Source organism: Kribbella sp. WER1, from assembly GCF_054189145.1.
Window position 1 is genome coordinate 3,312,287 of sequence record NZ_CM135186.1, and the last position, 456,661, is coordinate 3,768,947.

Consider the following 456,661-nt stretch of genomic DNA (forward strand, 5'->3'; position numbering starts at 1 on the left):
GCCTGGCAAGAGGTCGAGCGCCGATTGGGCGCGCAGCTCGACCTGACCATCGTGCCGAACAGCGACTACCTCACGAAGTTCCAGACCGCCGTGGCCGGCAAGAAGCTCCCGGACGTCTCGTTGTACGCCGGCGTCGACCACCCGGCGGAGTTCTTCAACGCGCTGGCGGTCGACCTGACGCCGTACCTGTCCGGCGACGCGGTCAAGGACTACCCGAACCTGGCGGCGATCCCGACGCTGGCGTGGAAGGACTGCGTCATCGACAACAAGCTGTTCATGCTGCCGATCCCCCGCGGCGGCTGCGCCGGCGCAGGCTTCTACAACCAGGCCCTGCTCGACAAGGCCGGGATCTCCACGATGCCGACGAACACCGAGGAGTACTACGACGCGCTGGTCGAGCTGACCCGGCCGCAGGACGGGCAGTGGGGCTTCATCAACACCACCGGCAACACGTACTTCCAGATCATCGCGATGATGTTCGGCGTGCCGTACGGCTGGCGCAACGACAACGGCAAGCTGACCGCGGACCTGGAGACCGACGAGTACGCGGCCGCGATCGAGTTCATGGCGAAGATGGTGAAGAACGGGCTGCAGGTCCCGGGCTCGGACGGCATCGACGGCACCGCGCGGAGCAACGGCTTCAAGGCCGGCAAGGCGGCGTTCGTCCAGGACGGGCTGCCCGGGTACCTCGGGTACTGGACCGGGATGCCCGAGGGCAAGCCGCTGCCGTACATCCCGGTCGGGCAGCCCGGCAAGAAGGCCGCCACCTACTACGACAACGTCACCTTCGGGTCGACACTGATCAGCAAGAAGGGCAACGACGAGGCCCGGATCCGGGAACTCCTCGGAGCGCTGAACTTCTTCGCCGCGCCGTTCGGCAGCGAGGAGTACACGCTGCTGCACTACGGCGTCGAGGGCAGCGAGCACACCCTCGACAAGAGCGGCTTCCCGGTGCTCACCGACCAGGGCACCCGGGACCTGACCGTGCCGTGGAACTACCTGGCCGGTCCGGGGCTGACGATCTCGAACTCCGACGCGGAGTACGTCAAGCGCTACACCGAGGCCAACGCGACCGTGAACCGGACCGCGCTCGAGAACCCCTGCAAGAACCTGATCTCGCCGACCGCCGACAAGGTCGGCAAGCAGCTCGGGACCGACATCGGCGACGTCCGCAACGACATCGTCGCCGGCCGGAAGAAGCTGACGGACTGGAAGCCGGCCGTCGAGAAATGGCGCAAGAACGGCGGCGACAAGATCCGCCAGGAATATCAGACCGTGCTCTGAGAGGACCCGCCCATGCAGAACGAACCCGCCATCGGACACTCGAACCTGACCCGCCGGACCGCCCTCGGTCTCGGCGCCGCCGCAGCCGCCGGCCTCGCGCTGCCCGCGCTCACCGCGACCGCCGCACCCGACCACCGGATCCCCGGCAACTACCTCGCCACCGTCGCCGCCGACACCAGCACCATCCTCAAGAACCCGTTGTCCGGTTGGGTTCTGTACGGCACGACCGGCGTCGCCGACGACTACTGGACATCCCTGGACACGCTCTCCGCGCCGGTGCAGATCCAGGAGTACGCGCACACGCTGTACATGCGGATCGCCTGGTCGGTGCTCAACCCCGCCGAGGACGTGTACGGCTGGGACACCGACCCGAAGCTGAAGGCCCTGATCGCCACAGCCCGCCAACGGGGAATGAAGCTGGCGTTCCGGGTCGTCACCGACAGCCGGGACAAGAGCACCGACTTCACGCCGGCGTACGTCCGGGCCGCGGGCGCGCAGGGGTACGAGACGAAGACCGGCAGCGTGACGGTGTGGACGGCGTACCCGGACGACCCGGTGTTCCAGGCGAAGTACGAGAAGTTCCTGGTCGCGTTCGGGGCCAAGTTCAACGATCCGGACGTGGTCGACTTCATGGACGGGTACGGGCTGGGCAAGTGGGGCGAGGGGCACTCGCTGATCTATCTCGACGACGCGAACCGCGAACCGGTGTTCCACTGGAGCATCGACCTGTGGCTGCGGGCGTTCTCGCGGGTGCCGGTCGCGATCAACTACCACCGGTTCATCGGCTGGCACAAGCCCGGCGACCCGCCGTCGGTCTCGACCGCCTGGGGCGCGCCCGCGCCGGGCAGCGCCGACCTGCTGAACTCCGCGTTCGAGAAGGGCTGCGTACTGCGGCACGACGCGTTCGGCATGACCGGTTACTACCAGCAGTGGGAGAAGGACCTCGCGGCGCAGTGGCGGTACCGGCGGCCGGTGATCATGGAGGGTGGCTGGATCGTCGGATCGATGAACTACAAGGTCGATCCGCGCGGGTACCAGACCGTCCACGACGTCCGGCAGGGCGAGTTCGACGACTCCGCCGAGGCACACGTGAACATGATGGACTTCCGGGTCGGCAACGAGACCAAGACCTGGTTCACCGACGCGCACGACCTGATCGACGCCTTCGTTGCCGAGGGCTCCTACCGGCTGTACCCGGACACGCTGTCGCTGCCCCGGGTCCTGCACACCAGCAGCCGGGAGACGATCACGCACCAGTGGACCAACGACGGCTGGGGCTACCTCCCAAACAACATCCCGGCCTGGAACCACAAGTACAAGCCGGCCTTCGCCCTGCTGAACCCGGCGGACCAGTCGGTCGCGCAGGTCTTCGTCGACGGCGCCGCCGAGCCGTCCGACTGGCTGAAGGGCACCCCGAAGGGCTACACGTTCAGCCCGGCGCTGCCGACGGTCCGCTCGGGACGGTACCGCTGGGGCGTCGGCATCGTCGACACCACCGCGGGCAACCGGCCGGGCGTGCAGCTGGCCGCTCAGGGCGAGAAGACCGCCGAAGGCTGGCTTCTGCTCGGCGACTGCACCGTGGGCTGATCCTGAGGGTTGCGGGGGCGGATTTGCGCCCCCGCGGCCCGTCAGGGGGTGATGACCAGCGTCTGAGTCGCCTTGTTGAGGACCAGACCCAGGGTCTTGCTGTCGGCGGGACGGCCCGCGACGGTGATCTCGGCGTCGGTCAGGGTGCGGCCCTTCTGGGCGACGTACCGCGTGGCCACCCAGCGGGTCGTGCTGCCGCTCTTGTACGTGTAGACGATCGTGCTGACCGTCAGCCGGCCCTGTCCGGCGGTGGACGGCATGCCGACGGTCGACGTACCGACGATGTGCAGGCCGCGGGTGCCCTTGAGCGCGGCGATCTTCTGCTTGAGCGCGTTCTGCGGCGTCTGCGGGCCCCACCAGGTATTGAACCGGATCATCTGGCCGCTGCCGTCGAAGCGGGTCTGGTGCGCCGCGATGTGCACCTCGCGCCAGGTCTTCGGCAGTACGGCGTTCGACAGGTACCCGTGCGGGTACTTGCGCTCGAAGTACCGCTTCACGAACGTCAGCGACGTACTGCTCTGAGCGGCCGTCAACTTCACCGGCTGCCGTGTCTGCGCCGCGCTGCTCGGCTGTGCGGCCCCCAGCACCATGGCAACCGCCGCGACCCCCGTGGCGACCCCTGCGATCACACCGTTCCGCTTCATCCTGCGATCCCCCTCCGTCAGGCGCTCCCCCGTCGGCAGCGCACCCGTTGAGACACCGCGAACGCACGGAAAGTTGCCGACGTGACTGCGACCACTGACAACAGCTTGGGTACGACGGATCATTGCCGCTCATGTGGCGCGAGATGATGAAGTCGAAGGTGCACCGGGCGACGGTCACGCAGGCGGACCTGAACTACGTCGGTTCGTGCACGCTGGACGCGGACCTGATGGACGCCGCGGACCTGCTGCCGGGCGAGAAGGTCGACATCGTCGACGTCACCAACGGGCAGCGGCTGTCGACGTACCTGATCGAGGGTCCGCGCGGGTCCGGGATCGTCGGCATCAACGGCGCCGCCGCGCACCTCATCCACCCGGGCGATCTGGTGATCCTGATCGCCTACGGGATGTTCGACACCGCCGAGGCCAAGGGCTTCGTACCGAGCGTAGTCTTCGTGGACGAGCACAATGCGATCACGCGCATCGGCTCCGACCCCGCGGAGGCCCTTCCTGACAGCGGAATGCGGCGCGGGGACCAACTGCACCCGTAGCGAGATGAGGACTGGTCGACGATGACCGAGAACGCCGAAGCGGCCGCGCCGAAGACCGCGTCGCACGACAACGAGCCGAGCCCGAAGCTGCGGGCGTTCATGAACTCGGGCTGGGCCGACTCCGAGCGGCACGATCTGTCACTGGGCGACGCCGGGGTGTGGGCGGCGAAGCGCCGGGACGCGCTCTCGCAGGCGTTCCCCGGCGAGCGGCTGGTGATCCCGGCCGGCACCTACAAGGTCCGCTCGAACGACACCGACTACGTCTTCCGCCCGCACACCGACTACGTGTGGCTGACCGGTAACCAGACCTCCGACGCGGTGCTGGTGCTGGAGCCGAACGGCACCACCGGCCACGACTCGGTGCTGTACTTCCGCCCGCGGGCCGACCGCGCCCAGGGCGAGGAGTTCTGGCGCGACCGGATGTACGGCGAGCTCTGGGCCGGCCGGCGTCCGTCGCTGACCGAGACCGCGAAGGAGTTCGGGATCGAGACCCGGCACGTCGACCAGCTGGCCGACGCGTTGAAGGGCGACGTACCGACCCGGGTCCGGCGCGACGAGGACCAGTCGATCGCCTCCCTGCTGAGCGGCGCGCACACCGACGACCTGAAGGACAACGAGCTGGCCGCGACGCTGTCCGAGCTGCGGCTGGTGAAGGACGCGTACGAGCTCGAGCAGCTCCGGGACGCGGTCGCGATCACGCACCGCGGCTTCTCCGACGTGCTCGCCGAGATGGACAAGGTCCGGCGGTACGGCGAACGCTGGATCGAGGGCACGTTCTGGCGCCGCGCCCGGGCCGAGGGCAACGACGTCGGCTACACGTCGATCGCCGCCGCCGGGCCGCACGCGACCACGCTGCACTGGATCGAGAACGACGGCCCGGTGAACGACGGCACGCTGATGCTGCTCGACATGGGCGTCGAGAACCGGCAGCTGTACACCGCCGACATCACCCGCACGCTGCCGGTGAACGGCGAGTTCACCCCGCGCCAGCGCGACCTGTACCAGCTGGTCCTGGACGCGCAGAACGCCGGCATCGCCGCGCTCACCCCGGGCGCGGCGTTCCGCGCCGGGCACGAGGCCGCGATGGAGGTCGTCGTCCGCGGCCTCGACGCGATGGAACTGCTGCCGGTGTCGCTGGAGGAGGCCCTCGACCCCGAGAGCCGCCTGTACCAGCGGTACACCCTGCACGGCGTCAGCCACATGCTCGGCCTCGACGTCCACGACTGCGCGTCGGCCCGCAACGAGACGTACCGGCAGGGGCCGGTGAAGCCCGGGTACGTGCTCACCGTCGAGCCCGGCCTGTACTTCCAGGCCGACGACCTGACCGTGCCGGAGGACCTGCGCGGCATCGGCATCCGGATCGAGGACGACATCCTGATCACCGACGGCGCCCCGGAGAACCTCTCCGAGGCGATGCCGCGCACCATCGAGGGCATCCAGAACTGGATGGCGTCCTAAGCCGTCTGGTAGCGCGGATGCGGCGCGAACTCGCCGAGCTTGCCGGTTCGCAGCCGCATCCGCACCAGCATCTCGACCGTCGTGGTGGCCGCCGCGACGCCGTCGATCACGCTGACGCCGAGCTCGGCCGACAGGTCGTGGCACAGGTCGGCCATCCCGGCGCAGCCGAGCACGATCGCGTCGGAGCCGTCCAGCGCCAGCGCCTCCTCGCACGCGCGCAGGATCGTGGCCCGCGCGTGCGGGTCCGTCTCCAGCGCGAGCACCGGGATCTCGCACGCGTGGATCCCGAGACACTGCCGCGCGACGCCGTACTCCGCGGCCAGGTCGTGCGCGTGCCCGACCGTCCGCGCCAGCGTGGTGACGACGCTGAACCCGCGGCCCAGGTACGCCGCCGTCCGCATGCCGGCCTCCGCGATCCCGACGACCGGCCCGCGGGCGAGCTCCCGCGCCGCCTTCAGCCCCGGGTCGCCGAAGCACGCGATCACGTACCCGTCGTACCCGGCGGCCTCACCCTCGACGATCTCCTGCAGCAGCCCCGGTACGGCGAGCGCGTCGTCGGCGTGGCTCTCGATCGAGGCCGGCCCGTGCGGCGGGTTGACCGCGTCGACGATGACCCTCGGACCGGCGACGGCCCGGGCGCACTCGCCGATCAGCGCGGTCATCGACGCGGTGCTGTTCGGGTTGACGACCTTGATCCGCATCACGCCTCCACCGCCGCGGCCGCCGGAGTCGCCGCGATACCGGCACGCCGCGCGAGGACGGAGTACAGCGCGAACCCGGCACCGCAGCCGATGAACCAGCTGTAGTCGCTGATCCACAACGCCTCGCCGATCCAGCGCGGGACCAGGACCGACGCGACCGAGACGACACCGGCGGCGATCACGGACTGGATCGCGACCGGGTTGTAGCCCTTGCGGTAGTGGTACGCGCCGGCCTTGTCGAGCGTGAACATGTCGTCGACGACGAGCTTCTGCTTGCGAATCAGGTAGAAGTCCGCGATCAGGATGCCGAAGAGCGGGCCGATCAGCGCGCCCAGGATGCCGAGCGTGTAGTGGATCGCGGTGTCGTTGTTGTACCAGTTCCACGGCGTCAGCAGCACCGAGCCGACGGCCGCGATCATGCCGCCCATCCGCCAGCTGATCTTCTGCGGGCTGACGTGCGAGAAGTCGAAGGCCGGCGAGATGAAGTTCGCGACGATGTTGATGCCGACGGTCGCGGTGACGAACGTGAGCGCGCCGAGCAGGATCGCGAACGTGTTGTCGATCCGCTCCACGGTCTTGATCGGGTCGGTCAGCAACTCGCCGTACACCGGAACCGTCGCGCCGGCGGTCAGGACGGTGAGCAGCGAGAAGAACACGAAGTTGACCGGCAGACCCCAGAAGTTGCCGCGGCGGACGCTCTTGAAGCTGTTGCCGTAGCGGGCGAAGTCGCCGAAGTTCAGCATCGGGCCGGAGAAGTACGAGACCACCAGCGCGATCGCGCTCAGCATCGTGCCGATCGTCGCCCAGCCGGACAGGCTGTGCCCGGACAGGTTCAGGTCGATGTGGAAGTGGGACTTGTACAGCAGGTATCCGCACAGCAGCAGCATCACCACGTAGACGGCGGGGCCGGCGAAGTCGATGAACTTCCGGATCGTCTCCATGCCGCGCCAGAACAGCGCCGCCTGCGCGAGCCAGAGGATCGCGAAGCTGACGTACCCGAGCGTCGACAGGCCGAGGAACCCGTGCAGGTGTGCGTCCGCCCACGGGCCGAGGCCGGGCCAGAGCTTCAGGAACACGATGTTCAGCGACTCCGCGGCGAGAAACGTCTGGACGCCGTACCAGGCGACGGCGATCAGGCCGCGGATGATCGCCGGGATGTTCGCGCCGAGTACGCCGAACGAGACGCGGCTGATCACCGGGTACGGGACGCCCGCCTGCTGGCTCGGCTTGGCGACCAGGTTGCAGAAGAACTGCACGATGCAGATGCCGGCGATCAGGCAGACGAACACCTGCCAGCTCGTCAGCCCCAGCGCGAACAGACTGCCCGCGGTCAGGTAGCCGCCGACGCTGTGCACGTCCGACATCCAGAACGCGAAGATGTTGTAGCTACGCCAGGTCTGCTTCTTCAGCGGCGCCAGGTCCGCGTTCGTCAGCCGCGGATGGTAGTTGTCCTGCGTGGGCTCGGACGGGTAGCCGGCCGCGTCGACGACATCTGCGGGCACACGGGGTTCGGTCACCATGCTGGCCTCCTCGGGGCCTGGCCGCGGCGCGGGATCGCGCGGCCGAGTGCACCGAAAGCTAGCCACGCCACGCGTGGATCGCCATGTAAAACGGTCAAATATAGGAAATGGCCGTCAAATATAGGAGTCGGGGTCAGACCGGATCCGCGAAGCATTCCGGATCGTCGGCGAACTCCGCGATCGCCGCCTTCAGGTGCGCGTAGTGCCGCTCGGACTCGGCGATCAGCGTCTCCAGGTCACGGGCGACGTACGCCGCGATCAGCCGCTCGTGGTCGGTGTGGAACCCGGCCCGCTCGTGCGCCGGCACCCGCGCCATCGGCCGGGCCGGCTCGGTGATGTTCCAGGCGGTCTCGTACATCCGGATCAGCCGGTGCATGCCGGACGGCTCGATCAGCGCGAAGTGGAACCGCCGGGTCGCGGCGGCGTACTCGCGGTCACCGGCGGCGCTCGCGGCGGCCAGCGAGCCGTGGGTGGCGCGGATCCGCTCGTGGTCCGCGGCGGTCGCGTTGACGGCGGCAGCCCGCAGCGCGGCGGCCTCCAGCGCCTGGCGTACGTCGTACAGCTCGCGGAACTCCAGGAACGTCAGCTTCGCCACCCGGTACCCGATGTGCGGCCGATGCTCGACCAGGCCCTCGCCGAACAGGGTCTTCAGCGCCTCCCGCACCGGGATCGCGCTGACCCCGAAGAACGCCGCCACCTCGTCGATCGGCACCGCCGTACCGGGCGGCTGGTCACCGGTCAGGATCGCGTGCCGCAGATCGCTCTCGACCGGCGGCATCTCGCCGGCCGCGGCCGTGGTCCGCACGAGTCGCGACGTGAAGTCCGACGATCTCCGCATCTCCGGACGATATGCCGCACCGGCTGTCGAGCGCCAGGGCAGGCTAGGCCTTGAGGCGGATCGCGACCGGGGTGCCGGCGTACGGGCGGCTGCCGCCACTCGGGGCGAAGCCGTCGTTGTCCTGCCAGCTCCAGTGGATCGTCACCGGCTTCAGCGACGGGCAGCACGCCGGGTCGTCCTTGGCGAAATGCGTGTACTTGATCGCGAACGCGCCCGTCCCCGCGCCGGCCAGGCTGGTCACGCCGGACGTCTCGGTGTCGCCGTCCCAACCGACGAACTTCGTACCGTGGAAGAAGAACACCACCTGGCCGCCGCTGTCCGCGGCGTTCGACCGGGTGCCGACGACCGCGGTCAGCTTGCCGCCGTCGCCGTCCGGAACGGTCGCCTTCACGGTGCTCGGGACGAAGTGCACGCTCGGCTGCTTGACCTCGACGGTCTGCGCCATCGCGGTCTTGATCCCGGCCGCATCCGGCACACCGCCCGAGGCCGCCTTCGCCGGAGTGGTCGGGTTTGCCGGGGTCGTGGGCGGCGCGGGTTGCGTGGTGGTCGGGGTGTCGGTGGGAAGGGCTGCGGGATCCGTCGGCGTCCAACCTGGCGTAGTTGGCGACGACTGAGTGGCTGGGGAACTCGCGGCGTCCGTCCCACCGCCCGAGCAGCCCGCCAACGCCCCCGCCGCGACGACCGCAACCGCCACCGTCAGCTTCCGCGTACGCACGATCATCAGCCCTCCGCCAAGAATCAGGTCGAGACCAAAACTAGCGACCGACCGGCTCACACTCGTTGCCGAGCGCCACCATCCAGTTCGGAGTGCAGCGCGAGGGTGCTGACGTGCTCGAAGCGTGCCCCGATCCGGTCGAACGCGTCGGCTGCTTCCAGCAGGGCATCGAGGTCGCCGGTCGTGCGGGCGGTGGCCCGGATACGGCAGGCCGCGGCCCAGCTGTTCTCGACGGCGTCCGGGCCGATGGCGTCGAGCAGTTCCGGGGCTTCGGGCAGGCCGGCGACCACGGCGAGTTCGGCCGCGGCGGAGCGTGCATACGGCGCCCACCACCGTTCAGCGAAGCCCGCGAACGCCCGCCGTACGATGTCCGGCGCTTTCTCGACAGCACCGAGCTGTACGGCGACCCGCGCCCGGACGAACGTGTACGGCGCCGCCAGCCACGGGGCGTCCTCCAGATCCGTGCACCGAGCGACCTCGAGCGCACGCTCCTGCCAGACGTCGAACAGCCCGTCGTCCCGCAGCCCGTGCACCATCGCGGCCGCCGACAATGCGGACGCCATCCACTCGACCGGCGGCGCTCCCGCCCGCTGCCAGCGTTCCCACAGCGCGTCCGCGTGCGCCACGCAGGCGTCGAACTCACCGGTCAGCGCGGTCGCCCGGATCAGCCGCGGCAGCGAGATGTACGGATGGTCGCCGACCGGATCGTCCGGCGCGGGCGCCCCCGCGGCCTTCAGGTCGCCGACCGCGTTCGCCGTCGTCGAGGCGACGTGGAAGGCGTCGATGATCTCGGCCGCGGCGTACGGCTCGTGCCGTGGCAGCGGACCGACCAGCGCCAGGCGTTCCACGGCGTACGAGCGGGCGTCGCGCAGGCGGCCCGCGTTCCCGGCGGCCACGGTCAGCGTGTCCAGCGCGCCCGCGATCAGCACCGGATCGCCCGTACGGCGGGCCGCGTCCACAGCCACCTGGGCAAGCTCCGCGTCGGCGCCGACCCGACGATCGCCGTACTCCCACGCCTTGGCGGTCGCGAGCAGCGCGGCCACCTGCGCGTCGCCCGGCTGCGCGCACTCGATCGCCTGCTGCAGCAGGCGTTCGGTGCGCTCGGCGGGTACGGCGTACAGCGAGCCGGTCGGGTACCGATTCACCGCGATCACCGCGAGCGCGAGCATCGTCGCCCGAACGTTGCCATCAGCAACCGCCCGGTCGGCGGCGTCCAGCAGCAGCCGGACCCCGGTCTCCGCGTCCGAGATCGCCAGCGTGGCATCGGCCGCCGACCGCAGGTCCAGCGCCGCCGCCTCGCCGGTCGCGGCCCGGTCCGCCGCCGCCCGGTAGTCCCCGATCGACTCCCGGAACTGCCGCCGCCCAAACCCAAGATGCGCCAACGCCCGCGCCAGCCGATGCGCCGTCGGGTCCGGCCCACACCGAAAACCGACCTGCACCACAGCCGCCTCGTCCCGTCCGGACACGACGTCGCCGTCCCCGACCAGCCCGACCACGGCGGCTACCTCGTTCCGCCCGGGCGCGACGTCGACGTCCGCGGCCAGCGCGTCCGCGGCGGTTGCGGCGGTTGCGGCGGTTGCCGCCAGCGCGGCGCGGAGGTCGGCGGAGACCTCGTCGTACGGCTGTTCCCAGCCGGGCGAGTCGAGCCGCCCTTCCAGCGCGGTGGCGGTATCGGCGGCCCAGTGGAGGCGGCGGTCTCGCGCGGTTGCCAGCTCGTCCGCGGTCAGCTGCTCCCGCGCGAACTCCCGGATCGTCTCCAGCAGCCGCCAGCGGGATCCCCGGCGTACCAGGAGGCTCTTGTCCGTCAGCCGGCCGAGCAGATCGGCGACCTCACCGCGCCCCAGCTCCGGGCTGGTCGCGCCTGCCGCATCCAGGTCGAAGCCGCCGACGTAGATCGACAACCGCCGGAACAGCAGCCGTTCCTGCTCGTCCAGCAGCTCATGGCTCCAACCGATGACAGCCGCGAGCGACCGATGCCGGGCGTCCATCCCGCGCCCGCCGGCCAACACCCGCAGCCGGTCGTCGAGTGCCGCCCGCAGCCCGTCGGCCCCGAGCGACCCGATCCGCGCCGCGGCCAGCTCGATCGCGAGCGGCAGGCCGTCCAGCCGCGCACAGATCTCCGCCAGCTCCTCGTCCGACGCCGCAAAGCTCGGGTCGACCGCCCGCGCCCGGTCCACGAACAGCTCGGTCGCCGCGTCCAACGGCGGCAGCAGTACGGTCGTCTCCGCCGGTACGCCGAGCCGCTCCCGGCTGGTGGCGAGAATCGTCAGCTCAGGACAGGTCCGCAGCAACTGCTCCGCCAGCTCGGCAACCTCGTCAACCAGGTGCTCGCAGTTGTCCAGCACCAGCAACGACGGGCCCTGCTGCAGGTACTCGACCAGAACCTGCTCAAGACTCTGCGGCGGCCGCTCCGACAACCCCAACGCTGTCGCAACCGCCCGCGTCACCTGCCCCTCCCGCACCGGAACCAGATCCACGAACGCCCCACCTCCCCCGACCCCAGCCCCGCCGGCCCCGGCCCGGCCGACCTCGGCTGCGACGACGGCGGCCAGCCGGGTCTTCCCCATGCCGCCAGGGCCGAGCAGCGTGACCAGCCGTGACTGGCTCAGCGCGGTACGCAGCGTGGCCGTCTCATCGGCCCGTCCGACGAACGTGGTCCGCCCAGCCGGCAGCCCACTCATCCCAGACGCAGTTGATCGGCCCTGCTGCGCCCCAGCCAGGTCCGCCAGCTCGCGGCGGTCGCCGGCGCCGTACTTACGCAGCAACGACGACACATGGCTCTCGACGGTGCGCACGGAGATGTGCAGGGCGTGGGCGATCTGCGCGTTCGACCGGTGGTCGGCCAGCGCGGCCAGCACCTCGGCTTCGCGTGCGGACACCTCGTTCACGCGCTCCATCATGACCGATCCGTGGGGTTCTCCGTGGTGGATCCGTGGTCGGCACGGATGTGGCACCCCGGTCGCCGCCGCGAGAGTCGTCGTACCAGATCAACTCTTGGAGGCAGTGATGAGTTCGACGATGACAACGGCGCGCCGGGTCCGACCGGGGACGGTGGCGCTGTGGGTGGCGCAGGTGGTGCTGGCGGCGCTGTTCGTGATGGCCGGTCTTCCGAAGCTGTCGGGCGACCCGGTGATGGTGGAGATCTTCGACGCGGTCGGCGTCGGGCAGTGGTTGCGCTACGTGGTCGGCGTACTGGAGATCGCCGGCGCGATCGGCCTGCTCGTCCCGCGGTTGTGCGGGTTGGCCGCGCTCGGGCTGTCGCTCGTGCTGGTCGGAGCCACCCTGACGAACATCTTCGCGCTGGGTGCCGCACCTGTGATCCCGCTCGCGTACCTGCTGGTGACGGCCGTGATCGTCTGGTTCCGGCGCGCGTCGATCCGGACCGTCCTGCAGTCGGTGGTCGGGCGATGACGATCACAGCCTTCGAAGGCCTGCTGACCCGGCCGGGGGATGCGGACTACGACTCCGGCCGGGCGGTCTGGAACGCGATGGTCGACCGCCGCCCAGCCCTGATCGCCCGCTGCGCGAGTACGGCGGACGTGGTCGCAGCCCTTCGCTATGCCCGCGACGCCGGCTTGGAGCTCGGCGTCCGGGGCGGCGGGCACAGCTTCCTCGGACTCCCGGTCGTGGAGAACGGCCTGTTGCTCGACCTGTCCGCGATGAACTCGGTGCAGGTCGATCCGGTCAGCCGTCGAGCGCGGGTCGGCGGCGGCGCGCTGCTCGGCGCCCTCGACGTGGCCAGTCAGCGCTACGGCCTGGCGACGACGGCCGGCAACGTCTCGCACACGGGCGTCGGCGGCCTCACCCTCGGCGGAGGCGTCGGCTGGCTGGCCCGCGCGTACGGCCTGACCTGCGACAACGTCGTGTCGTACCAACTGGTCACCGCCGACGGCGCCGTGTTGCGCGTCAGCGAGACCTCCCACCCGGACCTGTTCTGGGCCTTGCGCGGCGGAGGCGGCAGCTTCGGCGTGGTCACCGAGTTCGAGTTCCGCCTGCACCCGGCCGGAACGCAGGCGTTGATCGTCGACCTGAACTACGACCTGGCCGACGGCGGTACGGCGCTCCGCGGCTGGCGCGACCTCTTCGCGCAGACACCCCGGGCCGCCACCCCGTTCGCCCGCGTGGGCCGACGGGACGGACGGCCGGTCGCGAGCATCGGCTACGTGTGGGTCGGCGACACCGTCGAAGGACGCCGGCTGCTCCCGTCGTACCAGGCAATCGGCCGTCCCCTCGAACAGCGGGTCCGCGAGGTCAGCTACCTCGACCTGCAGACCCAGTCCGACGACGACGAACGGCACGCGCTACGCCGCTACTGCAAAGGCCACTACCTGCGCGCCCTGCCCGACGCCGCGATCGACGCGTTCCTCTCCAGCGACCTCCCGGGCGCCCGATTGACGCTGAACGGCGGCGCGATCGCCGACGTACCCGACGACGCGACCGCCTACAGCCACCGCGACGCGCTCGTCGAGTTCACCACCGGCGACGACTGGGCCGACCCGGCGGAGGACGCAGACCGCATCTCCGCGGCCCGCGCCTACGCCGCAACCCTCGAGCCGTACACCAGCGGCAGCTACGTCAACACGCTCTCCGACGACAACGACCCCGCCGCCGTCCACCGCGCCTACAGCCCGGACAAACTCACCCGCCTCCGCCGGCTCAAGTCCACTTACGACCCGGCCAACACCTTCAACCACACGGCGCTCAGGTGACTCCCCACTCGGAACCAACCGGCCACCGACACCGAACTACCAGATGCGGACGCGGTCCTCCGGTGACAGCCACATGCCGTCGGATTCGGTGGTCTTGTAGGTGGTGTGGAACTCGTCGATGTTCTTCACCACCGCGTTGCAGCGGAACTCCGGCGGTGAGTGCGGGTCGATCGTCAGCCGGCGGGCGGCTTCCTCGGGGCGGGTCTTGGTCGCCCAGGCGTGTGCCCAGGCGGCGAAGAACCGCTCGGCGCCGGCCTGCAGCTCCTCGTCCGGCTCGGTGCCGTCCAGCGACAACTTGTACGCCACGTAAGCGATCGACAGGCCGCCGAGGTCGCCGATGTTCTCGCCCAGGGTGAGTTTGCCGTTCACCTTCTGGCCGGGGGTCTCGGCCGGCTCGAGGACGTCGTACTGCGCGACGAGCTTGTCGGTGCGCTGCTCGAAGGCGGCGCGGTCCGCGTCGGTCCACCAGTCGTTCAGGTTGCCGTCGGCGTCGTAGCGCGAGCCCTGGTCGTCGAAGCCGTGGCCGATCTCGTGGCCGATCACCGCGCCGATCGCGCCGTAGTTGGTGGCGTCGTCGGCGTCCAGCCCGAAGAACGGCGGCTGCAGGATGCCGGCCGGGAAGACGATCTCGTTCATCCGCGGGTTGTAGTACGCGTTCACGGTCTGCGGCGTCATCCGCCACTCGTTCCGGTCGACCGGCTTGCCGAGCTTGTCGAGGTCGCGCGCGGTCTCCACCGCGACCGAACGGCGGACGTTCCCGAACAGGTCGGCCGGGTCGATCTCGAGCGCCGAGTAGTCCTTCCACTCGTCCGGGTAGCCGATCTTCGGCACGAACGTGCCGAGCTTCTCCAGCGCCCGCTGCCGGGTGTCCGGGCCCATCCAGTCCAGCGCCTCGATCCGCTGCCGGTAGGCGGCGACCAGGTTCTGCACGAGCTCGACCATCCGGGCCTTGGCGTCCGGCGGGAAGTGCTCCGCGACGTACAGCTTGCCGAGCGCCTCACCCAGCGCCGACTCCACCGCGCCGACGCCGCGCTTCCAGCGCTCCCGCAGCTCGGGCGCACCGGTCAGCGTCTTGCCGTAGAAGGCGAAGTTCTCGTCGACGAAGGCCTGGCTCAGCAACGGCGCCGCGCTGTGCACGATCTGCCAGCTCAGCCACTCCTTCCAGCGGTCGACGCCGACCTCCTGGAGCGCGCCGGCCGCGGCGGTCAGGAAGTCGGGCTCGCGGACCACGACCTCCGCGAACGCGTCTTCCGGTACGCCGGCACCGGCCAGCCAGGTCGCCCAGTCGAAGCCCGGCGTCAGCGCGTCCAGCCCGGCCCGGTCGAGCTTGTTGTACGTGAGCTGGACGTCCCGCTCCTTCACCCGGTCCCAGTGCGCGCCGGCGATCCGGGTCTCCAGCTCGAGGATCCGCTCCGCGGCACCGCTCGGGTCCGGCAGCCCGGCCAGCTCGAGCAGCTTCGCCACGTGCGCGACGTACGCCGTGCGGATCTCGGCGAACGCGTCCTCGCGGTAGTACGACTCGTCGGGGAGGCTCAGGCCGCCCTGGGTCAGGTGCACGATGTTCCGGTCGGACTGCTTGGCGTCGGCGTCGACCCAGTAGTGGAAGACGCCGGGCACACCCTGCAGCTCGAGCTGCCCGAGCACGGACACCAGCCCGGCCGCGTCGGTGACGCCCGCCACCAGCGCGAGCTGGTCGGCGATCGGGTCGGCGCCCAGCCGCTCGATCGTCTCGGTGTCCATGAAGCTGGTGTAGAGGTCGGCGATCTTGCGCGGCTCGCTGCCGTCCGGATGCCCGGCCGCGGCGGTCTTCTCGACGATCGCGCGGACGTCCTGCTCCGCGGTGTCCCAGAGCGCGTGGAACGCGCCGTGGATCGCCTTGTCCGCCGGGATCTCGTGCTCCGCCAGCCACGCCCCGTTGACGAACCGGTACAGATCGTCCTGCGGTCGCGCCGCGGCCGACCCGTCGATTCCTGCTGTCATCCCTGGCCCCTTGTCACGAGTGGAGTTGCTGCCAGCGAACATACCTGTTTCGCGAGCTGCCAGGGATCGGGCATCGCCTCGCTGTGGACAAGCCGGCGACTGTCAGCGTCCGCCGCGCGCGGCCGCCTTCAGACGGCTCCCGCAGGACAGCCGCACGGAGTACCCCGCCGGGATGTTCAGCGGCTCGCCGGTCTGCGGGTTCCGGCCGGTGCGCGGCGCGCGCATGACCCGCTCGATGCTGAGCAGGCCGGTCAGTGACACCTTGTCACCGCGCTGCACGGCCTCGGTGACCACGTCGCCGAGCGCGTCGAGGACCTTCTCGGCCTGGTTCCGCGGGATGCCCGCCTTCTGCGCCACGCCGGTGATCAGTTCGTTCCGGTTCACGACTCTCCTCAGACTTGGTTCGCACTTCCGCGCCCACCTTAACCGAAATGATTGTCGTTAGCGAGAAGGCGTCCGCCGGTCAGAGGCCGTCGCGGTCGTGCCAGTGCTGCTGCCAGCGGGCGTCGACGGCGTCGTCGGCCCGCTGGTACCGGATGTCGGTGGACAGCCGCATACCGTCGGACACGTTGTCGAGCGCCGCATGGACGGTGTGTGCGGTGTGTACGACGACGTCCCCGGCCCGATAGTTCGCGACCAGCCAGTTCGCGTCGTACTCGGTGGCCAGTGCGGGCAGGTCCGCGGTGATCGACGCCGCCGGTCGCTTGAGCCGGCCGGCCGCCTCGTCGGCGAGCACCCGGTGGTGACTGCCCTCCAGGTACGTCAGCCCGCCGCGGCTGACCGGGCAGTCGCCGAGCGGGATCCACGCCGACAGCACCTGGTCGGTACCGTCCCGCAGGTACACCAGGTCGTAGTGCGCCTGGGTCGCCGTACCGATGCCGTTCTCGCCCGGCGCGGTCTGCCGGATGATCTTCCGCCGGTGCAGGAACGGCTCCCCGTCCAGGAACCACGCGAACCAGTCCTTCAACGCCGGCTGCGTACAGAAGGCCGCGTACTCCGGCCCCGGCACGATCTTCTCGAACAACACCTTCCGGTACGTCGCCCTGTCCGCGGCAGCAGCCGTCAACCCGAAGTAGTACTCCCGGAACGCCAGCACCGCGGCAGGATCCAGCATCCCCGTCAGGTACAGGTACCCGTCCCGCTGCAGCCGCGCCCGCAGCACCTCCCGATCCCCACGTTCTTCTGCGGGAACCGCGGCCAGCTCACCCAGCCGCCGCTCATCCAGTACGTATCCGTTCGACGTCAGCACGCTCCCCATTCCAGCCGCAGCCGGGCACCGAACGGAATGGACACCCGAACCCGCCTCTTGGACTCTTGTTCGCTCACGAGGCGGATTTCCTCCCTTCGAAGGAGGCGCCATCGACTTTCCGACGTGTAAAACCATTCAGTGGGGTGACGTGTTTGGGGCCTGGGCACCGATACCGTCGTGGCTATGAGTGAAACGCAGCGCCTCGACCCGCGAACCGCGAACCCGCCGCCGCGCCGCCCGAAGAAGCGGCGCAACTGGTTCCTCCGGACCGTCGGACTGATCGTCCTGCTGTTCGTTCTGATGCTGATCGCGGTCCCGCTCTACGCATGGAGCCGGATCGACAAGATCGACGCGATGCCGACCGGCGATCGGCCGGCCGCGACCTCGGGCACGACGTACCTGATGGTCGGGTCGGATGCTCGGGAGAACCTCAGCCGCGCCGAGCGCGCGAAGCTGCACACCGGCGGCAACGCCGGGCCGGCGCGTACCGACTCGATCATGCTGATGCACGTCCCGAAGTCCGGACCGACCGTGCTGATCAGCATCCCGCGGGACAGCGCCGTGAACATTCCGGGCGTGTCCGGCAAACAGAAGATCAACGCGGCCTTCAACAAGGGCCCGGCGCTGCTGATCCAGACCATCGAGAACGTCACCGGGCTGCGCGTCGACCACTACGTCGAGGTCGGCTTCGGCGGCTTCGCCTCGGTGATCGACAGCATCGGCGGCGTCCAGATGTGCTTGCCCAAGGCAATGGATGACAAGCTCGCGCACATCAACCTGCCGGCCGGCTGCCAGCAGCTGGACGGCGTGACCGCGCTCGGTTACGTCCGCTCCCGGCACGCGGACGGGCAGAACGACTTCGGCCGGGTCCAGCGGCAGCGGCAGATGGTCGGCGCCGTCGCGAAGAAGGCCAGCTCGCCGTCGACGTTCCTGAACCCGATCCGCTACTACAACGTCGCGACCAAGGGTGTCGACGCACTGACCGTGGACAAGGGCATGAGCCTGCTGGACTTCGTCCGGTTCGCGAACGGCATGCGGGCGATCTCCGGCAGCGGCGGTGTCACGCTGACGGTGCCGGTGAGCAACGACAACTACCAGCTCGGCCACGGCCGCGGTGTCGCGGTCAAGTGGGACACCGAGAAGGCAAAGGCCTTGTTCGACGCGATCAAGCAGGACAAGACCAGCGGCCTGAAGAGCAGTTGATCCGCATCACCCCGATGAAGCTGGACGAGTTGGCCGGGCTGCAGCTCACCTACGACGAGGTGGGCTGCACGCGGTACGACGAGACACCCGACGGCTATCACCGGCTCGAGCACCGCGAACGGCTCGGTGACGGGGACGAGGTGTTCGAGCGGGCCGCGGATGCGTTGCTGGCCTGGCGGATGCAGCGGGCGGCGGGGCTGCCGATGACGGCGACCGCCTCGCCACCGCAGGTCGGCACCAACGCCCTGGGGCTATTGGGACCAAGAGCGATCAGCAAGCGGCTGAGAAGCCGGTTGGGCATTTCCGTCCCCTGCCGGGTCGTCTGGACGGTCGACGAGCCGGACCGCGTCGGCTTCGCCTACGGAACGCTCGAAGGCCACCCGGAGTCCGGCGAGGAGTCCTTCCTCGTCACACGCGACGCCGAGGGCGTGTACGTCGCCATCCGCGCGTACAGCCGCCCCGCCAGCTGGTACACGCGTCTGGCCGGACCCGTCGCCCGCAAGGCCCAGCACTTCGCAGCCACGCGCTACGCAGCCGCCCTGCGCCGGCTGTCCGCATAGCTCGGCAAATTAAGGGCCCCGCAAGCTCATACCTTGCGGGGCCGCGACCTTTGTACCTTTCGCGGTCACACCAGCGTTTGAGCGACACGCGAACAGCAGGCGACAACCCGGCGTGCAGTACGAACCGCAGTACTGCGAGACTGTGGCGGGTGAGTCCTAAGACGTTGGCGGATCTGGTGGCGCCGGACTGGGCTGAGGCGTTGGCTCCGGTCGAAGGCACTGTGACGCGGATGGGCGAGTTCCTGCGCGGTGAGATCGCCGCGGGCCGTGCGTACCTCCCGGCCGGCGAGAACGTGCTGCGGGCGTTCCACCGTCCACTGGCCGAGGTCAAGGTGCTCGTGGTCGGGCAGGACCCATACCCAACGCCGGGCCACCCGGTCGGGCTGAGCTTCTCGGTGGCTCCCGACGTACGGCCGATCCCCCGCAGCCTGCAGAACATCTACCGCGAGCTGATGCAGGACGTGGGCGTGGCGACACCGTCCAACGGTGACCTGACACCGTGGGCCGACCAGGGCGTGCTGATGCTCAACAGAGTGCTGACCGTGCAGCCCGGCAAGTCCGGCGCGCACCGCGGCAAGGGTTGGGAGTCCGTGACCGAGCAGGCGATCCACGCGCTGGTGAACCGCGGCGGCCCGCTGGTCGCGATCCTCTGGGGCCGTGACGCGCAGACGCTCAAGCCGATGCTGGGCAGCACGCCGTACGTCGAGAGCGCCCACCCGAGCCCGATGTCCGCGGACCGCGGCTTCTTCGGCTCCCGCCCGTTCAGCCGGGTCAACGCAATGCTGGCCGAGCAGGGCGCTTCTCCCGTGGACTGGCGCCTGCCCTGAGGCACTCTGAGGTGCATGACGCGCTACGTGATCGATGCCCCCACCCTGCTGCACCTCGTCGACGGTGATCTGGCCGTCGCGGCACACCACCAGCTGGTCGCGCCTGCCGCGATCCGCTCGGAGGCCCTCGAGCAGCTGCTCCGCGACGTCCGCCTGGGTACGCGCACCGAGAAGGACGCGCGCCGGCTGCACACCCGGATGACCGAGCTGAAGATCCGCGCGCTCGGCGACCGGGTGTCCCGCTGGACTGCGTGGAAGATCGCCCGCGACCAGGACTGGGACACGCTCCGGGACGCCGAGTACCTCGCAGTCACCCAGCTGCAGGCCGACGCGCTCATCACCGTCGATCCGGACCTCGCGGCCAAGGCCGAAGGCGTCGTGACAGTCGAACCGGTAGAGAATTTGTTCGAATGATCCATTGCAGGATCGTTCAACAATCCCTATGGTGAGCGGAACATCTCCCTCTGCAACACCGTTCCGTCCCCGGGAGGAACCATGTGGGTTCTGCTCGCTATCGCGGTGGTGGTCGTCGGGTTCGCGCTCCGGATCAACTCGATGCTGGTCGTCACGGCGGCCGGGATCGTCGCCGGGCTGATCGGCGGCCTGTCTCCGGTCAAGATCCTGGACGCGTTCGGCGACGGGTTCGCCGGCAGCCGCTCCGTCACCGTCTTCATCGTCACGCTGCCCGTCATCGGGCTGATCGAGCGCTACGGGCTGCAGCACCAGGCCCGCAAGCTGATCAGCAAGCTCAAGGTCCTCACAACGGGCCGGCTGCTGGCCATCTACCTACTGATCCGGCAGGGCACCGCGGCCCTCGGACTGACCAGCATCGGCGGTCCCGCGCAGGCGGTCCGCCCGCTGATCCATCCGATGGCCGCCGGCGCCGCCGAACGCCGCTACGGCAGGCTTCCGGAGAAGATCCAGGAGAAGATCAAGGCCTTCGCGGCCAGCGCCGACACCGTCGGGCTGTTCTTCGGGGAGGACATCTTCGTCGCGATCGGCTCGATCCTGCTGATCACCGGCTTCGTCGACACGACGTACGGCCTGCACCTGGAGGCGATCGACATCGCGCTCTGGGCGATCCCGACCGGCATCTGCGCGCTGCTGATCCACGGCACCCGGCTGCTGCTGCTCGATCGCAAGCTGGACAAGCTCGCGGTGGAGCTGAAGAGCGCGGAGAAGGAGGCCGCGCGATGATCAAGGTCGAGTGGTTCTACTGGCTGTGTGGGCTGTTCTTCGTACTGATCGCGCTGCAGACCGGCAACGACCGCAGCAATCCGAAGCGGATCGGTAGTGCCGCGTTCTGGGGCATCCTCGGGATCTCGTTCGGCTACGGCACGTTCGTGGTGAACAAGCAGGCGCCGTCCTGGCTGCTCGGCATCGCGGTCATCGGGCTCGCCGTGCTGGCCGGCTCGGGCTTCCCGGGCAAAGGCGAGGAGCGGACCACGACGCCGGCCGAGCGGGTACGCTTCGCCGACCGGTTCGGCAACAAGCTGTTCCTGCCGGCGTTGGTGATCCCGGTGGTCGCGGCGATCTTCGGCGCGTGGCTCGCGAAGGTGAAGCTCGGCGGCGGGAAACCGTTGCTGCAAACGGGTTCCGCCACGATCATCGGGCTCGGCGTCGCGTCGATCCTGGCCCTGGTCCTCGGCATGGTGCTGCTCAAACCGAAGTCGCCGGCGGTCCCGCTGCACGAGGGCCGGCGGCTGCTCGAGCACATCGGCTGGACGGCGATCCTGCCGCAGATGCTGGCCACGCTCGGCCTGCTGTTCAACGCGTCCGGCGTCGGCAAGGCGGTCGGCCACGTCACCGACCACCTGATCCCGAAGGGCTCGCTGGTCGCGGCGGTCATCCTGTACTGCGTCGGGATGGCGATCTTCACGATCATCATGGGCAACGCGTTCGCGGCGTTCCCGGTGATGACGGCCGCGGTCGGCTGGCCGCTGCTGGTGCAGCAGTTCCATGGCACGCCCGCCGTGGTGTTCGCGGTCGGCATGCTGGCCGGGTTCTGCGGGACCCTGTGTACGCCGATGGCCGCGAACTTCAACCTGGTGCCCGCGGCGCTGCTGCAGATGAAGGACCAGTACGGGCCGATCAAGGCCCAGATCCCGACCGCGATCCCGTTGCTGGCGTGCAACATCGTGATCATGTACGTCGTCGCGTTCTAAGGAGTTCCATGAAGTACGCCGCTGCCTGGGCCGACATCGCCTGCGAGGTGCTGGACACGCCGTACCCGTACGGCGCCGCGCACGCGTCGAAGGGTCCGGACGACGTGGACGTGACGCCGGACCGTCTACACCCTGCCTTCCACGGGTCGTACGACTGGCACTCCAGCGCGCACATGCAGTGGTCCCTGGTCCGGCTGCTGACGCTGGCACCGGATCAGGTCGGCCGACGCCTGGTCGACCTGCTGGATCGACGGCTGACGCCGGACGCGATCGCCGTCGAGGTGGCGTACCTGCGGGAGCGGCCGGCGTACGAGCGTCCGTACGGCTGGGCGTGGGCGGCGATGCTGGTCGCCGCGGCGCGGGATACCCGGTGGGCGGCAGCCCTTGCTCCATTGGGTGATGTGATCGCGGACCTAGTACTCGCGTGGCTGCCGAAGCAGGCCTACCCGGTGCGGCACGGCGTACATCTGAACTCGGCGTTTGCTCTTGCGTTGCTGCATGAGGCGTACGGCGAGCTCGGGCGGCCTGATGTGGTGGAGGCAGTGCGCGGGCGGGCGTTGGAGTGGTACGGCGGGGACACGGCGTACGACACGCGATTCGAGCCTTCTGGGACTGACTTCTTGTCGCCTGCGTTGTCTGAGGCGGAGTTGATGCGGCGGGTGCTGCCGGCTGCGGAGTTCGGGAGCTGGCTGTCCGCGTTCCTTCCTGGACTGGGGAAGGGGCAGCACCGGCACCTACTGGAGGTTCCGGTGACGGACGACTCCGGCGACGGTCAGCTGGCGCACCTTGGTGGGCTGGCGTTGTCCCGGGCTTGGCAGCTACAGACGCTGGCGCCTGCTCTGCCTGACGTTGCCGATGCACTGCGGGCCGGTGCTGACCGTCAGGTGGAGGCCGTGCTGCCAACAGTGACGGACGGAGACTTCATGTCGACGCACTGGCTGGTGTCGTTCGCCCTCCTGGCTGATCAGGCGTAGCCGTACCGGTCCAGCTGCGCCACAGCTGCGCGTAGCGGCCGCCTGTCGCCAGCAGGCCGTCGTGGGTGCCTGACTCAACCACCTGGCCCTGATCGAGCACGACGATGCGGTCTGCCTGCTCTGCTTGGGTCAGCCGATGCGCGACGACCAGGGTGGTCCGGCCCGCCGTTGCTGCTGTGCTCGCTCGCTCCAGCTCGCGTGCGCCCGCACTACCCGCCTCTGCGGTCGCCTCGTCCAAAACAGCCACCGGCGGATCGGCCAGCACCAAACGCGCAAAGGCGAGCTGCTGGGCCTGTGCGCCCGTCAGTTGGTGTCCGCTCTCGCCTACTACTGTCTGCAGGCCCTCCGGCAGTGCACGGACCCAGCTCAGCGCACCTACGCGTTCCAGGGCCGCTTCGACGTCCTCTGGTGATGCTTGTGGACGTGCCAGCTGCACGTCCTCCAGCAGAGTGCCCGAGAAGACGTGGACCTCTTGACTGAGCAGGGCTACCTGCGTACGGGTACGGTCTTCGCCCAGGTCGCGTATGTCGACGCCGCCGAGCTTCACCGCTCCTGCGGACGGCGCTAGGACGCCCGCTGCGATAGCGGCGAGCGTGGTCTTGCCGGCACCGCTTGCGCCGACCAGGGCGACCCGTTCGCCTGGTTCCAGCCGCAGGGTGATCCCCGTGACGACCTCGGGACCGTCGTACCGGTGGGTGATGTCCTGCAGTTCGAGGGACGCATCGGCCGGGCCAGGGCCGTCCGGCGGCTGCGGGGCGGGCTCCAGCTCGAGAACGCCGGCCAGGCGGGAGAGCCCGGCCGCGGCGGCCTGGATCTGGTCGAACTCCATCAGTACGACGTTCACCGGGTTGAACAGCCGGTGGAAGTACAGCGCCGCCGCGGTCACGGCACCAACGCTCACCGCGCCGGCACGGACCAGGAAGAACCCGGTGACCAGGATCGCCGTCAGTCCGGTGAACTCGGCGTGGTTGATCCGCGACGAGAAAAAGCTGAACAGCCGGAAGACCGTGATCGCGATGTCCCGCGCGGTACCGGACGTCTCGTCGATCTTCGCCAGCTGCCGGTCCTCCAGGCGGTACGCGCGCACGGTCGCGCTGCCGCGCAGCGAAGCGATGATCGCCTCGGACCGCTCACCCATCGCCACCCGTTCCTGCTTGTAGTACGGCGCTGAGCGGCGCAGGTACCAGCGCAGCGCGAGGTAATACATCGGCACCGCGAGCAGTCCGGCAAGCCCGAGCCGCCAGTCGAGCGCGAACATGCCGCCAGCGGTCAGCAGGATCGTCAGCGTCGCGCCGAGAACGGACGGTCCCACCTCGGTCAACGCCGACGCAACAGCCGCCACATCGTCGCCCACCCGGGACAACAGGTCGCCCGTCCGCACTTTCTCCAGCACAGGGGCAGGCAACTGGAGCACACGGTCCAGTACTTGTTCACGGATCCGCGCCAGCACGGTCTCACCGACCCGCGCGACCAGGGTGACTCCCAGCGCAGTCAGTACGCCGGAAAGCACCGCGGCCACGCCGATCAGCACTATTACCCGCACGATGGCCGACTTGTCACCGATGTTGTCGATCAACTGCCCGAGAGCCCACGGCGCGACCAGCCCCGCCGCACTGGCGCCGGTGATCACCAGGGCCGCGACAACCGCCGGCACAGGCAGCCGCCGAAGCTCCCGCCACAGCACGCCCCAGGTAGCCCGCGCCCCAGCAACCGGAAGAAGGTTCACCGCAGTACCGCTTCCTGGTAGGTCGTGTCAGACGCAGCCAGCTCGGAATGGACGCCCTCAGCAACCATCACCCCGTCAGCGATCACCAGAACGCGATCCATCTTCCCCAACAGAGCCGGGCTACTCGTCAACACCAGCGTCGTCCGGCCGGCTCGCTCCTCCGCCAGTCCCTCGGCCAGCACCTCCTCCGTCACGGCGTCGACCGCCGTACTCGGGTCATGCAGCACCAGCAGCGGCGGATCAGCCAGCAACGCTCGCGCCAGCCCGAGCCGTTGCCGCTGACCACCCGACAAAGCCTGCCCACGGTCGGCCAACGGCCGATCCAGCTCACCTACCAAGTCGGCGGCACCTGCAGCGCTCATCACGCGTTCGAGACCGTCGCCGGCCAACAGATTGCTGCGCACGGTGCCTTCGAAGAGGTCTGTCTCGTGGCGTTCGAGCAGCACGGTGCGCCGCAGCAGGTCTATGTCCAGCTGTTCCAAGGTCGCGCCGCCGAGCAGAACCGTGCCGGCGTGCTCGGGAGCTTGGCCGCCGACCACTGCCAGTAGAGCGTCAGCGTCGCGCGGGTCGTAGCACAGGACACCTACGGACTCGCCTGGGCGCACTGCGAAACTCAGCGACGAGAGGGTCCCATGCGAGACACCTTCCAACGCCAGAACAGGTTGAGTCGGGTCAAGCGCAGTCACGACGCCAGTAACAGAGAGCGGAGGTGCGGCCAAGACTGTGGACAGTCGGGCTGCAGAGGCTCGGGACATGGCGATCACCTGGCTGGCGTAGCCGAGCGTCCCCACCGGCTCGGCGACGAACTGGGCCAGCCCGACTACCGTGATCAGTTCACCGATGGTGATCCGCCCGTTCAGCGCGAACCACCCGGACACACCAGCCACCGCAGCCAGCAAAAGCCCACTCAGTGCGGTCGTAACACCGTCCTGCAGCCCATTCGTCGACGCCGCACGCAGCGTGGCCTTCAGTGTCGCCTGGCTGGACCGCTGGTACCGCGCAGCCGCGTAATGCTGCGCCCCGATCCCCCGCAACGTCCGCAGCCCACTCACCAGGTCGGTAGCCAACGCAGTCGTCTGCGCCACCGCCTCCTGCTGGCTGGACGTACGACGCGTCAACAACGGTGACAACGCCTGAATCCCCAGCACCAGCAGCGGTACGCCGATCAAAACGCCCAGTCCGAGCGGTACGTCGACCAACAGCAGCGACACCGACGACACGATCAACGCCGTACAGGCGGCCGCGCCCATCGACAGCCCGCGCATCACGAGCGCGGCCTTCTCCGCATCGGACGTGGCGATCGACAGCAACTCCCCCGACCGCAGCCCCGTCCGATGACCACGAGGATCCAGCACGCGCCGCGAGATCTCCAGCCGCAGCAGGTGCTTCTCGTACTCGATTGCGTGCACCACCTGCCGCGCACCGGTCTTCCAGGCGTTCGACAGGACGGCGAACAGCACGACCATCATCACCACACACCACAGCAACGGCTGTACGTGTCCCGTCGACACCGCACGATCCACGAACACACCGATCGCCACCGGCACCGCGGCCTCGGTCGCCTGATGCAACGACAGCACCAGCACACCCGCGACCATCCGCCCCCGATGCCGGCGCACCGCCCGCCGCAAGAGTTCCCCAGCCGTCATAGTTAGGCAACCCTAACTCATGCCCGCCGATTGACACCCGGCGTAGTCCGCCGTACGGTCTCGCGTTAATAGGAAACTTTCCTAACAGTTCGGATCTTCAGCGCGGCGAGTACCCGCGGGCGGCGAAGGGAGGCAGGGTTGGCTCATGGCAACGACACCCGGAACGCCGCGCCTGCTGCGCGCGATGAACGACCGCGCCGCCCTGGACCTGCTGCTCAGCCAGGGCCCGCTCTCCCGTACCACGCTGGGCAACCTGACCGGGCTGTCCAAACCGACCGCGTCGCAGCTGCTGGCCCGTCTGGAGGCGGCCGGTCTGGTCCGTCCGAGCGGCACCACCGCCGGCCGGCCGGGACCGAACGCGCAGCTGTACGAGATCAACGGCGAGATCGCGTACGTCGCGGGGCTGGACGTCACGCCGACGCGGATCCGGGCCGCGGTCGCCGACCTGACCGGGAACGTGGTCGGGCACTACGAGCTGGCCACCCCGGGCCGCAGCGCCAAGGGCACGGTCGACCGGGTCGTGAAGGCGCTCGACGGTGCCGCCGGCGAGGCCGGGCTGAGCCGGGAGCGGCTGCGCCGGGTCTCGATCGGTACGCCGGGCGGCTTCGACCCGACGACCGGCCGGCTGCGGTACGCGACGCACCTCCCGGGCTGGCACGCCCCGCACCTGCTCGAGGAGCTGGCCGCGGCGATCGCCGTACCGCTCGAGGTGGAGAACGACGTCAACCTGGCAGCGGTCGCCGAGCAGCGGATCGGCCATGCCCAGGAGCACGAGAACTTCGTGCTGCTCTGGGGCGAGGAAGGCATCGGCGCCGCGATCGTGATCAACGGCCGGCTGCACCGCGGCGCGACCGGCGGCGCCGGCGAGGTCGCGTTCCTGCCGCTGCCCGGTACGCCGCTGATCCGCAACGTCGGCCGCAACAACGCCGGCGGCTTCCAGGAGCTGGCCGGCGGCGAACCGGTCCTCGAGCTCGCCCGTGAACACGGCCTGAAGGCCCGGACGGCGGAGGCCGCGATCGCGGTCGCGCTGCAGACCGAGGGCGCCGGCGACGCCGTACTGCACGAGTTCGCGCACCGGCTCGCGGTCGGTCTGGCGGCGATCGTCGCGGTCGTCGACCCGGAGCTGATCGTGCTGGCCGGCGGCGTCATCACCGCCGGCGGAGAGCGCCTGCGCGGGCTGGTCCAGGACGAGCTCGCCGACCTCGCCGTACCGCGGCCGCAGCTGTTGATGACCGCGATCAGCACCGACCCCGTGCTCTCCGGAGCACTGCAGTCCGCACTGAGCACGACCCGCGACGAGGTCTTCGACACCGCGGGGCCACCCATCACCTAGTAGGAGACCGGATGCGAAGCTTCCACCGTGCCGTCATCGGCACCGCCGCAGTCGCGCTACTCGCGACAGCCTGCACTGGTACGACGAACGCACCGCAGGCCACCGATGATGCCGGCAAGAACGTGGAGATCACGTTCTGGCACGGATGGAGCGCACCTTCCGAGGTGGCCGCGATCGACGCCAATGTGAAGGCGTTCGAGGCGAAGCATCCGAATATCCACGTCAAGGTCGTCGGCAACATCAACGACGACAAGATCAAGCAGGCGCTCCGGGCCGGCGGTTCCAACGCGCCGGACGTGGTGTCGTCGTTCACCACGGACAACGTCGGCACGTTCTGTGCATCGAACGTGTTCAGCGACCTGACGCCGTTCCTGGGCAAGAGCGGCATCGACCTGGACAAGACGTTCCCGAAGCCGCTGCAGGACTACACGCAGTTCCAGGGCAAGCGGTGCACGCTCCCGCTGCTGAACGACGCGTACGGCCTGTACTACAACAAGGACGCGTTCAAGGCCGCTGGGATCGCAGGGCCGCCGAAAACGCTGTCCGAGTTCGACGCCGACGCCAAGAAGCTCACGAAGGTCAAGGGCGACAGCTACACGCAGCTCGGCTTCATGCCGAACTTCCACGGGTACGAGTCGACCACGTCGCACTTCGCCGCGCTCTGGAACCCGACGTACTTCACGGCCGACGGCAAGTCGAACCTGGCCAAGGATCCGGCGTTCGCGAGCATGCTCAAGTGGCAGCAAGGGCTGGTGCAGCAGCTGGGCGGGTTCGCCAAGCTGGAGAAGTACCGTGCGACGTTCGGCGACGAGTTCGGCGCCAAGAACCCGTTCCACACCGGCCAGGTCGCGATGACGATGGACGGCGAGTGGCGGCTCGGGATGGCGCGCGAGGCCGGGGCGAAGTTCGACATCGGTGTGGCGCCGTTCCCGGTGCCTGACGACCAGGCCGACAGCTACGGCAAGGGCTACCTGTCCGGAACCGTGATCGGGATCGCCAGCACCAGCCAGAAGCAGAACGCGGCCTGGGAGCTGGTCAAGTTCATGACGACCGACACCGACGCCGTCGTCAGCTTCGCGAACGCCATCCACAACGTGCCGTCCACGCTGGACGCTCTCAAGTCCCCCAAGCTCAGTGCGGACCTCAAACCGTTCATCGGCATCGCCCAGCACCCTAAGAGCAGCACTACGCCGGCCAGCCCGAACGGTGGGGCATACCAGCTCACGCTGCAGGACTTCGGCTACGCCTACGAGTCCGGCAAGGTCCCTGACCTCGCGGCCGGTCTGGCGAAGACGGACGAGCAGATCGACAAAGACCTGGCCCAGGCGAAATGACACTGCAGCAGAAGCGCCGCAGGGAGACCCTGCGCAATCTGGCCTTCATGTCGCCCTGGCTGATCGGCGTCAGCCTCTTCTTCCTCTACCCGCTGGTCTCGACCGTCTACTTCAGCTTCATGAAGTACGACGGGTTCACCGCACCCACCTGGGCCGGCCTCAAGAACTGGCAGTACGTCTTCACCGACTACCCGTTCTTCTGGCCCGCACTGCGCAACACCCTCTGGCTGGTTGTGGTCATGGTGACGCTACGGGTGCTGTTCGGACTGGGAATCGGCCTGCTGATCACCAAGGTGAAGACAGGCGCCGGCTTCTTCCGTACGGCGTTCTACCTGCCGTATCTGGCGCCGCCGGTCGCCGCCACGATGGCGTTCGCGTTCCTGCTGAACCCGGGCACCGGGCCGGTCAACAACATCCTCGGCAGCCTCGGGTTGCCGCAGCCGGGGTGGTTCAATGACCCGCACTGGTCGAAGCCCGCGCTGACGATGCTGGCACTATGGGGCATCGGTGACCTGATGGTCATCTTCATGGCCTCACTGCTCGACGTACCGCAGGAACAGTACGAGGCAGCGTCGTTGGACGGCGCGGGCGCGTGGCAGCGGTTCCGGTTCGTGACGCTGCCGAACATCTCGCCGATCGTGCTGTTCGCGGTCGTCACGGGCGTGATCCAGACGATGCAGTACTACACACAACCGTTGGTGGCCGGGAAGGTCGCCAGTGGGGTCATCGGCGGTGCGGGGCAGCAGTTCGAGCCCGGGTACCCGGAGAAGTCCACGTTGACGCTGCCGCAGCTCGTGTATCACCTGGGCTTCCAGCGCTTCGACACCGGCGGGGCGTCCGTGATCGCGCTAGTGCTGTTCGTACTGGCGATGGCGTTCACCGGGTTCCTCATGCGCTCCATGAGCGAGAGGAGTGCCGCATGACCGCGACTACGTTGGCCCCACCGGTCGCCGTGACACCTGCTGCTCGGGAAGCCCGTCGTACGCGCTTCCTGCACTGGGTCGGCGTACACGCGCTCGCCATTGCCGCAGCCCTGTTCTTCGTGCTGCCGTTCGTGTTTATCTTCCTCACGGCGCTCATGAGCGACCAGCAGGCGCTCACGCGGGACCTGTGGCCGCACAGCTGGCACTGGGAGAACCTACGGACCGTCTGGGAGACACCAGGTTTCCTTACCTGGTGGAAGAACACCCTGCTCTACGCCGTGCTCGGCACGGCGCTCACGTTGCTGTCGAGTATCCCGGTGGCGTACGCGCTCGCCCGGTTCAAGTTCCGCGGCCGGAACGTCGCCCTGATGCTGGTGATCGCCACGATGATGCTGCCGCCGCAGGTGGTGATCGTGCCGATGTACCTGTTCTGGGCGAAGCAGCTACACCTGTCCGGGACATTGTGGCCGCTGATCATCCCGATGGCGTTCACGGACGCGTTCTCGGTGTTTCTGCTCCGGCAGTTCCTGCTAACGATTCCCAAGGACTACGTGGACGCGGCCAAGGTGGACGGCTGCGGTGAGTTCAAGGCGCTCGTCCGGATCGTCCTGCCGATGGCCAGGCCGGCTATCGCCGCAGTGGCGCTGTTCCAGTTCTTCTACTGCTGGAACGACTACTTCGGTCCGCAGATCTACGCCAGCGAGAACCCGGCCGCCTGGACGCTCAGCTACGGCCTTGAGTCCTTCAAGGGCGCCCATCACACCAGCTGGAACCTCACCATGGCCGCAACGCTGCTGGTGATGGCCCCGGTGATCATCTTGTTCTTCTTCGCGCAAAAGGCCTTCATCGAAGGCGTCACACTGACAGGGGTCAAGGGATGAAGCTGACAGTTGTTGGTGGCGGGTCCACCTACACGCCTGAGCTCGTCGACGGGTTCGCCCGGTTGCGGGACACGCTGCCGGTGTCGAAGCTGGTGCTCGTGGACCCGGTGGCGGACCGGCTGGAGCTGGTCGGCGGCCTGGCGCGACGCATCTTCGCCAAACAGGGCCATGCCGGCCGTGTGATCACCACGTCGGACCTGGACGCGGGCATCGACGGCGCTGACGCAGTACTGCTGCAGCTGCGCGTCGGTGGGCAGGCTGCGCGCAACGAGGACGAGACGTGGCCGTTGGACTGCGGCTGCGTCGGCCAGGAGACTACGGGCGCGGGCGGGCTCGCCAAGGCGCTACGGACCGTCCCGGTGGTGCTGGACATTGCGGAGCGCGTACGACGTACCAACCCGGACGCATGGATCATCGACTTCACCAACCCGGTCGGGATCGTCACGCGGGCGCTGTTGTCGCACGGGCACAAAGCTGTCGGGCTGTGCAACGTGGCGATCGGGTTCCAGCGCCGGTTCGCCGCGCTCTTGGGTGTTACGCCGGAGGAGGTGTCGCTGGACCACGTCGGGTTGAACCATCTGACCTGGGAGCGCGCCGTACGCGTCAACGGCGAGGACGTGCTTCCCCAACTGCTCTCACGGCACCTGGGCGACATTGCGGACGACCTGCACCTCCCGGCTGACGTCGTACAGCAGCTAGGCGTCGTTCCGTCGTACTACCTGCGCTACTACTACCAGCACGACGCGGTGGTGCAGGAGCTGCTCCACAAGCCCTCACGTGCAGCCGAGGTCGCTGCGCTCGAGAAGCAGCTGCTGGACATGTACGCCGACCCGCAGCTCGACGAGAAGCCTGCGCTGCTCGAACAGCGCGGCGGGGCGTACTACTCGGAGGCAGCCGTCGCGCTGGCGTCGTCCCTGCTCAACGACACCGGCGACGTACAGGTGGTGAACGCGCTCAACAACGGGACATTCCCGTTCCTCGCGGACGACGCCGTCATCGAGGTACCCGCAACGGTCAACGCCCAGGGCGCAAAGCCGTTGGCGGTGTCGCCTTTGGAGCCTTTGTACGCAGGGCTTGTCGCACACGTGACGGCGTATGAGGACCTTGCGCTGCAGGCAGCAGTACACGGTGGAGCCGACCGGGTGTTCCAGGCGTTGCTGGCGCATCCACTCGTCGGGCAGATCTCGATCGCGCAGGAACTCACGGACAAGCTGCTGGCGCACAACAAGGCGTACCTGCCGTGGGCGCGCTAGTCCCGGGCGGCGTACTCGCGTTCGACGCCGGCAACAGCAAGACGGACGTCGCACTGGTCGCAGCAGACGGCACAGTGCTCGGCACGGCGCGCGGCGGCGGGTTCGAGCCGCAGAAGATCGGCCCTGTCGCGGCCATCGACCAACTCGAGCCCCTGGTGCGGGCTGCGGTCGCGGCGGCCGGGTTGCGCGTTGGCGACGTACCTGTCGTGCAACAGCTGTCGGCCTGCCTCGCGAACGCGGACCTGCCTGTTGAGGTCGACCAGCTCACCACGGTGTTCGAGGAGCGCGGCTGGGCGGAGTCCGTGTACGTCGCCAACGACACGTTCGCGCTGTTGCGGTCAGGGGTCGACGAACCGCGCGGTGTGGCCGTGGTGTGCGGTGCCGGGATCAACTGCTCCGGGATGCTGCCGGACGGCCGTACGGCGCGATTCACCGCGTTGGGGAAGGTGACCGGCGACTGGGGCGGCGGCGCACAGCTGGCCGAGGAGGCGTTCTGGTCGGCGTCCCGCGCCGAGGACGGGCGTGGGCCGGCGACCGCGTTGGTCACCGCGTTGTGCCTGCACTTCGGCAAGCCGACCTTGGACGCGGTGATCGAGGCGTTCCACTTCGGCGAGCTGTCGCCGGACCGGCAGCTCGAGGCGGCGCCGGTGCTGTTCCAGGTCGCGGCCGCCGGCGATGCCGTTGCCTTAGGCATCGTTCAGCAGCAGGCCGAGGAGATCGTCGCGATGGCGCTCAGCGCGTTGCGGCGGCTCGACCTGCTCGCGGATCCGGTCACGGTCGTGCTCGGCGGCGGCGTCCTCACCGCGCGGCACCCGGTCCTGCTCGACCGGGTCACCCGGCTGCTCGCCGACGTTGCCCCGAAGGCTGTGCCGCGCGTGGTCGACGTACCTCCGGTGGTGGGGGCGGCGTTGCTCGGGCTCGACCGGACCGCGGCCGGAGCGGAGGCGCAGGAGCGGTTACGGTCCGCGTTCGCGCCACCACCTGCTGCTTGATATTGCAAGCGTGTTGCAGCCCAAACTCCCGAGTGCGATGCGGCGTCCCAATCAGTAGGACCACATCCACTCGGGAGGTCGATGATGATTCGAAGGATCTTGGGTCTTGGCGCCACGACGGCACTTGCGGTGACCGCACCGCTCGTCCTCACCGGCGCAACGCCGGCCAATGCCGGCACCACCACAACCACGACAACGTGTTCCGGTTCCGTTTCCGGAGTTTCCGCGGTCACGTACGCCGACCGGCTCGTCCGCGCCTGGGGCAGCGGCAACACGGCGGCTGCCGACTGCTATGCCTCGACGACCACCGCTCGCACCCTGTTCGCTCAGGCGACACCGGGCGGCATCCACTGGCGGCGCGTCTCCACCGAGGGCGCGGCCGGGACGATCTACGTGACGTACCACGACGACGCCCGCGGCGGGAACCTCACGATCGGCGTACAGAACGTCGGACTGCGCGGCGCCGGCGGCTGGCACGCGGCGTACACCGCCAAGTTCAGCGGCGAACCGAAGGCCTGGAACGCGGTGCAGTGGTCGGACAACCTCGTCCGGGCCTGGGGCCGCGGCGACAGCAAGTGGACGGCGTACTACGCGACACCGACCGCCGTCCGGGAACTGCACCGGGTGCCCGCGGCCGGCGGCACGCACTGGACGCGGATCGCATCCGAGGGCGCGGCCGGGACGACGTACGTGACGTACCGGAACGACGTCACCCGGCACACGCTCGTGATCGGGGTCTCGAACGTCGGCCTGTCGCAGGGCGACGCGCACGCGGTCTACACGGTGCAGTACCACTGACCGCTTGAGCTCGACCTGTTGTGGTGTAATCATGATTACATGAGTACGCAGACCGAGCAGGAGAAGGTGCGGGGCTGGCTGACCGGGCGGTTGCCGGGCGACTGGTTCGAGGGCGACACCGAACTGTCGATCGACCGGGACGAGATCCTGATCGTCGGCCGGATCCCCGCACCCGAGCAGAACAAGGACGTCAGCGCCGCCGAGCGCTCCGCCGCCGAGGACGGCCGCATCAAGCAGTTCCGCGAAGACACCCGCGACCGCCGCATCGAGATCGCCCGCGAACTGGAACACGCCGCCCGCCGCAAGGTCGCCTGGGGCGTCCGCTGCGGCGACACCCGCACCGTCTTCACCTCCCTCTCCGCCCCCGTCATGACCCGCCTCCGCCAGCCCGAACGCCAGGTCCTCGACACCCTCGTAGACGCCGGCGTAGCCCGGTCCCGCAGCGACGCCCTCGGCTGGTGCGTCAAACTCGTAGCCCAACACAGCGAGTCCTGGCTGACAGACCTCCGCACCGCCATGACAAAGGTCGAAGAAGTCCGCAAAGCCGGCCCGGACAACAGCTGAAACAGGCACACTCCTCGGGCAGCACACTCATCCACTCGCCGAATGAGCCGTCGGCGGACACGCCACGGGCGGCAACCCGGATGGGTTGCCGCCCGTTGGTGGGGGGGTGGGTTACTGGCCCTGTTGCCAGTTGCCGTTCTGGGGGTTGCCGTTTGACCAACCGGCGCTGTGGGTGGCGGGGTGTTGTTCGGGCTGCTGTTGCTGGTAGCCACCTTCGTAGTTGCCCTGGGAGTTGCCCTGGTAGTTGCCCTGGGCCGGGTACTCCGCGGTGCCGTTGGAGCCGGTGGTGTTGGGGTCTGCGGCCGGCTTGTTCAGGTTGTCCTTGGAGAACACGTTGGTGAGCGCACGGCCGGCCATCTCGCGGCCCCCGAGGCCGAAAGCGAGGCCGAGGGCGAGGGCTGCGCCGGCGAGGACGATCAGCAGGGTGTTGCCGGTCAGCTGGACGGCTACGCCGAGCTGGGTGAGCGCGGCGAACGCGGCGTACACGAGGACGGCGTACCGGGCCACCTTGGCGAGGGTTTCGTTGCCGGTGGCACCGCGGATGATCGCGGCCAGGAAGTTCGCGAACAGAGCCGCCAGGCAGACGATCACGATCGCGGCGAAGATCCGCGGGATGTAGCCGAGCATGTCGCTCATGAAGTTCGAGATCTCCGGGACCCCGAGCGCGGAGGCGAACATCGTGAAGCTGATCAGGAACACGAACCAGAACACGACCTTGCCGAGCATCGCCGAAGCGGTCAGCCCCGTGCCCGACCGTTGCAGCACACCGGAGACGCCGGCCCGCTCCATCCAGCTGTCGAAGCCGACCCGGCCGAGAAGTTTGCCGACGAGTTTGCCGAGCACCTTGGCGACGAAGTAGCCGACAACCAGGATGACCAGGCCGCCCAGCAGGTTCGGGATGAACGACAGCAGCTTGCTGAAGGCATCCTCGAACGGCTGGGTGAAGTCAATCGCTAACGCTGACATCGGATGAACCTTTCAGGACTGGCCCGCATCCGCTGTCGGCGCATGACTGCCCCAACCCCGGCACGGGCGGATGCAGTGGTGTCCAGTATGACTGTTACCCGCTGATGCCTGAGGCAAACAACGATCCCGGGCGAGGCGGGCAACGAAAAGTGTTTGCGTAAGGCAATCACCATGGCGGTACTTCGGTGCTTACCCCGGCGGCTGAACCGCTTCAGCTGTTTGCGATCCTGGACCCATGACCGAGCTCGTGATCCGCCGCGCCACCGCCGCCGACGTCGCCCCCATCGTCACCATGATCGCCGACGACCAACTCGGCGCCACCCGCGAGTCGACGGACGACCTGACGCCGTACCTGGCCGCGTTCGAGCAGATCGATGCCGACCCCAACCAACTCCTCGTGGTTGCCGAACGCAACCACGAGGTGATCGGCACCCTCCAGCTCACGATCGTCCCCGGCCTCTCCCGCCGCGGCTCCACCCGCGGCCTGATCGAAGCGGTCCGGGTGGCCGGCAACGCCCGCGGCTCCGGCCTCGGCACCACCCTGATCCAGTGGGCCATCGAGGAGTCCCGCACCCGCGGCTGCACCCTCGTCCAACTGACCTCGGACAAGACCCGCACCGACGCCCACCGCTTCTACACCAACCTCGGCTTCGAAAACACCCACGAAGGCTTCAAACTCAAGCTCCTGTGACGGTGTTCGCCGGCGCCGCCCAGGTGTTGCAGCCGGCCGGTCCTCGCGCCGTGAACGCCTTCCGCATCCACCGGTCGAAGTTCACCATGTCGGCGGCGTGCCGGTCGTAGCCCGGGTGTCCGTAGTGGCCGAGACGGGTGCCGCGAATCCGGAAGGTGTCCCGATTCGCTCCGAAGAACGCGGCCGCGAAACAATGCGCCTGCATCTCGCTGCGGCTCTCCTCGACGGCCCTGGCGGTCGCCTTGGCAGCCCAGTACCGGTCGCCGTACTGGTCGAGAATGCCGGTCAACGCCTGCACGTGGTGCCCGTACTCGTGGCCTATCAGCCACTGCACCCACTGCTCGGCGTCGTGCTGGCCGAATGTGCCCTCGACGACGTACTCGGGCCAGTTGAAGTAGATGCCGCGATTGTCCTCGCAGTACCTCCCGTAGACGTCCTTCTCCATTGTTCCGCAGGCGGTCCTGGTCCCCGGCGGTGCGGAGAAGACGGCCGACGGCCGGATGAACTCGAACCCGGCACGGGTGATGACAGGCGCCCATGCACGGTCCAGGCAGGTCACCAAGGCAGTCGCGTACCGCAGCATGGCTTGTTTGGTCACAAGCGTGGTGGTGGGCAGCGAGCAACGCACGGCGGTGATCGCCCCGGACTTGTACAACTGGTTGTACAGCAGGAATTCGTCCTTGATCGGCTCCGGCGTCCGTACGGTCAGCGACCTCGGCATCCGGGTCGGCGTGACACTCGCAGGCGGGACCGCAGTCGGCGTCGAGTCGGGTACGGCGGAGGTTCGGGAGCAGCCGGCGACGAGCAGCACCGCCGCCAGAAATGCTGTCGTACGGCGCATGTCAGGTGACTCGTTTCGCGGGGGCGGTCCAGGTGTTGCAGGCGGACGGGGACTTGGTGGAGAAGGCTGCTTCGGTCCAGGCCGTGTTGTTCTTGCGGGAGCCGTGGTCGCGGTCGAGGCCGACGTCTTCGTCGCCGGTGGAGGCCTCTTCCTCGTAGCCTTCGTAGCGTTCGTCGTACAGGTTGAGGGTTTGCTGGTTCGCGCCGAGGAACGCCGCCGCCAGGCAGGAGGCCTGGAGTTCGAGGCGGCGGGTTTGTTCGAGGGAGGCGGCGCCGGTGGTGCGGTCGAGGCGGTCGTCGTAGTACGCCGAGATGCCGGTGAGCTGCTGGAGGTGGTGGGCGAACTCGTGCGCCATCACGAACAGCAGCGAGGCCACGGCGTACGGGCGGTCGTCCACGTCCGCCTCGGCAAAGACGGTCCAGTCGAGGTAGACGTCGGAGTTGTCGGGGCAGTAGAACGCGTCGGCGTCGTCGTCGAAGCTACCGCAGGCGGTCCGCGCGCCGACGGTCACGATGTACAGGGCTGTCGGGTAGAAGGCGACGTCCGCGCGTTCGACGACCGGCTTCCACGCGCGCTGCAGGCACACCAACTCCGCGTTCGCAAACCGCTGTACGTCGCTCCGCGTCTTCAACGGCCCACCCGGCAGGTAACAGCCCACCGCCGGCACCTGCCCGGCCGAATAGAGCTTGTTGTGCAGCAGGTACGTTTCTTCCAACGACACGGACGTCACGGTCGGCGTAGCGCTCGCCACCACCGGCTGCACCGGCGACGGCACCGAACTTCGAGCCGCAGACAGCGCCGAGCAACCAGCAAGCACAGCCAGGACCAGCGCCGGCAGGAGGAGCGTCATACGGCGCATGGTTCAGCTGACTCGTTTCACGGGGGCAGCCCACGTGTTGCAGGCTGAGGGAGACTTGGCGGCGAAGCCGGCCTTGGACCAGAACTTGTTGTTCTTCCCGGACCCGTGGCCGTAGTCGCCGCTGTAGGCCCCGTCCTCGTAGGCGTCGAAGCGGTCGTCGTACAGGTTGAGCGTGTCCCGGTTCGCGCCGAGGAACGCGGCCGCCAGGCAGGATGCCTGCAATTCAATGCGGCGGCTCTCTTCCAGGCTGTCGTCGGAGTACGCCATGATCCCCACCAGCTGCTGGAGATGGTGCCCGAACTCGTGCGCCAACACGAACAGCAGGTACGCCGACACGTCCTGCCGGTCGTCCGGGCTCTCCTCGACATGCTGGGTCCAGTCGAGGTAGATGTCCGAGTTCTCGGAGCAGTAGAACGCATCGGTGTCGTCGTCGAAGTCGCCACAGGCGGTCTGTGACCCCACCGTCATGACGTGCAGAGTGGTGGGCGAAAAGCTCTCGTCTGCTCGCTCGACGACCGGCTTCCAGGCCCGCTCAAGGCATACGACCATCGCGTCCCCGGTTCGCTGTACGTCGGTTTGCGTCTTCAACGGGCCGTCCGGCAGGCTGCAAGCGACCGCAGGTACCTGCCCCGCCGAGTACAGCTGGTTGTCGAGCAGAGTCGGCGACGTGAAACTCGCAGCCGCCTGCTCCACCTGGCGCGGCAGTTCCGGCGTGCCAAGCGCGGCGACGCAGGCGCCGGCCACTGTGAGGAGCCCGATCACCACGACTGTCCTGCGCATGGCTCAGCTGACTCGTTTGGCGGGGGCGGTGAAGGTGTTGCAGGTGGCGGGGGTGGTGGAGGTGAAGGCTCGGGTTGTCCAGTAGGAGTGGCTCTTGCGGGAGCCGTGGTCGCGGACCTTGCTGTATTCGTCGCCGACGTGGCTGACGACGTACCGCCAGTATCTGAGGCGGGTGCCGGAAAGGGCGAAGGTGCGTTTGTTGGCGCCGAGGAAGGCGGCGCCGAAGCAGCTGGCCTGGAGTTCCTTGCGGCGCATCACCTCGAGTTGGCCGGACGCGGACTTGCCGCGCATCAGTTCGTCGTACAGCGTCAGGATCCCGACGCCGTACTGGACGTGGTGGCCGTACTCGTGCGCGATCAGCTGCTCGAAGTTGACCAGGTTGAACTCCTGGTCGTTCGACTGCAGGTAGAGGTCGGTGTCGAAGCAGATCTTCCCGGTGAAGCCGCTGAAGTAGTAGAACGCGTCGGCGTTGCCGGGCGGGTCCGTGCAGGCGGGCACGGCCTTCGGGCGGCGCGCGCTGTACGGGATCAGCTCGACCTCGGACAGGACCGCGCTCGCCTTCTCGACGAGCGGCGACCACGCTTTCGTCATACAGGCGACGAGGACGTTGCCGTAGGCCACCAGTCCGGCCCTCGTCTTCAGGTTCGGCCGCGGCAACGCGCACCGCACCACCGGCACCCGGCCGGCGGAGTACAGCTTGTTGTGCAGTACGTCGGTCGTCATGTCGAACGTCGGCGGATCTGACGGCGTCGTGACCTTTACCGGAGTGGGGGTAGGCGTAGGGGTAGGCGTGACGGACGGAGGAGCAGCCGCCGGTTCGGTCCGCGCACAACCGGCCAGGGCCAGCAGCAGCACCAGTACGCAGACGCGCCGCATCAACTCACCTTTGCCGACGGTGCGGTGAACGTGTTGCAGTCCTTGGGGTTGGCGGAGCCGAAGGCCGGGCCGGACCAGGCCCAGTTGCTCTTCCGGGAGCCGTGGTCGCGGATCTTCTCCGGGTTGTACTCGTCGCCGGAGTGCGACGCCTCCCACTGCCAGGTCTTCAGCTTCTCGCCGGACAGGCCGAGGGACTTCTGGTTGGCGCCGAGGAACGCCGCGCCGAAGCAGGTCGCCTGCAGTTCGAGGCGGCGGGACCACTCGAGCTTCATCGCCTTCGACTTCGTCCAGCCCTCGCGCGACCACGATGCGGTCATCATCTCGGTCATCTGCTGGACGTGGTGACCGTACTCGTGCGCCATCGTGTCGAGCATCCACACCCGCGCGGCCAGCGGCTCGGCCTTGTAGTACTTGAGGTCTTCTTTCCAGCTGATGTTGATGCTCTCGTCGGCGCTGCAGTAGTACGCCGTGTCCGACTCGCCGGTGCAGTCCTCGTCGTCGGTGACCTGGCTGGTCTGCAGCTTCACCTTCGGCGACCGGAAGTCGTACCCGGCCTTCTTCACGATCGGCGCCCAGGCGTTGTTCAGGCAGGGCAGCAACGCCTGGTAGTAGCGCAGGATCGTCGACTGCGAGTTCGGCTTGATGGCCGGCTCCTTGCAGCTGACCGACACGACGGTCCCGGCGGCGTAGATCTTGTTCTGCTGCAGCCGGACCATGTCCGGGACGCCCTGGACGGTGACCGTCACGGTCGGGTCCGGCGGGGGCGGCAGCGGAGCCTCGGACTTCTTGATCGAGGGCTGCGACAGCGGCCGCTGGAGGCCGTACGAGTCGACGAGCTTGAAGCCGCCGATGGCGGCGCCGGTGAGCATCACGACGACCAGGACCGAGAGGCCGGCGATGATCGGCCGCGAGTACTGGCGCGGCGGCTTGAGCGGCGGCGGCTCGGCGCTGAACTGCGCGCCGGTGCGGGACGGGTTCGAGTGCCAGCCGGTGGGGCGCGGGCCGCCCACGCGACGGGTGCCGGTGAGCGGGGCGTACGGCGCACCCGTCAGCGGTGCGGCCGGCGGGCCGTTGTAGTCGCTCTCGGTGCCCGGCTCGGTCGGCAGCGGACGGGCCTTCCGGCGGACGGACGAGTCGTCGTACGCAACCGGGCGCGCCTTGCCGAGGCCGACGGGCTGTGCTGTCTTCAAGGACAGCGGCTGGGACCCGGGCGGCGGCTCCCCCGTGCTGAAGTGGCCCGGCTGCGGGACGGAGTCAGGCATCGATGGTTCCCATCTGGCTCAGCTGACCTTGGCGGATGCTGCGCCGAAAGTGTTGCAGGACCCGGGGTTGGTTGTCGCGAAGCCCTGGTTCATCCACAGCGTGGTGCTCTTGCTGGAGCCGTGGTCGCGGGTCTTGTCCTTGCTGAACTCGTCGCCGCTGCGCCGGACCTGCTCGTTCCACTGCTGCAGCAGCTCGCCGCGCAGCGGGAAGCTGGCCCGCGCGGCACCGAAGAACGCCGCGCCGAAACAGGACGCCTGCAGCGCGGTACGCCGGTCCTGTTCGAGCTCGGCGGTCTTGTTCGCGGCAGTGTCCGCGAGGTTGCCGGCGGCCGCGGCCATCCCGGTCAGGTTCTGCACGTGGGCGCCGTACACGAAGCCGAACGACTGCGCCATCTGCACCCGGGTCGCGGCCCGGTGCTTCGGGTAGTCCTCGACGATCTTCTGCCACGGCATCGTCACGCTGCCGCCCTGGTCGTCCTGGCAGTACGACGCGAGGTCGTCGCTCTGGACGCCGCACGCGGTCTCCTCGCCGTCGTCGAAGACGATCAGCCGCGGCGACCGGAACTCGAAGCCCGCCTTGGTGACCAGCGGCTGCCACGCCTTGTCCATACATGCGGTGAGCGCCTGGTAGTACGACCGTACGTTCTCTTTGGACGTCGGGCGGAACGCGGGCTCCGGGCAGTTCACCGCCGCCAGCTTCCCGGCCGCGTAGATCGGGTTCTTGCCGACGATGTCCGCGTCCGGCGTCCCCTTCCCGGCCGGTGCGGCGGTCGTCGGGCCGCCGCCGGTGCCGTCGGCCGGCTGCGCGGACGGCGTACCCATCGGGTTCGCGACGAAGCCGTCGTAGTTCGACAGCACCTTGACCGCGAACGTCGCGCCGCCGCCGAGCACGAGCAGTACGGCGGCGACGATTAGCGCGATCAGCCCCTTCGACCGCTTCTTCGGGACGAACGGGATCGGCTCCGGGTGGAAGACCTCGCGGTACGCCGCGGCCGCGCGGTCCTCCGCGGGCGACGGGCCGAGCCGCGTGCCGGACAGCGACGGCCGGTTCGGGTCGATCCGGCTGCCGCGGAGCTGTGGATGGGCCGGCTGGTCGTCCCTGCCGAGCCGTGGTGTGGGTGCCGCCAACGGTGCCGACCCGTCCGGCTTCCGCTGGTCCGCCGATGTCCGGTCCCCGTCGCCGCCGGGCAGGAAGTGCCCGGGCTTGGGCGCCGACTCGTCCGCCATAGGTTTCGCTTCTCCCCAGTACCGGCTTGCGCCGAGCCCCGTCAGATAGGCCGGCAACGACCCCCGCACCGACCGCCGGCTGATATTACGGCCTGGACCGCCATCCGGAGAACCTGGTTGCAGCTATTGACACCGTTTCGCGACCCCGCTACGGACCGCACTCAGCCGACTACCCGTCCGTACCCGAGGAAGTGCTGGCTGGCCGCCTGCAACCGCGGGTCCGACTCGACCTGCCGAGCGAAGAGAGCAGCCGCCGGGAGCAGGTCGTCGAACCGCTCCGGCGCCGCGTTCTGCAGGATGGCGGCGGCCGGACCTTCCACCCCGAGTACGTCGACGTCCGCGAGGCCGGCGGTGGTCAGCTCGGCGGCGAGTTCGTCGGCGTGGTGGAAGTACGCGACCGTGAAGCCGCTCGACCCGTCGATCCGCCCGGACGCGAACGCCTCGGCGTACATCGGCAGGTTCTCCTCGGACAGCGTCCCGTTGCTCCCCGCCTCGAGCAGCCCGCCGTACCGGTTGATCACCGCCGCGACCACGATCCCGCCCGGCCGCGTCACCCGAACCGCCTCGGCCAACGCCTGCGCCCGGTCCGCCGCCTCCACCAGGTGGTACAGCGGACCCAGCAGCAGCGTCACGTCCACGCTCGCGTCCCCCTGCCGCAACGCCCGCGCATCCCCGACCTCAGCCGCAAACGTCCCCACCGCGGCAGCCGTCCGCACATGCTCCGGCAACGCATCCACCAACGTCACCCGATGCCCATCCGCGGCAAGCCACCGCGCATGCACCCCGGTCGCCCCACCGACATCCAGCACGTCGGCCGCCGCCGGCAACCACCGCCGCAACAACTCCTGCGTCCGCACGAACTCCAACCGCCCGTGCCCGTTCCGCACCAGCCGATCGTCCTCGACATACCGATCCCGATAGAACGCCCGAATCACCGGATCAAGCTCAACCATGCCCCCACCCTGCAACACCGAAAACCGCAGGCACACCCGGATTCCCCCCGGCTACCCTGTGCCGATGGATCTGCGGCACGACAGCTACCCCCGATCCAACCGGTACGCCGCCGACTGGCTGCTGAGCCGCGACATGGGCCCGAATCCGCTGTGGTTGCTGGAGGATCTCGCCCGCGACCTCGACCTGCGCCCCGGCATGCGAGTACTCGACCTCGGCTCCGGCAAGGGCGCCACGTCGGTGTTCCTCGCCCAGGAGTACGGCGTCCGGGTGTGGGCGGCCGACCTGTGGGTTGATCCAACGGAGGCGGCGGCGTCGACCGACCTGCCGGAGGTTGTCACGGTGAAGGCCGAGGCCCACACGCTGCCGTTCGCGGACGGGTTCTTCGACGCGATCGTGTGCATCGACGCCTGGGAGTACTTCGGCACCGCGGACAACTACCTCGCGTACATCACGCGCTTCCTCGCTCCGGGCGGCCAGCTCGGCGTGGCGACGCCGGCGATGACACGAGAGATCCACGAGCTCGGGAGCATCCCGGAGCACATCCGCGCGGTGGTCGGGTGGGAGGCGCTTGCGTGGCACACGCCGGAGTGGTGGCGGTTCCAGTGGGAGGTCACCGAACTGGTCGACATCACGGCCGCGCGGTGGCAGGAAGGTGGCTGGGCGGACTGGCTCCGGTGGTCCCGCGCGGTCGCCGAGTTCCGGGACGAGCCGCAGGCCGGAGCGATCGACATGCTGACGGCCGACAACGGTCAGTACCTCGGATTCGCGATCCTCGCCGCCCGGAAGCGCTGATCACCTGGCATGCTGGGGGTATGAGCTGGGCTGTCTATGCGATGCGCGGGCCAGGAGGCGTACGGCGCCTCGACGACGTACCGGTGGACTACGAGCCGCCTTCGGTCGGGACGTCGGCCGATGTGGTGGCCGCGGTTCGGGAGTTGGTGCCGGAGGTGGATACCAGCAAGCCGTCGTGGCTGGCGTTGCGGAGTGCGGAGTTCGACGTCGAGATGACGATCGGGAAGGGGGTCGAGGTTCGCGACATCACCTTCTACCTGAACGACGGGCCGCGGTCGATCCCGATCGTGATGGAGATCAGCCGGAGGCTCGGCGTCACGCCGTACGACACCGAGTCGGGGAACTTCCTCACCGAGGAGTCGCGGCCGCCGGTGCCGCCGCCGATGGAGCCGGACGAGATCAAGATGAACAAGCCGAAGTGGTGGAAGTTCGGCCGTAAGTAGTCGTCAGGCCCGGGCCTTGTGCCCGGGCTCTTCTCGTGGTTACGATCAGGACGATCGTACAGGACGATCGCCCTGGAGGATGTCGGATGGCGCCGACCGCGCAGCAAGGTCAGGAAGTACGGCTCCGGCTGATGGCCGCGGCGGTCGAGTTGATCCCGGAGCGCGGGTGGTCGGCGGTCAGTACGCGGATCCTCGCGGAGCGGGCCGGGGTGACGCCGAGCGTCGTGCACTACCACTTCTCGTCGGTGCAGGACGTCCTGACCGAGGCCGCGGTGAGCGCGATGCGACAGGTGCTGACGGCAACGGACGAGCTGTTCACCGCCGCGACCACCCCACCCGCCGCGATCGACGCGCTGCTGGCCTCGGTCGAGCAGTACGACGGGAGCGACCCGATGTCGCTTCTCTTCACCGAGACGTACCTGGCCGCGACCCGCGACGAACGCCTGCGTACGCAGATCGCCGCCCTGGTGGCGGACTTCCGGACCCGGGTCGCCGACTGGCTCGCGATCCACCAGGTCGCCGAGCCGTCCGCGACCGCCGCGGTCCTCGCCGCCGCCCTCGACGGCCTGCTCCTGCACCGCACCTTCGGGCCGGAACCCCCGGCCCTCCGCACCGTTCTGCAAAGGCTGGTGAGTTGAATGCACGCAATCATCTGCGGAGCCGGGATCGCCGGACTCGCGCTGGCACACCGCTTGTCGACGCTCGGCCAGGACGTCACCGTCCTCGAACGCAGCCCGGGCCCGCGACCGCAGGGCTACATGATCGACTTCTTCGGCCCCGGGTACGACGCGATGGAGGCGATGGGCCTGCTGCCGGCGCTGCAGGAGGTCGCGTACCACGTCGAGGAGGCGGCCCTCGTCGACAACCACGGCCGGAAGCGGGCAGGCATCACGATCCGCCAGTTCGCGGACGGCGAGCTGCTCAGCGTGATGCGGCCCGACCTCGAGCAGGTACTACGGGATCACCTGCCGAGCGCGGTCGACCTGCGGTACGGCGCGACGCTGACCGGTGTCACGTCGTCCGCGGACGGCGTCCGGGTGCGGCTCGCGGACGGGTCGACGGTCGACGGCGACGTACTGGTCGGTGCCGACGGCATCCATTCCGCGATCCGCCGGGAGGTGTTCGGGTCGTCGTACGTGCGGTTCCTCGGGTTCCACACGGCGGCGTACAGCTTCGACGCGCCGGCGATCCACACCGAGGTGGGCGGGCGGTTCTGCCTCACGGACACGATCGGCAGCCAGTTCGGGTTCTACGCGTTGCGGGACGGGCGGGTGGCGTCGTTCGCGGTGCACCGGACGGCCGATCCCGCCGTACCGGTGGACACCCGGGCCGCGATCAGGTCGGCGTACGACGGGCTGGGCTGGGTGGTGCCGCAGGCGCTGGCGTTGTGCCCGGAACCGGAGCAGATCTACTACGACCAGGTGTCGCAGGTGGTGATGCCGCGCTGGAGTTCGGGGCGGGTCGTGCTGGTCGGGGACGCATGCGGGGCCGTGTCGCTGCTGGCCGGGCAGGGGGCGTCGCTCGGGATCGCGGGGGCGTATCTGCTGGCGGAGAAGCTGGTGGAGGCACCAACGATCGAGGACGGGATGGCGGAGTACGAACGGGTCTGGCGGCCGGTGGTGGAGGAGAAGCAGAAGGTGGCGCGGTCGACTGCTCGTTGGTTCCTCCCACAGTCACGGACCGAGCTGATCGTGCGACGGCTGCTGCTGCGCGTACTCCGGCTACCCGGGCTGCGGACGCTGCTGCCGGCCGCGCTGGCGGGCAAACCGACCACGCTGATCCGGGAGTCGGCTACTACGGCGTAACTCGGCTACCCGTCGAGTTCCGTCGGGCCGAGGCGGAGGACGCCGGAGGTCAGCGGCGTGGCACGGATCCCGCCGTGGCCGCGGAGGGCCCGCATCGCGCCGGGAGCGAGGACGGCGTCCATCCAGGCGCACGGGTTGGCCGGGCGGTTCGCCTGGAAGGTGATGCCGCCGAGGGTGAAACGGCGGCCTTCGACGCGGGAGCCGTCGGCGGCCCGGTGCGCGGCGAACTCGTCGATCGGGAAGCCGCGCAGGGTGATGTTGCGGCGGGTCAGGTGCGGGTCGAGCGGGGCGCCGAGGCCGAGCGTCCGGACGACCTCGTCGAGGGAGGCGGCGTCGATGAGCGTGACGGCGGCGTTCTTGTGGACGGCCTGGCCGTAGTACCGGTCGCCGACGATGCCGAGACCGGCGCGGATCTCGATCTCGGTCCGGGCGACCGGCTCGGGATCCGGGCGCGGGCCGTCCTGCGGGCGGCCCTCGAAGGCGTGCTGCCGGGAGACGACGAGTGCGACGATCTCGACCGCGGTCATGTCAGCCCCAGGTCAGAGGGTCGAGGAGGCGGAAGAAGTGCAGGCGGCGGACGTCGGGCGTCGGGACGCCGTAGGCCTCGAGGAACGGGGCCGGGTCGGCGGACCACTCGTCGTGGAGCTGGATCGTGGTGAGGGCGAGGTCGGCGTACCGGTCGGCGACAGCGAGGCGGCCGAGGTCGATCAGGCCGGTGACCTCGAGGGTGTCCGGGTCGAAGAAGATGTTCGGCAGGCAGGCGTCGCCGTGGCAGACGACCGGTTCCAGCACGCTTTCCACGTAGGGGCTCTCGGCAACCACCTCCGCGAGCAGCTGCTCCGGCGTCCGCTTCCGCCATTCGTCGGTCAGGAAGTCCGGGTTCACCGCACCCCGCCGTACGACGTCCGCCGCCGACGCGATCACGTCCGCCAGCGGCCGCTCGTACGGGCAGCCCTTCAGCGAATGCAGCTCCCGCATGAGCCGCCCCAGACTGCCCATCGCGCGTGGGTAAGCATCCGGTGAGAGCGTGTCGCCGGGTACGCCGGGAACAGCGGACGTCAGCAGGCACCCGCCGTCCGCCGACTCGAGCCAGTCGAGGACCGTTGCTCCCGGCAACCCGGTGCCGCCGAGCCAGCGGATGCGGTCACGTTCGGCGGACAGCTCCGCGACGCCGGACGGGTCGCAGCACTTGGCATACACGTCGTCGCGGCGGTACACCGTCGTGTCGGACTCGCCGACGTCGACGATCGTCCAGCCGTCACCCGGTGGCTTGAGCAAGTCTCTCCCTTGTGTGGTTGAGGATCGGGGTCACCGGCCGTCCGGTGACCAGCTCGCCGTCGGCGACGAAGCGTTCCTCCCGGCCGGTCAGATCCTGGATCAGCCGCGCGCGCCAGAGGTCCCGCAGCTCGGGGCGGGACGACACCAGGTTGTGCAGCTCCCCCGGGTCCTCGACGAGGTCGAACAGTTGCTCGACGCCCCGATCCGACCCCCACACATACTTGGTCCTCCCATCGGTCACCCACTGCAGCGACTGCCCGAAGTGCAAGTGCTCCCCGTGCAACCACTCCCGTACGTCGACGGTCTCCCCGCGCAGGAACGGCGCCAGCGACACCCCGTCGACCGACTCCGGCACCGGTACGCCGGCCAGGTCCAGCAGCGTCGGCATCACGTCCCGCAGCTCCACCACCTGGTCGACCACCCCGCCGCGGACGGCCCCGCCCGCGGACGCCCGGTCCGCGACGACGAACGGCACCCGCGCCGATCCCTCGTACGGCACCGACTTCCGGAACATCCGGTGGTCGCCCATCATCTCGCCGTGGTCGGACGTGAACGCGATGATCGTGTCGTCGTACACGCCGAAGTCGACGAGCGCCTCGCGGATCCGGTTCACCTGCAGGTCGATCTGCGCCATCAGCCCGTAGTACCCGGCCCGCGCCCGGTGCACGACCCGGTCCGGCAGGTCCCCGATCGACGCCTGGTAGTCCCCGTCCTGCCGGTACTCGTCCCAGTCGCCCTCCCAGTCGCCCAGCTCGCGCTCGTACGGCGGCAGCGCGTCGTACCGGTCGAACGCCCAGGCCGGCGGGTCGTACGGCGGATGCGGCCGGTGGAACGACAGGTACAGGAAGAACGGCTTCGTCGGGTCCCGCCGGTACAGCCACTCGATCGTCTGGGTGCCGACCCAGGACGTCGGGTGCAGCTCCTCCGCCTTGTCCCACGGGCGGGCGACGACCGAGTTGCAGTTCACCCCGTGGTCGAAGTACTCCGCGTCCGGCGACACCCCGGGCTGCCGCCGCAGCCACGGCACGTAGTCGTCGAAGAACCCGAACTGCTGCCGGTGCTCCCGCCGCGAGTGATGCAGGAACCCGTCGTGCAGTACGACGTCGTCGAACCCGAGCCGCGCCCGCTCCGGCCAGACGTGCATCTTCCCGATCGCCTGCGTGTGGTACCCGGCGCGCCTGAACTCACCCTGCACCGTCACCGGATGCGCGACGTCGAACGGTACGCCGTCGGTGTACCCGACCCGCCCGTGCCGCTCCTGCGACTGCCCGGTGAACAACGCGACCCGCGCCGGCACACACGTCGGCGTCGCGGAGTACCCGCGGCTGAACCGGACGCCGTTCCGCGCCAGCTCGTCCAGATGCGGAGTCTCGACGTAGGGGTGGCCGGCGCACGACATCGCGTCGCCCCGCCACTCGTCGACACAGATCAGTACGACGTTCGGCTGACTCAAGAGGACTCCCGCACGATCAGTTGCCAGGGGAAATCGAACACTTCGCCGGGCGCGCCTTCCCGGTCGGTCAGGCGGCCGACGATGATCCGGGCGAGCGCCTCGTTGAAGCCGACCGGCCCGACGGTGGACAGCGCCGGGTCGAGGTTCTCGCCGTCGAGGGTGTTGCCGACACCGATGATCGCCAGGTCCCGCGGTACGTCGATCCGCAGCCGGTGCGCCGCCCGGACCGCGGCGATCGCGGCGAAGTCGGTGGTGCAGTACAGCGCGGTCGGCCGGTCCGGGCGGGACAGCAGCGCCATCGCGGCCCGGTAGGCGCCTTCGGGGTGCTGCTCGAAGACCTCGATGTCCTCGCTGTGGATCGGCTTGCCGGCGGCGCGGAGCGTGTTGACGTACGCGTCGAAGCGGGCGAATCCGGTGGTCCGCGAGGTGAGCGCGCCGATGTGGTCGTGCCGCTCGAGCAGGTGTTCCACGGCGAGGTGGCAGCGCGGCTCGGCGCCGGAGCGGATCACGTCGAAGCCGAGCGGTTCGAGGGTCTCGCTGAACACGACGATCTGGACGCCCTGGGCGGCGAAGGCGGCGATCTCGTCGGCCTGCGATGGCTCGGGTTTGACGCTGTCGATGAAGATCACGTCAGGCGTGCGGTTGGTCAGGACGGTCCGCCAGTCACCGTCCGCGACGATCAGCGCGGTCTTGCCGAGCGGCGAGACCGCGCTGCTGACCGTGGCCGCGACCGCCTGCGACCACGGGTCCGCGAGGTAGCTGAGCGACAGCAGGACCAGGTCCGACTTCCCGGTCCGGATCGCGCGGGCCGCGTCGTTGCGCCGGTAGCCCAGGCGCGACGCGGCCTCGCGGACCCGGTCCGCGGTGGAGTCCTTGATCGTGTGGCTGCGGTGCCGCCCGGACAGCACGTAGGACACGGTCGCGACCGAGACCCCTGCCTCCTTCGCCACCATCCGCAGCGTCGGCCGCTCGGCCAAAGGTGAGGACATATCCCGATTCTGTCAGATCAGGCCGTGCCCGAACGGCTCTCGCCGTAGCGAGCAGGTGCTCGGTGCGGCGAGGTGCCGTGCCGAGTGCCGCGCAGTAGGTGGGAGCCGTTCGGGCACGGCCTACCCCTTGACCGCACCGGTGATGACGCCCTTGGTGAAGTGCCGTTGCAGGAACGGGTACACCATCGCGATCGGGACCAGCGCGACGACCACGACGGCCATCTGCAGGGACTGTGGTTGCGGGAGCGGCGTCACGCCGAGCTGGTCGGCCGACAGCGACTTGCCCTGCAGGACGTACGTCCGCAGGATCACCTGGACCGGCCACTTCGAGGTGTCGTTCAGGTACAGCAGCGCGTTGAAGAACGCGTTCCAGAACCCGACCGCGTAGAACAGCCCGACGACCGCGACGACCGCCTTCGACAGCGGCAGGATGATCCGCCGCAGGATCGTGAAGTCACTGGCGCCGTCGATCCGCGCGCTCTCCAGCAGCTCGCCCGGAACATTCATGAAGAAGGTGCGCAGGACAACGAAGTTGAAGGCTCCGAGCGCGCCCGGGAGGATCAGCGACCACAGGCTGTCCAGCAGCCCGAGCTGCTTCACCACCAGGAACATCGGGATGATGCCAGGCGCGAACAGCAACGTGAACAGCACCATCAGCAGTACCGGCCGCCCGAACAGCACCGGCCGCGAGGTCGCGTACGCGAGCGCGATCGTCACCGCCAGCGCGATCGCCGTACCGACCACTGTCACGAACACGCTGACCAGGATCGCTCTGCCCATCAGCCCGCCGGAGAACAGCGTCTGGTACGCCTTGAACGTCGGATGCGACGGCCACAACACGTACCCGCCGGCGTTGATGATGTCGCGGTCGCTGGCCAGTGACGTCGAGATCACGACCACGATCGGGATGATGATGACCAGCGCGAAGCCGCCGAGGATGACGGCCTTGATCGCCTGGTACCCAGGAGAAGGGTTCTCTTTCCAGACCGGTCTCATGAGGCCCCTCGTTTCTGGAAGATGCCCGGTTCGCCGAGCCGGTGCGCCAGCGAGTTCGCGCCCCACAGCAGCAGCGCACCGACGACCCCCTTGGCCAATCCGGCCGCCGCCCCGCTGCTCCAGTCACCGCCGACGACACCGGCGTAGTACGTGAACGTGTCGAGTACTTCGGCCGCACCCGGCCCGACCGAGTCGCGTTGCAGGATGAACTGCTCGAACCCGACGCTGAGGATGTCGCCGATCCGCAGGATCAGCAGCAGCACGATGACGGTCCGCAGCGAGGGCAGCGTGATGTGCCACATCCGCCGCCAGCGCCCGGCACCGTCCGCCGCGGCCGCCTCGTACAGCGAGACGTCCACCGTGGTCAGCGCCGCGAGGAAGATGATCATCGCCCAGCCGGCGTCCTTCCAGATCAGCTGCGCGACCACGAGCAGCGGGAAGGTGTCCGGGTTGGTCATGAACGGGATCGGGTCCAGCCCCGCGTGCCGGAGCAGGTTGTTGACGAACCCGGCGCCGCCCAGCGACTGCTGGAACAGCGTCACCACCAGCACCCAGGACAGGAAGTGCGGCAGGTAGGCAATCGTCTGGAACCATTTCCGAAAACGGTTGCTGACCAGCGAGTCGACGATCAGCGCGAGCCCGATCGGCACCGGGAAGAACAGCAGCAGCTGGACGCCGGCCAGCAGCAACGTGTTCCGCAGCGCGTCCCAGAAGTCCGGGTTGTCGTAGAGGCTGACGAAGTTCTGCAGTCCGTTCCACTCGCTGTGCATGATGCCGAGGTACGGCTGGAAGTCCTGGAACGCGACCACGTTGCCGAGCACCGGCAGGTAGAAGAACACCAGCAGGAAGACGACGCCGGGGATCATCAGCAGCACCATCTGCCAGTCCCGGGCCCATTTCGCCTTCAGCGGCAGGCCGTTCTTGGCCTGCCGCTTCGACGAGTTCTGCTTCAGCATCAGGACACCGGCACGCTGGCGGGCAGCACGGCGGCGAACTCGTCGCGCATCTTGTCACCGCCGCCGGACTTCCAGCGCTTCAGCGCCGCGTCGTACGCGTCCATCTTCTGCCGGCCGGTGACGATGTCGACGATGGTGTCCCGGAACGCCGCGGTCAGCTTCGGCCCGACCTTGCTGGAGGTGTCGGAGTACGTGCCCGCGGTCGGGTTCCGGACCGCGAACTTCAGCAGCTCCTGCTCGGTCGCGTAGATCTTCTTGGTGTCCTCGGGGAACGCCGGGTTGAAGATCACGCTTTCCGGCGAGTTCATGATCTGCAGCGCGCTGACCAGACCGGGCGCCTGCTGGTTGCCGGCCTTGGTCAGCACCGGGTTCTGCTGCGCGTCGAGCTGGTACTGCTGGCCCTGGACGCCGTAGTTCTTCTGCAGGAACTCCTTGGTGCCGAACGGCGCCGACAGGTAGTCCATCAGCGCGAGCAGCTCGCGGATCCGGCCTTCGTCGGTCTTCTTGAACGGCGTGAACCCGACCGTGCCGTAGCCCATGTCGTACGTCGGCTTCGCCTTGCCGTCGTGACCGAACGGGATCATCGTGTCGACGAACAGCGTCGGGTCCAGGTTGCGGAAGTCCGAGGTCGCGCGCGGGCCGACCACGACCTGTGCGGCGATCTGCCCGTTCACGGTCTTCGGCGTCGCGTCGGCCAGGTTGAGGTCCGGGTAGAACACCTTCGCGGCCCACAGCTTCGCGGCGTACTCGACGGCGGCCTTGTAGTTGTCGGTGTCGTACAGGTGGGTGAGCGAGCGGTCCTGGTTGACCCGCCAGGTGTTCGGGGCGCCGAACCACTCGCCGAACATGTGCAGCATGTTGATGATGGCCGGCTCGAGCGCGTAGTTCGTGCCGTTGGTCAGCTCCTTGCACTTGGCGAAGAACTCGTCGGCGGTCTTGCACTGCAGGCCGCCGACCTTCGCCCAGGTCTTCGGGTTGCCCATCATCACCTGGCCGAACGGCGTCGACGGAATCGGCGCGCCCCAGATCTTGCCGTTGACAACGGCCGTCCGCCAGGAGGCCGGCTTCAGCGCGGCCAGGTTCGGGTACTCCAGCACGGCGTCGCCGGACAGATACTTGGTGAGGTCCTGGAACTTCGCCTCGAGCATCGGGCCGATGTTCGGGATGCCCTGGTTCGGCGGCAGCCACATCAGGTCCGGTAGCGAGTCGCTGGCGAGCAGCGTGGCGAACTTCTCCGGGTAGCCCGGGTCGGTGCCGATGGTCAGCTTCAGCTCGGCGCCGAGCGCCTGGTTCAGCGCCTGCCACATCGGGTTACTGCCCATCGGGGGCGGCGGCGTCGCGAACGTCTCGGTGAGCGCGGTCACCGCGTTCTTCAGCGGCGGCGACTTCACGCTCGCGACGGCGTCCGCCGGGAACTTCAGGAAGCCGGGCTCCAGGCCGGACTCGGCCCCGGCGAGGTCGGGGTGCAGGCCCTCGAACGGCTTGTACGTCGGCAGCTTGAGCTCGCTCGAGGCCTTCGCACCCCCGCTCGACGCGCCACCGTCTCCACAGGCCGCCAGCGTCGAGGCGCCGATCGCCGCCCCGGTCACCTGCAAAAACCGTCGCCGACTGATCATAGTTGCTCCAAGTTTCGAAGAAGTGCTCACTAACACTCACTTAAACGTTAACCGGGACCGTAAACCTCGGGGCCCCCTCAACGCAAGAGCCGACGACCGCGGGGACTCGAGAACCCGCGGCCGCCGGCCGTCTTCTGTGTTTCAGTAAGTTGTCAGCAGTGCACTACCAGCCCCGTAAGGGCGGTGCAGGTGCGGCTTGCCTTGTCATTGGCAACGACCGGATCCGACGGTGAGCTCGCGGCCCGCTGCGCGGTCGCAGTCAGCGATCCGACCGTGAGCAGCGTGGTATCGGCGGTCAGTGTCCGCGTCGTACTCGCCCCCGCGGCCAGCGACGCGACGTCGCAGTTCACGGACCGCGTCGTACCGACCCGTACGCATGTCGATCCCGCGTAGACCAGCCCGAGTGGATACGTACCCACCACCCGGATCCCGGAGGCCGCACCCGGGCCGTTGTTCTTGATCGTGAGCGTGTACGTGATCCGCGTGGTGAGCAGGCTCCGCGCCGACGCGGTCAGCGCCACCGCGACGTCGGCCGCCTGCGGCGTGACCGTGATCGTCGGCCCGGTGTACGCGTCGAACGCGTAGTTGTCGCCGATGAACTGGTGCCGCAGTACGAACGGCGTCGCGTTGTCCCTCACCCGCAGCGTCCACACCACGGTCCGCGACTCGCCCGGAGGTACGTCGCCGACGTCCGCGCGGTAGTGCTGTCCGTTGTACGGGTAGCAGATCGTTGCCCCGGTGCAACTGATCAGGTCGAGCCGCCCGGTGAGGTCGGCGCCCTCGGCGTACAGCGCCGCCTTGCCGCCCTCGATCGGGATCCCGATCGTGTTGTGGACCGTCTGCGTGACGGTCAGCGTCTCCCCCGGGTTCAGCGTCGTCGAGCTGACGTCGACGGTGCTGGTCGGCGGCGGGTCCGCGGCGGTCGCGGTCACCGGAACCGCCAGCGACGTACCGAGAACTCCCGTGATCAGCGCAGCACGAATCAACTTCCAGGCATGCACAGCGTGCCCCCCTTGGTCCCCATGAATCCCCAGCTGCCCCCACAGCCCGCCGACGGCGGTGAAAGCAGTATGGAGTCGGCACTGTCCGTGGTCAACAACCTGGAATTCGTACTCAACCTTTCGCCGCCCCCGGTGGTCTTAGTGGGTGCGCTGCTCACAAGGGGCCGCGCAACGACCAGGGGGAACACCAAGATGATGAAGCGGATCGTGACCGGAGCTGTGGCGCTGGCTGGCGCGGGTGCGGTTGTCCTGGGCGGCGCGCTGCCGAGCCAGGCCGCCCCGCAGACCGTTGCGGCGAGCAACAGCTCGTCGGTCACCTACAAGGTGCGGTACTTCAACCACGGCAGCGAGGGTTACCACGCGAGCGCCGTACTGCCGGCGACCTGGAAGTCCGTCGTGCTCGGCCCGTGGCAGGCGCGCTTCGACGACGCGGCGCACAACCGGATGATCCGGTTCAACACGTCGTACGACGGCAACCACGGCACCATCACCGCGCTGAACCAGAAGATCAAGTCGCTCAAGGGCACCCGCAGCCTGCACATCGTCGGCACCTCGACGGTGACGATGAAGTCCACCACCGGCCTCGGCCCGCTGCGGGTCAGCACGGTCGTCTACACCTACCGCAGCGGCAACACCACCCGCTGGGTCGCGACCCGGTACGTCGGGACCTCCGGCCGGAACGCCGACGACGTCGAGATCTCGACCGCCGGCTCGCCCCAGGACAGCAAGCTGCTCGGCACCACCCTGAACAAGGCAACCGTCTCGCTGACCCTCGCGGGCTAGCCGATCCCGGTCGTGCTCTCCCGGACCACCAGGCTGAACGGGGCCTGCAGCCGGACGGGGTCCCCGCCGGGTCGCTGATCGCGCAACGCCTGCAGGGCAAGGCGTGCGATCGCGACCCGGTCCGGGGCGACGGTGGTCAGCGTCGGGAGGGTCGCGAGGTCGTACGGGATGTCGTCGAAGCCGACGACGGCGACATCCTGCGGGATCCGGAGCCCGCGCAGTACCAGGGCCCGGATCGCACCCATCGCGAGCCAGTCGGTTGCGGTGAACACCGCGTCCGGCGCCGGATGTCCGGAGTCCAGCCAGTCGCCGAGCGTCTGTTCGGCGTCCTGCCCGCGCAGGCCGCCCGTCGGCAGCACGATGTCCTCGTCGACCGGCAGCCCGGCCGCGGCCAGCGCGTCGCGGTACCCGTTGATCCGCTCGTCGTCCATCCGCGGGCCCGGTGCCAGCGCCATCACCTGTCGCCGGCCGAGCGACAGCAGGTGATCGGTCGCGACCCGCCCGGCTTCCCGGTTGTCGATCCCGACGTGGTCGGCGTGATGCTCGACGCCGGCCTTCTCACCGAGCAGTACCAGCGGCAGCCCGGCGGCACGGTCCCGGACGTCCTCGGGCGTGAGGCCGAGCGGGCTCATCACGATCCCGTCCAGCCGGGCCGGATGCCGGTCGTTCAGCAGTGCCAGCTCGGCCTCCCGGCGCCCGCCGGTCTGGTGGAACTGCACGATCCACCCGAACGCCTCGGCCTCGTCGAGCATCCGCGCCGCCAGCGACGCGAAGTACGGCCGGTCCAGCTGCGGTACGGCGAACGCGATCACGCCGCTGCGGCCCTGGGCGAGGTTCCGGGCCGCGATGTTCGGCCGGTAGCCGAGCTTGTCGATCGCGGCCAGCACCTTCTGCCGGGTCTCCTCGCGGACGTGCTCGGCGCCGTTGACGACGTTCGACACCGTCTTCATCGACACCCCGGCCGCCTCGGCGACATCGGTCAAGCGCGGCCTCATAGCTGGCAGGATCTCACTTGAGCCCGGTATGAGCCATTCCGGCCAGGATCCGGCGCTGGAAGACCACGAACACCACGACCACCGGCACCAGCGTCACCACGCTCATCGCGAACAGACCGCCCCACTCCGAGCTGCCGGTCGCGTCGAGGAACCCGCGCAGCGCGACGGGTACCGTCAGCTTGGTCCTGGTGGACAGGTAGATCAGCTGGCTGAAGAAGTTGTTCCAGGTCCAGATGAACGAGAAGATCGCGGTCGTCACCAGCGCCGGCGACAGCAGCGGCAGGATGATCCGCCGGTAGATCCCCCAGTACCCGCAGCCGTCGATCCGGGCCGCGTCGTCCAGCTCGACCGGGATCGACCGGATGAACTGCACCATCAGGAACACGAAGAACGCGTCGGTGGCCAGGAAGCTCGGCACGATCATCGGCCAGAACGTGTCGATCCAGTCCAGCTTCCGGAAGATCGAGTACTGCGCGATCAGCGTCACGTGCGCGGGCAGCATCAGCGTCGCGAGCATCAGCCCGAACAGCGCTTTCCGGCCGACGAACGTCATCCGCGCGAACGCATACGCGGTCAGCGAGCACGTGATCAGGTTGCCGATCACGACCGCCGCGCAGATGATCAGCGAGTTCACGATGTACACGCCGAAGCTCGTCCCGGTCGAGGACCAGCCGAGCGCGTAGTTGCCGAGCGTCGGGTGCTCCGGGATCAGCCCGGGGTGGCTGAAGATCTCGGTGTTCTTGCGCAACGACGCGCTGACCATCCAGAGCAGCGGGTAGAGCATGATCAGCGCGCCGGCGGTCAGGCCGACGTGGGCCAGCACGCGCTTCATCGGCGTACCCCTTCGTCTCCGTAGAACACCCAGGTGCGGCCGAGGACGAAGTTCAGTCCGGTGAAGACCGCGATGATCAGCAGCAGTACCCACGCCATCGCGGCGGCGTACCCCATCTTGAAGTTGCCGAACGCCTGCTGGTACAGGTACAGCGTGTAGAACAGCGTCGAGTCCGACGGGCCGCCCTTGCCGCCGCTGATCACGAACGCGGGCGTGAACGCCTGGAACGCGCCGATGATCTGCAACACCAGGTTGAAGAACACCACCGGCGACAGCAGCGGCAGCGTCACCCGCCAGAACCGTTGCCAACGGCCCGCACCGTCGACCTCGGCGGCCTCCAGTACCTCGTCCGGGATCTGCCGCAACCCGGCCAGGAAGATCACCATCGGCGCGCCGAACTGCCAGACGCGGAGCACGATCAGCGTCCACAACGCCGTGCCGGGTTCGGAGATCCAGCCGCGGCCGTGGATCCCGAACACCCCGAGGACGTCGTTGAGCAGGCCGTCGCTGCCGAAGATCTGCTGCCAGAGCAGGGCGATCGCGACACTCCCGCCGAGCAGGCTCGGTACGTAGTACAGCGCCCGGTAGACGGCGAGACCCTTGAGCCCGCGGTTGAGCAGTACGGCGACCGCGAGCGCGAACGTCATCTCCAACGGCACCGAGACGCCGACGTAGATGAACGTGACCTTCAGCGACTGCAGGTACCGCGTGTCGTGGAAGAGCGCCGTGTAGTTGTGCAGGCCCTGCCACTCGGGGGTGTTGAGCAGCGCGTAGTCGGTGAACGAGTAGTACAGCGACAACAGCATCGGACCGATGGTCAGCCCAACGATGCCGATCAACCAGGGCAGCAGGAACAGGTACGCCGGAACGCTCCGCCGGAGACGGGCAATCACTGTCCCAAGGTCTTTCCGGCCAGGTCGACGAACTCCTGCGCGCCCTTCGCCGGATCACTCTTTCCGAAACCGATGTTCTCCGCGATCCGGCCGAACCCGGTGAGCAACTCGCCGTACCCCTTCGGCCACGGCTTCGGCGACGGGCCGACCTTGCCGGCGATGTCCTCGACGTACTTGATCGCGCGGGCTCCGGCCGATCCGGCGTCGGCGGCGACCAGGTCGCGGGCCTTCTGCGACGGCGGGACGCCGAGCAGGATGCCGATCGCCTTGATCGCCTTCTCGTCGTTCAGCAGGAACCCGATCAGCTTCGCCGCGTCCTCGGGGTGCTTGCTCGCCGAGGAGATCGACCACAGGTCGAGACCCTTGACGAACTGCCCCTTCAGGTCACCGGCCGTTCCTTGCGGCACCGGGAGTACGGACAGCGGGTTCTTCACCACGGGTTGGTAGAACGTGACCTGCTGGACCCAGCCGAACTGCAGCGGAGCCTTGCCCTTGGCAACCAGCGACTTCTCGATCGCGGTCGTCTCGGCGCTGATGTTCTGCGCCGGGGCGGCCTTCGCCTTCCGCAGGTCCGCCCAATATTGGAACCACTCCTGGATCGTTTCCTTGGTCACGGAGAGTTTTCCGCCGTCGTCGGAAAACATTTCCGTGCCGTGCTGGCGGGCGTACACCTCGAAGAGCTGGAAGTTCCCGGCCTGGTCGGTCGAGCCGTACGAGCCCTGGACCGCCCCGCTGTAGTCGCGGGCGAACTCGGCGAACTTGTCCCACGTCCAGCCCTGGGCCGGCACTGTCCCGCCGGCCTTCTGCACGGCCGCCTCGTCGACGTACATCGCGTAGCTGATCGAGCTCTGCCCGATGCCGTAGTTCTTGCCGTCGCTCAGCCCGCTGTCCGCGACACTCTTGTCCAGGCCGGACGTGTCGATCCCGGACGAGCTCAGGTCCTTCAGTGCGCTCCGCCCCGCGTAGTCGCTGAAGTAGCTCATCGACATCCGCAGTACGTCGGGGGCGTTGCCGCCGGAGGTCTGCGTGGCGAGCTTGTCCCAGTAGTCGTCGAACGGCGCGCTCTCCGCGGTGTAGTCGGTGCCGCCGCTGGACTTCCAGGCGTCGAGCGCCTTGTTCAGCGCCTTGGTGACCGGGTCGGGGCCGTACCAGGACACGCGCATCGGGCCGGACTTCCCCGAGCAGCCGGGGATCGTGATCGCTGCGGCGGTGGCGGCGCCGAGCCCGAGAAGGGACCGGCGGCTGAGTGTGGTCATGGTGCTTCTCCTTGGGGAGCCCACCGCCAGTTGTGCGGCAGGCGGAGCGGGGTGTAGTTACCGTTCGGGAGGTCGTCGGTCAGCCGCGCCTGCCAGCGGGTGAGCTGGTGCAGCAGTCGGGCCTGGACGACCAGGTGCCGGTCGTCGTCGAAGAGGTTCACAAGCTCGGCCGGGTCGGAGTCCAGGTCGTAGAGCTCGCCGTCCAGGTCCGCGTGTACGACGAGCTTCCAGTTGCCGCTGCGCAGCATCCGGGCGGCGCCGGACTGGGTGACCGTGTTGAGCTCGTCGAACGTCGGGCCGTCGTAGCTGAAGTGCAGCGGCGGACGGGCGGTCACGTCGTACGTGCGCCCGCCGTAGCCGTGCTCGGCGACGATGTTTCCGAATTCGTTTTCCGGGGCGGTTTCCCCCTGCGCGAGTGGCAGCAGGCTGCGGCCCTGGACACCGTCGGGAATGGGTTGGCCGACGGCCTCACAGATGGTGGGCAGTACGTCGACGATCGAGACCGGCTCGTCGCGGTGCTGCGGCACGATGCCGTCGCCGCTGACGATCAGCGGGATCCGCATCAGGAACTCGGACAGCCCGGCACCCTTGCGCTGCAGGCCGTACTCACCCACGTAGTCGCCATGGTCGGCGAGCACGATCGTCAGGCGCGGACGCGTCCGTTGCTTCAGGCCCTCGTGCAGGCGGCTGATCTGGTCGTCGAGCAGGCGCAGCATGCCGAGGTAGTTCGCGGTGTACCGGCGCCAGTTGTCGTCGTACCCGGGGCGCTTCTCCTCCTGGAGTTTGCGCAACCAGGCGTACGTTCCGCCCTTGGTTGTTGTTGCCTCCGGCCCCGTTGTCCGGTCCGGGACGTCCTCGGGGGCGACCAGGTCGAAGTACGGCCGCGGGACCTGGTACGGGTTGTGCGGCTCGGGATAGGAGACCCAGAACAGGCCGGGGCGGTCCGGGTCCGCGTTGTCGATCGCCCGGAGCGCGTCCGACGTGATCCGGTACGGGAGCTGGGTCGTGACGTCGTACGGCGTGGGCTCGTCGGCGACGCCGTGGTCGAGCTGCTCGAGCCAGCCGTCGAACGCTTTCTCGTCGGCGTTCCGCTCGGGACCCTGGGTATGGAAGTACGGGCCGGCGTACGTGTCGAAGTCGGCCGGTCCGCGGTGCATGTGCGGCTTGCCCGCGAAGTGCAGCTGGTAGTCGGCGGCCCGCAGTACGTCGAGCAGGTCGTGGTCGTACGCGGCGTACTGCGCGTTGCTGTTCTGGCGGACCCGGTGCGCGCTCGGGAACCGCCCGGTGAGCAGGCTGGTCCGCGCCGGCACACACGCCGGCGCGGCCGTGTACGCCGTCCGGAAGTCCGTGCCGCCGGCTGCGAGCGCGTCGACGAACGGCATGGTGTCCACCGGATACCCACTCCGCCGCGTCAGCCCCACCCGCTGCTGATCGGTCATCACAATGACGATGTCGGGACCCAATTCCTGCTCCGCCCCACCCCCGCCCGAAGCGAGGGTGATGTTTGTCGTAGTCGGCCCCCACCTCCCGCCTCGGGAAGAAGCAAGAGGTGGCCCCACCTCCCGTCTCGGAGGAGCGAGGAGTGGCCCACCTCCCGCCCGAGCGAAGCGAGGGTGGTACTTGTTTTGGTTGCCCCCACCCCCACCCTGAGAGAAGCAAGGGGTGGTGCTTGTTTTGGTTCCGCCACCCCGCCCCGAGCGGAGCGAGGGGTGGTGCTCGTCGCCGGTGGTTTACAGCGCTGTAATACAGCGCTGTAAACCTTGCCCGAGAACCCACCGTCCGTCAAGAGGTGAACCGGACCGGCCGATACCATCCCGCCGTGATCAACGAGCCGATGAGCCGCCGCCTGGTCGTGACGTTCGCACTCGTCGGCGCGGTCCTCGCCGTCGGCGGGCTGATCGCCCGCCCACTCAACATCGCGGTCGCGGTGATCCTGTTCCTGGTCGCCCTGGGAGCCTTAGTACTCGCCGGCTACGGCATCCTCGACCGCCTGACGGCCAACCGCAAAACCAACTAGCCGAGCTGGACCGCCAGCCGGCGAATCCCGGGCGTCGGACTCGTGAGCACCGGCCGGGACGCACCTTCGGCCGCCGTCGCCATCGACGCCTGCGCGAGCACAACAACCTCACCGGCCGCCGCGTCGATCGCCGCCGCAACCAGCGCGTCATGCCGCGCCCGATCCCCGGCAACCGCCGCCTCGAACGCACCCGGTACGACGACCTCGTCGATCCGCACCGCACGCCCCTGCAACTCCGCCCGCTCCCGGAGCAACGCCGCCGTCGGCTGCACGGTCGTCGCCAACGTAGCGATCACGCTGACATGCTCGCCGGCCGCGACCGCCTCGTCCGCCATCGCCTCGTCCACGCGATACACCGGTACGCCGAGCCGCTCGGCCAACGGAGCGGCGTACTGCGAGATCGACGAGCAGGTGAACAGCACCGCCTCCGCACCGGCCGCGACCGCCGCATCACCAAGATCCGCCAACCGCCGCGCGACATCCTCGGCCGCCGCGCCCCGCCCGAGGTCGGCGACGATCTTGTCGTCCAGCAGGTTCTGCACCTCGACGCCCGGCAGATGCTCGGCCGCGAGCTGAGCGAACGTCGGGATCACCACGGCCCCGGTGTGCACGAACGCAACACGCCCCACAACAACCTCCAGGCGACTAGATATTCAAGTACGCCTGTTCATTCAACCACCGCGGACGGCAGCCGGTCGAGATCCAAGCCATCCCGTTCTAGATCGTGGACCAGCGCAGATGCCCCTCATCGATCTCCGGCAACTCCGGCCCGATCCGCTCACCCGGCCGCACGGCCCCGGCCGCATAGGCCTGAAGCGCCGGCCGCCCATCGACGAGCGCCGCCGCAACATCGTCGATCATCTCGCCGACGCCACCCCACCAGGGCGCCGACTCCCCACCACCCTCGGGGTACCACTCCCACACACACCCGAACCGATCCCCGTCCCGCAAGTCGACGTACAGCAACCCGGCATCAGCCGCATCCGCCACCGGCAGAAAGCTCCCAAGCCAATCGCTGCTCGGCGCCCCGGCCGGCTCACCCTCCCCCTCGCAAGGACCAGGCCCAAAGATCTGACGCTGAATCTTTTGCTCCACCTGCCGCATCGACAGCATGTCAATCACCGGCACGAGGTTGTAGAGCGTCGGAATGAGTGACCCCCGCACAGCCCGATGCTCCGTACCGTTGGCAAGCTCCAGCAACTCCACCAGGTCCCACGGAAGCGGCCGCCCGACAGCCGCCTCCAGATACCGGATGTCAACCGCGGTAGCAGGCGGATTGACCAGCTCCGCCGTCCCGGGATGATTCTCCTCAAGCCATCCCACGACCCGCGCCCACGACACCGCAACACTCATGCCCCCACCCCTCACGAACACCTTTCACGGACGGACAGAGTTGCACGTCCGCCGGGGCGTCAGCTCGACGCGATGCCGGCGACCAGGTTGATGGTGGCGGCGAGGATGACTGTCGAGAACACGTATGCCAGGAGGCAGTGCCGCAGGATCACCGCGCGGATCGCGCTGTTCGACACGCTCGTGTCCGACACCTGGAACGTCATGCCGAGGTTGTAGCTGAAGTAGAAGAAGTCCCGGTACGACGGGACCTCCGCCGGGTTGTTGAAGTCGATCCCGCCCTCGGGCTCCCGGAAGTACAGGTGCGCGTACCGGGCGGCGTACATCAGATGCACCGTCGCCCAGGTCAGGAACACCCCGATCAGCCCGATCGCCGCAGCCGTGTGCCGCGCCCCGGAATTGCCGAGCACCACGAGTACGCCGATCCCGGTCAGGCTGGCCAGCGCGGCGATCAGAACGATCACCTCCTCGGCGAACGGCCGGAAGTCCTCGCGCCGGGCGAACGCGCGGGTCGCGTCCGCCGACATCGGCCACAGCACGGCGATCCCGGTGCCGACGAACGTCGCGGTCGCCACGGAAATCCCGGAAAGTACACCGAGCGGAAAGTTTCCGAGCAGGCCGACCACGAGCATGCCTGCGACCCCGGCGACGACCGCAATCGTCAACCGGAGGAATGGACTGAGCAGCACGTCACGGGTCACGTCGGAAGACATGTTGCCACCGCCAAGGAGTTCTGTCGCCCATCGCGCGCCGACCTGCGCAACACTGGACAACGGTTTCGGAAACGATCGACGAAGGGTTTCCACGATGGACAGCACGGCGAAGTTGCGGGTCAGGGATGCACTGCTGGCACACCTCGAGGAACATCTGCGCGCGACCGGTGCCGCGGTCGGCCGCGAGGACTCGGCGGCCCGGCTCGACCCGGACTCGGCGTTCTCCGTGGACGACCAGTCCCAGTCGGACGAGGCCGGCGACCTGGGCGGCCTGTTCGAGGACGTCGAGGAGCGCGAGCACAGTACGGTCGACGTCGCCGAGCAGCTCGACTTCGGCCCGGCGACCGAGGTCCGCCCCGGCGCCGTCGTCGTACTGGACGGCAGCCGGTACGTCGTGGGCGTGGTCAGCTCACCGTTCGAGTGCGACGGGGCGACGTACGAGGGTATGACGACCGACGCACCGCTGTACGGCGCGGTCAAGGGCCTGCACGCCGGCGACGCGTTCACCTACGACGCCACGGAGCACCGGATCGACGCCGTGTACTGAGCGTCAGCGGAGCTGCAGGGAGTGCACGTGCAGCCCCTCGGCCTTGGCGTGCCGAGCAAGGTGCTGGAGGTCGGTCAGGAAGTCGACCAGGTCCGCGGCCCTGAGGTCCGGGACCAGCTTCGCCCACGGCGTGGCCAGGTCCTGAAGCCCGGCCTCGTCCCGATCGGCGATCTCGCCGACCAGCCGGTCGCCCACCCGGGCCAGGCCTTCCACCGGGGTCTCCACCCAGCGCTGTTCGGCGTCCGGCAGGTCGTCGATCGATTGGCCCCAGGCCAGCTCGATCAATACCCGGAACTCGCCGCCGGAGGTCGTGATCGGACTGGACAACTGCTCGTCCGCGGACTGCCGCGGTGCACCGGCCTCGTCACGCACCGTGAAGTAGGTAGCCACGGGGATTCCCGGACGATAGGCCGTCCTTGTCCCTGCGGACGAGAAACTCTGTCGGCGGCGTCAGTGCAGTGCGACCGACAGGAGCAGGACGGACGCAGCCCGGGCGTGGACGTCGTGACGCTGCGGCGGGACCGCCACCAGTTCGCCGGCGTGGAGCTCGACCTCGGTGTCACCGGACCGCAGGACGACCTCGCCCTCCAGGCACATCAGCGAGGCGTCGCCGGGGCTCTGGTGCTCCCCCAGCGTCTGGCCGGTGTCCAGCGCGATCAACGTCTGCCGCAAACGTGCCCCGCCGCGCCCGTACAGGGTCGTGGCACTCCGCCCGTTGTCGCTCTTCCGCGCCAGCCCGAGATGAACAGCCGCCAAGTCCTCAACCCGCAGTACGTCCATCAACCGATCGTACGACCGTGGTCGGACTTCGGCTCAGGGGTCGGCCCCGGCCGTTTCCCGATGCGGAAAGTTTCCGAACGCCGGTAGTTTCCGTCAGGTGATGACCTACGAGATCGCGATCACCGGCTTCGCCGACAGCGCGGACGCGATCGCCCACCAGGACCCGATCGCCCGCCTGCTCTGCCCCGAGCCCGAACACAACAGCCCGTGCGAGGTCCCGTGGGGCTTCACCCTGACCGGCGACCACACCCTGGTCCTCGGCATCTACGCGACCCCGGCCAAGGCCGCCGAGCTGACCGAAGCAGTCCACCACCTGACCACCCACGAAACCACCCTCACCGAAAGCACCACCGGCAACTTCGACGAACTCGCCGAGCAGTACCGCATCGAACACCCCACCCAGCCCTGAACCCGGACTACCATCACCCGATGTCAATCCGGCCCGGGATCGTCGTCGACGTCGCACAGGCGAGCGACCTCGACGAGCTGGTTCGCCTCGAGTCCGGCCTGTTCCGCGACGATGCTGGTGCCCAGGATGCGCTCGTGGACACCGGTTGGCCGGGGCGGGCGGCGCGGGAGGACTTCGTTCGGCTGATCGATCGTGAGTCGGCAGTCGTCCTCGTCGCGCGGTACGACGGGCACGTCCGAGGTCATCTCGTCGGCTACCTCAGCGCGCCGTCGCCGACCCGCTTCGAGCGCCGTACCGCCGAGATCCGCAGCCTCTACGTGGACGACGCCGCCCGCGCCAGCGGCATCGGGCAGGCGCTCGTTTCCAGCTTCACGGGGTGGGCGCGCACGCACGATGCTGTGGCTGTGTCCGTCACGGCCTACGCCGCCAACGAGGGCGCCCGGGCGTTCTACGACCGGCTCGGGTTCGCCGAGCAGAGTGTTGTGCTGCGGCTCGTGATCCCCTAGCCGACGTCGACGACTGCGGCGAGGGTGCCGCCGCCCAGGGGGCCCTGGTGGGTGGCGGAGCCGGAGATCCAGATGAGGTTGTCTTGAAGCCAGGCGGCGAACATGCCGGCGACGGCTGCCTTGACCTCGGTACCGTACGCCGGGTTTTCGACTACCTGGCGGCGGCCGCGGAGGAGGCCGTTCGGGGGTGGGCCGATCTTGACGTAGACGGCGACGACCCTGGCGCGCTGATCGGGTGTCAGGGGTCCGGGACCAACGTCCAAACCGGCTCGGCGCAGGGCGCGGGGCAGGGCGTCGACGTCGAGCATGTCGGCGACGACCGCATGACCTACCCGGAGCGTGCCGCCGGCGCCAGCTCGGTTGCCGAGGAGGATGAGTTGGGTGTCGGGGCCACCGGCGGCGCCTTCCCATTCGTTTGCGGAGATGGACGCGCGACCACTCCACACGTCCATCCGGACGCCGACGTCGTTCCCGTCGAGCACGGGCAGCCTCTCGACCGCGGTACCTACGCCGAGCGCCGCACTCCCGCTGGTCCGGCGGAACAGCGTGTGGTCGTCGTACTCCGGGATCGGCTGGCCGGCTGCCCGCGCGGCCGCGAGCGTCCGTTGCGGAACGTGATACGCCTTTCCGATAACGTATTCCGCATTTTCCGGCGGGATCCCGGCCTCGGCGGCAGCCGCGCGGACGGCCGCCGCGGTCTCCTCGATCACGCGCGACGTACCGGTCCACGCGGGCTGCATCTGCGCCGTCCGTGCGGTGCCGAGGGCGAGTCGCGGACCACCGTCCGCGGCGGGTTCGGCGGGACGGCGGCTGTACACGACGAGCTGCGGCGTCAGGATGCCCATGCCTCCCGACGTGAATACCATCGGGATCTGCGCGATCTGGTCGTCGGTCCGGATGCCGTGTTCGGACAGGAAGCCGCGGACAGCCTGGTCGGCGTCGACCCGGCTCGTCTCACCAGGGGTGCAGCCCTCCGTCTTGCCGGTCACCGCGACCACGTCGTCGGGCCGCAGCCGGCCGTCGGCGACCAGCCGTTGCAGGCCGGACACGTCCCGGGAGTGCCCGAGCGGGACCTGTACGGCGTCGACTGCCATCGATTCAGTGGGCATCTGCGGTCTCCTCGGCGATCACACGGCCGGCCTTGACGACGATCCGTTCGCTGGGCAGTCCAACGACCGTCTCGCCGACCGTCGCGCCCGGCAACAGCACGAAGTCCGCCGCGGCGCCTTCGCGGACGCCGTGGTCCGGAAGCCCCAGCACCCGGCCCGAGGTCGCCAGGTCCACCGCGAGCTGCAGATCCGCGTCGGTGCCGAAGCCGCACCGCCAAGCGAGCAGATACACCTTCAGCAGCATGTCGGACCGGTTGAACGGCCCCCACGAATCCAGTTGCCCGTCGCAACCGACACCGACCGCGACACCTGCCTCGACGAGCGCCTTCAACGGCGGCATCGGCCCACCGGACGGGACGCATGTGGTGACCGCGACACGCGCCTCGGCCAGGTCGTCGATGATCCGCGCGGCCCGGTCGGCCGGCAGCGTGCCGAGGAAGTCGGGATGGCTGATCACCACCGGGCGCGGCAGCTGGACCGCCTTGGCCCGTTCGATGATCAGCCCGGCCGAGAACGCGCCCAGCTCGCCGTGCTCGTGCAGGTGAATATCCACTCCGGCGCCATGGCGCTCGGCCAACTTGAAGATCAGGTCGACGTGCCCCACCGGGTCCCGTTCGTACGAGCACGGATCCATCCCGCCGACGATGTCCGCGCCGGCGGCCAGGGCGGCGTCGAGCAGCTCCTCGGTCCCCGGCCGTCCGCCGACCCCGCTCTGCGCGAAGGCGATGACCTGCATCGTCAGCTGGTCCCGCAGGTCGTCGCGGACCTGCAGCATCCCCTCGACACCGCTCAGTCCGATCTCCGTGTCCACATCCGCGAACGCGCGGGTGTGGGTGGCGCCGTTCGCGATCATCACGTCGGCGTTCCGCCGGATCTGCGTTGCGGCGTCCCAGTTCGGCGCGCTGCGCATTGCGCGCTCGTCGGCGAGCAGCTGGTTCAGGTCGCGCGGCTGCCGCGAGTACCACGGCCGACCGAGCATCGACTTGTCGAGATGCGAGTGCGCGTCGACGAACCCCGGCAACAGCACCTTGCCGGCGCCATCCAGCACCTGCACCCCGCCGCCGTCCAGCGCCGGTACACCGGTGGCGTGGGACGCAGGTACGCCCGTGGCGTTGGTGGCGGGGGTGATTTGGGTGATGATTCCGGCGGCGACGTGGACGTCGTATCGGCCGGTGCGGTGTGGTAGCAGGACGTTCTTGATGATCACTGGTTACTGGTCCTTTCCGACGTGCACCTGCACGCCGCGGTGGAAGACGTACCGCCGAGGTGTGCGCCGGGCGATTGCCTCGGCGCTGCACGTTGCGGGGGTGAGGAAGAAGCTCGCCTGATCGCCGGCGGCCGGCCAGGCGCGGGTGCGGTCGTCCTGCCAGCGGCCGGCCGGGCCCGCCGCGTAGTGGAGGGTCTGCGCGATGCCCCATTCGTCGGACACGCCGAGGCGCTGGGCGAGGATCCACAGCTGCTCGACCAGGTCGCCCGGCCCGAACGGCGTCAGGATGTCCATGATGCTGTCGCTGCCCAGGCTGACGTCGACCCCCGCCTCGTCGAGCGCGCGGAACGGGAGCAGCGCGCCGTTCACGCCGACCGTCGTACCGACGCCGACCCGCGCCGCCGCGAGCCGCGACGCCAGCTCCCGGACACTGTCCGGCGACGCACCGGACAGCGCATTCGCGTTGCTTAAGGCAACCTTTCCTTGCCATCCGGTCGCCTCGACGAAGTCCAGGATCCGCGAGATCTCGTACAGCCCGAGGCTGCCGCCGTCGTGCAGGTGGAAGTCGATCCCGGCGCCGTGGTCGACGGCGAGCCCGAACGTCACGTCCAGCGCCTTCGCCACATCGCCCTCGATCCGCGCCGGATCGATGCCGCCGACAACCGTCGCGCCCAGCCCGAGCGCCTGCTCGAGGAGCGGCGCGATCGTCCCGTCACGCAGGCCGTGCTGCGGGTAGGCGATCACCGTCCAGTCGACGTCCGTCCGGGAACGCAGGACGTCGAGCAGCCGTTCGACGTTCCGGGTGCCGACGATGTGGTCGACGTTGCAGTGCGCGGCGACCGTGGTGGTACCGCGGGAGATCAGCAGGTCGAGGATCGCGTTGCTGCGGACCGGGATCTGCTCCGACATCTCCGGCAGCAGCCGCTCCTCCTCCGCGAGCCACGACCGCCCCGGAATCGGCGCGCGCCACGGGCCGCCGTAGAACGTCTTGTCGAGATGGATGTGGGTGTCGCGCAGCGCCGGCATCAGCAGCATCCCGTCCGCGTCGAACACCCGGCGCCCGTCGTCGGGCGCGCGTCGGCCGCGCAGTACCTCGACGATTACGCCGTCCTCGATCCGCAGGGCGCAGCTGTCGACTTGCGTCTCGTACGCGCCGTCAGCCTGCTGCACGATCGACGTCTCCACGCCGACCCGGTCGAGCCACCAGTCCGCTGTCATCATCACCCTTTCGCCGATTTCGTGACGGTACGCCGGGCCCGGCCGAGGAGGATGCTGGTGACGTCACGGCGCACCCGGGTCAGCTCGGCGGACGGCGTACTGCGTAGAGCTGTCTCGAGCACCGTCGTCACCTCACGCGCCGAGCGGCCGCCGGCGTGGACGACGGGCGGGAAGCCGAAGTGCGCCTCGTACGCCTGGGCGGCATCGATCAGCGCGGCGCGATCGGCGGCGTCCGAGGTGGCGATGCCTGCTTCCTCGCGGCGGGACTGGTCGGACAGCGGCTCGGTCCCGTCGAGCCGGCCGAAGCTGCTGAGCAGGTCGATCAGTTCCCCGACCGACAGCCCGTCGACAACCTCACGCACCTCCACCCCGGAGGCGGTTGCGTGGAGCAACTCAGAGGCGGTTACCGGGGGTTGCTCGGCCGGCGCGTCGCCGCGTAGCTCGGAAACAGTTGCGTGGAGCAACTCCGCCGCTTCGGACGGCTCCAGCCAGCGCGGATACTGCGTGCGCTGAGCGACGGCTCCATCCAGCCGCACGCGCACCTCCGCGACCTCCTCATCCGTCAACTCCACCCCACACGACTCCGCCAACGCCCGCGTGAGGTCGTCCGAGCTGAACCCGCCCCACACCCACCGAACCTCAGCCCCCATCCGAGCCGGCACCAACCCATGACTCACCGGCGGAAACGCATCCTGCCCGGTCCGGATCGCCGCCGCCGCATCCCCCGGCATGTGCTTCAAGTACGCATACCCACCGGTCAACGGCTTCAACGCCGGCACCGGCAGCTGCGACTCCTCCGCCACCACCCGAGACACGTGCGCCAGCCGCTCCAGATTCAACCCCGTATCAACCCCGTACAGCACCTCCAACGCCAACGCGACCTCCTCCAGCGCCGCGAACCCGCACCGATAGGACATCCCGTTCACCGAAACATCCGGATGCGCCCCCTCACTGGCCGCCGCAAGCGCCCCTGCTGTCGCCAGTCCGAACTCGTCGTGCATGTGCATCGTCACCCGCACCTCCTCCCCGACCCCGCCCCGGAACTTCCGGACGAACGCCCGCATCGCCTCCGGCCCCATCGAGCTCGTCGAGTCCATCAGGTCCAGCCGTGTCACCCCGAGTTCCACCGCGTGCCGGCTTGCCGCGACCAGCTGGTCGAAGTCCCGGAGCCCGACCTGCGCGAGCGTGATCGTCGTCGTCACCCCGAGCCGATCGGCCTCCGCGACGTACGCCGCCAACTGGTCGGCCTGCCGCGCCTCCGCGTCCCGGTCCGGCGCGGGCACGATCCCGGGTGCGATCATCCGGGCGCCGGCGTCGACGAACCGGTGCAGCGCCGCGATCGGGTCGAGCTTCCCCTGGTCACGGCCGTTGCCGAGCAGTACGTCCGACCAGACGTTCACCTGCAACGGCAGGTCCGCGTCCAGCACGGTCTGCATCAGCGCCCAGTCCTGTGGCGTCGGCTGGTCGGAGCCGCCGAACGTCACGTTCAGGCAGGTCGTCTCGATTCCGAGCTCTACCAGCGCCTCGGCGATCCGCAGGTAGCCGGCCTGCGTCGCCGCATTGCCCGCGGTGAAGTAGGTCTTGCGGAGCGTCGAGTCGATCAGGTGCACCCGGTCCGGGAAGTCGCCGGTGGCAACCACCTCGGGCCAAAAGTTCGCGGCCGACACATGGTGGCTGCCGGCAACGGATGCCTGACGTTCTGGGTTCAGCATGACTGCCCTTCTGCTGTCGTGGACCGGGCCCGCGGTACGGCCGCCAGCAGGTCCCGGGTGTACTCGTGCTGCGGCCGCTCGAAGATCTGCTCGCGGCTGCCGGTCTCGACGATCGTCCCGTGCTGCAGGACGAAGACCCGTGAGCACAGGTACCGGATGACCGCGAGGTTGTGGGAGACGAGCAGGATCGACAGGCCGAGCTGCTCGCGCATGTCGGCGAGCAGGTTCAGAACCTGCGCCTGCACCGACACGTCGAGCGCCGACACGGGCTCGTCGCAGATCAGCACCTGCGGTTCGACGGCGAGCGCCCGCGCGATCGCGATCCGTTGCAGCTGGCCGCCGGAGAACGACGGCGGCCGCCGATCCATCACCGCCGCGGACAGCCCGACCTTGGCCAGCAACGCCGCGACCCGATCCGGTACTTCGGCCCGCGTGCACCGCTGGTGGATCAGCATCCCCTCGCCGACCAGTTGCGCGACGGTCATCCGCGGGTTGAGGCTGCCGGCCGGATCCTGGAACACCACTTGCACCCGCCGCCGGTACGCCGCCAGCTGCTTGCCGTGCAGGTCCGCGACCGCCCGGCCGTCGAACACCACGCTCCCTTGGTCCGGCCGCTCCAGCGCCAGCAGGCACCGCAGTACGGTCGACTTGCCCGCGCCGGACTCGCCCACCAGTCCGACGGTCTCGGCTGCCCCGACGTCGAGGCTGACGTCCGAGATCGCCCGGACCGGCGGCTTGCCGAAGCGCTTGAACGTCTTCGAGATGCCCCGTACCTCAAGCAAGAACCTCTCCTTCCAGTTCACCAGCCCGATGACACGCCACCAACCCGCCGTGACGCCGCGGTTCCAGCTCCGGTACGTCGGTCGCGCACCGCTCGACGGCGTACCGGCACCGCGTCCGGAACGCGCACCCGGTACCCCGTTCGGCCGGCGCCGGCGGCATCCCCGGCAACGCCACCAGCCGTTCCTGCAGCGGACCGTCGACCCGCGGTACGGCGCCCAGCAGGCCGTCGGTGTACGGGTGTACCGGACGGCCGAGCAGGTCGTCGACCGGCGCCGACTCGATGAACCGGCCGGCGTACATCACCAGCGCCCGCTCGGTCATCGTGCCGACCACCCCGAAGTCGTGGGTGATCAGGATCAGCGCCAACCCGCGCGCCGCAACCACGTCCGCCAGCAGGTCGAGGACCTGCGCCTGCACCCGGACGTCGAGCGCGGTGGTCGGCTCGTCCGCGATCAGCAGGCTCGGTTCGCTGATCAGCGCGAGCGCCATCACGACCCGTTGCCGCATTCCGCCGGAGAACTCGTGCGGGTACGCCCGCATCCGGCGGGCCGCGTCCGCGACGCCGAGATCGGTCAGCAATGCCTGCGCCCGGGACCGCGCCGTACCGCGACGGGTGCCGCGGGCAACCAACGGCTCGGCGACCTGCTCGCCGATCGGCATCGTCGGGTCGAGGGCGCTGAGCGGGTCCTGGAAGATCATCCCGATCTCGGCGCCCCGGACCTTGCTGAGCTGCCGGGGTTTCAGGCCGATCAGTTCGCGGTTCCGCCAGCGGATGCTGCCGCCGAGCTCGGCGGCCTGGTCGAGCTGCAGGATCGCGCGCGCAGTCACCGACTTCCCGCAGCCGGACTCGCCGACGATCGCGACCCGCTCACCGGCGCCGACGCTGAAGCTCAGCCGGTCGACCAGCGTGACCGGCGTACCGTCGTCGGCGGGGACCTTGATCGTCAGCCCGTCGACGGCCAGCAGTTCGTCCGTACTCATGGTCGCCTCGCTCGGGTCCGCACCGTCACAGTGGAGTCGCTCCGGGCGTGCAGCAGGTCGCCGAACAGCCCGAACGCCGTGGTGGTCAGCGCGATCGCGAGACCGGGGAAGAACGCTGCCCACCAGGCGCTCGAGACGAGTCCTTGCGCGCTGCTCACCATCGCGCCCCATTCCGGCGACGGCGGCTGCGCTCCGGCGCCGATGAACGACAGCCCGCCGATCGCGAGGATCGTCGTACCGACGTCGGCGGCCCACTTGATCAGGAGCGGCGGCAACGAGTTCGGCAGCACGTGGACCCGCATCAGCCGCAGCCGGCTGACGCCCAATGCGGTCGCGCCTTCGACGAAGGGCAGCGCCGTGGTCTCGCGGATCGTGCCGCGCAACAGGCGCGCGGTCAGCGGCCAGCCGGTGACGGCCAGCGCGATGATCGTCGACCGCAGGCTCGGACCGAGCCCGGCCGCGACCGCCAGCGCGAACACCAGGGAAGGAAACGCGAGTACGACGTCGGTCAGCCGCATCAGCGCCTCGTCGAGCCAGCGCGGCCCGAACGCGGCGACGGCCGCGACCAGGCTGCCGATCGTCCCGTAGACGCAGACCACGAGGATCGCTGCCGGCATCGTGACCCGTGCTCCGGCGACCAGCCGCCAGAAGACGTCACGCCCCTGCTGGTCGGTGCCGAACCAATGGGCGCCGCTCGGCGGTTGCAGGGCCTCGAGGATGTGCGACTCGTTGACGTCGGGCGCGAACAGCGGACCGAGCAGTGCGACCAGGAGCAGCCCCACGACGACGCAGAGCACGACGAGGTCGAAGTACGGCGGTCGCCGTCGCGGCGCGCGGATCCGCGGGATACCCCACTGGTTGTGGCGGTTCATCGGCTCCCTGCACTTTCCCGGGCCCGGATCCGGGGATCGCGGATCAGCTGGATGACGTCGGCCAGCAGGTTGCTGGCGACAACGATCGCGCCGATGATCAGGACGCCGCCCTCGACCATCGTGGTGTCCTTCTGGCCGACCGCGTTCATCATCAGCGAGCCGATCCCGCTCTGCCCGAAGATCGACTCGACCAGGATCGCCCCGCCGAACAGGCCGCCGAACTCGGCGCAGAGGATGATGATCGCCGGGGTCAGCGCGTGCGGTACGACATGCCGCCGGATCACCCACGACTCCGGCAGCCCCGCGGCCCGGCTGACCATCACGTGGTTGCGGGCGAGCACCCGGACGAGCTCGGCCCGGACCAGGCGATACACGTACCCGATGTTCGGGATCGCCAGCACCAGCGCCGGGAGGAAGAGGTGCTGGATCGCGTCCCAGGCGGCCAGCGGATCACCCGCGAGCAGGGCGTCGACGACCACCGCGCCGGTGACCCGCGGTACCGCGAGCCCCTCGGACAGGGTGCCCGCGACCGGCAGGATCCCGAGCTTGGCGGCCAGCAGGTTCTGCAACATCAACGCCAGCCAGAACGTCGGTACGCCGGCGATCGCGACGACCGCGATCCGCCGTACCGTGTCCGTGACGCCGGCTGTCCGGAAGGCCGACAGCGAGGCCAGCGGGATCGCGATCAGCACCGTGAAGAACACGGTCAGCAGGACCAGCTGGGCAGTGGCCGGAAGCAACGTGACGATCTGGTGCGCGACCGGGCTGCGGCTGGAGTTGGAGACCCCGAAGTCGCCGTGCAGCAGGCGTCCCAGGTACCGCCCGTACTGGACGAACAGCGGCGAATCGAGGCCCAGCCGGACTCGTTCCGCGGCGACCTGTGCGGCGCTCGCACCCGGGCCGGCGGCAACGATCGCCTCGTCGCCCGGGACCAGCTTGAGCAGGAAGAAGATCGCCGTTGCCAGGATCAACAGACTTCCCGCCGCGCCGATCAGCCGCTGCGCGATCAGCCGTGCCAGCACTTTCATCGCGGCTCCTGGCGCTTCAGCTCGACGTACCCGAGGTCCACGCCGCTGGCGGCCGCGATCCGGTCCACCCCGGTGACGTCGGGCGAGTGGTACACGCCGCTCTTGGCGTAGTTCAGCGGCATGATCACGTCGTCGGCGTCGATCAGTTCCTGCGTCTTCCGGTACAGCTCGCACCGCTTGTCGGCGTTCGGCTCGGTCGCCGCCTGGTCGAGCAGCGCGTCGACCTTGGGGTTCTTGTAGGCGCCCTTGTTGGTACCGACGGCCTTCGAGTTGTAGACCTGGGACAGCTCGATCCCCGGCTCGGGGTACGGGAGGTTCTCCGACAGCAGCATCAGCTGCGGGATCTGCTTCCACTCCCGCAGCTTCGTCAGGTAGCTCGGGTAGGTGATCGGCTGCAGGTCGAGCGTCACGCCGAGCTGCTGCAGGTTGGACTTCAGCAGGGTCGCCTTCTGCGCCTGCTCCGCGAACGCCGGCTGGAACGCCATCGTCAGCCTGAGATTGCTCACACCAGCCTCGGCCAGCAGTTGCTTCGCCTGCGCGAGGTCTTGCTTGGACTTCGGCAGGTCCGGGCGGCACGGGAGGTACGACGGCAGCGGTCCGTTCGCCACCTCGCTGTCACCGGCGTCGATCTTCGCCACCGACCCGTCGTAGTCGAACGCGAGCCGGACCGCCTTCCGGACCTTCGGGTTCGCGGTCGGGCCGTAGCTGGTGTTGAAGAAGATCGCGTCCATCCCGCCGCCGGCGGTCGGCTGGTACTGGATCCCGGCCTTCTCCACGACGGCCCGGTCCTGGCTGTTCACGCCGGTGATGTCGATCGTGCCGCTGACCAGTCCGTCCCGGCGGGCCGCGGTCTCGTCTACCTGCAGCTCGACGAACTTCTTCGGGCGCGCGGGGTCGAACGACCAGTAACCGTCGTACCGCTGGGTCTCGATGCGGCCGGGGACCGACGACGTCAGTGCGTACGGTCCGGAGCCGGCGTCGTGGTTGGCGAGCCAGGACTGGCCGAGGTCGGTGCCCGCGTTCTTCTGGACCAGCGCGGAGTTGACGATGTAGATCCGGCTCAGCGCCCCGGCGAACAACGTGTCAGGCTGCGTCAGCTGGATGGTCAGGTCGAGGTCGCCGTCGACGGTCGTGGACTTGTACGACTTCGTCAGCATGTTGATGCCGGCGATCTTGGCGTTCCGGTCGAGCGTGTACGCGACGTCCTTCGCGGTCACCGGCGTACCGTCGTGGAACTTGGCGCCGGCGCGGAGCTTGACCTTGATCGAGCGGACGTCCGCGGAGTACTCGAAGGACTCGGCGAGTTCGCCGACCAGCCTGCCCTGCTTGTCGTACGTCACCAGCGTGTCGTAGAGGATCCGGTCCGCGGCGTCGGTCTGGACGTAGTCCGACCGGGCCGGGTCCAGCGTCGGCACCTGGCCGCGGTCGGCGAACACGACCGTGTCCTTGGCCGCCTTGCCGGCGGCGTTGCCGCCACGGCCGGCGGTGCAGCCGGTGACGATCAGCGTGATCGCGATGCAGCCTGCCACTGCTCTTCTCATCGGGGCCTCACTTCTTCTGGATCTCGAGCCGGTACAGGTCGAACCCGCCGGTCACCGCGTGCTGGTCGATGCCGCCGACATCGTTGGTGTAGCCAATTGCCCCGAGCAACAACATCATCGGCATCACGGCATGGTCGGCCGCGATCAGCGTCTGCGCCTGGCGGTACAGCGTGCAGCGTTGGTCGGCCTCCGGCGCGGCCGCGGCCTGCGTCAGCAGCGCGTCCACCTTCGGGTTCTTGTACGCGGTCTTGTTGGTGCCGACCGCCTTCGAGCTGTAGCTCTGCAACAGCATCACGCCCGGATCGGGGTACGCCGGGGACTCCGTCGCCAGCATCATCTCCGGGACGGTCCGGAAGTCGCTCAGCATCGTCAGGTACGCCGGGAACGTGATCGGCTGGAGCGCCAGCTTGACGCCGATCGCGGCCAGGTTGGACTGCAGCAAGGTCGCGACCTGCGCCTGGTCCGAGAACGACGGCTGGAAACGCAACGTCAGCTTCACGTCGCGGAGCCCGGCATCGGCCAGGATCTTGCGGGCCTTCGCCTGGTCCTGCTGGACCGTCGGCAGTGCGGGACGGCAGTCGAGGTTCGGCGGCAACGGCCCGTTCGCGAGGGTTCCGTTGCCCAACTCGATCTTGTCCAGCGCGCCGCGGTAGTCGAATGCGTAACTGATCGCCTCGCGCACCGCGGGGTTCGCGGCGGCGCCGTACTGCGTGTTGAAATAGACCGACATCAGCCCGTTGCCGGTGGACCGGTAGATCTTGCCGCCGCCGGCCGTGACCGCCTTCATGTCGTGGACGTCGATGTCGGCGGCGTTGATCCGGCCCGCGACGATGCCGTCGCGGCGCGCGCCCGGTTCGTCGACCTGCAGCTGGACGAACGTCTTCGGGCGGCCGGGCTTCGGCGCGAAGTATCCGTCGTACCGATGCAGCTCGACGCGGCCGCCTTCGGACGAGCCGAGCGTGTACGGGCCGGAGCCGGCGTCGTTGCTCGCCAGCCACGACTGGCCGAGGTCGGTGCCCGCGTTCTTCTGCACCAGCGTGGAGTTCACGACGTACACGCGGCTGAGGGCGCCGAGGAACAACGTGTCCGGCTTGTTCAGGCGGATGACCAGGTCGTGGTCGCCGGTGACCTCGGTCGACGCGTACGACTTGGTCATCGTGTCGATGCCCTGCCCGATCCGGCGGTTCCGGTCGAGGGTGTACGCGACGTCCTTCGCGGTCAACGGCGTACCGTCGTGGAACTTCACGTCGGCGCGGAGCTTCAGGCTGATCGAGCGGACGTCGGCGGAGTACGTGAAGCTCGTCGCCAGCCGGCCGGCGAGCTTCCCGTCGGTACCGTAGTCGAGCAGCGTGTCGTAGAGCAGTCGGTCCACGTCGTTCGTCTGCGAGTAGTCGGACCTGGCCGGGTCGAGCGTCGGCACCTGGCCCTTGTGCCCCCAGACCAGGACGTCCTGGGCCGCAGCGCCGCCGGAGGCCGCGCGGCCCGCCGTACAGCCGCTCAGGGCAACTGCCAGCAGGACCAGCGCGGCTCGCCACTTTGTATTCATTCGTTCCCCTCATCAAGGCGCAGTAGAACCAGATCTCCTGAAATAGCAGGAGATCAAAGAGAGGTGTTGCTATGGAATGTATACATTTTGGGTTGAACGCAGACGTGCGTCAAGGCCTGAGCCGCACTGAATCGCGGAAGCTCAGGCCTCGGTGAAGCTCTGCCGCAGCATCCGCAGGGCCGGCTCGCGGCCGGACTCGATGTGGGCGAGCATGATCGACTCGGCCAGCAACTCGTTGCCGTCAGCAATCGCCTGCGTGACGGTGCGGTGCTCCGGGCTCGGGCTCTTCGGGTCGCTGCGGATGGACAGGTAGAACATCCACACCAGCCGCCCCGCCACCGCCGCCATCAGCGACGACATCAACGCGTTGCCGGTCGCGGCCACGACCTCCTGATGGAAGTCGGCGTTCGCCTGCGCGACCGCAAGCGCATCCCCGGCGCGGATCTGGGCCTCCGACTCCTCCAGCCGCTCCCACAACCGGTCGAGCTCGGCCTTCCCGTTCGCCGCCCGCCGTGCGGCCAGGCGCGCGGCCTGACCCTCGAGCGCGATCCGTACGTCGAACACGTGATGCACGGCCTCGTCCGTCCAGCGGCTGACGACCACGCCGCGCCGCGGGAAGCTCTGGATGAAGCCCTCGACCTCGAGCTGCGGCAAGGCCTCGCGCAACGGGATCCGGGACACGCCGAGCTCGGCCGCCAGGCTCTGCTCGGTCAATCGCTGGCCCTGGGGGTACACGCCCGTGATGATGCCGCGTCGCAGCTCCTCGTACAGCCGCGACGACAGCCGCGGCCCGGACGTTTGCTTCACCCCGTCATCCTTACTCCGAACTGCTCCGGTCGCCCAACCCTACCCCTGCCGCACGCAGGAGTTCCCGGCCCCACGACGCGCGCTCCGCCGCCGGGGTCTGCTCGCCCGCGTCCCGCGCGGACCGCAGGACGGCGACCAGCTCCCGGACGTCGAGGTCCGGCTGCAGCGCGAGCCAGTCCTCGTCGTACACCGGCATGTCGAACTCGGCCCGGTGGATGTCGAGGACGTGGTCGACGGGCCGATCGGCGAGCCGCGCGACGATCGCCGGCCACGGCAGGTCGCCGTCGCCGATCCGTCGCAGCCGGCGCGCGAGTCCTTCGGGAGTCCGGACCACCCAGGTGTCGTCGACGAAGACGGTCCGGACGAGGTCGGCGACCCGATCGAGCGCGCGGAGCGGATCCTCGAGGCGCGTCACGACGTTCACCGGACTGAATCCCACCTGCAGGCCCGGTACCTCCGCGGCCAGCCGGCACAGCTCGAACGTCGTCATCTCCTCGTGCGTGCGCATCACGACGGGACGCTCGGCGCGCGCGACCAGCTCGCGAAGGCCAGGCACTCCCTGCTCGAGTTGCCGCGACCAGCTCGCCATCCCGGCCAGCCGGTCCGCGAGCACGCCGAACGACGTGTGGAACGCGGTCACGCCCAGCACTTCGCCGGCCGCCAGCAGGGCGAGCTTCTCCTCCCACTGCAGCCGGTCGGGATGAACCTCGCCGATACTGACCTCGAGACTGATCCCGTGCCGCTCGGCCTCGGCCCGCAGCTCGCGCAGTTCCCCGCGATCGAGCCCAGGACTCACCGCCCGCGGCGACGGCAGCACCAGCACCCGCCCGCCGAGCCCCGCCAGCTCACCGATGGACACATCCCGCAGCATGGCCCCGCAAAGCTCTTTCACAGCTCTAATGTATACAACTATCGATCATTTGACGCCACGTGCTGTGTTTGAGTATTGATCTGTATACTTTCTAGCATGTCCTCCGAGCTGATCGCCGCCGCCTGGCAGAACGACGTCCCCGAGGCCGCCCGGCTGATCGCCGCCGGCGCGGACGTGAACGCGCTTGACGAGACCGTGCAGAGCGCCTTCCTGATCGCGGCCAGCGAAGGGTACGCCGACCTGCTCGACCTCACCCTCGCCCACGGCGCCGACGTCCACAGCCTCGACAGCTACCGCGGTACGGCGCTGATCCGCGCCGCCGAACGCGGCCACGCCACCGTCGTAGGCAAACTCATCCGCGCCGGAGTCCCCGTCGACCACGTCAACAACCTCGGCTGGACCGCCCTCCACGAAGCAGTGCTGCTCGGCCGGGGCACCCCGCCGTACGTCGACACCGTCCGCCTGCTGATCGCCGCCGGCGCCGACCGGGACAAGCCCGCGGAACGCGATGGCACGACGCCGCTGCGGGCCGCGACGGCCGACGTACTCGCCGTCCTGCAGACCGCCCGCCCGGAGTACCCTCCGACCGCGTTGCTCCAGGCGGCCACGACCGGCGACGCGAACCTCGCGGCGGCAGCGTTGGCGGCCGGTGCACCGCTGGAGTCCCGCGACGGCAATCGCCGTACCGCACTCCTGCTGGCGTCCTTGAACGACAACGTCGACGTCGCCCGCCTACTGGTTGCCCTGGGCGCAGACCCGAACGCCCAGGACGACCGCCTCGACTCCCCCTGGCTGGCCACCGGCGTCACCGGGAGCGTCGCGATGCTCGAAACCCTGCTCCCCGCGAACCCCGACCTCAACCTCCGCAACCGCTTCGGCGGCATCTCGATCATCCCCGCCAGCGAACGCGGCCACGTCGCCTACGTCCGCCGCGTCCTCCAGACCGGCATCAACGTCGACCACGTCAACAACCTCGGCTGGACCGCCCTCCTCGAAGCCATCATCCTCGGCCGCGGCACCACCCCGTGGCAGGAGATCGTCACCCTCCTCCTCCAGTCCGGCGCCAATCCCAACCTCCCCGACGCCGACGGCACCACACCCCTCCAACACGCGCAGTCCCACGGCTACGAAGAAATCGCCCAACTTTTGAATGCTGCGGGGGCGCACTGAGCGAACACAACGTCCCAACTCGATGTCAGGAAGGGTGAGGACGGGTGCTCACGCTGTCAGCGTGGAGACTGCCTGCCCCTCGGAGTTCGTCGTGACCGCGACCCGACGCTGCATGATCAGCCGCTCGAGATGGCCGACCACCGGAAACGCGAGCGACATCTCGGTGTCCTTCACTGGCCAGCGCGCGACCTGCTCGTTGATGGCCGGGAGGATCTCCTGCAACGTGGCCGGTCCGCGGTCAGAGAGCGAGCCCACGACGGCTCGGTCGAGCTCGTCAACGAACGCACGGCTCTCCCGCAGGAACCTCAGTGCGTCGTCCCCGGCGAAAACCCCGTAGTGGGCGGTGCAGAGCATCCGCGGCGCCGCCCGCTCGAGGAAGGCGATGGTGTTCAGATAGTCGTCGACGTGGCGGTACGTCGGAGCGAAGGCCGGGGTGCCGTCGGCGAGCGGGACCGACGTACCGAGCACCGCATCCGAGATGCACCAGGTATCGCCATCGCTGTCGTACAAGGCCAGATGTCCGTCCGTGTGTCCCGGCACCGAGTGCACCTGCACCTGACGGTTGCCCAGGTCGAGCAGCTCTCCGCCGTTCAGGCGATCGTCGACCCAGTCCACCCGCGCCACCGAGCGACACCAGGCAATGCCGTCCGGCGACTCGTCGTACCGCCAGGGCTCGCGGAAGCCGCGGACCCGTTCGTCCTCGAACCTCTCGTAGTTCTCGATCAGCTCGGCGTCCAGCCGGTGCGCACCGACCCGGGCTCCGGGCAGCTGGTCGTGGACGTCGGCAACGCCGCCGAAATGGTCGACGTCGGCGTGCGAAACCAGCGCCCAGGCAACCGACGCCGGATCAACGCCGTGCGTGCCCAGGTATGGCAGCACCGCGGATGGAATCGCTCCATCGACGCCGGTGTCGAACAGGACCGCGCGGTCGTCGCCCCGGATCAGCCAGAGCGAGTTGACGCGATCGCCCAGTGGCGTGTCGATGCGGTGCACACCCGGTGCCAGTTCGACCATCAGCGGCCCTCGAATCGCGGGGTTCGGTGTTCGGCGAACGCGGCGCGTCCCTCGGCCGCGTCGGCCGTCGTCATGCAGGCGGCGAACGAGTCGTTCTCGACCAGCAGGCCGACGTCCAGTGGGATGTTGCCGACCATCCGGATCATGTTCTTGGTGCGCTGAACGGCGATCGGCGACAGTGCGACGATCGCCGCCGCCAGCGCCTGTGCCGCCGGCAGCACCTCGTCGTCGGGCCGCAGCTCCTCGACGAGGCCGATTCGCAGAGCCTCGTCCGACTCGATCCGCTCGCCGGTCAGCAGCATCCGGCTCGCATGTCCCGGCCCGACCGCGCGGGTGAGCAACTGGGTCGCGCCGGAGCCGCCGTGCCAACCCCAGCGGATCTCGCTGGCCCCGAAGGACGACCTGTGACTGGCGATCCGGGTGTCCGACGCACAGGCCATCTCGAGCCCGCCGCCGATGCAGTAGCCGCGGATCGCCGCGACGACCGGTGCACGGATGAGCCAGATGGCACGCGCATAGTCCTTCCGGGCGTCGAACCGGTTGCGGTACTCCCAGTCGCTGCCGTACTCGCCGAGGTCGTTGATGTCGCTGCCGGCGCAGAACGCCCGCGAACCGGCGCCCGTCAGCACGACTGCCCGGACGTCGTAGTCCTGGTTCAGGTCGTACACGATCTCGTTCATCCGCCGGTCCATCGCGACGGTCATCGCGTTGAGTTTGGCCTCCCGGTCGATGGTGACGGTCGCGACGTTCCCGTCCTTGCTGACGACGATGCCGCCGTCCTCACCTACGCCCATGTCTGTTCGATCTCCTGCTCGCTCGGGTCCACGTCCACGGCCCGTACCGCGCCCGCGGCGATCAACTGCTCGACAACCTCCGGCCGTACTCCGGCCTCGCCGAGGATCTCCCGGCTGTGCGCGCCCAGTGCGGGTGCACCCATCCGGACACTCGGCGCCGTCCGCGACATCCGAATCGGCGGCCGGACTGTCCGGATCGACGTCCCGAAGTACTGCGGCTGCTCCACGAACGCCCCGCTCTCCTGGACGTCGCGGTCGGCGGCGAGCTGCTCGTAGTCGTACACCGGGCCGGCCCAGACGCCCTCGGCATCGCACCGCTCGATCCACTCGGCGGTGGTCCGGCCGGCGAAGCGATCGCGGATCCGTGCGTAGACGGCGTCCTTGTGGACGTGGCCGTCGTTGTAGTGCTCCAGACCGATCAGCATGTCGTCGTCGAGCACCTTGCCGAGTGCGGGCAGCGGGCACATCGCCAACGTGAGCCAGCCGTCGGCGGTGCGATACACCCCGTACGGCGCCGGGATCGACGCGTGCGCGGTCGCCTCCTGGGTGCGCTCCGGCTGAACCCCCGTGTTCAGGAAAGTGACCAGTTCCTGGAGCTGCGCATCGAGGACGACGCTGAACAGGTCGACCTCGACATGTTGCCCCTGGCCACTGATCGCCCGCTCCTGGAGCGCGGCCAGGATGCCAATGGTCGCCTGGTAGCCACCCATCACGTCCGCGGCCCACAGCGCACCCGGGGCCGGGGCGTCGCCGGCCTTGCCGACCGACCACATCGACCCGCTGTATCCCTGGATAACGAGGTCCTGGCCCGGCCGGTCCCGCAAGGCGCCCCTCGAGCCGTAGCCGGAGATCGAGCAGTACACCAGCCGTGGGTTGATCTCGCGCGCCTGCTCGTAGCCGATACCGAGCCGCTCCGCGGTGCCGTGCCGGAAGTTCTGCAGGAAGACGTCGGTTCCGGCGATGACCTCGACCAGCGCGTCGTGGGCCCGCGCGTCCTTCAGATCCAGCGCGAGGCTGCGCTTGTTCCGGTTCACCGCGAGGAAGGTGGTCATCTCGCCACCGATCTGGAGGCCGGCGAACCCGTGATCGCGGTTGAACTCCCCGGTCCGCGGGTTCTCGAGCTTGACGACGTCGGCGCCGAGATCACCCAGGCGCATCCCAGCGAGAGGGCCGGCGAGCATCTGCGTCGCATCCACGACCCGCAGACCGGCGAGGGGGGTCCGATTCACCACTCAACCTCCAAAAGTATGATTATCTTACAATAGGACTCTTATCGCGACTGTCAATACTCCAGATCCCCCAGACCTTGACGCCAAGTAATTAAATCATATTATATCTTCGTCACTGAGGGGGTGATCCGGATCGTCCTGACCGTCGTGGCGCTTGCCTTCGCCCTGGTCACCGGTGCGAACGAGGGCGGCGCCATCCTGACCATGGGGCTGCATCTGCGGCCGCTCCGTCCGATCGGTGCGCTGATGGCGCTGACCATCGGCGTCGTGGCCGTCCCGGCGGTGCTCGGCACCGCGGTGGCTCACACGCTCGCGAGCCGGCTCGTCGACGCGGGTGCACCGGACGGCCGGATCGCGTTCGGCATCGGGCTGTGCGGTGCGCTGCTGGTCGTCGCCGTACTCACGACGCTGCGGCTGCCGACCAGTCTCAGCCTGGCGCTGGTCGGCGGTATCACCGGCGCCGGCCTCGGGTTCGGTCTTCCGGTTTCCTGGACGGGTGTCGGCGACATCCTGCTGTTCGGTGTGATCGCCCCGGTGGCCGGAACGTTCGCGGGCGCGGCGTTCGCCGGCGCTCTCCGACGGCTCGGCCGCGGACCGTATCTGCCCGCCGCGGTGCGCTGGGCGACCTGCGCCGCGTACCTCGGCCAGGTGATCGCCTACGGAGCGAACGGAGGCCAGAAGATGATCGCGGTGTTCGCGGTCTGCGGTGCGGCCGGACCAACGTTGGGGATTCGAACGATGCTGGTCATCGGAGGCTGCTTCGGCGCCGGCTCGATCGTCAGCGCCCGCCGACTGGCCGGTGCGTTCGGCAACGACCTGCTGCCGGTCCGCCCGGTCCACGAGTTGTCCGCCGGGCTTGCCTCGACCGCAGCCGTGCTGACCAGTGTGGCCGCGGGCATGCCGGTCAGCATGACCCAGGTCGTGGCCGCCGCGTACGTCGGAGCCGGCGTCAGCGAGAGCCGGCGGCGGGTGCGCTGGACCGGGGTGGCCAGGCTGGGAAGGGCGTGGTGTCTGACCCTTCCGGCGAGCGTCGCGTTGGCGCTCGCCGGCGCCGCGTCCGTGCGAGGCCTGCGATGAGGGCGTCCCGGCTGGGCCGCTTCGTCGGCGACCTGCTCGGCCGCTCGGACAGGCAACTGATCGGCATCATCGGAAGCCAGCTCGACGCCGCGATCGACGGGGCCACGCTCGCTCGGGAGATGGCCGCCGGCGGGCTGCCGGCGGACCAGGCTCGTAGTCGGATGAGCTCGATCGAGCATCGCGGCGACCGGGAGCGCGGGCGCATGGTCCAGGCCCTGGCCGCGACGCTGACCGCCCCGGTGGATCGGGAGGACCTGTTCCGGCTGTCACGCTGCATCGACGACGTGCTCGACAACGTGCGGGATTTCGTCCGCGAGTCGGACCTGTACGCCCTCGATCGCCCGCCGGCCGTCGTACCGGTCCTGGACGCGCTGATCGACGGCCTGCAGGGACTGCAGCAGGCATCCCGGTCGCTGAGCGACGGTACGACGGCCGCGCACGTCACGCTCGGCACGAAGAAGGCCGTCGGCCGGGTACGCCAGTGCTACCAGCACGAGCTGGCCGAACTCTTCGAGCAGCCGCTCGACATGAGAATCCTGAAGACCCGGGAGCTGCTGCGCCGACTCGACGTCGCCGGACTCCGGCTCGGCGAGGCCGCGGACGCGCTGGCCGACGGGATCATGAAGCGCGGCCGCTGATCTCAGCTCATCACTCGGGAATCGACGCCTCACCGGCCTGGCTGAGCAGCGCCTGCATGGCGGTCAGTGCCTTCCGCGGCTGGCGGCGCCGGATGGCGACAAAGACGGCCTCGTGCAACGGAACGGGATCGCTCCAGACGGAGCCGGAGTGCACGAGTACGTCCCGCGCCCGGAGCCCCACTTCGATCACGACCGACATTCGCGTCAGCAACTCGTTGTGGGTCGCCGTCAGCAGCACCCGGTGGAAGTGCAGATCCGCCGTCGTGAGCGCGATCGGGTCGTCGCCGGCGTCCCGCAACTCAGCCAACGCGGCAGCCAACTCTTCGACGTCCTCGTCCGTACGCCGGCGCGCGGCCGCGGCCGCGGCCGCGGGCTCGATCATGTCCCGCACCTCGACCAGGTCGCGCAGCAGGTCGTTGTTGTCGGCCCGGCCGAACTGCCATTGGAGTACCTCGGCGTCGAGCAGGCTCCAGTCCCCACGCGGCCGCACGAAGGTGCCCTTCCGGGGCCGCGCACCGACCAGGCCCTTGGCGGCCAGCACCCTGAGCGCCTCGCGGATGACCGTCCGGCTGACATTCAGCTCACGCTCGATGTCCGCCGGGTCGAGTACGTCGCCGGGCTGGTACTGGCCTTGCACGATCCGGGTGCCGATCAGCTGCACCGCCTGACCGTGCAAACCGCCCTTGTTGACCACATCCACAGTGCTCTCCTCTGACCGGGCCGTACTCGCGGCCGAGGAGGCGCAACGACGACCAGTGCTTGGGTCCAGGTTAGGGGGCGCGGCTGCCCCGGTCGCTGACCTGACCACATTGGGCGCGGCCCCACCGAGTCGGCGGGGCCGCGCTGCCGTCAACTGATGAAGAATCCACTCCGCTCTATCAACTGGGTGGAGTCGTTACGGTCCCAGTCGTCCTCGTAGACCAACGAGAAGTTGCCACTCGGGTCGGCGGCAACCACCGGGTTTACCTGATTGTTGGGAATCACCGGGTTCATCTGGTATTCGCTCAGGGTGCCGGCGTTCGCACCGCCGCCCTTCGTGAAGCCGCGGGCGAAGATGTCCCAACCGGGGTGGTACGGCGTCAGCTCCTCCCACGCCACGACGTAGTCGCCGACATTGTCGAGTGCCACGCTCGGCGCCCGCTGGTCACCGATGTTCGGGTTCGGGACCGGGCAGAGCGAGCACGAATTGCTGCCGACGTACGCGTTCGTCGAGAACAGGCCCTTCGACACCTCGAACTCCGGCGCCGTCGGCGTACCCGAGGCGTTGAACTCGCGTGCCTGGATGCATCGGCCGGTGTCGGAGGCCGTCGGGGCTTGCGCGCCTTGCAGCAGCGAGTACGTGTGGCACGCTGTCCCGCCGGTCCAGAGTTCCCACGCGACGACGAATCCGGTGGCGTTGGCACTGACGACCGGCACGGTCTGGTCGCCGGTGTAGTCGCCGTTCAGCCGCTGCTCGGCCCAGACCGCGGCTCCGGTCGACGTCACCGCACGCCCGTTGATGTCACCGATGCCGTTGGCGTCGGAGTCGTCGTTCCAGACCACGATCGTGGCCCAGTCACCGCCGGACGTCGGGTACACCGCCACCTTGGCCTGCTTGTGGGAGCCGGTACTCGTGCCGTTGACCTGCATCTCGTTCACCTTCGCGGCGACCGAGGTGTACGTCGCCAGCCGGACCTGCGTGTTGCCGGTGACGGCCTGGTCGTCCAGGAAGGACACGCTGAAGTGCCCGTCCGGGGTCATCGCCAGCGAGGGCGAGCTCTGCTCACCGGTCGCCACTGCATTGACCGTGACGCGCGATCCGATCACCGGTGTGGCGGTGCCGTTGTTGGTGACCGAACGCATGACGATGTTGTCACTGCCGTTGTGGTCGTCGTCGTCCTGCCAGGCGACGACCGCGTTGCCGTTGCTGTCGATTCCGACACTCGGAGACTCGTAGTCGCTTCCGGACGATGCGGCCGCCTGCGCCTGGACCGGTACCTCGTAGACCACCGAGCCGTCGCTGCGCATGAGCTTCAGGTAGATCGCCCCGAACTTGCCGGCGGCCGCCGGCGTGGGATTGCCGTTGTCGGCCCAGGCCACCGCCGTGTAGTTGGCGACCCGGGCGATACTTGCCTGCTTCTGGGAGCCCGATGCCGCGGAGTTCACCGTCGTGTACGACGCGTTCGGGTACTTCTCCGGGCTGATCGTGATCGTCTCGGACTTCTGCCGGTTGAAGTCGTCGATGAAGCCCTGGGTGATCGTCGGGTCGGTGATCATCTGGTCCACCTCGGTGTACGACGTGAGCGCACGCCTCGCGAAGTTCTCGGAACCGGTGAGGACCTTCTTGACCGGGGCTCCCGCCGGTGAGGTGCCGTTGACGACCAGGTACTTCTCGTGCGACCCGCCGCCGACGAAGTCGCAGTAGTGGTTGAGCGAGGCTTCCGTGGAGTAGCGGCAGCCGCCCGGCGCCGAGCCGTACACCGTGATCCCGTGGGTGGCGAACACGTTGGAGTTCATGTTGATGTTCGCGGAGGTCGGCATGACGAGCTCGTTGGTATCCGAGCCGTCATTCAGGTTCACCCCGTCGTTGCTCTCCGGCCCGTCCACCGCGTCCATGATCAGTTGCACGGTGCACCCGGCGTCGGCCTGCGCCATCAGGGCGTTGTTCACCGCCGTACGGTCCGAATCCCAGGTGGAGCTTTCGGCGTAGATCTGGCCGCCCTTGCTGCAGTCCACCGAGTTGACGGCGTCCGCGACCGGGTCGTTGGCCTTCGGACGCGGGTAGAAGTAAGTCGTGATGAGCCCGGTCGAGCTGGTGACCGCGGTGGACACCGCCGGGTTGGTGGGCAGTGCGTTCTGCGCGTCCAGGGCGTTCCAGAAGTTCAGGAAGCCGTTGTACAGCGCAGGATCGTCGTAACTCACCACCCAGTTGTTGTGGATGATGAACTGCTGCCGGGTAAAGTTCTGCGATCCGTTGGCGACCACGTTCGTCCGGGTGACGCCGTTCTGGTCGACCGTCTTGGAGAACAGGAAGAACTTGCTGTGCGCGATGCCCGGCTTCCCGCCGTCGGTGCCGATCGAGGACCCGTCGGTGTTGATGCATCCGTGCTCGCACAAGGTCTTGTGGATCGCGGCGTCCATGAGATCTGCGGCATTCTTGCCGTGCTCCGAGTTGTACTCGTCGAGTACCACGGACACGGCGACGCCGCGGCGGGACGCGTTGTTCAGGGCGTCGATGAGGCCGCCGTTCACGTCGGTCTGGATGTCGAAGTTCGTCATCCGGATCGACGCGCCGGCCGGTGTGTTGTCGATCAGCGCGACCATCGCGCTGCTCGGTCCGTAGTCGGGGGTGGCGAGCGGCGGCTGACCACCGACAGGGCCACCGATCAACGTGTGCGGGTCACTGTTGAACAGTGTGATCGTCCCACTCGTGACTGCGGCCGCCGGACCGGCAGCCGGTCCGGCGGCCGCGGGGTCGGGCAGGGCAGTGAGCACGGCGGCCACCAGTAGTGCACCGACGGCCAACGGCCCTCGTCGCCTGGTGATCACGCCTGCATGACGTCGTACGGAATCGGTCATCTTGCTACCTCCGGAGACGGGCGGCAGACTCTGGCCTATAAAAGTTATAGTATGATGATATTCTTTACAACAGTCCGACAGCGTGCGGATATCCTGGGGTGACCATGCGCATCGCTCAGCTGACCGACCTGCACGTCCGGGCACATCTGCCCGGCACCTCCGTCCTCGGCCGCCGCCGCAGTCGCGAGGCGCTCGGGCTCACCTCGAAGGCACTCGACGACGCACGCCGCCGCGGCGCCGAGGTCGTGGTGGTCACCGGCGACCTCGTCGACGTGCCGTCGTTCCTGCTGACCGGCGAGCGGTACGACGCGTTCGACCGCGACCGCTGGCTGTCCGCGGCGGCGGCCGACTACCGGCTCCTCCGCGACCTGCTCGACGGTTCCGGTCTGCCGTACATCGTTGTCCCCGGCAACCATGATTCGTATCCGATGACCGGGTCCGTGTTCGGCACCGGTCCGCTCGTCCGGGAGATCGGCGAGCTGCGTTTCGTGAGCTTCTGGGACCGCGAGGACCACGCCAACATCCCACATCGCCGCCGGGCCGAGCGTGCCCTGTTCGACGACCTGCTCACCAGCACCGGTCCGGATCAGGTGCATCTGCAGCACTTCGTCGTCACGCCGGAGCTGAACGACGACTGGCCGCACACGTACCAGGACGGCCGGGAACTCCGCGGGCGGATCGTGGAGTCGGGTCGCGTCCGGCTCTCCCTGTCGGGGCACTATCACCCGGGCACGGACCTGATCCACGACGGCGGCTCGACGTTCGCGACCGGGTCCGCTCTGGCCGAGGCCCCGCATTGCTACCGGCTCTACGATGTCGGGGCATCCGATGCTCCTGTGCGGATGCAGATCGTTCCACTCCTCGAAGACGGGCCACTTCGGCCGGCCGCGTTCGTGAACCTCGCCCAGTGCTTCGGCGCCTTGCCCGTCCGGTGGGAGGACCTCTTCCCACTCCAGCCGGCCGCAGACGCCGTACTGCGGGATCCGAGTACTGATCGTCTGCTTGTCGGGCTCGTCGATCAGGGCTGGTTCGACACGGCCGGTTCCGTGCCGCACCTGCTCGACGCCGTTCTGGACAAGTGCGCGGAGCTGTTGGCCGTCCACGGCCTGAGCCTTGACGCCGTCTACGCCGGATCGGCAGAACAGGAGGCGGCGGCCGAGCTGCGGCTCGACCTGTCACGCAGCTACTCACTGGACGGCGCCTGACCCCGAACCAGCGCATCGAGGATGGCCGCGACCCCCGCCCCTGAGGGTTTGCTCGCCACGGTGCCGGTGGCCCGGACCACAGCCTCTTTCACCTCAGTGGACGCGTTCGCGACCGTGGCCGAGCGGAAGCCGTGCGTACCGTCGAGCATGCTGCGATCGTTGCCCGAATCACCGATCGCCAGCACCTGACGCGCATCGACACCGAGCAGACGGGCCAGCTCGGCAAGGCTCCGTGCCTTGTCGACCAGTACGTCGTGGAGCTGGACGAGCCGCTTGTTCCGGTTGCAGGCGATCGCCGGCGCCTCGGCCTTCAACCGTGCCCGGAGCAGACCCTCGAGCTGGACCGCGGCCTCCTCCTGCTCCAGCGCCACGACACCGAGTCCGTGGGCGACGGTCTGCTCGGCCGAGAAGTGGTGAGCCGCCGGCCAGCCGTTCCGGCGCGCCTCGGTCAGACTCCACTCGACCCATCGGCTCACCTCGGGAACCAGGGAATGCCAACGCGCGTACGTCGGTTCGTTCCACGCGCTCACCGAGTCGAATCCGTCGGCGCCGCGGATCCAGAGTTCGCGCTCGTCGCAGATCAGCGCCGCGAAGTCCCCGCGATCGAGCCCGTGCCGGGCGAGCACTTCCAGCTGGAAGGCGTGCGGCCGTCCGCTGGCGGTGACCACTTGGACGCCTCGGTCGCGGCACCGGCGGATCGAGTCGATCGTGTCGGGGCGGATTATCTCGCCACCCTCGAGAATCGTTCCGTCGAGGTCCACGGCGACCAGCCGCACCACTGGTGTCACCGCATGCCCCGGGCGTAGCCGGTGATCAGCTGGCGCTGGAACACCCCGAACAGCACGAGCACCGGCAGGCACACCAGGATCGCACCGGCCGCTACCAACTGCCAGGCCGCACCGGACTCGGAGGACTGGGTGAACAATGCGAGGCCGACCGAGACCGGACGCCGCTCGTCGCTGCTCGTCACGATCAGCGGCCAGAAGAAGTCGTCCCAGTGGTAGCTGAACGAGATCAGCAGGAACGACAGCACGGCAGCCTTCGCACTGGGTACATAGATCCGCCAGATGATCGTCCAGAGACTCGCCCCGTCGATCCGGGCCGCCTCCTCGTACTCGATCGGGATACTCCGGAAGTTCTGCCGCAGGAAGAACGTGCCGAGCGCCGAACCGAAGTACGGGAGCATGATGCCGATCAGCTGGTCCAGCGTGCCCAACTGCTTCATCGTGATGTAGTTCGGTACGACGAGCGCGGACAGCGGGATCATCATCTGCAGCAGGTAGATGTAGAACAGCAGGTTCCGGAACCTGAAGCGCATCCGGGCGAACGCGTACGCCGCCAGCACCGACGTCACCAGCTGCACGAAGATCGTGCCGAAGGCAATGATGCAGGTGTTCAGGTAGTACCGGCCGAACGGTGCGGCCTGCCACGCGGCGGTGAACGTGCTCAGCGTCAGTCCCCGCGGAAACAGGCTACCCGCGACCGAGTCTGTCTGCGATCGCAGCGAGGTCACCGCGATCCAGAGCAACGGCACCAGCCACAGCGCGGCGAGCACGAGCGCTGCGGCCGTCCGCGACGCCTTCAGTGTCCTAGTCAAGTGGCTCGCCCCGCATCCGGTCGACGACGAAGATCTGTATCGCTGCGATGACCGCCAGGATCACCAGGAACACCACCGACTGCGCCGACGCCCATCCGGTGTTCTGGTACGAGAACGCCGTGTCGTAGATGTTCATCAGCAGGACGCGCGTGGAGTCGGTCGGGCCGCCCTGCGTCATCACATACACGAGGTCCAGGGTCTGGAACGCACTGAACAACGACATCGTGAAGACGAACACCAGCGTGGGCCAGAGCAGCGGGATCGTGATGTGCCGGGTCACCCGGACCTGCGACGCTCCGTCCAGGCGGGCCGCGTTCTGGACGTCGGGGTCGATCGCCTGCAGCCCGGCCAGCAGGAAGATCGCGAAGAAGCCCGCCTGTCGCCAGGTGGCGACGGCACCGATCGCCCACAAGGCCGTCGACCGGTTCGTCAGCAGCGACACCGACCCCAGGTGCAGGAACGACGTGAGCTGTGACAGCAGGCCGTAGTCGGGAGTCATGATGAACAGCCAGATGGACGCCGCACTCACCATCGGCAGCACTATCGGATAGAAGAACGCCCCGCGGCACAGTCCCGCGACGAAGCCCTTGCGGTTGATCAGCAAGGCAATCAACAGCCCGATCGCGACCGAGACCGGTGCGACGACCAGCGCGTAGATCACGCTCGTCGTCAGCGACTTCAGGAACACCGGATCGCTGAAAACGGCCCGGAAGTTCGCCAGGCCGGTGAAGGTCGGGTCGGGGTGTGCCGTGTTCTCGCGGAACAAGCTGCGCACCAGCAACGACCCGATCGGGTAGACGGTGAACACGACGATGAACAAGAGGCCCGGAAGGACGAGCAGGTAGGGCGTGGCGGGCGCGTACCGGAGCCGCGCGCTGGAGCGGACCCGCACCCGCGCCGCCACGAGATTGATCGCTGTCACAGGTCGGCACGCCTCACTGGTACTGCGCGAGGATCGAGTCGGCCTTCTTCTGCGCGTCGCCCAGCGCGTCCGACGCACTCGACTGCCCGCTGACCGCGGCCTGCAGAGCACCGAGAAGGATGTTGCTGACCTGGCTCGTCGCATGCGAGTTCAGCGACGGGGCGGCGTACTGGAGCTGCTGGATCGCGGTGTTCGCCTGCGGGTACTTGACGCTGTACTGCTTCCAGGCCGCCGTGTCGACCACCGCTTTGCGGCTCGGCACATAACCGGTGGCGACCGACCAGCGCGCGGCTTGGGCCGGCTGCGTCATCCACTCGATGAAGGTGAGCGCCGCAGCCTGCCGGGCGGCTGGGATGTTCTTGAAGACATACAGGTTCCCGCCACCCGTCGGTGCGCCGTACTTCTGGTCCTTCGGCATGAACGCGGTGCCGACCTTGAACTTCGACTGCTGCAGGATGCTCGTCAGGCCGCCGCTGGAGTTGTACAGGTAGCCGACCTTGCCGCCACTGAAGGCTGCGGGAGCCGACACCGCGTCGATCACGCCCTGCGGCGAGACCTTGTACTTCGTGGCAAGATCCACCAACCAGGACAGGCCTTTGATCGCGGCCGACGTGTTGAAGGCGACGTGGCTGAGGTCGGAGCCGTTGAGGTCCTGCCCCGCCTCCATGGCCAGCCCCTGGAACTGCCAGATGACCGTGGGGAAGTGAACGCCCCACTGGACTTTCTTGGCAGCCATCATCTTCTCGCTGGTGCTCACCACGTCGTCCCAGGTCGCCGGCGCCGAGGTCGCGCCGGCGGCATGCAACGCATCGGCGTTGTAGAACAGCACCGGCGTACTGCGCTGGAACGGGAGGCCGTAGGTGCCGCCGTCCGACTTCGTCTCGTTCAGGAACGCCGGGTAGAAGTCGTCGAACGCGATCGAGACGTTGTTCTTGTGCGCGAGCTCGTCAATCGGCTGCAGTGCCTTGACGTCCAGTAGCGACTGCTGATCGCCGAGCGAGAGGATCGAGACGTCGGGCGGGTTGCCGCCCTTGACCGCGGTCTGGATCTTGGTCAGGTTGGTTGTGTAGTCGCCGGTGAACGACGGCTTCACGCGGATCTTGGGATGCGCCTTGTTGAAGTCGTCGACCAGCGACTGCATCGTCTTGGCCAGCGGGCCCGAGACACCCACCGGGTAGAGGTAGTTCAGGTCGACCGTGCCGCCCGACGGACTGCTTCCGGTGCCGCTGCCGCAGGCGCTGAGCAGTGGACCGGCCGCGACCGCGCCGCCAACCCCCGCGACCCCGCCGATAAAGGTGCGTCTCGACAGCGCCCGCCCGGTCCTCGCCCGGCTCGCTCGCACGGAGACTGTGTTGGTGATCATGCCGTTTCCTCTCGGGAAATCGCCGTACCCCGGCTGTTCCCGATGGTGCCAGCCACACGATGGGCCGTCAAGAAGTAATCATACAAAGTGACTACAGGCTGAACGCTCGCAACCGATCAGTACTTGCCCTAGGCATCCAATACGGCAGCGCCGCGGTCAGTACCGAGTGGTCGTCAGGCCGCCGTCGACGACGATGCAGGCTCCGCAGACGTATGACGCGTCGTCCGAGGCCAGGAAGGCGATCACGGACGCGACCTCCTCGGGTCGTCCCAGGCGTCCCATCGCGGCCAGGTCCGCGTGATGCACGCGCTCGACGTCGGCGGCCCCGTCCCAGACCCGGGTGTCGATCGCTCCGGGCATGACCGCGTTCACCCGGACGGTACGGCCGTAGTCGGCGGCCAGCTGCCTGGTGAGCGCCGCCATCCCGCCCTTCGCGGCGGCGTACGCCGGATGGCCGCGGTACCCCGCGACGGCGTGCACCGACGACACGTTGACCATCGCGCCACCACGTGCGGAGAGCATCGGCAGCGCCACCCGCGCGGAGTGGTACACCGAGCCGAGATCGACGGCCAGCTGCCGCTCCCAGTCTTCGGGAGCGAGCGCGGTCACGGGCGCGACGGTCAGCGTGAAGGCGTTGTTGACGACGATGTCCAACGGACCTGGCAGATCCGCCGCGAGTTCGTCCCAGGACCGGGCATCACCGACGTCGAGCTGTCGGAACGTCGCGGCGGCGCCGATCTCGTCGGCGACGGCGCGCCCGGTGTCGACGTCCACGTCCGCGAGTACGACAGACGCGCCGTCGCGGGCCAGCCGTCGGGAGGTCGCCGCGCCGATCCCATGCGCGCCGCCCGTCACGAGCGCAGTTCGCCCGGCGAGGTTCATGGTCTTGTACCCAACGCGAGTACTGCGGGTCCCTGGCCCCATGGCACCCGGAAACCACGGGGCACGTGCCGATAGTGGCTCGGTTCGGTACAGGCCCACACTGCCGCCGAGACGTCGGCGAGCGTGCCGTCGGGCTGCAGCGATGCACGGACCGCCTCTGCCGCGGAGGACGCCGCCGCTCTCGTCGCGGACACCCGGCCAGGTGGGATGAGACCGACGTCCTCGGCACGGCGGAACGCCACGGCCATGAAGGCGGCCGTCGAGGACTCCCGGCCCGAGGACGGATCGGTCACCACCGCGTACCAATGACCGTCGGCCCGCTGCAGCTCGGTCATCGACCCGATCAACCGCCGGGCGGCCACCACGAGCGGCTCGAGGGCCGGCGCGCTCGCCACGTCGCGCGCGGACTCGAGAACGTCGAGGAGCCCGAGGAGCGCCCAGCCCTGTCCACGCCCCCACCCCGGACCGAACGTCCGGGAGTCCCCGGCCAGGAAGAAGTGATCGAACAAACCGTTGTCCTGCTGGAGCAGCCGTACGTAACCCAGCGCCTGGTCGAGGCCTGTCCGCCAGTACCGTTCCTGCGCGGTCGTCGCACCGAGCGCGACCAGGTAGGCCGGGTCGAAGTGCAGGCAGTCGACGAACACACCCGGTGGTGGATCCTTCTGCAGGGCAGCATCGTGGCCGTGCAGCGTCGCCGGCCCGTAGGGCTCGAGCAGCGGTGCGCGATCCCAGGTCGCGAAGACGCCGCTCACCGTCGGCCGTGCGATCAGGTAGTCGGCCAGCTTGACCGCGGCGCCGAGCAACTGGTCGTCGTCGTACCGGACAGCGGCCCGCACCATCGCGAGACCTGGCGCGGTGCAGTCGAGCCGCCGGAACGGCTCGGCGCGAGTCGCCCAGCCGCGCATCCAGCCGCGGGCGAAAGCGGCGTACGTCGGGTCGTCCAGTCGATCGCTGGCGACGGCCATCGCCTCGAAGGCCACCGAGTCTCCGAAGCTCCAGGTTTCATAGGGCAGCGCCAACAGACTGTCCGCGACCGACCGCAACTGCGTCTGCTGATCGGTCGGGGTGCGGCGTCCGGAATCTGTCATCGGATGTCGACCTCCATTGTCCACCTGACCGGCTTGCCCGCGCGCAGCCGGAGGACCGCATCGTTCTCGACGGCCCTGGCGAGCGAGTCGTAGTACCCAGTGCTCGGCTCGATCGCGATCACCGGCTCCCTGGCGTACGCGCGGTTGTCGAACCAGAGGCCGACGTAGGGTGCGATGTCTCCATCCCACCGCAGCCTCAGCCGCCCGGCCCCCGGCACCACCAACGCCGCGCTGTCGGCCGGAACCGCCGGGTCCAGGTAGAACTTGCGGCAACCACCGGCGGCGACCGAGTCGATGCTCAGGTCAGCGTCGGTGAGCACGAACCGGTGACCCGGTCTGTCGAAGGCGTCGACGGCCCGGTCGGTGCCAACCTCAACCCGGCTGCCCGCCGGCGCGCGGAACTGTGGATGCGCGGCCCACAGAAACGGCATGTCCTGCTCGGCGACGACCTCGTACTCGAGGCTGATCCCCTGACGTCGCCGGGAGACCGTACGCCGGAGCCGGTACGGCAGACTCGTCCCGCGGGCCGTGGTACTCGCGCCGTCGGACGTCCAGACCGCATCCCAGAGGTCGCCGTGATCGGGCAGCGCCTCCCCCGCCGGTCCGCAGCATGCGACGATCGTCGGCGCGCACTCGTCCCAGCCACCCATCTCGGCCTCGACGAAGGGCGTCCCCGGCGGCGCCGGTCTGCAGGGCGGCAGCAACCACTCGTACCCATCCGCATCGAGCAACGAACGGATCTTCGCGCCGCGCCGGGCGTCGACGACGGCCATCAACTTGTCGGGTCCGAAAGATGCGGTCATCGACTGGCGCTCATTCCGCGTCGTCGGAGAAGCGCACCTGAACCCACTCGACCTGCGCGGAGCCCGCCTGCTCTGCCAGGTCGACCACGAGGATGCGGCCGTCGATCGGCTGCCGACGTTCCACGGCAGAGCCGTCGTCGAGGTGCGTGACTATGTGCGCCTGCCCCGAGACGGCGCGCGTGATGCGAAGTCGGCCGGCGTCGTACGGGACGATCCGGAGCTCGGATGCGCCGACGATGCCGCCGTCGCCGCCGGCAGCGACGACGACCTGCGCGGTGGTGTCGACACCGCCGTACTCCGTGACACCGCCCGAGCCGTTGAAGTGCCGAGGCCGCAATGCGACGAGCGTCGGCAGGCTGTCCTCGAGCCGTGCCCAGGACGACGAGCGGGCCGCGGTGGACGCGCCGATCCGCGGCGCCCGGAGCGGCTCGACGCGAAACACCGCCGACCGACGGACCAGCTGCGCCAGCCCGTTGTACTTGGCGATGTCCCGCCGGCTCGGCCGGGATCCGATCGGGTCGCCGGTGAAGCTGCCGAGCGAGCCGATCGACCCGGTCGCCACGGTGTCGAACCAGATCTCGGCCATGCTCGGCCAGTCGTATCCGCCGGACCCGTAGCTGGGCATGCCGAGCTCGCCGAGCAGGCTGCTGAAGTACAGCCGGCGGTTCGACTCCTCGTGGTACTCCTCGCCGGCCAGCCAGACGTCGTCGATACTGTGCAGGTCGATGTGGTCGCCGAAGAGCGGGGACAGGTGGTAATACATCACCACGACGTCCGGAACCTCCTCGCGGACCGCTCCCATCACGATCTCCAAGGCGAGCTTCAGCAGGCGTTCGCCTCCCCAGCGCGGGTCCTTGGGCGCCGCGATCGACAACGACGGAAGCTCGTACCCGAAGTCGAACTTGACCAGGTCGGGCCGGTAGCGCCGGGCGAACCGCCGCGCCAACTCTCGAAGGGTGTCGGCGACGACAGGCTGGGTGACGTCGTACAGGTAGTACCTGCCGTCGCGACCGCCCTTCACCACCGGGCTGCCGTCCGGTCCGTGCAGCATGTGCTCCGGTCCCAGTCCTACCTCGGCAGGGTTCTCGCACCTCAGGAAGGCGGTCCACAGCCCGACGAAACAGCCGGCCGCACGGATGTCCCGCAGTCGCTTCTCGAAATCGGGAAACCGGTCCTCGCAGTGCTCGAGCGGACCGTAACTGTGTTCCCACTTGTCGTCGATCACGAAGCACTGGGGCCGCAGGCCGGAGGCGTTGAGTTCACTCCAGATGTTGTCCAGCGATTCCTGGTCGAACAAGTTCCACTGCCGCCCGGAACCGGCCTGCGCTCCCCAGGTGTTGTACTGCGCGGCCGCCATCACCTGGAGCTTCCGCGCGTTCGGTTGGGCAATCGCGACGACACCTGACCGGACCAGCGCCTGGTAGTAGCCAGCGATCGCGTCCCTGTAATGGCCGGCGAACGACCAGCACCAGGTCGAGCCTCGAACGTCTGACCCGGCGTCGGCGGGCCCCCACAGGTCCTCCCGGTAGTCGAACACGACGCTGTAGCGCCCCGCGCGACTGACCAGCCGCAGATCGGCCGCCGGGAGATCGGCGAGACCGGCGCAGAACGCGTGCGACAGCTTCTCGCGCAAAGCGTCGCGCTGGTTGGGCCAGCCGTGCAGGCTGTGCCCGGCTAGGTAGTGCACCGGCAAGGCCCATTGCTGATGCTGGACCGTGTCGTCCATCCCGCTGCCGCGCCCGACCCAGGAGGCGAACGACAACACCGCATGGCTGTCGACGACAGGCCCCACCCCTGGCGACGCGCTGATCCCCGGCTGCACCAGATATGTACACGCGAGCGCCGGAACCGCGCCGCTCCCCGCGAACAGGTGCATCGACCGCAGCGGCCGCGCGAGCGGGTCCACCACCCGCACCGGATCCAGCCAGCACGCCGCGTCCTCGAAACGCCAGGACACGACCATCCGCAGTCCGTCGCCGTTCCCGTATTCGACTGTGAGGCGGCCGGCGTCGTCGTCGACCGCCTGCACGACGCACTCCGACAGGTCGCCCGAGGCGAACTCGAGCACCGGCTGCATCGCCGCACCGACGATCGCCCGGTCCGCGGGATCGGTGATTGTGAACCTGTCACCGTCCGGGTCCCACGACCACGTGTACGCCGCAGCACGGCGGACTACCGGAGCGATCGTCATACCTGGCCCGCCCTTTGATTCCTCATCTGCCGAAGAGTGCCACCAAGGCCGGACCAGGGTCAAGGATTAAAAACTATTGTACGATTATTTTGATATCAGCTTGAGGACGCCGATCATGATCTTGTTGCCGTCGGGGCGGACGTTGGCCATGGTGGTGACGAGGTGGTGGGGGCCGGCCAGTTCGATGGCGCCCCAGAAGCCCTTGCCCGGTAGGTATGCCGTGGCGTCGCCGAAGGTGCGGGCTTCGCGGTCGCCGAGGCGGATTTGCTGGCGGGAGGCCTGGTTGTAGGAGAGGACGGATTCGCCGGAGGGGAAGCGGGCGAGGTACGGGGCGGCGCCGGGGAAGAGGTTGTTCTGGCGGTCGGCTGGGCCTGGTTCGTCCATGCCGAGGCGGTCCGGCCAGTTCTGGGCGGTGTAGGCGAGGGAGATCATGTAGTTGCCGTCGGCAAGGTGAGACTCCATGGCGAGGGCGATCCCGCCACTGGGGTCGATCTGGAGGGCGCTGGGCATCTGGTCGGTGAACATCTTGACGCCGGTGTCGGTGGTGCGGGTGTACTGCTGGGCGACGCGGTCGGCGGCGAACGGGTAGTCGGTGACGTCGGGCGTCCAGGTGCGGCCGCGGTCCTGGGAGCGGATGATCGCGACGCCGGTCGAGCCGGTCACGTTCTCGACCACGCGTTTCGGGGCGGAGTGGGTGAAGTAGACCTGGACCTCGCCGGTGTCGGTCTGGTGGATGAACGGTTCCCAGTTCGCGCCGACGTAGATCACCTGCTCGGGTCCCCAGGTGCGGCCGTTGTCGGTACTGCGGCGCAGCATCAGGCCGTCGAGCTTCATGTTGGTACTGAAGGCCTTGTTCGCGCGGAACGAGGACACGACGAGGAGGTCACCGTTGTCGAGGACCCGCGCGTCCGCGGAGGAGTAGCAGCGGTCGTCGGCGCCGTCGAGGATCTTGCGGGTCGCGAACAGCAGCTGCGGTTTGGCCCAGGTCTTCAGGTCGCTGCTGGTCGTCCAGTAGATGCTCCACGCCTGCTGCGACGTCTGGTAGATGAGGATGAAGCGGCCGTCCCGCATCCGCTTGATGCGCGCGTAGTGGGCTGTCTGGGTGTTGAGGAAGTCGGCGTCGAGTTCGACGTATCGCGCGGTGTCCAGCTCCAGCGACGGTGCTTTACGCGGTGAGGCGGCGGCCCGCGCCGGTGCGGCAATCCCGGCTGACCCGGCGGCGCCGGTTGCGAGCAGGGCGGCGGTACCTGCGAGGACGTGGCGGCGGGCGATTCTGCGTTCGAGTGACGGCATGCTCTGGCTCCTGTCTCAGTGGCGGAAACGAGCGATGTACGAGCGACCGGCCGATCCGGTCAGGTCGACGGTCAGCGATACGGAGTTCCCGTGGCTCGCGGCCTGGACCTGCGCGTCGCCGCCGAGGTGTTGTCCGGCCGGGACAGCCACCTCCACGGTGACGTTGCCGGTCAGCAGCTGGGTCGGGTCGCAGACGGCCACGCTGAGTACGCCGCGCCGGTCGCTGACGACCACCGACGCCGTACGGTCGACCGAGATGCCTCCGACCGGCGGCGTACCGGGCGTCCAGAAGTTCGCCATGGTCAGCCCGAGGTCACGGCGCCGTACGGCGTGGACCGCCGGGGTGTTCGCCAGTACGTCGACCACGCCGCGGCGGGCGAACTGTTCCGTGGCGGTCCGCGACGCCCCGGGCAGCTGCACGTACGCGTAGCGCGCGTCGGCCGGGTCGGTGCCGTGGTCGATCCACATCGTCGCGAAGCGCCGCGTGTAGAGCGCCGGGTCCTCGTAGACCCCGCGCAGGTCGAGGTCGGTCCAGCGCCCGGAGCGGTGCTCCCGCAGTACGTCGACCTCGGTCGGTTCCGGGAAGACGTAGCCGCCGACCTTGTCGAGGTGGGCCCAGCGCATCCGCCGGCGAGTCGCGTCCGTACCGGGGTCCAGCACGCGCCCGTCGACGGTCAGCCGAGCGGTACCGGACGCGCCGAGGTTCCGGTTCTCGACGACCGTCTCGACGCCGAAGCCGTCGGTACCGGAGATGCCGGAGCCGAGGCAGATCACCGCGTCGTCCATGCAGAACCAGGACTTGTTCCCGCGCAGCGTCTGGCCCTTCGGGTTCAGCTGCATGCCGACCGCGGCCCGGTCGTCGAGAACCGCCCCGCCCGCCCACTCGTTGAACGTGTACCGGCTGACGCCCTGCGGCAGCGTACGAAGGTCCCTCGTGACGCCGGGGATGCGGTAGTTGTCGGCGGTCGGCCAGTACATGTCGGCCCAGTGCCCGACCTGCTCCGGCAGGTAGACGTAGACCGCGCCTTCGCCGGTGTACCAGCCCCGCCCGTTCTCCTGGTTCGCGGTCTCGAAGGAGTAGACGGCGTGCCGGTCCATCGCGATGCCGTACGCGAACCCGGGGCGCCGGTGGACCGCGCGGGCCATCGACGGGGCGACCCTGGTCGCGACCTTTTCGCCGGCGGCCGGAAGCGTACGGTCGGCCAGTACGGCGCGGGCCTCGGCGATCGACGGGATCCGGACCTGCTCGATCGGGATCGGGTCGTACACGAAGAACGGCTGGAACGTGTCCGCGGTCAGGTACGTCTTGAGCTGCGACCTCAGCGCCCGGGCCTGGACGTCCGGGAACGCCTGCGCCAGCTGCAGCAACGTGGCGGTGGTGAGCCGGCCGATGCGGTGATCGGTCTCGTAGAACCGGGACAGCGCCCGCCCGCGGGTCATGTCCATGAACGCGCCGCCGTACATCCACGGCAGGTAGTTGTCCTGGACCCAGCTGACCACGCGGTCGACCGCCTCGGACGAGAACGCCCAGGCCGTCCCGCGGGTCGCGACCATCCCGTAGGTCAGGTACTGCAGCAGCGAGACACCGTAGCTGCCGTTGTACGAGTAGTGGACGTGCTGGACGAAGCCGCCGTCGGTGTAGAAGCCGTCGCCGGCGGTGGAGTACGGGAACATGCCCGACCAGGCGGACTTCGCGAGGTCGAGCGTCGCCTTGTCCCGGCTCAGCGCGCCGCGGAGCAGGGTGACGGCCGAGGTCCAGTTCAGGTTCGCGCTCGTCGCCTTGCCGGATCCGATGACGTGCGGATCGGGCTCGTACCGCGCGATCGCCGTCATCGCGGTGGTGATCCGGTCCGTCGACAGGTCGTCGTACATCAGCACGCAGAAGTCGTTGAGCGCCAACGGGATGCCGATCTGCCAGTCCCACCAGCCGCCGTAGATCGCGGTCACGCCGTACTTGTGGGCGAGGAACCAGTCGAACGCCTCGATCAGGTCGGCGGTCAGTTCCTTGTCGCCGTACAGGGCGGAGCCGGGTGATCGGAGGGCCAGCGCGAGTTGCCTGAGCCTGCCGATGTTGTTGCGCTGGACCGCGGGGATCGTGCTGCTGTCCAGGTCGGACCAGAGCCAGGTGCGTGCGGCGGACTTGTCCATCGTGCGCCAGAGGTCTGCCGCGACGGCCGCGGAGTCCCGGACGTACTTCGCGACCACCGGATCGCTCGCGTCCTGGGCGACCAGGGTCTCGAGCCACTGGCGGCGGACGACGTCGAAGTCGGTCTCCGAGGTGGCTTTCGGGTGGGTGAGCTGGACGGCGGCCGGCACCAGGACGGCACCCCACAGGAGGTTCCGCCGGGAGAGGTTCGGCGCGGACAAGGGGTCGGGCATGGCGCACCTCGGAGAAGTCGACGATCAGCGGTCGAGCGCTCATGCAACTCCGGGGCCGGGCGTCACGTCAAGAAGATAATACCTATTAGCAGAGACATTTCTATTTCTCGAAGTCGAATTAACAATAGGCCCTTGACAAATTATTCGAGCCGATGCGAATCTCGTGACCCGGCAACCGGCCCTGCTGTCACCGTGGAAGGTCTGAACACCATGCCGAAGTTCGATTCGCAGATGTTGTCCCGGCGGACGGTGCTCGGCGCCGGCGCGGCGCTCGGTGTGGCCGCGGCCGTGCCCGGGTGCTCCAACTCCGGCCGTGGCGGCGGTTCCGGCGCCAACGACTCCGCCGCCAAGGCGAAGGTCCGGCCCGCCTACGTGCGGTACGACGGCGTCAAGGCCGACCTGCCCGGCGCGCAGTACGGCATCCCCGACGGGTTCGTCCACTACCCGGCCAAGCCGGTGCAGGCGATCACCGAGCCGCCAGGCGACGGCAAGCCGATCCAGGTGCTGACCAGCACGAACACCCCGATCCCGCCGAACGTCACCCAGAACGCGTTCTGGCAGAAGTTCAACCAGCAGGTCGGATCACCCGTCCAGCTGAGCCTGACGCCGTCGGTCGAGTACGACCAGAAGTTCGCGACCTCCGTGGCCGGCGGCGCCCTCGGCGACATCTTCTCGATCGGCAACGTCCCGCAGAAACCGCAGATGCTCGCGGCCAAGGCCGTCGACCTGACGCCACACCTGGCCGGCGACAAGATCAAGAAGTACCCGTACCTGGCCAACCTGCCGGAGACCAGCTGGAACGCCACGATCTTCGACGGCAAGGTGTACGGCGTCCCGATCCCGCGCGGCGCGATCAGCTCCGAGGTGCTGTACGCCCGCAAGGACATCCTGGACGCGCAGGGCCTCCCGGCCGAGCTGAAGAGCGCCGACGACTTCGTCCGGCTCTGCAAGGCGCTCACCGACCGGCGGAAGAACCGGTTCGCGATGGCCGACCTGCCGACCGGGTACGTCCGCAACATGTTCGGCATCGCGAACAGCTGGAAAGAGGCCGACGGCAAGCTTGTCAGCAGCTTCGAGGATCCCGCGCAGGAGGAGGCGCTCGCGCTGGTCCAGAAGCTGTGGAAGGCCGGCTACATCCACCCCGACGCGTTCACCAGCCAGAACCAGGACCGCAAGACGCGGTTCGGCAACGGCACCGGTCCGTTGGTTCAGGCAACGTTCAGCGGCTGGCCGACGTACCTGCAGACGATGGACCAGGACGCCGAGATCGCGATCATCCCGCCGCCCGCCCACGACGGGTCCGGTGTCGGCCACACCTGGTTGGGTGCGCCAACGTTGTCGGTCACCGCGATCAGCAAGTCGGCCGAGGACCGGGTCGAGACGATGCTTGCCTACCTCAACTACCTGGCCGCGCCGTTCGGCACCGTCGAGTACCTGTTCCGCAAGTACGGCATCAAGGGCATCGACTACCAGGTGCGCGACGGCGACCCGGTGCTGACCAAGAAGGGCTTCAGCGAGACGCAGCTCGCCCTGCAGTACCAGGCCGACGGGCCGTGGGCGATCTTCCTGCCCGAGCGGAAGGGCAGCAGCGAGGCCTGCTTCAACGCGATGAAGCAGATCTGCCCGGACGCGATCCCCAACCCCGTCGACGGTATGTACTCCGAGACCGCCAGCCGCAAGGGCGGCCAGCTCACCCGCGACCTGAACGCGGTGTCCGACGACATCATCCAGGGCCGGAAACCGTTGTCGGCCTGGGCAGAGGCCGTGAAGAAATGGAAGAGCTCCGGCGGCGACAAGATCGCCGAAGAGCTGTACACACAGTACAAATCGTCTCGCTGACCGGTTTCCGAACACGTTTTCCCGCCAGGAGGATCCTTCGCCATGCGGCGACCGAACATCGTCTACTTCCACACCCACGACACCGGCCGGTACGTCGAGCCCTACGGTGCGCCGATCCGGACGCCGCGGCTGCAGGCGTTCGCCGAGGAGTCGGTGGTGTTCCGGAACGCGCATTCGGTCGCGCCGACCTGCTCACCGAGCCGGGCCGGACTCCTCACCGGGCAATGGGCGCACAGCTCGGGAATGCTCGGCCTCGCCCATCGCGGACACCGCCTCCGGAACTACGACGAGCACCTGATCCACACGTTGCACCGGAACGGGTACACGTCCGCGCTGGTCGGCGTACAGCATGAGGCGAGTGGTCCGAGGTCGGCGACGAAGACCATCGGGTACCACGAGGAGGTGCCGACCGCGAACGAGCTGGCGCCGGCGCGACGGGACGCGGCGGTCAGCTACCTGCGGCGCCGCCACGACCAGCCGTTCTTCCTCTCGGTCGGGCTCCTGGAGACGCACACGATGAAGTCGGCCGACTGGCTGTTCGGCCACCCGGGCGGTGACGAGCGGTGGACCGCGCCGGCGCCGACCATGCCGGACGCGGTCGTCACGCGCCGGGACATGGCGTCCTTCCACGCTGCCGCCGGACAGGTCGACCAGACCTTGGGCGCCGTACTCGACACGCTGCGCGAGCAGGGGCTGGACGACAACACCGTCGTACTGGTGACGACCGACCACGGACTGGCGATGCCCGGGATGAAGTGCACGCTCGGGGCGACCGGGACCGGCGTGATGCTGATGCTGCGGGCTCCCGGGCTGCCGGCCGGTCTGGCTGTCGACTCGCTGGTCAGCCAGGTCGACGTGTTCCCGACCTTGTGCGCGTTGCTCGGGATCGACGAGCCGGAGTGGTTGCAGGGACAGTCCTTGCTGCCGACGATCGACGGGCAGTCGGTGCGGGACGAGACGTTCGCGGAGATCACCTATCACGCCGCGTACCAGCCGCAGCGGGCGATCCGCACCGACCGGTGGCTGTACGTCCGATCGTTCGACGACCAGGACCGGCCGAACCTCAACAACGTCGACGCATCGGGTAGCAAGACGCTGTGGGTCGAGGCGGGCTGGGCAGATCATCCAGTACCTCGGGTCCGGCTGCACGATGTGCTGTTCGACCCGCACGAGCGGTCCAACCTGGCCGGCGACCCGGCGACGGCGGCGATCCAGGCCGACCTCGCCGTACGCCTCGACCGCTGGATGATCGATACCGACGACCCGCTGTTGCGGGGACCCGTACCGCCTCCGGCCGCGGCCGGGCAGCCCGCGTGAGGCTCTGACCTAGTATTCAACGATGGCTTCCGGCACGGTGCGGACCGAGCTCATGGTGCGTCAGCGCAATGCGACGGCCTCCGCGATCATGCGCGCGATCGTCCGCCAGGGCCCCCTCGGCCGCAAAGGGCTCGCGGCGGCCACCGGCGTCACGTTCACCACGATCACGAAGGCCGTGACCGAGCTGATCGAGCTCGGAGCCCTGACCGAGTCGGCACGCCTGACGCCCAAGGGCGCCGGGCGTCCCGTCGTACCGCTCGACGTACCCGACAAGCAGCGGCTCGTCGTCGGCGCGCACCTGCATCCGGAAAGTACGTCGTGTGGCGCGTTCACGCTCCGCGGCGAGCGGATCGCCTGGCGGACGGCGCCGGCCCGCGGACGCAACCAGCACGAGCGGATCGAGGAGGCGGCCCGGCTCGTCGACGAGGTCGTCACCGAGGCCGGCCCCTCCGCCGTACTGGGGGTCGGCGTCACGACGCCCTGGGCCGAGGTCCATCACGGGCAACCGCCGCCACTCGTGGCCGACGTCGACCACGACGAGCTCCTCGAAGGTCTGCGCGAGCGGTGTCCTCTCCCCGTTCGAGTGGAGCCGAACGTCCGCGCGCTGGCCGTCGAGCACTACTGGTGGGACGGCGCGGGCGACGACGTACTGACGGTGCTCGTCGGGCGCTCGATCCGGGTGGCGCAGATGCGCGACGGCGAACTGGTCGGAAGCGGTCCGTATACCGGCGGCCTGGTGTCGCACCTCGTCGTACCGGGATCCAGGTACCGCTGCGACTGCGGCCAGATCGGCTGCGTCAAGGCCACCTGCACCGACGACGCCCTCCTCCGCCGCGCCGTCGACGCCGGCCTACTCCCACCCGGCGCCCTGCAACGCGACCTCTACCCCACCGAGGACACGAAACAACTACGCCAACTCCGCCGCTCCCGGGCCCGAGACCTGGGCCGCGTCATCCCACTGATCATGAGTCTCGTAGCCCCCGCCGAAACCGTCGTCCGCGGCCGCCTCGGCACCCCCGACGAAATCACCGCCTGCCTCGAAGCCATCCGTACCCGCCACCACGAACTCGTCGGCCGCGAAGCCAGCGTCCAATACTACGAAGACAGCCGAGCCGGCAACTGGGCCCACGCCTCCGCCGCCCTGGCCCTCGACCGCTACCTAGCCTCCCCCCTCGACCACGAACTGGAACTCGCAGCCCGCGACCACAAGTAGTGGACTAGTACTTTCGGGTGGGGTGGGGACCAGTCGCGGGCGGGATGTGGGGGGACGGTCGGGGTCGGCAGAGTGAGGGGCGTCAGGAAGGCTTGCCGGCTGGAGGGAAAGCAGGATGCGGAAGGTTGTGACCATCGCCGTCGCGGTTGCTGCAGTGGCAACAGCGGCGGCCTCGGGGGTTTCGCAGGTGACGACGGCGAATGCCGCGGCGCCCAAGCAGGACATCACCTGGGGTGCGTGTGACAAGGACGTCGGTGACGGGCTGCCGGTGCCGGCGGGGATGCAGTGTGGGACGTTGAAGGTTCCGTTGGACTATCAGAAGCCTGACGGGCGCATGATCGAGATCGCGGTCTCGCGGCTGCCCAGCAAGAATCCGGAGAAACGTCGGGGCATCTTACTGACCAACCCGGGCGGGCCCAGCCCGGGGCTCGGCTACCCGGCGGTGCTGGTGGCGGCGAAGATGCCGCAGGCCGTGCTGGACAGTTACGACCTCATCGGCTTCGACCCGCGAGGCATGGGCCGGAGTACGCCGGTGAAGTGCGACCTCACCGACGAGCAGCTGCTGTTCGGCAACATCCCGCCGTACGCGCGGAACGCGGCCGACGTCACGGCGCGCGCGAAGCAGTCGGAGCAGATCGCGAAGCAGTGCGCGGCCTCGGACACCGCGTCGATGCTGCCGTACGTCAGCGTCAGGAACACCGCGCGCGACCTGGACAGCATCCGGACGGCGCTCGGCGAGGAGAAGGCGTCGTACCTCGGGGCGTCGTGGGGCACGTACCTCGGATCCGTCTACGCCACGATGTTCCCGGAGCGCACCGATCGCGTCGTACTGGACAGCAACCTGGGTCCGGCCGGCTGGGATTACGCGAGCCAGCGGCTGTGGTCGCAGGGCGTCGACGACCGGTTCCCGGACTTCGCGAAGTACGTCGCCGCCAACTACCGTGAGTACGGCCTCGGCCGCACGCCCGCGCAGGTGAAGGCGCGGTACCTCGCACTGGCCGCGCGCCTGGACAAGACGCCGGTCAAAGGCCCGGACGTGGTGTGGGACGGGGCGATGTTCCGGTTGATCACCTTCGGGTTCTCGTACGGCGCCACGCAGATGCCGACCCTGGCCGGGGTCTTCAAGGCCCTGGACGCGAACCAGCCGCCCCCACCGCTGACCGCGGGGACGACGGCCACGACCAAGGCGGCCGACGTCGACAACCTGGTCTCCGCCCGCTACTACATGATCTGCAACGACTCGCACTGGCCGACGTCGGTGCAGTCGTACCAGCAGAACGTCGCCATCGACCGGATCCGGCATCCGCTGTTCGGCGCGGCCGGGGCGAACATCAACCCGTGCGCGTACTGGCCGAAGCCGGTCGAGGAGCCGGTGAAGGTCGGCGACAACGGCCCGTCGAACGTGCTGATGGTGCAGAACCTCCGCGACCCCGCGACACCGCTCGCCGGTGCCAAGCAGCTGCGGAAGGCGTTGGGCGACCGGGCGCGGATGGTGACGGCCGACCAGGGAGGCCACGGCGTGTACCTGTTCAACAAGAACCAGTGCGCGAACACGGCCGCGACGTCGTACCTGCTGACCGGCCGGCTGCCGGAGCGCGACTACCACTGTTCCGCGGACGCAACACCCCGCTGATCGGTTCGTGACGTGCGGGCCGCGATGATGGACGTACCGCAGGACGAGGAAGGGCGACGTACCCGGTGATCCGTAGTACCAACAGGACCTTGGGCCGGATCCTGGTCGTCCTCGAGGTCGTCGCCCTGGTCGGCTTCAACGTCGACGAGGCTGTCCGTCGGTTGATCCTGCGCGACCAGGTCACTCCGGGCGGCATCCTGTTCCTCGCGTCCGGGACCGTGATCAGCGTGCTGGCGCTACTGCGGCGCCGGTACCCGGGCGCCATCGCGCAGCTCGTCGCGGCCGCGTTCGCGCTCTCGCTGATCTTCAGCGCGGTCGGCTTCTTCGCGAAGCCGGCCGCGCCGTTCGGGGGTGACGCCGAGACGCTCGCGCTGGTGCTGCTGATCGGAGCTGGTTGCCATCGGCTCCGATCGCTGCCGGCCGCGGCGGTCGCGATCGTCGGCGGGCTGGCGCTCGTCACGGCGCCGATGCTCCGCTACGGCAGGGATTCGACGACGCTCACCCTCGCCGTTTTCTGGACGATCCTGTGGGGTTGCAGCGTCGCGATCGGCCTGATGCTGCGGGACGCCGACGCCCGGCGCGAGGCCGCGCTCGCGGCGGCGCGGAACCGCGAACGGCTCGCGCTCGCCCGGGAGCTGCACGATCTGGTCGCCCACCACATCACGGGGGTGGTGGTCCGGACCCAGGCCGCCCAGGTAGTACTTGCCGAAGGCCCCGAACAGGAGCTGCTGCGCGAGATCGAGGGCGCCGGCGCCGAGGCACTGGCCGCCGTACGACGCCTCGTGACGATGCTCCGGAGTCCCGAGCCGACCGTGCCGCTCACCTCCGACGGATTGGTGGAAGCCGTCGAGTCGGCCGTCGAAGGTCACCCGAACGTGCAGCTGCGACTCGCGCCGAATCTGGAGGACCTGACCGTCACGCCGGAGACGGTGTCGACCGTGCATCGCGTCGTCCTGGAGTCGTTGACGAACGTACGCCGGCACGCACCCGACGCGCGGACCGTCACCGTCACGGTGCAGCCCGCGGCCGGGAACCTGCTCCGCGTCGAGGTCAGGAACGACGGGCTCCGCGCAGGACGCGCCCGACGTACGGCCGGAGGGTACGGCCTGATCGGCATGCGAGAGCGGATCGATGCGCTGGACGGCCGCCTGACGGCCGGTCCGGACGACAACGGCGAGCGCGGCTGGCGCGTCCTCGCCGAACTCCCGCTGCCCGGAGGGGCCGCGGCACCGGAGAAGGGAAGGACCTCGTGACATCGCGGACCCTGCGGATCCTGCTCGCGGACGACCAGGCACTGGTACGGACCGGCTTCCGCCTCATCCTGGAACGCGAGCCCGACATGGAGGTCGTCGGCGAGGCCGAAGACGGCAAACAGGCCGTCGAACTCGCCCGCGAACTGCGCCCGGACGTCACGCTGATGGACATCCGGATGCCGCACCTCGACGGCCTCGGCGCAACCCGCCTCCTCGCCGGACCGGACGTCGCCGATCCCCTCCGCGTCCTCGTCGTCACCACCTTCGACCTCGACGAACTCGTCCATGAAGCCCTGCACGCCGGCGCCTGCGGCTTCCTTCTGAAAGACGCCGGCCCACGCCTCCTCGTCGAAGCAGTCCACGCCGCCGCCAACGGCGACTCCCTCGTCTCCCCGTCGATCACCACCCGCCTGCTGCAACACTTCAGCACCCCCAGCGGTACGCCGCGCCGCGCCGTACCACCACTGACCGAACGCGAACTGCAGGTGACGCGCGCGGTAGCCCGCGGCCGAACCAACGCCGAGATCACCGACGAACTCGTCATCTCCCTCTCGACGGTGAAGTCCCACCTCTCCGCCATCCAACGCAAGATCCACGCCCGCAACCGCACCGAAGTAGCCGTCTGGGCCTGGGAATCAGGCCTCGTCCGCTGAACCTTGGGAGGGGCGACCTCACATTTTCGGGTGCTATCTGGACGTACTCAGTGCCACTACACCTAGCCCCGTCACGAGGAGTTCATCTTGAACAGCATCGTCAAGCGTCTCGGCAGCACGGCACTGGCTGCCTCCGTCGCGTTCGCCGCAGTGACCACACTGGGGGTCACCCCGGCGAGTGCTGCGACCGCGTGCCGTACCAACGTCAAGAGCGTCAGTCTGCCCGGGAAGCCGGACGTCAAGTTCACGGTCCAGCTCTGCGTCAGCGGGTCAGGCACCTACCGCCACGCCCAGGCGAAGCTCAGCTGGACCGGTAACTACGGGTTCATCGGCGGGACGCGGTTCAACCTGGTCTATCTCGGCCTCCGGCTCGAGCAGCACGACGCGGAGCGCGCCTCTACCAGCAGCTACTACACGGCATCGATCGACGCGCAGTACTCCGGCAGCGTGACCATCGGCGCCACCAAGACGGGGAGCCTCTCCGCGGGCGGGTGGTCCGCCGACGGCTTCCTTCAGTACGACGTCACCGACGACGGCCGCTCCGGGTACACCTGGGAACTGTACGGCTCCCCCTTGATCAGCTGACCCCTAACGAAGCGCCGTACACGATTCATCGGTGGCATGATGATTGGTACCGAGGTTGGGGGACCTGTGTCACGCGTGGAGCCTGTTGGCGGCTTGGGCTGGGGGCCTGATCCCAGCATTCTCAGTGTCGAGGAGCGGCGGCACTACGACCTCGTGGCCGGTCTACGAGTGGTTTGCGCTGCCGCCCTCCTCGGTGTCGCGGCTGTTGTCACGATCCACCAGCACAACCCCGCGACGCGATCGACGGCCCCGGCCGCCGCGCCGTCGTATGCCGTTCCCCCTGTCGCGGCGGCGAACGCGTTCTACGCCACCGGGCCTCTCGACTCGGTCGACTGTCGACAGCCTCAGGCCGCACTGTCCACGCCGACCGAGTTGCGGACGTACGACACGAACCTGCTGACCTGCCTGAACAACTCCTGGGGCCCGAAGGTGCGTTCCTCGGGCGCCAAGTTCACAGCGCCCCGGATCATCTACTGGACCGGCGATGTGCAGTCCCCCTGCGCGAGCGCCCCGTCCGCTTCGTTCTACTGCGCGTCCAACCAGACGCTGTACCTCAGCTACTCGGTGCTGGACAGCACCTGGCGTGCGTTCACGAAACTGCTGGCCACCGACACCATCAGCCGCCTGTACGCCTACCACGTGCAACAGCTCACCGGCATCCTGGCGCAGGCCCATCAGCGCGAGAACCTGGCCGCGAACGCCCAGCTGGAGCAGGGCCGCAGAGTCGACCTGGAGGCGTCGTGCCTGAGCGGCGCGTTCATCGGAGCCAATCTGCAGTCGTACGGCGTCACCAGGGCCGACGTGACGATCTACCTGCAGTACGTCGTACCGCGGAGCGGCCCACCGACACCACCCGGCAGAGCCTCGGCCACGAACCGCCGCTACTGGGCCGAACGCGGCCTCAACACCCACGACGTCGCCGCCTGCAACACCTTCACCGCACCACCCGGCAACACCTCGTAGCCGGGACAGGCGTAACCAAGACCAGAGAGCCGGTGAGGGGATTCGAACCCCTAACCCCCGCTTTACAAGAGCGGTGCGCTGCCAGTTGCGCCACACCGGCGGGTGTGCGGATACATAGTAGAGGATCGGGGGCTAGGGGCGGAGTTCGGTGATCGGGCGGTGGAGGGCTCTGGCGCCGGGGACTGCGATGAGGGCTATGGCGGCCATGACGAGGAAGGCTGCTGTGGGGTGGTGGACCAGGAGGCCTACTGCTACGGCTACTACCAGGCCGCCCAGGTTGCCGGCCATCCAGATGAGGCCGGCTGCGGTGCCTTCGGCTTCGCCGGTTCGGCGTTCTACGAGTTCCAGGACGATCGGGAGGGCGGGGAGGAGGAGTAGGCCGATCACGGTGATGGAGAGGAAGCCGGTGGCTGTGCTGGGGGCGAAGGCCAGGAGGGCGCAGGCGGCGGCTGTGGTGGTGAGGCTTACTACCAGGAGGAGGGATTCGGCGCGGCGGCGTACGACGAGGATGGGGATGGTGGCGCTGCCGATGACGCCGGCTACTACCTGGAGCAGGAGGATCGTGCTCGCGGTTCCGCCGGTCACGCCGGCGGGTTCGAGGAGGGCTTGGGCGAAGGTGCTCATGGCAACGAAGACGCCGAAGGGGAAGATCGCGAGGATGCAGAGGCGGCGGATGAGCGGGTCTCCCCAGGCGGCTGCCAGCGCGCCTCGGTCGTGACGGGGGGCCGCGTCGGCCGAGACGCCCGCGAGAGGGGTACCGGGTGCGGGGCGCGAGGCCGGGTCGGGCGGGACGCCGGGCGCCGGCTCGAGTGGTGTGGGGCGGATGGTCAGGGCGAGCACGAGGGCTGCGGCGGCGATCGTGCAGAAGGCTGTGGTGACGGTGAGCATCGTGGGGAGGGAGGACGCGGTGGTGAAGATCGCCGACAGCAGGAAGGCGATCACCATGCCGGCGAAGATGCTGGCGGTGCCGATGGCGATGCCGGTGGGGCGGTCCTTGGGGCGGAGGTAGCGGCCGGTGATGCCGGTGACGGCGTTCAGGACCAGGGGTTGGGCGATCGAGGCGAGGATCTGGCCGGCCAGGAGCCATCCGAAGGTGTCGCCGAGCAGGCGTACGGCGGCGCCCAGCGCGGTGAGGACGGCGCCGGCCAGCAGGCCCGCGCGGAACCAGCGGTCGAGGATCAGCCCGCACGGGATCGCCAGGACGACGTACAGGAGCGGGAAGACCTGGGCGAGCCAGCCGATCGCGCTTTCGGACACGCCGTAGCGGGCGGCCGCGACGGTGGTGACGCCGGCGAAGTTCAGCCAGACGAGCTGGGTGGCGGCGCCGACCAGGGAGTAGCCGACGATCGGCGACCACCGACTCCGGATTTGCATGGGCGAACTGTAGTCCAGTCCTTTCAAATGTTTCACCGGGTGATTTATTGTCAGCCGTATGAGCGAACGCCGCCGCCCCGGGCGGCCCAGGTCCCGGGCCGTGACGCGTGAGCTGATCGTGCGGACCGCGGTGCGGATGCTCGACGCCGACGGGTACCAGGCGTTCAGCCTCCGGCAGCTCGCCGACGCACTGGGGGTGACCGTGTCGACGGTGATCCACCACGTCGGCCAGCGCACCGAAGTACTGGTGGCGGTCGTCGATCACCTGCTCCGCGAGGCCCTGCTCGACCCGCGGACGGGGGCCGACGCGGCCGACGACTGGCGCGACGGGGTCCGCCTGGTCGCGACGTCGTACCGCGAGGTGCTGCTGCGGCACCCGCGGGCGGCGACGTTGATCCTCGACGTGGCGCGCCGGTCGCCGGCCGGGATCGAGGCGTCGATGCGGTTGCTGATGCTGCTGCGGCGCGGCGGCGTACCCGTCCAGCAGCTGCTCGCGACGCACACCGCGATCGTCGGGTACGTCACGGGGTTCTCGCTGCAGCAGGGCGGCGAGGGCCTGATCGGCAACGAGCACCGGAGCATGGCGGCGTACCTCGAGGAGATCGGCGACCCGGAACTCGCCGACGAGTACGCCGAACTCCTCGCCGAACTCACCGCGTCCGAGACACCCGCGACCACGCAGGACGAGGGGTTCGCGCTCGGGCTGGAGGCACTGATCACCGGACTGACCCAGACCATCGGAGCAGCGCATGAGTGACCTGCACGACCTGAGCGCGGTCGAACTCGGCCGCGCGATCGCCGCCGGCGAACTGACCGCCGTCGAGGTGACCGAGCACTACCTGGACCGGATCGAACGCCTCGACCCGACGGTCGGCGCGTTCGTCACCGTCGACCCCGGGCGCGCGCTGGAGCACGCGCGGCAGGTACGCCGGGGCTCGCCGCTCGCGGGCGTGCCGACCGGGATCAAGGACCTGGACCTGACCGCCGGCGTCCGTACGACGATGGGCTCGGCCGCGTTCGCGCAGTACGTACCCGCGGAGGATCAGCCGAGCGTACGGCGGTTGAAGGACGCCGGCGTGGTGGCGCTCGGCAAGACCGCGACGCCCGAGTTCGGGCTGGTCTGCTACACCGAACCGGAGGGCCGGCCGCCGACGCGTACGCCGTGGGACCTCGACCGCTCCCCCAGCGGGTCGTCCGGCGGCGCGGCGGCCGCCGTCGCCGCGGGCCTCGTCCCGTGGGCGCCGGGCAGTGACGGCGGCGGATCGGTGCGTACGCCGGCCAGCACGTGCGGGCTGGTCGGATTGAAGCCGAGCCGCGGGCGGTGCGGTCAGTACGAGGCCGCCGGGTTCAGCGTTCCCGGTCCGCTTACTCGTACCGTCGCCGATGCGGCCGCGGCGCTCGACGTGATGGCCGGTCCGTACGCCGGCGACATGGATCGGGTACCGGTGCCGACGGCAACCTTTCTCGAGCAGGCGCGGCCGATCGGGCGCCGGCTCCGGGTCGCTCGTTGTACGACGCCGATCAACCGGGTGCCGGTGGATCAGGCCTGTCTCGACGCGGTCGAGGTGACGACCCGGCAGCTGCTCGAGCTCGGGCACGAGGTGGAGGAGATCGACTGCCCGTTCCCCGAGGGGATGGACGACCACTTCCTCACGGTCTGGACGGGCGCGGCCGTGAGTCTGCCGCTGCCGCCCGAGGTCGAGCAGGTGTTGCGGCCGATCACGCGGTGGTTCCGGGATCGCGGGCGCGCGCTGTCCGTTGCCGAGTACAACCAGTCGCTGACGTACCTGCGCCAGCTCGCGGTGGCGTCGATCGCGGCGACGGCGGAGTACGACGTGGTGCTGACGCCGACGCTCGCGCAGGTGCCGCGGCGGATCGGTGCGCTGCGCAACGACGACGATCCGGCGGCCGAGTGGGCCGCGATCGCCGCGTTCTCCTCGTTCACGCCGGCGTACAACGTCAGCGGGCAGCCGGCGATCAGCCTGCCGTTGTGCGAGGACGGCGGGATACCGATCGGTGTCCAGTTCGTCGGGCGGCCGTACGACGAGGTCACGCTGCTGCAGCTCGCCGCGCAGCTCGAGGCGGCGATGCCGTGGCGCGGACGGAAGCCGGTGATCTGGTGACCGGCCTGCCGCCCGGCGTACCCGGAGGTCTGGTCCGCGTCGGGCGTCGCGACGTACGGGTCGTCCGGTCGGAAGGTGGCACCGGGCCGCTGGTCGTGTTCGACGCGGGCGCGGGTGCGAGCGCGGACAGCTGGTGGGCCGTCCTGCGGAGGTTGCCGGACGACGTGCGGTGGCTCGCGTACGACCGGCCCGGGCTGCTGTTCACCAGCTACGACCCGGCCGCGGACGACCGGCTGCCGTCGACGATCGCGCGGGACCTGGCGGCGCTGCTCGACGTCCTCGGGGAGACCGGAAAGGTCGTGCTGGTCGGGCATTCCCGCGGCGGGCTGCACGTCCGGGTCTTCGCGGCGCTGTACCCGGAACGGGTCGCCGCGCTGATCCTGGTCGACCCGAGCCACGAGCGGATGCTGGACGGCCGGCAGCGGGTGCTGCTAGGCCTCGTCAACCGCTTTCTGACAGTTTCGGAAAATGTTCCGGCCCTCCGTCCGCTGTGGCTGAAGCAGTTGCTCAAGCCCGAGGTTGTCGGCCCCCTGGGCCTCGCTCCGGATCACGAGCAGGCATTACGTACGGCGTACCTGTCCGACGGCGCGAACCGGGCGAACCGGCTGGAGCTCGGGAACCTCGGCCCGACACTCGAGGAGACCGGGCGGGTCGCGGCGCGGCTGCGGTTGCCGATCACGGTGCTGTCCGGGGCGCCGGTGCCGCCGAGCGACAAGGCGTACCGGCTCCGCGCCCTGATCAACCGGCTGCACGACGAGCTCTGGCAGGAACCAGGGGAACACGTTTTCGTGGACGGCGCCGGGCACCTCGTCCCGATGGACCGCCCGGACGCCGCGGTCGACGCCGTGATCGCGATGGTGCGGAAAGTTTCCTGATCGGCGGTGTCGATTTCCGCCGGGGTCGCTCGACGCAGGGATGTACGACGACCAACCAGGAGGAAACGATGTCGTTCCAGGCGTACTTGGACAAGATCGAGGAGAAGACCGGCAAGACCCCGCGAGAGCTGGTCGACGAGGCCATCGGCCGGGGGTACGGCGCAGCGGACGTCAAGACCGGGACGATCCTGGACTGGCTGAAGGCGGACTACGACCTCGGCCGCGGGCACGGCATGGCGCTGATGCACGTGATCAAGAACGGTGCACAGATCAGCGACAAGCACGTCGGTAGCAACGGCACCCACTCGGACCCGAGCAACATGCTCTGGCTGGACGGCAAGGCGACCAACCCGCTGACCGCCTAGCGCTACGGCAGGCGCGTGGAAAAGCTACGGTAGGCCCGTGGAAAAGAAGTCACCGCGGGACAAGTGGATCACCGTCTACGGCCGCAAGCCGGTGCTGGAGGCGTTGCACGATCCGAAGTTGTCGGTGGCGAAGGTCGTACTCGCCGACAACGCGACCGGCGGTTCGATGCAGGAGATCCTCCGGGCCGCGGAGAGGTACGGGACGCCGGTCGAGCGGGCGACGCCCAGCCGGGTGAAGTGGCTGGCCGGGAACGGCAAGCACGACCAGGGCGTGGTCGCGGACGTGAACGCGCCGCGGATGACGCCGCTGGAGGAGTTCGTCCGGGACCGCGGAAAACGTCCGACCAACGTTTTCCTGCTCGACGGCGTGACCAACCCGGGCAACGTCGGGATGATCCTGCGGACCGCGACCGGCGCCGGGTTCGACGGTGTGATCCTGCCCCGGGCCGGTACGCCGCACGTCGGGCCGCTGGTCATCAAGGCGTCGGCCGGTATCGCGTTCCAGGCGCCGATCGTGAACACCTCGACCGCGAAGGCCGCGGTCGACCTGCTGCGCACCGCCGGGTACCACGTGTACGGGCTGTCGGCGCGGTCGCGGGACTCGCTGTTCCGGACCGAGCTGGCGCCGCGGGCCGTCTACGTGCTCGGCGGGGAAACGAACGGAATCACGGTTTCCACCGATTCCGACCTGCAGATCCCGCTGCACGCCGGTGTCGAGTCGCTGAACGTCGCGGTCGCCGCGGCGATCGTCGCATTCGAGGTCACTAACCGGTGATCTTCTTCGCGAGCGCCTCGGCAGCCTCGCGGGTGTAGGCGCCGGAGATCTGGATCTTGCCGCCGGGAATCGCGGACTGGACGGTCGGGGCGGTGACCACCTGGCCGTGCACGAGGATCGCGAGCTGGTTCGCGGGCGGGTCCTGCTTGGCCAGGCCGGCGGTCAGCTGGCCGAAGAGCTTGGTGCCTTCGGGATCGAGGTCGAGGCTGATGAACCAGGACGTGTTGCCGGGTTCGTAGTCGGCCTTCACCTCGGACACGTGGCTGCCGTCGAGCTCGACCTTGCCGACGGTGTAGACCATGCCCTTGTCGTCGCACGCCGTACCGTCCGTGGCCGGCGTCGGGCAGGTGCCGGACTTGGTGGCGAGGACGCGGCGGAACTCGATGGCCTTCGGGTCGGACGGTTTGGTGTTGACGGCCGGGGATTCCTTGGCGGCCGGTTTGTCGTTGCTGCTGCGGGTCACGAGCAGGACCGCGCCGACGCCGATGATCGCGACGACCAGCACCAAGAGACCGATGACGATCAGCAACGGCCCCCGCGACCGCTGCGGCGGCGGAACCTGATATCCCGGGCCAGGCTGGAAGGGCTGGTACGGCGGTCCGTTCGGCGGTCCCGGGGGCTGCGTCATACCCACATGCTAGGTAAACAGGAAGTCACCGCAGGCGAGCCGCCAGTTGCGCGTTGCGTTCGGCGAAGGGCCGCCACAGCTCCGGCGTCGCCGCGACCCGCTCCCGCGCCGCCGTCTCACCGCACGCGCGCTGCGTCCACGTACACATCCGCCCGGCCCGCAACTCGAACCGCACCAGCACCCCGTCCGCCCACCCGTACACGTCCGCGTCCCGCGGCTCCAGCCACGCCACCTTCTGCTCGGCAACGATCCACTCCAGCGCCTCGATCTCCCCCTGGACCTTCGCCGCGAACTCGTACCGCAACTCCCCCGCCGCCCGGTCCCGCCGGCGTACCAGCTCGGACCGCAACGCGTCGACAGCGGTCGGATCCCGTTCCAGCACAGCGATCGCCGTACGGGCCAACGCCTCCCGATCCTCAGGCCCGATCCCGAACAGCCGCCCGAACTCCTCGGCCGACCCGTCGCCCGAGACGGTGTACTGCAACGGCAGCACCCGGTGCAGTCCGGAGATCGCCTGCCGGATCCGCAGCCCGCCGAGGTACGGCCCGAAGTGCGGCGCCGTACCGGTGACCGTGTGCTCGAACCGCAGCCCGGGCCGCGCGCCGTCGCCGAGCCGGATGTACCCGACCACCTCGGCGCCGCCCTCGGTCCGGTTCCACCGCGGCTTCGAATGCTCCAGCAGATTCCGTTCGAGCCAGGCCGCCTCGTGCTCGGAGTCGCACCAGACCCCTTCGACCCGGGCGACCCGCCGTACCATCCGCGCGAGGTGCGGACGATCGCCGAGATGCGTCCAGTACGACTGCACCCGGCGGCGCAGGTTCCACGCCCGTCCGATGTACAGCACCTTGCCCGCATCGTCCCGGAATCGGTACACCCCCGGACCGGTCGGAAGCTCGCGGACACTGCTGATCATCAGCCCAGTGTGCCTGCTCGGATCGGCCGCGTGATCGTGCGACGGCGGGTTGGCCACGAATGCTCGCCGGGTCTTGCGCGGCGTCGTACCGAAGCGTCATTCTGACGGGCGATCCGGGTGTCTGCAGGGGGCTGTGGGGACAGACGACGGAGTTCGGGCCTGGGGGGCTTCGTGAGGAAAACTGCCCAGTGGCTGCGCTGCGCGCTGCCCTTTGTGTGTGCCGTTCTGCTGTTGCCGCTCGTCGTGATCACGCCGGCACGCGCCGCGGTCACGCCGTCCGGTTTCAGTGAGCAGGTCGTGTTCAGCGGCCTGACGAATCCGACGAACGTCGTGTTCTCGCCGGACGGTCGCGTGTTCGTGGCCGAGAAGAGCGGCTTGATCAAGGTCTTCAGTTCGCTCGACGACCCGAACCCGAAGGTGTACGCCGACCTGCGCACCGAGGTCTACAACTACTGGGACCGCGGGCTGCTCGGAATCGCGCTGCATCCCAACTTCCCAACGGATCCGCGCATTTACGTGCTGTACACGCACGACGGGCTGATCGGCGGCCCGACGCCGAAGTGGGGTACGCCGAACACCGATGCGGACCCGTGCCCGTCGCCGCCCGGCCCGACCGCGCGCGGCTGCCTGGCCAGTGCGCGACTCTCGGTGCTGAACGCGAACGGTGCGGAGCAGGTGCTGGTCGAGGACTGGTGCCAGGTGTTCCCGAGTCACTCGATCGGCTCGATCGAGTTCGGCCCGGACGGGATGCTGTACGCCGGTGGCGGAGACGGCGGGAGCTTCAACTACATCGACTACGGGCAGAACAGCAACGCGCCGTCGAGCCTCTCGCCCGACAATCCGTGCGGTGACGGGCCGGCGCCGGTCGGTGCAACGTTGACCCCACCAACGGCCGAAGGCGGCGCGCTGCGGGCGCAGGACCTCCGGACGCCGAACGACCCGACCACGCTGGACGGTTCGATCATCCGCATCGACCCGGACACCGGACAGGCCGCGCCGGGCAATCCGCTGATCAACAGCGCGGACCTGAACGCCCGCCGGATCGTCGCGGAGGGGCTGCGCAACCCGATGCGGTTCACGTTCCGTCCGGGGACGAACGAGCTGTGGATCGGCGACGTCGGGTACTCGACCTGGGAGGAAATCGACCGGATCACCGACCCGAAGGCGGGCGTCACGAACTTCGGCTGGCCGTGCTACGAAGGCCCCGCGCAGCAACCCGGGTTCGCGGGCGCGAAGCTCAATATCTGCCAGAACCTGTACGCCGCCGGCCCGTCCGCGGTCGCGGCGCCGTACTACGCGTACAAACACAGCGACCAGGTCGGGAAAACGTGTTCGACCGGAAGTTCCTCGATCTCCGGAATGTCCTTCTACAAGGGCGGAAACTACCCCGCGCAGTACGACGACGCACTGTTCTTCACCGACTACAGCCGTAAGTGCACGTGGGCGATGATGCCCGGCAGCAACGGTCTGCCGGATCCCGCGAACATCCAGCTGTTCGCTTCGGGGTACGGCGCGACGCGGCTGCAGAGCGGGCCGGGCGGCGACCTGTTCGCGGTGGACTACGACAACGGCCGGATCCTGCGGTACGTGTACAACGGGACGAACAACCCGCCGACCGCGATCATCCACGCCTCCCCGGCGAGCGGGCCGACGCCGCTGACCGTGACCTTCGACGCGACCGCCTCGAACGACGCCGACCGCGATCCGCTCACGTACGCGTGGGACCTGGACGGCGACGGCCTGTACGACGACTCGACGGCGGCGACCGTACAGCACACGTACACAACCGCCGGAACGGTGACCGCGCGGTTGCGGGTGTCGGACGGGAAGACGTCGAGCACCACGTCGATACAGATCAACGTCGCGAACACGGCGCCGACCGCGCTGATCACCTCGCCCGGTCCGGCGACGACCTGGAAGGTTGGTGACACCATCAACTTCTCCGGGTCCGCGACGGATCCCGAGCAGGGCACGTTGCCGGCGTCGGCGCTGACCTGGACGCTGATCATGCACCACTGCCCGAGCGACTGCCATACGCACACGATCACGTCGCTGACGGGGGCGAGCGGGTCGTTCACGGCGCCGGACCACGAGTATCCGTCGTACCTGGAGCTCAGGCTGACGGCGACGGACGCGGAGGGGCTGACCGATACGAAGAGCGTGCGGCTGGATCCTCAGACGGTCGTAACGACGTTGAAGACCTCACCGGCCGGGTTGCCGGTGACGTTCCTGGACAAGAGCGGGCCGAGTCCGCTCGGCGGGACGACGATCGTGGGGTCGAGCGTTTCGGTGGCGGCCGATCCGCTGCAGACGGTCGCGAACAAGATCTACCGGTTCGGGCTGTGGTCGGACGGCGGGGCGCGGGACCACAACCTGGTGGCGCCGGCGACCCCGACGACGTACACGGCGCAGTACGCCGCGAAGCGGAACCTCGCCCGGTCTGCCGTTGCCTCCAGCACCTACCTTGCCGGGCGGGAGGCGTCGAAGGCGCTGGACGGGTCGATGGGTACGGCGTGGTCGAGCGCGCGGGCCGATCCGCAGTGGTACCGGGCCGACCTCGGGTCGGTGCAACTGGTGAACCGGGTGCTGCTGAACTGGTTGTCGACGGCGTACGCGAAGTCGTACCAGATCCAGGTGTCCGGCAGCGGACGCTCCTGGAAAACGGTTTCGGCAACTGTTTCCGGGGACGGCGGGACGGACAACGTGACGTTCTCGCCGATCTACGCGCGGTACGTGCGGATCGTGATGACGAAGCGGGCCGTTGCCGGGAGCTACTACTCACTGTGGGAGTTCGGCGCGTTCGGCGACACCGGTCCGAGCGTGGGGATCGGCGGCCAGTGCATCGACGTGTACCGCGCGCTGACCGCGGACGGTACGCCGACGACGCTGTACACCTGCAAGGGCACCACGAACCAGCAGTGGACGCCGGCCCTCGACGACGGCACCCTACGGTCAATGGGCAAGTGCCTGTCGGCCCGCGGTACGACGTTGCGCACGCCCGCCGTGCTGTGGACCTGCGACGGTTCGGCCGGTCAACGGTGGATGCCGCAGGCAAACGGTGCGCTGGTGAACGCGGCGTCCGGGATGTGTCTGGACGCGGCCGGTGCTTCCGCCGCGAACGGTACGCAGCTGATCGTCTACACGTGTAACAACGGGGTGAACCAACGCTGGGCGCTGCCGTAATTCGATCGTGCCGATACGGTCCAGCCGCCTATCGTTCGAGGCATGGGTGAGGGATGGGCGGAGGACGGGTTCGGCGCTGTCGCGGACACGTTCGCGGAGAACTTCACGTTGTTCCCGGAGCTCGGGGCGGCGGTCACCGTGTACTCCGGCGGCCGCAAGGTGGTCGAGCTCTGGGACGGCGAGGCAGCACCGGGGAGGACCTGGTCGGCGGAGACCGTGGTGCCGGTGTTCTCGTGCGCGAAGGGGCTCGTGGGTGTCGTCGTACACCTGCTGGCGCAGGAGGGGCGGCTGGACCTGGACGCTCCGATCGGGACGTACTGGCCGTCGTTCAATGCCCACGGCAAGGAGAACATCAGCTGCCGGATGGTGCTCGGGCACCGCGCCGGGATACCGGTGCTGGACAAGACGCTGACGTTCGCCGAGATCGCGGCCTGGGACCCGGTGATCACGGCGATCGAAGACCAGCAGCCGTTGTGGGAACCAGGGTCGACGTACGAGTACCACGGGCATGTGTTCGGGTTCGTGCTCGGCGAGGTGGTACGACGGATCACCGGGCAGCTGCCGGGCGCATACTTCCGGACGGTGATCGGCGATCCGCTCGGGTTGCAGGCGTGGATCGGGCTGCCGGCGACGGAGCTGCCGCAGCTCGCGCGGCTGGCGGAGGCGGACAGCCGGCCGGCGGCGCTGGACCCGGAGCACCTGCTGATGCGGATCGTGACGATGAACGGGGCGCTGGAGTTTCCCGGTCTCGACGACCCGCACGGGTGGAACGATCCGGCGCTGCTCGGAATGGAGCTGCCCGGTGCCGGCGCGGTCGCGTCGGCGAGCGGGCTGGCCGGGACGTACGCGGCGGCGATCACCGGGCTCGACGGTGCGCCGCCGATGCTCTCGACCGCGACCGTCGACGATGCGTTGCGTGAGGTGTCGTCCGGTACCGGGTTCCTGGGGTTCGACGGTGGCGCGCGGTGGGGCTCGGGCTTCCTGCTCGACTCGCCGTTCCGCCCCACGCTCGGCCCGCGCAGCCTCGCGAACGACGGCGCGGGCGGGCAGTTCGCGTTCGCGGACGACGAGTTCGGCATCGCCTTCGCCTACACCGCGAACCGCATGATCGGTCACGGCGATCCACGCGCCACCCGCCTCGTCACCGCTCTCAAGACCGCTTGTCCAGGCACAACGCGGTGATCCAGGCCGAGCCGAGGACGACGGCGAGGTCGAACGCGATGATCGTCGGCCGGCTGCCGGCGCCGGCGCTCAGTCCGGCGAACGCGCCGAAGAACAGCACGCCGGTGATCGTGGAGAAGCGCGCGAAGGTACGGCGGCCCAGCGCGCGGTAGTGCGCCGCGAACACGAGGCAGGCCGCGATCAATCCGGAGAAGCCGATCGTGCCGGCCACGAAATGCCCCATGCCGCGGGCGCTGATCTCGGCGTAGTCGGTCGGCGTACCGACCGGGAAGCCCGCGCCGGGATCGGCTGGGAACGCGGCCGCGAGCAGCAGCCCGAACCCATAGATGCCCGGCAGCCAAGGGCCCCACACGCGTCCCCGCGCGGACCTGGCGCAGGCGGAGCGGAGTCCGAACGCCGCGCCGATGCACAGCAGCCCGCACACGACGAAGTTCAGCGTCTGGATCCAGCCCGGCCCGCCGTTCGCGAGCATGCTCGCGGGATGCCGGGTGATGTCGAATCCCTTGCGTGTGAACGCCTGGATCAACCACACCGCGACGTACAGCGGCCCGGCGACCGCACCGCCGGTCAGCAGGACCCGGGTGGGGACGCGAGTGGTCGGAACCGTCACTGTAGTCATGTCACTTGCCTTTCCGAAGACGTTGTCGTCATCTCTGCGTCGAGCGGTTCGCACCGGAATCGACCGACCGGGACGAAATAGCCCGGTGGTTTGTGATGTGGGCTTGTTCACGTCACATGTGGTGAGCGGCGGACGTCAGGTGTTTGTTCGATGAGGGCAAACGCGAAGGAACGTCATGACTGCAGTGGTCGAAGGATTTGGTGGGCAGATCGTCGGGCCGCAGGACGCGGAGTACGAGGCGGCGAGCCGGACCGTGCTGGTTTCCGGCAGCCCGGAATACGTGTTCCGGCCGACGGGCGTGGACGACGTACGGAAGGCCGTGCGGTACGCCGTGGACAGCGGGCTGCCACTCGCGGTGCGGGGTGGCGGGCACGCGTTCGCGGGGTTCGGGACGAACGACGGCGGGGTGGTGATCGACCTGTCCGGCCTGGCCGGGATCGAGGTCGTCGACAAGGACCGTCACGTGGTGCGGATCGGCGGCGGCGCCACCTGGGGACAGGTCGCGGCCACGCTGGCGCCGCACAACCTGGCGATCTCGTCGGGTGACACGAAGAGCGTCGGCGTCGGCGGGCTGACGCTGAGCGGCGGGATGGGGTGGAAGGTCCGCAAGTACGGGCTCGCGCTGGACAGCCTGCTCGCGGTGGAGCTGGTCACGGCCGCGGGCGACGTACTGCGGGCGTCCGCGGACGAGAACCCCGATCTGTTCTGGGCGGTCCGCGGTGGCGGCGGGAACTTCGGGGTCGTGACCGCGTTCGAGTTCGCGGCGCACCAGACCACCGATGTCCACTTCGGGAAACTGATGTTTCCTGCGGAGGAAATCGCTGTCGTGCTGCCCCGGTGGGCGGAGTACCAGCGAACGGCACCGGCCGAGCTGACCTCGATCGCGACGTTCGCGAACCCGTTCCTCGGTGGTCCGGAAGCGCCGCTGCAGATCGAGGTCGTGTACGACGGTGACGACCCGGACCTGGCCGCGCAGGCGATCGACCCGATCCGCGACCTGGGCACATTGCTCGAGGACGACGTCACGCTGACGCCGTACGCCGAGGTGCTGGTGGACGGTGCGGTGCCGCCGCCAGGGATCCAGCTCGTGACCCGGAGTGCCTTTGTCGACAAGGATTCCGCGCCCGAAGTACTGCGGATCCTCGCCGCGGCCGGTACGTCGCAGGGTGCGCCGATCATCGCCGTGCGCAGCCTCGGTGGTGCGGTCGCGCAGGTCGCCGAGGACGCGACGGCGTACGCGCACCGGCAGGCGGACCTGATGTTCGCGACGACCACGATCGGCCCGCCGCCGGTGATCGAGGCGACCCGGCCGGCCCGCGAGCAGCTGTGGGAAACGCTGCGTCCGCACGTAAACGGCGCGTACGCGAACTTCCAGTCCGACGACGACGCCACAGCGATCTACCCGGCCGCGACGTACCAGCGGCTGGCTGAGATCAAGCGGAAATACGATGCGGAAAACGTGTTCGCGGGCAACCACAACGTGCGGCCGGTATGAGCAAGGTCTGGTTCGTCACCGGTTCGTCGCGCGGTCTCGGTCGCGCGTTCGTCGAGGCCGCCCTGTCCCGCGGGGACAAGGTGGCTGCGACGGCGCGGAAGGACCTGACCGAGCTGACCGAGCAGTACGGCGACGCCGTACTGCCGCTGGTCCTCGACGTCACCGACAAGGCGGCCGTTTTCGCAGCCGTCGAACAGGCGCACGCGTACTTCGGCCGGCTCGACGTGATCGTGAACAACGCCGGCTACGGCCTGTCCGGCGCCGTCGAGGAACTGGACGAGCGGCAACTGCGCGACCAGCTGGAGACGAACTTCTTCGGTCCGCTCTGGGTCGTCCAGGCCGCGCTGCCCTTGCTGCGGGACCAGGCCGACGGCCGCGTCATCCAGGTGTCGTCGGTGGCCGGTCTGCTCGGGCTTCCGCTCGGCGCGGCGTACTGCGCGTCGAAGTGGGCACTCGAAGGACTGAGCGAAGTACTCGCCCAGGAGGTCGCGGGCTTCGGCGTCAAGGTCACGATCCTCGAACCCGGCGGCTACGCGACCGACGGCGTCACCGGCGGCGTGCAATCGGCGCCGAACCCGCTGTACGACGACCTGCGCGACGCGTTGACGGCGTACGTCGCCGCCGCCGACTTCGGCGACCCGGCCGCCGCCGGCCGCGCGATCCTCGAACTCGCCGACACCCCGAACCCACCACTGCGGATCTTCTTCGGCACGCAGGGCTACCCGATGGCCCAGCAGACCTACGCCGACCGCCTGAAGACCTGGGCCGACTGGCAGGACCTGTCGGTCAAGGCGATGTAGCTTCCCGATGCAGCCCGACCGCGACGACGATGATCGCGACCGCCAGCAGCTCCGCCGGACGCGGGAACTGGCGCAGTACGACGGCACCGATCACCGTCGCCGTGGCGGGCAGCAACGCCAGCATCAACGCGAACGTGGACCGCTTCAGCCGCGCCATCGCGAGCTGATCGGCGACGTACGGAATCACCGACGAGCACACCCCGACGCCGACGGCCGCGCCGAGCAGCCGAAGGTCGGTGAACGCCGGGACCGCGGCCCACGCGCCGACCGGTAGCGCGAGCACCGTCGCGGTCGCCATCGCCAGCGCCAGACCGTCGATCCGGCGCAGCCCGGCGGCGCGCGACACGCGGTGGCCGAGGACGACGTACCCCGCGAAGAGGATCGCGTTGAGCGCGGTGAACACCAACCCGATCCAGTCGTGCGACAGACGGATGTCGGTCAGCAGGTAGACCCCGATCACGGCCAGCAGGACGGCCAGCAGGTTCCGCGAGCTCCGGACCGCGATCGCCGCGAGCACGATCACCGGTGCGAACTCGGCGGCCGCGACCGTACCGAGCGGGATCCGGTCGATCGCCAGGTAGAAACAGCAGTTCATCACCGCGAGTACGGCGCCCCACGCGACCACGAGCCGTCGGTTGCCCCGGTCGAGGATCCGCCAGGCCCGCCACGGCCGCCGCCAGGCCGCGAAGATCAGCCCGGCCGCGGCGATCCGCAACCACGCCACACCGAGCGGCGCGATCCGCGCGAACAACAGCACGGCCAGCGCCGGTCCCAGGTAGTGGAAGACGGCGCTGACGACGAAGTACGCCTACGGTGGCACGGTCCTGCGCACGCGATCCACAGTAGGAATCACGATGCCGAACGACCATGCCGTTTCGGAAAACGTTTTCGCGTCTGGATTTCCGGAACGGAAAATGACCCCGCGGTCCCGGGATACTGCGCGCATGCGTCGATCAGGAATACTCGCTGCGCTCGCCCTGCTGCTGGCGGTCTCACCGCTGACGGCGTACGCGAAGACGGAGGCGGTGACGGTGAAGACCCTGACGTTCAACATCCACCACGGCGCGGGTATCGACGGCAAGCTGAACCTCGAGCGGGTCGCGAAGGCGATCGAGGCGTCCGGCGCCGACCTGGTCGGGCTGCAGGAGGTCGACAGGTTCTTCGACGCGCGCAGCAACTGGGTGGACCAGCCGTCCTGGCTGGCGACGCGCTTGAAGATGAACTACGTCTTCGCCGCCAACCTGGACTGGGATCCCGCCGAGCCGGGCAAGCCGCGCCGGCAGTACGGGACGCTCGTGCTGTCGAAGTACCCGATCGTCGACTCGCGCAACATGCTGCTGCCGCTGCATCCCGGCAGCGAGCAGCGCGGGCTGCTGGAGACGCTGATCGACGTGAACGGCACGCCGCTGCGCTTCGCCGACACGCACCTGACCACGCTGAACGACGGCGAACGCGTCGAGCAGGTGAACGCGATCGTCGGGCTGCTGAAGGACGCGCCCGAGGCGACGCTGCTCGTCGGCGACCTGAACGCCGTACCGACGTCGGCCGAGGTGAAGACGCTGACGGCGTACTGGACCGACACCTGGCGGGAGAAGGGGCTCGGGCTCGGGTTCACCAACCCGGTTCCGTTGCCGACCAAGCGGATCGACTACCAACTGCACAGTGCGCAACTGGTAGCCACCGCCGTGTCGGTCCCGCTCAGGTTCGCTTCGGACCACTACCCGGTCGCGGCCACCTACACGCTGAGCTGACGCTCGTACGCCTCTGCCGGCCAGGAGGCCGCGGTCTTCGTGACGAGCCGGGCGCCGAGACGTTCGTAGAAGCGGTGGCCGGCGGTGTTCTCCACGCGCAGGCCCCAGCCGATCGGGAGCCGTTCCGGCAGCGCGATCCGGGCCAGTGCCAGCATCAGCTGCCGACCGACGCCGGCGTCCCGGAACGGCTTGCGGACATAGAGATCGTCGAGCGCGAACTGGTCCCCGCCGACCCACAGGTACGGGCGGCGGAGCGCGGAAACGTACCCCGCGACCGCGCCGTCGACGGACGCGATCAGCACGATCACGTCGCCCCGCTCCAGGAACTCCTCCCAGTCCGCGACCTCGGCCGTCACGTACGCGCGCTGATCCTGGTAGGCCGCCAACTCCCCCAGCATCGTCAGCACGATCTCGGCGTCCGTGCTCTCCGCACGGCGAATCTCAATGGACATGAACCGGCTCCCCTGACGACTTGAACGACGGTACGACGACCAACGTCAACGCCGCGGCCACCGCCGCCGTGACGGCCGCGAACGTGAACCCGCGCGTGAACCCGGTCGTCACGGTCCCCGCGAGGCTCGCCGCCGCGACACTCGACACCACCGCGACCCCGAGCGACGCACCGAACTCGTGGAACGTACTCAGGATGCCCGACGCCAGCCCCGCCTCATGGTGCTCGACCTGCGCGAACGTCGTGGTCGACGAGGCAACGAACGCGGCGCCGAGCCCGATCGTCCCGACCGCCATCCCGCTCACGACCACGGCCGCGCCGTCCCACAGCGCCGGAGCCGCGACACCGAGCGCGGTCAGCAGGAACCCGGTGATCGCGATCGGCCGCGCGCCGGCCTTGCCGACGAGCTGCCCGGCCAGATGGGCGCCGACGATCGCGGCGACCGCCACCGGGAGGAACAGCAGGCCGGTCCGCAGAGCGCCGTACTGCTTGAAGTGCTGGAGGTAGAACGAGCCGAGGAAGAACATCGAGATCATCAGCGCGGTCGCGACCAGGATCATCAAGGTGCCTGAGGCAACAGATCGGCGAGCGAGGATCCGCAGGTCCATCAACGGCGACCGGACGGTGCGCTGCACCCAGGCGAACCCGCCGTACAGGACGAGTGCGCCGGCCAGGGTCCCCAGCGTCGCGACGGACAACCAGCCGCGGTCGCCGGCGTTGATCAGCGCGTAGATCGCCGTACCGGTGCCGGCGGTCACGAGCAGTGCGCCCGGCACGTCGAGGCGGCCCTGGCGCTCGCCCGGTACGTCGGACGGGAGCATCCGGAGCAGCAGCGCGAACACGACCAGGCCGATCGGCAGGTTGATGTAGAACACCCACTGCCAGCCGGGTCCGGCGGTCAGCAGGCCGCCGAGCAGGACGCCGATCGCGGACCCGCCACCGCCCATCGCCGACCAGATGCCGAGCGCCTTGTTTCTTTCCTGTCCGGAAAACGTTTTCGTCACCACGGAAAGCGCTGCCGGGGACAGCATCGCAGCGCCGATCCCCTGCGCGACACGCCCGCCCAGCAGTACTTCGGGGCCGTGCGCGAGACCGGTGACCAGCGAGGCCAGCGTGAACACGGCGAGCCCGGCGAGAACGACGCGCCGGGAACCGAACAGGTCGGCTGCGCGACCGCCGAGCAGCATCAGGCCGCCGAACATCAGCGTGTACGCACTGACCACCCAGGTCAGCGTCGCGCGCTGCAGGTGCAGGTCGGTCTCGATGTTGGGCAGCGCGATCGCGACCACGGTCACGTCGAGGATCAGCATGAACTGCGCGACGGCGAGCAACCCCAGCAGCCGCCACCGCCGGGGGTCGGGTGAATTCATGGTCTCGTCCTTAAGTTGAACAGGTATGTACGAGTTGAAGGTAACCCGTACACTGCTGTTCGACAAGAGGAAGTCGTACACTGATGTTCGAGATCAAGGAGGACGGATGCCGGCGACCACCAAACGAGCGGACGCGCAGCGCAACATCGACGCGATCCTGACCGCCGCCGCGGACTGCCTGAGCCGCAACCCGGCCGCGAGTACGTCGGAGATCGCGAAGGCGGCCGGCGTCGGACGCGTGACGCTGTACGGGCACTTCCCGTCCCGCGCCGAGCTGCTCGACGCGGTGTTCGTGCGGGCGATCGCGACCGGCGAGGAGGCGCTCGGGCAGGTCGACCTGACCGGCGACCCGCGCGCTGCGCTGATCCGGCTGATCGAGACGAGCTGGCAGCTGGTGGACAGGTTCCGGACGTTGCTGATCGCGGCTCAGGAGGTGCTGCCGCCGGCGCGCGTCCGGGAACTGCACGCCGACCCGATGACCCGGGTCGAGCGGCTGCTGGAACGCGGGCGGTCCGAGGGCGCGTTCCGTACCGACCTGCCGACGGCGTGGCTGGTCAGCATCATGCACAACGTGATGCACGGCGCCGCCCACGAGATCCAGGCCGGGCGGATCACCTCCGCCGAGGCAGCGCCGTACATCACCGCGACGCTGCTGGCGGCGTACACACCGCCGGGCGAGCGCGTCGCGGTCTGACTACTCGAGCCAGATCGTCTCGAACGTCGGGTTCGCGTGGATGTGGACGGCCTCGTAACCACCCGGCCCGGTGCGGAACTTGTGCGGCGTGTCCGCCGGCACCACCAGGATCTGCCCCGCCGACCCGACGATCTCCTCGCCGTCCACGGTGAACGTCGCCGAACCGCGCCGGACGATGAAGGTCTCGGCGTACGGATGCTTGTGCAGCCGCGGCCCGACACCCTCCTTCGTCGTCGACTCCAGAATCAGCGAAACCCCGGCACCACCCGGCAGCTCGGTGTAGTTCTCGGTCCAGTCCTCACCGTCGGCGCGCCCGTCGGCCCGGCTGATCACCGCGGCCCCCGACTTCGCAATCTCCGTCATGCCACCCTCCTCGGTCGATCCAGCCCACCGTAACCGCGTCCCGGCCCGCGCACATCAGGTTTCTCCCTGATGCAGGATTGGGCCATGGACCTCACCCGGACCTTCACCGACACGCAGTACGCGCACGCCCTCGAGTCGTGGGTCTTCCTCGACCTGGAGGGAAAGGTCCCGCTGTTCACGTCGCCGTTCGGGGACGTGTTCTTCCAGGCGGCGGACGGGTTCTGGTGGCTGGACACGCTCGAGGGCACGCTGACCCGGCCGTGGACGAGCGCGCAGGAGTTGGAGCGGGAGCTCAACACCGCGGACGGGCAGGACCAGTACCTGCTGGCCGGGCTCGTGTTCGGCGCCGTCGACGAGGGCGTCGTACCGTCCGGGGACCAGGTGTACTCGTTCACCCACCCGCCGCAGCTCGGCGGCGAGATCGCGCTCGACAACCTCGAAGTACTGGACTTCGTCGTGTCGCTGAACATCCTCGGCCAGATCCACACGCAACTCCGCGCCCCTTAGGGTGTTGCGCATGCCGCTGTACTCCTTCGAAGGCAAGCGCCCGACCGTGCACCCCGACGCGTGGATCGCCCCCACCGCAACCCTCGTCGGCGACGTCGTCGTCGAAGCCGGGGCCTCCATCTGGTACGGCGCAGTGATCCGCGCCGACCTCGGCACCATCACGATCCGCGCCGGCGCCAACATCCAGGACAACACCGTCATCCACGTCGGCCACAACGGCTGCGAAATCGGCCCGAACGCCACCGTCGGCCACCAGTGCCTCGTCCACGACTGCACCATCGGCGAACAAGCCCTCGTCGGCAACGGCGCCATCGTCCTCGACGGCGCCGTCATCGGCAAACGCTCGCTGGTCGCCGCGGGATCCACCGTCACGCCCGGCGCCGTCGTACCCCCGGAATCCGTCGCGATGGGCAGCCCCGCCAAGAAAATCATCCCGCTCGACGGCACCGCCAAACTCTTCGTCGACCACAACGCCGCCGTCTACCACGCCTTGGCCGAACGGCACGCCGCTACGGTCGAACAGGTCGAGCCGTGATCGACGCCTTCGCGAAGGCTTACCTGCATGACGCGCTGCGGTCGGTGCGTGAATCGCTGGTCGGCACGGTGGTGGGGTTGTCCGAGTACGACGTACGGCGGCCGCTGACGCATACCGGCACGAACGTGCTCGGGCTGATCAAGCACCTCACCCTTACTGAGGCTCGCTATCTCGGCGAGGTCTTCGGCCGCCCGTATGCGGATCCGCTTCCTGGCTACACCGATCCCGGGTACGCGAACCGCCATTACCTGTGGGTGCGCGAGCACGAGACTCGCGCGGAGATCCTCGGGAACTACCACCGCGCCTGCGCCCACGCCGACGCGACGATCGAGGCCCTGCCGATCGACGCCAGCGCCACAGTCCCGTGGTGGCCGCGTCCTGACGTGATGCTGTTCAACGTCCTCGTCCACGTCCTCACCGAAACCAACCGCCACACAGGACATGCCGACATCCTCCGCGAACAACTCAACACCGGAGCCGACGCCGATCCGAGTATTGATTGGGTGGGGCATTGGGCACAGATAGAAGAGGCCGCCCGCGCCGCTGAGCAGTAGAACCACCTCACGTTGCGGGGCGAGGCGGGGCGCGCTGAGGGACTGGATCTCTTCAGCCCCCGCGCGTGCTGCGCACCTCCTCTGGTCGCTGCGCTCCCGCTCCTGCTACGCGCGCTCCCATCCACGTGCTGCGCGCGCTCCCACCACCTGCTGAGCGCCGGCCTATTGCCCGCTGGCGCGGGCGACTTGCGAGCTGGCGCTCGCGAGCGACTGCATAAGCAGGAGTGGCGCGTGAGGCAGCTGGTGGTGTGCGGTTGCTGCAGGGCAGGTGCGCTGAAGGAATCAAACGAGGCTCCGCCCGCGGGCGACTGCACACGCAGAGCTGCCGCGTGAGGATGCACCTCCTGAGCTGGCGGATGTGTACCAGCGGCACCTGAACGGGCGCCGGGCGTGACTGGGCCTACCCCGTGGTGGCGGACGACAAGCTATGACCTGTTCACACCCCCCAGGAGGTGTCGTCCGACCACCGTTGTCGCCAGATCGCCGGTGCTGCAGCACCCGAAGGCCGACCACATCCGCTCCTTCAGCACCCCGCCTGTCCCCACCACTGCAGGAACCACCCACCACCAGCGACCTCACGCACCACCTCTGCTTATCCAGCCACCCGCGAGCGCCAGCTCGCAGATCACCCGCGGCAGCGGGCTATTCCCCGGCGGCAGCCGGGCGCATCCCGGCACCGAGCCGGTGCGCGGGTGGGAGCGCGCACAGCAGGCGTGGGAGGGAGCGGAGCGCCCGAAGTACCTGCGGAGCACGCGGGGCTAACCACATCCACTCCTTGTAACACCCGCCTGCCCCCCACAGCTCCAGCAACCACCCACCAGCAGCTTCAGGCACCACCTCCGCCTATGCAGTCACCCGCGAGCGGCAGCTCGCAGATCGCCCGCGGTAGCGGGCAGAAGGCCGGCGCTAAGCCGGCGGGGTGGGTGGGAGCGCGGAGCAGGAGCGGGAGGGAGCGAAGCGTCCGGAGCACCTGCGGAGCACGCGGGGGGCTAACCACATCCACTCCTTGCAACACACCCGCCTGCCCCCACAGCTCCAGCAACCACCCACCACCAGCAGCCCCACGCACCACCTCCGCCTACGCAGTCACCCGCGAGCGCCAGCTCGCAAATCGCCCGCGGCAGCGGGCAAGTCCCCGGCGGCAGCCGGGCGCATCCCGGCGCCAAGCCGGCGGGGTGGGTGGGAGCGCGCGGAGCAGGAGCGGGAGGGGAGCGCAGCGACCGGAGCACCTGCGGAGCACGCGGGCGACCCGTCCAACAGCGGGATCGACTTCCCGGACGCCGCAGCGGGCCGGCGCGGATGCCGCCGTACTGCGGATGATCACATGCAGTCCCTCAGCACCCCCGCACCTTCACCACACCCGCACCTCACCACACCCGCCTGTCCCTTGGCCTCGTACGCCCAGCGTCCTCACGTTCGCCAGGTGTAGCGGCGTTCGGGGCGGCCGGTGGTGCCGTATCGGAGTGTTACCTCGGCTTGGCCTTGGGTGGTGAGGTATTCGAGGTAGCGGCGGGCGCTGACGCGGGAGATGCCGATGAGTTCGGCGCATTCGGCGGCGGAGAGGTTGTCGGGGGTGTTGCGGAGGGCGGTGGTGACGAGGTCGGTGGTTTCTTGGGACAGGCCTTTGGGGAGGCGGTTGGTGAGGGGGCGGGCGGGGGCGAGGACGCGGTCTACGTCGGCTTGTGAGGTGACCTGGGACGGGATGCTGGCGCGCCGCCGGGCGTACTCCTGCAGCCGCAATCGGAGGTCGTCGAAGCCGAAGGGTTTCAGCAGGTAGTTGACGACGCCTTGGCGGACGGCGCCGCGGACGGCGTCGGCTTCGCGGGCGGCGGTGATGACGAGGATGTCGACGGACGGCTGGACGGCGCGGAGGCGGGCGATCAGGTCCAGCCCGAAGACGTCCGGGAGGTACAGGTCGAGCAGTACGAGGTCCGGGGTCAGCGTTTCCAGCGCGGTGACGGCGGCGTCGCCGGAGTTCGCGGTGCCGACGACTTCGAAGCCGTCGACGCGGTCGACGAAGCCGCGGTGGATGCGCGCGACCATGAAGTCGTCGTCGACGACGAGGACGGTGATCATCGGGCTCCTTCCGGCGTTCGTTGGGTGGACATCCGGGCGATGAACGCGGCGCCCCCGGTGGCCGGGCTGGTGACCGCGACCTCGCCGCCGCGGCGCCGGCAGATCATCCGGGTCATCGCGAGCCCGATCCCGCGTTCGCCTTCGGCGGCGGCCTTGGTGGTGAACCCGTGCGCGAACACCTCCTGCGCGAGTTCGGGCGCGACCCCGGGCCCGGAGTCCCGTACGACGATCTCCACGCTGGCGGCGTCCTGCCGCAGTTCGACTTCGACCCACGCGGGCGACAGCGGCGTACCGGACTGGGCCGCGGCGTCGACGGCGTTGTCGACGAGGTTGCCGAGGACGGTCGCGATGTCGGCGGACAGTGCCGGGTCGAGGCGGAGCAGGGTGGTCCGCTCGGACACCCGGAGTTCGACGCGGCGTTCGGCAGCGAGCGAGGACTTCGCCATCAGCAGGGCGGCGACGGTGGTGTCGTGGACCCGCCGGGTCACGGTCAGGTCGAGCGATTCACGATAGCGGTTGAGCGCGCCGACGTACGTGACGACCTCGTCGTACTCGCCGATCTGGATCAGTCCGGAGATCGTGTGCAGCTGGTTCGCGAACTCGTGGGTCTGGGCCCGCAGCAGCTCCGCGGACGAGCGGAACGACCCGAGCTCCCGTTCCAGCTGGGCGAGTTCGGTCCGGTCGCGCAGCGTGGTCACGGAGCCGAGCGACCGCCCGTCCTTGACGACGCTCATCCGGTTCATCACCAGCACGCGGCCGCGCCGTACGACGACCGCGTCGCGGGCCTCGTCGTCGCCGGACAGTACCTCGCGCAGGCGCCCCTCGATCCCGAGTTCACGCAGGGACTTCCCGACCGCGTCCGCCGGCAGGTCGAGCAGCCGCCGGCCGACGTCGTTCACCAGCGTCACCCGCAGATGGGGGTCCAGGGCAACGACTCCCTCGGCGAGCCCGTACAGCATGGCTTCCCGGTGTTCGGCCAGTCCGGCGATCTCGCGCGGCTCGAGCCCGAGCGTCTGCCGCTTGATCCGCCGGGCGAGCAGCCATGACCCGAGCAGCCCGAGGACGCAGGCGATGCCGAGATAGATCGCCAGGTACGACGACGCGCCGCGCAGCCGCTGCAGTACGGATGGTGACCGCTCGCCCACCATCACTGTCCCGATCTGGTCGCCCAGCGTCCCGTCCGGGCCGTTCGCTCCCCTGCCTTCGCTGAGCACCGGGACCTGCGCGACCAGTTCGCCGCCCAACCGGCCGGACCAGCCGCGACCTTGGGCAACCTCGGGGATACCGAGCGTGAGCCGCGTTCCGATCAGCGTCGGGTTGGTTGCCGCGATCACCTTTCCGTTGGCGTTCGCGACCGTGATCGAGCTGACGCCGGACTGCGCGAGGCTGGTCTGCAAGGTCGGCGCGAGCATCTCCGCGGGTGCCGGGTTCCGGATGTTGAACCGCAACGCCGGGCTGGACGACAGCTGTTCGGCGAGCAGTGTCACCCGGCGGCCCTCGACGCGGTTGAAGGTGGCGGCGGACTGCGCGAGCGAGACCGCGGCGACCGCGACCAGCACGATCACCACGATCGCCAGCTGCAGCACGAGCAGCTGCCCGGCCAGCGTCGGCCGTCTGCCGAGTCGTACCGCCATCTTCACCTCCCTACGTGTCCTGCCGCATGATCACCGTTGTGGCGTCCCAGTGCCACAGTTCACCCGGATTCGGCCTGTGACCACAATGAACTCAACCACCGCTGCGGCCACAACGCAGACTCGGACAACCCGGGAGGTCCACGATCGTCGCCACCTGAACCCCCTTGAAAGGAACCGCCACATGAGGTCCAGGCCTTTGCTGATCGCAGCCGTCGCGCTGCTCAGCGTCACCGCCTGCGGGGCGACCGCGAACAAGACCGATGCAGGGAACGAGGACAGCGGCAAGCCGGCCACCGGGCTGCGGCTGATGGTGCCGAACACCGCCGGCGGCGGCTACGACACCACCGCCCGGGTCGCCGCGAAGGCGATGGAGGACGCGAAGATCGCCACCGGTGTCCAGGTGTTCAACCTGCCCGGCGCCGGCGGCACCGTCGGCCTGCAGCGGGTCGTGAACGAGAAGGGCAACGGCAAGCTCGCGATGCAGATGGGTCTCGGCGTCGTCGGCGCGACGTACACGTCGAAGTCCAAGGCGACGCTCACCCAGACCACCCCGATCGCGAAGCTGATCGAGGAGGCCGGCGCGATCGTGGTGCCGAAGAACTCGCCGTACAAGACGATCCAGGACCTGGTCACCGCCTGGAAGGCGAACCCGAAGGGGATGGCGGTCGGCGGCGGTTCGTCGCCGGGCGGCCCGGACCACCTGCTGCCGATGCAGCTCGCGCAGGCCGTCGGCATCGAGCCGAAGGACGTCAACTTCGTCTCGTACGACGGTGGCGGCGAACTGCTGCCCGCGCTGCTGGGGAGCAAGATCGCCTTCGGGACCAGCGGTTTCGGCGAGTTCCTCGACCAGGTGGACAGCGGCCAGGTCCGGGTCCTCGCGGTCAGCAGCGAGCAGCCGATCGAGGCGCTGAAGGACGTGCCGACGCTGAAGGGCTCCGGCATCGACCTGGTGTTCACGAACTGGCGCGGGATCGTCGCGCCGCCCGGGATCAGCGAAGAGGACAAGAAGGTCTGGATCGACGCGCTGACCAAGATGCACGACTCCGCGGAGTGGAAGGCGGAGGAGAAGAAGCACGGCTGGACCGACGCGTTCGTGACCGGTGACGAGTTCGGCAAGTTCCTCACCGACCAGGACAAGGCGGTCGCGGACATCCTGACCACACTTGGCCTGGCGTCGTGACGGAAGCCGTTACCCGGCGGGACACGGCGCAGTACGGAGTGTGCGGGTTCCTGGCGGTGGTCGGCGTCCTGGTGATCGTCGACGCCGCCCGGCTCCCCCACATTGCCACCAGCAACGATCCGATCGGCCCGAAACCGGTGCCGATCGTGCTCGGTGTCCTGCTGCTGGTGGTTGCTGCGCTGTACGCCGTGAACGTGGCCCGCGGCGGCACCGGTGCGGCCGAGGAGGGCGAGGACGTCGACGTGACGTCCCCGGTCGACTGGCGCACCGTCCTGCTGCTGATCGCGGCGTTCGTGATCAACCTGGCGACCATCGAGCCGCTCGGCTGGGTGATCAGCGGGACCCTGCTGTTCTGGGGTTCGGCGTTCGCGCTCGGCAGCCGGCACCACATCCGGAACCTGTTCATCGCGGTCGCGTTGTCGCTGGCAACGTTCTACGGGTTCGCGATCGGGCTCGGGGTCGGCCTGCCGGCCGGCGTACTGCAAGGGATTCTCTGATGGACAACCTGACGAACCTGCTGACCGGGTTCGGCGACGTGCTGACCCCGGTCAACCTGCTGCTCGCGCTGCTCGGCGTCACCGTCGGTACGGCGGTCGGCGTACTGCCCGGGATCGGCCCGGCGATGACGGTCGCGCTGCTGCTGCCGATCACGTACGGGCTGGAGCCGGTGCAGGCGTTCATCCTGTTCGCCGGAATCTTCTACGGCGGCATGTACGGCGGCTCCACCACGTCGATCCTGCTGAACACGCCCGGCGAGTCGTCCTCGGTGGTGACGGCGATCGAGGGCAACAAAATGGCCCGCGCCGGGCGGGCCGCGCAGGCGCTCGCGACGGCCGCGATCGGGTCGTTCGTCGCCGGCACGATCGGCACGCTGCTGCTGGTGCTGGTCGCGCCGCAGGTGGTGAAGTTCGCGATCAGCCTGGGCGCGCCGGACTACCTGGCGATCATGCTGCTCGCGTTCGCGGGTGCCACGTCGGTGCTCGGGTCGTCGCGGATCCGCGGGTTCGCGGCGCTGCTGCTCGGGCTGGTGATCGGCCTGGTCGGGATCGACAAGGTGACCGGGCAACAACGGCTCACGCTCGGCATCCCGCAGCTTGCCGACGGCATCGATGTCGTTGTGGTTGCCGTCGGCATCTTCGCGGTCGGCGAGGCGCTCTGGGTGGCCGCGCACCTGCGCCGGAACCCGGGCACGGTGATCCCGGTCGGCCGTCCCTGGATGGGCAAGTCGGACTGGCGGCGGTCGTGGAAACCGTGGCTGCGCGGTACCGCGTTCGGCTTCCCGATCGGGGCACTGCCGGCCGGTGGCGCCGAGATCCCGACGTTCCTGTCGTACGCGACCGAGAAGAAGCTGTCCAAGCACCCGGAGGAGTTCGGGAACGGCGCGATCGAGGGCGTCGCCGGGCCGGAGGCCGCGAACAACGCGTCGGCGGCCGGCACGCTGGTCCCGATGCTGGCGTTGGGGCTGCCCACGAACGCGACGGCGGCGGTGATGCTGGCCGCGTTCACGTCGTACGGTATCCAGCCCGGGCCGTTGCTGTTCCAGCGCGAGCCGAAGCTGGTGTGGGCGCTGATCGCGAGCCTGTTCATCGGCAACCTGTTCCTGCTGCTGCTCAACCTGCCGCTGGCGCCCGCGTGGGCGAAGCTGCTGCAGATCCCGCGCCCGTACCTGTACGCCGGGATCATCTTCTTCGCCTCGATGGGCGCGTACGCCGTGAACGCGCAGCCGCTCGACCTGTTGCTGCTCCTGCTGCTCGGGCTGCTCGGCTTCGGGATGCGCCGGTTCGGGCTGCCGGTGCTGCCGCTGATCATCGGCGTGATCCTCGGCCCGATCGCCGAACGGCAGGCCCGGATGTCGCTGCAACTGTCGAACGGCGACGTCTCCGGCCTGGTCGGCGGCCCGGTCGCGTACGTGATCTACGCGGCGATCCTGCTGATGATCGCCTGGCCGCTGATCGCCCGCCTGCGCCGGAAAATCATGACGAAAGATGTCGTAATTTCGGCCTGACACTGGGTGCATGAACGACATGCACAGGGCCTGGCTGGGCGTGGTCTCCGGGGACCACGCCCAGCGGGCTGTCCAGGGCAACTTCATCCAGCTCAACCACGGCAAGCGGTACGGCGTCGCCCGGCTGCGGCGCGGCGACGGGTTCGCGATCTACTCCCCGGCCGAGCGGTACCGCGAGAAGTCGCCGCTCCGTGCGTTCACGGCGCTCGGGATCGTCGCCGACGACGCGCCGTACCAGGCGGAGCCGATGTCGATGGGCGCCCGCGGCACGGTCGAGCCGTGGCGCCGGCGGATCGAGTTCCTCCCCGTCCACCGGGCGATGCTCCGCGATGTCGACCTCGAACTGACCCGCCAACCGAACTGGGGTTACCAGCTCCGTCGCGGCCTGGTCCCGTTGGACCCGGCGGACTTCGAGGCGCTGCGTTCCGCCATGGCTTGACGCATGCCGATATAGGCATATGATGCTGCCATGGCACGGGCGGCGACGACCTCGGATGCGTTCAACGCGATTGCGGAGCCGCAACGGCGGGAGATTCTGGTGCTGCTGCGCGACGGCGAGCGTCCGGTGACGGAGCTCGCCCGGGATCTCGGGATGAGCCAGCCGCAGGCGTCCAAGCACCTGCGGGTACTGCGCGAGGTCGGGCTGGTGCGGGTTCGCGGGGCGGGCAAGCAGCGGCTGTACGACCTGGACGCCCGCGGGCTGCGGCCGGTGCACGAGTGGGTGGGTGGGTTCGAGCGGTTCTGGAACGAGACCTTCGGCCGGCTGGACGAGTACGTGCAGGAGCTCAAACAGGAACGGCAGAAGGGATCAGAGGATGAGTAGCGGCGACTCCGCGGACCGGGAGATCGTGATCTCCCGGGTCATCGGCGCCCCACGGGAGCTGGTGTTCGAGGCGTTCACCGAGGTCCGGCACCTGTCGCAGTGGTGGGGCCCGGCGGGCTTCAGCACCAAGACGCGGTCCTTCGAGTTCCGCGTCGGCGGCGACTGGGACTTCGTGATGCACGGGCCGGACGGCACCGAGTACCAGGAATGGATCACCTGGTCGGAGATCGACCCGCCGGCCCGGATCGCCCTGATGCACGGCGAGTCCCGCGACGACCCGAACGCCTTCGCCTCCGTGCTGACGTTCGAGCCCGAGGGCGACGACACCCGGATCGTCATGTCCACGCTGTTCCCGACCAAGGAGCTGCGCGACGAGGCGGTCGAGAAGTACCACGCGATCGAGGGCGGCGAGCAGACGCTGCACAACCTGGCGACGTACGTCGCCGAATTGACCGGAAGGAAGTGAAGCAATGGCCGGAAAGGTGTTCTTCGGCGTGACGATGTCGCTCGACGGCTTCGTCGCACCGGTCCCGGACGTGACGGTCGCGGAGGTGTTCTCGCCCGACAGTCAGGACGATCCGCGGGTCCAGCGCTGGCTGCGCAAGTGGTCGGAGCTGCAGGCGTGGCTGTTCCCGCAGCGGTCGTTCCGGGAGAACCTGAAGCTCGGCGAGGGCGGCGAGGAAGGGCTCGACGACGACATCTCCCGGGCCACCCAGGAGCGGATCGGCGCGAACGTGATGGGCAAGCGGATGTTCGACGGCGGCGAGCTCGCCTGGCCGGAGGAGGCGCCGTTCCACACCCCGGTGTACGTCGTCACGCACACGGTGCGGGAGCCGTGGGAGCGGCCGGGTGGTACGACGTTCCACTTCGTCAACGACGGCATCGAGAGCGCGCTGTTCCAGGCCCGGGAGGCCGCCGGCGACGACGACGTCCGCATCTCCGGCGGTGCCGATCTGATCCAGCAGTACCTGAACGCCGGGCTCGTCGACGAGTTCTCGATCTCGCTCGCGCCCGTCCTGCTCGGCTCCGGGATCCGCCTGTTCGACCAGTTCGACGCGGACCGGATCGCGCTGCGGCAGACCCGGGTGGATCCGTCGTCACAGGTCACCCATCTGACGTACGCGGTCTCCAAGCGCTAGCCCCGGTGACCCGATCGCGCGCTATACGTTCGAGTCATGGTGGCCGTAGGCGACGAAGTCTCGACGGAAGTGGCGCGGCGGATCGCGCTGACCGCGCAAGGGTTCGGCGAGGCGCATCAGCCCGGTGACGTGGGCTGGGCGATCCGGCGGGCCGGCGTACTGCAGCTCGATTCGGTGAACGTGCTGTGCCGGTCGCACTATCTTCCGGTGTTCTCGCGGGTGGGCAACTATCCGCGGGACACGCTGGACGAGCTGAGCTGGGGCGCGGACCGGCAGCTGTTCGAGTACTTCTGGGGGCACAAGGCCGCACTGATCCCGCTCGGCAACTACCCGCTGATGCGCTGGCGGATGCGGGCGGCCGAGCGGCAGGTGTGGGACGAGGAGCTGAGTCCGGACGTGACCGCTCCGTGGTCGGTCGTCGCGGGGATGCGCCGGCTGACCGCGGAGCGGCCCGGGTACGTCGACCAGGTCCTGCGGCTCGTCACGGACCAGGGACCGTTGACCGCGGGCGAGGCGAGCCCGGACGGCGTACGGCGTCAGCGCACCGACCCGGACCCGGATCCGACGACCGGCACGATGTGGAACTGGCAGGACGCGAAGATCGCGATCGAGTACTTGTTCTGCACCGGGCAGGTGACGATCGCGGGGCGGCGGCACTTCGAGCGGATCTACGACCTGACCGAACGGGTGCTGCCCGCCGCGGTGCTCGACGCCCCGGAGCCGACCGCGGCCGAGGCCCGCCGCGAGCTGATCCGGATCGCGGCACGAGGGCTGGGGATCGCGACGTTGCGGGAGCTCTGCGGCGGCACCGGGCAGGCGCACTTTCCATTGCCTGCAGCAACCGGTCGTGAGGTGGTCGGGGAGCTGGTCGAGTCCGCCGAGCTGGTGCCGGTGCGCGCCGAGGGGGTGAAGCAGCAGGCGTACCGCTGGCACGAGGCGGAGGATCGTCCGGTCGACACGTGTGCGCTGCTGTCGCCGTTCGACCCGCTGATCTGGAATCGGGACCGGGCACACCGGCTGTTCGACTTCTTCTACCGGATCAGCATCTACACGCCGGCCCCGCAGCGCGTCCACGGGTACTACGTGCTGCCGTTCCTGCTCGGGGATCGCCTGGTGGCCCGCGTCGACCTCAAGTCCGACCGCCCGGAGTCGACGCTGGTCGTTCCCACCCTCACTCCCGAACCCGGAGCTGCCGACTTCGTCGAGCCCCTGGCAGCCGAGCTCCGCCAACTGGCAACCTGGCTCGGGCTCGGGCACATCCGGGTCACCGCCACCTCCCCTGCCGCCAAGGCGCTGGCCCGCAGCCTCTGATCAACTCCTGGGGTCGCGCGACAAGCTATTGCTTGTCGCGTGACCCCAGGCGCTGTCCAGTCAAGCGACGGAGCGGACCCGGGTGACGAGGACGCCGGCCAGGACCGTGACCGCGGCGGCCAGCAGGTACAGGACCGGGTAGCCGCCGAGGTGCTTGACGATCGGGGCGGCGATGACCGGGGCCAGGACTTGCGGCAGGGAGTTCGCGATGTTGATGACGCCGAGGTCCTTGGCGCGGTCGCGGGCGTTCGGGAGGACCTCGGTGAGCAGGGCGAAGTCGACGGACAGGTACACGCCGAAGCCGGCGCCGAGGACGATCGCGCCGGTGATCGCGCCTGCCCAGGTCGGCCAGACGGCGAGGATCACGCCGGCCACCGCCATCACCCAGCCGGACGCGGTGACGAACACCTTCCGGCGCGCGGACCGGTCCGACCAGCGGCCGAAGCTGATCGCGGTCGTCAGGACGCAGGCGCTGTAGATCGCGGTCAGGATCAGTACGCCGGTGTCGGGGTCGGTGATGCCGACCTCGTCCTGCAGGTAGTAGAACAGGTACAGCGTGCCGAGGGCGTTGCCGACGTTGAACAGGAACCGGGTCAGCCAGGCCCAGCCGAAGTCCGGGTAGCGGCGCGGGCTGATCCAGAAGCTCTTCAGGAAGTCGGGCAGGACGAACGGCGAACGCTCCGTCAACGGCTGATCGTGGCTGCGGAGCAGGTACGGTACGACGGAGAGCAGCAGGAACGCGGCGCAGGCGACGTACCCGAGGGTGAAGTTGTCGAAGGCTGCGGCGAGGGCCGTGCCGACCAGCGCGCCGAGGACCTGCGAGATCGCGACCCAGCCGCCGACCACCCCGCGTTGCGCGACCGGGACCCGGTCCGGGACGACCGCGGTGGCGGCCGCGAGCAGCGCGTTGCCGAACAGCTGCATCAGGCACCACCCGATGAGCATCAGCACGATCACCCGCGCCCCGGACAGGATCCCGAGCCCGATCGCACCGCCGACCGCGCCCGCAATCACCCACGGAACCCGGCGCCCGAACCGTGACACGGTCCGGTCCGAGATCGCCCCGAACGCCGGATTGGCCACCACCGACACGACCGCCCCGACCCCGGTCACGAGGCCGAACACGAACTCCTTGTTGCCCGGCGCAACCACCTCGGACTGCTTGGCCAGCAACACCTGGATCGGCCCCAGCCAGGCGGCGAACACCCCCACATTCGCGAGCACAACAGCCGCGGTCCATCCGCCCCCGACCCGCACGGTGGGCTCCCCCAAGGCCCCAGCGGCCACGACCCCCTCCGTGCTCATCTGCGGTTCTGGGCTATCAGAGCCTGGAGCCAGAAGTACGACTCCTTCGGGGTCCGCTCCTGCGTCTCGAAATCGACATGCACCAGGCCGAAGCGTTGCGAGTACCCGGCCGCCCACTCGAAGTTGTCCAACAGCGACCATTGGAAGTACCCACGAACGTCGATTCCGTCGTCGATCGCAGACTTCAGCGAGCGCAGATACCCGTCCAGGTAGTCGATGCGACGCTGGTCGGCCACCACCCCGTCAACCGGCCCGTCGTTGATCGCGCAGCCGTTCTCCGTGATGTAGATCGGCGGCAGTTTGTCGCCATACCGGTCGCGGAAGATCCGCAGCGTCTCGGCGAACGCCTCCGGCACCACCGGCCACCCGAAGTCCGTCGTCGGGTACCCGGGCAGCGTCCGCGGCTCGAACGGCAACCCAGGCGGCAGTTGTACGCCGTCCGTCGCGGCCGTGTCGGCCTGACCGGTCGCGACGCCGACGGACACCGGCGCGTAGTGGTTGATGCCGAAGAAGTCGAGCGGTGTCGAGATGATCGCGAGGTCGTCGGCCACGGGCCCTGGCATGCCGTCGCCGATCCCGGACGGGTACTCCCCCAGGATGATCGGGTCGGCGAACATCCAGTTGATCAGGTTGTCGTACAGCCCCGCCGCCTCCCGATCCTCGGCGCTGTCACTGGCCGGCCAGGTCGGCGCGTGGTTCGAGGCGATCCCGATCTGGGTTGCACCGGCGGCCCGCAGCGCCTGCACCGCGCGGCCGTGGGCGAGCAGTTGGTGGTGCGCCACCGGGAGCGCGTCGAACAGCAACTCCTTGCCGGGGGCATGGGCACCGAGCGAGTACCCCATCAACGTCAGCACCATCGGCTCATTGATCGTGATCCACAGCGGCACCCGGTCGGCGAACCGCGCGCCCAGCAGCGCGGCGTACTCCGCGAACCGCTCGGTGATGTCCCGGTTCAGCCAGCCGCCGGCATCCTCGAGCGGCTGCGGCGTGTCCCAGTGGTAGAGCGTTGGCGCGGGCTGGATCCCGGCGCCGAGCAGTGTGTCGATCAGCCGGTCGTAGAAGTCCATACCGGCCGCGTTCGCCGGTCCGCTCCCGGTCGGCTGGATCCGCGGCCAGGCGAACGAGAACCGGTAGGTGTCCACGCCCAGCTCCCGCATCAGCGCGACGTCCTCGGCGTACCGGTTGTAGTGGTCGCAGGCCACCGCTCCCGTGTCGCCGTTCAGGATCTTGCCGGGCGTGGCGCAGAACGTGTCCCAGGTCGAGGTGCCGCGGCCGTCCGCGGCCACGGCACCCTCGATCTGGTACGCCGACGTCGAGACGCCCCACCTGAATCCGGGCGGCAGGATCAGGTCAGCTGTCATTCGCATCATCCTCATCAGGCTTGGTGTCCTGGACCCGCGGTGCCTCGACCTTCCGCACCACGACCGCCGTCCCGTAGGCGGCGACCTCGCTCATCGTGTTCGCGATCTCGTTGCAGTCGAACCGCATCGCGAGAATCGCGTTCGCGCCCATCTGCTGCGCCATCTGGCACATCCGCAGTACGGCGACGTGCCGGGACTCAGCCAGCATCTGGGTGTACTCCGGGACCTCGCCGCCGCCGAGCGACCGGAAGCTCGCGGTGAAGTTCGACCCGAAGTCGCGACTCCGGACGGTCAGCCCGAACACCTCGCCGAACACCTTCTCCGCGGTGTACCCGGGCAAGTCGTTCATCGTCGAGACCAGCACTGGGTACGGCGAACCCTGCGGCGCGACGTGCGGCACGTTCGACGGCTGCTGGTACCCGCCCTGCTGGCCGTATCCCTGCTGCTGCGGCGGCGGCCCCTGCTGGTATCCGGGCGGCGGACCCTGCTGGTACCCCGGAGGCGGACCCTGCTGGTAGCCCGGCTGCTGCGGCGGATACGGCTGGTTCGGAGGAAAGTTCTGTGTCATGCACTCATCCTGGCATCACCATCTGAACACCTGGAACTCGTACAGCGAATAGCCGTACGACGTCGCCCGCTGCGTCCCCGTGACACGGACATATCTGGCCGGCGTCGCCGCGAACCTGACCACGTCCTCACCACCGTTCCCGGACGTCGTCGCGTACACCTGTTGCCACGTCGACCCGTCCCGCGAGACCTCGACCCGGTAAGCCTTCGCGTACGCCGACTCCCACCGCAACACCACCCGGCTGATCGGCTGCTCGTTGCCGAGGTCAACCTTCAGCCACTGCGGGTCCGACCAGTCGCTGGCCCACCGGGTGTCGAGCTTCCCGTCGACCGCCTGGGTCGGCGGCGAGTCGTACCAGCCCTTCTCGTAACTGCTCGCGGTTGCGGTCTTCCCGGCCGCCAGGTTGCTGACGTCGTCGCCGCGCTGCGCCGGGAACTCGACCACCTGCTGGTACGTCGGCCGGTTGACCCACGCGATCCGGTCCTGGGTGATGCCGCCCATGGGGTTGTGCGCGATCTGATCGGCGCAGAACTGGTCACCGGCAGCGCAGTCGGCCGTCGCCGGGTACGTGGTCGCCGCCGGCGTCTTGCTTGCTGCCAGCAAGGTCTCGGTCAGGACCGCCCGGCAGCCCGCCAGCGATCCGCCGCCGCAGTACGTCACCGGCTGGGACGCCTTCACCGGGTCGCCGAGCACCTTCCGCATGTCACGCTGGACGAAGCCCCACCAGCCGCTCTGGAACGACGAGCCCTGCGCGCTCGGGCGCTCGTCGATCTTCAGGTTCGCGGTCAGTGCGCCGTAGAGATCCGGTCCGAGGTCCTTGAACTCGGCCGGGACCAGCAGCGGCCACCAGGCGTCGAGCAGTCGGATCGCGTCGGCGTCGGTGTACGTGCGGGACGACGCGTTCGGGGTCTTGCGATGGGCGCCGGACTGTTGCCAGGCCGTCAGTTTGCCGACGGCGTCCGCCACGGCCGGGTCGGTGATCGGGGCGGACTTCAGGACGCGCAGCAGGTACGGCAGCACCTGGTCGCCACGGAGGTCGACGGTGGCGGCGTCCTCCATCGCCTCGACCAGCTTGCCGCGGGTGAACTTCTGGCCGCTGCCGATCACCGCCTTGATCCGGTCGTCGAGCGGCTGGCTGCGGTAGACCGCGTTGTACCCCCACTGGCCGTCCGAGGCGGAGTACCCGGGGGCCTGCTTGTTGTTCCAGCTGGTCAGGTAGTCCTGGTTCACGACCTGCGGGTGCTGCGCCGGCGGCGTGTACGTCGCGCGGTTGGTGTCCGGGTTCCAGCCCTTCCACTCGTACGTGCTCCAGGTCGGCAGATTCGGGTCGGCGCCGTCGGCGCGGACCGGGTTGTCGCCGGAGTTGAAGTACGCGATCGAGTTCTTGTCCGTGTAGAACCAGTTGAACGTGTACCCGATGTTCGCCGCGGCCTTCTGGAAGTCGGCGGCCGAGTGGATCCGGTCCGGGTCGTTGAACTGCATGAACCCGAGCGCCGACCCCGCCTCGTTCCCGTACGTCGATCGGTTCTTCGTGAAGAGAACAGGCTTTCCGGAAACTGTTCCGCGGTGTGTCACGATGCCGTACTTGGTGCGCAGGGCAACCAGCGTGTACGACCCGGCAGGCTCCGACGAGCCGAGGCTGGCGTACCACGAGTTGTGCCGCTCGAGCCGCTCGATCGGCACGCACTGGCCGCGGAAAACGTAGTACTGCGAGGACTTCGTCGGCGTTCCGCCACCGGGTTCGCACAGCGGTACGGCGAACGTGTCGGTGATGTCCTGCCCGGCGGACGTCGCGCTCCACGAGTAGTCCGGGCCACGGCCGATCAACGTGTAGAAGTTCAGGCCGGCGAACGCGATCCCGCGCGAGCTGACGCCCGGGCCTTGCAGTTCCTGGCGGAGCAGCAGCTGCGGGGCGAAGTACCCGGTCTGGGGTCCGTAGACGGCGATCGGGTTGCCGGACTGGGTGTGCGCGCCGGAAACCAGCAGCGCGTTCGACATTCCCTTCGTTCCGAAACCGTCGGGAAAGAGTCCCTTGTCGAAGATTCCCTTGAGCGCCTCGGATCCCTTCGGCGCGGGCTTCGCGGCGGCGGCCTTGTTCGCGGTCTGGTCGATCACCTCGGGTTCGGCGGTCACCGAGCCGCGGTCCGGCAGCGCGCGGCCGGGCGGGTTCGGCCCGGTGGTCCCGTACGGGAAGGTCGTCCCGTTGTGCACCGTCGTACTCGCCTCGGGGTCGTTCTGCGAGCGGAACGACTCCCACACCTTGGTGCCCTCGGCAACGCCGTACTTCGCCTGCGCCTCGAGGAGCGCGAGCGCCGACGTCACCTCGGAACCGCCGCCGGTGCCGAAGATGCCCGCGACCACGGCCGCGGTGGCGACCACGTCGGTCACCTTCCAGTGCGGCGTCGGCCACTGCAGGCCGAGCGCGACGTACTCGCCGGGATACCCGATGCCGACCGTGTCGATGTAGTGGTTGACGCCGTCGGCCCACGCCTGGATGTCCTGCTGCATCTTCACGCCGTCGGCACCGTAGAGCTTGGGCGCGTCGTCGTACTGCCGCTGCAGATCGGCCTCGGTGTACGGCGCGGTCCGCCAGAACTCCTGCTCGAACTCGCGGTTCGCCGCGGCGCCGCCCGCGAACGGCGTCAGCTGACCGCGTCCGAGGTGCCGGAACACGTCCATCACGAACAGCCGGTCCTGCGCGCCGGCGTACCCGGCCCCGAACATCGTGCCGAGCCGGGTGGTGCCGGTGATGTGCGGGATGCCGCGGGACTTGTCGCGGACGATCGTCACGTCGCTGCGCGGGTGGACGGTGCTTGCCACGTCATCCGGTTTCACCCCGAACGACGAGTCGTCGTAGTACGGCGCGAGGCCGTCGTCGGTGATGCCCTGCGAGTTCCAGACCAGGTCCTGGTACGGCTTCAGGCTGTCGCTGAAATGCGGCGGCCGGACCCCCAACGCCTTGAAAGCAAGGAGATCCGTGAACGTCGCGCTGCCGTTCTGGCCCGGCGGCAGGATGTCACGACATTGCCCAAGGCAATAATCCGTGGGGTCCGCGGCAACGGCCTGCGGCGCCGCCTGGGTCGGGGCCGGCAGCGCGGCGAGGACGGCGACGACGGCAGCCGCGGCGGCCATCAGCCGAAGGTGAGTGCGAAGGCGGGTGCGAAGTGCGGGGCGGGGCACGGTCCCTCCTCAGGTTGGTAAAAGTGAGGATGACTCAGCAGTAGCTTCGGGTCAAGAACTCGCCACCAACAGACTCTCGCCAATTGCGGTCCGTGACCACTACGCTCAGCAACACCATGAGCATCCACGATCGTTATCGATTGAGTGTGGTGATCAACGCCAGGGGGACGTACACGCCGCTCGGCGTGTCCAGGAGCTCCGACGCGGTCGCGGCCGCCGTCGCCGAGGCGCTCCCGGAGTTCTTCGTGCTGGACGAGCTGCGCGACCGGGCGAGCGAGGCGATCGCGCAGCTCACCGGCGCCCAAGCCGGTGCCGTCGTGCACTGCACCGCGGCCGCCATCACGCTGGCCGTCGCGGCCACGATGACCGGCGGCGACCCACGGCGTACGGCGTCGCTGCCGGACACGACCGACATGCACCACCGGGTCGTCCTCCCAGCCTGCCACGTCGTCGACTACGGCCACTCGAACCTGCAGGCCATCCGGCTGTCCGGCGCGCAGGTCGACCTGGCCGGCGACGAGGACGGCTGTACGATCGCCGACCTGGAGGCAGAGCTCGACGGGCCGGACGTCGCCTGCCTGATGCTGGTCGCGTCGCGGCTCACCCGCGGCGAGCCGATCGACCTGGCGTCCGCGATCAAGGCCGCGCACCGGCGCGGCGTACCGGCGGTCATCGACGGCGCGGGACAGTTCCCGAAGATCGCGGACCTGCTCGCCACCGGCGCGGACCTGGTCCTGGTCAGCGGGCAGAAGTACCTCGGCTCGCCGACGGCCGGGCTGGTCGCCGGCACCTGGCCGCTGGTGCAGGCGGTCCGCGCCCAGGACCACGGCATCGGGCGGGCGATGAAGCCGACCAAGGAGGCCATCATCGGCGTCCTCGCGGCGCTCGAGGAGTGGCAGGCGATCGACCGGGTGAAGTGGCAGGCCGACGAACGCGCCAAGGTCGACTCGTTCGTCGCCGCCGCGTCGCGGATCCCCGGCGTCGTGGTTCAGGCCGTCGCGGACCCGACCGGCCTACCGGTGACCCGGGTGCTGCTGAAGGTCGCCGACGCCAAACGCGTCGCCAACGAACTCGAGGCCGGTACGCCGCCGATCTACGTGATGACCGACCGCGTGGACGACGACGAACTGATGCTCGAACTGGTCCCGCTGGACGCCGAGGAGATCGCCGCCGTCCTGGCCCGCCTCTGGGCCGTCCTCACCTGACCACGCCCCCACAACGTTTGAGGGGTTAACCCCCGGCCTTGCCCCTTAGCCCTGCTGCATGCAACGGGCCAAGGGACAATTTCGATGGTTAACCCCTCAAACGGTGGAGCTCAGTGCTGGTAGGACCTTCCGTCCGTACGACGCTGGCCGCCGTTGTTGCTGCGGCGCGGGCCGTTGCCGCGACCACCCGGGCGGGTGCTGCCGAAACGGCGACCGCCGCCCTTGTTGCCGCGCGGCTTCGGGGCCGGCAGCTTCACCGGGTACCCGGACGGCTTGCTGCCGCCGGTCAGCCCGGTCATCACGTCGTCGCCCGGACGCACCCGGACCGGCTCGACGTCGACACCGGCCGACTCCGCCAGCCGGACCATCCCGCGCCGCTGGTGCGGCAGGACGAGCGTGACGACGGCGCCCTCGCCACCGGCACGCGCCGTACGGCCGGCACGGTGCAGGTAGTCCTTGTGGTCCGCCGCCGGGTCCGCCTGGACGACCAGGCCGACGTCGTCGACGTGGATCCCGCGGGCCGCGACATCCGTTGCCACCAGCACCGGAACCGAACCGTCCTTGAACTGCTCGAGCGTGCGGTTCCGCGCGCCCTGGGTCAGGCCACCGTGCAGCGCCGCGGCCATCACGCCACGGTCCCGCAGCTGGGTCGCGACCCGGTCCGCGCCGAGCTTGGTGCGGACGAACACGATCGTCCGCCCGTCCCGGCTGGCCAGCTCCGCGGTCAGCGACTGCTTGTGCGCCGGCTCGATCACCAGCAGGTGGTGCTCCATCGTCGTCACCGCAGCCTGCGCGGCATCGGTCGAGTGGATCACCGGGTCCTTCAGGTACGTCTTCACGATCGTGTCGACGTCGTTGTCCAGGGTCGCGGAGAACAGCAGCCGCTGACCCTCGGGCGGGGTCATGTCGAGCAGCGTGGTCACCGCCGGCATGAAGCCCATGTCGCACATGTGGTCGGCCTCGTCGAGCACCGCGACCTCGACCGCGCCGAGGTCCGCCGCGCCCTGCTCGCACAGGTCGATCAGCCGGCCCGGGGTGGCGATCAGCAGGTCGACCCCACGCCGGAGCGCGTCGATCTGCTTCGGGTACGGCAGGCCGCCGGCGATCAGCTTCAGCGACACGTTCATCACGTGCGCGAGCGGCTCGAGCGCGTCGTGCACCTGCATCGCGAGCTCACGCGTCGGGACCAGGATCATGCCGCGCGGACGGCGCGACTCGGTCCGGCCGCCGGCCAGCCGCATCAGCGTCGGCAGACCGAAGCCGAGCGTCTTGCCGGAACCGGTCTGGCCGCGGCCGAGCACGTCCTTGCCGGCCAGCGCGTCCGGGATGGTCGCCGCCTGGATCGGGAACGGCGCCGTGATGCCGTCCCGGGCCAGCCGCTGGACCAGCCGCGGGGCGAGCCCGAGCGCGGCGAACTGGTTGTCCTCGGCAACGGTGCCGAGGTCGACCGGCTGCTGCACCGGCTCCTCCTTGCGGAAACTCTTCTCGAACCGCGGCTTGTCGTCCCGCTCGAACCGCCGGTTGTCGCGGTTGTCCCGGTTGCTGTACGACGGCCGGTCGTCGCGCGAGTACCGCGGACGCTCGTCCCGGTTGAACCGGGGCCGCTCGTCGCGGTTGTACGACGGCCGGTCGTCACGCTTGTTGTACGCGGGACGCTCGTCGCGGTTGTTGTAGGCCGGGCGCTCGTCACGACGGAACGGCCGCTTGTCACCACGGTTGTAGGACGAACGGTCGTCACGGTTGTACGACGGACGGTCGTCACGGTTGTACGACGGACGGTCGTCACGGTTGTACGACGGACGGTCGTCACGGTTGTACGACGGACGGTCGTCACGGTTGTACGACGGACGGTCGTCACGGTTGTACGACGGACGCTCATCGCGGTTGTACGACGGGCGGTCGTCACGCTTGTTGTACGCGGGACGCTCGTCACGGTTGTACGAGCGCTCCCCACGGTTCCGGTCGTCGCGGCGCTGACCGCGGTCCGCCCGGGGCTGCTCGGAGCGGTAGCCCTTCACGGGCGCGCGGTCCTCACGGGGTGCGTCGTACGTCGGCTCCGCGGCGGCCATCCGCTCGCCGTACGACTGGTTCTGGTGCTTCTTGTGCCGCGGCTTCTTGCTCCGCCCGTCGGCGGAATCGGCGTCGAACTGGTGGTGCTGGGTCACGCAAACTCTCTCTCGTATTCACGGACGAGGGGCGCCGGATCGCAGCCGCACGTGAGCGCCGGTCACGAAACATGACCGGACTACGTACTCAGCAGGAGACGGGCATCGACCTGCGGGTGCTATCGCGTTGCACCCATGTCGCCGGAGTCTTCAGCGGATGCTGAAACCGACGGGTCGGAGCGCCTGGGAACATCTCTGGTGACGCGACGCGCGCACCGACACCACAAAAGTATAACCGATCGTGACGACCGCCTTGACCAGCAGACCAGCCGATCGACTGGTCCCCTCCAACACTTCAAGCATCCTTGAATGTTTGGAGCCCCGTTCTAGGGTGGCTGTATGTCGGAGGAGAACGTCCCCAGCAAAGAGCACTGGCTCTCGATCGGGGAGATCGCGCAGCGGTCCGGGGTGGCGGCGTCGGCGTTGCGGTTCTACGAGGACCAGGGCCTGATCGCGTCCCGCCGAACCGCCGGCAACCAGCGGCAGTACCAGCGCAGTACCTTGCGCCGGATCGCGTTCGTGCAGGCCGCGCAGCGGGTCGGGCTGGCGCTCGCCGAGATCAAGAACGCGCTGGACTCGCTACCCGAGGACCGGACGCCGACCCGCGCCGACTGGAGCAAGCTGTCGAAGTCGTGGCGCAGCCGTCTCGACGAGCGGATCGCCGAGCTCGAGCGCCTCCGCGACGACCTCGACACCTGTATCGGCTGCGGCTGCCTGAGCCTGCAACGCTGCAACCTGTACAACAAGGAGGACCGCCTCTCCACCCGCGGCCCGGGCGCCCGGCTGCTCAACGTGGGCATCCCGGGCGAGAGCTAGGACAAGAGCCCGCGCTCGATCACGCCGACCAGCAGCTCGGCGGCAGCGAGGGCGTCATACTCCGGATCCCGCAGCGACTCCGCCACGATCGCGTCGATCCCGCCCCCGATCACCAGCGCCGCCGACCGCAGATCCATCGCCGACGTGACGCCACGCGCGGCCCGCGCCGCAGCCACCAGGTCCGCGACCGCCGACCAGCGCGCCTCGGAATCGGTCAACGGCGCCACCGACGTCATCGCCTCCACGAGCATCCGCACGTGCCGCGGCCGCGCCCGGAAGTACCCGACCATCGACCGGATGTACGCCGCCGGCCCGTCCGCCGGATCCGCCGCGTCGACCGCGGCCCCTACCTCCGCCACCAGCGCGTCCAGGACCTGCGCGTGCGCCGCCTCGACCAGCGCCTGCTTGGACGGGAAGTGGTACAGGATCCCCGCCTTCGTGATCCCGGCGCTCTCCGCGATCCGTCCGAGCGAGGCCGCCGCGTAGCCCTGCTCGGCCACCAGCGCGATCGTCACGTCGACCAGCTGCGCGCGCCGCGCCTCCTCGGTGAAGGTCAGGTTCCGGCCGCGCGCTGAGGGCATGCTCTCAATTTACCGTATGGTTGGATCTCTTACCGATCGGTTAGGAGATCATGAATCCGTTAGGCCACTGGAACAGCGCGGCCGGCCTCGACGACTACCGCTCGAAGTACGACGCCGCGATGCGCGACCTGCCCGCGCCGGCCGGCGTCCGCGACGTCCGGACCGAGTACGGCATCGTCCGCGTCTACCGGTTCGCCGGCGCGCGGAGCGGCCTCGCACCGCTCGTCCTGCTGCCCGGGACGTCCTCGGGCACACCGGTCTGGGCCGACAATCTCAAGTCGCTGCTCGCGATCACCGATGTGTACGCGATCGACCTGCTCGGCGAACCCGGGCTGAGCGTGCAGAGCAGGCCGATCACCTCCGACGAGGACAAGGCCGCCTGGCTGGACCAGACGCTCGCGGCACTGCCCGAGAAGCGGTTCAACCTACTCGGGATGTCGATCGGCGGCTGGACCGCGATGAACCTCGCCGTCCGGCACCCGGAGCGGATCGCGACCGTCACGACGCTCGACGCGGTCAACGTGTACGACGGGATCCCGGTGGAGACCGCGCTGCGGGCGCTCCCGGCCGCGGTGAAGTGGTTGCCGCGCTCGTGGCGGGACAGCTTCAACTCGTACACCGCCGGCGGCGCCCCGGTGGAGCATGTCCCGGTCGCGGACATGATCGAGTCCGGGATGAAGAACTACACGATCCGCCAGCCGCAGCCGCGACGGATCAGCGAGCAGCAGCTGTCCGCGCTCCCGATGCCGGTGCTCGCGATCATCGCCGGACGCTCGGTGATGCACGACCCGGCGAAGGCCCGCAGTACGGCCGAACGCGCGCTGCGGACGAAGACCGTCGCGTTCTACCCGGACGCGTCGCATGCGATCAACGGTGAGTACCCGGAGCGGATCGCGGGCGACGTACGGGCGTTCCTCGCGGCGCACCGAGATTCATAACCTGCTCGTTATGCGGGTCATAGAACCTGAACCCCGGCGCGCGGGTTAACCCCTCGATATCCCGCGATCTGCTGCGGAAAACCGGAGTGCTTGGCAGCATCCGAATGTGGCGATCGGTAATCCGCCCGTCGCTATCCGCCACCGATCACGGAGTGAGGCCTCCATGTCGCATCGCCGTATCCTGACCAGTCTCGCGGGGCTCGCCGCCGCCGCACTGGCCGTCCCCGCGCTCGCAGCGTCCCCCTCGACTGCCGCGCCCAGCACCATCTCCACCGCCGAGTCCCGGGCCGCGTACGTCGGCTCGCCGCAGGACGAGGCCGCCACCAAGGCGTTCTACGACGCCGTGATGAAGTCCGCCCGCGCCAAGATGGCCAAGCAGGCCGCGAAGGGCCAGAAGGTCACCGCGGTGACCGTGACGTACTCGGTCGACGCACCGACGTTCGCGTCCCAGATCGCCGCCAGCACGCAGATCTGGAACTCGTCGGTGAGCAACGTGAAGCTTGCCGAGGGCAGCAACTCCGACTTCTACTACACCGAGGGCAACGACTCCCGCGGCTCGTACGCGTCGACCGACGGCCACGGCAGTGGATACGTATTCATCGACTATACGCAGGCCGAGCAGTACGACAAGACCCGCATCGTCGCCCACGAAACCGGCCACGTCCTTGGCCTCCCCGACCACTACTCCGGCCCCTGCTCCGAACTGATGTCCGGCGGCGGCCCCGGCCCGTCCTGCACCAACACCCACCCCAACGCCACCGAAAGCGCCAAGGTCAACCAACTCTGGGCCAACGGCTTCAACAACACCGTCACCCCGCTCCACATCTCCAAGTAACCCCCACAAACCTCCGGCCCGGAGCCGCCCGGCAGGGGACGGCCCCGGGCCGGAGTCCGTTTTCAGCGGGCCGGGCCGGTGGAGGCGCGGACCACCAGTTCGGGGCGGAAGAGGAATTCGGTGTGGGGGGTGGCGTGGCCGCGGACCTCTTCGAGGAGGGACTGGACGGCGGCGAGGCCCATCGCCTGGACGGGTTGGCGGATGGTGGTCATGGGTGGGTCGGTGAACTCCATCATCGGGGCGTCGTCGTAGCCGACCACCGAGAGGTCGCCGGGGACGGTGAGGCCGCGTTGGCGGGCGGCGCGGATGGTGCCCAGGGCCATCATGTCGGAGCCGCAGACGACCGCGGTGACGCCGGCGTCGAGGAGTTGCCGGCCGGCCGCCTCGCCGCCCTCGACGCCGAACATGCTCAGGGCAACCATCGGGTCGAGGTCCTCGTCGGACAACCCCAGCTGGGCCTTCATCGACGTCCGGTAACCGGCCAGCTTCCGTTGTACGACGAGGAATCGCTCCGGCCCGGACGCGAACCCGATCCGGCGGTGGCCGAGGGCAACGAGATGGGAGACGGCAAGCTCCATCGCGGCGTACTCGTCGGACGACACGAACGGCGCCTCGACCGACGGCAGCCAGCCGTTCACGAAGACCACCGGCAGCCGGCGTTCGACCAGCGCCTGGTACCGCTCGTGGTCCGCCCCGGTGTCGGCGTGCAGCCCGGAGACGAAGATGATCCCGGAGACGCCGCGCTCGAGCAGCATCTCGACGTACTCCTCCTCCGTCGCGCCGGACGGGGACTGCGTGCACAGCACCGGCGTGTACCCGCGCTGCGACAGCGCCGACTCGATCACCTGCGCGAACGCCGGGAAGATCGGGTTCATCAGCTCCGGCATCACCAGCCCGATCAGCCCGGCGGACCGCCGCCGCAACCTGGCCGGCCGTTCGAACCCGAGGACGTCGAGAGCGGTCAGCACGGACTGTTTCGTGTCCTCGGCGACCCCGGGCTTCCCGTTCAGCACCCGGGACACCGTCGCCTCGCTGACCCCCGCCTTGGCCGCGATGTCCGCCAGCCGCGCTCTGCTGCTCACGCGGGCACTGTACAGAGCCCCGCCTGACATTTCAGCAAGATCCTGCAAGAACTTGCAGACTGCGCGCCGGTGTCCACTCCGTGAACAGAACGGACACATCACACGCCACACACCTTGTCAGGACGAGTGGCGCCGGGCGAGGATAGGCGGACTCCCCCGCCCGGGGGAACCTTTACTCGGATCGTCCGGCACGTTCCTGCCGGTGAAGGGAAGTACAGTCATGGCCACTGTGTCGTTCAAGGCGGCAACCCGGGTCTACCCCGGTTCGGACACCCCCGCCGTCGACAAGCTCAACCTCGAGATCGAGGACGGCGAGTTCATGGTGCTCGTCGGCCCGTCGGGTTGCGGTAAGTCCACCTCGCTCCGGATGCTCGCCGGCCTCGAAGAGGTCAACGAGGGCTCCATCTACATCGGCGACCGCGACGTCACGCACCGTCCGCCGAAGGAGCGGGACATCGCGATGGTGTTCCAGAACTACGCGCTCTACCCGCACATGTCGGTCGCCGACAACATGGGCTTCGCGCTGAAGATGCAGGGTGTCTCCAAGGAGGACCGGGCGAAGCGCGTCGGCGAGGCCGCCAAGCTGCTCGGCCTGGAGGAGTACCTCGACCGCAAGCCGAAGGCCCTGTCCGGTGGTCAGCGTCAGCGTGTCGCCATGGGCCGCGCGATCGTCCGTAACCCGCAGGTCTTCCTGATGGACGAACCGCTGTCGAACCTCGACGCCAAGCTCCGGGTCCAGACCCGTACCCAGATCGCCGAGCTGCAGCAGCGCCTCGGGGTCACGACCGTGTACGTCACGCACGACCAGGTCGAGGCCATGACGATGGGCGACCGGGTCGCGGTCCTCAAGGACGGTCTGCTCCAGCAGGTCGACACCCCGCTGAACCTGTACGACAACCCGAAGAACAAGTTCGTCGCGGGCTTCATCGGCTCCCCGGCGATGAACCTGCTGACCGCGGACATCGCGGAGGGTGGCGCCAAGGTCGGCGACTACACCATCCCGGTGGCGCGCGACGTACTGGCCAAGGCCGGTAGCGACAAGACCCTGACCGTCGGCGTTCGTCCGGAGGCCTTCAAGGTCGCCGACGAGGGCCTGCCGGTGAAGGTCGCCGTCGTCGAGGAGCTCGGCGCGGACGCGTACCTGTACGGCACCGCGGACACCGCCGAGGGCGACAGCCAGCAGATCGTCGCCCGGATCGACGCCCGTATGCAGGTCGAGAAGGGCTCCACCGTCCGCCTGCAGGCGGTGCCGGAGAAGCTGCACCTGTTCTCCACCTCCACCGAGGAGCGGCTCACCGCCTGATCCTCGGCAGCTGTACTCCTACCGGCCTCGGGTGGCTCGTCCACCCGGGGCCGGTGCCATTTCTCAGCGACTCCGCTCCAGCCGGTCGGCCGGGTCCATGTTCGTCTGCTTCAGCAGGTAGTGCGGGCGCTTCTTGGTCTCGTAGTAGATCCGCCCGATGTACTCGCCGATCAGCCCGAGCATCACCATCTGCAGTCCGCCGAGGCCGGTGATCGCCGCGATCAGCGTGACGTACCCGGGCATGTCGACCCCGTGCAGGATCGCCGCGACCAGGACCCAGACGGCGTACCCGGCGGCGACCGCGGTGAGCAGCAGGCCGATGTAGATCGCGGCCCGCAGCGGCTTGTTGTTGAACGACAGCAGCCCGTCGAGCCCATACTCGAGCAGCCGGCGGAACGTCCAGCGGCTCTTCCGGTCCGCCGAGGCCTTCACGTTGTCGTACTCGAACAGGATCGACTCGAACCCGATCCACGCGAACAGGCCCTTGGAGAACCGGTTGTACTCGTTCAGCTCGAGCAGCCCGTCGACCGCGCGCCGGGACAGCAGCCGGAAGTCGCCGACCCCGTCCATCAGCTCGACGTCGGCCCATTTGTTGATCAGCCAGTAGTACGCCCGCGCGAACAGCGTCCGGGTCGCCGGGTCGCCGGTCCGGTTACGGCGCGCGATCACCTGGTCGAATCCCCGCTCGTACTCCGCCAGCATCCGGCCGATCAGCTCCGGCGGATGCTGCAGGTCGGCGTCCATGATCACCACGGCGTCACCGGTCGCGTACCGGAGGCCCGCGAGCATCGCCGCCTCCTTGCCGAAGTTGCGGCTGAACGAGAGGTATCTCACCGACTCGTCGGTCGCTGCCAACCCGACCAGGGCGTCGAGCGTCCCATCAGCACTACCGTCGTCGACATAGACGATCTCGTAGGGACGGCCGGTCCCGGCGAGCTCCCGGCTCAGTGCCTGATGGAACCGGGAGATCACCTCGACCTCGTTGTAACACGGCACCACCAGACTCAACCGCATCGTTGTCCCCGTCCGGCCCGCACGCCGACTATGGTGCGATTCTTGTCCAGACCAGTACTACCCGCTAGCTTTGGCGGCCGAACGATCGGAACGAAGGGGCGGCCAGTGGTTTCCGAGGACGCTGTCGAACAACAGGCCCCGCGGGGGCGTTCGGCATTACTCCCTGCCGGCGTCGCCGCTGTCGGGGTGGCGGCGGTGTTCGTCGCCTCCGGAATCATCCGCGGTACCTATCCCTTCGGTTCGCTGTCCCGCAGTACCAACGATCTTGGCACGCAGTACGTCCCCTTCTTCGCCCACCTCTGGGACGTCCTGCACGGCCAGGCCCAGGGCGACCTGCTGTTCAACTGGCAGAGCGCGTTCGGCGTCGGCTTCTGGGCCGACCTCGGCGTCGATCTCGGCAGCCCATTGTCCCTGCTCGTGGGCCTGTTCCCGCGCGACCGGGTCGATCTCGCCGTCTTCGTCATCACCACTCTCAAGCTCAGCCTGGCCGCCGCCGCGATGGCCGCCGCGCTGCTGAAGATGCGGCCGGGCCCCCGGTGGGTCGCGGCGATGCTGGGCATCTCGTACGGCGTCTGCGGCTGGGCGCTCGACGACGGATCCTACGTCCCGATGTGGCTGGACGGCCTGATCGCCCTGCCGATGTTCTTCCTGGTCGCCGAATGGTCACTGCGGCGGACCAACCGGGTGCTGAGCGTGCTGGTGGTGGCCGTCTTCTGGCTGTCCAACTTCTACACCGCCTACATGGCAACGTTCGCGGGTGGGATCTACCTGATCGCCCGGCTGCTGAGCAGCGACCTCAGCTGGTCGCTGCGGCTCCGGTCGCTCGTCCGGCACGGCGTGTCGTTCGCGCTCGGCATGGGCCTGATCGCGCCTATCCTGCTACCGATCATCCTCGCCAACCGCGCCGCAACGCCGTCCCCGTCCGGGATCTTCCACCCGTCGGCGATCGGCGTGTTCCTGTCCCGGCTGCTGCCGCTGACCGAAGGTGTCGGCAAGACGGCCAGCGTGTACGTCGGCACGCTCGCGCTGCTGCTCGCGCTGACGATGCCGTTCAACAAGTTCGTCCCGTGGCGGTCGAAGATCGTCTGGGTGATCACGATCGTCGGCGTGGCGCTGACGTTCCGGTGGGGCCCGACACAGGCGTTCTGGCACGCGTTCGACACCCCGAACGGCAGCCAGTACCGCGAGGCGTTCGTTCTCTGCGGGCTGCTCGTCGCGGTCGCCTGGATCTCGGTCGCCCACAGGTTGCCCGGGCCGCTCGCCCTGCTCGGCGGCGGCGCGCTGCTCGCCGTGATCGTGGCCGTGTCGGACGGCAGCCCGCTGCTGAAGGAACACTGGCTCACGGTGCTTGTCGTGTCCGGAGCGGTCGCCTTCGTTGTGTTCGGCACCATTTGGCTGCTGCGGCGCAAGCCCGGTCCCCGGCGGCTCCCGGTGGCGGCAGCCTTCGCCGTACTGCTCGCGGTCGTGACACTCGAGGCTACCTGGAGCGCGGTCGTCACCGACGAGTACCGGAGCAAGCTGCTCAGCGCATCGGCCGACCCGTGGGACGCCAAACAGACCGCCCGGTACGACGAGCTCCGCAAGGCCGACGACTGGCCGAAGTACCGCACCGAGCCCGGGACGGCGGTCACGCCGAACGACCCGATGCTGCTCGGCGGGCAGGGCGCGGGGCAATACAGCAGCCTGCTGCCGTATTCGGTGAACCAGATGATGACGCAGCTCGGCTTCGGCTGGTCCGGCTACGGACGGGCGAGCCGGACGCTCGACAACCCGGTCACCGACGCGATCTTCTCCGTCGGCGCGCGGATGCGGATGATCAACGGCGACCCACACATCCGCACGGAGGTCGTACCGCCGCTGGTCACCGTGCGACGCCGGCTGGATCCCGCGGTGCAGGTCGACACGGATGCGCCGAATGCTTATCTCGCTCAGGAGCGGTTGCTCGGGTCGACTGTGTACGAGGTGCCCGAGTACAAGGGCACCCGCTTCGCGACCGGGGACGTGAAGCTGGTGGCAGCTTGCGCGCCGACGAGTACGGCGTACCTGTTCATGCCGCGCGTCGGCGGGCGGGCACGGCTCGCGGGCGGGGACTGGCATGAGCTGAGTGCCACGCGGCGGCCCGGGATCAACACGAGCAGCGCGATGATCGAGCTCGGGACGGTACCCAAGTCCGGAGTGGTGCTCGTCGAGGTCAACTTCGGCGAGGACCCCCAGGGGATCCCGCCGCACAACGCGATCGGATGCTTCAGCCCCGTCGCTCTGGAGAAGGCCGTGAAGACGCTGCAGGCGACCGGGGCCACGGATGTGCAGGCCGGCGGCCATTCGCTGCGGGCGACGTTGCCGGCCGGGAGCAAGGGCTGGGCGGTCATCGGCGTACCCAAGATCGACGGCTGGTCCTGCAACGCCGGCGGCAAGGACCAGATCCCCAGCAACTTCGGCGGCTTGATGGCCGTCCCCATCGTCGGCCCAACCACCCAAGTCACCTGCAACTTCACCCCACCCGGCCTGACCCGAGGCCTCGCAATCGCCGCCGCCGCGCTCGTACTGACCCTCGGAATCGCAGGCCTGGGCGCAGTACGCCGCCGCCGGCGGCCGACAGGTTGATCCCCGGCGTCCTGCGGAGGTGGTGCGTGAGGCCGCACGTGGCGGGTGCTGGCGGGGCGCGGTGGGCGACCGGCGGGAATTTGCGGCGGATGGGGGCGCCGAGCGTGGCTGTGCACATCCCGTGGTGACAGGCGACAAGCTATTGCCTGTTCAAGGTCCCCAGGGGGTGTCGCCAGATGGTCAAGTCGCCTGGGCGGCAAGGCGTGCCTCCGACCTGCGTCAGTGACCCGCAGGCACGATCCGCATATACCCCCATCCCGTATGCGCACAGGGCTTGCTTTCAATACCCATAGGGGGTAACTTCGGGAGCGTGGAGATACCCCGGAGGGGTAGTTGAGGTGAGGAAGGGTTGAGATGAGCGGCGAGCACGTGCACGGATACAGCGCGGAGAAGGATCGGCACCTCAAGCGGTTGCGGCGGATCGAGGGGCAGGTTCGGGGGCTGCAGCGGATGGTCGAGGAGGATCAGTACTGCATCGACATCCTCACTCAGGTGTCGGCGGCCACTAAGGCACTGCAGTCCTTCTCGTTGGAGTTGCTCGACGAGCATCTGTCGCACTGTGTGGTCGAGGCTGCGCAGAAGGGTGGTCCGGAGGCCGACGAGAAGGTTCGTGAAGCCTCCGACGCGATCGCCCGCCTCGTCCGCAGCTGAGCCCGACCAGCCGCAGCTCTCAGCGCCACATCCTGTAGCTGCACCAACCTCCACCGAATGACATAACCCGTTTCGAGCAAGGAGAACTGATATGAGCACCACTGCTACCTACTCCGTGTCCGGTATGACCTGCGGGCACTGCACTTCCGCGGTCACCGAGGAGATCAGCAAGCTCGTCGGGGTCCAGGACGTGAAGATCGATCTCGTCGCCGGTGGCACCTCCGCGGTGCATGTGACGAGTGAGGCCGCGCTCGACGAGTCCGCCGTCCGGGCTGCCGTCGACGAGGCGGGTTACGAACTGGCGGCGTCGTGAACCGGGCCGCTGCGCTCCGGCTCGGCGCGTTCGCCGGTGCGGTCGTGCTGGCCTTCGGGGCGGCGTTCGGCATCGGGGCCGCGGTTGATCCGATCGCGGCGGCCGACGACACCTCCGGGGCGCCTGCGCACGGAGAGGAGATGGGTGGAATGGAGCAAGGCTCACACGGTGGGCACGACGCCGGCGGGCAGGTCCCGGGGCTGGCCGTGTCCGACCAGGGGTATACGTTCGCGCCGGCGAAGACGTTCTTCACCGGCGGTACGAAGTCGGAGTTGCGCTTCACGATCCAAGGGCCGGACGGCAAGCCGGTCACGAAGTACACGAAGACGCACGAGAAGGACCTGCATCTGATCGTCGTACGGCGGGACCTGTCCGGGTTCCACCACGTGCATCCGGTGCTGGCGGCGGACGGGACGTGGAGTATCCCGTTCACGTTCACCGCGGGCGGGACGTGGCGGCTGTACGCCGACTTCCAGCCGGCCGGGCACGACAGCACGATCACGCTCGGTACGGACGTCAACGTCACCGGGATGTACGTCCCGGTCCCGGTCGCCGAACCGGCCAGCGTGTACAGCTTCCACGGGTACGACGTGACGCTGGCAGGCACGCCCGTCGCGGGCAAGGAGTCCGAGCTGACGTTCGAGGTCAGCAAGGACGGCAAGCCGGTCACGGACCTGCAGCCGTACCTCGGCGCCTTCGGGCACCTGGTGTCGCTGCGCGGCGGGGACCTGGCCTACCTGCACAACCACCCGGCGGAGCACGCCGAGCCGGGGGCGAAGGGTGGCCCGGACATCAAGTTCGCGACCACCTTCCCGACCGCGGGGACCTACAGCCTGTTCCTGGACTTCCAGCACGGCGGCGCCGTCCACACGGCGGAGTTCACCGTCGAGGTCGGCGCGAACGGGACGACGATCGTCCCATCGAAGGCAACAACCACCACACCGGGGCACGCGGAAACGCCCCATGGACACTGAGCGGAGGCAACACATCATGGGTCAGTCCGTCGAGCTCATCATCGGTGGCATGACGTGCGCCTCCTGCGCGGCCCGGGTGGAGAAGAAGCTGAACCGGATGGACGGCGTCACCGCGACCGTCAACTACGCCACCGAGAAGGCGAAGGTCACGTACGACGACGGCATCTCGACCGACGACCTGGTCGCCACTGTCGAGCAGACCGGGTACACGGCGGCGCTGCCGTCGCCGGCCGTCGAGCCGTCCGCGGAGGCACCGGACGAGCTGAAACCCCTGCGGGAGCGGCTGATCGCGAGCATCGCGCTCGCGGTCCCGGTGATCGCGTTCGGGATGATCCCGGCGCTGCAGTTCGACTCGTGGCAGTGGGCGTCGCTGACGCTGGCGTTCCCGGTGGTGACGTGGGCGGCCTGGCCGTTCCACAAGGCCGCCTGGACGAACCTGCGGCACGGCGCCGCCACGATGGACACGCTGATCTCGCTGGGCGTGGTGAGCGCGTTCCTCTGGTCGCTGTACGCGCTGTTCCTCGGCTCGGCCGGCGCGCCCGGGATGAAGATGCCGTTCACGCTGATCCCGTCCCGGGGCGGCGGCGCCGAGGAGATCTACCTCGAGGTCGCGGCCGGCGTCACCACGTTCATCCTCGCCGGGCGGTACTTCGAGGCCCGCGCGAAACGCCGTTCGGGCGCCGCGCTCAAGGCGCTGCTGGAGCTCGGCGCGAAGGACGTCGCCGTACTGCGGAACGGGACCGAGACCCGGATCCCGGCCGACCAGCTCGTCGTGGGTGACGAGTTCGTCGTCCGGCCGGGCGAGAAGATCGCCACCGACGGTGTGGTGGTGACCGGCAGCAGCGCGGTCGACGCGTCGATGCTGACCGGCGAATCGGTACCGGTCGAGGTGGCCCCGGACGACGCGGTCGTTGGTGCGACCGTCAATGCGGGCGGCCGGCTGGTGGTACGGGCGACCCGGGTCGGCGCGGACACGCAGCTCGCGCAGATGGCTCGGTTGGTCGAGGACGCGCAGAACGGGAAGGCCGCCGTCCAGCGGCTGGCCGACAAGGTGTCCGGGATCTTCGTACCGATCGTGATCGGGCTCGCGCTGGCGACCCTCGGGTTCTGGCTCGGCAACGGTTCGCCGGTGGAGGTCGCGTTCACGGCCGCGGTCGCCGTACTGATCATCGCCTGCCCGTGTGCGCTGGGCCTGGCCACGCCGACCGCGCTGATGGTCGGTACCGGCCGGGGCGCGCAGCTGGGGATCCTGATCAAGGGGCCGGAGGTGCTGGAGTCCACGCGCCGGGTCGACACCGTCGTACTCGACAAGACGGGCACCGTCACCACGGGCCGGATGGAGCTGGTCGACGTACTGCTGGCTCCCGGTCAGGAGCGATCCGAGGTACTGCGGCTGGCCGGGGCGCTCGAGCACTCGAGCGAGCACCCGATCGCCCAGGCCGTCGCCCGGGCGGCCGCCCTCGAAGGGAAGCTGCCCGAGGTCGAGGACTTCGGGAACGTCGAGGGGCTCGGTGTGCAGGGGATCGTCGACGGGCACGCGGTACTCGTCGGGCGGACGCGGTTGCTGGAGGAGTGGAGCCAGCACCTGCCCGCGGATCTGGCGCACGCGAAGGAACACGCCGAGGCGGAGGGCAGTACGGCGGTCGCGGTCGGCTGGGACGGCGAGGCACGCGCCGTACTCGTCGTCGCGGACACCGTGAAACCGACGTCCGTGGAGGCGATCCGGCAGCTTCGCCAACTGGGGTTGCGGCCGGTCCTGCTGACCGGGGACAACGAGGCCGTGGCGACGAAGGTCGCCGCCGAGGTCGGGATCGACGACGTGATCGCCGAGGTGCTCCCGGCCGGGAAGGTCGACGCGGTGAAGAAGCTGCAGGACGAGGGCCGTGTGGTCGCGATGGTCGGTGACGGCGTCAACGACGCGGCCGCCCTCGCCCAGGCCGACCTCGGCCTGAGCATGGGCACCGGTACGGACGTCGCGATCGAGGCGAGCGACCTGACGCTGGTCCGCGGCGACCTGCGCGCGGCCGCGGACGCCATCCGGCTCTCCCGCAGCACCCTCCGCACGATCAAGGGCAACCTGTTCTGGGCCTTCGCCTACAACGTGGCCGCCCTGCCTCTCGCGGCCGCCGGCCTGCTCAACCCGATGCTGGCCGGCGCCGCGATGGCGTTCAGCTCAGTGTTCGTGGTGTCGAACAGCCTGCGACTGCGACGGTTCAAGACACTCACCTGAGCCAGGCGGTCGCGTCGCTCGGAAGCCTGCCGCCGTCGAGGGGAACGCTGGAGATCAGCAGCTCCTCGTACGGCGGCAGGTCTACCGCTTTGTCGCTCAAGTTGGTGACGCAGGTGAGCCGCTCTCGTTGGAATGCCAACACCTCCGGCCCGGACTCCCACCACACCAACGCCCCGTCGCCGAGCAGCTCCCGGCGCAGCTTCAGGCCGTTGCGGTACAAGGACAACATCGAGTTCTGGTCCTCGGTCTGCGCTTCGACGGTCAGGTTCTTCCAGTCGCGGGGTTGCGGGAGCCACGGCGTACCGTCGCCGAAGCCGAACGGTGGTTCGTTGCCCGACCACGGTAGGGGCACCCGGCAACCATCTCTCCCCCGGTCGGCGCCGTTCGACCGTGCGAAGATCGGGTCCTGGAGAACGTCGTCCGGCAGATCCTCGACCTCGGGGAGGCCGAGCTCCTCGCCTTGGTAGACGTAGAGCCCGCCCGGCAGCGCCATCGCGAGGAGTGCGGCGGCGCGGGCGCGGCGTTCGCCGAGGACCGGGTCGGTGGGCACTCCGTGCTTGCGGTCCTGGTGCGAGAACGAGGTGTCGGACCGCCCGTACTTCGTGACCGGGCGGGTGACGTCGTGGTTCGAGAGGACCCAGGTGGGCGGGGCGCCGATCGGGATGTGGGTGGAGAGCGTGAGGTCGATCGAGGCGCGCAGTTCGGCGGCGTCCCACGGGCGGGACAGGAAGTCGAAGTTGAACGCGGTCTGCATCTCGTCCGGGCGCAGGTACAGCGCGAACCGTTCCTGGTCGGGCATCCACATCTCGCCGACGAAGAACCTCTCGTCATACCTGTCAGCGATCCGGCGCCAGCCGCGGTACACCTCGTGTACTTCGTCGTGGTCCGTGTACGACTCGGTGGCGCTGTCGAGGTCCTTGAACAGGACGGCGGCGCTGTCGATCCGGATGCCGTCGACGCCGCGGTCCAGCCAGAACCGGAGGACGTCGTGGAACTCCTCGACGACCTCCGGGTTGCGCCAGTTGAAGTCGGGCTGCTCCGGGGCGAACAGGTGCAGGTACCACTCGCCGTCCTCGACCTGTGTCCAGGCCGGTCCGTTGAAGATCGACTGCCAGTCGTTGGGCGGTCCACCGTTCTTGCCGGGGCGGAAGAGGAAGCGGTCACGCTCGGGGGATCCTGGTCCGGCCTGGAGCGCCTGGAGGAACCAGTCCTGTTGGTCGGACCCATGGTTCGGAACGATGTCGACGATGGTCCGGATGCCCAGCGCGTGTGCCTCCGCGATGTACGCCTCCGCCTCCGCGAGGGTGCCGAACGCCGGGTCGATCGCGCGGTAGTCGGCGACGTCGTACCCGCCGTCGGCCATCGGGGACGGGTACCACGGATTCAGCCAGATCGCGTCCACGCCCAGGTCGGCCAGATACCCCAGCCGCTCCCGCAGCCCCGCGAGATCCCCGACGCCGTCACCGTTCCCATCCGCGAAACTCCGCAAGTACACCTGGTAGATCGCAGCTCCCCGCCACCACTCGCCGCCCATCGAATCTCCTAACCTTTCAGGCTTCCGGCGGTGAGACCCGCCATGATGCTGCGCTGGAACACGAAGAACACAAGGATTGTTGGCAGGCTGGCGATCACCAGAGAGGCGATCAGCACGTTCTGTGGCATCTGCGCGGACAGCGACGCGATGCCGACGCTGATCGACATCTTGTCGGTTTCCGGCAGCACCAGCAGCGGCCAGACGAAGTCCTTCCAGACCGTGACCACCGACAGGATCGACACCACGCCGATGATCGGGCGCGACACCGGCAGCACGATCGACCACAGGATGCGGAACGGGGACGCGCCGTCGATCTCCGCCGCCTCCAGCAACTCCTTCGGGATCGAGTCGAAGAAACGCTTCAGCAGGAACACGAAGAAACCGTTCGCTGCCGCCGGCAACCAGATCGCCCACGGGGTGTTCAGCAGATCCGCATGCAGGATCGGCACGTCCTTGGCCACCAGGTACATGGGCAGCAGGAGCACCATCGGCGGGATCATCAGCGTCGCCAGCATCGCGCCGAGCACCAGCTTGCCGAGCACCGGACGCAGTTTCGACAACGCGTACGCCGCCGTCACGTCGACGGCCAGCGTGAACAGCCAGGCGCCGCCCGCGTACATCGCCGTGTTCTTCAGGAACACCCCGAGCTGTAGCTGCTGCCACGCGTCGACGTACACGTGGAAATCAACCGTTTTCGGAAAGAAGCTCGGTGGGATTTCCGCGAGCTCGTCGGGCGACTTGAGGGCGCCGGTCACCATCCAGTACAGCGGAAACACGAACGCGCCGGTGAAGCCGACGACCGTCATTACGAGGACCGTCCAGTAGACGGCTCGGCCGCGCGTCGTGCGCAACGTCAGCGGTGACACGAGAGTTCTCATCGCGCGCTCTCCTCACGCGAGACCCGCAGATAGACGGCGGAGAACACCAGCAGCACGATCATCAACATCAGCCCGAGCGCCGACCCACCACCGAAGTCGCCGAAGTTGAACGCGTACTGGTACATCAGGTAGGCGACGGTGACGGTCGCGTTCTCCGGGCCGCCGCCGGTGAGCAGGTACGGCTCGATGAACACCTGCATGGTGGCGACGATCTGCAGCAGCAGCATCACCAGCAGGATCAGCTTGGTCTGCGGGATCGTCACGTGCCGGACGCGCTGCAGCAGCCCCGCGCCGTCGAGCTCGGCGGACTCGTACAGGTCGCCCGGGATGCTCTGCAGCGCGGCGAGGTAGATCAGCGTGCCGGTGCCGAGGTTCATCCACGTCGACACGATCACCAGGCTGATCAGGGCCGTGTTCGTGGAGTCGAGCCAGCTCAGTGGTGGGATATGTACGACTTTGAGCACCTGGTTGAACAGCCCCGAGCCCGGGTCGTAGAACCATTTGAACAGCAGCACGGCGACCGCCGGCGGGAGCATCACCGGCAGGTAGACCACGAAGCGCAGGTAGGCCTTCGCGTGCTTCAGTTCGTTGAGTACGACGGCCAGCACGAACGGCACGGCGTACCCGATCACCAACGCCAGCCCGCTGAACACCGCCGTGTTCAACCAGGCCACCGCGAAGGCTGGATCGGCGAACACCGTCCTGAAGTTGTCGAACCCGACCCACTTCCCCGGGTCGACGAAGTTGTTCTCCTGAAAGCTCAGCACGATCTCCCGCACCATCGGATACCAGGAAAACAAGGCGAAACAGACCAACGCCCCACACAAGAATCCATACGCGGTCAAATTCCGCCCAACCGCCCTCCGCAGGGCACCCGCACTACCGGTGGATGAGAGGTCACCACCGCCCACCACTTTCCGCAGCTGAGCGTCCTCATCACCTCCCTTCCCCACTCCCGCCTCCGACAGCTCACCCTTCCCACGACCTGCCGCCCTCACCCCCTCCCGCGGCTGAGCTTCCCCACCACCCGCCATCCCCACCTCCGGCAGCCCGTCCTCCCCACGACCGACCGTCCCCGCCTCCGGCGGCTTGTCCTTCCCACCGCCCGCCGTGCCCGGCGGCTTGTCCTTCCCACCGCCCGCCGTGCCCGGCGGCTTGTCCTTCCCACCGCCCGCCGTCCCCGCGGAGCGGGGGCGGCGGGGGTTTGTTGTGGTGTCGTCTGTCATCAGGTGTTCTTCGCCAGGATCTTGTTGGCTTTGGACTCTGCGTCCGACAGCAGCTTGGTGATGTCGGCGTCCTTGCGGGTCAGCACCGCGGACATCGCGACGTCGAGAACGGCGTACAGCTCCTGCGCCTTCGGGGGTTCGAGCTTGTTGGTGATCTTGCCCTGCGCCTCGACGTACGGCGTGAAGTTGTCGACCGGGACCGTCGCGTACTGCTTCCGGAGCGCGCTGATCTGCTGCCCCGGCGCGCTGTCGCCGTACAGATCCGGAATCGGCAACCCGACCGGCCGGCCCTGTTCCTTCGCTCGTGCGTAGTTGAACTGCCCCTGCCCGGGCGTCAGCTCGTGGAACTCCAACCACTGCAACCCGGCCTTGATCTTCTCCGGCGACGCCTTCGGGTTGAACATGTACCCGTCGCCCCCGCTCAGCGACGACTGCCCGCCCGACTCCGGTACGGCGGTCACCCCGTAGTCGTCGAACTTGCCCTTGAAGTCGTTGTTCACCGACTGCACCACATCGGGCGCCCCGATCATCATCCCGAGCTTGCCGCCGCCCATCATGCGCATCAGGTCCGCCCACTGCAGCAACTGCTTGCTGCCCATCGAGTTGTCGTCCCAGCGCATCCGTTGCAGGTTCTCCAGCACCGCCTTGCCCTGGTCGCTGTTGAACGCGGCGGTCTTCCCGTCGTCGCTCACCATCGACCCGCCGCGCGCGTACAGCTCCGCCGCGAAGTGCCATCCGCCGGTGTTCCCGGCCGAGTACTCGCCGAACCCGACGTACCCGGGCCCGAGCGCCGCGATCTTCTTCGCCGCCGCCCGTACGTCGTCCCACGTCTTCGGCGGGTTCGCCGGGTCCAGCCCGGCCTGCGTGAACAGCTTCCGGTTGTAGACCAGGCCCATGTTGTAGTTGTTGCGCGGCAGCCCGTACGTCTTCTCGCCGTCCTTGAACACGCCCATCACGTCCGGCCGCAGGTCCTTCACCGCGCCGACGCTGCCGACATACTGGCTGATGTCCGCGGCCTGCTTCTTCTCGATGATCTTCCGTACGTCGGTGTAGTAGACGTAGAACAGGTCCTCCTGGGTCCCGCCTGCCAGCTTGGCCTGGAACGTGTCGGGGTTGATGCAGGGGAACGCGTCCTTCCCCTGGACCGTGATGTTCGGGTGCGCCTTCTGGAACGTGGTGACGTCCGCCTCCCAGGCGGCGCGTTCCTTCGGATTGCTCTTCGGCGGCTCGCAGCCGACCGTGATCGTCACCTGCCCACCGGCCGAGTCCCCCGCCGGCTTCTTGTCGGTCCCGCAGGACGCGGTCACCAGCCCGAGTCCCATCACCAGCAGCAGGCTGAGCCCGCGACGCGTTGTGGTCATGTCCACCCTCTCCCTTTCTGGTGCCGTCACCGTAGGGAACTGGATCCATGAGCGCAATACTTCGATTTGAAATTGCAAAAACATGACTTCTCATGGGAGATTGCCTGCCACTGGGCAGACGACAACAGCCGCCGACCGGATCGGTCAGCGGCTGCTGGGGTGTGCGCGGAGGCTAGGGCGTGTCTGGTGATTCCGCGCCGTAGCGAAGCCGTGCCGGGTGCCCCGCAGTAGGCGGGGAATTGCCAGACACGCCCTACGTGCGGGCCCGCGCGGTGGAGGCGCGGACGACGAGTTCAGGCTCGAAGAGCAGTTCGTCGGCCGGGACGGTGGCGCGCTCGATCAGCGCGACCAGCATGTCGACGGCGGCCCGGCCCATCGCGTCGATCGGCTGCCGGACGGTGGTCAGCGGCGGGTCGGTGCAGTTCATCATCGCGGAGTCGTCGTACCCGATGACCGAGACCTCGTCCGGCACGCTCAGCCCGGCCCGGCGGACCGCGCGGATCGCGCCGAGCGCGAGGATGTCGCTGGCGCAGACGATGCCGGTGACGCCCGCGTTCACCAGCTTGGTGGCGGCCGCGTGCCCGCCCTCGAGCGAGAACATGCTGTGCTCGACGAGCTCCGCGTCCGTGTCCTCGGCGGCCAGGTACGCGTCCAGTTTCCGCCGCGACGGGATGTGGTCGCGCGGCCCGAGCACCATGCCGATCCGCCGGTGCCCGAGCGCGCGCAGGTGGCCGATCGCCATCTCCGCGGCGACATGGTCGTCCGACGAGACCTGCGGGAAGCCGAGGTGGTCGACCGCCGCGTTCACGAGGACGGCGGGCAGTTTCCGCTCCTGGATCAGCTCGTAGTGCTGGTGCGGCGCGTCGGCCTGCGCGTAAAACCCGCCGGCGAACACCACGCCGGACACCTGCTGCTGCAGGAGCAGGTCGACGTAGTCCGCCTCGGACACGCCGCCGAGCGTGCGAGTACAGAGCAAGGACGTGAAACCTTGCTGCGCGAGTGCTCCGCCGACAACCTCGGCGAACGCCGGGAAGATCGGGTTCTGCAACTCCGGCAGCACCAGCCCGACCAGCCGCGCCCGGTCGCCACGCAGCTGGGTGGGCCGCTCGTACCCGAGCACATCCAGCGCGGTGAGCACCGCTTCCCGGGTGGCGTCGGAGACGCCCGGCTTCCCGTTGAGCACCCGGCTGACCGTGGCCTCACTGACGCCGACCTTCTTGGCCACCTCTGCAAGTCGTCGAGTCATGGCGCAAACTCTACGCCAGATCGCGCAAGTTCTTGCAAGAGCTTGCGCGCCTCCCTGAACACTCAAGATTCCTGACAGACTGGTGGTCGTGCCTCGATTCGTCGCCACCCGCCCGGACACCGGTCTGCTCTCGCTCCCGTGGGACATCCCGCTGGAGGACTGGCCCGAAGACCAACTGGTCGCGCTGCCGCGCGGTATCTCGCGGCATGTCGTCCGGTTCGTCCGCGTCAACGGCAGCGTGTACGCGATCAAGGAGGTCCTCGAGCACCTGGCGATGCACGAGTACCGGCTGCTCCGCGACCTCGAGCGTCTGGAGGCGCCGTCGGTCGAACCCGTCGGCGTGATCACCGACCGGGTCGACCGCAGCGGCGAACCGATCGACTCGATCCTGATCACCCGGCACCTGCAGTTCTCGCTGCCGTACCGCGCGCTGTTCTCCAGCACGCTCCGCCCGGACACCGTGAACCGGCTGATCGACGCACTGGTCGCGCTGATCGTCCGGCTGCACCTGCTCGGGTTCTTCTGGGGCGACTGCTCGCTGTCGAACACGCTGTTCCGCCGCGACGCCGGTGCGTTCGCGGCGTACCTCGTGGACGCCGAGACGGGCGAGTTGCACCAGGACATCTCCGACGGGCAGCGCGCGCACGACCTGTACACGGCCGAGATCAACCTGTTCGGTGAGCTCCTCGACCTGCAGGAGGGCGGGCTGCTCGACGAGTCGATCGACCCGCAGGAGACGGTCGAGTCGATCCAGAAGCGGTACGAGGCGCTGTGGGCGGAGCTGACCGCGCCGGAGGAGTTCGCGAACGACGAGATGCACCGGCTGGACTCGCGGATCCGGCGGCTGAACGAGCTCGGCTTCGACGTCGCCGAGATCGACATCATCACCGACTGGGACGGCAGCCAGGTCCGCATCCAGCCGAAGGTCGTCGACGCCGGCCACCACTCGCGGCGGCTGCTGCGGCTGACCGGGCTGGACGTGGAGGAGAACCAGGCGCGGCGGCTGCTGAACGACCTGGACTCGTTCGCCGCCGCGACCGACCAGCAGAACGAGGACGAGGAGATCGTCGCGCACCAGTGGCTGACCGAGGTGTTCGAGCCCGTCGTCCGCTCGGTGCCGCGCAACCTGAGCCGCAAGCTCGAGCCCGCGGAGATCTTCCACGAGGTACTCGAACACCGCTGGTTCCTGTCCGAGCAGGCCGGCCACGAGGTCGACACGATGGAGGCGGCCCGCTCGTACGTGAACGACGTACTCGCTGCGAAGCCCGACGAGAAGCTCGCGCTGCCGACGCCGACCTTGCCGGAACCTGACTGACACCTGCAACGTTCGGGCCCGCACCAGCGTGATCTGAGTGTGGAGCTTGACGCAGTGATGGAACGACTCGTCGCCGACAGCCTGGCGAAACACGCGGCGAACGCGGCGAACGCTCCGACCAACGACAACCTCCTCCCCGCCGTCCACGCCCGCTTACACCGCCGTCGAGCAACCCTTGCCATCAGCGCCCTCGTGGTCGCTTTTGTCGCCATCGCGATCACCGCGCTGCACAGCACCACACATCCCCAGCCCACCCACGAAGTACCTGCTCCCGGCCCCGCGCAGTCACCGCGGCCGCGACCTGTGAGTACTGACACGGCCCGCTGACTACTTGAGCCCGGACGTGTTGAACCCGCTGACGAACCGGCGCTGCATGAAGAGGAACAGCAGCAGGACGGGCAGCACGTAGAGGACCGCCCCGGCCGCGACCAGGTTGTTGAGCGGCAGACCCTGGCTGTTGACGTACCCGGACGCCATCGCGACCGCGAGCGTCGTACTGTCCTGGCTGAGGAACATCGCCGGTCCGACGAAGTCGCCCCACGCGTGCGTGAACGACAGGATCACGCTCGCCGCGATCACCGGCCAGGACTGCGGCAGGAAGATCCGCCAGAAGATCCTGATGTACCCGCAGCCGTCGATGATCGCCGCCTCCTCCATCTCCCGCGGGATCCCGGCGAAGAACTGCCGGAACAGGAAGATCAGGAACGCGCTCCCGCCCAGGCCCCACGCGACCCACGGCCAGTACGTGTTCACCATGTGCAGCTTGGAGAAGATCAGGTACGTCGGGACCAGCGTGACGATCCCGGGCAGCATCATCGTGGCGAGCAGAATCACGAAGAGCTGCTTCTTCCCGGGCGCCGTCAGCCGCGCGAACCCGAACCCGACCCACGCCGAGCTCAACGTGGTCAGCGTCGTACTGATCAGCGCGATCGTGAGGGAGTTCCGGGCAGCGCCGACGAAGTTCACCTTGCTGACGGCGTCGCTGTAGTTCGCGAGCCGCGGGTGCGCCGGCCACCAGGTCGGCGGGAACGACGCCATCTCGGCCGGGGACTTCAGCGACGTCGACACCAGCCACACGATCGGGCTCAGCATCACCAGGACGACGGCCAGCAGGACGACGTACAGCGCCCAGCGGTAGGAGCGGGTCATCGGCGGCCCTCCGGTTCGACGGTGTAGAAGACCGTGCGCGCGCTGACCTTGAGGATCACCAGCGTGACCAGCAGGATCACACCGAACAGCAGCCACAGCATCGCCGACGCATACCCGAACCGGGCGGCGCTGAAGTACTGCGCGAACACGTGGATCATGTACAGGTAGTTGCCCTGCGGCACCGTCCCCGCGCCGCTCAACGTCCCGGACGACAGCAGCAGCGGCGCGAACGACTGCAGCGATCCGATGATCCCGGTGATCACCTGGAACAGGATCACCGGCGACAGCAACGGCACGGTGATCCGGGTGAACGACTGCCAGTACGACGCGCCGTCGACGAGCGCGGCCTCCTGCAACTCCTTCGGGATGTCCTGCAGGCCCGCGAGCGAGATGATCATCGACCCGCCGCAGCCCCACAACACCAGCGCGTACAGGACGTACCGGACGTTCGGGTCGACGAGCCAGGTGATCGGATTCGCCCCGAGACCGCTGAGGATGCCGTTCGCGGCACCGGCGTCCCGGTCGAAGATCAGCCGGAAGGTCAGCGCGGCACCCACCGGCGGCACCACGGCCGGCAGGTAGATCAGCCCGCGGAGCAGACCACGGCCCCGGATCGGCTGGTTGAGCATCACCGCGAGCAACAGCCCGGCCAGGATCGACAGCGGCACCGTGATCAGCGCGAACAGCCCGGTCTTGCCGAGAGAGCTGAGCGTCAACGGATCGCGGAACACCTCGAGGTAGTTGTCGAAGCCGACGAAGTGCGTCCGCGGCGACAGCCCGTCGGAGTCGGTCAGGCTCAGCCAGAACGCATACGCGAGCGGAAACACGGTCAGCCCGACGAACCCGAGCACCCACGGCGCGACGAACAGGTAGAAGGTGCGCGCCCGCTTCAGGCTGGGCGGCTTCTTCCGGCGCTCCCGCGACGTCACCAGAGCCGGCGCCGCGGATCGTCGCGCTTCCGTCGTCGTCGAGCTCACCGGAGTCGCTTCTTTCCGTCCGCCAACTGCTCGTTGACCTGCTTGGTCACCGCGTCCGCGAACTGCGCCGCCGAGCTCGCGCCTTTGATCGCCTTCGGCAACTCGCGGCCGATGATCCCCTCGATGGCATCGATCCGCGCGTACGGCGTGAACGTCGAGACCGAGAAGTACTTCTGCTCGGCGAGCTGAACGTCGTACGCCTCCTTCTGGTACGGCTTGGTGCGTGGCATCAGGTCGCGCAACGACTTCAGCGCCGGGATGCCCCAGCCGCTCTTCGCCCGCTCCTTGGCGGGATCGCCGGCCAGGTACCACTCCATCACCGCCCAGGCGGCGTCCTTGTTCTTGCCGGCCTTCGGCATCCACAGGCCGGTGGCCGCGTAGCACGGGCTGATCCGCTGGTCGCCGAACTGCGGCGCGGGCAGCAGATGCGCCGCGGTCGCCAGCTTCGGGTCGCTGCTGAACACGCCGCCGAACCAGTACCCGTCGGTGGCGATCGCCATCCGGCCGGCCTGGAAGGTCGGGCCGTCCCAGCCGTTCGGGTCCGGGTTCAGCACGGTCGGGCCGATGCCGGCCTTCGCGTAGTCGAGGTACCAGCCGATCGCCTTCAGCGCTTCCGGGCTGCTCAGGTCGATCGACGCCAGGTCGTCCGCGAGCACCTTGCCGCCGGCCGAGGCGACCATCGTGGAGAGCGCGACGAAGACGCTGCTGCCGGCCGGGTTCATCCCGTAGACGCTGATCTTCGCGCCCTGCCGCTTGGTCAGCTTCTTGCCGAGGTCGAGCAGTTCGTCGTACGACAGCGGCTTGTCCGCGCTCGGGTGCGGAACCTTGGCGCCGTCGAAGAGCGTCCCGTTGTACCAGAGCATGGCGTCCTGGGAGTAGTCCTTCGCGAACCCGTACCGCGGGCCGGCGCCCTGCTTCTGCCCGTCGAACCGCCACAGGTCGTTCACCGGGTCGATGTCGTCGGCCTTGATCAGCGAGCTCTTCGCGAAGTACGGATCGAGGTCCTCGGCCACCTCGCGGGCGGCCAGGTACGCCGTCTCGGTGGCGCCGGTACCGCGGACCACGTCCGGCGGATTCCCGCTGGCCAGCATCGCGGTCAGCTTGGTCAGGTCGAACTCGACCGTCTTCACGGTCACGCCGAGCGCCTGGCCGGCGGCCTTGGCCTCCTTCGGGCCGAACTCGCCGGACTGCGACATCACGGTCACGGTGCCCTTGGCGGCGGACGTCCCGGCGCCGGCGGCCGGCGTGTTCGACGAGGACGCGGGCGAGCAACCGACTGCGAGGGCACCACCAGTTGCCGCGCCGCCGATGGCCAGGAACCGGCGGCGGGACAGCCCCGGGGTCGTTGTGGTCATGGTCAACCTCTCATTCGGAAGTCTGTGGGTCGAACAGCCGGCAGACGGGACCCGACGCCGGGCCTGCCTGCGCGGCGAGGGCTTCGCTGTCGTCCTCGGGCCGGTAGCCCAGCTCGTGCCGGGCGGACGTGATGTCCCAGTGGTCGCGGGTGTTCGCGGAGACGCCGAAGTGGACGCCGAACCGCTCGCGGGCCTGCAGCGCCGCGAGCATCAGGCGGCCGGCGTCGTCGTCGGAGAGCCACTGCCCGAGGTAGCGGCGTTCGGTCAGCGGCCAGCCGGTCAGGCCGAGCCGCAGGCAGGTGACCGAGGCGCCGGTGCGGCCGGCATGCATCCGGCCGAGCGCCTCCAGCACCGCCTTGCCCAGCCCGTACGGACAGCAGGGGCGCGGATCGAGCCGTGGATCGACCGGCCAGTACTGCCGCCGGTTGTGCTCCCCCGACGCGTGCAACGAACTGGCGAGCACGATCTTCGGGACGGCGTGGGCAGCCTCGAGCACCACCTGGGTCGGCCACACATTCGCGGCGTACACGCTGTCCCAGCTCTGCCAGGGGCTGCTGTTGCCCGCGAGGTGCAGAAGGGCGTCGGCACCGGACAGGACCTCGCGGGCCGCATCGGGATCGCCGATGTCGGCCTGCACCGCCTGCAGCTCGCTCGGCCCGGACGGCACGGCCCGGTCGACCAGGCGGACCCGGTACTGCTTGCGCAACCACGGCAGCACCGCGGTCGCGACGCGCCCCAGCCCGCCCGTGATCACCACCAGCGGCAGCTTGCCGTTCTGCGCACCGTCCATGTCGGTCATCCGGTCGCCGGGCCCGGGGCGATCCCCGGGGCTGTGGCGAAATTGTTCGAGCAGTTCGGCGTTTGTGTCAAGTCTTCGTACACAGACTGTCAGTTGAATTGACTCCGGTGGCCTCGATCCCGGATACTCGACGTCGTGGCTGCGAAGGACACCGGATCTCTCCGAGCGCTACGGCGCACCAACTCCGAGCGGATGCTGTCCGCGCTGATGGAGCACGGCGCGCTGCACCGGGCCGAGCTGGCGCGGATCTGCGGCGTCTCGCGGACGACGGTGTCGACGATCACCGCCGACCTGATCGTCGGCGGCGTGGTGATCGAGGTGCACGGCGAGCAGGCGGCGCGGGCCGGGATCGACGCGTCCGAGGTCGACGGCCGGGCCCGCGGCTTCCTGCGCGCCAACCCGGCCGCGGGCGCTGCCGCCGGCCTCGACTTCACCCTCGAGCGGGTCTGGTGCCACGTCACCGATCTGTCCGGGGCGACGCTCGCCAGCGACGGCGTGCGGGCAGCGCCGGACACCCCGTGGCAGGAGCGGCTGACGGCCGGGCTCACGCTGCTCGACGAGCTGCTCACCCAGGCCGGGCTGGAGCGCGCCAACCTGGTCGGCGTCGCGATCGGCGTGCCCGGTCCGCTCGACCTGCAGACCGGTGTGGTCGGCCCGTCGTTACCGGGGCAGGCCTGGGCCGGGGTCAACGTCGCGGCCGAGTTCGGCCGCCATCTCACCGTGCCGGTGCTGGTGGAGAACAACACCCGCCTGGAGGCGGTCGCGGAGTTCACCTGGGGCGCCGGCCGCGATCTCGACGATGTGCTGTATGTCGGGCTCTCGACCGGGATCGGCTCCGGGATGCTTGTCGACGGCAACCTGCACCACGGCGGCGCCCGCGGTGGTGGCGGCGAGCTCGGCCACCTGTCCGCCGATACCTCCGGCGCGCCGTGCCCGTGCGGGAATCGCGGTTGCCTGGTGCAGTACGCGTCGCTGCAGGCCGTGCTCGCGAAGCTCGAGCCGGTGCTCGGCGCGGACGCGGGCCTCGACGAACTGCTCGCCGCCGCAGCGGACGGACAGCCGGAAACCTTACAAGCGCTCCGTGAAGCCGGTGAACTGACCGGCCGGGTGCTCGCGAACATCTGCAACCTGCTCAACCCGGCCCGGATCATCGTCGGCGGCGAGCTCGCCCGGGCCGGCGACCTGATCCTGGAGCCGATCCGCGGCACGCTCCGCCGGACCGCGATGTCGTTGACCCGGGACGTCGACGTGGTCGGCGCCGAGCTCGACCTCGGCGCCCGCGCCGGGGCCTCCGGAGCCGCCGCCCTGGTGCTCCGGCAGACTGACCAGCTCGTCGCGGCACTGCTCGCCGCACCCGCCCACGAACCGAATGAGGCCGTGTGAAGATCGTCGGATACGAAACGTTCCTGGTGGCTCCGCGGTGGCAGTTCCTGCGGATCGACACCGACGAAGGCATCAGCGGCTGGGGCGAGCCGATCGTCGAGGGCCGCGCCGAGGCGGTGCAGGGCGCGGTCGCGGCATTGATGGAGTATCTGGTCGGTGCGGATCCGCTGCGGATCGAGGAGCACTGGCAGGTGATGGCCAAGGGCGGCTTCTACCGCGGCGGCGCGGTGCTGTCGAGTGCGCTGGCCGGGATCGACCAGGCGCTCTGGGACATCAAGGGCCGGTTCCACGACGTCCCGGTGCACGAGCTGCTCGGCGGGCCGGTTCGCGACCGGGCGCGGGTCTACACCTGGGTCCACGGCCGTGACAACGCCGAGCTGGTCGACCAGGCGCAGGCCAAGGTTGCGGCGGGGTTCACCGCTCTTAAGCTGAACCTGTCCGAGGCGCTGCCGCCGATCCCGTCGGCCGCGCAGCTGCGGGCGTCGGTCAGCCGGGTCGAGGCGCTCCGGGACGCGCTCGGCGACGGCATCGACATCGCCCTGGACTTCCACGGCCGATTCAGTACGGCGGCCACCCGGCAGATCCTGCCGCTGCTCGAGCCGCTGCTGCCGATGTTCGTCGAGGAGCCGGTCACCCCGGAGTACTCGCGCGATCTGCGCCGGATCACCGAGTCGACCAGCATCCCGATCGCGATCGGCGAACGACTGTTCTCCCGCTGGGACTTCCGGGACGTGATCCCGACCGGGATCGCGGTCGCGCAGCCGGACATCTCGCACGCCGGCGGTGTCTCCGAGGTCCGCCGGATCGCCGCCCTCGCCGAGACGTACGACGTGAACGTCGCGCCGCACTGTCCCCTCGGGCCAATCACGCTGGCCGCGAGCCTGCAGATCGACTTCGCGATCCCGAACTTCCTGATCCAGGAGCAGAGCCTCGGCATCGAGTACGGCGGCGGCAACGCGCTGCTCGACTACCTGGTGGATCCGGAGGTGTTCGCGTTCACCGACGGGCGCGTGCAACGCCCGACCGGACCCGGGCTGGGGATCGAGGTCAACGAGGAGGTCGTCCGCGCGGCGGCCGCGGAGCCGCACCGCTGGCGCTCCCCCGTGCTGCGGCACGACGACGGATCGTTCGCCGAATGGTGACGCCGCCGATGGGCTGGAACAGCTGGGACTGTTTCGGCACCACCGTGACCGAGGACGAGGTGCTGGCCAACGCGCAGGTGATGCACGACCAACTGCTGCCGTTCGGCTGGGACACGGTCGTCGTGGACATCGCCTGGTACGACCCGACCGCGCGGTCGCACGGCTACAACGAGAACGCGCCGGTCGTCCTGGACGGGTACGGCCGTCAGTTGCCGGCGCCGGCGCGGTTCCCCTCAGCCGTGGACGGCGCCGGCTTCGGACCGCTGGCGGAGAAGGTGCACGCGCTCGGGCTGAAGTTCGGGCTGCACATCATGCGCGGGATCCCGCGCCGGGCGGTCGAGCTGGACCTCCCGGTGTACGGGACCGAGTGGACGGCCCGCGATGTCGCGGACCACGACCACGTCTGCACGTGGAACCCGGACAACCTCGGGCTCGACCAGGACCACCCCGGTGCGCAGGCGTACTACGACGCGCAGGTCGCGCAGTTCGCCGCGTGGGGTGTGGATTTCGTCAAGGCCGACGACATGCTGGCGCCGTACCACGACCGGGAGATCGCGGCGTATGCGCGGGCGATCGAGCGGAGCGGGCGGGACATCGCGCTGTCGCTGTCGCCGGGGACGCACCTGTCCACGCACCACCTGGACCACCTGCGCGCGAACGCGCGGATGTGGCGGATCTCGGACGACCTGTGGGACCGGTGGGAGGACGTGCACGCCCAGTTCGCCCGGCTGGCGCGATGGGCGCCGTTCCAGCAGGACGGCGGCTGGGCGGACGCGGACATGCTCCCGCTCGGCCACATCGGCATCCGCGCCGAGCGCGGCGACGACCGAATGAGCCGACTCACCGCCGACGAGCAGCAGACCCTGCTGACGCTGTGGGTGATGGGCCGCTCGCCGCTGATGATGGGCGGCGACCTGCCGACCACCCCGCCGGAAACCCTTGCCCTGTTGACGAATCCGGCACTCGCCGAGGTACTGCGGTCCTCGTCCGACGCCCGGGAGACCGTCCGCGAACCGCTGGACGACGGCGAGCTGATCGTCTGGACCGCCCAGGGCGACACCAACTCGTACGCAGCACTCTTCTGGACAGGCGCTGGCCCCCGAGAAGTAGCGCTCCCGGACGAGCTCCCCGCCCCGGTCCGCGATCTGTGGACCGGCACGCCTACCACCGAACGCGTGTACACCGTCCCCGCGCACGGAGTTCGCTGGCTCGAGCTCAGCGCGCCACTCTGACGAAAGAGTCCGTGTCCGGGGACCACCCCGGACACGGTCTCCGCGGTGGCCTACTTGTAGACGACCCACAGCTCGTAGTCGTCGCCCGGGAACGCCGAGCCGTTGATGCACTTGTACTTCGTCCACTTGGTGCCGGCGGCACCGGCCGCGTGACAGTCCGACTGCCAGAAGAAGTCCCCCACGTACTCCCAGTTGTCACCGGCAACAACCGTCGGCGCCGCCGCCGTGACCGCCGCCGCCGTGACCGCCGGCGCTGTGGTCGCCGGCGCCGCCTGCGCTGCCGGGGCGGCGAGGCCGCCGGCCGTGATCGCCGCACCGGCGAGGACACCGTAGAAAACCCTGCGAATACTCATGATCCGTCCCTTTCGTGGTTGGTCCGAACACTTCGAGCATGTCGACCGGCCACGAGGCCCGCACCTGCTTTCGGGTCACCCCGAAAGGCCGCGGAACTATTCGATGAGGGCCGAAAGCAACCATCTCGAAAGCGGTGCATCACCCAATTCCTGAAGGTCTTTCACCCAACGGGCCTCGGCGATCTCCGAAGAGAGTGTGGTCTCGGAGGACACCGAGAGTGCGGTCAGGATCGTGAGGGTGTCGCGTTTGCCTTCGAGGGTGGTGACGGTCGTGTCCAGGACCCTGAACTCGGCCGGGCGGATGGTCAGGCCCAGTTCTTCGTGGACCTCGCGGGCGGCCGCCTCGGCGGGCGTTTCCCGGGCGGGTTTGTAGCCGCCGCCGGGCAGCGCCCAGCGGCGGGTGTCGGCGTACGAGTGCCGGACGACCAGGAAGCGGCCGTCCGGCAGGCGCAGCAGGGCTTTCACGCCGAAGGTGGTGGGCTTGCGGATCCGCCACCACAGCTGGAGGAACGGCGAACCCGCGCGCAGCAGGATCGCGGGGACGCGCATCAGCGCGGCGGCATCCGGAGGGCGCCGTCGAGGCGGATGACCTCGCCGTTCAGCAGCTGGTTGTCGAGGATGTGCCGGACCAGCGCGGCGTACTCGGTTGGCCTGCCGAGCCGGGACGGGTGCGGGACCTGCTGCTCGAGGACCGTGCGGGTCTCCTCCGGGAGGCCGGCGAGCATCGGCGTCTCCATGGTGCCGGGCGCGATCGTCACCACCCGGATCCCCTTGTCGGCGAGGTCGCGCGCGGCGGTCAGCGTCAGCGCGACGATGCCGCCCTTGCTGGACGCGTACGCCGCCTGCCCGATCTGACCGTCGTACGCCGCGATCGACGCGGTCATCACCACGACGCCGCGGTCGCCGTCGTCGCTCGGCTCGGACGCGATCATCCGCTCGGCGGCCAGCCGGAGGACGTTGAAGGTGCCGATCAGGTTGATCTCGATCACCTGCCGGAAGGTTGCCAGCGGCAACGGACCCTTCCGGCCGACAACCCGGCCCGGGGTCGCGACGCCGGCGCAGTTCACCACGACCCGTAGCGTCCCGAGCTCCGCGGCGGCATCCAGCGCGGCGGTCACGGCCGCCTCGTCGGTGACGTCGGCAGGCGCGAACACCACCCGGTCGCCGAGCTCCTCCGCGATCGCCTTGCCCGCCGACGACGGCAGGTCGACGATCACCACGCCGAGCCCGTCCGCCGCCAGCCGCCGAACGGTCGCCTCCCCGAGGCCCGAACCACCACCGGTGACGAGAGCGACGTCGGACGGGCTGAACTCCATCAAATGCTCCTCAAGAGATCGCGGCTGATCACCAGTCGCTGAATCTGGTTCGTACCTTCGAAGATCTGGGTCACCTTGGCCTCGCGCATGTAGCGCTCGGCCGGGAACTCCCGGGTGTAACCGTACCCACCGAGCACCTGGACCGCGTCGGTGGTGACCTTCATCGCCGCGTCCGTGCAGACCAGCTTCGCGATCGCCGCCTCCCGCGTGAACGTCCGGCCCAGGTCGCGCCGCCGGGCCGCGTGCAGGTACGTCGCCCGCCCGGACTCGACCGCCGCGGACATGTCGGCGATCAGGAACTGGATGCCCTGGAAGTCCGCGATCGACTGCCCGAACTGCTGCCGTTCCTTCGCGTACGACGTCGCGAGGTCGAGGGCCGCCTGCGCCAGGCCGACCGCGCAGGCGGCGATCCCGAGCCGCCCGGAGTCGAGCGCGGACAGCGCGATCCGCATCCCGTCGCCCTCCGCGCCGATCATGTTCTCCGCCGGGATCCGGACGTCGTCGTAGTTCACGAGCGTCGTCGTCGACCCGGTCAGGCCCATCTTCCGCTCCGGCGCGCCGAAGCTCAGGCCGTCGACGCCGGCCGGGACGTGGAACGCGGAGATCCCGTGCTTGCGGTCGTCCGACGTACGGGCGAACGTGGTGAAGAAGTCGGCGTACGGACCGTGACTGATCCACGCCTTCGTACCGTTCAGCACGTACGAATCCCCGTCGCGGACGGCGCGGGTGGTCATCGAGCTGATGTCGGACCCGGCCTGCGGCTCGGACAGCGCGTACGCCCCGAGCAGCTCGCCACCGATCATGTCCGGCAGCAGCCGGTCCTTCTGCTCGTCGCTACCGAACGTGGCCAGCCCGTACGACGTCATCGTGTGCACGGAGACGCCGACGCCGACCGACATCCACGCGGACGCGATCTCCTCCAGCATCTGCAGGTACACCTCGTACGGCTGCCCGGCGCCGCCGTACTGCTCCGGGTAGGGCAGGCCGAGCAGGCCGGCTTTTCCGAGGGTCCGGAACGCGTCCCGCGGGAACGCCTCGGTCTCCTCGGCGTGCGCGGCGTGCGGAGCCAGCTCGTGGTCGCACAGGTCGCGGACCAGGGCCAGCAGGTCAATGGATTCGTCAGTCGGCAGGAGTCGGTCGACAGCCATCAGGAACCCCCTCTCAACAGCTGACGAAATGATACTCCGAACGATACTGACGCACCTAATGCAGTATCGTTCTATGCTGTCTCGATATGACAACAGTCGTTCCGGGCCGACGTACCCGCCGGCAGTCCGAGCTGCTGGACCGGCTCCTGTCCCTGTTCCTCGAGCAGGGGTTCAGCCGCTTCACCCTGGACGACCTGGCCGCCGAGCTGCGCTGCAGCAAGACGACCCTGTACGCGTTGGCGCCGAGCAAGGAACAGCTCGCCGTCGAGGTGGTCAAGCACTACTTCAAGAATGCCACCGCGCAGGTGGAGTCCGCGGTCGCCCGGCAGACCCGGCACGACCGGCGGATCGCGGCGTACCTCGGCGCGGTCGCGGACGCGCTCCGGCCCGCCAGCCGGACCTTCCTCGACGACGTCGCGACTTTCGCGCCGGCCCGGTCGGTGTACGAGCGGAACACCCGGATCGCCGCCGAGCGGGTCCGGCAGTTGATCGAGGACGGAATCAACCACAAGACGTTCCGGCAGGTCGACATCGCGTTCGCGGCCGAGATGATCGCGCACACCATGCAGGCGATCCAGCGCGGCGACATCGCCCGCCGCACCGGCCTCAACGACGCCGAGGCGTACCGCGAACTGGCCTCCTTCGTCCTGCACTCCCTCAGGCTCGACTGAACCAGCCGTCCCCTTAGGGTGGGTCATCGTCCTCTTGCTGCCATCTCGTGCATCAGAGCCGTACGCCCCGGAAGGCTGATCACCATGAAATCTCTCCGACGAACCGCGGCCGTGGTGGCGGCCGCCGCCCTCGCCCTCACCGCCGCCGCGCCGGCCGGGGCAGATCCGGTGAAGCCGCCTCGCCTGTCCGCCAAGGCGATCACCGCCACTCTGAACGACCAGATCCACACCGCGGGTACGGCGTGGATGACGAAGCCGGACGGCACCGTCGTGGTGTCGTACGACTCCACGGTCACCGGTACGAAGCTGACCAAGCTCACCGGCCTGACCAAGCAGCTCGGCACCAACATCACGATGGAGAAGCTGCCCGGCAAGCTGCAGAAGTACATCAGCGGCGGCATGGCGACGTTCGGCGGCCAGTACAAGTGCTCGGTCGGGTTCAACGTGCAGCGCCGCGGGAAGTACTACTTCCTCACCGCCGGCCACTGCGGCGTCGACGCGGCCCGCTGGTACCAGGACCAGGCGCACAAGGTCTACACCGGCGCCGTCTGGAACGCGACGTACCCCTACCACGACTACTCGCTGGTCGTGTACCGCACCGACATCAAGACGAAGCCCCCGGGCGGCAGCGTCTACCTGTACAACGGCCACTCGCAGGACATCACCAAGGCGATGAACCCGGGCCTCAACCAGCTGGTGTACCGCTCCGGCGCTACCAGCGGCCTACACAGTGGCCGGGTCACCGGCCTGAACGCCACGGTGAACTACGGCGACGGCCGCGTGGTCGGCCTGATCCGGACCAGCGTCTGCGCCGAGCCGGGCGACTCGGGCGGCCCGCTGTTCTACCGGCAGTACGCGTTCGGGCTGACGTCCGGCGGCTCCGGTGACTGCACGCAGGGCGGCGTGACGTACTTCCAGCCGATCGTGCAGGCGCTGAACGCGTACGGGGTCTACATCTACTGAGCGCAGGTTTCCCCTACGCTCCGAGACTGCCTGAATACTCAGCGAGATAGTGGGTAGGACTCGTCACGGTTGAAGTCAAGGACGCCCCGCCCCGAAGGCGTCCTCATCGTGAGGAGGCTGAAACCATGAATCTGTCCCCACTCCGCCGTACCACCGCACTCCTGGCCGCGGCCGGGCTTGCTGCCGCCGGACTTCTGGCAACGCAGGCCTCGGCCGCACCGGTCAACCCGGCCACGCTGTCGGCCGCCGCGATCTCGTCCACGCTGGCCGAGAACGCGACGATCCCCGGCACCGCCTGGGAGACCGACCCGAACGGCCGGATCATCGTGTCGTACGACGACACGGTCACCGGCGCGAAGCTGGCGCAGCTGACCGGCGTGACCAAGCAGTTCGGCAGCCGGATCAAGCTCGAGAAGATGTCCGGCAAGCTCACCAAGTACGCCGCCGGCGGCGACGCCATCTACGGCGGGCAGTACCGCTGCTCGCTCGGCTTCAACGTGCGCAGCGGCAGCACGTACTACTTCCTGACCGCCGGGCACTGCGGCAACATCGCGTCCAGCTGGTACTCGAACTCCGCCAAGACCACGCTGCTCGGGACGACGTACGGCTCGAGCTTCCCGGGCAACGACTACGCGATCGTAAAGTACAGCTCGTCGGCGAGCACCCCGCCCGGGACGGTCGACCTGTACAACGGCTCCTCGCAGGACATCACATCCGCCGGCAACGCGTCCGTAGGCCAGGCGGTCAAGCGCAGCGGCAGCACGACCGGCGTCCACAGCGGCACGGTCACCGGCCTGAACGCCACCGTCAACTACGCCGAAGGCACCGTCAGCGGCCTGATCAAGACCACCGTCTGCGCCGAAGGCGGCGACTCCGGCGGCGCCCTCTTCGCCGGCACCGTAGCCCTCGGCCTCACCTCCGGCGGCTCCGGCAACTGCTCCTCCGGCGGCACCACCTACTTCCAGCCCGTCACCGAAGCCCTCTCCCGCTACGGCGTGAGCGTCTACTGATCCGGACATGAGTGGGGGCCGGGAGCGATCTCCCGGCCCCACACTCACGTTCTAACCGCGGCGGCGGGAGATTTCGTAGAGGGTTACGCCGGCGGCGATGCCGGCGTTCAGGGACTCGGTGGCGCTGGTCATCGGGATCGAGACGATCAGGTCGCAGTTCTCGCGGACCAGGCGGGCGAGGCCCTTGCCCTCGGAGCCGATCACCAGGACGATCGGCTCGGTGGCGGCCTCGAACTCCGGCAGGTCGACCTCGCCGTTCATGTCCAGGCCGATCACCAGCAGGCCGGCGTCCTTGTAGGACTTGAGGGCGCGGTTGAGGTTGCCGGCGCGAGCGACCGGGATCCGGGCCGCGGCGCCGGCCGACGTCTTCCACGCGGACGCCGACATCGACGCCGTACGACGTTCCGGGACGACGACGCCGTGGGCGCCGAACGCGGCCGCGGAACGGGTGATCGCGCCGAGGTTGCGCGGGTCCGTGACGCCGTCGAGCGCCACGATCAGCGGCACCTCGTGCGCGTCGTACGCCCGCTGCAGCAGGTCGTCGGGGTGCGCGTACTCGTACGGCGGGATCTGCAGCGCGACGCCCTGGTGCGAGCCGCCCGCGGTGACCCGGTCCAGCTCGGAGCGGGGCACCTCGAGGACCGAGACGCCGGTCTCGACCGCGACCAGCAGCGCCTCGCGCAGCCGGGCGTCCCGCTCGGTGCCTTCGGCAACGTGCAGCGCGGAGGCCGGGACGCCGGCCCGGAGGGCCTCGACGACCGGATTCCGCCCGTACACCCACTCGACCGTCGAGTCGGCGTCCTTGCGGGCCGGACGGCGGCTGCGGGTCTCGCGTTCCTTGGCGCGCTCGGCCGCCTTCGCCCGCTTGTGCGCCGGGTGCTTGACCCGGTCCACCGCCTTCGGCGTCGGGCCCTTGCCCTCGAGACCGCGGCGGACCCGGCCACCGGAACCGGCCGTCGGATTGCCCCGCGGCTTCTTCCGAATGGCTCCCTTGCGCTGGCTGCTGCCTGGCACGTCAGTTTCCTTCGTCTGTAGATACCAGGGACCAACGCGGCCCCTGGGGAGTGTCCTCGATGACGACGCCGAGCGCCTTCAGCCGGTCGCGGACCGCGTCGGCGGCGGCGTAGTCCTTCCGCTCGCGGGCAGACTGGCGCTGCTCGAGCAGGGCCTTCACCAGGCCGTCGACGACCTCGGTCAGCTCGTCGCTGCTGCCGGTCCGCGACGCCCACGGCTCGGACAGCGGGTCCAGCCCGAGCACGCCGAGCATCCCGCGCACCGACGCGAGCGCCTCCCGCAGCGCCGCGGAGTCGCCGTCGGCGACCAGCTTGTTCCCGTCGCGGACGGTGTTGTGCAGCACCGCGATCGCGGCCGGCGTCCCCAGGTCGTCGTCCATCGCGGCGACGAAGTCCGACGGCAGCCCGGCCGCCGGCTCGACCCCGCCGGTCACCTCGGTGGCCCGGTCGACGAACCCCTCGAGCCGCTGGAAGCTCTTCGCGGCCTCCTCGAGCGCCTCGAACGAGAACTCGACGACCGACCGGTAGTGCGACTGCACGAGGTAGAAGCGCAGCTCGATCGGGCGCACCCGCTCGACCACGTTCCGCACGACGGCGCTGTTGCCCATCGACTTCGACATCTTCTCGCCGGCCGTGGTGACCAGCGCGTTGTGCATCCAGAACCGGGCGAACTTCTGCCCGACCGCGGTCGACTGGGCCAGCTCGTTCTCGTGGTGCGGGAAGCGCAGGTCCAGCCCGCCGCCGTGGATGTCGAACTCCTCGCCGAGGTACTTCCCGGCCATCGCGGAGCACTCCAGGTGCCAGCCCGGGCGGCCGCGGCCCCACGGCGTCGGCCACGAGGCCGTCCGCGGGGTGCCCTCGACGTACCCCTTCCAGAGCGCGAAGTCGCGCGGGTCGCGCTTGCCGCGCGGGTCCGCGTCCGCGGCGGCCTCCATGTCGTCGATCTTCTGGTGCGAGAGCGCGCCGTACTCCGGCCAGGAGCGGACGTCGAAGTAGACGTCGCCGGACCCGTCGGGCGCGACGTACGCGTGGCCGCGGTCGATCAGCTGCTCGATCATCTCGAGCATCTCCGGGATGTGCCCGGTGGCGCGCGGCTCGTACGTCGGCGGGCGGCAGCCGAGCACGTCGTACGCCCAGTGCAGCTCGCGCTCGAACTCGTAGGCGTGCGCCCACCACGGGACGCCGCGCTCGGCCGACTTCGCGAGGATCTTGTCCTCGATGTCGGTCACGTTCGCGATCACGGTGACCTCGTAGCCGGAGCGCTCCAGCCAGCGGCGCAGGACGTCGAAGACCACTTCCTTGTAGATGTGCCCGACATGCGGGGCACCCTGCACCGTCAGCCCACAGTGGTAGATCCCGACCTTGCCCGGATGGACCGGCTCGAAATCCCTCACTGCTGCCGTTGCGGTGTCGTACAAGCGAAGTGTCACCGGTCAAGGGTAACGGGAAGTGGCACCCCCTCTTGACAAGATATCCACAGCACCTACTCGGGAGGACCGGTCAGTTGTCTCATCAAGGGCCGTACGGGCCGCCACCAGGGCAGTACCCACCCCAGCCGCCGCAGCAGCAGTACCCCGGTCCGCAGCAGCAGTATCCGCGGCCACAGCAGTACGGCCCGCCGCCCGGACCGCCGAACTGGGGTCCGCCACCAGGCCCGCCCCAAGGTCCCCCGATGGGTCCGGCTTTCGGGTTCGGCTCGAACGGCTTCCCGCCGGCGCCCCGGAAGAAGAGCAAGGCGCCGCTGATCCTCATCCCGGTCGCCCTCCTGGGTGTCGTGGTGGCCGGCTTCGTCGTACTGTCGCTCGTCAAGCACAACTCCGACGTCAGCTCCACCCCGCCGGAACCGACGACCAGCACGGCCGCGATCCCGACGTACGCCCCGACCAGCTCCGCCACCGAGCAGCCGACGACCACGGCCCCCACCGCGCCGGCCAGCCGCACGACCCGGACCACCCAGCCGACGCAGACCCATACGACCGCCGCCCCGCCGTCGGACAACGTCATGGTCACCAAGAACCGGATCTACAAGGCGGGCGTGATGAGGTCAGTGAGCTGCCGTGAGCCCGGCTCCCGTCCGACCAGCCTGACGAACGCGCGCAAGTACTACTCCACGGTCCTGCTCTGCCTGAACCGCTTCTGGCCCGGCCAGGTAGCAGCCGCCGGCGGCCGCTTCCGGCCGCCGAACCTGATGATCTTCTCCGGCGCCACGACCAGCCCGTGCGGCGGAGGCACCGGCGCCGGCATTTCGTTCTATTGCCCGACGAACCAGACCATCTACATGGAGGCCGGCACCGACGTCACGTTCTGGCGGAAGAACGGCAACATCTCGTACCAGAGCGACTGGGTGCGGATGAAGATGGCCGACACGGTCGCCCACGAATTCGGGCACCACGTGCAGAACATGGTCGGCATCCTCAGCGCGTACTGGAACCTCCGGTACGCCTCCTCCTCGCAGACCAAGGCGCTGGAGCTCAGCCGCCGGACGGAGCTGCAGGCCAGCTGCTTCGGCAACGTGTTCCTGGGCGCCAACCGCTCCAGCTTCGGGATCAGCGGCGACAAGCGGTACCAGCTGACCTGGCTGCACTCGCACCAGGGCGACGAGTACGGCGTCCAGCCCGACCACGGAAGCCGGGCGGTATACCCGATCTGGACCAACGCCGGGTGGAACAGCCGGAGCCCGTCGGCCTGCAACACGTTCACCGTGCCCGCGTCGTACGTGCGGTAAATGATCACCAAACGCAAGGTGTAAAGGGTTGATTTCCTCCAAGGCGGGGTAATACCTCCGGCGAGCGCTTTGTCCGCCCCTCATATCGCTCTCTGGAGGAGAACCGTGAAGTCCGCCCTTTTCACGGGTGCCGCCGTGACTCTTGGCCTGCTCTTGGCCTCGGTCGGCTCCGCCCAAGCAAGCAACGCCCATCAGCCCACCGCGCAGGCCCGCCAGCACGGCGTCACCGTCGCCGGTGGCGGCTACATGGGCTGGACGAACCCCAAGACGTCCAGCACAACCGCCACGCCGGCCGTCATGGCTCCGGCCGCCACAGTCGAAGGTATCGACGTAGCCAGCTACCAGGGCAACGTCGACTGGACCGCGCAGTGGAACGCCGGTAAGCGGTTCGCCTACACAAAGGCGACCGAAGGCAACTACTACACGAACCCGTACTTCGCCCAGCAGTACAACGGGTCCTACAACGTCGGGATGATCCGCGGCGCCTACCACTTCGCGACGCCGAACGACTCCAGCGGCGCGAATCAGGCGACGTACTTCCTGGCCCACGGCGGCGGCTGGTCCAAGGACGGCAAGACGTTGCCCGGGGCCCTCGACATCGAGTACAACCCGTACGGCGCGACCTGTTACGGGCTGAGCGCGTCCGCGATGGTCAACTGGATCCGGGACTTCGCCAACACCTACAAGGCGAAGACCGGACGGGACGTACCGATCTACACGAACCTGGACTGGTGGAGCCGCTGCACCGGGAACAGCACCGCCTTCAACTCGACGAACCCGCTGTGGGTGGCGAAGTACGCCTCCTCGCCGGGCACGCTGCCGGGCGGCTGGCCGTTCCACACCATCTGGCAGTACAGCTCGACGCCGATCGACCAGGACCGCTTCAACGGCGACTACAGCCGCCTGCAGGCGCTGGCCAACGGCTAAACGGGTTGCAGCGGTCGAATAGTCTCGATCGGTGAGCTACTCGCTGCCGATCGAGACCGACCGCCTGACCCTTCGACGCTACGTCGACAACGACTACGACGACCTGCTGAAGCTGCAGTCCAACCCGGACGTCACCCGGTTCCTGCTGTACGACGTACGGACGCCCGAGCAGGTCAAGGAGGCCCTCACCGGCCGGTTGGCCGATGTCCCGATGGATGCTGACGGTCAAGCGCTCACCGTCGCGGTCATCCTGCGGGACACCGGTCAGCACCTGGGCGAGGTGACGCTGTTCATGAACAACACCGAACAGCGCACCGGCGAGATCGGGTACGTCTTCCACCCGGAGTCGCACGGCCACGGGTACGCCGCCGAGGCCTCCGTGGAACTGCTGCGCCTCGGCTTCGAGGAGCTCGGCCTGCACCGGATCATCGCCCGGCTGGACGCTCGTAACACCGGCTCGGTGAAGCTGCTGCAACGGCTCGGGCTGCGCCAGGAGGCGCACTTCGTGCAGAACGAGTACCTGAAGGGCGAGTGGACCGATGAACTGGTCTTCGCGATGCTCTACAGCGAGTGGGACGACCGCTCGTAAAATTCTTTCCATTATGCTGGGGCTCGTGGTCCTCAGTGCCAGTGCCGCGCCGAGCCAGGCCGTCAAGGTCGCCCCGGCGCGCGAGGTCGCGTACCGGGGCTGGACCTCGACCGCGGACTTCCTGGCCGGCGAGCAGTTTGGGACCACCGTCGCCGACGGCGCGCTCACGTTCGGTACGCCGACCGGCACCACGTCGTACGCCGACCCGTTCGGCGACGGCACCGCGAAGACGTACGACCGAACCAGCTGGGTGTCGCCGCACGTCAGCACCGGCTTCGGGCTGACCGAACTGGTCGCGTCCTGGAACGCGACCACCCCGCCCGGCACCTGGGTCGAGGTGTCGATGGCCGGTACGACGAACCTCGGCACGCCGACCAAGTGGTACGTGCTCGGCCGCTGGTCCGGCGGCGACGACACCGCGGCCGGCGACATCCACCGGACCTCGGTGCCGAGCCAGGGCGACGCCGACGGATCCGTTGCCGTCGACACCTTTCAGGCCGCGACCGGGAAGTGGCTGGACCGCTGGCAGCTGAAGATCACGCTGTACCGGCTGACCGGGACCACGGCTTCCCCGGTGGTCCGCTCCGTCGGCGCGATGGCGTCCCGGCTGCCGTCCGACAAGAAGGTTGCCGTCAGCCCCCTCGGCGGCGCGGAGGGCCTCACGCTCGACGTACCGACGTACTCGCAGGAGACCCACATCGGGCACTACCCGCAGTGGGACGGCGGCGGTGAGGCCTGGTGCTCGGCGACGTCGTCCGCGATGGTGCTCGACTACTGGGGCGCCGGGCCGACGCGGGCCGAGACGTCCTGGGTGGACCCGTCGGATCCGGACCCGCAGGTGGACCACTCGGCGCGTTCGGTGTTCGACTATTCCTACGACGGCGCGGGCAACTGGCCGTTCAACACGGCGTACGCCGGCTCCCGTGGCGTGGACGCGTTCGTGACGCGGCTGCGGTCGCTGACCGAGGCGGAACAGTTCATCAAGGCCGGGATCCCGTTGATCGCGTCGCTGTCGTTCAAGAAGGGCGACCTGCCCGGCGCCGGGTACGGGACGAACGGGCACCTGATGGTGATCGTCGGCTTCGACAAGGACGGCAACGTGGTCGTCAACGACCCGGCCTCGCATCTGATCGCCAGCGACGACCAGGTCCGGACGACGTACGACCGGACCGCGTTCGAGAACGCGTGGGTCCCGCACTCGGGCGGACTGGTCTACGTCGTGCACCCGGCCGGTACGGCGCTGCCGCCGCCGTCCGACCCGCAACACAACTGGTGAGACGACAGAGCCCGCCACGCCGGGGCGGCGTGGCGGGCTCTGTTCTTTACGAGCCTCAGCGGGCGAACAACGCGCCCGTCAGGTGCGTGGTGAGGTTGCGGAGCGAGTCCGGCAGGTACTGCAGGTGCCAATGCTGCGGTCCGCGGTACCAGGGGAAGCCCTCGTCCTCCACGCCCGGCGTGGTGTCGGTCGCGACCAGTGCGTCGATCCAGCGCTCCGAGCCGCCGAGCACGACGGCGTACGGCAGCGCCCGCGAGCACAGGTCGACGGCCTGGTCGGCCGGGAGCTCGCTGACGTCCATCTCCAGCAGCTCACCGCGGATCGCGGCGACCTGGCCGAGCACGCGGCCCGCGGCCGGAGCCTTGGCCGGCATGTAGCGGCCGACCACCAGCAGACCGACGCCGATCAGCGTGATCGCGATGCCGAGCAGGCCCCACGTCGACAGCAGCGCGAGCAGTACGGTCGCGATCACGCCGACGACGGTGGTCCCGATCCCGATCGTCGCCCACAGCGAGCGGGTCCGGTCCGGGCGCTCGGTGAACCAGCCGCGCTTCACGACACCGTCGTACAGCGCGTCCTGCACCTGCTCGAGACCGGCGCGGACCTGCTTGCCGAGCTCCGAGACCAGCACCGAGTCGGCGTCGCCGAAGATCGCGCGGATCAGGACGTTCTCGTAGCGGTGCAGCTCCTCGGCCGGCGCGTTCGCGACCCGGCGCAGCTCCCAGTCGCCGCGCGCGAACTCGCTGCGCTTGTCCAGCTCGATGATCGTGATGTGGCCGCGGACCGCGAGGTCGATGATCGTCGCGGTCACGTCGACCGGGTCGATCCGCTCGTCGATCAGCGTGCCGACCTCACCCGGACGCAGGTCCGACGGCGGCGTGAAGTCGATCCGGGCGTCCGTACCGAGGCTGAACAGCGACGCCGGTACGACGCGCCGCGGGTCCACCTGGTCGCGGCCACGCAGCCGGTACAGCACACCGAGCGCGACGGCGCCGAGCAGCAGCACCAGCAGCGCCGTGATCAGCTGCGCGGTGTCGGTCGAGAAGGCCCGCTTGAAGGTGTGCCGGTACTCGACGATCGTGTTCGCCGCGATCTGGTCCTTCGGGAAGCCGACGATCATCCGGACCGTGTTGCCCGGCGGCAGCGCGGTCTGCTTGAACGTCGGGCCCGACGTCTCACCGATCTGCGCCAGCGAACACGGGACGTTGCTGTTCACCGGGCCGGCGAAACAGGCCACGTGCGTGACGTCCGGCACGCTGAAGACCGTGTTCACCTCCTGGATCGGGATGCTGATCCCGGTCAACGGAGCGAACTGCACCTCGGTGCCGTCCAGCGTCTTCGACACCGCACCCTTCACCGTGTACGTGAAGTCGAGCTGCGTCGTGCTGCTCGTCACATCCGGTACGGCGATCGACGTGACGTCACCGTCCGTCTTCACCTCGGGCTTCTTGTCCTGACCGCCGGCCTTGACCTGCAGGTCGCCGATCTCCTGGACGTGGTCGATGTCGTTGTCCAGGTGGTCCCGGGTGACGACGAACCGGGTGAAGGTCCCGTTCACGTTGCTCAGCTTCCAGGTCTCCGAAACCCGGAGCAGGCCGTCGCGCTCGACCCGGACCTGACTGTCGTAGTTCGTGACCACCGGGTCGGCGGTCGCGTTGCTTCCGGCCGCGGCACCGGTCCCGGCCGCGCCCGCGGGGACAGCGGACAGGCCGAGCAGGCCGAGGGCACACAGGGATAGCCCGAGGAGACGTAGACGCATCGCCCAATCACACCGTAGAGAGAGGGTCAGGTTGACACCGGGCACCCTAGCGTCTGACAGGTGTCAGGCGAGCAACGGGGGACCCTGACCGCTGCCGAAGTTGAGCCCGCACTCCGGTAGCGTCACGGGGGTGTCAGGCAACCAATGGGGACCACCGCCCGGTCAGCAGTACCCACCTCAGCAGCCGCAACAACCGTGGCAGCAGGGGCCTGGGTACGGCGGAACACCGCCTCCGGGGCGGCCGCCGCAAGGTCCTCCCCAGGGTCCTCCGCAGGGTCCGCCGTACCAGGGGCCGTACCAAGGACCGCCGCAGGGACCGCCGCGGCAGGGTGGACCTGGTTTCCCTGGGCAACCTTTCCCCGGGCAGCCGTACCACGGACCTGGACAGCCGCAGCAGCAGTTCGGCTGGGGCGCCGCGCCCGGCGGACCACGCCCGCCGAAGAAGAAGGGCCGCGGCGCGCTGATCGCCGTACTGGTCGTCCTCGGCGTACTGCTGATCGGCGGCACCGCGCTGAAGGCGATCTCGGCGGCGTTGAAGGGCGACGGCGACCCGACGTCCGAGCCGAGCGTCACGACGACGTACAGCCCGACCCGCCCGACCGAGCCCACCGAGGCGCCGTCGACCCGCGGCGAGCCGACCACGACGCAGTCCACCACCCAGCCGACCCGCCCGACGGCCAGCCGGCAGACGACGACCACGTCCAAGCCGACCACCAACCCCGGCCCGAGCGACAGCGACCTCGTCGTCAAGAACAGCCTGTACAAGGCCGGCGTGATGGCGTCGGTGCGCTGCCGCGAGTCCAGCGCGCGCCCTGCCACCGCAGCCGGCGCCAGGGCCAACTACAAGAACCTCCTGGGTTGCCTCAACAAGGCCTGGGCCCCGATGGTCGCCAAGGCCGGCGGCCGGTTCCGCGCACCGAAGGTGATCACGTTCAGCGGCTCCGTGTCGTCGCCGTGCGGAACCCACCAGGACTCCAACCCGCCGTTCTTCTGCGGCACCAACGACACCATCTACATGAACCTCACCGAGGACATGGGCAACTACAACCGGTACCCGCAGAGCTACCAGAAGGTCTGGGCGCGGATGTGGATGCTGCACCAGATGGCCCACGAGTACGGTCACCACGTCCAGAACAACATGGGCATCCTGCAGGCGTACGCCCGGATCCGCTACGAGCGCCCCAACTACGCCATGGAACTCCAGGACAGCCGCCGCCTCGAACTCCAGGCCTCCTGCTTCTCGGACATCTTCATCGGCGCCAACAAGAGCAGCTACCCGGTCACCGGCCAGTCCCAGGTCCAGTGGCGCTGGCTGATCGGCCACGTCACCGACCTCAACAACGACCACGGCGACGCCAACAACCACCAGTACTGGGCCCTGCGCGGCTACAACGCCCGCGACCCCCGCGTCTGCAACACCTGGGCCGCCTCGGCCAACAAGGTCCAGTGACAACACAGTCCGATCACTCCAGCCGGCCGACCTGCCGAACTAGCTAGCCTGGTGGGTCCGGATCGCGCAGAGTATGTGCCGGGGGAGGCGGCTTCGGCGCCCCACCAACGAGCTACGCCAAGCAAGGTCGTGAGGAGCATCGATGTCGGACAACAGGAACCAGCCCCCGGGAAACCCCCCACAGGAGCCCGTTCCGAACACCCCCAACCAGGCCCAGGACGGCCCGAACACGCCCGACCAGGGCAACCCCACCCCAGGCACGTCCACCCCGGGCAGCTCCGGCCCGGGTACACCCGGCGCGGGTAGCTACGGCCCGGGCGCGTCCGACGCAGGAAACTCCAACTCGGGTACGTCGGGCCCGGACGCCCCCGGCAGCTACGGCCCAGGTACCTCGGGCGCTCCCAACCAGTACGCCCCCTCCGGCAACCCCGGAACTGGCGGCCCTGGTACGAGCGGGCCTGGGGGGTCAGGTGTTGGGGAGAGCTGGTTCTCCCGACGTGAGCCCGAGACGAGCGGCCCCGGCACGAGCTCAGCCGATCAGCACGCCCCCGGCGGCTCCGGCGCGGGCAGCTCTGGTGGTACTGCGGGTTCTACCGGTGCTGGTAGCTCCGGCGGGCAGGGCTCGTCCGGTGGATGGTTCGGTGCGCGGGACAACGATCGCGGACCGCAGGCGCCCAACGACGGCCAGCCCGGTACGAGCGAGGGACAGTCCTCCAGCTGGTGGAGCGGCGACAACGAAACCAAGCGCGAATTCCAAAGCCCAGGTCAACCCGCCGCCCCCGCCAACAACTGGTTCGACGGCGGCTGGGACCCCACCCGCCGCGAACACCCCGACGAGCCGATCCCCAACCAACCCCCCACCAACCGAGGCCCAGGCCAACCAGCCCCCGGCCAATACCCCCAAGCCCAACCCACCCAGCACTCCCCCGCCCCCAGCTACCCCACGCAGCGCCCAGGCCAACCCGGCCAAGCCAACTCCGGCCCCGCCAACTCCAGCCAAGGTCAATCCGCCTCCGGGCAGTACGGCTCCGGCCAGTACAGCTCCGACCAGGGCAGCTCGGCGCAGGGTGGACCGGATCAGCTCGGTCCCGGTCAGCCCGCGGCTGGTCAGCCCGGCTCCGGGCAGTACAGGTCCGGGCAGTACCGGCCCGGGCAGTCCAACTCGGGTCAGAGCGGACCGGGTCAGCCTGACCCTAGGCAGTACGGCGCGGGTCAGTCTGGCGCAGGGCAGTACGGCGCAAGGCAGTACGGCGCAGGGCAGGCGGATTCGAGTCGGCCGGGCTCCGGGCAGGGCGGCTCCGGGCAGTCGGGGCTGAGCTACCCAGGGCCGGGGCAGTCCGGCCCTGGCACATCCGGCCCTGGCACATCCGGCCCTGGCACATCCGGCCCTGGCACATCCGGCCCTGGCACATCCGGGGCTGGCACATCCGGGGCCGGTGCATCCGGTCCGGGTACGGCCGGGGCTGGGGCGGCTGAGGATGGGCAGGAGGCTTGGCGGGCTAATCCGGATTGGTCTCCGTCGACGCCGGCCTGGTCGGAGCAGCCGGTGGAGCCTGCGCCGGGTGATTCGGCGACCTCCGAGCTGTGGCAGCCGAATCGGGGGCAGGGCGGGTCGAGTACTCCGGATCCGTGGCAGCCTCGGCCGTCGTGGTCGGAGCCGCCTGAGTCCGGCGCAGGTCAGTCCCAGGACGCTTCGTCCGGTACACCGTCACGCGGCACCTCGGGTACGCCGTCCGCCGACAGCTCCAGTACGCCGTCCGCCGGCAGCTCCAGTACGTCGTCCGCTGGCGCGTCCGGTACGTCGCCCGGCGGCAACTCGGGTACGTCTACCGGCACGGCTGGTGCGTCTGCCCGCACGGGTGGTGCGGCTGGTACGTCTGCCGGTACGGGCGGTGCGGCTGCTGGTACAGCTGGTACGCCTGCCGGGGCCGGTGGTACGGCTGCCGGGGCCGGTGGTACGGCTGCCGGGGCCGGTGGTGCGGCTGCCGGGGCGGGTGGTGCGGCTGCTGGTGCCGGTGGTGGGTCGGACCGGGGTGGTGTGGGTGGTGCTCGGGATGGTGGTGGGTCGCCGGCTGGGGACGGTGGGGGCTGGGGTAATCAGTCTTGGACGTTGCAGGGTGGTGGGCGGGAGTCGGAGTCGAGTGCTTGGCAGGCCTCGCCTTCGCAGCCTTCGCAGCCTCGGCAGCAGCAGGCGGGGCCGCATTCTGAGGGGTCTTATTTGTGGGGGGCTCAGGGGAGTCAGGAGCAGCAGCCGGCTTCGCCTTGGAGTAATGCGTTGCCGCCTCAGAACCAGCAGGGCGGTGGACGGCACTCTGCGCCGCAGGGCGGGCAGGGTGGATGGGCGGGTCAGGGTGGGCCTGGATCGCAGGGCGGGCCTGGATCGCAGGGCGGTCAGGGCGGGCCTGGTGGACCAGGGGCACACGGTGGTCAGGGCGGGCACGGTGGGGCAAGCGGCCCAGGTGGCCCAGGTGGAACTGGGCCAAATGGGCCCGGTGGACCCAATGGCCCCGGTGGGTCGGGGGCGCAGATTGGGCCTATGGGGCAGCCGGTGCAGCAGGCGCCGACCTGGCAGTATCCGCCTATTCCTATTCCGCAGCCGCCGGGTGGTCGGCGCCGCAAGAAGAAGAAGTTGACGCGGCCTTTGCTGATCGGGTTGCTGGCGCTGGCGGTGCTGGTGCTGGGCACCGGGATCACTTTGATCGTGCGTAGTGTGGGCGGCGGTGACGCGGAGGCCAAGCAGTCGCCGTCGGTTTCGCAGACGCCTTCGGAGTCGCCTTCGCCGTCGCCCAGTCCGTCCTCGCCGTCGCCTTCGACGCCGCGGGGGCCTACGGTGGATGAGGTTGTCAAGGGGAGCCGGTTGTACTCGATCGGTCCGGTGGCGGCTTCGAAGTGTGTGGAGCCCGCGTGGGCGCCGGTTACCGTCGCGGCCGATCAGCAGTACTACAACCGGCTGCTGCTCTGTCTGGGTCGCACCTGGTGGCTGGCGATGAAGAAGGGCAATCTGCCGTTCCGGCACCCGAAGGCGGTCGTGTACGTCGGCAAGCTCTCCTCACCGTGCGGCATGCAGCGCAGCGTCCGCGCGGCGTACTGCCTGGCGAACGAGACCATCTACCTGCCGTTCACGGTCGACAACGCCAACTACACGAAGAACCCGGTCTACGCCCGCGCGGTCATGCTCAACACGTTCGCCCACGAGTACGGGCACCACGTGCAGAAGCTGAGCGGGATCCTCGGGTCGTCGATGGCGCGGCAGAAGAGCATGAACGCGACGCAGCAGCTGACCGAGAGCCGTCGGCGCGAGTTGCAGGCGACCTGTCTCGGTTCGGTGTACCTGGGCGCGAACGCGCCGTTCATCCCGATGTCCGGGCCGCTGCTGGCGAACTGGAAGATCCTGATCGCGCACATGGGCGACGACTACGCCGTGCCGCGCGGTCACGACCACGGCAACCGGGTCAGCAACTACCAGTGGTCCATTGCCGGGTTCAACAGCAAGCAGCCCAACTCCTGCAACACGTTCACGGCGGCTGACGTCCGCGTCAACTGACGGAAACAACAAAAGAGCCGGCCCATCAACACGATGGGCCGGCTCTTCAACGTTCTCAGCCGAACAGCCGCCGTGCGCTGCTCAGCGAGCCGCCGAACGAGGTGACGAAGTTGCTCAGCGACTCACCGATGTTCGACAGGTGCCAGTTGTCCGGGCCGGAGTACCAGCCGATGCCCTCGTCCGGGTCGTCGTCGTCATCGGTGGCGGCGATCTCCAGCGCCCACTTCTCGGTCAGCCCGAGTACGGCGGCGTACGGCAGGCACCGGGACGCGAACTCGAGCCGGCTGCCCTCGGGCAGGTCCGCCGAGGTCTCGTTCGCCAGGTAGTGCTGCAGACCGAACACCCGGCCCAGTACGGCGGCACCGCGCGCCGTACGCGCCGGCGCGGCCTGACCGACCAGTGCGAGCACCAGACCCGCAGCCATCACGGCAAACCCGACCAGCGCGAACTTGCTGACGATGGCGAGCACAATCGTCAGTACGACGCCTGCACCGAGCAGCACCACGCCCGCGGTCGTCCAACGGTTCCGTACGGCGTCCGGGCGGTTGTTGAACCAGCCCTGCGTGACGACGTCGGCGTACAGCTGCTCCCGGACCAGGTTGAGCCGCGGCCGCAGCGAATGCCCGAGGTTGGACACCAGTACGGAGTCCCCGTCGGCGAAGACCGCGTCCAGCAGCGCCTTCTCGTACGCGAGCAGCTCCGGGCCGCCCGGGTGCAGCCGCTTGAGTTCCCAGTCCAGCTTGCCGAAGTGCGAGTCCCGGGGCTGCTCGACGATCGTCAGGTAGTTGCGAACGGCAAGGTCCAGCAGGGTCGCGGTGATGTCGACGACGTCGGCCGACTCGTCGACCACGGTGCCGACCTGGCCGGGCCGGATACCGTCCGGCGCGGCGAACTGCGGGCCGTCGGCACCGTCGAGCACCGGGCGTTCCGGCGCACCGTGGCCGACCTTGGCGGCGTCGCGGCCGCGGAAGAACCAGAGGCCGACCGCGCCGAGCAGCCCGATCCCGAACACCAGGATCGCCAGCCCGCCGGTGGTCGAGTCGACCGTGAACGCGCGGCTCAGCGACCACGGCGTCGTGTACTTCGCATTCGGCTGCACCGTGGCCTGGTCGCTCAGCCCGGTCAGGAACGTGACGCGGCCGGCCGCGGGGACGCCGTTCTGCTGGATCTCCAGCTCGGCGGACTCGCCCAGCTGCGACGTCGTACACGGCATGCTGGACCCGGTCCGGCCGGCGAAGCAGGTCACCCAGGTCGCGAACGGGATGCTGACGTTCAGCTTGGCCTCGGGGATCGACACGCCGAAGCCCTGCACGACCGGCCAGCTCACCTCGCGGCCGTCGACCGAGTCGGCGACCACGTTGTCGACGGTGTAGTTGTAGACGATCTGAGACTTCCCGGAGACGTTCAGCGTGAGCTTGCGGCCGCCGTCGACGCTCTGGTTCTCGAAGCCCTGCGCGGGCTGCCCGTTCACCGTCGCGGACACGTCCGTGATGCCGTACGTCCGGTCCCGCTCGGCGTCGGCGCGGACCTGGGTGGACAACGTCCGGCTGAACGTCGTACCGCCGGGGGCCAGGTCCACGGTCTCCTTGACCTGCAGCTTGCCGTCCTTGGTCAGGGTCGCGTCCGCGGTGTACGCCGTGATCTGGTCGTCCGCGGTCACTGTGGCCACGGCGGCCTGCGCGGACACCGGGCTGAGGGCAACGAACAGGCCCGCGACCGGGGCGGTCAGGGACATCAGGAGGGCTGCCGGGAGGAGGCGGCGCTTCGGTGACATGGGTCGAGAGTAGTCTCGTGCCGGTTCGTGCTGCGAACCCGACAGACCGCGTGACCGACCACATGGAGGCCAAGAGCTGTGAGCAGCCCGTACGGCTACGGTGGCCAGCAACCGGGCCAGCCGCAAGGCCGGCCGCTCGGCCCGCCACCTGGTGTGCTGCCGCCGCCACAGGCCGCGCCATGGCCCCCGCAACAGGGCCAGGCGCCATACCAGGGCCAGCCGTACCAGGGCCAGCAGGGCCAGGGCCAGCCGTACGGCGCCCCCGGCCACTTCAACGGGTTCCACCCGCCGCCGCGGCGCGACAACTCGTTCCGGCTGGTGCTGCTCGGCTTCTCGCTCCTCGTGGTGATCGGTGTCGCGGCAGCGATCATGGCGGTCGTGCTGTGGACCCGTGGCGACACGACCACCGCCTCGGGGCCGGTGGAGCCCAAGGTGTCCGGCCCGTCGATCGTGCCGGAGCCGACCACGCACCCGGAGAAGGGGTCCGCGGAGGACTTCCTGCTGAACGCGGACGTGTACCGCACCGGCCCGCTGGCGGAACAGAACTGCAAGTCGGCCGACCTCGGCAACGGGGGCCTGGCCGCGCAGAAGGTCTACTACCAGCGCCTCTTCAAGTGCCTGAACGACGCGTGGCGGCCGGTCTTCCACGAGCTCGGGCAGGACAAGCCGGACCCCGGCCTGGTCGTCTTCGACAAGCCGGTGCAAACCGCGTGCGGCAACTTCGAGCCGCTGTCCGGCCGGGTGCTGGCGTTCTACTGCTACGGCAACCAGGTCATGTACGTCGACGTGAAGCAGATGGACAAGGCGTTCGGTCCGAAGGAGGACCTGGCGTACCTGATGACGATCGCGCACGAGTACGGGCATCACGTGCAGGGTGTTACCGGGCTGTTCTACGCGCGGGCGGCGTACCTGCAGGATCATCCGGACCAGAAGCTCGAGAGCTCGCGGCGGAACGAATTGCAGGCGTCGTGCTTCGGCGGCGTGTTCAGCCGGGCGGTGGCGAAGTCGTACCCGTTGACCCAGCGGCTGGCCGAGTTCAAGGAGCAGTCCAGCAACAGCTTCGGTGAGTCGCCGGACACGCCCGAGGACGAGCGTACGCACGGTCTGGCGACCAGCCAGGGGTTCTGGATCCAGAACGGGTTCAACGTCGGCGCCAACAAGGCGTGCGACACCTTCGCGGTATCGGCGGACCTGGTGAAGTGACGGGCCGCCTGATCGGGGGCCGCTACCTGTTGGGGGAACCGCTCGGTTCGGGCGGTATGGGCTCGGTCTGGCGTGCCCACGACGAGCAGCTGGACCGTACGGTCGCGCTGAAGCGCGCACACCCCGGTGTGGACGACCAGGAGGGCCGGCGGCTGCGTCGTGAGGCGCGTACGGGTGCCCGGCTGCACGATCCGCACGTGGTGACGATCTTCGACGTCGTGTCGGACGGTGACGAGCACTGGCTGGTGCTCGAGTACCTGCCGTCGCGCAGCCTGGACGAACTCGGCGCATTGCCCGTCGACCAGGTCGCCCGGATCGGCGGCCAGATCGCGTCCGCGCTGCGCGCCGTCCATGCGGCCGGCATCATCCACCGGGACCTGAAGCCGGGAAACATCCTGGTCACAGCGGACGGTACGGCGAAACTCGCCGACTTCGGCATCTCCCGCCGCATCTGGGCCGAGGCGACGCTCACCGACAGCTCGACCGTCGGTACGCCGAACCACCTCGCCCCGGAGGTGGCCAATGGCGGCGAACCCACGACCGCGTCCGACGTCTTCTCACTCGGCGCGGTGCTCTACAGCGCACTGGAAGGCCACTCGCCGTTCGGAGAGGACCCGAACACGCTAGCGGTACTACGACGCGCAGCCCGCGGGGAAATCGAGCCCCTGCGGCGGGGAGGCGAGCTGACGCCGCTGATCACCCGCATGCTCGCCGTAGATCCGGCAGACCGCCCGACAGTCGACCAGGTGATGCAAGAGCTCGGTGGCACGGCTCCTACGCCGATCAAGCCCCGCAGACGCTGGGTGATCCCAGCCGCCGCAGCAGGCGTCGCTGTTGTCGCAGTACTAGGCGTACTGATCGGGAGGGCCGTCTCAGGACAGCCACCCACCGCATCACCACCTAGAACCTCTACAACGCCTGCGGCGGCAGACCTAATAGGCGATCCGTTGACGGTCAACCCGTGCGCGCTGATCGACGAGGCGTCCCTGAGCCGTTTCGGCCAGCCGTCGCTGGATCCGGCGTACGGGAACTTTGACCGCTGCGACGTGGTCGTGACCGGCAAGGGCGACCAGGAGGTCGACGTACGTGCCGAGCTGAACCTCCCCGGCAACAGTTCGCTCCGAGGCACCGTGCAGAAGTACACCGGCAACCTAAGAACCGTGACGCGAGAGAAGGTCGACGGGGACTCCTGCGAGCGGTTGCTGGTGCTGTCCGACAAGACACAGATCCAGGTGGTCGCCAAGTACACCCAGGGCTCCGGGATGGACCTCTGCAGCATGGCCGAAGCGGTCACCCAGAAGGCGATCGGTGTCATCCAGGCAGGCCCGATCCCGCGCCGCACCGAACCGCTCCCGGCCAACTCGCTCGCCCACGTCAACGCCTGCACGCTCCTGGACCAGAAGGCGCTGGCAGTGGTCCCCGGGATCAACGCGGCGCGCCAGGACAAGTCGTTCGGCAACTGGCGATGCGGCTGGGACAGCACGGCCAACGACATCGAGGTGGACCTGTACTTCGACCGCGACCAGCCCGACGGGACGGATGGCCAGCCGATCACGGTAGGCGGCCGGCACGCGGTCGTGTCCAACGAGAACGACGGTCCGCAGACGTGTGCGGTAGTGATCGTCTTCCGGGAGTACGTCGAGACCAACGGGCAGGACCAGGACGAACTGGTAACCGTGTCCGTCGCAGGCTCGGCAAAACCGACCACCCTGTGCGGGCTGGCGACAAAACTGGCCGAGTCCGCCGCGCCGAAGCTCCCGAAGGCGTGACATGGAGCCGATCCGCAGACTCCCCCAGGACCAGCGCAGCCTCGCGTCCGGCGTACCGGACGCGCAGCCGGGGACCATCTTCGTACTGAGCGTCGAGGGCGGCGTCAGCGCCGACCCCGGTCCGCACCGGACCATCCTGTTCGGCCGGAACCGCTCAGAGGTCCACGTGTCGGTCGGTGAGGATGACCAGCGCGTCAGCCGCATGCACGGGTCCATCAGCTACCGCGGCGGCCAGTGGTGGGTAGCAGTGACCGGCAGGCTGCCCGTGCGGTTCCCACGCGAGCAGATGCTGTTCGGCGGCGAGGACCCGATGCCACTCGCAGCCGGTTACACACCGCTCTTCGTCCAGGGCTCCAGCGGCCGTGAGCACCTCTTGCAGGTGTACGTCGTGGGCGACAGCGGCAGCCGCCCGGTACTGCGGCCACGTGACCCAACGCAGCCGCCGCGGACCTGGCAGCTCTCGCCGGCGGAGAAGCTGGCGCTGATCGTGGTCGGCCAGAGGTACCTGCTCCACGACCTGCACCCGCTCCCGCTGTCGTGGCGGCAGGCCGCGGATCAGCTGGCCGAGGTACAGCCCGGTGAGAGCTGGACGCCCAAGCGGGTCGAGCACCTGGTCTCGAACGTACGCACCCGGCTGTCGCGGGACGGCGTACCCGGGCTGACGCGTGAAGAGGTCGGCGAGCCCGTCGGCAACGCTTTGAACGACAACCTGTTCCGGGTGCTGCTGCTGACCACCACGCTCGTCCCGAGGGATCTGGACGTGCTGGACGACTGAGCTCGGGAGGGGTCCCCGGCGACCGGCTTTAGCTTCACCGCATGTTCAAGCTGCTGATGGCCCTCACGCTGCTCGTCCCGCTGCCTGCACACGCCTCCGCGGACCGCCTGGAGATCACTTCCGGCGGTACGGCGGCCAACCCGAAGGTGTACGACGGCCACGGCCGGTCCGTCGCCGGGATCACCGTCGAGGCCGACAACGTCGTCGTCCGGAACTACGTCCTCGAGAAGCCGGACGCACCCGGCGTCGAGGTGACCGGCAACAACATCACGGTGTCGCATGTGACAATCACCGATCCGCAGGGCGGTGACGGCGACGGGATCCGGTTCTTCGGGAACGACCTGAAGATCGTCGGCAACACGATCCGCGGTACACACAACACCGACGACCGGCACGCCGACTGCCTGCAGACGTTCGCGTCGGACACGCCGCCGAGCCGGCGGGTGCTGATCGAGGGCAACCGCTGCGAGCAGATCGACAACATGTGCCTGATGGCCGAAGGTCCGAACGACGGCGAGGGCGACGGGCACGGTCACAGCGACCACTTCGTCTTCCGCAACAACTACTGCCAGACCCTGGACGCGTCGCAGGCGCTGATGATCGAGGACATCCAGCACCTCACGGTCACCGGCAACACGTTCGCGGCCAGGCCGGACAAGGTGGTCGGCCTGGCGATCAACTCCACGAACGCCACCATCGGCACCAACAAGGTCGGCCCGGACATCGACTGCTACGTCGGCATCGACGACTCGTCCCGCCCCGGATACCAGGGCCCGAAGCCGGAGTGTGCGCCGTGACCCGCGACAACGCGATCAACGTCCCGGTGTAGCTCAAGCGGTTGATGGACACACCCACGTGTTCGCTTCGGGTTATCGAACTGGTAACTGAGCGGCGTATTATCCGCCCGTGACGTTGCGACGCGGGGAGTTGGCGACGGCCGCGCGGACGTTGGTGGACGTTCTCGAAGAGACCGCCGGCACGTACGCCGACGAGCCGGCACTGGACGACGGCAGCGTCAGCCTCAGCTACCGCGAACTGCTGGAGCAGACCGGCAAGTTCGCGGCCCGGCTGACCGCGGCCGGGATCGGGCCGGGCGACCGGATCGGGATCCGGATCTCGTCCGGCCACAACGACCTGTACGTGGCGATTCTCGGCACCCTGCAGGCCGGCGCGGCGTACGTACCGGTCGACGCCGACGACCCGGACGAACGCGCCGAGCTGGTCTTCGGTGAGGCCGACGTCGCCGCGACCGTCGGCGACGACCTCGCGCTCACGCTGACCCGTCCGCAGCCCGACCCGATCGACAACGACGCGGCCAACGGCGCGTTCGACTACCCGTACTCCGCCCGGATGGACGCCTCGAGTACGACGGAACCGAAGGGCACCGGCCCGGAGCCGGCCGACGACGCGTGGATCATCTTCACGTCGGGCTCCACCGGCGTACCGAAAGGCGTCGCGGTCACGCACCGCTCGGCCGCCGCGTTCGTGGACGCCGAGGCCCGGTTGTTCCTGCAGAGCGAGCCGATCGGCCCGGACGACCGCGTGCTCGCCGGGCTGTCGGTCGCGTTCGACGCGTCCTGCGAGGAGATGTGGCTGGCCTGGCGGCACGGCGCCTGCCTGGTGCCGGCGCCGCGCAGCCTGGTCCGCACCGGCATGGACCTCGGCCCGTGGTTGGTTGCCCAAGGCATCACTGTGGTCTCGACCGTGCCGACGCTGGCGGCGCTCTGGCCGGCCGACGCGCTGGACCAGGTCCGGCTGCTGATCTTCGGCGGCGAAGCGTGCCCGCCGGAGCTGGCCGAGCGGCTGGCGATCGAGGGCCGCGAGGTCTGGAACACGTACGGCCCGACCGAGGCGACCGTGGTCGCGTGTGCCGCGCGGCTCACCGGCGAGGGCCCGGTCCGGATCGGCCTCCCGCTGGACGGTTGGGACCTCGCCGTGGTCGATGCTGCAGGCAACGAAGTCGCCGACGGCGAGATCGGTGAGCTGATCATCGGCGGCGTCGGCCTGGCCCGGTACCTGGACCCGGTCAAGGACGCGGAGAAGTTCGCGCCGATGCCGACGCTCGGCTGGGAGCGCGCGTACCGCAGCGGCGACCTGGTCAGGTCGGATCCGCTCGGCCTGCTGTTCCAGGGCCGCGCCGACGAGCAGGTCAAGCTCGGCGGCCGCCGGATCGAGCTCGGCGAGGTCGACGCCGCCCTCCAGGCACTGCCCGGCGTCAGCGGCGCCGCGGCCGCCGTACGGAACAGCGCGGCCGGTAACCAGCTCCTCGTCGGGTACGTCGTACCGGACGACCCGGAGGCGTTCGACAACGCGAAGGCCACCGAGCGGCTGCGGGAGGCACTGCCCGCGGCGCTCGTACCGTTGCTCGCGATCGTCGACACGCTGCCGACCCGGACCTCCGGCAAGGTCGACCGGAACGCGCTGCCCTGGCCGCTGCCCGGGATGGACAGCGACGGCCCGGCGGCCGAGCTCAGCGGTACGGCGGGCTGGCTGGCCGAGCGCTGGACGAAGGTCCTCGGCGCGAAGGTCACCGGCCCCGACAACGACTTCTTCCTGCACGGCGGTGGCAGTCTCGCGGCGGCGCAGCTGGTGTCCGCCCTGCGCGAGCAGTACCCCGAGGTGACGGTCGGCGACATCTACGAGTACCCGCGGCTCGGGGCGCTCGCGGAACGGCTCGACGACTTCCAGCCCGCCCTGCAGGAGCCCGTCGAACTGCGCGAGATCCGGCCGACGCCGCGCGGTACGCAGCTGCTGCAGACCGCGCTGACCCTGATCCTGCAGACCGTCGTCGGCGTCCGCTGGCTGGTCTACCTGTTCACGCTGAACAACCTGCTCGCCGCGCTGATCGACCCGCTGCCGTGGGCGCGGACCGTGTCCTGGTGGTGGATCCTGGCCGGCTGGCTGATCCTGATCAGCCCCGCGGGCCGGATGGGCATCGCGGTCGTCGGCGCCCGGATCCTGCTCCGCAGCCTGAAGCCCGGTACCTATCCGCGGGGCGGCAACGTCCACGTCCGGCTCTGGGCGGCCGAGAACCTGGCCGACGCGGCCGGCGCCGCGAACCTCGCCGGCGCCCCGTGGATCACGTACTACGCCCGCGCGCTCGGCGCGAAGATCGGCCGCGGCGTCGACCTGCACACGCTCCCGCCGATCACCGGCATGCTGACGATGGGCCGCGGCGCCTCGATCGAGCCCGAGGTCGACCTGGCCGGCTACTGGACCGACGGCGACCAGCTGCACGTCGGCGCGGTCTCGGTCGGCGCCGACGCGGTCGTCGGCTCCCGCAGCACGCTGCTGCCCGGCGCCGAGATCGGCCGGAACGCCGAGATCATGGCCGGCTCCGCGGTCTCCGGGAAGGTCCCGGCCAACGAGCGCTGGTCCGGTTCCCCCGCGGCCCGGATCGGCCGCGCCCGGCACCCGTGGCCGGATCATCGTCCCAACCGCGCGCCGTGGTGGGTCGCGGCGTACGGCGCGCAGTCCGCGCTGATGTCGCTGATCCCGGTGGCCGGTGCCGCCGCGGCGTTCGCCGTCCTCGGGCACGCGCTGCGCGGTACGTCGGACCTGCAGGAGGCGGCGCTGCATGCGCTGGGCGCCGTTCCGCTGATGACGGTGGTCGGTTTCGCGACGATCGCCGTACTGACGCTGATCGGGGTCCGGCTGCTCGGGATCGGCATCAAGCCGGGCCACTACCCGGTCCGTAGCCGGATCGGCTGGCAGGTCTGGGCGACCGAGCGGCTGCTGGACTCCGCGCGCACCCTGCTCTTCCCGCTGTACGCCAGCCTGCTGACGCCGTGGTGGCTGCGGGCGCTCGGCGCCAAGATCGGCCGCGACGTCGAGGCGTCGACGGTGCTGCTGCTGCCGAAGATGACCACGGTCGGTGAGGGCGCCTTCCTGGCCGACGACACGATGATCGCGTCGTACGAGCTGGGCGGCGGCTGGCTGCACGTGGCCGGCGCGAAGGTCGGCAAGCGCGCGTTCCTCGGCAACTCCGGGATGACCGCGCCCGGCCGGGCGGTCCCGAAGAACGGCCTGGTCGCTGTGCTCTCCGCGGCGCCAAAGAAGTCCAAAGCCGGTACGTCGTGGCTCGGCTCCCCGCCCGTCAAGCTCCGCCGGCAGGCCGTCTCCGGCGACCAGAGCCGCACGTACAACCCGCCGTTCAAGCTGAAGGTCGCCCGCGCGCTGGTCGAGCTGTGCCGGTTCGTGCCGATGATGTGCACAGTGCTGATCGCGCTCGGCGTGCTGTTCGGGCTGCAAGCGCTCGACATCTGGCTCGGCCCGTGGCTCGCGATGCTGCTCTCCGGTGCGGTCATCCTGGCCGCCGGCGCGGTCGCGGGCGGGATGGCGACGGTCGCGAAGTGGCTGATCGTCGGCCGCACCCGCGCGGTCGAGTACCCGCTGTGGAGCTCGTTCGTGTGGCGCAACGAGGTCGTCGACAGCTTCGTCGAACTGGTCGCCGCGCCGTGGTTCGCGAACGCCGCCGCCGGGACGCCGGTGCTGAACCTCTGGCTGCGGTCACTCGGAGCGAAGATCGGCAAGGGCGTCTGGTGCGAGACGTACTGGCTGCCCGAGGCGGATCTGATCACCCTGGGCGACGGCGCCACGGTGAATCGCGGTTGCGTGCTGCAGACGCACCTTTTTCATGATCGAGTTCTCTCCATGAGTACAGTCACCTTCGGGCCCGGGGCAACACTCGGGCCGCACGGCATCGTCCTCCCGGCCGCCGGGATCGGAGCAGGGGCTACCATCGGCCCGGTGTCTCTCGTGATGCGTGGTGAAGGTGTCCCAGCCGGTACGCGCTGGGCAGGGAACCCGATCGCCCCCTGGCAGGGCTGATGGTTGACCGCTATGTGCCCACCCACGGAAACCCCGGCTACAAGGTCGAGTCGTACGACCTGGAGCTGGACTATCGGGTCAACAGCAACCGGCTGAGCGGCAAGGCGACGATCACCGCCTTCGCCACCGAGCCGCTGACCCGCTTCAGCCTCGACCTGTCCGGCCTCCGCGCGTCGAAGGTCTCGGTGAACGGCCGCCGTCCGCAGCGCTTCACCCAGCGCGCCGGCAAGCTCTACGTCACCGCGCCGATCCCGGACGGCGCCGAGTTCTCGATCGACGTCCAGTACGGCGGGAACCCGAAGCCCGAGGACAGCCCGTGGGGCGAGCTCGGCTGGGAGGAGCTCACCGAGGGCGTGATCGTCGCCAGCCAGCCGAGCGGCGCGGCCACCTGGTTCCCGTGCAACGACCACCCCGGCGACAAGGCGCACTACCGGATCTCGATCACCACGGACTCGCCGTACCAGGTGGTCGCGAACGGACGGCTGGTGTCGCGCCGGGTGAAGGCGAGCCGGACGACGTGGGTGTTCGACCAGGCGGCGCCGATGGCGACGTACCTCGCGACCGTGCAGATCGGGAGGTACGACGAGGTCGACCTGGCCACGTCCCCGGTGACGACCCGGGGCGTGCTGCCGGGCGGGCAGATCCGCGAGTTCCGGCACGACTTCGGGCGCCAGCAGGACATGATGAAGGTCTTCTGCCGGCTGTTCGGGCCGTACCCGTTCGGCGGGTACACGGTCGTGGTGACCGACGACCCGCTGGAGATCCCGCTGGAGGCGCAGGGCATCTCGGTGTTCGGCAGCAACCACGTGGACGGGCGCCGCGGATCCGAACGGCTGGTCGCGCACGAGCTCGCGCACCAGTGGTTCGGCAACAGCCTGACCCCGTCGCACTGGCAGCACATCTGGCTGAACGAGGGCTTCGCCTGCTACGCCGAATGGCTGTGGTCGGAGGAGTCCGGCGGGCTGACCGCCGACCAGCAGGTCGCGAAGGCGCACACCCGGCTGAAGGGCCTGGACCAGGACCTGCTGCTGTCCGACCCGGGGCCCGAGCTGATGTTCGACGACCGGCTCTACAAACGCGGTGCGATCACCCTGCACGTACTGCGGAAACACCTGGGCGACGAGGCGTTCTTCGAACTGCTCCGCACCTGGACCAAGACGCACCGGCACGGATCCGTGAGTACGGCGGAGTTCATCGCGCTGGCCAGCGCGTTCAGCTCCGACGAGGACGCGCTGCGGGACCTGTTCGCCGCCTGGCTGGACGCGTACGAACTGCCGTCGCTGCCTCGGAGGCGTTGAGTCGGATGAGCATCGGGTGGGAGTTCTTCGGCGGTACGGCAGTGATCCTGCTGATCGTCATCGTCGCCGGTCGCCGGCTCCGCCGCCCGGGCTCGCCGAAGGGACCCACCTGGCGCAACATCGCGATCGGCGCGGTGCTGTTCGTCGCGGCCGGCGGGCTGTACACGCTGCCGCCGCACAGCGTCGTACTGGCGACACTGGTGATGGTGCTCGGCTGCGGGTTCTTCGTGATCGGGATCGCGACGCTCGGCGGCGGCTACTTCGGGTACCTCGGCGCGGCCGCGGCCGGCATGGCGGCCGTCCCGTGGATGATGACGCCGACGCCGCTGGTGATGTCGCACGTCGGCCGGACGGTGACCTGCAAGGTCCGCGACTACGACGGGACCGGGGTGCAGTCGTTCACGGCCGACTGCCCAGACGGCCACAGCCACGACATGAGCAGCGGTGACTACAAGCACTTCCCGCACGGCCAGGTCCAGTTGATCGTCGACCCGAACAACGTGCTCCCCGCCCAGTTCGCCGGCCCGATGCACGTCACCACCAAGGTCGTCGCGAGTGTCCTCTGCCTGCTCGGCGCCTCCGGCATCGTGGCCGCGGCGGCCGTCACCAACCGCCGGCGACGCGGAAACGTCCCCCACGTCGCCAACCCCGGCTACAGCTCAGGCCCTTAGCCCGGACCGCTTCTGGGTGATGAGTACCTCGATGCCGTCGAGGATCCGTTCGAGGCCGAACGCGATGTCGTCGTCGTGGACCTCGTCGGTGTAGTGCTCGCCGGCCATCAAACCGGCAAGGATCGAGTAGCCGAGCTCCTGCAGCCGCGGCTCCAGGAACTGGGTCACCGCGACCGGCTCGACAGACGTGGTCGTGCTTTCCCGCACGTCACGACGGGCACTGGCGGTACGCCGCGCGTACCCGTCGAGCAGCAGCGCACACGACAGACCTTCGGTGGGACTCAGCCCGGCGCCGGTCAGCACCCGCAGGATCGCCTCGGCCCAGCCGAGCAGGTGCGGGGTCATCGGCGCGCCGCGGATCGGGAGGTCGGAGAGCCACGGGTGGACGTCGCAGCGATCGACCATCGCCCGGGTCCAGCCGGCCGCTCCGGCGCGCCAGTCCCCCGCGTCCAGGTCCGGTGGCGGACCCCAAGCGGCGTCGGCGAGCAGGACCAGTAGCTCGTCGCGGGACCTGACGTACCGGTAGATCGCGTTCGCGGTCAGGCCCAGCTTCTGGGCGAGTTTGGGCATCGACAGCGCGGCAAACCCGTCGGCATCGGCCAGGTCGAGGGCCGCGTCGACGATCTGCTCGACACTCTGCGTCGGCTTCCGGCCGAGTCGGTGCTTGGCCGGCTGGCCCCAGGCCAGCACCAGTCCCGGCGGCAGGTGCTCATCGTCGGTTGTCGGCATCGGCAGGCTCCTCGGTTTGACTTCGTGTGTACCTTACACTTTATATTAGTGCGACCCACACACGAATAGATCGAAAGCGAGCAGGCAATGGACCACAACGACGGGCAGAGTCGCCGACGACCGCGTGCCCGGCGGCTCGGAGGACTGCTGATCGCGGCCTTGCTCACGAGCTCGGTGGCAGCGTGCAGCGGCGCGGCCGATGCCGCGACGAGCACCCGCAGTACGCCGGCAACGCCCGCGCCGACCGTCGTCTCGACCGACACGGGCGCCGTCCGCGGCAAGCTCACCGAGCACGCCCGGCTCTTCCAGGGCATCCCGTACGCCGCTCCGCCGGTCGGCAAGCTCCGCTGGGCGTCGCCGCAACCGGCCGCGTCGTGGCACGGGGTCCGCAACGCCACGAAGCCCGGGAACCGCTGCGCCCAGGCCGAGGGGCTGATCGACCCGGCGAGCACCACCGAAGACTGCCTGTACCTCAACGTCACCACGCCCCGCGACAGCAGCACCCGCAAGGTGCCGGTCATGGTGTGGATCCACGGCAACGGCTTCATCAGCGGAGCCGGCAGCCTGTACGACGCGCAGAAGCTGGCGGACAGCGGCCAGGTCGTCGTGGTCAGCCCGAACTACCGGCTGGGCATCTTCGGCTTCCTCGCGCACCCGGCGCTGGACCACGGCGGAGCCCGGCAGCTCTCCGGCAACTTCGGCCTCGAGGACCAGCAGGCGGCGCTGAAATGGGTCCAGCGCAACGCGGCCGCGTTCGGCGGCGACCCGGGCAACGTCACGATCTTCGGTGAGTCCGCCGGTGGCACCAGCGTCTGCTCGCAGCTGGCCGCGCCTGGCTCGGCGGGCCTGTTCCAGAAGGCGATCGTGCAGAGTGCCGAGTGCACCGGCCGGAAATGGTCACCCGGGCCGCCGACCTGGTTCCCGCTGCCGCGGTCCGAGCGTGAGGAGCACGGCCTCGACGTCGCGACCAAGGTCGGTTGCTCCAAGCCGGCGACCGCCGCGGCCTGTCTGCGGTCGAAGTCCACGGAAGAGCTCGTCAAGTGGTCCGACGACGGTGTCGGATCCGGCCCGACGGTCGGCGGCGGCATGCTGCCGATCAGCCCGGAGGTCGCCTTCGCGACCGGCCGCTTCAACCACGTGCCGGTCATACAGGGCACCACGCGGGACGAGCACAGGCTGTTCACCGCGGCGATCGAGACGGCAACCGGAGAGGTGGCGACCCCCGCCAGCTACCGCGAGCAGATGCACACGCTCTTCAGCCCGTCGGACGCCGCACGGGTGCTGGCCCGCTACCCCGTCGACAAGTACCGGTCCGCCGGCGAAGCGCTGTCGGCCGTCGTCACCGACTGGGCGTGGGGCTGCGAGGTGCTGCCCAGGGACCGCGCCATCGCCGCACACACCCCGCTGTATGCGTACGAGTTCGCCGACGACACCGCGCCGTGGTTCACCACGCTCCCGAAGCCCAACTTCCCGACTGGCGCGTTCCACGGCGCCGAGCTGCAGTACCTCTTCAACGACGAGCAGCTCCCCGGCCCGAGCACGCCCGCGCAGAAGCAACTCGCCGCGACGATGATCAGCTACTGGACGCAGTTCGCCCACACCGGAAACCCGAACAGCGCGGGTCAGCCCCAGTGGCAGCCGTTCCAGATCAAGGGCAACGTCCAGTCCCTCGGCTCGTCGAGCATCACGTCCGTCGACCTGGCCAAGGAACACCAGTGCGCCTTCTGGGGCTCGATCGGCTCCTAGCTGGTGCGGGCGACCTCGGCGGCAGCTTTCACGAAACGTTCGGTGAGCGGCGTCCGGGTCGCCCACGCCGCTCCCGTCCACCAGGTCGCCGCCCGACCCGGCAGCGGGACCAGCCGGACCTCCGGCGGTGCGATCCGCTCAGCCGTCTGAGGTACGACGGCCGGTCCCGCCCCGGCCGCCGTCAGCGCGAGGACCGTCTGCAGGTCCCCGGCCTCCTGAAGTACTTGCGGATGGCAACCAAGTTCGGCGTACAGGCTGTTGATCTGTGCGGTCAGCCCCGCTCCCCGCGTGGGCGTCAGCCGGATCAGCGGCCGGGCGTCGATCCAGCTGACGAGATCGCGCGGCAGCTCCTGCCCGGCCGGCACCGCGAGCGCCAGCCGGTCACGCCGCAGCCGGAGATGCTCCAACCCGCCCGGCACCGGCAGCCGTACGAATCCCACCTGCAGGCTCCCCGCCAGCAGACGCTCGCACTGCACCGCCGACGGCAGATCCTCCAGCGAGATCGTCACCCCCGGCCAGCGACTCCGGAACAGCGCGACCGCCCGCGGCGCCAGCTCGATCCCGGACAACCCGAACCCGATCGCCAGCGACCCTTCCGTCCCGGCCGCGACCTGCGCGGCCCGCCGCTCGAACGCCTCCGACCGCTCCAGCAACTCCAGCGCGTCAGCCAGCAGCAGCTCCCCGGCCGGCGTCAGCCGCGCCCCATGCCGGCCGCGGGTGAACAGCACCGTCCCGACCCGGCGCTCCAGGACCTGGATCTGCTTGGTCAGCGCCGGCTGACTGGTCGACAGCTCAGCCGCTGCCGACCCGAAGTTCCGCAGCCGGGCGACCGTGACGAACGCCCGGAGCAGCCGCAGATCCATAACCTCAGGATATGGAATCCGGTCAAACGGTGATGGACGTCATGGACGCCTCAGCGTTTCGATGGCTGCATGACGACCTTCCGCGCAGCCGTTGCCCAGTTCGAGCCGACCCCCGACGAGCCCTCCGTCAACCTCGCCGCGGTCGAGCGGCTCGCCCGGGAGGCGGTCGCGGGCGGCGCCCGGCTGGTGGTGTTCCCGGAGCTGTGCCTGCTCGGCTACTGGCATCTTCGCAACCACACCCGCGAGCGGTTGCTCGAGCTCGCCGAGCCGGCCGACGGGCCGTCCGTCGCGCAGGTAGTTGCCCTGGCCAAGGAACTCGACGCCGGGATCGGCCTGGGATTCCTGGAGAATGCGGACGGAGAGTTGTTGAACGCGTACGCCGTGTGCCTGCCGGACGGGCGCGTCCACGTGCATCGTACGCTGCACGCGTTCGAGCACGAGGCGATCGCGAGCGGATCGACGTACACGGTGTTCGACACGCCCTGGGGATTCCGGGCCGGGCTGCTGATCTGCTGGGACAACAACCTGGTCGAGAACGTCCGGATCACGGCGTTGCTCGGTGCAACGGTCCTGATCGCGCCGCACCAGACCGGCGGCACGAACTCCCGCAGCCCGCACGGCATGAAGCCGATCCCGCTGTCGGTCTGGGAGAACCGGCTGACCGACCCGGGCGCCGTCGAGGCCGCGTTCAACGGCCCGAGCGGCCGCGAGTGGCTGCTCCGCTGGCTGCCGTCGCGGGCCCATGACAACGGCCTGTTCGTTCTCTTCAGCAACGGAGTGGCAACGAACTCAACCCACGAGAAGCGCGCTTCTCACCAGACCCGGTGGAGCAGTTGCCTGCTACTTCTGGTTCGGTAGATCAGTAGATGAGGGCGGTAGCGAGCGCCGCGATGCCCTCGCCGCGGCCGGTGAGACCCAGGCCGTCGGTGGTGGTCGCGCTGACCGACACCTCGGCATCACACGCCGCGCTCAGCGCCTTCTCCGCCTCTTCCCGCCGCGCCGCGAAGCGCGGCCGGTTCGCGACCACCTGAACGGATACGTTGCCGATCTCGAACCCCGCCGCCCGCACCCGGCGCGCAGCCTCCGCCAGCAACGACGCACCGGAGGCGCCGGCCCACTCGGGTTCCGCCGTACCGAAGTTCGAGCCGAGGTCGCCCAGCCGGGCAGCACTCAGCAGCGCGTCGCAGATCGCATGCGCGGCGACGTCCCCGTCGGAATGCCCCGACGGCCCCGACGTCTCCTCGGGCCAGTGCAGCCCGGCCAGCCACATCGGCCGGCCTTCCTCCAACGGATGTACGTCGACGCCCGTGCCGACCCGCGGCACCTTCACGACAGCCGCCTCTCCGCGAGCAACGCCTCCGCCAGCAGCAGGTCCTGCGGTCGCGTCACCTTGAACGCGTCCGGCGAACCCTCGACCGTCTGCACGGTGATCCCCATCCGCTCGCACATCATCGCGTCGTCGGTCACCCCAACGTCCGCCCCGGCCGCATGCGCCCGCCGCAGTACGTCGGGAGCGAAACCCTGCGGCGTCTGCACCGCGACCAACGTCGACCGGTCCGGCGTGTCCACGACCGCACCGCCCGGCCCGACCACCTTGATCGTGTCCGTCACCGGCACCACCGGTACGACGGCCGCGGCCCCGGCACGCACCGCCGCCACGACCCGCTCGATCGCGTCGACGGGGACGAACGCCCGCGCCGCGTCGTGCACGAGAATGCAGTCGATCCCGTCGTCGGGCAGTACATCCAGCGCCGCCCGGACCGAATCCGGCCGCTCGGCGCCGCCGGCCACCACCATCAGCCGCGCGTCACCGACGTACGGCGTGAGCTCCTTGGCGACCGTCTCCTCGGCGCCCGCGGGCACCGCGACCACGAAACAGACGAGATCGGCGGCGGTTGCTGCCGTCAGGCCACGCACCGCGTGGACCAGCAGCGAATCGCCACCGACCTCTCGAAATGCCTTCGGTGTCTCACCACCCAGCCGCAGGCCCAACCCGGCCGCGGGAATCACGACCGCGCTGCTCATGCGACTGTTGTGTTAGGAAGCGAGGACCTCGTCGAGGATGGCCTCGGCCTTGTCCTCGTTGGTGTGCTCGGCCAGCGCCAGCTCGGAGACGAGGATCTGGCGAGCCTTCGCCAGCATCCGCTTCTCACCGGCGGACAGACCGCGGTCGCGCTCCCGGCGCCACAGGTCGCGGACGACCTCTGCCACCTTCAGCACGTCACCGGAGTGCAGCTTCTCCAGGTTCGCCTTGTAGCGTCGCGACCAGTTGGTCGGCTCCTCCGTGTGCGGTGCACGCAGCACGTCGAAGACGCGCTCCAGGCCGGCCTGATCCACGACGTCACGCACGCCGACGAGATCGAGATTGCACGCGGGGACCCGGACGACCAGGTCGTTCTGAGCGACGATCCTCAAGACCAGATAGGTCTTGTCCTCACCTTTGATCTGACGGGTCTCGATGTCCTCGATGACGGCCGCTCCGTGATTGGGGTAAACAACCGTCTCGCCGACTGTGAAAGTCATGTGTGAAGTGCCCCTTTCCGAGATCTATCCTACCACGTGACGCGTGGTCCGGTCGGGGCGTTTGCGCTGGTCAGGGCCCACTTCCTGCCTTGACAAACGGTCTCCGGGATGCATCGTGCGCGCGTGTGCCGTTGCCTCGGACATCGGTGATGGGGATCCCGGCGTCCGGCCCGCGACGGCCGCGGGCTACGCTTTGGGGCGCCGGAGGCCGCTGCCTGACGGTGCCACAAGAGTTCCACAGTTGTCCTGCACACAGTGCCGACTCAGGCCGAATCAGCTTGCACGAGAGGGATTCCAGTGCCGATCACGTTGTCCTCGCGGTTCGCCCGGCGCGCCGCGCTGGCGGGTGCCGCCGCCACCCTCAGTCTCGCGCTCGGGGCGTGCAGCGCGAGCTTCGATGCGCCGACCCTGCAGCCGTACCAGGCCGCCGAGGGGACGAACATCGACAGCGGCCAGATCAAGGTCCGCAACCTGCTGGTGCTGTCCGACGCGGCCGGCAAGGGCGAGCTGCACGGCGTGATCGTGAACGACGGCGACGCGGCCGACACCCTGGTCGGGATCGCGCAGGCCCCGGCCGGCACCCAGGACGGCCAGGACGGCAGCTGGCAGGCCGGTCAGGTCACGTTCACCGGCCTCAAGGACCCCGTCGACCTGCAGCCGAACTCGGCGCTCCTGCTGGCCGGCACCACCGCCGCCGAGGCCCAGGCCGCCGGTACGGCGACCCCGGGCGCCTCGGCGACTCCGGGCGCGACGGCCACCCCCGGCAAGACGGCCACTCCCGGCACGTCAGCAACGCCGGGCACCCCGACCGAGACCCCGACGGCATCGACCCCCGGCGCCGAGGACAACGGCCCGTCGATCGTCGTCACCGGCGCGAAGCCCGGCCAGATGGTCAACGTGACGATCACCTTCGGCACCGCGGCGCCGATCTCGACGTACGTCCCGGTCCTCACCGACAACCACTACTCGCCGACCCCGCCGCCGGCCGAGTAGCCCCACCCCGCCCGGCGGGCCGGCCGCCCGGCCCGCACCCGTGCGCACCAGCCTGCAGCCGGCCACACCCTCCTGCCCGCACCGGCCAGCACCACCCACACCGGACCGCCCATAGCCGCCCGCCCACACCAGGCCGGCCCGCACCCGCGCCCTTTCAGCGGTTAACCCCTGAAAGGGCCCGTTCAACACCCGCATGCAGCATGCAAAGGGACAGCTTCAGCGGTTAACCACCCAAACTGCCCCCTGCATCCGGGCGCCCGCAACCGCCCACCCGCACCGAACCGGCCACAGCGGTCCGCCTGCACCCGCGCCCACACGAGGCCGGCCCGCACCCGCGCCCTTTCAGCGGTTAACCCCTGAAAGGGCCCGTTCAGCACCCACATGCAGCATGCGAACGGACAGCTCCGGCGGTTAACCACCCAAACCGCCCCTGCATCCGGGCGCCCGCAGCCGCCCACCCGCAGCAGCCCACCAGCGCGCGCGCTTCGGCGGTTAGCCCCTGAAAGGGGCCGTTCAGCGCCTGCATGCGGTATGCGAAGAGTCCGGCTTAGTTCTTGGTGGCGGCTGCGGCCTTGGACAGGCCGGGGATGACCTTGTCGAGCACCCATGGGACGCTCAGCACGCTGACCGCGCTCATCCCGGAGATGACCTGCTGGTCCTGCAGCGGGTACGCGCCGCCGCTCTTCACCGCCTTCAGCGACGAGTAGACCGGGTCGGCCAGGAACTTCTGCGTCCCGATCCCGTCGACGTACGCGATCAGAACGTCGGCGTCCACGTCCGCGACCTTCTCCTTGCTGATCGTCAGCGAGAACTCCTTCTTGGAGTTGGTCTTCTCCAGCGCCTCGACGCCGGGCGCGTTCTTGAAGCCCATCTCGTTCAGGATCTGCACCCGCGGGTCGCCCGGCATGTAGACGTAGTTCTCGGCGCCGAACGAGCCGACCGTGACGGTCTTGCCCTTGAACTCGGGGTGGTCGGCCGCGACCTGCTTGATCTTGTCCTGGATGCCGGTGATCAGCTTCTCCGCGTCGGCCTTCTTGCCGAGCGCCTCGCCGACCAGCAGCGTCTGGTCCTGCCAGGTGGTCTGCCAGGGCGCCCCCGGGTACGCGACGGTCGGCGCGATGTCGCTCAGCGTCTTGTACGTCGCCGCGTCGAACCCCTCGTACGGCGCCAGGATCACGTCCGGGTTCAGCGCCGCGATCTTCTCGAACGGGTACTTGTCGCCGGTGTCGAGCAGCGTCGTCTTGGACTTGTCGAACTTGTCCGCGTCCCACGCGGTGACGCCGTCGGCGGTCTGCCCGTAGGTGACCTTCGGCATCCCGACCGGGGTCTCGCCGAGCGCGTAGACCACGTCCTGGGCGTTCCAGCCGAGCGTGACGATCCGCTCCGGCTTCTTGGTGATGGTCGTCTCGCCGAACGTGTTCTTCAGCGTGACCGGGAACCCGGACGACGCCGTACCGGCCGAGCTGGCCGCCTTGTCGTCGCCGCTGCCGCACGCGGCCAGCGAGGTCGTGGCGAGCAGCACGGTGGTAACCGCGCCGACGACCTTCTTACGGGACCAGGACATGAATGACTCTCCTTAGCTTGCCTCAACTAAGGAGAGCCTAAGCTAACCCCAATGGCCGTCGCGACTCGTGGGGGTGTGACTCAGGACTCGAACTTGTATCCCAGGCCACGCACGGTGACCAGGTGCTGCGGATTCGACGGGTCCTTCTCGAGCTTGGAACGCAGCCGCTTCACGTGCACGTCCAGGGTCTTGGTGTCACCGACGTAGTCGGCACCCCAGATCCGGTCGATCAGCTGGCCGCGGGTCAGCACCCGCCCGGTGTTCCGGAGCAGCATCTCGAGCAGCTCGAACTCCTTCAGCGGCAGCCGGATCTCGGTACCGCCGACGGTCACCACGTGCCGCTCGACGTCCATCCGGACCGGCCCCGCCTCGAGGGTGTCCGGCAGCAGCTCGACGTCCTGGCCACGCCGCAGTACGGCGCGCACGCGGGCGAGCAGCTCGCGCGGGCTGTACGGCTTGGTCACATAGTCGTCCGCGCCCAGCTCGAGCCCGACGACCTTGTCGACCTCGGTGTCCTTGGCGCTCACGATGATCACCGGGACGTTGCCCCGGCTGCGCAGCGCCCGGCAGACCTCGGTGCCGGACAGGCCCGGCAGCATCAGGTCGAGCAGGACGATGTCCGCACCGGCACGGTCGTACTCGTCCAGCGCGTCCGGCCCGGTCTCCGCGACGGCGACCTCGAACCCTTCCTTGCGCAGGACGTACGACAGCGCGTCGCTGTAGCTCTCTTCGTCTTCGACGACCAGCACTCGGGTCACGAAGCTGTCTCCTTTGCGATCTGACCCACCGGGGTAGGCGGCGGGTAGGCGGCCGACTCCTCCTGGCTGGGGGAGTCGGTCTGGCCCGGTGCGGGTTCGAACCGCAACGGGAGTCTCATGGTGAACGTCGAGCCCTGGCCCTCGACGCTCCAGACCCGTACGTCGCCGCCGTGGATGGAGGCGATGTGCTTCACGATCGAGAGGCCGAGCCCGGTGCCGCCGGTCTCCCGGCTGCGGGCCCGGTCGACCCGGTAGAAGCGCTCGAAGATCCGTTCCAGGTCACTGCTCGGGATCCCGACGCCCTGGTCGGACACGGTGACCTCGACCAGGTCGCCGATCGGGTGCGCGGCAACCGCGACCCGGGTCCCGTCCGGGCTGTAGTTGATGGCGTTCTCGACCAGGTTGCCGACCGCCATCGCCAGCTGGTCCTCGCTGCCCAGCACCTCGAGCTCGGGCTCGGTCTTGACCACGATCTTGATGTCCCGGTCGTCGGCGTCGATCCGGCAGCGGTCCACCGCGGTCTCGATCACGCCGTTGATGTCCACCGGGCCCGGGTTCTCCAGCGGGTCGTCGCCCTGCAGCCGGGACAGCTCGATGATCTCCTTGACCAGCCGGCTGAGCCGCGACGCCTCGATCCGCATCCGGTCCGAGAACCGCTGCACGGCCTCCGGGTCGTCGGACGCCTCCGACACCGCGTCGGCGAGCAGGATCAGCGCGCCGACCGGGGTCTTGAGCTCGTGGCTGACGTTCACGGTGAAGTCCCGGCGGATCGCCTCCAGCCGGCGCTCCCGGGTCCGGTCCTCGACCAGCACCAGGACCAGCTGGCTGCCCAGCGGCGCCACCCGGGCACTCACGTACTGCGTGGCGCCGAGCCGGCCGCGGACGATCTCCAGGTCCTGCTGGCGGATCTCCCCGTCCCGGCGGACCTGGCGGACCATCGTCAGGATGTCGTCGACGACAAGCCGCTCACCGCGGACGATGCCGAGCACGTGCGCCGGCGCGCTGGCCTGCAGGACCTGGTCCTCCGGGCCCATCACGACCGCGCTCGAACGCAGTACGGACAGCACCGTGGCGACGCCGTTCGGGACGATCGGCTCCGGGGACTCCGGGATCTTGCGCTGGGCCCGCTCGGAAAGCATCATCGCTCCGAGCGAAAGCAGAGCCAGGGCCGCGCCGATGACGCCGCCCAGCACCGCAGCCAGCGTGGGGTCCACGGCAACGATGCTACGCGGGCAACCAGCAGGGAAAGACCGAATGATCACCGGATGACCGGGACACGACTCAACTGTTCATCAGGCGTTCACCACTCGTCGCCGTCCGGCAACCTCGACGGCATACGGTCACCGATGGGCGGGTACCTTGCGGGTGCCCGACCGCGGCACCGGACACCACAGATCGGATTCGAACACCATGCGTGACAGTTACCACGAGCAGCTCGACGACATCCTCGCCGAGCTGGAGCGGATGACGCGGACGGTGTCCACCGCCGTACGCCGCTCCACGGCCGCCCTGCTGGAGGCCGACATCCGCAAGGCCGAAGAGGTCATCGCGGCCGACATCCAGCTCGATGCCGCCGGTGAAGGTGTCGAGGAGAAGGTCTTCGAGCTGATGGCGCGGCAGTCGCCGGTCGCCAACGAGCTCCGGATGCTGGTCGCCGCGCTCCGGATGGTCGCCGACCTGGAGCGGATGGGCGACCTGGCCGCGCACGTGTCGAAGATCGCCCGGATGCGCTACCCGGCGCCCGCGATCCCGACCGAGCTGCACGACGTGATCGAGTCGATGGGCTCGGTGGCCGGCAAGATGGTCGACGCCGCCGGCGACGTGATCGCCTCCCGCGACGTCGAGGCGGCCGGCAAGCTCGAGGCCAGCGACGACGAGATGGACAAGCTGCGCTCGAACCAGTTCCGGCTGATGATGGACGCGGACTGGCCGCACGGCGTCGAGGTCGCCGTCGACATGGCGCTGCTCAGCCGGTACTACGAGCGCATCTCCGACCACGCGGTCGCGATGGCCCGCCGGGTCGTGTACCTGGTCACCGGCGAGCTCCCGGTCGCCGTCGGCGGCACCGCGGCCGGCTCCGGCGCGGGCGCCTCGGCGCCGAACCCGAACGGCAACGACTGACCTGACTCTGCGGCAGGCGCCCCCGGTTTGTTGCCGGGGGCGCCTGTTTTTGTTCGGCGGGCGCTTCTGTTCAGCGGGCGCTTCGGTTCAGCGGGCGATGGCGATGTCCGCCTTGAGCGGGCTGTCCGCGGACAGCGACCAGGCCGACCGGTTCTCGAAGCCCGGGTTGTGGATGTCGAGGTTGATGCCCTCGATGTGGTCGAAGTTGACGAACATGCCCGGGCTGGTGGCCGCCTGCCGGGTGCAGATCCCGAACTGGATCGACACCGACGACTTTCCCTTCACCAGGTCCGTCACGTCGATCCCGCCCTGGTGGTCGGAGGCGTTCATGTAGAACCACGGCCAGTAGTCACCGGCATCCCGGCTCCAGATCAGCTGGCCGTCGACCCACAGTTGCTTGAACATCTCGCCGAACCGCGCCTGCTCCGGATCCGCGTGCCAGAACGAGATCTCGTACCGTGACTGGCCCGGTTTCACCCGGACCTGCTGGGTGGCGGTGGCGCAGGTGTTCGCCGGGATCGGCCCGTTCGGAACCGTGAACGACAGCCACCCGTTTCCGTACATCGCCCGGTTGTCCGGGCCGATCTTGACCGAGTTCCCGCGCGGACCCTGGACCGGTACGTACGGCCGGCCCCGGTACCCGGCGTACGCGGCGCCGATCGCATTGAAGATCCGGGCAGGCCGGTCGATCGAGTAGATGTCGATGTACGGCTGCATGGTCGGGTAGTTGCGGGTCAGCTCCCAGTCCCGGTTCTGCTCGAAGCCGCCGTTCCGTACGACGACACCGCGGCCCGTGACGTCGTCGATGCTCCAGTCCAGCGGCCACCAGCCGACACCGCGCTGATCGAACAGGCGGAACGTGACCTTGGCGGACGTCTTACCCTTCAGGGCCGCGGTCAGGTCGACCGTCGTCGTCAGCCAGGTCTCCTTCGGGTCCTCCTCGACGTCCGCCTGCCAGACCACCTGGTCGTCGACGAGCACCTGTTTGAACTGGTACCCCAGCAGACCACCGACGTCGGGATCCCTGTGTTTGAAGGTGATCGACCGTGGACCATTGCCGGAGACAACCATCTGCTGGGACGCGGCCGCATAGCTCCCGTCGACGGTCGACGTGAAGTTCCCGACGCTGAGGCTCAGCCGGCCGTTGCCGCTGTGTCCCCAGAAGCTCCAGCTCGGCTCCTGCAGATCGATCCGCACCGGAGCGCCGTACGCGATGACCCCGTCCAGCCGCCCGTCCTTCAGGTACGGCGTGGCGCGGTGCAGGACGTCGGCGACGTACCGCTCGTCCGGGGGGATCATGCCGTCGAGAAAGCGGCCGGTGTATACGAGCAGGGCCAGGCTGAGGCCCGCGGGACGCAGTACGTCGAGGGCTGAGTTGAGCCGGGGTTCGAGCCAGGTGGGGTCGATCGAGTTGTTGACGTAGCCCGTGTACGGGAAGATCACGCCGTCCAGGGCGTCCTTGATCTTGTCGGCCGTGGCGGTGGTGATGTCCCAGGAGTACAGGGTCACGTACCACTTCAGGTGCGGGTTGACCGCGTTCATCGCGGCCCGGACCTGGCCGAGGTAGTCCTTCGTGAACAGCGTGCTGTTGGCGCCGACCAGGAAGTCGTCGATCCCCCACGACTTGATGTTCGGGTAGACCAACGAAAGCTTCGCAAGCTCGGTCGCCCAGCGGATGTAGTCGGTGTTGAACGGCCGCGAACACCGCCCGTCGAGGTACCGCACGGGGTTCGGGAAGCACTCCGACGGCGGGACGAGGTACACCATCACGTCGATCCCGGCCCGCGCCGCGGCCGGCGCGAACTCCAGCCGCAGGTCGTCCCAGTCGGTCGCCTTGTCCCAGATGCCGAACGTGTACATCGTCGCGTGCATCTGCCGCAGCCGCCGAATCGTCGCCGGCGTATCAATATGCCGAAACCCGTCCGCCCGCGGCCGGGCCTCACGAATCTTCGCCTCGACCGTGTTCCCACCTTCCATCGCGGACAGGAACGGAACCTTCGCGGGTGGCCCGGCCGCGGCCCGCGGCACAGCCCCCGGGATCACCAACAACACAACCAACAGAATCCAGACACGACGCATCATTCCGTCCTCCAGAGCGGTGGAATACGGATATCTTCGATATTCTGAAAGTAAATCCGGTAAATAAGAGATTAAGCCCGCATCTGCAGGTGGGCAAGACCTCACCCCAAGTACGCGCACCTTGAGCGCGGGCGCGGGCGCCCTGGCGCACCCTCCACCGCATCCGCACGCCGACGACGCCGAGCCGGGATCCGCGATGCCGGGAAGCCGGCGTGCTCCGCAGTACCGGAGTACCGGGGCGCCGGGGCGCCGGACACGGTGCTCCGCGGTCGCCGTGCACAAGAGGGGACAACCCCCTAGGTTGCCGGTTCTCACCTCGCCTCAAGCGGACAGAACCGTCAAGCCCACGGGTTATCCCCTCGCGTACCCGAAGGGTCAGCAGCCGGACTCGCAAGGATCCGCGCGGCCAGGCGACCTGCGCACGTCACCAGCTCCGCGCCGCGCCACCACCCAGCCCGGTGGTACCTGGCGCGCACCCCCGGCGAAGCCCGGAACCAACAGCCGCACCGCAGGCGCGACCCTCCCACCCCCACCACCCGAACCCGCGCCACCACCCCAGCCCAGTAGCGCCTGGCCCGCACCCCGGCGAAGCGGACAACAAACGGCCGCGCTGCAGGCGCGACCCTCCCACCCCCACCACCCGAACCCGCATCAACGCCCCCGCTCGGCACCACGCACGCGCACCCGGCGAAGCCGGCAACAGCCAGCCGCGCTCCAGGCGCGACCTTCCTGCGCGACCACCCGAGCCTGCGCCAGTACCTCGGCCCGGTGGTACCCGACGCGCACCCCGGCGAGCAGTAGGCAGCCGCGCCGAAGGCGTGTCCTTTCTGGGTCACCACCCGACGCTGCGCCAGTACCCCAGCCCGGTAGGGCCCGCCGCGCACCCGGCGAAGCCGGCAACAGGCAGCCGCGCCGCAGGCGTGTCCTTTCCGGGTCACCACCCGAAGCTGCGCCAGCACCTCAGCCCGGTAACACCTCACGCGCACCCGGCGAAGCCGGGGACCAGGCAGCCGCGCCGCAGGCGCGACCTTCCTGCGTGACCACCCGAGCCTGCGCCAGTACCTCGGCCCGGTGGTACGCGACGCGCACCCCGGCGAAGCCGGGCAGTAGGCAGCCGCGCCGAAGGCGCGACCTTCCCGCCCCACTACCCGATCCCGCACCAGCGCCTCGGCTCGGTGGTCGCACCCCGGCGAAGCCGGGCATAAGACAGCCGCGCCGAAGGCGTGTCCTTTGGCGCGGCTGGGGTGAGGGTTAGCGGCCCTGGTTCTTGACTGCTTCGATGGCTTCCTTGGCGGCGTTGGGGTCGAGGTATTCGCCGCCGGGGGTTACCGGCTTGAAGTTGTCGTCGAGTTCGTAGAAGAGCGGGATGCCGGTCGGGATGTTCAGGCCGACGACCGTCTTCTCGTCGAGGTCGTCGAGGTGCTTGACCAGCGCGCGCAGGCTGTTGCCGTGCGCGGTGACCAGGACGGTCTTCTGAGCCCGCAGATCAGGGACGATTGCGTCGTACCAGTACGGGAGCATCCGCTCGACGACGTCCTTCAGGCACTCCGTGGTGGGCAGGAGTTCCGGCGGGAGGGCGGCGTAGCGCGGGTCGCCGGCCTGGTCGTACTCGGAGCCGCGTTCGATGGCCGGCGGCGGGGTATCGTACGACCGGCGGAACAGCATGAACTGCTCTTCGCCGAGCTCGTCGAGGGTCTGCTTCTTGTCCTTGCCCTGCAGGCCGCCATAGTGCCGCTCGTTCAGCCGCCAGGAGCGGCGGACGTCGATCCACTGGCGCTCGGCGACCTCGAGGGCGATGTTCGCGGTCCGGATCGCGCGGCGCAGTACCGAGGTGTGCAGTACGTCGGGCAGCAGGTCGCGGTCGCGGAGCAGCTCGCCGCCGCGCTGCGCCTCCTCGACACCCTGGGCGTTCAGGTCGACGTCGACCCAGCCGGTGAAGAGGTTCTTGGCGTTCCAGTCGCTGTGGCCGTGGCGGAGCAGGATCAGGCGATAGGTCATACCCGAAGACTACCGAGGCTCCAGCCAGCCCTTGAAAGCGTCCAGGTTTCGGGTGGATTCGCCGCGCGAGACCCGCCATTCGTACTCGCGCCGGATGGACGTCGCGAACCCGAGTTCGAGGATCGTGTTGAACGACGTGTCGGCGTACTCGAGCACCGCCCCGAGCAGCCGGTCGACCTCACTGGGTGTGATCGCGTGCAGCGGTACCCGTCCGTCGAGGTGGATGTCGCCGAGGTGGTCGACGGCGAAGGCGACGCCGTACATTTTCAGGTTCCGCTCGAGCAGCCACCGGTACACGGCGGCGTGGTTCTCGTCCGGGTGCCGCGCGACGAACGCATGCACGTGCACCGCCTGCGGCCCGACGGACAGCGTCACGGTCGTCTTGAGTTTCCGCTCCCCGGGCAGGTCTGCCGCGAAGATTCCCACCTCGTCCTCGGTGAACGACAGCTCGTTCTCCACCAGGACCTGGCGGATCACGTCCGCCGCCGCGACTCTCACCCAGCCACCTCCGCGGCGATCTCGGCCGCCATCGTCTGCGCCGCGGTCCGGTACGCCGCGAGCGTCCTGCGCGCGGTCAGTTCCCACCCGAACCCCTGGGCGTGGGTGACCGCCGCGCGGCCCATGGTCTCGCGTACGGCGGGATCCGTCGCGATCCGCGCCAGCGCGTCGGCGAAGTCGTCGACCCGGTGCCCGTGGACCAGGTACCCGGTCTGGCCGTCGACGACCGCCGTACCGAGACCGCCGACCGCCGCCGCGACCACCGGCGTACCGCAGGCCTGGGCCTCGAGCGCGACCAGCCCGAAGGACTCCGAGTACGACGGAACGCACACGACCGACGCCGCCCGGTACCACGTCGCGAGCCGCGTCCGCTCCATCGGCTTCACGAACCGGGTCACGTCGTCGACGCCGAGCGCCCGCGCCAGCTCGGCGTGCGACTCGGGGTGCTCCATCCCGTTCCCGGACGGGCCGCCGATGATCGCGACGACGAGCCGCGACCGGAGCCCCGGGTCGCGTTCGAGCATCCGTGCCGCGGCCCGGATCAGCAGATCGGGCGCCTTCAACGGCTGCAGCCGCCCGACGAACGCCAGTACGACGGCATCCGCCGGCAACCCGAGCTCGTGCCGGGCCGAAGACTGCGAACCGGGGTGAAACAGCTCCAGGTCGACGCCCGGATTCACCACCTCGACCTTCGCAGGCGAGGCGCCGTACAGCCCGATCAGCTCCCCCGCCTCGTCGGACGTGTTCGCGAGCAGCCGGTCCGCGGACTCGACGACCTGCTCCTCGCCGATCAGCCGGGCGGGCGGTTCCGGTACGTCGTCCTCGGCCAGGCTGGCGTTCTTCACCTTGGCCATCGTGTGCATCGTGTGGACCAGTGGGACCGCCCAACGATCGCGGGCGAGCAGCCCGACCTGGCCGGACAGCCAGTAGTGCGAGTGGATCACGTCGTACCACCCGGGCTCGTGGATCGCCTCGGCGCGCAGTACAGCGCGGGCGAACGTGCACAGCTGGGCGGGCAGCTCGTTCTTGGTCAGCCCCTCGTACGGGCCGGCGGCAACGTTGCGGACCGTGACACCGGGCTGCAGCTCGACGCGGGCGGGCAGCACGGACGCGGTCGCCCGGGTGAACACGTCGACCTCGATCCCGAGCCCGGCCAGCTGCTTCGACAGCTCCACGACGTACACGTTCATGCCGCCGGCGTCCCCGGTTCCGGGCTGGTCGAGCGGTGACGTGTGCAGGCTGATCATCGCGACCCGCCGGATCGGACGGTCGGCGGAGGGTTGGGTCACTCCGTCAGGGTATCTCCGGGACTTCCGCGGGCCGATCCGCGTCCACGGCCGTCCAGCTGGCGAGGAGCCGGAGGTTCTGTTCGGACGCGGATCCGGGCTCGACGGTGTACGTGACGAGCAGCTGGTCCGGTTCGCCCGGCGGTTGCAGCGTCTCGTACCGCACGGTGATGTCGCCGACCAGCGGGTGGTGCTGCGTCTTGCTCCCGAACGTCTTGTCCTTCACGTCGTGCCGCGCCCAGTGGTCCCGGAACTCGGGGCTGCGGATCGACAGTTCGCCGATCAGCTCGGCCAGCTCGGGATCGTCGGGGTAGCGGCCGGCGTACATCCGCAGGTAGCCGACGGTCTCGTCGGCGACCGTCGCCCACTCCGGGTAGAAGTCGCGCGACGCCGGGTCGAGGAACACCAGCCGCGGGATGTTGCGCTCCTTGCGGTCCATGCCGTCGAAGTCGGCGATCAGGGCGGCGGCGAGCCGGTTCCACCCGAGGACGTCCATCCGCGGGCCGAGGACGAACGCGGGCACGTCCGGCATCGCGTCGAGCAGCGCCTGCAGACCCGGCCGAAGGCGCTGGGCCGGACGACGTCGCGGCGCCCGGCGCACGGGTTTCGCCAGCAGTGCAAGGTGTGTGCGTTCGTCGTCGGTCAGCCTGAGTACGTCGGCGACCGCGTCGAGGATCTCCTGGGAGACGTTGTCGGTCCGGCCCTGCTCGAGCCGGACGTAGTAGTCGGCGCTGACGCCGGCGGCCTGCGCGAGCTCCTCGCGGCGCAGGCCGGGGACCCGGCGCCGCCCGCTGTATACCTTGATGCCGAGCTCCTCCGGCTGCACGCGGGCCCGCCGGGACTTGAGGAACTCGCTCAGCTCCGCACGACGATCCATGCCTCCAGTATCCAGACCGGCCGGATCGCCAACCTGGTCCTGCCAGAACCAGGCTCGACAGACACCTGGGTAAGCCGTCGCGACCGCCCCAGGATCGATGCCATGACCAACTTGAGCACTCGCACCGCAGTAGTCACCGGCGCCGCCAGCGGTATCGGCGCCGCGATCGCCACCCAACTGGCCGAGGCCGGTGCCGCGGTCGCGCTGGTCGCCCGGCGGCAGGACCGCCTCGACGACCTGGCCGGCAAGCTCGGCGACCGGACCTTCGGTGTCGGGATCGACGTCACACAGCAGGAAAGCGTGGAAAACGGTTTCGGAAAGATTCAGAAACGCCTGGAAACCGTCGACCTGGTGGTGAACGCGGCCGGTGTGATGCTGGCCGCCCCGATCGCCGACGGCCGGCTCGACGACTGGACCCGGATGATCGACACGAACGTCACCGGCGTACTGCGGCTGATCCACGCGTTCACGCCCGACCTGATCAAGGCCGCGGGCGACGGCCGGACCGCCGACCTGGTGAACATCTCGTCGATCGGCGCGCACGCGATCTTCCCCGGGTACGCCGTCTACGGCGCGACGAAGGCCGCCCTCACCCAGCTGTCCGCGGCGCTCCGCGCGGACCTCTCGCCGTACGACGTCCGCGTCACGAACATCGAACCGGGCCTGACCGACACCGAGCTCGCCACCCACCTGGACGCGCCCGGGCAGGACCTGATCGCGTCGATGAACGACCAGATCGGCCCGCTGCACGCCGACGACATCGCGGACGTGGTCACGTTCGCGGTCAGCCGCCGGCGGGAGCTGAACCTGCGTCAGGTCATCGCCCTGCCGACCCGCCAAGCCTGACCCCGGCCAGGAAGACGTTCGTTGGCGCGGCCAACACCGTGATGTCCACGGCCGGATCCCCGGGTACGACGAGCAGGTCCGCGTCCGCGCCCGGGCGGATCCGGCCTTTCGGGACCCGGAGCGCGTCGGCGGCGGCCGACGTACCGGCGATCAGCGCGGCCGTCGCGGGGACGCCGGCCTCGACGTATTCGGCGAGCGTGGCGGGGAGCAGGCCGTGGGGTTTCGCGGGGCCGATTCCACCGTCGGAGCCGGCGATGAGCTGGACGCCGCCGTCGTACAGCCTCCGCACCGCTTGCTGAAGGGCCGCCTCGCTGACGCCGGCCTTCGCGACCAGTTCGAGGATCTCCGGTGGTACGACGACCGACCGGTCCGAGCCGAGCGTCCCGCACACGGAGATCCCGGCGAGATCTGCGAGCAGCTTGTCGTCGACGAGTACGCCGTCCGGGGTCAGGCAGGTGCAGTGCTCGATCCCGTCGACGCCCGCGTCGACCGCTTGACGCACGGCGGCGAGCGCATGGGCGTGCGCGGTGATCGGCACGCCGTGCGCGTGGGCCTCGTCGACCGCGGCGGTCAACTCGTCGAGAGTGAACTGGGCGCTCATGGTGTCGGTGCCGGGTGTGAGAACACCGCCGCTCGCCATCACCTTCACCACGTCGGCGCCGTTCGCAACGCGCTCCCGGACCGCGGCGCGCATCGCCTCCACTCCGGAGACCTCGCCGCCGAACTTCGCACAGTGCCCGGCGACGCTGGTCAGCGGCGTCCCGGACGCGACCACCGTCGGCAGCCCGGACGGGGCGTCGGCGCGCCACTTGAGGACAGCGTCGTACGGGTCGCCGAGGTCGCGGACCGTGGTGACGCCGGCTGCCAGGTGGATCCGCAAGGATCGCTCGATCGTCGCCGCCAGCGCCCGTCGGGTCGCGGCCATACCAGCCGTCCGAGCGGCGATCTGCAGGTTCCCGAGCCGGTCCAGCGCGCCCGGCCCGGCGTCCGCGGTCAGGTGGACGTGCGCGTCGACCAGTCCCGGCAGAATCGTGCAGCCCGGAAGCTCCTGCACGTCCGCCGGAGCCTCGCGCACCAGCGCGACCACCTTCCCGTCGTCGATCAGTACGACGTTCTCGGTCAGGAGACGTTCGCCGTCGAAGATCCGGTCCGCCCGCAGCGCGATCATGGCTCGCATTCTCTCAAGGTGGGTCTACCCCCACCCCGGGAGACGGACTCGCACCACTGCTTTACCGGGCGTCCGCCGAAAGCATTGAGTCATGCGTACAGCCCTTGCAGAAGCCAAGTCCTGGCATCGCCCGTTGATGCTGATGGTGCTCGCCATGGCCGGTCTGGTCCTCGCCTCCGGGGTCGGTCTCGCGGTCGACCACCGGGAGATCCTCAACGAGTCCGTGTGGCTCAAGCCGTTCAAGTTCGGCATCTCGTTCGTCCTGTACGGCGCGACGCTGGCGTGGCTGTTGTCCAAGCTGCGGAAGGCGAAACGCTTCGGCTGGTGGGTCGGCACCGTGTTCGCGGTGACCGGCGTGATCGACGTCGGGTTCATCGCGATCCAGGCCGCCCGCGGTACGTTCAGCCACTTCAACGCCACCGGCGACACCTTCAACCAGGTCGGGCAGCAGGTGTTCATGTCCGGCGTACTCGGACTGTTCGGCGCGAGTCTGGTGGTCGCGATCATGCTGCTGTTCCAGCGGGTCGGCGACGCGCCGCTGAACCGGGCGATCCGGATCGGTCTCGGTCTGGCGGTCGCAGGCATGGCGCTCGCGTTCTACCTGGTCGGGGCGAACGGGCAGCGCACGGAGGTCAAGGACGCGTACGGCAACCCGGTCACGCTGGCCGGCAGCCACGCGATCGGCGTCGAGGCAGGCGGTCCGGGGATGCCGTTGACGCACTGGAGTACGGTCGGCGGCGACCTGCGGATCCCGCACTTCGTCGGCCTGCACGCGATCCACTTCCTGCTGATCGTCCTGCTCGCGCTGCACTTCCTGGGCCGCCGGATGACCTGGCTGCAGCCGGAGCGGGTACGGGCACGGCTCGTCGGCGTGGCGGCGTTCGCGTACACCGGCGTGATGGTGACCGTCGCGGTACAAGCGTTCCGCGGCCAGTCGCTGATCCACCCCGACGGTCAGACACTGGGAATGTTCGGCGGGTTCATGGCAGTCAGCCTGGTCGCCCTGGCGGCGGTCGTGGCGGCAGCTCGACGGCCGGTGAGACAGCCCGTCGAGCCCGCGAAGGCTTTTGAGAAGCTTGGGGTATGACGACTCGTCCTCTTGCGGTGGTGACCGGTGCTAGCAGTGGAATCGGGGCCGCGTCGGCGCGGTACCTCGCCCGCGAAGGGTTCGAGGTGATCTGCGCCGCGCGGCGGCTGGACCGGATCGAGGCGCTGGCCAAGGAGATCGACGGCCGCGCCGTACAGTGCGACGTCACGTCCGCGGCCGATGTCGCGAAACTGACCGAGGCCGTCGGCGGCGAACTGCAGGTGCTGGTGAACAACGCCGGCGGCGCGTTCGGCCTGGAGCCGGTCGCCGACGCGGACCTGGACGCCTGGCGGCGGATGTACGAGGTGAACGTGATCGCGGTCGCCGCGGTCACCAAGTCGTTGCTCCCGGCCCTCATCGCCGGCCACGGCACGATCATCGTGATGGGCTCGACGGCCGGCCAGGTCGCATACGAGGGCGGCGGCGGATACGTCGCCGCGAAACATGGCGCGAAGGCCGTCGTCGACACGCTCCGCCTGGAGCTGTACGACCAGCCGGTCCGGGTCACCGAGATCGCCCCGGGCATGGTGCAGAGCGAGGGCTTCGCGCTGACCCGCTTCGGCGGCGACCAGTCCAAGGCCGACGCCGTGTACGCCGGGGTCCGGGAGCCGCTGACCTCCGACGACGTCGCCGACATCGTCGCCTGGATCGCTACCCGCCCCGCCCACGTCAACATCGACCGCATCACGGTCCGCCCCCGCGCCCAAGCCGCCCAACACAAGGTCCACCGCGAGCAGTAACCCGGCAGGTTGTCCCCTGGTGTTGCCGGTTCTCCCCTCTTCACAGCAGCGGAGAACCGGCGAGACCAGGGGTTGTCCGTCCGCGTGAGCGGGGTCACCGCGGGTCTGCTTGCAATTGCAAGCACCTTGCTAGCACACTGGGGTCATGGCCAAGTTGAGTGATCGGGCAGCTGGGGCGGTGGGCTCCCTCGGGGAGTACCTCGCCGAGCAGCGGCGGCACGCGCAGCTGTCGCTGCGGCAGTTGTCCGACCTGGCCGGAGTGTCGAACCCGTACCTCAGCCAGATCGAGCGCGGCCTGCGGAAACCGTCGGCCGACGTGCTGCAGCAGCTCGCGAAGGCGTTGCGGATCTCCGCGGAGACCCTGTATGTACGGGCCGGCATTCTCGATCCGGACGAGAGCCAGGAGGGCAAGCAGCCCTCCGGTGTGGTCGACGCCGTCCTGCTCGATCCGGCGCTGAACGAACGGCAGAAGCGAGTGCTGCTGGACGTGTACGCGTCGTTCGTCCGCGAGAACACCCCCACTGCTGACTGAGACAAACACCCCGAGGAGCAGCCTGATGGCTACCCGTACGCCCGTTACCCCGTTCTACGCGATCGCCGGCGCCGGCGACCTCGCGGTCGAGAAGGTCCGCGCCGTCGGCGTCGACATGACCGCCCGGTTCGCGAAGCTCGACCAGAAGACCCTGCAGGCCGAGCTGACCAAGGCGCAGTCCGAGCTGGCCAAGCGCTTCGACGCGATCGTCGCCGACGCCCGGACCGCCCCGGCGAGGCTCCGCGAGCTGCCGAAGACCGCGCAGTCCGGTCTGACCGTCGTGCTCGGCCAGGCCGAGGAGACGTACGAGGACCTGGCCGGCCGCGGCAAGGACCTCGTCGAGCGGATCCGCCACCAGCAGGCGACCGAGGACCTGGTGACCACCGCCAAGACCACGGTCAGCAAGGCCAAGGCCACCCGGACGACCGCGAAGAAGACCGCGCAGACCGCGTCCCGGAACGTGAAGGCGACCGCGACCAGCGCCCGCAAGACCGCGAAGGCCGCCGCCAAGGCCGCCGAGTCCGCTGCCGACAAGGTCGGCGACTGAATCGCGACCGAGTGTGACGATTCACCCACTTCGGGGTGAATCCCGGGTCCGGGCGGTCATCGGCTGCGCTCGAGCAGCGGTGGGCCGCCCGGCTGTCGGTTAGGCTCGTAGTATGAGCATCTGGCAAAGCCTGATCCCCGGATTCGCAGATCCGCTGTCGGTGATCTGGTGGGTCCTGATGGCCATCAAGCTGGTCGCCCTCGCCGACGCGCTGCTGCGGCCACGCGCCGTGTTCATCGCCGCCGACAAGCTGACCAAGCCCGGCTGGGTGCTGATCCTGGCGGTGTTCGCGCTCAGCCAGGTGTTCCAGGGCTGGCTGAGCTTCTTCGGCCTGATCGGCATCGTCGCGTCCGCCGTCTACCTGGTAGACGCCCGCCCCGCCCTCCGCGCCGCCACCGGCCGCGGCCGCGGCGGCTGGGGCGCCCTCCGCCGCCGCCGAGGACCACGCCCGCTCTAGCACGTCGAAAGCTGACAGGTACTGCACAGCCCGAAGGAAGAGCTAACAGGTGCTGCGCTAGCCCGGAACAAGAGCTGACAGGTAAAGCGCCGCCCGCTGGGCGAGCTGACGGGTGCGGCACCGCCTGCCGGGACAGCTGACCGGTACTGCGCCGTCTGACGGACGAACTGCCACCGTCACCCCGCCCGGGCATGCGCCGAGGCTCCTCGACGGCCGGCACAGCACTCGGTAGGTCTCCCGCCGAGCAACATCACCCGTCAGCTCTAGCCCCGGGCTGTGCAGCACCTGACAGCTCCACCGCGCAGGCACCACAGCACCTGTCAGCTCTTTGTGGTGACTACGAGCGGTACACGATCACCTTGTCGCCGACGTTTACCTCGTCGAAGAGGATCTTGATCTTGGCCAGGTCGCGGACGTTCACGCAGCCGTGGGATGCGCCGTTGTAGCCGCGGGCCGCGAAGTCCGACGAATAATGCACGGCTTGTCCGCCGCTGAAGAACATCGCGTACGGCATCTTCGAGTCGTACAGCGTGGAGACATGGTTCCGGCTCTTCCAGCCGACCGTGAAGCTGCCCTCCCGGGTCGCGGTCTTCACCGCGCCGAACCGGACGTCGAACTGCATCTTCACGACGCCGTCGACGACGTACCGCAGCTTGCGAGTGGTCTTGTCGATGCACAGCGCCACCCCGGTCGCGCAGCGTGCGTCGAGCTTCTTGCCGTCCACCACCGGCGCCGGCGGGTACAGCTCGGCCTGGGTCGGGGTGTGGGTCGCCTTGACCAGCTGGTCCAGCGTGTTCTGGTCGAGGTACCCGAGCTGCGGGATGCCCTTGGACTGCTGGAACTTCTTCACCGCGGACCGGGTCATGGTCCCGAAGTCGTCGTCCTGGTACCGCTTCTCGAGGAGCTTGAGCTGCACGAGCCGCGCCTCGACGGTCCGTACGTCCTTCCCGCTGGAGCCGTTCTTGAACACGGCCTTCGGGTAGATCGGCAGCTCGCCGCTGATCTCGAACGGCGTCGTGCGCACGTCCGCGGTGTTCGCGGTCGCGGTCATTCCGGCCCCCATGAGTGCCGCAATCGCGCCGCCGACGACCAGCGTCGTGAGCAGCTTCCGAACGATCAGCCCGCGCATCAGGCCCCCTTTCCTACACTCGTAGGACGTCCCGACCACCGAAATGGTTGGTCCCTCAGGGTACCGGAGGAATCGCTCATGGAGATCGTGCTCAGTACGGCGGACATCACCACGGTGCCGGCGGACGCGATCGTGAACGCGGCGCATCACGCGCTCCGCGGCGGTGGCGGCGTGGACGGCGCGATCCACCGGGCGGGCGGCCCGGAGATCCTCGCGGAGCTCGTCGAGCGGTACCCGCACGGCACCCCGACCGGTACGGCGGCGTGGACCACCGCGGGGGCGCTCCCGGCGTCGTACGTCATCCACGTCGTCGGGCCGAACTACACCGCCGGCCAACGGGATCCGGCACTGCTCGAGTCCTGCTACGCCGAGGCCTTGCGAATCGCGGACGACCTCGGCGTCGCGACGATGACGCTGCCCGCGGTCTCCGCCGGGATCTACGGCTGGCCCGCCCAGTCGGCCGCGGAGATCGCCATACAGACGCTGCGCCGGACGCCGACAAAGGTGTCGAAGGCAACGTTCTGCCTGGTGGAACCCCGGCTGCACAAGGCGTTCCGGAACGCGACAGCGGCCGGGGAGTAGCTCCCCGGCCGCCGTGGCGATCAGCTCACTTGCTGTAGACGACGACCTTGTCGCCGACGTGCACCCGGGCGAACACCCAGGCGATCTTGCTCTTGTCCCGAACGTTCACGCAGCCGTGCGAGGCGCCGTTGTAGCCGCGGGCGCGGAAGTCGGACGAGTAGTGCACCGCCTGACCGCCGCTGAAGAACATCGCGTACGGCATCTTCGAGTGGTACAGCGTGGAGACGTGGTTCTTCGACTTGCGGTAGACCTTGAAGACGCCGTTCCGCGTCGGGGTCTTCATCGCGCCGAAGCGGACGTCCATCACCTGAACCGGCTTGCCGTTCACCAGGTAGACCAGCTTGCGGGTGTGCTTGTTGATGCACAGCACCCGGCCGCGGGTCATGCAGCGGCTGTCCAGACTGTACTTACGCATCACCGCGGCCTGGCTGGCGGCGGTGCTCTTCGCCGCCGCCGGAGCGGCCGACGGCGGCAGGCCAACCGGCTTCGGCGCCGTCGTGGAGCTCTGCGCCGACCCCGCCAGACGCGGTGCGGCGTCGGCCGCGGTGGTCGCCGTAAGTGCTCCGACGCCGACGAACGCGGCAGCCGTCAAGGTCGCGCCGAGCTTACGCAGAATGCCCATGATTCCCTTGTCCTTCCCCCAAAGAGTGCTTCCACAAGACAGACGTCGCTACTTCACGTCTGGTTGGTAACGAATCAAAACTTTCTTTCCCCCGGCCGACCCCACCCGTCGGCCGAGGAATGGTGTATCACACTCGGATGTATCTTGACTGCTTCCCGTGACCGACCGTTTCCGGTTCGTGTCCTGGACGCGTCAGGACTTGGTCTTGCGGCCCAGCTTGGCGCGCTCGATCTGGGTCAGCGCGACCTTCCGCATCCGGATCGCGTCCGGCGTGACCTCGACGCACTCGTCCTCGCGGCAGAACTCCAGCGACTGCTCCAGCGACAGCTTCCGGGCCGGGACCAGCTTCTCGAACTCGTCCGCGTTCGAGCGGACGTTGGTCATCTTCTTTTCCTTGGTGATGTTGACGTCCATGTCGTCGGCGCGCGAGTTCTCACCGACGATCATGCCCTCGTACACCTCGGTGGCCGGCTCGACGAACATCGTGCCGCGCTCCTGCAGGTTGATCATCGCGTACGACGTGGCCGCGCCGGCGCGGTCGGAGACGAGCGAGCCGGACGGCCGCGTCCGCAGCTCGCCGAACCACGGCTCGTACCCCTCGAACACGTGGTGCGCGATACCGGTACCGCGGGTGTCGGTGAGGAACTCGGTCCGGAAGCCGATCAGGCCGCGCGCCGGGACCAGGAACTCCATCCGGACCCAGCCGGTGCCGTGGTTGGTCATCTGCTCCATCCGGCCCTTACGGACCGCGAGCAGCTGCGTGACGGTGCCGAGGTACTCCTCCGGGCAGTCGATCGTCAGCCGCTCGACCGGCTCGTGCCGCTTGCCGTCGATCTCGCGGGTGACCACCTGCGGCTTGCCGACGGTCAGCTCGTAGCCCTCGCGGCGCATCTGCTCGACCAGGATGGCCAGCGCCAGCTCACCACGGCCCTGCACCTCCCAGGCGTCCGGCCGCTCGGTCCCGAGCACCTTCAGCGACACGTTGCCGATCAGCTCGCGGTCGAGCCGGTCCTTGACCAGTCGCGCGGTCACCTTGGTGCCCTTGACCCGGCCGGCCAGCGGCGAGGTGTTGGTACCGATCGTCATCGAGATGGCCGGCTCGTCCACGGTGATCAGCGGCAGCGGCTTGGGGTTGTCCGGGTCGGTCAGCGTGTCGCCGATCATGATCTCCGGGATGCCCGCGATCGCGACGATGTCGCCCGGGCCGGCCGAGTCGCCAGGGACGCGCTCGAGCGCCTCGGTGACCAGCAGCTCGGTGATCTTGACCTTCTGGATCGAGCCGTCGTGGCGGCACCAGGCGACCTGGGAGCCCTTCTTCAGCGTGCCCTCGTGCACCCGGACCAGCGCGAGCCGGCCGAGGAACGGCGAGGCGTCCAGGTTCGTGACGTGGGCCTGCAGCGGCGCGTCCTCGGTGTACTCCGGGGCCGGCACGTTGTTCAGGATCGTCTCGAACAGCGGCTCGAGGTCCTCCGAGTCCGGCAGGCCGCCGTCGGCCGGCTGGTTCAGCGAGGCGCGGCCGGCCCGGGCCGAGGCGTACACGACCGGGAAGTCCAGCGCGCTCTGGTCGGCGTCGTGGTCGAGCAGGTCCAGGAACAGCTCGTACGTCTCGTCGACGACCTCGGAGATCCGGGCGTCCGGACGGTCCACCTTGTTCACCACGAGGATCACCGGCATCTTCCGGGCCAGCGCCTTGCGGAGCACGAACCGGGTCTGCGGCAGCGGGCCTTCGGAGGCGTCCACCAGCAGCACGATCGCGTCCACCATCGACAGCCCGCGCTCGACCTCGCCGCCGAAGTCGGCGTGGCCCGGGGTGTCGATGATGTTGATCGTCATCTGCTCGCCGTTGGCCATCTTGTGCCGGACGGCGGTGTTCTTGGCGAGGATCGTGATGCCCTTCTCACGTTCCAGGTCGCCGGAGTCCATCGCCCGCTCGTCGACGTGCTGATGCGCACCGAACGCGCCGGACTGCCACAGCATCGCGTCCACGAGGGTGGTCTTCCCGTGGTCGACGTGGGCCACGATCGCGACGTTGCGCAGGTCGTTACGGACAGGCATGAGGAAGCGCTCCAAGCAGTCAGAGGGTGTAGGGGGTGTCTGGCGGTTGCACGCCGTACACCCCCTTAGCGGTGGCTACGGCTGGTTTCACGTGCCACTCGACACAGGGCGCAGCAACTACATCTTACCGGCCCATCGCGCTTGTCCGAAAAACGGGACGAGTTTTGACTTTTGTTGACTGGACGTCCAGTCTATAGACGGCGCCTGGGGAGGGGCCGTAACCACGGGGGGTCAGCCCCGAGGCGCCGGGCACGAGGTGTGGGGGTTGCCCGGCGCTTCAGGGCCCTGACCATTGCGAGGAGACCGTTGCCGCGATCGGCGAGCCTGAACCAGGAACTGCGGGAACGCTCCCGCGAGCGGATCCTGTCCGCGGCGCTCGAGGTGTTCGCCGCGAAGGGGTACGAGTCCGCGTCGATCTCCGAGATCACCAAGGCGGCGGGCGTCTCCCGCGGACTGGTCGCGTACTACTTCGCCACCAAGGAGGAGCTGGCCGCCGAACTCCTGGACCGCTGGCTGGACGGCATCGCCGGCCTGTTGTCCATCCAGGGAACTCCTGATGAACGTCTGGCCGGCATCATCGACGGCGCCCTGCTGGCCGCGGCCGGCTCGCTGCCGATCCAGCGGCTGGCGATCAGCCTGATGATGCAGCCCGGGACGCACGACGTGTTCGCCCGCGTCGAGGACGCCAAGTCGGACCGGCTGTCGCTGGTCGAGGACGCGATCCGGGACGTGTTCGCGGCCCGCGGCGCGGCCGACCCGGCCGTCGAGGAGATGTTGCTCAGAGCAACGTTGGAGGGCGTGACCGTGAAGCTCGCGATCTACCGCGAGACGTTCCCCCTGGACGCGGTCCGCCGCCGGCTGTACGCCGGATACTCGCTGCCCGCTCCGGCTACTCCGCTGCCGTTCGACTCACCGCCCGTGGACCGGCTACGCGCCAAATGAGCCCGGCGGGGTCCACTCGAAGATCCGGGCCCCGTTCCGCAGCGCCGCTCGCGGCGGGGTGAGCCTGAGCATCGCGTTCCGCAGCCATTGACCGCGCCCCAGATGCGCACCGGTCCGCCCCATCCACGCCGACCTGCTCACCAGCTTCTGCGTACGCCGGTACCTGGCCTTCTCGTACTTCCGCAGCCCCGCCTGCAGGTCGCTCCCGGCCGGCACGAGCAGCCCGAGCGACACCGCGTCCTCCATCGCCGAGTTCGCCCCCTGCCCGAGCGTCGGCAGCATCGGATGCGCCGCGTCCCCGATCAGTACGACCCGCCCACCGGTATACCGCGGCAACGGCCGCGCCAGCACCCACACGTCGTGCCGGATCACGTCATCGGTTGCTGCGATCACCCGCCGTACGTCGGGCGCCCACCCCGCGAAGTACTCCCGCACCGCCCGCACCTCGTCGCCGATCACCCGCCCACTCGGCATCGCGACGTACCCGTACCAGTAGACCTCGTCCACGCTGATCCGCAACGCGCCGAACTCGGCACGCCGTCCCCACGTCATCGCGAACCGGTCGTCCAGCGTCGTGTCGGGCGCGGCGGCCCGCCAGCAGCTGAAACCCGTGTATTTCAAGGCATTCCCGAACAGGCTGGTCCGCGTCACACTGCGCAGCCCGTCCGCCCCGACGACCAGGTCCGCCCACGCGCGGTGCTTCCCGTTCCACGTCACGAGCGCCCGCTCGGCACCCGGCATGCCGGGCTCGACCGCGGTGACCCGAGCCCCCGTCACCACGTCGGCCTGCTGCACCCCGGCGATCGCGTCGTGCAGCCGCTGCCGGTGGATCCCGGTCATCCGGGTGCCGTCACCGTCCGGTGCCTTGAGCAACCATTCGCCGTCCCACCGACGCGTCCCGGCGGCCCGTACGACGTACCCGTTCGCGCGAATCCCGTCCGCGGCCCCGATCACCCGCGCCGCCCGCAGCCCGTTCGCCGTCACCGCGAGCCCGGCCCCCACCTCCCGGAACTCCGGCGCACTCTCCAGCACCCGCACCCGCCACCCAGCCCGCCCGAGCGCAGCAGCAGCCGCCATCCCCCCGACCCCGCCACCCACCACGATCGCCTCGTCCACACAACCACGATAGAAACGCCCGCCGTCGTACGCATACGACAGCGGGCGTATCCCCAAGGCCTCCCCGCGGCTGACCTTTCCGGAAAGAAACCGTCAGCAGGAGGCGAAAATGCTCCGGAAAGGCTCAGTCGAAGAGTGCGGACGGGCGGATCGAGCCGACCTGGACACCGCCGCCGAGGACCGGCAGCGCACTGTGCTTCTCGATCACCGGCTCGTCGACACCGAGTCGGCGCAACGTCGCGGCCATCACGACCTGGCGGGCCCGCTTGACGCCGTCGCCGTCCTCGATCTTCATCGCGATCCCACGGCCGTCCGCGAGGCCGGCGGCGTACACGCCCTCCGCGCCCACCTTGCAGAACAGCCCGGGGACGCCGCGGATCAGCTCGGCCTCGTCCCGCTTGCTCCCACTGGCGTACTCCGGAAACTCGCGGAACGCCTTCGCGACCTGTGCCTCGTGGGTACCGGGCGCCGCGGCGGCGAACAATCCGAAGGACCGAGCGAGCCCGGCCAGGCTGAGCGCGAAGATCGGCGCACCGCAGCCGTCGACCGCGACGTACGACACCTTCTCGCCGGCCGAATCCTCGATCGCGGCGCGGATCTCGCGCTGCAGCGGGTGGTTCGGCGAACGGTAGTCGTCGCTGCCCCACTGCGCGTGTAGGTCGTTCTCGGTCGCCCGGTCGTGGATCGGCCAGCCGTTCAGCGTACTGGTGAGGATTTTCGCGGCGTGCTTGCCCGAGCAGTTCATCGCGACGCGCTCCGGCGTACGACCGGCCAGGATCCAGGCGTCGCGGTCCGTCTCGTCCACCGGGTACGCCGGAGGCGTCCGCAGCGCCGACTCGTCGAGACCGGCCTTCGCGAGGATCGCGCGTACGCCGTCCAGGTGGAACTGTTCGCCTGAGTGCGAGGCGCCCGACAGCGCGAGCAGCTCGTCGGTCAGCGGGAGGCCGTGGCGGAGCATGCCCAGGGACTGCATGGGTTTGTTGGAGGAGCGGGGGAACATCGGCTCGTCCACGATGCCGGCGGACCAGTCGACGGAGCCGTCCGGGTTCGTCACCACGACGGAGCCGCGGTGGTGGCCTTCGACGAAGCCGCTGCGGACCACGTCGGCCAGGATCACAGGTTCGGTCACGGCTGAACAGTACAGGTGCAAAACACCCGGTTGCCAATGATCCAAGGCACATCCGTCCGGCCTGGGGAGGATCTTGCGCCCGGTCCGGGACGAAATCCTCCCCACTCCTGGTGCGCAGGGGCGGGGCGCCGACCCGGTCACGGTTTGGCTTTTCGCGGGGCGAGGTCTTGTCACCGGTTATTCCAATGGTTAGTTTAACCGCCACCCAAATCCTCAGGGTTGAACAGAAACCCTCAGGGTCCAACATGGCTGGAAGGTCACGCGATGACGATGGACGGGACACGGCTGGGACGGCGTGGATTTCTCGGGATGGGACTGGCGGCCGGCGTCATCACGCTGACGGCCTGCGGATCGGACAACAAGAGCGCCACCGCCGCGGGTGACGCGGAGGCCGCCGACCTGGTGATGACGGTGTGGGGCGGCGAGAACGACAAGACGACGTACCAGAAGCGGATCGACCTGGTCACGCAGAAGTACCCGAAGCTGAAGATCACCCTGCAGCTGATCCCGAACGACGGGTACGCGCAGAAGGTCCAGACGATGATTGCCGGCGGCAAGGGTCCGGACATCATGCAGGTCGCCGAGAGCGTCAACGTGTACTCGAGCAAGAACCAGATCCAGCCGCTCGACGAACTGGCGGGCAAGGCCGGGCTCGACCTGGAGAAGCGGTTCGGCTCGATCGGGAAGCTGTACTCCTACCAGGACAAGGTGTACGCGATCCCGGACCGCTCCGGCGCGATGATCATGTTCTACAACAAGGCGCTGTTCGCGGCGAAGGGCATCAAGGTACCGAGCGCCGACTGGACCTGGGACGACGCCCTCAACGCGTTCAAGGAGCTCACCGTCCCGGGCAAGCAGTGGGGGTACGCCGGATCCGGCTGGTGGGCGCAGTGGTGGAGCTTCGTGTACCAGAACGGCGGGAAGATCATCGACGACAGCGGCAAGCCCGCGGTCGCCACCGACGAGGTGGTCGAGGCGCTGCAGTGGGCCGGCGACCTGATCTTCAAGCACGGCGTGGTCCCGACCCAGAAGGACTACGCGAACATGGGCGCCGACGTCGGCGGCGACCAGGCGTTCGCGAACGGGAAGGTCGCCGTCAACACCACCGGGTTCTGGGGCATCGGCGGCCTGACCAAGTCGACGATCGACTGGGACATAGCCCCGCTGTGGAAGGGCAAGCAGCAGGCGGTCACCGCGTTCGGCAGCGGCCTCGCGATCTCCCGTACGGCGAAGAACCCGGCCGCGGCGTTCAAGGCGATCGACTTCCTCACATCGCCGGACGCGCAGCAGCAGATCATCGGCACCGGGCAGGACGTGCCGGCGAACCTCGACGTACAGAAGAGTGACGCGTTCCTGAAGCCGTCGTGGATGACCAAGCCGGTAAACATGAACGTGTTCGGTGAGTCCAGCGGGTTCGTGTACCGGGCGCCGTTCATCCCGCAGTGGAACGAGATGCAGAAGGCGTTCGACGACGGGCTGGCCGACTTCTGGCTGGGCAAGCAGGACGCGCGGACGGCGCTGACCGCGATCCAGAAGCAGCTCGAGTCCATCGTCAAGCCGGGCTGATGTCGAGACTGCGGCGCCGCGAGGCGCTCTGGTTCTACCTGTTCGCATCGCCGTGGATCATCGGCTTCGTGGTCTTCCTGCTGGGGCCGATGATCGCGTCGATCTACATCTCACTGACCGACTGGGACTCGTTCACGCCGCCGAAGTGGGTCGGGCTGCAGAACTACACCCGGCTGCTCACCGACGACCCGGTGTTCTGGAAAGCGTTGTGGAACACGTTTTACTACGCCGCGATCTCGGTCCCGCTCGGCCTGGTGATCGGGCTGTGGCTGGCGAACCTGCTGAACAAGCAGGTTCGGGCCCGCAAGCTGTTCCGGACGCTGATCTACCTGCCGACACTGGTCCCGCTGGTCGCGACCGCGATGATCTTCAAGATGGTGCTCGCGCCGTCCGGCCCGCTGAACGACGTCCTCGGGGTGTTCGGCATCCCGGGTCCGTCGTGGCTGCTGGAGGCGGTGTGGGTGAAGCCGGCGCTGATCCTGTTGTCCGTGTGGGGCGCCGGCGGCGCGACCGTACTGTTGCTCGCGGCAATGAAAGGTATCCCGCGTGAGCTCTACGAGGCGGCCGAGGTGGACGGCGCGTCCCGGATCCGGCAATTCTGGAGCATCACGGTCCCGCAGCTGACGCCGATCATCTTCTTCAACCTGATCATGGGGCTGATCGGCGCGTTCCAGGTGTTCTCCCAGGTCTACATCCTGACCAAGGGCGGCCCGAACAACGCCAGCCAGACGATGGTGCCGCTGCTGTTCGACCAGGCGTTCTCGTTCTACAAGATGGGGTACGCCTCGGCGGTCTCGTGGCTGCTGTTCCTGGTGATCCTGGTGTTCACCCTGCTGGCCTTTCGCACCGCCCGTCGCTGGGTGTTCTACGAGACCGAGGTGAAGTGATGCGGACCTTCCGGGCGCGGCCACTCAGCTACGCGACGCTGATCCTGGTGTCCGCCGTACTCTGCGTCCCGTTGGTGTTCGTGGTGTCGATCGCGTTGTCCAGCGACCAGACGGTGAACGCGAACACCTTCACGATCCTGCCGCGCGAGTTCCACTGGGAGAACTTCACCCGGGTCTTCAGCACCGAACTGCCGATGCAGCGCTTCCTGCTGAACTCGGTGATCATCTCGGCCGGCGCCGTGCTCGGCCAGGTGCTGTCCAGCGGCCTGGTCGGCTACGCGTTCGCACGGCTGCGGGCGCCGGGCAAGAACGCGCTGTTCATCGTGGTGATCGCGACCATGATGATCCCGTCGCAGATCACGATGATCCCGCAGTTCATCCTGTTCAAGGACCTCGGCTGGGTGAACACGTACCTGCCGCTGATCGTGCCGAACTTCTTCTCGAACGCGTTCAACGTGTTCCTGGTCCGGCAGTTCGTGTCCCGGCTGCCGAGCGAGATCGACGAGGCCGCGATGGTCGACGGCCTGGGCTTCTTCGGCATCTACCGGCGGATCATGCTGCCGATGCTCGCGCCGGTACTGATCGCGATCGGCATCTTCACGCTGACGGCGACCTGGGGCGACTTCATGGGCCCGCTGATCTACCTCAACGACGAGTCGAAGATGCCGCTCGCGCTGGGCGTGCAGTACATCACCAGTACGTCGCAGGCACTGCAGTCGCCACCGTGGAACCTGGTGATGGTCGGGTCGATCCTGCTCACGCTGCCGATGATCCTGGTGTACTACCTGGGGCAGCGGTACCTGTACGAGATGGACATCAGCGGCGGAAGCGCAGGGGTCAAGTGACAGTCTCTTTGGATGCACGCGGCATCACCATCGACGGTACGCCGCAGGTCGTGCTGTGTGCGTCGTTGTTCTACTTCCGGTTGCCGCGCGAGCAGTGGCAGGAACGACTGGAGCAGGTACGGCGATCGGGCTACACCTGCGTCGACGTCTACCTGCCGTGGAACTTCCACGAGCTCTCCCCCGGCCGCTGGTCGTTCGACGGCCGCCGGGACGTCGCGGCGTTCCTGGACCTCGCCGCGCAGACCGGGCTGCACGTCATCGCCCGGCCCGGTCCGTACATCTGCTCGGAGTGGGACGGCGGCGCTCTGCCCGCGTGGCTCGGGCTCGACCCGGCGCTGCGCGTCCGGCAGAACGAGCCGCGCTACCTCGCGCAGGTGATGGCCTGGTTCGACCAGGTGCTGCCGATCCTCGCGGCCCGGCAGTACGGCGCGGGCGGCTCGGTGATCATGGTCCAGCTCGAGAACGAGCTGGACTTCTTCGACTGCACCGACCGGCCCGGGTACATCGCCGCGCTGCGGGACAAGGCCGTTGCCCACGGCATCGACGTACCGCTGGTCGCGTGTTCCGGGCAGGGTGATCTGTACGGCGCCACCGGTGACGTCGAGGGCGTCGTACCGGCGTGCAACTTCTATCCGAACGACGACTCACCGTCCGTGGAGGAGGAAGTACGGCGGTACGCGCGGCTGCTCGCCTCTCGGGATCTCCCCCTTCTCATCACCGAGACGAACCGCCGGCACCGGACACTGCGTCGGTTGCTGGCCAGCGGGGCGTCGCTCATCGCGCCGTACCTGCAGTCCTCCGGGTGGAACTTCGGCTACACCCCGTCGACCGGGAACTGGGGACGGCCGGGCAGCTTCATGAGCCACGGGTACGACTTCAGCGGCTACGTGTCGTCGACCGGGGTCGAGCGGGCGGAGTACGCCGAGGCGCAGGTGCTCGCGTGGGTCCTGCAGGCGCTCGGGCCGCGGCTGGCGGCGGCCACACCTGGTACGCCGATCGAGGTGGTGGCGGATTTCCCGACGAGTTCGTCGCCTTCGGTGCTGGAGTTGGACGGCGGCGGGCGGCTGGTCGCCGTACCGAACCTGGGTTCTGAGGACGGGTACGCGACCGTCGCCGGAACCACGGTCGAGGTCGCCGCCGATTCCTGTCCGCTGATGTTGCTCGATCTGCCGCTCGGGTCGGCGACGCTGCGTTTCGCGTCGGCCGACCTGATGGCGGCGAACGACGACCTGCTGCTCTGCTCGTCCGTCCCGGTGACGGTGATCATCGGCGACACCACCGACGTGATCCCGGTCGGCTCGTCGCGGATCGTCGAAGGCATCACGGTCACCGTCGAGCCCCCGCCGGAAGTCTCCGAGCCAGAAGCCCCCGCGCTGCTGGAGCCGACGGTACGGCGACGTACGTCGGAGCCGCCCGCGGTCTCGGCGGGGACGTACGAGGTCCCGCCGGCGCTCGAGGCGATCGGCGTGCACCGCGGGCGTGGCACGTACACGACGACCACCGACCTCACCGACGAGCTGCTGCTGGTCGGCGCGGCCGACATCGTCGACTTGTCGGTCGGCGGCCGGATGCACACGTTCGCGGGCTTCGGCGCGACCGAACGCATCGACGTCCGCGGCCTCGACGGCGCGATCCGGGCCACCGTCGAGATCTGGGGCCACGCGAACTTCGACGACGTACGGCTCCCGTCCCTCCGCCTCGGCGCGCTCCGCGGCCTCGGCACCCTGTGGAACGTCGTCGAGGCGCGGGACCTCTCCGCGCTCTGGACGGTCGACGGCCATTGGGCGGGTGAGCCGGCTCCGGTGCGCAACCTGGCCGGTTGGAGCAGCACCCGGATCGGTACGCCGATCAGCTACACGCGGCGAGTCGACACCGCGGCACCGTCCGCACTGCACCTGGACGGCGTCCGCGCACCGGTCAGCGTGACCGCGGACGACGGCGAACCCCTGACCGTCCACCGCGAGGATCCCTGGGTACTCCTGCCCGCGGGGACCAAGCGGATCTCGGTGACGCTCCCGCACGATCCGAGCGGCGGCGGGCTCCGGGCCGAACTGCTCACGCTGAGCGAGATCCGTGACTGGACGTGCTCGACGCAGAACGACGAACTCCTGACGGACTTCGCGTCCCGGCGCGAGGCCGGCGTGGACGTCGAGCTGCCGCTGACGCTCCGGCCGGGTGCGGAGGCGTGGCTCGACCTGGCGCTTCCAACGTTGGAGAATGGGGCGCTGGTGCGGGCCGCGGGTACGCAGGTCCGGATCACCGGCTGGGCGTCCGGGGAGTGCCTGGGCCGCATCTGGCTCGGCGACCGGCCTGAGTTCTCCGGGGGCGATCCCGACGTACTGTGGATCCCGCCGGGATGGTCCGGACTGACGCTGCTGGTCCAGGGCGTCGCCGGACCGGCCGTACCGGAGCTTCGGAGAGTCGGGATCGAGAGCATCTAGGGAGGACAGTTGCCGCGGCAGACGTCTCGGGACCTGCGCAACGAGAGCCGGTTCGAGGTGCTGCACGCGCTGTTCGCCCTGGGGCCGTCGACGCGGCAGGAGATCGCCCGGCACACCGGCCTGAGCACGGCGACGGTCGCGACGCTGGTCACCCAGTTCCTGTCCGAGGGCGTGCTGCGGATCGCGACGGTCGAGCAGAACACCGTCGGGCGCCCGTACGAGCGGCTCACCATCGACCCCGACCGCGGCCGGATCCTCGGCATCGACGTCGCCGAGACGTACGTCGACGCGACCGTGTACGACGTACTGCTGCAGCCGCTCGGGCAGAGCCAGGTCCCGCTCGACGAGCACCAGAACGGCCAGGCGTACGTCGTCGACGGGATCGTCCGCGCGATCGACGCGGCGGTCGCGGACGGCGGCACCCGGCGGGACCAGATCATCGGCGCCGGCGTGAGCATGCCCGGCCAGGTCCGCCCGGACGCCGGCGTCTCGGTGTTCGCGCCGAACTGGGACTGGCACGACGTCACGATCGAGGCGCTGCTCGCCGAACGCCTCGGCCTGCCCGTGTACGTCGACAACCCGCTGAAGGCGGTCGCGCTGTCCGAGCTGTGGTTCGGCGTCGGGCGGACCGCGAAGAGCATGGCCGTGGTCAACCTCGGCACCGGCGTCGGCGCCGGGATCGTGATCGACCGCACGCTGCTCCGCGGCGAGGCGAACAACGCCGGCGAGTGGGGCCACACGCTGCTCCAGCTCGACGGTCGCGCGTGCCGCTGCGGTCGACGCGGCTGCGTCGAGGCGTACCTGGGAGTCTGCGGGTTGCAGACCACGCTGACCGAGATCGCGCCGGATCACGCCGCGCTCCGGGAGGCGCAGCAGCGCGGATTCGTGGACGCCGTCGCGGACGGGCTGGCACGCGACGACGCCGCGCTGGCGGAACTGGCCCGCCGTACGTCGCACTACCTCGCCGCGTCCCTCGGCGACCTGGTGAACCTGCTGAACATCTCGCACATCACCCTCACCGGCTGGACCACGTCGGCCCTGAGCGACTGGCTGATCCCCGCAGTCCGCCGGGAGCTCCCCGACCACGTCCTGCCCGGGTCCCTTCCCGACCTCACCGTCGAAGCCTCCCAGGTCCCCGGCAACCCGGTCGCCCTGGGGATGGCCGCCTTCAGCCTCGAACAGTTCCTCCGCGCCCTCGGCCTGTCCAGCAAGGCCGGTCTGCCGGGCCGCCGACTCCGATCTCCGGCGTAATCGCGCACATACAGGCCGCCCTCCGGGGTACCGCTGTGCCGAATCCAGGAGAGGAAGGGGAGCACGATGAGCTTCGCGGACAAGGCCAAGAACAGCGTCGAGAACGCGGCCGGCAAGGCCAAGGAAGCGCTCGGGAAGGCGACCGGCGACGAGCAGGTCGAGGCCGAGGGCAAGACCGATCAGTCGAAGGCCGACCTGAAGGCGGCCGCCGAGAAGGCGAAGGACGCCTTCAAGCACTGACCTCGGACGTTACAGCCGGGAGCGGACGTGCAGGCCGACCTCGGGGTCGACCAGTAGCTCCTGGGTGGCCGTGACGGTCGGCTGGTCCTCGGCGACGATCTCCAGCTCGACCGCCGGGTCGACGTTCCGCTTGACCACTGCAAGGGCGATCGGGCCGAGTTCGTGGTGCCGCGCGGCGGACCCGATCGACCCGACCTGCTTGTCCCCGGCGCGAACGGCGTACCCGTGCGTCGGCAGGTGATCGACGGATCCATCCAGATGCAGCAGCACCAGCCGGCGCGGCGGGCGGCCGAGGTTGTGGACCCGGGCGACGGTCTCCTGCCCGCGGTAGCACCCCTTGTTCAGGTGTACGCCGACCCCGAGCCAGCCGAGCTCGTTCGGAATCGCCCGCTCGTCAGTGTCCAACCCGAACCGCGGCTGCCCGGCCGCGATCCGCAGCGCCTCGTACGCCCACACGCCGGCCGCCGGACCCTCGAGACCAGCCAGCTCGCCGCGCGGCAGGAACACCTCATGCCCGCCCAGCGAATCCTCACCGCTGCGCGTCAGATGCTCACCTTCAGCAGCACCCGGCCGCCACACGATCGCGTAGCCATCGGTCACGTCTGCGATCTCGACCCGCGACATGAACACCATCTTCTGCAGCCACTCCACCAGCGCCGCCGCAGCGCCCGGCTCCGTGTGCAGCCAGAACGTCTCCCCGTCGTCCACGCCGTACATCACATGCTCGACATGCCCGGTCGGCGAGAGCAGCAGCGCCGTCGTCGACGTCCCGGGCTTCAGCCCCTCGAAGTACTGCGTGGTCAACGCATGCAGCCAGGTCAGCCGATCCGGACCGGTGATCGTCACGACGTCGCGATGCGAGAGGTCGACGAACGCCGTCCCCGCGACCAGCGCGCGTTGTTCGCGCAGGTCCGAACCGTAGTGCGCGGCGACTCCGGCGTCGAGTCCGTCGGCCTCGACGGCGCCGGGGCGGTCCAGCAGGGGGCTGCGGTTGCGTGACATGTCACCAGAGTACGTCCTCCGGCGTACGCCGAAGGACTCCCGCCGTGGGATGTGGACAGACCCCCGCTACCGCCACTGTGGAGCTATCGAAACCATCGAGGGGAGCTAGGGCGATGAGCGACAGGCGATTCCGGTTCGGCGTGGTCGGCAGCCCGCGGACCGGTGCAGAGTGGACCGCGACCGTACGACGGACGGCGGAGCTCGGCTACACGACCGTGCTGATGCCCGACGGGCTGCAGCTGCCGTCGCCGTTCCCGTCGCTGGCGATGGCCGCCGCGGTCGCGGACATCCGGGTCGGCACGTTCGTCGCGGCGGCGCCGTTGCGGACACCGCGGGCAGCCGCCTGGGAGGCGCACACGCTGACCGTACTCACCGACGGCCGGTTCGACTTCGGCATCGGGACCGGCCGCCCGGACGCGGAGCAGCAGACCGCGGACATCGGCCTGCCGTGGGGCTCGGCCAAGGAGCGCCGCGACCAGGTACGCAAGACCCTGGACACGTTGCAGGAACTCGACGGTGACCGCCGTACGCCGATCATGCTGGCCGCCGGCGGACCGCGGGCGCTCGCACTGGCCGCTGCCCGCGCCGACATCGTCTCGCTGGCGAAGGACGCGATGACGCCGCGCGCCGAGGTCGCCCAGCTGGTGAAGGACCTGCGCGAGCTGGCCGGGGCGCGGGCGGACGACATCGAGCTGGCGATGAACCTGTTCGCGGCCGGTACCCGCGAGCTGCCGCCGTGGACGAAGCGCGCGGCCGGCGTCGACCCCGACGTACTCGAGGCCGGCGACTCGCTGATGCTGCTCCGCGGTACGCCGCAGCAGATGGCGGACGAGCTGCAGCGGCGGCGCGACGAGTTCGGGGCGTCGTACATCACGGTCAACTCGACGTACCTCGAGGACCTGGCCCCGGTGGTGGAACTGCTGCACGGGAAGTAGTGCGGACGCCCAGGCCATCACAATCGTGCGCCCGCGCGGGGATCCACGCCTGGAGCGCCGCCGCCGCGGCGATTGTGATGGCCTGGCGATCCGCACGCAGCGCTGCCCGCCGGGCTGTGGCTCCGGCGGGCAGCGCTTGAGGGGTGGGACAGATGGCCTAGGCGTGTGCCTCGGCGACCGCGGGCGGTGCGGACTCGCCGTGCGTGTCACCAGCGGCGAAGGCGACCTCGTCGAACGGGTCGTTGCCGGAGAAGACCCGCTTCGCCTGCTCCTTGTCGAACTCGCCGACCCAGTGGCCGACCAAGACCGTCGCCACCGCGTTCCCGGCGAAGTTCGTCAGCGCGCGGGCCTCGGACATGAACCGGTCGATGCCGACGATCAGCCCGACACCGTCGACCAGCTCCGGCCGGTGCGACTGCAGACCGCCGGCCAGGGTGGCCAGGCCCGCACCGGTGACACCGGCGGCACCCTTCGAGGCCACGATCATGAACAGCAGCAGCGAGATCTGCTGCCCGATCGAGAACGGTGTGTTCATCGCCTCCGCGATGAACAGCGACGCCATCGTCAGGTAGATCGCGGTCCCGTCCAGGTTGAACGAGTACCCGGTCGGCACCGTGATACCGACGACCGAACGGTCCACGCCGAGATGTTCCATCTTGCCGATCAGCCGCGGCAACGCGGTCTCCGACGACGAGCTCGACACGATCAGCAGGAACTCCCGGCCGAGGTACCGCAGCAGCTGGAAGATCGAGACGCCGGTGATCATCCGCAGGATCGCGCCGAGCACGACGACCACGAACAGCAAGCACGTGATGTAGAAGGCGAGCATGATCTTGCCGAGGCTGACCAGCGCGTCCCAGCCGGTCGCGCCGACGACGGCCGCGATCGCGCCGAACGCACCGACCGGCGCCGTCCACATGATCATCGACAGCACCTTGAAGACCAGCCGCTGGATGTGACCGATGCCGACCAGGATCGGCTGGCCCTTCGAACCCATCGCCTGCAACGCGAAGCCGACCAGCAGCGCGACGAGTACGGTCTGCAGCACCTCGCCCTCGGTCAGCGAGGACAGCAGCGACTTCGGGATGATGCCGAGGATGAAGTCCGTCGTACTGGTGTGCGCGCCGGCGGCCTGCTTCTGGCCGGCCTCCCGGAGCTTGTCGGTCAGGTTCAGGCCGGCGCCGGGCTGGACGATGTTGCCGACCACCAGACCGATGGCGAGTGCGACCGTCGACATCACCAGGAAGTAGACGAGCGCGAGACCGCCGACCTTGCCGACGCTGGCGGCCTGCCGGACGGAGCCGATGCCGAGCACCAGCGTGCAGAAGATGATCGGGCTGATCAGCATCTTGATCAGGTTCACGAATCCGGTGCCGAGCGGTTTCAGCTCGACGGCGAAATCGGGGAACAGGAACCCGACACCGATGCCGAGCAGGACGGCGACGATGACGGCGATGTAGAGGAAATGCGTCCGGTCGTTACGGACCGGCGTCGGGCGGGGTTCGGTTTGGCTCGACATGGTGGGACTCCTGTATCGGCCGTGGCGGAGGGGTGTTGGGTAACTGTGACGTGACGCACAGGAGAAGCGCGCATTTCGTTCATATCGTTCGCTGAGCGAGTTAGGGGCAAACTGTTCGGCATGAAGCGGAGGCCGTGGGAGCTGCGACGCCAGGTGTTCTGGCTGCAGACGGTCACGGCCACCGTACTCATCGCAATGGTCTGGGTCGTGATGGTCAGCCGCTCCCGTGCCCAGGCCCTCCGGGACGCGGCGGTGAGCGGGCTGCCCGCGCCGAGCTGGTGGGAGCTGGTCCAGCTCGACCTGCGCTCGATGCTCGGGATCGCCAGCCTGATGCTCGGCATCGCGATCGCCGGCAACGCGCTCGTCACCTGGCGGGTACGCCGCGCCACCCGCGGTGTCGGCACGCAGTCGCTCGCCCGGATGCTCGACTTCTACGAAGGCGTCCTGCACGCCGCCCGCGAAGGGCTGATCCTGCTCGACGTCGACGGCCGCGTCCAGCTCGCGAACGACGAAGCCCTGACACTGCTCGGACTCCGTACGGTCGTTCCCGGTACGCCGGTGGCCGACCTGCACCTCGGCGCCCCGCTGGCCGAACTCCTCGCGACCGGGCAGACGGCGTACGACGAACTGCACCTCGGGGCGCACGGCGTCGTGGTCGTGAATCAGCAGCCGTCCGGGCGCGGGCGGATCGTGACACTGCGGGATCACACCCAGCTGCAACGGCTGCTCGGCGAACTCGACGCCGTCCGGAGTTTGGCGGAATCGCTGCAGGCACAGAATCATGAGGCCTCGAACCGGCTGCACACCGTGGTCAGCCTGATCGAGATCGGCAAACCGGAACGGGCCCGGGAGTTCGCAGTGTCGGAGTTGCAGTTCGCGCAGGCGATGACGGACCGCGTCGTCGGGACGGTCGGCGACCCCGTCCTCGCATCGTTGCTGCTGGCAAAGTTGTCGCAGGCCCAGGAGCGCGGCGTCGTACTCTCGCTCGACCTCGGGCGGGAGGCGCTGAACACCCGGCTGCCGGCGCAGGACGTGGTGACCGTGGTCGGGAACCTGCTGGACAACGCGATCGAGGCCGCGCGCGGCGGGCCGGCGCCGCGGAAGGTCGAGTTCCGGGCCGCGACGACCGCGGACGCGGTGGACCTGATCGTGACGAACACCGGGGCCGAGCTGGGATCGGTGGAGCTGGCCCACATGTTCGAGCGCGGCTGGACGACCAAATCCGAGCCGGGACACGGTCTCGGGTTGGTGCTGGTGCGGAGCACGGTCGAACGGTGGCAGGGTTCGCTCATGGTCGATCCCGATTCCGAGCTGGACGAAGTACCCGCGCTGACGGTGCGGGTACGGCTGCCGCGGGCGGTGAGCGCCAGTGCCTGACCTACGGGTACTCGTCGTCGAGGACGACCCGGTCGCCGCGGAGGCGCACCGCACCTATGTGGACCGCCTGCCCGGCTTCACCTGCGTCGGCGTCGCCGGTACGGCGGGGCGCGCGTTGCAGGTACTCGCCCGGGGCGGGCTCGACCTGGTGCTGCTCGACATGCACCTGCCGGACGGGCACGGGCTGGACGTCGTCCGGCGGATGCGTGCTCTCGGCAACCAAACGGACGTGGTCGCGGTGACGTCCGCACGGGAGGTCGCCGCGGTACAGGCAGCGGCGCGGATCGGGGTCGTGCAGTACGTGCTGAAGCCGTTCGCGTTCGAGACGCTGCGCGACCGGTTGACGGCGTACGCCCGGCAACGGCGGGCCGCCGCGCTCGGCGAGGTCGTCGCGGACCAGGACGAGGTCGACCGCTTGTTGCACCCGGCAACCGTCTCGTCGGTGCCGAAGGGGCTCGCCGGGGGTGTGCTGGACCGCGTCGTACAGCTGCTGGCCGATCGGGAGGGCTGGACCGCCGAGGAGGTGGCGACCTCGCTCGGCACGTCCCGGATCACGGCGCGGCGCTACCTCGAACACCTCGCCGACCAGGGCCAGGCGCTCCGCACGCAACGCTACGACGGCCGCAGCGGCCGCCCCAAGGTCGAGTACTCCTGGGTCGCCGAAAGCTAGCTGCGGGACCTTGCACAGGACGCGGTGGGCGTGAACAGGTTGTTTCCTGTGCACGGGGACCGGTTGGGGTCCGAGGCCACCAGTTCCGTTGGAGTTGGGCTAGCTGCGGACGAGGGTTGCCCAGAGGTGCGGCTGGAGCGACTGGCCTTCGGCGGCCATGTCGTACGCCCAGAGCAGCTCGCCGTTCACCAGCCCGTACAGCCGGTGCCCGGCGGTGACCTCCTTCGCGGAGGTGGTCCGCGCGACCACGTCGGTCTGCAGCTCGATCTTCGCGCCGTCGATGTCGCCGTACCAGATCTCCGCGATCCCGGTCGGATGCGCCAGGATCACCTCGAGCTTGTTGTCCGGCTGCGGCCGCCAGAACCCGGTCTCCACCGCCAGCGGACGCTCCTTGGTCCCGTCCTCGGCGACCTTGAAGGTCTGGCTCACGTAGTGCAGGTACGGCTTCCCGTTGTGCGTGAAGTCGATCTGCTGCCCGAACTCGAACTTCTCGATCGTCGGGTAGTCCCCGTGCCCGCGCCCTTCCCAGCGCCCGAGCAACCACGCCAGCGGCATCAGATCCGGATGCAGATCCTGCGGAATCTCGAACGCCATCGGACCACTCAGCTCGCGTTACGGCCGCGATACAGCCGATAGACGACAAACGCCGAGAACCAGCCCATGAACACACAGACCAGGATCAGCAACGTGGTGAACACGACATGCAACACATCCGCCAGTCTAAAGGATCCACCCCACCACCCCCGCCAACCCCCACGTGACATCCCGCACGCCGCCCCAACCACCCGAGCCGCCAGCAACCCGCGCGTACGCGCCTCTCCGCTCCGCCCTCCGCCGCCCCGCCCCGCCCCGCCGCCCCGCCGCTCCACTGATCCGCTGATCCGCCGCCCGCTGGTCCGCCGGTCCGCCGCTCCGGGAGACAACCGAGCCCCACGCTCCCGCACGGCAGGACAGCCGCCAACTCCCACCAGCGAACCCCCGCACGTGACAACAGCCGCCAACCCCACCCACCAGCGAACTCCCGCACGGGAGGACGGCGGGTAGGTCCCGCGTGCCAGCGAACTCCCGTACGCAGGGAGGGACTGGAGGCGGGTTCGGCTACGGTGGCGGGATGTCCCGCACGCTGGTCATCAAGCTGACTGCAGGCGCCGAGGAACCCGAACGCGCCAACCAAGCCTTCACCGTCGCCGCCTCCGCCGTAGCCGCCGGAGCCACCGTCTCCCTCTGGCTCACCGGCGAAGCAGTCTGGTTCGCCGTCCCCGGCCGCGCCGACTCCTTCACCCTCCCCCACGCCGCCCCCCTCACAGACCTCCTCACCGCAGTCCTCGAAGGCGGCCAACTCACCGTCTGCACCCAATGCGCCAAACGCCGCAACCTCACCGAAGCAGACGTCCTCCCCCACACCCGCATAGCCGGCGCCCCCACCTTCGCCGAAGAAATCCTCACCGAAAACACCCAGGCAATCGTCTACTGACACCACCCCGCTCGGCGAAGCGTCATCCCACTGCCGACAGCATCTCCGCTCGACCGCGGCTCAGCGAAGAGGTTGCCCATCGAAGTAGCGGGTTGTCCCCTCGGATTCTCAGGGGGGCAACCCACCACCTCAGTGGGCAACCCCTCAGATGTCGGCCGACCAGCCCACCGGCATCCACCACGCCCCGGTATGGCGACCGCGCCCGCGCAGCCCGTCACGTTCGTCCGGGTGTCGCCGACCACGGTCCTGGTGACCGCCCCGGGGGCCGAGGTACGGCAGGGCGCCGTCGACCCGCCCGCAGCCACTCCACCCGCCGCGTCCGCTCCACCCGCCCATGTCCACTCCGACCTCCGTGTCGTGAACGCCGTAGCAGACCTGCTGGCGGGTGGGTTTGTTGGCGCTGGCGGGGGTGGAGTTAGCGGCCGCGGCCGTCGTCGCTTCGTTCGGGGGTGCGGGCGGCGGTGCGGTCGCGGGCTTGTTGGCCGGCGGTGCCGGGGCGGTCGTTGGAGGTGGTGCCGGCTTCGGCGCTGGTGGCGCCGGAGGCGTGGGCGTGGCCCTTGGAGGTTCTGTCGACCAGGCTGGCTGCTTCTTCGGCGGAGATGTTCTGGCCGGGCGGGTGCGGCTCGCGGTTGCCGTCCAGGGCGGCGTCCTCGGCGTGGCTCTTGGGGGCGCGGCGTTGGGGGCCTTGTTGCTGGTTGCCTTGGCCCTGGGGAGCGGTGCCTTGGCCGGGGGCCTCGGCTTCGGCCTCTACTGCACTTTGGGTGGCAGCGGCGGCGTCCTGCATGCTCGGGCCGCTGGGGGCCTGGGGTTGCTGCGGAGACTGCTGCGCTTCTGTGCCCTGCTGGAACTGCTCGGGAGCGTTGGTCTGCCGGGGCGGTTCGGCTTGGACGTTGACCTGTTGGGCCTGGTCGGGGGCCTGCTGGGTCTGCTCCGGGGACTGGGCGTTGAGCTGTTCGGCCTGCGGTGCTTCGGCCTGCGGCCCGTCGACCTGCGGCGCCTCAGCCTGCGGTCCCTCGGCCTGGGGTACGTCGGCCTGCGGTCTGTCGGCTTGCTGTTGCTGGTCGAGATCTGGGGACTGTTGGGTGTCGACCTGGGGGTTCTGGTCGGCTCCCGCGGTGGTTTGGGGCTGGGGGTCCTGGCCGAGGTCGGCTTCGTCCTGGGCCAGGTCTTCGCGGGAGGTGTCGGTCGCGTACGGGTTGGCGCCGTCCTGGGCTGCGTCCGGGCCGTCCTGCTGTACGTCGTTGTCGAGAGCTGTGTCTGTTACGTACGGGTCGGTGCCGTTCTGGTCCGGGCCGTCGTTGGTGAGTTCGTCGGTGTTGGCGACGTCCGCGTTCTGCTGCTGGGTGTCGAGCTCAGGGTTGTCCGTTACGTACGGGTTCGACGGGTCGTTGGCGTCGAGCGCGGAGTCGGACTGGTCGCGGGACGGATCGCTCTGGTCGAGGGAGTTGGTGTGCGACAGGTCGTTCGTGTCCAGGGCCGGGTCGCGGTCGGGGTCGGTGGTGTTGGGGGTGGTGTCCAGGTCGGAGTCGGGGGCGGCCTGTTGCTGGTCGTCGGACTTGTCCGCCTGGTCGCGCTCTTCCTCGAGGTCGCGCAGTTCCTCGGCGGCTACGACTGCGCCGGCGGCTGTGCCCGCGGCGGCTGCCGGGTCGATGCCGCCGCGCTCGGCGTCGGCCTCGGCCTTGCGGTCCTGCTCTTCGCGCTTCTCCCGGTCGGCGTCGTCGCGAGCGCGCTGCTCCTCGCGGTCCTCGACGGCGTCGTCGACGCCGTTGCCGTCGCGGTCCCGGTCGTTGTTCTGCTCGTCGAGGCGGTTGTCCTGGTCGACGTTGTCGTCGACGCCGTTCCGATCGCGGTCCGTGCGGTCGTCGATGCGGTCGTCGACGCCGTTGTGGTCCCGGTCGTTGTTGTTGCGCTGCTCGTCCACCTGGCGCTGGAGCGCGTCGGCGCGCTCCCGCTCCTGTTGCTGCTGAGCCTGCAGATCGCCGATCCGGCGGTTGCCGTCGTTGACCGCGGCCTGCAGGCTCGACACCTCGGCGGCCCGGGATCGGACCCGCGGATCGACGCCCTGCATCCCGCGGTCGACGCCCCGGTCGAACCGTGCCCGGTTGCGAATCTGCTCGATGCTTGAGCGTTGCCGCTGCGAGCGGTTGAGCCGGTCCCAGATGTTCCGCCCGGCGCGGCGGCCCTCGCTGACGATTCTCTTCAGGTCCGCTCCGGCGCGGCTGAGCGCCGTCATGACCTCGTCGAGGTGCTCGTCGCCCGTGTGCATCATCGACATGGTTACGCCACCTCACTGGCATAGACGGAGTATGCGAAGCCGGCTGCGTCTTCGTCGGGGCCGGGCTGGGATGCGTACAGGTGGAACTCGGCGCCCGGGCGTAGCCAGACGGCCAGGTGGCGGCGGCGGCCGCGCCACTCGGGTGGGATCCGGATGTCGTCGCCGGGGCCGACGTACACCGGGGGTCCCCAGAAGTGGCGGGCGAGGCGGAGCTGGGCCGGCCAGTGCAGGTCGAGGCTCTCCTCGGCGAGCGGGACCTCGGACGGAGCGATCTCGTACGCCGCCCAGCCGCTGCGCGGGCTGTCCGGGAGCACGGCGTCGGGGAGCACGAGCATCACGGTCTCGCGCTGGGTGACCAGGCCCCAGGTGTACCGCCCGGGGTCGATGTCACCGGGCGCCCACGGGCGCCAGCCGGTGGCAGCGGTGACGCGGTCGACCATCGCACGGATCGCCTCCGCGCCGGTGGCCGGTGGGCCCCAGACCGTCCGCCAGTCGCTGACTTCGGCCAGGTCCGCCATCGCGCGCTCGTCGTCGTCGGACGACCGCTCCTGCGTCTTCACGCCGCCACACTCCCTTCGTCAAGTTGACCCAGAGTATGCCCCGATCGGTACCACCAAGAGCCGCTGATCGCAGACCTGTGGACAACTGGTTCCGGGGACGCCGTTCGCGAGCAGTAACCGCGGTACGCCGTTCACACGTCCCCGACTGCGCTCTAGTGGAAACATGAAGCTCCCGGCACCACCGACGTTCGCGTCGCCACTGCACCATCCGCGGGTGGCGACGGTCATCGGCCGCTGGCTCGGGACGACCGTGGTGATCTGCTTCCTCACCGGTCTCTACAGCCATTTCTTCCAGGACACCCCGAGCTGGCTGCCCGTCCCGAGCCGCCCCGCGAACCTGTACCGCGTCACCCAGGGCCTGCACGTGATCAGCGGCACCGTCGCCGTACCGCTGCTGCTCGCCAAGCTCTGGACCGTCTATCCGAAGCTCTTCGCGAAGCCGGACCTCAAACCGGCACAGCTGATCGAGCGGCTGTCGATCCTCGTACTCGTCTCCTCAATGGGACTCGAACTCTTCATCGGATTCATCAACACCCTGCAGTGGTATCCGTGGCCGTTCCCGTTCCGCCAGACGCACTACGCGCTGGCGTGGATCATCGTCGGCGCGCTGCTCGTCCATCTCGCGGTCAAGCTCCCGTTGATCCGCGCCAACTGGCGGCGTACGCCGGAACGCCGGCCGGAATCGCTCCCCGCTGACACGACCGGCCTGACCCGGCGCGGGCTGTTCCGGACGGTCGCGGGCGCCGCGACGCTGGTCGGGATCACCACGGCCGGGCAGTCCGCGACGCCGCTCGGGCCGATCGCCGTACTCGCGCCCCGGAAGCCGAACGTCGGACCGCAAGGGCTGCCGGTGAACCGTACGGCGGCGGCCGCCGGGGTGACCGGGGTCGACGCGGACTGGCGGTTCACGATCACGGGCCCCCGGCAACTGTCGTACAGCCTCGACGAACTCCGGACCCTGCCGCAGAGCCGCTCCGCGCTGCCGATCGCCTGCGTCGAAGGCTGGAGCCAGGGCGCGAGGTGGGAAGGGGTACGGATCCGGGACCTGCTGGAGCTGTGCGGAGCGCCGGCGAAGTCGCGGGTGCGCGTGGTGTCGATGGAGAAGGGCGGGTTCTATGCGACGAGCGAGTTGCCGGAGGAGTTCGCGGCGGATCCGTTGACGTTGCTGGCGCTGCGGCTGAACGGCGCGGAGCTTGCGTTGGACCACGGGTTTCCGGCGCGGATCATCGCGCCCAACCGGCCGGGGGTTTTGCAGACCAAGTGGGTGCATCGGTTGGAGGTGATCGTGTGAGGGCGCGAATCTCCCTCGCAGGCGTCGGTGTGCTGATGGCCCTGTGGGGTGGTTGGGAGTTGGTCCGCAACGTCGATCTGGGCGGTTTGGTGCGGTTGCCGTTGTGGCTGGGCGGGGCGGTGGTGGTGGACGACTTCGTGCTTGCCCCGCTGACCATCGCCGCCGGGTGGCTGGTGATGAGGTGGTCGCATCGACCGGACGCGCATCGGACGGTGGGAGTGGTGCGGACGACGTTGTTATACGTAGGCATCACCACTCTGATTGCCCTGCCGCTCATGGTCAGGGAGGGCACAGGCGCGAATCCGACCATTCTCCCGCGCGACTACCTCCGCGACTGGTTATTGCTGGAGACAACCATTGTCGCGATCGGTGCCGTCGGCTACTTCACGTTCAGCAGGCTGCGGGCCTCGTCGGGAGACATCGGCGGGCGCTGAGCCAGGGTCGCCAGGGCGGCGGCGCGTTCGACGAGCTCGGCGTTGTGCGTGACCGGTACGCCCTTCGCGAGCGTCAGCGTGTCCTCCATGCCGACGCGGAGGTTGCCGCCCTTCGACAGCGCGGCCAGGGCGACGGTGAGCGACGTACGGCCGATGCCGGTGGCGGACCAGGACGTGACGGCGTCGGGCAGTGCGTTGACCGCGGCAACGAGCGCGTCCGCCGTACCGGGCATGCCGCCGGGGACGCCCATCACCAGGTCGCAGTGCACGCGACCGCCGTACGGCAGGCCGTACTTGTCCAGCAGCCGGTGCAGCGCGGCGACGTGGCCGAGGTCGAACAGCTCGAACTCCGGGACCACCTCGCGCTCCTGCGTCAGCTGGAAGAGCCGGGTGACGAACGGCCACGGGTTCATGAAGACGTCGTCGCCGAAGTTGACCGTACCCATCGTCAGCGAGCAGGAGTCCGGCGCGGCGTCGAGCACGCGCAGGCGGTCCTCGTACGGATCCGTGACGGCGCCCCCGGTCGACAGCTGCACGACCAGCGCGGTGTTCTCCCGGATGGCGGCAACCGTCTCGGTCAGTCGGCCCAGATCGAGAGTCGGCCGCCCCTGACCGTCGCGGATGTGGATGTGGATCATCGCGGCCCCCGCGGACTCGCAGCGCTTCGCGGTCTCGACCAGCTCGTCGAGCGTGGTCGGCAACGCCGGGCAGTCCGCCTTCGCGGTCTCGGCACCGGTGGGGGCAACAGTGATCAGAGTCGACGCCATGGACGAATCCTGCCAGATCGGGTCTTGAAACGGATATTTGCCGGTCAACGGGTCCGATGACCGGACGATCTCCGGCACGAGAGGATCGGACCATGAGAGCCGTAGTGCAGCGAGTCAGTCAGGCGTCGGTCACCGTGGACGGCGAGGTGGTCGGCGCGATCGACCGGCCCGGCCTGCTGATCCTGGTCGGGGTCACCCACGACGACACCGCGGAGAAGGCAGCCGCGCTGGCCGCGAAGATCTGGACGCTGCGCATCCTCGAGGGCGAACGCTCCGCCGCCGACGAACAGGCGCCGATCCTCGCCATCAGCCAGTTCACGCTGTACGCCGACACGCGCAAGGGCCGGCGCCCGTCCTGGAGCGCCGCCGCGCCCGGCCCCGCGTCCGAGCCGCTGTACGACTCGTTCTGCACCGCACTCGAGGCACTCGGCGCGAAGGTGGATCGCGGGGTCTTCGGGGCGGACATGAAGGTGGCCCTCGTCAACGACGGCCCGGTCACGCTGATCCTGGACGCATAACGGAACCGGCCCCCGGATCCGTGCGGGATCCGGGGGCCGGTGCTCTGGGTCGGTGAGGTTCGACTCAGCCGTGTTTCAGATGGTGCTCAGACGGTGTCTGCCGTGATCAGCTGACGACGCCGGCGGCCGAGTGACCGACGACAACCTTGGTGTTCAGGCTGTAGACGTCGACGACCAGCGCGTTCACCTCGATGTAGCGCTTCTGCCGCATGACCTGGTTGAAGGTCAGCTTCGCCACACCCGGGATGTCCAGGGTCTGGTTCTCGCCGGTCTTCACCGGGTAGGTCTTGTTGCCGACCTTGATCGAGGCGATGCTCGAGGAGGAGCTGACGCCGGCCTTGCCGTCCTTCGTCTTCCACGCGGAGGCGGAGGACTCGATGGCGCCGATGGACAGCGTGCCCACCTTCACGCCCGCAACGTGCGAGGTGAAGTTGATGTAGGACTTGTTCTCGCCGATGGCGCCGTTCTTGGTGGTGTAGACACCGCCGACGTAGGCGACCTTCGGGATGTTCAGCTCGCCGACCGCAACCTTGACCGTCTTGCCCTCAGTGCCCTGGCAGGTGGTCTGGAGCGAGGTGGCGTCGGAGACGACCAGCTTGTCGGCCGTGGCCTTGGTGCCGTACGCCGAGCCGATCACCAGCGCGGTGGACGGCTTGGAGATCTCCGCGCGGGTCTTCAGCACCGCGACGTCGACGCCCTGCGGGATGAACTGGTTCTTCACCGTCGCGTGCAGCACGACGGCCTGCGCGTAGGAGTAGATGCCGGAAGCGGTCTTCACGCCGCCGACACGGTTCAGCACGATGTAGCCGAGGCCCGGAACGGCGACCTTGGTGTTCGGGCCGGGGTTCAGCAGCGACGGCACCGAGATCGCGCCGATCTTCACGCCCGCGAAGGTGGTGCTGCCGGTGTAGGACAGCTGGCCCTTCGAGTACTTCGACGTGGTGGTGGTCTTCACGCCGGTCAGCGTGAGCAGGTTGCCGAGCTTGACGTCGGCCGCCGTCGCGGTGCTCGTGACGCCGGTGCCGCTGGCGTTGTTGAACCCGTGCGTGTCGGTCTTGATCGTCCGCGCGATGGCCTGCCCGTTCACGTTCGCCGCGGCGATGTCGTTCTTGTCAGCCTTGTTGGCGTCCGTGGTGCAACCGAACTTGCTGATCACCTGCGGGCCACTGTTCGCCAGCCCGGATTCGACGTCCGTCCCGTACGAGTAACCGCTGTAGCCGAAGACCGGCGAGGCGGACGCGGAACCAGACGTCAGCGCAATCGTAGAAGCCACGCCGACAACCGCCGCAACACCGACGGCAGCGAGCTTCTTGTATCCGATGCGGGGTCGCATTGACCCCTCCTCCCTGAGTGATGACGTGACCCGAACTGCGGGTCAGGACACAGACACAACTCAGCCGACTGCGTTAGGTGACGAGCCGACCCCGCTCCGAGATCAAACCGTTACATTGCCGTCCGTATCCGCGAGATTTCCCCGTCGCCCCGTAACCCGGATGCGATGTCGGAATCCGCTGCCCGGCAAGGCGTTTCCGGGCATGCCGAAGGGCCCGGACGCGCAAGGTCCGGGCCCTTCGGTGCTTATTTCAGGGTGGGCCACCGTCTGGTGGGGGTGGCACCTTGTGTAACGAGCAACAACTCAGACAGTGACGGCCACTTCCGCGACCTCGCCGTACTGGGCGACGACCTGGCGGTCGACGGGCTGCGCCTTCGGGGCCAGCGTGCGCAGCGTCCAGCTGCCCGGCGCCGCGAAGAACCGGAAGTGCCCGGTGGCCGAGGTCGGGACCTCGGCGGTGAACTCACCCGTGCTGTCCAGCAGCCGTACGTACGCGCCGCCGACCGGCTCCTCGCCGCGCAGCACCTGGCCCTGGATCACGGCCTCCTTGTCGACGTCAACGCCCTTGAGGTCGAGGCCGCCCTGCTTCGCTCCGCACATGTGTCAGGCCTTTCCGGGTTCGTCGCCGAGGGCAACGGGTACGCCGACCAGCGAGCCCCACTCGGTCCACGAACCGTCGTAGTTCTTCACGTTCTCCTGGCCGAGGATCTCGTGCAGCACGAACCACGTGTGCGCCGAGCGCTCGCCGATCCGGCAGTACGCGATGGTGTCCTTGCCGAAGTCCACGCCGGCGTCGGCGTACAACTGCTTGAGCTCGTCGTCGGCGCGGAACGTGCCGTCGTCGTTGGCCGCCTTGCTCCACGGGATGTTCGCCGCGGTCGGGATGTGGCCCGCACGCTGCGCCTGCTCCTGCGGGAGGTGCGCCGGGGCGAGCAGCCGGCCGGCGTACTCGTCGGGGCTGCGGACGTCGACCAGGTTCTTCACACCGATGGCCTCGTTGACCTCGTCGCGGAACGCCCGGATGTCCAGGTTCGGGTCCTTGGCCTGGTACTCGGTCGCCTCGCGCTTCACGACCTCGTCGGTCAGCTCGCGGCTGTCCAGTTCCCAGCGCTTGCGGCCGCCGTCGAGCAGCCGGACGTCACCGTGGCCGTAGAGCTTGAAGTACCAGTACGCGTACGCCGCGAACCAGTTGTTGTTGCCGCCGTACAGCACGACGACGTCGTCGTTCTTCACGCCCCGCTCGGACAGCAGCGCGCTGAACTGCTCCTGGTTGACGAAGTCGCGACGGACCGCGTCCTGCAGGTCGTCCTTCCAGTCCAGCTTGATCGCGCCGGCGATGTGGCCGGCGTCGTACGCCGAGACGTCTTCGTCGACCTCGATCAGGACCACGTTCGCGTCGTTCTTGTGCTCCTCGACCCAGTCGGCCGAGACGAGCGCGGATTCCCTGCTCATGTGTGCTGCCTCTCAGTTGGTAGCGGTGGTAGCTGGCGTACGGATGCGGTGGATCAGCAGATAGGCCTCGCAGCCGAGGCAGAGCCCGACGGCCGCGTTCACGAACGCGGCGACCAGGGCGAATCCGGTGGCGACCACTCCCAGCACGGTGAGGCCGGTCAGGTACCCGGCCAGGCCGACGACCGCGAAGACCAGCCCGACCAGCTGGGCGAACCGCGGCGGGGCCGCGTCCTCCAGCTCGCTCGGCCGGCCCAGCCGGGGCCGGACCAGGCGCTTGAACAGCCAGCCGTACGGCGAGGCCTGGACGCCGAACGCGACCGAGATCGCGAACACCACGGCCTGGACCGCGAGCGGCCACGGGTTGTTCAGCACCAGCGTCAGCGCCAGCACCACCGTGGTGATCGCTGCCGCGAACCGGAGACCGCGCGGATCGACCTGCTGTGCCGTCTGTTGTGCCGCCTGTTGTTCGGACATGACGACTCCCGGTGAAGGAGGATGTCGAGCCGGAACCCGCCCGGATGTGCGGGAGACGACGTACACGGAACCGTGCTCAGCGACCGGTTCCGCAGCGCTCGGGACGCCGCCTGGTCAGCGGCGTCGACACAGCGACGAGCGCATCCGGCAGTTGTCCACTGCCCTGCGCTTGGTCAGCCATGTCGTGTAAACCACGTGTCGAGAGTACGGAACCTGGGCGGGCCTGCCGCCATTGGTCCCATAGAGTGAGACAACTGATCACATGATGGATCAGGTGCGGACGACGTTGGTGGCGGCCACCTTGTCGTGCAGGGCCTGCTTCTTGTCGTCCCACAGCGGCCAGAGGTAGTTCAGCAGCACCACGAAGCTGAACAGCGTGCCGACCAGCGGGATCGCGCTGACCAGGCTGAGGCCGACGTACAGGCCGTAGCGCTTGAGGACCGCGACAGCCGGCGGCTTGCCGGGGACGTCACGCAGCCGGACCGCGATGCCGAGCGCCATCTTGCCCGGGGTGGCGCCCTTCTTGGTCAGGAACAGGTACTCGTAGACGAACGACACCAGCAGGCCGATCAGGGTCGCCGGGATCATCCACTTGTAGACCTCGGGCGGCAGGGTGGTCGTTGTCGTCGGTGTACCGGCCGCGGCCTTGTCCATCGTGTCCTGGAAGTAGGTCCAGAGCACCTTGGAGTACTGGTAGAGGAAGTAGCCGGTCAGCGGGAGGCCGATGATGCCCGCGATGATCCCGTCGAGGATGCGGGCGAACACCCGGCGCCACCAGCCGGAGAGCATCTGGCCGTCCGGGGTGGTGTAGACGCGCTGGCCCGGGTAGCCGTAGCCCGGCTGACCGTGCCCGTACTGCGGAGCGCCGTACTGCTGGCCGTACTGCGGTTGGCCGTATTGGGGCTGCCCGTACTGCTGTTGCCCGTACTGGGGCTGGCCGTACTGCTGGGCGGGTGGCTGCGCTGGCGGCTGGTAGCCCGGGATGCGTTGGCCGTACCGCGGCTCGCTCTGCTGCGGCGGCTGTTGCGGCTGGCCCGGCTGCGGGCTCCCGTACACCTGGCCGTGCTGCGCGGGCTCGCCGTACCGCGGGAAGTCGGCCGGCCGCTGCTGGCCGAACTGCCCGTCGAACGGAGGTGGGCCCTGCTGCGGCCGACGCTGATCCGTCCAGGCGTTCCCGTCCCAGTACCGCTGCTGCGACGGGTCCTCGGGGTCGTCGTACCAACCTGCTACTTGAGAGCTCACCGGGAAAGTCTTGCCTACGCCCTGGGGCGTTGGCCATCCGGTGGCACCTAACGGACGGGTGTCAGCTCGGCTGGCGGTCGATCGCGGCGGCCAGCGCGGCGATCACGTCCGGCTTCCGGGGTGCTCCGCTGGCCCGCTTCACGACGGCTCCGGTCGCGTCCAGGATCAGCGTGGTCGGCGTACGGAGGATGTCGAGCCGGCGGACCAGCTCGAGGTGCGACTCGGCGTCCAGCTCGACGTGACGGACACCGTCCACCATGCCCTCGACCTCGCCGAGCGTGCGCCGGGTGGCGCGGCAGGGCGCGCAGAATGCGGACGAGAACTGCAGGAGCGTCGCCCGCTCACCCAGTTCCGCACCGATCTCCGCGGCCGTCACCCGCTCCACGTCGTCCTCGCTCTTCCCGCGAAACCGCCCGTCCACCCAGGCCTTGAGCACACTGAGCACCACACCGGCGACCACCGCGCCGGCCAGCACCCACAACCCAAGACTCACAGCTACCCACGGTACGACGCCCCGTTCACCTTTCAACCGCCCGTTTCACGGACTGAGAAGGTCCTGCACGTCCCCGCTCAACCGATGCACCGACCGCCCCGTCGGCCACGGCAGGCTGTCGTCACCGTCGCCGGGGTACCGCGGTACGACGTGGAAGTGCAGGTGGTCGACGCTCCGCCCGGAGCCGGGACCGCTGGCGTTCAGCAGGCACACCCCGGTCGCCCCAAGCCGCTCCACGATCCGCTGGGCGACCCGCTGCGCCAGGTCGATCACCTGCGCCAGGTCCCCCGCCTGAACGTCCAGGACGCCGGCCGCGGTGTGCCGGCGCGGTACGACGAGCGTGTGGCCGGGAGCGATCTCCTCGCCCGGGAGCGGGAGGAACGCGACCGCGGCCGGCTCCTTCGCGATCCAGCGGGCCGAATCCGCGGAGATGAGACCGCAGAAGACGCAGGCATCCATCTGGTGATTGTGCTCCGGTCTAATGGTGGTGTGGAGAGCGGAGTGACGGTGCGTTCGGGCGTGGTGGTTCCGGAGGCTGAGCTGACCTGGCGGTTCTCGCGGTCGAGCGGGCCGGGTGGGCAGTCCGTGAACACCACGGACAGCCGCGTCGAGCTCAGCTTCGACGTGGCCGGTACGTCGGCGTTGAGCGACGTACTGAAGACGCGCGCGCTGGAGCGGCTGCAGTCGCGGCTGGTGGACGGCGTCCTGACGATCGCGGCGTCGGAGTACAAGTCGCAGTTCCGCAACCGGGAGGCCGCGCGCGAGCGGCTGGCCGTCCTGCTCCGCGAGGCGATCGCGCCGCCGCCCCGCAAGCGCCGCCCGACCAAGCCGAGCAAGTCGTCCGTACGCCGTCGTCTGGACGCCAAGAAGCGCCGCGGCGAGACCAAGCGCCTGCGCGGGCGGCCGGACGACTGACGCGCCCCCTGAGCTGGTTACGCTTGCGGGCGTGCAGGAAACGGGGAGCGGGGAAACTGGGGACGAGGAGCTTCCGGAGTTCCAGGACCTCAAGGTGCGCGGCCGTTCGGTCAAGACCTGGTCGATCGGCGCCGGCGCCGTACTGCTGGTGGTCGCGGCGGCGTTCGGCGGGCTGAAGAAGGCCGGCGACGAGACGCCGCAGGTGGACACCGGTACCGCGATCGACGCCGGCCAGTTCGAGGTGACGATCCAGCGCGTGGTCGCGGTGAAGGACCTGAAGCCGCTGTTCACCCCGGACGAGGGCGGCGCGCTGATCGCGGTCGTGACCAAGCTGAAGGTCACCGACGACACCGGTACGAGGCCCCCGGCGGACCTGATCCGGCTGATCGGCGTCCCGGGCGTGAAGGACACCGACCCGCCGCTCGGCACCACGAACATCCGCGACGAGACGATGAACCCGGTCCTCACCCCGGACGCCGGCGAGGACGTCGCGTACGTCTGGAAGTTGCCCAAGGCCACCCAGCTGCCGACCGAGGTCAAGCTGACCGTGCAGGGCTACGAGCACATCGACGACTCGATCCTGGACCACCACGAGAAGTGGATGACCGACAAGCTCGTCGCGGACACCACGGCCAAGGTCAAGGACAACCTCAAGTGAACGGCCGCAGACTCGTCAACGTCGGCCTGACGCTCGCGGTGCTGGTCGCGATCGTCGGGCTGTACCGGCTGACGCCGACACAGCAGGACATCCAGAAACCGACGCCTGTGCAGGGCATCGTCGGCCGTACGGTGCACACGCCACGCTTCGACCTGACCGTGAACGACGTACGGCTCGGGAAGAAGCTGCGGATCCCGCAGTCCACGCCGGACCGTGACTCGCTGACCGACTTCGTGGTGGTGGACGCGACCGTCACCGCGAACCGGGAGCCGATGCACATCTTCGACGTCCGGATCCGCTCGTCCGACGGCATCACCTACCTGGGCTCGAACCGCAACGGCCTGGACCAGGTCGACCTGACCGGCAGCGAGTTCGCGCCGGACATCCCGGTGCGCGGCTCGTTCGTGGTCGAGATGCCGGCCGACAAGTTGCCCGGGGCAACGCTGCTGGTGATGGAGAAGTCGATCCTGAACGACCTCGAGCCACAGGTCACCGTGCCGCTCGGTGACGACGCCCCGAAGCTCGAGGACGTCGTGACACTGACCACTGCGAGCGACACGTGAGCGGCGCGCGCCGGGCCCGCCGCGGCTGGCTCCGGTCGAACTCCGTCGCCCTCGCGGCCCTGGTCGTGGCGATCCCGCTGGCCGGCTGGTGGACGACGCACAGCGACTACAAGTCCTGGTACGACGACAAGCCCCGCGATCCCGTCGTGGTGTCTGCCGGCGGTACGCCGTACAACGGCGCGACCTGGTACGCCGCAAGCGTCCAGCAGGACCCGCAACCGCTACAGGCCGGCGAGAAGGACACGCTGCCTCCTGGGACCACACGAGTCCGGGTGTACTTCCGGCTGCAGGTGGACAAGCTGTCCGCGCTGGACGGGCTCGGCGGGTGCAGCATGCACCTCCGGGCGCCGGACGGCCGCATCTGGGACGAGACCGTGGTCGCCGACAACTACCAGGACCGTCCTACCGGGTGCACGGGCGGTACTGACGACAAGCCGTCAAGCTGGCGGGGCGCTGCCGCGCAGTACTACCTGAAACCGACGGCAGGCAAGCCTTTCGAGACCGTTGCCATCTTCGTCGTACCGTCCTCGGTCGCCGGGAGCGTGCAGCCGACGATCACGTGGGCTACGAAGCTCCCTCAGTACCTGGCATTCCCGAGGTAGCAGCACCGAGGTCGGTGACACCATGGTCGCCGGACGGCTGCTCGTGCACCGCACGGGTCCGCGGAGTCAGGTAGCCGGCCAGGCCGCCGATCATGCGGTCGTACGCCGCAGCCAGCAGGCAGACCTGCAGCATCGTCTTCAGCCCATCGGTGATGAGGTTCAACGGCTCGTCGATCACCAGCCAGAACTGCAACGTGTGCGGTCCGAGTACCCACAGCTTCAGAACGATCCAGACAGCGCTGGCGGCGAACGTGACGACCGCCCAGGCCAGGAAGTACCCGAGCATCGGCCGCAGCCCGGAGCGGAGTACCAGCCGGAACGCGTCCATCACCGGGTTCCAGCGGTCCTTCCAGTCGGCAACAACCGAGTTTCCCGCAACACGCACGATCCGTGGCGTCTGCTGCCAGCGGTTGGTGATCCGGTCAAACCGCCACCGCGGCTTCTCCAGCTTCTGTACGACGCGGCCGTAGATCACTGCTGTCATCGTGATCCACATCAACGGGAGCACGGCCGCACTCCACAGGTCGCCAATGCCGGACGCGATGAAGCCCGTGACCGCGTCCCACACCTCACGGACCTGGTTGACGCCCAGCACGTGGTCCAACACCCACGTGTACCCGTCCTGCAGCCACTGCCAGAGCACACGCGTCTTCAGCCACGTCATCGGCGGCGGGATCACGGACGTGGCCTGGTACGCGACCACAAAGATCCACAGGGCCTCGAGGTACGTGACAAAGAGCTTGCGGACCGGCCCTTCCTTCTCCTTCTTCCACTTCTTGAACACGAAGCGCAGCAGGTACGCCGTGACGCCAAGGCCGATGAACAGCCACGTAGACAGCGATTGGAGGCCCTCCGACTGCTGCGGGACCGTCCCGCCGGTCAAAACCGTCGCCGCGGCGTCGTTGACCTTCTTCACGGCCAGTTGGTACTCGTAGTTGAGCGCCTCATTCTGCAGGAACTTGTATGCCGCGTAGAACGCCAGGAACGGCAGCATCGCCGCAGCGATCGCGTCCAGCGGCCGGTGCTCGCTCCCAGGCTCCATGCCGTCAGGAGCGAGCGTGCCCTCGGCAACAGCCCGCCTGTGGAACGGCAGCTCCCCACGCAGTACCAGGAACATCGTCACGTACATGGCCAATGACACCACGACCAGCAACGCCAGTACGGCGATACCGGCCGCCTCGGCCTTCGCACCGGCCTGTACCGCGACCCACTGCAGACCCCGGTGCGCCAACTGCGCGACCAGGAAGACCGCCGCCAGCCGCGGCCACGCCTTCCCGAACAGGACCCCCGCCCGCCCCACCGTAGTGAGTAGCGTCCCCGACTCCATCGCCACGGCGACGAATGTACCCCGCGAGGAGTCCGGTCAGCCGCCCGCGAACGGCGGCAGCGCGTCCACGAGCGCCCCCGGCCGCAGCGGCGTACTCGCGTCCGCCCGCTCGCCGTCCAGCAGGAACGTGCAGATCGACAACACCCGGGCCAGCTCCGGGCGGTCGGTGGAGACCGTCGTCACAAGATCGCCGATCGAGCCCGCATCCGCGGTCGCCGTCGACGTCCCCGCCGCCGAACGCGCGGCGGCGAAGTACCTGATGGTCACTTCCGGCATCTGATCGGCGCCTCACTCGTCGGGTAGGTCTTCCGGTATTATGTCAGCTTGCTGTTAGACCCAGTGTGTCCCAGGCCCCCGGCAACGACGCCGTCGGGGCCTGTCGTGCACGAGGACCGGATCGCTGCGCCAGGATCCGACGATCAGCACCTGGAGACGGCGTGAGCACGTTGCTTCTGCTGACGAACGCGCTGCAGGCCTCCACGGAGGTCCTGCCCTCGCTCGCCCTGCTCCCACACCAGATCCGCGTGCTGCCGGCCGAGGTCGCCGCGCTGGTCGACGCCCCGGACGCCGACGCCGTCCTGCTGGACGCCCGGCGGGACCTGGTCGCGGTCCGGAGCGCCTCGCGGCTGATCCGCACCACTGGCATCGACGTACCGCTGATCCTGGTCGTCACCGAGGGCGGCCTGACCGCGGTGAACGCGGACTGGGGCGCCGACGACGTACTGCTCGACACCGCCGGCCCGGCCGAGATCGAGGCCCGGCTGCGGCTGGTGATCGGCCGGCTCGCGGCTACCCGGGACGACGAGCCCGAGTCCACGCTGATCCGCAGCGGCGACGTGGTCATCGACGAGGCGTCGTACACCGCGAAGCTGAACGGGCGGGCGCTCGACCTGACGTACAAGGAGTTCGAGCTGTTCAAGTTCCTCGCGCAGCACCCGGGGCGGGTGTTCACGCGCGAGCAACTGCTCCAAGAGGTCTGGGGCTACGACTACTTCGGCGGCACCCGGACGGTCGACGTGCACGTACGGCGGTTGCGCGCGAAGCTCGGGCCGGAGCACGAGGCGCTGATCGGTACCGTCCGCAACGTCGGCTACCGGTTCGTCGTACCGCCCGCGCCGACCACGCGTGAGCCGGCCGACGCGAAGGTCTAGAAGAAGAACTTCAGCAAGGTGAAGGCGAGTCCGGCCGCCGGGAGCAGCGCCGCGAGCCACGAGCCGAAGCCCTGCTTGAAACCGGCCAGCAACGTGCCGACCGTGATCGGGACCAGCATGACCAGCATCGTGATGCCGGCGGCGTGCACGCCGACGTGCGACTGGAACGTCAGGATCCACCCGACCACGAACGCGAACGCCAGACCGAGCCAACTGGTGATCTGCACCGGGCCGTCCGCGCTGCGATGACCCCGATGTGACGCGCGAGTGGCCCGCCGGTGCGAGGTCGGAGCAACGTGCGCCATCGCTCACCTTCCGTAAGTGCCTGAGTACGCAAGGTACCAGGATCCCTGACGGATACGAAAAGGGCCGGTGCGTCGCCGCACCGGCCCTTCCGGGTGAGTCGCTCAGGAGCCGAGCGAGATCCGGTCGGTCGCGACCGGGGTGTACGGGTCGTGCGCGCTCAGGTAGTTCGCGAACGCGTCGATGTCCAGCCCGCCGAACACCTTGTTCGCCGCGGTCGTGAAGGCCGGGAAGCCGTCACCGCCGTCGGAGAGGAAGTTGTTCGTGACGATCCGGTACGACGTACCGTCGACCAGCGGCTGCCCACCGATCTTGATCGAGCCGGCCACGACCTTCGAACCCGCCGCGGCCGCCGGGTTCCAGGTGTAGGTGATACCCGCGACCTGGAGCACCTTGTACTTCGCGGCGTCCGGGCCGTTCACACCGGAGAACTGCTGCTCCAGCAGGGCCTTGATCTGCGTCCCGGTCATGTCCATCGAGACCAGGAAGTTGTTGAACGGCTGCACGGTGAACGCCTGCCCGAAGGTGACCGCGCCCGCGTTCGAGGCCAGGTCGGCGCGGATGCCGCCCGGGTTCATGAACGCCGCCACCGGCGCCTTGCCACCGGACACCACCGACGGGTCGGCGAGCTGCGCGTCCGCGATCAGGTTGCCCAGCGGCGACTCCAGCGAGTCGTCGTTCGTCCGCACCACCGACGGGGTGCTGATGTGGCCGATCACCTTGCCCTCGATCGGGGCGACCAGCGCCTTGTACTTCGCGATCAGCTTGGCGGTCTTCGGGTCCTGCACGACGTCCTGGGTGACGATCTGGTTCTGCGCCAGGGTGTTCGTCCGGTCGACGTCACCGGTCGCGTTGTCGATGCTCAGCCGCACCTCGGTGACCAGCCGGCCGAACGACGACGCGCTGGTGACCAGCCGCGGCTTGCCGGCCTTGTCCGGCAGCGAGCAGTTGTACGCCTGGTGGGTGTGGCCGGAGATGATCGCGTCGATCTCCGGGTCCAGCCCGGCGTTGATGTCGACGATCGGGCCGGAGATCCCCGGGCAGCTGTTGTACGCCTTCGGGTCGGCCGGGAACCCGCCCTCGTGCAGCAGCACGACGATCGACTTCACGCCCTTCTTCTTCAGCTCCGGGACCAGCGCGTTCGCGGTCGCGACCTCGTTCTTGAAGGTCAGGCCCTCGACACCGGACTTGGTGACGATGTTCGGCGTGTTCTCCAGCGTCATACCGATGAACGCGACCTTCTTGCCGTCCTTGAAGGTCTTGATCGTGTACGGCGCGAACAGGGTCTTCTGGGTGTTCGTGAAGAACACGTTGGCGCTCAGGTACTTGTACTTGGCGCCCTCGAACGGGTGCTTCGGGTCCGGGCAGGAGTTCTGGTTGTTCTGCCCGTCGCCGTCCGGCAGGCAACCGCCGGTCTGCATCCGGAGCAGCTCGTGCCAGCCCTCGTCGAACTCGTGGTTGCCCACCGACGCAGCCTCGAGTCCCATCCCGCTGAGCGCTTCCACCGTCGGTTCGTCGTGGAACGCCGCCGACAGCAACGGCGACGCACCGATCAGGTCACCCGCGGCGACCGTCACCGAGTCCTGCCCCTTGGCCTTCGCAGCGGCCCGGAGCTCCTTCAGGTGCGTGGCGAGGTACGCCGCGCCGCCGGCCGGGATGCCGTTGATGTTGCCGCTGGAACCGGTGGCCGGCTCCAGGTTCCCGTGGAAGTCGTTGATCGCCAGCAGCTGGATCTGCGAGTGCGTCGGCTTCTTCGCCTGTACGGCGGACACCTGGGCGTCGGCGCCGGACTGGGTCGCAGCCCCCGCCTGGCTCAGGGATCCCCCCGCGGCCAAGGCAACCGCTACGGCCGTCCCGGCGGCAAGCAGACCAGCAGCTCGCCGTCCCCCCAGCCGTGCTCTGTCTCGTGCCATGTCGTTCTCCGTGTTCTTGGTTGGTGAGTTGGCTGAAGCTACCTGAGCAGCAAACACTCTTTCCAGGACCTGAGAATGAACTCAGCTGAACCTTTTACTGTGTTCCGGTGACTCTTGAAGCCGTTCCCTCACCGTTGCCCCCGGCCACCGCCGCCGCCGTCACGGAACTCGCCCGCGCCGCAGCGGACAGCGACGGCGTCCACCCGCTCTCCGAACGCACCCTCCTGCACCTGGACGGCGAGCATCCCGGCGACGTCCACGTCCTCGCGTACCTCGGCGAACCCGGCACGATCGAGAACACCGGCCTGCAGAGCGCCCGCAACCTCGCCGGGTACGCCGCCCTCTCCCCCGACGGCTCCGCCGAACTCGTCGTAGCCCCGCCGTACCGCCGCCAGGGCTTCGGTACGGCGCTCCTCCGAATGCTCCTCGACCACGGCGGCTCCCACACCCGCGTCTGGGCCCACGGCCGCCTGCCCGGAGCCGACGAACTCGCCCAGCGGCTCGGCCTGGAGGTAACACGCGAGCTGTACTTCCTCCGCCGTACCAGGGCTGCTCTACCGGCACCGGTGTGGCCGGACGGGATCGCCGTACGCACGTTTGTGCCCGGGCAGGACAACACCGCCTGGCTAGAGGTCAACGCGGCAGCCTTCGCCGACCACCCCGAACAAGGCAGCTGGACCGCCGCCGACCTGGCCGAACGCCTCCAACAGCCGTGGTTCGACCCCCAGGGCTTCTTCCTGGCCGTCGACTCCGCCACGGAAGCCGTAGCCGGCTTCCACTGGACAAAGGTCGAGGAGGGCGTAGGAGAGGTCTATGTAGTTGGCGTCTCCCCCGCATACCAAGGCCGAGGCCTAGGCAAGTCCCTAACCCTCCAAGGCCTCCACCACCTCCAGGACGACCGCAACCTCGACGAGATCGTCCTCTACGTAGACGGCACCAACACCCCAGCCCGAGCCCTCTACACCACCCTCGGCTTCACCACCGCCGCCCTGGACGTCCAATACACTCCTCACCCTCAGTGACCACCATCACTCCAATTCCCCCACCCCTTTCGCGTCATAACTCCCCACCCCCACCCGTCCCCCCATCAACCAGGAGCCGCCCGAGCCTCTAACCCCCCAGCCGAGCGGCTCCTGGCCTTATCCACAACTGCACCAATTGACATCGCCCCCCGCCCCACCACCCCGTTACGATTCGTGTCAACTACGGAGGGCTGACACACGTGACACACCGCAACAGGCCAACACTCGCCCTACTGGCCTGCCTAGCCACCACCACACTCCTCACCGCCTGCACCAAATCCAGCCCCGAGGCCGGCCAACCCAACACAGCCCCACCACCCGCCTCAAGCTCATCGGCGACCACGTCGACCGGCACTCCCAGGGGATCTACCTCGTCATCACTACCGGCGACACCGACCGTCCCGCCCACGCGCCCCACTACGGCCACCGGCACCTCACTGGCCGCCGGCGAGGCATTCGTGCGGTATTACGTCAGCCTCATGAACTACGCGTCGACCACGGGCGACATCGCGCCGATGGTGTCCGCCAGCGACGCTGGCTGCCATCTGTGTAAGGCCTACTCGGACTACGTGCACAAAGTGAACGCGGCCAACGGCGGGCTGAAGGGCGACTATTTCGAGCGTGTCAACGACGTGCCGGACCTGTTCCGCGGGGACAGCGGACGCCTCGGTGGCTACGCCGCGGTCACGATCGGTTCGTACACATCCAATGACGCGTCGGGAAAGCCTGTGACCAGCGCGGTTCGCAAGTACAAGCGTGAGTTCACCTTGTCCCCGCAGCAAGGATCGTGGGTCATGTACGAAATGAAACTGGTTCCACAATGAGCCGCCGGGCGCTGCGAATCGGCATCGCGCTGGCTCTGATCGGAGGACTCGGGCTAGCCATACCTGGCACAGCTCTTGCGACTGACGACAAGGCAGCGGATCCCCCGGACGTGACTGCTGTGCCGGTCCGCGACGGCCTTCAGGCCGGGGGCGAGGAGCGCATCAGCAGACGCAGACCGAACGGCAGGAAGTCGAATACGACGGAACAGACATCCAACCGGAAGAAACACCCAGTCGCCGACCCGCCTCCACGCGACAGTCAACGAGACACCGCCAAGGACGACCTCAAGCTCAATATCGGGATCTGTGGTCGTGTGCAGCCCGACGGGACGGTTCCTGGGCCGACGCGGTGTCAGGTGAGTCGGAGGATTGATGGGAAGGTGCGTCCTAACGTTCCGCCGAAGGTGGTGCCGCCTAAGCCGCAGGACATTACCTGGGAGGAGGTGCGGTCGGAGACGAAGAACGTCGTCTTTCCTGGGCTTTCGGTGAAGGTGCAGCCGGAGGGTAAGACGTTGGTGAATATGGCGACGATCGTCTACACCGACGACAGCAAGGTGTCGACGACGACCGTGACGCTGCTCGGCTTTCCCGTTGTGGTCGAGGCCACGCCGATCAGCTACACGTGGAACTTCGGTGACGGCAGTGCCACCGTCACCACAACCACCCCGGGCAAGCCGTACCCTTCGGCCGACATCACCCACAAGTACAGCAAGCGCCAAGGCGTCGGTATCACCGTCACCACCAACTACGCCGCCCGCTTCAACGTCGCCGACACGGGCTGGCAGTACATCGAAGGCACCGTTCCCATCACCGGCCCCGCCACCCTCCTCCAGGTCCGCGAAGCCGTGCCTGTGCTGGTGGATCCCGGGCGCTGAGCCGGGCCGCACCGGCCACGACGGAGGGTCGACGACGTGATGACGTCGCGCCCATGCGGGTCCGTCGGCGAGGCCGGCTGCCATCTGTGCCAGGCGTATCCGCGCGCAGGGTCAAACACGGCAAACGTCGTGCCCTGCCCCGGCACCCCGGGCCGGTGTATGGGGTTTGGGGAGTGTTTCTTGCCGATTCGGGTGCACGATGCTCCCCAGATCAGCGGGATCGTCGGCTGCCGCCACGGCTGATCGGGATGTTCGAGGCGGGAACCGGACGGGATGCCGTGCTGCCCGCCAGTCGGTCGGACGGCGGGACGGCGCTGTCCACGAGGGCTGGTTAGTGGAGGGTTGCTCTCAGGTGGTTGGTGAGGTGGGTGTGGGCGGTTCGGGTGGTGCCGGGGACTGTTAGGAGGTTGGTGTGGCCGTGGGGGAGGGTGGGGTGGTGGGCGTGGGTGAGGTGGTTGCCGGCGGCGGCTAGGGCTTCGGCGTATTCGCGGCCTTCGTCTCGGAGGGGGTCGAAGCCGGCGGTGGTGAGGTAGGTCGGGGGGAGGCCGGTGAGGTCTTCGGCGCGGAGGGGGGAGACGATCGGGTCGGGGCGGAGGGTGGGGTCGGGGGTGTAGTGGTCGCGGTACCAGATGATGTCTTCTTCGGTGAGGATGAAGCCTTCGGAGAAGAGGTCTCGGCTGGGGCGGCGGGCTACCAGGTCCACGGCGGGGTAGAGGAGGACCTGGAGGGCCGGGCGCGGGAGGTCCCGGCGGACGGTTTGCTGGGCGACGACCGCGGCCAGGTTGCCGCCGGCGCTGTCGCCGCCTACGGCGACCAGGGCGGGGTCGGCGCCCAGGTCTTCGGCGTGGTCGACGGCCCAGGTGAAGGCGGCGATCGCGTCTTCGGCGGCGGTGGGGGCGGGGGCTTCGGGGGCCAGGCGGTAGTCGACGGAGAGTACGCGGATGCCGGCCTCGGCCGCCATCGAGCGGCAGACCGCGTCGTGGGTGTCGAGGTCGCCCACGACCCAGCCGCCACCATGGAAGAACACCAGCAGCCCACGTCCCACCTCACCAGGAACCCCGGGCCCACCCGCGCTGGAGGTACGACCACCGGTACCAGCCGGCTCGGAACTACCGCTCGCAGCAGCACCACCGGATTCGGAACCACCGCTGGTGCTGCGGGAGGGGGTGCCGCGGGGGATGTAGAGGCGGGCGCCTAGTTGGCCGGCGGCGCCTCGGACGGTTAGTTCGGTTACTCGTTGTACTTCGGGGGGTGTGCCGGGGATGAGTTTGCAGAGGTTGCGGAAGTGGGTGCGGGCGGCGGCTGCGTCCGTCTTGGTTGTGTGAGGCAACAGGTTGTCGACGCGCAGGAGCAGCTGGATGTCGGGGTCGAGGGTGTTGCCGTCGATCTGGATCGGGGTGCCGGCGAGGCGGCGGCGGACGGCGGCGGGCAGCGCGTAGAGCGGGGCCAGTGCGTTCGCTTGTACGGCGGTCAGCGTGTCGCGCAGTACCGAGTCCAGTCGTGGGTTCACAAGGAGTGACGCTAGCAAGTACGTCCGGGCGGCAACGAAAACGTCACATTCGGGGACGCGCGGACCGCTACCCGATGTTCACGAAAGGGTGGGATCCTTGTCGACGTGGCTGGAGACTTGCTGGCGTCCCACAACCGGGAGTACGACGTAGAACCGCCGTACGACATCAGCGCGGCCGGTGACCTTCCGGCGGACCGGTTCTCGGACCGGGAGCTGAGCTGGCTGACGTTCAACCAGCGGGTGCTGGAGCTGGCCGAGGACGACCAGATCCCGCTGCTGGAGCGGGCCAAGTTCCTCGCGATCTTCGCCAGCAACCTGGACGAGTTCTACATGGTCCGGGTGGCGGGCCTGAAGCGCCGGATCGCGGCGGGTGTCGCGGTTCGCGCGGCCAGCGGGCTGCTGCCGCGGGAGGTGCTGGACCGGAGCCTGGCGAAGAGCCGCGAGCTGATGGATCGGCACGCGGAGACCTGGCGGAAGTCGGTGCAGCCGGCGTTGACCGAGCAGGGCATCGAGATCCTGCGCTGGGACGAGCTGGAGCACAGCGAGCGCGAGGACATGACCCGGTTCTTCCGGGACCGGATCTTCCCGGTGCTGACGCCGCTCGCGGTGGACCCGTCGCACCCGTTCCCGTACATCTCGGGCCTGAGCCTGAACCTGGCAGTCGTGGTCCGGAACCCGGACACCGGCGGGGAGCATTTCGCCCGGGTGAAGGTGCCGCCGCTGCTCCCCCGGTTCGTGAAGGTCGCCGAGGGCCGGTTCGTGCCGCTCGAGGACGTCATCGCGACGCATCTGGGCCAGCTGTTCCCGGGCATGGAGGTGATCCAGCAGCACACCTTCCGGGTGACCCGCAACGAGGACCTCGAGGTTGAGGAGGACGACGCGGAGAACCTGCTGGCGGCGCTGGAGAAGGAGCTGCTGCGCCGTAGGTTCGGCCCGCCGGTCCGGCTCGAGGTGGAGGAGTCGATCGACCCGCAGGTGAAGGCGCTGCTGCTGTCGGAGCTGGGCGTCACCGAGGCGGAGGTGTTCGAGCTCCCCGGCCCGCTGGATCTGCGCGGCCTGTTCACGATCGCGAGCCTGGACCGGGCGGAGCTGAAGTACCCGGCGTTCGTACCGTCGACGCATCCGCACCTGTCCGAGGTGGAGACGGCGAACCCGGCGGACATGTTCCACGCGCTCAAGCAGCGCGACGTCCTGGTCCACCACCCGTACGACTCCTTCTCCACGAGCGTGCAGCGCTTCATCGAGCAGGCCGCGGCGGATCCGCATGTGCTGGCGATCAAGCAGACGCTGTACCGCACCAGCGGTGACTCCCCGATTGTCGACGCGCTGATCGACGCGGCCGAGGCCGGCAAGCAGGTCCTGGTGCTGGTCGAGATCCAGGCGCGGTTCGACGAGCAGGCGAACATCAAGTGGGCCCGTCAGCTCGAGCACGCCGGCTGCCATGTCGTGTACGGCGTGATCGGCCTGAAGACGCACTGCAAGCTCTCGATGGTCGTCCGGGACGAGCCGGACGGGCTGCGCCGTTACGCGCACATCGGCACCGGCAACTACCACCCGAAGACGGCCCGGCTGTACGAGGACCTCGGCCTGCTGACCAGCGACAAGGTGGTCACCGAGGACGTGGCGCTGCTCTTCAACCACCTGTCCGGTTTCGGTCGCAGCGCGGGCTACCGGCGGATCCTGGTCGCGCCCCAGTCGGTACGGCGGGGTCTGCTCGAGCGGATCGACCGCGAGATCCAGCACCACCACGCCGGCCGTCCGGCGCGGATCCGGATCAAGGTGAACAGCCTGGTCGACGAGGCCCTGTGCGACGCGCTGTACCGGGCGTCGCAGGCCGGCGTACCGGTGGACCTGTGGATCCGGGGCATCTGCACGCTGCGTCCCGGTGTCCCCGGGCTGTCGGAGAACATCCAGGTCCGCAGCATCCTGGGCCGGTTCCTCGAGCACAGCCGGGTGTTCCTGTTCGAGAACGGCGGTGAGCCGGAGGTGTGGATCGGTTCCGCCGACCTCATGCACCGGAACCTGGACCGCCGCGTCGAGGTGCTGGTGCAGCTGAAGGAGCCGGACCACGTGACCGAGCTGGGCGAGATGTTCGACCTGGCGATGGACGACGGCACCGGCTCGTGGTGGCTGCAGCCGGACGACAGCTGGCAGCCCCGGCTGAACGGTCCGGACGGTACACCGTTGCGTGACCTGCAGGAGCGGCTGATCGCGACTCGCGGACGCCGCCGTACGTCGGACCCGATCAGCTGACCTAGGGTGTCCGTATGAGCGTCCCGGCGACCGTTATCGCCGCGGGTGGTGTCGTCTGGCGCGAGCGCGGCGACACCCGGCAGGTGCTGCTGGTGCACCGCCCCCGGTACGACGACTGGTCCCTACCCAAGGGCAAGCTGAACGCCCACGAGCACGTCCTGCTCGGCGCGCGGCGGGAGATCGAGGAGGAGACCGGGCAGCGCGTGCTGTTCGGCCCGCCGCTCGGCGTGCAGCGGTACCCGATCCGCAAGAACGGCGGTACGGCGGAGAAGCTCGTGCACTACTGGTCCGCCGTACCGGTCGACGACGGTGCGTTCGAGCCGAATGACGAGGTGGACCAGATCGGCTGGCTCCCCGTCGAGAAGGCCCGCGGCCGGCTCAGCTACCCGCGTGACGTGGACATCCTGGACGCGCTCGAGCACGCGGTGCCGGTCGAGGCGGCGGTGGTCGTCGTACGGCACGCGGATGCGGTGAAGCGGAAGGACTGGGACGGCAAGGACACGCTCCGTCCGCTGAGCAGCACGGGTACGGCGGTGGCGGAGCGGCTCAGCGGCGTACTGGAGACGCTCGGCGCGGACCGGATCATCAGCAGCGACGCGGAGCGCTGCGCCGCGACGGTGACGCCGTACGCCGCCTCGATCGACCGGCACATCCATCTTTGGCCGGAGATCTCCGAGCGCGGGTACGACGCCGACCCGGACGGCCTGCGCGGTCTGGCGGAACGGGTGTGGCGCCCGGGCAAGGTGACGGTGATCTGCTCGCACCGTCCGGTGCTGGCGGCGCTGTCGCGGGAGCTGGGCCTCAAGGTCGGCAAGTTCGCGACCGGATCGTTCCTGGTGGCGCACCGGCTGCGGGACGGCCGGGTGATCACCGAGCGGTTCAGCGCGCCTTAGCGACACGGCTCGGTGACGATCGCGGTACGGGCGTAGGGGTGTCCGGGAGACACTGGAGGTGACGGGTATGTTCCTACCCGAGGAACCGGCGTCCCACCGGGTGCCGGTCTGAGGAGAGGTTCGGGGCGCACCATGACGATGATGCGAGAACTGACACTGATCGGGATCCGGATGGAATCGCCCAACCGGGCCCCGGTGATGATGCTGCGCGAGACCGAGGGCTACCGCTACCTGCCGATCTCGATCGGCTCGGTCGAGGCGACGGCGATCGCGTACGAGGAGCAGGGCCTGCGTCCGTCGCGCCCACTCACCCACGACCTGATGCGGGACCTGATCCAGGCGTTCGACGTCCACATCAAGGCGGTCGAGATCGTCGAACTGCGGGACGCGGTGTTCTACGCCGAGCTCGTGCTCGCCAACGGCGCCCGGGTGTCGGCCAGACCGAGCGACTCGGTCGCGCTCGCGGTCCGCCTGGGTACGCCGATCCGCTGCACCGAGGAGGTCCTGCGGGAGGCCGGCGTCGCCACTCCCGAGGAGGAGCAGGCCGAGCTGGAACGCTTCCGCGAGTTCCTGGACGGCGTCGCCCCGGAGGACTTCTCCAGCTGACTCATCAATTGGTCCGACCAATGATGTGACCGGCAAGTTATCAACGAGGCGGCGCCACTGGCATGCCGCCGTACTACCGTATGCCTGTCGGATGCGCTGAGCGTTACCGAAACGTGAGAAAGAAGCCGTTTACATCTACGGAGAGTGACGGCTCTTAACTCAGTTCACCTATTGGCCGCCTGGCGGCACGCCAGCCGTCGCACACGCTACCGGAACCGTTCACCGCTCGTTCACCAGCGACGGACCGCCGCGTCACCTGGTCTCCCTACCGTCTGTGGAAGTTCAGAAGTCTGATTCCCGCAGAAGGGCAACACTCTCGTGTCCGTCAATCGCCTGTTCCGCGTCGGCTCCGTCGCCGTGGCTTCCATCGGCGTCCTCGCGCTCAGCGCTTGTGGCAGCGACCCGCAGTCGTCCGGCTCCTCGTCGCCGTCCGCCGGCTCGTCGTCCAGCACCGAGGCCGACTGCCCGAAGGGCACCCTGAACGCTGAGGGCTCCACGGCGCAGAAGAACGCCATCGAGGAGATCATCAGCAAGTACAACGAGAAGTGCGCCGACGTCACGGTGAACTACAACCCGACCGGTTCCGGTGCGGGCATCAAGCAGTTCAACGCGAACCAGGTGGACTTCGCCGGCTCCGACTCGGCCCTGAAGCCGGACGAGATGACGGCGGCCACGAAGCGCTGTGGCGGCAACCCGGCGATCGACCTGCCGATGGTCGTCGGCCCGATCGCGATCGCCTACAACGTCGACGGCGTGTCGAAGCTGATCCTCGACGGCCCGACCGCCGCGAAGGTCTTCGCGGGCACGATCAAGACCTGGAACGACCCGGCGATCAGCAAGCTGAACCCGGGCGTCACGCTGCCGTCGGCGCCGATCTCGGTCTTCTTCCGTTCGGACGAGTCCGGCACCACGGAGAACTTCACCAAGTACCTGAAGGGTGCCGGCGGTGGCGCCTGGACGAAGGACCCGGCCAAGAAGTGGACCGGCACCGGCTCCGGCAAGGAGAAGTCGTCCGGTGTGGCCGAGGCCGTGAAGAGCACCAAGAACTCGATCACGTACGCCGAGTGGTCGTACGCGGTCGACAACAAGCTCGGCATCGCGCTGATCGACAACGGCTCCGGCACCCCGGTCGAGCTGTCCGCCGAGTCCGCCGGTAAGGCGCTCGCCGCGGCCAAGCCGGCCGACGCGACCGGCAAGGACCTGGCGCTGAAGCTGGACTACACGACCAAGGCCGCGGGCACCTACCCGATCGTCCTGGTCACCTACGAGATCGCCTGCACCAAGGGTCTTCCGGCCGACAAGACCGCGATGGTGAAGAGCTTCCTGAGCTACTTCGCCAGCGCCGACGGCCAGTCCGCGCTGACCAGCCTGAACTACGGCCAGCTGCCGGCCGACGTCCAGACGAAGGTCGTCGCCGCGATCCAGGCGATCAGCTGATCGCGAAGCAGTACTGATGCGAGCCCCGGCCGGTCCGAGTCATCGGAGGCGGCCGGGGCTCGCGCCACTGAAGAGACCAGACGTCACACGTCACGACCCAGGCGCTTGGAGCACCATCGATGAGTAGTCCAGACGGCACGGCACCGCCCGACCGGCCGGACGGCACGGCCGCGGACCAGGTGGCCGCGGCGGATCCCGCCACCGGCCGGACCGATCCCGCGATCGAGGATCTGGTCCACGAGGACGCCGGCCCGACCCCGCAGTTCGGCGGCCTGGCCGCCGAGCACGCCGACCACGAGGCAGCGCAGCAGTCCACCGAGGTACTGACCGAGTCCGGCGTCGAGAGCACGGAGGGTACGCCGGCCACGCCCGCCGCGCAGGCCGACGGCGACCGTGCCCTGGCCCTCGGCCCGGTCGGCCACCTGGGCGACCGGTTGTTCGGCGGGCTCGCCCGCGGCTCCGGCGGCCTGGTGGTACTGATCGTCGCGTTCGTCGGCATCTTCCTGCTGGCGCTGGCGATCCCGGCACTGGCCGGGGACAAGAGCAACTTCCTGTTCTCCCGGGTCTGGAACCCGGGCGGCGACAACCCTCAGTTCGGTATCGCCGCGCTGTTCTACACCACCGTGGTCAGCTCGATCATCGCGATGCTGATCGCGGTACCGGTCGCGGTCGGCGTCGCGCTGTTCGTCACGTACTACGCCCCGAAGCGGCTGGCGTCGCCGGTCGCGCACGCGGTCGACCTGCTGGCCGCCGTACCGTCGATCATCTACGGCCTGTGGGGCATCCTGTTCTTCGCGCCGATCCTGCGCCCGATGATCACCGGGCTGTCCGACGCGCTCGGCTGGATCCCGTTGTTCAAGGCCCCGCCCGGCGGCGACGTCGGCGTGGTCTTCACGGCCTCGGTGGTACTGGCGATCATGATCCTGCCGGTGGTCACCGCGATCAGCCGGGAGATCTTCGCGCAGACGCCGATCGCGCACCGCGAGGGCGCGCTCGCGCTCGGCGCCACCAAGTGGGAGATGATCCGGATGGCAGTGCTGCCGTACGGGCGCTCCGGTGTGGTCAGCGCCTCGATGCTCGGCCTCGGCCGGGCGCTCGGTGAGACCGTCGCCGTCCTGATCATCCTGTCGGTGCCGAACGCCAACGACCCGTGGAACTCGTCGATCTTCGCCGGCGGCGAGACGTTCGCGTCGAAGATCGCCAACAACGCCGCCGAGTTCGACTCGCCGGAGAAGACCGGCGCGTACATCGCGGCCGGTCTGGTGCTGTTCGTGGTGACCTTCCTGGTCAACTCGATCGCGCGGATCATCGTCGAACGCAGCGCCCCGGGCGCGCGGCGGACCCGCCGCAACCGGCGCGCCGGTTCGTCCACTGCTGCCGAAGGAGCCGGGTCATGACCACTGCCACTGCCGACAAGGCGGCGTACGACGGCAGGGCTCTGGACCTGTCCGGCAAATCCGGTGCGCGGGCGTTCAAGAACACGCTCGCGACCGTGCTGATGGTGCTGGCCTTCGTACTGGCGATGATCCCGCTGCTGTGGATCCTCTACACGGTCGTCACCAAGGGCTATCACCTGCTGCTGAACGCGGACTGGTGGAACCAGTCGCAGCGCGGGATCACGGTCCGGCGCGAGGGCGGCGGTGCGTACCACGCGATCATGGGCACCTTGATCATGGGCCTGATCACCGCGGTCATCGCGGTACCGATCGCGGTTCTCGGCGCGGTCTACCTGGTCGAGTACGCCAAGGGGACTCGCGCGGCCCGGGTGGTCAGCTTCATGATCGACATCCTCACCGGTGTCCCGTCGATCGTCGCGGCGCTGTTCATCTACGCGGTCTGGATCACCGTGTTCGGCTTCAACCGCGTCGGTTTCGCGGTGTCGCTGTCGCTGGTCCTGCTGATGCTCCCGGTGGTACTGCGGTCCACCGAGGAGATGCTGAAGCTCGTACCGGACGAGCTGCGCGAGGCGTCGTACGCGCTCGGCGTTCCGAAGTGGAAGACGATCCTCAAGGTCGTCGTACCGACGGCGTTCGGCGGCATCGTCACCGGCGTGATGCTCGGCCTGGCCCGGGTGATGGGTGAGACCGCGCCGCTGCTGATCCTGGTCGGGTACTCGAAGAACATCAACCTGAACCCGTTCAGCGGCTTCATGGGCGCGCTGCCGACGATGATCAACCAGGACCGCAACGACATGGCCCTGCAGCCTGCCAACGACCGCGTCTGGGCGGCAGCGCTCACCCTGATCCTGCTCGTCCTCGTCCTCAACCTGCTGGCCCGGCTGATCGCCCGGTTCAGCGCCGTCAAGTCGAAATAGCGAGAGGTTCCCTTTCCGTTATGGCTAAGCGCATCGAGGTCAGCGGCCTCAACGTCTACTACGGCGACTTCAAGGCCGTCGAGGACGTGTCGATGACGATCGAGCCCCGCTCGGTCACCGCGTTCATCGGCCCGTCCGGCTGCGGCAAGTCCACGTTCCTGCGGACCCTGAACCGGATGCACGAGGTGATCCCCGGCGCCCGTGTCGAAGGCAAGGTCACGCTGGACCAGCAGGACCTGTACGGCAACGGGGTCGACCCGGTCGCGGTCCGCCGCGTCGTCGGCATGGTGTTCCAGCGGCCGAACCCGTTCCCGACGATGTCGATCTTCGACAACGTCGCGTCCGGGCTGAAGCTGAACGGCGTCAAGGACAAGAAGAAACTCACCCAGGTGGTCGAGGAGTCCCTCAAGGGCGCCAACCTCTGGAACGAGGTCAAGGACCGCCTCGACAAGCCCGGCGCGGGCCTGTCCGGTGGTCAGCAGCAGCGGCTCTGCATCGCCCGGGCGATCGCGGTCGAGCCCGAGGTGATCCTGATGGACGAGCCGTGCTCGGCCCTGGACCCGATCTCGACGCTGGCGATCGAGGACCTGATCGAGAAGCTGAAGGACAAGTTCACGGTCGTGATCGTGACGCACAACATGCAGCAGGCGGCCCGGGTCTCCGACCAGACCGCGTTCTTCAACCTGGCCGCGACCGGCAAACCGGGGCGGCTGATCGAGATGGCCCCGACCAAGCAGATCTTCTCCAACCCGACCGAAAAGGCCACCGAGGACTACATCACCGGCCGCTTCGGCTGATCCACCGCAACCCGCCGAACGGCCGTCGTGACCACCTGTCACAACGGCCGTTCGACGTTTCCGGGCTCGGAGTGGGGACATGACTGCGAACCCGTGGGAAAGATAGGCTGCGCTGATTCCACGACGTTCTCAGAAGGGAACCGCGGTGAGCACACCGACGCCACCTCCCGGCGACGACCAGAACAATCCGAACGGGCCGGAGGGCTATCCGGGCCAGCAGCCCGGCGAGCAGCCGGGTCAGTACGGCCAGCCTGGTCAATACGGTCAGCCGGGTCAGCCGGGCTACGGCCAGCAGCCTGGCTACGGTCAGCAGGAGCCCGGCGGCTACGGTCAGCAGCAGCCTGGTGCGTACGGCCAGCAGCAGCCCGGCGGTTATGGGCAGCAGCCGGGTGGGTACGGCCAGCAGCAGCCCGGGGGTTATGGCCAGCAGCCTGGCGGCTACGGGCAGTACCCCGGTGGGAACGCAGGCTACGGAGCTGCCACGCCGCAGAACAACACGCCGATGGTCCTGTCGATCATCGGCATCGTCTGCTGGTTCTGCTGCTCGCCGGCCGCAATCGTCCTCGGCTTCGTCGCACAGGGTAAGTTCCGCGAGCAGGGTCGCTCCGACACGCTGGCCCGGGTCGCCTGGATCGGCGGCATCGTCGCGCTGATCATCGGCATCATCAGCACGATCGTTCGGCTGCAGCACCAATAGGTCTCGCGGCGGGCGGCAGATGTCGCCCGCCCGGACGTCAGAACAGGTTGCGCGCGATCCCGTACACGATCAGCAGCGCGATCACCGCGTAGACGAGCCGATCGGCGGTACGGCGGCTCATCTGCAGCCGCGGCAGCCGGACCACGTGCAGCGACTCGAGCGACCAGGCAAGCACCTGGTAGCCGACGGCAACAGCCACCAGCGGGCCGAGCACGAACACCACGGGGTTGAAGTGCCAGGCGCCGCCGAAGTCGCCGCGGAGCATGGCCGCGGCCATCCGGGTCGACCCGCAGAGCGGGCAGTTCAGGCCGGTGGTCGCGTGCAGCACGCACGGGATGCCGATCCGCTGGCCGGACAGCTGGTACACACCGGCGAGCAGGAAGCCGCCCACGCCGACGGCGGTCAGGCCCCAGATCCGGCGGTCCAAGGGCTGGACCGGACCGGTGGGCCGGAGGACGACGCTCTGCGAGAGGCTCACAAACCCAAAGGTATCTCTCGACACCTGGGATCCATCAGGGGATCTGAGCCGTCCGACGATTAGCCTGCAACTCACTCCTCAAATGCACTAACGCCAGAAGGGATCGTCGTGAGCACTCCGACGCCACCACCGGGTTACGGCCCGCAAGACCCCCAGCAGCCCGGTCAGCCGGGCCAGTACGGGCAGCAGCCCGGACAGGGTCAGTACGGTCAACAGCCCGGACAGCCGGGACAGTACGGCCAGCAGCCCGGGTATGGGCAGCAGCAGCAGCCGGGCTATGGGCAGCAGCCGGGCTACGGCCAGCAGCCAGGTCAGCCTGGGCAGTACGGCCAGCAGCCTGGCTACGGGCAGCAGCCGGGTTACGGGCAGCAGCCCGGGTACCCGCAGCAGCCGGGGCAGTACGGGCAGCAGCCGGGCTTCCCGGGGTACAACCAGGCCGGCTACGGGTACGGCGGCGCGCCGTCAGGTCAGCTGGCCAGCTGGCCGCTGCGTGTCGGCGGCTACCTGATCGACGGCTTCATCGTCGGTATCCCCAGCGGAATCGGCAACGCGCTGAACAGCGGTGGCAGCCAGAACACGGGCCTGACCATCGTCAGCCTGATCCTGACGCTGATCGGTCTCGGCCTGTTCGTGTACAACCGCTGGATCCAGCAGGGCAAGACCGGCCAGACCTGGGGCAAGAAGATCGTCAACATCAAGCTCGTCGGCGCCGACACCGGCCAGCCGCTGGGCATCGGCAAGACGATCCTCCGCGACATCACCCACATCCTGGACGCCCTCCCGTGCTACCTGGGCTTCCTGTGGCCCCTGTGGGACGAGAAGAAGCAGACCTTCGCGGACAAGATCAACAACTCGTACGTCGTCAAGGTCTGACCGCATCAAAGCTCCCGGACGCCGTGGCCGCAACTGGCCACGGCGTCCGCTGCTTTCCACCAGAACGGAACCTGCCGGATGAGCACACCGGGGTACGGCGAACGGCCGCAGGACCAGCCGCAGTACGGACAGCAACCGTACGGCCATCCGTACAACCAGCCTTACAACCAGCCTTACGGTCAGCCCGGCTACGGGTACGGGTACGGGCCGCCGGTGCCACCGTTGGCGGACTGGTTGCCGCGGGTCGGGGCTTCGTTGATCGACGGCCTGATCACCGGGATCCCGATCCTGCTCGGGTACGGCGTGATGATCGGGGCGGCCATCAGTCAGGCGGCCAACGATTCGTCGAACGACGCCCCGCCCGTCTACGCGGTCATCCTGTTGCTGGTCGGATTCCTCGTGAGCCTCGGGCTAGGTCTCTGGAACAGGGTCTTCCGCCAAGGCAGCACCGGCCAGAGCGTGGGCAAGAGCATCCTCCACCTCCGCCTGGTCGACTCCAGAACCGGCCAGCCTGTCGGAGCCGGCCGCGCGTTCCTCCGCGAGTTCCTCAGCGCCGTCTTCAACAACGCCTGCTTCTTCGACTCCCTCTGGCCCCTCTGGGACGACCAGAAGCAGACCTGGCACGACAAGGTCGCCAACACGTACGTGGTGCGCACCTGAGGTCAGTGGGAGCGCAGTAGCCCCGCGCAGGTGACTGCCCACAGCACACTGGTGAACGTGCCGATGATGAAGCGTTCCGCGACGGCTTGCGGCGTAACGGAGGCGGGCTGATCGGGGCTGCGCAGCTCCGGGTAGCGGGCAAGGCCCTTGATCGCCAGCACGATCGCAATGCCCTCCGGCCAGCCCGACACCAAGGCCGCGTAGATGGCCAGCCGCTCCAGTGCACCGATCAGCGCGCCGCCACGCAGTACCTCTCCGGCTTTCTGCGTCGACTGGGCGTGTGTACTGCGTCTGTCCGCCAAAGCCAGCACAGACGTCGTCAGCGGGCCTCCCCCGGTCACTGCGAGCCCTCCGGCGACCAGGAGCAGCAGATCCCACCACTGCTCGGCCCAGCCGGCCACACCGTCGCTGACGAGCAGCAGTACGCCGACAGCAGCCAGACAGGCCAGCATCACGCCACTGATGGCTATCTCGAGGTTTGACCCCGACTTGGGGACCCACGCCAGTACGGCGAGAACCAGCGCGACCGCGGTCAGCGAGAGGACCAGGGCCGTCACGCAGCGACACCGTGGTCGAGGAGGTCCGCTGCCAGCACCCGTCCGCGCTGTTCCTCGGCGAAGCCGGCCGCCTGGGCCCGTTGGGTCACTGCCGACTGGCTGATACCGAGTTTCACGCCGATCTCCCGCCTGGTGAGTCCTTCGGCCAACAGGTCCGCCACGGCCCAGCCGCGCTCGCTCCGGCGCCGCAGTACGGACGCCATCAGCCAGAGGACCGTTTCCACCTGCTCTGCGCTGTGCTCGTCCGCTCCGACCACGTTCACGTGGTGCGGGCTGGACTTGGCGCGTGTCACCGCCTCCCGGGCGAACACGAACGCGTCCCCGCTGCCTGCTCTGGTGCTGCGCGGCAGCGGCTCGGTGACCTCGCCGATGCCGAGGCCGACGTACCAGCTGTCCGAGCGGAGCAGTTCGACGATCACGTCGACGGTCGCGCGGGCCTCGGACAGGACGCCCTGCACCTCGTCGCCGGCGGTCCGCTCGAACTTCCGCAGCAGCCCGGTCCGCCGCGGCCGGCGGTTCAGGGCGGTCAGTAGCTCGGGTACGAGATCGCTCGTGCTTCGGCTGCCGCGCTGATCTACGGTGAGAACGAAGACCATCGCCCGTACCTCCTTCCGACGGATTAAGGCTACAGTCTTATTTACGTAGAGTGAAGGCCAAAACCTGAATCGGTTCAGCCCGATCACTCCCCGTATCCGGCCCGGGGAGTTCCCCCGGGCCGGATCCGGGCGGATTCAGTCCGCGATCGGCAGGTACAGCTTCTGATCGGCCGACCGGAACGTCTCCGACATCTCGGCGAACCCGGCCTCGATCGCCTCGGCCGAGGTCAGCCCATGTTCCTCGGCGTACGCGCGGATGTCGGCGGTGATCCGCATCGAGCAGAACTTCGGGCCGCACATCGAGCAGAAGTGCGCGGTCTTCGCAGGCTCCGCCGGCAGCGTTTCGTCGTGGAAGGACCGCGCGGTGTCCGGATCCAGCGACAGGTTGAACTGGTCCTCCCAACGGAACTCGAACCTTGCCTTGGACAACGCGTCGTCCCAGGACTGCGCACCCGGATGCCCCTTGGCCAGATCGGCCGCGTGGGCAGCGATCTTGTACGTGATCACACCGGTCTTCACGTCGTCGCGGTCCGGCAGCCCGAGGTGCTCCTTGGGCGTGACGTAGCACAGCATCGCGGTCCCCAGCCAGCCGATCTGCGCGGCGCCGATCGCCGACGTGATGTGGTCGTACGCCGGCGCCACATCAGTTGCCAACGGCCCCAATGTGTAGAACGGCGCCTCACCGCAAAGCTCCTCCTCGAGCCGCACGTTCTCCGCGATCTTGTGCATCGGCACGTGTCCCGGGCCCTCGATCATCACCTGGACGTCGTGCTCCCAGGCGATCCGGGTCAGCTCCCCCAGCGTCCGCAGCTCGGCGAACTGCGCCTCGTCGTTCGCGTCCGCGATGCACCCGGGCCGCAACCCGTCGCCGAGCGAGAACGTCACGTCGTACTCCCGCAGGATCTCGCAGAGCTCCGCGAAATGCGTGTACAGGAAGGACTCCTGGTGATGCGCGAGGCACCACGCGGCCATGATCGATCCGCCGCGCGACACGATCCCAGTGATCCGCCGCGCGGTCAACGGCACGTACCGCAGCAGTACGCCGGCGTGCACGGTCATGTAGTCCACGCCCTGCTCGCACTGCTCGATCACGGTGTCGCGGTACACCTCCCACGACAGCGCGGCCGGATCGCCCTTCACCTTCTCCAGCGCCTGGTAGAGCGGGACCGTACCGATCGGCACCGGCGAGTTCCGCAGGATCCACTCGCGGGTCTCGTGGATGTTCTTCCCGGTGGACAGGTCCATCACCGTGTCGGCGCCCCACCGGGTCGCCCAGACGAGCTTCTCGACCTCGTCCTCGATCGAGGAGGACACGGCCGAGTTGCCGATGTTCGCGTTCACCTTCACCAGGAAGTTCTTCCCGATGATCATCGGCTCGGTCTCCGGGTGGCAGCGGTTCGCCGGGATCACCGCCCGGCCGCGCGCCACCTCGCCCCGGACGAACTCCGGATCGAGCCCTTCCCGGACCGCGACGTACCGCATCTCCTCGGTGATCGTGCCGGCCCGCGCGTGCCCGAGCTGGGTCAGCCCGGGGCGTTCGGCGATCCAGTCCCGCCGCAACGGCGGCAGACCTTGCTGTACGTCGATCCGCGCGGACGCGTCGGTGTACGGACCCGACGTGTCGTAGAGGTCGAAGTACTCGCCGTCGGTCAGGTTGACGCGCCGCGCCGGAACGCCGAGCTCACCGCGGTAGATCTTCTCCGACCCCGAGATCGGGCCGGTGCTGACAGTGACCATGCTGCTGCTCCCTACGCCGGAATTACCCGGACAGGTTCTGCGGTCGGCGGCGCCGGCCAGGTCAGATTCCTGGATCCAGCCGCCCTCTCAGCCCACTACGGTGCGAGCTCCCGCGGTCTGTAGTTGTCACTGCCCACCATAATCGGGTCATGCGAGACCTCGTCTACCCGCCCGTCATCGGCTTCGCCAAGTCCGCCTTCCTGGCGCTCGACCTGAAGATCCGCCGGACCGGGACCGAACACGTCCCGCGCACCGGCGGCGCGCTGATCGCGATCAACCACATCAGCTACGTCGACTTCATCCTCGGCGGGTACGGCGCGGTGCCGGCCAGGCGGCTGGTCCGCTTCATGGCCAAGGAGGTGCTGTTCCGGAACCGGTACTCCGGCCCGCTGATGCGCGGCATGCACCACATCCCGGTGGACCGGGAGGCGGGCGCCGCGTCGTACCGGACCGCCGTGGAGTACCTGCGGAACGGTGAGCTCGTCGGGGTGTTCCCGGAGGCGACGATCAGCCGGTCGTTCGAGCTGAAGGAGTTCAAGTCCGGCACGGTCCGGATGGCGGCGGAGGCCGGCGTACCGGTGCTGCCGATGATCCTGTGGGGCACCCAGCGGATGTTCACCAAGGACCACCCGCGGGACTTCACCCGGCACCGCCCGATCTCGATCAGCATCGGCGCGCCGCTCACCGTGACGCCGGACGACGACCCGGTGGAGGCGACCGCCCGGCTGCGGTCGACGATGGCGGGGATGCTGGACGAGAGCATCCGCGGGTACCCGGAGCAGCCGGCCGGGGCGTGGTGGCTGCCGGCCGCGTACGGCGGGAGCGCGCCGACGCCGGAGGAGGCCGAGCGGCTGGACCGCGAGGAGCTGGCCCAGCGGGCCGAACGGCGGAAGAGCTCTTGACCCTCGGGGCGGATCGAGGGTACGAAAGCACTCGTTGACGTGACAGGCACCTGGGGGGTTCCTGTTCGGTGGGCCACGACGGCCCGCGTACTCGAGCAGGCGGGGGCAGGTAAGTGGTCGATTCACCGGAAGAGCTGCACCTTTTCGACCCCGGTGCGCTGACGCCCGCGCCGCACGTGGCCGAGCACATCCCGGACGCCGGCGCGTACTTCGTGGACTGGGCGACCCGGGACCTGTCCGCGGACCGCGCCCGCGAGATCGAGTCCGCGGTGAACGGCCGGCGCAACCAGAACGGCTGGTTCCCGCTGGAGACGCTGGACAGCATCGGCAGCAAGGGCTTCTGGCGCGGCCCGCTGACCTATCTGGCGCGGATGACCGCCGACGACCCGCAGATCGTGCAGGAATGGGCCACAGACGGGCTCCGGGGCGAACAGAGCACCCGGATCAAGGCAACCGTCGACCACCTGCTCCACCAGCAAGGACACGCAGCCGCAGCCACCTGGGCGGTCGCCGTACGCCCACGCACCTACTTGGACGCAGAGGTGCTCGGTAGCCGTCTACTGGCCGCATGGGAGTACAACCTTGGCTCCATCCGCGCTAGGGACGTGGCCAAGGCTGTACGCCGCTGGAACCGCTAGTGGAACTGCGGGATGATCAGGTACAGCCCGTAGAGCACGGCCGCGAGACAGGCCGCGAAACACAGTGCAGCAACGCCGGTGTCCACGAAAGACGGCTGCCGCTTCTCGTCGATCGCTACCGCACGCCGCGACATCGCGGTGACGCCGAACGCGAACAGCACCGCCAGGCCGACGCCGAAGATCAGGCTGACCAGCGCGACCTCACCGAGAGCACTCCAGTTGATGTGCATCGCCGTACTCCTCTCAGGCCGCTGCGGGCGTGGTCGCGGTCGGGGTCGAGCTCGGGTACTCGTTGACGTTCTCCGAGGTCACCGGGCGACGCCGGGAGGCCGCGTAGATCGCGCCACCCGCGGCGATCGCCAGTACCGCGATGATCGCGACGCCGAGGTTGCCGGAGTCGGCCACCTCACCGGACAGCGCGCCGACGATCGCGGCGGCCGGCAGCGTCAGCAGCCAGGCCACGGCCATCCGGCCGGCGACCGTCCAGCGCACCTCGGCGAGCCGCTTGCCGAGGCCAGCGCCCAGGATGCTGCCGGAGCAGACCTGCGTGGTCGACAGCGGGAAGCCCAGGTGCGACGAGATCAGCAGCACCGACGTCGAGCTGGTCTCCGCGGAGAAGCCCTGCGGCGACTCGATCTCGGCCAGGCCCTTGCCCATCGTCCGGATGATCCGCCAGCCGCCGAGGTAGGTGCCGAGCGCGATCGCCGTACCGGCCGCCAGGATCACCCAGACCGGGGGCCGGGCGCCGGAATGCAGGCTGCCGGAGGTGATCAGCACCAGCGTGATGACGCCCATGGTCTTCTGGGCGTCACCGGTGCCGTGCGCGAGCGAGACCAGCGAGGCGGACGCGATCTGCCCGGCCCGGAACCCGTCCTCGACCGTCTTCTTCCGGGCCCGCGCGGTGATCTTGTACGCCAGGAAGGTCCCGAGCAGCGCGACCACACCGGCCACGATCGGGGCCGCGACGGCCGGGATGATGATCTTCTGGACGACGGTGCCGAAGTGCACGGCACTGCTCCCGGAGGCGATCCAGGTGGCGCCGATCAGCCCGCCGAAGAGCGCGTGCGACGACGAGCTCGGCAGGCCGACGTACCAGGTCAGCAGGTTCCAGAGGATCGCGCCGACCAGGCCGCCGAAGATCACCGGCACGGTCACCTTGGCGTCGTCGACGATGCCGCTCGAGATCGTCTTGGCCACCTCGGTGGAGATGAACGCGCCGACCAGGTTCAGCACCGCGGACACCGCGACCGCGATCTTGGGCTTCAGTGCGCCGGTGGCGATCGACGTCGCCATCGCATTTGCTGTGTCGTGGAACCCGTTGGTGAAGTCGAACACCAACGCGGTGATGATCACCACGACGACGAGGAACGACAGGTCCATTCGCGATCACTTCCCCTAGGCGGACGATCAGCAGCCTGGATCGACGGTAGGCCCGGTGAGTGAATTTGAAATGAACCGGACCAGGGAATTTACTCCAAGATCAAATGGACCAGGCCGTAGACAAGTGCGGCGACGACACCGGCTGCCGGGATGGTCAGCACCCAAGCGGTGACGATGCCCTTGGCGACGCCCCAGCGGACTGCGGACAGCCGCTTGGTGGCGCCCGCGCCCATCACCGCCGACGTGATCGTGTGGGTGGTCGAGACCGGGGCGTGCAGGCCGATCGCCATCACGTACAGCACCGCCGCCGAAACCGCCTCGGACGCGAACCCCCGGGCCGGGTCCAGGTGGATGATCCGGCGCCCCAACGTCCGCATGATCCGCCAGCCACCGGAATACGTCCCCAACGAGATCGCGGTCGCGGCAGCCAGCTTCACCCAGATCGGGATCCCGTCCTTCGCGTTCGCATGCCCGGTCGTGAGCAGGGCCAGGAAGATGACCCCCATGGTCTTCTGCGCGTCCTGCAGGCCGTGCCCGAGCGCCATCGCGGCCGCCGACAGCGACTGCGCCAACCGGAACCCGCGCGTGGTCTTGCCGGGGTTGCGGTTCCGGAACAGCCACAGGATCGCGATCATCAGCAGGAACGCGCCGAGGAACCCGACGGCCGGCGACAGCACCATCGGGATCACGACCTTGTCCAGGATCCCCGACCACAGCACCACGCTGCTGGACGCCAGCCCGGCGCCGACCAGGCCGCCGATCAGCGCGTGCGACGAGGAGCTCGGCAGGCCGAAGTACCAGGTGATCAGGTTCCAGGTGATGGCGCCGACCAGGGCCGCGATCACGATCACCAGCCCGTGCCGGCCGGCCGGTGCGCTGATGATGCCCTTGCCGACGGTCTCGGCGACTTCGGTGCCGAGGAACGCGCCGAGGAAGTTCATCACCGCGGCCATGCCGAGGGCGACCCGCGGGGTCAGGGCCCGGGTGGACACCGAGGTCGCGATCGCGTTCGCGGCGTCGTGGAAGCCGTTGGTGTAGTCGAAGGCGAGCGCGATGACGACGACGGCGATGACGAGCGTGAGCTCCACGCTCAGCTCTCCTTGACGGCGATCTGCTCGACCGTGTTGGCGACGCTCTCGAAGGCGTCGATCGCGGCCTCCAGCAGGTCGACCACAGTCTTCACCTTCATCACCGTGAGGGCCTCGTACTCGCCGCTGAACAGCTTGGCGATCAGCCGCCGGTGGACCGCGTCGCCGGTGTTCTCCAGCCGGTTGATCTCGATCCAGTACTCGGCCAGGTCCTTCATCGTGCGCAGCCGCGGCATCGTCTCGGCGGTCAGCTGGGCCGCCCGCTGCAGTACCTCGATCTGCTCGGCGATCTCCTCCGGCAGCTTCTCCAGGTTGAACAGGTGGACCGAGTCGACGGCCTCCTCCATGAAGTCCATGACGTCGTCGAGGTCGGAGGCCAGCCGGTAGATGTCCTCGCGGTCGAACGGCGTCACGAACGTCGAGTTGACCCGCCGGATGATCGAGTGCGTGGTCTCGTCGGCCGCGTGTTCCGCGTCCTTCATCTGGGCGGCGATCTGGTGGCTGGCGGACAGCCCGGTACCCGCCGTACTGCCGAGCAGCTCCGCCAGGATCCGGGATCCGTCCACGAGGTGGTTGGCGGACTCGGTGAAAAGGTCGTAGAACGTCGGGTCGTTCGGACGCAGACGTAACGGCACTTCAAGCTCCGGGTGAACGAGGGACAAACCGTGAACATGCTAGGGGGAACGGACCGCTGACGCGGCATCCGGCCGGGTCAACGTATCGCGTCGTTATGAACTGGCCTTTCACATTGCGCACGATAGGTAACCGATCGGTTTCACTTCGTGATCACCGCGTACAGGTCGAACAGCCCGACGACGAGCACCAGACCGGCCGCGATCCGCAGTACGTGGTCGTGGCCCAGGGCGTGCACGGCGCCACCCTTGGTGCGCCGGTAGACGGCGCTCACCGCGGTCCAGCAGCCCAGGGAGAGCACGAGAACGACGATTCCGAGACCGGTCCGGACCTGTGAGGACCCGTGCCCGGACGCGAGCAAGAGGGTGCCGTTGGCAATCAGACCGAGGGCTGTACGGCGCCACGCGAGCAGCGTCCGCTCCGGCTGCCGTCCGGGATCAGGTGTGCTCATTGCCACACTTATCGCCAGAGCGAGAACAGCAGGCCGATCAGGCCGACCGTCGCGATCGTTGCCCCCAGCATCAGCGGCAGCCGGCTGGCCGGCAGCGCGCCGCCGCGACGGATCGCGGTCAGGTTCAGCTGCCAGCGCCGGAACGCCCCGGCGGTGGTGACGATTCCGGTCAGGACCAGCACGATCCCGATGACCCGGGCCGGCCAGCGGTCCGGGCCGAGGTCGAGGAACTGCACCGCGGACAGGCCGCCGGCGTAGCAGGCCAGCGCGGTCCGCAGGTACGCCAGGTAGGTGCGCTCGTTCGCGAGGGTGAACCGGTAGTCGGGCTCCTCTTCCTCGCTCATCCGCAGCTCACCAGGCCGAGGTCCTGTTTGAGAGTCAGCACACGCCGCACGCTACTCGTCAGCTTCGCGGCGAAGAGCTTGTCCTGCTTCGCCTCGGCGACCAGGGCGTTCACCATCGACGCGGTCAGGCCGGACTCGGCGTTGATCACGACGTCGCCGCCGGCCGCCACGAAGCGGGTGGCCCGCTCGCCGGGCGGCACCGCCTTGACCTCCGCGGCGGCGCCGACGTCGTCGGTGATCACCACGCCCTGCCAGCCGAGGTCGCCGCGGACCATGCCCTGGATGACGGTCGGCGAGAACACGGCCCGGTTCTTCGGGTCGATCTTGCTGTACGTCACGGTCGAGACCATCACCATCGACGTACCGGCCTTGATGCCGTCCGCGAACGGCTGCAGGTTCGCGTCGCCGCGGACTGTGACGTCGTCGACCACGCCGGCCGCGAAGTCGGTGTTGCCGCGGACCCGGCCGAGGCCCGGGAAGTGCTTGACCGAGGTCGCGATCCCGGCGTTGCGCATGCCCTGGACGAACGCTTTGACGCCCTGACCCGCCTCCTGCGGCGTGTCGCCGTACTCACGGTCCAGCTGGCCGACCGGAGCGTTCTGGGACTTGAGCGAGGAGGGTACGACGTCAGCGACCGGGGCGAGATCGACGTTGACGCCGGCCTGCTTCAACTGGCTGCCCCACCCCTGCGCCTGCGCGGTGAGCTTCGACGCCGACCAGGTGCCCTGGACGGTCGCGGCCGGGATGCGGTCGAACCCGGGGCCCTTGAGCCGCTGGATCTTGCCGCCTTCCTGGTCCGCCGCGATGAACGGACGGACGCCTTCGACGGTGGCGGCCGAGTTCACCGCGGCCATCGCCGTCCGCGTGCTCGCCAGGCTGCCGCCGTTACCGACCAGGAACACGCCGCCGGAGTTCTGCCGTTGGACGACGGACCGCTGGGCGGAGGTCATGCCGGTGCCGGCGATGCCGGTCATGATCAGCTGGCCGGCCTGCTCGTGGAGGGTGAGCGCCTTGAGCTTCTGGTCGACACAGCTCGGCGCCGTGGTCGGTGTCTGGCCAGGGGTGTCTGCCGGGGTCGGCGTACTCGGCTCTTCGGTCGTGGGAACCGTCGCCTCAGTCGTGGGAACCGTCGACGACGGGACGGTGCTCGGTCCTGCTGTCGGTTGGGAACCCTTGCCACCGCAGCCGGCGACGACGAGTGCAGTCAGCGCGATCAGCGCGACCGGACGTCTCATCTCAGCTTCGCTCCCAGGCCGCGCGGTCCACGGTGTCGCCGGAGTGCCGGGCCAGCGTCGCGCAGACGTCGTACAGGTGCTCGACCTGCTCGGGGGTGAGCGCGTCGAAGATCGACGTGCGGACCTCCTCGACGTGCCCGGGGGCCGTGTCGACGAGCTTCTGCCGGCCGAGCTCGGTGAGGATCGCGACCTGGCCGCGACGGTCGGACTCGATCCCCTCGCGGCGCACCCAGCCGTTCTGCTCGAGCCGGTTGACCGCGTGCGAGAGCCGGCTGCGGGAGCCTTGGGTGGCGACCGCGAGTTCACTCATCCGCAGCCGGTTGCCCGGCGCCTCGGACAGCCGGACGAGAATCTCGTAGTACGTGTGCGGGATTCCGGCGTCGCGCTGCAACTGCTGCTCGATCCGGCTGCTCACTACGCGCTGCGCCGCGATGTACGCACGCCACGCCTGCGCTTCGGACTGGTTCAGCCACCGGGGTTCCGCCATCCCCGCAGCGTATCCGCAGTACGGCGGCAGCACAGATCAGCATGCCGACGACCGCGAGGACGCCGATCGTCTCGTGGAAGAGCAGGAACGCGAACAGCATCGTCGTCGGCGGCACGAGATAGAGCAACGAGCTGATCCTCGTGGCGCCGGAGAGCTTGAGATTCACGAGGTACAGCCCCCAGCCGCCGCCGGTCGCCAGCAGCACCAGCCAGACGACCGCGCCGTAGAAGCCGGGCTCGCTCGGCACCGTCAGCTTGTGTGTCGAGGCGGCCAAAGCGGTGAACATGACGGCCGAGGTGAGGCTCTGGATCGCCAGCGCGTCAAGGGAGCTCATGCTGGGACGTCGTTGCCGTTCGAGGCAGGTGCCGGCGACCAGGCCGAGGAGTCCGCCGACCGGTACCAGGAACAGCAGCGGCGAGCCGTGCCCGGCGCCGAGGTCGTCGGCGACAACCAGGCCGACGCCGACGAGGCCGAGGACCAGTCCGAGCCACTGCTGCCGGTTCACCCGCTCGCCGAGCAGTGGCCCGGCGACGGTCGCGATCAGGATCGGCTGCAGCGAGCCGATCAGCGCGGTGACGCCGGCCGTGATGCCGTGGCCGATCCCGGTGAAGATCAGTCCCAGGTAGACGAACTGGGTGAGGAACGCCATCCACAGCTGGGTCGCGAGATCGCGCCGGGAGATCCGCGGCCGGCGGACGGCGAGGACAACGACCGCGATCGCGCCCGCGACCAGGAACCGCCAGGCGAGCAGGTCGAAGGCGTTGGTGTACTCCGTTCCCCAGCGCGCGCCGATGAAGCCGCAGCTCCAGAACACGACGAAACCGGCGCCGGCGGCCAAGCTCAGTACCTTCATGCGGGCGACAGTAACCACACCGGTCGGTATACTGTCAGTATGCTGGACCAGCAGATGAGACTGCTCGTGGACCGCCAGGTGCCTGCGGCACCACGCCTGACCCCGGCCGGCGAGCGGATCCTGGCGGCCGCGTCGACCCTGTTCTACGAGCAGGGGATCCGGACCGTCGGCGTCGACGCGATCGCCGCCGCGGCGGACGTGACCAAGAAGACGCTGTACGACCGGTTCGGGTCGAAGGACCGGCTGATCGCTGCGTATCTGGAGGAGCGCGACCGGACCTGGCACCGGTTCCTCGACGACCAACTCACGGAGCGGAAGCCGGCGACACCCGAGGCGATGATCCTGGCGTTGTTCGCGGCGCTGACGGACTGGCTGGCCGGGTCGCGCAACGGGTGCGGATTCATCAACGCGAGCGTCGAGCTGGCCGCGCCGGACCACCCGGCGATGCCGGTGATCGTCGGCCAGAAGCAGTGGCTGCGCGCGGAGTTCGAGGCACAGGCCCGGGCCGCCGGGCTCGTGGATCCTGCTGAACTCGCCGATCGGCTGCTGCTGCTCCACGAAGGAGCGCTCGTCAGCTACCGCGTCGCGGCGATGCCCTCGGCACCGGAGGTCGCGGCGCGGGCAGCCGCCGATCTGCTGGCGGGCTGGCCGCGCTAGCTGTTGCTGCGTTTCGTGACGGTCAGGCCGACGAGGCGGGACACGACCATCGCGACGTATCCGACGCCGGCCAGCTGCTCGAGCATGACGACCGACCGGCCCCACGCGGTGACCGGGACGATGTCGCTCAGGCCGGTGCTCGACATCGTGGTGAAGCTGAGGAACAGCAGCTCCATCCAGGTACGGTCGTTGTCCGGGGCAACGGCTGCGGTGAAGCTACCCGGGACGAGCGCCTGGACGAACACGTACAGATAGGCGAATCCCCAGGCCACCAGCGTGAACGTGGCGCCGGTCGCGAACAGCTCGTCGACGCTCACGTCGTGGTCCGACAACATGTAGCGGAGCAGGCTGTACGCCGCGTAGAAGTAGAAGGCCGCGTGCAGTACGCCGGAGATCGCGACGACCGCGCCGGCCGGGTTGAACGCGTCGAGCACCGACAGCGCGACCGCCGGAATGCCCAGGCAGATACTGACCCAGGTGAGGCCCGGCGTCGCGCGGACCGAGACGACCGCGAGCACGAGTACGACGATGCCGAGGATCTCGAACGCCACCCGCCCCGGGCTGGAACCCTCCATCGCCGGGTAGACCAGAACGCCGAGCAACTGGACGACGAGCAGCACCGCCGACGGGTTCCTCCGGGCGTACCGCAGCAGCGTCATCGGTCGCTCTCGCGCGAGGCGATGATCGCCGCCCGGCGCGCGAGCCGGTGACTGCGGCGGATCTCCGCCTCCCGGAGCCGCCGCCGGTCCTCGTCGGTCACCGGCTCCACCTGCGGTACCTTCCGCGGCTGCCCGTCCTCGTCGACCGCGACAAACACCAGGTACGCCGAGGCCACGTGCACCTGCGGACCGACGGCGTCCCAGCGGTCGGCGGTGATCCGGACGCCGACCTCCATCGAACTGCGTCCGGTCCAGTTCACCTGGGCGCTGAAGTGCACGACGTCGCCGACCCGGACCGGGACCAGGAACACCATCTCGTCCATCGACGCGGTCACCGCCGGACCACCGGAGTGCCGCGCGGCGACCACACCCGCGGCCGAGTCGACCAGCGTCATGATCACGCCGCCGTGCACGGTGCCGAGCAGGTTGGTCTCGTTCTGCGCGGTGATGTGCGACAGCGACAGCCGCGTCTCCGAGGTCGGCCGCGACGCCGGGCTGCTGGACATACAGATGCTCCTTCGAACTTCGTGCCGGGACTGCCGCAGGGTATCCGGCCCGGTTGTCCACAGGGCCGGATCGGCCGTTCCGCGCGGGCCCGATCCTCGTACCTTCTCTGCCGACTTCCCCGCAGCTCCACCGATCCGGAGGCCCCGCGATGCCCGTCGACACCACAGACCATGCCCACGGCAACGACCCCTGTCTTGACCCTTGCCTTGACCGCCGAGGGCTGCTCGACCCGATGCTGCCACCGTTGACCCGACCGCAGGCCGACCGGCTGGTGCAACTCGCGCTGACCGCGGCCGCGGGGCTCGGCCTGTCCCTGAGTTATCACGGCGACGCGGCGCTGGTGCCGGTCGACCGCTCCGCCGACCGTCCGGTGCTCGGGCTGGGCAACCTCGCCCGCGTCGTCAGCCGCTACGAGGAGGACCGCTGGCCGGAGATCGTCACCGAACACCTCGGGGCCGTCGTCGAGCAGTTCCGCGCAGGTCCACCGGTGCCACCTGCCGACCCGGAGCGCGAGCTGATCCAGCGGATCGTGGCCCGCGACGCGTTGCCGCCCGACTGGACCGAGGACCGACCCGATTTCCTGCCCGGGCTGATCGCGGCGCCGTCCACGCAACAGGACGACATCATCACGCTGTTCCTGGACGCCGCCGACCTGGGGGTGAGCCGGACGGACGCCGATCGGTTCGGCCTCGCCAACCTCCGCCGTCTCGAGGACGACGTGACCTACCTCGGCGACGAAGGCGCCCGGATCGCCTTTGTCAGCGGGACGGGGTACGGCGCCTCACGCGCGCTCGTCCTCGACACCGTGCTCCGCGAGAGCCTGGAGGTCGAGCACGCGCCGTTCGGTGTGCTCGCCGCCGTGCCGGCCCGCGACAACCTGATGCTGCACGTCATCGAGGACCTCAGCATGATCCCGGCCCTGGGGCTGATGCTGAGTCTCGCGGCCCGGTCGTACGCCCGCGATCCTGGGCCGCTGTCTCCGGACGTCTACCTGGTGACGCCCGAGCTGGTCTGGCATCCCGCCACCACCGCTCCGCCGGGCGACCTTCGGCTGCGGCCGTCCGCCGAGTTCGAGGTGCTCGCGCGGCGGCTCGCCACCGGTGAGCACACCCGCTGACGTCCGCCGTTCTCAACTACCAGGAGGTGTGAAATGACCAGGCCAGTCGGAGTAGCGGATGCGGGAGATCTCACGGACCTCGCCGAGGGTGCTCCACTCGTCCTTGCCGAGCCGGGCGAGCGGGCGGAGCCGATGGACGTCCGGATGGTTCCCGTCCAGCATGGCGGCGTCGATCGCGAGATGCCGGACCTGACCGATGACGAGTGTGCAGTCACCGAGCGGCAGCGTGGTGTGCAGCGTGCACTCGAGCGCGACCGGCGACTCCGCGACCCGCGGTACGGCGACGGTCCGGGACGGCTCGGGGGTGACGCCGATCGCCTCGAACTCCGACACCTCGGGCGGGAAGTTCGTCCCGGAGGCGTTCACCTGCTCGTAGAGCGGTTCGGCGGCGAAGTTGACCACGAACTCGCCGGTCGCCTCGACGTTGTTCAGGCTGTCCTTGCGGCCGACCGAGGTGAACTGCACCATCGGCGGCTGCACGGACGCGACCGTGAAGAACGAGTGCGGCGCCAGGTTCAGCACTCCGGCGGCGGAGCGGCTCGACACCCACGCGATCGGCCGCGGGACGACCACGGAGTTCAGCAGTGCATAGAACTCCCGGCGCCCGGCGCTCTCCGGATCCACATCGACACGCACGCCCGCAGTACATCAAACTCGGTGGACGCCGCCGTACCCACCTCTCGGGACGGCGGGTCACGCGGACGACGGAGCGGTGGTTTGGGCGAGCAGGGCGACTTCCTGGAGCAGGTGGCCGCGGTGGCGCGGCGGCACCGCGTCGACCCCGCGGAGGTGCGGGAGGTCGCCGGCGGGGTGGCCAACCGGGGCTTCGTGCTCGGCGAGGAGCTGTTCCTGCGGGTCAGCCGTCCCGGGTACGAGGACGACCTGCGCAAGGAGACCCAGGTGGTGCCGGCCGCCCGGTCGGTCGGCGTACTGACCCCGGCGATCGTCGAGTACGACGCCGGCCGCCGGGTCGTCGAGGCGCCGTACGTCGTGATGCAACGCGTCCACGGGAGCGAGCCCGTCGACGTACCTGCTGGTCTGGCCGAGCAGCTCGCGCGGCTGCATCAGTTCGAGCGAGCCGGTTCGGGTCTGGACCTGTCCGAGGTGCCGGAGGACGGGTGGGGCGATCCGTGGCGGACGATCGACGACCTGGCCGACCGGGGGTACATCGATCCGGCGACCGCCACCTGGCTGACCGGGTGGTTCACGCGGCTGGCCGAGCGGATCGACGCGGGCGGGCCGAAGGTCCTGATCCACGGAGACGTTGCCGCCCACAACCTTCTGGCCGGGCCGGGTAACGACCTCCGGGCGCTCATCGACTGGGGCGATGCGGCGTGGGCGCCGGCCGCCATGGACTTCGCCAAGATCCCGCTGACCCAGGTCGCCGCGCTGCTGCCGTCGTATCTGCGCCAGGCCGGGTCTCCGGGGACCTCGGAGCACGACCTGGCCGCCGCGGTGCTCTGGTTCCACCTGTCCTGGGCGCTCGCCAAACTCCCAGCCGACCCGTGGCCCGGCCAACGGCACTGGACCGCGCCGACGACGAGCCGGCTGCTCGGTCTCCTGCAGTTCTTCACGACCACGCCGCCCGCCCCGTGGGCCGACCTCGTCTGAGGATCAAGAAGGTGGACTTCTTGGTGTCAGTGATGGGGTTTCTGCCGCAAAACAAGGGGGTTTGAAGATGTTCGTCCATGGGGCAGACTGGGGCTTCGTGACTGATTATGTGGCGGCTGCGGGCCGGTACGACGACCAGATGAGCTACCGGCGGACGGGCCGGAGCGGGCTGCGGCTTCCGGCGATTTCGCTGGGGTTGTGGCACAACTTCGGTGACGACAAGCCGTTCACGACCCAGCGGGACATCCTGCGGCGGGCGTTCGACCTCGGCGTCACGCACTTCGACCTGGCGAACAACTACGGCCCGCCGTACGGCTCGGCCGAGACGAACTTCGGGACGCACTTCGCGCGGGACTTCAAGCAGTACCGCGACGAGCTGATCATCTCGACCAAGGCCGGGTACGACATGTGGCCGGGGCCGTACGGTCAGGGCGGCGGGTCGCGGAAGTACCTGCTCGCGTCGCTGGACCAGTCGCTGAGCCGGATGGGCCTGGACTACGTCGACATCTTCTACTCGCACCGGTTCGACCCCGACACCCCGCTCGAGGAGACGATGGGCGCGCTGGACGCGGCCGTCCGCTCCGGCAAGGCGCTGTACGCCGGCATCTCGTCGTACTCCGCGGACCGTACCCGGGAGGCGGCCCGGATCCTGGAGGAGCTCGGTACGCCGCTGCTCATCCACCAGCCGTCGTACTCGATGCTGAACCGCTGGATCGAGGAGGACCTGCTGGACGCCGTGGGCGAGCTCGGCGTCGGCGTGATCGCGTTCTCGCCACTGGCGCAGGGCGTCCTCACCAACCGTTACCTCGACGGCATCCCCGCCGACTCCCGGGCCGCCCAGGGCAAGTCACTGAACCCGGACTCGCTGACCGAGGACACCCTCAAGCACGTCCGCGCCCTCGCCGAGATCGCCAAGGAGCGCGGCCAGTCCGTCGCCCAGCTGGCCCTCGCCTGGACCCTCCGCGACGACCGCGTCACGAGCGCCCTGATCGGCGCGTCCAGCGTCGCCCAGCTCGAGGACAACCTCGCCACGGTCCGCAACCTCGGCTTCTCCGCCGAAGAACTGGAAGCCATCGACGCCGACGCCGTGGAAGCCGGCATCAACCTCTGGAAGAAGAGCTCCGACGCCTGATCCCCGCTGACACCCCTCGAACGCCCGCCGACCGCACGGCGGGCGTTCGCCGTTCCGGCACCCGGCGGGCAGGGTGGAGGGTGGGTTACGGAGGGGTTCGGGGTGGTTGCGGTTTGGCGCGGATGGGCACAGGCTGGGAGTGACATCTGGAGGTGGTTGTCGTGACCGCTTCGACGCTCGAAATGGCCCTGACGTACGAGCACGCGCGGATCCGGGAGCTGGCTGAGCCGGCTCATCATCCCGATGCGGCGCATCCCGAGCACCGGCATCAGACGGACTGGTTCTACGCGATCGCCTCGCAGCATCTGGCGGCCGCCGAGGACGTGCTCGTACCGCATATCCGGCGGCTGCCCGACGGGAGCGGCCTGGTCGACAAGTACGTCGGGAACGCGAAGGAACTGGAGCGCTCGCTGCGCTACCTGAAGGGACGGCAGTACGGCGACAGCCGGTTCCTGCATCTCCAGCACTACGACCTGTGGCAGTACATCGACCGGCTGCTCGACGAGCACGAGGCGATGGAGTCGACGTACAGCCGGCAGATCACCGAGGAGCTCGCCGACCCCGACGTGAACGCGCTCACCGAGGACCTGCTGGAGGCCGAAGAAGTGGCGCCGACCAGGGCGCACCCCGCCTCCCCGCACACCGGGATGGCCGGGCGGATCGCGCACCGGATGTGGCGGATGGCCGACACCGCCTGGGACAGCGCCGAGGGGCGCGTGGTGCCGACCAAGTACCACGCCCACCCGAAGCGCGACTCCGCGCTCTCGCACTACCTGTACGGCACCCCGATGCCGCGCGAGGAGGAGCCGCAGTAGAAGGGTGCCGGCCCCCACTGCGCCTGGTTGTGGGAGCCGGCACGGGGCCCGTCACCGCTGCGCCTGATGTGCGGTGCCGGGACCCTGCGCCCTCCCCCGCTGCGCCTGGTGTGCGGGGGAGGACGGTCCATGGGGTGTTATCGCAGCCCGTCGATCGCCTTCTTCGCGCCCGGATGCAGCGGCACCGGGTCAGTCTTGTCGGCGCTGTCGAGCGTGATGCCCTTCGCGGCCGCGTTCACCGTGACCAGGGAATCCAGGTTGTCGTAGAGCGTCTTCGTGAGCTGCTCGGCGAGCTCGTCCTTCATGTCCTTGCGGACCAGCAGGACGTTCGGTACGACGATCGTCGCGACGTCGGCCGGCTGCTTGTACGTCGCCGCCGGGATCGGTGCCGCCGAGTACACCTCGCCGTACTTCTCCTGCATTTTGGGCAGCAGGTCCGTGATCGGCAAGAGCTTTACCCCCTTGCCCATGCTGGTGACCAGGTCGGTGATGCCGCCGGTCGGCAGCCCGCCCGACCAGACGAGCGCGTCGATCGACCCGGACTTCATCGCGTCCACCGACTCCGGCAGCCCGAGCCGCTGCGCGGTCACGTCCTTCCCCGGATCGAGACCGGCGGACGAGAGCAGCCGGCGGGCGATCACCTCGGTGCCGGAGTTCGGCGAGCCGGTCGAGACCCGCTTGCCCTTCAGGTCCGCGATCGAGTTGATGTTCGCCGCCGTCCGTACCGCGACCTGCGTGTAGTTGTTGTACAGCCGGGTGAGCGCGACGACGTCCTGCTTCTCCTTGAAGCTGTTCACGCCCTTCACCGCGTCCGCGGCGGAGTCGCCGAGCGAGAACGCGACGTCGTAGTTGCCGCTGACCAGGCCCTGGATGTTCTGCACCGAGGCACCGGTCTCACTCGCGGTCGCGCGGTACCCGGACATCTTCTGCGAGATCACCGAGGCCAGCGCGCCGCCGAGCTGGTAGTACACGCCGGTGGTGTTGCCGGTGGCAATCGTCAGCCGGCCGCCGCCCTCCGAGGAGCCGGCGGGTTGACGCTGACCACCACAGGCAGCAAGGGAGACGACAGCCAGAAGCGCCACAACAGGACGAAATCTCATCCGGTTCCTTCCTCGGCAGTGGACTGGCGTTGCCGCCGGACCAGGTTGATGACGACGGCGACAAGTAGCAAACAGATTCCGACCGTGATGGTTACGGGCGCGAGGTACAGCAGCAGGGCCGCGGCCGGTACGCAGACCGCCCGCTCGAGCCAGGTCGCCCGGACGAACACCCAACCGCCGGTGACCACGGCCAACGCCGCGACGGCCAGCATCGACACGACGGTGGTCCAGACCATGCCGACGAACGAGCCCTGACCGAGCAGATGCGACCCGTTGTCGGTGAGCACGAACGCGAACGGCACCAGGAACGCGGGCAGCGTGTACTTCCACGCCTGCCACATCGTCGGGATCACCCGGCCGCCGGTGATCGCGGCGGTCGCCACCGCGGCCAGTGCGGTCGGCGGCGACACCTCCGACAGGACGGCGTAGTAGAAGATGAACATGTACGCCTCGGGCTGCGTCACCCCGAGGTTCACCAGGGCCGGCGAGATGATCACCGCCGCGATGATGAAGGACGCGGTCACCGGTACCGCGAGCCCGAGGATCATCACGGCCAGCCCGGACAGCACCACGGTCAGGATCAGCACGACCGTGTGGTTCTCGGTCAGCCCGTGCGCGGCGTTGACGATGATCTCCGCGAGGTTCAGCCCAAGCCCGGTCTGGGTGGTGACCGCGACGATCACGCCGGCGGTCGCGCAGGTGGCGACCACCGGCAGCACCGAACGGGTGCCCTGGGCAAGCGCTTTGAACAACGGCCGCCCGGTCAGCCGGTGCTCCCGGTCCAGGAACGACAGCCCGAACTGGATGATCACCGCGTAGACCACGGCCTTGAACGGCGGTACGTCGACCGCCATGAAGCCGATGATCACGAACAGCGACAGGAAGTGGTACCCGAACCGGAGCAGCAGCCGCCACGCCGAATCGATGGACACCTCGGCAGACGTCGTCCCGTGCTTGCGGGCGTCGATCTCGATCGCGAGCAGGATGCCCAGGTAGTACAGGATCGTCGGGATCACCGCGAACCCGAGCACCTTCAGGTACGACACCTGCAGGAACTCCGCGATGATGAACGCGGCCGCCCCGAGCGTCGGCGGCGACAGGATCGCGCCGATCCCGGACGCGGCCAGCATCCCACCGGCCGGCTCGGGCGGATACCCGGCCCGGCGGAGGATCGGCCAGGAGACGGTCCCGAGCGACACGGCGGTCGCCGTACCCGAACCGGACACGGTGCCGAGCAGGAAGCCCGCCAGCGTGACGGTGCGGCCGGGCGCCGTACGACTGCGTTTGAAGGCCGCGAACGACAGGTTGATGAAGAACTTGCCCGCGCCCGAGTAGTCGAGCACCGCGCCGTAGATGGTGAACAGCACGATGTACGACGCCGCCACGCTCAACGGCGTCCCGTAGAAGCCCGCCGTACCCATCGTGAGCTGGGCGATGATCGCGTCGAAGTTGAAGCCCTGGTGCGCAAGCGCCCACGTGTACGGCAGGTACCCGCCGTAGTAGGCGTACGCGATGAAGACGAGGCTGAACACCGGCAGCACCCAGCCGGTCGTACGACGACACGCCTCGAGCAGGAGCACCAGCAACAAGGCCCCTGCGATCACGTCCATCGCCGTAGGCGCCTGCCGACGCTCCAGGTACCCGTCGAAGTCCAGCAGCGGGTAAACGCAGACAACGAGGGCCAGCACGGCGAGGACCCAGTCCAGGATCCCCGGGTCGTCGTGCGTGCCCCTACGCCCCGGAAAACCTCGGTAACACAGCAAAGTGATCGGCAGGACTGCTGCGAGAAAGATCACCAGGTAGAACTGCGTGCCTTGTGGTAAAGGGAAGAAGACCTGGGCCAGCACGCCGACGCTGACGATCGTGCACCAGACCGACAGCACCAGGTCCAACGTGGGCCGTAGGCGCCGCGCGGGCCGCTCCTGCTCGTATTCGGCCAGCTCTTCGTCGGAGGGCGCCGTGGCCCCTTCCCCGTCATCAATACCGACAGTCATCGACCGGCTCCCTCCTGTGCCCGGAAGGCTAATGTTGCCGAACACTGCATGGAGTCACGTGATTACGTCTTTACCAAGATCTGACACATGAGGCCGTGACCTGGCCTACGATCACCGCATGAGTGGCGCGGTCCGGATTCTGCTGGTCGAGGACGATCTCGATATCGCCAATGCCCTGATACCCGCCTTGCGGCGTTACGGCTTGATGGTGACGCACGTGCGGACGGCCGCGGATGCGCTGGCCGCGGACCCCGGAGACCTGGTCCTGCTGGACCTCGGGCTGCCGGACGGGGACGGCATCAACGTGTGCCGGCAGATCCGCACGGTGTCCGACGTGCCGGTGATCGCGGTGACCGCGCGTGGCGAAGCGGCCGACCGGGTCCGCGGGCTGCGCAGCGGCGCGGACGACTACGTGGTGAAACCGTTTGCCATTTCCGAGCTTCTGGCCCGCATCGATGCTGTACTTCGTCGTACCGGTCTCTTGCAGCCCCGCCCCCGGGTGACTGTCGGCGACCTGACCGTGGACATCGAGGCCCGCACGGTCCAGGTGGCGGACAAGCCCATCAGTCTGACCCGCAAGGAGTTCGACGTGCTCGCAGTACTGGCCGCGCACCACGGCCGGGTGGTCCCCCGGGAACAGGTCGCGCTGTACGCGTGGCAGTCGGTGTTCGAGGCGTCGTCGCGGACGATGGACGTGCACGTCGCCTCGCTGCGCGCCAAGCTCGGCCGGCCCGAACTGGTCCAGACCATCCGCGGCGTCGGCTACCGCCTGGGTTCGGACTGACCGTTGCGCCGTCGACTACTGCAGTCCCTCGTCCCGATGGTCGTTGCCCTGGCCATCGTCGCGGTCATCCCGCTGGCGAACTTCATCGCCACGAGTACGTCGCGCACGCTCTTCCTGTCCCGCAGCAACGACGCGGACTGGTTCGCCGCGATGGCCGAAGGCCCGTTGCAGACCGGTGACATCGCCAACCTCCGCGAGCTCGCGGTCCGGTACCAGGAGCTCTACAACACCCCGGTCTTCGTCGTGGACGTCGACTCCCGGGTGATCGCCACGTCCGTGTCCGGCGTGGACGTGAAGGAAGAGGACATCGCGACCGCCCTGCACAGCACGCTGGCGGGCCGGCTGCCACCGGAGCCCCCGGCGATGTGGCCGTGGCGGTCCGGCGAGATGATCGTCTCCCGTCCGGTCGTCAACAACGGCTCCGTGCTCGGTGCCGCCGTACTGCGGGTGCCGACCGAGAAGGCCCGTGACCAGGTGCAGAGCGGGCTGCTGCTGCTCCTCGGCGGGCTGCTGATCAGCATCGGCGCGATCATCGTCGGCATCGTCCGGCCGATCACCCGCTGGGTACTGCGGCCGCTGCAGGACCTCGACAACGCGACCCACCAGATCACCCGCGGCGCGCTCGACACCCGCGTCTCGACCGACGGCCGCGCACCCGAACTGCGACGACTCGGCGACAGCTTCAACTCGATGGCGCTGAGCCTGCACCAGGCACGGCAGCGTGAGCGGGAGTTCGTCGCGGACGCGTCGCACCAGCTGCGCACCCCGTTGACGTCGGCCCGGATCCACATCGAGGGCCTGTCCCGGCTGTCCCCGACCGCGCGGTTCGCGCTCAGCGACATCGACCGGCTCGGCCGGATCGTCCAGCGGCTGTCCCGGCTGGCCGGCTCGGACCGTCCGTCGGCCGATGCCGAGGGCAACGAGGCGCCGCTGGACCTGGCGCAGGCGGTGAAGGAGCGGCTGGTCGGCTGGAAGGCCGTGTACGCCGCCGACGACATGGAGCTGGTGGTCGGCGAGATGGTCCCGGGCGGGGTCGCCCCGGAGCTCGAGGTCGACGACATCCTCGACGTACTGCTCGACAACGCCTCGAAGTACGGCGCGCCGCCGGTCGAGGTGTCGGTCACGCGGGACGGTACCGAGGTCGTGATGTCGGTCCGCGACCACGGGCTCGGGCTCGGGTCCCGGGACCTGAAGAAGGTCGGCGAGCGGTTCTGGCGCAGCGCCCACCACCGGGAGATGCCCGGTACCGGTCTGGGCCTGGCGATCGTCCGCTCCGAGGCGGCCCGGGTGGGCGGCCGCGTGGTCGCCCGCCCCCCGATCGGCGGCGGCCTGGTCATCGAGGTCCGAGTCCCCCTCCTCGAGGACTACGACGCCTGACCCACGCCAGACGCCCGGCAAGACGAACGGACAACCGTTCCCGGTGTGCGGAAGCGCAGGAGGCCGGCGCGCGGGAGCGCGGGAACGCGGCGTCAGATGTGGTTCTGGCGGTACCAGCGTTCGGCGGCCGGGTGGAGCGGGACCGGCATCGTGGCGATCGCCGATCGGGGGTCCAGGGCGCCGGCTTCGGGGTTACCGGCGGGGGTCGGGCTGGCGCCGGGGGTCGCGGGCGTGTCGCTGGGCATCGCGACCCCCTTGACCAGGTCGTTCTGCCGGCGGAACAGCGTGTTGACGGTCCACCAGGCCCAGGAGTCGGACAGGTCGCTCCGGGCGATCAGGTAGTTCGGGATCGCCAGCGTCGGCACCGAGCTGGCCAGCCCGTACTGCGACGGCGGAATCGGTGCGACCAGGAAGCCGCCGAACTCGCTCAGCGCGATCTGCTGCGCGACATTGCCGATGTCCAGCAGCCGGAACCCGATGCCCTTCTGCAGCAAGGCGATCGGGTCGGTCGGCACGCCGCCGCTCCAGATGAACGCGTCGAGAATCCCCTTGGTGGCGCCCGGTTTCGGCTGAACGGCCCTGGCCATCTCGGCCAGACTCATATTCTGCCGGGTCACGTCGATCTTGGTGGGGTCGATCCGCGAGCCCGGCGCCAGCTTCGCGTTGGCATCGATCACGGAGGCCTTCACCCGGTCCAGGATCATGTTCGCGACGATCTCGGTGCCGGAACCCTTCGGGCCGACACCGACGACCGCCCGCCGGGTCGGGGCGTCGCTGTTCGGGAACAGGTCCGCGAGGCTGGTCGCCTTCGACGCCATCGGTACGACGACGTGCACGTAGTTGTCGTACACCCGGGCCAGGGCAGTGAACTTCAGCCGACCGGTCGCGAACGCGCCGGTGCCCTCGTACGCCGCCAGCGCGGTGTCCGACGTACAAAAGCCGAGGTCGGCCTTGCGGCTGGCGACCGCGATCAGGTTGGCCACCGAACCGTCGGTCGGGATCGGCGTCAGCTCGACGCCCGTGACCTCGCTCACCAGCTTGCTCAGGGCCGAGCCGAAGACGTTGTAGACGCCGCCGGCGTTGCCGGTGGCGAAGACGGCCTTCTCCGACGGTGCGGGCTCGTCCGCGCGGCCGCGGGAGCAGCCCGGCAGCAGCAGCCCGGACGCGGCCGCGGCGCCGAAACCGAGCAGGCTGCGGCGGGTCAGGCCGGTCGACCGGGCGGGGGTGAGCAGGCGGGGGCGATCCATGCAGACAACCTAGACAACAATCAGGCCGAGCGGGTAGCCGTGCCGCCGCCCCGCAACCCAACCGCTACCCGGGGTTTCGTGGCGAAACTGCGTCTGGACGCGCGCGGGGTTGGTGTGACAGCGTTGTCATCCGTGCGGCCGTAGCGGCCGTGTGAGGAACCTTTCCCGGAGGCTGATTTCGTGCACGACGACCGTCAACTCATCGAGGAGCGGCTCAGGCGCGCCCTGCGGGAGCGGCTCCGCCCCGCGATCTACGGCGCGGCCGTCCCGCTGGACATCCAGGTATGGCACGCACCGGGTGAGCCGGTGACCCCTGCCGAGGCGCTCGCCCAGACCTACGAGCCTGCCCAGATCGGGCTGCCGTGGGGACCCGCGTGGGGTACCGCCTGGTTCAAGTTCAGCGGCCAGGTGCCGGCCGAGTGGGCCGGCAGCGAGATCGAGGCCGTCATCGACCTCGGCTTCAGCGGCGGCCCCGGGTTCTCCGCCGAGGGCCTGGTGCACACCACCACCGGCCGCCCGCTCAAGGGCCTGCACCCGCGGCAGACGTACGCGCCGCTGTCGATCCTCGGCCCGGACGGTACGGCGGCCTCCGCCGGCGACACCGTCGAGTTCTACGTCGAGGCGGCCGCGAACCCGGAGATCCCGCTCGACAACGCCTACGCGAAGACCGACATCGGCGCCGGGCTCGGCGACCACCCGATCTACCAGCTGACCCGCGCCGACCTGGCGGTTTTCAACGCCGAGGTGTGGGACCTGATCCTCGACCTCGAGGCGCTGGACGGCCTGCAGAAGGAGCTGTCGCCGCAGGAGCCGCGCCGCCGGGAGATCCTCCGCGCGCTCAGCCGCTCGCTGGACGCGCTGGACTACGAGGACGTCGCCGGTACCGCGACGGCCGCCCGCGCCGAGCTCACCGACGTACTGAGCCGGCCCGCGCACGCGAGCGCGCACCAGTTGTCCGCGGTCGGGCACGCGCACATCGACTCCGCGTGGCTCTGGCCGCTCCGGGAGACCCGCCGCAAGGTGGCCCGGACCGTGTCCAACGTTGCCACCCTCGCCGAGGAGTACCCGGAGCTCGTCTTCGCGTTCTCGCAGGCGCAGCAGCACGCGTGGGTGAAGGACAACTACCCCGAGGTCTGGGAGCGGCTGAAGAAGGCCGTTGCCGAGGGCCACATCGTCCCGGTGGGCGGCATGTGGGTCGAGTCCGACACCAACCTGCCCGGCAGCGAGGCGCTGGCCCGGCAGTTCGTGCACGGCAAGAAGTTCTTCCTGGACGAGTACGGGATCGACACCCAGGAGGTCTGGCTGCCGGACTCGTTCGGCTACACCGCGGCGCTGCCGCAGCTGGTGAAGCTGTCCGGGTCGAAGTGGTTCCTGACCCAGAAGATCTCCTGGAACAAGGAGAACAAGTTCCCGCACCACACGTTCTGGTGGGAGGGCCTCGACGGGACCCGGGTGTTCACGCACTTCCCGCCGATCGACACGTACAACTCCGACCTGTCCGGCCGCGAGCTCGCGCACGCGCAGCGAAACTTCGCCGAGAACGGCGCGGCGACCCGGTCGCTGGTTCCGTTCGGGTACGGCGACGGCGGTGGCGGCCCCACCCGTGAGTTCGTCGCGACCGCGCGCCGGGTGAAGGACCTGGAGTCCTCGCCTCGCGTCACCATCGAATCGCCGACGGAGTTCTTCAGCGCGGCCGAGGAGGAGTACTCCGAGCACGCTCCGGTCTGGTCCGGCGAGCTCTACCTGGAGATCCACCGGGCGACGTACACCTCGCAGGCCAAGACCAAGCAGGGCAACCGGCGGACCGAGCACCTGCTCCGCGAGGCCGAGCTGTGGAGCGCCGCGGCGGTCGTGGCGGGCAAGCTCGACGCGTACCCGTACGAGGACCTGGACCGGCTGTGGAAGATCGCGCTGCTGCACCAGTTCCACGACATCCTGCCGGGTTCGTCGATCTCGTGGGTGCACCGTGAGGCCGAGCGCACCTACGCGAAGGTCGCCGACGAACTGGACGCGATCATCTCCCGCGCGCAGCAGGCGCTGGCCGGCGAGGGTGACGAGCAGATCGTCTTCAACGCCGCGCCGCACGGCCGCAACGGTGTCGCCGGTCTCGGCGCCGGCGTCGCGACCGCCGCGGGCCAGGCCGTCACCGTCGAGAACGGCGTGATCGACAACGGCCTGATCCGGGTCACGATCGACGAGCGCGGCCTGATCACCTCGCTGTACGACGTCGAAGCCGGCCGCGAGGTCATCGCACCGGGTGCCGTGGGCAACCTTCTGCAGCTGCACGTGGACACCCCGAACCACTGGGACGCCTGGGACGTCGACTCGTTCTACAAGAACAACGTCCGCGACGTCACCGAGGTCGACAGCGTCGACTTCAGCACTGCCGACGACGAGGCGGTCGTGGTCGTGAAGCGGTCCTTCGGCCGGTCCACGGTCACCCAGACCCTGCGCGTGCTTCCGGGTACCAAGCGGGTCGACATCGAGACCGAGATGGACTGGCACGAGACCGAGAAGTTCCTGAAGGCGGCGTACCCGGTCGACGTGCACGCCGACCGGTCCGCGTCCGAGACGCAGTTCGGGCACATCTTCCGGCCGACCCACCAGAACACCTCGTGGGACGCGGCGAAGTTCGAGATCGCGGCGCACCGCTGGGTGCACGTCGGCGAGCCGGGGTACGGCGTTGCCGTGGTCAACGACTCGACGTACGGCCACGACATCAACCGGACCGCCCGCGAGGACGGCGGTACGACGACCACGATCCGGACGTCGCTGATCCGCGCGCCGCGGTTCCCCGACCCGCAGACCGACCAGGGCGTGCACGTGGTGAACCACGCGCTGGTGGTCGGCGCCGGGATTCCCGAGGCGATCGAGGAGGGCTACCGGATCAACCTGCCGGAGCGCGTCGTCAGCGGCGCCGGCGCGGTCGAGCCGATCGTTGCCGTCGACAACAGCAACGTGATCGTCGAGGCGCTGAAGCTGGCCGACGACCAGTCCGGCGACGTCGTCGTCCGCCTCTACGAGTCCACCGGCGGCCGCTCCCGCGCGACGGTGACCCCGTCGTTCGCGGCCGCGTCCGTCACCGAGGTCGACCTGCTCGAACGCGACCTCGCCGACCGCGACCTGCAGGACAACGGAGTCACCTTCGAACTCCGCCCGTTCCAAATCCTCACCCTGCGCTTCAAGCGCGCCTGACCCCACCCCGAAGGCCCGCCCAATCCCCCCTTGGGCGGGCCTTCACCTTTAGCTGCGGGCTGCCGCGGTGACCAGTTGGCCGAAGGCTTGCATGCCTTGGGTGCTGGGGTGGAGGGGAGCGGCGGCTGAGGTGGGGATGAGGCCTTCGAGCCAGCGCCGGGATGTCGGGGCGCAGGCGTCGTGGTTGATGCTGGGGGTGCGGAGGTCGACGTAGTGGGCGCCGTGGGCGGCGGACTGGGTGGCCAGCATCGTGTTGAGGCGGTCGATGGTGGACTGCAGGTAGTTGGCGTCCACCGGCCAGACGGGGATCTGGGGATAGCAGCCGTTCGGGCGGATGTACGTGCCGTAGCCGGTCACCAGGACGCGGGCGTGTGGGCTGCGGCGGTGGATCTCGTCGAGTGCGGCGCCGAAGGGCGCGGCGGTGGCCGCGATCCGGGCGGCCAGTTGGTCGGTGCCTCCCGCGGTGAAGCGCGCTTTGCAGGAGGCGCCGGCCGGTGGCGGGAGCAGGTTGATGCAGCTGAGCGCGGCCGCGACCAGCCCGGTGTCGTTCCCGCCGATGGCGACCGTCACCAGATCGGTCGTCGGCTTCAGCGCGTCGTACTGCGGCGCCTCGAACCCGAACTGCTTCCCGCTGAAGTCCGGAATCACCGCCCCCGAACACGTCACATCGGTCAACCGGGCACCGAGCGCGGCCGCCGCGACATGCGGGTAGTTCACCCCCGACCGCAGACACGGTACGTCGACCTGCGGCGGGATCAGCGGCCCCGCGGCCGACGAGTCCCCCAGCGCGACGTACTCGAGCGGCCCGGCCGCCCGCGCCGTCGCCGGCCCGGCGACCAGTCCCGCCATCAACACACCCACCGCGAGCAGAACGCCTCGTCGCATCGCTGTCACCCTTCGCCGCCGATCGATCACTACCTTCGAGTAGTAATGTTCGACCCCAAAGCACCCGCCCGTCGCTAGGGCCACACCCAGACTTCGGAAGGTGATCGTTGTGACCGATCACAAGGAGCTGCGGTCCGGCGGCGTACCGGTGCACGAGATCCTGCGCGCCGAGCTCGGCGTACTGGTCGACGACGTCCTGCGGCAGCTGGTCGCGGACATCCCGCTGTACGCGCAGCTGCCCGACGAGGAGCTGCAGGGTGACATCCGGCGGATCACCGAGCGGACGCTGCGCGCGTTCGCGGAGACGTTCCGGACCGGCGTCGTGCCGACGGGTGCCGCGCTCGACCCGCTGCGGGAGTCGGCGACCCGCCGGGCCGAGGAGGGCGTACCGCTGGAGGCGTTGCTCGCGGCGTACCACCTGGGCGGGAAGGTCTGCGCGGAGCACGTCGCGGCCCGGTTCCGCCCGGAGGAACTGCCGGACGCGCTCGCGCTCAACCGGCTGATCCTCGACTTCCTCCAGCGTGTCACCGCGGTCGTGTCGGCGAGCTACTTCGAGGAACGCCAGTCGATCGCCGGCGAGGACCAGGCCAGCCGCCAGACCCTGTTCACCGCCCTCGTCGAAGGCCGCCTGCCCACCCAACGCGCGGGCGACGAGCGGGGGACGGAGGGGTTGCCGACCGGTGAGTGGACGGACAGTGCGGGTGGATTCGCGGGGGCGCGGTTGGCGGCGGCGTACGTCGTGCTCGGGCTGGCGGCCGGTCCGCATCCGGACGAGTCCCGGCCCGGCGTCGACGCGCAGATCGTTGCCCGCCGCAAGCTCCGGCGGCTCCGCGTGGAGCTCGACCGCACCCCGGGCAGCATGTCCGCCCTGTCCCCGACGGCGGCCTCGCCCTTCTCCCGGCCGGCGGCGCCGCAACCGCGGCCGGGCGTGCCTGGCTTGGGCGGTTGCGGGAACGGCTGGAGCGGGTCTCCGGGGCCGAGGTGACGATCGCGGTCGCTCGGGCAGCGCCGAACGACGTACCGGCCGCGGTCGGCTTGGTACGAGAGCTGCTCGAGGTCGTACGTCTCCACCACCGACCCGCCGGCGTCTACGAACTGGACGACCTGCTCCTGGAGTACCAGCTGAGCCGACCGGGTCCGGCCCGCGAGCGCCTCGCGGACATGCTGGCACCGCTCGCCGACCGGCACGACCTGATGACCACCCTGCGCCGCTACCTCTCGAACGCGCGCAACCGCCGGCAGACCGCGATCGACCTGCACGTCCACGCCAATACCGTCGACTACCGGCTACGCCAGGTCGGCCGGCTGACCGGCCTGGATCCGGGCCGCGACGACCAGCTGCCGCGGATCGTGGCGGCGCTTGTCGCGTTCGACGCCCGGCGTTCACCCGGCTGACGTAGCGTGCCAGTATGGCTCCGACACCTTTGCTCGGTTCCCGCACCCTCGACCGGCAGACGGCGCGCACGCTGCCGCCCGGGCCGAAGCTCCCGACGCTCACCCAGACCGTACTGTTCGCGAGCCACCGCAAGACGTTCTTCCCGCGGATGCGGGAGAAGTACGGCGACGTGTTCACGATCCGGCTGGTGCCGTCGAGCCGCGTCTGCGTCGTACTGAGCCGGCCCGAGCACATCAAGGAGGTGTTCGGCAGCCCGCCCGCGGTGATGCACGCCGGCGAGGGCAACACGGTGCTCGAGCCGATCATGGGCTCGCACTCGCTGCTGCTGCTCGACGACGAGGACCACGTCCGGATGCGTAAGCAGCTGATGCCGGCGTTCTCCGGCGCGGCGCTGCGCGGGTACGCCGGGATGGTGCACGAACTGGCCAAGGCCGAGGTCGCGCAGTGGCCGACCGGTACGCCGTTCAAGGTGCACCAGCGGATGCGGAACCTGACACTCGAGATCATCCTGCAGGTGATCTTCGGCGTCACCGACGTGGACCGGCTGAACACCCTGCGGCCGTTGCTGGACAAGATCGTCTCGGTGTCGCCGGTGATCATGCTCGGCGGCTTCTACCCGCCGCTGCTCAAGGTCCGGCCGTGGAAGACGTTCCTGGACACCCAGCAGCGGATCGACGAGATCCTGTCCGACGAGATCGCCGGCCGCCGCACGACGTTTGCCGGGCGCAACGACGTACTGTCGCGATTGCTTGCCGCGGGCAACTGGTCGGACGTGGAGCTGCGGGACCAGCTGGTCACGTTGCTGCTGGCCGGGCACGAGACGACGGCGACCGCGATGGCGTGGGCGTTCCACGAGCTGGCGCGGCGGCCGGAGGAGCTGGCGTTCGGCCAGCGGGCGGCCGATGCCGGCGCGGACGACGAGCTGGAGGCGATCGTCAAGGAGGCGCTGCGGCTGCACCCGGTCGTCTACCAGGTCGGCCGCCGGCTCACCGAGACCGCGGACATCGCCGGCTACCGGCTGCCGCGCGGGACGACGATCATGGCCGCGATCGGCCTGGTGCACCGCGACGGCGAGCACTTCCCGAACCCGAAGGACTTCCGCCCGCAACGCTTCCTGTCCGACGACCCGCCGGCGCCGGGAACCTGGATCCCGTTCGGCGGCGGGGCCCGGCGCTGCATCGGCGCCGGCTTCTCGCTGATGGAGGGCACCGAGATCCTCCGCGCCGCCCTCACGACGTACAACTTCCAGGCCCCCGACCCCACCCCCGAACCGGCCCAGCCCAAGAACGTCACCCTGGTCCCCCGCCACGGAGCCGAGGTCACGGTAAGCCGCCGCTGACCCGACGCCCCGGGGCAAGCCCCGCCCTCCTGCCTCTGATGGGTCTACCTGCCAGAGGCAGGGTTTGCGCCCAGTATCTGGTGGGCGAACCCTGCATCTCGTGGGTAGACCCACCAGAGGCTTGGGGGACGGTCAGTCTTCGGGGTCGCCGACGTCGCCCAGGTCTACGTCGCGATAGTTCGAGCGGTCGCCTTCGTCGTCGTCCGACAGTTCGAAGTCGTCCTCGTCGACCACGTGGACGGCGGCCTCCTCGGCGCCGGCGGCTGCGCCGTCGATGCCGACGTCCGAGGCGTACAGCTCGCTGTCGTCGTCCTCGCGGGTGCCCTCGTCGGACGCGACCAGCCGGCCGGAGCGGGTGTTGCCGACCTCCGGGCCGCCGACGTCCTCGCCGTCCTCGGCGTACGGGTCGACGTCCGGGACCTCCTGCGCGATCCGCTGGTCCAGGCTCTCGCCCTGCAGCGCCTCGTCGGCCGTCGTACCGAAGCCCTCGCCCGCGGACCACTTCTCCGGCGGCGAGTACCCCTCGTCGAGCAGGTCGGCCACGCCGCGGTCGTTGAGGGTGTCCCCCGGCTGCAACTGGTCCTCGTCGTCCACCGAGTAGCTGCCGTAGTCCTCACGGTTGTTGTCGCTCATGTGCAAACCTTGGCGCGTCGCACACGGCGGAATCAAGCTCAACGGAGAATGGGGCTCGTGGATCCGGTCAGGTTGACGTTGGACCAGTTGCGGGAACTGCGGGACGACATCGCCCCGCAGGCCGCGCGGCGGTCGCGTGCGTCGATCCGGCGCCGGATCGAGCGCTGGCGCAGCCGGGCGTTCTTCATCGCCCAGTGCGCACTGGCGGCCGGCGTGGCGTGGACGATCGCGCGGTACGTCGTCGGTCACAAGCAGCCGTTCTTCGCGCCGGTCGCGGCGATGGTCTGCCTCGGGTTCAGCTTCGGTCAGCGCCTGCGCCGGGTCGCCGAGGTGATGGTCGGCGTCGCGGTCGGGGTCGGGGTCGGCGACCTGTTCGTGAAGGTGTTCGGTACCGGCGTCGCGCAGCTGATCTTCGTGATCGCGCTGGCGATGAGCGTCGCCGTACTGCTCGGTGCCGGCAACCTGATGACCACCCAGGCCGGCGTCCAGGCCGCGATCGTCACTACGCTGCTGCCGAACCCGAACGCCGGCTTCAGCCGCTGGCAGGACGCCGCGCTCGGCGGTCTGGTCGCGCTCGCGGCCGCCACCATCGCGCCGGCCGCCGCGATCCGGCGCCCTCGGCAACAAGCCGCGGGTGTCCTGAGTGAGCTGGCGGAGATCCTCAACGAGACCGCGGACGGCCTGCGCTCCCGGCACGAGGAGGCGGTCACGGACGCCCTCCGCCGGGCCCGGGCCAGCGAGTCCCGGCTCGACGACCTGCGCAGCGCAGCCGAGGAAGGCGTCGCGGTGGTCCGGCTGTCCCCGTTCCGCCGTCGGCACCGCGGGCGGGTGCAGGAGATCGCGGACCTCGTCGTACCGCTGGACCGGGCGATCCGGAACACCCGGGTCCTGGTCCGCCGGTGCGCCGTCTCGGTATGGCGGGACGAGGGGATGCCGGCGGAGTACCCGATGCTGCTCGAGCGGCTCGCGGACGGCACCCGGCTGATCGGCGAGTCCCTGTTCGAACCGGCCGCCGACGTCGCGGCCCACCGGGTCCTCGGCGAGCTCGGCCGCCGTACGGCGGAACTCCCGCTGCCGACCGGCCTGTCCGCGGTCGTCGTCCTCGGCCAGCTCCGGTCCACGATCATCGACCTGCTCGAACTCACCGGCACGTCGTACGACGACGCCCGCAAGCTGGTCCCGCTCCGCCTGGACGGGCTCGACGAGAAGTAAGTGACTCAGGTCACACCTCGTTTCGCCGTCATACCTCGTCACGCTCCGCGTCTCACCGGCATGACGATCCACCGACTGATGAGCACGATGGCCACCGAGCAGGTTCGTGATCTCGAGGACCTGCTGGCGATCGACATCCAGACCCCTGACGACCGGACCGACGCCGCCGCCGAGCAGTAAGGCGCCAGCCGGACGAACGGAACCGGGCGGCGACCCGGACGGTCTTGCCCACCGAGCCAGACCGCACGGAAGTCGCACACCAAACGCAGAGGCGCCCTAGTGCGAGGCGCCCCCGGATCCGTTACGGCGCACCGCCACAGAGGTGCGCCGCCAACCACCCGCCGACCGTCCTGACGCCGCTTGCGCGAGGCTCAGGCAGGTCGGCGGGTGGTTTTCACGTTGATTGCCTTACGCAACAGTGATCTCGGTGGTCACCGAGTTCGCGATGAAGCATTCCTGATGCGCCAGGTGGTGCAGCTTGCCGAGCGTCGCGGCGTCGGGTTCGGCGCCGCCCCAGACGATCTTCGGGTGCAGCGTCACATGCGTGACCGCGAGCCGCCCGGCCGCGTTCTTCGACATCACGCCGACCGCGTGGTCGTCGTACGCGTCCACCACCAGCCGCTTGCGGGCCGCGATCGCCAGGAACGTCAGCATGTGGCAGGACGACAGCGCCGCCACGAACGCCTCTTCCGGATCGACCGGCCCCGGGTTCCCGAGGTACGCCGGGTTCGCCGAGGCCGGGACCGCGATGCCGCCGTCGAAGCGCCACTCGTGGTCGCGGTTGTAGCTGTCGTAGGTGAAGTCGTGCTCGCCACGGCTCCAGCTGACGTCGACCACGTGCTCCGACATGGGGTATCACCCTTCCGAGACGGCCGCCTTCGCGGCTGCGGTGACGGGATTGCATCGTACGGGAGTGTGCCCGGGCAGCTTGGCGACGTAGTCACTGTCGTACCGGGCCGCCATCCCGGCCACCGGGAAGTCCGTCGTCACCCATTGCGCGCCGCTCGCGAGCGCGATCCCGAGCCGGGTGTAGTCCTTGTCCCGGATCGTCGCCATCGGCTCGTCGGACCGCGTGCGGACCAGGTACCCCTTCTGCACCAGCCGCTGGATCTCGGCCTGGTTCGCGCCACGCGGGTCGTTCACCTCGGTGACGGCCGCGTCCGGTGCGCCTTCCGGCCCGCGGGTGAACACCGCACGGCCTTCCAGGTTCGGCTTGCCGGCGGTGTAGGTGTCGCGGATCTCGCCGGGTCCGCCGTTGTCGAAGTAGAACATCACCTGCCCGCGGACGCTGTTCAGCTTCGGCCAGCCCTTCGTCAGCACGGACTGCTCGAGGGTCAGGCCGGGCTTGCGGACGTCGTCCGGCGTCAGGATCTGGTTCTCGCTGAACACCGACCGGATCTCGGTGTCGACGCTGTCCAGGTTGCCGGCGTCCCACGGCGGCGCCTTCACCCCACCGGCCGCGACGACGGCCGGGTCGGACTGCTTGAGCTCCAGGTTGATCGCGATCGGCACGTGGTTCGGGTGTGCGTCGGACCAGGTCTTCACCTGCTGCAGGCAGCCGACGAACGTGTCGCAGTTCGTGTTGTAGTCGAAGTCCGGGATGTGCATGACCTTGATCCCGGGCTTGGCCATCGCGGGATCGGTGAGCGGACCCTGCCCGGTCAGCTTCCGGATCAGCGGGTACGTGTACAGACCGCCCTGGGGGTCCGGGTACAGGTCGAACTCGAGCGCCCGGACGTTCTGGTCCTCGAGCTGCTGGGTGATCGGTGCGTGCGAGTACCAGAGGTCGACCGAGCCGGCGTTCTGTTGCTGCTGCACCTTCTGCTCGGCCGGGCTGAGCTCACGGTGGTACGAGTTGTGCGACCCGACCACCTGGAGCTGGTTCAGCCGCAGGTCGTCGCCCGGCGAGCCGTGCCGGGTGTACGCCGTACCTGCCACTCCGGACGCGGCGAGCGCGGCGGACGCGAGGCCCGCGACGACGGTTTTGTTGACGCGCATAAAAGATTCCCCTCCTCATGACCAACTGTCGGCAATCTGTCACAAAGAGGTGGCAACGCTGTCCCCGGAACCGTGGACAATGAGTGAATGGTGACATCGGGCGCGTATCCGCTCCGCCGTACGCCGACCCAGGACCGGGCCAGCCGGCAGGTCGAACGGATCCTGGACGCGGCCTGCGCCGAGGTGGTCGAGCGCGGGTACGACGCGGCGTCGACGAGCGGGGTCGCGAAACGGGCCGAGATCGCGGTCGGCAGCGTGTACCGGTACTTCCCGGACAAGCGCAGCCTGATCCAGGCGATCGAGCGCCGGAACCAGGCGCGCTACACCGACGCGGTCCGCGAGCGGCTGGCCGCGGTGACCAGCTGGCGGGGCGCCGTGGACGTCACGCTGGACACGTTCCGGGAGATGCACCGCACGGACCCGGGGTTCAAGGCGGTCGTGCTCAGCGGGCTCGGCGACCCGGAGCTGGAGGCGAAGCCGGGCGAGTTCGACGACCAGCACGCCGGCGAGTTCGCGGAGCTGCTGGTGGCGCGATTCGGCGCGCGGGAGTCGCGCGACTTCCGGCTGGCGGTCACGCTCAGCATCACGATGGGCGAGGCGCTGGCGCACCTGGCGGATCGGCTGTCCGGGGACGAGGCGGAGTACGTCCTGGATCGGGGCCGGCCGGTGCTCTACGACCTGCTCGCCCCGCATCTGCCTGCTTGAGCCGGGAGGGGCCCAAGCAGGTGTTCCGTCAGGCTGCTGGGGCCGCGGAGTACGGCCCCATCGTCGGCCAGTGGCTGACCCGGCCGGCCAGCCGGGCGCGGCGCGGGTTCCGGACGTCGTACGCGACGATCACCCGGTCACCCTTCGCGTAGGTGATACGGCTCCCGACCGGGAACTTCCGGGCCACCTCGTACGGACCCTCACCCCGGCGGGTGTAGTACTCGACGATGACCTCGGTGTAGATCGCCGGGGCACCGCCCTCCAGTTGACCGCGGACCGGGCCTCGTACCCGCACCACTCGTCCTGCGGTCTTCTCCTCCGTGCCGGTGGGGAGCTCGGTCCGGCGCAGGCCGGCCAGAACCTCGGTCACGATGAAAGCCGCGACCACCAGCACCAGGCCGAACCCACCTAGTACAACGATCGTCAACATGGCACTCACCCCCGACGCGCCGCCCGCGAGCGACGCGGTCGTTTGTCGAAACTGCCTTGCACGGCCCTTGCCGTACACCGGTGGGACGCCACCGGACTCCACTTGGTTCCGTGTAACTTCACGAAACTTTTACAGGACCACTTTTTCGTCTACAGGACCATAGTAGAGTCCGGTGGAGCGGTGTTTCTAGAGGTAGAGTTGACCTGTAGTTGTCAGTTTTCGCCCATTCCGAACCGGTACTGCGGCGGTACTGGCCGCTGTGTGCCAAGCGCCTCCTCGGCGGCCAGCCAGTAGTCGGCGAGCGGGTTCGCACCCTCCCGGACGGTGGCCAGCTGGATCCCAGCCGCCAGCAATTCATGGGCTTTCGCCGGATTTCCGGTCTCCAGCGCGTGCCGTACCCGGAGCAGCTGGATCCGCGGGTCGTCGGGCGCCTCGGCCAGCATCCGCTCCGCCCGCGGTACGTCGGAGTCGAGCGCGGCCGTGACCGCCTCCACCACCAGCGGTACCAACCGGGGCTGGAGGGCGACGGCACGCTCGTAGTAATCCAACTCGCCCGTAACTACACCGAGGTTGCGTAGAGCCCAGGCGTTGTCCCCCGACTCGCGCCACGCCGCAACGGCGCCGTCCACATCCCCGTCGTAGTGCCGCGCGACGCCCCGGTGGTACCAGACGAGCCAGTTGTCCTCAGCCGCCTCCAGCAGCTCCCGCCACGCCACCAACGTCCCATCCGGTACGTCGCCCTCCGCCGGCAGTTGCCCGTCGAGCAACGGCAGCCAGGCCAGCTCCCGCGACGTCAGGGTGTCCTGGCTGAACGGCGTACCCGCCGACACGGCCCAGCCGGTCCGCTTCAGCTCCAACGCACCCCACCCGGACCCCAACGCCAGCTGTTCCACCGGCGCAGCATCAACCACCCGCGCCCACTCCCGCTCCCGCTCCGCCAACCCACCCAGCACCGGACCCAACGCAGCAGCCCCACCTTCGCGAGCCGCCTTCCAGTCCTGGGAGTGCGCAACACCGGCGTCCATGGACAGACGTCCGTACGCTTCCAGCCAGCTCCAGGAGGTATCAGCAGGCAGCCTGAGGTGCTCCATCTGCGTCCGAGCCAACCCGGCCTGAATCTCGGCGTACCCGTCACCCGGCATCCCAGGCGCCAGCCACTCCTGCCAGCGCTTCCCACCGTCCCCCTGACCCCACACGAACAGCTTCCGCCCGCGCAGCCGCTCGGTCGACGCCTGCACCAGCCCGTCGCCGTCCCCGTCAACGGACGCGATCCACGACCCCTCCCCCGCCAGCGGCTCGAAGAAGTAGTCGATCGCCCGCGGATGCCGCATCGGGTACGTCAGGTCCGTGGTGACGTCGACCAGGTCGAGCCGGCTGCCGTACCCGAACTGCCACGCCTGCTCGGCCGGCACCAGCACCCGCCGGTCGGGAGACTGCGGTACGGCGATGTTCGACCACCAGTACGCCGGGACGTCGGCGTCGGACGGGTTCTGCAGCCGGACGCCGACGTACAGGAACTCCGAGTCCGCGGGCAGCCAGAAGTCGAGCTGGGTGACGAGGTTCCGGGTGCGTTCGAGTTCCCACAGCCGCAGGACCGGCGTACCGTCCGGGCCGTCGACGCGGGCGGCGTGCATCGGCGCGCAGGTCCCGGTCCAGTGGCCGGTGCTGCCGACGTTCCACTCGACGCCGCCGGCGAACCAGGCGTTGCGCAGCGCGAGGTTCGCGGGCTGGAACACCGGGTTGCGGTAGAGCAGCTCGGTGCCGTGGTGGACGAGCGAGTACAGCCGGCCGCCGAGGCTCGGCAGTACCGTCGCGCGGACGTGCTCGTTCTCGAGGACCAGCGCGGGCAGCGAGGTCTCGACGAGCGTGCGGTCGTACGCGTCCTGGTTGAGGCACGGCAGCGGGCTGTGCAGGCCGCCGTACTCGATGTTCGCCCGCAGGTCGGCCGGGAGCTCTGCGAGGTTCTGGACCTGGTGGAGTTCCTGCTGGGTGCGCAGCGGCGGCAACGGGTTCTCCGGACCGAGCGAAGCTGCAGGAATCACGAGGTTTTGCGCAGAAAGAGTCGTCACAGACACCATCATTTCAAACTGCACAGCTTCGCAAGTGCGCTATACATGGTCGACATGGACGCTGATGTGATCGTCGTCGGGGCAGGGCTGGCCGGGCTGGCGGCGACCGCGGAGTTGGCCGACGCGGGCCGGAAGGTGCTGCTGCTCGACCAGGAGCCGGAGGCGTCGCTCGGCGGGCAGGCGTTCTGGTCGTTCGGCGGGCTACTGTTCGTGGACTCCCCCGAGCAGCGCCGGATGGGGATCAAGGACTCCCGCGACCTCGCCCTGCAGGACTGGCTCGGCTCGGCCGGGTTCGACCGGCTGGACGACGAGGACAAGTGGGCCCGGCAGTGGGCCGAGGCGTACGTCGACTGGGCCGCCGGCGAGAAGCGCCCGTGGCTGCACGCCCAAGGTGTCCGGTTCTTCCCGGTCGTCGGCTGGGCCGAGCGCGGCGGGTACCACGCGGACGGCCACGGGAACTCCGTACCGCGCTTCCACATCACCTGGGGTACCGGGCCGGGGCTCGTCGCGCCGTTCGAGCGCCGGGTCCGCGAGGCGGTGGCGAAGGGGCTGGTCGAGTTCCGGTTCCGGCATCGGGTGGACGAGCTGACCGTGACCGGCGGCGTGGTCGACGGGGTCGCGGGCAAGGTGCTCGAGCCCAGCGACGTACCGCGGGGTGTGTCGAGCTCCCGCGTCGAGGCCGGCGACTTCGCGTTGACCGCGCAGGCCGTGATCGTCACGTCCGGCGGGATCGGCGGCAACCACGACCTCGTCCGTCAGCAGTGGCCGGCGCGGATGGGCGAACCGCCGAAGCGGATGATCAGCGGCGTACCGGCGCACGTCGACGGCCGGATGCTCGCGATCACCGAGAAGGCCGGCGGCCGGTACGTCAACCGGGACCGGATGTGGCACTACACCGAGGGCATCCAGAACTGGGACCCGATCTGGCCGCTGCACGGGATCCGGATCCTGCCCGGCCCGTCGTCGCTCTGGTTCGATGCCACCGGCAAGCGACTGCCGGTGCCGTTGTTCCCCGGGTTCGACACGTTGGGAACGCTCGAGCACATCATGCGGACCGGGTACGACTACACGTGGTTCGTGCTGACCCAGAAGATCATCGAGAAGGAGTTCGCGCTCTCCGGCCAGGAACAGAACCCGGACCTGACCGGCAAGGACATCAAGGGCGTCCTCGGCCGCGCGCGCGGCGGCGCGACACCGCCGGTCCGGGCCTTCATGGACAAGGGCGCGGACTTCGTTGTCCGCGGCAACCTTCCGGATCTGGTCCGGGGGATGAACGACCTGACCGGCGAACATCTGATCGACCTCGACGACCTCGAACGGCAGATCGTCGCCCGGGACCGGGAGCTGACCAACACGTTCACCAAGGACCTCCAGGTGACCGCACTCCGCGGCGCCCGCAACTACCGCGGCGACAAGCTGATCCGGGTCGCGCCCCCACACCGGATCCTCGACCCGAAGGCCGGCCCGCTGATCGCCGTACGACTCAACATCCTCACCCGCAAATCGCTGGGCGGCCTGCAGACCGACCTCGACTCCCGCGTACTGCGCGCCGACGGCACCCCACTCCCCGGCGTGTACGCCGCCGGGGAGGTAGCCGGCTTCGGCGGCGGCGGCGCCCACGGCTACCGCTCCCTCGAAGGAACCTTCGTCGGCGGCTGCCTCTTCACGGGCCGCACGGCGGGCCGCGCGGCCGCCGAAGCCGTCCGCTAGAACACCATCGTGAGTAGGTCGGCGAAGAGTTCCTGTTCGTCGGTCTCCAGGCCTCGGTTGGTGAACCAGGCTGCCATGTTGTGGCAGTCGCGGAGCAGGAAGTCCATGCCCTTCGGGTTGCCGACGATGTCGACCACCTGCGGGAGGTCGATCATCACGATCCGGTCCGCCTGGGCGAGGACGTTGTACGGCGAGAGGTCGCCGTGCGCAAGCCCCGCCCGGGCGAGTTCACGCATGCCGTTGCGGAGTTGCTCGAAGTACACCTCGAGCAGGTCCTTCGGCGGGCGGACCTGGGCGAGTCGGGGTGCGGCGCCGCCCTGGCCGTCGTCGATGAACTCCATCAGCAGTTCGGTGCCGTCCACCTGGACGGGGTACGGCACCGGGACGCCGGCCTTCCAGAGGCGGTTCAGCGCCTCCCATTCGGCGTACGCCCAGCCACCGGCCGCGACGCTGCGCCCGTGGGCGGACTTCTTCGCCATCGCCCGGCTGTCGCGGCTGTTCCGCGTCCGCCGGCCTTCGACGTACGACGTGCTGCGGTGGAAGGACCGGTGCTCCTCGGTGCGGTACCGCTTCGCGGCCAGCAGCGAGGACTTCGCCGGGTTGTCGCCGATGGCTTCGACGGCCCGTTCGAGCAGGAAGACGTCGGCTTCCTTGCCGGTTTTGAGGACGCCGAGCTCGGTATCGATCGCGGCCTGTTCCGTCACAACCCACTCGGGGCGTGGTTCCGGGCCGCGAGAGCCGCGCTCGACGTCCAGCCAGGTGGACCACCGCTGGTCCGTCCCCAGATTCTCGTCGATCGACTGGAACTGGAAAGTGAAGGAGTTATCGGTGAGTTCGTACTCGGGAAAAGACAACGGAGTTGCTCCTGAACCGTGAAGTGAGACTGACGCGGACATGCCGCAGCACAGTGATGGCCATCCGTCAGCCCTCCTTAGGTCCAGGCAGCGCTCGTCGCTGCTCGGCGACACAAGAATGCCCGCCCGTCGCGGGCCCCGCAACGTATTTACCGGAACTGGGATCGCGCGGTCGGGCTCAGCCGCAGTTCCTGCATCGGCTTCGCGGACCGGCAGACCAGTTCGGGCAGCACCTGCTGCTGCCAGATCCGCGACGCGGCCAGCTGCCGGCGATGCTCGTCGTACGCCGGCATCCCCGGGAACCGCGCGAACCACGCGAGCACCACCTCGTCCCGCAACGGCAGCTGCGGAAAGTTGTTCTCGGCAACCAACGTCTCGAACACCGCGACCGGCTCGGCACCGGTCGCACGCAACACCGGTACGACGTGGTCCTCGAAGTACTCGACGAACCCGTCGTCCGCGGCGCCGCGGTGGTGGACCGCGCCGGCGATCACCGACGCCGTGTCGCCGGAGCGCGGAGCGTCGAGCGCCGGGTACGACGGCCCGAGGCGGACCGGCTTCAGCAGCAGCGCGTTGTCGGAGTCGATCATCGTCGCGTTCGCGGCCGCCGAGTGCGCGCGCCAGACCGGGCCGTAGTAGAAGGCGTTCAGCGCGTCCGCCCGCGCCGGCAGGTCGCGGAAGCCGCGGATCCAGACGAACCGGTCCGGGTCGTCGAGATCCCGGAACTGGCCGGCGATGTGCATCCCGGTGGCTTCCTGCCCGTCCACGAAGTACGTGTCGAACAGGTCGATCAAGGTGTCACGCTGCCCGGGATGCAGCGTGTACTGGCGCAAGTCCGCAACGGCGCAGCACTCGTTCATGGTGAGAACCAAACCATCGAAACCTGACAGTTACTGTCAGGCGACAGTCGTTTGAAACACCCGTAACAGCCTCGGACTTGAAAGCGCTCCGGGAGTTTGATCTGGTGGAGGCAGTGGTCGAGCCCCCTGCCACGAGCCTGCACGACGACACGACGAGGTATCTCCCGTGACGATCGCAGCAACCGAAGAATCCAAGCAAAGCATCGCCGACGCCACCCACGAGCTGCTGCTCGAGGCGGACAGCGTCCCCGATCCCCGGCACCAGGCCTGCCTCGAGCAGGTCGTCCTGCTGAACGCGCCGGTGGCCCGCTCGATCGCCTCCCGGTACCGCAGCAAGGGGGTCGACGCCGACGACCTCGAACAGGTCGCGTACCTCGGCCTGGTGAAGGCCGCCAACGGCTACCGGCTCGACGCGGCGACGGCGTTCCTGTCGTACGCCGTACCGACCATCCGCGGCGAGCTGAAACGGTACTTCCGGGACTGCGCGTGGACGATCCGCCCGCCGCGGCGGGTGCAGGAGATGCAGGGCAGCATCGCGGCCGCCGAACCGGAACTGATCCAGCGGCTCGGTCATGTGCCGAGCGACGAGGAGACCGCGGCGGCGCTCGGCACCGATCCGTCCGAGGTCGCGGAGGCCGCGTCGGTGCGCGGCTGCTTCAGCACGCTGTCGCTGGACGCGCCCGGTGCGGCCGAGGGCGGGACCAGCCTGCTGGAGACGGTCGCCGACGCCGAGGCCGGGTACGACCTGGTCGAGGACGTGCACCGGCTGACGCCGGCGGTGTCGTGCCTGGGCGACCGGGACAAGCGGATCCTGCAGCTGCGGTTCTGCAACGGGTTCACGCAGGAGGAGATCGGGCACGAGCTCGGCGTCAGCCAGATGCAGGTCTCCCGGCTGCTCCGCGGCATCCTCGAGACGCTCCGCTCCGAACTTGCCGAGGCCGTACCGAAGAACGACTAACCCACACCGAACAACGCATAGCCGACACGAACCCGCCCCCGCACCTCCCGCACCCCCACACCTCCGCACCCCGCACCTCCCGCACCTCCGCACCCCGCACCTCCCGCACGCCCGCTCCCCGCGCCCAGCGCGCAGCGCCTGGGCACGCGGTGTCTCCCGTTTGAGGGGTTCACCTCTCAGATGGCGGGTTCAGCACTCGCATGCAGGCTGCTAACCAGCCATCTCGGAGGTGAACCCGGCACGCGGATCGGCGCGTAGGCCTCCGCCGATCCTGCGGTAGCGTCGCGGTGTGGACTTCGAGGAGGCGGCGGACGCGGTGTACGCGGCGCCGGCGGCCGAATTCATTGCTACTCGCAACGAGCTGGCCAAGCAGCTGAAGGCCGCCGGCGACCCGCTCGGGTCGACCCGGCTGAAGGCGCTGCGCAAGCCGACGGTCGCGGCCTGGATCGCGAACCTGGTGGCGCGGGAGCTGCCGGAGCAGGTCGACGATCTGCTGGCGCTTGGGGACGAGTTCCGCGAGGCGACAGCTGACCTGGACGGCGACCGGCTGCGCGAGCTGACGCCGCGGCGGCACCAGTTGCTGGACCAGCTGGCGAAGGACGCCGGTCGGCTGGCTGGTGATGCCGGGCAAAAGATCAGCGCTGATGTCGCGACGAAGCTGCGGGAGACGCTCGACGCCGCGCTGGTCGATCCGGCGGCTGGGGATGCTGTTCGCGAGGGGCGGTTGAGCAGCGCGCTGCGACACGTCGGCTTCGGCGTCGTCGACGAGAACGGCGAGCCGTCGAACGTCACCCCCCTCACCGACGACCGCCGCCGCGCGGCGGCGGACCGCCGCCACACCCACCAGGAAACAAACGGAGCACGTGGCGCACGCGGTGCGGGTAATGCGGGCGGAGCGGACGGCGCGGGCGGGACAGGTGGCGCGGGCGGCGCGGATGCACCAGGCGCCGCAGGCGGCGCGCGCGGCCCGGCTGGAGCAGGCGGCGCGGCTGGAGCAGGCGGCGCGGGCGGCGCAGGCGCGGGTGGAGTGGGTGCGGGCGCGCTGGTGGAGGATGCCGGGGTAGGGGCGGAGGAGCGGCGGGCGGCTGCGGAGCGGGAGCGAGAGGAACGGGAGCGGCGGGAGCGGGAGGAGCGCGAGCAGGCGGAGCGGGAGGCGGCTGCCAAGGCGGAGGCTAAGCGGGCGTTCGAGGATGCGGTCGCCAGCGCGCAGGACGCGGAGGCGAAGGTTGAGGAGCTCGACAAGCGGCTGGACGACGCGCGGGATGCACTCTCCGAGGCGCAGGCTCTCGTACATCAGCTCGGCACGGAGCTGGACGAAGCGCGGCGCGTCGCGCGCGACGCGCAGAAGCACAGCCGCGAGGCCCGCAAGCACTACAACCGCTTGTAACTAGAGCCGCTTGTAACTAGAGCCGCTTGTAACTACAGCCGCTTGTAACTACAGCTGGTTGTAGTTACTCGCCGGGGACAGGTAGTAGGTAGCGGCTGGGGTTGGCGGGGGCGCCTGCGTCTAGCCAGCGGTGGAAGCCGGTGGGGTTTCGGCGTTCGAACTCGTCCAGGCAGATCCGTCGTACCTCGGCGACTGCCTGCCGGTCGCGAGGCCCGGCGCCCTGCGCCAGCTGGGTAGCTGTCTCCGACCAGACGCCGCACAGTTCGGCGATCGACAGTGGGCATTGCAGTGACGCGATCAGCTGCTCGTCCTCCGCCAGCTGCGCGTCAGTCAACCGCTCGAGCCGCCGCTGCCGCCGCGACTTCGCCACCACCCGCCGCGGCCGTCGATCCGGTACGGCGAGGTCGATCACCACGAACACCGCAGCAAGAACCAGCGCCGCCGTCACACCCAGTGCTCCCCAGGCGAGCAACCGCACCATCCCGGGCAGGCACAACACCGCACCTGCCGCCGTCGCCGCGACCAGCGCCGCCGAGCCGTATGGCGCTTCCTCGGTCACGTGCCGTACCACCGCGGCCAGCGGCCAGACCAGCACGAACACCACGACGAGCAGTACCGACGCGGCCAGCGGGCCGAGCAGCAGCACGCCGGCCATCGCCCCGGCGGTCCCGACTCCGAGACCGGCCGCGACTCCCACCCGCCTTACCACCCGCGAAAGGTGCATCACCACAGCTCACTCACCGTCACCACACCCCACAGAGTCCCCTCGCCGAGTGAACGAACAGCCGGTCACCCCGGTTCCCCGCGTGACCTGTTCAACGCGTGGTCGCTGCTGTCATCGGCGCCGTCTTCCCGGATCATGGTTGAAATGAGGACCTTCGCCGAACGCGTCCGCGGCCTCGCCCCGGCCCGGTGGGAGCACGACGCAGAGCTGCTCCGCGGCCTGTACGACGCTCAGCTCGGCAGCCGGCATGCAGACCTGGCCGCCCGTTGGATGCAGTCCCAGGGAACCGGCTTCTACACGATCGGCTCGGCCGGCCACGAGGGCAACGCGGCGGTCGCCGCCGCCCTGCAGCCGACCGACCCGGCGCTGCTGCACTACCGCTCCGGCGCGTTCTACCTGACCCGCGCGGCGCAGTGCGGCTCCAAGGAGGGACTGCGGGACATCCTGCTCGGCGTCGCCGCGGCGACCACCGAGCCGATCGCGGGCGGCCGGCACAAGGTGTTCGGCCGGCACGAGCTGTCGGTGATCCCGCAGACGTCGACGATCGCGTCGCACCTGCCGCGCGCGATGGGCGTCGCGTTCTCGATGAACCGGTCGCACAAGCTCGGCGTACCGTCACCGTGGCCGGACGACGCGATCGTGGTGACGAGTTTCGGCGACGCATCCGCGAACCACTCGACTGCGACCGGTGCGATCAACGCCGCGCTGCACGCGTCGTACCAGGGCCTGCCGATGCCGTTGCTGCTGGTCTGCGAGGACAACGGGATCGGGATCAGCGTGCGTACCCCGGACGGCTGGATCCGCCAGGCGTACGGTTCCCGTCCCGGCCTGCGGTACTTCGACGCGGACGGCACCGACCTGGACGCGGCGCTCTCGATGGCGACCGAGGCGGCGACGTTCGTACGGCGGAACCGGCGCCCGGCGTTCCTCCGGCTGCGGACTGTCCGCCTGCTCGGCCACGCGGGCTCCGACGTGGAAACGGCGTACCGCTCCGCCGCCGAGCTGGCCGCGGACGAGGAGCTGGACCCGCTGCTCGGTACGGCGCGCTATCTGCTCGGCTCGGGCTACACCGTGGACGAGATCGTCGAGCTGTACGAGGACAAGCAGGCCGAGGCGCTCCGGATCGCGGCCGAGGTCGCGGGTCTCCCCCAGCTGACCGACGCCGCGGCGATCGCCGCGCCGCTGCGTTTCCCACCGGCGGACGTGGTGGCCGAGGCCCTCCGACGCCCCCGGCCGACCGCGGAACGGCTGACGCTCAGCCAGTCGATCAACCGTGCCCTGAGCGACGTACTGAGTTCGTACCCGCAGGCGATGGTCTTCGGCGAGGACGTCGGCCGTAAGGGCGGGGTGTACGGCGTGACGCGTGGGCTGCAGAAGGCGTACGGGCCGGCCCGCGTGTTCGACACGCTCCTCGACGAGCAGTCGATCCTCGGGCTCGCGCTGGGCGCGGGCGTCTCCGGGCTGCTGCCGATCCCGGAGATCCAGTACCTCGCGTACCTGCACAACGCCGAGGACCAGCTGCGCGGCGAGGCGGCGTCGCTGAAGTTCTTCTCGCAGGAGCAGTACGCGAACCCGATGGTGCTGCGGATCGCCGGGTACGGGTACCAGAAAGGCTTCGGCGGGCACTTCCACAACGACGACGCGATCGGCGTATTGCGGGACATCCCGGGCGTGGTGATCGCGTCACCGTCGCGGCCCGACGACGCGGCCGGGATGCTGCACACGTGCGTGGCCGCGGCCCGGGCGACCGGTGCGGTGAGCGTGTTCCTGGAGCCGATCGCGCTCTACCACCGGCGGGACCTGTACGCCGACGGCGACGAGCAGTGGCTGGCGCCGTACGCCGGCGAGCCGGTGCCGATCGGGCGCGGCCGGACGTACGGCGACGGGACCGGGCTGACGATCGTGACGTTCGGGAACGGCGTACCGATGAGCCTCCGGGTGGCCGCGCGGGTGCCGGGGATCCGGGTGCTGGACCTGCGCTGGCTGGCGCCGCTGCCGGTCGAGGATCTGTTGCGCGAGGCAAACATCACCGGGAAGGTGCTGGTCGCCGACGAGACCCGCCGGTCCGGCGGGGTGTCCGAGGGCGTGCTGGCCACGCTGATCGACCACGGGTACGCCGGCCGGCTGGCGCGGGTGACGAGCTACGACTCGTACGTGCCGCTGGGCGCGGCCGCGCACGAAGTACTGCTCAGCGAGCAGACCATCGAGAACGCCGCGCGCGAGCTGCTCAGCTGAAAAGGCGCTGCCAGAAGGACTTCTTCTTCGCCGCGGGCTGCGGTTGCTCGACCGGCGCGGCGGTGCGGGCCGGGCGTTCCATCCGCCACTGGGCGATCACGGCGTCCTCGTTGACCGGGCCGGTCGGGACGACCGGGCCGGTGGTGTCGCGGATCGCGCGCCGGATCCGGCTGTTCAGATCGGTCAGGTACTCGCGGACCTCGGACTCGCGGCGCATCCCGCGGACCTTCTCGTGCAGCTGCTGCTTCTCCTTGCGGAGCTGCATCGCGGACGGCAGCAGTGCGTCGGTCTCGATGTTCTCCCGGCGGATGAAGTCCTTCACCCACCAGTCCGGGTCGTGGCCCTCGGCCAGCCGCAGTGGTTTCCCGGCGTGCGCCAGGTTGTCGAAGTCGCCCGCGTTCTCGGCCCGCTTGATCTGGGCCTCGACCCAATCCTGGGGCTTCATGCCCGGTGGCTTGCGCTCGGTCATGGTCCGCACCTCACCTTGGAGTTGCCTGTGAATTTCAGCGTACAAGTTTGTGAATGCAATCACAAGGCATACTCGGAAGTGTGCAGCTGACCGACGAAGAGATCTCGGCGATGACGCCGGCCGAGCGGCGGGACCTGATCCTGCGGCTCGCGCCGCGGCCGGGCGGGATGCCGTCCCGGCGGACGATCGAGCGGATCCGCAAGTGGCGGACCGTGCTGGTGCTGGCCTGCGCGGCCGTCCTGGTCCCGTGGACGGTGTACCTGGCGCTCACCCTGCCCGACCACTACGTCGCCCGGAACTGGGGCGCGACCTGGGTCGGCTTCGACATCCTGCTGCTGACCATGCTGCTCCTGACCGCGATCGGCGGCTGGAAGCGCAAGCAGTTCGTGTTCCCGACCGCGTTCGCGTCCGGCGTGCTGCTGATCTGCGACGCCTGGGTGGACGTGATGACCAGCCAGCGCGGCGACGACCTCACCCAGGCACTGCTCAGCGCCCTCCTTGTCGAACTCCCACTGGCCTTCGTCCTGATCGCCGGCCCACTGCGGCTGCTCCGCTACATCGCCGTCCGGCACGGCATGATCCAGGCCGACTCGCACTTCTGGCGGATGCCGATCCCGATCGCCGACCTGTACTCCGACCACAAGGTCCCGCCGCCGGCCTCGCTCAGTTGACGACGGCGCCGGCGGTGAGGTTGAGGGCGGTGCCGGTGAAGGAGGCGGCGTGGTCGGAGGCCGCGAAGGTGGCTGCTGCGACGACGTCGGCCAGGGTTGCCGCACGGTTGAGCATGGTGGCGGCGGCGGTGCGCTCGGCCACTGCGCGGCGGAAGTCCTCGGGGTAGGAGTCCGGGTTGGACTCCGGGATGCCGTTCGTCTGCAGGGTGAGGACGCGGATACCGTGCGGGCCGAGTTCCCGCGCGAGGCTGCGGCGTAGTGCCTCGACGGCGCCGAATCCGACCTGGAAACCGCCGAGGTTCGCGGCCGGGTCGCCGTACCCGCCGAAGGTGAGGATCACGCCGGAGCGCTGCTCGATCATCCGCCGGGCGGCGGCGCGGGACGTCAGGTAGAAGGTGCGCAGCATGTTCCGCACCGGCTCCTCGACATCGGCGAGAGACATGTCGACCAGCGGCGTACCGAAGTATTGCTTGTGGCCGATCAGGTTGAACGAGATGTCGATCCGGTCGAGTACGGCGGCGTGCCGGTCGACGGACTGCTCGTCGAGGGCGTCGACGACGGCGGCCTCGGCCTTGCCGCCCGCGGAGCGGATCTCGGCGGCGAGTGCTTCGAGGGTTTCGGGAGTACGGCCGGCCACGTGGACGGTCGCGCCTTCCCGAGCGAATCCGCGGGCGACGGCGCCGCCGATCGGGCCGGTCGCGCCGTACACGACGGCTTGTTTTCCGGTGAGCATCATGAGGTGGCCTCCAGTTCGGTGACGAGGTCGGCCAGCTGTTGCATGGACGCGCGGATGCCGCGGTCCATGCCGCCGTCGACGTACAGGTCCCGGTCCTCGACCGCGAAGAACACGGTCCGCTGGGTGAGGGTGGTGACCCCGCCGGCCTCGTCGAAGGTGATCAGGTTCAGGTAGACGGTGCCGGGCGCCTGGTCGAACTCGTACGTCTGCACGATCCGTTCCGGCGTCGGCTCGCCGTGATACAGCCCGTGGAACGCGTAGCCCTTGCCCGCGGCGTCGTAGTGCGTGAAGCGCCAGCGGCCGCCGTGCCGCGGGTCGAGCTGGTTGACGACGAGCTCGAATCCGGCCGGGCCCAGCCAGCGTTTCACCAGGTCGGGCTCGGTGTACGCGCGGAACAGCAGCTCCCGCGGCGCGTTGAACTCCCGGACGATGACGACCTGCGGCGAGCCGGGCTCGGCGATGATCTTCACAGGTCCTCCAGCAGGTCGTCGAGGCGGTCGAAGCTCTCCGCCCAGTAGGCGCGGTAGTCCATCAGCCAGCCGGCCGCGGTCCGCAGCGGCTCGGCCTCGAGGTGGCTGAGCCGCGCGGTCGCCCGTTGCGAGCGGCTGATCAGCCCGGCCTGCTCGAGCACCTTCAGGTGCTTGGACACGGCCGGCTGCGACATGCTGAACGGCGCCGCGAGCTCCGCGACGGTGGCGTCGCCGCCCTTCAGCCGGGTCAGGATCGCGCGTCGGGTCGGATCGGCGAGTGCCGCGAACACACCGGTCAATCCATCTTCATAACCTAATGGTTTTGAAACCATGTGGTTAAGGATGACCAGCTCTCGACGCTCTTGTCAAGAGAACCGGAAGTGAGGTTAGGCTTACCTACATGATTCCGCCCCGCCTTCGACTGGTCGCGGCTCTTGCGATCGCCGTGCTCGCCCTCGGTGCCTGCAGCAAGGACGCCACCACGAACTCCGCCGCGAGTACCGGCGACACCGCGGGCTTCCCCGTCACCGTCGACCACCTGTTCGGCTCGACCACGATCAAGGCCAAGCCGCAGCGGGTGGTAACGCTCGGCGGCGGGGACATGGAGGCGTCGATCGCGCTCGGCGTCGTCCCGGTCGCAGGCGCCGACTGGTTCGGGAACACGAACCTGCGCGGCTGGGTGAAGTCCGCGCTCGGCGACCGCCCGGCGCCGAAGCTGATCAACGCCTCGGAGCCGAAGTACGAGGAGATCGCGGCGCTGCAGCCGGACCTGATCGTGTACGTGAACACGATCAATGACAAGTTGCAGTTCGAGACGCTGAACGCGATCGCGCCGACGATCGCCGCACCGGCCGGCACCAAGAACGTGTACGGCGTGCCGTGGCAGGACCAGGTCCGCGAGATCGCGAAGGCGACCGGGACGACGGCCGCCGGCGAGCAGGTCGTCAAGGACACCGAGAAGCTGGTCACCGACACCGCGAAGGCGAACCCGGAGTTCGCCGGCAAGGTGATTACCGCGGGCGTGTACTCGGCGAACAGCCTGAACGCATGGCTGCCGTCCGACCCACGGATGCGGCTGCTGACCTCGCTCGGCTTCAAGACCAACCCGCAGGTCGACGCGATGGACAACGGCGACTTCTACGTGAAGATCTCGCCGGAGCTGACGCCGAAGCTGAACGCCGACGTGATCTTCATGGCCGCGCTGGACAGCTCGGGCACGCTCGATCCCGCGGTCGTCAACGACAAGCTGTTCAACGCGTTGCCCGCGGTCAAGGCCGGGCACATCGCGTACTGGGGCGGCGCGCCGGTGATCAACACCGGGACGCCGAGCGGCGAGTTCTCCAGCGCGATGTCGATCGGCGGACCGCTCGGGATCAAGTACGCGCTGCCGCAGCTGGCCCCGATGCTGAAGAAGGCCCTATAGCACCTCTGCGAGGATCCTGGTCAGGTCCTCGCCGAACGGACGATCGGCGTCGATCGGCGGTACGACGGCGTCGACCGCCTCGATCAGCGGTTGCAGGCCCGGTGGGACGGGGCGTTCGGAGAGCGCGAAGGCCTGGCGTACGGCGAGGAGTTCGCAGGCGGTGGTGTCGCGCGTGAGCCGGATCGCCTCGGCCAGGTTGCCGACGGCCTCCCAGGAGAACGTCTGGACGTCCTCCTGACCGTTGGACGTCTCCGCCGTACTGATTGCCGTGGGCAATGTCAGACGGCGGAGCCGGTGCGCGGTCGCGACGGCGCGTTTGTGGACCGCGACCAGGCCGGCCTGCGGTCCGGGGTCGCGGGCGAGCTGCGGCTGCAGGCCGGTGACCTTCGGGTCGAGCAGCCGATGCAGGCGAGCGGTCGACACCTCGGCGGCATGCGCGAGGGCCGCGGTCAGGTGGTCGCAGTACGCCGTGAGGTCGAGGCCGTGGAAGCCTGCCGTGCCGACGAACTCGCCGTCCAGGTACGCGGGTGAATCGGTGACGCCGCCGAACGCCCGCTCCACGGCGTCGTCGAGCTGCTGGACGGAGCGCCGTACGTGCGCGACCACATGTCCGGCCACCCGGAACGAGACCGGCGACTGGAGGCTGCGCGGCTCCGGTTCGGGACCTGCCAGGTCGCGGAGGCTGGTGAGCTCGGCGGCCAGTACGTCGTCGCCGCGGCCGACGGGAGGCTGGTACGGATCGCGGTTCGCGCCGATGACCGCGATCGCGCCGGCGGACACCGCGGTGAGGTGATCCGCCAGCCGACGCACCCGGCCGGCGTGCAGCGCGGCGCGGCCGGTGGCGCCGGGAATGCCTGCCAGTAAGGCGATTCCTTCCTTCGGCCCGGGGTCGAGCGATGCAAAGGCGTGGGCGAGCGGGATGATCTCGCCGGCCGATCCGGCGCCCTCGGCGGGGATATCCGGAGTGTCACCACTGTTGATCAGGGCAACCAACTGGTGGATCAGGTCGACCGACACGGCCGCGTCGCCGGTGAGGAAGGTGCGGAGCCGGCCGATCAGGACCGCGCGGGCCTCGTCGGGTGGCAGCCAGGGCGGGCCGCCGACGGCGCGGCCGCGGAGGAGGTTGCGCTGGTGGCGGCGCTGCTCGTCCTCGGTCAGCCGGACCTTGCTGAGGTTGCCCATGCCGGTGTTCACGCCGTACACGGGGTCGCCGGACGTGAGGGTGTGGAGGGCATCGGCGCGGATGCCGGCCAGGCGGTCCAGGAGGGCGGGCGCCAGCTCGATCGGATCGGTGCCGGCGGGGTCCAACTCGCTCGGTTCGTTGATCATCAGTGGAACCGCAGCATCGTGCCGGCGTCGGCGGCCTCGGCGCGGCGGAGGATCAGGTGCGCGATCGCGACGTCCAGCAGGGACAGGCCGCGATGCCAGAACAGCGTGCGTTCGACCGGGGTCTCGCGGCCGGGCTTGCGGCCCGCGACGATCTCCCCGATCTCGGCGTACAGGGAGTCCTGCGACAGCCGGCCGGTGTCGACGTGCCGGCGGAGCGATCCGAAGCGGCCGGACTGCGCCTCGCGCCAGTCGTCGACGACGACCTTGTCCATCACGTCCAGCAGGTCCAGCTCGACCGCGGAGATCGTCCCGTACGGTACGACGAACGCGCCGGGCCGGACCGCCGCCGTCCGCAGCAGCGGCTCGGGTTCGGTCAGGCGAGTGGCCTCGACGAGTACGTCGGCGCCGTCGAAGGCCTCCGCCGCGGATTCGCACACCCGGATCGGCGTCGACAGTTCCGCGGCCAGGTCGGCGGCGAACTTCTCCCGGGACTCCGGCCGCGCGGACGTCACCCGGATCTCGTCGAGGTCGAGCAGGTCGTCGAGCATGGTCACGTTCCACCACGCCGTACCCCGGGCGCCCGCGTGCGCGAGGACCTTGCTGTCCCGGCGGGCCAGGTGCCGGGCGCCGACGGTCGTCATCGCGCCGGTCCGGGCCGCGGTGATCATGGTCGCGTCCAGCACCGCGAGCGGTACGCCGGTGGTCGGGTCGAACAAGGTCGCCATCGCGAGCTCGCTGGGCAGGCCCTTCAGGTAGTTCGGGACGAAGTCGCCGACCACCTTCACGCCGCTGATCCCGTGCTCGCCGAGCCCGTCGAGATGGCCGCGCAGGACGTTGAAGTGCCCGATGCCGCCGTTGTCCGGGGTGAGGTGCACGCGCGGCTCGAACGCGGTCCGGCCCTCGCCGTGCTCACGGACCGCCTCCTCGACGGCGTCGACGATCTCCAGCCGGGTGAGGCCGAGTGCGCCGATGTCCGGACCGCTCAGGAAACGCAGCCAGATTCCCTCGGACACACAGGCTCCTTCGGTTGCCGTCGATCGATACTTAAGTCTCGCGCGCGCACGTTACGTTCGAGGCATGGGGTCGACGACAGGTACGCCGGGCAGCCCGAACAACACCGTGATCGGGCACTCGGCCGCGGACAAGGCGGTGCTGTTCGGCGGGCTGCCGGTTGCCGGGCTCGTGCTCGGCTTCTTCCTGCCGCGGATCGCGCACTGGGCCGGCGGGCACGAGTGGGTGCCGTTCCAGGGACCGCTGCGGCTGATCGCCGCGTGGGACAGCTGGTGGGTGGTGGCGATCTGCGTCGCCGTCGGCCTGGTCGCGGGCGTCGTACTGGCCGCGATGGCGCTGGACGACACGCTGCGGATCACGATCAGCAACCGGTCCGTGGAGTTCCTGAAGCACCAGAAGACCGTGGCGGTGCCGCGGGAGAAGGTGTCGGTGGCGTTCCTGGAGGGCAAGGAGATCGTCCTGCAGGACGCGAGCTCGCGGGAGCTGGCGCGCGAGAAGCACGACCAGTTCAAGTCCGAGACGCCGAAGATCGCGGCCGCGTTCCGGGCGCACGGGTACCCGTGGTCCGAGGCGGGCGACCCGCACGAGGCGGACTTCCGTCGCTGGATCGAGGACGACCCGGATCTGCCGCCGGCGGTGAACGCGATCCTCAAGGTCCGTTCGAAGGCCTTCGACGACGGCGACAAGGGCAAGGCCGACCTCCGCGAACTCCGCGACGAGCTGACCCACCTCGGCTACACGGTGAAGGACAAAGACAAGAAGCAGTACTGGAGGGTCTGATACAGCGGCGGGGTGTGGATGGATGACGCGTTCAAGCATCCAGTAAGTGGAGGACGGCTTCGGCGTACGCCTGTTCGGCGTCTGCGGCTTCGTGGGTGCTGCCGGTGAGGGTGATGCGGTAGCCGTCGGGGGTTGCTTCGAGGGAGTGGAAGTGGGGGCCGAGCAAGGCGCGGAGCTGCTCCTCGCGGGGTAGCCAGATCACCTCACGTTGCTCGATGCTGTCCAGGGCCCACTCCGTGGTGCCGTTGAAGCCGATCACCTTGCTGCCCTGGTAGTCGTGCACCTCGACGGTCATGTCGCTCACCACGAACACGTCGTCGTCCATGTCCCGGTCCGGGACCACGAACCGGTCCCCGGCGCCGGGGGTCCACAGCACCCCGGCTTTGCGCAGTCGTCCGGCCTGCTCGATCGTGATCACGCTTCCATCCTCCCCACGGCACGCAAATACCGCAGGTCCGCGCGAGCCGCCACCACCGAAGAGGTCACGCCAAGGCGTGGAGCCGTCGCAAGCGTCGTCCCGTGGGGTGCTGGGCAAGGCGGAGGAGGGAGGCAGGACGGAGTCCTGTCGACCGACGACAACGCCGCCCAGGGCCCCGCGGGGCGGCGCGCAGCAGGCTCCACGCCTTGGCGTGACCTCTTGAATGCGACTCGCGCGCGGACTGTTCAGTACCCGGATCAGCGGTGCAGGGCGGTCCGGAGCTCCTCGGCGCGGCGGGCGATCCGGTCCCGGCACTCGGTGGTCAGCGGCAGGTCGACCAGCGCCGTCGCCTGCAGGTGGCTGAGCCCGAACTCGGCGCGCAGCCGGCGGACGACGGCCGGGCGGTCGGCGGCGGAGCGCAGTACCACTGCCACCTCGTCGCGGCGCTCGAAGGCGGCCAGGATGCCGTCGTAGATCTCCAGCTGGGTGTACGCGGACCGGTCCGGCTCCGCCATCGTCTGCTCTGTCTTGTCGCTGGTCCGGATCACCTGCCGCCACAGGGCGGGGACGGCGAGCCGGGCGCGGGTGTAGCGCCGGGTCAAGGGCTGTGCGTAGGTCATCGTCATCTCGGTATTCCCCCAAGTAGTCAGTCTGTTGCGGCCACCGCGTGTGGTTCACGCGGCGGGCATTTCGTCCCTGGCGTGGTGATCGCCTCGAAGTGCCAGGGTTCGTTGTCGTACCGGCGGCAGATGCCGTACCGCCAGCCGTTCTTGTCCAGCCACGTCATCGCGGCCGCCGGAGCGATGTCGACGGCCTTGCCGAGCACGTGGGCGGAGTACTTCGGGGGCAGCACCCAGCGGGTCGCCGCCTTGTACGAGCCGTACTTCTCGATCGCCTCGTTCAGCAGCCGCTGCTGTTTCGAGGCGCTGCGCTTGCCGGAGTTGATCCGGATCGGCACCCCGGCCGCCTCCGCCGCCGCGAACGCCTTCTTCAGCCGGGCCTCGAGCTTCGGGGACAGCGCGTCGATGTCCTCCTCGCGCGGCACCTGCGTCGGCTTTTTCGTCGGCTTCTTGGTCGGCTTGTCCGCCGGGGTCGTGGTGGGCGGCGTCTTCGTCGTACGGCGGGGCGTCGGGGTGCTGGTCGGCACCGCCGTCGTGGCCGGGACGCTGTACGCCGGCGCGCTCTCGGTCGACACCACCGGCACCTTGTCGGCGCCGAGGCCGAGGGCGTCGCCGACCTGCTGGTGCCAGACCAGCAAGGACCCGACCACCGCAACGACCCCGACACCACCGATCACGGACAGCAATCGGCGCCCCTTGGGCCGGTCGGGCGGGTGGTCCTCGGTCATGGGGTACAGCCTTTCGTGGTCAGGGCGGTCGACGCATCCGTCCCAGGGACCGTCCTGCGGCCCTATCTGTAGCCCCTGAGTATCAGTTCGGACGCCGAGCCTCCTCCAAAAGTTGGAGAGAACGCCCCTCCGGCGAGATGAAGCTTCGGCAAACAGCAGTTCACTACGCTGGGCGACGTGATGGGACTGTGGCGGCGGATGACGCAGGGGCAGCAGGATCTGCTATTGGCTGCGGTCGTCGGGCTGGTCTGGTTCGTGGCGCTGAACCTGATCAACGGGACCTGGTTGCGGCCGCACAACCCGGCGGTGTCCGTGGTCACCGGGGCGTTCCTGGTCGCCACGATCGCGTTCGCGCGGCGGATCCCGCGGACCATGCTGGTGATCGTCTCCGCGCTGTACCCGTTCATGTACGCCGCGGTCGGCACCGGGCTGGCCGCGCAGCTCGGGCTGACGATCTTCGGGCAGCCCGAGATCAGCGACGCCGCCCTGCAGTCGGAGATCCACCTGGTCCCGCTGCTGGTGGTCGGGTACCTCGCCGCGTCGGCCGGCGTACGGCGGTTCACCTGCCTGTTCTTCACGATGGGCAGCCTCGCCGGGTTGATGATCGGCCTGCCGACCGTGGTCGCGATCGTCCTCAGCCACGTCAACCGCGCGGTACTGCAGGGCCCGCGGTACAAGGCCCTCCCCCGCGACGTCGGCAGCCTCTACACCTACATCGACATCTCACTGTTCGTGTTCGCCGAGGCACTGATCTGCGGGATGGTGCTGCTCGGCGCGGACACCCGGCGGCGCCGCAAGTCGGTCGCCCTGCTCGAGCAGCGGAACGCCGAACTCGTCCGGCTGCGTGCGGTCGAGGCCGAGCGGGCCGCGGTCGCGGAGCGGACCCGGATCGCCCGCGACCTGCACGACGTGATCTCGCACCACGTCAGCGCGGTCGTGATCCGGGCGCAGGCCGCGGACCGGGTCGCCGACCAGCGTCCCGAAGTACTGCGGGAGGCGATCCGCTGGATCATTGCCAGCGGCAAGGAGGCGCTGACCGCGATGCGCGAGACCGTCCGGGTGCTGAACACCGCCTCGCCGCAGATCGCCGGCGACACCGGTTCGGGCGGCGGGACCGCGCCGGTGCCGGACCTGGCCGACGTGGCGCGGATGGGTGAGCGGCTGAAGGCGGTCGGCATCGACGTGACGATGGTGCTCCCGCCCCGGCAGCGGCAGCTGACCTCCGCGACCGACCTGACCGCGGTACGGATCATCCAGGAGGCGCTGACCAACGTGATGGTGCACGCGAAGGCGTCCGCGGCGCGGGTGACCTGGCAGAGTGGACCGCAGGGCGAGCTGCTGACCATCGACGACAACGGGAACGGCGGCCCGCCGCCGGTGAACGTACTGGAGACGGCGCGCCGCAAGGAAAGCGGTCGCGGCAACGGACTGATCGGGATGCGGGAACGGGCCACAGCGGTCGGCGGAACCCTCGCCGTCGCGGCCGGCCCCCTGGGTGGATGGAGAGTGCAGGCATGGCTGCCGCCGCAGAAGTGAGCGAGCCGATCCGGATCCTCGTCGCGGACGACCAGGGTGTGATCCGGATGGGCCTGGCGATGATCCTCGACCACGAGCCGGACCTGACCACGGTCGCACAGGCCGAGAACGGCGAGGAGGCGCTCCGGCTGATCGACCGGTACGACCCGGACGTGGTGCTGATGGACATCCGGATGCCGGTGATGGACGGACTGGTGGCGACCGAGCGGATCACCGCGGCGAACCGGGCGGCCGGGCGGGCGCGGCCCGCCGTACTGGTGCTGACCACCTTCGACGACGAGGCGTACGTGCTGGCGGCGGTCCGGGCCGGGGCGTCCGGGTTCCTGCTGAAGGACACGGACCCGGATCTGCTGGTGTCGGCCGTCCGCGCGGTGCACCGGGGCGACTCGCTCGTCGACCCGGCGTCGACGCGGGTGCTGCTGGAACGCTGCATGGAGCTGGAACGCCAGGTCGACGGCGGTCCGTCGGTTGCCGCGCCGGCGCAGCCTGATCCGCGGTGGGTCGGGCTGCTGGCGCAGCTGAGCGAACGCGAGCGGGAGATCCTGGTCTGGATGGCCCGCGGGCTGTCGAACCGGGACCTGGCGACGAAGCTGTTCGTGAGCGAGACGACGGTGAAGACGCACGTCAGCTCGGTGCTGTCCAAGCTCGGGCTGTCGAGCCGGGTCCAGGCGGTGGTGGTCGCGTACGAGGCCGGCGTGGTCCGGCCCGGCGAGGCGGACGTGCGCTGGGAGTCCTAGAGGAACAGCCAGGCGGCCACGGCGGCAGCGACGAGCAGCAGTACTACGGTCACGATCTGGCTGAGCGCCGACGCCTTTCGGCGTTGCGGCAAGAAGTCCCCGGTCATGATTCCAGAGTGCGTCGCGGGGACGCCGTACCCATCGGCCGTCAGGATGGTTCCGGTCTACTACCTGAGGATGACCGGCCGCGCCTTTCGTAGGCTTGGGCGGTGAACGCCACCGTCCTGAGCCGTCGTCAGTTGAACCGTGCGCTGCTCCAGCGGCAGCAGTTGCTGCACCGGGAGCCCGGGACCAGCGCCGAGCTGATCGAGCGGCTGGTGGGGCTCCAGGCGCAGGCGCCGCTGGCGGCGTACGTCGCCTTGTGGTCGCGGCTGGAGAACTTCGACCCGGCCGAACTGGCAGCGCTGATGACGGACCGGCGGGCGGTGCGGGCTTCGTTGATGCGGGCCACGATCCACCTGGTCACCGCCGAGGACTGCCTGCGGCTGTGGCGGCTCGTCCACCCGGTCGCCGACCGCGGGCTGCGTGGTGCCTTCGGCAAGCGGCTGGCCGGTGTCGACCTCGACGCGGTCGTTGCCTACGGCGCCGAACTGCTGAGTCAGGAGCCGTACACCCGCAGCCGGCTCGGCGAGGTGCTGGGCAAGCGCTGGCCGGAGTGGGACGCGACCGCGATGGCGTACGCGGTCAGCTACCTGGTCGGCACGGTCCAGGTCACGCCCCGCGGCGTCTGGGGCAAGACCGGCGCCGCGGCCCTGCAGACCGTCGAGAGCTGGCTCGGCCGGTCCGCGGACGCGGATCCGTCGATCGACGCGCTGGTGCTGCGGTACCTGGCGGTGTTCGGCCCGGCGACCGTGGCCGACATCCAGATGTGGTCCGGCCTGACGAAACTTCGCGAGGTCGTCGACCGCCTCCGCCCCGGGCTCCGCGTGTACGCCGACGAGGCCGGGCGCGAGCTGTACGACGTACCCGACGGTCCCCTGCCCGACCCGGAGACGCCCGCGCCGGTCCGGTTCCTCCCGGAGTACGACAACCTCCTGCTCTCCCACGCCGACCGCCGCCGCGTGAACCCGGCCGAACGCCCCGTCCCCCTCCCACCCGGCAACGGCGCCACGATGGGCACAGTCCTCATCGACGGCGACTACAGCGCCGACTGGCGCCACCACCGCGGCAAGACCCTGGAGATCAAGCCCCACGCCCCGATCAGCCCCAGCACCAGATCCGCCCTCGAAGCCGAAGCCACCAACCTCCTCACCTTCATCGGCACCACGGCAACCCCTGTAGTCATCACCTGACAGAGCGTTTCCACCCCTGTCGAATTCGTTGCGGCAGTCAACGCTCTCTGTGACTGTCGAGCAGGTCACCGCCCGTCTTCCCAGGAGGTCACCATGCGCCGAGTCGTCACGCTCGCGATCGCAACCACCGCACTGGCCGCGTTCGCGGGTCCGTTGCAGGCCAACGCCGACGCCTGGCACTACGTACGCAGCTACGGCCACAACTGGACGGCCTGCAACAACGCCGGCAGTGCGGACGTTCGCAACGGGTACGCCGGTAGCTACGACTGCCGGAACGTCGGGCCGGTCAGCTACCCGAACTTCGATCTCTGGGAAGCCTGATCGTTCTTCAGGTTGAGCCGAAGTACTGGGCTCTGACCTTCTTCGGGACGCACATCGACCAGGCGTCGAGGATCAGTTCGCGGACTTCGTCGTAGTCGACGGCGGACAGGTTGAGTTCGATCCACTGGAAGCGCTCGTCGGACGGGCGCGGTGGGAGGAACTTGTCCGGTTCGGCGGCCAGGGCGGCGGCGCGTTCTTCGCGGGGGAAGCCGAGGCCGATGGTCTGTTCGTCGGGCGCGACCGCCAGGTAGACGATCTGGCCGACGCGGAACTTGATCCGGTCGCGGACCACAACCTCGTAGCTGCGGGGCAGGTCCGCGGTGATGGCGCGGATGTCGGTGAGATCGACCACCTTCCCACGATAGAACGCCATCACTGACAGGGGTTGTCAGCATTTCCCGGGCTACCGTGGTCGGATGCCTGCTGTCGTGAGCGCGGTCGAAGGGGCCGAAGTGGTGTTCCGCCTCGGTGACGCTGCGCATGCGTTCACCGGCGTCCGGCTGTGGCAGGAGCTGGGGCTTCCCGCGGAGCTGCTCGAGTTCAAGCCGGTCGGCTACGGCTGGGAGCTGCGGCTGCCGCGGCCGTCGGTGCACCGGATGGAGTACCTGTTCGACATCGCCGACCTCGGCATGCGGACCGACCCGACGAACCCGCGGGTCGTGGGCGGCGCGTTCGGCGACCACTCGTGGCTGCCGCTGCCGGGGTACGTCGAACCCTCGTGGATCGCGGTCGCGCCGATCGCGTCCACGCTCACGCCCCTCACTGTCGACTCCCCGGTCGGACCGGTCGACGTCCAGGTGTGGGCGCCGGACGGGATCGCGCCGACATTCGAGCTGCCGTTGCTGCTCGCGCACGACGGGCCCGAGTTCGCGGCGTACGCCGGGCTTACGCACTACGCGGGCGCTCTCGTGGCCGCGGGCAGCCTCCCGCCGTTCCGGCTGGCGCTGCTCCGGCCGACGTACCGGAACCTCTGGTACGCCGCGAGCCCGGAGTACGCCGCCGCTCTGACGCAGCACGTGCTGCCGGCCGTGCAGGCGCAGTACCGGAGCCGGCTGCCCGTGATGATGGGCGCGAGCCTCGGCGCGCTGGCGGCCTTCCACGCGGAATGGAACTTTCCGAACACGTTTTCCGGCTTGTTCCTGCAGTCCGGGTCGTTCTTCACGCCGGAGACCGACCCGCAGGAGGCCAAGTTCGAGTACTACGCCCAGGTCACCGGTTTCGTCGAGCAGGTCCTGACCGCGACCACGGCCCCGAGTACGCCGCCGGTCGCGCTGACGGCCGGGACGACCGAGGAGAACGTGCACAACAACCGGGTGCTGGCGGCGAAGCTGGCCGAGCTCGGGCTGTCCGCCGTACTCGACGAAACTCCCGACATGCACAACTTCACAGCCTGGCGGGATGTGCTGGATCCTGAGCTGACGGAGCTACTGCGACAGACCTGGGGTGGGGCCGATGGAACGGGTGCAGGTCGAGTTGGAGGCGCCGGGGCTTGACCGCCGCGGCACCCTGATCCGGTACGGCCACTTCGGCCGCCCGGTGCTGGTCTTCCCGAGCGAGCAGGGCCGCGCCTGGGACTACGAGAACAACGGCATGGTCGACGCGGTCGCCGACCTGATCGAGGCAGGCCGGGTGAAGCTGTACTGCGTCGACTCCTACGACCACGTCAGCTGGTCGGACAGCAGCATCCAGCTGGAACTCCGCGCCCGGCGGCACGAACTGTTCGAGTCCTGGATCGTGAACCAGGTGGTGCCGATGATAGGGGCGGACTCGCCGGCTGCACCGGACATCATCACCACCGGGTGCAGTCTTGGCGCATTCCATGCACTCAACTTCGCCTTGAAGCGCGCCGACCTGTTCCCGGTCGCGATCTGCCAGTCGGGCAACTACGACGCGGCCAGCTGGCACGCGTGGGGCGAACGCGGCGACGCGACGTACTTCAACAACCCGGCCGACTACCTGCCCGGGCTGTCCGGCGACCATCTGGAGTGGTTGCGGTCGCGGCTGTTCATCCTGCTCACCGTCGGGCAGGGCGACTGGGAGACGCATCCGACCGGCTCGCTGCCGTCGGCCCTGAAGACCGCCGCCCTGCTGGCGGACAAGCACATCCCGCACGAGCTCGACCTCTGGGGCTTCGACGTCGCCCACGACTGGCCGTGGTGGCGGCAGCAGATCGCTCACCACCTGCCGCGGTTCTGTTAGACCTTGACCGGGATGACGTACTTCGGCGGGATCACCACGACGAGGTCGGTACGGCCGACGTCGAGCAGGCAGCCCGTCGCGTCCGGGAAGAACCGGTCCGCGGGCAGCGGCGTACTGAGGCCGGCCTGCCGGATCCGCTCGCTGAGCCGGGCGCGTTCGGCATCGGTGAGGCCTTCGAGGTACCGGCGTACGGCGGTCAGCGGGCGGACGAAGTCGGCGGGCTGGAGGTTCGCGGCGGCGATCAGCGTCAGCGGCTCGCCGGGGCCGGGGCCGTACCGGAGCGTCGAGGCTTCGACGTCCCAGAGGAACCCGGTCGGCGCCTGCACCGCGATCCAGCCGTCGCGGCGGAAGGCGGCGTACAGGCGGCGTCCGCGGAGCCGGTGGACGGCAACCGTTGCCGCTAGCAGCAGTACGCCGACACCGCCGAAGAGGAGTGCGTGCGGCTGGTCGCGGACCAGTTCGACGACGCCGCCGGCCAGGCCCGCCAGGCTGAGGGCGCCGAGGCTGACCGTCACACCGGTGGCCTTGGTCGTGTGCCGCCGGAATCCGCGCAGCGTGTTCAGCGAACGGAGCGCGGTACTGCTGCGCTGGGCGAGCTCTCCGGCTTCCACGTCTGCTCGGACGTTCGGCGACCGGCCCGAGTTCCGGTCGACGGGATGCGTTCGGGTACATACCCTCAAGAGGCACGCCGACGGACGGGAGGACGACTGTGGCTGATCGCACGCGGCACTTGATCGGGTTGCTGTTGGGCGCCGAGGAGGACTGGCCACAGGCGTTCGAGGCGCTGCTGCAGCGCGTCGGACCGGTCACGATCGACGGACGCGAGCACGAGTTCGGGTCCCGGCGGCTGACGATCGAGCCGTTCGACCTGAACGACCCGGTCAAGGTCGGGCTGGTGATCGACCGGCTCGCGTACTGGTACTACCACCCGCGCGAGTGGCTGAAGAAGGCCGCGCTGATGAACGGGACGTACCTGCTGAACTCCCCGTTCACGTTCCAGTCGATGGAGAAGCACTCGGCGTACTGCGCGATGCTCCGGCTCGGGCTGAAGATCCCGAAGACGGTGCTGGTGCCGTACAAGAACCCGGTCGACAACGTGCGCTGGGCGTACACGTCGGCGAAGTACAACCAGCCGTTCGACCTGGACGCGATCGCCGCGGACCTCGGGTACCCGCTGTACATGAAGCCGTTCGACGGCGGCGGCTGGCGGGGCGTGTCCCGGATCGAGAACGCCGACGACCTGCACCGCGCGTACGACGAGTCCGGCGAGATGCTGATGCACCTGCAGGCGACCGTCGACTACGACAAGTTCGCCCGCGCGCTGTCGATCGGCGCCGAGACGATGGTGATGGACTTCCGGCCGGAGCAGCCGATGCACAACCGGTACGCCGTCTCGCACGACTTCCTGTCGGCGTCGGCCGGGCACCAGGCGGTGGCGATCAGCCGGATCGTGAACGCGTTCTTCGGCTGGGAGTTCAACTCCTGCGAGATGCTGGTCAAGGGCGACGAGGTGCACCCGATCGACTACGCCAACGCCTGCCCGGACGTCGCGGTCACGTCGCTGCACTACTACTTCCCCTGGGCGTTGAGCGCGCTGGTGAAGTGGTCGGTGTTCTGCCTGGCGACCGGCCGGCGCTCGTCGGTCGACCTGCGCACCGAGCGGTACTTCGAGATCGCGGACGACCCGTCGCTGGACTACGACGCCAAGCTGGACGGGTATCTCGGGCTCGCGGACGAGCACTTCGAGACCGCGAAGTACCAGGAATGGTGCGCGTCGCACCTGGGCGACTTCGACCTGCGGGTCAAGGACTGGGTGGCCGGGCCGGACTTCGAGCGGGTGCTCCGCGAGACGGTCGCGGCGACGTACCCGGTGCACGAGCAGGAGAAGTTCTTCGCGCATTTCAAGGGGCTCACCGATCTCTGGGTCGCCGATGCGTGACTCCGACGTACCGGCGTGGTGGCGGCGGCTCGGGCTCGACGGCCTGGTCGACGTCCACGTGCACTTCCTGCCGGACCGGGTGCTGAACGCGGTCTGGGCGTACTTCGACCAGGCGTCCACGCATTACGGGACCGAGTGGCCGATCACGTACCGGACCTCGGTGGAGGAACGGCTGAAAACGCTAGAATCCCTGGGCGTACGGGCGTTTCCGGCGTTGGTGTACCCGCACAAACCGGGGATGGCCGAGTCTCTGAACTCGTGGGCGCGGGACTTCGCCGCGCGGACCCCGGGCTGTGTTGCCAGCGGCACCTTCTTCCCGGAGCCGTCGGCGGCGGCGTACGTGCGGGAGGCGCTCGAGCTCGGGACGCGGATCTTCAAGGTGCACGTCCAGGTCGGCGACTACGACCCGCGGTCCGGCGAGCTCGACGACGTCTGGGGGCAGCTCGCGGAGGCCGGCGTACCCGTCGTCGTGCACTGCGGGTCGGGCCCGATCCCCGGCCGGCACACCGGTCCCGGGCCGATCGGCGAGGTCCTGCGGCGGCACCCGGCGTTGACGGCGGTGATCGCGCATCTGGGGATGCCGGAGTACGCCGAGCACCTGGCGTTGACGGCGTACCCGAACGTGCACCTGGACACGACGATGGCGCTGACGCCGTTCGTCGAGGCGATGATGCCGTTCCCGCGGGAGCTGGTCCCGCGGTTGCGGGACCTGCAGGACCGGATCGTGCTCGGGTCGGACTTCCCGAACATCCCGTACGAGTACGCCGTACAGCTCACGGCGCTGGAGGAGCTGGAGCTCGGCGACGACTGGCTCCGCGCGGTGTGCTGGTCGAACGGCGCCCGGCTGCTCGGGTGCGGGTGAGGACGTAGGCGGTCGGGGTCGCGCCGTTGTACTTGAGCAGGCGTTCGCGGACGACCTTGAACGGGCTGGCCTGGACGGTTTCGCGGAGCAGGCGCTTGTCCTCGGTGAGCAGCACGACGCGGCCGTCCGGCGTCAGCACGCGGTCGAGTTCGCTCAGGGCGGCCGGGTAGAGACGGCTGTTGTCCCGGTGGGTACCGACCAGTTTTCCGAACGGCAGGTTTGCCACGACCCGGTCCACGCAGCCGTCGGCCAGCGGAAGGGCCTCGGCCTTGCCTTGTACGACGTTGCGGCCGGCCAGGGGTTGGTGGTCGAGGCCGATCAGCCGGACCGCCGGCTCGTGGCGGCGGGCGGCCCGGAGGATCGTGCCGGTGCCGCAGAACGGGTCGAGGACGAGCTGGCCCGGCCGGAGTTTCGCCAGCCTGACGAGGACCTCGGCGACGATCAGATTGGTTGACCAGGGCAACCGCTCGTGACGGCCGAAGCGGCGGCTCCAGGCCAGCGCGCCGGGAAGACCGAGCTGCCGCGACCGGTCCGGTTCGCGGAGTTCGGCGGTCGAGTAAACCGGACAGGCCGCCAGTTCGTCCAGCGGCCCGTCGAGGGTGCACACGACGACGCAGGCGGACGTCTGGCGGACGGAGCGGACGGACGGCAGCGCACGGAGTTCCTCGACGAGGAGGTCCGCGGCGCCGTCGATCGTACGCAGGACAAGGTGGTCGGTGATGCTGAGCATGAACGCTCCCGAAGGCTCGCGATCGACGGATGAGTCGAAGCGCGGCGCAGACATGCCGCATCGAGCCGACCCCACCCGGGGCCGGCCGCGGTCCTACCTGCGCCTTCAGGAACACGACATCGACGGCAGGGTATTCGGTCGCGCACTCCGTCCTCATCTGATTTTCTTGGCGGATGGCACACGTGGACGAACGGCCGACGGAGGACCCGGAACTGGCTGTCCTGCTGAAGGCCGCGTTCGACGAGCTCGTCTCCAGGAACGGCGCCGAGGGACGGACACAGGTCAAGGACGGCGCGCGGTACTTCGTCGCACTCGACGACGAGGGACAGCCTGTCGGATGCGGCGCACTCCAGGTGTTCGGCCCGAACACTCCTCATCCCGGAGACGCCGAGATCAAGCGGGTGTACGTGACCCCGGCCGCCCGCGGTCGAGGGCACGCGCGCAGATTGCTGGCCGCCGTCGAAGAGGCGGCCCGATCAGCCGGCCACCCATACCTGCGCCTGACCACCTCGGAGAACCAGCCGGAGGCCATCGCCCTCTACCAATCAAGCGGCTACGCACGCATAGCCCCTTGGGGCAAATACACCAACGAGCCTCGAACGCACTGCTACGGCAAGCCCCTCTGAGGGCGAGAATCGCCTTGTTTTGCAGTAGAATCGGCGCGTGCCCGACACTCGGATTCACACCGTTAGCCAGCTGCTGGAAATCCTCGATCGGGTGGTGGCCGCGAGCGGCCGGGGCGACCGGTCCGACGCGTCGGCCGCGGAGTTCTGGAGTGGGTTGCTGAGTACACCGGGGCATCCGCTGGCGACGCGGCTTCCGGACGAGCCGCTGGTGGACTGGGAGCAGCGCGGGCTGCTCGGGGACCTCGACGGGGCGCGGGTGCTGGACGTCGGGTGCGGCGGCGCGCGGAACACCCGGTGGTTCGCCGAGCGCGGGGCGGTCGTCGACGGGATCGACCTCGCCGCGGACCTGCTCGACCAGGTCCGGCCGACGATGCCCGCGACGGTCACGCTGACGACGACCGACGTACTGCGGGATCCGCTGCCGGATCGTGCGTACGACGTGGTGTACGACTCCGGGTGCTTCCACCACATCGCGCCGCATCGGCGGATCACCTACCTGCAGCGGGTGCTGCCGCTCGTCCGGCCCGGTGGACGGTTCGGGATCGTGGTGTTCGCGGCGGAGCGAATGGAGGCCCCGAGCGACCTGGACGTGGTCGCGACCGGCGACACGTACGGCGGAATGGCGTTCACGCTCGACGACCTCCGCGCGATCTTCGCGAACCTCACCCCGGTCGAGCTCCGCGCGGTCCAGGAACGCCCGGACGCCTTGGCCGCGGATTTCCTGAATACCGCGCTCTTCACCCGCCCGCCTACGCTGGACGCATGACCGGTGACAGGACTCTCCGCCTCGATGTCCTGTACTGCGCGGTCGCGGCCGTCGCGCTGATGGCGTTCGCCCGCCCGCTGGCCGGCCTGGCCCAGCTGCCGGCGACGGCGCTCGCGGTCTCCGGGATCGGCGTACTCGCCTGGTCCGCGTATCTGGCCTACCTGACCGCGCGGGCTCCGCGCCGGCAGGCGCTCCGCGTCGTACTGACGGTCAACCTGGTCGCCACCGCGGGGATCGTCGCGGCCGCGGTGACCAGCCAGCAGTTCGTGCTCACCGCACTGCTGGCGGCGGTCGCGACCGAGGTCGGGGCGTTCGCGCTGACCCAGGCGCTCGCCCTTCGAGCACTGCCTCACTAGCGCCTCCGGCTGTCCGCGGAACGACCCGTTGCCCCGGTCATTCCAACGTTGTAAAGTGCTGCTGCCCCTACCAGATCAGCACCACGGGAGAGTTCATGACGCAGCCTCGTGCGGAGCACCCGCGTCCGCAGTTCGTTCGGCCCGACTGGCTGAACCTGAACGGCGACTGGCAGTTCGAGATCGACCGGTCGGACTCCGGCCTGGAGCGCGGCCTGCGGGAGCGTGAACTGGAGCGGCGGATCGTCGTACCGTTCGCCCCGGAGACCGAGCTGTCCGGGATCGAGGACGTCGACTTCATGGAGGCGGTCTGGTACCGCACCACCGTGACGATCCCGGCCGACTGGGACGGCAAGGACGCGGTGCTGCACTTCCAGGCCGTCGACCACGACGCCACCGTCTGGGTGAACGGCGAAGAGGTCGTCCGGCACCGCGGCGGGTTCACCCCGTTCAGCGCCAACCTGCGGCACGTCGCCAAGCCCGGCGAGCAGGCGACGGTCGTCGTCCGCGCCCGCGACACCCACCGCGGCCCGCAGGCCCGCGGCAAGCAGAGCCAGCTGTACGCGAACCACAGCTGCCTGTACACCCGGACCACCGGCATCTGGCAGACCGTCTGGCTGGAGGCGGTGCCGACCGTGCACCTGAAGCGGCCGCGGATCACCCCGGACGTCGCGGGCTCCAGCTTCCACCTCGAGGTCCCGCTCTCCGCGAACAAGCCGGGCTGGAAGGTGCGCGCGGTCCTGAAGGACGCCGACGGCGAGATCACCACCGCTGAGGTGCGCGCCGACCTCGACCTGGCCCCGCGCCTGACGCTGCCGGTCCCGGCCGAGCGCGTCCGGCTCTGGGACACCACCGACCCGCACCTGTACGACGTCCGCGTCGAGCTGGTCGATGCCGACGGCAACGTCGTGGACGGCGCCGACTCGTACGCCGGCCTGCGCTCGGTGAGCATCAACGGCAAGGCGATCCTGATCAACGGCAAGCACGTCTTCCAGCGGCTCGTCCTGGACCAGGGGTACTGGCCGGAGAGCCTGATGACGGCGCCGTCCGAAGAGGCGATCGTGCGCGACATCGAGCTCAGCCTGGCGGCCGGGTTCAACGGCGCGCGCCTGCACCAGAAGGTCTTCGAGGAGCGGTTCCTGTACCACGCGGACCGGCTCGGGTACCTGGTCTGGGGCGAGTTCGGCGACTGGGGCTCCGGCGTCGGCGACACCGGCAACGACAACCAGCAGCCGACCGCGACGTACGTCGGGCAGTGGCTCGAGGCCGTCGAGCGGGACTACAGCCACCCGAGCATCGTCGGCTGGTGCCCGCTGAACGAGACCCACCAGCTGCTGCACGACCGGATCACCCAGCTCGACGACGTGACCCGCGCGATGTTCCTGGCCACCAAGGCCGCGGACACCAGCCGCCCGGTGCTGGACGCCTCCGGCTACAGCCACCGCGTCCCCGAGACCGACGTCTGGGACTCGCACAACTACGAGCAGGACCCGGCCGAGTTCGCGCGGCAGATGGCGGACCTGGTCAACGACAAGCCGTACGGGAACACCCGCGACGACAAGCCGCTCTCGCTGGCCTACGACGGCCAGCCGTACTTCTGCAGCGAGTTCGGCGGCATCTGGTGGAACGCGGAGAAGGCGGCCGCGGGCAAGAGCGGGAACTCGGCGGACTCCTGGGGCTACGGCCAGCGGGTCGCGAACGAGGAGGACTTCTACGTCCGCTTCGCCGGCCTGATCGACGCGCTGCTCGACAACGAGCTGATGTTCGGCTACTGCTACACGCAGCTGACCGACGTGTTCCAGGAAGAGAACGGCATCTACAACTTCGACCGCAGCAACAAGCTCGACGTCCCGCGGATCAAGGCGATCCAGGAGCGTCAGGCCGCTTACGAGAAGGACTGAAGCAGCAGGCTGCCGACGGCGACCAGGATCCAGAGGATCGCTCCCAGGAAGAGCGGCTTGGGTCCTGCGTCGCGGAGCTCGCGGGGGCGGAGCGACAGGCCGATCGCGGCGAGCGCGGCGGTGATGAGGGTGCTGCCGACGACGGTGAGCGTCGGCAGCCAGGACTCCGGTACGACGCCCGCCGAGCGGAGGCCCGCGGCGGCGATGAAGCCGATCAGGAACAGCGGTACGAGTTTGCGCCACGGCAACGGTTTGCGGATCGAGGCCGTGGCGCCTTCGTATTTGCCGTCGGACGCCGCGTCGAGGGCACGGGCCGCCCGGTTCTCGCGGCGGATCTTCAGCGCGACCAGCGTCAGTACGATCGGGATCAGCGTCAGCGACCGGGTCAGTTTCACCACGATCGCCTGGTCGCCGGCGGCCTGGCTGTACGCGTACCCGGCCGCGACCACCGACGACGTGTCGTTGACCGCCGTACCGGCCCAGAGGCCGAACGCCTCCGAGCTCATCCCGAGCAGGTGGCCGATCGGCGGGAACGTCAGCACCGCGACGATGTTGAACGTGAAGATCGTCGCCATCGCGTAGGCGACCGAGGAGCGCTTGGCGCCGATCGCCGCGGTCGCGGCCGCGATCGCCGAGCCGCCGCAGATCGCCGTACCGACGCCGATCAGCGTCTGGGTGTCACCGCGGACGCCGAGGATCCGGCCGAACAGCCACGCGCCGCCGAGCGCGATCGCGAGCGTGCCGAGCATCACCGGCAACGACGAGACGCCGACCCGCGCGACCTGCTGCAGCGACAGGCCGGTGCCGAGTACGACGATCGACAGCTGGAGCAGCGTCTTCGAGGCGAACTCGTAGCCCGGGCGCCAGACGTCGGCGCGTAGTACAGGCAGCACGCTGCCCGCGACCACGCCGATCAGGATGCCGAAAACCGGTCCGCCGACGATCGGGACCAGCCGGCCGAGCGGTACGGCGACGGCGGTCACGGCGAGCACGATCGCGAGTCCCCGGCGGCGCGACAACGCCGTACCGAGGCGGCGTACGGCGGGAACAGCGGCGGCCAGGTAGTGAGGTGTCCTAACCTCGAGCTGCACCACTAGCTGCTCCCCTTCTGCCAGAAATGTACGTACATTCAAGGTAGGAGATGACCGGACATTTGGCAACTCTGGAAGGAACGCGTGTGCCCAAGCTGGAGCGAGGCGGCGGCGAGCCGCTCTGGAAGCAGTTGCAGTCGGACCTGGTCCGACGGCTGCGATCCGGGGAGTTCGACGACGCGTTCCCGGGGGAGCTCGCGCTCGTCGACGAGTACGCCGTCAGCCGGCACACCGTCCGGCAGGCGCTCGTCCAACTGCGCACCGACGGCCTGATCGTCGCCGAACGCGGCCGGCAGCCCCGGGTCGCGACGACACCGGAGATCCGGCAGCCGATGGGCGCGCTGTACAGCCTGTTCTCCTCCGTCGAGGCCTCCGGCCTGCCGCAACGCAGCGTCGTACGGGCGCTCGACGTCCGCGCCGACGGCGTGGTCGCGGCCCGCCTCGACCTGGAGGAGTCGATCCCGCTCCTCTACCTCGAACGCCTCCGGTACGCCGGCGACGAACCGCTCGCGCTCGACCGGGTCTGGCTTCCCGCGACGCTCGCGGAACCGTTGCTGGACGCGGACTTCACGCACACGAGCCTGTACAACGAACTCGCGAACCGCACCGGCATCGTCCTCGACCACGGCCGCGAAGACATCCGCGCGGTCACGCCGACCGTTGCCGAACGCAAGGTCCTGCACTGCCCCGCGGACGCCGCCGTGTTCTCGATCGTCCGCCAGGGCAGCGCCCAGAACCGCCCGGTCGAGTGGCGGCACACAATCGTCCGAGGCGACCGGTTCGCCTTGTCGGCGGAGTACTCGGCCCATTCCGGGTATCGGCTGACACCGAGCAGCACGGCATTGACCCAGGCGTGGTGATGGAGCTGCGGTTGGTCGTCACGGTGGACGACTACGACGAGGCGGTCGCGTTCTACCGCGACGTACTCGGGCTGCCCGAGCAGGCGTCGTACTCGTCGGAGGACGGCCGGGTGACGATCCTCTCCGTCGAGCGGGCGACCCTGGAGATCGCGGATCCGGCCCAGGCCGACTTCATCGACGCGGTCGAGGTCGGGCGACGGGTGGCCGGCAAGTACCGGATCGCCTTCCAGGTGGACGATTCCGCCGCGGCCACCCGCCAGTTGTCGGAGGCCGGGGCAACCGTGATCGCCGAACCTGTGCGTACGCCGTGGAACTCGCTGAACGCGCGGCTGGAGACGCCGGGCGGCATTCAGCTCACGCTGTTCACCGAGCTTGACCTCAAGTGAACTGGAAGTGTTGAGGTGATGGGCATGTGGGACACCGAAGAACTGGACCTGGACGCCTATCTGACCCGGATCGACCACCCGCGGGTCGCGCCGTCGGCCGACGCGCTGCGGAGTCTGCACCGCGCGCACGTGCTCGCGATCCCGTTCGAGAACATCGACGTGATCCTCGGGACACATCCCGGGATCTCCCTGGACGCCATCCAGACCAAACTCGTCCGCCGCCAACGCGGGGGCTACTGCTACGAACACGCCCTGCTGTTCGGGGCAGCACTGGAGCAACTCGGGTACGCCGTCGAACGCCGGGTCGCGCGCGTCCAGCCACACAAGTCCGGACCCCGCACCCACGCCCTGCTGAAGGTCGGCGTCGACGGCTCGGAATTCCTCGCAGATGTAGGCTTCGGCGCCGGCCAGCTGTACCCAACTCCTCTGAAGGACGGCATCGTCATCAACCAAGCCGGCTGGGACCACCGCCTCACCCAAGACGGCGACCTCTGGACCCTGTCCAAGCGGGAGTCGGAAGGCTGGATCCCCCAACACGCCTCGAACGACGAACCAGTCCGCCCGATCGACTACGAGGTCTACCACCACTACGTCTCCACCCACCCCAACTCCCCCTTCACCGGCCGCCCGGTAGCAATGCGAGTTCGGGAAGGCGAAGTCCGCCGCCTCGTAGGCACCACCCTCTACACCGACCACCCCAACACCCCCACCACCGAACGCGCCGTACCTCCCTCGGCCCTCCCCGACGTCCTCGCATCCCTCGACGTAATCCTCAGCGACGAAGAAATAGACCGCCTCCGCCTGCTGTAACCGCCGACGCGAGATGGGATGTGGTGAACAGGCGGACGTGGTGAACGAGCGGATGTGGTGAACGAGCGGATGTGGTGAACGGGGGGATGTGGTGAACGGGGGGATGTGGTGAACGGGGGGATGTGGTGAACGGGGGGATGTGGTGAACGGGGGGATGTGGTGAACGGGGGGATGTGGTCAGCCCCCCGCGTGCTCCGCAGGTGCTCCGGTCGCTCTGCTCCCTCCCGCACCTACTACGCGCGCTCCCACCCACCCCCGGGCTGGCGCCCGGATGTTGCGAGCTGCCGCTCGCGGGTGACTACCTAAGCGGAGGTGGTGTGTAAACCCGCACGTGGTGAGTGGTGCATGCAGGCGTGGAGCCAGGCGGCTGTGTTGAAGGAGCAGATGCGACCCCCCGGCGTGCGGGTGACTACATAGGTGGGGGTGGTGCGGGTCAAGTCCTATGAGGTGGTGTACGACGTTTGGTCCTTCGTCGTTGGCTGGTTAGGCGCTGATCGCGCCGGTGGTGGCGTTCTCCTCGGTGTTGGTGATGAGGGTGAGCCGGCTGCGGTGGAGTGAGTCGAGGCCGAGGTAGCGGCGTCCGTCGGCCCATTCGTCGTGTTGTTCGGCCAGGACGGCGCCGACGAGGCGGATGATCGAGGGCCGGTCGGGGAAGATGCCGACGACGTCGGTGCGGCGGCGGATTTCGCGGTTGAGGCGTTCGTTGGGGTTGTTCGACCAGATCTGCCGCCACACGTCCTTGGGGAACGTCGTGAACGCGAGGATCTCGTCCCGGGCCGCGTCGAGGTGCGCATGTACGTCGGGCAGGGTCTGCTCGACCTGGTCGAGGAGTTTGTCGTACTGCGTGTGCACGGCTGCGGCGTCGATCTGGTCGAACACCGAGTCATTGAGGGTGCAGCATCGCCTTCACCCCGCCCCAGGCGTGTTTGGGACAGGTGGCCATCAGGTTGGCGGTGTAGTGGGTGCGGCAGCGTTGCCAGGACGCGCCGGGCAGGTTGGCGCCGATCGCGTCGACCAGCCCGGCGTGCGCGTCGGAGGTCACTAACGCGACGCCGTTCAGGCCGCGGGCGACGAGGTCTTTGAAGAAGCTGTTCCAGCCGGCTCCGGACTCGGCCGTGGAGGTGGCGACGCCGAGGATCTCGCGGAACCCGTCGACGTTCACGCCGGTGGCGACCATGACCGCGATCTTGATCACCCGCCCACCCTCGCGGACCTTCATCGTCAACGCGTCAGCGGCCAGGAACGTGTACGGGCCCTCGTCCAGCGGCCGTTCCCGGAAATCCCGGACCAGTTCGTCGAGGTCCCTGGCCATCACCGACACCTGCGACCGCGAGAGCCCGGTGACGCCCAGCGACTGCACCAGCCGGTCCATCCGCCGCGTCGACACCCCGAGCAGATAACACGTCGCCACCACACTGGTCAGTGCCGCCTCGGCGCGCCGGCGCCGCTCCAGCAGCCAGTCCGGGAAGTACGAACCCTCACGCAGCTTCGGGACCGCGACATCCAACGTCCCGACCCGGGTGTCGAGCTCGCGGTGGCGATATCCGTTGCGCGAGTTCACCCTGCCCGGGTCACGAACCCCGTAGGAGGCGCCGCACACGCTGTCGGCATCCGCGGACAGCAACGTGTTGATGAACCCTTCCATCAACTCACGCAACAGATCCGGACTGGCCTGCTCGAGATGCTCGTGCAAGAACTCGGCAGGGTCGATACTTGGCCCAGCGGTCATCGGTTTCCTTCTTCGAGTCGGTTGTGAGAGATCACTCGAAGGATCACCCGATGACCGCGTTCACGTTCCCGCGACCCACCGGGATCTCGCCGTACACCACTCTGCTGGACGCAACTGTGGTGCGTGAGACCTCACGTGGTGAGTGGTGCATGCAGACGTGAGGGCAGGTGGGTGTGTTGAAGAAGTGGATGTGGCGAGCCCTGCGTGCTCCGCAGGTACTCCGCTCTGGTTGCCCCAGCTGCACCGCCGACGGAGTGGCGGGAGACCCGGTGAGCGCCGGCATTTCGTGAGCGGATTCCACCCGGCGCGGCTCGATCGGCGGTCGCGGCGGGCTGCTCGCGATGCCAAGTCCTGTCGTACAAGGATGGTCAGCAGGATTCCGAGCGCGGTCAGACCCGCACCTAGACATGCTGCAGCCCAGCCTCGGTACTTGTCGCGGTTGGCGATGAGTCGTTGGGCGTCGGATTCGGCGATCGCTGTGTGGGACACGTCTGGCAGGTAGCGGACGTTGAGCGGGGGTGCATACCTGGTTCCCGGCTCGGGGGTCTGGTGCTCCTCGTCGTGCGGGATCGGTGTGTCCAGGTCGATCCACGAGAGGGTTGTTTGGACGGTCTGTTGATCCGCTGTCTTGAAATCGACGTGCACCTCGGCGAGGTGAGGGGCTCCCTTTCCGACCTGAACATCCAGGGTCACTGGGCCTGCGATGGCGGGGAGACCCGTGTCCAGGAATTCTTGCGCAGTGTCGGCTCGCGAAGTCAGCTCGATCACCGCGACCCCGCCGTAGCCGGTGCACACAGCGGCAACGATCCCGAGCCACGACATCGGCCACCTGATGAATTGACGCGGCGCCACGCGCGATCGCCTAATCCAGGCGCCATCAGATGACCCGGCGGTGCGACCGTGAACACCCTGTGGAGTCTATGGACAGGCAATTACTTGTTCACGGCCCCCAGGAGGTGTCCGACAGTTCCCCGGCTGCCCGCCGGCTAACACATTCACGCTCAGCGGGGCACCCGTCGGCCCCACGTCTGCAGGCAGCGGGCTGCATGCCGGCGCTAAGCCGGTGGGGTGGGTGGGAGCGCGCGTAGCGGGTGCCAGAGGGAGTGGAGCGACCGGAGCACCTGCGGAGCATGCGGGGGGCTAACCACAGTCCTCAACTGTTCGGTCGGGGGCTAACCGATGACGCGGCATGATGGGCGGTATGACTGTCGAGGGTGAGGAGTTGGCCGGCTGGGCGCGGATGTTGGCTGATGGGACTCGGGCGACGGTTTGTTTGGCGTTGCTGGATGGGCGGGCGTGGACGGCGAGTGAGTTGGCGCGGTTGGCGAAGGTTTCGCGGCCGACGATCAGTGAGCATTTGAATTTGCTGGTCAAGGGTGGGTTGTTGAGTGAGGTGCGGCAGGGGCGGCACCGGTATGTGGAGCTTGCGGGCCCGGAGACGGCTGAGTTGATCGAGGGGCTGGCGGCGTTGGCGCCGCGGCGGGTCGAGGTGGCGAACAGTCTCAGGGCGGTGAGCAAGCGGGACGCGTTCGCGCGGGCGCGGACGTGCTACGACCATCTGGCCGGGAAGCTGGGGGTCGCGTTGGCGGATGCGATGACGGAGCGCGGGCTGATCGACTGGTCGGAGGGGGTCGCGTTGACGCCGGAAGGCCAGGCCTGGTTGGAGGATCTCGGCATCGAGGTACGGCGGGGACGCCGGGCGTTGAGGTCCTGCCTGGACGTGACCGAGCGGCGGCCGCATCTGGCCGGGGCGGTCGGTGCGGCGCTGTGCGCGCATGCGCTGGACAAGGGGTGGGTGACGCGGATACCGGGTGGGCGGGCGTTGAAGGTGCACGGCGCCGTACAAGCGTTTGGACTGGAGTCCGGAGTCTGAGAAAGGTGTGACAGAACACGCCTTCAACAGGCGCCGCGTCCGGTTTGCACCTAGCCTTCGGCCATGACCGAGTTCGAGCCCGGCACCGAGTTGGTGTCCCGACTCCCTCTGCCCAGCCATGTCGTCGTCCGTGCGGACGGCAAGTGGCGTCGCGGCTGGCTGATCGGCCGCGACCACGAGGATTCGGGATGGACCGCTCTGGTGCAGTACGAGGGCGACGACGGCAACGAGCGGACGGAACGCCTGCCGGCGGACCGGATCGCGCTGCCGCCGTCGGAAGGCCCGACTGAACAAGCGTCCTAGGGAGGGGTGCGCACTGCGAAGGCCCCCGGGTGAGCGTTCACCGGGGGCCTTCGTATGTAACGCAGCGGGCGCCTCATACGCATCGAGAATCCCGGCCCAGGTCCTTCGGGCGGACGACCTGGGACGGGATTCTCAGTGGCGTTACACACGGTGTATCGCCGGTGACATCCCGAGTGTTACAGCAGTGCAGGAATTTTCTTTCGGAAAGATCACGACAGGCGGCGACCCCGGTGCACGTCCCTGAACACCGGGGTCTGGATCGACGGCCTCTCGAGCGATCGTCGTTCTTGGTCCCCAGGTGCCCCACTGCGCGGTTGTCATGCACGCCGATCAGAACCGGACTGCGAGCAGGACCCGTCCGGTCTCGGAGCTGCGGATGTCGAGCGCCTGGATCTCGTCACGCTTCAGCTTGGTGGTGGCGGCCGGCTTCACGGTGGTGCCGGGAGCGGAGGTCCAGCTCGCGATCAGCTGGACCTTCCCGGACGTGTCAGTGACGAACAACTCGTACCCGCGGGAGCGTTCGCTCGGCGTCGCGAGTTCGTTGTACTTGCAGCTGATCTCGATCGTCGTACCCCACGGCTCCGGGACCAGCCGGGCGTCCGCGGACAGTTTGCTGGACACCGTCTGGGACAGTACGACGAAGTCGCCCTTCGGGTCGTCCTTGGTCAGCGGGATCGCGACCACCGCGCCGACGACGGCCGCGGCGACGGCGATCGCGGAGGCGAGGGCGCCGTACCGGATCCGTTGCCGGCGCCGGTCGCGCTGCACGTTCCGGGTGAGCGCGGGGAGCAGGTTCGGCGGTTCGGCGGTGACGGTGGCCAGCGCCCTGTCGGCCGGCAGCGCGGCCAGCATTCCGGGGACGCCGGCCAGGGACGCGACGGCGGCCGAGCATTCGGCACAGTCGCGCAGATGCTCCTCGTACACGTGCCGGTCCTTCGCCGACAGCGCGCCGAGCAGGTACGCCGCGTCCCACTCGCGGTACGGGTCGCTCATTGACTCGTGACCCCCTTCTCCTGCAGTGCGAGCTTGAGCGCCCGCAGCCCGTAGTGCAACCGCGACTTCACGGTGCCCGACGGGATGTCCAGCTCCTCGGCGATGTCGGTGACCGTCCGGCGGCCGTAGTACGCGCGGACGATCACCTGCCGATGTTCCTCCGACAACTGTGCCAGTGATTCGGCCACCAGCCAGGCGTCCAGTACGGCGTTGGCGTGGTCGGCGCTCGGGTTCTCCGGGAGGTCGTCGCTGGCGACCTCCCGGCTGACCCGGGCGCTGCGCCGGTCGTCGATGACCAGGTTCCGGGCGACCGTGAACAGCCAGGCGCGGGCGCCGGGCTCGTCCTCGGTGAGGATGTTCGGCCGCCGCCAGGCCCGGAGCAGGGTCTCCTGGACGACGTCCTCGGCCAGCCGGTCGTCGCCGGTCAGCCGGACGACGAACCGCCAGAGCGCAGGCGCATGTACGTCGTGCAGCTCCCGCAGCAGCGTCGCCCGGTCGTCGGCCATCGGCGCTCCTGCCCTGTCGGTCATCCCTACCGGGACGCGATTGTCTGCACGGTCACCTTGGCCGGCCGCTCCACGGACCAGGCGCCGTTGCCGAGGAAAGCGATCAGCAGGAAGGCGAAGCAGAACAGCGCCGCCTTCTCGCCACCATTCTGCACAGGCAGCAAAGCGCCGGCCTGGTGGACCGTGAAGTAGGCGTAGGCCATCGACCCGGAGCAGAGCAGCGCGGCGTACCGGGTGCCGAACCCGATCATCACCAGCGCACCGGCGACCGTCTGGATCAGCGACGCCCACCAGGACGGCCAGACCAGCAGACCGACCTTCTCGACGCCCAGTACGCCGAAGAGCGCCGCGGCGCCGTGGGTCGCGAACAGGAATCCGACGACGATCCGGAAAACGCCGATGACCTCTTTCTGAAAACGTTCGAGCACGTGCACAGGGCCTCACTCCTCGGGGCGGTGGGGTTGGTGTCTGTGCCTGATTCGAACGATTGAACGCTCTACTTAGTTCAACGATGTGACGTTTGATACCCCCGAGTCGCCACCACCAGCCCGGCACCCCAGAGCAGGTACGCCGGGACCGCCACCCAGAAGAAGCTGTCCGGCAGCCCAAGCGTCACGTCGCCGTACGGCGGCCGCCCCTGGACCACGTTGGCGATCATCTGGATCAGCCCGACCCCGAAGTACGCCGACATGCCGCAACCGATCGCGTATCCGGGCAGCAGCAACAACCACCGCGGGAACCGCCGCCCGAACGGATGCACGAGCAGGAACGGCAGCAACGTCCCGACGAGCACGAACCCGCCTTCGAAGAGCACCAACGACAGGCTGTCCCCGTACGGCGTCTTCTCGAAGCCGACCGCCGCCTGCGCCCCGAGCCGCGTGAGGCATCCCACAGTGGCAAGGCAGGCGCCCGCGATCGGAACCCACGCCGGCCACGCCCTGGCCGGCGGCTGATGCGCCCGGGCAAGCAGCCCGAGCAGTACGGCGCCCACGACCGCACCGAGCCGGCTGAGCATCCCCTGCACGTCGAACGGAATCCCGAGCCCCGGAAGGACGGCAGCCACCGCATCCAGGAGGATGAACGCGGCCGCCGCTAGCCACCCCGCCGCCAGCGCCCACAGCAACCGCGGGCGGATCCGGATCACCGCGAGCGCAGTGGCCACACACCCGGCCACCGCAACCCAGCCCGGGACCAGCAGGTCGTCACCCGGGAGCTTCCACACCGGCGCATGGCCGGTCAGGTACCAGATCCGCAAGGCGCAGTACGCCGCCGCCCACACCACCACCGCTCGTCGCATACCGCCAGTCTTCCGACGGCAAGCCGGCCCCCGGATCACCCGAGCGGGTGAACGTCCTCCAAGGTCAGCGGGAGGCGTGCAACTGCTGCAGGAGCCGGAGGAACGTCTTTCGCTCGGCGACCGGCAGACCGTCGAGCACCTGCAGCTCCGCGGCTTGGATGTCCTTGCGGACCGTACGGCGCACCGTCCGGCCCTGCGGGGTGATCGACAGCAGCCGGACGCGGCGGTCGTCCGGGTCCGGGGTGCGCTCGATCAGGCCGGCCCGTTGCAGCTCGTCCAGGGTGCCGATGATCCGGGACTTGTCCGCCCCGATCGCCTCGGCGAGCGCCGCCTGGGTCCGGACCGGGGTCTCGTCGAGCGCGTTCAGCACGACGTACCCCCACATCGAGACCTCGTGCGCGGCCAGGATCGGCAGCTCGATCGCGATCAGGTCGCGCACCAGCGGGCCGAGCATCGCGGCCAGGTCGGAGCGCTCGGTTGCCATGTCCGGAAAGGTAGCACTGGCGCAATGATATGCGAGCGCATATGATCAGCGCATGCCTACTGTTGACTACATCGCCCTCGACGCCGAAGCCGTCCGGACCAGCATCGAGCTGGTCGGCACCGCGACCCCCGACGACCTCTCCAGGCCGACGCCCTGCCGGGCCTGGACGCTCTACGGCCTGCTCGCCCACATGGCCACCCAGCACTACGGATTCGCGGCCGCCTCCCGCGGCGAGGACGACCCGACGGTGTGGAAGGTCCGCGACCTCGGCGACGACCCGGTGAAGGCGTACGTCGAGTCCGCCGAGCACGTGCTGGACGCGTTCGCGCAGCCCGGCGTCGCGGAGCGCACGTTCCCGCTCAGCGAGTTCGGGCCGGACGCCGCGTTCCCGGCCGCCCAGGCGGTCAGCTTCCACTTCATCGACTACGTCGTCCACAGCTGGGACGTCGCGAAGTCCCTCGGTACGACGGTCTCCTTCGGTCCCGACGTCCTCGCCGCCGCGCACACCGTGGCGCGGGCCGTCCCGACCGGCGACGTCCGGGTGATGCCCGGTACGCCGTTCGCGCAGGACGTGCCCTGGTCCGACGAGGAGAGCCTCGACGGCATCGTCGCCTACCTCGGCCGCAACCCTTCCTGGCCGCGCTGACACCGACGGTCGAGCATCGCCTCGTACTCGTGGCGGTACATGGTCAGGTACGCCGTCCCGGACACGACCGCGGTGTCCGGGCGGCCGTCCCGGTTGACGTGCAGGCGGGTGTACGTGAGGTGGTAGTCGACGTCGACCTGCACCGTGACGACCGGACCGCGTTCGTACATCGAGGTCTCGTTCCGGCCGCCCGTGCCGTCGGTGACCTTCTCGGTCGCCTGCTCGCCGCCGGAAACGCCGACGTTGAGGACTCCGCTCGGGTTGTCGGCCCCGTACGAACCGGCGGCGGGCAGCAGGTGTGTGCTGCTCGTCGTCACCTGCGTGACGTGCTGCTCCCGGTCGATCTGGCCGAGCTGTGTCTTGTCCTCGGCGATCAGCCGCAGCCCGGACAGTTCGGCCCGGACGTGGACAGCGACCGTGCGCGACCGGTGGCCGGGCACCGGCAGCTGCGCCGCGACGTACCCGTCGGGGGACGCGATCCGTTCGAACGCGGCCAGCCGGGTCGCGGCGGACAGGACGTTCTCGAGCGTGGTCGCGTGCAGCCGTACGCCGGCGCTGGTGAGCATGTCCGGCTTGCCCAGCCGTTCGTGCACGGCCTCGAACAACCCGTCCGCCGTCGTCCCCTCGGCGACCGCGCCGCGTGGCAGCGTGACCGTGCGCGGATCGGCCGGACCTTGCTCCGGCTGCACGTTGATCACTGACGGCGGGACCAGGAACGTCAGCTCGCCGGTCAGGTTCCGGGGCTCGCCGTCGTCGATCTGCACGCTCAGCGTGAAGTCGCGCGTGACCCGCACGGTCCGGTCCCAGAGCGTCCGGGTGATCCGGGTGTTCTGGTCGGTGCTGGACGTACTGGTCGACGTCGTGAGGTCGGATCCGACACCGACCTTCTGCGGCGACAGCGCGCCGTCGAGCTCGCCGCCGTACGACGTCGTGCTGGTCATGCCGCGGCTCAGTTCGCGGTAGTTGTAGACCTGCAGGATCGTCGTCGCGTTCGCGTCGGGCTCGTCCTCGGGCCGCCGGTCCATCGTGAACTTGCCGTCGTACCGCAGCCTGGCCCGCACCTTCACCCGGCGGCCGTCGGCGGTCGGGTACTCGGTGACGAAACCGCTCGGGCTGAGCAGGTTGTCGAGGTGCCCGTGCCACCGCAATCCGGCCAGGTCACCGCGCAGGCCCGCGGACAGGATCGGGTCCTCGAGCGCGTCCCGGTCGAGTACGGCGAGCACCTCGCGGTACAGGTCGGACTCCGTACCGTCCGGAGCGCGCACCGACGAGCTGTCGATCATCGCCGCGCCCATCGTGCTGTCGTAGTACTTCGGCAGCTTGACCTTGACGCGCCGCTCGGCCAGCACCTGGGCGGTGGCCAGCAGCTTCGCCAGCCGGTGGACCTTCGCCCCGGTCAGCTGACCGACCAACGGCGCGACGTCACCTGGACGGGCCGTGAGGACGTACCGCTGGATCACCGACACCGCGGTCCGCTGGTCCAGCTCCAGCTTGCCCGCGCGGATCCGTTCGATGACCTCGGCAACCATCTCGTCCGGCAGCTCGAGCTTGCCGTCGCCGTACAGCCGCAGTACGTCGCGCTCCGGCATCGTCAGCATCAGCCCGCCGTCGGCCAGCCCGATCTGCTGCGGCTGCGCACCGCTCTCCTCCAGCTCCGCGACAACCGCGAGATCGGCCCAGAACTGGTACTGCCGGCCGTTGCGGATGACCAGCCGTTCGACGCCGCCGATCTGTGTCTCGGTCCGGCTCGCGGACTCGTTCACCGACCGGGTGAGGCCGAGCGTCCCGCCGTACGACGATCCGTCCGCCTCGGCCAGGCCGTCGCTGAAGCCGGCCGCGACGGACCGGCCCGTCGACGTACCCGTCGTGATCGTCGTGCTGCCGAGGGTCAGGTTGATCTCGCCGTTCACCGGGCTGCCGTAACCGACGTACCGGAGGTTCCACACGGACGCGGTGACCGTCAGCTTCGCACGGCCCGTGGTGATCCGGTGCTGCGCGACGGCCTGTCCGGGCGTCGACGGCACTGGCGTGACCAGCAGGCTGGTCCGGTACGGCGCGATCAGCAGCTCGGGACGTGCCGCCAGGTTGCGCGGGTTCAGGAACGCGCTGAGGTGGTGCAACGCCGAGCTGTCCGCGCGGGCCAGCTGCGGCTGCAGTGCGAGCAGCCGCCCGACCGGGTCACCGACGTCGACCGCCTGAAACGTTGCCGAGCGCAACAGCAGCGGGTCGACCTCGCCGCGGATCGCGGTCACGGGTTGGGTGCCGTCGGAGCAGAACTCGCTGTCGATCGCGAGCTGGGCGGTGCCGGTCGCGGTCGCGAGCGGGGTGGACTCGTCGGTCACCTCGGTGACGACGATCCGGTGCCGCACGTCGAAGACCGCGACCTTCGCGGTGCTCTCGGTCAGCGACACCCGGTTCACGGTGCTTCCGGTCGCCCAGCTGACGAACCGGCCGAGCACCGACCGGGCGCGTGTCAGACCGCCGTCCGGCGTGGTCCCGACCTTCGCCTTGTTACTGAGGCCGCCGCGGAACTGCCACGGCAGGCTGTGCGACCAGCCGCCGGACTTGCCGGTGGTGTTCGAGCCGATGTCCAGGTTGACCACGGTCACGCCGTCGGTCACGCCGAGGAAGTCGGCCGTCGCGGTGTCCGGGTAGATCCTGATCCGGTACGTGTGCTGCTCCGGCAGCAGCCCCGGCCGGTGCACGTCGAGCTGGAACAGGATCCCTTCCTGGGCCGCGATGTCGTACCCGGTCTCCAGCCGATGCCGCGCGAACTGCTCGCGGACCCGTTCGAGGTTCGCCAGCTGGCTCGCGGCCAGTCGCGGTGTCCAGCCGCTGGGTTCGCCGTTCGGGATCAGCCCCTTCGCGGCGAGATGTTCCAGGAACTGCGCCAGTACCTCGTCGGCGCCGCTCAGCTCCTGGATCAACGCCGGCCCGGCGCCGCGGATCGCCTGCATCCAGACCGGCAGCTGGTGCGGCGTACCGTCCGGCGCGGGATCGCCGCGCAGCAGCAGCCGCCCGTCCTTGCCGTACGTCGGTTGCCCGTTCTCGTCGTGGACGACTGCCTCCGCCGGGACCGGCAGCCCGTACCGGAACGCGTCGTTCTCCGGCATCCGCAGTACGGCGTCGCCCTTGGCCGTCAGCGTGAAGTTGTCGCGCTTCGAGACGCGGTGGATCGTCAGGCGATGCTGCAGCCGGAGCTTGACGCCGATCGTCGGCTGGGTCCGTTGGACGCTCGGGTGGATCGCCATGTCCCCGGTACTCGCGGTGACGTCGGACCCGGTGCTAAGTCCCGCCTTGCCGCCGGCGCCGACGTCCCAGGGGCCGATCAGGTCGTCGACCGCCGTACCGCCGGCGGAGATCGCGTACGAGTCGCCTGCCGAGGTGGTCTGGCTGCCCGACGTGCCCGAGAAGCCGACCCGGAGCCGCTCGACCTTGTGGTTCTTCGAGCTGTCGCCGAGCAGCGTCGTCTGCTCGTGCACCACGACCGTCTCGAGCTGGGCGTAGGCGACCACGCGGCCGCCGCTGGTGATCGGCCGGACCAGGCCGCCCGGGCGGGTCGCCTGCGCGAGCCGGCCCGGTACGTCGTCGGTGAGCATGCCGCGGATCTGGTCGTGACCGATCCGGTCGAGCTTGCCCAGTCGTTGCCGCAGGCCCGCGATCGCCCGGTCGGCGAGCTCGCTCAGCCCGTCCACCCGGGTCGCGGCGTGCTCCGGAAGCGCCGTACCGCGGGTGCCGCCGAAGTCCTCGATCGTCACGGTGTCCCTCGGCGCGCCGACCGTGTACGCGTGGCTGATGCCGAGGTCGAGCGTCCCCGTCGTACCGGCGACGACGTGCTGCTCGGACCAGGTGCCGACCGCGGACGTGCGGATCCGCCAGGTCCAGCGCGGCCGGTTCGCGCGGAACCGGAGGACCTCACCCTGGATCACCTCGACCGCACCGGGCAGCCCGTACTCCGTCGCGCCGCCGGTCACGCTCAGGCCGGTGTGCTTCCCGTATTCGATGCTCGGCGCAACGGCCGTCGCCACCGCCTTCACCGGGTTGTGGTCGGGCAGCCCGGACAGCATCGTGCCGAGCTTCAGCGCACCGTTCGCGCCGTACGTCGCGGTCGTCGTCGTACCGATGCTCGTGCCGCCCTGCACCACCTGGCCGAGCTGGCCCTCTTCGAAGGAGACCGGGTGGTCGAGGACCTCCTGCAACTGGTCCGGATCGAGGGTCAGCTCGAACTGCACCAGCTCACTGACGTCCGCCGTCGGGTCGTTGCCGACCGTCAGCAGCAGGCCGTCGGGCGACAGCAACCGACGCGTTTCCGCCCGCAACGTGCGGTGCAGCAGCTCGGGTGTGAACCGGAACTCCTTGCCTGCTTGGGAAAGCGCGTGGTTCAACCCGTCGGCCAGCGCGCTCAGATGCGGAAGGTCACCAGAGACGACCGCGGTCTGCAGCACATCCTTCGACGGCAGGCTCTCCGCGAGCCGCTGCTCGTACAACGCCTCGGCCTGCTGCGCGATCGCCAGCATCGCGGGCGTCCGGTCGTCGCGGAACGCCTGCCACGCGTCACGGGCACGATCGGCCTCGTCCGCCGCCGTCCGGCAGGCCTCCGCGATCGCAGTATGTCTGGCGGCCTTCTCCTCGTCCTTCGTCTCGGCCGCGCTCTCGGTCCGGGCGTCGGCGCGCGCGGTGAGCTCGGTCCGCTGCTGCTCGATCGCGCCGACCCGCATCCGCACGTACGTCGGCCAGTCGATCGCGATCCGCTCCTGCTGGAGGAGGCGCGCCGGGATCGCCCGCGCCTGGTCCGCGGTCAGGCTGCGCAGGAACTCCACCCGGGCCTTCAGCGCGCGGGTCGACGCGGACCAGGCCGGACCGCGGCGCCGTTCCGCGGCGGTCACCACGTCGGCGGCGATGTCGAGCAGTTGCCTGCCCGGCGCCGCGTGCTGCTGGATCTGCGCGAAGGACAACGGGCCGTACCGATCGCCAGTGGCGAGGTGGACCTTGGCGGCGATCAGCGCCGCGTCCTCGACCGGTGCCGTGGCGGACCAGGTCCGGTCGGCGAGGACGCGCGCGTGCACCGGGTCGTGGTGCAGCACCGAGTCGCTGACCGGTCGGTCCTGCGGGCCCGCGAGTCGCACGTGCGGGTCGACGCCGAGCTTGTGCAGCATGTCGGCGTACTGCGTCAGCGTCGTGGAGATCGCGACCAGTACGTCGGTGATCTCGTGCAGCTCCTCGTGGTGCCGCAGCAGCTGGTCCCGTTGCTCATCCAGCTTCTCGAGCTTGATCAGCAGGCGGCTGAGTTCGGCGGGCCCGCGGTCCTCGCGGCGTTCGAAGGCGACGAACGCGGTCAGTTCGCTGGTCGGCGCCGGGCGGTTCCGCGGCGTCCGGCCGGCGAGCGCGTCCTCGATCCGGTCGACCTCGTGCGCGGTGTCCGCGGCGGTGGCGCGCTCGCGGTCGAGTTCGTCGGCGGCGCGCTTCTCGGCGCCGCGGTCCCGCTCGGCCATGTCCGACTTCACCCGCATCCGGCGACGCAGGTACTTCGCGTAGTAGCCGGCCGGGAGCACGAGTCCGGCGAACGTCGCCTGCCACAGGTACAACGGGTCGAGGTGGAAGGCGTAGACCATCGAGCTCGCGACGCCGATGCCCGACGCCGCGATCGCCAGCGCGCCGGCGGCGTACCAGCGGCGCCCGGTGGTGGACTCACGGTCGGGATGCAGGACGGGCGACCACGGCGGCAGGACCGGGATCGACAGGGTCTCGTCGGGCTCCTGAGCCAGCAACGCGTCCAGGCGGCCGAGCAGCGGGTCGTTGATCTCGTCCGTACAGGCCTGCACCGCGAGCCGGAGCAGGTCCAGCCAGTTGTGCATCCGGCGGTCGAACGCGTTCCGGTTCGCCTCGGCGTGCAACGCCTCGACGAGGCCGGACACCGCGCCGATCGTCCCGAGCCGGGCGAGTGCCTCCAGTACGGCGGTCGGCGCCGTGTCGAGCTGCTGCTGGAAGTACACGCTGGTGACGCGGTGCGCCATCGGGATCGTGCCGAGCGGCAGCTCGCGCCCGGCGAAGAACGTCTTGCGTGGCACCACGCCGCGGCCGGTGTGATCGGTCGGCGCCTCGAAGTCGAACACCGGCAGCGGCTCCGCCGGCGCGCCGGCTTGATTGCCCAGGGCCCGCAAGCGGACCAGATGGTCGGCGGTACTGCGGACCTCCGCGACCAGTTGCCGCCAGCTCCGCCACTCGTAGTCGCGGATTCGGCGCTCGTCGTCGAGGGCCGCCTGGTGCCGCGCGAGCAGGTACTGCGTGGTGCCGACCACCGTGACGGCCAGCCCGACCGCGGCGCCGACGACGACCGTCGGTACCGCGAACGCCATCGGGATCGCCGCGGCCGCGATCGGGATCGAACTGCGCAGCGGGAACGACCACCACGGCGTGGTCAGCGCCGGCGCCGTCTTCTCCGGAGCAGCCAGCTCCGCCCGCGGCACCGGGCGCTGAGCTGCCGGGACGCCCGTCGCCGCCAGGACCTTCTGGTAGGCGGTCCGTACGGCGGTGCCGAGGACGGCACGCTGCGGCTCGCGAGCCTGCTCGTCGAGGGTACGGCGGTACGTCCGGCGGTCGGCCTTCACCTGCTCCTCGCGCGACTCGACGTACCGGTTCGCGACCGTACGCACCGGGGAGAGCGCCACCGCGCCGAGCAGTACGGCGGCCGCCAGACCGACGCGGCCGTTGCCGGCGAGGACCGCCGCAGACGCGACACCGGCCGGGACGGTCTCCAGGAAGCCGAGGACGAGGTCCGCGCGCAGTCCGGGCATGGACTTGGCGCCGCCGTCGACGGCCCGGTTGGCCCGCTGCAGCAGGGTCGGCTTCAGCTCGGCGACCGCGGCCGCGAGGTCGTGCGGCAACGCGGACCGGAGGTCGTCGTGCGCCACCACGCCGAGCGCGTTGGCCAGCTCGGAGAACTGCCGGGCCGCGGTCCGACGGCCCAGCGCCGACGGCGCGGTCTTGCTTTGCCGGAGCAGGGTTCGAAGGCGAGCGAACGCCGCGGCGACGGTCTGCCGGTCGGAGGCGTTGATCCGGGCCGCGAACGCGGTCGGGTCGAGCTTGCCGAGTTCGGCGGCCTTCGCCGGACCGTGCCAGTTGACGAACTGTCGCAGCAGCGGCTGCTCGCGGAGAACCGTGAGCCGGCTGATCGACGGGCCCGACTCGGGTGACACCTCCGGCTGCTTGGCGAAGTGCCGGAACAGGCCGTGCACAAAGCGATCCACGGCCGGGTCGGGCGCGAACGGCTGGCTGTCGTCGAGAGCCGGCAGTTGTACCGGACGGAACGCGGCCGGGTCGGTCCAGCCGTCCTCCGCCTCGTTAAGCCTCGCCACCCACTTCGCGGCGGCGCCGTGCCGCAGGACAGCGGCGACGCGCTGCTGCAGGGCAGGCGGGAGGTTGGTGCCGGTCTTGCCGAGGTGGTGCAGCAGGATCCGCAGTTCCTTGCGGAAGTGATACCGCGACTCGCCGTGTTCGACCCGTCCGACCAGGTAGCCCACCTCGGCGTGCCGGGCGATCTCGTTGTGCGCCTCCGGGGCCGCGCCGCCGTGCGCGGCCAGGACGCCGGCGATCGCGTTGGTCAGCGCGCGGCCAACGACCGCGGCACGGGTCCGCGGCGACAGCGTGATCGTTGCCCAGTGCATCGACGTGGGCGTGCGCTCCCAGCGGACCGGTCCGGCGTTGGTGAAATCTCCGGACACCTTCAGCTCGAGCGTCAGGTCCGGCGCACGCCAGAACGAGATCGTGATCCGGTTCGCGTCGAGCGCGATCGCCCGTACGTCGTCGCGGACCGTGCCGACCGCGGCCGCGATCTGCGGCAGGGCCTCGTGGGCGGCGGTCCAGACGACGGTCGGGTCCTGCTTGCGGCGGCCGTCACCGCGGAAGTCGCTGCGATGGATGCTGCCCGCCCCGCCCCGCGGCAGATCCCGGTGCACCCGCCGGTCCCGGCCGGTCTCGTTGCCGAAGGCCCGCTTCACGTTCCCGAACGCTGCCTGCAGCAACTGATCCGCGAGCGGCTCGACCTCGGCATTCCCCGGCAGCGGCTCGATCCCGGTGGAGTCGACCGCGTGGAACCTCCCGTGCGCATCGACGGCGCCGTGCAGTTCGCCGGCCGGACGGTAGCCGAGGGCATCCAGCCGGCGGACGTACTCGTGCAGCTGGTAGACGGTGTCGAGCGTGACCGCCTCCGTGTGCACCGCGGGATCGACCGGCTCCAGCGCGAACCCGACGTACCGCTCGCCGTCGAGCTCGGTCGTGATGAGCCCGACCGGGGCGGGGCCGTAGCCGGTGCGCGCGGCAGCGTACGCGCGCTCCAGCTCCGCGACGGCACGCTCCCGCGCTTCCGGCGTGTCCGGATAGAGCTGGGTGGGCGGATGCTCGGCGCTCGCCGTGCTCCAGTCGTACGACGGGGGTTGCAGGTCCTCGCGCGGCGCCGGGGACGTGCGGGGGCGGCCGTTCGGGGTGAACGTGTGCCCGTCGGCGGCCCAGGCGATCCACGCGTCGACGACCTCGAGCGGGTTCCGCTTCTGGAAGATCTCCTGGCTGGTCCCCGGCGGCAGGTCGTAGGCGAGCGGGCGGACGCGGCCGACGTCGTACACCCAGAAGCGGCCGTCCGGGGCGATGCCGAACTGCAGGTCGCCGATGGTCAGGTTGTTCGCGACGAAGAACTCGCGGACCGCCAGCAGACTGTCGAGCGACGCCTGCGTCGGCCGGAGCGCATCCGGCGTGCTGAAGTCCGGGACGCTCACCCACACGTCGCGGCTGATCCGCGGGAACCGGTCCGCCACGAACGCGTCCCGCCCGAACACCGTCGTGAAATGCAGCGGCGCGATCACGGCCGCCGCCCCCGGCTTCTCCATCAGCCCTTCGAGCCGATCGAGCTGGGTGTAGAACGACACCTCGACCGTCGGCAGCGCGATCAGCACCACCTTGTCGTAGAACGCGAACGCCGCCTTCGACCCACCGATCCCGAGCAGCCGCCCGAGATGCGGCTCGACGTCCTCGAACCGGATGCCGTCCGGATGCGCGGGCGTGCGCACCAGGTACGTCTCGTCCTCGAGGATCTCGACGGTGCCTTCGCGGTCCGGCCCGGGGTGCGGATGCAGGGCCTGCCAGCCGTCCGGGGTACGGATCGTGATGTCGATGCCCATCACGTCCGCGACCCGCTGCGCGAAGTCGTGCGGGGCGCCGTCGAGGACCACCGAGACGCCGTGGTAGAGGTCGATCATCACCGCGAGGTGGTGGGGGGTGAGCCGGGCACCTTCGATCTCGACATGGTTCTCGTCGGCCGCGGCGATCTGGAAGCGCTTGACGGTGCCGGGGTGTGCGACGGCCGCGAGCGCCTGGTCGTCGGCGGTGCCGTTGCGCAGGTCGTCGTACGACGTCTCCGTGAGCGCGGTGCTGAACGCGGGCAGTCCTTCACCGTCGTACTTGTTCATCTGCGCGGGCCGGATCCGGGCGATGCTCGGCCCGGTGCGGGTTCTTGTGACGACGGCCGTCGGGTTGTGGAGCGGTCTGTTCCTTTGTACGGCGCGGGTGAGTAGGCGGGCGATGCGGTACAGCGGCTCGAGCTCGCGGTGCCGGCGGGCGCGGTCGAGCCGCTCGTCGCTGAGCCAGCCGCGCCGATTCAGGAACCTGCCGAACGGGCCGGCGATCACCGCGTCGGCGAGCCGTCGCGGTAGGCCGCCCTCGATCAGCCGGGCCAGGAACTCCTCGGCGTGGTGGTCGTCGTACAACGCCTTGATCGCGTCATAACCCTCCGGCGCGAGGCTGCGGGCGAGCGCATCCACCTCAGCCAGCAGCCCCGCCCGGGCCTCGGGGTCGAACAACCGCCACCCGTAGTGCCCGATCACTTCGTGCGCAATCGTCGCCCGGACATCCTCCGCCGACAGATGATCGGCCGCCGACACGTAGACGACCCCAACACCGCCTTCCATGCGGAAATATCCGGGCCGCGAACCCTCCGCCGGTTCGATGCTGTGCTTGCCCACCAGCTCGTCATTGGTGGCACCGACGACGAACCGCACGGCGATCTTCTTGGGAAGGCGTAGGTGCTTGCGGGCGTCCTTCACCGCCTGCTCAGCGTCTTCGAGTGTCATCCCGCCATCGACGCCCTCCACCAGCCGAGCGCGGCCGGCCTCGTGACGGGCGTTCTCGATCGCGACGTTCAGGAGGTTGTTGCGGGTGCTGTGGGCCAGGAAGTGCCCGAAGGTGTCGTCCTTGGTCTTGGAGAGGGGGCGGATGGCCTCGAAGTCGATCGGGTGCACGTTGCCCGCGTCGTCGACGAGGAACTGCAGCTCGTCCTGGACGTGATGCCCGTTGCCGGCGAGGCGCTGGAGGTATTGGTCGAGTTGGCGGACGGTGTTGAAGTCGACGGCCGCGCGCCAGCGGTTTGTCTCGGCGACCACCGCCGGGTCGAGACTGCCCGTACTGATGAACCCGCCGGGCAGCGGCTGCATCGCGACACCGGCGTACTCCTGACCGTCGATCGTGACCTTGACCAGGCCGTACAGCTCTGGGGCGTATCCGGTCGGCTCGGCCGCACGCTGACCGGCGAACTCACGCATGATCTGCCGCTCGAAACCGCCTGCCGGCCAGAGCTTCAGAGCCCAGGGCCGTCCGTCAGGCCTTTCGATCTGGAAGACACCGGAGTACTCGCCGAGGGTGGCGACGGACCCCGGCGTACCACCACTGCTGAGCCGACGGAGCTCCGACGGGCGCAGCTCGAGATGCGTTGCGTCGGCCCAGGTCACCGGGTACGTCGCCGGCCTGATCTGCTGCGGCGCCCGAGCAACCTCGACGCCGAGCACGGCGCCGCGCTCGAAGACGGCGGAGTACTCGACCCCGTCCCAAGCCTCGATCTCCGCAAGCAACCCGCCCGAATCGAGCGCCCGAAGCCCCGGACTCTCGAACAACGGACGAATCCCCTCCAACAACACCGGATCGCCCCCGGTAACACGCCCAACAATCTCAACCAACCGCCCCTGCTGCCCACCCGACAGCCCACCGAACGCCGGCACCGCACCCAACAACTCCGCAACCACCGGACCCGCCGCATGCACCGGAGCTGCCGCTCCTCGCCCACCCGCGGTCTCCCGCGCGCCCGCCTGGTGCTGGGCCTGTCCGTTGGCGACGGCAGCGTCCAGCAGCACCTTCCGGTGATCGGCGACGATCGCGAAGTGGTCGGCGATCGCCTTCTCCCGGTCCTCCGCAGGCAACTCCGCCACACCCGCCAGGCCGACCGGCCGGAAGTTCCCCGTATCGTCGACGAAGTACTTCAACTCCCCCCGGAGCACGTACCCGTTGGCCAGCAACCCCCGAGCAAACACATCAAGCTGCCGCGCAGTCCCAAACGTCGCCCGCCCCCGCGCACCTTCCGCAACCGCACCCGCCTCAACCGGCGGCCCGACCACCGTCGCCGCGGTCAGCTCGCCGGGTACCGGGGCTCTTCCGACGCCGACGTACCGCCGGTTGCCGACCGTCGCTTGGACGAGCCCGTACGGCGACGGGCCGAAGCCGGTGAGGTAGGCGCCGTACAGACCGTCGAGCTCGGCCAACGCCTGCTCGCCGTCCGAATGGAAGCTGACCACCCACTCAGCTCCATCCGGCCCACTCACCTGCCCGGGCAAGGTCTCGTGTACGCCGAGGTCCACCGCGTCTGCGATATCCCGCGACGGCGGCACCAGCGGCACCGGCATCGGTGCGTCCGCCGTCCCGATCCCGTACAGAACCCCCTTCCCGAACACCTCCGAGTACCCCGCCCCGGCCCACCCCCGGATCTCCTCCAGCAACCGCTCCGGCCCGAGCGACCGCAGCCAGCCGCTCTCAAGGATCGGCCGCAACCCCTCCAGCCGAACCGGATCGCCCATCGTGACAGCCCCAAGAACCCCGCGAACCTCAACCCGCTCAGCCTCCGACAACCCCCGATACGCCACCCCATCCAGCGGATCGCTCTGCGGCTGTTCAGGCAGCTTCCGGCTGCGCGCAGTGTCGTCCGCAGCCTGCGGCGTCTCGGGTACGGCAGTGTGCTGGCTGCGCAACTGGGCGAGATTGACTGCCTGCGAACCCAGCTGACCAGCCTTGACCGCCGCCCGGTAGTTGTCTGAGGAAACGTCATTCTCCGCCGCCTTCACCGCCTCGGCCGCCGCCCGTACGGCGTCGGCGGTTCGGCTCTCCTGGCCGAGTGCCGTCGCCTTCGCATGCGCGACCGTCGCCTCCACGTACGCATGGATTGCCCGGTTCCGCGCGGCGGTCGACGGTGCATCGTGATACGCCACCGCAGCCTCAAGAGCAGAGCCCTGGCGGCGGAAGAGCTCGTCCTGATGGGACGAGTACAGAGAAGCCTCACCAGGCGCGCCCTGCCGGCCGGCGCGGTTCAGCGCCTGGACGGTGCCGCGCGGCGAGTCCGGGTCGTGGAACCCGACGTGGACCGCCAACCCACCCTCCGCAGCCTCCCGCCCGTCGATGGTGAAGACATGCGCGGACGCCCCCGGCCCGTCGCGGAAGGTGAATGCGTCGGCATGCAGCGGGATGTCGATACCTCGCCCGAGCACCTTGTTCCCGATCGTGATCACGCCCGGTTCGCCGGCCAGGTCCCAGATCGCGTCCGTCGCCTTCTGGACGTACTTGGCGGCCGCGTTCGGGTCGTCCGAGTCCTTGGCGAACTCGTGTGCCTGGTCGAGAATCTCGGCCATCCGCTTGGCGTCGACCTTCTGGATCCGGATCCCGTCCGGGAGCTGACGGTCGGCGATCGCCTTCTGCAGCAGGCGTTCCACGACCGCGACCTCGTCGTTGTGCTCGGCAACGATCGCCTGCGGCCGGCCGGTGGTCACGTCGCCGTTCCTGGCGAGGTCCGCGATCGCTTGGTCGACCATCGCCTGGTACTTCGCCTCCACGGTCGCGAAGTGCTGCGGTTCCCGGAACACCAGCTTCGGGTCGTTGAACCGCTCGATCTCGACCACCTGGCCGATCCGGTCCTCGCCGTACAGGTCGCGGATCGCGTGCTCGGCGTCCTTCGCCGTACCGGACATGCCACTCACGTGGTCGTAGCTGTCCAGCAGGTCCCGGGTCCGTACGGCGCTGGTGTGCGTCGGGTCCGCCCGTACCTCCATCTTGTGGTGCGCCTCAAGGGCCTGCGCGACGCCGGTCCAGCGTTGCTCCAGCAGGGTTTCGCGGTCGATCAGCGGCTCGCCGGAGTGCTTGCTGATGATCAGGATCCGCTCGGTGCCGCCGATCTGGGCGCGGATGTAGTCGCGGCCCTCACGCAGTACCCACTGCGCCTGCGCCGCGTCCTCGAGCCGCTGGACGTGCTGCTCGAAGCGGCGTGGCCGTACGCCGGGGCCGAGCTGGTCCGCGAGGCGTGCCCGGGCGTCGTCGGTGAGTTTCGGCCGCAGCCCGTCGACCGGTTCACCCTCGGGCGGCAGGCCGAAGTCAGCGCGCTCGAACGTGTGGTCGGCCAGCGCCCGGTTCGCCAGCAGTACCTCGGCCTCGGTCCGCGCATTCGCCTTGCCGGCGGCACCGGAGCTGTGCGTGTACGCCTGCGACGCGAGCTCGACCGCAACGGCGTCGACCTCGTCGACGATCACGTCCTTGCCCGGTACCCGATGCCCGCGGCCCATGCTCCAGCCGAACGCCGCGACGTCACCGACATACACGGTCCGGCGCCGCGGCTTCGGATACCGGACGGCGGGGTCGACCTGGACGACGTCGTAGCCGAGCGGTTCGAGGACCGAACGGAACTTGCCGTACGCCTGCGCGGCGAGGCTCCGGTTCGAGGTCATGAAGTGCACCGGACGATCCGCCGCGATCGTCGCGAGCGCGACGGCCGCCACCGCAGTCTTGCCTTCGCCGGTCATCATCTGGACCGTCAGCTCGTCGCGCAGGGCGAGTTCGGCGTGCAGCTGGGTCCAGTTCAGCGCGAAGCCCCAGCCGTCCTTGGTCCGGTGGATCATCTCGTGGATGGCGAGCTGCAACGCTTCGTCGCGGGTCAGGTCCGGCGGCAGCTGATCCTTGAGTACGTCGAGCTTGCCTTCGCCGAGCTGCCTGATCTCCTTCGGGGTCAACCGCGAGAGCGCGTAGTCGAGCTTCGCCGTCAGGTACGAGACCCGCCGCGCCTCGGCCCGCAGCCGAGCCTCCCGCACCGGCAACTCCACCGCCTCGGCCGCCCGCATCGTCCCCCGAGCCACCTCGTACCGCCGCGCCGCCGCGTCGACCCTGCTGTCGAGGTCACGCACCCGCGCCGCAACCTTCGGATCGGTCTCCCGCACGGCCGGGTCCGTCGGGTGCATCTTCGTGTACTTCTCGTGGGCGCGCTCGGCGTCCCGGAGCTCCTTCCGAGCAGCCTTCAACTCCCGCCGCGCGTCGTCGACTGCCCGCGCAGCTTCCTTGGCTGCCTCCGGATCCTGACGAACCTTCTCGTACTCCCGCCGCGCGTCGTCAGCCGCCTGCTTCCGCAGCCTCACCTCGTCCTGATGTGCCTGCCCCTCAGTCCTCTCCCGCAACCCCAACCCCTGATCCGCCGGAGCCGGCTCGTCCCCCCGCACCTGCCCGCCAGGCAACTCCCGCCCATCCCGCGAAACCTCCTCCGCCCGAGGCACCTGCTCCGCACCGGAGGTCCGCTCGGCCCGAGGAGCCTGCTCCGCACGGGCGGCTTGCCCGGGACGAGCAGCTTGTTCGGGGCGAGGAGCCTGCTCCGCACGCGGCGCCTGCTCCGCGCGGGAGGTTTGTTCGGCGCGAGGGGCTTGCTCTCCCCTGGTTGGTTGTTCGGCGCGAGGAGCTTCCTCCGCACGAGGAGCTTGCTCAGCTGCTGGGGTTTGCTCCGCACGAGCAGCTTGCTCCGCACGGGGAGTTTGCTCGGTGCGAGCAGCTTGCTCGGCATGAGCAGTTTGCTCAGGGCGAGGTGTTTGCTCAGGGCGAGCAGCCTGCTCGGCACGAGCAGCTTGGTCGGGGGTGTTTTGGTGGGGGCCGGTTTCGGGGGTGTGGTGTGTGGGGTGTAGGGGTTTCGGCGTGGGTGACCCGGCGGCGACTGCGAGCGGCTGCTTCTCCGCGGGAGCGGGCTCGGCGGGCGGCGTGGCTTCGGGGCGGGTGGTTGGTGCCTCCTGGTCCGGGGTCGCCGGCTTGGTGGAGGTGGGTTTGTCCGGACCGCTGGGGGGCTTGTCGGGTGCCGCGGGTTTGGCGGCCGTAACCGGCTTGTCGGGGACGGCCTTGGTGGTCTGGAGTTCGGTGGGCTTGGGGGCCGTTCCATCGGACGTGCCGGTGCGGGCGGCGGCGCGGGCGGAGGCTTCCGGGGTGACACCAGCCGCGGGCTGGGCGGCGTTCGGGAGTACGACGCCGGCGGACTCGGCGCGGGCTGTCTCGGTGCGGGTGGATTCGGCGCGGGCTTCCGTGGTCGCGTGATGTGCCGTGCTGTTCCCGCCTTGCGCCGTACCGCCGGTCTGCCCGGCCCCGCTCGCAGCATCGGCGACGCCGGCGTGCGCCCCCGCGGTGCCAGGTGTGACGCCGACCTGGGGTGGGTCGTCGGGTGGCCGGTGGTCGGCGATGGTCGAGTGGTTGCGGACCTGCGCGACCTCGATCGGATCGCCATGCGCCGGCGACGGGGTGTGCGACCCACCGCCGGGTACGGCAGCACCCATCACGCCGGCCCGCCACGCTTCGTCCAACGCCTGGCCGGCCGTCGGCAGGTGCCACGTGCCGAGCGCGGTAGCTGTCGGCATCGTCACTGCCATCGTGGTCGCGCCGGCGACCCGCCGCCCGACGAACCGCGCGACCGGCGCGTTCAGCGCCGCGACGTTCGACGTCAGCTTCTTCCCGACCCATCCCAGTCCGACGCTCGGCACCACCGCGATCGGAATCGCCGCTACCGCGACCAGGGCGTCCTTCCGGGTCTCGTCCCAGTCCCACCCGTCCTCGTGGTGGTACTTGCCCTGGTCGTCGATCACCCCGCGCCGCGACTGATCGGTGAGTACGCCGTACGCCTGCGCGATCGTGTTCGGCCCGAGCCCGTACACCCCGGCCCCGACGCCTGCGAGTGCCGCGCCGCGGAAGACCTTGACCGGCGCCATCGCGAGCGCCTTCTGGGCCCGCGTCCTGATCACGGCCAGAGCCGCTTTGATGATCCCCTTCGACCGGTTGTGGATGAAGTCCTTGAGCGCGCGTTTGAGCACCTCGCGCATCCCGAGGCTGAGCGCCTTCCCGGCCGGGATCGCGAACATCGCGATGCCGAGCGCGACCTGCGCCCAGATCATCACCTTCGCCCGGACGATGGTGTCCGCCTGGTCCCGCAGGTACTTCGCGACCTCCTCGGCGGCCTGCGCGATCGCCTCGACGCCGCCGAACTCCGGGTCCGTCCCGTAGCCCCGGATCTGCCCGCCGAGTGCCGTGCCGGCCGGCAGCCTCCAAGCGGCCTCGACGGCGGTGGCCCCGGTGGTACATCCGGTCGCGGCGGTCGCCCGCAGTTCGGCGGCAATCGCGTCGTACTGCCGGGCGTACTCGCGCAGCGCGTCCTCGTCGCCGGCCGGGTAGTCGTCGGGGTCGACGCCGACGATCGCGCCGAGAAACTCGACGATCGGATGCCAGAAGCTCATCGCGGGCTACGTCGGGTCGGGCGTGGCCGGGAGCGGCTTGCCGTTCGGTTGCAGGCCGAGGTCGGCGGCCTGGATCGCCTCGGCGTTGTGGCCGTCGGTCTGCCGGAGCAGGTTCGCGGCACCGGCCAGGCCGGCCGCGATGTTCGTCATGCTCTGCTGCAGCGACGTCCCGGCGTCGGTCAGGCCCGCCATCCGGGCGGTGAAGCCGTCGAAGATCGCCCGGCCGGTCTCGTCGTCGCCGCAGGCCGAGCGGACCGACTCGGTGCCGATCCCGTTCAGCGCGGCGGTGAGCGCCGGGCCGGCGTCCATCCCGGTGCGGAGCACTCCTTCGGCGGCGCCGTACACGGCCTGCAGGTCGACGTCGGTCATGACAGCCGCTCCACGAGGTCGTCGTACCGCTCGGCGATCTTGGTGGCGACCGCCGTACTGGCCGCGGACAGCGTGGCGACGATCGCGGCGGCGAGGCCTTGCGGGTCGTGGGTACCGAAGACGTCCGGGTCGAACTCGAGTTCCCGGACGTCGCCGTGGGCGCCGATGGTGACCTTGATCAGCCGGTCCGGCGAGACCGCGGTCGCGGTGACCGACTCGAGCTCGGTCTGAACGGCGTTCATCGCGGCCAGCGAACGCTCGAGCTCGTTCTGCAGGCCGATCGCGGCCAACTGCCGGCCGAGTCCGGTCTCCGAGGGTTCCATGGGAACAAGGGTCCGTTGGGGATGGCGGTCGTGGTCAGGGGTTGGCCACAAGGGGTCAGAACCCGTGGCCCGATCGGGACGGGGCCTAGCGTCGCGAACGTGATGACTGTCAGAACGGGCCGCTGGGCCGCGGCCGCCGCCGGGGTGTTGCTCGCCGGGTTGCCGATGATGACGCCGACCGCGGTCGCGCTACCGCCGGCAGGCCTGTGCCAGAACGCCGAAGCCGGTGGAACGCCGGTGAGTAAGTTGCCCTGGGCACAGACCTGGCTGGCGCCGGACCGGGTGCCGCCGCAGGTCGACGGCCGTGGCGTGACCGTCGCGGTGATCGACTCCGGTGTGGACGCGGACCACCCGCAGCTCAACGGTGCCGTCCTGCCGGGCCGCGACCTGCTGACGCCCGGCGATCTCCGGGCGAACTTCGACTGCGTCTCGCACGGTACGGCGGTGGCGAGCATCATCGCGGCGCGTCCGGCGGCCGGGATCGGCTTCCGCGGGGTCGCGCCGGGCGCGCGGATCCTGCCGATCCGGGTCAGCGAACGGGACGCGAGCGAGCAGACCGGCGAGTCGGTCGACGCCACCGTGTTCGCGGGCGCGATCCGGTACGCCGCGGACGCCGGCGCCTCGGTGATCAACATCTCGCTGTCGATGTACTCCGACCTGAAACCGGTCCGGGACGCCGTCCGGTACGCGCAGCGGCACAACGCGTTGATCGTCGCGGCAGCCGGCAACGCGCACGCCCAGCAAGGGGCGGACCCGGTCACGTACCCGGCGGCGTACCCCGGTGTCGTCGGCGTCGGCGCGATCACGATCGACGGCACCCGGCTGTCCAACTCGCAGGTCGGGTCGTACGTCGACATCTGCGCGCCCGGCGGCGGGGTCCTCGCGGCGACCCGGGTTCGCGGCCACCGGTACTACGACGGCACCAGCTTCGCCGCGGCCTTCGTCAGCGGTACGGCGGCCCTCGTCCGCTCGGCCGATCCGACGCTGTCGGCGAGCGCGGTGGCGAACCGGCTGATCGCGACCGCGACGCCCGCGCCCGGTCCGGCCGACCAGTACGGCGCGGGCGTGGTGAACCCGTCGCGGGCCGTGCAGGACGTCCTCGCCGCCGCGAAGCCCGCCGCGCTGCCGCGGGTCCGCCCGGTGAAGGCCGACGCCGCGGCGGAACGACGTACCGCGGTCTGGGATTCCGCGGGACATCAGAGTGGCCGGATCGCCTTGTTCGCCGGGGTTTTCGCGGGGGCGGTGCTGATCGTCGCGGTCGTCGTACCGCTCGGCCGACGACGCGGCTGGCGGGCAAGCTGAAGGCCCGGCCCCCTCTGCGGGGGCCGGGCCTTTCGCGCCGTTCTCAGACCTGGTCGAGCGCGTTCGCGGCGACGTTGTCGGCGCGCTTCATCCCGATCCACGAGTCGTCGAGCGCGGTGCTGCGGCGACCGAGCACCATGTTGATCTCCTCGTTGGCCTGAACCCAGAGCTGCTGCACCTGCTGGAGTTGCGGCGAGCCTGCCTGGCTGCTCCACGCGTCCAGCAGCGACCGCATCGCGGTCTGGAACTGCTCCTGCAGATCGGTCACCTGCTTGTTCGCGGCAACCATGTCGACGGCGCCCTGCGCCATCCGGTCGAACGGATAGTTGAGCATCATGACTGCATCCCTTCCTAGAGCACCGTGGTATCGATGGACACGCCAACGGACCCGCCGCCGCCACCGCCGCCGCCGACCGGCCCGCCGCCGGCACCTTCGGAGCCGAGCCGGCTGAACGCCGCCTGGCTGCTGGCGTCCTCGGTCTCGTACGCCGTCTTCGACGTCGAGATGCCGTCGGCCATCCGGTGCAACTTCGCGCACAGCTGGTCGACCGCTTCGAGGTGGTTGTGATGGCCCCGCCAGAAGACGTTCTTGATCTCGCCGTCCATCGTGGTCAGGCCGCTCATCGAGTTGTCGAGCATGGTCATCACGGCCTTCAGCGCGTCGCCGATCCGGGCTGCCTCCGCGGCCGTCTGCACCATCCTGGCGCTTTCGGTCTGCACACCGGGCATGGTGTTCCTCCTCTGCTGGATTGCCGGCACGTGATCACCGGTCGGTGTCACGCTAGGTCGGTGCCCGCCGGTCGCCCGGCGGGTACCGGTTACGGCCATCGGATGGCCGGTTGTGCGGCGGCTACTGGATCCGCCACAGGTCTTCGTCGAGTACGTCGCGCTCGACCGCACGGGTCGCCGTACGCCTGCGTTTGCGCTGCGGTACGCCGGCCGCGCGCTGCTCGCCGTTGCGTCCCTGCAGGTCGGACTGCACACCGTTGCGGCGCATCCGCTCGGTCTCGCTCTGCTCGGCCGGGACGTTGAACCCGGGCTTGCGGTTCGCCCCGGCGCCCGGCTTGATGTCGCGCGCACCGTTGCCTCCGGCCCCCATACCGCCGTTCTGCGGCGGGTACATCGGCGGCGTACTCTGCTGGGTCGTCGCCGCCCCGGTCGTCGACGTCTTGCCGGCCAACGTGGGCTCGGAGCCCGCACTGCCGGCCACGGTCGTCGATTTCTGGACAGGCGTGGTTTCCTTCGTGTTCGACTGGTGCCCGAGCGAACTGTTGCCGATGCCACCGATCGAGCCCGTGGGCAGATGGGTCAGCCCGTCACCGGTCACCGCGGGCGGCGTCGGACTCGGGTGGAACGTCGGCGCGGTCGCCGTGGTCCCACCGGCGAGCGACGGATGATCGGCCACCAGCCCGTCCATCGACGACTTCGCCGGGTCCGTGGTGGTCGTCGTCGGCACTGTGGTCGTGGTCGCCGGCGTACTCGGGGTCAGCAGGTCCTTCAGGTGCTGCAGCGCGGTGATCCCCTTGTCCGCGATCTCCGGCACCTTCGCCACCACGTCGAGAAACTTCCCGGCCTCCTCAATCGGATCCTTGGCCTCCGGCTGCTTGTCGTCCGGCTTCTTGTCCGCAGGGTTCTTGTCGTCCGCGGACACCTTCGGCTGCGCACCCCCGTCGGTACCGGTGCCGCCACCGGCCTTGGCCTGGTCACCGCCGCCGCCCTGGTCCTTGGTCGGTGGGGCGTCTCCACCGCCGCCCGGCTTGGCGACCTCCGGCCCCGGCCAGTCGTGTTTGGCGAAGTCCGCCTGCAGGCCGTCGAACACCATCCCGAGCAGTTCGGACAGGATGTTCATCTGGACGGACGCCTGCAGACTCACCTGTTCCTTCCCGACCTTGCCGATGTTGCGGACCAGTTCGTTGTCGGACTTGAGCGCCTCGTCGGCCTGTTTCCACTCCGTCAGGTACTGGTCCATCACCTCGCGCGCACTGTCCAGTACTTCCGCGACTCTGGTCATCCGCTGCGCGACGTTGGCTGTCTGGGCTTTCCAGTCCTCCAGGAAGGTGACCGACTGGGTCACCTCGGTGTTGAAGGTCTTCCAGGAGTCGGAACCGCTGCTCCGCCGCCAGACCTGGATGTTGTTCAGCGCGCCGGCGAGTTGACCGGAGGCGTCGTGCAGCTTCGTACCCGCGTCTGTCCAGTGCTGCGCGTCGTTCCGCCACGGCAGCGACAGCTGCCGCGCGAGATCGTCGTGCATCAGTTGGACGTCGGTGCAGCCCGTGTACGGTCCGATCAGACCGGGGATCGCGTTCATCGGACCGGCTTCCCTTCGTACCCGTCGATGATCTGCTGCTGGATCTCCGGCGGGACCGAGTTGGCCGGCTTCGCCGGATCGGGTTCGGCGGGCAGCGGCGGCGGCGTGTCGGCGTTGCGGTTGCCGAGCAGCGGTCCGTGTTCGTCGGTCCAGGCCTTCTGCAGCGCGTCGGCGTTCACGCGGTCGGTGTCGCCGAACTGCTGCGCGATGTCGCGGGTCACCTGGCCGAACGCCTCCAGACCGCGGCGCGCACGGTCGAGGTAGAACTCGGCGGCGCCCGCGACGGCGGCGTACTTGGTCACCGCCACGTCACTGCCCCGGATGCCGTTGCCGAGGTCGGGTCCGCTCTCGTCGGCGAAGCCCGGGACCTTGATGTCGTGCACGATCCCGCTGAACTTGGTCAGTTCGTCGGCGTTGAAGTCGAGGTCGGTCATCAGGCTCCGTTCGGGTCCTCGGCGGGTTGCACGAGTTGGACGAGTTGGGTGTCGCCGCGGCGGGCGACCAGGCGGCCGCGGCCGGGGGGCAGGGTTTCGGGTTTGGTGGTGCCGAGCAGGGGGCCTTCGGAGCGGTCGCCGCTGAGCAGCAGGCCGGGGGTGCCGAGGTCGCGGAGGCGGGCGATCAGCGGTTCGAAGATCGCCCGGCCGGCGCCGCCGCTGCGGCGGGCGATGATCAGGTGCAGGCCGATGTCGCGGCCGTGCGCCAGGTAGTCGGTGAGGCCGGCGAGCGGGTTGCCGGTCTGGCCGACGACCAGGTCGTAGTCGTCGACCAGCAGGTGGATCTGCGGCCCGGTCCAGTCGCCGGACTGGCGGCGTTCGAGGACCGGGACCAGGTCGGCGACCATCGCCTCGACACCGCGCGGCTCGGAGAACGTGCCCATCACGTGCTCGCCGGTGATGCCGAGCGTCCGGCGGTAGTCGACGAGGATGATCCGCGCCTCCTCCGGCCGGTACCGCTCGATCAGCGACCGGCCGATCCAGCGCAGGAACCCGGTCTTCCCGGACTCGGTGTCGCCGAAGAGCAGGAAGTGCGGGTCGGCCTCGAGGTCGACGGACACCGCGCCGAGGTCGCGTTCGGCCAGCCCGATCGGCAACCCCTGCACGGGCTTCCGCCGCAGTACGGCGGCCAGCTCGGCCTCCTGCAGGTGCAGCGGCAGCAGCCGTACGCGCGGTGCGCCCGACACCGGCCAGGCGGCCGCGAGCTGCGGACCGAGGTCGGCGTCCGGGGTGGCGATCACGAAGTGCTGCGCCTTGTCGGCCAGGCCGCGGCCGGGCTTGTCGGCGGGTACGCTCATCGCCGCGCGCCGGTCGATCACCGAGTCGGACGGGTCACCGAGCCGCAGCTCGATCCGGGTGCCGAACAGGTCGCGGATCGTGCCGCGCAGGTCGAACCAGCGCGAACAGGTCGCGACCACGTGCACGCCGTACGCGAGCCCGCGGCCGGCGATCTCGCCGAGCGTCGCCTCGAGGTCCTCGAAGTCCGAGCGCAGCACGGACCACCCGTCGATCACCAGGAACACGTCGCCCCACGGGTCGTCGGTGAACTCCCCCGCCGCACGGCGCTGCCGGTACGACGTCATGCCCTCGACGCCGTGTTCGGCGAAGTACCGCTCCCGCTGGACGAGGAGCTGCTGTACTTCGGCGATCGTCCGGCGTACGGCGCCGACGTCCAGGCGGGACGCGACGCCGCCGACGTGCGGCAGCTCCCGGAGTCCCGCGAGCGAGCCGCCGCCGAAGTCCAGGCAGTAGAACTGCACCTCGCGTGGCGTGTGCGTCAACGCGAGCGCCGACACCAGCGTGCGGATCGCCGTACTCTTGCCGCTGCGTGGACCGCCGACGACGACCGCGTGACCGGCGCCGGCTGCGAGATCCACGGTGAGCGGATCACGCCGCTGCTCCAATGGCTTGTCAACCAGGCCGATCGGTACCCGTAGCGTCCCTTGCGCGGCGGCTGCGGCAACCGTGAGCCCTCGGTCCGGGTCGACGGTCAACGCAGGCAGCAGCGTTGTGAGCGACGGCGGGTCGTCCAACGGCGGTAGCCAGATCTGATGGGCCGGTTTTCCCTTGTTTTCCAGGCGATCCACCAGGATGTCGAGCAACTTCTCACCAACGCCGTCGTCTTCCGGCTGCTCTTCGACCTCAGCGGCCGGCATCGACACGTATGCGCTGGTGTACTCGGCCACGTCGTCCGCAACCTCGTTGGAGACCGTGTGAGCGGCCGCCCGATGCACACCGGACACGTACGCCGACCGGAAGCGCACAAGCGTCTCCGTACCGATCTGCAGGAACCCATGCCCCGGCGCGCGCGGCAGCTCGTACGCGTCCGGCATACCGAGCACCACGCGGCTGTCCATCGCCGAGAACGTCCGCAAACCAATCCGATACGACAGGTGCGCGTCCAGCCCACGTAGGCGCCCCTCTTCCAGCTTCTGGCTCGCCAGCAGCAGGTGTACGCCGAGAGCGCGTCCCAGGCGACCGATCTGGTTGAACATGTCGATGAAGTCGGGCTTTGCCGACAAGAGCTCGGAGAACTCGTCACAGATCACCAGCAGCGTCGGCACCTCCGGCAGGTCGGCTCCGGCCGCTCTGGCGAGCTCGTACTCGCGGACCGACTCGTAGTTGCCAGCCCGGCGCAGCAGCTCCTGCCGGCGGATGAGCTCACCGCCGATCGCGTCGGACATCCGGTCGACGAGTGCCAGCTCCTCACTGAGGTTGGTGATCACTGCACTCGTGTGCGGAAGCCTGTCCAGCTTGGTGAACGTGGCACCGCCCTTGAAGTCCACCAGGGCGAAGTTGAGGCTGTCGGACGAGTGGGTGGCAGCCAATGCGAGTACCAGCGTCCGGAGCAGCTCGCTCTTGCCTGAACCGGTCGCACCGATGAGGAGGCCGTGCGGGCCCATCCCGTCCTGCGCGGACTCCTTCAGGTCGAGCTCTACCGGCGTACCGTCCGCCGTGACGCCAAAGCGGACCCGCAGGCGGTCCCGGTTCGGCCTGGGACCCCAGCGTTGTGCAGGGTCGAAGTTGTACGGGTCTCCGAGCCCTAACAGGTCCGTAAGGCCGAACACCGACGCAAAGCTCTCTTCACCGTCTCCCCCGGCCGAAAGCCGCAGCGGCGCGAGCAGACGGGCCAGAGCGTCAGCGTCCTGGATGGTGAAGCTGTCCGCCAGACCGACGTCAGAGTCGCCGTCCATCGTCACGCTGGTCAGTGCGCCGTCGTCGGCGACGTCCAGCAGCACGGTTGACCTGTCGAGCAGCCGTGGCGGTTGTGTGGTCAGGTCGATGACGCTGACGCCCTCTACGCCGTTGCCGGTCACGAGGTGGTCAGAGCCGAGTACGTCCCCGCCGTCGATCAGTACGACGATGTGCGGCCCGTCAACGCGGCCCGTCGCGGCCGGGTCAAACCGCGGCCGCTGCCCGAGCAGGTCGCCCAGCACCGACTCCAGGTCCGGAACGCTCTTGCTGATCAGGCGAATGGGACCCAGAGCATCGGACTTGTCCGGGTGGTGTGCATGCGGCAGCCACTTCAGCCACTCCCAGTCCGCTCTGGTCTCCGGGCCGATGACAGCCGCGATCAGCAGGTCGTCCGGTGAGTGGAACGTAGCCAACTGCGCCACCAGCGCACGCGCCAGGCTCTGAGCACGGTCCGGCTCGCCGTCGACGTACACGCGGGAAAAACCGCGCAGCGCCATCGCCACCGGCAGCCCGGGCACAGACGAGTACGTGGTGATGAAACGACGCAATGCACCCGCTGACAACGGCTCCAGCTCCTCCAACGGGACCGTGTCCGGTGGTGCAACCGGTGTGGCCAGTGGCTGCGCTCCTGTCCCAACACGCACGATGGCGAAGTCAGGGTCGTTCCTACGCCGCTCCCAGAGCCGATAGCTCTCCACCAACGTCCACAGCTGTGTCGGGTCCGGGTGCAGGTAAGAGAGCGCAGTACGTTGCTGTACGACAGCCCGCCGAGCCCGGATGCGCTGCTGGGACAGGTGTCTGAGGTACCCGCGCCGCGCCCGCGCCATCTCCCGCCGTGGAGCGCCCTGGCCGGCGAACGCGACCGCGGCCATCCCCAACGCCGACAGGCCGAACAGCCCGCCGACGATATAGCTCATCTTGCCGCCACCGCCGAGCGTCGAGTACATCAACGCCATCGCCCCGCCGCCGGCGAGCATCGGCACCATCATCACGTACTGCGAGAGCTGCTTGCCCGCCGGACGCGGCAGCGCCGGCGGCGGGTCGAGCGTGACGTCGCCGCTCGGCAACGCGGGACCCTCGCGCCGCGGCGGTCTGCTGACGATGACTGTGGACATGTTCCAGGACGCTAGGCGCCGTAACCGACCTGCAGGAGGTGACGGCCACTAGCGGACTGTCCACAAGCTGCAGCCGTCCGGTTTGGTGGTTCAGCGCGTGTCACGGTGACGGACGTGAGCATTCGTGGACTGGTCAAGGTCACCATCGACGCACCCGAACGCCGCATCGACCTGGCATTGCCGGAGCGGTCGACGGTGGCCGAGGTGCTGCCCGGGATCCTCCGGCACGCCGGCGACGACCTCGCCGACTTCGGCGCACTGCAAGGCGGTTGGGTACTGCGCCGTCCCGACGGCGAAGCCCTGGAGACGCACCTGGACCTGTCCGGTCAGGGCGTCCGCGACGGGGAGATCCTGCACCTCGCCCCGGCCCACCAGCACTGGCCGGAGCTGGAGTACGACGACCTGGTCGACGCGATAGCCACCGACGCCCGGTCCGGCGGCCGCGCGTGGACGCCGGGAGCGAGTCGCTGGTGTGGCCTGCTCGCTTCAACCGCCGCATTACTGGCCTGTCTGATCCTCATGCACAGCGCGTACTTCGCTCTTGTGGTCGCGGGCGTGCTGATGGCTACCGGGGTCCTGCTGTCGCGTGCTGTCGGCGACGCGGCCGCCGCTGCGATGACGGGCGCCGTCTCCTTGGTGTTCGCGGTTGCCGGTGGAGCGCTGTTGATCCAGTTGCCGTCGTTCGGCGCACCACAGCTGACTGCAGGCGGCGCCGCACTCCTTCTGTTCGGGCTGCTCGGTTACGTCGGTATTGCTCGCCATACCGCAGTGTTCGTGGCAGCTGTCACCTTAGGAGCGCTCGCACTCGTTGCAGGCTGGCTGGGCGGTGCCTTGGACGCTACGAGGGCAGCTGCCGTCGTCGGTGCCGTGGCGGTCGCGTTGATACCTGTCGCAGCACCGCTGGCCATGCGGCTGGGACGGCTGCCGAAGCCCGTGCTGCCTACCAGTACGGCGGATCTGTTGGCCGACGCACCGCAACCACCTCGCCGTCTGGTGCACGCCGCAGTACTGCGATCTGCTGCGCTCTACACGGGCATCCTCGCCGGGCTGGCTATTGGACTCGCCTGCTGCCTCTCTGTGTTGGCCCGGTCCTCGTCCACGCCCGGGCGGTTGCTGGTGGTGCTGGTTGTCGGCATCTGCCTGCTCCGGGCGCGGCTGTTGCCGGTGGTGGCGCATCGGCTGAGTCTGGTCGTCGCCGGTCTCGTCGGACTCGGCTGCCTGCTGGTGCAGTCGCCGTACCTGCTGCTGATGTTTGCGGTGGTGGCTGGGTTCCTCGGGCTCTGGTACGCGCGGCACCGGCCGGGGGCGTACCTGGCGCGGTACGCCGAGCTGGCCGAGGTCGTACTGGTGCTGCTGGTCGTTCCCGTCGTGCTGTGGGTGCTCGGGCTGTACGCGTACGTCCGTGGGCTGGGTGGGTGACCGATGGCGTCCAAGCGGGATCAGCTGCAGTCACACCAGTTCGTCAAGCAACGGATGACGCATGCGTTGCTGCTGCGCGAGACGGACCCGGAGTACCCGCCGTTCCGCCGCGGCATCGTGGCAATGCTCGTCGGGATCGGGCTCGCCGTACTCGTGCTGGTCGGCTCAGGTGTCTACGGGCAGCTGTCGCCGGGTGGGAAGACGTCGTGGAAGTCGGGCGACCACGTGATCGTCGAGAAGGAGACAGGCACCCGGTACGTGTACCGCGACGGCGTCCTGTACCCAGCTGCGAATTACGTGTCCGCATTGCTGCTGGCGAACAAGTACAGCGCGCCGTTGATGGTGTCGGCGAAGTCCTTGCTCGGTGTACCGCGCGGCCAGCGGGTAGGGATCGCGGACGCGCCCGACTCGTTGCCTGACAAGGGACGACTGCTCGGCGACGGCTGGTCGATGTGCGCCAAGCCAGGCACCGACTCCTCGGGCAGCCCGATCGTCCAGTCGGTTCTTCTGGTCGGAACTGAGCGGGGCGGTACGTCGGCGGACTCCTTGCTCGTCGTCGGCCCCGGTGGACGCCGGTACCTGATCTGGCACGGCTATCGGCATCTGATCCAGCAACAGGCCACCGTCGCGGCAGCACTCGCCCTGAACGACGAGGCGTGGATCCAGGTCCCGTCCGTCTGGCTGGACCTCATTCCGTCCGGCCCGGCGCTCGGCCCGATCTCCGTCCCCGGCGCGGGCGCCCCGTCCGCCCTGCTACGACCAGGACGCGTCGGCACGCTGTACGTCGTCCAGACGTCGACGGGCCAGGGACAGTACTACCTGCTGCAGCGGGACCGGCTGGTCGCGATCACGTCATTGCAGTACGACGTACAACGCTCAGCGCCAGCCACACGCGCGGCGTACCCGGGTGCTGTGCCGGTCGCCGTTCCGCTGGATCCGGCTGTGGTGGCGCAGGTGTCCGGCGGCGTGGGTACTACCACCGCCGACTCCGCGCTACCGGCCACCAGGCCGACGTTTGCACGACCGGACTCGTCAGGGGCGTCCTTGTGCGCGGTGTTCGCGGACGGCCAGTTCCGGCCGCGGTTCACGCTGGCCGGTTCGCTCCCGTCAGCAGGTGATGCCGGAGCGACAGCCGGACGCGATGCGAACGGGCTGCCGCTGGCTGACGTGGTCGTCGTACCGCCGGGCCACGGGGCCGTCGTGGAGTCCATGGCGTCGCCTGCGCAGCCAGCCGGGTCGGGGGCGCTGTCCTTCGTGAGTGATCTCGGCCGGCGGTACCAGCTGGCCAGCCGGGACGTACTGGGCGTTCTCGGCTACACCCAGCCGCCCGTCGTGCGGCTGCCCGCAGAACTGATCAGCCGAATGCCCGCAGGCCACGCGCTCGACCCGTCCGCGGCGACGTACCCGATCGGCCCCTGATGAATCTAGGAGGAAGTATGGATATCGGCACACTGACGGTGGTGCCCGACGAGCTGCGGCAGTTCGCGGCGCTCGCACCGCTGGCCACGGTCACCCCGGTCTCCGGCACGGTGCAGGCGACACCGCCGCTGGCCGGTCCGATGCCGGAGAGTGTGACCGTCGAGGCGCACGTCCGGTTCTGCGCCGAGCACACCGGCACCGTCACGCTGCAGGCGACCAACGGCATCGCCTCGCTGATCGACTCCGCGCTGTCGATCGCGAGCCGTTTCGAGACCGCCGACCAGGCCAACGCGACCGTGCACCGGGCGCTGGCCGACGAACTCCCGGACTGATTGGGGACCGCGATGGGTGCGTACTTCGGGATGGAACTCAACACGATGGCGGCGATGCTCTACGGGCAGCGCGCCGAGCCCTGGCACGCGGGTGCCGACATGTGGGGCTCGGCCTGTCAGCAACTGCTCGCCACCCACGGCGACCTCGGCGCCGCGAACGCCGCCATCGCCACCTGGCCGCTCAGCATCGGCTCGGTGTCGCAGGTCGCGTTCAACGGGCAGGTGATCGGCAGCCTCGCCTCGCTCGGCGAATGGTCCGCGTACACCGGGGCGATGTCGGCCGCCCTCCGGCTCGGCGGTACGGCGCTGAACGCGGCGCAGACCGTGATGCCTGCGATCCAGAGCGGGTACGACACCGCGGTCTCGCTGAGCGCCGTACCGATCATCGGGCCGTTCGCCGCGCAGGTCGCGGTCGGGTTGCAGCAGGTCGGCGCCGGGATGATGGAGGCGGTCGGCGTGGTCATGCAGGCCCCGACCGCGGTGCCGCCGCCGGCTCAGGGCTGGCAGGGGCCGGGTGCCGATGCGGCGCCGACGCCCGCGTCGCCGGTTCCCGCCGTACCGGCGTCCGAGGTGCTGGACGCGACGGAGAAATTGTTCAACGTGATGGACAAGGGCGTCGGTCTGCTGACCACCGTCACCGGGCTGATGCAGTCGAGCGGTCTCGGGGGTACGCCGGGGTCGACGACCAAGCTGCCGGACTTCAAGAACCTGCCCGGGACGCTCATCCACTCCGACCTGCCGACGCTGGCGGGCGGGACGGCCACTCCGCCGGCCACGTTGCCCGAGCCGGTGTCCGCGATCACCTCGACTGGAGGAAGCCTGCCGGGCGGGCTGCCCGCGGCTGCGCTGGCCGGGTCGTTGGGGGCGCTGACCAGCTCGACGGCGACCCCAACGCCGGGCCGCCTGGGTTCTGCAGGTGCACGGATCGCGGCCGGGACGGAACCGGCGCTGGCCGGCGGTACTGCGCGGGCTGCGGCGTCGGCAGCGGCCAAGGCGATGCCGACGATCGCCCCGCCGATGTCAGGCGGTGGCGGTGGCGGTTCGAACGAGAGCCGCCCTGGCAACCGTAAGCGCAGCTCCGAGGAGACCCTGCGTCGTACGGGCGTCCAGTCCGACCTCCAGGGCCGTACGGCGCACGAGCAGTTCACCCTGCCGCCGGCACGCCGCCGTACCGCCGCGGGGCCTGCTCTGGATGACGAGCTGTTCACGTGACGACCACTCCGACCTCAGCCCCGCAGATCGCGGCTACGGCTGTCCCCGCGGTCGCGGGGGCGGTCACGAGTACAGTGGCGCCGCCGCGGGCTGTCCCGACGCCGCCACCGGCCCGGCCCGTCGTACGGCCGGCTCCTCCGGTGCCTGTGCCGCCAGTTGTTGCTACGGCGACACCCGTTGCTACGCCGCGGGTCGACGTACGGCGGACACCGCGCGTGCGGCTGGGGCAGGTGGTCAGCTGGCAGCTCGCGGCCGGTGTGGTCGCTGCCGCGATCGGCCGAGGCTGGGTGGCGGCTGTTGTCGCCGCGGTGGTCGGGCTGGTCATCGTCGGACTCACGGCGAGCTGGCGGCGCGGGCTGTGGTCGTACCAGTGGCTGTACCTCGCCGTCGCGTACCTGGCGCGTGGTACCCGGTTCCACGGGACGGACGGGGTACGGGGTGAGCTCGAGGACGGGGCTGGCACCATCGTCCGGTCGGATGGGCTCACGGTGCTGCTGGAGACCGACGTACCGCCGGAGCTGACCCCGGCGGAGCTGCTGGACGAGAACAGCGGCGTACGGCTCAAGCTGCTGCGGCGGCCCGGCCGGGCCTGGATCGCGCTGACCGCGCTGCGTTCCGCCGACCGTCCGCGGGACACCGAGCTGGAGCTGCTGCTGACGAACACAGTCCGCCGGTTGACCAGGCGGATGCGCCGCCGCAACTTCCGGGCTGTACCGCTCTATCCGGCCGAGCTGGCCGAAGTACTGGCCGCTCTGGCCCCTGAACAGCTCACCGAGGAGTGGGACGCGCTGGCTGTCGGCCCTGCTCGTTTCCGGATGTACACCGTGCCCCTCCACCTCGCCTTGCAGCAACCTGGAGCGGTGGTCGTCAGTACGTCCAGTGACCTGGACCATGCGCTCGTTCTTGCTCCAGCAGACGCTCCACTGGCGCCGGACGCGGTCCCACAGACCGGACGGCACCGGGCTGCTTTTCTGGCTGCTCTGCCCTGATACAGCGGCCGCTGGACAGCCGCTGTATCGGCTGTATCACGCGTGGACAGCCGCAAGATCCGCGCTGGACGACCGGCCGGGATGGTTCTGGTGTTCGCCATCGAGTCCGTCCGACTCACCGAATCCCAGCGAGGTGTCCCGTGTCCCAGTCAGAGCCCGTCGAAGGCGCTTCGTACCCCCGTGCGGTCCGCTACCCGCGTGCTGTACCCAACCCGCCGCAGCCACGCCTCACCGGGCTGCGACTCGCCCACCTGGGCGTCGACGCGACCGCCGAGCGCACCTACCTGACGGTGCTCGAGCGGCCGTCCTGGACCGCCGCCGAACTCGGCGAGCGGCTCGGCCTGGACGAGGAGTCCACCCACGAGGTCATCCGGCACCTGACCGCGCTGGGCCTGCTGGCCCGCGACAGCTCGGGTGACGTGGTCCGGCCGCTCAACCCGCGGCTCAGCCTCACCGCCCTGCTCGCCGAACGCGAGGCCGACCTCGCCCGGGTCACCCGTGACCTCGAGCGCAGCCGGGTCGCCGCGGCCGAGATCGCCGGGGAGTTCGCCCGCCGGCACCCGGCACCGCTGGGCGACAGCAACGGCGCCCTGGACTGGGCAGGCAGCCCGGCCGCGGCCCAGCGCACCATCGAGGGCCTGCTCCGCTCAGCCTCCGGTGAGGTGCTGGTGAGTACGCCGGCCACCGCCGCGCTCGCAGACCCGATCGCGGGCCTCCGTGAACTCGGCACAGGCGTCCTACCGGTGCGCTACCGCATCCTCGTACCGGACGCGGCCCGCACCGACCCCATGCTGGCCCGTCGGCTGCAGCAGCTGACCAGGAACGGCGCCCAGGTCCGTACAGCGACCACGGTCCCGCTTTGCGCGATGATCGTCGACACGGCGACCGTGGCGCTCCCGGCCGACCGTACTGGCCGTGGCGCGGTCAGTATCCTCCGGCTGGCCGCTGCCGTCGGCGCGGTGACCGAACTGTTCGAACGCGTCTGGCACGCCGCCACCCCGCTCCGCCAGCCGACCGGCCTCGGCGACGCGTCCGGGCTGACCGTCCGCGAACGGGAGGTGCTGTCCCTGCTCAGCGACGGCGGTACGGACGCGTCGGCCGCCGCCCAGCTCGGTGTCTCGGTCCGGACCGTACGCCGGATGGTGTCCGAGATGATGGCCCGCCTCGGGGCCCAGAGCAGGTTCCAGGCCGGGCTGAAGGCGTCCGAGCGCGGCTGGGTGGGGACGCGATGAGCCGGACCCTGCTGGTGTCGCCGGACCGTCCGGGCGCGTACCCGAGCATCGGGTCCGCCGTCCTGGACGCACCCGACGACGCGGTCATCTCGATCGCCCCGGGCGTGTACCTGGAGACCATCGATCTGGCCGACCGCTCGGTGACCCTGACCGCGGACGGCGACGACGTGATCATCGACGCCACGACCGCCGCCGCACCGGTACTGCGCGCGTCCGGCGGCCGGCTGACGCTCCGGGACCTGACGATCCGCGCGGGCGACGCCCCGGCGATCCAGCTGGACGGCGGCACGCTCCGCGCCGAGCGGTCCGTACTGTCGGCCGGCTTCGGTCCGGTCGTTCAGGTCACCGGTCCGGCCGAGGTCACGGTGTCGCACTGTCAGGTGAGCGGCGGCGAGCACGGCCTCGTCCTGGAGGACTGCACGGCGAAGGTCGAGCACACCAAGGTGACCGGGGCGTCCGCGGACGGCGTCATCGTCCGCCTCGGCGCGACCGTCGTACTGCACGACTGCCAGATCACCGACTGCGGCCGCCGCGGCGTCTACGCGTACCAGTACGGCCGCCCGACCATCGACGCGTGCGAGGTCTCCGGTACGTCGGAAGCAGGCATCCTGATCGCTTACGACTCGACAGCGGTACTGCGGCACACGGTCGTCCGCGACGTCGCCGGACCGGCTGTTGCGTACGGGCGCCGTTGTCGTGGTGAGGTACTGTCCTGCCGCTGGGAGAACACGGCAGAGCCCGCACTCGAGCTGGCCGAGCCCGAACTGGTCGCCGTAACAGATGCTGAGCAAGCACGTGTGACCACAGACGAGCCTGCAGGCACAGACGTGGAGTCTTTGCTCGCCGAACTGGATGCAATGGTCGGCCTGGCGAGTGTGAAGGACGAAGTACGGAGCCTGATTGACGAGATCCAGGTCAACGAGTGGCGACGCCGGGCAGGGCTGCCGATCGGGAGCCTCAGCCACCACCTGGTGTTCGCCGGCGCTCCTGGGACCGGAAAGACCACCGTTGCCCGGATCTACGGCAAACTGCTCGCCGCGCTCGGCGTACTGCCGAAGGGCCAGTTCAACGAGGTCGCACGGCGTGACCTGGTGGGTCAGTACCTAGGCCATACGGCGGAGAAGACGACCACGGTGTTCGAGAGCGCGACCGGAGGCGTCCTGTTCATCGATGAGGCGTACGCGCTGTCCCGGGCCGGCGCAGAGAACGACAGCTTCGGCCAAGAGGCGATCGACACGCTGGTGAAGCTGATGGAGGACCACCGCGACGAGGCAGCGGTGATCGTGGCCGGGTACAGCGACGAGATGCTGCGCTTCCTGGACGCCAACCCGGGCCTCGCGTCCCGGTTCTCGAAGACCATCGACTTCGAGAACTACTCCCCCGACGAGCTCACGCTGATCGTGCAGCGAATGGTCGCTGCCCAGGAGTACGACCTGGACGACGGCGCCGAGCCGCTGCTGCACCGGCACTTCGCCGTCGTCTCCCAGGCCACCAACTTCGGCAACGCCCGCGACGCCCGCCGGCTGTTCGACCGGGTCCGCAAGGCGCAGTCGCAGCGCCTACGGAAGCTAGGCGGCATGCCAGGCCTCAGCGAACTCCGTACGCTCCGCCTGGACGACGTGAGCGCAGCAGTCTCATGACACCGGATCAAGAACCGCGACGAAGTCGGCCAGCAGCGCGGACACGCCGTTGAGTACGGCATCGAGCTTCGGCCGCTCGCCGATCGTTCCCAGCACCTCACAATGCGCCCAGAGCGACGGCGCCACCCAACCCCACTGCCACAGCTCGTACGTCGTCGCCGACACCACTGCCAGCGGTTCCAGGCCCGGCACGCCGATGGCGAACTGCTGCTGGTCATCCGGACGGTTACCGAGCCCAATGAACAACGGCAGCAGCCTGTACTGCTGTGCGAAGGCGTTGACGTCGTCAACCTGCACCAAGAGCCCCCGCCGAAGCAGTACGTCCACCTGCTCCTGGTCTGTGTAGTCCTCCTCGTGCGCGCGTACCCAAGCAGCGAACTCAGGCTCGCTCAGCACCTCCTCCGCGCCACCAACGCGGATCACGTACTCGTCGTTGGCGCGCGGCCCGGCGCCATGGCCGACAGGAAAGATCACGGCTGCTCCTCCGTCGCCAGGTCGAGGCACGCGGCGCTCGGAGCGAGCAACGCATGCAGTGAGGCCAGTACGGCGTTCAGGTCCGCGTCGTGGGCCTTGCACGCGACCAGGAGATTGGGAGACCGGTGACCCGACAGCCAGAGGTCGTAGAGCGTACGGGTCATGCCTGCCAGCGGGAGCTCCGTCGTACCCGATCTGAACACGGCTGTGATCTCCGGCGAGTTCCCGAGGCCCAGGTGCAGCGGGAGCAGCCGGTGGCGTGCCGCGAAGTCGGCCGGGCCGTCCAGGTCCACCTCGGCCAGCAGGTTCCTGGCCAGCAGCTGGTCGACGCAATCCGGGATCCCGCTGCCGGACAAAAGCTCGCCGATCCGGTGGCGGTCCCAGCGGCTGCGGTCGTCGGCCAGGCCGTGAGCCAGCGACCAGACCGCGAACTCCTCGTCGGTCAGCCCCACGATCTCACCACCGAGCCGCACCTGCTGGACATGGCTGTCCGTGCCCGCGGCGTAGTACGTCCCGAGGCAGTGGCCGATCGGGAACATCAACGTGGTCATGCAACTCACGGTGACAGCCGCGGCCGACGGCGGCAGACAGCTTGCAGCATGTGGCCAGAGTGTGGCCGCAGCCGCCGGTGTCGCGGCGAACGACCTGCTCACAAGAGAAGATGGACAACGTGACAGACACAGGACCGGCCGTTCCAGGCTGTACGGACGTAGCGCTGGTCCGGTCCGGTATCCCGCAGGTGTACCGATGCCTACGGCAAGGGACCACGGTCAGCGCCCTGGTGTACCCGGTGCGCGTCGACGCCGGTACGGCGGCCACGTTCGCCAAGCAGGCGAAGGCGCTGCAGGGAGTGGACCATCCGCAGGTGGCACGGGTACTGGAGCCGGGCATGACCGACGGCTACCCGTACCTGATCACGACTGCCGACACCGGCACGCTGGCGGACCAACTGCGCGATCAGCTACGTTCTCCGGCTGATCTCGCCGTACTGGGCCAGCAGCTCGCGGAAGGGCTGGCCGCGATCCATGCGGCCGGGCTGGTGCACGGCGGCCTCACACCGGGCGCCGTGGTGCTGCAGCAGGACGGCCGCCCGCAGCTGTCCGCTTTGACGCTAGGACTCGGTCAACACACCGGCCACGCCGCCCTGAACTCACCGAGCCAGCTGTACATCGCACCGGAGACCCTGCGCGACGGGACGTTGACGGCTTCGTCCGACCTGTACGCGCTCGGCGCCGTGCTGTACGCCGCTGGCAGCGGCAAACCCCCGCTCGCGGCGCGGATGGGCGAGACGGCCGGCGAACACATCCTCCGGGTGCTGAACGACCCGCCCGCGCGCCTCGACGTACTGCCGGACTCGTTCGCCGGGCTGATCGCGCGGCTACTCGAGAAGGACCCGGCCAAGCGACCGGGTTCCGCGGCGGAGGTGGCGGCCGCGCTGGGCGTACTCGCGGCCTCCGCGACGCCGATGCCCGCTGCGCGCTCGGTCGCTCCGACCGTCGCTCCCGCGCCGAAGCCGGTGGCTGCCGCGATGCGGCCACGACCGACGGTCCTGAAACGGAAGGACCTCCCATCGTGGCCTCAGGCAACCAACCCGGCTCCGCCTGCTCCTAAGCCCCAACCAGCACCTCAGCCGGTCGCGACTCCGCCCCCAACGCCTGCGCCCGTTCCTGTTCCTGCCCAACCACCGCCGGCAGCGCCACCCGCACCGGCCAAGCGCCGCAACCGCCTCCTGGTGGCCGGTGGCGTAGTACTGGCCGCTGCGCTTATCACAGGCTTCGCCCTGGCCAACCGCAAGGACCACACCGACCAGCCGCCGATCAGCGCGCCGACACCGACACAATCGTCCACCCCGGCCCTGGTGATCACGCTGAACCCGCCCGTGGACCACAGCACGTACGTCGACCTCAGCTGGAGCGGACCGTCCGACGTCAACTACGCGGTCGTCGTCGCCCAGGCCGGCCAGAAGGCCAAGACGACCCTCGTCTACAAGCGGACCAAGTACAAGGTCGACGTGGTGCCCGGTGTGCAGTACTGCTTCGCGATCCAGGCGACCGACGGGCTCAACCCGGGCCAGTCGCAGTCCCGCCCGATCCGTGACGCCCAGTGCGAAGGGCGCTGATCAGCCGATCAGGCTGCGCGCACTGAGCGTCGTCCGGATCCGCTGCGTCAACCGTCCCTCGGCCAGACCACGCCTGGCCTTCCGTACGGCGGACCACGCGAACTCCCGGTCCGGGTCGGCGTCCTGCCCGGACCACAGCGCCCGGTCGAGACACCCGGCCAGCAAGGTCATCGCCTGCGACACGGCACCGTCCGAATCACGCGCCAGGTCCCGTGCGGTCGCGGCCGGCGTTACCCGCATGCCGTGGTCCCGCAACAGGTCACGGGCTTCCGCCCACGCCCCGAGCGTCCCGTGCCGTCGACGGCGCTGACGACGTACGGCTTTGGCCAGCGGGACTCCTACGAGCCACAGCAGCAGTGCGAGGACCACTACGCCGCCCGCGACCAGCAACGCGCCCCAGCCCGGGAAGTGGTGCGTGGCTGGGGGCTTCGGAGCAGGGAGGTTCGGTTCGGACTGGTGTTCGCGCTCGATCTCCTTGGTGGACGGCAGGTTCTTGCGTACGGTCTCGGCCGCTCCGGCCAGGCCGCCCTTGCCCGTTGTGGACGTGGCCGTGCCGGTCGGGTCCAGCGGTACCCAGCCGACGCCGGTCACCGCGACCTCCGGCCAGGCGAGCACGTCGCGGTTGCGGATCACGTACGTACCGTCGGGGCTCGGCGTGTCAGGCTGCTTGAACCCGACCACCAGGCGCGCCGGCAGCCCGAGCAGGCGGGCCATCACGACGTACGCCGCCGCGAACTGTTCCGACGTCCCGCGCTTGCTGTGCAGCAGGAAGTAGTTGAGCTGGGCGTACCCGTGGCCGGTCGGGAGGTTCTCGCCGGCCGCGAGCTTGTAGTTGGTCCGCAGGTACTTCTCGAGCACGAGGGCGAGCTCGAACGACGGCCGGACGTCGCCGGCGATCGTGCGGGCCAGTTCGTCGATACCGGTCGGCACCTCGCCGAGGTCGTCACCGCTGCGCAGGTCCGAGTCGACGCCTGCCGACGCCAGGTCGTCGACGTTCACCGTCGGCTCGTCCCAGTTGACGCGGTACTGCGACGGCCGCGACTGCTCTGCCAGCAATGCCCCCGAGGACGGGTCGACCAGTAGCGGTTTGTCGTCCACCACGGACACCGTGCGGCTCTGACTCGGCAGCCACGGCAGGGACCAGTCCCCCAGCGCTACATCGGCGGACTGGCGCCGTACCGGGACTGTGACATGTGAGTCGAGCGGGAGCTCGCGGCCGAGCCGCTGGAACTTCGGAGAGGCCGTCCAGGTCACTCCGTCGAACGAGTCGAGCGCAATGACCGGCCAACGATCCACAGGCCCGTTGGCACGTGCTGTGAAGACCACGGTGTCCGGTGAGTGCAGCCGTGCAGCTATCTCGGTCAGCGGGTTACTCAACACCGTCGGCGAATCAGGAGGGCTGGGTTTGGGCAGGTGTACGGCGCTGGACGCAGGCAACGCCACACCGAGCGTGCTGCCTGCCACTGCCATAACAGCGAGTGCTGCGACCAGCCGGACCCAGGACTCCCACTGCACCATAACGAGCACACAGCAAGCTGTGAGCGCCAGCCCTGCAAGCACTGCATCGAAACCGGTCACCGTTACATAGGCCTGCGACAGCCCAGCCACCACGACCGCAGGCAGCGAAGCCAATAGCCGCGAGCGTTCCAGCACCCGCGCACCGATCAAACAGGCAAGAAGGACCAGTAGCGGCACGAAGGCGACAAGATCAGGCACCGGACTGGCCGGCCACGTCGACTCGAGCGTACGGCGCCAGCCAGAGGTCACGGCCTCCCACAACGACACCGGACGCCGGGCCGCACCAGGAATGACCGCCAGCAACGCGACAACGCCACCGACCAGCGTCAACGGCACCCGCCACCGGACGAGCTGCGGCCGGTGCAGGATCGATTCCTCAACCAGGTAAGCGACAACCGCGACCGCCAACATCGGCCAGAGCACAGCCGACGTACCGAAGAGCGGTGCGAACAACAGGCCCGCTACGACAGCTGCGGCGAGTACTCCGAGGACCGGTAGCCGTCGACTCATGTCGGTACGACGTTCCACGCGTCAACGGCGTTCTGTGCGTTGTCCGCGTGGATGACGTGGACACCGGCAGCTGTATGGAGCGCCGCCTCCTCATGAGTCACGTCAACGCACACGACGGGCCGGTAGCTCGTCCGTACCGTCGACAGGTCAGCGGTGTCGCCAGTCAGCACAACCAGCGCCCCACCGTCCCGTACCGCCGGCAGCGACTCCAACAGGTTGGACGTAGTCGTCGACTGCTCGATCCTCGCCAGCTCGTCGAGCAGATCGCTCACGGACTGTACGTCGTGGTCGGTACCGCACGGAGTCGTGAGCCGCAGCCGCTGGCCGGACTGTGCAGCAACGACCAGGATCGAGGCCGCGACGGAAACAGCGGTGTCGAACTGGTCGGCCGACAACACCGACGTCCGCGTGTCCAGCACGACCTGGAGGCGCGGCTGGTCCGGGTCGACGTACTCACGCACCATGAGGCGACCTGCGCGCGCGGACGCCTTCCAATGCACGTGTCTGACCTCATCACCCGGCACGTACTCACGCAGCCGCCGCAGGTCGATCGAGCCGCGCAACTGAGACACTGGGCCCTCGAAGTGATGCCGCTGCCGGATGCCGGATGCGGTACGAGCGGCGTACCGCTTCGGATGGACCAGAAGCGTTGCAGCGCTACCGATCGACACCCGGCATGACACCAGCCCGAAAGGGTCGGACCGGCGCAACAGCAACGGTCCCACCGGTACAGGGCCTCGACGGGACGTTGGCAGCTCGTAGTGGTACGTCGCAGCACCGTTGGGCGCGAGGGCTGCGACGGCTACCTCCGACTGGTGGCGGCCGGCCGTGTCCGCCGCGACGAACGCCGGCTGCCGCCGGGTGGCCTCGTTACGAACAACCAGCCGCGCTAGTGCGGGCTGACCGCACTCGACGCGGTCCGGGTACAAGACGCGCTCCACGGTCACCTTCGGGCGTCGTACGACGGTCAGCACGCTCACGAGCACCACAGCGAGTCCCGCTCCGGCCAACACCTGCAGCATTGGGTACCCGAGCAGCTGCCCCGCCACCAGCAGGGCGACCGAGCCGCCCAGCACTCCCCAGGCTCGCAGCGTGAGCCGCGTCGTCATGACACGACGCCAAGAGCCCGCTTGAGATCACGCCGTACGGGGTTACCCGGGGCAGGAGTGTCTTCGAGTACGTCGTCCACCACGCTCTCCGCCGTACGACGAGCCAGCGTCGCGTCGGCGGTCAACACCAGCCGGTGCGCCAGAACCGGGTGCGCGATGTTCTTGACGTCGTCCGGCGTCACGAACGACCGGCCGTCGGTGGCAGCGATAGCCCGAGCAGCCCGGACCAGGGCGATGCTGCCGCGCGGGCTGGCGCCGTACCGGACCGCACTGTGCAGACGGGTCGCCGCGGCGAGCCGGACGGCGTACGCCATCACGGCCTCGTCGACGTACACCGACTTCACCGCGGCCACGACACCGCGCAGCGTCTCCGGGTCGATGACCGGCTCGAGGTCGTCGGGCGTCGGGCCGGCGCCGTCGAGCGCGACCACTTCGACCTCGGCGTCGTGGTCCGGGTACCCGATCTCGATCCGCAGCAGGAACCGGTCCAGCTGCGCCTCCGGCAACTGGTACGTGCCCTCCATCTCGATCGGATTCTGCGTGGCGAGCACCATGAACGGGTCCGGCACCCGCCGGGTCTCCGCGTCCACGGTGACCTGCCGCTCGGCCATCACCTCGAGCAGCGCGGACTGGGTTTTCGGCGTACCGCGGTTCACCTCGTCGGCGAGCACGATGTTCGCGAACACACCGCCCGGGTGGAACACGAACCGGCCCTGACCCTGGTCGTACACGACCACACCGGTGATGTCGCCGGGCAGCAGGTCGGGCGTGAACTGGATCCGGCTCCAGCGACCGCCGATGCTGCGCGCGAGGCTCCGCGCCAGGCTGGTCTTGCCGAGGCCGGGCAGGTCCTCGATCAGCAGATGGCCGCCCGCGAACAGTGTGGCCACCGCCAGCCGGACGACCTGCGGCTTGCCGCGGATCACCCGCTGCACGTTGGCCGCGATCAGCTCGTACGCCTGCTGCGGCTCCATGCTGCCGCCCGCGTCCCGCATCCCCACTACCTGTCCTTCCGTCGCCGCGCAGTCCGTCGGACGACCCCGGCCGGCGCACTCGCCGGAGGCAGCGCGGGAGCACCCGCCGCCGGCGTCGCCGTGGTCGAACCCGCCGTACCAGTCGCTGTTGCACTGCTGCTGTTGTTGCGCTCGCGGGTGACGGCCGTGACCGAGACGGTCACCGCGAGCGCCGACATGCCGGTGTAGCGCGTGCTGGTCGTTGTCACGTTCCTGTCCGCCTGACCAGTCACGGAGACGACGTAGTGCACCAACTGGCCGCCGCCGAGGTTCGGCGCCGTCCAGGTCACCGTCAGCGAGCCCTTGCCCGGCGTAGCGGTCACCTTGGGCGCAGCCGCCGGACCGTACGGGTAAACGGTGCGGCTGGCGGCGGAGCCCTTCGACGTACCGGCGTTGTTCGAGGCTGTCACCTGGTAACTCACGGCCTTGCCCTTGGCCGGGTTGAGCGTGGTCGTGGTGGTGTACGTCGGCACCTGGGTCTTCGTGCCGTCCGAACCGATCACGGTGTAGCCGGTCATCGTGAAATCGGAAGCGTTGGGCGACGTCCAGGAGACCGTCACCGAGCCGTCCGGCTTGGCGGCCGCGGTGACCTTCGTCGGCGGCCCGGGCGGGTCAGCCTTGCCGTTGATCGAGATCACCTTGGAGTCCACGGCAGGCCCAGACCCAACGCTGTTGATCGCCTGCACAGTGAAGATGTAGCCGCCGCCGTTGAGCAGTTGGCTGAAGCTATGGCTCCGCGAGCTGCCCGACACCGTGACTGTGCCCGACGCCGGCAGCCCGACCACATACGTGCCCGGTGCGACTCGGAAGCTCACCTTGTAGCCGGAGATCGCGGCACCGTTGGCCCGTGCGGCCGTCCACGTCACCGTCGCCTTACCGCTGCCGGGCTTGGCCGTCACCGCCCCAGGCGCACCAGGCGCGGCCGGCGGCGGAACGGTCGGCTTCCGCGGCGGCTTGGCCGTGGGCTTCGTCGGCTTCGTGGTCGGCGGCGGGGTCGGCTTGGTCGTCACGGTGTTCTTCGGTTTGTGCACAGTCGGGCGCGGCGGCAGCACGGTCTCGGTCGCGCGCGGCTTCCCGATCGTCACCCGCACCGGCGGCAGGATCGGCCGATGCGTCGGCGTCGGGGTGGACGGCGTCGACGTCGGCGTACTCGTCGGAGTCGGCGTGGTCGGGTTCGGCGTCGGGGTCGTGGTCGGCTTGGTCGCGGACGGCGACACCGGCTTGTCGCCGCCGTTCACGTCCACCTCGCTGACCGAGCCGTCACCGTCGACGACGGTCACCACCTGGCCGGTCTCGTCGTCGATGTACAGCCGGCCGTCCTGCCCGGCCGTGACCCGCGGCCCGCCCTTCCGGTCGCCCTTCTTCTTGCCGAGGTCGTGCGTGTGCAGCGGCTTGCCGTCCGGCGCGAACGTCCGTACGACGCGTTTGTCGGCGTCCAGGACCGCCACGGAGGCCCCTGTCGCGGCGACGGCGTCGTACCGTCCCGGCGGCAGGGTGATGCTCTCGGCCGCCTTGGCCCCGGCCGCGTCCACCAGCAGCAGTCGCTGGCCGGCCAGGATCGGGATGCGGCCGTTGACGTCCGACTGCGCCACGACCGACGTGGTCGGCAGAGCGCCAGAAACGTCCAGCGGCACCGCATGCCCCGCCTTGTCGCCAGACAGCGGCGTGAGGGTGCGTTTGCTCAGGTTGGCGAAGGCAGGCTTGCCAGCGACGCTCAGCAGCGCCCCGGCGTCCTTGCCCTGTGCGGGCAGCTCACAGGCCAGTGTGGTCGCCGCGGGCGCCAGCTTGCAGAAGTGGTCGGCGTCGCGCAGCCACAGCGCACCGTCGGCGGTGGCGATCGCACTGGACACCACACTGCCCACGGTGATCGTCTGCAGCTGGTCACCGAGCCGGACGATCTGGCCGTGCTGGCGGTACACCAGGTACGGGCCGCTCTGCGCCTCGATCCCCAGCGGCTCCTCCGGGATGCCGATCCGGACCGAGTTCTTCACGGTCAGGTTCGACTTGCCGAACACGATCACGCCGTCGGAACGTACGACGTACCCGTTGGCGGCGCCCTGGACGACCTGGCTGCCGGACTCGGCCTGGACGCCCCGGACCTCGGCGTCCACGTTCTTGCCGCCGCCGTCGACCCGGAAGACGGCACCGAGCGTGGCGTTGTACACCCAGTGCCCGGCCTGCTGGAACGCGACCGCCGGGGCGCCGCGGCCGAGCGCGGAGTACCCGATGAACGTCCCGAGGACCAGAGCCGCGATCGTCCACCACGCGACGGGGCGGCGGATCGCACTGGCGAGGCGAGTCATGAGGCTAAACGTGCCCTTCTATTGTCCAGCTGCGGTACAGCGGCGATACATCCGGCCACGAGACGTCCGGAAGCGGTCGTCACGAGGCCACGGTCGCGTGCGCGGGGTCCTCGGGTTCGCCCAGCTCAGCCAGGGCCTGCCGGGCCTCCGCGGCGATCGGCCCCTCCGGCAGCAGCCGCAGGGCGCGGCGGAAGTACTCAGCAGCCTGCTGGCGGGCACCACCGCTCGCCTCGGCCATCGCCAGGTTCACCAGGACCGTGCCCTCGGCGTCCCGGTCGTCGTGCACCGAGGCGATCCCTAGAGCCGCCGTGAACTCGGCACGTGCCGCCGTAAGCCGCCCGGTCCGCGTCAACGCGCTCCCGAGGATGTTGCGCGTGATGAGCTCGCCGTACCAGTCCTTACCGGCACGGGCAGCCGCAGCGACATCAGCCACGAGTGAAGCCCAGTCCGGTACGTCACCGCCCGTCTCCACGAACTGGTGCAACGCACTGGTCAGCAGCCACGCGTTGGCCACGTCCTTCTCAGCCAGCAGCCGGCGTACGGCGGTAGCGAACTCCACATGCCTCGTTGTGAACCAGTGGCGCGCGGCCACGGCGTGTTCGCCGTCCAACGCATCAGCCGCTTCCAGCACTGTCCGCACGTACGCATCCGGCCCGGCCGGCTCCTTGGGCTGCTCCGGTACGTCGGTCAGCAGCTGTTGCTGCAGCGTCCGGAGCTCCTGCCCCGGCTCGGTCCCCAGCTCGTCCACCAGCGCCGCCCGGGCCTTCTGGTACGTCGCGAGCGCGTCAGCACGCCGGCCCGCGTCCCGGTACGCAACGACCAGCCGCGCCCAGTTCGTCTCCCGGAGCGGGTCCTCGGTCGTCAGGCTCTTACACAACGCCACGGCGTCCGCGAACCGCGTCGTACCGATCAACGCATCCGCCAGCCGCTCCCGCACCGACCAGTGCAACTCAGTCAGTCGCGTCACCTCCGGCTGATGCTGGTCAGTCACAAGCCCCTCGTACGGCGTACCGCGCCAGAGCGCCCGCGCGGTCTCCAGGTGCTTCAACGCCATCGGCGCATCCCCCGCCGTCAGGGCGTCACCACCCGCGTCCAGCAGCGTCTGCATCCGATCGGAATCCAGCTCACCGGCCTCGACCCGGATCCGGTACGCCTTGGACCGGCTCTCGATCCGCTGCCCGTCCAAACCGAGCGGCGGGAGCGTCCGACGCAGCTGCCAGATGTACGTACCGATGTTGCGCTCGGCCGACACCGGCGGCGTCCGACCGGACCAGACCGTATCCACGATCTCCCCAACGCCCACCCAGCTGTTCGCCTTCACCAGCAACAGAGCAAGCAGCGCCCGGGGCTTGTCGGCACGGATATAGCTCACCGCATCGGTGCCATCGATCTCCACCGGCCCCAGCACCCGGAACAACACCGCCGCACACCTCCACCTGCGCTGGACTCAACGAACCACTCCGACGCAAAGAGCCACCAGACGGTTCCGCACACACCGCCGACATTCCACTACTGAAGGTAACTACCCCAGCCCCACCCATCAAACCGGACCGGTGGGTCAAAAAGACCCCGGACATGACAGCAGGCGGCATCCCACCTCCGAGAGGGGATGCCGCCCGCCGAGTTACCCCAGAGTCAGCTCAGTCCCACCACTGGAACTGCCACCCGTAAGCACAGTTCCACTCCGGCGCACAGGTCGTGTCCGGATCCCGATACCAGACGTCGGACACCTGGTACCCGTTGTGCTGAGTGATGTTCTGCAACTTGATACACGCGTCCTGGGTCGCACAGGTAGTGGTGTGCTCAGCCTCCGTCTGCGCATGCGCCGCCGAAGCCCCACCAACAACCACAGCCACCGCCGCAGCCCCCATCACAACCGCCCGCCGAACAGCCCTCATCAGCCATCTCCCTCACGTCGATTTCGTTGCCCTACGCAACGCCACCCGACGCTAGACGGCCCCCTCCCACCCCACAAACCATTCAACCCAGCCCAAACCCCGCCACCACACCGCCCCACAACAGCAACCCCACCGAAACAAACCCGCCCAGCCAGTCTGGTAGGCATCAGTGTTGGACAACGAGGCCGTCGATGACCACCGGCCGTGTACTGAGGGTTCGGAGAGTGACGGTGCCGGTCCTGGTGGCCGACTGCAGTGGGAGCCACCGCACCTGCTTGACCCGCGTGCTGGTCGAGGTGAGCGAGATCCGGCCGAGGTAGACACCGGCGTGGGTGACGTCGATGGAGCCGCAGGTTGGACAGGTGGTGACGACGACGGCCAGCCTGCGCGCTTGGATGCCGGTCCGGGCGAACGTCCGTGCGCTGGCCGTCGCGCGGCTGTAGGTGCCGTAGGTATACGCCGTATTGGTGCCGCGGGCAACGCCGGTCGAGACACTGAGAGCTCGATCGTCAAGAGCACTGGTTGTACAGCGCTCCGTGCGCCAGCCTCCGATGTTGCCGACGTTGTCGCGGGCCCGGACCGCGTAGCAGTAGGTGTAGCCCTGGCTGAGCTTCAGGTTGAGCACGCTGGTGCGGAGTCCCTGCCAGGCGGACGGTTGGGTGTAGGCGGTGAATGCGCCGTACGGCGACGCGTATCGCACGCGCACGTCGTAGCTGTTCACGCCGGCGCCGCCGGTGTCGGTGCCGGTCCAGCGAAGTGTCAATGCGCTACCGAGGACCGGGCTGGTCGGCGGCGTCAGCGACACGGTGGGGGCGGTTGTGTCGACGGTCCAGGACGCCGACGCGGCGGGGCTGGTGTTGCCGGCTGGATCGGTCACTGCAGCTGAGATCGTGTGGCGTCCCGCTGGAAGTTTGCCGACTGTCCAGCTGACGCCGCAGGCTGTCCAGGCTCCGGCGTCGAGTCGGCACTGCCGGGTCAGGCCGCCGACGGCGTCGTCGGCGTCGGCTGCGGTGATGGTTGCGGTCGCGGTTGGCCCGGTGACGGCGGGGATCGTGACCGTCGCGGTGGGCGCGATCGCTGTCGGCACCTCCCACACCGCGGGGCCAGTGGTCTGCTTCACGAAATGCCTGATGTCGGAGACAGGACCGGACGGCGGGAGGGTGAGGACGAATCGCCCGTTACCCAGGGCGCAGTTCGTCCCGCCGGCCAGGACGAGGATGCGGTTTCCGGTGGGATCGAACCGCGGCTGGCCTACCGAGCAGTCGGATCGCTGCCACACCGTGACAGGCGCGCCGCCTTGCGGCGGGACGATACGCAGCTCGCCGCCACCGCTGCCGTACGGCATGGTGACCGCGACGGCACCGGTGCGAGACACGTCCGCCCCGGTAGCGCCGGCGGTACCGGCCAATTGCGTGACGGCCGGGTCGCCGGCCTTGGCGAGCGCCCAACGCACGCCGGTGTCGGTCTGGCCGTTGGGCAGCAGGCCGCCGCGCAGCAGTACGCGTGTGGCGTCCGGGGACCAGCCGCTGGGCTCGCCTTGGTGGAAGTCGAGCGACGTCACCGTCTTGGCGGCGATGTCGACGATCTGGGGTGCAACGCCGTAACTGATCAGAAGCCGTCGACCGTCAGGGCTAAAGCGGGGGGTGCTGAATCCGCGCTTCGTGTCGGTGACGGCGTACGCGACCTGCTGGTTGGTCCCGTCGAGGTCGGTGACCAGCAGCTTCCACTCGCCACGTGCTGGGCCACCGGTCGTCACCGCGAGGTGCCTGCGATCCGGTGCGACGTCAACACCGTTGGCCCCGACCAGGCCGTAGGGAGTGATGGTCGGGATGACGGACACCGATCCGGGGTCGGTGGGGTTGGAGCCGCCCCGGACGTCGTTGTTCAGCCAGAGCAGGCCCTCCAGCGGGGCCGTCACCGACACCGGAGTGGACGGCTCGGAGACCTGGTTTGCGGAGTTCACGATCGCGACGCGGAAGGTCGCGTCCTGGCCTGAGCGCAGGTCACGCGCCGTCCATGTGTATCCAGTGGTCTCCCCGGCGACCTGCCAGGTGCCGTCGGAGGCGAGTCGCTCAACGCGATACGCCTTCAGCGAGCCCACCCCGGGTGCGCCGCCCTCCCATGAAATCTCGGCTGCGTGCGGCAGCCGGCCCTCCAGCCGCACAGTCGGCGGCGCGAGCGGCGGGACGACGCTGAATTCCCCCATCCCGCCCGCACTCGGTTGCCCGTCCACGTCAACGATCAGGTCGTAGTAGTCCAGGTCGGCCCCAGAACCTGGAACCGTCACGACCACGTTGCAACTCGTCCCCGCCGCAAGGGGCACTGCGGTGCAGTTGGTCGCGTCGACGGTGCCCTTGTTGACCTCAGCGCCGTTGATCGCAGCCGGCTGAGAGCCGTCGTTGTGCAGCCTCCAGATCGCCGTGGCCGGCTTGCCCTCCTCTACCTGCGTCCGAGCCGGCTTGTCGGCGACCACGTGCGCGAACGGCTGTGGGCTGGCGATCCGGACGCTGGCCCGCTGCACCGGACCGTTCTGACAGGTCCAGGAGAGGTCCGCTCCCAACTCCAGAGGTGTCCCGCTTGCGCCATAGACGACGTCGTACACCGTGATGGTGCCCTGAACGTCGCTCGCCGGCGTCGACGAGCAGCCCCGTGCAGACCGGATCCGCACCGATCCCGGAGTGGCCGTTTCCGATAACGAGTAGCTGCCGGGCCCCGGGAGACGTCCGATGGCCAAGTCGCCCTCGGCGCTGCTGGGAATGGCCGTTAGCTCGTCCCAAGCGAGCTCTGTACGCGCTAGCGGACTCGATGGATTGGCGGCCACACCCTCGGCGCCGATCACGAGCGCGTTCGCGGCCCCACCCGGTGCGACCCAACCCTCGGTCGCACGATGATCGGTGACGGGCGTCGATGGCACTCCTGTCTCCGTAGAGCTGACGTACGCCTCGACGACGTACGTAGCCTCCTGCCCCGGCCGCAAGGCGGAATCACTGTAATGGCTTCCCCACGACACCTGCGTGGTGCTGACCCCATCGACGGTGCGTGTCAGGCGGTAGTAGCCGCTGGGATTCACGTCGTCCCAGTCGACGAAGACGCCATCAGGCGCCGACCACGCACTCACAGTCGGCGCCGGAAGCTGGTCCGCGAACGCAGAGGGAGCTACTCCCACCCCCGCACCGGTCAAACCGAGCAACACCAACCCAAGCAGAGCCGACCGCCCATATCGCAGACGCATCCCACCGGTCCCTTCGATCAACAGGCCACGCTGGTCGCGACACGCCAACCCAGCCAGAAATAGGCGCAGTCCGCCCCGCCTCCGGATGTATCGCACTCACAGATACCGGTGTTACATCGACATGGCGCAACGTGCGTCGAGCCCCCGCTCGACCGGTACACAAGGCACTCGCCCCCAGAGATCAAGGCCCCGGACCATGTCCCCACAGTCCCACCGCCCCTGACTACCGCCAGCACGGCCCGACACCCCTCACTCATCTCCCGCATACCAGGACCGTCAAGAACCAACCGAAACAGGCAAACCGACCAAGGCCGACGCGTTCCCCTGACGCACGTCCCACGTGCTCAGCAACACGACCGCGACGACCCCCAACAACGCCAGCCAAAAGCACGCCACAGATCGCAACCCACCCCGAGCCCGCACGACCGTCGACAACGCAGGACATCCACATAGGCCAAAGACCAAGAACCCAGCCGCACTAAGCTCTCTGGAGCGGACTCTCAACGCTGATCCGGAGAGCAAATCCACGGGGTAAACCATGCCCTACGACGAGTACCGCCCCCGGGCAAGCTTCTGACCTGGGCTTTCGTAGGCCCCCGGGGTTCGAACCCACAACCCGCGGACTCTAGCAAGAATGCGCTCATCATTTGTCATCAATTGCCAAAACTACCCATGATCGGCGAATTCACACGACCAGGATGCGCATCAGTTCCTGTGCGCAGCCTTAGTCTTCCGTTGATTCTGCTGAGCAAAGGGCGGACAACCCAAACCTGGAACGATTTCTGGTCGCCTAGGATCCGTTCGGGTCCATGCCCAGGATCAGCTGGCGTCCGCACGCGAGTCGGTTGGCTACGCGAGCGGGGATCGCATGCTGCGCAAACTAGGTCAAAGCGGATGCTTCTGATCTGGTTGACCAGCACGCCATGGTCCGGCTTATCGCCGTGACTCGCGTGTGGTCTCTGCAGTAGATTCTGCATCCCAGTTCGCTGACCGCTTCATCGAGCTACACATAGAGCATACGCTGTGTTCAACATGCAAGGGGAGAGTCGGGAGACTGCTGGATGACGCGGTACAACGGTCGCGAAGAGTTTGTCGAGGTTGCGGCTGACGGCAGGGATCTGGTGTTCCGATGGCAGGTCAAGGGTTCCCGTAAGGAACCGATTGTTATGGCTCGCTTCGTTCCCGAGGATCGACTGCTGAGGATCTTCCCAAGGACGAGGTCAGGCGAAGGCCTCGTGCGTCAATTCAGCCAGGTCACAGAGTTGCAGCTCGACAGCGATGACTTGACTGCATGGGAGCCAGAGGAGCTTGTCGTCGATGGCGATGCGGGGCTTGAGATGCCCGGTCTCCCGAAAGGCTTTAGCAAGATGTTCATGTACGGACTCGGATTGCGACGGAGATACCGAGGAATCGTGCATGCAATCGAAGGCAACTCAGAGTGCAGCGTCGTCCGATTCGGGGACCCAGCGCATGAAGGGCCGGTTGGCCCCGTTTTCCACGTCCACCTTGGCCAGTTCCTGAGCTACAAACACGCAATTGACCTAAACCACAGCCGGGGTACGGTGGTCATCTCTCGAGTCAACAAGACAGAGTCACACAACGCGATCGCTGAAGTGCTCGGTCTTGAACCCCGGAAGCCAACAGTCGGCAGACATCCCATCATCCAAGCGATCACTCGCGAACTCCTCGGAGAACCCGCTATGGATGCCGACGACCGTCGCAATCTCATGACGCAGGTGGCGGCAGAGTCGAAGGTGGCAGCGCGTGAGGCGCCGGCCGAGTTCGGAAAACTTCGGCATGACATCGAACTCGTGTCACTCGAGACGCTTATCGGCCACTTCGGCGAAGGCCTCCGCGGCGACCGATCGAAAGACGAGGCACATTGGCAGAGGTTCTTCGAGACGAACCCATTCGCGCTACAACAGCTCTTCGCCGCGCCAGTGGCGCTATACGGGAGTCAGTTGACGGTTAAGAGTAGCAACGCCGAAGGCAAGGGAGAGCGGATCGCAGACTTCATTCTCGTCAACACGGTGACCCAAAACGCCCTTGTGGTCGAGATCAAGACGCCCCGCACGGACCTGACGGGGCCGCATTACCGAGGAAAGGGTGGCGCTGAGGTCTACCCGCCACACCGGGACTTGGCTGCCGCCATTGCTCAGGTCCAAGCGCAAATCGAGTCCGCTCAGCTCCACCTCGCTCGCATAGTGAGTGAAACACCTGGCTGGCCAAGCCTAGATACGTGTGTGGTGCAAGGAGCGGTGCTCGCCGGCACAATCAGCACACTGACCACCGAACAACGACAGTCGTTCATGCGATACCGGAACGGCCTCGCCGGTGTCGAGGTGCTCGCGTTCGACGAGGTCCTCGACCGGTTGAAAGGATTGCATCAGCTCCTCGCCAACTCTCCAGCCGACCGGTAGCTGAACATCGGGGCCGCGCTGTCGGCAGACCAGGGTGGATGGCATATCGCGCCATGCTCTCTTAGATCGCGCCAGGCGAGCATCGAGCGGTGGGCGAGGCAGGCAAGGTCCGCCTGACGGCGATGGCTGTCAGCGCGCCGGAGCACGTATGTGTGCCCATGGAACGGGCATGAGGAAGATCGTCTAGCAAGTGGCACCTCGGCCTGGTGCTGCCTATCGTCGCGGGACAGCTGGCGCAGGGCGGGGTTGGTGAGCTCGGCGCGGCCTACCTCTCCCCGACGCGCTACTTACTGCGTTCGCGAGATCCGTGATCTTCTGAAGGAGGTTCGCGACGATCACAGCAAGCTGGATGCGCGCGCTTGCATTCTCTGGTGGATAGCCGCGTGTTGATGAAAGCAAATCGGTCGACCGTTGAGGCAGACTACAGCTCCGCGGTCGAGGTCAAGACGCTTGACCGTGCAGTAGAGCCACGGGTACACCAGGGTCGAACGCGGCGAGCGCGTCAGCGGAGCCTCAGGCCCAAGCGGGTCGTTGAAGGTCGGTCAGCCAAGCCTCGAAACCCTTGAGTCCCATGTCGAGGAGGGCAACGTTCATCCACTCTCGCGCAAGGCGGTCAAGGTTCGTCGAGTCAGCCACCGAGACCAATGTCATCGGGAACCCAACCGCCCACGGTCTCTCGTTGCCGTCCTGTAAGAACTTGCTTGTTGCAACTACATCTGCAACTCGCAACTCGTCGCGCGGACGTAGCCAGGCCTCGAACGGCGCTGGCTCGGTTGGAGCGGCCGCACCTACCGCGACGGCTATAGCCTCGGTTGCCTCTGTTACTGCGATCAATCCGGCAAGCAAGGCGCTGTAGAGACTGTCGAATGACAGTGGAACAACCTTGTCGTTCAGTGGAAACCATCGCAGCCCGAGCAGCACGGTCAGTCGCCGGTCGACCAGCTGCACATAGGCAGATGCTTGCATATGCACGCCACCAGCCGATCTGAATCGATCTTCCGCTGGACCATGCAGTCGCAGCCATGTCGATCTCGCGTCTGTAACCTCCCACCCGGGCCAGGGAGCTTGCTGGGGGTCTACTCCCCAGCATCGAGCAGGGAATGGCGACCCATTGAGCGAGTCGATGGCGGCCTCGCGCGCTGCGGTTCCGAGCCAGGGCCTGGAAGAGATCCTGCCCGGCAGGACCAGGCCTCCCACGATGCGAATCGTCGCCAAAGAGTCCAAATCGTCGCTCCAGAACTGGTACTCGGAGGGAGCTGGCATGAAATGGCCTGGTCGAGATGAACCCAGGTCGACTGCGCGGTCCCTGTCAACAAGATCAATGACGCGCCCCCGATCGGCCGGCACGGTTGCGCCAGGCACTCTGTAGAGGACTCGCCCGCTCACAGTTACGGGATGAGGGACTGCGTCCGCATCGACTCGCAGGACGATGATCAGGCTCTGTCCGTCAGGCATCGCCACAGGAATTACCTCCGGCAAGGCCGTGGGAATCTGGCTTCGGAACTGATTCACCAAGCGATCGTGCGTCGATCGAGGAACGCCAACCAAACGCTCTTCGCCGACGAAATCCTCAGCAACACCGACCAGCACGAGTCCGCCGTCTGTGTTGCTCAGTCCAGCGACTGCCTCAACGACGTTCTGGCCATTTGGCTTCAACTTCAGCTCAAGAGTGAGCGACTCTGTCACCAGGTTTGCTGCTTCGATGTCCAAGACGAAGTTCAGGACAACGTCGTAGTCGATCTCGTCCGCAGGCAGTGTGTACAGGTTGTGCGAGCGCATGACGGAACAGTAGTAGCTGACACCCGTCGCCACAGCGAGTGAGGCCGAGCGATAAGGGCAGTTCTGTCGTCACCGTCGCCCGACGACTGACCCTGACCACTGAGACGGACCATCGGATGGTCCGCGGACCGTTGCCACGCCCCACGACTGCGAAAGGTCTGATACAGGTTTCCGGCGCCATCATGCTGGACGACGGCCGCGTTGAAGGAGTCTTTGTCCTCAAGGGTCGCAAAAGCAGAAGCCTCGCTCCTCGGGGCTTCAGGAACCACCGTCGTCCAATCAGCAGATCGGTCCTCTTGGTCAGAGTCCTTGTGCAGGGACGCGACTTGTCCGCTCGCGGAGCTTGTCGGCGATCTCGTCACGTTCGGGGCGATCATGACCGTTCAGTACGGCGTCCTTGTACGCGTCTTCCACGGCTGCGCGAATGTCGGCGTACGACAGGCCGGAGGCGGCGTCCTTCAGCGTTGCAGTTGTCTTAATTCGCCATGTACGCAGCAAACGTGAGAGCAGTTCAGCTCTCTGTTCAGGCGTAGGCTCTGGCAGATCGAGTACGTCATCGAAGCGCCGGAAGAGCGCCACGTCGAGTACCTGGCTCGTGTTGGTGGCAGCGACTAGGAGACTGTCGCTCTGGTCTGCGTCAAGCAACTGAAGGAAGGTAGTGACTACGCGCTTAACTTCACCGACGTCGGTGTCATCAAGCCGGGTGCGTCCCAAGGCGTCGAACTCGTCGAAGAGGTAGACACCTCGCACCCGTCCCGACTCTGCGAACACATCCGTCAATGTGCTCGCTGTCTCGCCGAGATACTTGCTGAAAACGACCTCCAATCGGACCCGAACAAGCGGCAGTTTGAGCTCGCCGGCGAGGGCCTGCGCCGTCATCGTCTTGCCGCAACCAGGCGGCCCATGGAGTAGCAGTCGCCGCCGTGGCCGCAAGCCGTGGGCGGCCAGCAAGTCCGATCGCCGCTGTTCAACGACGTACCGCTGCAAAGAGCGGCGATTCTCCTCGCTGAGCACCAAGTCAGTCAGCTTGACGTCGCTGTAGCCGACGGAAAGGACCTGCTCAAGGTTCCGAGGAGCGCGCGCGAGAGGTGTCGCCCGAACTGGACTCTCGCTTCGTGTGCCTTCGATCCTCAGTTCCCGAAGACGCTCGGCCAGACGTGCGTGACCAGCCCGGGCTTCCGAAGCGATCACCTGATTGAGGAGATTGGAGAAGCGTCGATCGTCCCCGGCATAGTGCGCCCGCACCAGTTCAGCTAGGTACTCGGCATTTGCCATCGATCCACCTCCTCAGGAGTAGGGTACGGCGTCTGAGTTAGAGGTATTATTTTAGCACTAGAATTCGGCCATGACTCGACGTGGACGCCCCACCCGAGGGACGCGCGCCCGCGAGGACCAGGCACGCGAGGTTGTGCGGCTCCTCGCCCAAGCGCGCCGCGAGGTCGCTATGACCAGGCAGATGCTGTCCACGGTCAGCGGCGTCTCGCTGCACACGATTGCCAAGATCGAGCAGGCTGCGGTGACCGATCCGGGCTTCACAGTCGTGGCATCGCTCGCCGACGCTTTGGGGCTGTCTCTGGATGAGCTCGTCTCGCGGGCACGCGCCACACGTCGGCCGAGTGGCGCTAAGACAGCTCAACCGCCAGAATCGCGGACGTGATTGTCGACGGTCTGCCATTACTGAGCTTGCGGCAAGCCCTGCAGGAGCGTTTCGTTACGACGCGGACCGGACGGTCTCGGCCGGTGCCAGAGCGCGACAGAGGACAGCACGCGGCAGCCGTCTTATCCCAGATCGACACTGCAGCTCAGTCAATCGCGGCAGTGCGCGAGTCGCTGTCGCAGCCGTTCACAGCAGCAGTCGTCACCGCCGTCGGCCCTGGGCTCGACGACCCGTCCATATCGTCGCAGCTCGCACCCGCGAGCTCGAACGCGGAGCTACTCACTAGTAGTGAGGGGCGAGTCGTATTCCGCGTAGAGGACAACCTCCGAGCACTTCGCACGAAGGCCACCGCCTATGCGAACGAGAACACCAGCAGGGGCAACCCGAAGAACAACGCCCTTATCGCCCGGATCGATCAGATAGAGCTGGCAACCATCTCGGATCTGAGTCTCGGCGAGATCCCGGACGACGTCGACGACGAGGCCAGGATCTGGGTCGAGGTCTGGACCAGGCGTGACCCGAATCTCCCCTCGGACCAGCACACAAGGATCGACGCGGCCGTGGAGGCATTCGCCGAACTGACGCCCGACGGCGTCTACGGCATACCTGTCTTCCGCGGACCCGAGCGAGATGTCCACGTGGTACTGGCCACCGGTGAATCACTTAAGGCACTGCCTTTGCTCCTACCTGATGCAGCCGAGGTTCACCTGGCACCGACTGTGTTCCCGATCGTGATGGCGGAGGCACAGGACGCTGCCGGTGAGGTCGCCGACGTCGATCCACCGCCCGCGGACGCGGCGGTGGTCGCGGTGCACGACAGCGGCATCGACTCGACCCATCCCTACGTGACGCCGATCCTGCTTGAGGCGGAGAGCGTCGTTCCGGGGGAGCCCGGAACGACCGACTCCGACGGCCACGGCACGCAGATGGCCGGCGTGGCAACGTATTCACGTCTGGCAGACGGTCTTGCAGGTGGTCTCCTGCACGCCGACGCGTGGCTGATCTCGATGCGACTGCTCGATTCGGCGACCAGTTCCGGCGGCGACCCCGAGCGTGGCGCAATGTGGGCAGAGCGCACCCGGGAGTCGATCGAGACGGCCGATGGATTCGGCCGCGGTCTTCCGGTGATTCACAACCTAAGCATCGGCGCCGACAACCAGACAGTCGGCCGGAACGACCGCACGGCATGGTCTGTGGCCGCGGACCTGCTCGCCTGGAACAACGGTGAGGGCCGTCTGATAGTCGTTGCTGGTGGCAATCATGATGAGAATCCGGACCGAGAGAACTACCCAGTTCTCAATCTCGGACCCCCATTCCTGCAACAGCCCGGCCAAGCCTGGAATGTTCTGACGATCGGTGGCTACACCAACCTCGATCAGCTCACGGCCGCAGATCTGACGGACGGCTACCCGGAACCCTTGGCCGAGGCTGGTCAGCTGAGCCCACACAGCAGAACGTCCGCGGGAGCCAATCGCCCGATCAAGCCCGACCTCGTCATGGAAGCGGGCAACACTGCACCGGGTGGCGGACTATCGAACCCAGAAGCCCAAGGTCTTACTGTTCTCACCCTCCGATCGAACTCCGCCCTCGGCGGCTCGCTGGTCCGTCGCACCTTCAAGACCAGCCCAGCCGCCGCAGCCGCATCGAATGCGCTCGCGAGGATCGCCGCCGCCCAGCCGACCCTCAGACCTGCAACCTGGCGAGCCTTGTTGGCTCATACAGCGCGGTGGCCGGCGGCAGCGGTCCAACAACTCACCGACCGGCGTGACCTCCTGCGCTCATTCGGGTACGGCGTTCCGGCTCCTGAACTCGCGACGAGCAGCTCCTCCAACCGCCCCGTGATGATCTACGAAGGATCGCTGCAGCCGAGCCGTCGCAGTGACAAGGCCATCGATCGGCGAGCTGACTTCATCGAACTGCCGTTCCCCGAGGACGAACTCCATGCAATCGGCGAGCTGCCTGTTCGACTCACCGTGACTCTTTCGTACTTCGTCGAACCCACAGACAACCTCACCCGACGCTCGTACGCCGGCGGACGGCTTCGCTGGGATCTCCAAGGTCCGACGGAGGAGCCAGACGCCTTTCGGGCGCGCATCAACAGGCTGGTAAGGGACCAGGGCATCGCCAGAGGCGCCGGCTCCTACCCATGGACGATCGGAACTGACACGCGATCGCGTGGGACGTTGCAGCAGGATTTCGCAGATGTGTCCGCAGCCGACATCGCGGGACAGTCGCGGCTACTGGCTGTCTACCCCGTGGTCGGTTGGTGGGACGACTCGAGCTCAAGTTGGGCCAACGAGCTGCCGTACTCGATCGTGGTGAGCGCCGATCTGGGTGAGACGGATGTCGACCTGCACGCGATCATCGCGTCCACACTAGTCGCAGTTCCTCCCGTGATCACCTGACAGTAGGGTCCCGCTGTTAGCGGCACCTTAGGCAGAGGATTCGGGCATCACGGGCCACCATCCACCCACAGGTGACTCTCGGCACCGCTCCAAGGTCGCTCACCCGGCGCTGTCCGAATCGTCTTCGTGCTCCGCCAGATGAAGAGGCGGATCCACTCGTCGTTCCCGATGCGATCGAGAGCTTCAAATCTAGGTCCCTCGGACCAGCGAATGACAGTATAGGCGGGCACACGGCTCAACTCCTTGCCACCGCAGCATCCGGGTTTGAGCAGATCGGCCCGCGCCGCGGCGGATGTTTCGCGGCTCAGGTCCTCGCCGACGGTCGGATCCACCTGACCTGTGGCGAGCATTTCCAGTACCAAGCGGGAGCGGGCGACTTGTTCTGCAGACCAGGCATGCCATAGATGGAGGACGCCACCGGTAGGAGTGTATCCCGGATACCTGTAACAGATCTGGTTCTGGCTCGATAAGTACTTGCACGGAGGCACGAGGGTGTACCACTGATCCGGCGCTGCGTTCGGTGCCGCAACGGGACCTGGCTTGCCATGACCGCGGCGGCTTCGCTGGACGGTCGATGACGAGTCGATGGCGCTCGGGGAGCGGTGATGCGCAATGATGCAGTTGTGACGCACAGTTGCTGCGACTGTGGGCGGTCTGCTCGGACGGCGCACGAGGCGTCGTGCTGCGCACCACCGCAATATGACGTCGAGCGAGCCCTGTAAGGAGTCTTGTGAGCACACTCGGTAGTTTCATTTGGTCGATCGCTGACCAGCTTCGGGGACCCTACCGCCCCAACCAGTACGGCAACGTGATTCTTCCGCTCACGATCCTGCGTCGACTCGACTGCATTCTTGAGCCCGACTTGCGGACGGTGCGCGAGTTGGCGGCTAAGTACGCGAGTCCTGGCCGGCTCAAGGTTGAGGTCAAGAAGGCAACTGGGCGGCCGTTCTACAACACCTCGAACTACTCGTTCGCCAACCTCCTCGAAGACGCCGACGGGCTGGCGGAAAACCTCGCCGACTACATTGACCACTGGTCTCCCGATGTCGACGTCTTCGAGTACTTCGACTTCAAGAAGGAGATCCTCGCCTTGGAAAAGGCCGGACTCCTTCGCCAGGTGATCACATCATTCAAAGCCGTCGACTTGCACCCGGATGTCGTTTCCAACGCCGACATGGGCGATGCGTTCGAGTACATCATCCGCAAGTTCAACGAGGCTGCGAACGAGACCTCCGGTGACCACTACACCCCGCGGGACGCGATCCGGCTGCTGGTCGACCTGCTCCTGGCCGAGAAGGACGCCGACCTGACCGAGGCCGGCATCGTCCGCACGCTATACGACCCGACCGCGGGCACCGGCGGCATGCTCGCCTTGGCCGAGGAGCACCTACTCGCGCAGAACCCCGACGCCCAGCTCAGCCTGTACGGCCAGGAGTACAACCCGCAGTCGTATGCGATCTGCAAGTCCGACCTGCTAGCCAGGGGCCACGACGCAACCAATATCGCCTTCGGCAACACGCTCACCGACGACGCGTTCAAGGACCGTCAGTTCGACTTCTGCATGTCCAACCCGCCTTACGGTGTCGACTGGAAGCAGTATGCCAAAGCGGTCACTGAAGAGAAGGCATCTGCTGGTCCCTACGGCCGGTTCGCCCCTGGCCTCCCGTCGACTTCGGATGGGCAGATGCTCTTCCTGCTCCATCTGGTTCACAAGATGCGCGCCCCCGAGGACGGCGGCGGCCGGGTCGGCATGGTCATGAACGGCTCGCCGCTCTTCAACGGCGCCGCCGAGTCCGGCCCCTCCAACATTCGAAAGTACCTGTTAGAGGAAGATCTAGTCGAGGCGATCGTCGCTCTACCGACCAACATGTTCTTCAATACAGGCATCGCCACCTACATCTGGATCCTGGACAACATCAAGCACCCCGATCGTCAGGGACTCGTTCAGCTCATTGATGGGACCTCGTTCTGGACCAAGATGCGCAAGAACCTCGGATCGAAAGGCCGGGAGATCAGCGACGCGGACCGCGCCAAGATCGTCCAGCTGTACGCCGACTTCGCCGACGCCGACCCGGACTACTCCAAGGTGCTGCGCAACGATGAGTTCGGCTACTGGAGCATCACCGTAGAGCGCCCACTCCTCGATGAGTTCGGCGGACCCGTCGTTGACCGCAAGGGGAAGGCTAAGCCGGACACGAAGAAGCGCGACACCGAGAACGTCCCCTTCACCTATGGCGGCTCGACCACCGGGGTGGCCGCCAAGGTCGACGTCGTTCAGGCGTATTTCGACGCCGAGGTGAAGCCCCACGCCCCCGACGCCTGGATCGACTGGCCCAAGATCAAGACCGGCTACGAAATCCCCTTCACCCGCCACTTCTACAAGTACGTCGCACCTCGCCCCCTCGCAGAGATTGACGCCGACCTGGAGAAGCAGATCGCCAAGATCCTCGACCTGCTCCGGGAGGTTGAAGACCGATGATGAAGGCGTACGCCACATATCGTGACAGCGACATCCCGTGGGTGGGACGAATCCCGTCCCAGTGGGCCGTCGTTCCGCTGATGTCTGTGCTCAGTGAGTCGAAGGTGAAGAACGAAGGCCTGGTCGAGAACAATCTCCTGTCGCTCAGTTACGGGCGCATCGTCCCCAAGGACATCGGGGCACTGGGTGGGCTCCTGCCCGAATCCTTCGAGACCTATCAGGTCGTCGAGCCAGACCACCTGGTATTCCGCTTCACCGACCTACAGAACGACCACCGCAGCCTTCGAACGGCCCGTGTCGTCAAGCGCGGAATCATTACGTCTGCTTATGTCTCGGCACGACCAGCCGGCATTGATGCGCGCTACGCCGAGTACCTGATGAGGTCGTACGACCTCACCAAGGTCTTCTACGGGCTGGGCGGCGGTGTCCGCCAGTCCCTGAAGTTCGCGGACGTCGCTCGTCTGCCGGTCATCTTGCCGCCGGCCGCCGAGCAGCGCGCCATCGTCGACTACCTCGACCGCGAGACCGCCCGCATCGATGCACTCGTCGAGGAGCAGCAGCATCTCATCGAGATGCTACGCGAACGGCGCGCAGCTGCAATCGCAGAGCGCTTGGAGTCGCTCGGGGAAATGACGAGGCTGAAGCACGTTTCCACGGTTCAGACTGGGGTCACGTTGAACGGGGAGGGCGATCCTGCCGACCCAGAGTGGTCATACTTGCGTGTCGCAAACGTCCAGGTCGGATATGTGGACTTGCGGGAGATCAAGACTGTCCGAGTTCCACCTGACCGAGCCGCAGCGTCGATGCTCCAGCCTGGAGATGTCCTTATGACGGAGGGCGGTGACATCGACAAGCTAGGCCGAGGAGCGCTCTGGCGCGGCGAGCTGCCTGAAATGCTGCACCAAAACCACGTTTTCGCTGTGCGGCCGAGCGAGGCACTCGACTCCGAGTTCTTGGTCTACTGGTTGGATGGCCCCATTGCCCGTACGTACTTCCAGACGACAGCAAAGCAGACGACGAATTTGGCGGGCACCAACAAGTGGACCCTTGGGAATCTGCCCGTGCCGGTGCCGCCGCTGGACGTGCAGCGTCGAGTTGTTGAAGCTCTCGATGCTGAGACCGGCACGATCGACCTGCTGATCACTGAGACCGAGCGGTTTATCGATCTGTCTCGCGAGCGTCGGGCGGCGTTGATCACGGCGGCGGTGACGGGTCAGGTCGACGTACGGGAGATGGTGTGATGGCCGATCACAATGAGGTCGTCTTCGAGTCCGAGATTTGCGCGTACTTGGAGGCTCACGGGTGGCTGTACTCGGTGAACCACGCTGGCTACGACCAGGAGCGGGCGCTCTTCCCCGAGGACGTGTTCGCCTGGCTGACCGAGACACAGCTGACGGCGTACAAGAAGGCGTTGAGGGCAGCGGGGTCCGAGGCGAAGTTCCTCGACGTGCTGACAACAGCGCTCGACAAGCCGTTGGAGCATGGCGGCGGGACACTGAACATCCTCCGGAACGGTGTGCAGTACATCGGTGGTGGCCGGTTGAAAATGGCGCAGTTTCGCCCCGAGACCAGCCTGAATGCGACCACCAATGAGCAGTACGCGGCGATGCGGGTGCGGGTGATGCGTCAGGTCCGCTTCTCCACCGCTGACCAGCGCAGCATCGACCTGGTCCTCTTCGTCAACGGGCTTCCGGTTGCCACCGTCGAGCTAAAGACGGACTTCACGCAGTCTCTTGATGAGGCGATCAACCAGTACCGCAAGGACCGGCACCCGCTGACCAATGGGCGTCCGGAGCCGCTGTTGTCGTTCGGGCATCGGGCGCTGGTGCACTTCGCGGTCTCGAACGACCTGGCCGCGATGACCACTCGGCTCGAGGGCGAGAAAACGCACTTTCTGCCGTTCAACATCGGTCATGAGAATGGCGCCGGGAACCCGCCGGGTGAGGGCGGGTGGTCGGCGACGGCGTACCTGTGGCAGCGCGTCTGGGAGAAGCACGCCTGGCTGAACATCATTGGCCGGCTCATGATCGTGGAGACGAAGGAGGAGTGGGACGTCACCACGGGCACGTCGGTGCGGCGTACCAGCATGCTCTTTCCTCGCTTCCACCAGTGGGAGGCCGTGACGAACATCGTCGCAGCGGTGACCGAAGAAGGCGTGGGGCAGCGTTACCTGATCGAGCACTCCGCAGGGTCGGGTAAGACCAACACCATCGCCTGGACCGCTCACCGCCTGGCACGACTGCATGTGAACGACGAGAAGGTCTTCGACTCGGTAATCGTGGTTGTCGACCGCACCGTCCTCGACGGGCAGCTCCAGGACGCGATCCGGCAGATCGACGGCACGGGGAAGATCGTGGCCACGATCAGCCCGGAAGACGTCCGCAAGGCAGGGGCGAAGTCGAAGTCCGGGCTGTTGGCGACCGCGTTGAAGAACGGGGAGCTGATCATCGCGGTGACGGTGCAAACCTTCCCGTTCGCCCTCGACGAGATCCGGGCCGACTCGTCCTTGAAGGGACGCCGGTTTGCGGTGATCGCTGACGAGGCGCACTCCTCGCAGTCCGGCCAGATCTCCTCCAAGCTCAAGGCTGTGCTGACCGCGGAGGAGGTCAAGGAGATCGAGGAGAGCGGCTCCGTCGACGTCGAGGCGATCCTGGCCTCGGAGATGACCGAGCGGGCCGAGTCGGAGAACATCTCTTACTTCGCATTCACGGCAACGCCAAAGAACAAGACGCTGGAACTGTTCGGCCGCAAGGGCCCGGACGGGAAGCCGGCTGAGTTCCACCTCTACTCGATGCGGCAAGCGATCGAGGAGGGCTACATCCTCGACGTGCTCAAGGGCTACCAGTCTTACGACACCGCGCTGAAGATCGCCGGCAAGGCCGAGAGCGGCGACGGCAGCGAGGTGGAGGAGGCCGCCGCTCGTAAGGGACTGATGCGGTGGGTGAAGCTGCACCCAACCAACATCAGCCAGAAGGTGCAGATCATCGTCGAGCACTTCCACGCCAACGTCGCCCATCTGCTCGAGGGCAAAGCGAAGGCGATGGTCGTTACTGACTCACGCAAAGCCGCGGTGAAGTACAAGAAGGCGATCGACGCCTACATCGCCAAGCGGGCCGCCGAGGACGCCTCGTACAACTACCGCACCCTGGTGGCCTTCTCCGCATCGGTGACGATGGCCGAAGACGAGGAGTGGGTCTCGGACTGGGGGCCTCAGCCGGGCAAGGACGACGAGTTCACGGAGGCCAACCTGAACCCTGGCGCCGGCTCGGACCTTGCCGCCGCCTTCAAGGGCACGACCTACAAGATCATGCTGGTCGCAAACAAGTTCCAGACAGGCTTTGATCAGCCGCTGCTCTCGGCGATGTACGTCGACAAGAAGCTCTCCGGTGTCACCGCCGTGCAGACGCTGTCCCGGCTCAACCGAACCCACCGCACTGCGGGCGGAGAGCAGAAACGCAAGACTTTTGTCATCGACTTCGTGAACAAGCCCGAGGACATCCGGGATGCGTTCGAGCCCTACTTCACCAACGCTACCCTGGAGACCGAGACCGACCCGTACGTCGTCATCCACCTCGCCACCAAGCTCGCCCAGGCGGGAATCTACACGCAAGAGCAAGTGCGTGAGGTCGCCGAACTGTGGGTCACACGGAGGGGAAACAACGCGCTCTCGGGTGCGATCAGCCCGGCCAAGAACGACTTCGCCCGCCGATATGCGGCTGCGATCGAGGCCGACGACAAGGTCACCCTCAACACCCTCGATCTGTTCCGCAAGGACGTCTCTACCTACGTCCGGCTCTATGACTTCATGAGCCAAATCGTCGACTATGGCGACCCATACATGGAGATGCTGTCCATCTTCCTGCGGCTCCTCGAGAAGGTCATCGCAGACTCGTCCTGGACCGCAGAGGTCGACCTCTCTGATGTGGTCCTCGTCGGTGTCAAGCACAGTAAGGGCCCCGCGGTCAACATCTCGCTGACCGGAGACGGCGAACTCAAGGGCATCAGCGGCGCGGGCACCGGAACCCGGAAGGAGCCCAAGTACGTCGCACTCCAGGTCGTCATCGACAAAATGAACGACCTTTTCGGTGCGGAATCCTTTGCCGAGTCTCAGATTCGCGAGTTCGTGCAAGGGCTGGTGCAGCGATTGCTCGCCTACCCCGACCTGGTGAACCAGACCAAGGTGAACTCGAAGAAGCAGTTCATCGAGTCGCGAGACTTCCAGGCAGCGGTCACCGAGGCGGTGGTCGAAAACCAGGAAGCTCACAACACCATGGCCGACTACTTCTTCAGCGACGGACCTGGCATCAACGCTGTCATCATCGCGCTCGCGGACGCATTCTACGAGGCCGCGATCGATCAGCCGACGGATACATGAGCAGCCAGGGTCTGAAGGCCTCAGCTCAGCGGACCTGCCACTCTTCCTCCGGGATGTAGCTTTCCTGGATGTCGCCGCAGCTGCCGGACCAGTGCCAGCCGACGAAGACAGGACAGCTGAGGAGGCGATCACCTGCGCGTTGCGTGCGGATGACGAAGCCGAGGCGGTCGGACGACGGGTCGCCATGCTGGTTGATGACATAGTCCGCCTGTAGACGCTCGAAATTGTCGCCGTACCAGTCGGCTACCTCCGACGGCGGCCGGCCGACCAACTGAGCGCCTTCGAACCTCACGTGTGGACCTACACAGGCGTCGATTGCAACCGCGTGCAGATGTCCATCCTCGTAGTACGCCGTGAACCCCTGACTGAAGCTTGCACTGCTAAGTCGGTCGCCCCAACGGCCAAGGCTCGCTCGATGTCCGACCGCCTGCTCCACCTCGTGGTGCTCCATCCAGAAGATGAGTGGTCCCACAGCCGCCAGCGGGCTGAAGTCCCAGACCTCTCGCTCGGAATCGGGCTTGATCGCCCAAGGATCCCAAGTCATGTTCCGGCTCGTCTCCTCTTGCTCAGCCGACGTAGAAGACTTCAGAACGCCGCAACTGTGCCCCGACCTGGTCCTCCGTTTCCGTACGTCGGGCGCCGAACTCGTGACCGGAATCTACAAGCTTGATCAAGCCAGTTCGTTCGCCGCCGTAGTTCGTCCGCGAGCGCGCCGAAACTGCACCCGCGATCCCGAACGGATGGTTGCTCATGATCGTGGTCCCTTCCTCGAGAGGTCAGGTGACTTGCTGTTGTGCAAAGGGAGGACGTCGATGTCCTCAACGGGCCAGTGCGGGTATGTCTGGGTCGTGCCGACCTTCTTCCATCCCCAGCGTTGATACATCGCGTGAGCCTGTGCACCTGGGCGGGAGATGAGACTCGCGAACGGCTCCGGTCGGCCGGCGAGGAGAGCGTCGACGAGCTGGCGGGAGAAGCCGCGGCCACGGAAGTCGGTGTGTACGCCGAGCTCGATCACTGCGAAAAGAGGGCCTGAAGCAACGTCAGCAGGAGGCGGATCAGTCTTGACACCGGTCCACCATCGTCCAGGCGGGAAGGTGAAACCGTACGAGAACCCGACGAGGCGTCCGTCGAGCTCCCCGGCAACCAGAACGAAGCCGTCCAGGCCGGCATGTTTCGTGATCCGGAGCTCGAACTGCTCGATGTCTTCGTCCGACATCTCGTACGGAGGTTCGGAGTAGGCGTTCGCGTACAGCGGCTTGAGTCTCGGGACGAGTTCAAGCCCCTCGATCCCCGCACGGCGGATCAAGGTCAGGGTCATGGTCGCTCCCTTGGCGTAAGCCGCTGGCACCCTTGAGTTAGGTATCAATGATTGGCCCGGAAGCCAGATGTGCCCCCGTGCGGAGCGATCAGCCAGTTCCTGGCAACCATTGGCGGCAGTTCGACAGGACGAAGCCTCGACCGGCCACACCATACGCATATGTTCTATCTTCGCCATGGGAGCGCTTAGTTGACTGCCAGCTCCCAGGCCACCAGCTCAGGACGCCTGCCAGTGGCGAAGAACTCGGAGGCCGCCGCACGAGCCTCCTTCAGGGTGATCGCGCTGCCTTTGCCCATGGTCGTCGGCACGCCACCGTAGTCGAATGTAGCTTCCTGTGGCTCGTCGAGCGTGCCAGCTGAGCGGTACTTTGCGGAGCCATCGACGTCGTCGTAGAGCGTCAAGGAACTGAAGGCCGCCCCTAGCCCAATGTTCATTGTGGCGAGCTCGTCCGCGCTGACCAGTTCAACCCAGGTCGGCCGGGGCAGACTTGCGACTCGGTCGAGCAGCTCGTCGAGCTCGGCCTGGCTGCCGATGCGCTGCTGTCCCGCGTCATCGTCGTAGTAGGCCGTCAAGAAGTCGTTCATGCGAGTCCTCTCCCATCACCGATGTAGACCTTATAGCCGCCTGGCCAATAGACCGTCAGCTTGGTACCGGGCGGCAGCTGCCAGGGCAACGTGTTGTCGCAGCCGTACCGACCACCGCAGGGACGCTTGTTCACGTACAGGGTCATTTCTCGAGGCATTCCGGCACGGCGCATGAGGGCGGCCGCGTGGCCCTCCGCGTGTTCTCGCGCAGAGTCGAGGCTGGCGGTTCGGCCGCCGAGACCTGGCGCCGTACCTCCGGGGCCTCGCGTCCCGCTGCGCACATGAATCAGGCCGCCACCGTCCGGCCTGGTCAGAATGCCGGATGTCGGCCCGACGTCTCCCGGCCGCTCGGGTAGTCGCCGAAAGATCCGCTCGATGAACGGAGCGGGCTCCGGCTGATCTCCAGCTACATCACTGCCGGCGCTGTCCTGCGCCCGATCGTCGACGGCGCCCCGCGACGGCGGTCCATCTTCCTCCGAACTCGTCTCATCGCTGGCTCGCCCAATCCTGTCCGGGGTCTTCGAATCCGCTTCGTCGTCATGGTCGTCACGCCGGCCGTCCGCGGAAGGCGTTCTGCCACCTGCTCCTGGCGACCGTTCATTCCTCGAGCCACCGCTTGGCCCGGCGGTTCGAATGCCGCTCACCATCTGCTCGACCCATTGCTTCGCTCGAGCCTCCGCCTGAGACAAGTAGTGGGCTGCCTCTTCACAGCGCCTTGCCGCTTCATCGAGCTGCGTGGCGGCGATTCGGCCGCTCGGGTGGTTGCTGGTGCTCCCGATCAATGCCGCGGCTTCGCGGCACTTCCTGGCTCGGTCATGCAGATAGCCGACCGCCCGCGGTACCTCGTTCAGGCAGGCGAGCAGCTGTTCGGCGACCCGCTGCAGCTCGGAAGGCATGCGCTGCCTCGGCCCGCTAAATCTGGTCGGCGTAGCCGCGACACCCGGCTTCGGCGATCTGCAACGACTGGACGGCTTGGTCAACCGACTTGGCGGCGGCATCCAGCATCGTTGCAATGTCCTGATCAGCCCGCGTCGCTGTGCCGCGAATGAGGGCCTGAACCTGCTGGCTGGACTGTTCGAAACGCTGCTTGAACCCAGCCAGGCTGGCTGCGCCTTGTCTGGACTGATCTGCCAAGCCGTGCAGCTGCATCTTCATCTGTTCGACTTGGGACATGTACGGCTCCTCACTTGGTTGGACAATCAGCGATCTGCTGAGGTCCGGATTGACAAGCCGCGCGGTGGCGCGGCAATGATGTTCCCGATACGGGAGGACGATCAGGCAGATGATTCGACGCAAGAACGCCTTGTTGGACACGGCTCTCGCCTGCGTGGAGCGTGAGATTCCGGTGCGGGCGGCAACTATCGCGGGTACGCCGGACGGCGACTGGATCACCGATGCCGATGCGGCCCGCGTGCTCTGGGACGTCGCCGAGCCGCCGAACCTGGCGGTCACGTCTTGCCCGACCGTAGCGATCTGGCACCTGCCACGGATCGCCGGCGCTTACGGCAAGCGGCTGTACGAGCAGGAGCGACCTGGGATCTGGCCGCCGACGATGAAGCTGCCGGACGGCGGCTGGATCACCTGCACGCTCCAGCCCGAAGCCAACCTCGGCCCGCTGGCTACCGGCGTCGAGTACGTCGAGCCGGGGACACCCGTGGTCATCCCGCCGTCGACGACCACGGGTGGCCGGTTGAGGTGGGACGGGTCGAACTTCCCGCTCCATCCACTGCCGAGCGCCGATGCGGTGCTGTCGAAGGTGCTGCGTGCCGAAGTGGAGTACGTCGAGCTGCACGGCCGCCTTGGCTGAGATCTCGCCAGCCGTGCAGCACGACACCATGGTTCAAACCTTCTGGCCAACCGCGAGGAACAGCGAGCTAGCTGCCACCAGCTCCGGCATCCGGTCAGCCAGGCGAGAGCACTCCAGCGCGGTGTCGAGCGGGTCGTGCTCGGCCAGCTTGTCGGTGTAGGGCTGGTTCTTGAAGTGTGCGTCGATCATGACTGTGAGCCAGCCACCGGGACCGGTGAGGCCGAAGATGTTCACCGGCCGCAGCCCGGCGCTGACGAGCTCGCTGCGCAGCTCGCTCTCGCGGTGGTAGTAGCAGTGCGCCATGCGCTCGTTGTCGGCGCTGTGGCCGGTCTCCAGGATGTCGCGCACGACGCCATGTCGTGTCAGGAGCGTGTTGGCGAGCGTCGAGCCGATCAGGTTCGCTGCGCGGTTGATCGCCACCGCAGCCAGCACGCCACCGGGACGCAACACCCGCAATGCCTCGCGAAGTGCCAGCCGGCGGTCGCGTGCCTCCGGCAGGTGATAGAGCGGACCCGCCATGAGTACGGCATCGAACGACTCGTTCGACCATGGAAGCCGGCGTCCGTCGCCAAGTTCCGCCGTGATGCCTGCCGCGTTAGCTTGTTCGATGTGACGCTGCACTGGGTCGAGTAGTACGACGTCGTGTCCTTGGTCGTGGAGCCAGCCAGCGTGCACACCGGGACCACCGCCGATGTCAGCCACACGAGACGGAGGCGGCGGGAACCATTGGCCAAGGAAGTCGTAGAGCCGGGCCTGTTCCAAGCGCCCCTTGACAGTCGAGCTCAACCGGGCGGACTCGTCCCAGCGGCTCGAGTAGTGCGTCTCTATCGCTGGATCGACGGTCAGCCGTTCCAGCGGGATTACGGGCGTGTCCACTGCGCTCCGCTCCCTATCGTCGAGGTGGAACAGCGGGCAGGCGTCCGCTCTGCAGGCTGTGCGCCCGCCCGCTGGTCTTGAACGGCGGTGGCTGAGTGGCTGCTCGCCCGGGCGCGTCCGCCCCAACCACTCAGCCGACCGAAACCGAGGCACCCGTCCGCGCCTCGGTGCTTGAGCGGCTGACACGGAACGGACTCGCTTCCGCGTCCCGTGCCAGCCGGCATCTGAGCGGACCCTGGCCGAGCCCTCCACAGGGGAGAAGAGGACTCGGACAAGGACCGCGGCACCGCGGGGCCAGTGGGCGTACAGCGGCCACACTGCACGTGAGTGGAGGTGAGGAGTACTTCCCACCGGGCCTGCCAGTTCATGGCGTGACCTCGTGCAGCATGATGCGAGCCCCCGTGACCCGCTCGAACCGCACACTTACGTCTGGTGGATCTCCCACCAGTGCCAGGTGCCGCAGACCCGGCAGCACGACCGCGGTGATCTGGTAGCGGTTGACCGAGGCAACCAGCACCTCGAAGGCCTGCGGCGCAGTTTCGGGGTCTTCGACGTACACCGAGCCCATGAGAAAGCCTTCGAGCTGGGCGGACTCCCCGAGTTCGCTTCAGGTCGTCAACGTGTCGGCCGGACACGTACAGGTCCCGGCGTGCGTATCCGAGCAGCAATGGCCGGCTGTAGTCGGTCACCGATCCTCGTCCATCCAGCGACGGAAAGCCGCGACCAAGCGCTGCCAGAGTCGGGACCACCAGCCGCGGCGGCTTTGGCCGTTCACAAGTCGGCAGCATCTTCATCCACCGCCGCGGGTAGCGATTCGATCGTGATACGAAGACTGGCGAATCGCCGAGTCATGCACACGTGGTACTGGATTGCTTTCGCCGACTCGGCGGTGTAGTCCGCGATGACGTGCTCACCGAACCAGACCCGGACGCGGCGATCAGTCGGCTGTGGTAGCTGAGTGACGGTCATTCGCCCGTCACCTCCTGGATGATGTCTCGGATCATGAAGACGTAGAGCACGGCCGCCAGCAGCCAGAGAAGCCACAGTTCCGGTATCACGTAACGTCACCCCGTCGTCGCGGTTAGCACTTTCGGTGACGAGAAGCTTCCCGCCGGTCTGTCTGCCGTCACCATGAACGGCACCGGACACTCGGCTGCCATCTGATTGCCGCTTGGGGCTGCAACGGGCGGCAGAGGCGCATCCGACGCCGAAATGCCAGAGATCAGGGCATGACGTCTGGCTGCCATCTGTCGGACATTCGGCTGCCATCGACGCGCGGAACCCGCTTGCGACCCACTAGCCTGACGTACGGTGAATGCGTGGCTACGGCGCAGTACAGAACGCTGTTAGAGCAGATCGTCCACGAAGGCCCCTGGACGGTCGAGGAAACGTGCCGTGAGTTCGAGATCAAGGCACGGCAGATGAAGGAGTCGGCGACGTTGTCCCCACGCCAGTTGGCGCGGTGGATGCGCGGCGACGTCGGTCACGCGAGAGCAGTCGCGCAGCGCGTGGCCGAAGCGTTCTGGGGTCACCGTTTCGAGGTCTTGCTCGGCTTGCCTTATGAGTTGGCAGAGTTCGAGCTTCGCAACGGAACGGCCGCGCCTGGCCCTTCCGTTGACGTCGAATCGTTGGAGGCAGCGGCAGTTATGGCCGCCCACGAGAGTTTTGAGCACGCAGCCCGAACCGCCGGCACTGTTGACTCGGACGACATTTCGTTGCTCCAGGAGTCGGTTCTTGAACTAGCCCGCGGTTACCAGACCAAACCTCCGTTGCAGTTGCTCACCGAAGCCCGCCACATCCGCAATGTGGCCTACCTGTTGCTCGATAAGACGAGACGACCAGCGCAGGCCAGCCAGCTCTATCAGGTGGCAGGACAAGCGTGTGGACTGCTGTCAGTCGTGTCGTTCGACCTAGCGCGTTGGGACGCCGCCGAGGAACAAGCCCGCTCAGCACGTACCTACGCCGAACTGATTGGTGATGCGCACCTCGAGGCATGGTCCCGGGGAACGCAGGCTCTCATCGCTAACTGGCGTGGCCAGAGTCGGCGGGCCGTCGACCTGATCGCCAGCAGCATCGATGCTGCCCCAGCCGGTGCCTCAACCGCGAGACTCAGAGCAATTGAGGCACAGGCGTGGGCCGAGCTAGGGCGGCCGGACCAGGTTAAGGAATCCCTGCGCCTGGCCGATATGGAGATGGAGCAATCACGGGACAGCGAGCTGTACAGCACTGCCGGTGGAGAATTCGGCTGGGGTCGGAGTCGCCATTCGGCGTGCGCTGGAACGGCCCTGCTGACAGTGGGTCAAGGCGAGCCGGCTGTGACTCGCATTCAGGACGCCATTGCCCTGGCGCCAGAGGACCCACTGGGTGGTTTGGCACCTGCACGGGCACAGGTCGACCTGGCAACCGCGGAACTCCTGGCCGGCCGTCTTGACGCGAGCGTGAACGCGCTCGAGTCCGTCTGGACGATCCCAGCGCCAAGCCGTCGTCATGGTGTGACCGGGCGAATGGAGCAACTGTCTCGTCGGCTCACCAGTCGCGATTGGCGCGACTCCGCAGAGGCCGTGGACCTGCGCGATCAGATCGAGATCTTCAACTCCGAGGCGGTCTCGCGGCTGGCACTACCCAGCACTTGACGGCTGGGCATCATCCCAAGCGGCGAGGAGTTCAGCTTCTCGTTCGGGGCGCATTCCAAGCTGGTCTTGACGTGGGTGGTCGATGAGCCCTTCGCGGTCAAGCGTCTCTTTGAAGTCGTACAAGGTGTCGCGCAATCGTCTGCAGACGAATCCCGCCTCAGCGGCGCGCCGGCCGTCGACTTGCCAGGTGCCTTGAGCGATTCGCCATAGCGGGATCTCTGTCCACTGTCGAACACCCTGCTCATCCAGCCACCTGGGGTCTACCCAAACCGGTTGAGCACGGTGTCCGGTCAGCGCCAGGCAGGCGTCGATCAAGGAGCCGTACGTCGAGTGGTCCATCGGAGCGACCAGGTTCAAGACGCCGTCGCGTTTCGCCTCGACGGAATCGAGGAGGAACGTTGACACGTCGCGTACGTCGACTGGCTGAATGGACTGCTCAGGCGGCGCAGGGAGTAGCCATCGGCCACCGCGTGCAGCTCGTGCCAGCAGCTTGAGTCCGCGCCCGACGTACTCACCTGGCCCCAGGATGACACCCGGCCGCACAATCAAGCTGCGCGTGTCTCCGTCCATCGCCGCTGTCTCGCAGCCCGCCTTCAGAGTGCCGTACTGGCCGCCTATCGTGAGGTCGGCTAGCTCGGGGGAATCTTCGGTGTAGGTCGGCGACGATGGCCAGAGCGCCGAATTCTCGCTGACAGGGACATCCGGCCAATCGCGATAGGCACTCACGGTCGAGACGAGCACGTACTGCTCAATGTGCCTTCCGAGCGCCTTCGTCACCCGAGTGACGTCGACGGGTTCATAGGCGCTGGTGTCGATGAGCGCGTCCCACTGGCCAGACTCGGCCAACCGCTGGAGGTCTGCGTCGTTGCGACGATCACCGAGAACGTGTGTCGCGCCAGCCGGCGGTTGACCATTCTTGCCACAGGAGAAAGCCGTGACCTCCCACCCCCGAGCCAAGGCATCGACAATCAGCGTTCGCCCCAGGAACCAGCTGCCACCGAGGATAAGGAGTCGCATGAGGCAATCTTGCCCTCTGACGGTTTACCGGGCTGGCCCTACGGAGTTGCGCGGTGTCAGATACGGCTGGCCGTGATGAGACGCCGCTGTCGAGCAACCACACGCCGACGCCAGCAGCGCAGATCGGCACCGTCACATCGGAGGGCACCATTTTCTGGCGGACCACGGAGTCCGGCGATGCCGCGCTACCGGGCCGATGAGCTACTGCCAGTCAATGCTCAGCCGATTCTGCGGATTGGCGAGGCGAGGCGGCCGGCCGTCAGCTCGCCGCGTGCGGCATCGTGCGTCATGGGCTCGAAACGGCCGTGCGGTCACGGCAATCGCGATCCCAGGTCCGCATTGAGTCCTTGACGTGCGCTGCCAGGTCGTCACTACCGGGATCATGCCCGACCACCCCGAACTTCCACTGCATCCGCCACCAGACGTACGCCGATCGGACAGACGCCTGGCCAGATAAGTGAGCGCGTCCTTCTCGACGACTGCGCTGGAGCGTGGGTTCTGCGCGCCGACAGCGTCAGCGCTGGCGGGCATCCGCCAGGGTGGCTTGAACGTCGGCCGCCCACTGGTTCGGCTCGGTACTCGGGCGCCGTGGTGGACGTTTGCGGTCGTTGCCCAGCGTGGCGGAAGTTACTACGGAGTCGCCATTGCATCGTTGTAACAGGGTCGTCAGGATGGCTCAACGTTGCAAGGCTCGGTTGCCGAGTAGCGGTCGACCGCCCTTCTCCCCCGCCCAGAGAGGAACTGTCAACGATGATGCTGAACCAGCTCAGACGTGTCGCGAGGCCGATACTCCGGACGCTGTCGGTCGTCGCCCTCGCTGCCACGTCCTGCCTCGCCGCCGGCGCGCCGACCGCTTCTGGGACAGCCGTCGCATCCGACGAGCCGGCCGTGTCCTCGGTCGCACCGGCGGCCGTCGGGAACGGCGCGGGCGGCACCTTGCTTCGCGACGGAGCGGGCCTGTATCCCCGGGTGATCCGGCTGCAGCACAGCGGCGCCGCCAATGGTCGGATCCTGGCCAACGTGGTCACGTTTGTCGGGAACGGCGACGGGCTCGGCGCGATCTACGAAAGCACCGATGAAGGTGCCAGTTTCCGTCAGGTCGGCGCGGTCGCTGACCCAGAGTCCGCGGACGGTCAGGGACTGTGCTGCGCCACCTTGTACGAGCTGCCGCGGGCCGTCGGCCACCTGCCTGCCGGGACGCTGCTGTGGTCCGCGTCGGTCGGAGCCTCCCACCGACCGATGTCCTTGCGGATCTGGCGAAGCAACGACCTCGGCCGGACGTGGTCCTACCTGTCCAGTTGTGCGGATGCGGCGAACACGCGCGGTTTATGGGAGCCCGAGTTCTCCATCGCGGCCGACGGTCAGCTCGTCTGCCACTACTCCGACGAGACCGATCCGGCCCAGAACCAGAAGCTGATGGAGGTCCGCTCCGCCGACGGTGTGCACTGGACCGACCGGCGGGCAACAGTCACCAGCGACGACTCGCGGCACCGCCCGGGGATGCCAATCGTCCGCAAGCTGCCGAACGGCACCTATTTCATGACGTACGAGATCTGCGCCCTCGGTGGCCAGTACGACTGCGCGGCGTTCTATCGAACCTCGCGCGACGGGTGGAACTGGGGCGACCCGAAAGATCGGGGAATCCAACCTCGGACCGCCGACGGCAAGTACTTCACCCACACCCCCACCATCGCCTGGAGCACCAACGAAGGCGACCGCGACGGCAAGCTGCTGCTGATCGGACAGATCCTCAACAACGCCGACGGCTCCGTTGCTGACGGCAACGGCCGGACCATCTTCGTGAACACCGAGAACGGCACCGGCCCCTGGTACGAGGTCGCGGCGCCTGTCGAGGTGCCGAACCCGTACAACAACTTCTGCCCCAACTACAGCTCGCCGCTATTGCCCTCAGAGGATGGCCGGAAGGTCCTGGAGATCGCCAGTGCCTGGGCTCCCGACGGCGAGTGCAAGGCGTACTTCGACACCGGCTCGAGCGTCGGCACCGGCGACGACGTCGGCGTCCGCGACGGAGCCACCTCACCACTAACCAGCGCCGCCACTGCACTCTGTCTCACCATCACGGCCGGCACGGACCACGCCGGCCAGGGAGGTTGCGACGCGACAGCGGTACAGCACTGGCAGATCAGCAAGCAGGATCAGGGGTCGTACGCGGTCCGCGCCGCCGACAACTCATGCCTGAAGACCGACGGGCGCCTGGAGCCCTGCGACAGCGGAGCGGGCGCGACCTGGAATCTCGTCAACGTCGGCGTCGGCTACTACCGGCTCAAGGCCGACAGCCGCTGTCTCACCGCCCACGGGTCCACCACCCACCCGGGCCCGATCACCGTCCAGGCCTGCGACAACAACCAACACCAAGTCTGGAGGGGATCCCTGAGCTGAACTCCGGGATCTGCCGCGTCTCACCCCACCGAGCCTCTTCGGTGGGGTGAGACGTAGTTGTCGCCCCATGGAATCAGGATTACCTGGCGGATCAGTCGGCGGCTCGCCCAATCGGCTCATTACTCGGCTGGTTTCGCAGCTCTGCGGGCGCGTGACTGCTCGGCCCGGATGCGTTCCTCCTCGTCGATCTCGTCAAGACTCACGGCGTCGATCTCGAACGGTGCCTGGGTCAGCCGCTCAGCAATACCGCGGAACGGCAAGGAGCCGCCATAGAACTCGATCTCCCGGTGACCGGGCCAGATCTCGCCGCCTCGTTCGAACAGTTGCACCATCGGCTCGTACGGATCCTCAAACGTCGGAAAACGTTCCTTCGTCCGGTCGCCTAGAGACGCCCAGCGGAACATGTCCGTGACCACCTTTGTCGACATCGTCCCCAACCGATGCCCGATGCCGGCCTCCAGCCGCTGCATCCAGGCCGGATCAATCTCAACAGCCGGCTCGAACGCCGCAGCCAGGTCGAAGAACGGCCACTTTTCCGGCACGGCCAGCGCGTCGGCCCAGACTGCCATTCGGCGCAGGTACTCAGCCGCTAACAGCCCGCGTGACGCGGCGCGCCGCAACGCGGCGGCATCATCGTCCCAGTTCGCCGCCACCAAGCGCGACAACAGCCTCTCGCACGCCGCAGTATCCGTCACAAGCCGAGCCCCTTCTTCGCTACACGTACCACTTCGTCCAGATTCGACAGATCCTCTGCCACCCGAAGATCGCCTCTCGGCAAGCCCAATGGATCGTCCCAGAGTCTCAGCAGATCCTTCGGTCTTGATTGTGCGCTCAGCGGAGCGATGTTATGGGCCGACGGGTAGTCCATTGAAACCCTCATCATCCCTGCAAGGGTCCAGGCCCCTGGATCCGCTGACTTGTACGGCACCCCAGCCTGCATCAGCTTCGACTCGACGTACTCGTGCGCCAGCAGCGATCGAAACTCCTGACGCTGTCCGTCAGTCAGCTCGTTGCCTGACGCCACACGCTCCCACAGGTCCCCGAACTCCGCGTAGGGCGTGAAGTAGCCATGTCTGACCTCGCCCGGGCCGATGGCCACATCGTGCTGGCGCTGGAACAGGTGTTGCTTCGCTTCGTCGATGACCTCGCGCGGCATCCCGCTGTTCTCTGCAAGAGCGTCCAGATCGTCGGCTTCCCGGATACGGCGATACTGCTCCATTTCCGCCGTAGTCGCGTCTTCCACGAACTCATGGCCGGCCTCAACCCGCCCGTCCATGTCGGCGATCTGCTCCCGAACACAGTCGGTGCCAACGGCAACATCGTCTGCATGTGGAGTGACGGGCGGCACGACCGGATCCTCATGGGCGTCCCGCTCGCGATCCGTCGCCTCGACATGCTGGACGGCGTTTGGCGGATCATCGCGGCGAAGCCAGTCAGCAGTAACGGGAACGGCCGCCTCGTTGGGTAGCAGTGCGGCTGTTGAGCTGCGGTCGTGAGCCGCAGACCCGACACCCTCTGTCTCGCCGTGCTGGTCAGTCTCGGACTTCTGCGTGTCGCGATCGCCCAACTCTACGTCGGTCGGGGAATCTCCCTCTTGGGATGTCGACTCCGCCTGGGCATCTGGCGGGCTGAGGTATTGGAGACGGGCCAAGGTGTCGTCGTGAAGCGTCTGGGCCCGAAGCTCTGGTGAGTAGGAGGCGAACGGGTCCTCCGGCTCGGGCCGATCATCGACCGGCGCCGTCGCCGGGGCCGAGGGAAGATCGCCCCGTCGTTCCTCGGCCGACTCGTCATCGCTCCGCTCGGCTGACGACCACTTGGAGTACCCAGGCCAGTACAGCTCATCGAGACGTTGCTCAAGCTTCTCGCGAGCAGTCAGCGGCGGCGAGGACCGACGGTCCGCGGTCCCGTCTTCGTCAATTGAGTCAGCCTCGGATGCTTGCCCCTCCCTCAGCCGAGGGTCATCGGACAGCTGCAAGTTCTCCTGCTTGCTCTCCGGAGCCTGGTCCGCGACATCGGCTGAATCCCGGCCGGCTGAGCCATCACCTTGCTCAGCCGATGCCCCGCGCGCGTTGCCCGGCCAGCAGACGTCATCGAGGCGCTGCTCGGACTTCTCGCTCCCAGTAGATGGACGCGGCGTCTCATGATGCATGGCGACGTGGCGATCCGGCGTCGGAGCATCTCTACGGCTTGCCGGCTGATCACGCACGTCGCCGTCAGACTGCCGAGACGCCTCGTTCTCACGACGCCCACTTTCGCCAGCCTGATCCCCTGGCGTGTTGCCCTTGCTCGGGTCGTCGCCGCCACGACCTCTCAGCTCGGACACAGCCATCTCCTATCGACGCCTACGCAAACCCGAAGTAGCGGAACCATCGCGAACAGTATCCGCCGCGAGGCCCACATCGGGCGGTGATCGCTGGTGCGTGTCAGAGCATTCAGGCCCGGGCCACACGTCTGCGGGGCGGCCTTGATCAACCCGACGCGCTCGGTGCCGTGAGTTCGTCAGCGATCGCACAGGCGACCGCTTCCGCGATACCAGGAAGCCACGCTCACTGGCCGTTTGCATTGACCTCTAGGAAGTACCATCGGTCGTCTAGGAAGTACCATCGGTCGTCACGTGCAACTACAAAGTCGAGTACACCGAAGACCAGGCCGAGGCGAGCCATCAGCTGGCCGACGCCAACACGTATCTCGTCCGGGACCTGACCAGGCTTGTACGTCAGCCAGTTCGCCGGGGTCCGTGAGCGAGATCGGGGCCAAGCCTCATGCGCTGCACAAGTGACGTCCGCACTAGCTCACTGTCACCTTCTCGGCATCGACGCCTTCGTCTGTTCGCTCAACATGAGTGAACTGACGAAGCGTCCACTCAGCGGTGATTCAACAGATCGTTACCAAAGTAGCGAACGCGCCGGCACGAAGTTCAGCCGGGACGCGGTAGGCGAGCGGCGCGGAGGACGCGCAACGACAGCCGCAAATCGGGCAAACCTCTTGCATGCGAGGCGCGAGTCCGCGCGAGCCGGAGCGATCAGCACGCCGACCGCTCAGCCGTTGAGCTTGCATGACCGAGCTGACGAACCCGCGCAGCCGCCATTTTTCGGGCGGGCAACTGTGCTGAGTATTCACCGCATGAACGCCGGAGAGGGCTACCTCTACCTGCTGCGCCATGTCGCTGCCGGCGAGGTCGATCGGCGAATGGCTACGCCGTTGACCGCGTACTACACCGCGTCGGGATACCCGCCAGGCCGCTGGATGGGACAGGGCCTCAGCGGCCTGGGCGACGGCCAACTGGTGTCCGGAAGCGAGGTCACCGAAGTGCAAATGGCGGGGTTGTTCGGACGCGCCGAGGATCCGTTGACCGGCCGCACACTAGGAGAGCCGTATCGCGTGTTCAAGGGTCCGGAGAAGCGGATCCGCGATCGGATCCGCGATCGGATCCGCGATCTCGATCCGGCCCTGTCTGACGCTGAAAGCCAGCAAGCGGTTGCGCGGATCCGGCGGGAGGAGATGCGGAAGAAGTCGCGGCAGGCGGTCGCTGGGTTCGACCTGACGTTCTCGCCTGTGAAGTCAGTTTCGGCGCTGTGGGCGACGGCCGACGTCGGCATCCAGGAACAGATCGTCGCCGCCCATCACGACGCTGTGGCTGACGTGTTGTCCCTGATTGAACAGCACGCGGCGTTCACCAGAAGCGGCGACGGCGGCATCGCGCAGCTCGATACTCGCGGATTGATCGCGGCGGCGTTCGACCACTGGGACAGTCGCAGCGGTGACCCGCAACTGCACACTCACGTGGTGGTCGCGAACCGCGTACAGGGGCCGGACGGTGCGTGCGGACGCTGGATGGGCGGGTGCTGTACCGGGCCGCGGTGGCGATGTCAGAGATCCACAACGTGCTTCTCGCCGACCACCTCAGCCGGCGTCTGGGCGTGAACTGGGAGCTGCGCGAACGCGGCCCGCGGCGCAATCCGGCGTTCGAAATCGACGCGGTTCCCGACGACCTGATCCACGAGTTCTCCGCCAGAACCGCACAGATCGAAGCCAACCTCAACGCACTTCTCGACGAACGAACCGACCAGATCCACCCACCCGACCGCCGCGAAATGTACGCCCTACGGCAGCACGCAACCCTCCTGAACCGCCCATCGAAGCACCACGCCCAACCCCTCGCCGCGCTCATGGCGCAGTGGCGAAAACGCGCCGACCAGGCCATCGGACACGACGCCGTCGCCACCATCCAACGATCCCTCAACGCGGCCAGCGAACGCCCGCTGGCCGCAGCAGATCTGAGCCCAGAAACGCTCGACGCGTACGGCGCCGCGACTGTACTGACACTGCAAACCAAACGCGCGACCTGGACCCGCTGGAACCTTCTCGCCGAAGCCGCACGCCGAACTCGACTGCTCCGATTCGTCTCCACCAACGACCGCATCGCCGCGCTGCAGGCAATCGTCGAACGAGCCGAACAGCACTCGATCAGCCTCACCGCACCCGACCTGGTCACCATCCCCGTCACCCGCGCCAGCGGCGAGAGCGTGTTTGCCATCCACAACGGCCAGATCTACACCTCGCCTGTGATCCTCGGCGCCGAAGCAGTCCTGCTAGATCTCGCCCGGGACACCAGCGGACCAACCCTTGCCCCAGCGACGATCCCTACGGCAGATCTCAGTGCCGACAAGGCAGCCGCCCTCCACCGAATCGCGACCAGCGGCCAGAAGCTCGAAGCCCTTATCGGACCAGCCGGCACCGGCAAAACCAACCTCTTGTCAGCCCTCACCGCCAGCTGGGAAGCCGCCTACGGCGACGGGTCGATCATCGCGCTCGCCCCATCATCAGCCGCCTCATCCATCCTGTCCGACGCCATCGGTACACCCACCGAGAACATCGCCAAATGGATCTACGAATCCGCCGGCCTCGGTGCCGAACAGCGCCGCGATCAGATTCTGCACAGCGAACACGCCGCGGGCCTCGCACGCCAGGCACGCCGTCGTCTCCGCCGCCAGCGGTTGATCGGGCAGCTCGCAGCCTTGCGAGCGGAGCAGGATCGATGGAGTTTCCACCAGAACCAGCTCGTCATCGTCGACGAAGCCTCCATGGCCAGCACCATGGAACTCGCCACGCTCGCCCGCGCGGCCAACTCCGCCGGCGCCAAACTCCTGCTGGTCGGTGACGATGCCCAACTCTCCGCGGCCGACACCGGCGGCGCCTTCCGCCTCATCGCCAAGGACACCCAAGCCGCCGAGCTCACCGAGGTCTGGCGCTTCACCAACCCCTGGGAACGCGATGCCAGCCTCGCCCTCCGCCGCGGAAACCCCACCGCCATCGACGCATACGACGACCACGATCGCCTGACCGCGGGCTCATCAGAGGCAATGGAAGACGCCGCCTATAAGACCTGGCTCGCCGACACGAACAACGACAAGACCAGCTTGCTCATCGCCGCCGACAACGCCACCGTCGCCCGACTCAACGCCCGCGCCCGCCTCGACCGCATCACCACCGGCGAGGTCGAACCCGACGGCATCGAACTCCACAACGGCAACCATGTCGGCCTCGGCGACCACATCGTCGCCCGCCTCAACAACCGTCGCCTCTCCTACGGCCACCGCCAATTCGTGAAGAACGGCGACCACTGGACCGTCATCCGCCGCTGGCCGGACGGCTCCCTCACCGTCCAAAACCGCACCGGCGACACCGTCACGCTGCCCACCGCGTACGTCCAGGAGTCCGTCGAACTCGCCTACGCCACCACGGCCCACCGAGCCCAGGGCACCACCGTGGACACCGCCCACCTACTCGTGACCGAACAGCTCACCCGAGCTCTGATGTACGTCGGCATGACTCGCGGCCGCCACGCCAACAACGTCTACGTCGCCACCCACCAGGCGAGCTCCGACCTCCACGAACCCCACCCCGAACAGACCATGCAAGACGTGCTCGAATCGGTCCTCAACGATCCCGGCGTCGAGCAATCTGCCCACGAGGTCATGCGCCAAGAACTCGACAACGCCACCCGCCTCGACCGCCTTGTTGCCATCCACGAACACCTCTGCCAACTCGACGCCAAGAAGCGCTACAAGCAGGCCATCGGTGCCTCGGGACTCGACCCAGCAGACCAAGCCGCACTCCAGGCCTCCCCCGCCTACGGCCCTCTCATGGCCGAGCTCCGCCGCGCCGAGAACGCCAGCATCAACGTCACCGAGGTTCTCCACCGCGCCGTGAACCAATCGCCTCTGACGAACGCCAACGACCTCGCAGCTGTCCTCCACGCCAGAGTCGATCGCCTCGTTTCCAGAACCCTCCGCCGCCGAGGCGAACACCCAACTACTGTCGCCGGCCTAGTAACCCCGGCAACGTACGTCGGTGACCCGAACCTGATCGCCCCACTCCGCGAGCTCGAATCCCAGATTGCACAACGCGCCGATTGGCTGGCCGGCAAAGCCTCAGCCGAGCAGCCTGCCTGGTACCGAGAACTGCATCGAGACGCCAGCATCCCACCCGACCAGGATCTCGCCGAGCTTGTCGGCGAGATCGCCGCCTACAGGGAGCGCTACCAGATCCATGCGCCTTCGGGCCTCGGAGACGCACCACCAGCGAAGGCAGCCGTGCGACGCCGTCAACACTCCCGGCTCCTGAGCATGCTCAGTGCCTGCTCATCAGGCGCCTCCGAACGACCGACAAACCACACAGATCCCTCGGCGATGCCTCCAGAATCCATCACTTCAACGCAGGCCGGCTGACAGTCATGAGCAGGACCGGCGCCGAAGAAGGAGCTTGCCCATAGGAGCACGCCGGTGCGGTCTTGCCCCAGTCCTACTGCCACGAGAGGCGGGCTGGATCCCAGGTACCAGTGGTTCGCTCGGCGTTGAGGATCTCGTCCAGGCAGGTGCTGCAGAAGGTCAGTGCAGCGTTCAGGTCCCAGTATTCACGTGGGTACTCGGCGAACCCGGCGGCGGACCGGGGGAAGCCGACTACCCAGTCCTCGCTTGGCGCATGCACCTTGTTCGGCAGCGCCAACTGGCGGCGGCCGGCTTCCCGACCGAGGACCGTCGAGAGCCGGGCGGCGTCGAACGGGATCGCTGCAACGATCCGGACAATGTCGGCCAAGTCGCGGTAGCGGGTAGATGCTTCGCTACGGTCCGGGCCGTGCCGTTCGTACAGCGCGCAGATCTTGTCGGCGAGGTGGTGTTCGATCGGGGTGGTGGGTACCGAGGGCAGGTCTTGCAGGGTTTCGTGGTCGATGATCGGTTTGAGTGGCACCTGGTCGACCGGGGCATCGAGGTGTCGCCGGGTCGTGAGATCGATGCTGAAGGACTCGAACTCTCGACCGCCCAGCAACGCCCGCGCCTTCACCTTGGCGGTTTCGGTTCCATAGCCGTAGGGGTCGGCCTCTCGCTGGATGGTCATTGAGTACAGCTCGAACTCGAACGGGTCCCCGTGATACGGACGGCCGGACAGCTGCCGCAGTTCTGACAACGCATCGTCGGTGCTGGTCCACGGTGTCTCGCGAGCAATATCGACATCCTGGGTGAATCGGCCGCCTCCGGTTCGGATCAGCAGCGCGTTGCCGCCCAGTAACACCCATGGGGCGTCGGTGTCCTGAAAGATGCGACTGAGGAAGATCGTGAAGATGTATTGCTTGCGGATCGGGTCAGCCGCGACGCCGCGGCTCTTGGCCTCGCTGGCCAGCTTGGTCCCCAGGGACTGTCGCAGCCGGTTCGCTTCCAGCTGAGTCAGCGGCTCCGCCATCGTCGATCTTCCTGTTCTGCCGGCGTGCGGCATCTCGTGTTCCGTCAGGGGGCGCTGCATCGACTAGGTGTTGAGTCGCCGAGGTGTAGTCGATCCTTTGCCCCAATTGGCGAAGTTGCTCGTCAACGGCCCGGCTGACGATGTCTTCGAACTGGGGCGCGAGTGCGCGGAGGAGCTTCTCCCGCAGCTCAGGGGCCGCCAACTCCAGAAGCCCGGTGTCAGGTCGGAAGCCAGCTGCTTTCAGGAGCGCCGCGAGCATGGCGTTGCCATCCGGAGATCCGAACCGCTCGGCCGCCGGCTCGAGCGCCTGTACGAGGGAACCGGACGTGACGTCGGTGGTGGCGACTGCATCGCGGACCACTGCAGCGAGGTGGTCGAAGTCGGTACCGCCGGCGGCCAGGTCGTTGACGGTACGCGCGACGGAAGTCACCGGCAGCCCATCGACCCACGCGACATCTCCGTCCGGTAGGCCGCGCTTGCGATACCGGATGTCCGGCTGCGTGGTCTGCCGGCGTACCGCGGCAGTGAACTCGTACTTGGAAGCCAGCACATCGCCGAGGCCGTACACCGCTGCCGCAGACTCACCAGACACCACGGCCAGCGGCTGGTTCCCCGCCGGCTGGCTGCCGGTGGCCAACCAGGCTGCACGCAGACCCTGCAATGGTCCGGTGTCGGCGGAAGGGAGTGCGTAGACGCCATGGCGAACACGCTGCACAATTCCGCGGTCAGCAAGGCGGGACAGATGCATCTTGGACACACCGGCCTCGTAGGCCTGGGCCGTCGTCACCAGTCCCCACTGGCTGGAACCAACCAGTTCCAGCGACTCCAAAACGTCAACCGCACGCATCACCCTCACCTCCCAAATGCTCTAATAGTAACATCCATTCGTTACTTTCAGAGATGCATGGCGATAGGCTCGTCACTTTGCGAGTATCCGACCATCGAGGAGGGAACCCGCCGAGTGGCGGCGCCCGTCTACGTGCCACCTCAGTTCCTCCCACTACGCCAGCCAGAATGACAGGGCGGAACGAGGCCCACCTACCGTGGTCTCGGTAGGGTCTGGGGTGCGGCGTCGCCGACCCGCACGACCGACTGACCAAGCTGCTCACGAGATCGGCGCAGCTCAGGTCGCCCGACGACTGGTGAATTGAATGGCTCTGCCCGAACTGGATGTCGAACGCGTGCAGCGGTGGTGCACCGCACGGGTTCCCGAGCAGGCTCGCGATCAGCTGCGTATCGAGTGCGAAGTCGCTCCACGCCACCTAACGATCGTTGAACGGCGCCCGCCCTGGCACGACGACATCCAGGCGGATTGGACCAGCTCCCCAATCGCTCGCTTGCGCTACAACGCCACCGACAAGTCCTGGACGTTGTACTGGGTCGACCAGCACCAGCGCTTCCACGCCTACCGCCGACTCGCACCGTCGAGACGCATCGACGACGTCCTGACCGAGATCGACCGCGACCCCACCAACATCTTCTGGGGCTGATCACGGCCCTATCGGTGACATCCGCTGCTTCCTTCCATCCTCAGAGATGTGGCGGTTATCTGCCGAGCATCGTTCGACGGATCAACGGCAGTTGAGCGCGGTTACGGCTTGTAGACAACCATCGTGGAATCTGCGATCTTCGGAATAGATGGCTGAGCGGGGTGGATTCTTCGGCCAAGCGCCGAGTGCAGCCATCGGTGCATCAGGGGGAAATGATGAGCGAAGCACCGCACAAGATGTTCGACGCGGGGAAGGACAACGGCGGCGACGTCGGCCAGGCAACCATCCTCACAATGGGCAAAGGCCAATCGCGCGACGAAATCGATCCAGGCGTGCTGGACACGAAGCAGATCTACGCTGGGAACCGCTACCTAGTGTCCCAGCTCAGCGTACTCGTCGGCCGCTACGTGCATATACGTGGCGACTTCATGGTCTCAGCCGCGGTGCTGACGCGCGCGACACCGGACCCCGACGTGCAAAGTTACATCGAACGCGTCCGTGACTACCTGAAGGCCGCCAAGACTGAGCTCGAGAGTGACAAGGAGCCGAACCTCCCTGTCGCGTCACAGCTTCTTTCCCTGGCGGACAGATCGCTCGTCTGGCTGTACCCGCGGGAGGTGGTCGGCCTGCGATGCAGCCAAGTCGCCGCTCAGCTTGAGACCATGAGACCAAGACCGCACGCGCTGATCGCCGGACTCACGCACGAGCTCAAGACTCCATCAACTGGCGACGATGATCTCGCGACGCGGCAGATCCTCAGCGATGGCTTAACGCATATACACGCTGCGCAGGAGAACGAACTCATCGAGGACGATCTTCAGGTCACCCGACTACGTCGGTCACGTTGGTTCCTGCTCGCAGCCTTGGTGGTCGTTCTCGCCGCGGTCCCCTTCACGACAACCGTCAAACGAGCTGACACTGGGCCGTTCCAGACCATCTGGCCGCTGATCTACACCCGCACGGGTTCTCAAGTGACCGATTCGGCGTTCCTGGTTCTCGGAGCCCTCGGTCTCGCAGCGTTGGGCGCTACCGGTGGCGTCATCTCTGGCATGTTCCGTGTCCGGGATACGCGCGCGAGTCTGAAGGACTACCGAACGAGCATGTACAACTTCACATTGAAGCCCCTGATCGGCGCCACGGCTGCAGTTTGCGTTTACCTGCTGCTGAGCTGGGAGACGATCAACGGCATCAAGATCACCAGTGGCGGAACCTATGTTGTGGCGGCCTTTCTGGCCGGCTTTTCCGAGCGGTATTTCTTGCGCTTCCTCAATGACAAGTCGGCGACGCGACCAGACGAGGACACGCAGCCCCAAGCCAAGGATCAGGCGTAACAAGGTCCATGTGCCTCGAAAGACGGCGACCACACAACGACTCCGGTGGACGCCGGCAGTTCCGGACCAAGGTGAGCCCTGGCTCACCTCGCCCAATGCCAAGGCGCGCTCACCAAAGGTCGAGGTCGGCGAACTCTTCGTCCAGGGCGGTTGCGGCGGAGGGGTTGTGGATTCGGCGGCCCATGTAGACGTCTTGGGTTATGGAGACTTGGGCTTGGCCTAGGTGGTCGGCTATTTGGCGGGCGGATTGGCCTCGGCGGTCTAGGGCGGTGGCGGTGGTTTTGCGGAAGGTGTGGGAGCGGATCCAGGTGAGGGCGTCTGATGGTGAGGGTTGGGCTGCTTGGTCGACTTGGGCGCTGAGGGTGGGGGATGCGTCGAGGTTTATGCGGTAGGTCTTGACGAGGGTGGTCACGAGTTCGCGGTCGAGCTTGATGCGGCCGGTCTCGATCAGCTCGAGTCTGGTCTTTGGCCAGCCAAGTTTGGTGGCGACCTGTTTGCGGGTGAGGCCGGCTTGGAGGCGGGCGGATCGGAGGGTCTCGCCTAGGTCGCGGCGGGCGGTGCTGGCTACGGGGGACAGTGCTCGGCGGAGGGCTCGGCGGACGTTGGACGGGTCGCGGAAGCCTCCGAGGGAGTCGGCGAAGATGGGGGCGTCGAGGCTCACGCCGGCTGCGTGGCGGCGGCAGAGCATGGTGACGGCCCCGTCGGGCAGGGGCAGGGCACGTACGCCTGCCCTGGACTTCGGGGCCTTGCGGATCAGGCCTTGGCCTGGGACGCGAACAACGGTGTGAGTGATTTGCACCGCGCCGGCTTCCAGGTCGACCTGCGACCACAGGACCGCGAGAGACTCGCCGATTCGGACTCCTGTTCCGAGCATGAAGACGACCAGGTCCGGTAGGTCGGCGTGCCGGGCGGCTTCATCGGTGGTCAACTGTTGGCGCAGGAGGGCGATCTCTTCGGTGGTCAGCGCTCGGGGCGGGTCTTTTGGGCGGGCCTCGACTCCCTCGACCTCGCGGACCGGGTTCACAGTCAGGACGCCGTACCGGACGGCGAGTTGCATCATGCCGGAGATGACCGCGCGGCACGTCTTGGCGGTGGGGCGGCCGGCGCTGCGCTTGATGGTGCCGATGACTCTGTCGATGCGGGGCGTGGTTGCCTCACCGATCAGGAGTTCGCCGAGGGCAGGGCGTACGTAGTTCTTGATGGCCGTGCGGTACGTCGTCAATGTCGTCGGTGATCGCCGGCCGTCTTCGATGCGTTCCTCCAACTTCTCGATCCAGAGGTCGATGAGGTCGTTGATCTTGTCCGTCGGGCTCAGCTCGCCGTACTGGGAGACCTTTGCCCGGTCTCGCAGCTTCGTTAATAGGCGGTGCTCGGCTGCGCCCTTGGTCTTGGCGGATGCGGTGACCTCACGGGTACGTCCGTCGTGGTCACGGAAGTATGCGGACGCGCGCCAGGAGACCACCTTGCCCTCGGCGTCCTTCCTCTCTGCACGGGATCGGACGTTGCCCCACGTTCCGATCGGAAGGTGCGGCCTGCTCATGTCGGCCCTCCACAGTCCAGCTGCGTGTGGAAGCTCAACGGCTGGGCAGGCCGGAGATCGGGCGAAACGAGAGCAGTGCGACGCGATGCGAAACGTCGCTCAGCAACGCGCAGCCAGCTGGCTGCGCGGAGCCGCCTACCCCTCTCAGACGGGCATGTATCGGCCACTCTGAGTATTGGCAGAGTTTGCGCAGACCCGACTTTCCTGGCCGAGGCGGCGATCCGCGCCTGACCTGCAAGAACTTGTAGGCCCCGTGGGACTCGAACCCACAACCCGCGGATTAAAAGTCCGCTGCTCTGCCAGTTGAGCTAGAGGCCCTCAGTTGGTGAGGGGAACAGTGTGTCAGGTTTGGTGGGGGTTTGCTCGGTGGGGGGCGGGGGTGAGGGGTTGCGGGGCGGGTGGGGCGGTGGTATAGATCGGAATTCGCTCGGGTGGGCCGGGTGCTGACATTCCTGTCGCGGGGGGAACCGACGGCGGGGTGGGGGGAGATTGTGGTGTGGGGTCGTGTTGTTGTGGGGGCGGTTGCGGTTGTGGTGGTTGCTGGGTGTGGGGCGAGGGAATCGGGTGTGGGTGAGCCGGCGGTGCCGGTGAGTGTGCGGGCTACTGCGTCGCCGTCTGCCAGTCCGGTGGTTGTGACGCCCAGCGGGGCGCCCGTCGTCGCGCCTACTCCGAGCCAGTCGGTTGTGCCGACGCAGCCGCCGGTGGTGCGGACCACCAAGGAAGTGGTGGAGCTTCGGGTTATCCCGTTCAAGAAGCGGACCGTGACGGATGATTCGGTGGCCAAGGGCGAGAAGTCGGTGCGGACGGCCGGCGTGGACGGGGTACGGCGGTTGACGTATCGGGTGACGTTGGTGAACGGCGTGCAGACGACCAAGCGGCTGGTGCGCGACGAGGTGGCCAAGGAGCCGCGGACGCAGGTGACTGTGGTGGGGACGAAGGTGGACGAGCCGAGCCAGTCGGGTGGGTGCG

The 456,661-nt window shown here is 68.8% G+C and carries 418 protein-coding genes, 2 tRNA genes and 2 pseudogenes (2 of these 422 cut by a window edge); 202 read left to right on the top strand and 220 right to left on the bottom strand.

Features of this window, described 5'->3' with window-relative positions:
* Together ACXJJ3_RS16085 and ACXJJ3_RS16090 are read left to right on the top strand one after the other, a co-directional pair.
* Positions 1–1,284 carry the 3' portion of an extracellular solute-binding protein gene (locus ACXJJ3_RS16085; RefSeq protein WP_458170882.1) on the top strand. The gene continues 267 nt to the left of window position 1, outside the view, so only the last 1,284 of its 1,551 coding nucleotides appear in the window; the start codon falls outside the window, past its left edge; the stop codon is at positions 1,282–1,284.
* Positions 1,285–1,296: 12 nt separating this feature from the next.
* Positions 1,297–2,871, top strand: a complete 1,575-nt coding sequence (locus ACXJJ3_RS16090; RefSeq protein WP_458170883.1) for a hypothetical protein — start codon at positions 1,297–1,299, stop codon at positions 2,869–2,871.
* 41 nt (positions 2,872–2,912) lie between these two features.
* Here the strand turns inward: ACXJJ3_RS16090 and ACXJJ3_RS16095 are convergent, their stop codons facing one another.
* Positions 2,913–3,515, bottom strand: coding sequence for a hypothetical protein (locus ACXJJ3_RS16095; protein ID WP_458170884.1), 603 nt, complete (start codon positions 3,513–3,515; stop codon positions 2,913–2,915).
* A 131-nt stretch (positions 3,516–3,646) separates the two neighbouring features.
* Between ACXJJ3_RS16095 and panD the strand changes: the two genes are divergently transcribed.
* Positions 3,647–4,063, top strand: a complete 417-nt coding sequence (panD, locus tag ACXJJ3_RS16100) for an aspartate 1-decarboxylase (RefSeq protein ID WP_458170885.1) — start codon at positions 3,647–3,649, stop codon at positions 4,061–4,063.
* Between the two features lie 21 nt (positions 4,064–4,084).
* Entirely contained in the window at positions 4,085–5,521 is a 1,437-nt protein-coding gene (locus tag ACXJJ3_RS16105; protein ID WP_458170886.1) for an aminopeptidase P family protein, read from the top strand.
* Here the strand turns inward: ACXJJ3_RS16105 and ACXJJ3_RS16110 are convergent.
* From ACXJJ3_RS16110 to ACXJJ3_RS16130, 5 genes are all read right to left on the bottom strand, one after another.
* A complete protein-coding gene (locus tag ACXJJ3_RS16110) occupies positions 5,518–6,222 on the bottom strand; it encodes an aspartate/glutamate racemase family protein (RefSeq protein ID WP_458170887.1) in 705 nt (234 codons plus the stop codon). The two genes, ACXJJ3_RS16105 and ACXJJ3_RS16110, sit on opposite strands and share 4 nt — an antisense overlap.
* Positions 6,222–7,742, bottom strand: a complete 1,521-nt coding sequence (locus tag ACXJJ3_RS16115) for an NCS1 family nucleobase:cation symporter-1 (RefSeq protein WP_458170888.1) — start codon at positions 7,740–7,742, stop codon at positions 6,222–6,224. The genes ACXJJ3_RS16110 and ACXJJ3_RS16115 overlap by 1 nt, the downstream gene beginning before the upstream one ends.
* Before the next feature lie 133 nt (positions 7,743–7,875).
* Positions 7,876–8,580, bottom strand: a complete 705-nt coding sequence (locus ACXJJ3_RS16120) for a GntR family transcriptional regulator (protein ID WP_458170889.1) — start codon at positions 8,578–8,580, stop codon at positions 7,876–7,878.
* A gap of 43 nt (positions 8,581–8,623) precedes the next feature.
* On the bottom strand, positions 8,624–9,301 hold the full coding sequence (locus ACXJJ3_RS16125; RefSeq protein WP_458170890.1) for an LppP/LprE family lipoprotein: 678 nt from the start codon (positions 9,299–9,301) through the stop codon (positions 8,624–8,626).
* A 50-nt stretch (positions 9,302–9,351) separates the two neighbouring features.
* Positions 9,352–12,195, bottom strand: a complete 2,844-nt coding sequence (locus ACXJJ3_RS16130; RefSeq protein WP_458170891.1) for an ATP-binding protein — start codon at positions 12,193–12,195, stop codon at positions 9,352–9,354.
* A 106-nt stretch (positions 12,196–12,301) separates the two neighbouring features.
* Here ACXJJ3_RS16130 and ACXJJ3_RS16135 point away from each other — a divergent pair, with 106 nt between their 5' ends.
* The gene (locus ACXJJ3_RS16135) at positions 12,302–12,706 is read left to right on the top strand and encodes a DoxX family protein (protein WP_458170893.1); all 405 of its coding nucleotides are present in this window, start codon (positions 12,302–12,304) and stop codon (positions 12,704–12,706) included.
* A complete protein-coding gene (locus ACXJJ3_RS16140) occupies positions 12,703–14,004 on the top strand; it encodes an FAD-binding oxidoreductase (RefSeq protein WP_458170895.1) in 1,302 nt (433 codons plus the stop codon). Before ACXJJ3_RS16135 ends, ACXJJ3_RS16140 begins: the two co-directional genes overlap by 4 nt.
* Before the next feature lie 36 nt (positions 14,005–14,040).
* On the opposite strand, the gene ACXJJ3_RS16145 is transcribed toward ACXJJ3_RS16140, so the two are convergent.
* From ACXJJ3_RS16145 to ACXJJ3_RS16155, 3 genes are all read right to left on the bottom strand, one after another.
* Positions 14,041–15,984 (bottom strand): M13 family metallopeptidase, encoded by a 1,944-nt coding sequence (locus ACXJJ3_RS16145; RefSeq protein ID WP_458170896.1) that lies wholly within the window; start codon positions 15,982–15,984, stop codon positions 14,041–14,043.
* A gap of 102 nt (positions 15,985–16,086) precedes the next feature.
* The gene (locus ACXJJ3_RS16150; RefSeq protein ID WP_458170897.1) at positions 16,087–16,368 is read right to left on the bottom strand and encodes an HU family DNA-binding protein; all 282 of its coding nucleotides are present in this window, start codon (positions 16,366–16,368) and stop codon (positions 16,087–16,089) included.
* 79 nt (positions 16,369–16,447) lie between these two features.
* Complete coding sequence (locus tag ACXJJ3_RS16155) at positions 16,448–17,233, bottom strand: phytanoyl-CoA dioxygenase family protein (protein ID WP_458170898.1); 786 nt, start codon at positions 17,231–17,233, stop codon at positions 16,448–16,450.
* Positions 17,234–17,416: 183 nt separating this feature from the next.
* Here ACXJJ3_RS16155 and ACXJJ3_RS16160 point away from each other — a divergent pair, with 183 nt between their 5' ends.
* From ACXJJ3_RS16160 to ACXJJ3_RS16190, 7 genes are all read left to right on the top strand, one after another.
* Positions 17,417–18,436 carry an LCP family protein gene (locus tag ACXJJ3_RS16160; protein WP_458170899.1) on the top strand — a complete coding sequence of 340 codons (1,020 nt, stop codon included), beginning with the start codon at positions 17,417–17,419 and terminating at the stop codon, positions 18,434–18,436.
* A gap of 14 nt (positions 18,437–18,450) precedes the next feature.
* The gene (locus ACXJJ3_RS16165) at positions 18,451–18,996 is read left to right on the top strand and encodes a DUF1990 family protein (RefSeq protein ID WP_458170900.1); all 546 of its coding nucleotides are present in this window, start codon (positions 18,451–18,453) and stop codon (positions 18,994–18,996) included.
* Positions 18,997–19,145: 149 nt separating this feature from the next.
* The gene (locus ACXJJ3_RS16170; RefSeq protein WP_458170901.1) at positions 19,146–19,823 is read left to right on the top strand and encodes a uracil-DNA glycosylase; all 678 of its coding nucleotides are present in this window, start codon (positions 19,146–19,148) and stop codon (positions 19,821–19,823) included.
* Positions 19,824–19,838: 15 nt separating this feature from the next.
* A complete protein-coding gene (locus ACXJJ3_RS16175) occupies positions 19,839–20,237 on the top strand; it encodes a hypothetical protein (protein WP_458170902.1) in 399 nt (132 codons plus the stop codon).
* 81 nt (positions 20,238–20,318) lie between these two features.
* Positions 20,319–21,020, top strand: a complete 702-nt coding sequence (locus tag ACXJJ3_RS16180; protein ID WP_458170903.1) for a DUF969 domain-containing protein — start codon at positions 20,319–20,321, stop codon at positions 21,018–21,020.
* On the top strand, positions 21,017–21,988 hold the full coding sequence (locus ACXJJ3_RS16185; RefSeq protein ID WP_458170904.1) for a DUF979 domain-containing protein: 972 nt from the start codon (positions 21,017–21,019) through the stop codon (positions 21,986–21,988). Before ACXJJ3_RS16180 ends, ACXJJ3_RS16185 begins: the two co-directional genes overlap by 4 nt.
* An 8-nt stretch (positions 21,989–21,996) precedes the next feature.
* The gene (locus ACXJJ3_RS16190) at positions 21,997–22,962 is read left to right on the top strand and encodes a DUF2891 family protein (protein ID WP_458170905.1); all 966 of its coding nucleotides are present in this window, start codon (positions 21,997–21,999) and stop codon (positions 22,960–22,962) included.
* On the opposite strand, the gene ACXJJ3_RS16195 is transcribed toward ACXJJ3_RS16190, so the two are convergent.
* Entirely contained in the window at positions 22,910–24,688 is a 1,779-nt protein-coding gene (locus tag ACXJJ3_RS16195) for an ABC transporter ATP-binding protein (protein WP_458170906.1), read from the bottom strand. The genes ACXJJ3_RS16190 and ACXJJ3_RS16195 overlap by 53 nt on opposite strands.
* Positions 24,685–26,337 (bottom strand): ABC transporter ATP-binding protein, encoded by a 1,653-nt coding sequence (locus ACXJJ3_RS16200; RefSeq protein ID WP_458170908.1) that lies wholly within the window; start codon positions 26,335–26,337, stop codon positions 24,685–24,687. Before ACXJJ3_RS16200 ends, ACXJJ3_RS16195 begins: the two co-directional genes overlap by 4 nt.
* 145 nt (positions 26,338–26,482) lie before the next feature.
* On the opposite strand from ACXJJ3_RS16200, the gene ACXJJ3_RS16205 reads away from it, so the two are divergent.
* The 8 genes from ACXJJ3_RS16205 (at position 26,483) to ACXJJ3_RS16240 (ending at position 34,415) form a co-directional block, all read left to right on the top strand.
* Positions 26,483–27,670, top strand: coding sequence for an ROK family protein (locus ACXJJ3_RS16205; protein WP_458170909.1), 1,188 nt, complete (start codon positions 26,483–26,485; stop codon positions 27,668–27,670).
* A gap of 11 nt (positions 27,671–27,681) precedes the next feature.
* Positions 27,682–29,004: an ABC transporter substrate-binding protein gene (locus tag ACXJJ3_RS16210; protein ID WP_458170910.1), complete on the top strand. Its 1,323-nt coding sequence runs from the start codon at positions 27,682–27,684 to the stop codon at positions 29,002–29,004.
* On the top strand, positions 29,001–29,927 hold the full coding sequence (locus tag ACXJJ3_RS16215) for a carbohydrate ABC transporter permease (protein ID WP_458170911.1): 927 nt from the start codon (positions 29,001–29,003) through the stop codon (positions 29,925–29,927). Before ACXJJ3_RS16210 ends, ACXJJ3_RS16215 begins: the two co-directional genes overlap by 4 nt.
* The gene (locus tag ACXJJ3_RS16220; protein WP_458170913.1) at positions 29,924–30,808 is read left to right on the top strand and encodes a carbohydrate ABC transporter permease; all 885 of its coding nucleotides are present in this window, start codon (positions 29,924–29,926) and stop codon (positions 30,806–30,808) included. The genes ACXJJ3_RS16215 and ACXJJ3_RS16220 overlap by 4 nt, the downstream gene beginning before the upstream one ends.
* Complete coding sequence (locus ACXJJ3_RS16225; RefSeq protein ID WP_458170915.1) at positions 30,805–32,061, top strand: 6-phospho-beta-glucosidase; 1,257 nt, start codon at positions 30,805–30,807, stop codon at positions 32,059–32,061. The genes ACXJJ3_RS16220 and ACXJJ3_RS16225 overlap by 4 nt, the downstream gene beginning before the upstream one ends.
* Complete coding sequence (locus ACXJJ3_RS16230; protein ID WP_458170917.1) at positions 32,049–33,053, top strand: N-acetylglucosamine kinase; 1,005 nt, start codon at positions 32,049–32,051, stop codon at positions 33,051–33,053. Before ACXJJ3_RS16225 ends, ACXJJ3_RS16230 begins: the two co-directional genes overlap by 13 nt.
* Positions 33,054–33,182: 129 nt before the next feature.
* Positions 33,183–33,851 (top strand): hypothetical protein, encoded by a 669-nt coding sequence (locus ACXJJ3_RS16235; RefSeq protein WP_458170919.1) that lies wholly within the window; start codon positions 33,183–33,185, stop codon positions 33,849–33,851.
* Positions 33,852–33,890: 39 nt separating this feature from the next.
* Positions 33,891–34,415 (top strand): hypothetical protein, encoded by a 525-nt coding sequence (locus tag ACXJJ3_RS16240; RefSeq protein WP_458170920.1) that lies wholly within the window; start codon positions 33,891–33,893, stop codon positions 34,413–34,415.
* A 111-nt stretch (positions 34,416–34,526) separates the two neighbouring features.
* On the opposite strand, the gene ACXJJ3_RS16245 is transcribed toward ACXJJ3_RS16240, so the two are convergent.
* Positions 34,527–35,381, bottom strand: a complete 855-nt coding sequence (locus ACXJJ3_RS16245; protein ID WP_458170922.1) for a mechanosensitive ion channel family protein — start codon at positions 35,379–35,381, stop codon at positions 34,527–34,529.
* Positions 35,382–35,616: 235 nt separating this feature from the next.
* On the opposite strand from ACXJJ3_RS16245, the gene ACXJJ3_RS16250 reads away from it, so the two are divergent.
* Positions 35,617–36,072 (top strand): N-acetyltransferase family protein, encoded by a 456-nt coding sequence (locus ACXJJ3_RS16250; protein WP_458170924.1) that lies wholly within the window; start codon positions 35,617–35,619, stop codon positions 36,070–36,072.
* On the opposite strand, the gene ACXJJ3_RS16255 is transcribed toward ACXJJ3_RS16250, so the two are convergent.
* From ACXJJ3_RS16255 to ACXJJ3_RS16285, 7 genes are all read right to left on the bottom strand, one after another.
* Complete coding sequence (locus ACXJJ3_RS16255; protein WP_458170926.1) at positions 36,059–36,913, bottom strand: neutral zinc metallopeptidase; 855 nt, start codon at positions 36,911–36,913, stop codon at positions 36,059–36,061. The two genes, ACXJJ3_RS16250 and ACXJJ3_RS16255, sit on opposite strands and share 14 nt — an antisense overlap.
* A 1-nt stretch (position 36,914) precedes the next feature.
* A complete protein-coding gene (locus ACXJJ3_RS16260; RefSeq protein WP_458170927.1) occupies positions 36,915–37,763 on the bottom strand; it encodes a neutral zinc metallopeptidase in 849 nt (282 codons plus the stop codon).
* A gap of 12 nt (positions 37,764–37,775) precedes the next feature.
* On the bottom strand, positions 37,776–38,552 hold the full coding sequence (locus ACXJJ3_RS16265) for a neutral zinc metallopeptidase (RefSeq protein ID WP_458170929.1): 777 nt from the start codon (positions 38,550–38,552) through the stop codon (positions 37,776–37,778).
* A gap of 3 nt (positions 38,553–38,555) precedes the next feature.
* Positions 38,556–39,428 carry a neutral zinc metallopeptidase gene (locus ACXJJ3_RS16270; RefSeq protein ID WP_458170931.1) on the bottom strand — a complete coding sequence of 291 codons (873 nt, stop codon included), beginning with the start codon at positions 39,426–39,428 and terminating at the stop codon, positions 38,556–38,558.
* The gene (locus ACXJJ3_RS16275; protein ID WP_458170932.1) at positions 39,428–40,690 is read right to left on the bottom strand and encodes a neutral zinc metallopeptidase; all 1,263 of its coding nucleotides are present in this window, start codon (positions 40,688–40,690) and stop codon (positions 39,428–39,430) included. The genes ACXJJ3_RS16270 and ACXJJ3_RS16275 overlap by 1 nt, the downstream gene beginning before the upstream one ends.
* 18 nt (positions 40,691–40,708) lie before the next feature.
* Complete coding sequence (locus ACXJJ3_RS16280; protein WP_458170933.1) at positions 40,709–41,917, bottom strand: neutral zinc metallopeptidase; 1,209 nt, start codon at positions 41,915–41,917, stop codon at positions 40,709–40,711.
* Between the two features lie 161 nt (positions 41,918–42,078).
* A complete protein-coding gene (locus ACXJJ3_RS16285; protein WP_458170934.1) occupies positions 42,079–42,870 on the bottom strand; it encodes a class I SAM-dependent methyltransferase in 792 nt (263 codons plus the stop codon).
* Between the two features lie 64 nt (positions 42,871–42,934).
* Between ACXJJ3_RS16285 and ACXJJ3_RS16290 the strand changes: the two genes are divergently transcribed.
* The 4 genes from ACXJJ3_RS16290 to ACXJJ3_RS16305 all read left to right on the top strand — a co-directional run bounded on the left by ACXJJ3_RS16290 (position 42,935) and on the right by ACXJJ3_RS16305 (position 45,911).
* Positions 42,935–43,663, top strand: a complete 729-nt coding sequence (locus ACXJJ3_RS16290; protein WP_458170935.1) for an SAM-dependent methyltransferase — start codon at positions 42,935–42,937, stop codon at positions 43,661–43,663.
* 20 nt (positions 43,664–43,683) lie between these two features.
* A complete protein-coding gene (locus tag ACXJJ3_RS16295; RefSeq protein ID WP_458170936.1) occupies positions 43,684–44,106 on the top strand; it encodes a hypothetical protein in 423 nt (140 codons plus the stop codon).
* An 86-nt stretch (positions 44,107–44,192) separates the two neighbouring features.
* Positions 44,193–44,744, top strand: a complete 552-nt coding sequence (locus ACXJJ3_RS16300; protein ID WP_458170937.1) for a TetR/AcrR family transcriptional regulator — start codon at positions 44,193–44,195, stop codon at positions 44,742–44,744.
* Positions 44,745–45,911, top strand: coding sequence for an FAD-dependent monooxygenase (locus ACXJJ3_RS16305; protein WP_458170938.1), 1,167 nt, complete (start codon positions 44,745–44,747; stop codon positions 45,909–45,911).
* Between the two features lie 5 nt (positions 45,912–45,916).
* Here ACXJJ3_RS16305 and ACXJJ3_RS16310 read toward each other — a convergent pair whose 3' ends face one another.
* The 8 genes from ACXJJ3_RS16310 to ACXJJ3_RS16345 form a co-directional block, all read right to left on the bottom strand.
* On the bottom strand, positions 45,917–46,438 hold the full coding sequence (locus ACXJJ3_RS16310) for an MOSC domain-containing protein (RefSeq protein ID WP_458170939.1): 522 nt from the start codon (positions 46,436–46,438) through the stop codon (positions 45,917–45,919).
* A gap of 1 nt (position 46,439) precedes the next feature.
* Entirely contained in the window at positions 46,440–47,189 is a 750-nt protein-coding gene (locus ACXJJ3_RS16315) for a phosphotransferase (protein WP_458170940.1), read from the bottom strand.
* The gene (locus ACXJJ3_RS16320) at positions 47,170–48,642 is read right to left on the bottom strand and encodes an arylsulfatase (protein WP_458170941.1); all 1,473 of its coding nucleotides are present in this window, start codon (positions 48,640–48,642) and stop codon (positions 47,170–47,172) included. Before ACXJJ3_RS16320 ends, ACXJJ3_RS16315 begins: the two co-directional genes overlap by 20 nt.
* A complete protein-coding gene (locus tag ACXJJ3_RS16325; RefSeq protein WP_458170942.1) occupies positions 48,639–49,631 on the bottom strand; it encodes a LacI family DNA-binding transcriptional regulator in 993 nt (330 codons plus the stop codon). Before ACXJJ3_RS16325 ends, ACXJJ3_RS16320 begins: the two co-directional genes overlap by 4 nt.
* Before the next feature lie 120 nt (positions 49,632–49,751).
* Positions 49,752–50,627: a carbohydrate ABC transporter permease gene (locus ACXJJ3_RS16330; RefSeq protein ID WP_458170943.1), complete on the bottom strand. Its 876-nt coding sequence runs from the start codon at positions 50,625–50,627 to the stop codon at positions 49,752–49,754.
* Complete coding sequence (locus ACXJJ3_RS16335; RefSeq protein WP_458170944.1) at positions 50,624–51,583, bottom strand: ABC transporter permease; 960 nt, start codon at positions 51,581–51,583, stop codon at positions 50,624–50,626. The genes ACXJJ3_RS16330 and ACXJJ3_RS16335 overlap by 4 nt, the downstream gene beginning before the upstream one ends.
* Positions 51,583–53,199 (bottom strand): sugar ABC transporter substrate-binding protein, encoded by a 1,617-nt coding sequence (locus ACXJJ3_RS16340; RefSeq protein WP_458170945.1) that lies wholly within the window; start codon positions 53,197–53,199, stop codon positions 51,583–51,585. Before ACXJJ3_RS16340 ends, ACXJJ3_RS16335 begins: the two co-directional genes overlap by 1 nt.
* 152 nt (positions 53,200–53,351) lie before the next feature.
* Positions 53,352–54,200: a hypothetical protein gene (locus ACXJJ3_RS16345; RefSeq protein ID WP_458170946.1), complete on the bottom strand. Its 849-nt coding sequence runs from the start codon at positions 54,198–54,200 to the stop codon at positions 53,352–53,354.
* Positions 54,201–54,392: 192 nt separating this feature from the next.
* On the opposite strand from ACXJJ3_RS16345, the gene ACXJJ3_RS16350 reads away from it, so the two are divergent.
* Entirely contained in the window at positions 54,393–54,983 is a 591-nt protein-coding gene (locus ACXJJ3_RS16350; RefSeq protein WP_458170947.1) for a hypothetical protein, read from the top strand.
* Here the strand turns inward: ACXJJ3_RS16350 and ACXJJ3_RS16355 are convergent.
* The 5 genes from ACXJJ3_RS16355 to ACXJJ3_RS16375 are packed head-to-tail and all read right to left on the bottom strand — an operon-like array spanning position 54,980 to position 60,422.
* The gene (locus ACXJJ3_RS16355) at positions 54,980–55,978 is read right to left on the bottom strand and encodes a LacI family DNA-binding transcriptional regulator (RefSeq protein WP_458170948.1); all 999 of its coding nucleotides are present in this window, start codon (positions 55,976–55,978) and stop codon (positions 54,980–54,982) included. The genes ACXJJ3_RS16350 and ACXJJ3_RS16355 overlap by 4 nt on opposite strands.
* A 13-nt stretch (positions 55,979–55,991) precedes the next feature.
* Positions 55,992–56,810 (bottom strand): carbohydrate ABC transporter permease, encoded by an 819-nt coding sequence (locus ACXJJ3_RS16360; RefSeq protein WP_458170949.1) that lies wholly within the window; start codon positions 56,808–56,810, stop codon positions 55,992–55,994.
* Complete coding sequence (locus ACXJJ3_RS16365; protein WP_458170950.1) at positions 56,807–57,703, bottom strand: carbohydrate ABC transporter permease; 897 nt, start codon at positions 57,701–57,703, stop codon at positions 56,807–56,809. The genes ACXJJ3_RS16360 and ACXJJ3_RS16365 overlap by 4 nt, the downstream gene beginning before the upstream one ends.
* Complete coding sequence (locus ACXJJ3_RS16370; protein WP_458170951.1) at positions 57,700–58,959, bottom strand: ABC transporter substrate-binding protein; 1,260 nt, start codon at positions 58,957–58,959, stop codon at positions 57,700–57,702. The genes ACXJJ3_RS16365 and ACXJJ3_RS16370 overlap by 4 nt, the downstream gene beginning before the upstream one ends.
* Entirely contained in the window at positions 58,956–60,422 is a 1,467-nt protein-coding gene (locus ACXJJ3_RS16375) for a sulfatase-like hydrolase/transferase (RefSeq protein ID WP_458170952.1), read from the bottom strand. The genes ACXJJ3_RS16370 and ACXJJ3_RS16375 overlap by 4 nt, the downstream gene beginning before the upstream one ends.
* A 356-nt stretch (positions 60,423–60,778) precedes the next feature.
* On the opposite strand from ACXJJ3_RS16375, the gene ACXJJ3_RS16380 reads away from it, so the two are divergent.
* Positions 60,779–60,976, top strand: coding sequence for a hypothetical protein (locus ACXJJ3_RS16380; RefSeq protein ID WP_458170953.1), 198 nt, complete (start codon positions 60,779–60,781; stop codon positions 60,974–60,976).
* Here the strand turns inward: ACXJJ3_RS16380 and ACXJJ3_RS16385 are convergent.
* From ACXJJ3_RS16385 to ACXJJ3_RS16395, 3 genes are all read right to left on the bottom strand, one after another.
* A complete protein-coding gene (locus ACXJJ3_RS16385) occupies positions 60,973–61,605 on the bottom strand; it encodes an aspartate/glutamate racemase family protein (RefSeq protein WP_458170955.1) in 633 nt (210 codons plus the stop codon). The two genes, ACXJJ3_RS16380 and ACXJJ3_RS16385, sit on opposite strands and share 4 nt — an antisense overlap.
* An 88-nt stretch (positions 61,606–61,693) precedes the next feature.
* On the bottom strand, positions 61,694–62,329 hold the full coding sequence (locus tag ACXJJ3_RS16390; RefSeq protein WP_458170956.1) for an SMI1/KNR4 family protein: 636 nt from the start codon (positions 62,327–62,329) through the stop codon (positions 61,694–61,696).
* Positions 62,330–62,388: 59 nt separating this feature from the next.
* Positions 62,389–63,039: a DUF1345 domain-containing protein gene (locus ACXJJ3_RS16395; protein WP_458170957.1), complete on the bottom strand. Its 651-nt coding sequence runs from the start codon at positions 63,037–63,039 to the stop codon at positions 62,389–62,391.
* Positions 63,040–63,133: 94 nt separating this feature from the next.
* Between ACXJJ3_RS16395 and ACXJJ3_RS16400 the strand changes: the two genes are divergently transcribed.
* Positions 63,134–63,586: a hypothetical protein gene (locus tag ACXJJ3_RS16400; protein ID WP_458170958.1), complete on the top strand. Its 453-nt coding sequence runs from the start codon at positions 63,134–63,136 to the stop codon at positions 63,584–63,586.
* A gap of 3 nt (positions 63,587–63,589) precedes the next feature.
* Here the strand turns inward: ACXJJ3_RS16400 and ACXJJ3_RS16405 are convergent, their stop codons facing one another.
* The gene (locus tag ACXJJ3_RS16405; protein WP_458170959.1) at positions 63,590–63,976 is read right to left on the bottom strand and encodes a hypothetical protein; all 387 of its coding nucleotides are present in this window, start codon (positions 63,974–63,976) and stop codon (positions 63,590–63,592) included.
* 60 nt (positions 63,977–64,036) lie between these two features.
* Entirely contained in the window at positions 64,037–64,366 is a 330-nt protein-coding gene (locus tag ACXJJ3_RS16410) for a cupin domain-containing protein (RefSeq protein ID WP_458170961.1), read from the bottom strand.
* Between the two features lie 100 nt (positions 64,367–64,466).
* Between ACXJJ3_RS16410 and ACXJJ3_RS16415 the strand changes: the two genes are divergently transcribed.
* Complete coding sequence (locus ACXJJ3_RS16415; protein WP_458170962.1) at positions 64,467–64,775, top strand: hypothetical protein; 309 nt, start codon at positions 64,467–64,469, stop codon at positions 64,773–64,775.
* Between the two features lie 20 nt (positions 64,776–64,795).
* Positions 64,796–65,281, top strand: a complete 486-nt coding sequence (locus tag ACXJJ3_RS16420; protein ID WP_458170963.1) for an N-acetyltransferase family protein — start codon at positions 64,796–64,798, stop codon at positions 65,279–65,281.
* Here ACXJJ3_RS16420 and ACXJJ3_RS16425 read toward each other — a convergent pair.
* From ACXJJ3_RS16425 to ACXJJ3_RS16480, 12 genes are all read right to left on the bottom strand, one after another.
* Positions 65,278–66,390: a ring-opening amidohydrolase gene (locus tag ACXJJ3_RS16425; RefSeq protein ID WP_458170964.1), complete on the bottom strand. Its 1,113-nt coding sequence runs from the start codon at positions 66,388–66,390 to the stop codon at positions 65,278–65,280. The two genes, ACXJJ3_RS16420 and ACXJJ3_RS16425, sit on opposite strands and share 4 nt — an antisense overlap.
* Positions 66,380–67,597, bottom strand: coding sequence for an amidohydrolase family protein (locus ACXJJ3_RS16430; protein ID WP_458170965.1), 1,218 nt, complete (start codon positions 67,595–67,597; stop codon positions 66,380–66,382). The genes ACXJJ3_RS16425 and ACXJJ3_RS16430 overlap by 11 nt, the downstream gene beginning before the upstream one ends.
* A gap of 3 nt (positions 67,598–67,600) precedes the next feature.
* Entirely contained in the window at positions 67,601–68,815 is a 1,215-nt protein-coding gene (locus ACXJJ3_RS16435; RefSeq protein WP_458170966.1) for an amidohydrolase family protein, read from the bottom strand.
* Positions 68,816–68,817: 2 nt separating this feature from the next.
* On the bottom strand, positions 68,818–70,527 hold the full coding sequence (locus tag ACXJJ3_RS16440) for a 2-oxo-4-hydroxy-4-carboxy-5-ureidoimidazoline decarboxylase (protein ID WP_458170967.1): 1,710 nt from the start codon (positions 70,525–70,527) through the stop codon (positions 68,818–68,820).
* The gene (locus ACXJJ3_RS16445) at positions 70,521–71,309 is read right to left on the bottom strand and encodes an ABC transporter ATP-binding protein (protein WP_458170968.1); all 789 of its coding nucleotides are present in this window, start codon (positions 71,307–71,309) and stop codon (positions 70,521–70,523) included. Before ACXJJ3_RS16445 ends, ACXJJ3_RS16440 begins: the two co-directional genes overlap by 7 nt.
* Positions 71,302–72,291: an ABC transporter ATP-binding protein gene (locus ACXJJ3_RS16450; RefSeq protein WP_458170969.1), complete on the bottom strand. Its 990-nt coding sequence runs from the start codon at positions 72,289–72,291 to the stop codon at positions 71,302–71,304. The genes ACXJJ3_RS16445 and ACXJJ3_RS16450 overlap by 8 nt, the downstream gene beginning before the upstream one ends.
* Positions 72,288–73,163, bottom strand: coding sequence for an ABC transporter permease (locus ACXJJ3_RS16455; RefSeq protein WP_458170970.1), 876 nt, complete (start codon positions 73,161–73,163; stop codon positions 72,288–72,290). Before ACXJJ3_RS16455 ends, ACXJJ3_RS16450 begins: the two co-directional genes overlap by 4 nt.
* Complete coding sequence (locus tag ACXJJ3_RS16460; protein ID WP_458170971.1) at positions 73,160–74,191, bottom strand: ABC transporter permease; 1,032 nt, start codon at positions 74,189–74,191, stop codon at positions 73,160–73,162. The genes ACXJJ3_RS16455 and ACXJJ3_RS16460 overlap by 4 nt, the downstream gene beginning before the upstream one ends.
* Positions 74,188–75,732: an ABC transporter substrate-binding protein gene (locus ACXJJ3_RS16465; RefSeq protein WP_458170972.1), complete on the bottom strand. Its 1,545-nt coding sequence runs from the start codon at positions 75,730–75,732 to the stop codon at positions 74,188–74,190. Before ACXJJ3_RS16465 ends, ACXJJ3_RS16460 begins: the two co-directional genes overlap by 4 nt.
* Before the next feature lie 7 nt (positions 75,733–75,739).
* Positions 75,740–77,278 (bottom strand): ABC transporter substrate-binding protein, encoded by a 1,539-nt coding sequence (locus ACXJJ3_RS16470; protein ID WP_458170973.1) that lies wholly within the window; start codon positions 77,276–77,278, stop codon positions 75,740–75,742.
* Positions 77,279–77,419: 141 nt separating this feature from the next.
* On the bottom strand, positions 77,420–78,085 hold the full coding sequence (locus ACXJJ3_RS16475; protein WP_458170974.1) for a GntR family transcriptional regulator: 666 nt from the start codon (positions 78,083–78,085) through the stop codon (positions 77,420–77,422).
* A gap of 10 nt (positions 78,086–78,095) precedes the next feature.
* On the bottom strand, positions 78,096–78,944 hold the full coding sequence (locus ACXJJ3_RS16480) for a sugar phosphate isomerase/epimerase family protein (RefSeq protein ID WP_458170975.1): 849 nt from the start codon (positions 78,942–78,944) through the stop codon (positions 78,096–78,098).
* 108 nt (positions 78,945–79,052) lie between these two features.
* Between ACXJJ3_RS16480 and ACXJJ3_RS16485 the strand changes: the two genes are divergently transcribed.
* Positions 79,053–80,126, top strand: a complete 1,074-nt coding sequence (locus tag ACXJJ3_RS16485; RefSeq protein ID WP_458170976.1) for an ankyrin repeat domain-containing protein — start codon at positions 79,053–79,055, stop codon at positions 80,124–80,126.
* Positions 80,127–80,174: 48 nt separating this feature from the next.
* Here ACXJJ3_RS16485 and ACXJJ3_RS16490 read toward each other — a convergent pair whose 3' ends face one another.
* From ACXJJ3_RS16490 to ACXJJ3_RS16500, 3 genes are read right to left on the bottom strand one after another with little or no spacing between them, the layout of a single operon-like run.
* Positions 80,175–81,140 carry an MBL fold metallo-hydrolase gene (locus ACXJJ3_RS16490; protein WP_458170977.1) on the bottom strand — a complete coding sequence of 322 codons (966 nt, stop codon included), beginning with the start codon at positions 81,138–81,140 and terminating at the stop codon, positions 80,175–80,177.
* Positions 81,140–81,934, bottom strand: a complete 795-nt coding sequence (locus tag ACXJJ3_RS16495) for an enoyl-CoA hydratase/isomerase family protein (RefSeq protein ID WP_458170978.1) — start codon at positions 81,932–81,934, stop codon at positions 81,140–81,142. Before ACXJJ3_RS16495 ends, ACXJJ3_RS16490 begins: the two co-directional genes overlap by 1 nt.
* Complete coding sequence (locus tag ACXJJ3_RS16500) at positions 81,925–83,163, bottom strand: CaiB/BaiF CoA transferase family protein (protein WP_458170979.1); 1,239 nt, start codon at positions 83,161–83,163, stop codon at positions 81,925–81,927. The genes ACXJJ3_RS16495 and ACXJJ3_RS16500 overlap by 10 nt, the downstream gene beginning before the upstream one ends.
* Positions 83,164–83,286: 123 nt before the next feature.
* Here ACXJJ3_RS16500 and ACXJJ3_RS16505 point away from each other — a divergent pair, with 123 nt between their 5' ends.
* On the top strand, positions 83,287–84,240 hold the full coding sequence (locus ACXJJ3_RS16505) for an anion permease (RefSeq protein ID WP_458170980.1): 954 nt from the start codon (positions 83,287–83,289) through the stop codon (positions 84,238–84,240).
* Positions 84,237–84,878 (top strand): DUF47 domain-containing protein, encoded by a 642-nt coding sequence (locus ACXJJ3_RS16510; protein ID WP_458170981.1) that lies wholly within the window; start codon positions 84,237–84,239, stop codon positions 84,876–84,878. The genes ACXJJ3_RS16505 and ACXJJ3_RS16510 overlap by 4 nt, the downstream gene beginning before the upstream one ends.
* Before the next feature lie 10 nt (positions 84,879–84,888).
* Here the strand turns inward: ACXJJ3_RS16510 and ACXJJ3_RS16515 are convergent, their stop codons facing one another.
* Positions 84,889–85,578: a FadR/GntR family transcriptional regulator gene (locus ACXJJ3_RS16515; protein WP_458170982.1), complete on the bottom strand. Its 690-nt coding sequence runs from the start codon at positions 85,576–85,578 to the stop codon at positions 84,889–84,891.
* Positions 85,579–85,727: 149 nt separating this feature from the next.
* Entirely contained in the window at positions 85,728–88,436 is a 2,709-nt protein-coding gene (locus tag ACXJJ3_RS16520; protein WP_458170983.1) for a phospholipase D-like domain-containing protein, read from the bottom strand.
* 104 nt (positions 88,437–88,540) lie between these two features.
* Between ACXJJ3_RS16520 and ACXJJ3_RS16525 the strand changes: the two genes are divergently transcribed.
* On the top strand, positions 88,541–89,641 hold the full coding sequence (locus tag ACXJJ3_RS16525; RefSeq protein ID WP_458170984.1) for a metallophosphoesterase family protein: 1,101 nt from the start codon (positions 88,541–88,543) through the stop codon (positions 89,639–89,641).
* On the opposite strand, the gene ACXJJ3_RS16530 is transcribed toward ACXJJ3_RS16525, so the two are convergent.
* The 10 genes from ACXJJ3_RS16530 to ACXJJ3_RS16575 form a co-directional block, all read right to left on the bottom strand.
* Positions 89,620–90,429: an HAD family hydrolase gene (locus tag ACXJJ3_RS16530; RefSeq protein WP_458170985.1), complete on the bottom strand. Its 810-nt coding sequence runs from the start codon at positions 90,427–90,429 to the stop codon at positions 89,620–89,622. The genes ACXJJ3_RS16525 and ACXJJ3_RS16530 overlap by 22 nt on opposite strands.
* On the bottom strand, positions 90,426–91,238 hold the full coding sequence (locus ACXJJ3_RS16535) for a carbohydrate ABC transporter permease (protein ID WP_458170986.1): 813 nt from the start codon (positions 91,236–91,238) through the stop codon (positions 90,426–90,428). The genes ACXJJ3_RS16530 and ACXJJ3_RS16535 overlap by 4 nt, the downstream gene beginning before the upstream one ends.
* Complete coding sequence (locus tag ACXJJ3_RS16540; RefSeq protein WP_458170987.1) at positions 91,231–92,160, bottom strand: carbohydrate ABC transporter permease; 930 nt, start codon at positions 92,158–92,160, stop codon at positions 91,231–91,233. Before ACXJJ3_RS16540 ends, ACXJJ3_RS16535 begins: the two co-directional genes overlap by 8 nt.
* A gap of 13 nt (positions 92,161–92,173) precedes the next feature.
* Positions 92,174–93,523 (bottom strand): ABC transporter substrate-binding protein, encoded by a 1,350-nt coding sequence (locus ACXJJ3_RS16545; protein WP_458170988.1) that lies wholly within the window; start codon positions 93,521–93,523, stop codon positions 92,174–92,176.
* A 156-nt stretch (positions 93,524–93,679) separates the two neighbouring features.
* A complete protein-coding gene (locus ACXJJ3_RS16550; RefSeq protein ID WP_458170989.1) occupies positions 93,680–94,405 on the bottom strand; it encodes an SDR family NAD(P)-dependent oxidoreductase in 726 nt (241 codons plus the stop codon).
* Positions 94,402–95,493, bottom strand: a complete 1,092-nt coding sequence (locus ACXJJ3_RS16555) for a glycoside hydrolase family 88 protein (RefSeq protein WP_458170990.1) — start codon at positions 95,491–95,493, stop codon at positions 94,402–94,404. Before ACXJJ3_RS16555 ends, ACXJJ3_RS16550 begins: the two co-directional genes overlap by 4 nt.
* Positions 95,490–96,296, bottom strand: coding sequence for a hypothetical protein (locus ACXJJ3_RS16560; RefSeq protein ID WP_458170991.1), 807 nt, complete (start codon positions 96,294–96,296; stop codon positions 95,490–95,492). Before ACXJJ3_RS16560 ends, ACXJJ3_RS16555 begins: the two co-directional genes overlap by 4 nt.
* Positions 96,297–96,306: 10 nt before the next feature.
* Entirely contained in the window at positions 96,307–98,487 is a 2,181-nt protein-coding gene (locus ACXJJ3_RS16565; protein ID WP_458170992.1) for a hypothetical protein, read from the bottom strand.
* 84 nt (positions 98,488–98,571) lie between these two features.
* Positions 98,572–99,780: an exo-alpha-sialidase gene (locus tag ACXJJ3_RS16570; RefSeq protein WP_458170994.1), complete on the bottom strand. Its 1,209-nt coding sequence runs from the start codon at positions 99,778–99,780 to the stop codon at positions 98,572–98,574.
* A gap of 15 nt (positions 99,781–99,795) precedes the next feature.
* Positions 99,796–102,159 (bottom strand): polysaccharide lyase 8 family protein, encoded by a 2,364-nt coding sequence (locus tag ACXJJ3_RS16575; RefSeq protein WP_458170995.1) that lies wholly within the window; start codon positions 102,157–102,159, stop codon positions 99,796–99,798.
* Between the two features lie 210 nt (positions 102,160–102,369).
* Here ACXJJ3_RS16575 and ACXJJ3_RS16580 point away from each other — a divergent pair, with 210 nt between their 5' ends.
* The 8 genes from ACXJJ3_RS16580 (at position 102,370) to ACXJJ3_RS16615 (ending at position 111,615) form a co-directional block, all read left to right on the top strand.
* Positions 102,370–103,998: an extracellular solute-binding protein gene (locus ACXJJ3_RS16580; protein WP_458170997.1), complete on the top strand. Its 1,629-nt coding sequence runs from the start codon at positions 102,370–102,372 to the stop codon at positions 103,996–103,998.
* Positions 103,999–104,040: 42 nt separating this feature from the next.
* Positions 104,041–105,315, top strand: coding sequence for a sulfatase family protein (locus tag ACXJJ3_RS16585; protein WP_458170998.1), 1,275 nt, complete (start codon positions 104,041–104,043; stop codon positions 105,313–105,315).
* 22 nt (positions 105,316–105,337) lie between these two features.
* Entirely contained in the window at positions 105,338–106,528 is a 1,191-nt protein-coding gene (locus tag ACXJJ3_RS16590; protein WP_458170999.1) for an ROK family protein, read from the top strand.
* A gap of 115 nt (positions 106,529–106,643) precedes the next feature.
* The gene (locus ACXJJ3_RS16595; protein WP_458171000.1) at positions 106,644–108,161 is read left to right on the top strand and encodes an alpha/beta hydrolase; all 1,518 of its coding nucleotides are present in this window, start codon (positions 106,644–106,646) and stop codon (positions 108,159–108,161) included.
* 89 nt (positions 108,162–108,250) lie between these two features.
* Entirely contained in the window at positions 108,251–109,414 is a 1,164-nt protein-coding gene (locus ACXJJ3_RS16600; RefSeq protein WP_458171001.1) for a sensor histidine kinase, read from the top strand.
* Positions 109,411–110,067 (top strand): response regulator, encoded by a 657-nt coding sequence (locus ACXJJ3_RS16605; RefSeq protein ID WP_458171002.1) that lies wholly within the window; start codon positions 109,411–109,413, stop codon positions 110,065–110,067. Before ACXJJ3_RS16600 ends, ACXJJ3_RS16605 begins: the two co-directional genes overlap by 4 nt.
* A gap of 87 nt (positions 110,068–110,154) precedes the next feature.
* The gene (locus tag ACXJJ3_RS16610; RefSeq protein ID WP_458171003.1) at positions 110,155–110,652 is read left to right on the top strand and encodes a hypothetical protein; all 498 of its coding nucleotides are present in this window, start codon (positions 110,155–110,157) and stop codon (positions 110,650–110,652) included.
* Between the two features lie 153 nt (positions 110,653–110,805).
* Entirely contained in the window at positions 110,806–111,615 is an 810-nt protein-coding gene (locus tag ACXJJ3_RS16615) for a neutral zinc metallopeptidase (RefSeq protein WP_458171004.1), read from the top strand.
* 27 nt (positions 111,616–111,642) lie between these two features.
* Here the strand turns inward: ACXJJ3_RS16615 and ACXJJ3_RS16620 are convergent.
* Positions 111,643–111,715, bottom strand: a tRNA-Thr gene (locus tag ACXJJ3_RS16620).
* A gap of 32 nt (positions 111,716–111,747) precedes the next feature.
* Positions 111,748–112,989 carry an MFS transporter gene (locus ACXJJ3_RS16625; protein ID WP_458171006.1) on the bottom strand — a complete coding sequence of 414 codons (1,242 nt, stop codon included), beginning with the start codon at positions 112,987–112,989 and terminating at the stop codon, positions 111,748–111,750.
* Between the two features lie 58 nt (positions 112,990–113,047).
* Here ACXJJ3_RS16625 and ACXJJ3_RS16630 point away from each other — a divergent pair, with 58 nt between their 5' ends.
* The 5 genes from ACXJJ3_RS16630 (at position 113,048) to ACXJJ3_RS16650 (ending at position 117,127) form a co-directional block, all read left to right on the top strand.
* Entirely contained in the window at positions 113,048–113,746 is a 699-nt protein-coding gene (locus ACXJJ3_RS16630) for a TetR/AcrR family transcriptional regulator (RefSeq protein WP_458171007.1), read from the top strand.
* Complete coding sequence (locus ACXJJ3_RS16635) at positions 113,739–115,112, top strand: amidase (RefSeq protein ID WP_458171008.1); 1,374 nt, start codon at positions 113,739–113,741, stop codon at positions 115,110–115,112. The genes ACXJJ3_RS16630 and ACXJJ3_RS16635 overlap by 8 nt, the downstream gene beginning before the upstream one ends.
* Positions 115,082–115,987, top strand: a complete 906-nt coding sequence (locus ACXJJ3_RS16640; RefSeq protein ID WP_458171009.1) for an alpha/beta fold hydrolase — start codon at positions 115,082–115,084, stop codon at positions 115,985–115,987. Before ACXJJ3_RS16635 ends, ACXJJ3_RS16640 begins: the two co-directional genes overlap by 31 nt.
* A gap of 68 nt (positions 115,988–116,055) precedes the next feature.
* On the top strand, positions 116,056–116,352 hold the full coding sequence (locus tag ACXJJ3_RS16645) for a DUF4287 domain-containing protein (protein ID WP_458171010.1): 297 nt from the start codon (positions 116,056–116,058) through the stop codon (positions 116,350–116,352).
* A 37-nt stretch (positions 116,353–116,389) separates the two neighbouring features.
* Positions 116,390–117,127 carry a TrmH family RNA methyltransferase gene (locus tag ACXJJ3_RS16650; RefSeq protein ID WP_458171011.1) on the top strand — a complete coding sequence of 246 codons (738 nt, stop codon included), beginning with the start codon at positions 116,390–116,392 and terminating at the stop codon, positions 117,125–117,127.
* Here ACXJJ3_RS16650 and ACXJJ3_RS16655 read toward each other — a convergent pair.
* Entirely contained in the window at positions 117,117–117,755 is a 639-nt protein-coding gene (locus tag ACXJJ3_RS16655) for a SecDF P1 head subdomain-containing protein (RefSeq protein WP_458171012.1), read from the bottom strand. The genes ACXJJ3_RS16650 and ACXJJ3_RS16655 overlap by 11 nt on opposite strands.
* 25 nt (positions 117,756–117,780) lie before the next feature.
* Entirely contained in the window at positions 117,781–118,668 is an 888-nt protein-coding gene (locus ACXJJ3_RS16660) for a GIY-YIG nuclease family protein (protein WP_458171014.1), read from the bottom strand.
* Positions 118,669–118,839: 171 nt separating this feature from the next.
* On the opposite strand from ACXJJ3_RS16660, the gene ACXJJ3_RS16665 reads away from it, so the two are divergent.
* Positions 118,840–121,851, top strand: a complete 3,012-nt coding sequence (locus ACXJJ3_RS16665; protein WP_458171015.1) for a PQQ-dependent sugar dehydrogenase — start codon at positions 118,840–118,842, stop codon at positions 121,849–121,851.
* 42 nt (positions 121,852–121,893) lie between these two features.
* Positions 121,894–123,033, top strand: coding sequence for a serine hydrolase domain-containing protein (locus ACXJJ3_RS16670; protein ID WP_458171016.1), 1,140 nt, complete (start codon positions 121,894–121,896; stop codon positions 123,031–123,033).
* On the opposite strand, the gene ACXJJ3_RS16675 is transcribed toward ACXJJ3_RS16670, so the two are convergent.
* Positions 123,002–123,652: a DUF998 domain-containing protein gene (locus ACXJJ3_RS16675; protein WP_458171017.1), complete on the bottom strand. Its 651-nt coding sequence runs from the start codon at positions 123,650–123,652 to the stop codon at positions 123,002–123,004. The genes ACXJJ3_RS16670 and ACXJJ3_RS16675 overlap by 32 nt on opposite strands.
* A 175-nt stretch (positions 123,653–123,827) precedes the next feature.
* On the opposite strand from ACXJJ3_RS16675, the gene ACXJJ3_RS16680 reads away from it, so the two are divergent.
* Both ACXJJ3_RS16680 and ACXJJ3_RS16685 read left to right on the top strand, forming a co-directional pair.
* Positions 123,828–125,147, top strand: coding sequence for an FAD-binding oxidoreductase (locus ACXJJ3_RS16680; RefSeq protein ID WP_458171018.1), 1,320 nt, complete (start codon positions 123,828–123,830; stop codon positions 125,145–125,147).
* A complete protein-coding gene (locus ACXJJ3_RS16685) occupies positions 125,144–125,947 on the top strand; it encodes an SDR family NAD(P)-dependent oxidoreductase (RefSeq protein WP_458171019.1) in 804 nt (267 codons plus the stop codon). The genes ACXJJ3_RS16680 and ACXJJ3_RS16685 overlap by 4 nt, the downstream gene beginning before the upstream one ends.
* Here the strand turns inward: ACXJJ3_RS16685 and ACXJJ3_RS16690 are convergent.
* Entirely contained in the window at positions 125,934–126,704 is a 771-nt protein-coding gene (locus tag ACXJJ3_RS16690; RefSeq protein ID WP_458171020.1) for an EamA family transporter, read from the bottom strand. The two genes, ACXJJ3_RS16685 and ACXJJ3_RS16690, sit on opposite strands and share 14 nt — an antisense overlap.
* A 187-nt stretch (positions 126,705–126,891) precedes the next feature.
* On the opposite strand from ACXJJ3_RS16690, the gene ACXJJ3_RS16695 reads away from it, so the two are divergent.
* Positions 126,892–127,698, top strand: coding sequence for an endonuclease/exonuclease/phosphatase family protein (locus ACXJJ3_RS16695; protein WP_458171021.1), 807 nt, complete (start codon positions 126,892–126,894; stop codon positions 127,696–127,698).
* Here ACXJJ3_RS16695 and ACXJJ3_RS16700 read toward each other — a convergent pair.
* The gene (locus ACXJJ3_RS16700) at positions 127,683–128,150 is read right to left on the bottom strand and encodes an N-acetyltransferase family protein (RefSeq protein ID WP_458171022.1); all 468 of its coding nucleotides are present in this window, start codon (positions 128,148–128,150) and stop codon (positions 127,683–127,685) included. The genes ACXJJ3_RS16695 and ACXJJ3_RS16700 overlap by 16 nt on opposite strands.
* Positions 128,140–129,519, bottom strand: a complete 1,380-nt coding sequence (locus ACXJJ3_RS16705; RefSeq protein ID WP_458171023.1) for an MFS transporter — start codon at positions 129,517–129,519, stop codon at positions 128,140–128,142. Before ACXJJ3_RS16705 ends, ACXJJ3_RS16700 begins: the two co-directional genes overlap by 11 nt.
* A gap of 106 nt (positions 129,520–129,625) precedes the next feature.
* Here ACXJJ3_RS16705 and ACXJJ3_RS16710 point away from each other — a divergent pair, with 106 nt between their 5' ends.
* Entirely contained in the window at positions 129,626–130,213 is a 588-nt protein-coding gene (locus ACXJJ3_RS16710) for a TetR/AcrR family transcriptional regulator (RefSeq protein ID WP_458171025.1), read from the top strand.
* On the opposite strand, the gene ACXJJ3_RS16715 is transcribed toward ACXJJ3_RS16710, so the two are convergent.
* The gene (locus ACXJJ3_RS16715) at positions 130,214–130,576 is read right to left on the bottom strand and encodes a cupin domain-containing protein (RefSeq protein ID WP_458171026.1); all 363 of its coding nucleotides are present in this window, start codon (positions 130,574–130,576) and stop codon (positions 130,214–130,216) included. It abuts the gene before it with no gap.
* Between the two features lie 84 nt (positions 130,577–130,660).
* Between ACXJJ3_RS16715 and ACXJJ3_RS16720 the strand changes: the two genes are divergently transcribed.
* From ACXJJ3_RS16720 to ACXJJ3_RS16730, 3 genes are read left to right on the top strand one after another with little or no spacing between them, the layout of a single operon-like run.
* A complete protein-coding gene (locus ACXJJ3_RS16720) occupies positions 130,661–131,083 on the top strand; it encodes a T6SS immunity protein Tdi1 domain-containing protein (RefSeq protein ID WP_458171028.1) in 423 nt (140 codons plus the stop codon).
* Positions 131,084–131,093: 10 nt separating this feature from the next.
* Positions 131,094–131,618 carry a gamma carbonic anhydrase family protein gene (locus ACXJJ3_RS16725; protein WP_458171029.1) on the top strand — a complete coding sequence of 175 codons (525 nt, stop codon included), beginning with the start codon at positions 131,094–131,096 and terminating at the stop codon, positions 131,616–131,618.
* Positions 131,615–132,172, top strand: coding sequence for a DinB family protein (locus ACXJJ3_RS16730; protein ID WP_458171030.1), 558 nt, complete (start codon positions 131,615–131,617; stop codon positions 132,170–132,172). Before ACXJJ3_RS16725 ends, ACXJJ3_RS16730 begins: the two co-directional genes overlap by 4 nt.
* A 1,410-nt stretch (positions 132,173–133,582) precedes the next feature.
* Here ACXJJ3_RS16730 and ACXJJ3_RS16735 read toward each other — a convergent pair.
* Together ACXJJ3_RS16735 and ACXJJ3_RS16740 are read right to left on the bottom strand one after the other, a co-directional pair.
* Positions 133,583–134,248, bottom strand: a complete 666-nt coding sequence (locus ACXJJ3_RS16735; RefSeq protein ID WP_458171031.1) for a response regulator — start codon at positions 134,246–134,248, stop codon at positions 133,583–133,585.
* Entirely contained in the window at positions 134,245–135,882 is a 1,638-nt protein-coding gene (locus ACXJJ3_RS16740; RefSeq protein ID WP_458171032.1) for an ATP-binding protein, read from the bottom strand. Before ACXJJ3_RS16740 ends, ACXJJ3_RS16735 begins: the two co-directional genes overlap by 4 nt.
* Positions 135,883–136,063: 181 nt before the next feature.
* On the opposite strand from ACXJJ3_RS16740, the gene ACXJJ3_RS16745 reads away from it, so the two are divergent.
* From ACXJJ3_RS16745 to ACXJJ3_RS16780, 8 genes are read left to right on the top strand one after another with little or no spacing between them, the layout of a single operon-like run.
* Positions 136,064–137,062, top strand: coding sequence for a Bug family tripartite tricarboxylate transporter substrate binding protein (locus ACXJJ3_RS16745; protein ID WP_458171034.1), 999 nt, complete (start codon positions 136,064–136,066; stop codon positions 137,060–137,062).
* Entirely contained in the window at positions 137,059–137,559 is a 501-nt protein-coding gene (locus ACXJJ3_RS16750) for a tripartite tricarboxylate transporter TctB family protein (RefSeq protein ID WP_458171035.1), read from the top strand. The genes ACXJJ3_RS16745 and ACXJJ3_RS16750 overlap by 4 nt, the downstream gene beginning before the upstream one ends.
* On the top strand, positions 137,559–139,067 hold the full coding sequence (locus tag ACXJJ3_RS16755; RefSeq protein WP_458171036.1) for a tripartite tricarboxylate transporter permease: 1,509 nt from the start codon (positions 137,559–137,561) through the stop codon (positions 139,065–139,067). The genes ACXJJ3_RS16750 and ACXJJ3_RS16755 overlap by 1 nt, the downstream gene beginning before the upstream one ends.
* Positions 139,068–139,077: 10 nt before the next feature.
* On the top strand, positions 139,078–139,506 hold the full coding sequence (locus ACXJJ3_RS16760) for a hypothetical protein (RefSeq protein WP_458171037.1): 429 nt from the start codon (positions 139,078–139,080) through the stop codon (positions 139,504–139,506).
* Between the two features lie 30 nt (positions 139,507–139,536).
* Positions 139,537–139,890 (top strand): ArsR/SmtB family transcription factor, encoded by a 354-nt coding sequence (locus ACXJJ3_RS16765; RefSeq protein ID WP_458171038.1) that lies wholly within the window; start codon positions 139,537–139,539, stop codon positions 139,888–139,890.
* A complete protein-coding gene (locus tag ACXJJ3_RS16770; RefSeq protein ID WP_458171039.1) occupies positions 139,883–140,356 on the top strand; it encodes an SRPBCC family protein in 474 nt (157 codons plus the stop codon). Before ACXJJ3_RS16765 ends, ACXJJ3_RS16770 begins: the two co-directional genes overlap by 8 nt.
* Before the next feature lie 4 nt (positions 140,357–140,360).
* Positions 140,361–141,029, top strand: a complete 669-nt coding sequence (locus tag ACXJJ3_RS16775) for a dihydrofolate reductase family protein (RefSeq protein WP_458171041.1) — start codon at positions 140,361–140,363, stop codon at positions 141,027–141,029.
* Positions 141,030–141,065: 36 nt separating this feature from the next.
* The gene (locus ACXJJ3_RS16780; RefSeq protein ID WP_458171042.1) at positions 141,066–142,340 is read left to right on the top strand and encodes a winged helix-turn-helix domain-containing protein; all 1,275 of its coding nucleotides are present in this window, start codon (positions 141,066–141,068) and stop codon (positions 142,338–142,340) included.
* Between the two features lie 60 nt (positions 142,341–142,400).
* Here the strand turns inward: ACXJJ3_RS16780 and ACXJJ3_RS16785 are convergent, their stop codons facing one another.
* From ACXJJ3_RS16785 to ACXJJ3_RS16800, 4 genes are read right to left on the bottom strand one after another with little or no spacing between them, the layout of a single operon-like run.
* Positions 142,401–143,627 carry an MFS transporter gene (locus ACXJJ3_RS16785; protein WP_458171043.1) on the bottom strand — a complete coding sequence of 409 codons (1,227 nt, stop codon included), beginning with the start codon at positions 143,625–143,627 and terminating at the stop codon, positions 142,401–142,403.
* Between the two features lie 14 nt (positions 143,628–143,641).
* Complete coding sequence (locus tag ACXJJ3_RS16790; protein ID WP_458171045.1) at positions 143,642–145,006, bottom strand: GH1 family beta-glucosidase; 1,365 nt, start codon at positions 145,004–145,006, stop codon at positions 143,642–143,644.
* Complete coding sequence (locus tag ACXJJ3_RS16795) at positions 144,996–145,574, bottom strand: YbjQ family protein (protein WP_458171046.1); 579 nt, start codon at positions 145,572–145,574, stop codon at positions 144,996–144,998. Before ACXJJ3_RS16795 ends, ACXJJ3_RS16790 begins: the two co-directional genes overlap by 11 nt.
* 15 nt (positions 145,575–145,589) lie before the next feature.
* Positions 145,590–148,706: a penicillin acylase family protein gene (locus ACXJJ3_RS16800; RefSeq protein WP_458171047.1), complete on the bottom strand. Its 3,117-nt coding sequence runs from the start codon at positions 148,704–148,706 to the stop codon at positions 145,590–145,592.
* A 164-nt stretch (positions 148,707–148,870) separates the two neighbouring features.
* On the opposite strand from ACXJJ3_RS16800, the gene ACXJJ3_RS16805 reads away from it, so the two are divergent.
* Positions 148,871–149,959 carry an aminotransferase class V-fold PLP-dependent enzyme gene (locus ACXJJ3_RS16805; RefSeq protein ID WP_458171049.1) on the top strand — a complete coding sequence of 363 codons (1,089 nt, stop codon included), beginning with the start codon at positions 148,871–148,873 and terminating at the stop codon, positions 149,957–149,959.
* A 110-nt stretch (positions 149,960–150,069) separates the two neighbouring features.
* On the opposite strand, the gene ACXJJ3_RS16810 is transcribed toward ACXJJ3_RS16805, so the two are convergent.
* Positions 150,070–152,124, bottom strand: coding sequence for a DEAD/DEAH box helicase (locus ACXJJ3_RS16810; RefSeq protein WP_458171050.1), 2,055 nt, complete (start codon positions 152,122–152,124; stop codon positions 150,070–150,072).
* 339 nt (positions 152,125–152,463) lie between these two features.
* Here ACXJJ3_RS16810 and soxR point away from each other — a divergent pair, with 339 nt between their 5' ends.
* Positions 152,464–152,940, top strand: a complete 477-nt coding sequence (soxR, locus tag ACXJJ3_RS16815) for a redox-sensitive transcriptional activator SoxR (RefSeq protein ID WP_458171052.1) — start codon at positions 152,464–152,466, stop codon at positions 152,938–152,940.
* Here the strand turns inward: soxR and ACXJJ3_RS16820 are convergent.
* Positions 152,937–153,521, bottom strand: a complete 585-nt coding sequence (locus ACXJJ3_RS16820; RefSeq protein WP_458171053.1) for a TetR/AcrR family transcriptional regulator — start codon at positions 153,519–153,521, stop codon at positions 152,937–152,939. The two genes, soxR and ACXJJ3_RS16820, sit on opposite strands and share 4 nt — an antisense overlap.
* A 50-nt stretch (positions 153,522–153,571) precedes the next feature.
* On the opposite strand from ACXJJ3_RS16820, the gene ACXJJ3_RS16825 reads away from it, so the two are divergent.
* Together ACXJJ3_RS16825 and snpA are read left to right on the top strand one after the other, a co-directional pair.
* On the top strand, positions 153,572–154,459 hold the full coding sequence (locus tag ACXJJ3_RS16825) for an alpha/beta fold hydrolase (protein ID WP_458171054.1): 888 nt from the start codon (positions 153,572–153,574) through the stop codon (positions 154,457–154,459).
* 163 nt (positions 154,460–154,622) lie between these two features.
* Positions 154,623–155,294: a snapalysin gene (snpA, locus tag ACXJJ3_RS16830; RefSeq protein WP_458171055.1), complete on the top strand. Its 672-nt coding sequence runs from the start codon at positions 154,623–154,625 to the stop codon at positions 155,292–155,294.
* Between the two features lie 62 nt (positions 155,295–155,356).
* On the opposite strand, the gene ACXJJ3_RS16835 is transcribed toward snpA, so the two are convergent.
* Positions 155,357–156,376, bottom strand: a complete 1,020-nt coding sequence (locus ACXJJ3_RS16835; RefSeq protein WP_458171056.1) for a LacI family DNA-binding transcriptional regulator — start codon at positions 156,374–156,376, stop codon at positions 155,357–155,359.
* A gap of 220 nt (positions 156,377–156,596) precedes the next feature.
* Between ACXJJ3_RS16835 and ACXJJ3_RS16840 the strand changes: the two genes are divergently transcribed.
* Entirely contained in the window at positions 156,597–157,679 is a 1,083-nt protein-coding gene (locus tag ACXJJ3_RS16840; RefSeq protein ID WP_458171057.1) for an ABC transporter ATP-binding protein, read from the top strand.
* Between the two features lie 63 nt (positions 157,680–157,742).
* On the opposite strand, the gene ACXJJ3_RS16845 is transcribed toward ACXJJ3_RS16840, so the two are convergent.
* On the bottom strand, positions 157,743–158,693 hold the full coding sequence (locus tag ACXJJ3_RS16845) for a glycosyltransferase family 2 protein (protein WP_458171058.1): 951 nt from the start codon (positions 158,691–158,693) through the stop codon (positions 157,743–157,745).
* Between the two features lie 105 nt (positions 158,694–158,798).
* On the opposite strand from ACXJJ3_RS16845, the gene ACXJJ3_RS16850 reads away from it, so the two are divergent.
* The 5 genes from ACXJJ3_RS16850 to ACXJJ3_RS16870 all read left to right on the top strand — a co-directional run bounded on the left by ACXJJ3_RS16850 (position 158,799) and on the right by ACXJJ3_RS16870 (position 165,465).
* Positions 158,799–161,297 carry a YfhO family protein gene (locus ACXJJ3_RS16850; RefSeq protein ID WP_458171059.1) on the top strand — a complete coding sequence of 833 codons (2,499 nt, stop codon included), beginning with the start codon at positions 158,799–158,801 and terminating at the stop codon, positions 161,295–161,297.
* Between the two features lie 354 nt (positions 161,298–161,651).
* A complete protein-coding gene (locus tag ACXJJ3_RS16855; RefSeq protein ID WP_458171060.1) occupies positions 161,652–161,948 on the top strand; it encodes a metal-sensitive transcriptional regulator in 297 nt (98 codons plus the stop codon).
* Positions 161,949–162,039: 91 nt separating this feature from the next.
* Positions 162,040–162,261, top strand: a complete 222-nt coding sequence (locus ACXJJ3_RS16860) for a heavy-metal-associated domain-containing protein (RefSeq protein WP_458171061.1) — start codon at positions 162,040–162,042, stop codon at positions 162,259–162,261.
* A complete protein-coding gene (locus ACXJJ3_RS16865; RefSeq protein WP_458171062.1) occupies positions 162,258–163,235 on the top strand; it encodes a hypothetical protein in 978 nt (325 codons plus the stop codon). The genes ACXJJ3_RS16860 and ACXJJ3_RS16865 overlap by 4 nt, the downstream gene beginning before the upstream one ends.
* Complete coding sequence (locus tag ACXJJ3_RS16870; protein WP_458171063.1) at positions 163,225–165,465, top strand: heavy metal translocating P-type ATPase; 2,241 nt, start codon at positions 163,225–163,227, stop codon at positions 165,463–165,465. The genes ACXJJ3_RS16865 and ACXJJ3_RS16870 overlap by 11 nt, the downstream gene beginning before the upstream one ends.
* On the opposite strand, the gene ACXJJ3_RS16875 is transcribed toward ACXJJ3_RS16870, so the two are convergent.
* The 5 genes from ACXJJ3_RS16875 to ACXJJ3_RS16895 form a co-directional block, all read right to left on the bottom strand.
* Positions 165,458–166,999, bottom strand: coding sequence for a glycoside hydrolase family 13 protein (locus ACXJJ3_RS16875; RefSeq protein ID WP_458171064.1), 1,542 nt, complete (start codon positions 166,997–166,999; stop codon positions 165,458–165,460). The genes ACXJJ3_RS16870 and ACXJJ3_RS16875 overlap by 8 nt on opposite strands.
* 8 nt (positions 167,000–167,007) lie before the next feature.
* Entirely contained in the window at positions 167,008–167,877 is an 870-nt protein-coding gene (locus tag ACXJJ3_RS16880) for a carbohydrate ABC transporter permease (protein ID WP_458171065.1), read from the bottom strand.
* Complete coding sequence (locus ACXJJ3_RS16885; protein ID WP_458171067.1) at positions 167,874–168,659, bottom strand: carbohydrate ABC transporter permease; 786 nt, start codon at positions 168,657–168,659, stop codon at positions 167,874–167,876. The genes ACXJJ3_RS16880 and ACXJJ3_RS16885 overlap by 4 nt, the downstream gene beginning before the upstream one ends.
* 443 nt (positions 168,660–169,102) lie before the next feature.
* Positions 169,103–170,464, bottom strand: coding sequence for an ABC transporter substrate-binding protein (locus ACXJJ3_RS16890; protein WP_458171068.1), 1,362 nt, complete (start codon positions 170,462–170,464; stop codon positions 169,103–169,105).
* Positions 170,465–170,717: 253 nt separating this feature from the next.
* Positions 170,718–171,710: a LacI family DNA-binding transcriptional regulator gene (locus ACXJJ3_RS16895; protein ID WP_458171069.1), complete on the bottom strand. Its 993-nt coding sequence runs from the start codon at positions 171,708–171,710 to the stop codon at positions 170,718–170,720.
* Between the two features lie 67 nt (positions 171,711–171,777).
* On the opposite strand from ACXJJ3_RS16895, the gene ACXJJ3_RS16900 reads away from it, so the two are divergent.
* On the top strand, positions 171,778–173,025 hold the full coding sequence (locus ACXJJ3_RS16900; protein WP_458171898.1) for a DUF4032 domain-containing protein: 1,248 nt from the start codon (positions 171,778–171,780) through the stop codon (positions 173,023–173,025).
* A gap of 57 nt (positions 173,026–173,082) precedes the next feature.
* The gene (locus ACXJJ3_RS16905; RefSeq protein WP_458171070.1) at positions 173,083–173,352 is read left to right on the top strand and encodes a hypothetical protein; all 270 of its coding nucleotides are present in this window, start codon (positions 173,083–173,085) and stop codon (positions 173,350–173,352) included.
* On the opposite strand, the gene ACXJJ3_RS16910 is transcribed toward ACXJJ3_RS16905, so the two are convergent.
* The 4 genes from ACXJJ3_RS16910 to ACXJJ3_RS16925 are packed head-to-tail and all read right to left on the bottom strand — an operon-like array spanning position 173,353 to position 177,305.
* The gene (locus ACXJJ3_RS16910; RefSeq protein WP_458171071.1) at positions 173,353–174,174 is read right to left on the bottom strand and encodes a carbohydrate ABC transporter permease; all 822 of its coding nucleotides are present in this window, start codon (positions 174,172–174,174) and stop codon (positions 173,353–173,355) included.
* A complete protein-coding gene (locus ACXJJ3_RS16915) occupies positions 174,171–175,151 on the bottom strand; it encodes a carbohydrate ABC transporter permease (RefSeq protein WP_458171072.1) in 981 nt (326 codons plus the stop codon). The genes ACXJJ3_RS16910 and ACXJJ3_RS16915 overlap by 4 nt, the downstream gene beginning before the upstream one ends.
* Positions 175,148–176,506 carry an extracellular solute-binding protein gene (locus ACXJJ3_RS16920; RefSeq protein WP_458171073.1) on the bottom strand — a complete coding sequence of 453 codons (1,359 nt, stop codon included), beginning with the start codon at positions 176,504–176,506 and terminating at the stop codon, positions 175,148–175,150. The genes ACXJJ3_RS16915 and ACXJJ3_RS16920 overlap by 4 nt, the downstream gene beginning before the upstream one ends.
* A 10-nt stretch (positions 176,507–176,516) precedes the next feature.
* A complete protein-coding gene (locus ACXJJ3_RS16925) occupies positions 176,517–177,305 on the bottom strand; it encodes an NAD-dependent epimerase/dehydratase family protein (protein WP_458171074.1) in 789 nt (262 codons plus the stop codon).
* 135 nt (positions 177,306–177,440) lie between these two features.
* Here ACXJJ3_RS16925 and ACXJJ3_RS16930 point away from each other — a divergent pair, with 135 nt between their 5' ends.
* From ACXJJ3_RS16930 to ACXJJ3_RS16940, 3 genes are read left to right on the top strand one after another with little or no spacing between them, the layout of a single operon-like run.
* Positions 177,441–178,688, top strand: coding sequence for an ROK family protein (locus ACXJJ3_RS16930; RefSeq protein ID WP_458171076.1), 1,248 nt, complete (start codon positions 177,441–177,443; stop codon positions 178,686–178,688).
* The gene (gene dgoD, locus ACXJJ3_RS16935) at positions 178,685–179,830 is read left to right on the top strand and encodes a galactonate dehydratase (protein ID WP_458171077.1); all 1,146 of its coding nucleotides are present in this window, start codon (positions 178,685–178,687) and stop codon (positions 179,828–179,830) included. Before ACXJJ3_RS16930 ends, dgoD begins: the two co-directional genes overlap by 4 nt.
* Positions 179,824–181,062, top strand: coding sequence for a glycoside hydrolase family 27 protein (locus ACXJJ3_RS16940; protein ID WP_458171078.1), 1,239 nt, complete (start codon positions 179,824–179,826; stop codon positions 181,060–181,062). Before dgoD ends, ACXJJ3_RS16940 begins: the two co-directional genes overlap by 7 nt.
* A gap of 50 nt (positions 181,063–181,112) precedes the next feature.
* Here the strand turns inward: ACXJJ3_RS16940 and ACXJJ3_RS16945 are convergent, their stop codons facing one another.
* The 4 genes from ACXJJ3_RS16945 to ACXJJ3_RS16960 all read right to left on the bottom strand — a co-directional run bounded on the left by ACXJJ3_RS16945 (position 181,113) and on the right by ACXJJ3_RS16960 (position 183,879).
* Positions 181,113–181,415, bottom strand: a complete 303-nt coding sequence (locus ACXJJ3_RS16945; RefSeq protein WP_458171079.1) for a hypothetical protein — start codon at positions 181,413–181,415, stop codon at positions 181,113–181,115.
* Positions 181,416–181,511: 96 nt separating this feature from the next.
* Positions 181,512–181,964, bottom strand: coding sequence for an NUDIX domain-containing protein (locus ACXJJ3_RS16950; protein ID WP_458171080.1), 453 nt, complete (start codon positions 181,962–181,964; stop codon positions 181,512–181,514).
* Positions 181,964–182,731 carry an SDR family NAD(P)-dependent oxidoreductase gene (locus tag ACXJJ3_RS16955; RefSeq protein ID WP_458171081.1) on the bottom strand — a complete coding sequence of 256 codons (768 nt, stop codon included), beginning with the start codon at positions 182,729–182,731 and terminating at the stop codon, positions 181,964–181,966. Before ACXJJ3_RS16955 ends, ACXJJ3_RS16950 begins: the two co-directional genes overlap by 1 nt.
* Complete coding sequence (locus ACXJJ3_RS16960; protein WP_458171083.1) at positions 182,731–183,879, bottom strand: acyl-CoA dehydrogenase family protein; 1,149 nt, start codon at positions 183,877–183,879, stop codon at positions 182,731–182,733. The genes ACXJJ3_RS16955 and ACXJJ3_RS16960 overlap by 1 nt, the downstream gene beginning before the upstream one ends.
* Positions 183,880–183,965: 86 nt before the next feature.
* Here ACXJJ3_RS16960 and ACXJJ3_RS16965 point away from each other — a divergent pair, with 86 nt between their 5' ends.
* The 3 genes from ACXJJ3_RS16965 to ACXJJ3_RS16975 all read left to right on the top strand — a co-directional run bounded on the left by ACXJJ3_RS16965 (position 183,966) and on the right by ACXJJ3_RS16975 (position 186,523).
* The gene (locus ACXJJ3_RS16965) at positions 183,966–184,550 is read left to right on the top strand and encodes a TetR/AcrR family transcriptional regulator (protein WP_344200083.1); all 585 of its coding nucleotides are present in this window, start codon (positions 183,966–183,968) and stop codon (positions 184,548–184,550) included.
* 84 nt (positions 184,551–184,634) lie between these two features.
* Positions 184,635–185,513 carry a S1 family peptidase gene (locus ACXJJ3_RS16970; RefSeq protein WP_458171085.1) on the top strand — a complete coding sequence of 293 codons (879 nt, stop codon included), beginning with the start codon at positions 184,635–184,637 and terminating at the stop codon, positions 185,511–185,513.
* Between the two features lie 125 nt (positions 185,514–185,638).
* Positions 185,639–186,523 (top strand): S1 family peptidase, encoded by an 885-nt coding sequence (locus ACXJJ3_RS16975; RefSeq protein WP_458171087.1) that lies wholly within the window; start codon positions 185,639–185,641, stop codon positions 186,521–186,523.
* Between the two features lie 51 nt (positions 186,524–186,574).
* On the opposite strand, the gene rlmB is transcribed toward ACXJJ3_RS16975, so the two are convergent.
* Positions 186,575–187,537: a 23S rRNA (guanosine(2251)-2'-O)-methyltransferase RlmB gene (rlmB, locus tag ACXJJ3_RS16980; protein ID WP_458171088.1), complete on the bottom strand. Its 963-nt coding sequence runs from the start codon at positions 187,535–187,537 to the stop codon at positions 186,575–186,577.
* A 1-nt stretch (position 187,538) separates the two neighbouring features.
* Entirely contained in the window at positions 187,539–188,966 is a 1,428-nt protein-coding gene (gene cysS, locus ACXJJ3_RS16985; protein WP_458171089.1) for a cysteine--tRNA ligase, read from the bottom strand.
* 242 nt (positions 188,967–189,208) lie between these two features.
* Between cysS and ACXJJ3_RS16990 the strand changes: the two genes are divergently transcribed.
* From ACXJJ3_RS16990 to ACXJJ3_RS17005, 4 genes are all read left to right on the top strand, one after another.
* A complete protein-coding gene (locus tag ACXJJ3_RS16990) occupies positions 189,209–190,261 on the top strand; it encodes a neutral zinc metallopeptidase (protein WP_458171091.1) in 1,053 nt (350 codons plus the stop codon).
* 105 nt (positions 190,262–190,366) lie between these two features.
* The gene (locus ACXJJ3_RS16995) at positions 190,367–191,188 is read left to right on the top strand and encodes a lysozyme (protein WP_458171092.1); all 822 of its coding nucleotides are present in this window, start codon (positions 190,367–190,369) and stop codon (positions 191,186–191,188) included.
* Between the two features lie 31 nt (positions 191,189–191,219).
* A complete protein-coding gene (locus ACXJJ3_RS17000; RefSeq protein WP_458171093.1) occupies positions 191,220–191,777 on the top strand; it encodes a GNAT family N-acetyltransferase in 558 nt (185 codons plus the stop codon).
* 25 nt (positions 191,778–191,802) lie between these two features.
* The gene (locus ACXJJ3_RS17005; protein ID WP_458171094.1) at positions 191,803–193,053 is read left to right on the top strand and encodes a peptidase C39 family protein; all 1,251 of its coding nucleotides are present in this window, start codon (positions 191,803–191,805) and stop codon (positions 193,051–193,053) included.
* Positions 193,054–193,108: 55 nt separating this feature from the next.
* On the opposite strand, the gene ACXJJ3_RS17010 is transcribed toward ACXJJ3_RS17005, so the two are convergent.
* Positions 193,109–194,812: a DUF2207 domain-containing protein gene (locus ACXJJ3_RS17010; protein WP_458171095.1), complete on the bottom strand. Its 1,704-nt coding sequence runs from the start codon at positions 194,810–194,812 to the stop codon at positions 193,109–193,111.
* Between the two features lie 130 nt (positions 194,813–194,942).
* Between ACXJJ3_RS17010 and ACXJJ3_RS17015 the strand changes: the two genes are divergently transcribed.
* Positions 194,943–196,262, top strand: coding sequence for a neutral zinc metallopeptidase (locus ACXJJ3_RS17015; RefSeq protein ID WP_458171096.1), 1,320 nt, complete (start codon positions 194,943–194,945; stop codon positions 196,260–196,262).
* Between the two features lie 1,677 nt (positions 196,263–197,939).
* Here the strand turns inward: ACXJJ3_RS17015 and ACXJJ3_RS17020 are convergent.
* A complete protein-coding gene (locus ACXJJ3_RS17020; RefSeq protein WP_458171098.1) occupies positions 197,940–198,098 on the bottom strand; it encodes a hypothetical protein in 159 nt (52 codons plus the stop codon).
* A 700-nt stretch (positions 198,099–198,798) separates the two neighbouring features.
* Between ACXJJ3_RS17020 and ACXJJ3_RS17025 the strand changes: the two genes are divergently transcribed.
* Complete coding sequence (locus ACXJJ3_RS17025) at positions 198,799–199,806, top strand: neutral zinc metallopeptidase (protein WP_458171099.1); 1,008 nt, start codon at positions 198,799–198,801, stop codon at positions 199,804–199,806.
* Between the two features lie 55 nt (positions 199,807–199,861).
* Here the strand turns inward: ACXJJ3_RS17025 and ACXJJ3_RS17030 are convergent, their stop codons facing one another.
* Positions 199,862–201,580 carry a DUF2207 domain-containing protein gene (locus ACXJJ3_RS17030; protein ID WP_458171100.1) on the bottom strand — a complete coding sequence of 573 codons (1,719 nt, stop codon included), beginning with the start codon at positions 201,578–201,580 and terminating at the stop codon, positions 199,862–199,864.
* A 78-nt stretch (positions 201,581–201,658) separates the two neighbouring features.
* Between ACXJJ3_RS17030 and ACXJJ3_RS17035 the strand changes: the two genes are divergently transcribed.
* From ACXJJ3_RS17035 to ACXJJ3_RS17065, 7 genes are all read left to right on the top strand, one after another.
* Positions 201,659–202,783, top strand: a complete 1,125-nt coding sequence (locus tag ACXJJ3_RS17035) for a neutral zinc metallopeptidase (RefSeq protein WP_458171102.1) — start codon at positions 201,659–201,661, stop codon at positions 202,781–202,783.
* On the top strand, positions 202,780–204,552 hold the full coding sequence (locus ACXJJ3_RS17040; protein WP_458171103.1) for a protein kinase domain-containing protein: 1,773 nt from the start codon (positions 202,780–202,782) through the stop codon (positions 204,550–204,552). Before ACXJJ3_RS17035 ends, ACXJJ3_RS17040 begins: the two co-directional genes overlap by 4 nt.
* 1 nt (position 204,553) lies before the next feature.
* On the top strand, positions 204,554–205,327 hold the full coding sequence (locus ACXJJ3_RS17045; protein ID WP_458171105.1) for a hypothetical protein: 774 nt from the start codon (positions 204,554–204,556) through the stop codon (positions 205,325–205,327).
* Between the two features lie 41 nt (positions 205,328–205,368).
* Positions 205,369–206,124 carry a hypothetical protein gene (locus ACXJJ3_RS17050; RefSeq protein ID WP_458171107.1) on the top strand — a complete coding sequence of 252 codons (756 nt, stop codon included), beginning with the start codon at positions 205,369–205,371 and terminating at the stop codon, positions 206,122–206,124.
* Positions 206,125–206,233: 109 nt separating this feature from the next.
* Positions 206,234–210,157 carry a Pls/PosA family non-ribosomal peptide synthetase gene (locus ACXJJ3_RS17055; RefSeq protein ID WP_458171109.1) on the top strand — a complete coding sequence of 1,308 codons (3,924 nt, stop codon included), beginning with the start codon at positions 206,234–206,236 and terminating at the stop codon, positions 210,155–210,157.
* The gene (locus tag ACXJJ3_RS17060) at positions 210,157–211,455 is read left to right on the top strand and encodes a M1 family metallopeptidase (protein ID WP_458171111.1); all 1,299 of its coding nucleotides are present in this window, start codon (positions 210,157–210,159) and stop codon (positions 211,453–211,455) included. The genes ACXJJ3_RS17055 and ACXJJ3_RS17060 overlap by 1 nt, the downstream gene beginning before the upstream one ends.
* Positions 211,456–211,460: 5 nt before the next feature.
* Positions 211,461–212,126: a hypothetical protein gene (locus tag ACXJJ3_RS17065; RefSeq protein WP_458171113.1), complete on the top strand. Its 666-nt coding sequence runs from the start codon at positions 211,461–211,463 to the stop codon at positions 212,124–212,126.
* Here the strand turns inward: ACXJJ3_RS17065 and ACXJJ3_RS17070 are convergent.
* Positions 212,115–212,855 carry a TetR/AcrR family transcriptional regulator gene (locus ACXJJ3_RS17070; protein ID WP_458171115.1) on the bottom strand — a complete coding sequence of 247 codons (741 nt, stop codon included), beginning with the start codon at positions 212,853–212,855 and terminating at the stop codon, positions 212,115–212,117. The genes ACXJJ3_RS17065 and ACXJJ3_RS17070 overlap by 12 nt on opposite strands.
* Before the next feature lie 87 nt (positions 212,856–212,942).
* Between ACXJJ3_RS17070 and ACXJJ3_RS17075 the strand changes: the two genes are divergently transcribed.
* Entirely contained in the window at positions 212,943–214,601 is a 1,659-nt protein-coding gene (locus ACXJJ3_RS17075) for a carboxylesterase/lipase family protein (protein ID WP_458171117.1), read from the top strand.
* Here ACXJJ3_RS17075 and ACXJJ3_RS17080 read toward each other — a convergent pair.
* The gene (locus ACXJJ3_RS17080; RefSeq protein ID WP_458171119.1) at positions 214,598–215,464 is read right to left on the bottom strand and encodes a LysR family transcriptional regulator; all 867 of its coding nucleotides are present in this window, start codon (positions 215,462–215,464) and stop codon (positions 214,598–214,600) included. The two genes, ACXJJ3_RS17075 and ACXJJ3_RS17080, sit on opposite strands and share 4 nt — an antisense overlap.
* Positions 215,465–215,533: 69 nt before the next feature.
* Here ACXJJ3_RS17080 and ACXJJ3_RS17085 point away from each other — a divergent pair, with 69 nt between their 5' ends.
* Positions 215,534–216,322 carry a nitrilase-related carbon-nitrogen hydrolase gene (locus ACXJJ3_RS17085; protein ID WP_458171120.1) on the top strand — a complete coding sequence of 263 codons (789 nt, stop codon included), beginning with the start codon at positions 215,534–215,536 and terminating at the stop codon, positions 216,320–216,322.
* A 1-nt stretch (position 216,323) separates the two neighbouring features.
* Here the strand turns inward: ACXJJ3_RS17085 and ispF are convergent, their stop codons facing one another.
* From ispF to ACXJJ3_RS17100, 3 genes are read right to left on the bottom strand one after another with little or no spacing between them, the layout of a single operon-like run.
* The gene (gene ispF, locus ACXJJ3_RS17090) at positions 216,324–216,794 is read right to left on the bottom strand and encodes a 2-C-methyl-D-erythritol 2,4-cyclodiphosphate synthase (protein WP_458171121.1); all 471 of its coding nucleotides are present in this window, start codon (positions 216,792–216,794) and stop codon (positions 216,324–216,326) included.
* Positions 216,791–217,489 carry a 2-C-methyl-D-erythritol 4-phosphate cytidylyltransferase gene (gene ispD / locus ACXJJ3_RS17095; RefSeq protein WP_458171122.1) on the bottom strand — a complete coding sequence of 233 codons (699 nt, stop codon included), beginning with the start codon at positions 217,487–217,489 and terminating at the stop codon, positions 216,791–216,793. The genes ispF and ispD overlap by 4 nt, the downstream gene beginning before the upstream one ends.
* 12 nt (positions 217,490–217,501) lie before the next feature.
* On the bottom strand, positions 217,502–217,987 hold the full coding sequence (locus tag ACXJJ3_RS17100) for a CarD family transcriptional regulator (protein WP_130446326.1): 486 nt from the start codon (positions 217,985–217,987) through the stop codon (positions 217,502–217,504).
* 297 nt (positions 217,988–218,284) lie between these two features.
* Here ACXJJ3_RS17100 and ACXJJ3_RS17105 point away from each other — a divergent pair, with 297 nt between their 5' ends.
* On the top strand, positions 218,285–218,980 hold the full coding sequence (locus ACXJJ3_RS17105) for a hypothetical protein (protein WP_458171123.1): 696 nt from the start codon (positions 218,285–218,287) through the stop codon (positions 218,978–218,980).
* Between the two features lie 547 nt (positions 218,981–219,527).
* Here ACXJJ3_RS17105 and ACXJJ3_RS17110 read toward each other — a convergent pair.
* From ACXJJ3_RS17110 to ACXJJ3_RS17120, 3 genes are all read right to left on the bottom strand, one after another.
* Complete coding sequence (locus ACXJJ3_RS17110) at positions 219,528–220,544, bottom strand: iron-siderophore ABC transporter substrate-binding protein (protein ID WP_458171125.1); 1,017 nt, start codon at positions 220,542–220,544, stop codon at positions 219,528–219,530.
* An 80-nt stretch (positions 220,545–220,624) separates the two neighbouring features.
* Positions 220,625–221,302, bottom strand: coding sequence for a response regulator transcription factor (locus tag ACXJJ3_RS17115; protein ID WP_141858161.1), 678 nt, complete (start codon positions 221,300–221,302; stop codon positions 220,625–220,627).
* Positions 221,299–222,516, bottom strand: a complete 1,218-nt coding sequence (locus ACXJJ3_RS17120) for a sensor histidine kinase (RefSeq protein ID WP_458171127.1) — start codon at positions 222,514–222,516, stop codon at positions 221,299–221,301. Before ACXJJ3_RS17120 ends, ACXJJ3_RS17115 begins: the two co-directional genes overlap by 4 nt.
* A gap of 196 nt (positions 222,517–222,712) precedes the next feature.
* Here ACXJJ3_RS17120 and phoU point away from each other — a divergent pair, with 196 nt between their 5' ends.
* A complete protein-coding gene (gene phoU / locus ACXJJ3_RS17125; RefSeq protein ID WP_458171128.1) occupies positions 222,713–223,423 on the top strand; it encodes a phosphate signaling complex protein PhoU in 711 nt (236 codons plus the stop codon).
* 87 nt (positions 223,424–223,510) lie between these two features.
* On the opposite strand, the gene ACXJJ3_RS17130 is transcribed toward phoU, so the two are convergent.
* From ACXJJ3_RS17130 to ACXJJ3_RS17150, 5 genes are all read right to left on the bottom strand, one after another.
* Entirely contained in the window at positions 223,511–225,475 is a 1,965-nt protein-coding gene (locus ACXJJ3_RS17130) for a hypothetical protein (RefSeq protein ID WP_458171129.1), read from the bottom strand.
* Positions 225,476–226,753: 1,278 nt separating this feature from the next.
* Positions 226,754–227,500 (bottom strand): phosphoglyceromutase, encoded by a 747-nt coding sequence (locus tag ACXJJ3_RS17135; RefSeq protein ID WP_458171130.1) that lies wholly within the window; start codon positions 227,498–227,500, stop codon positions 226,754–226,756.
* A gap of 9 nt (positions 227,501–227,509) precedes the next feature.
* Entirely contained in the window at positions 227,510–227,998 is a 489-nt protein-coding gene (locus tag ACXJJ3_RS17140) for a YbjN domain-containing protein (protein WP_458171131.1), read from the bottom strand.
* On the bottom strand, positions 227,995–229,287 hold the full coding sequence (mshA, locus tag ACXJJ3_RS17145; RefSeq protein WP_458171132.1) for a D-inositol-3-phosphate glycosyltransferase: 1,293 nt from the start codon (positions 229,285–229,287) through the stop codon (positions 227,995–227,997). The genes ACXJJ3_RS17140 and mshA overlap by 4 nt, the downstream gene beginning before the upstream one ends.
* A 4-nt stretch (positions 229,288–229,291) precedes the next feature.
* Positions 229,292–230,161 carry a helix-turn-helix transcriptional regulator gene (locus tag ACXJJ3_RS17150; protein ID WP_458171133.1) on the bottom strand — a complete coding sequence of 290 codons (870 nt, stop codon included), beginning with the start codon at positions 230,159–230,161 and terminating at the stop codon, positions 229,292–229,294.
* A 102-nt stretch (positions 230,162–230,263) separates the two neighbouring features.
* Here ACXJJ3_RS17150 and ACXJJ3_RS17155 point away from each other — a divergent pair, with 102 nt between their 5' ends.
* The gene (locus ACXJJ3_RS17155; RefSeq protein ID WP_458171134.1) at positions 230,264–231,007 is read left to right on the top strand and encodes an SDR family oxidoreductase; all 744 of its coding nucleotides are present in this window, start codon (positions 230,264–230,266) and stop codon (positions 231,005–231,007) included.
* Here the strand turns inward: ACXJJ3_RS17155 and ACXJJ3_RS17160 are convergent.
* A complete protein-coding gene (locus tag ACXJJ3_RS17160; protein WP_458171135.1) occupies positions 230,979–232,184 on the bottom strand; it encodes an amidohydrolase family protein in 1,206 nt (401 codons plus the stop codon). The genes ACXJJ3_RS17155 and ACXJJ3_RS17160 overlap by 29 nt on opposite strands.
* 82 nt (positions 232,185–232,266) lie before the next feature.
* On the opposite strand from ACXJJ3_RS17160, the gene ACXJJ3_RS17165 reads away from it, so the two are divergent.
* The 5 genes from ACXJJ3_RS17165 to ACXJJ3_RS17185 all read left to right on the top strand — a co-directional run bounded on the left by ACXJJ3_RS17165 (position 232,267) and on the right by ACXJJ3_RS17185 (position 235,538).
* Positions 232,267–233,262 (top strand): hypothetical protein, encoded by a 996-nt coding sequence (locus tag ACXJJ3_RS17165; protein ID WP_458171136.1) that lies wholly within the window; start codon positions 232,267–232,269, stop codon positions 233,260–233,262.
* Positions 233,259–234,002: an SDR family NAD(P)-dependent oxidoreductase gene (locus tag ACXJJ3_RS17170; RefSeq protein ID WP_458171137.1), complete on the top strand. Its 744-nt coding sequence runs from the start codon at positions 233,259–233,261 to the stop codon at positions 234,000–234,002. The genes ACXJJ3_RS17165 and ACXJJ3_RS17170 overlap by 4 nt, the downstream gene beginning before the upstream one ends.
* Positions 234,003–234,147: 145 nt before the next feature.
* Complete coding sequence (locus ACXJJ3_RS17175; RefSeq protein WP_344200184.1) at positions 234,148–234,534, top strand: helix-turn-helix domain-containing protein; 387 nt, start codon at positions 234,148–234,150, stop codon at positions 234,532–234,534.
* A 25-nt stretch (positions 234,535–234,559) separates the two neighbouring features.
* Complete coding sequence (locus ACXJJ3_RS17180) at positions 234,560–235,081, top strand: hypothetical protein (RefSeq protein ID WP_458171138.1); 522 nt, start codon at positions 234,560–234,562, stop codon at positions 235,079–235,081.
* A 112-nt stretch (positions 235,082–235,193) separates the two neighbouring features.
* Positions 235,194–235,538 (top strand): DUF2516 family protein, encoded by a 345-nt coding sequence (locus ACXJJ3_RS17185; protein ID WP_458171139.1) that lies wholly within the window; start codon positions 235,194–235,196, stop codon positions 235,536–235,538.
* Between the two features lie 337 nt (positions 235,539–235,875).
* On the opposite strand, the gene ACXJJ3_RS17190 is transcribed toward ACXJJ3_RS17185, so the two are convergent.
* Positions 235,876–236,667, bottom strand: coding sequence for a L,D-transpeptidase family protein (locus ACXJJ3_RS17190; RefSeq protein WP_458171140.1), 792 nt, complete (start codon positions 236,665–236,667; stop codon positions 235,876–235,878).
* 78 nt (positions 236,668–236,745) lie between these two features.
* Here ACXJJ3_RS17190 and ACXJJ3_RS17195 point away from each other — a divergent pair, with 78 nt between their 5' ends.
* Entirely contained in the window at positions 236,746–237,249 is a 504-nt protein-coding gene (locus ACXJJ3_RS17195; RefSeq protein WP_458171141.1) for a macro domain-containing protein, read from the top strand.
* A 25-nt stretch (positions 237,250–237,274) separates the two neighbouring features.
* On the opposite strand, the gene ACXJJ3_RS17200 is transcribed toward ACXJJ3_RS17195, so the two are convergent.
* Both ACXJJ3_RS17200 and typA read right to left on the bottom strand, forming a co-directional pair.
* Entirely contained in the window at positions 237,275–237,871 is a 597-nt protein-coding gene (locus tag ACXJJ3_RS17200) for a L,D-transpeptidase (protein WP_458171142.1), read from the bottom strand.
* Between the two features lie 192 nt (positions 237,872–238,063).
* Positions 238,064–239,926, bottom strand: a complete 1,863-nt coding sequence (gene typA / locus ACXJJ3_RS17205; protein ID WP_458171143.1) for a translational GTPase TypA — start codon at positions 239,924–239,926, stop codon at positions 238,064–238,066.
* Between the two features lie 306 nt (positions 239,927–240,232).
* On the opposite strand from typA, the gene ACXJJ3_RS17210 reads away from it, so the two are divergent.
* Positions 240,233–240,868 carry a TetR/AcrR family transcriptional regulator gene (locus ACXJJ3_RS17210; RefSeq protein WP_458171144.1) on the top strand — a complete coding sequence of 212 codons (636 nt, stop codon included), beginning with the start codon at positions 240,233–240,235 and terminating at the stop codon, positions 240,866–240,868.
* On the opposite strand, the gene ACXJJ3_RS17215 is transcribed toward ACXJJ3_RS17210, so the two are convergent.
* Both ACXJJ3_RS17215 and ACXJJ3_RS17220 read right to left on the bottom strand, forming a co-directional pair.
* Positions 240,854–241,984: an FAD-dependent monooxygenase gene (locus ACXJJ3_RS17215; protein ID WP_458171145.1), complete on the bottom strand. Its 1,131-nt coding sequence runs from the start codon at positions 241,982–241,984 to the stop codon at positions 240,854–240,856. The two genes, ACXJJ3_RS17210 and ACXJJ3_RS17215, sit on opposite strands and share 15 nt — an antisense overlap.
* A gap of 124 nt (positions 241,985–242,108) precedes the next feature.
* A complete protein-coding gene (locus tag ACXJJ3_RS17220; protein WP_458171146.1) occupies positions 242,109–243,113 on the bottom strand; it encodes an asparaginase in 1,005 nt (334 codons plus the stop codon).
* A gap of 264 nt (positions 243,114–243,377) precedes the next feature.
* On the opposite strand from ACXJJ3_RS17220, the gene ACXJJ3_RS17225 reads away from it, so the two are divergent.
* The 6 genes from ACXJJ3_RS17225 (at position 243,378) to ACXJJ3_RS17250 (ending at position 250,343) form a co-directional block, all read left to right on the top strand.
* The gene (locus ACXJJ3_RS17225) at positions 243,378–244,679 is read left to right on the top strand and encodes an ABC transporter substrate-binding protein (RefSeq protein ID WP_458171147.1); all 1,302 of its coding nucleotides are present in this window, start codon (positions 243,378–243,380) and stop codon (positions 244,677–244,679) included.
* Positions 244,679–245,566 carry a carbohydrate ABC transporter permease gene (locus ACXJJ3_RS17230; RefSeq protein ID WP_458171148.1) on the top strand — a complete coding sequence of 296 codons (888 nt, stop codon included), beginning with the start codon at positions 244,679–244,681 and terminating at the stop codon, positions 245,564–245,566. The genes ACXJJ3_RS17225 and ACXJJ3_RS17230 overlap by 1 nt, the downstream gene beginning before the upstream one ends.
* On the top strand, positions 245,566–246,411 hold the full coding sequence (locus tag ACXJJ3_RS17235) for a carbohydrate ABC transporter permease (protein WP_458171149.1): 846 nt from the start codon (positions 245,566–245,568) through the stop codon (positions 246,409–246,411). The genes ACXJJ3_RS17230 and ACXJJ3_RS17235 overlap by 1 nt, the downstream gene beginning before the upstream one ends.
* Positions 246,408–248,852 (top strand): beta-galactosidase, encoded by a 2,445-nt coding sequence (locus tag ACXJJ3_RS17240; RefSeq protein ID WP_458171150.1) that lies wholly within the window; start codon positions 246,408–246,410, stop codon positions 248,850–248,852. The genes ACXJJ3_RS17235 and ACXJJ3_RS17240 overlap by 4 nt, the downstream gene beginning before the upstream one ends.
* 9 nt (positions 248,853–248,861) lie before the next feature.
* Positions 248,862–250,103 carry an ROK family protein gene (locus tag ACXJJ3_RS17245; protein ID WP_458171151.1) on the top strand — a complete coding sequence of 414 codons (1,242 nt, stop codon included), beginning with the start codon at positions 248,862–248,864 and terminating at the stop codon, positions 250,101–250,103.
* Between the two features lie 66 nt (positions 250,104–250,169).
* Positions 250,170–250,343: a CsbD family protein gene (locus ACXJJ3_RS17250; protein WP_458171152.1), complete on the top strand. Its 174-nt coding sequence runs from the start codon at positions 250,170–250,172 to the stop codon at positions 250,341–250,343.
* A 9-nt stretch (positions 250,344–250,352) separates the two neighbouring features.
* Here the strand turns inward: ACXJJ3_RS17250 and ygfZ are convergent, their stop codons facing one another.
* On the bottom strand, positions 250,353–251,345 hold the full coding sequence (gene ygfZ / locus ACXJJ3_RS17255; protein ID WP_458171153.1) for a CAF17-like 4Fe-4S cluster assembly/insertion protein YgfZ: 993 nt from the start codon (positions 251,343–251,345) through the stop codon (positions 250,353–250,355).
* Positions 251,346–251,458: 113 nt separating this feature from the next.
* Here ygfZ and ACXJJ3_RS17260 point away from each other — a divergent pair, with 113 nt between their 5' ends.
* The gene (locus tag ACXJJ3_RS17260; RefSeq protein ID WP_458171155.1) at positions 251,459–252,280 is read left to right on the top strand and encodes an LLM class flavin-dependent oxidoreductase; all 822 of its coding nucleotides are present in this window, start codon (positions 251,459–251,461) and stop codon (positions 252,278–252,280) included.
* Positions 252,281–252,437: 157 nt separating this feature from the next.
* On the opposite strand, the gene ACXJJ3_RS17265 is transcribed toward ACXJJ3_RS17260, so the two are convergent.
* Complete coding sequence (locus ACXJJ3_RS17265; RefSeq protein WP_458171156.1) at positions 252,438–253,799, bottom strand: cation:dicarboxylate symporter family transporter; 1,362 nt, start codon at positions 253,797–253,799, stop codon at positions 252,438–252,440.
* Positions 253,800–253,919: 120 nt separating this feature from the next.
* Between ACXJJ3_RS17265 and ACXJJ3_RS17270 the strand changes: the two genes are divergently transcribed.
* Both ACXJJ3_RS17270 and ACXJJ3_RS17275 read left to right on the top strand, forming a co-directional pair.
* Positions 253,920–255,176 carry a sensor histidine kinase gene (locus ACXJJ3_RS17270; protein ID WP_458171158.1) on the top strand — a complete coding sequence of 419 codons (1,257 nt, stop codon included), beginning with the start codon at positions 253,920–253,922 and terminating at the stop codon, positions 255,174–255,176.
* Positions 255,169–255,846, top strand: a complete 678-nt coding sequence (locus ACXJJ3_RS17275; RefSeq protein WP_458171159.1) for a response regulator — start codon at positions 255,169–255,171, stop codon at positions 255,844–255,846. The genes ACXJJ3_RS17270 and ACXJJ3_RS17275 overlap by 8 nt, the downstream gene beginning before the upstream one ends.
* A gap of 99 nt (positions 255,847–255,945) precedes the next feature.
* Here ACXJJ3_RS17275 and ACXJJ3_RS17280 read toward each other — a convergent pair whose 3' ends face one another.
* On the bottom strand, positions 255,946–256,440 hold the full coding sequence (locus tag ACXJJ3_RS17280; RefSeq protein WP_344200242.1) for a heme-binding beta-barrel domain-containing protein: 495 nt from the start codon (positions 256,438–256,440) through the stop codon (positions 255,946–255,948).
* Between the two features lie 517 nt (positions 256,441–256,957).
* Here ACXJJ3_RS17280 and ACXJJ3_RS17285 point away from each other — a divergent pair.
* Entirely contained in the window at positions 256,958–257,320 is a 363-nt protein-coding gene (locus ACXJJ3_RS17285) for a DsrE family protein (RefSeq protein ID WP_458171161.1), read from the top strand.
* Positions 257,321–257,735: 415 nt separating this feature from the next.
* Here the strand turns inward: ACXJJ3_RS17285 and ACXJJ3_RS17290 are convergent, their stop codons facing one another.
* Together ACXJJ3_RS17290 and ACXJJ3_RS17295 are read right to left on the bottom strand one after the other, a co-directional pair.
* A complete protein-coding gene (locus tag ACXJJ3_RS17290) occupies positions 257,736–259,595 on the bottom strand; it encodes a hypothetical protein (protein WP_458171162.1) in 1,860 nt (619 codons plus the stop codon).
* A gap of 2 nt (positions 259,596–259,597) precedes the next feature.
* Positions 259,598–260,155, bottom strand: a complete 558-nt coding sequence (locus tag ACXJJ3_RS17295) for a hypothetical protein (protein ID WP_458171164.1) — start codon at positions 260,153–260,155, stop codon at positions 259,598–259,600.
* A 163-nt stretch (positions 260,156–260,318) separates the two neighbouring features.
* Here ACXJJ3_RS17295 and ACXJJ3_RS17300 point away from each other — a divergent pair, with 163 nt between their 5' ends.
* Together ACXJJ3_RS17300 and ACXJJ3_RS17305 are read left to right on the top strand one after the other, a co-directional pair.
* The gene (locus tag ACXJJ3_RS17300) at positions 260,319–261,446 is read left to right on the top strand and encodes a molybdopterin-dependent oxidoreductase (protein WP_458171165.1); all 1,128 of its coding nucleotides are present in this window, start codon (positions 260,319–260,321) and stop codon (positions 261,444–261,446) included.
* A 29-nt stretch (positions 261,447–261,475) separates the two neighbouring features.
* A complete protein-coding gene (locus ACXJJ3_RS17305) occupies positions 261,476–261,880 on the top strand; it encodes a hypothetical protein (protein WP_458171167.1) in 405 nt (134 codons plus the stop codon).
* On the opposite strand, the gene ACXJJ3_RS17310 is transcribed toward ACXJJ3_RS17305, so the two are convergent.
* On the bottom strand, positions 261,826–262,647 hold the full coding sequence (locus ACXJJ3_RS17310; RefSeq protein WP_458171168.1) for a 3-keto-5-aminohexanoate cleavage protein: 822 nt from the start codon (positions 262,645–262,647) through the stop codon (positions 261,826–261,828). The genes ACXJJ3_RS17305 and ACXJJ3_RS17310 overlap by 55 nt on opposite strands.
* Before the next feature lie 92 nt (positions 262,648–262,739).
* Between ACXJJ3_RS17310 and dtd the strand changes: the two genes are divergently transcribed.
* Positions 262,740–263,165, top strand: coding sequence for a D-aminoacyl-tRNA deacylase (gene dtd / locus ACXJJ3_RS17315; protein WP_458171169.1), 426 nt, complete (start codon positions 262,740–262,742; stop codon positions 263,163–263,165).
* 106 nt (positions 263,166–263,271) lie between these two features.
* Here the strand turns inward: dtd and ACXJJ3_RS17320 are convergent, their stop codons facing one another.
* From ACXJJ3_RS17320 to ACXJJ3_RS17350, 7 genes are all read right to left on the bottom strand, one after another.
* Positions 263,272–264,438: a choice-of-anchor P family protein gene (locus ACXJJ3_RS17320; protein WP_458171170.1), complete on the bottom strand. Its 1,167-nt coding sequence runs from the start codon at positions 264,436–264,438 to the stop codon at positions 263,272–263,274.
* A 363-nt stretch (positions 264,439–264,801) separates the two neighbouring features.
* Positions 264,802–265,098: a DUF1416 domain-containing protein gene (locus ACXJJ3_RS17325; protein WP_209697529.1), complete on the bottom strand. Its 297-nt coding sequence runs from the start codon at positions 265,096–265,098 to the stop codon at positions 264,802–264,804.
* Positions 265,099–265,101: 3 nt separating this feature from the next.
* Complete coding sequence (locus ACXJJ3_RS17330; protein WP_458171171.1) at positions 265,102–265,950, bottom strand: sulfurtransferase; 849 nt, start codon at positions 265,948–265,950, stop codon at positions 265,102–265,104.
* Positions 265,951–265,962: 12 nt separating this feature from the next.
* Positions 265,963–266,424, bottom strand: coding sequence for a DUF4395 domain-containing protein (locus ACXJJ3_RS17335; protein ID WP_458171172.1), 462 nt, complete (start codon positions 266,422–266,424; stop codon positions 265,963–265,965).
* Between the two features lie 270 nt (positions 266,425–266,694).
* The gene (locus ACXJJ3_RS17340) at positions 266,695–267,666 is read right to left on the bottom strand and encodes an RDD family protein (protein WP_458171173.1); all 972 of its coding nucleotides are present in this window, start codon (positions 267,664–267,666) and stop codon (positions 266,695–266,697) included.
* Positions 267,667–267,727: 61 nt separating this feature from the next.
* Positions 267,728–268,159, bottom strand: coding sequence for a TlpA family protein disulfide reductase (locus ACXJJ3_RS17345; RefSeq protein WP_458171174.1), 432 nt, complete (start codon positions 268,157–268,159; stop codon positions 267,728–267,730).
* Positions 268,160–268,204: 45 nt separating this feature from the next.
* A complete protein-coding gene (locus tag ACXJJ3_RS17350) occupies positions 268,205–268,618 on the bottom strand; it encodes an HIT family protein (RefSeq protein WP_458171175.1) in 414 nt (137 codons plus the stop codon).
* 42 nt (positions 268,619–268,660) lie between these two features.
* On the opposite strand from ACXJJ3_RS17350, the gene arfB reads away from it, so the two are divergent.
* From arfB to ACXJJ3_RS17370, 4 genes are read left to right on the top strand one after another with little or no spacing between them, the layout of a single operon-like run.
* Positions 268,661–269,074: an alternative ribosome rescue aminoacyl-tRNA hydrolase ArfB gene (arfB, locus tag ACXJJ3_RS17355; RefSeq protein ID WP_458171176.1), complete on the top strand. Its 414-nt coding sequence runs from the start codon at positions 268,661–268,663 to the stop codon at positions 269,072–269,074.
* 31 nt (positions 269,075–269,105) lie between these two features.
* Positions 269,106–269,732 carry a hypothetical protein gene (locus ACXJJ3_RS17360; protein WP_458171177.1) on the top strand — a complete coding sequence of 209 codons (627 nt, stop codon included), beginning with the start codon at positions 269,106–269,108 and terminating at the stop codon, positions 269,730–269,732.
* Entirely contained in the window at positions 269,729–270,295 is a 567-nt protein-coding gene (locus ACXJJ3_RS17365) for a hypothetical protein (RefSeq protein WP_458171178.1), read from the top strand. The genes ACXJJ3_RS17360 and ACXJJ3_RS17365 overlap by 4 nt, the downstream gene beginning before the upstream one ends.
* Complete coding sequence (locus ACXJJ3_RS17370; protein ID WP_458171179.1) at positions 270,292–270,897, top strand: hypothetical protein; 606 nt, start codon at positions 270,292–270,294, stop codon at positions 270,895–270,897. Before ACXJJ3_RS17365 ends, ACXJJ3_RS17370 begins: the two co-directional genes overlap by 4 nt.
* Here the strand turns inward: ACXJJ3_RS17370 and ACXJJ3_RS17375 are convergent.
* Positions 270,860–272,224 carry a hypothetical protein gene (locus ACXJJ3_RS17375; protein WP_458171899.1) on the bottom strand — a complete coding sequence of 455 codons (1,365 nt, stop codon included), beginning with the start codon at positions 272,222–272,224 and terminating at the stop codon, positions 270,860–270,862. The two genes, ACXJJ3_RS17370 and ACXJJ3_RS17375, sit on opposite strands and share 38 nt — an antisense overlap.
* A 36-nt stretch (positions 272,225–272,260) precedes the next feature.
* Positions 272,261–272,500 carry a MoaD/ThiS family protein gene (locus tag ACXJJ3_RS17380; RefSeq protein WP_325038344.1) on the bottom strand — a complete coding sequence of 80 codons (240 nt, stop codon included), beginning with the start codon at positions 272,498–272,500 and terminating at the stop codon, positions 272,261–272,263.
* Between the two features lie 161 nt (positions 272,501–272,661).
* On the opposite strand from ACXJJ3_RS17380, the gene ACXJJ3_RS17385 reads away from it, so the two are divergent.
* A complete protein-coding gene (locus ACXJJ3_RS17385; RefSeq protein WP_458171181.1) occupies positions 272,662–273,375 on the top strand; it encodes a winged helix-turn-helix domain-containing protein in 714 nt (237 codons plus the stop codon).
* On the opposite strand, the gene ACXJJ3_RS17390 is transcribed toward ACXJJ3_RS17385, so the two are convergent.
* Both ACXJJ3_RS17390 and ACXJJ3_RS17395 read right to left on the bottom strand, forming a co-directional pair.
* Positions 273,372–273,602: a hypothetical protein gene (locus tag ACXJJ3_RS17390; protein ID WP_458171182.1), complete on the bottom strand. Its 231-nt coding sequence runs from the start codon at positions 273,600–273,602 to the stop codon at positions 273,372–273,374. The genes ACXJJ3_RS17385 and ACXJJ3_RS17390 overlap by 4 nt on opposite strands.
* Before the next feature lie 180 nt (positions 273,603–273,782).
* Positions 273,783–275,591: a bifunctional metallophosphatase/5'-nucleotidase gene (locus ACXJJ3_RS17395; protein WP_458171183.1), complete on the bottom strand. Its 1,809-nt coding sequence runs from the start codon at positions 275,589–275,591 to the stop codon at positions 273,783–273,785.
* A gap of 107 nt (positions 275,592–275,698) precedes the next feature.
* On the opposite strand from ACXJJ3_RS17395, the gene mshD reads away from it, so the two are divergent.
* The 3 genes from mshD to ACXJJ3_RS17410 all read left to right on the top strand — a co-directional run bounded on the left by mshD (position 275,699) and on the right by ACXJJ3_RS17410 (position 278,312).
* Entirely contained in the window at positions 275,699–276,613 is a 915-nt protein-coding gene (mshD, locus tag ACXJJ3_RS17400) for a mycothiol synthase (protein WP_458171184.1), read from the top strand.
* Positions 276,614–276,813: 200 nt separating this feature from the next.
* Positions 276,814–277,437 carry a DUF6318 family protein gene (locus ACXJJ3_RS17405; protein ID WP_458171186.1) on the top strand — a complete coding sequence of 208 codons (624 nt, stop codon included), beginning with the start codon at positions 276,814–276,816 and terminating at the stop codon, positions 277,435–277,437.
* Positions 277,434–278,312 (top strand): PKD domain-containing protein, encoded by an 879-nt coding sequence (locus ACXJJ3_RS17410; RefSeq protein ID WP_458171188.1) that lies wholly within the window; start codon positions 277,434–277,436, stop codon positions 278,310–278,312. Before ACXJJ3_RS17405 ends, ACXJJ3_RS17410 begins: the two co-directional genes overlap by 4 nt.
* A 331-nt stretch (positions 278,313–278,643) precedes the next feature.
* Here the strand turns inward: ACXJJ3_RS17410 and ACXJJ3_RS17415 are convergent, their stop codons facing one another.
* Positions 278,644–279,822 carry an alpha/beta hydrolase gene (locus ACXJJ3_RS17415; protein WP_458171189.1) on the bottom strand — a complete coding sequence of 393 codons (1,179 nt, stop codon included), beginning with the start codon at positions 279,820–279,822 and terminating at the stop codon, positions 278,644–278,646.
* A gap of 120 nt (positions 279,823–279,942) precedes the next feature.
* On the opposite strand from ACXJJ3_RS17415, the gene ACXJJ3_RS17420 reads away from it, so the two are divergent.
* The 8 genes from ACXJJ3_RS17420 to ACXJJ3_RS17455 all read left to right on the top strand — a co-directional run bounded on the left by ACXJJ3_RS17420 (position 279,943) and on the right by ACXJJ3_RS17455 (position 288,819).
* Positions 279,943–282,075 (top strand): RNA degradosome polyphosphate kinase, encoded by a 2,133-nt coding sequence (locus tag ACXJJ3_RS17420; protein ID WP_458171900.1) that lies wholly within the window; start codon positions 279,943–279,945, stop codon positions 282,073–282,075.
* Between the two features lie 14 nt (positions 282,076–282,089).
* The gene (locus ACXJJ3_RS17425; protein WP_458171190.1) at positions 282,090–282,968 is read left to right on the top strand and encodes an NUDIX hydrolase; all 879 of its coding nucleotides are present in this window, start codon (positions 282,090–282,092) and stop codon (positions 282,966–282,968) included.
* 132 nt (positions 282,969–283,100) lie between these two features.
* Entirely contained in the window at positions 283,101–283,574 is a 474-nt protein-coding gene (locus tag ACXJJ3_RS17430; protein ID WP_458171191.1) for a bifunctional nuclease family protein, read from the top strand.
* Between the two features lie 318 nt (positions 283,575–283,892).
* Positions 283,893–285,011 (top strand): phosphate ABC transporter substrate-binding protein PstS, encoded by a 1,119-nt coding sequence (gene pstS, locus ACXJJ3_RS17435; RefSeq protein WP_458171192.1) that lies wholly within the window; start codon positions 283,893–283,895, stop codon positions 285,009–285,011.
* A 398-nt stretch (positions 285,012–285,409) separates the two neighbouring features.
* Positions 285,410–286,408, top strand: coding sequence for a phosphate ABC transporter permease subunit PstC (gene pstC, locus ACXJJ3_RS17440; protein ID WP_458171901.1), 999 nt, complete (start codon positions 285,410–285,412; stop codon positions 286,406–286,408).
* The gene (gene pstA, locus ACXJJ3_RS17445; protein ID WP_458171193.1) at positions 286,405–287,325 is read left to right on the top strand and encodes a phosphate ABC transporter permease PstA; all 921 of its coding nucleotides are present in this window, start codon (positions 286,405–286,407) and stop codon (positions 287,323–287,325) included. Before pstC ends, pstA begins: the two co-directional genes overlap by 4 nt.
* Positions 287,326–287,345: 20 nt before the next feature.
* Positions 287,346–288,122 (top strand): phosphate ABC transporter ATP-binding protein PstB, encoded by a 777-nt coding sequence (gene pstB, locus ACXJJ3_RS17450; RefSeq protein ID WP_458171194.1) that lies wholly within the window; start codon positions 287,346–287,348, stop codon positions 288,120–288,122.
* Positions 288,123–288,267: 145 nt separating this feature from the next.
* A complete protein-coding gene (locus tag ACXJJ3_RS17455) occupies positions 288,268–288,819 on the top strand; it encodes a hypothetical protein (protein ID WP_458171195.1) in 552 nt (183 codons plus the stop codon).
* Between the two features lie 37 nt (positions 288,820–288,856).
* Here ACXJJ3_RS17455 and ACXJJ3_RS17460 read toward each other — a convergent pair whose 3' ends face one another.
* Positions 288,857–289,297, bottom strand: coding sequence for a DUF2752 domain-containing protein (locus ACXJJ3_RS17460; protein WP_458171196.1), 441 nt, complete (start codon positions 289,295–289,297; stop codon positions 288,857–288,859).
* A 108-nt stretch (positions 289,298–289,405) separates the two neighbouring features.
* On the opposite strand from ACXJJ3_RS17460, the gene ACXJJ3_RS17465 reads away from it, so the two are divergent.
* Both ACXJJ3_RS17465 and ACXJJ3_RS17470 read left to right on the top strand, forming a co-directional pair.
* Positions 289,406–290,170 (top strand): RDD family protein, encoded by a 765-nt coding sequence (locus ACXJJ3_RS17465; RefSeq protein ID WP_458171197.1) that lies wholly within the window; start codon positions 289,406–289,408, stop codon positions 290,168–290,170.
* A 78-nt stretch (positions 290,171–290,248) separates the two neighbouring features.
* The gene (locus ACXJJ3_RS17470; protein WP_458171198.1) at positions 290,249–290,830 is read left to right on the top strand and encodes an RDD family protein; all 582 of its coding nucleotides are present in this window, start codon (positions 290,249–290,251) and stop codon (positions 290,828–290,830) included.
* 2 nt (positions 290,831–290,832) lie between these two features.
* Here the strand turns inward: ACXJJ3_RS17470 and ACXJJ3_RS17475 are convergent, their stop codons facing one another.
* The 3 genes from ACXJJ3_RS17475 to thiC form a co-directional block, all read right to left on the bottom strand.
* The gene (locus ACXJJ3_RS17475) at positions 290,833–291,387 is read right to left on the bottom strand and encodes a hypothetical protein (RefSeq protein WP_458171199.1); all 555 of its coding nucleotides are present in this window, start codon (positions 291,385–291,387) and stop codon (positions 290,833–290,835) included.
* Complete coding sequence (locus ACXJJ3_RS17480; protein ID WP_458171201.1) at positions 291,384–291,983, bottom strand: transposase; 600 nt, start codon at positions 291,981–291,983, stop codon at positions 291,384–291,386. Before ACXJJ3_RS17480 ends, ACXJJ3_RS17475 begins: the two co-directional genes overlap by 4 nt.
* 135 nt (positions 291,984–292,118) lie before the next feature.
* Positions 292,119–293,720, bottom strand: a complete 1,602-nt coding sequence (thiC, locus tag ACXJJ3_RS17485) for a phosphomethylpyrimidine synthase ThiC (RefSeq protein ID WP_458171202.1) — start codon at positions 293,718–293,720, stop codon at positions 292,119–292,121.
* Between the two features lie 149 nt (positions 293,721–293,869).
* Between thiC and ACXJJ3_RS17490 the strand changes: the two genes are divergently transcribed.
* Together ACXJJ3_RS17490 and ACXJJ3_RS17495 are read left to right on the top strand one after the other, a co-directional pair.
* Positions 293,870–294,622, top strand: a complete 753-nt coding sequence (locus tag ACXJJ3_RS17490; RefSeq protein WP_458171204.1) for a lysophospholipid acyltransferase family protein — start codon at positions 293,870–293,872, stop codon at positions 294,620–294,622.
* A gap of 113 nt (positions 294,623–294,735) precedes the next feature.
* Positions 294,736–295,260, top strand: a complete 525-nt coding sequence (locus ACXJJ3_RS17495) for a hypothetical protein (protein WP_458171206.1) — start codon at positions 294,736–294,738, stop codon at positions 295,258–295,260.
* On the opposite strand, the gene ACXJJ3_RS17500 is transcribed toward ACXJJ3_RS17495, so the two are convergent.
* The 9 genes from ACXJJ3_RS17500 to ACXJJ3_RS17540 all read right to left on the bottom strand — a co-directional run bounded on the left by ACXJJ3_RS17500 (position 295,257) and on the right by ACXJJ3_RS17540 (position 301,731).
* Positions 295,257–295,490 (bottom strand): hypothetical protein, encoded by a 234-nt coding sequence (locus ACXJJ3_RS17500; protein WP_325041535.1) that lies wholly within the window; start codon positions 295,488–295,490, stop codon positions 295,257–295,259. The genes ACXJJ3_RS17495 and ACXJJ3_RS17500 overlap by 4 nt on opposite strands.
* A 13-nt stretch (positions 295,491–295,503) precedes the next feature.
* On the bottom strand, positions 295,504–296,640 hold the full coding sequence (locus ACXJJ3_RS17505) for an anion permease (protein WP_458171207.1): 1,137 nt from the start codon (positions 296,638–296,640) through the stop codon (positions 295,504–295,506).
* 89 nt (positions 296,641–296,729) lie between these two features.
* Positions 296,730–297,728: an anion permease gene (locus tag ACXJJ3_RS17510; protein ID WP_458171209.1), complete on the bottom strand. Its 999-nt coding sequence runs from the start codon at positions 297,726–297,728 to the stop codon at positions 296,730–296,732.
* Positions 297,729–297,730: 2 nt separating this feature from the next.
* Positions 297,731–298,363, bottom strand: coding sequence for a DUF47 domain-containing protein (locus ACXJJ3_RS17515; protein WP_380201553.1), 633 nt, complete (start codon positions 298,361–298,363; stop codon positions 297,731–297,733).
* 140 nt (positions 298,364–298,503) lie between these two features.
* Complete coding sequence (locus ACXJJ3_RS17520) at positions 298,504–298,812, bottom strand: DUF202 domain-containing protein (protein ID WP_458171211.1); 309 nt, start codon at positions 298,810–298,812, stop codon at positions 298,504–298,506.
* An 8-nt stretch (positions 298,813–298,820) separates the two neighbouring features.
* Entirely contained in the window at positions 298,821–299,156 is a 336-nt protein-coding gene (locus ACXJJ3_RS17525) for a YidH family protein (RefSeq protein ID WP_458171212.1), read from the bottom strand.
* Positions 299,153–300,391: a glycoside hydrolase family 3 N-terminal domain-containing protein gene (locus ACXJJ3_RS17530; protein WP_458171214.1), complete on the bottom strand. Its 1,239-nt coding sequence runs from the start codon at positions 300,389–300,391 to the stop codon at positions 299,153–299,155. The genes ACXJJ3_RS17525 and ACXJJ3_RS17530 overlap by 4 nt, the downstream gene beginning before the upstream one ends.
* A 1-nt stretch (position 300,392) precedes the next feature.
* Positions 300,393–300,806, bottom strand: a complete 414-nt coding sequence (locus ACXJJ3_RS17535; protein WP_458171216.1) for a MarR family winged helix-turn-helix transcriptional regulator — start codon at positions 300,804–300,806, stop codon at positions 300,393–300,395.
* Positions 300,694–301,731, bottom strand: a complete 1,038-nt coding sequence (locus tag ACXJJ3_RS17540; protein ID WP_458171218.1) for a DMT family transporter — start codon at positions 301,729–301,731, stop codon at positions 300,694–300,696. The genes ACXJJ3_RS17535 and ACXJJ3_RS17540 overlap by 113 nt, the downstream gene beginning before the upstream one ends.
* A gap of 54 nt (positions 301,732–301,785) precedes the next feature.
* On the opposite strand from ACXJJ3_RS17540, the gene ACXJJ3_RS17545 reads away from it, so the two are divergent.
* On the top strand, positions 301,786–302,388 hold the full coding sequence (locus tag ACXJJ3_RS17545; protein WP_458171220.1) for a TetR/AcrR family transcriptional regulator: 603 nt from the start codon (positions 301,786–301,788) through the stop codon (positions 302,386–302,388).
* On the opposite strand, the gene ACXJJ3_RS17550 is transcribed toward ACXJJ3_RS17545, so the two are convergent.
* On the bottom strand, positions 302,385–303,047 hold the full coding sequence (locus ACXJJ3_RS17550) for a potassium channel family protein (RefSeq protein ID WP_458171222.1): 663 nt from the start codon (positions 303,045–303,047) through the stop codon (positions 302,385–302,387). The genes ACXJJ3_RS17545 and ACXJJ3_RS17550 overlap by 4 nt on opposite strands.
* Complete coding sequence (locus ACXJJ3_RS17555; protein WP_458171224.1) at positions 303,044–303,553, bottom strand: acyl-CoA thioesterase; 510 nt, start codon at positions 303,551–303,553, stop codon at positions 303,044–303,046. The genes ACXJJ3_RS17550 and ACXJJ3_RS17555 overlap by 4 nt, the downstream gene beginning before the upstream one ends.
* A 245-nt stretch (positions 303,554–303,798) precedes the next feature.
* On the opposite strand from ACXJJ3_RS17555, the gene ACXJJ3_RS17560 reads away from it, so the two are divergent.
* On the top strand, positions 303,799–304,671 hold the full coding sequence (locus ACXJJ3_RS17560; RefSeq protein ID WP_458171226.1) for a hypothetical protein: 873 nt from the start codon (positions 303,799–303,801) through the stop codon (positions 304,669–304,671).
* 12 nt (positions 304,672–304,683) lie between these two features.
* Here ACXJJ3_RS17560 and ACXJJ3_RS17565 read toward each other — a convergent pair whose 3' ends face one another.
* A complete protein-coding gene (locus tag ACXJJ3_RS17565; protein ID WP_458171227.1) occupies positions 304,684–305,307 on the bottom strand; it encodes a flavin reductase family protein in 624 nt (207 codons plus the stop codon).
* A gap of 81 nt (positions 305,308–305,388) precedes the next feature.
* Here ACXJJ3_RS17565 and ACXJJ3_RS17570 point away from each other — a divergent pair, with 81 nt between their 5' ends.
* From ACXJJ3_RS17570 to ACXJJ3_RS17580, 3 genes are all read left to right on the top strand, one after another.
* A complete protein-coding gene (locus tag ACXJJ3_RS17570) occupies positions 305,389–306,282 on the top strand; it encodes a phosphotransferase family protein (RefSeq protein ID WP_458171228.1) in 894 nt (297 codons plus the stop codon).
* Between the two features lie 67 nt (positions 306,283–306,349).
* Positions 306,350–307,414, top strand: a complete 1,065-nt coding sequence (mgrA, locus tag ACXJJ3_RS17575; protein ID WP_458171229.1) for an L-glyceraldehyde 3-phosphate reductase — start codon at positions 306,350–306,352, stop codon at positions 307,412–307,414.
* Between the two features lie 161 nt (positions 307,415–307,575).
* A complete protein-coding gene (locus ACXJJ3_RS17580) occupies positions 307,576–308,229 on the top strand; it encodes a hypothetical protein (RefSeq protein ID WP_458171230.1) in 654 nt (217 codons plus the stop codon).
* Positions 308,230–308,366: 137 nt separating this feature from the next.
* Here the strand turns inward: ACXJJ3_RS17580 and ACXJJ3_RS17585 are convergent, their stop codons facing one another.
* Positions 308,367–309,311, bottom strand: a complete 945-nt coding sequence (locus tag ACXJJ3_RS17585; RefSeq protein ID WP_458171231.1) for a TAXI family TRAP transporter solute-binding subunit — start codon at positions 309,309–309,311, stop codon at positions 308,367–308,369.
* 14 nt (positions 309,312–309,325) lie between these two features.
* A complete protein-coding gene (locus ACXJJ3_RS17590; RefSeq protein WP_458171233.1) occupies positions 309,326–311,323 on the bottom strand; it encodes a TRAP transporter permease in 1,998 nt (665 codons plus the stop codon).
* A gap of 118 nt (positions 311,324–311,441) precedes the next feature.
* Here ACXJJ3_RS17590 and ACXJJ3_RS17595 point away from each other — a divergent pair, with 118 nt between their 5' ends.
* Both ACXJJ3_RS17595 and ACXJJ3_RS17600 read left to right on the top strand, forming a co-directional pair.
* Positions 311,442–312,107 carry a response regulator transcription factor gene (locus tag ACXJJ3_RS17595; protein WP_012918592.1) on the top strand — a complete coding sequence of 222 codons (666 nt, stop codon included), beginning with the start codon at positions 311,442–311,444 and terminating at the stop codon, positions 312,105–312,107.
* 36 nt (positions 312,108–312,143) lie between these two features.
* Positions 312,144–313,484 (top strand): sensor histidine kinase, encoded by a 1,341-nt coding sequence (locus tag ACXJJ3_RS17600; RefSeq protein WP_458171234.1) that lies wholly within the window; start codon positions 312,144–312,146, stop codon positions 313,482–313,484.
* A gap of 92 nt (positions 313,485–313,576) precedes the next feature.
* On the opposite strand, the gene ACXJJ3_RS17605 is transcribed toward ACXJJ3_RS17600, so the two are convergent.
* Positions 313,577–314,731 carry a TAXI family TRAP transporter solute-binding subunit gene (locus tag ACXJJ3_RS17605; protein WP_458171235.1) on the bottom strand — a complete coding sequence of 385 codons (1,155 nt, stop codon included), beginning with the start codon at positions 314,729–314,731 and terminating at the stop codon, positions 313,577–313,579.
* A 180-nt stretch (positions 314,732–314,911) separates the two neighbouring features.
* Between ACXJJ3_RS17605 and ACXJJ3_RS17610 the strand changes: the two genes are divergently transcribed.
* Positions 314,912–317,926, top strand: a complete 3,015-nt coding sequence (locus ACXJJ3_RS17610) for an alpha-mannosidase (protein WP_458171236.1) — start codon at positions 314,912–314,914, stop codon at positions 317,924–317,926.
* A gap of 48 nt (positions 317,927–317,974) precedes the next feature.
* On the opposite strand, the gene ACXJJ3_RS17615 is transcribed toward ACXJJ3_RS17610, so the two are convergent.
* Complete coding sequence (locus ACXJJ3_RS17615; protein ID WP_458171237.1) at positions 317,975–318,811, bottom strand: SGNH/GDSL hydrolase family protein; 837 nt, start codon at positions 318,809–318,811, stop codon at positions 317,975–317,977.
* Between the two features lie 109 nt (positions 318,812–318,920).
* On the opposite strand from ACXJJ3_RS17615, the gene ACXJJ3_RS17620 reads away from it, so the two are divergent.
* From ACXJJ3_RS17620 to ACXJJ3_RS17630, 3 genes are read left to right on the top strand one after another with little or no spacing between them, the layout of a single operon-like run.
* Positions 318,921–319,796 (top strand): hypothetical protein, encoded by an 876-nt coding sequence (locus tag ACXJJ3_RS17620; protein WP_458171239.1) that lies wholly within the window; start codon positions 318,921–318,923, stop codon positions 319,794–319,796.
* Positions 319,757–320,206 (top strand): PucR family transcriptional regulator, encoded by a 450-nt coding sequence (locus ACXJJ3_RS17625; RefSeq protein WP_458171240.1) that lies wholly within the window; start codon positions 319,757–319,759, stop codon positions 320,204–320,206. The genes ACXJJ3_RS17620 and ACXJJ3_RS17625 overlap by 40 nt, the downstream gene beginning before the upstream one ends.
* Positions 320,207–320,220: 14 nt before the next feature.
* Positions 320,221–321,546, top strand: coding sequence for a cytochrome P450 (locus ACXJJ3_RS17630; protein WP_458171241.1), 1,326 nt, complete (start codon positions 320,221–320,223; stop codon positions 321,544–321,546).
* 132 nt (positions 321,547–321,678) lie between these two features.
* On the opposite strand, the gene ACXJJ3_RS17635 is transcribed toward ACXJJ3_RS17630, so the two are convergent.
* The gene (locus ACXJJ3_RS17635; RefSeq protein WP_458171242.1) at positions 321,679–322,179 is read right to left on the bottom strand and encodes a DUF5709 domain-containing protein; all 501 of its coding nucleotides are present in this window, start codon (positions 322,177–322,179) and stop codon (positions 321,679–321,681) included.
* Between the two features lie 48 nt (positions 322,180–322,227).
* Between ACXJJ3_RS17635 and ACXJJ3_RS17640 the strand changes: the two genes are divergently transcribed.
* Positions 322,228–323,391, top strand: coding sequence for an FUSC family protein (locus tag ACXJJ3_RS17640; RefSeq protein WP_458171243.1), 1,164 nt, complete (start codon positions 322,228–322,230; stop codon positions 323,389–323,391).
* Positions 323,392–323,799: 408 nt separating this feature from the next.
* On the opposite strand, the gene ACXJJ3_RS17645 is transcribed toward ACXJJ3_RS17640, so the two are convergent.
* Positions 323,800–324,240, bottom strand: a complete 441-nt coding sequence (locus ACXJJ3_RS17645) for an OsmC family protein (RefSeq protein ID WP_458171244.1) — start codon at positions 324,238–324,240, stop codon at positions 323,800–323,802.
* Between the two features lie 6 nt (positions 324,241–324,246).
* On the bottom strand, positions 324,247–325,389 hold the full coding sequence (locus tag ACXJJ3_RS17650) for a phosphatidylinositol-specific phospholipase C1-like protein (RefSeq protein WP_458171245.1): 1,143 nt from the start codon (positions 325,387–325,389) through the stop codon (positions 324,247–324,249).
* A gap of 87 nt (positions 325,390–325,476) precedes the next feature.
* On the opposite strand from ACXJJ3_RS17650, the gene ACXJJ3_RS17655 reads away from it, so the two are divergent.
* Positions 325,477–326,094 carry a TetR/AcrR family transcriptional regulator gene (locus ACXJJ3_RS17655; RefSeq protein WP_458171246.1) on the top strand — a complete coding sequence of 206 codons (618 nt, stop codon included), beginning with the start codon at positions 325,477–325,479 and terminating at the stop codon, positions 326,092–326,094.
* Between the two features lie 28 nt (positions 326,095–326,122).
* Here the strand turns inward: ACXJJ3_RS17655 and ACXJJ3_RS17660 are convergent, their stop codons facing one another.
* A complete protein-coding gene (locus tag ACXJJ3_RS17660) occupies positions 326,123–326,524 on the bottom strand; it encodes a hypothetical protein (protein WP_458171248.1) in 402 nt (133 codons plus the stop codon).
* Positions 326,525–326,736: 212 nt separating this feature from the next.
* Positions 326,737–328,566: a DUF5107 domain-containing protein gene (locus ACXJJ3_RS17665; RefSeq protein WP_458171249.1), complete on the bottom strand. Its 1,830-nt coding sequence runs from the start codon at positions 328,564–328,566 to the stop codon at positions 326,737–326,739.
* Positions 328,567–328,647: 81 nt separating this feature from the next.
* Between ACXJJ3_RS17665 and ACXJJ3_RS17670 the strand changes: the two genes are divergently transcribed.
* Positions 328,648–330,303 carry an FAD-binding dehydrogenase gene (locus tag ACXJJ3_RS17670; RefSeq protein ID WP_458171250.1) on the top strand — a complete coding sequence of 552 codons (1,656 nt, stop codon included), beginning with the start codon at positions 328,648–328,650 and terminating at the stop codon, positions 330,301–330,303.
* On the opposite strand, the gene ACXJJ3_RS17675 is transcribed toward ACXJJ3_RS17670, so the two are convergent.
* Together ACXJJ3_RS17675 and ACXJJ3_RS17680 are read right to left on the bottom strand one after the other, a co-directional pair.
* Positions 330,300–331,157 carry a serine protein kinase RIO gene (locus ACXJJ3_RS17675; RefSeq protein WP_458171251.1) on the bottom strand — a complete coding sequence of 286 codons (858 nt, stop codon included), beginning with the start codon at positions 331,155–331,157 and terminating at the stop codon, positions 330,300–330,302. The genes ACXJJ3_RS17670 and ACXJJ3_RS17675 overlap by 4 nt on opposite strands.
* A 149-nt stretch (positions 331,158–331,306) precedes the next feature.
* On the bottom strand, positions 331,307–332,017 hold the full coding sequence (locus tag ACXJJ3_RS17680; RefSeq protein ID WP_458171252.1) for an NIPSNAP family protein: 711 nt from the start codon (positions 332,015–332,017) through the stop codon (positions 331,307–331,309).
* 166 nt (positions 332,018–332,183) lie between these two features.
* Here ACXJJ3_RS17680 and ACXJJ3_RS17685 point away from each other — a divergent pair, with 166 nt between their 5' ends.
* Together ACXJJ3_RS17685 and ACXJJ3_RS17690 are read left to right on the top strand one after the other, a co-directional pair.
* On the top strand, positions 332,184–332,975 hold the full coding sequence (locus ACXJJ3_RS17685; protein WP_458171253.1) for a sigma-70 family RNA polymerase sigma factor: 792 nt from the start codon (positions 332,184–332,186) through the stop codon (positions 332,973–332,975).
* Between the two features lie 289 nt (positions 332,976–333,264).
* On the top strand, positions 333,265–334,362 hold the full coding sequence (locus tag ACXJJ3_RS17690; RefSeq protein WP_458171254.1) for a hypothetical protein: 1,098 nt from the start codon (positions 333,265–333,267) through the stop codon (positions 334,360–334,362).
* Positions 334,363–334,426: 64 nt separating this feature from the next.
* Here ACXJJ3_RS17690 and ACXJJ3_RS17695 read toward each other — a convergent pair whose 3' ends face one another.
* On the bottom strand, positions 334,427–335,071 hold the full coding sequence (locus ACXJJ3_RS17695) for a hypothetical protein (RefSeq protein ID WP_458171256.1): 645 nt from the start codon (positions 335,069–335,071) through the stop codon (positions 334,427–334,429).
* 159 nt (positions 335,072–335,230) lie between these two features.
* On the opposite strand from ACXJJ3_RS17695, the gene ACXJJ3_RS17700 reads away from it, so the two are divergent.
* A complete protein-coding gene (locus ACXJJ3_RS17700; protein WP_458171257.1) occupies positions 335,231–337,321 on the top strand; it encodes a thiamine pyrophosphate-dependent enzyme in 2,091 nt (696 codons plus the stop codon).
* On the opposite strand, the gene ACXJJ3_RS17705 is transcribed toward ACXJJ3_RS17700, so the two are convergent.
* Entirely contained in the window at positions 337,314–337,790 is a 477-nt protein-coding gene (locus ACXJJ3_RS17705) for a DnaJ family domain-containing protein (RefSeq protein WP_458171258.1), read from the bottom strand. The two genes, ACXJJ3_RS17700 and ACXJJ3_RS17705, sit on opposite strands and share 8 nt — an antisense overlap.
* 80 nt (positions 337,791–337,870) lie before the next feature.
* Here ACXJJ3_RS17705 and ACXJJ3_RS17710 point away from each other — a divergent pair, with 80 nt between their 5' ends.
* The gene (locus ACXJJ3_RS17710; RefSeq protein ID WP_458171259.1) at positions 337,871–338,461 is read left to right on the top strand and encodes a hypothetical protein; all 591 of its coding nucleotides are present in this window, start codon (positions 337,871–337,873) and stop codon (positions 338,459–338,461) included.
* On the opposite strand, the gene ACXJJ3_RS17715 is transcribed toward ACXJJ3_RS17710, so the two are convergent.
* The 3 genes from ACXJJ3_RS17715 to ACXJJ3_RS17725 are packed head-to-tail and all read right to left on the bottom strand — an operon-like array spanning position 338,454 to position 339,957.
* The gene (locus tag ACXJJ3_RS17715; RefSeq protein WP_458171260.1) at positions 338,454–339,197 is read right to left on the bottom strand and encodes an SDR family NAD(P)-dependent oxidoreductase; all 744 of its coding nucleotides are present in this window, start codon (positions 339,195–339,197) and stop codon (positions 338,454–338,456) included. The two genes, ACXJJ3_RS17710 and ACXJJ3_RS17715, sit on opposite strands and share 8 nt — an antisense overlap.
* Positions 339,194–339,667, bottom strand: coding sequence for an SRPBCC family protein (locus ACXJJ3_RS17720; protein ID WP_458171261.1), 474 nt, complete (start codon positions 339,665–339,667; stop codon positions 339,194–339,196). The genes ACXJJ3_RS17715 and ACXJJ3_RS17720 overlap by 4 nt, the downstream gene beginning before the upstream one ends.
* Positions 339,664–339,957: an ArsR/SmtB family transcription factor gene (locus ACXJJ3_RS17725; RefSeq protein ID WP_458171263.1), complete on the bottom strand. Its 294-nt coding sequence runs from the start codon at positions 339,955–339,957 to the stop codon at positions 339,664–339,666. Before ACXJJ3_RS17725 ends, ACXJJ3_RS17720 begins: the two co-directional genes overlap by 4 nt.
* Positions 339,958–340,067: 110 nt before the next feature.
* Here ACXJJ3_RS17725 and ACXJJ3_RS17730 point away from each other — a divergent pair, with 110 nt between their 5' ends.
* Positions 340,068–341,090: an ABC transporter substrate-binding protein gene (locus ACXJJ3_RS17730; RefSeq protein WP_458171265.1), complete on the top strand. Its 1,023-nt coding sequence runs from the start codon at positions 340,068–340,070 to the stop codon at positions 341,088–341,090.
* On the opposite strand, the gene ACXJJ3_RS17735 is transcribed toward ACXJJ3_RS17730, so the two are convergent.
* On the bottom strand, positions 341,085–342,419 hold the full coding sequence (locus tag ACXJJ3_RS17735) for an aromatic amino acid lyase (RefSeq protein WP_458171266.1): 1,335 nt from the start codon (positions 342,417–342,419) through the stop codon (positions 341,085–341,087). The genes ACXJJ3_RS17730 and ACXJJ3_RS17735 overlap by 6 nt on opposite strands.
* Positions 342,419–343,432: an ornithine cyclodeaminase family protein gene (locus ACXJJ3_RS17740; RefSeq protein WP_458171268.1), complete on the bottom strand. Its 1,014-nt coding sequence runs from the start codon at positions 343,430–343,432 to the stop codon at positions 342,419–342,421. Before ACXJJ3_RS17740 ends, ACXJJ3_RS17735 begins: the two co-directional genes overlap by 1 nt.
* A gap of 64 nt (positions 343,433–343,496) precedes the next feature.
* Here ACXJJ3_RS17740 and ACXJJ3_RS17745 point away from each other — a divergent pair, with 64 nt between their 5' ends.
* Positions 343,497–344,210: a YqeB family protein gene (locus ACXJJ3_RS17745; RefSeq protein WP_458171269.1), complete on the top strand. Its 714-nt coding sequence runs from the start codon at positions 343,497–343,499 to the stop codon at positions 344,208–344,210.
* Positions 344,211–344,241: 31 nt separating this feature from the next.
* Here the strand turns inward: ACXJJ3_RS17745 and ACXJJ3_RS17750 are convergent, their stop codons facing one another.
* From ACXJJ3_RS17750 to ACXJJ3_RS17760, 3 genes are all read right to left on the bottom strand, one after another.
* Positions 344,242–344,628 (bottom strand): pilus assembly protein CpaE, encoded by a 387-nt coding sequence (locus ACXJJ3_RS17750; protein ID WP_458171270.1) that lies wholly within the window; start codon positions 344,626–344,628, stop codon positions 344,242–344,244.
* A 257-nt stretch (positions 344,629–344,885) separates the two neighbouring features.
* Positions 344,886–345,248, bottom strand: coding sequence for a hypothetical protein (locus ACXJJ3_RS17755; RefSeq protein WP_458171271.1), 363 nt, complete (start codon positions 345,246–345,248; stop codon positions 344,886–344,888).
* 26 nt (positions 345,249–345,274) lie between these two features.
* Positions 345,275–345,976 (bottom strand): M15 family metallopeptidase, encoded by a 702-nt coding sequence (locus tag ACXJJ3_RS17760; RefSeq protein WP_458171272.1) that lies wholly within the window; start codon positions 345,974–345,976, stop codon positions 345,275–345,277.
* A gap of 180 nt (positions 345,977–346,156) precedes the next feature.
* On the opposite strand from ACXJJ3_RS17760, the gene ACXJJ3_RS17765 reads away from it, so the two are divergent.
* The 4 genes from ACXJJ3_RS17765 to ACXJJ3_RS17780 all read left to right on the top strand — a co-directional run bounded on the left by ACXJJ3_RS17765 (position 346,157) and on the right by ACXJJ3_RS17780 (position 349,862).
* On the top strand, positions 346,157–347,512 hold the full coding sequence (locus ACXJJ3_RS17765; protein WP_458171902.1) for a sensor histidine kinase: 1,356 nt from the start codon (positions 346,157–346,159) through the stop codon (positions 347,510–347,512).
* Positions 347,509–348,249, top strand: coding sequence for a response regulator (locus tag ACXJJ3_RS17770; protein WP_458171903.1), 741 nt, complete (start codon positions 347,509–347,511; stop codon positions 348,247–348,249). The genes ACXJJ3_RS17765 and ACXJJ3_RS17770 overlap by 4 nt, the downstream gene beginning before the upstream one ends.
* Positions 348,250–348,458: 209 nt before the next feature.
* Positions 348,459–349,541: a winged helix DNA-binding domain-containing protein gene (locus ACXJJ3_RS17775; RefSeq protein ID WP_458171273.1), complete on the top strand. Its 1,083-nt coding sequence runs from the start codon at positions 348,459–348,461 to the stop codon at positions 349,539–349,541.
* Between the two features lie 93 nt (positions 349,542–349,634).
* Positions 349,635–349,862, top strand: a complete 228-nt coding sequence (locus tag ACXJJ3_RS17780; RefSeq protein ID WP_458171274.1) for a hypothetical protein — start codon at positions 349,635–349,637, stop codon at positions 349,860–349,862.
* Between the two features lie 7 nt (positions 349,863–349,869).
* Here ACXJJ3_RS17780 and ACXJJ3_RS17785 read toward each other — a convergent pair whose 3' ends face one another.
* A complete protein-coding gene (locus tag ACXJJ3_RS17785) occupies positions 349,870–350,214 on the bottom strand; it encodes an MmcQ/YjbR family DNA-binding protein (RefSeq protein WP_458171275.1) in 345 nt (114 codons plus the stop codon).
* Positions 350,215–350,278: 64 nt separating this feature from the next.
* On the opposite strand from ACXJJ3_RS17785, the gene ACXJJ3_RS17790 reads away from it, so the two are divergent.
* Both ACXJJ3_RS17790 and ACXJJ3_RS17795 read left to right on the top strand, forming a co-directional pair.
* Positions 350,279–351,355: an alpha/beta hydrolase gene (locus ACXJJ3_RS17790; protein WP_458171276.1), complete on the top strand. Its 1,077-nt coding sequence runs from the start codon at positions 350,279–350,281 to the stop codon at positions 351,353–351,355.
* The gene (locus ACXJJ3_RS17795; RefSeq protein WP_458171277.1) at positions 351,315–352,061 is read left to right on the top strand and encodes an esterase family protein; all 747 of its coding nucleotides are present in this window, start codon (positions 351,315–351,317) and stop codon (positions 352,059–352,061) included. Before ACXJJ3_RS17790 ends, ACXJJ3_RS17795 begins: the two co-directional genes overlap by 41 nt.
* On the opposite strand, the gene ACXJJ3_RS17800 is transcribed toward ACXJJ3_RS17795, so the two are convergent.
* Positions 352,058–352,672 (bottom strand): hypothetical protein, encoded by a 615-nt coding sequence (locus ACXJJ3_RS17800; RefSeq protein ID WP_458171278.1) that lies wholly within the window; start codon positions 352,670–352,672, stop codon positions 352,058–352,060. The two genes, ACXJJ3_RS17795 and ACXJJ3_RS17800, sit on opposite strands and share 4 nt — an antisense overlap.
* 98 nt (positions 352,673–352,770) lie before the next feature.
* On the opposite strand from ACXJJ3_RS17800, the gene ACXJJ3_RS17805 reads away from it, so the two are divergent.
* Complete coding sequence (locus ACXJJ3_RS17805; protein ID WP_458171279.1) at positions 352,771–354,000, top strand: ATP-grasp domain-containing protein; 1,230 nt, start codon at positions 352,771–352,773, stop codon at positions 353,998–354,000.
* The gene (locus tag ACXJJ3_RS17810) at positions 353,993–354,862 is read left to right on the top strand and encodes an amidohydrolase family protein (protein ID WP_458171280.1); all 870 of its coding nucleotides are present in this window, start codon (positions 353,993–353,995) and stop codon (positions 354,860–354,862) included. Before ACXJJ3_RS17805 ends, ACXJJ3_RS17810 begins: the two co-directional genes overlap by 8 nt.
* Here ACXJJ3_RS17810 and ACXJJ3_RS17815 read toward each other — a convergent pair.
* Positions 354,774–355,592 (bottom strand): TRM11 family SAM-dependent methyltransferase, encoded by an 819-nt coding sequence (locus ACXJJ3_RS17815; RefSeq protein WP_458171281.1) that lies wholly within the window; start codon positions 355,590–355,592, stop codon positions 354,774–354,776. The two genes, ACXJJ3_RS17810 and ACXJJ3_RS17815, sit on opposite strands and share 89 nt — an antisense overlap.
* 182 nt (positions 355,593–355,774) lie before the next feature.
* On the opposite strand from ACXJJ3_RS17815, the gene ACXJJ3_RS17820 reads away from it, so the two are divergent.
* The 4 genes from ACXJJ3_RS17820 to ACXJJ3_RS17835 all read left to right on the top strand — a co-directional run bounded on the left by ACXJJ3_RS17820 (position 355,775) and on the right by ACXJJ3_RS17835 (position 359,238).
* Positions 355,775–356,218, top strand: a complete 444-nt coding sequence (locus tag ACXJJ3_RS17820) for a GNAT family N-acetyltransferase (protein WP_458171282.1) — start codon at positions 355,775–355,777, stop codon at positions 356,216–356,218.
* Positions 356,219–356,255: 37 nt separating this feature from the next.
* On the top strand, positions 356,256–356,984 hold the full coding sequence (locus ACXJJ3_RS17825; RefSeq protein WP_458171283.1) for a class I SAM-dependent methyltransferase: 729 nt from the start codon (positions 356,256–356,258) through the stop codon (positions 356,982–356,984).
* Entirely contained in the window at positions 356,981–357,340 is a 360-nt protein-coding gene (locus ACXJJ3_RS17830; protein ID WP_458171284.1) for a hypothetical protein, read from the top strand. The genes ACXJJ3_RS17825 and ACXJJ3_RS17830 overlap by 4 nt, the downstream gene beginning before the upstream one ends.
* Positions 357,341–357,435: 95 nt before the next feature.
* Entirely contained in the window at positions 357,436–359,238 is a 1,803-nt protein-coding gene (locus ACXJJ3_RS17835) for a glycoside hydrolase family 2 protein (RefSeq protein ID WP_458171285.1), read from the top strand.
* On the opposite strand, the gene ACXJJ3_RS17840 is transcribed toward ACXJJ3_RS17835, so the two are convergent.
* On the bottom strand, positions 359,223–360,329 hold the full coding sequence (locus tag ACXJJ3_RS17840) for a YeiH family protein (protein ID WP_458171286.1): 1,107 nt from the start codon (positions 360,327–360,329) through the stop codon (positions 359,223–359,225). The genes ACXJJ3_RS17835 and ACXJJ3_RS17840 overlap by 16 nt on opposite strands.
* 86 nt (positions 360,330–360,415) lie before the next feature.
* Here ACXJJ3_RS17840 and ACXJJ3_RS17845 point away from each other — a divergent pair, with 86 nt between their 5' ends.
* Genes ACXJJ3_RS17845 through ACXJJ3_RS17855 form a run of 3 tightly spaced genes read left to right on the top strand, consistent with a single transcriptional unit; the run spans position 360,416 to position 362,385 of the window.
* On the top strand, positions 360,416–361,189 hold the full coding sequence (locus ACXJJ3_RS17845; protein ID WP_458171287.1) for a GntR family transcriptional regulator: 774 nt from the start codon (positions 360,416–360,418) through the stop codon (positions 361,187–361,189).
* On the top strand, positions 361,189–361,575 hold the full coding sequence (locus tag ACXJJ3_RS17850) for a VOC family protein (RefSeq protein ID WP_458171288.1): 387 nt from the start codon (positions 361,189–361,191) through the stop codon (positions 361,573–361,575). Before ACXJJ3_RS17845 ends, ACXJJ3_RS17850 begins: the two co-directional genes overlap by 1 nt.
* A 24-nt stretch (positions 361,576–361,599) precedes the next feature.
* Entirely contained in the window at positions 361,600–362,385 is a 786-nt protein-coding gene (locus ACXJJ3_RS17855; protein WP_458171289.1) for an arylamine N-acetyltransferase family protein, read from the top strand.
* Between the two features lie 483 nt (positions 362,386–362,868).
* Here ACXJJ3_RS17855 and ACXJJ3_RS17860 read toward each other — a convergent pair.
* Positions 362,869–364,114, bottom strand: a pseudogene (locus ACXJJ3_RS17860) (IS256 family transposase).
* A 1,201-nt stretch (positions 364,115–365,315) separates the two neighbouring features.
* On the opposite strand from ACXJJ3_RS17860, the gene ACXJJ3_RS17865 reads away from it, so the two are divergent.
* Together ACXJJ3_RS17865 and ACXJJ3_RS17870 are read left to right on the top strand one after the other, a co-directional pair.
* Positions 365,316–365,987 carry an ArsR/SmtB family transcription factor gene (locus ACXJJ3_RS17865; RefSeq protein ID WP_458171290.1) on the top strand — a complete coding sequence of 224 codons (672 nt, stop codon included), beginning with the start codon at positions 365,316–365,318 and terminating at the stop codon, positions 365,985–365,987.
* A 63-nt stretch (positions 365,988–366,050) separates the two neighbouring features.
* The gene (locus ACXJJ3_RS17870) at positions 366,051–366,290 is read left to right on the top strand and encodes a hypothetical protein (protein ID WP_458171292.1); all 240 of its coding nucleotides are present in this window, start codon (positions 366,051–366,053) and stop codon (positions 366,288–366,290) included.
* A gap of 330 nt (positions 366,291–366,620) precedes the next feature.
* On the opposite strand, the gene ACXJJ3_RS17875 is transcribed toward ACXJJ3_RS17870, so the two are convergent.
* From ACXJJ3_RS17875 to ACXJJ3_RS17895, 5 genes are all read right to left on the bottom strand, one after another.
* Entirely contained in the window at positions 366,621–367,283 is a 663-nt protein-coding gene (locus ACXJJ3_RS17875) for an anti-sigma factor family protein (RefSeq protein WP_458171293.1), read from the bottom strand.
* On the bottom strand, positions 367,280–367,789 hold the full coding sequence (locus ACXJJ3_RS17880) for a sigma-70 family RNA polymerase sigma factor (RefSeq protein WP_363751063.1): 510 nt from the start codon (positions 367,787–367,789) through the stop codon (positions 367,280–367,282). The genes ACXJJ3_RS17875 and ACXJJ3_RS17880 overlap by 4 nt, the downstream gene beginning before the upstream one ends.
* Positions 367,790–367,815: 26 nt before the next feature.
* Positions 367,816–368,223 carry a DoxX family protein gene (locus ACXJJ3_RS17885; RefSeq protein WP_458171294.1) on the bottom strand — a complete coding sequence of 136 codons (408 nt, stop codon included), beginning with the start codon at positions 368,221–368,223 and terminating at the stop codon, positions 367,816–367,818.
* Positions 368,224–368,294: 71 nt separating this feature from the next.
* Complete coding sequence (locus ACXJJ3_RS17890) at positions 368,295–369,086, bottom strand: hypothetical protein (protein ID WP_458171295.1); 792 nt, start codon at positions 369,084–369,086, stop codon at positions 368,295–368,297.
* A 64-nt stretch (positions 369,087–369,150) separates the two neighbouring features.
* Complete coding sequence (locus ACXJJ3_RS17895) at positions 369,151–369,570, bottom strand: MarR family winged helix-turn-helix transcriptional regulator (protein WP_458171296.1); 420 nt, start codon at positions 369,568–369,570, stop codon at positions 369,151–369,153.
* 52 nt (positions 369,571–369,622) lie between these two features.
* Here ACXJJ3_RS17895 and ACXJJ3_RS17900 point away from each other — a divergent pair, with 52 nt between their 5' ends.
* Positions 369,623–370,216, top strand: a complete 594-nt coding sequence (locus ACXJJ3_RS17900; RefSeq protein ID WP_458171297.1) for a TIGR03086 family metal-binding protein — start codon at positions 369,623–369,625, stop codon at positions 370,214–370,216.
* On the opposite strand, the gene ACXJJ3_RS17905 is transcribed toward ACXJJ3_RS17900, so the two are convergent.
* Genes ACXJJ3_RS17905 through ACXJJ3_RS17915 form a run of 3 tightly spaced genes read right to left on the bottom strand, consistent with a single transcriptional unit; the run spans position 370,183 to position 387,509 of the window.
* Positions 370,183–386,817, bottom strand: coding sequence for a WXG100-like domain-containing protein (locus tag ACXJJ3_RS17905; RefSeq protein WP_458171298.1), 16,635 nt, complete (start codon positions 386,815–386,817; stop codon positions 370,183–370,185). The genes ACXJJ3_RS17900 and ACXJJ3_RS17905 overlap by 34 nt on opposite strands.
* A 6-nt stretch (positions 386,818–386,823) precedes the next feature.
* Positions 386,824–387,186, bottom strand: coding sequence for a hypothetical protein (locus ACXJJ3_RS17910; protein WP_458171299.1), 363 nt, complete (start codon positions 387,184–387,186; stop codon positions 386,824–386,826).
* The gene (locus tag ACXJJ3_RS17915; protein WP_458171300.1) at positions 387,183–387,509 is read right to left on the bottom strand and encodes a YbaB/EbfC family nucleoid-associated protein; all 327 of its coding nucleotides are present in this window, start codon (positions 387,507–387,509) and stop codon (positions 387,183–387,185) included. Before ACXJJ3_RS17915 ends, ACXJJ3_RS17910 begins: the two co-directional genes overlap by 4 nt.
* 102 nt (positions 387,510–387,611) lie before the next feature.
* Here ACXJJ3_RS17915 and mycP point away from each other — a divergent pair, with 102 nt between their 5' ends.
* Positions 387,612–388,811, top strand: a complete 1,200-nt coding sequence (gene mycP, locus ACXJJ3_RS17920; protein WP_458171301.1) for a type VII secretion-associated serine protease mycosin — start codon at positions 387,612–387,614, stop codon at positions 388,809–388,811.
* 43 nt (positions 388,812–388,854) lie between these two features.
* Here the strand turns inward: mycP and ACXJJ3_RS17925 are convergent, their stop codons facing one another.
* From ACXJJ3_RS17925 to eccCa, 5 genes are all read right to left on the bottom strand, one after another.
* Positions 388,855–389,148 carry a hypothetical protein gene (locus ACXJJ3_RS17925; RefSeq protein ID WP_458171303.1) on the bottom strand — a complete coding sequence of 98 codons (294 nt, stop codon included), beginning with the start codon at positions 389,146–389,148 and terminating at the stop codon, positions 388,855–388,857.
* 14 nt (positions 389,149–389,162) lie between these two features.
* The gene (locus tag ACXJJ3_RS17930) at positions 389,163–389,540 is read right to left on the bottom strand and encodes a hypothetical protein (protein ID WP_458171304.1); all 378 of its coding nucleotides are present in this window, start codon (positions 389,538–389,540) and stop codon (positions 389,163–389,165) included.
* A gap of 121 nt (positions 389,541–389,661) precedes the next feature.
* Entirely contained in the window at positions 389,662–391,119 is a 1,458-nt protein-coding gene (locus ACXJJ3_RS17935) for a hypothetical protein (protein WP_458171305.1), read from the bottom strand.
* On the bottom strand, positions 391,116–391,553 hold the full coding sequence (locus ACXJJ3_RS17940; RefSeq protein ID WP_458171306.1) for a hypothetical protein: 438 nt from the start codon (positions 391,551–391,553) through the stop codon (positions 391,116–391,118). Before ACXJJ3_RS17940 ends, ACXJJ3_RS17935 begins: the two co-directional genes overlap by 4 nt.
* Positions 391,553–395,422 carry a type VII secretion protein EccCa gene (eccCa, locus tag ACXJJ3_RS17945; RefSeq protein ID WP_458171307.1) on the bottom strand — a complete coding sequence of 1,290 codons (3,870 nt, stop codon included), beginning with the start codon at positions 395,420–395,422 and terminating at the stop codon, positions 391,553–391,555. Before eccCa ends, ACXJJ3_RS17940 begins: the two co-directional genes overlap by 1 nt.
* Before the next feature lie 114 nt (positions 395,423–395,536).
* Between eccCa and eccD the strand changes: the two genes are divergently transcribed.
* The 7 genes from eccD (at position 395,537) to ACXJJ3_RS17980 (ending at position 403,665) form a co-directional block, all read left to right on the top strand.
* A complete protein-coding gene (gene eccD / locus ACXJJ3_RS17950; protein ID WP_458171308.1) occupies positions 395,537–396,841 on the top strand; it encodes a type VII secretion integral membrane protein EccD in 1,305 nt (434 codons plus the stop codon).
* A gap of 3 nt (positions 396,842–396,844) precedes the next feature.
* Entirely contained in the window at positions 396,845–398,260 is a 1,416-nt protein-coding gene (gene eccB, locus ACXJJ3_RS17955) for a type VII secretion protein EccB (protein WP_458171309.1), read from the top strand.
* Positions 398,261–398,277: 17 nt separating this feature from the next.
* Positions 398,278–398,592: a hypothetical protein gene (locus ACXJJ3_RS17960; protein WP_458171311.1), complete on the top strand. Its 315-nt coding sequence runs from the start codon at positions 398,278–398,280 to the stop codon at positions 398,590–398,592.
* 12 nt (positions 398,593–398,604) lie between these two features.
* Positions 398,605–399,804, top strand: a complete 1,200-nt coding sequence (locus ACXJJ3_RS17965) for a hypothetical protein (RefSeq protein WP_458171312.1) — start codon at positions 398,605–398,607, stop codon at positions 399,802–399,804.
* On the top strand, positions 399,801–400,793 hold the full coding sequence (locus ACXJJ3_RS17970; protein ID WP_458171313.1) for a hypothetical protein: 993 nt from the start codon (positions 399,801–399,803) through the stop codon (positions 400,791–400,793). The genes ACXJJ3_RS17965 and ACXJJ3_RS17970 overlap by 4 nt, the downstream gene beginning before the upstream one ends.
* Before the next feature lie 140 nt (positions 400,794–400,933).
* Entirely contained in the window at positions 400,934–402,025 is a 1,092-nt protein-coding gene (locus ACXJJ3_RS17975; protein ID WP_458171314.1) for a helix-turn-helix transcriptional regulator, read from the top strand.
* Positions 402,022–403,665, top strand: coding sequence for an AAA family ATPase (locus ACXJJ3_RS17980; RefSeq protein ID WP_458171315.1), 1,644 nt, complete (start codon positions 402,022–402,024; stop codon positions 403,663–403,665). Before ACXJJ3_RS17975 ends, ACXJJ3_RS17980 begins: the two co-directional genes overlap by 4 nt.
* Here ACXJJ3_RS17980 and ACXJJ3_RS17985 read toward each other — a convergent pair.
* Together ACXJJ3_RS17985 and ACXJJ3_RS17990 are read right to left on the bottom strand one after the other, a co-directional pair.
* Complete coding sequence (locus tag ACXJJ3_RS17985; protein WP_458171316.1) at positions 403,660–404,139, bottom strand: hypothetical protein; 480 nt, start codon at positions 404,137–404,139, stop codon at positions 403,660–403,662. The two genes, ACXJJ3_RS17980 and ACXJJ3_RS17985, sit on opposite strands and share 6 nt — an antisense overlap.
* Entirely contained in the window at positions 404,136–404,690 is a 555-nt protein-coding gene (locus ACXJJ3_RS17990) for a hypothetical protein (protein WP_458171317.1), read from the bottom strand. Before ACXJJ3_RS17990 ends, ACXJJ3_RS17985 begins: the two co-directional genes overlap by 4 nt.
* 119 nt (positions 404,691–404,809) lie before the next feature.
* Here ACXJJ3_RS17990 and ACXJJ3_RS17995 point away from each other — a divergent pair, with 119 nt between their 5' ends.
* Positions 404,810–406,258, top strand: coding sequence for a serine/threonine-protein kinase (locus ACXJJ3_RS17995; RefSeq protein ID WP_458171318.1), 1,449 nt, complete (start codon positions 404,810–404,812; stop codon positions 406,256–406,258).
* Here the strand turns inward: ACXJJ3_RS17995 and ACXJJ3_RS18000 are convergent, their stop codons facing one another.
* The 7 genes from ACXJJ3_RS18000 to ACXJJ3_RS18030 all read right to left on the bottom strand — a co-directional run bounded on the left by ACXJJ3_RS18000 (position 406,259) and on the right by ACXJJ3_RS18030 (position 417,727).
* Positions 406,259–408,286: a transglutaminase family protein gene (locus ACXJJ3_RS18000; protein WP_458171319.1), complete on the bottom strand. Its 2,028-nt coding sequence runs from the start codon at positions 408,284–408,286 to the stop codon at positions 406,259–406,261.
* A complete protein-coding gene (locus tag ACXJJ3_RS18005; protein ID WP_458171321.1) occupies positions 408,283–409,395 on the bottom strand; it encodes a DUF58 domain-containing protein in 1,113 nt (370 codons plus the stop codon). Before ACXJJ3_RS18005 ends, ACXJJ3_RS18000 begins: the two co-directional genes overlap by 4 nt.
* Complete coding sequence (locus ACXJJ3_RS18010; RefSeq protein ID WP_458171904.1) at positions 409,392–410,390, bottom strand: AAA family ATPase; 999 nt, start codon at positions 410,388–410,390, stop codon at positions 409,392–409,394. The genes ACXJJ3_RS18005 and ACXJJ3_RS18010 overlap by 4 nt, the downstream gene beginning before the upstream one ends.
* A gap of 5 nt (positions 410,391–410,395) precedes the next feature.
* The gene (locus ACXJJ3_RS18015; protein WP_458171322.1) at positions 410,396–412,711 is read right to left on the bottom strand and encodes a fibronectin type III domain-containing protein; all 2,316 of its coding nucleotides are present in this window, start codon (positions 412,709–412,711) and stop codon (positions 410,396–410,398) included.
* A 79-nt stretch (positions 412,712–412,790) separates the two neighbouring features.
* Positions 412,791–414,131 (bottom strand): BTAD domain-containing putative transcriptional regulator, encoded by a 1,341-nt coding sequence (locus ACXJJ3_RS18020; protein ID WP_458171323.1) that lies wholly within the window; start codon positions 414,129–414,131, stop codon positions 412,791–412,793.
* 220 nt (positions 414,132–414,351) lie between these two features.
* Positions 414,352–414,609 (bottom strand): hypothetical protein, encoded by a 258-nt coding sequence (locus ACXJJ3_RS18025; protein WP_458171324.1) that lies wholly within the window; start codon positions 414,607–414,609, stop codon positions 414,352–414,354.
* A 166-nt stretch (positions 414,610–414,775) separates the two neighbouring features.
* Positions 414,776–417,727 carry a hypothetical protein gene (locus ACXJJ3_RS18030; RefSeq protein WP_458171325.1) on the bottom strand — a complete coding sequence of 984 codons (2,952 nt, stop codon included), beginning with the start codon at positions 417,725–417,727 and terminating at the stop codon, positions 414,776–414,778.
* A gap of 1,175 nt (positions 417,728–418,902) precedes the next feature.
* On the opposite strand from ACXJJ3_RS18030, the gene ACXJJ3_RS18035 reads away from it, so the two are divergent.
* Positions 418,903–420,261: a Shedu anti-phage system protein SduA domain-containing protein gene (locus ACXJJ3_RS18035; protein ID WP_458171326.1), complete on the top strand. Its 1,359-nt coding sequence runs from the start codon at positions 418,903–418,905 to the stop codon at positions 420,259–420,261.
* Positions 420,262–420,774: 513 nt separating this feature from the next.
* On the opposite strand, the gene ACXJJ3_RS18040 is transcribed toward ACXJJ3_RS18035, so the two are convergent.
* Together ACXJJ3_RS18040 and ACXJJ3_RS18045 are read right to left on the bottom strand one after the other, a co-directional pair.
* Positions 420,775–422,040 (bottom strand): AlbA family DNA-binding domain-containing protein, encoded by a 1,266-nt coding sequence (locus tag ACXJJ3_RS18040; protein ID WP_458171327.1) that lies wholly within the window; start codon positions 422,038–422,040, stop codon positions 420,775–420,777.
* Positions 422,041–422,340: 300 nt separating this feature from the next.
* Positions 422,341–423,315 (bottom strand): AAA family ATPase, encoded by a 975-nt coding sequence (locus tag ACXJJ3_RS18045; protein ID WP_458171328.1) that lies wholly within the window; start codon positions 423,313–423,315, stop codon positions 422,341–422,343.
* Between the two features lie 70 nt (positions 423,316–423,385).
* On the opposite strand from ACXJJ3_RS18045, the gene ACXJJ3_RS18050 reads away from it, so the two are divergent.
* The 5 genes from ACXJJ3_RS18050 to ACXJJ3_RS18070 all read left to right on the top strand — a co-directional run bounded on the left by ACXJJ3_RS18050 (position 423,386) and on the right by ACXJJ3_RS18070 (position 432,956).
* The gene (locus ACXJJ3_RS18050; RefSeq protein ID WP_458171329.1) at positions 423,386–423,697 is read left to right on the top strand and encodes a helix-turn-helix domain-containing protein; all 312 of its coding nucleotides are present in this window, start codon (positions 423,386–423,388) and stop codon (positions 423,695–423,697) included.
* A gap of 161 nt (positions 423,698–423,858) precedes the next feature.
* Entirely contained in the window at positions 423,859–426,102 is a 2,244-nt protein-coding gene (locus tag ACXJJ3_RS18055; protein ID WP_458171330.1) for a S8 family serine peptidase, read from the top strand.
* 730 nt (positions 426,103–426,832) lie between these two features.
* Complete coding sequence (locus tag ACXJJ3_RS18060; RefSeq protein ID WP_458171331.1) at positions 426,833–428,581, top strand: type I restriction-modification system subunit M; 1,749 nt, start codon at positions 426,833–426,835, stop codon at positions 428,579–428,581.
* Positions 428,578–429,822 carry a hypothetical protein gene (locus tag ACXJJ3_RS18065; protein WP_458171332.1) on the top strand — a complete coding sequence of 415 codons (1,245 nt, stop codon included), beginning with the start codon at positions 428,578–428,580 and terminating at the stop codon, positions 429,820–429,822. Before ACXJJ3_RS18060 ends, ACXJJ3_RS18065 begins: the two co-directional genes overlap by 4 nt.
* The gene (locus ACXJJ3_RS18070) at positions 429,822–432,956 is read left to right on the top strand and encodes a type I restriction endonuclease subunit R (RefSeq protein WP_458171333.1); all 3,135 of its coding nucleotides are present in this window, start codon (positions 429,822–429,824) and stop codon (positions 432,954–432,956) included. The genes ACXJJ3_RS18065 and ACXJJ3_RS18070 overlap by 1 nt, the downstream gene beginning before the upstream one ends.
* Positions 432,957–432,981: 25 nt before the next feature.
* On the opposite strand, the gene ACXJJ3_RS18075 is transcribed toward ACXJJ3_RS18070, so the two are convergent.
* The 6 genes from ACXJJ3_RS18075 to ACXJJ3_RS18100 all read right to left on the bottom strand — a co-directional run bounded on the left by ACXJJ3_RS18075 (position 432,982) and on the right by ACXJJ3_RS18100 (position 436,172).
* Positions 432,982–433,500, bottom strand: a complete 519-nt coding sequence (locus ACXJJ3_RS18075; RefSeq protein ID WP_458171334.1) for a hypothetical protein — start codon at positions 433,498–433,500, stop codon at positions 432,982–432,984.
* Between the two features lie 22 nt (positions 433,501–433,522).
* Complete coding sequence (locus ACXJJ3_RS18080) at positions 433,523–433,708, bottom strand: hypothetical protein (protein ID WP_458171335.1); 186 nt, start codon at positions 433,706–433,708, stop codon at positions 433,523–433,525.
* Positions 433,705–434,274 carry an N-acetyltransferase family protein gene (locus ACXJJ3_RS18085; protein ID WP_458171336.1) on the bottom strand — a complete coding sequence of 190 codons (570 nt, stop codon included), beginning with the start codon at positions 434,272–434,274 and terminating at the stop codon, positions 433,705–433,707. Before ACXJJ3_RS18085 ends, ACXJJ3_RS18080 begins: the two co-directional genes overlap by 4 nt.
* 185 nt (positions 434,275–434,459) lie before the next feature.
* Positions 434,460–434,858: an Imm1 family immunity protein gene (locus ACXJJ3_RS18090; protein ID WP_458171337.1), complete on the bottom strand. Its 399-nt coding sequence runs from the start codon at positions 434,856–434,858 to the stop codon at positions 434,460–434,462.
* Positions 434,855–435,754, bottom strand: coding sequence for a DddA-like double-stranded DNA deaminase toxin (locus tag ACXJJ3_RS18095; protein WP_458171338.1), 900 nt, complete (start codon positions 435,752–435,754; stop codon positions 434,855–434,857). Before ACXJJ3_RS18095 ends, ACXJJ3_RS18090 begins: the two co-directional genes overlap by 4 nt.
* Positions 435,755–435,770: 16 nt before the next feature.
* Entirely contained in the window at positions 435,771–436,172 is a 402-nt protein-coding gene (locus tag ACXJJ3_RS18100) for a hypothetical protein (protein ID WP_458171339.1), read from the bottom strand.
* A gap of 13 nt (positions 436,173–436,185) precedes the next feature.
* Here ACXJJ3_RS18100 and ACXJJ3_RS18105 point away from each other — a divergent pair, with 13 nt between their 5' ends.
* Positions 436,186–436,665 carry a hypothetical protein gene (locus ACXJJ3_RS18105; protein WP_458171340.1) on the top strand — a complete coding sequence of 160 codons (480 nt, stop codon included), beginning with the start codon at positions 436,186–436,188 and terminating at the stop codon, positions 436,663–436,665.
* A gap of 33 nt (positions 436,666–436,698) precedes the next feature.
* Here the strand turns inward: ACXJJ3_RS18105 and ACXJJ3_RS18110 are convergent, their stop codons facing one another.
* The 3 genes from ACXJJ3_RS18110 to ACXJJ3_RS18120 form a co-directional block, all read right to left on the bottom strand.
* Positions 436,699–437,541 (bottom strand): class I SAM-dependent methyltransferase, encoded by an 843-nt coding sequence (locus ACXJJ3_RS18110; protein WP_458171342.1) that lies wholly within the window; start codon positions 437,539–437,541, stop codon positions 436,699–436,701.
* Between the two features lie 364 nt (positions 437,542–437,905).
* A complete protein-coding gene (locus ACXJJ3_RS18115; protein ID WP_458171343.1) occupies positions 437,906–438,109 on the bottom strand; it encodes a hypothetical protein in 204 nt (67 codons plus the stop codon).
* Positions 438,110–438,312: 203 nt separating this feature from the next.
* Positions 438,313–438,510, bottom strand: a complete 198-nt coding sequence (locus tag ACXJJ3_RS18120; RefSeq protein ID WP_458171345.1) for a hypothetical protein — start codon at positions 438,508–438,510, stop codon at positions 438,313–438,315.
* A 350-nt stretch (positions 438,511–438,860) separates the two neighbouring features.
* Between ACXJJ3_RS18120 and ACXJJ3_RS18125 the strand changes: the two genes are divergently transcribed.
* Positions 438,861–440,174, top strand: a complete 1,314-nt coding sequence (locus tag ACXJJ3_RS18125; protein WP_458171346.1) for a hypothetical protein — start codon at positions 438,861–438,863, stop codon at positions 440,172–440,174.
* Here the strand turns inward: ACXJJ3_RS18125 and ACXJJ3_RS18130 are convergent.
* The gene (locus ACXJJ3_RS18130) at positions 440,160–441,191 is read right to left on the bottom strand and encodes a hypothetical protein (protein WP_458171348.1); all 1,032 of its coding nucleotides are present in this window, start codon (positions 441,189–441,191) and stop codon (positions 440,160–440,162) included. The two genes, ACXJJ3_RS18125 and ACXJJ3_RS18130, sit on opposite strands and share 15 nt — an antisense overlap.
* A 750-nt stretch (positions 441,192–441,941) precedes the next feature.
* Between ACXJJ3_RS18130 and ACXJJ3_RS18135 the strand changes: the two genes are divergently transcribed.
* Positions 441,942–443,591, top strand: coding sequence for an RICIN domain-containing protein (locus ACXJJ3_RS18135; protein WP_458171349.1), 1,650 nt, complete (start codon positions 441,942–441,944; stop codon positions 443,589–443,591).
* Positions 443,592–443,710: 119 nt separating this feature from the next.
* On the opposite strand, the gene ACXJJ3_RS18140 is transcribed toward ACXJJ3_RS18135, so the two are convergent.
* Both ACXJJ3_RS18140 and ACXJJ3_RS18145 read right to left on the bottom strand, forming a co-directional pair.
* Positions 443,711–444,286 carry a hypothetical protein gene (locus tag ACXJJ3_RS18140; RefSeq protein WP_458171350.1) on the bottom strand — a complete coding sequence of 192 codons (576 nt, stop codon included), beginning with the start codon at positions 444,284–444,286 and terminating at the stop codon, positions 443,711–443,713.
* A complete protein-coding gene (locus tag ACXJJ3_RS18145; protein WP_458171351.1) occupies positions 444,283–445,914 on the bottom strand; it encodes a hypothetical protein in 1,632 nt (543 codons plus the stop codon). The genes ACXJJ3_RS18140 and ACXJJ3_RS18145 overlap by 4 nt, the downstream gene beginning before the upstream one ends.
* A gap of 515 nt (positions 445,915–446,429) precedes the next feature.
* Here ACXJJ3_RS18145 and mobF point away from each other — a divergent pair.
* Together mobF and ACXJJ3_RS18155 are read left to right on the top strand one after the other, a co-directional pair.
* Positions 446,430–447,730 (top strand): annotated as a pseudogene (gene mobF, locus ACXJJ3_RS18150) (MobF family relaxase); the annotation flags it as partial.
* 30 nt (positions 447,731–447,760) lie between these two features.
* The gene (locus tag ACXJJ3_RS18155; RefSeq protein WP_458171905.1) at positions 447,761–450,322 is read left to right on the top strand and encodes an ATP-dependent DNA helicase; all 2,562 of its coding nucleotides are present in this window, start codon (positions 447,761–447,763) and stop codon (positions 450,320–450,322) included.
* Between the two features lie 73 nt (positions 450,323–450,395).
* Here ACXJJ3_RS18155 and ACXJJ3_RS18160 read toward each other — a convergent pair whose 3' ends face one another.
* Entirely contained in the window at positions 450,396–451,331 is a 936-nt protein-coding gene (locus ACXJJ3_RS18160; protein ID WP_458171352.1) for a nucleotidyl transferase AbiEii/AbiGii toxin family protein, read from the bottom strand.
* Positions 451,234–452,160 (bottom strand): type IV toxin-antitoxin system AbiEi family antitoxin domain-containing protein, encoded by a 927-nt coding sequence (locus tag ACXJJ3_RS18165; protein WP_458171353.1) that lies wholly within the window; start codon positions 452,158–452,160, stop codon positions 451,234–451,236. Before ACXJJ3_RS18165 ends, ACXJJ3_RS18160 begins: the two co-directional genes overlap by 98 nt.
* A 322-nt stretch (positions 452,161–452,482) precedes the next feature.
* On the opposite strand from ACXJJ3_RS18165, the gene ACXJJ3_RS18170 reads away from it, so the two are divergent.
* Positions 452,483–452,821, top strand: coding sequence for a DUF3024 domain-containing protein (locus ACXJJ3_RS18170; protein WP_458171354.1), 339 nt, complete (start codon positions 452,483–452,485; stop codon positions 452,819–452,821).
* A gap of 215 nt (positions 452,822–453,036) precedes the next feature.
* Positions 453,037–454,152: a hypothetical protein gene (locus ACXJJ3_RS18175; RefSeq protein WP_458171355.1), complete on the top strand. Its 1,116-nt coding sequence runs from the start codon at positions 453,037–453,039 to the stop codon at positions 454,150–454,152.
* 109 nt (positions 454,153–454,261) lie between these two features.
* Here the strand turns inward: ACXJJ3_RS18175 and ACXJJ3_RS18180 are convergent, their stop codons facing one another.
* Together ACXJJ3_RS18180 and ACXJJ3_RS18185 are read right to left on the bottom strand one after the other, a co-directional pair.
* Positions 454,262–455,692 carry a helix-turn-helix domain-containing protein gene (locus tag ACXJJ3_RS18180; protein WP_458171356.1) on the bottom strand — a complete coding sequence of 477 codons (1,431 nt, stop codon included), beginning with the start codon at positions 455,690–455,692 and terminating at the stop codon, positions 454,262–454,264.
* Positions 455,693–455,937: 245 nt separating this feature from the next.
* A tRNA-Lys gene (locus ACXJJ3_RS18185) sits at positions 455,938–456,010 on the bottom strand.
* 407 nt (positions 456,011–456,417) lie between these two features.
* Between ACXJJ3_RS18185 and ACXJJ3_RS18190 the strand changes: the two genes are divergently transcribed.
* Positions 456,418–456,661, top strand: the 5' portion of a protein-coding gene (locus tag ACXJJ3_RS18190) for a G5 domain-containing protein (protein WP_458171357.1). Its footprint extends 155 nt past the window's final position; 244 of the gene's 399 nt are visible here — the first part of the coding sequence; the start codon lies at positions 456,418–456,420; the stop codon falls past the right edge of the window.

Coding starts and splice junctions, on each gene's coding strand:
- ACXJJ3_RS16090 (WP_458170883.1), top strand. CDS start 1,297: ATGCAGAACGAACCCGCCATCGGACACTCGAACCTGACCCGCCGGACC.
- ACXJJ3_RS16095 (WP_458170884.1), bottom strand. CDS start 3,515: ATGAAGCGGAACGGTGTGATCGCAGGGGTCGCCACGGGGGTCGCGGCG.
- panD (WP_458170885.1), top strand. CDS start 3,647: ATGTGGCGCGAGATGATGAAGTCGAAGGTGCACCGGGCGACGGTCACG.
- ACXJJ3_RS16105 (WP_458170886.1), top strand. CDS start 4,085: ATGACCGAGAACGCCGAAGCGGCCGCGCCGAAGACCGCGTCGCACGAC.
- ACXJJ3_RS16110 (WP_458170887.1), bottom strand. CDS start 6,222: ATGCGGATCAAGGTCGTCAACCCGAACAGCACCGCGTCGATGACCGCG.
- ACXJJ3_RS16115 (WP_458170888.1), bottom strand. CDS start 7,742: ATGGTGACCGAACCCCGTGTGCCCGCAGATGTCGTCGACGCGGCCGGC.
- ACXJJ3_RS16120 (WP_458170889.1), bottom strand. CDS start 8,580: ATGCGGAGATCGTCGGACTTCACGTCGCGACTCGTGCGGACCACGGCC.
- ACXJJ3_RS16125 (WP_458170890.1), bottom strand. CDS start 9,301: ATGATCGTGCGTACGCGGAAGCTGACGGTGGCGGTTGCGGTCGTCGCG.
- ACXJJ3_RS16130 (WP_458170891.1), bottom strand. CDS start 12,195: ATGATGGAGCGCGTGAACGAGGTGTCCGCACGCGAAGCCGAGGTGCTG.
- ACXJJ3_RS16135 (WP_458170893.1), top strand. CDS start 12,302: ATGAGTTCGACGATGACAACGGCGCGCCGGGTCCGACCGGGGACGGTG.
- ACXJJ3_RS16140 (WP_458170895.1), top strand. CDS start 12,703: ATGACGATCACAGCCTTCGAAGGCCTGCTGACCCGGCCGGGGGATGCG.
- ACXJJ3_RS16145 (WP_458170896.1), bottom strand. CDS start 15,984: ATGACAGCAGGAATCGACGGGTCGGCCGCGGCGCGACCGCAGGACGAT.
- ACXJJ3_RS16160 (WP_458170899.1), top strand. CDS start 17,417: ATGAGTGAAACGCAGCGCCTCGACCCGCGAACCGCGAACCCGCCGCCG.
- ACXJJ3_RS16165 (WP_458170900.1), top strand. CDS start 18,451: ATGAAGCTGGACGAGTTGGCCGGGCTGCAGCTCACCTACGACGAGGTG.
- ACXJJ3_RS16175 (WP_458170902.1), top strand. CDS start 19,839: ATGACGCGCTACGTGATCGATGCCCCCACCCTGCTGCACCTCGTCGAC.
- ACXJJ3_RS16180 (WP_458170903.1), top strand. CDS start 20,319: ATGTGGGTTCTGCTCGCTATCGCGGTGGTGGTCGTCGGGTTCGCGCTC.
- ACXJJ3_RS16185 (WP_458170904.1), top strand. CDS start 21,017: ATGATCAAGGTCGAGTGGTTCTACTGGCTGTGTGGGCTGTTCTTCGTA.
- ACXJJ3_RS16190 (WP_458170905.1), top strand. CDS start 21,997: ATGAAGTACGCCGCTGCCTGGGCCGACATCGCCTGCGAGGTGCTGGAC.
- ACXJJ3_RS16200 (WP_458170908.1), bottom strand. CDS start 26,337: ATGACGGCTGGGGAACTCTTGCGGCGGGCGGTGCGCCGGCATCGGGGG.
- ACXJJ3_RS16205 (WP_458170909.1), top strand. CDS start 26,483: ATGGCAACGACACCCGGAACGCCGCGCCTGCTGCGCGCGATGAACGAC.
- ACXJJ3_RS16210 (WP_458170910.1), top strand. CDS start 27,682: ATGCGAAGCTTCCACCGTGCCGTCATCGGCACCGCCGCAGTCGCGCTA.
- ACXJJ3_RS16215 (WP_458170911.1), top strand. CDS start 29,001: ATGACACTGCAGCAGAAGCGCCGCAGGGAGACCCTGCGCAATCTGGCC.
- ACXJJ3_RS16220 (WP_458170913.1), top strand. CDS start 29,924: ATGACCGCGACTACGTTGGCCCCACCGGTCGCCGTGACACCTGCTGCT.
- ACXJJ3_RS16225 (WP_458170915.1), top strand. CDS start 30,805: ATGAAGCTGACAGTTGTTGGTGGCGGGTCCACCTACACGCCTGAGCTC.
- ACXJJ3_RS16240 (WP_458170920.1), top strand. CDS start 33,891: ATGAGTACGCAGACCGAGCAGGAGAAGGTGCGGGGCTGGCTGACCGGG.
- ACXJJ3_RS16245 (WP_458170922.1), bottom strand. CDS start 35,381: ATGTCAGCGTTAGCGATTGACTTCACCCAGCCGTTCGAGGATGCCTTC.
- ACXJJ3_RS16250 (WP_458170924.1), top strand. CDS start 35,617: ATGACCGAGCTCGTGATCCGCCGCGCCACCGCCGCCGACGTCGCCCCC.
- ACXJJ3_RS16255 (WP_458170926.1), bottom strand. CDS start 36,913: ATGCGCCGTACGACAGCATTTCTGGCGGCGGTGCTGCTCGTCGCCGGC.
- ACXJJ3_RS16260 (WP_458170927.1), bottom strand. CDS start 37,763: ATGACGCTCCTCCTGCCGGCGCTGGTCCTGGCTGTGCTTGCTGGTTGC.
- ACXJJ3_RS16265 (WP_458170929.1), bottom strand. CDS start 38,552: ATGCGCAGGACAGTCGTGGTGATCGGGCTCCTCACAGTGGCCGGCGCC.
- ACXJJ3_RS16270 (WP_458170931.1), bottom strand. CDS start 39,428: ATGCGGCGCGTCTGCGTACTGGTGCTGCTGCTGGCCCTGGCCGGTTGT.
- ACXJJ3_RS16275 (WP_458170932.1), bottom strand. CDS start 40,690: ATGCCTGACTCCGTCCCGCAGCCGGGCCACTTCAGCACGGGGGAGCCG.
- ACXJJ3_RS16280 (WP_458170933.1), bottom strand. CDS start 41,917: ATGGCGGACGAGTCGGCGCCCAAGCCCGGGCACTTCCTGCCCGGCGGC.
- ACXJJ3_RS16285 (WP_458170934.1), bottom strand. CDS start 42,870: ATGGTTGAGCTTGATCCGGTGATTCGGGCGTTCTATCGGGATCGGTAT.
- ACXJJ3_RS16290 (WP_458170935.1), top strand. CDS start 42,935: ATGGATCTGCGGCACGACAGCTACCCCCGATCCAACCGGTACGCCGCC.
- ACXJJ3_RS16295 (WP_458170936.1), top strand. CDS start 43,684: ATGAGCTGGGCTGTCTATGCGATGCGCGGGCCAGGAGGCGTACGGCGC.
- ACXJJ3_RS16300 (WP_458170937.1), top strand. CDS start 44,193: ATGGCGCCGACCGCGCAGCAAGGTCAGGAAGTACGGCTCCGGCTGATG.
- ACXJJ3_RS16305 (WP_458170938.1), top strand. CDS start 44,745: ATGCACGCAATCATCTGCGGAGCCGGGATCGCCGGACTCGCGCTGGCA.
- ACXJJ3_RS16310 (WP_458170939.1), bottom strand. CDS start 46,438: ATGACCGCGGTCGAGATCGTCGCACTCGTCGTCTCCCGGCAGCACGCC.
- ACXJJ3_RS16325 (WP_458170942.1), bottom strand. CDS start 49,631: ATGTCCTCACCTTTGGCCGAGCGGCCGACGCTGCGGATGGTGGCGAAG.
- ACXJJ3_RS16330 (WP_458170943.1), bottom strand. CDS start 50,627: ATGAGACCGGTCTGGAAAGAGAACCCTTCTCCTGGGTACCAGGCGATC.
- ACXJJ3_RS16335 (WP_458170944.1), bottom strand. CDS start 51,583: ATGCTGAAGCAGAACTCGTCGAAGCGGCAGGCCAAGAACGGCCTGCCG.
- ACXJJ3_RS16340 (WP_458170945.1), bottom strand. CDS start 53,199: ATGATCAGTCGGCGACGGTTTTTGCAGGTGACCGGGGCGGCGATCGGC.
- ACXJJ3_RS16350 (WP_458170947.1), top strand. CDS start 54,393: ATGATGAAGCGGATCGTGACCGGAGCTGTGGCGCTGGCTGGCGCGGGT.
- ACXJJ3_RS16355 (WP_458170948.1), bottom strand. CDS start 55,978: ATGAGGCCGCGCTTGACCGATGTCGCCGAGGCGGCCGGGGTGTCGATG.
- ACXJJ3_RS16360 (WP_458170949.1), bottom strand. CDS start 56,810: ATGAAGCGCGTGCTGGCCCACGTCGGCCTGACCGCCGGCGCGCTGATC.
- ACXJJ3_RS16370 (WP_458170951.1), bottom strand. CDS start 58,959: ATGACCACACTCAGCCGCCGGTCCCTTCTCGGGCTCGGCGCCGCCACC.
- ACXJJ3_RS16390 (WP_458170956.1), bottom strand. CDS start 62,329: ATGAGTGTTGCGGTGTCGTGGGCGCGGGTCGTGGGATGGCTTGAGGAG.
- ACXJJ3_RS16395 (WP_458170957.1), bottom strand. CDS start 63,039: ATGTCTTCCGACGTGACCCGTGACGTGCTGCTCAGTCCATTCCTCCGG.
- ACXJJ3_RS16400 (WP_458170958.1), top strand. CDS start 63,134: ATGGACAGCACGGCGAAGTTGCGGGTCAGGGATGCACTGCTGGCACAC.
- ACXJJ3_RS16410 (WP_458170961.1), bottom strand. CDS start 64,366: ATGGACGTACTGCGGGTTGAGGACTTGGCGGCTGTTCATCTCGGGCTG.
- ACXJJ3_RS16415 (WP_458170962.1), top strand. CDS start 64,467: ATGACCTACGAGATCGCGATCACCGGCTTCGCCGACAGCGCGGACGCG.
- ACXJJ3_RS16420 (WP_458170963.1), top strand. CDS start 64,796: ATGTCAATCCGGCCCGGGATCGTCGTCGACGTCGCACAGGCGAGCGAC.
- ACXJJ3_RS16425 (WP_458170964.1), bottom strand. CDS start 66,390: ATGCCCACTGAATCGATGGCAGTCGACGCCGTACAGGTCCCGCTCGGG.
- ACXJJ3_RS16435 (WP_458170966.1), bottom strand. CDS start 68,815: ATGACAGCGGACTGGTGGCTCGACCGGGTCGGCGTGGAGACGTCGATC.
- ACXJJ3_RS16440 (WP_458170967.1), bottom strand. CDS start 70,527: ATGCTGAACCCAGAACGTCAGGCATCCGTTGCCGGCAGCCACCATGTG.
- ACXJJ3_RS16450 (WP_458170969.1), bottom strand. CDS start 72,291: ATGAGTACGGACGAACTGCTGGCCGTCGACGGGCTGACGATCAAGGTC.
- ACXJJ3_RS16455 (WP_458170970.1), bottom strand. CDS start 73,163: ATGAACCGCCACAACCAGTGGGGTATCCCGCGGATCCGCGCGCCGCGA.
- ACXJJ3_RS16460 (WP_458170971.1), bottom strand. CDS start 74,191: ATGAAAGTGCTGGCACGGCTGATCGCGCAGCGGCTGATCGGCGCGGCG.
- ACXJJ3_RS16465 (WP_458170972.1), bottom strand. CDS start 75,732: ATGAGAAGAGCAGTGGCAGGCTGCATCGCGATCACGCTGATCGTCACC.
- ACXJJ3_RS16470 (WP_458170973.1), bottom strand. CDS start 77,278: ATGAATACAAAGTGGCGAGCCGCGCTGGTCCTGCTGGCAGTTGCCCTG.
- ACXJJ3_RS16485 (WP_458170976.1), top strand. CDS start 79,053: ATGTCCTCCGAGCTGATCGCCGCCGCCTGGCAGAACGACGTCCCCGAG.
- ACXJJ3_RS16490 (WP_458170977.1), bottom strand. CDS start 81,140: ATGGTCGAACTGGCACCGGGTGTGCACCGCATCGACACGCCACTGGGC.
- ACXJJ3_RS16495 (WP_458170978.1), bottom strand. CDS start 81,934: ATGGGCGTAGGTGAGGACGGCGGCATCGTCGTCAGCAAGGACGGGAAC.
- ACXJJ3_RS16510 (WP_458170981.1), top strand. CDS start 84,237: ATGAGGGCGTCCCGGCTGGGCCGCTTCGTCGGCGACCTGCTCGGCCGC.
- ACXJJ3_RS16520 (WP_458170983.1), bottom strand. CDS start 88,436: ATGACCGATTCCGTACGACGTCATGCAGGCGTGATCACCAGGCGACGA.
- ACXJJ3_RS16525 (WP_458170984.1), top strand. CDS start 88,541: ATGCGCATCGCTCAGCTGACCGACCTGCACGTCCGGGCACATCTGCCC.
- ACXJJ3_RS16545 (WP_458170988.1), bottom strand. CDS start 93,523: ATGATCACCAACACAGTCTCCGTGCGAGCGAGCCGGGCGAGGACCGGG.
- ACXJJ3_RS16550 (WP_458170989.1), bottom strand. CDS start 94,405: ATGAACCTCGCCGGGCGAACTGCGCTCGTGACGGGCGGCGCGCATGGG.
- ACXJJ3_RS16555 (WP_458170990.1), bottom strand. CDS start 95,493: ATGACAGATTCCGGACGCCGCACCCCGACCGATCAGCAGACGCAGTTG.
- ACXJJ3_RS16560 (WP_458170991.1), bottom strand. CDS start 96,296: ATGACCGCATCTTTCGGACCCGACAAGTTGATGGCCGTCGTCGACGCC.
- ACXJJ3_RS16565 (WP_458170992.1), bottom strand. CDS start 98,487: ATGACGATCGCTCCGGTAGTCCGCCGTGCTGCGGCGTACACGTGGTCG.
- ACXJJ3_RS16570 (WP_458170994.1), bottom strand. CDS start 99,780: ATGCCGTCACTCGAACGCAGAATCGCCCGCCGCCACGTCCTCGCAGGT.
- ACXJJ3_RS16575 (WP_458170995.1), bottom strand. CDS start 102,159: ATGCCCGACCCCTTGTCCGCGCCGAACCTCTCCCGGCGGAACCTCCTG.
- ACXJJ3_RS16580 (WP_458170997.1), top strand. CDS start 102,370: ATGCCGAAGTTCGATTCGCAGATGTTGTCCCGGCGGACGGTGCTCGGC.
- ACXJJ3_RS16585 (WP_458170998.1), top strand. CDS start 104,041: ATGCGGCGACCGAACATCGTCTACTTCCACACCCACGACACCGGCCGG.
- ACXJJ3_RS16590 (WP_458170999.1), top strand. CDS start 105,338: ATGGCTTCCGGCACGGTGCGGACCGAGCTCATGGTGCGTCAGCGCAAT.
- ACXJJ3_RS16595 (WP_458171000.1), top strand. CDS start 106,644: ATGCGGAAGGTTGTGACCATCGCCGTCGCGGTTGCTGCAGTGGCAACA.
- ACXJJ3_RS16625 (WP_458171006.1), bottom strand. CDS start 112,989: ATGCAAATCCGGAGTCGGTGGTCGCCGATCGTCGGCTACTCCCTGGTC.
- ACXJJ3_RS16630 (WP_458171007.1), top strand. CDS start 113,048: ATGAGCGAACGCCGCCGCCCCGGGCGGCCCAGGTCCCGGGCCGTGACG.
- ACXJJ3_RS16635 (WP_458171008.1), top strand. CDS start 113,739: ATGAGTGACCTGCACGACCTGAGCGCGGTCGAACTCGGCCGCGCGATC.
- ACXJJ3_RS16645 (WP_458171010.1), top strand. CDS start 116,056: ATGTCGTTCCAGGCGTACTTGGACAAGATCGAGGAGAAGACCGGCAAG.
- ACXJJ3_RS16655 (WP_458171012.1), bottom strand. CDS start 117,755: ATGACGCAGCCCCCGGGACCGCCGAACGGACCGCCGTACCAGCCCTTC.
- ACXJJ3_RS16660 (WP_458171014.1), bottom strand. CDS start 118,668: ATGATCAGCAGTGTCCGCGAGCTTCCGACCGGTCCGGGGGTGTACCGA.
- ACXJJ3_RS16670 (WP_458171016.1), top strand. CDS start 121,894: ATGGGTGAGGGATGGGCGGAGGACGGGTTCGGCGCTGTCGCGGACACG.
- ACXJJ3_RS16675 (WP_458171017.1), bottom strand. CDS start 123,652: ATGACTACAGTGACGGTTCCGACCACTCGCGTCCCCACCCGGGTCCTG.
- ACXJJ3_RS16680 (WP_458171018.1), top strand. CDS start 123,828: ATGACTGCAGTGGTCGAAGGATTTGGTGGGCAGATCGTCGGGCCGCAG.
- ACXJJ3_RS16685 (WP_458171019.1), top strand. CDS start 125,144: ATGAGCAAGGTCTGGTTCGTCACCGGTTCGTCGCGCGGTCTCGGTCGC.
- ACXJJ3_RS16695 (WP_458171021.1), top strand. CDS start 126,892: ATGCGTCGATCAGGAATACTCGCTGCGCTCGCCCTGCTGCTGGCGGTC.
- ACXJJ3_RS16700 (WP_458171022.1), bottom strand. CDS start 128,150: ATGTCCATTGAGATTCGCCGTGCGGAGAGCACGGACGCCGAGATCGTG.
- ACXJJ3_RS16705 (WP_458171023.1), bottom strand. CDS start 129,519: ATGAATTCACCCGACCCCCGGCGGTGGCGGCTGCTGGGGTTGCTCGCC.
- ACXJJ3_RS16710 (WP_458171025.1), top strand. CDS start 129,626: ATGCCGGCGACCACCAAACGAGCGGACGCGCAGCGCAACATCGACGCG.
- ACXJJ3_RS16715 (WP_458171026.1), bottom strand. CDS start 130,576: ATGACGGAGATTGCGAAGTCGGGGGCCGCGGTGATCAGCCGGGCCGAC.
- ACXJJ3_RS16720 (WP_458171028.1), top strand. CDS start 130,661: ATGGACCTCACCCGGACCTTCACCGACACGCAGTACGCGCACGCCCTC.
- ACXJJ3_RS16725 (WP_458171029.1), top strand. CDS start 131,094: ATGCCGCTGTACTCCTTCGAAGGCAAGCGCCCGACCGTGCACCCCGAC.
- ACXJJ3_RS16735 (WP_458171031.1), bottom strand. CDS start 134,248: ATGATCACCGTCCTCGTCGTCGACGACGACTTCATGGTCGCGCGCATC.
- ACXJJ3_RS16740 (WP_458171032.1), bottom strand. CDS start 135,882: ATGGCGGTACGACTCGGCAGACGGCCGACGCTGGCCGGGCAGCTGCTC.
- ACXJJ3_RS16745 (WP_458171034.1), top strand. CDS start 136,064: ATGAGGTCCAGGCCTTTGCTGATCGCAGCCGTCGCGCTGCTCAGCGTC.
- ACXJJ3_RS16755 (WP_458171036.1), top strand. CDS start 137,559: ATGGACAACCTGACGAACCTGCTGACCGGGTTCGGCGACGTGCTGACC.
- ACXJJ3_RS16760 (WP_458171037.1), top strand. CDS start 139,078: ATGAACGACATGCACAGGGCCTGGCTGGGCGTGGTCTCCGGGGACCAC.
- ACXJJ3_RS16765 (WP_458171038.1), top strand. CDS start 139,537: ATGGCACGGGCGGCGACGACCTCGGATGCGTTCAACGCGATTGCGGAG.
- ACXJJ3_RS16770 (WP_458171039.1), top strand. CDS start 139,883: ATGAGTAGCGGCGACTCCGCGGACCGGGAGATCGTGATCTCCCGGGTC.
- ACXJJ3_RS16775 (WP_458171041.1), top strand. CDS start 140,361: ATGGCCGGAAAGGTGTTCTTCGGCGTGACGATGTCGCTCGACGGCTTC.
- ACXJJ3_RS16780 (WP_458171042.1), top strand. CDS start 141,066: ATGGTGGCCGTAGGCGACGAAGTCTCGACGGAAGTGGCGCGGCGGATC.
- ACXJJ3_RS16790 (WP_458171045.1), bottom strand. CDS start 145,006: ATGACAGCTGACCTGATCCTGCCGCCCGGATTCAGGTGGGGCGTCTCG.
- ACXJJ3_RS16795 (WP_458171046.1), bottom strand. CDS start 145,574: ATGACACAGAACTTTCCTCCGAACCAGCCGTATCCGCCGCAGCAGCCG.
- ACXJJ3_RS16800 (WP_458171047.1), bottom strand. CDS start 148,706: ATGGCCGCCGCGGCTGCCGTCGTCGCCGTCCTCGCCGCGCTGCCGGCC.
- ACXJJ3_RS16805 (WP_458171049.1), top strand. CDS start 148,871: ATGAGCATCCACGATCGTTATCGATTGAGTGTGGTGATCAACGCCAGG.
- soxR (WP_458171052.1), top strand. CDS start 152,464: ATGTCGGAGGAGAACGTCCCCAGCAAAGAGCACTGGCTCTCGATCGGG.
- ACXJJ3_RS16820 (WP_458171053.1), bottom strand. CDS start 153,521: ATGCCCTCAGCGCGCGGCCGGAACCTGACCTTCACCGAGGAGGCGCGG.
- ACXJJ3_RS16825 (WP_458171054.1), top strand. CDS start 153,572: ATGAATCCGTTAGGCCACTGGAACAGCGCGGCCGGCCTCGACGACTAC.
- snpA (WP_458171055.1), top strand. CDS start 154,623: ATGTCGCATCGCCGTATCCTGACCAGTCTCGCGGGGCTCGCCGCCGCC.
- ACXJJ3_RS16840 (WP_458171057.1), top strand. CDS start 156,597: ATGGCCACTGTGTCGTTCAAGGCGGCAACCCGGGTCTACCCCGGTTCG.
- ACXJJ3_RS16845 (WP_458171058.1), bottom strand. CDS start 158,693: ATGCGGTTGAGTCTGGTGGTGCCGTGTTACAACGAGGTCGAGGTGATC.
- ACXJJ3_RS16855 (WP_458171060.1), top strand. CDS start 161,652: ATGAGCGGCGAGCACGTGCACGGATACAGCGCGGAGAAGGATCGGCAC.
- ACXJJ3_RS16860 (WP_458171061.1), top strand. CDS start 162,040: ATGAGCACCACTGCTACCTACTCCGTGTCCGGTATGACCTGCGGGCAC.
- ACXJJ3_RS16870 (WP_458171063.1), top strand. CDS start 163,225: ATGGACACTGAGCGGAGGCAACACATCATGGGTCAGTCCGTCGAGCTC.
- ACXJJ3_RS16875 (WP_458171064.1), bottom strand. CDS start 166,999: ATGGGCGGCGAGTGGTGGCGGGGAGCTGCGATCTACCAGGTGTACTTG.
- ACXJJ3_RS16880 (WP_458171065.1), bottom strand. CDS start 167,877: ATGAGAACTCTCGTGTCACCGCTGACGTTGCGCACGACGCGCGGCCGA.
- ACXJJ3_RS16885 (WP_458171067.1), bottom strand. CDS start 168,659: ATGGTGCGGGAGATCGTGCTGAGCTTTCAGGAGAACAACTTCGTCGAC.
- ACXJJ3_RS16890 (WP_458171068.1), bottom strand. CDS start 170,464: ATGACCACAACGCGTCGCGGGCTCAGCCTGCTGCTGGTGATGGGACTC.
- ACXJJ3_RS16895 (WP_458171069.1), bottom strand. CDS start 171,710: ATGACTCGACGACTTGCAGAGGTGGCCAAGAAGGTCGGCGTCAGTGAG.
- ACXJJ3_RS16905 (WP_458171070.1), top strand. CDS start 173,083: ATGGAACGACTCGTCGCCGACAGCCTGGCGAAACACGCGGCGAACGCG.
- ACXJJ3_RS16910 (WP_458171071.1), bottom strand. CDS start 174,174: ATGACCCGCTCCTACCGCTGGGCGCTGTACGTCGTCCTGCTGGCCGTC.
- ACXJJ3_RS16920 (WP_458171073.1), bottom strand. CDS start 176,506: ATGACCACAACGACCCCGGGGCTGTCCCGCCGCCGGTTCCTGGCCATC.
- ACXJJ3_RS16925 (WP_458171074.1), bottom strand. CDS start 177,305: ATGACCGACATGGACGGTGCGCAGAACGGCAAGCTGCCGCTGGTGGTG.
- ACXJJ3_RS16940 (WP_458171078.1), top strand. CDS start 179,824: ATGGTGACGCCGCCGATGGGCTGGAACAGCTGGGACTGTTTCGGCACC.
- ACXJJ3_RS16945 (WP_458171079.1), bottom strand. CDS start 181,415: ATGAGTATTCGCAGGGTTTTCTACGGTGTCCTCGCCGGTGCGGCGATC.
- ACXJJ3_RS16950 (WP_458171080.1), bottom strand. CDS start 181,964: ATGCGCGTCCCCGCGATCCTGCTGCGCGCGGGTTCGCCGTTCCTCCAG.
- ACXJJ3_RS16955 (WP_458171081.1), bottom strand. CDS start 182,731: ATGGAGTTCAGCCCGTCCGACGTCGCTCTCGTCACCGGTGGTGGTTCG.
- ACXJJ3_RS16960 (WP_458171083.1), bottom strand. CDS start 183,879: ATGGCTGTCGACCGACTCCTGCCGACTGACGAATCCATTGACCTGCTG.
- ACXJJ3_RS16965 (WP_344200083.1), top strand. CDS start 183,966: ATGACAACAGTCGTTCCGGGCCGACGTACCCGCCGGCAGTCCGAGCTG.
- ACXJJ3_RS16970 (WP_458171085.1), top strand. CDS start 184,635: ATGAAATCTCTCCGACGAACCGCGGCCGTGGTGGCGGCCGCCGCCCTC.
- ACXJJ3_RS16975 (WP_458171087.1), top strand. CDS start 185,639: ATGAATCTGTCCCCACTCCGCCGTACCACCGCACTCCTGGCCGCGGCC.
- ACXJJ3_RS16990 (WP_458171091.1), top strand. CDS start 189,209: ATGGGTCCGGCTTTCGGGTTCGGCTCGAACGGCTTCCCGCCGGCGCCC.
- ACXJJ3_RS17010 (WP_458171095.1), bottom strand. CDS start 194,812: ATGCGTCTACGTCTCCTCGGGCTATCCCTGTGTGCCCTCGGCCTGCTC.
- ACXJJ3_RS17025 (WP_458171099.1), top strand. CDS start 198,799: ATGGGGCAGCCGGTGCAGCAGGCGCCGACCTGGCAGTATCCGCCTATT.
- ACXJJ3_RS17030 (WP_458171100.1), bottom strand. CDS start 201,580: ATGTCACCGAAGCGCCGCCTCCTCCCGGCAGCCCTCCTGATGTCCCTG.
- ACXJJ3_RS17045 (WP_458171105.1), top strand. CDS start 204,554: ATGGAGCCGATCCGCAGACTCCCCCAGGACCAGCGCAGCCTCGCGTCC.
- ACXJJ3_RS17050 (WP_458171107.1), top strand. CDS start 205,369: ATGTTCAAGCTGCTGATGGCCCTCACGCTGCTCGTCCCGCTGCCTGCA.
- ACXJJ3_RS17060 (WP_458171111.1), top strand. CDS start 210,157: ATGGTTGACCGCTATGTGCCCACCCACGGAAACCCCGGCTACAAGGTC.
- ACXJJ3_RS17065 (WP_458171113.1), top strand. CDS start 211,461: ATGAGCATCGGGTGGGAGTTCTTCGGCGGTACGGCAGTGATCCTGCTG.
- ACXJJ3_RS17070 (WP_458171115.1), bottom strand. CDS start 212,855: ATGCCGACAACCGACGATGAGCACCTGCCGCCGGGACTGGTGCTGGCC.
- ACXJJ3_RS17075 (WP_458171117.1), top strand. CDS start 212,943: ATGGACCACAACGACGGGCAGAGTCGCCGACGACCGCGTGCCCGGCGG.
- ACXJJ3_RS17080 (WP_458171119.1), bottom strand. CDS start 215,464: ATGGATCTGCGGCTGCTCCGGGCGTTCGTCACGGTCGCCCGGCTGCGG.
- ACXJJ3_RS17085 (WP_458171120.1), top strand. CDS start 215,534: ATGACGACCTTCCGCGCAGCCGTTGCCCAGTTCGAGCCGACCCCCGAC.
- ispD (WP_458171122.1), bottom strand. CDS start 217,489: ATGAGCAGCGCGGTCGTGATTCCCGCGGCCGGGTTGGGCCTGCGGCTG.
- ACXJJ3_RS17100 (WP_130446326.1), bottom strand. CDS start 217,987: ATGACTTTCACAGTCGGCGAGACGGTTGTTTACCCCAATCACGGAGCG.
- ACXJJ3_RS17110 (WP_458171125.1), bottom strand. CDS start 220,544: ATGTCCTGGTCCCGTAAGAAGGTCGTCGGCGCGGTTACCACCGTGCTG.
- phoU (WP_458171128.1), top strand. CDS start 222,713: ATGCGTGACAGTTACCACGAGCAGCTCGACGACATCCTCGCCGAGCTG.
- ACXJJ3_RS17135 (WP_458171130.1), bottom strand. CDS start 227,500: ATGACCTATCGCCTGATCCTGCTCCGCCACGGCCACAGCGACTGGAAC.
- ACXJJ3_RS17150 (WP_458171133.1), bottom strand. CDS start 230,161: ATGGATCGTCGTGCGGAGCTGAGCGAGTTCCTCAAGTCCCGGCGGGCC.
- ACXJJ3_RS17155 (WP_458171134.1), top strand. CDS start 230,264: ATGACCAACTTGAGCACTCGCACCGCAGTAGTCACCGGCGCCGCCAGC.
- ACXJJ3_RS17160 (WP_458171135.1), bottom strand. CDS start 232,184: ATGCGAGCCATGATCGCGCTGCGGGCGGACCGGATCTTCGACGGCGAA.
- ACXJJ3_RS17165 (WP_458171136.1), top strand. CDS start 232,267: ATGCGTACAGCCCTTGCAGAAGCCAAGTCCTGGCATCGCCCGTTGATG.
- ACXJJ3_RS17170 (WP_458171137.1), top strand. CDS start 233,259: ATGACGACTCGTCCTCTTGCGGTGGTGACCGGTGCTAGCAGTGGAATC.
- ACXJJ3_RS17175 (WP_344200184.1), top strand. CDS start 234,148: ATGGCCAAGTTGAGTGATCGGGCAGCTGGGGCGGTGGGCTCCCTCGGG.
- ACXJJ3_RS17180 (WP_458171138.1), top strand. CDS start 234,560: ATGGCTACCCGTACGCCCGTTACCCCGTTCTACGCGATCGCCGGCGCC.
- ACXJJ3_RS17185 (WP_458171139.1), top strand. CDS start 235,194: ATGAGCATCTGGCAAAGCCTGATCCCCGGATTCGCAGATCCGCTGTCG.
- ACXJJ3_RS17190 (WP_458171140.1), bottom strand. CDS start 236,667: ATGCGCGGGCTGATCGTTCGGAAGCTGCTCACGACGCTGGTCGTCGGC.
- ACXJJ3_RS17195 (WP_458171141.1), top strand. CDS start 236,746: ATGGAGATCGTGCTCAGTACGGCGGACATCACCACGGTGCCGGCGGAC.
- ACXJJ3_RS17200 (WP_458171142.1), bottom strand. CDS start 237,871: ATGGGCATTCTGCGTAAGCTCGGCGCGACCTTGACGGCTGCCGCGTTC.
- typA (WP_458171143.1), bottom strand. CDS start 239,926: ATGCCTGTCCGTAACGACCTGCGCAACGTCGCGATCGTGGCCCACGTC.
- ACXJJ3_RS17225 (WP_458171147.1), top strand. CDS start 243,378: ATGACGATGGACGGGACACGGCTGGGACGGCGTGGATTTCTCGGGATG.
- ACXJJ3_RS17230 (WP_458171148.1), top strand. CDS start 244,679: ATGTCGAGACTGCGGCGCCGCGAGGCGCTCTGGTTCTACCTGTTCGCA.
- ACXJJ3_RS17235 (WP_458171149.1), top strand. CDS start 245,566: ATGCGGACCTTCCGGGCGCGGCCACTCAGCTACGCGACGCTGATCCTG.
- ACXJJ3_RS17250 (WP_458171152.1), top strand. CDS start 250,170: ATGAGCTTCGCGGACAAGGCCAAGAACAGCGTCGAGAACGCGGCCGGC.
- ygfZ (WP_458171153.1), bottom strand. CDS start 251,345: ATGTCACGCAACCGCAGCCCCCTGCTGGACCGCCCCGGCGCCGTCGAG.
- ACXJJ3_RS17260 (WP_458171155.1), top strand. CDS start 251,459: ATGAGCGACAGGCGATTCCGGTTCGGCGTGGTCGGCAGCCCGCGGACC.
- ACXJJ3_RS17265 (WP_458171156.1), bottom strand. CDS start 253,799: ATGTCGAGCCAAACCGAACCCCGCCCGACGCCGGTCCGTAACGACCGG.
- ACXJJ3_RS17270 (WP_458171158.1), top strand. CDS start 253,920: ATGAAGCGGAGGCCGTGGGAGCTGCGACGCCAGGTGTTCTGGCTGCAG.
- ACXJJ3_RS17280 (WP_344200242.1), bottom strand. CDS start 256,440: ATGGCGTTCGAGATTCCGCAGGATCTGCATCCGGATCTGATGCCGCTG.
- ACXJJ3_RS17285 (WP_458171161.1), top strand. CDS start 256,958: ATGTCCCGCACGCTGGTCATCAAGCTGACTGCAGGCGCCGAGGAACCC.
- ACXJJ3_RS17290 (WP_458171162.1), bottom strand. CDS start 259,595: ATGTCGATGATGCACACGGGCGACGAGCACCTCGACGAGGTCATGACG.
- ACXJJ3_RS17300 (WP_458171165.1), top strand. CDS start 260,319: ATGAAGCTCCCGGCACCACCGACGTTCGCGTCGCCACTGCACCATCCG.
- ACXJJ3_RS17310 (WP_458171168.1), bottom strand. CDS start 262,647: ATGGCGTCGACTCTGATCACTGTTGCCCCCACCGGTGCCGAGACCGCG.
- dtd (WP_458171169.1), top strand. CDS start 262,740: ATGAGAGCCGTAGTGCAGCGAGTCAGTCAGGCGTCGGTCACCGTGGAC.
- ACXJJ3_RS17325 (WP_209697529.1), bottom strand. CDS start 265,098: ATGTGCGGAGCGAAGCAGGGCGGCCTCGACCTCAAGGGCGTTGACGTC.
- ACXJJ3_RS17330 (WP_458171171.1), bottom strand. CDS start 265,950: ATGAGCAGGGAATCCGCGCTCGTCTCGGCCGACTGGGTCGAGGAGCAC.
- ACXJJ3_RS17335 (WP_458171172.1), bottom strand. CDS start 266,424: ATGTCCGAACAACAGGCGGCACAACAGACGGCACAGCAGGTCGATCCG.
- ACXJJ3_RS17350 (WP_458171175.1), bottom strand. CDS start 268,618: ATGGATGCCTGCGTCTTCTGCGGTCTCATCTCCGCGGATTCGGCCCGC.
- ACXJJ3_RS17375 (WP_458171899.1), bottom strand. CDS start 272,224: ATGGAGTCGGGGACGCTACTCACTACGGTGGGGCGGGCGGGGGTCCTG.
- ACXJJ3_RS17380 (WP_325038344.1), bottom strand. CDS start 272,500: ATGCCGGAAGTGACCATCAGGTACTTCGCCGCCGCGCGTTCGGCGGCG.
- ACXJJ3_RS17395 (WP_458171183.1), bottom strand. CDS start 275,591: ATGGCACGAGACAGAGCACGGCTGGGGGGACGGCGAGCTGCTGGTCTG.
- ACXJJ3_RS17410 (WP_458171188.1), top strand. CDS start 277,434: ATGAGCCGCCGGGCGCTGCGAATCGGCATCGCGCTGGCTCTGATCGGA.
- ACXJJ3_RS17425 (WP_458171190.1), top strand. CDS start 282,090: ATGAGCGTCCCGGCGACCGTTATCGCCGCGGGTGGTGTCGTCTGGCGC.
- ACXJJ3_RS17430 (WP_458171191.1), top strand. CDS start 283,101: ATGACGATGATGCGAGAACTGACACTGATCGGGATCCGGATGGAATCG.
- pstA (WP_458171193.1), top strand. CDS start 286,405: ATGACCACTGCCACTGCCGACAAGGCGGCGTACGACGGCAGGGCTCTG.
- pstB (WP_458171194.1), top strand. CDS start 287,346: ATGGCTAAGCGCATCGAGGTCAGCGGCCTCAACGTCTACTACGGCGAC.
- ACXJJ3_RS17470 (WP_458171198.1), top strand. CDS start 290,249: ATGAGCACACCGGGGTACGGCGAACGGCCGCAGGACCAGCCGCAGTAC.
- ACXJJ3_RS17480 (WP_458171201.1), bottom strand. CDS start 291,983: ATGGTCTTCGTTCTCACCGTAGATCAGCGCGGCAGCCGAAGCACGAGC.
- thiC (WP_458171202.1), bottom strand. CDS start 293,720: ATGGTCACTGTCAGCACCGGCCCGATCTCGGGGTCGGAGAAGATCTAC.
- ACXJJ3_RS17490 (WP_458171204.1), top strand. CDS start 293,870: ATGCGAGACCTCGTCTACCCGCCCGTCATCGGCTTCGCCAAGTCCGCC.
- ACXJJ3_RS17500 (WP_325041535.1), bottom strand. CDS start 295,490: ATGCACATCAACTGGAGTGCTCTCGGTGAGGTCGCGCTGGTCAGCCTG.
- ACXJJ3_RS17505 (WP_458171207.1), bottom strand. CDS start 296,640: ATGGACCTGTCGTTCCTCGTCGTCGTGGTGATCATCACCGCGTTGGTG.
- ACXJJ3_RS17520 (WP_458171211.1), bottom strand. CDS start 298,812: ATGAGCACACCTGATCCCGGACGGCAGCCGGAGCGGACGCTGCTCGCG.
- ACXJJ3_RS17525 (WP_458171212.1), bottom strand. CDS start 299,156: ATGAGCGAGGAAGAGGAGCCCGACTACCGGTTCACCCTCGCGAACGAG.
- ACXJJ3_RS17530 (WP_458171214.1), bottom strand. CDS start 300,391: ATGAGACGTCCGGTCGCGCTGATCGCGCTGACTGCACTCGTCGTCGCC.
- ACXJJ3_RS17540 (WP_458171218.1), bottom strand. CDS start 301,731: ATGAAGGTACTGAGCTTGGCCGCCGGCGCCGGTTTCGTCGTGTTCTGG.
- ACXJJ3_RS17545 (WP_458171220.1), top strand. CDS start 301,786: ATGAGACTGCTCGTGGACCGCCAGGTGCCTGCGGCACCACGCCTGACC.
- ACXJJ3_RS17550 (WP_458171222.1), bottom strand. CDS start 303,047: ATGACGCTGCTGCGGTACGCCCGGAGGAACCCGTCGGCGGTGCTGCTC.
- ACXJJ3_RS17555 (WP_458171224.1), bottom strand. CDS start 303,553: ATGTCCAGCAGCCCGGCGTCGCGGCCGACCTCGGAGACGCGGCTGTCG.
- mgrA (WP_458171229.1), top strand. CDS start 306,350: ATGTTCGTCCATGGGGCAGACTGGGGCTTCGTGACTGATTATGTGGCG.
- ACXJJ3_RS17590 (WP_458171233.1), bottom strand. CDS start 311,323: ATGACTGTCGGTATTGATGACGGGGAAGGGGCCACGGCGCCCTCCGAC.
- ACXJJ3_RS17595 (WP_012918592.1), top strand. CDS start 311,442: ATGAGTGGCGCGGTCCGGATTCTGCTGGTCGAGGACGATCTCGATATC.
- ACXJJ3_RS17600 (WP_458171234.1), top strand. CDS start 312,144: ATGGTCGTTGCCCTGGCCATCGTCGCGGTCATCCCGCTGGCGAACTTC.
- ACXJJ3_RS17605 (WP_458171235.1), bottom strand. CDS start 314,731: ATGGATCGCCCCCGCCTGCTCACCCCCGCCCGGTCGACCGGCCTGACC.
- ACXJJ3_RS17615 (WP_458171237.1), bottom strand. CDS start 318,811: ATGCGACGAGGCGTTCTGCTCGCGGTGGGTGTGTTGATGGCGGGACTG.
- ACXJJ3_RS17630 (WP_458171241.1), top strand. CDS start 320,221: ATGGCTCCGACACCTTTGCTCGGTTCCCGCACCCTCGACCGGCAGACG.
- ACXJJ3_RS17635 (WP_458171242.1), bottom strand. CDS start 322,179: ATGAGCGACAACAACCGTGAGGACTACGGCAGCTACTCGGTGGACGAC.
- ACXJJ3_RS17640 (WP_458171243.1), top strand. CDS start 322,228: ATGGGGCTCGTGGATCCGGTCAGGTTGACGTTGGACCAGTTGCGGGAA.
- ACXJJ3_RS17645 (WP_458171244.1), bottom strand. CDS start 324,240: ATGTCGGAGCACGTGGTCGACGTCAGCTGGAGCCGTGGCGAGCACGAC.
- ACXJJ3_RS17650 (WP_458171245.1), bottom strand. CDS start 325,389: ATGCGCGTCAACAAAACCGTCGTCGCGGGCCTCGCGTCCGCCGCGCTC.
- ACXJJ3_RS17655 (WP_458171246.1), top strand. CDS start 325,477: ATGGTGACATCGGGCGCGTATCCGCTCCGCCGTACGCCGACCCAGGAC.
- ACXJJ3_RS17660 (WP_458171248.1), bottom strand. CDS start 326,524: ATGTTGACGATCGTTGTACTAGGTGGGTTCGGCCTGGTGCTGGTGGTC.
- ACXJJ3_RS17670 (WP_458171250.1), top strand. CDS start 328,648: ATGGACGCTGATGTGATCGTCGTCGGGGCAGGGCTGGCCGGGCTGGCG.
- ACXJJ3_RS17680 (WP_458171252.1), bottom strand. CDS start 332,017: ATGAACGAGTGCTGCGCCGTTGCGGACTTGCGCCAGTACACGCTGCAT.
- ACXJJ3_RS17700 (WP_458171257.1), top strand. CDS start 335,231: ATGAGGACCTTCGCCGAACGCGTCCGCGGCCTCGCCCCGGCCCGGTGG.
- ACXJJ3_RS17705 (WP_458171258.1), bottom strand. CDS start 337,790: ATGACCGAGCGCAAGCCACCGGGCATGAAGCCCCAGGATTGGGTCGAG.
- ACXJJ3_RS17715 (WP_458171260.1), bottom strand. CDS start 339,197: ATGATGCTCACCGGAAAACAAGCCGTCGTGTACGGCGCGACCGGCCCG.
- ACXJJ3_RS17730 (WP_458171265.1), top strand. CDS start 340,068: ATGATTCCGCCCCGCCTTCGACTGGTCGCGGCTCTTGCGATCGCCGTG.
- ACXJJ3_RS17735 (WP_458171266.1), bottom strand. CDS start 342,419: ATGATCAACGAACCGAGCGAGTTGGACCCCGCCGGCACCGATCCGATC.
- ACXJJ3_RS17745 (WP_458171269.1), top strand. CDS start 343,497: ATGGGGTCGACGACAGGTACGCCGGGCAGCCCGAACAACACCGTGATC.
- ACXJJ3_RS17755 (WP_458171271.1), bottom strand. CDS start 345,248: ATGACCTACGCACAGCCCTTGACCCGGCGCTACACCCGCGCCCGGCTC.
- ACXJJ3_RS17760 (WP_458171272.1), bottom strand. CDS start 345,976: ATGACCGAGGACCACCCGCCCGACCGGCCCAAGGGGCGCCGATTGCTG.
- ACXJJ3_RS17765 (WP_458171902.1), top strand. CDS start 346,157: ATGGGACTGTGGCGGCGGATGACGCAGGGGCAGCAGGATCTGCTATTG.
- ACXJJ3_RS17780 (WP_458171274.1), top strand. CDS start 349,635: ATGCGCCGAGTCGTCACGCTCGCGATCGCAACCACCGCACTGGCCGCG.
- ACXJJ3_RS17790 (WP_458171276.1), top strand. CDS start 350,279: ATGCCTGCTGTCGTGAGCGCGGTCGAAGGGGCCGAAGTGGTGTTCCGC.
- ACXJJ3_RS17795 (WP_458171277.1), top strand. CDS start 351,315: ATGGAACGGGTGCAGGTCGAGTTGGAGGCGCCGGGGCTTGACCGCCGC.
- ACXJJ3_RS17810 (WP_458171280.1), top strand. CDS start 353,993: ATGCGTGACTCCGACGTACCGGCGTGGTGGCGGCGGCTCGGGCTCGAC.
- ACXJJ3_RS17815 (WP_458171281.1), bottom strand. CDS start 355,592: ATGCTCAGCATCACCGACCACCTTGTCCTGCGTACGATCGACGGCGCC.
- ACXJJ3_RS17830 (WP_458171284.1), top strand. CDS start 356,981: ATGACCGGTGACAGGACTCTCCGCCTCGATGTCCTGTACTGCGCGGTC.
- ACXJJ3_RS17835 (WP_458171285.1), top strand. CDS start 357,436: ATGACGCAGCCTCGTGCGGAGCACCCGCGTCCGCAGTTCGTTCGGCCC.
- ACXJJ3_RS17850 (WP_458171288.1), top strand. CDS start 361,189: ATGGAGCTGCGGTTGGTCGTCACGGTGGACGACTACGACGAGGCGGTC.
- ACXJJ3_RS17855 (WP_458171289.1), top strand. CDS start 361,600: ATGTGGGACACCGAAGAACTGGACCTGGACGCCTATCTGACCCGGATC.
- ACXJJ3_RS17865 (WP_458171290.1), top strand. CDS start 365,316: ATGACTGTCGAGGGTGAGGAGTTGGCCGGCTGGGCGCGGATGTTGGCT.
- ACXJJ3_RS17870 (WP_458171292.1), top strand. CDS start 366,051: ATGACCGAGTTCGAGCCCGGCACCGAGTTGGTGTCCCGACTCCCTCTG.
- ACXJJ3_RS17875 (WP_458171293.1), bottom strand. CDS start 367,283: ATGAGCGACCCGTACCGCGAGTGGGACGCGGCGTACCTGCTCGGCGCG.
- ACXJJ3_RS17880 (WP_363751063.1), bottom strand. CDS start 367,789: ATGGCCGACGACCGGGCGACGCTGCTGCGGGAGCTGCACGACGTACAT.
- ACXJJ3_RS17890 (WP_458171295.1), bottom strand. CDS start 369,086: ATGCGACGAGCGGTGGTGGTGTGGGCGGCGGCGTACTGCGCCTTGCGG.
- ACXJJ3_RS17895 (WP_458171296.1), bottom strand. CDS start 369,570: ATGGCAACCGAGCGCTCCGACCTGGCCGCGATGCTCGGCCCGCTGGTG.
- ACXJJ3_RS17900 (WP_458171297.1), top strand. CDS start 369,623: ATGCCTACTGTTGACTACATCGCCCTCGACGCCGAAGCCGTCCGGACC.
- ACXJJ3_RS17905 (WP_458171298.1), bottom strand. CDS start 386,817: ATGAGCTTCTGGCATCCGATCGTCGAGTTTCTCGGCGCGATCGTCGGC.
- ACXJJ3_RS17910 (WP_458171299.1), bottom strand. CDS start 387,186: ATGACCGACGTCGACCTGCAGGCCGTGTACGGCGCCGCCGAAGGAGTG.
- ACXJJ3_RS17915 (WP_458171300.1), bottom strand. CDS start 387,509: ATGGAACCCTCGGAGACCGGACTCGGCCGGCAGTTGGCCGCGATCGGC.
- mycP (WP_458171301.1), top strand. CDS start 387,612: ATGACTGTCAGAACGGGCCGCTGGGCCGCGGCCGCCGCCGGGGTGTTG.
- ACXJJ3_RS17925 (WP_458171303.1), bottom strand. CDS start 389,148: ATGATGCTCAACTATCCGTTCGACCGGATGGCGCAGGGCGCCGTCGAC.
- ACXJJ3_RS17930 (WP_458171304.1), bottom strand. CDS start 389,540: ATGCCCGGTGTGCAGACCGAAAGCGCCAGGATGGTGCAGACGGCCGCG.
- ACXJJ3_RS17935 (WP_458171305.1), bottom strand. CDS start 391,119: ATGAACGCGATCCCCGGTCTGATCGGACCGTACACGGGCTGCACCGAC.
- ACXJJ3_RS17940 (WP_458171306.1), bottom strand. CDS start 391,553: ATGACCGACCTCGACTTCAACGCCGACGAACTGACCAAGTTCAGCGGG.
- eccCa (WP_458171307.1), bottom strand. CDS start 395,422: ATGTCCACAGTCATCGTCAGCAGACCGCCGCGGCGCGAGGGTCCCGCG.
- eccB (WP_458171309.1), top strand. CDS start 396,845: ATGGCGTCCAAGCGGGATCAGCTGCAGTCACACCAGTTCGTCAAGCAA.
- ACXJJ3_RS17960 (WP_458171311.1), top strand. CDS start 398,278: ATGGATATCGGCACACTGACGGTGGTGCCCGACGAGCTGCGGCAGTTC.
- ACXJJ3_RS17965 (WP_458171312.1), top strand. CDS start 398,605: ATGGGTGCGTACTTCGGGATGGAACTCAACACGATGGCGGCGATGCTC.
- ACXJJ3_RS17980 (WP_458171315.1), top strand. CDS start 402,022: ATGAGCCGGACCCTGCTGGTGTCGCCGGACCGTCCGGGCGCGTACCCG.
- ACXJJ3_RS17990 (WP_458171317.1), bottom strand. CDS start 404,690: ATGACCACGTTGATGTTCCCGATCGGCCACTGCCTCGGGACGTACTAC.
- ACXJJ3_RS18000 (WP_458171319.1), bottom strand. CDS start 408,286: ATGAGTCGACGGCTACCGGTCCTCGGAGTACTCGCCGCAGCTGTCGTA.
- ACXJJ3_RS18005 (WP_458171321.1), bottom strand. CDS start 409,395: ATGACGACGCGGCTCACGCTGCGAGCCTGGGGAGTGCTGGGCGGCTCG.
- ACXJJ3_RS18010 (WP_458171904.1), bottom strand. CDS start 410,390: ATGCGGGACGCGGGCGGCAGCATGGAGCCGCAGCAGGCGTACGAGCTG.
- ACXJJ3_RS18015 (WP_458171322.1), bottom strand. CDS start 412,711: ATGACTCGCCTCGCCAGTGCGATCCGCCGCCCCGTCGCGTGGTGGACG.
- ACXJJ3_RS18025 (WP_458171324.1), bottom strand. CDS start 414,609: ATGAGGGCTGTTCGGCGGGCGGTTGTGATGGGGGCTGCGGCGGTGGCT.
- ACXJJ3_RS18035 (WP_458171326.1), top strand. CDS start 418,903: ATGACGCGGTACAACGGTCGCGAAGAGTTTGTCGAGGTTGCGGCTGAC.
- ACXJJ3_RS18040 (WP_458171327.1), bottom strand. CDS start 422,040: ATGCGCTCGCACAACCTGTACACACTGCCTGCGGACGAGATCGACTAC.
- ACXJJ3_RS18045 (WP_458171328.1), bottom strand. CDS start 423,315: ATGGCAAATGCCGAGTACCTAGCTGAACTGGTGCGGGCGCACTATGCC.
- ACXJJ3_RS18050 (WP_458171329.1), top strand. CDS start 423,386: ATGACTCGACGTGGACGCCCCACCCGAGGGACGCGCGCCCGCGAGGAC.
- ACXJJ3_RS18065 (WP_458171332.1), top strand. CDS start 428,578: ATGATGAAGGCGTACGCCACATATCGTGACAGCGACATCCCGTGGGTG.
- ACXJJ3_RS18070 (WP_458171333.1), top strand. CDS start 429,822: ATGGCCGATCACAATGAGGTCGTCTTCGAGTCCGAGATTTGCGCGTAC.
- ACXJJ3_RS18075 (WP_458171334.1), bottom strand. CDS start 433,500: ATGACTTGGGATCCTTGGGCGATCAAGCCCGATTCCGAGCGAGAGGTC.
- ACXJJ3_RS18080 (WP_458171335.1), bottom strand. CDS start 433,708: ATGAGCAACCATCCGTTCGGGATCGCGGGTGCAGTTTCGGCGCGCTCG.
- ACXJJ3_RS18085 (WP_458171336.1), bottom strand. CDS start 434,274: ATGACCCTGACCTTGATCCGCCGTGCGGGGATCGAGGGGCTTGAACTC.
- ACXJJ3_RS18090 (WP_458171337.1), bottom strand. CDS start 434,858: ATGAACGACTTCTTGACGGCCTACTACGACGATGACGCGGGACAGCAG.
- ACXJJ3_RS18095 (WP_458171338.1), bottom strand. CDS start 435,754: ATGCCTTCCGAGCTGCAGCGGGTCGCCGAACAGCTGCTCGCCTGCCTG.
- ACXJJ3_RS18115 (WP_458171343.1), bottom strand. CDS start 438,109: ATGGGCTCGGTGTACGTCGAAGACCCCGAAACTGCGCCGCAGGCCTTC.
- ACXJJ3_RS18120 (WP_458171345.1), bottom strand. CDS start 438,510: ATGACCGTCACTCAGCTACCACAGCCGACTGATCGCCGCGTCCGGGTC.
- ACXJJ3_RS18130 (WP_458171348.1), bottom strand. CDS start 441,191: ATGCGACTCCTTATCCTCGGTGGCAGCTGGTTCCTGGGGCGAACGCTG.
- ACXJJ3_RS18135 (WP_458171349.1), top strand. CDS start 441,942: ATGATGCTGAACCAGCTCAGACGTGTCGCGAGGCCGATACTCCGGACG.
- ACXJJ3_RS18155 (WP_458171905.1), top strand. CDS start 447,761: ATGGCGCAGTGGCGAAAACGCGCCGACCAGGCCATCGGACACGACGCC.
- ACXJJ3_RS18160 (WP_458171352.1), bottom strand. CDS start 451,331: ATGGCGGAGCCGCTGACTCAGCTGGAAGCGAACCGGCTGCGACAGTCC.
- ACXJJ3_RS18170 (WP_458171354.1), top strand. CDS start 452,483: ATGGCTCTGCCCGAACTGGATGTCGAACGCGTGCAGCGGTGGTGCACC.
- ACXJJ3_RS18175 (WP_458171355.1), top strand. CDS start 453,037: ATGAGCGAAGCACCGCACAAGATGTTCGACGCGGGGAAGGACAACGGC.
- ACXJJ3_RS18180 (WP_458171356.1), bottom strand. CDS start 455,692: ATGAGCAGGCCGCACCTTCCGATCGGAACGTGGGGCAACGTCCGATCC.